General features: G+C 56.6%; 347 protein-coding genes, 9 tRNA genes, 1 other RNA gene, 4 pseudogenes and 1 riboswitch (1 of these 362 only partly in view). Of the genes and pseudogenes, 170 read left to right on the forward strand and 191 right to left on the reverse strand.

Features of this window, described 5'->3' with window-relative positions; genetic code table 11:
• The 9 genes from KCQ76_RS08900 to KCQ76_RS08940 form a co-directional block, all read right to left on the reverse strand.
• Positions 1-334 carry the 5' end (the start) of a helix-turn-helix domain-containing protein gene (locus tag KCQ76_RS08900; protein ID WP_052722407.1) on the reverse strand. Its footprint begins 524 nt before the window's first position, so 334 of the gene's 858 nt are visible here — the first part of the coding sequence; it begins with the start codon at positions 332-334; its stop codon lies off the left edge, out of view.
• Between the two features lie 217 nt (positions 335-551).
• On the reverse strand, positions 552-863 hold the full coding sequence (locus KCQ76_RS08905; protein WP_236881232.1) for an HNH endonuclease: 312 nt from the start codon (positions 861-863) through the stop codon (positions 552-554).
• Positions 864-882: 19 nt separating this feature from the next.
• A complete protein-coding gene (locus KCQ76_RS08910; RefSeq protein ID WP_052723043.1) occupies positions 883-1,242 on the reverse strand; it encodes a hypothetical protein in 360 nt (119 codons plus the stop codon).
• The gene (locus tag KCQ76_RS08915) at positions 1,235-1,741 is read right to left on the reverse strand and encodes a hypothetical protein (protein WP_221914851.1); all 507 of its coding nucleotides are present in this window, start codon (positions 1,739-1,741) and stop codon (positions 1,235-1,237) included. The genes KCQ76_RS08910 and KCQ76_RS08915 overlap by 8 nt, the downstream gene beginning before the upstream one ends.
• Positions 1,741-2,625, reverse strand: a complete 885-nt coding sequence (locus KCQ76_RS08920; protein WP_046202061.1) for a YqaJ viral recombinase family protein — start codon at positions 2,623-2,625, stop codon at positions 1,741-1,743. The genes KCQ76_RS08915 and KCQ76_RS08920 overlap by 1 nt, the downstream gene beginning before the upstream one ends.
• Positions 2,626-2,627: 2 nt before the next feature.
• Positions 2,628-2,858, reverse strand: coding sequence for a hypothetical protein (locus KCQ76_RS08925; RefSeq protein WP_046202060.1), 231 nt, complete (start codon positions 2,856-2,858; stop codon positions 2,628-2,630).
• A complete protein-coding gene (locus KCQ76_RS08930; RefSeq protein WP_046202059.1) occupies positions 2,855-3,061 on the reverse strand; it encodes a helix-turn-helix domain-containing protein in 207 nt (68 codons plus the stop codon). Before KCQ76_RS08930 ends, KCQ76_RS08925 begins: the two co-directional genes overlap by 4 nt.
• Before the next feature lie 612 nt (positions 3,062-3,673).
• Positions 3,674-4,069, reverse strand: coding sequence for a hypothetical protein (locus KCQ76_RS08935; protein ID WP_046202058.1), 396 nt, complete (start codon positions 4,067-4,069; stop codon positions 3,674-3,676).
• Entirely contained in the window at positions 4,066-4,914 is an 849-nt protein-coding gene (locus KCQ76_RS08940) for a BRO family protein (protein WP_046202057.1), read from the reverse strand. Before KCQ76_RS08940 ends, KCQ76_RS08935 begins: the two co-directional genes overlap by 4 nt.
• On the opposite strand from KCQ76_RS08940, the gene KCQ76_RS08945 reads away from it, so the two are divergent.
• The gene (locus tag KCQ76_RS08945; RefSeq protein WP_152646989.1) at positions 4,909-5,184 is read left to right on the forward strand and encodes a hypothetical protein; all 276 of its coding nucleotides are present in this window, start codon (positions 4,909-4,911) and stop codon (positions 5,182-5,184) included. The two genes, KCQ76_RS08940 and KCQ76_RS08945, sit on opposite strands and share 6 nt — an antisense overlap.
• On the opposite strand, the gene KCQ76_RS08950 is transcribed toward KCQ76_RS08945, so the two are convergent.
• The gene (locus KCQ76_RS08950; protein ID WP_160296110.1) at positions 5,181-5,336 is read right to left on the reverse strand and encodes a hypothetical protein; all 156 of its coding nucleotides are present in this window, start codon (positions 5,334-5,336) and stop codon (positions 5,181-5,183) included. The two genes, KCQ76_RS08945 and KCQ76_RS08950, sit on opposite strands and share 4 nt — an antisense overlap.
• 11 nt (positions 5,337-5,347) lie before the next feature.
• Positions 5,348-5,569, reverse strand: coding sequence for a hypothetical protein (locus KCQ76_RS08955; protein ID WP_046202056.1), 222 nt, complete (start codon positions 5,567-5,569; stop codon positions 5,348-5,350).
• Between the two features lie 70 nt (positions 5,570-5,639).
• On the opposite strand from KCQ76_RS08955, the gene KCQ76_RS11020 reads away from it, so the two are divergent.
• A complete protein-coding gene (locus tag KCQ76_RS11020; RefSeq protein WP_257994331.1) occupies positions 5,640-5,774 on the forward strand; it encodes a hypothetical protein in 135 nt (44 codons plus the stop codon).
• A 7-nt stretch (positions 5,775-5,781) separates the two neighbouring features.
• Here the strand turns inward: KCQ76_RS11020 and KCQ76_RS08960 are convergent, their stop codons facing one another.
• Positions 5,782-5,949: a hypothetical protein gene (locus tag KCQ76_RS08960; protein ID WP_160296109.1), complete on the reverse strand. Its 168-nt coding sequence runs from the start codon at positions 5,947-5,949 to the stop codon at positions 5,782-5,784.
• A 255-nt stretch (positions 5,950-6,204) separates the two neighbouring features.
• Between KCQ76_RS08960 and KCQ76_RS08965 the strand changes: the two genes are divergently transcribed.
• From KCQ76_RS08965 to KCQ76_RS08980, 4 genes are all read left to right on the forward strand, one after another.
• On the forward strand, positions 6,205-6,591 hold the full coding sequence (locus KCQ76_RS08965) for a hypothetical protein (RefSeq protein ID WP_052723042.1): 387 nt from the start codon (positions 6,205-6,207) through the stop codon (positions 6,589-6,591).
• Positions 6,542-6,961: an ImmA/IrrE family metallo-endopeptidase gene (locus tag KCQ76_RS08970; protein ID WP_082089960.1), complete on the forward strand. Its 420-nt coding sequence runs from the start codon at positions 6,542-6,544 to the stop codon at positions 6,959-6,961. Before KCQ76_RS08965 ends, KCQ76_RS08970 begins: the two co-directional genes overlap by 50 nt.
• A gap of 818 nt (positions 6,962-7,779) precedes the next feature.
• Entirely contained in the window at positions 7,780-8,112 is a 333-nt protein-coding gene (locus tag KCQ76_RS08975) for a hypothetical protein (RefSeq protein ID WP_046202055.1), read from the forward strand.
• A gap of 166 nt (positions 8,113-8,278) precedes the next feature.
• Entirely contained in the window at positions 8,279-9,364 is a 1,086-nt protein-coding gene (locus tag KCQ76_RS08980; protein ID WP_046202054.1) for a site-specific integrase, read from the forward strand.
• Between the two features lie 74 nt (positions 9,365-9,438).
• Here the strand turns inward: KCQ76_RS08980 and KCQ76_RS08985 are convergent.
• A tRNA-Glu gene (locus KCQ76_RS08985) sits at positions 9,439-9,514 on the reverse strand.
• Positions 9,515-9,719: 205 nt separating this feature from the next.
• Between KCQ76_RS08985 and KCQ76_RS08990 the strand changes: the two genes are divergently transcribed.
• The 4 genes and pseudogenes from KCQ76_RS08990 (at position 9,720) to KCQ76_RS09005 (ending at position 13,011) form a co-directional block, all read left to right on the forward strand.
• The gene (locus tag KCQ76_RS08990) at positions 9,720-10,532 is read left to right on the forward strand and encodes an ABC transporter ATP-binding protein (protein ID WP_046205288.1); all 813 of its coding nucleotides are present in this window, start codon (positions 9,720-9,722) and stop codon (positions 10,530-10,532) included.
• Positions 10,529-11,179 (forward strand): ABC transporter permease, encoded by a 651-nt coding sequence (locus KCQ76_RS08995; protein WP_046202053.1) that lies wholly within the window; start codon positions 10,529-10,531, stop codon positions 11,177-11,179. Before KCQ76_RS08990 ends, KCQ76_RS08995 begins: the two co-directional genes overlap by 4 nt.
• A pseudogene (locus KCQ76_RS09000) lies at positions 11,176-11,839 on the forward strand (ABC transporter permease). The gene KCQ76_RS08995 and the pseudogene KCQ76_RS09000 overlap by 4 nt, the downstream one beginning before the upstream one ends.
• Positions 11,840-11,943: 104 nt before the next feature.
• The gene (locus tag KCQ76_RS09005) at positions 11,944-13,011 is read left to right on the forward strand and encodes an ABC transporter substrate-binding protein (RefSeq protein WP_082090303.1); all 1,068 of its coding nucleotides are present in this window, start codon (positions 11,944-11,946) and stop codon (positions 13,009-13,011) included.
• A 44-nt stretch (positions 13,012-13,055) separates the two neighbouring features.
• Here KCQ76_RS09005 and KCQ76_RS09010 read toward each other — a convergent pair.
• A tRNA-Lys gene (locus KCQ76_RS09010) sits at positions 13,056-13,128 on the reverse strand.
• Between the two features lie 157 nt (positions 13,129-13,285).
• Positions 13,286-14,800, reverse strand: a complete 1,515-nt coding sequence (locus KCQ76_RS09015; RefSeq protein ID WP_046202052.1) for a succinyl-CoA:acetate CoA-transferase ScpC — start codon at positions 14,798-14,800, stop codon at positions 13,286-13,288.
• A 322-nt stretch (positions 14,801-15,122) separates the two neighbouring features.
• Here KCQ76_RS09015 and dusB point away from each other — a divergent pair, with 322 nt between their 5' ends.
• Together dusB and phoU are read left to right on the forward strand one after the other, a co-directional pair.
• On the forward strand, positions 15,123-16,226 hold the full coding sequence (gene dusB, locus KCQ76_RS09020; RefSeq protein WP_046202178.1) for a tRNA dihydrouridine synthase DusB: 1,104 nt from the start codon (positions 15,123-15,125) through the stop codon (positions 16,224-16,226).
• Positions 16,227-16,301: 75 nt separating this feature from the next.
• Positions 16,302-17,036 (forward strand): phosphate signaling complex protein PhoU, encoded by a 735-nt coding sequence (gene phoU, locus KCQ76_RS09025; RefSeq protein WP_046202051.1) that lies wholly within the window; start codon positions 16,302-16,304, stop codon positions 17,034-17,036.
• Positions 17,037-17,091: 55 nt separating this feature from the next.
• Here phoU and KCQ76_RS09030 read toward each other — a convergent pair whose 3' ends face one another.
• The 8 genes from KCQ76_RS09030 to KCQ76_RS09065 all read right to left on the reverse strand — a co-directional run bounded on the left by KCQ76_RS09030 (position 17,092) and on the right by KCQ76_RS09065 (position 25,880).
• Positions 17,092-18,552, reverse strand: a complete 1,461-nt coding sequence (locus KCQ76_RS09030) for an MFS transporter (protein ID WP_046202050.1) — start codon at positions 18,550-18,552, stop codon at positions 17,092-17,094.
• Positions 18,553-18,562: 10 nt separating this feature from the next.
• Positions 18,563-19,279: a purine-nucleoside phosphorylase gene (deoD, locus tag KCQ76_RS09035; protein WP_046202049.1), complete on the reverse strand. Its 717-nt coding sequence runs from the start codon at positions 19,277-19,279 to the stop codon at positions 18,563-18,565.
• 344 nt (positions 19,280-19,623) lie between these two features.
• On the reverse strand, positions 19,624-20,400 hold the full coding sequence (gene pstB, locus KCQ76_RS09040; protein WP_046202048.1) for a phosphate ABC transporter ATP-binding protein PstB: 777 nt from the start codon (positions 20,398-20,400) through the stop codon (positions 19,624-19,626).
• A gap of 52 nt (positions 20,401-20,452) precedes the next feature.
• Positions 20,453-21,394: a phosphate ABC transporter permease PstA gene (gene pstA, locus KCQ76_RS09045; RefSeq protein WP_046202047.1), complete on the reverse strand. Its 942-nt coding sequence runs from the start codon at positions 21,392-21,394 to the stop codon at positions 20,453-20,455.
• Positions 21,395-21,445: 51 nt separating this feature from the next.
• Entirely contained in the window at positions 21,446-22,510 is a 1,065-nt protein-coding gene (pstC, locus tag KCQ76_RS09050; protein WP_231725414.1) for a phosphate ABC transporter permease subunit PstC, read from the reverse strand.
• A gap of 102 nt (positions 22,511-22,612) precedes the next feature.
• The gene (gene pstS / locus KCQ76_RS09055; protein ID WP_082089971.1) at positions 22,613-23,728 is read right to left on the reverse strand and encodes a phosphate ABC transporter substrate-binding protein PstS; all 1,116 of its coding nucleotides are present in this window, start codon (positions 23,726-23,728) and stop codon (positions 22,613-22,615) included.
• Between the two features lie 179 nt (positions 23,729-23,907).
• Entirely contained in the window at positions 23,908-25,023 is a 1,116-nt protein-coding gene (gene mshD / locus KCQ76_RS09060; RefSeq protein WP_052722403.1) for a mycothiol synthase, read from the reverse strand.
• A gap of 179 nt (positions 25,024-25,202) precedes the next feature.
• Positions 25,203-25,880 carry a winged helix family transcriptional regulator gene (locus tag KCQ76_RS09065; RefSeq protein WP_046202046.1) on the reverse strand — a complete coding sequence of 226 codons (678 nt, stop codon included), beginning with the start codon at positions 25,878-25,880 and terminating at the stop codon, positions 25,203-25,205.
• Positions 25,881-26,088: 208 nt separating this feature from the next.
• On the opposite strand from KCQ76_RS09065, the gene KCQ76_RS09070 reads away from it, so the two are divergent.
• Positions 26,089-26,913, forward strand: a complete 825-nt coding sequence (locus KCQ76_RS09070) for an LmeA family phospholipid-binding protein (protein WP_046202045.1) — start codon at positions 26,089-26,091, stop codon at positions 26,911-26,913.
• Between the two features lie 55 nt (positions 26,914-26,968).
• Positions 26,969-27,703, forward strand: a complete 735-nt coding sequence (locus KCQ76_RS09075; RefSeq protein WP_046202044.1) for a heme-binding beta-barrel domain-containing protein — start codon at positions 26,969-26,971, stop codon at positions 27,701-27,703.
• A 38-nt stretch (positions 27,704-27,741) separates the two neighbouring features.
• Here the strand turns inward: KCQ76_RS09075 and KCQ76_RS09080 are convergent, their stop codons facing one another.
• From KCQ76_RS09080 to KCQ76_RS09090, 3 genes are all read right to left on the reverse strand, one after another.
• Positions 27,742-28,677, reverse strand: a complete 936-nt coding sequence (locus tag KCQ76_RS09080; protein ID WP_046202043.1) for an esterase/lipase family protein — start codon at positions 28,675-28,677, stop codon at positions 27,742-27,744.
• 58 nt (positions 28,678-28,735) lie between these two features.
• The gene (gene hchA / locus KCQ76_RS09085; protein ID WP_046205285.1) at positions 28,736-29,632 is read right to left on the reverse strand and encodes a glyoxalase III HchA; all 897 of its coding nucleotides are present in this window, start codon (positions 29,630-29,632) and stop codon (positions 28,736-28,738) included.
• A gap of 260 nt (positions 29,633-29,892) precedes the next feature.
• Positions 29,893-30,435, reverse strand: coding sequence for a YceI family protein (locus KCQ76_RS09090; protein WP_046202042.1), 543 nt, complete (start codon positions 30,433-30,435; stop codon positions 29,893-29,895).
• Positions 30,436-30,704: 269 nt separating this feature from the next.
• On the opposite strand from KCQ76_RS09090, the gene KCQ76_RS09095 reads away from it, so the two are divergent.
• The 5 genes and pseudogenes from KCQ76_RS09095 to KCQ76_RS11215 all read left to right on the forward strand — a co-directional run bounded on the left by KCQ76_RS09095 (position 30,705) and on the right by KCQ76_RS11215 (position 38,944).
• Positions 30,705-33,656 (forward strand): FAD-binding and (Fe-S)-binding domain-containing protein, encoded by a 2,952-nt coding sequence (locus KCQ76_RS09095; protein ID WP_236881230.1) that lies wholly within the window; start codon positions 30,705-30,707, stop codon positions 33,654-33,656.
• 180 nt (positions 33,657-33,836) lie between these two features.
• A complete protein-coding gene (locus KCQ76_RS09100) occupies positions 33,837-34,895 on the forward strand; it encodes an N-formylglutamate amidohydrolase (protein ID WP_146003203.1) in 1,059 nt (352 codons plus the stop codon).
• 662 nt (positions 34,896-35,557) lie between these two features.
• Positions 35,558-35,956: an RDD family protein gene (locus KCQ76_RS09105; RefSeq protein WP_257994314.1), complete on the forward strand. Its 399-nt coding sequence runs from the start codon at positions 35,558-35,560 to the stop codon at positions 35,954-35,956.
• A 392-nt stretch (positions 35,957-36,348) separates the two neighbouring features.
• Positions 36,349-37,233: a trypsin-like serine protease gene (locus KCQ76_RS09110; protein WP_146003204.1), complete on the forward strand. Its 885-nt coding sequence runs from the start codon at positions 36,349-36,351 to the stop codon at positions 37,231-37,233.
• A gap of 515 nt (positions 37,234-37,748) precedes the next feature.
• Positions 37,749-38,944 (forward strand): annotated as a pseudogene (locus tag KCQ76_RS11215) (IS110 family RNA-guided transposase).
• Between the two features lie 706 nt (positions 38,945-39,650).
• Here KCQ76_RS11215 and KCQ76_RS09120 read toward each other — a convergent pair.
• The 11 genes from KCQ76_RS09120 to KCQ76_RS09170 all read right to left on the reverse strand — a co-directional run bounded on the left by KCQ76_RS09120 (position 39,651) and on the right by KCQ76_RS09170 (position 58,827).
• Positions 39,651-40,256 (reverse strand): hypothetical protein, encoded by a 606-nt coding sequence (locus KCQ76_RS09120; RefSeq protein ID WP_046205282.1) that lies wholly within the window; start codon positions 40,254-40,256, stop codon positions 39,651-39,653.
• 1,045 nt (positions 40,257-41,301) lie between these two features.
• On the reverse strand, positions 41,302-41,907 hold the full coding sequence (locus KCQ76_RS09125) for a hypothetical protein (RefSeq protein WP_221914853.1): 606 nt from the start codon (positions 41,905-41,907) through the stop codon (positions 41,302-41,304).
• Positions 41,908-41,974: 67 nt separating this feature from the next.
• Positions 41,975-42,166 (reverse strand): hypothetical protein, encoded by a 192-nt coding sequence (locus KCQ76_RS09130; RefSeq protein WP_146003206.1) that lies wholly within the window; start codon positions 42,164-42,166, stop codon positions 41,975-41,977.
• Between the two features lie 225 nt (positions 42,167-42,391).
• A complete protein-coding gene (locus KCQ76_RS09135) occupies positions 42,392-43,360 on the reverse strand; it encodes a TRAFAC clade GTPase domain-containing protein (protein WP_152646986.1) in 969 nt (322 codons plus the stop codon).
• Between the two features lie 155 nt (positions 43,361-43,515).
• Positions 43,516-44,502, reverse strand: a complete 987-nt coding sequence (locus tag KCQ76_RS09140; RefSeq protein ID WP_046202034.1) for a hypothetical protein — start codon at positions 44,500-44,502, stop codon at positions 43,516-43,518.
• Complete coding sequence (locus KCQ76_RS09145) at positions 44,489-46,510, reverse strand: GAP1-N2 domain-containing protein (RefSeq protein ID WP_060941976.1); 2,022 nt, start codon at positions 46,508-46,510, stop codon at positions 44,489-44,491. The genes KCQ76_RS09140 and KCQ76_RS09145 overlap by 14 nt, the downstream gene beginning before the upstream one ends.
• On the reverse strand, positions 46,507-48,738 hold the full coding sequence (locus KCQ76_RS09150; RefSeq protein WP_052723041.1) for a SaeA-related protein: 2,232 nt from the start codon (positions 48,736-48,738) through the stop codon (positions 46,507-46,509). Before KCQ76_RS09150 ends, KCQ76_RS09145 begins: the two co-directional genes overlap by 4 nt.
• A 159-nt stretch (positions 48,739-48,897) precedes the next feature.
• Positions 48,898-51,699, reverse strand: coding sequence for a CvpA family protein (locus KCQ76_RS09155; protein WP_046202032.1), 2,802 nt, complete (start codon positions 51,697-51,699; stop codon positions 48,898-48,900).
• Entirely contained in the window at positions 51,699-55,295 is a 3,597-nt protein-coding gene (locus KCQ76_RS09160; RefSeq protein WP_046202031.1) for a tubulin-like doman-containing protein, read from the reverse strand. The genes KCQ76_RS09155 and KCQ76_RS09160 overlap by 1 nt, the downstream gene beginning before the upstream one ends.
• Before the next feature lie 60 nt (positions 55,296-55,355).
• The gene (locus KCQ76_RS09165) at positions 55,356-58,109 is read right to left on the reverse strand and encodes a vWA domain-containing protein (protein ID WP_052722400.1); all 2,754 of its coding nucleotides are present in this window, start codon (positions 58,107-58,109) and stop codon (positions 55,356-55,358) included.
• A 124-nt stretch (positions 58,110-58,233) separates the two neighbouring features.
• Positions 58,234-58,827: a hypothetical protein gene (locus KCQ76_RS09170; RefSeq protein WP_046202030.1), complete on the reverse strand. Its 594-nt coding sequence runs from the start codon at positions 58,825-58,827 to the stop codon at positions 58,234-58,236.
• A gap of 815 nt (positions 58,828-59,642) precedes the next feature.
• Here KCQ76_RS09170 and KCQ76_RS09175 point away from each other — a divergent pair.
• From KCQ76_RS09175 to KCQ76_RS09200, 6 genes are all read left to right on the forward strand, one after another.
• Complete coding sequence (locus KCQ76_RS09175; RefSeq protein WP_060941975.1) at positions 59,643-60,167, forward strand: hypothetical protein; 525 nt, start codon at positions 59,643-59,645, stop codon at positions 60,165-60,167.
• Positions 60,168-60,194: 27 nt separating this feature from the next.
• Entirely contained in the window at positions 60,195-60,866 is a 672-nt protein-coding gene (locus KCQ76_RS09180; protein WP_146003209.1) for a GTPase domain-containing protein, read from the forward strand.
• Positions 60,867-61,276: 410 nt separating this feature from the next.
• The gene (locus tag KCQ76_RS09185; protein ID WP_046202026.1) at positions 61,277-62,089 is read left to right on the forward strand and encodes a hypothetical protein; all 813 of its coding nucleotides are present in this window, start codon (positions 61,277-61,279) and stop codon (positions 62,087-62,089) included.
• A gap of 61 nt (positions 62,090-62,150) precedes the next feature.
• Positions 62,151-63,320 carry a GTPase domain-containing protein gene (locus KCQ76_RS09190; RefSeq protein WP_082089956.1) on the forward strand — a complete coding sequence of 390 codons (1,170 nt, stop codon included), beginning with the start codon at positions 62,151-62,153 and terminating at the stop codon, positions 63,318-63,320.
• Between the two features lie 33 nt (positions 63,321-63,353).
• Positions 63,354-65,420, forward strand: a complete 2,067-nt coding sequence (locus tag KCQ76_RS09195; protein WP_221914854.1) for a hypothetical protein — start codon at positions 63,354-63,356, stop codon at positions 65,418-65,420.
• Between the two features lie 5 nt (positions 65,421-65,425).
• Positions 65,426-67,279: an Hsp70 family protein gene (locus KCQ76_RS09200; RefSeq protein WP_082089955.1), complete on the forward strand. Its 1,854-nt coding sequence runs from the start codon at positions 65,426-65,428 to the stop codon at positions 67,277-67,279.
• A 43-nt stretch (positions 67,280-67,322) separates the two neighbouring features.
• Here the strand turns inward: KCQ76_RS09200 and KCQ76_RS09205 are convergent, their stop codons facing one another.
• The 3 genes from KCQ76_RS09205 to KCQ76_RS09215 all read right to left on the reverse strand — a co-directional run bounded on the left by KCQ76_RS09205 (position 67,323) and on the right by KCQ76_RS09215 (position 69,370).
• Positions 67,323-67,862: an RNA polymerase sigma factor gene (locus KCQ76_RS09205; protein ID WP_052722399.1), complete on the reverse strand. Its 540-nt coding sequence runs from the start codon at positions 67,860-67,862 to the stop codon at positions 67,323-67,325.
• Positions 67,859-68,275: a hypothetical protein gene (locus tag KCQ76_RS09210; protein ID WP_052722398.1), complete on the reverse strand. Its 417-nt coding sequence runs from the start codon at positions 68,273-68,275 to the stop codon at positions 67,859-67,861. The genes KCQ76_RS09205 and KCQ76_RS09210 overlap by 4 nt, the downstream gene beginning before the upstream one ends.
• 147 nt (positions 68,276-68,422) lie before the next feature.
• Positions 68,423-69,370 (reverse strand): aminodeoxychorismate lyase, encoded by a 948-nt coding sequence (locus KCQ76_RS09215; protein WP_241864883.1) that lies wholly within the window; start codon positions 69,368-69,370, stop codon positions 68,423-68,425.
• Positions 69,371-69,454: 84 nt separating this feature from the next.
• Between KCQ76_RS09215 and ygfZ the strand changes: the two genes are divergently transcribed.
• Together ygfZ and KCQ76_RS09225 are read left to right on the forward strand one after the other, a co-directional pair.
• Positions 69,455-70,765 (forward strand): CAF17-like 4Fe-4S cluster assembly/insertion protein YgfZ, encoded by a 1,311-nt coding sequence (ygfZ, locus tag KCQ76_RS09220; RefSeq protein ID WP_231725411.1) that lies wholly within the window; start codon positions 69,455-69,457, stop codon positions 70,763-70,765.
• 269 nt (positions 70,766-71,034) lie between these two features.
• Positions 71,035-71,217, forward strand: coding sequence for a DUF3073 domain-containing protein (locus KCQ76_RS09225; RefSeq protein ID WP_046202021.1), 183 nt, complete (start codon positions 71,035-71,037; stop codon positions 71,215-71,217).
• A 147-nt stretch (positions 71,218-71,364) separates the two neighbouring features.
• Here KCQ76_RS09225 and purM read toward each other — a convergent pair whose 3' ends face one another.
• The 3 genes from purM to KCQ76_RS09240 all read right to left on the reverse strand — a co-directional run bounded on the left by purM (position 71,365) and on the right by KCQ76_RS09240 (position 74,824).
• Entirely contained in the window at positions 71,365-72,474 is a 1,110-nt protein-coding gene (purM, locus tag KCQ76_RS09230) for a phosphoribosylformylglycinamidine cyclo-ligase (protein ID WP_082089953.1), read from the reverse strand.
• Positions 72,475-72,681: 207 nt separating this feature from the next.
• Positions 72,682-74,295: an amidophosphoribosyltransferase gene (gene purF / locus KCQ76_RS09235; RefSeq protein ID WP_373369133.1), complete on the reverse strand. Its 1,614-nt coding sequence runs from the start codon at positions 74,293-74,295 to the stop codon at positions 72,682-72,684.
• A gap of 154 nt (positions 74,296-74,449) precedes the next feature.
• Positions 74,450-74,824 (reverse strand): sterol carrier family protein, encoded by a 375-nt coding sequence (locus tag KCQ76_RS09240; protein ID WP_082089951.1) that lies wholly within the window; start codon positions 74,822-74,824, stop codon positions 74,450-74,452.
• A gap of 116 nt (positions 74,825-74,940) precedes the next feature.
• On the opposite strand from KCQ76_RS09240, the gene KCQ76_RS09245 reads away from it, so the two are divergent.
• Positions 74,941-75,999 (forward strand): acyl-CoA thioesterase, encoded by a 1,059-nt coding sequence (locus tag KCQ76_RS09245; protein WP_046202020.1) that lies wholly within the window; start codon positions 74,941-74,943, stop codon positions 75,997-75,999.
• A gap of 140 nt (positions 76,000-76,139) precedes the next feature.
• On the opposite strand, the gene KCQ76_RS09250 is transcribed toward KCQ76_RS09245, so the two are convergent.
• The 10 genes from KCQ76_RS09250 to KCQ76_RS09290 form a co-directional block, all read right to left on the reverse strand.
• On the reverse strand, positions 76,140-78,626 hold the full coding sequence (locus KCQ76_RS09250; RefSeq protein ID WP_160296108.1) for an ArnT family glycosyltransferase: 2,487 nt from the start codon (positions 78,624-78,626) through the stop codon (positions 76,140-76,142).
• 215 nt (positions 78,627-78,841) lie between these two features.
• Positions 78,842-79,186: a GtrA domain-containing protein gene (locus tag KCQ76_RS11190; protein ID WP_373369132.1), complete on the reverse strand. Its 345-nt coding sequence runs from the start codon at positions 79,184-79,186 to the stop codon at positions 78,842-78,844.
• A 17-nt stretch (positions 79,187-79,203) separates the two neighbouring features.
• Entirely contained in the window at positions 79,204-80,331 is a 1,128-nt protein-coding gene (locus KCQ76_RS11195) for a glycosyltransferase (RefSeq protein WP_102215099.1), read from the reverse strand.
• Between the two features lie 102 nt (positions 80,332-80,433).
• Complete coding sequence (purL, locus tag KCQ76_RS09260; RefSeq protein WP_046202165.1) at positions 80,434-82,833, reverse strand: phosphoribosylformylglycinamidine synthase subunit PurL; 2,400 nt, start codon at positions 82,831-82,833, stop codon at positions 80,434-80,436.
• 150 nt (positions 82,834-82,983) lie between these two features.
• Positions 82,984-83,652 (reverse strand): phosphoribosylformylglycinamidine synthase subunit PurQ, encoded by a 669-nt coding sequence (purQ, locus tag KCQ76_RS09265; RefSeq protein ID WP_046202019.1) that lies wholly within the window; start codon positions 83,650-83,652, stop codon positions 82,984-82,986.
• The gene (purS, locus tag KCQ76_RS09270) at positions 83,652-83,945 is read right to left on the reverse strand and encodes a phosphoribosylformylglycinamidine synthase subunit PurS (protein ID WP_046202018.1); all 294 of its coding nucleotides are present in this window, start codon (positions 83,943-83,945) and stop codon (positions 83,652-83,654) included. Before purS ends, purQ begins: the two co-directional genes overlap by 1 nt.
• An 84-nt stretch (positions 83,946-84,029) precedes the next feature.
• On the reverse strand, positions 84,030-84,518 hold the full coding sequence (locus KCQ76_RS09275; RefSeq protein ID WP_046202017.1) for a glutathione peroxidase: 489 nt from the start codon (positions 84,516-84,518) through the stop codon (positions 84,030-84,032).
• Between the two features lie 97 nt (positions 84,519-84,615).
• Complete coding sequence (locus KCQ76_RS09280; RefSeq protein ID WP_046202016.1) at positions 84,616-86,031, reverse strand: cation:dicarboxylate symporter family transporter; 1,416 nt, start codon at positions 86,029-86,031, stop codon at positions 84,616-84,618.
• Positions 86,032-86,115: 84 nt separating this feature from the next.
• Positions 86,116-86,553, reverse strand: a complete 438-nt coding sequence (locus KCQ76_RS09285) for a cupin domain-containing protein (RefSeq protein WP_046202015.1) — start codon at positions 86,551-86,553, stop codon at positions 86,116-86,118.
• Positions 86,554-86,555: 2 nt separating this feature from the next.
• Positions 86,556-87,386 carry a carboxymuconolactone decarboxylase family protein gene (locus KCQ76_RS09290; RefSeq protein ID WP_052722394.1) on the reverse strand — a complete coding sequence of 277 codons (831 nt, stop codon included), beginning with the start codon at positions 87,384-87,386 and terminating at the stop codon, positions 86,556-86,558.
• A gap of 139 nt (positions 87,387-87,525) precedes the next feature.
• Between KCQ76_RS09290 and KCQ76_RS09295 the strand changes: the two genes are divergently transcribed.
• Positions 87,526-88,146 carry a TetR/AcrR family transcriptional regulator gene (locus KCQ76_RS09295; RefSeq protein WP_221914855.1) on the forward strand — a complete coding sequence of 207 codons (621 nt, stop codon included), beginning with the start codon at positions 87,526-87,528 and terminating at the stop codon, positions 88,144-88,146.
• A gap of 5 nt (positions 88,147-88,151) precedes the next feature.
• Here the strand turns inward: KCQ76_RS09295 and KCQ76_RS09300 are convergent, their stop codons facing one another.
• The 6 genes from KCQ76_RS09300 to purD all read right to left on the reverse strand — a co-directional run bounded on the left by KCQ76_RS09300 (position 88,152) and on the right by purD (position 97,280).
• Positions 88,152-90,449, reverse strand: coding sequence for a S9 family peptidase (locus tag KCQ76_RS09300; RefSeq protein WP_102215100.1), 2,298 nt, complete (start codon positions 90,447-90,449; stop codon positions 88,152-88,154).
• Between the two features lie 104 nt (positions 90,450-90,553).
• Positions 90,554-91,447, reverse strand: coding sequence for a phosphoribosylaminoimidazolesuccinocarboxamide synthase (locus KCQ76_RS09305; protein ID WP_046205277.1), 894 nt, complete (start codon positions 91,445-91,447; stop codon positions 90,554-90,556).
• Between the two features lie 114 nt (positions 91,448-91,561).
• Positions 91,562-92,983 carry an alpha/beta hydrolase gene (locus tag KCQ76_RS11110; RefSeq protein WP_221914856.1) on the reverse strand — a complete coding sequence of 474 codons (1,422 nt, stop codon included), beginning with the start codon at positions 92,981-92,983 and terminating at the stop codon, positions 91,562-91,564.
• Between the two features lie 101 nt (positions 92,984-93,084).
• The gene (purB, locus tag KCQ76_RS09315) at positions 93,085-94,497 is read right to left on the reverse strand and encodes an adenylosuccinate lyase (RefSeq protein WP_046202160.1); all 1,413 of its coding nucleotides are present in this window, start codon (positions 94,495-94,497) and stop codon (positions 93,085-93,087) included.
• Between the two features lie 199 nt (positions 94,498-94,696).
• The gene (locus KCQ76_RS09320; RefSeq protein ID WP_082089949.1) at positions 94,697-95,977 is read right to left on the reverse strand and encodes a pyridoxal phosphate-dependent aminotransferase; all 1,281 of its coding nucleotides are present in this window, start codon (positions 95,975-95,977) and stop codon (positions 94,697-94,699) included.
• A 22-nt stretch (positions 95,978-95,999) separates the two neighbouring features.
• Positions 96,000-97,280 (reverse strand): phosphoribosylamine--glycine ligase, encoded by a 1,281-nt coding sequence (gene purD / locus KCQ76_RS09325; RefSeq protein WP_046202013.1) that lies wholly within the window; start codon positions 97,278-97,280, stop codon positions 96,000-96,002.
• 72 nt (positions 97,281-97,352) lie between these two features.
• Here purD and KCQ76_RS09330 point away from each other — a divergent pair, with 72 nt between their 5' ends.
• Both KCQ76_RS09330 and KCQ76_RS09335 read left to right on the forward strand, forming a co-directional pair.
• Complete coding sequence (locus tag KCQ76_RS09330) at positions 97,353-97,787, forward strand: HIT family protein (RefSeq protein WP_046202012.1); 435 nt, start codon at positions 97,353-97,355, stop codon at positions 97,785-97,787.
• A gap of 51 nt (positions 97,788-97,838) precedes the next feature.
• Positions 97,839-98,819: an alpha/beta hydrolase gene (locus tag KCQ76_RS09335; protein ID WP_160296107.1), complete on the forward strand. Its 981-nt coding sequence runs from the start codon at positions 97,839-97,841 to the stop codon at positions 98,817-98,819.
• Here KCQ76_RS09335 and KCQ76_RS09340 read toward each other — a convergent pair.
• Entirely contained in the window at positions 98,794-100,563 is a 1,770-nt protein-coding gene (locus KCQ76_RS09340) for a sensor histidine kinase (protein ID WP_052722391.1), read from the reverse strand. The genes KCQ76_RS09335 and KCQ76_RS09340 overlap by 26 nt on opposite strands.
• A 134-nt stretch (positions 100,564-100,697) precedes the next feature.
• Positions 100,698-101,402: a response regulator transcription factor gene (locus KCQ76_RS09345; protein ID WP_012731029.1), complete on the reverse strand. Its 705-nt coding sequence runs from the start codon at positions 101,400-101,402 to the stop codon at positions 100,698-100,700.
• A 91-nt stretch (positions 101,403-101,493) separates the two neighbouring features.
• Between KCQ76_RS09345 and KCQ76_RS09350 the strand changes: the two genes are divergently transcribed.
• Positions 101,494-102,687 (forward strand): AbrB family protein, encoded by a 1,194-nt coding sequence (locus tag KCQ76_RS09350; protein ID WP_046205276.1) that lies wholly within the window; start codon positions 101,494-101,496, stop codon positions 102,685-102,687.
• Positions 102,688-102,726: 39 nt separating this feature from the next.
• Here the strand turns inward: KCQ76_RS09350 and KCQ76_RS09355 are convergent, their stop codons facing one another.
• The 4 genes from KCQ76_RS09355 to KCQ76_RS09370 form a co-directional block, all read right to left on the reverse strand.
• Positions 102,727-103,527 (reverse strand): fructosamine kinase family protein, encoded by an 801-nt coding sequence (locus KCQ76_RS09355; protein ID WP_046202008.1) that lies wholly within the window; start codon positions 103,525-103,527, stop codon positions 102,727-102,729.
• Between the two features lie 103 nt (positions 103,528-103,630).
• A complete protein-coding gene (locus KCQ76_RS09360; RefSeq protein ID WP_046202007.1) occupies positions 103,631-104,395 on the reverse strand; it encodes an ABC transporter permease in 765 nt (254 codons plus the stop codon).
• A gap of 27 nt (positions 104,396-104,422) precedes the next feature.
• A complete protein-coding gene (locus KCQ76_RS09365; protein ID WP_046202006.1) occupies positions 104,423-105,397 on the reverse strand; it encodes a daunorubicin resistance protein DrrA family ABC transporter ATP-binding protein in 975 nt (324 codons plus the stop codon).
• An 87-nt stretch (positions 105,398-105,484) separates the two neighbouring features.
• On the reverse strand, positions 105,485-106,450 hold the full coding sequence (locus tag KCQ76_RS09370; RefSeq protein WP_046202005.1) for a chymotrypsin family serine protease: 966 nt from the start codon (positions 106,448-106,450) through the stop codon (positions 105,485-105,487).
• Positions 106,451-106,694: 244 nt separating this feature from the next.
• On the opposite strand from KCQ76_RS09370, the gene KCQ76_RS09375 reads away from it, so the two are divergent.
• Positions 106,695-108,758: an alkaline phosphatase family protein gene (locus tag KCQ76_RS09375; protein WP_160296106.1), complete on the forward strand. Its 2,064-nt coding sequence runs from the start codon at positions 106,695-106,697 to the stop codon at positions 108,756-108,758.
• Positions 108,759-108,810: 52 nt separating this feature from the next.
• Positions 108,811-109,521 (forward strand): PAQR family membrane homeostasis protein TrhA, encoded by a 711-nt coding sequence (gene trhA, locus KCQ76_RS09380; RefSeq protein WP_221914857.1) that lies wholly within the window; start codon positions 108,811-108,813, stop codon positions 109,519-109,521.
• 186 nt (positions 109,522-109,707) lie between these two features.
• Here the strand turns inward: trhA and KCQ76_RS09385 are convergent, their stop codons facing one another.
• Entirely contained in the window at positions 109,708-110,607 is a 900-nt protein-coding gene (locus KCQ76_RS09385) for an Abi family protein (RefSeq protein ID WP_231725409.1), read from the reverse strand.
• 326 nt (positions 110,608-110,933) lie between these two features.
• Here KCQ76_RS09385 and KCQ76_RS09390 point away from each other — a divergent pair, with 326 nt between their 5' ends.
• Complete coding sequence (locus KCQ76_RS09390) at positions 110,934-111,650, forward strand: Panacea domain-containing protein (protein ID WP_160296105.1); 717 nt, start codon at positions 110,934-110,936, stop codon at positions 111,648-111,650.
• 184 nt (positions 111,651-111,834) lie between these two features.
• Positions 111,835-112,068 (forward strand): annotated as a pseudogene (locus KCQ76_RS11200) (type II toxin-antitoxin system death-on-curing family toxin); the annotation flags it as partial.
• 64 nt (positions 112,069-112,132) lie between these two features.
• Here KCQ76_RS11200 and KCQ76_RS09400 read toward each other — a convergent pair.
• A tRNA-Thr gene (locus KCQ76_RS09400) sits at positions 112,133-112,205 on the reverse strand.
• A 227-nt stretch (positions 112,206-112,432) separates the two neighbouring features.
• On the opposite strand from KCQ76_RS09400, the gene thrE reads away from it, so the two are divergent.
• From thrE to KCQ76_RS09425, 5 genes are all read left to right on the forward strand, one after another.
• Positions 112,433-114,055, forward strand: coding sequence for a threonine/serine exporter ThrE (thrE, locus tag KCQ76_RS09405; protein ID WP_052722389.1), 1,623 nt, complete (start codon positions 112,433-112,435; stop codon positions 114,053-114,055).
• A 91-nt stretch (positions 114,056-114,146) separates the two neighbouring features.
• Positions 114,147-114,614, forward strand: coding sequence for a hypothetical protein (locus KCQ76_RS09410; RefSeq protein WP_046202002.1), 468 nt, complete (start codon positions 114,147-114,149; stop codon positions 114,612-114,614).
• 227 nt (positions 114,615-114,841) lie between these two features.
• Entirely contained in the window at positions 114,842-116,368 is a 1,527-nt protein-coding gene (locus tag KCQ76_RS09415) for an alpha,alpha-trehalose-phosphate synthase (UDP-forming) (RefSeq protein WP_231725408.1), read from the forward strand.
• Complete coding sequence (locus KCQ76_RS09420) at positions 116,361-116,711, forward strand: 2Fe-2S iron-sulfur cluster-binding protein (protein ID WP_046202001.1); 351 nt, start codon at positions 116,361-116,363, stop codon at positions 116,709-116,711. The genes KCQ76_RS09415 and KCQ76_RS09420 overlap by 8 nt, the downstream gene beginning before the upstream one ends.
• Positions 116,712-116,719: 8 nt before the next feature.
• Entirely contained in the window at positions 116,720-117,577 is an 858-nt protein-coding gene (locus tag KCQ76_RS09425; RefSeq protein ID WP_046202000.1) for a trehalose-phosphatase, read from the forward strand.
• A gap of 49 nt (positions 117,578-117,626) precedes the next feature.
• On the opposite strand, the gene KCQ76_RS09430 is transcribed toward KCQ76_RS09425, so the two are convergent.
• The gene (locus KCQ76_RS09430; protein ID WP_046201999.1) at positions 117,627-118,820 is read right to left on the reverse strand and encodes a LacI family DNA-binding transcriptional regulator; all 1,194 of its coding nucleotides are present in this window, start codon (positions 118,818-118,820) and stop codon (positions 117,627-117,629) included.
• A 231-nt stretch (positions 118,821-119,051) separates the two neighbouring features.
• Here KCQ76_RS09430 and KCQ76_RS09435 point away from each other — a divergent pair, with 231 nt between their 5' ends.
• From KCQ76_RS09435 to KCQ76_RS09445, 3 genes are read left to right on the forward strand one after another with little or no spacing between them, the layout of a single operon-like run.
• Positions 119,052-120,062, forward strand: a complete 1,011-nt coding sequence (locus KCQ76_RS09435; RefSeq protein ID WP_082090299.1) for a metal ABC transporter solute-binding protein, Zn/Mn family — start codon at positions 119,052-119,054, stop codon at positions 120,060-120,062.
• Positions 120,063-120,071: 9 nt separating this feature from the next.
• On the forward strand, positions 120,072-120,851 hold the full coding sequence (locus KCQ76_RS09440; protein ID WP_231725407.1) for a metal ABC transporter ATP-binding protein: 780 nt from the start codon (positions 120,072-120,074) through the stop codon (positions 120,849-120,851).
• Positions 120,852-120,883: 32 nt separating this feature from the next.
• Positions 120,884-121,858, forward strand: a complete 975-nt coding sequence (locus KCQ76_RS09445; protein WP_060941971.1) for a metal ABC transporter permease — start codon at positions 120,884-120,886, stop codon at positions 121,856-121,858.
• Here KCQ76_RS09445 and rlmB read toward each other — a convergent pair.
• From rlmB to KCQ76_RS09460, 3 genes are read right to left on the reverse strand one after another with little or no spacing between them, the layout of a single operon-like run.
• The gene (gene rlmB / locus KCQ76_RS09450; RefSeq protein ID WP_046201998.1) at positions 121,812-122,771 is read right to left on the reverse strand and encodes a 23S rRNA (guanosine(2251)-2'-O)-methyltransferase RlmB; all 960 of its coding nucleotides are present in this window, start codon (positions 122,769-122,771) and stop codon (positions 121,812-121,814) included. The two genes, KCQ76_RS09445 and rlmB, sit on opposite strands and share 47 nt — an antisense overlap.
• 47 nt (positions 122,772-122,818) lie before the next feature.
• On the reverse strand, positions 122,819-124,240 hold the full coding sequence (gene cysS / locus KCQ76_RS09455) for a cysteine--tRNA ligase (protein WP_221914858.1): 1,422 nt from the start codon (positions 124,238-124,240) through the stop codon (positions 122,819-122,821).
• A gap of 40 nt (positions 124,241-124,280) precedes the next feature.
• Complete coding sequence (locus KCQ76_RS09460) at positions 124,281-124,871, reverse strand: CarD family transcriptional regulator (RefSeq protein ID WP_046201996.1); 591 nt, start codon at positions 124,869-124,871, stop codon at positions 124,281-124,283.
• A gap of 212 nt (positions 124,872-125,083) precedes the next feature.
• On the opposite strand from KCQ76_RS09460, the gene KCQ76_RS09465 reads away from it, so the two are divergent.
• Positions 125,084-125,743: a hypothetical protein gene (locus KCQ76_RS09465; protein WP_146003212.1), complete on the forward strand. Its 660-nt coding sequence runs from the start codon at positions 125,084-125,086 to the stop codon at positions 125,741-125,743.
• Between the two features lie 153 nt (positions 125,744-125,896).
• Here KCQ76_RS09465 and KCQ76_RS09470 read toward each other — a convergent pair whose 3' ends face one another.
• The gene (locus KCQ76_RS09470; protein WP_146003213.1) at positions 125,897-126,610 is read right to left on the reverse strand and encodes a hypothetical protein; all 714 of its coding nucleotides are present in this window, start codon (positions 126,608-126,610) and stop codon (positions 125,897-125,899) included.
• A 115-nt stretch (positions 126,611-126,725) separates the two neighbouring features.
• Entirely contained in the window at positions 126,726-127,430 is a 705-nt protein-coding gene (locus tag KCQ76_RS09475) for a carbonic anhydrase (protein WP_082089868.1), read from the reverse strand.
• 228 nt (positions 127,431-127,658) lie between these two features.
• Here KCQ76_RS09475 and KCQ76_RS09480 point away from each other — a divergent pair, with 228 nt between their 5' ends.
• On the forward strand, positions 127,659-128,702 hold the full coding sequence (locus tag KCQ76_RS09480) for an HhH-GPD family protein (RefSeq protein ID WP_082716645.1): 1,044 nt from the start codon (positions 127,659-127,661) through the stop codon (positions 128,700-128,702).
• Positions 128,703-128,708: 6 nt separating this feature from the next.
• Here the strand turns inward: KCQ76_RS09480 and KCQ76_RS09485 are convergent, their stop codons facing one another.
• Entirely contained in the window at positions 128,709-131,426 is a 2,718-nt protein-coding gene (locus tag KCQ76_RS09485; RefSeq protein WP_046201994.1) for an ATP-dependent Clp protease ATP-binding subunit, read from the reverse strand.
• Between the two features lie 752 nt (positions 131,427-132,178).
• Between KCQ76_RS09485 and KCQ76_RS09490 the strand changes: the two genes are divergently transcribed.
• Both KCQ76_RS09490 and KCQ76_RS09495 read left to right on the forward strand, forming a co-directional pair.
• Positions 132,179-132,931, forward strand: a complete 753-nt coding sequence (locus KCQ76_RS09490; RefSeq protein ID WP_231725427.1) for an SDR family NAD(P)-dependent oxidoreductase — start codon at positions 132,179-132,181, stop codon at positions 132,929-132,931.
• Between the two features lie 75 nt (positions 132,932-133,006).
• Entirely contained in the window at positions 133,007-133,594 is a 588-nt protein-coding gene (locus tag KCQ76_RS09495; RefSeq protein WP_231725406.1) for a tRNA (cytidine(34)-2'-O)-methyltransferase, read from the forward strand.
• A 38-nt stretch (positions 133,595-133,632) separates the two neighbouring features.
• Here KCQ76_RS09495 and KCQ76_RS09500 read toward each other — a convergent pair whose 3' ends face one another.
• Complete coding sequence (locus KCQ76_RS09500) at positions 133,633-136,968, reverse strand: error-prone DNA polymerase (protein WP_082089866.1); 3,336 nt, start codon at positions 136,966-136,968, stop codon at positions 133,633-133,635.
• A gap of 435 nt (positions 136,969-137,403) precedes the next feature.
• Here KCQ76_RS09500 and KCQ76_RS09505 point away from each other — a divergent pair, with 435 nt between their 5' ends.
• Genes KCQ76_RS09505 through KCQ76_RS09515 form a run of 3 tightly spaced genes read left to right on the forward strand, consistent with a single transcriptional unit; the run spans position 137,404 to position 140,176 of the window.
• The gene (locus tag KCQ76_RS09505; RefSeq protein WP_046201992.1) at positions 137,404-138,294 is read left to right on the forward strand and encodes a MetQ/NlpA family ABC transporter substrate-binding protein; all 891 of its coding nucleotides are present in this window, start codon (positions 137,404-137,406) and stop codon (positions 138,292-138,294) included.
• Positions 138,294-139,406, forward strand: coding sequence for a methionine ABC transporter ATP-binding protein (locus KCQ76_RS09510; RefSeq protein WP_221914859.1), 1,113 nt, complete (start codon positions 138,294-138,296; stop codon positions 139,404-139,406). The genes KCQ76_RS09505 and KCQ76_RS09510 overlap by 1 nt, the downstream gene beginning before the upstream one ends.
• Positions 139,406-140,176 (forward strand): methionine ABC transporter permease, encoded by a 771-nt coding sequence (locus KCQ76_RS09515; RefSeq protein ID WP_373369129.1) that lies wholly within the window; start codon positions 139,406-139,408, stop codon positions 140,174-140,176. Before KCQ76_RS09510 ends, KCQ76_RS09515 begins: the two co-directional genes overlap by 1 nt.
• A 16-nt stretch (positions 140,177-140,192) precedes the next feature.
• On the opposite strand, the gene KCQ76_RS09520 is transcribed toward KCQ76_RS09515, so the two are convergent.
• Genes KCQ76_RS09520 through KCQ76_RS09530 form a run of 3 tightly spaced genes read right to left on the reverse strand, consistent with a single transcriptional unit; the run spans position 140,193 to position 143,921 of the window.
• A complete protein-coding gene (locus KCQ76_RS09520; protein ID WP_082089865.1) occupies positions 140,193-141,296 on the reverse strand; it encodes a ferredoxin family protein in 1,104 nt (367 codons plus the stop codon).
• A 31-nt stretch (positions 141,297-141,327) separates the two neighbouring features.
• Complete coding sequence (locus KCQ76_RS09525) at positions 141,328-143,052, reverse strand: Y-family DNA polymerase (protein ID WP_052722300.1); 1,725 nt, start codon at positions 143,050-143,052, stop codon at positions 141,328-141,330.
• Complete coding sequence (locus KCQ76_RS09530) at positions 143,049-143,921, reverse strand: DnaE2-dependent mutagenesis accessory factor ImuA' (protein WP_052722299.1); 873 nt, start codon at positions 143,919-143,921, stop codon at positions 143,049-143,051. Before KCQ76_RS09530 ends, KCQ76_RS09525 begins: the two co-directional genes overlap by 4 nt.
• A gap of 433 nt (positions 143,922-144,354) precedes the next feature.
• Between KCQ76_RS09530 and KCQ76_RS09535 the strand changes: the two genes are divergently transcribed.
• Positions 144,355-144,819 carry a hypothetical protein gene (locus tag KCQ76_RS09535; protein ID WP_052722298.1) on the forward strand — a complete coding sequence of 155 codons (465 nt, stop codon included), beginning with the start codon at positions 144,355-144,357 and terminating at the stop codon, positions 144,817-144,819.
• Positions 144,820-144,903: 84 nt separating this feature from the next.
• Here KCQ76_RS09535 and guaA read toward each other — a convergent pair whose 3' ends face one another.
• The 3 genes from guaA to guaB form a co-directional block, all read right to left on the reverse strand.
• Entirely contained in the window at positions 144,904-146,478 is a 1,575-nt protein-coding gene (gene guaA / locus KCQ76_RS09540) for a glutamine-hydrolyzing GMP synthase (protein WP_046201991.1), read from the reverse strand.
• A 67-nt stretch (positions 146,479-146,545) separates the two neighbouring features.
• Positions 146,546-147,700 (reverse strand): GuaB3 family IMP dehydrogenase-related protein, encoded by a 1,155-nt coding sequence (locus tag KCQ76_RS09545; RefSeq protein ID WP_046201990.1) that lies wholly within the window; start codon positions 147,698-147,700, stop codon positions 146,546-146,548.
• 158 nt (positions 147,701-147,858) lie between these two features.
• Entirely contained in the window at positions 147,859-149,373 is a 1,515-nt protein-coding gene (guaB, locus tag KCQ76_RS09550) for an IMP dehydrogenase (RefSeq protein WP_046201989.1), read from the reverse strand.
• Positions 149,374-149,492: 119 nt separating this feature from the next.
• Here guaB and KCQ76_RS09555 point away from each other — a divergent pair, with 119 nt between their 5' ends.
• The gene (locus tag KCQ76_RS09555) at positions 149,493-149,861 is read left to right on the forward strand and encodes a DUF5319 domain-containing protein (RefSeq protein WP_046201988.1); all 369 of its coding nucleotides are present in this window, start codon (positions 149,493-149,495) and stop codon (positions 149,859-149,861) included.
• Between the two features lie 36 nt (positions 149,862-149,897).
• Here KCQ76_RS09555 and KCQ76_RS09560 read toward each other — a convergent pair whose 3' ends face one another.
• The gene (locus tag KCQ76_RS09560) at positions 149,898-150,983 is read right to left on the reverse strand and encodes a hypothetical protein (RefSeq protein ID WP_052722297.1); all 1,086 of its coding nucleotides are present in this window, start codon (positions 150,981-150,983) and stop codon (positions 149,898-149,900) included.
• 170 nt (positions 150,984-151,153) lie between these two features.
• A complete protein-coding gene (gene shbA / locus KCQ76_RS09565; RefSeq protein ID WP_046201987.1) occupies positions 151,154-151,765 on the reverse strand; it encodes an RNA polymerase sigma factor ShbA in 612 nt (203 codons plus the stop codon).
• Positions 151,766-152,568: 803 nt separating this feature from the next.
• Between shbA and KCQ76_RS09570 the strand changes: the two genes are divergently transcribed.
• Entirely contained in the window at positions 152,569-152,856 is a 288-nt protein-coding gene (locus KCQ76_RS09570; protein ID WP_046201986.1) for a WhiB family transcriptional regulator, read from the forward strand.
• A gap of 12 nt (positions 152,857-152,868) precedes the next feature.
• On the opposite strand, the gene KCQ76_RS09575 is transcribed toward KCQ76_RS09570, so the two are convergent.
• Positions 152,869-153,996 (reverse strand): FUSC family protein, encoded by a 1,128-nt coding sequence (locus KCQ76_RS09575; RefSeq protein WP_046202142.1) that lies wholly within the window; start codon positions 153,994-153,996, stop codon positions 152,869-152,871.
• A gap of 217 nt (positions 153,997-154,213) precedes the next feature.
• On the opposite strand from KCQ76_RS09575, the gene KCQ76_RS09580 reads away from it, so the two are divergent.
• From KCQ76_RS09580 to KCQ76_RS09585, 3 genes are all read left to right on the forward strand, one after another.
• On the forward strand, positions 154,214-155,140 hold the full coding sequence (locus KCQ76_RS09580) for a DedA family protein (protein ID WP_231725405.1): 927 nt from the start codon (positions 154,214-154,216) through the stop codon (positions 155,138-155,140).
• Between the two features lie 426 nt (positions 155,141-155,566).
• Positions 155,567-155,725, forward strand: coding sequence for a type IIL restriction-modification enzyme MmeI (locus tag KCQ76_RS11115; RefSeq protein WP_161794654.1), 159 nt, complete (start codon positions 155,567-155,569; stop codon positions 155,723-155,725).
• Positions 155,726-155,807: 82 nt separating this feature from the next.
• Entirely contained in the window at positions 155,808-156,044 is a 237-nt protein-coding gene (locus KCQ76_RS09585; protein ID WP_052722294.1) for a type IIL restriction-modification enzyme MmeI, read from the forward strand.
• Positions 156,045-156,202: 158 nt separating this feature from the next.
• Here the strand turns inward: KCQ76_RS09585 and KCQ76_RS09590 are convergent, their stop codons facing one another.
• Positions 156,203-157,057 carry a DUF4062 domain-containing protein gene (locus tag KCQ76_RS09590; protein ID WP_046201985.1) on the reverse strand — a complete coding sequence of 285 codons (855 nt, stop codon included), beginning with the start codon at positions 157,055-157,057 and terminating at the stop codon, positions 156,203-156,205.
• A gap of 243 nt (positions 157,058-157,300) precedes the next feature.
• Here KCQ76_RS09590 and KCQ76_RS09595 point away from each other — a divergent pair, with 243 nt between their 5' ends.
• The 9 genes from KCQ76_RS09595 (at position 157,301) to KCQ76_RS09635 (ending at position 165,520) form a co-directional block, all read left to right on the forward strand.
• Positions 157,301-157,558 carry a hypothetical protein gene (locus KCQ76_RS09595; RefSeq protein WP_046201983.1) on the forward strand — a complete coding sequence of 86 codons (258 nt, stop codon included), beginning with the start codon at positions 157,301-157,303 and terminating at the stop codon, positions 157,556-157,558.
• Between the two features lie 324 nt (positions 157,559-157,882).
• Complete coding sequence (locus tag KCQ76_RS09600) at positions 157,883-158,863, forward strand: Abi family protein (RefSeq protein WP_197416796.1); 981 nt, start codon at positions 157,883-157,885, stop codon at positions 158,861-158,863.
• Positions 158,860-159,084, forward strand: a complete 225-nt coding sequence (locus KCQ76_RS09605; RefSeq protein WP_046201981.1) for a helix-turn-helix domain-containing protein — start codon at positions 158,860-158,862, stop codon at positions 159,082-159,084. The genes KCQ76_RS09600 and KCQ76_RS09605 overlap by 4 nt, the downstream gene beginning before the upstream one ends.
• Entirely contained in the window at positions 159,085-161,085 is a 2,001-nt protein-coding gene (locus tag KCQ76_RS09610; protein WP_046201980.1) for a site-specific DNA-methyltransferase, read from the forward strand.
• The gene (locus KCQ76_RS09615; RefSeq protein WP_046201979.1) at positions 161,085-163,661 is read left to right on the forward strand and encodes a DEAD/DEAH box helicase family protein; all 2,577 of its coding nucleotides are present in this window, start codon (positions 161,085-161,087) and stop codon (positions 163,659-163,661) included. The genes KCQ76_RS09610 and KCQ76_RS09615 overlap by 1 nt, the downstream gene beginning before the upstream one ends.
• A 64-nt stretch (positions 163,662-163,725) precedes the next feature.
• On the forward strand, positions 163,726-164,028 hold the full coding sequence (locus tag KCQ76_RS09620; protein WP_102215104.1) for a hypothetical protein: 303 nt from the start codon (positions 163,726-163,728) through the stop codon (positions 164,026-164,028).
• An 84-nt stretch (positions 164,029-164,112) separates the two neighbouring features.
• Positions 164,113-164,349: a hypothetical protein gene (locus KCQ76_RS09625; protein WP_046205212.1), complete on the forward strand. Its 237-nt coding sequence runs from the start codon at positions 164,113-164,115 to the stop codon at positions 164,347-164,349.
• 481 nt (positions 164,350-164,830) lie between these two features.
• A complete protein-coding gene (locus tag KCQ76_RS09630; RefSeq protein ID WP_046201978.1) occupies positions 164,831-165,142 on the forward strand; it encodes a hypothetical protein in 312 nt (103 codons plus the stop codon).
• A gap of 192 nt (positions 165,143-165,334) precedes the next feature.
• Complete coding sequence (locus KCQ76_RS09635) at positions 165,335-165,520, forward strand: hypothetical protein (protein ID WP_046201977.1); 186 nt, start codon at positions 165,335-165,337, stop codon at positions 165,518-165,520.
• A 171-nt stretch (positions 165,521-165,691) separates the two neighbouring features.
• On the opposite strand, the gene KCQ76_RS09640 is transcribed toward KCQ76_RS09635, so the two are convergent.
• Positions 165,692-166,357 (reverse strand): hypothetical protein, encoded by a 666-nt coding sequence (locus KCQ76_RS09640; protein ID WP_046201976.1) that lies wholly within the window; start codon positions 166,355-166,357, stop codon positions 165,692-165,694.
• A gap of 169 nt (positions 166,358-166,526) precedes the next feature.
• Between KCQ76_RS09640 and KCQ76_RS09645 the strand changes: the two genes are divergently transcribed.
• Both KCQ76_RS09645 and KCQ76_RS09650 read left to right on the forward strand, forming a co-directional pair.
• A complete protein-coding gene (locus tag KCQ76_RS09645; protein ID WP_197416795.1) occupies positions 166,527-167,381 on the forward strand; it encodes an aldo/keto reductase in 855 nt (284 codons plus the stop codon).
• Between the two features lie 8 nt (positions 167,382-167,389).
• Positions 167,390-167,797, forward strand: coding sequence for a MerR family transcriptional regulator (locus KCQ76_RS09650; RefSeq protein WP_046201975.1), 408 nt, complete (start codon positions 167,390-167,392; stop codon positions 167,795-167,797).
• Positions 167,798-167,800: 3 nt separating this feature from the next.
• On the opposite strand, the gene KCQ76_RS09655 is transcribed toward KCQ76_RS09650, so the two are convergent.
• From KCQ76_RS09655 to KCQ76_RS09710, 12 genes are all read right to left on the reverse strand, one after another.
• Complete coding sequence (locus tag KCQ76_RS09655; protein WP_082090297.1) at positions 167,801-169,174, reverse strand: glycoside hydrolase family 76 protein; 1,374 nt, start codon at positions 169,172-169,174, stop codon at positions 167,801-167,803.
• A gap of 80 nt (positions 169,175-169,254) precedes the next feature.
• On the reverse strand, positions 169,255-169,869 hold the full coding sequence (locus tag KCQ76_RS09660) for a TrmH family RNA methyltransferase (protein ID WP_082090308.1): 615 nt from the start codon (positions 169,867-169,869) through the stop codon (positions 169,255-169,257).
• Between the two features lie 97 nt (positions 169,870-169,966).
• A complete protein-coding gene (gene pyrE, locus KCQ76_RS09665; protein WP_046202138.1) occupies positions 169,967-170,449 on the reverse strand; it encodes an orotate phosphoribosyltransferase in 483 nt (160 codons plus the stop codon).
• A 200-nt stretch (positions 170,450-170,649) separates the two neighbouring features.
• On the reverse strand, positions 170,650-172,548 hold the full coding sequence (locus KCQ76_RS09670) for a TtfA family protein (RefSeq protein WP_046201973.1): 1,899 nt from the start codon (positions 172,546-172,548) through the stop codon (positions 170,650-170,652).
• Between the two features lie 216 nt (positions 172,549-172,764).
• Positions 172,765-173,163 carry a glycine cleavage system protein GcvH gene (gene gcvH, locus KCQ76_RS09675; protein WP_046201972.1) on the reverse strand — a complete coding sequence of 133 codons (399 nt, stop codon included), beginning with the start codon at positions 173,161-173,163 and terminating at the stop codon, positions 172,765-172,767.
• 84 nt (positions 173,164-173,247) lie between these two features.
• Positions 173,248-174,390 carry a glycine cleavage system aminomethyltransferase GcvT gene (gene gcvT, locus KCQ76_RS09680; protein WP_046201971.1) on the reverse strand — a complete coding sequence of 381 codons (1,143 nt, stop codon included), beginning with the start codon at positions 174,388-174,390 and terminating at the stop codon, positions 173,248-173,250.
• Between the two features lie 83 nt (positions 174,391-174,473).
• A complete protein-coding gene (gene gcvP, locus KCQ76_RS09685; RefSeq protein WP_261785761.1) occupies positions 174,474-177,650 on the reverse strand; it encodes an aminomethyl-transferring glycine dehydrogenase in 3,177 nt (1,058 codons plus the stop codon).
• 196 nt (positions 177,651-177,846) lie between these two features.
• Positions 177,847-177,966, reverse strand: a riboswitch (glycine riboswitch).
• A gap of 179 nt (positions 177,967-178,145) precedes the next feature.
• Entirely contained in the window at positions 178,146-178,874 is a 729-nt protein-coding gene (locus tag KCQ76_RS09690; protein WP_236881228.1) for a sulfurtransferase, read from the reverse strand.
• A 241-nt stretch (positions 178,875-179,115) separates the two neighbouring features.
• Positions 179,116-181,689: an ATP-dependent chaperone ClpB gene (clpB, locus tag KCQ76_RS09695; protein WP_046201969.1), complete on the reverse strand. Its 2,574-nt coding sequence runs from the start codon at positions 181,687-181,689 to the stop codon at positions 179,116-179,118.
• Between the two features lie 304 nt (positions 181,690-181,993).
• Positions 181,994-182,584: a hypothetical protein gene (locus tag KCQ76_RS09700; protein ID WP_046201968.1), complete on the reverse strand. Its 591-nt coding sequence runs from the start codon at positions 182,582-182,584 to the stop codon at positions 181,994-181,996.
• Between the two features lie 35 nt (positions 182,585-182,619).
• A complete protein-coding gene (locus KCQ76_RS09705; protein ID WP_046201967.1) occupies positions 182,620-183,924 on the reverse strand; it encodes a hypothetical protein in 1,305 nt (434 codons plus the stop codon).
• Positions 183,924-184,640, reverse strand: coding sequence for an ABC transporter ATP-binding protein (locus tag KCQ76_RS09710; RefSeq protein ID WP_046201966.1), 717 nt, complete (start codon positions 184,638-184,640; stop codon positions 183,924-183,926). The genes KCQ76_RS09705 and KCQ76_RS09710 overlap by 1 nt, the downstream gene beginning before the upstream one ends.
• Positions 184,641-185,024: 384 nt before the next feature.
• Between KCQ76_RS09710 and KCQ76_RS09715 the strand changes: the two genes are divergently transcribed.
• Complete coding sequence (locus tag KCQ76_RS09715; protein ID WP_046201965.1) at positions 185,025-185,378, forward strand: hypothetical protein; 354 nt, start codon at positions 185,025-185,027, stop codon at positions 185,376-185,378.
• Positions 185,379-185,475: 97 nt separating this feature from the next.
• On the opposite strand, the gene KCQ76_RS09720 is transcribed toward KCQ76_RS09715, so the two are convergent.
• Positions 185,476-186,306, reverse strand: coding sequence for a carbon-nitrogen hydrolase family protein (locus KCQ76_RS09720; RefSeq protein WP_046201964.1), 831 nt, complete (start codon positions 186,304-186,306; stop codon positions 185,476-185,478).
• Between the two features lie 71 nt (positions 186,307-186,377).
• On the opposite strand from KCQ76_RS09720, the gene KCQ76_RS09725 reads away from it, so the two are divergent.
• From KCQ76_RS09725 to KCQ76_RS09745, 5 genes are all read left to right on the forward strand, one after another.
• Positions 186,378-187,148: a TSUP family transporter gene (locus KCQ76_RS09725; RefSeq protein ID WP_046201963.1), complete on the forward strand. Its 771-nt coding sequence runs from the start codon at positions 186,378-186,380 to the stop codon at positions 187,146-187,148.
• Between the two features lie 180 nt (positions 187,149-187,328).
• The gene (locus tag KCQ76_RS09730; protein ID WP_046205211.1) at positions 187,329-187,667 is read left to right on the forward strand and encodes a hypothetical protein; all 339 of its coding nucleotides are present in this window, start codon (positions 187,329-187,331) and stop codon (positions 187,665-187,667) included.
• A gap of 11 nt (positions 187,668-187,678) precedes the next feature.
• Complete coding sequence (locus KCQ76_RS09735; RefSeq protein ID WP_052722293.1) at positions 187,679-189,211, forward strand: alpha/beta hydrolase; 1,533 nt, start codon at positions 187,679-187,681, stop codon at positions 189,209-189,211.
• 133 nt (positions 189,212-189,344) lie between these two features.
• On the forward strand, positions 189,345-193,016 hold the full coding sequence (locus KCQ76_RS09740; RefSeq protein WP_235428974.1) for a proline dehydrogenase family protein: 3,672 nt from the start codon (positions 189,345-189,347) through the stop codon (positions 193,014-193,016).
• Between the two features lie 74 nt (positions 193,017-193,090).
• On the forward strand, positions 193,091-196,492 hold the full coding sequence (locus tag KCQ76_RS09745) for a pyruvate carboxylase (protein ID WP_046201961.1): 3,402 nt from the start codon (positions 193,091-193,093) through the stop codon (positions 196,490-196,492).
• Positions 196,493-196,538: 46 nt separating this feature from the next.
• On the opposite strand, the gene KCQ76_RS09750 is transcribed toward KCQ76_RS09745, so the two are convergent.
• The 9 genes from KCQ76_RS09750 to KCQ76_RS09790 all read right to left on the reverse strand — a co-directional run bounded on the left by KCQ76_RS09750 (position 196,539) and on the right by KCQ76_RS09790 (position 206,974).
• The gene (locus KCQ76_RS09750; protein WP_052722292.1) at positions 196,539-197,819 is read right to left on the reverse strand and encodes a hypothetical protein; all 1,281 of its coding nucleotides are present in this window, start codon (positions 197,817-197,819) and stop codon (positions 196,539-196,541) included.
• Positions 197,806-198,216, reverse strand: a complete 411-nt coding sequence (locus KCQ76_RS09755; protein ID WP_041629054.1) for a heat shock protein transcriptional repressor HspR — start codon at positions 198,214-198,216, stop codon at positions 197,806-197,808. The genes KCQ76_RS09750 and KCQ76_RS09755 overlap by 14 nt, the downstream gene beginning before the upstream one ends.
• A gap of 168 nt (positions 198,217-198,384) precedes the next feature.
• Positions 198,385-199,632, reverse strand: coding sequence for a molecular chaperone DnaJ (gene dnaJ, locus KCQ76_RS09760; protein ID WP_046201960.1), 1,248 nt, complete (start codon positions 199,630-199,632; stop codon positions 198,385-198,387).
• Between the two features lie 803 nt (positions 199,633-200,435).
• Positions 200,436-201,464 (reverse strand): PTS sugar transporter subunit IIC, encoded by a 1,029-nt coding sequence (locus KCQ76_RS09765; RefSeq protein ID WP_046202133.1) that lies wholly within the window; start codon positions 201,462-201,464, stop codon positions 200,436-200,438.
• A 623-nt stretch (positions 201,465-202,087) separates the two neighbouring features.
• Positions 202,088-202,849, reverse strand: coding sequence for a nucleotide exchange factor GrpE (grpE, locus tag KCQ76_RS09770; protein WP_414017603.1), 762 nt, complete (start codon positions 202,847-202,849; stop codon positions 202,088-202,090).
• A complete protein-coding gene (dnaK, locus tag KCQ76_RS09775; RefSeq protein WP_046201959.1) occupies positions 202,846-204,723 on the reverse strand; it encodes a molecular chaperone DnaK in 1,878 nt (625 codons plus the stop codon). The genes grpE and dnaK overlap by 4 nt, the downstream gene beginning before the upstream one ends.
• Before the next feature lie 466 nt (positions 204,724-205,189).
• Entirely contained in the window at positions 205,190-205,615 is a 426-nt protein-coding gene (locus KCQ76_RS09780) for a DUF488 domain-containing protein (protein WP_046201958.1), read from the reverse strand.
• Between the two features lie 129 nt (positions 205,616-205,744).
• Positions 205,745-206,173: a hypothetical protein gene (locus tag KCQ76_RS09785; RefSeq protein ID WP_146003215.1), complete on the reverse strand. Its 429-nt coding sequence runs from the start codon at positions 206,171-206,173 to the stop codon at positions 205,745-205,747.
• Positions 206,174-206,680: 507 nt separating this feature from the next.
• On the reverse strand, positions 206,681-206,974 hold the full coding sequence (locus tag KCQ76_RS09790) for a GlsB/YeaQ/YmgE family stress response membrane protein (RefSeq protein WP_046201957.1): 294 nt from the start codon (positions 206,972-206,974) through the stop codon (positions 206,681-206,683).
• Between the two features lie 389 nt (positions 206,975-207,363).
• Between KCQ76_RS09790 and KCQ76_RS09795 the strand changes: the two genes are divergently transcribed.
• The 3 genes from KCQ76_RS09795 (at position 207,364) to KCQ76_RS09805 (ending at position 211,864) form a co-directional block, all read left to right on the forward strand.
• Positions 207,364-208,869 carry a hypothetical protein gene (locus KCQ76_RS09795; RefSeq protein WP_221914861.1) on the forward strand — a complete coding sequence of 502 codons (1,506 nt, stop codon included), beginning with the start codon at positions 207,364-207,366 and terminating at the stop codon, positions 208,867-208,869.
• A gap of 161 nt (positions 208,870-209,030) precedes the next feature.
• On the forward strand, positions 209,031-210,239 hold the full coding sequence (locus KCQ76_RS09800; RefSeq protein ID WP_046202130.1) for a pyridoxal phosphate-dependent aminotransferase: 1,209 nt from the start codon (positions 209,031-209,033) through the stop codon (positions 210,237-210,239).
• Between the two features lie 194 nt (positions 210,240-210,433).
• Positions 210,434-211,864, forward strand: coding sequence for a YibE/F family protein (locus tag KCQ76_RS09805; RefSeq protein WP_046201955.1), 1,431 nt, complete (start codon positions 210,434-210,436; stop codon positions 211,862-211,864).
• 78 nt (positions 211,865-211,942) lie between these two features.
• Here the strand turns inward: KCQ76_RS09805 and KCQ76_RS09810 are convergent, their stop codons facing one another.
• Together KCQ76_RS09810 and dcd are read right to left on the reverse strand one after the other, a co-directional pair.
• Positions 211,943-213,319 carry a UDP-glucose dehydrogenase family protein gene (locus KCQ76_RS09810; RefSeq protein ID WP_046202129.1) on the reverse strand — a complete coding sequence of 459 codons (1,377 nt, stop codon included), beginning with the start codon at positions 213,317-213,319 and terminating at the stop codon, positions 211,943-211,945.
• Positions 213,320-213,389: 70 nt separating this feature from the next.
• The gene (gene dcd, locus KCQ76_RS09815; protein WP_046202128.1) at positions 213,390-213,953 is read right to left on the reverse strand and encodes a dCTP deaminase; all 564 of its coding nucleotides are present in this window, start codon (positions 213,951-213,953) and stop codon (positions 213,390-213,392) included.
• A gap of 197 nt (positions 213,954-214,150) precedes the next feature.
• Between dcd and KCQ76_RS09820 the strand changes: the two genes are divergently transcribed.
• Positions 214,151-214,224, forward strand: a tRNA-Gly gene (locus KCQ76_RS09820).
• Between the two features lie 66 nt (positions 214,225-214,290).
• Here KCQ76_RS09820 and KCQ76_RS09825 read toward each other — a convergent pair.
• The 4 genes from KCQ76_RS09825 to KCQ76_RS09840 form a co-directional block, all read right to left on the reverse strand.
• Complete coding sequence (locus KCQ76_RS09825; protein ID WP_046201954.1) at positions 214,291-215,718, reverse strand: MFS transporter; 1,428 nt, start codon at positions 215,716-215,718, stop codon at positions 214,291-214,293.
• Between the two features lie 97 nt (positions 215,719-215,815).
• Positions 215,816-217,066 (reverse strand): phosphatase PAP2 family protein, encoded by a 1,251-nt coding sequence (locus KCQ76_RS09830; protein ID WP_146003216.1) that lies wholly within the window; start codon positions 217,064-217,066, stop codon positions 215,816-215,818.
• On the reverse strand, positions 217,063-217,956 hold the full coding sequence (locus tag KCQ76_RS09835; RefSeq protein ID WP_197416793.1) for a PrsW family intramembrane metalloprotease: 894 nt from the start codon (positions 217,954-217,956) through the stop codon (positions 217,063-217,065). Before KCQ76_RS09835 ends, KCQ76_RS09830 begins: the two co-directional genes overlap by 4 nt.
• A 10-nt stretch (positions 217,957-217,966) precedes the next feature.
• Entirely contained in the window at positions 217,967-219,595 is a 1,629-nt protein-coding gene (locus KCQ76_RS09840) for a VanW family protein (RefSeq protein ID WP_082089860.1), read from the reverse strand.
• 179 nt (positions 219,596-219,774) lie between these two features.
• Here KCQ76_RS09840 and KCQ76_RS09845 point away from each other — a divergent pair, with 179 nt between their 5' ends.
• From KCQ76_RS09845 to KCQ76_RS09870, 6 genes are all read left to right on the forward strand, one after another.
• Positions 219,775-220,317: a universal stress protein gene (locus tag KCQ76_RS09845; RefSeq protein WP_373369127.1), complete on the forward strand. Its 543-nt coding sequence runs from the start codon at positions 219,775-219,777 to the stop codon at positions 220,315-220,317.
• Between the two features lie 150 nt (positions 220,318-220,467).
• On the forward strand, positions 220,468-221,790 hold the full coding sequence (locus tag KCQ76_RS09850; protein WP_046201953.1) for a PorA family protein: 1,323 nt from the start codon (positions 220,468-220,470) through the stop codon (positions 221,788-221,790).
• 187 nt (positions 221,791-221,977) lie between these two features.
• The gene (locus tag KCQ76_RS09855) at positions 221,978-223,288 is read left to right on the forward strand and encodes an anaerobic C4-dicarboxylate transporter family protein (RefSeq protein ID WP_046201952.1); all 1,311 of its coding nucleotides are present in this window, start codon (positions 221,978-221,980) and stop codon (positions 223,286-223,288) included.
• 100 nt (positions 223,289-223,388) lie between these two features.
• Positions 223,389-224,558, forward strand: a complete 1,170-nt coding sequence (locus KCQ76_RS09860) for an NAD(P)-binding domain-containing protein (protein WP_046205209.1) — start codon at positions 223,389-223,391, stop codon at positions 224,556-224,558.
• A gap of 255 nt (positions 224,559-224,813) precedes the next feature.
• The gene (locus KCQ76_RS09865; RefSeq protein WP_060941965.1) at positions 224,814-226,046 is read left to right on the forward strand and encodes an acetyl-CoA C-acetyltransferase; all 1,233 of its coding nucleotides are present in this window, start codon (positions 224,814-224,816) and stop codon (positions 226,044-226,046) included.
• A gap of 87 nt (positions 226,047-226,133) precedes the next feature.
• A complete protein-coding gene (locus KCQ76_RS09870; protein ID WP_221914862.1) occupies positions 226,134-228,404 on the forward strand; it encodes a 3-hydroxyacyl-CoA dehydrogenase NAD-binding domain-containing protein in 2,271 nt (756 codons plus the stop codon).
• Here the strand turns inward: KCQ76_RS09870 and KCQ76_RS09875 are convergent.
• From KCQ76_RS09875 to KCQ76_RS09905, 7 genes are all read right to left on the reverse strand, one after another.
• A complete protein-coding gene (locus tag KCQ76_RS09875) occupies positions 228,385-230,037 on the reverse strand; it encodes an FUSC family protein (RefSeq protein WP_221914863.1) in 1,653 nt (550 codons plus the stop codon). The two genes, KCQ76_RS09870 and KCQ76_RS09875, sit on opposite strands and share 20 nt — an antisense overlap.
• A gap of 135 nt (positions 230,038-230,172) precedes the next feature.
• Positions 230,173-231,855, reverse strand: a complete 1,683-nt coding sequence (locus tag KCQ76_RS09880) for a glycoside hydrolase family 32 protein (protein ID WP_082089859.1) — start codon at positions 231,853-231,855, stop codon at positions 230,173-230,175.
• Positions 231,741-232,475, reverse strand: a complete 735-nt coding sequence (budA, locus tag KCQ76_RS09885) for an acetolactate decarboxylase (protein ID WP_046202124.1) — start codon at positions 232,473-232,475, stop codon at positions 231,741-231,743. Before budA ends, KCQ76_RS09880 begins: the two co-directional genes overlap by 115 nt.
• Before the next feature lie 80 nt (positions 232,476-232,555).
• On the reverse strand, positions 232,556-234,421 hold the full coding sequence (locus KCQ76_RS09890) for a phosphoenolpyruvate carboxykinase (GTP) (RefSeq protein ID WP_221914864.1): 1,866 nt from the start codon (positions 234,419-234,421) through the stop codon (positions 232,556-232,558).
• A gap of 232 nt (positions 234,422-234,653) precedes the next feature.
• Positions 234,654-235,334 carry a DUF6802 family protein gene (locus KCQ76_RS09895; RefSeq protein ID WP_052722287.1) on the reverse strand — a complete coding sequence of 227 codons (681 nt, stop codon included), beginning with the start codon at positions 235,332-235,334 and terminating at the stop codon, positions 234,654-234,656.
• Between the two features lie 32 nt (positions 235,335-235,366).
• Positions 235,367-236,896 carry an SDR family oxidoreductase gene (locus KCQ76_RS09900; RefSeq protein WP_046201947.1) on the reverse strand — a complete coding sequence of 510 codons (1,530 nt, stop codon included), beginning with the start codon at positions 236,894-236,896 and terminating at the stop codon, positions 235,367-235,369.
• On the reverse strand, positions 236,893-237,099 hold the full coding sequence (locus KCQ76_RS09905; RefSeq protein WP_152646904.1) for a hypothetical protein: 207 nt from the start codon (positions 237,097-237,099) through the stop codon (positions 236,893-236,895). The genes KCQ76_RS09900 and KCQ76_RS09905 overlap by 4 nt, the downstream gene beginning before the upstream one ends.
• Positions 237,100-237,364: 265 nt before the next feature.
• On the opposite strand from KCQ76_RS09905, the gene trmB reads away from it, so the two are divergent.
• From trmB to KCQ76_RS09930, 5 genes are all read left to right on the forward strand, one after another.
• Complete coding sequence (gene trmB, locus KCQ76_RS09910; RefSeq protein ID WP_046201945.1) at positions 237,365-238,117, forward strand: tRNA (guanosine(46)-N7)-methyltransferase TrmB; 753 nt, start codon at positions 237,365-237,367, stop codon at positions 238,115-238,117.
• The gene (locus KCQ76_RS09915; protein WP_046202122.1) at positions 238,114-238,800 is read left to right on the forward strand and encodes an NYN domain-containing protein; all 687 of its coding nucleotides are present in this window, start codon (positions 238,114-238,116) and stop codon (positions 238,798-238,800) included. The genes trmB and KCQ76_RS09915 overlap by 4 nt, the downstream gene beginning before the upstream one ends.
• Positions 238,790-240,025 (forward strand): lysylphosphatidylglycerol synthase transmembrane domain-containing protein, encoded by a 1,236-nt coding sequence (locus KCQ76_RS09920; RefSeq protein WP_082089858.1) that lies wholly within the window; start codon positions 238,790-238,792, stop codon positions 240,023-240,025. Before KCQ76_RS09915 ends, KCQ76_RS09920 begins: the two co-directional genes overlap by 11 nt.
• Before the next feature lie 107 nt (positions 240,026-240,132).
• Positions 240,133-240,624, forward strand: coding sequence for a DUF3054 domain-containing protein (locus tag KCQ76_RS09925; RefSeq protein WP_231725401.1), 492 nt, complete (start codon positions 240,133-240,135; stop codon positions 240,622-240,624).
• 60 nt (positions 240,625-240,684) lie between these two features.
• Positions 240,685-242,187 carry a peptide MFS transporter gene (locus KCQ76_RS09930; RefSeq protein ID WP_046201944.1) on the forward strand — a complete coding sequence of 501 codons (1,503 nt, stop codon included), beginning with the start codon at positions 240,685-240,687 and terminating at the stop codon, positions 242,185-242,187.
• A gap of 117 nt (positions 242,188-242,304) precedes the next feature.
• On the opposite strand, the gene KCQ76_RS09935 is transcribed toward KCQ76_RS09930, so the two are convergent.
• The 9 genes from KCQ76_RS09935 to KCQ76_RS09975 form a co-directional block, all read right to left on the reverse strand.
• Positions 242,305-243,738, reverse strand: a complete 1,434-nt coding sequence (locus tag KCQ76_RS09935; RefSeq protein ID WP_046201943.1) for a hypothetical protein — start codon at positions 243,736-243,738, stop codon at positions 242,305-242,307.
• Positions 243,739-244,377: 639 nt separating this feature from the next.
• Positions 244,378-245,325: a cutinase family protein gene (locus tag KCQ76_RS09940; RefSeq protein ID WP_046201942.1), complete on the reverse strand. Its 948-nt coding sequence runs from the start codon at positions 245,323-245,325 to the stop codon at positions 244,378-244,380.
• Positions 245,326-245,349: 24 nt separating this feature from the next.
• Positions 245,350-246,012, reverse strand: a complete 663-nt coding sequence (locus KCQ76_RS09945) for a hypothetical protein (RefSeq protein ID WP_052722451.1) — start codon at positions 246,010-246,012, stop codon at positions 245,350-245,352.
• Positions 246,013-246,132: 120 nt separating this feature from the next.
• On the reverse strand, positions 246,133-248,169 hold the full coding sequence (locus tag KCQ76_RS09950; RefSeq protein ID WP_046201941.1) for an alpha/beta hydrolase-fold protein: 2,037 nt from the start codon (positions 248,167-248,169) through the stop codon (positions 246,133-246,135).
• 242 nt (positions 248,170-248,411) lie between these two features.
• On the reverse strand, positions 248,412-249,605 hold the full coding sequence (locus KCQ76_RS09955) for an alpha/beta hydrolase (RefSeq protein ID WP_052723034.1): 1,194 nt from the start codon (positions 249,603-249,605) through the stop codon (positions 248,412-248,414).
• A 286-nt stretch (positions 249,606-249,891) separates the two neighbouring features.
• The gene (locus KCQ76_RS09960) at positions 249,892-250,929 is read right to left on the reverse strand and encodes a decaprenyl-phosphate phosphoribosyltransferase (protein ID WP_046201940.1); all 1,038 of its coding nucleotides are present in this window, start codon (positions 250,927-250,929) and stop codon (positions 249,892-249,894) included.
• An 82-nt stretch (positions 250,930-251,011) separates the two neighbouring features.
• Positions 251,012-251,449 (reverse strand): phosphatase PAP2 family protein, encoded by a 438-nt coding sequence (locus KCQ76_RS09965; protein WP_231725423.1) that lies wholly within the window; start codon positions 251,447-251,449, stop codon positions 251,012-251,014.
• A gap of 91 nt (positions 251,450-251,540) precedes the next feature.
• Positions 251,541-253,610: a glycosyltransferase gene (locus KCQ76_RS09970; RefSeq protein ID WP_046201938.1), complete on the reverse strand. Its 2,070-nt coding sequence runs from the start codon at positions 253,608-253,610 to the stop codon at positions 251,541-251,543.
• 259 nt (positions 253,611-253,869) lie between these two features.
• A complete protein-coding gene (locus tag KCQ76_RS09975) occupies positions 253,870-254,811 on the reverse strand; it encodes an alpha/beta hydrolase family protein (protein WP_046201937.1) in 942 nt (313 codons plus the stop codon).
• Positions 254,812-255,224: 413 nt separating this feature from the next.
• Between KCQ76_RS09975 and KCQ76_RS09980 the strand changes: the two genes are divergently transcribed.
• Positions 255,225-257,462, forward strand: a complete 2,238-nt coding sequence (locus KCQ76_RS09980) for a PTS sugar transporter subunit IIABC (RefSeq protein ID WP_060941961.1) — start codon at positions 255,225-255,227, stop codon at positions 257,460-257,462.
• On the opposite strand, the gene KCQ76_RS09985 is transcribed toward KCQ76_RS09980, so the two are convergent.
• Both KCQ76_RS09985 and betT read right to left on the reverse strand, forming a co-directional pair.
• The gene (locus tag KCQ76_RS09985; protein ID WP_231725400.1) at positions 257,446-258,978 is read right to left on the reverse strand and encodes an aldehyde dehydrogenase family protein; all 1,533 of its coding nucleotides are present in this window, start codon (positions 258,976-258,978) and stop codon (positions 257,446-257,448) included. The genes KCQ76_RS09980 and KCQ76_RS09985 overlap by 17 nt on opposite strands.
• A 54-nt stretch (positions 258,979-259,032) precedes the next feature.
• Positions 259,033-261,387: a choline BCCT transporter BetT gene (gene betT, locus KCQ76_RS09990; protein WP_046205332.1), complete on the reverse strand. Its 2,355-nt coding sequence runs from the start codon at positions 261,385-261,387 to the stop codon at positions 259,033-259,035.
• Between the two features lie 392 nt (positions 261,388-261,779).
• On the opposite strand from betT, the gene betA reads away from it, so the two are divergent.
• Entirely contained in the window at positions 261,780-263,498 is a 1,719-nt protein-coding gene (betA, locus tag KCQ76_RS09995) for a choline dehydrogenase (protein ID WP_046202116.1), read from the forward strand.
• Between the two features lie 109 nt (positions 263,499-263,607).
• Here the strand turns inward: betA and glf are convergent, their stop codons facing one another.
• The 8 genes from glf to KCQ76_RS10035 all read right to left on the reverse strand — a co-directional run bounded on the left by glf (position 263,608) and on the right by KCQ76_RS10035 (position 273,848).
• Positions 263,608-264,807 (reverse strand): UDP-galactopyranose mutase, encoded by a 1,200-nt coding sequence (glf, locus tag KCQ76_RS10000; RefSeq protein ID WP_046201934.1) that lies wholly within the window; start codon positions 264,805-264,807, stop codon positions 263,608-263,610.
• Positions 264,808-264,835: 28 nt separating this feature from the next.
• The gene (galK, locus tag KCQ76_RS10005; RefSeq protein WP_082090012.1) at positions 264,836-266,233 is read right to left on the reverse strand and encodes a galactokinase; all 1,398 of its coding nucleotides are present in this window, start codon (positions 266,231-266,233) and stop codon (positions 264,836-264,838) included.
• Positions 266,233-267,447 carry a galactose-1-phosphate uridylyltransferase gene (gene galT / locus KCQ76_RS10010; RefSeq protein ID WP_046202114.1) on the reverse strand — a complete coding sequence of 405 codons (1,215 nt, stop codon included), beginning with the start codon at positions 267,445-267,447 and terminating at the stop codon, positions 266,233-266,235. The genes galK and galT overlap by 1 nt, the downstream gene beginning before the upstream one ends.
• 70 nt (positions 267,448-267,517) lie before the next feature.
• Positions 267,518-267,820 carry a hypothetical protein gene (locus KCQ76_RS10015; protein WP_046201933.1) on the reverse strand — a complete coding sequence of 101 codons (303 nt, stop codon included), beginning with the start codon at positions 267,818-267,820 and terminating at the stop codon, positions 267,518-267,520.
• 102 nt (positions 267,821-267,922) lie between these two features.
• Positions 267,923-269,575, reverse strand: a complete 1,653-nt coding sequence (locus KCQ76_RS10020) for a sodium:solute symporter family protein (protein ID WP_046202113.1) — start codon at positions 269,573-269,575, stop codon at positions 267,923-267,925.
• A 58-nt stretch (positions 269,576-269,633) separates the two neighbouring features.
• A complete protein-coding gene (locus KCQ76_RS10025) occupies positions 269,634-270,668 on the reverse strand; it encodes an aldose 1-epimerase family protein (RefSeq protein WP_046201932.1) in 1,035 nt (344 codons plus the stop codon).
• 94 nt (positions 270,669-270,762) lie between these two features.
• Positions 270,763-271,674, reverse strand: a complete 912-nt coding sequence (locus tag KCQ76_RS10030) for an HAD family hydrolase (RefSeq protein WP_231725399.1) — start codon at positions 271,672-271,674, stop codon at positions 270,763-270,765.
• 8 nt (positions 271,675-271,682) lie between these two features.
• Positions 271,683-273,848, reverse strand: a complete 2,166-nt coding sequence (locus tag KCQ76_RS10035) for an HAD-IIB family hydrolase (RefSeq protein ID WP_082089989.1) — start codon at positions 273,846-273,848, stop codon at positions 271,683-271,685.
• 542 nt (positions 273,849-274,390) lie between these two features.
• Between KCQ76_RS10035 and KCQ76_RS10040 the strand changes: the two genes are divergently transcribed.
• The 5 genes from KCQ76_RS10040 (at position 274,391) to KCQ76_RS10060 (ending at position 282,677) form a co-directional block, all read left to right on the forward strand.
• The gene (locus KCQ76_RS10040) at positions 274,391-276,118 is read left to right on the forward strand and encodes a glycerol-3-phosphate dehydrogenase/oxidase (RefSeq protein WP_046201931.1); all 1,728 of its coding nucleotides are present in this window, start codon (positions 274,391-274,393) and stop codon (positions 276,116-276,118) included.
• A 1-nt stretch (position 276,119) separates the two neighbouring features.
• Complete coding sequence (locus KCQ76_RS10045) at positions 276,120-276,869, forward strand: MIP/aquaporin family protein (RefSeq protein WP_046201930.1); 750 nt, start codon at positions 276,120-276,122, stop codon at positions 276,867-276,869.
• A gap of 170 nt (positions 276,870-277,039) precedes the next feature.
• The gene (gene glpK / locus KCQ76_RS10050) at positions 277,040-278,578 is read left to right on the forward strand and encodes a glycerol kinase GlpK (protein WP_046201929.1); all 1,539 of its coding nucleotides are present in this window, start codon (positions 277,040-277,042) and stop codon (positions 278,576-278,578) included.
• Positions 278,579-279,470: 892 nt separating this feature from the next.
• Positions 279,471-280,631, forward strand: a complete 1,161-nt coding sequence (locus KCQ76_RS10055) for an alpha/beta fold hydrolase (RefSeq protein WP_052722434.1) — start codon at positions 279,471-279,473, stop codon at positions 280,629-280,631.
• Between the two features lie 855 nt (positions 280,632-281,486).
• On the forward strand, positions 281,487-282,677 hold the full coding sequence (locus KCQ76_RS10060; protein ID WP_052722433.1) for an alpha/beta fold hydrolase: 1,191 nt from the start codon (positions 281,487-281,489) through the stop codon (positions 282,675-282,677).
• A 98-nt stretch (positions 282,678-282,775) separates the two neighbouring features.
• Here the strand turns inward: KCQ76_RS10060 and serS are convergent, their stop codons facing one another.
• Positions 282,776-284,047 carry a serine--tRNA ligase gene (serS, locus tag KCQ76_RS10065; RefSeq protein ID WP_046201927.1) on the reverse strand — a complete coding sequence of 424 codons (1,272 nt, stop codon included), beginning with the start codon at positions 284,045-284,047 and terminating at the stop codon, positions 282,776-282,778.
• A gap of 173 nt (positions 284,048-284,220) precedes the next feature.
• Here serS and KCQ76_RS10070 point away from each other — a divergent pair, with 173 nt between their 5' ends.
• The 7 genes from KCQ76_RS10070 (at position 284,221) to KCQ76_RS10100 (ending at position 291,185) form a co-directional block, all read left to right on the forward strand.
• Positions 284,221-285,252, forward strand: a complete 1,032-nt coding sequence (locus KCQ76_RS10070) for a septum formation family protein (RefSeq protein WP_046201926.1) — start codon at positions 284,221-284,223, stop codon at positions 285,250-285,252.
• A gap of 8 nt (positions 285,253-285,260) precedes the next feature.
• Entirely contained in the window at positions 285,261-285,608 is a 348-nt protein-coding gene (locus KCQ76_RS10075; protein ID WP_046201925.1) for a metallopeptidase family protein, read from the forward strand.
• A 280-nt stretch (positions 285,609-285,888) separates the two neighbouring features.
• Positions 285,889-287,238 (forward strand): aspartate aminotransferase family protein, encoded by a 1,350-nt coding sequence (locus KCQ76_RS10080; RefSeq protein ID WP_046201924.1) that lies wholly within the window; start codon positions 285,889-285,891, stop codon positions 287,236-287,238.
• A 121-nt stretch (positions 287,239-287,359) separates the two neighbouring features.
• Positions 287,360-288,160, forward strand: coding sequence for an SDR family NAD(P)-dependent oxidoreductase (locus KCQ76_RS10085; RefSeq protein WP_046201923.1), 801 nt, complete (start codon positions 287,360-287,362; stop codon positions 288,158-288,160).
• 68 nt (positions 288,161-288,228) lie between these two features.
• Positions 288,229-288,822, forward strand: a complete 594-nt coding sequence (locus KCQ76_RS10090) for a gamma carbonic anhydrase family protein (RefSeq protein ID WP_221914865.1) — start codon at positions 288,229-288,231, stop codon at positions 288,820-288,822.
• A 1-nt stretch (position 288,823) separates the two neighbouring features.
• Entirely contained in the window at positions 288,824-289,150 is a 327-nt protein-coding gene (locus KCQ76_RS10095; protein ID WP_046201921.1) for a hypothetical protein, read from the forward strand.
• A 520-nt stretch (positions 289,151-289,670) separates the two neighbouring features.
• On the forward strand, positions 289,671-291,185 hold the full coding sequence (locus KCQ76_RS10100) for a condensation domain-containing protein (protein ID WP_046201920.1): 1,515 nt from the start codon (positions 289,671-289,673) through the stop codon (positions 291,183-291,185).
• A 40-nt stretch (positions 291,186-291,225) separates the two neighbouring features.
• On the opposite strand, the gene KCQ76_RS10105 is transcribed toward KCQ76_RS10100, so the two are convergent.
• Positions 291,226-292,668, reverse strand: a complete 1,443-nt coding sequence (locus KCQ76_RS10105) for a hypothetical protein (protein WP_146003256.1) — start codon at positions 292,666-292,668, stop codon at positions 291,226-291,228.
• Positions 292,669-292,736: 68 nt separating this feature from the next.
• Between KCQ76_RS10105 and KCQ76_RS10110 the strand changes: the two genes are divergently transcribed.
• On the forward strand, positions 292,737-294,134 hold the full coding sequence (locus tag KCQ76_RS10110; RefSeq protein ID WP_046201918.1) for a glycosyltransferase: 1,398 nt from the start codon (positions 292,737-292,739) through the stop codon (positions 294,132-294,134).
• Between the two features lie 24 nt (positions 294,135-294,158).
• Here the strand turns inward: KCQ76_RS10110 and KCQ76_RS10115 are convergent, their stop codons facing one another.
• The 7 genes from KCQ76_RS10115 to KCQ76_RS10145 all read right to left on the reverse strand — a co-directional run bounded on the left by KCQ76_RS10115 (position 294,159) and on the right by KCQ76_RS10145 (position 300,377).
• Positions 294,159-295,634 (reverse strand): hypothetical protein, encoded by a 1,476-nt coding sequence (locus KCQ76_RS10115; protein ID WP_046201917.1) that lies wholly within the window; start codon positions 295,632-295,634, stop codon positions 294,159-294,161.
• A gap of 99 nt (positions 295,635-295,733) precedes the next feature.
• The gene (locus KCQ76_RS10120) at positions 295,734-297,266 is read right to left on the reverse strand and encodes an MFS transporter (RefSeq protein ID WP_046201916.1); all 1,533 of its coding nucleotides are present in this window, start codon (positions 297,264-297,266) and stop codon (positions 295,734-295,736) included.
• Between the two features lie 114 nt (positions 297,267-297,380).
• Complete coding sequence (locus tag KCQ76_RS10125) at positions 297,381-298,502, reverse strand: hypothetical protein (RefSeq protein WP_146003255.1); 1,122 nt, start codon at positions 298,500-298,502, stop codon at positions 297,381-297,383.
• Between the two features lie 335 nt (positions 298,503-298,837).
• Positions 298,838-298,925: transfer RNA gene (locus tag KCQ76_RS10130), tRNA-Ser, on the reverse strand.
• Between the two features lie 108 nt (positions 298,926-299,033).
• Entirely contained in the window at positions 299,034-299,195 is a 162-nt protein-coding gene (locus KCQ76_RS10135) for a hypothetical protein (protein WP_180962488.1), read from the reverse strand.
• 168 nt (positions 299,196-299,363) lie between these two features.
• Positions 299,364-299,855, reverse strand: a complete 492-nt coding sequence (gene tadA / locus KCQ76_RS10140) for a tRNA adenosine(34) deaminase TadA (protein ID WP_082089987.1) — start codon at positions 299,853-299,855, stop codon at positions 299,364-299,366.
• 9 nt (positions 299,856-299,864) lie between these two features.
• Positions 299,865-300,377: a tRNA adenosine deaminase-associated protein gene (locus KCQ76_RS10145; protein ID WP_046201914.1), complete on the reverse strand. Its 513-nt coding sequence runs from the start codon at positions 300,375-300,377 to the stop codon at positions 299,865-299,867.
• A gap of 38 nt (positions 300,378-300,415) precedes the next feature.
• On the opposite strand from KCQ76_RS10145, the gene KCQ76_RS10150 reads away from it, so the two are divergent.
• Complete coding sequence (locus KCQ76_RS10150; RefSeq protein ID WP_241864885.1) at positions 300,416-301,453, forward strand: prephenate dehydrogenase; 1,038 nt, start codon at positions 300,416-300,418, stop codon at positions 301,451-301,453.
• Positions 301,454-301,456: 3 nt separating this feature from the next.
• On the opposite strand, the gene KCQ76_RS10155 is transcribed toward KCQ76_RS10150, so the two are convergent.
• A complete protein-coding gene (locus KCQ76_RS10155) occupies positions 301,457-302,899 on the reverse strand; it encodes a GuaB1 family IMP dehydrogenase-related protein (protein WP_046201913.1) in 1,443 nt (480 codons plus the stop codon).
• Between the two features lie 197 nt (positions 302,900-303,096).
• Between KCQ76_RS10155 and KCQ76_RS10160 the strand changes: the two genes are divergently transcribed.
• Together KCQ76_RS10160 and KCQ76_RS10165 are read left to right on the forward strand one after the other, a co-directional pair.
• On the forward strand, positions 303,097-305,172 hold the full coding sequence (locus KCQ76_RS10160; RefSeq protein WP_046202106.1) for an OPT family oligopeptide transporter: 2,076 nt from the start codon (positions 303,097-303,099) through the stop codon (positions 305,170-305,172).
• Between the two features lie 325 nt (positions 305,173-305,497).
• Entirely contained in the window at positions 305,498-306,016 is a 519-nt protein-coding gene (locus KCQ76_RS10165; RefSeq protein ID WP_204582403.1) for a hypothetical protein, read from the forward strand.
• A gap of 209 nt (positions 306,017-306,225) precedes the next feature.
• On the opposite strand, the gene KCQ76_RS10170 is transcribed toward KCQ76_RS10165, so the two are convergent.
• Together KCQ76_RS10170 and KCQ76_RS10175 are read right to left on the reverse strand one after the other, a co-directional pair.
• Positions 306,226-306,298 (reverse strand) — tRNA-Arg (locus tag KCQ76_RS10170).
• 170 nt (positions 306,299-306,468) lie between these two features.
• A tRNA-Ser gene (locus KCQ76_RS10175) sits at positions 306,469-306,556 on the reverse strand.
• A gap of 259 nt (positions 306,557-306,815) precedes the next feature.
• On the opposite strand from KCQ76_RS10175, the gene hisC reads away from it, so the two are divergent.
• The 5 genes from hisC to KCQ76_RS10200 all read left to right on the forward strand — a co-directional run bounded on the left by hisC (position 306,816) and on the right by KCQ76_RS10200 (position 309,924).
• The gene (gene hisC / locus KCQ76_RS10180) at positions 306,816-307,886 is read left to right on the forward strand and encodes a histidinol-phosphate transaminase (RefSeq protein ID WP_046201911.1); all 1,071 of its coding nucleotides are present in this window, start codon (positions 306,816-306,818) and stop codon (positions 307,884-307,886) included.
• Between the two features lie 425 nt (positions 307,887-308,311).
• Positions 308,312-308,569: a hypothetical protein gene (locus tag KCQ76_RS10185; RefSeq protein WP_046201910.1), complete on the forward strand. Its 258-nt coding sequence runs from the start codon at positions 308,312-308,314 to the stop codon at positions 308,567-308,569.
• Positions 308,570-308,791: 222 nt separating this feature from the next.
• Positions 308,792-308,938: a hypothetical protein gene (locus KCQ76_RS10190; RefSeq protein ID WP_156441646.1), complete on the forward strand. Its 147-nt coding sequence runs from the start codon at positions 308,792-308,794 to the stop codon at positions 308,936-308,938.
• 2 nt (positions 308,939-308,940) lie between these two features.
• Positions 308,941-309,537, forward strand: a complete 597-nt coding sequence (locus KCQ76_RS10195) for a hypothetical protein (protein ID WP_046201909.1) — start codon at positions 308,941-308,943, stop codon at positions 309,535-309,537.
• 204 nt (positions 309,538-309,741) lie between these two features.
• Positions 309,742-309,924, forward strand: coding sequence for a hypothetical protein (locus KCQ76_RS10200; RefSeq protein WP_046201908.1), 183 nt, complete (start codon positions 309,742-309,744; stop codon positions 309,922-309,924).
• Positions 309,925-310,346: 422 nt separating this feature from the next.
• Here the strand turns inward: KCQ76_RS10200 and KCQ76_RS10205 are convergent, their stop codons facing one another.
• Together KCQ76_RS10205 and KCQ76_RS10210 are read right to left on the reverse strand one after the other, a co-directional pair.
• Positions 310,347-310,778: an organic hydroperoxide resistance protein gene (locus KCQ76_RS10205; RefSeq protein ID WP_046201907.1), complete on the reverse strand. Its 432-nt coding sequence runs from the start codon at positions 310,776-310,778 to the stop codon at positions 310,347-310,349.
• Positions 310,779-310,924: 146 nt separating this feature from the next.
• Positions 310,925-312,586 carry a catalase gene (locus tag KCQ76_RS10210; RefSeq protein WP_046201906.1) on the reverse strand — a complete coding sequence of 554 codons (1,662 nt, stop codon included), beginning with the start codon at positions 312,584-312,586 and terminating at the stop codon, positions 310,925-310,927.
• 204 nt (positions 312,587-312,790) lie between these two features.
• Here KCQ76_RS10210 and KCQ76_RS10215 point away from each other — a divergent pair, with 204 nt between their 5' ends.
• The gene (locus KCQ76_RS10215) at positions 312,791-313,399 is read left to right on the forward strand and encodes an RNA polymerase sigma factor (protein WP_046201905.1); all 609 of its coding nucleotides are present in this window, start codon (positions 312,791-312,793) and stop codon (positions 313,397-313,399) included.
• 77 nt (positions 313,400-313,476) lie between these two features.
• On the opposite strand, the gene KCQ76_RS10220 is transcribed toward KCQ76_RS10215, so the two are convergent.
• The gene (locus KCQ76_RS10220) at positions 313,477-314,529 is read right to left on the reverse strand and encodes an aspartate-semialdehyde dehydrogenase (RefSeq protein ID WP_221914866.1); all 1,053 of its coding nucleotides are present in this window, start codon (positions 314,527-314,529) and stop codon (positions 313,477-313,479) included.
• 80 nt (positions 314,530-314,609) lie between these two features.
• Entirely contained in the window at positions 314,610-315,974 is a 1,365-nt protein-coding gene (locus tag KCQ76_RS10225; protein WP_041628713.1) for an aspartate kinase, read from the reverse strand.
• A 130-nt stretch (positions 315,975-316,104) separates the two neighbouring features.
• Here KCQ76_RS10225 and KCQ76_RS10230 point away from each other — a divergent pair, with 130 nt between their 5' ends.
• Both KCQ76_RS10230 and leuA read left to right on the forward strand, forming a co-directional pair.
• A complete protein-coding gene (locus tag KCQ76_RS10230; protein WP_046201903.1) occupies positions 316,105-316,953 on the forward strand; it encodes a DMT family transporter in 849 nt (282 codons plus the stop codon).
• Positions 316,954-317,182: 229 nt separating this feature from the next.
• Positions 317,183-319,024, forward strand: coding sequence for a 2-isopropylmalate synthase (leuA, locus tag KCQ76_RS10235; protein WP_046201902.1), 1,842 nt, complete (start codon positions 317,183-317,185; stop codon positions 319,022-319,024).
• A gap of 89 nt (positions 319,025-319,113) precedes the next feature.
• On the opposite strand, the gene KCQ76_RS10240 is transcribed toward leuA, so the two are convergent.
• Positions 319,114-320,721, reverse strand: coding sequence for a succinic semialdehyde dehydrogenase (locus tag KCQ76_RS10240; RefSeq protein ID WP_046201901.1), 1,608 nt, complete (start codon positions 320,719-320,721; stop codon positions 319,114-319,116).
• A 48-nt stretch (positions 320,722-320,769) separates the two neighbouring features.
• Between KCQ76_RS10240 and KCQ76_RS10245 the strand changes: the two genes are divergently transcribed.
• The 11 genes from KCQ76_RS10245 (at position 320,770) to KCQ76_RS10295 (ending at position 335,010) form a co-directional block, all read left to right on the forward strand.
• Positions 320,770-321,210, forward strand: a complete 441-nt coding sequence (locus tag KCQ76_RS10245) for an SDR family NAD(P)-dependent oxidoreductase (protein ID WP_046201900.1) — start codon at positions 320,770-320,772, stop codon at positions 321,208-321,210.
• Between the two features lie 10 nt (positions 321,211-321,220).
• On the forward strand, positions 321,221-323,089 hold the full coding sequence (locus KCQ76_RS10250) for a hypothetical protein (protein WP_052722432.1): 1,869 nt from the start codon (positions 321,221-321,223) through the stop codon (positions 323,087-323,089).
• A 130-nt stretch (positions 323,090-323,219) separates the two neighbouring features.
• Complete coding sequence (locus KCQ76_RS10255) at positions 323,220-324,746, forward strand: Mur ligase family protein (protein WP_231725421.1); 1,527 nt, start codon at positions 323,220-323,222, stop codon at positions 324,744-324,746.
• A complete protein-coding gene (locus tag KCQ76_RS10260; protein WP_082089986.1) occupies positions 324,736-325,713 on the forward strand; it encodes a type 1 glutamine amidotransferase in 978 nt (325 codons plus the stop codon). The genes KCQ76_RS10255 and KCQ76_RS10260 overlap by 11 nt, the downstream gene beginning before the upstream one ends.
• Entirely contained in the window at positions 325,710-327,389 is a 1,680-nt protein-coding gene (locus KCQ76_RS10265; protein WP_046201899.1) for an FAD-binding oxidoreductase, read from the forward strand. The genes KCQ76_RS10260 and KCQ76_RS10265 overlap by 4 nt, the downstream gene beginning before the upstream one ends.
• Before the next feature lie 173 nt (positions 327,390-327,562).
• The gene (locus KCQ76_RS10270; protein ID WP_221914867.1) at positions 327,563-328,861 is read left to right on the forward strand and encodes an SAM-dependent methyltransferase; all 1,299 of its coding nucleotides are present in this window, start codon (positions 327,563-327,565) and stop codon (positions 328,859-328,861) included.
• A 154-nt stretch (positions 328,862-329,015) separates the two neighbouring features.
• Entirely contained in the window at positions 329,016-330,293 is a 1,278-nt protein-coding gene (locus KCQ76_RS10275; RefSeq protein ID WP_046202101.1) for a class I SAM-dependent methyltransferase, read from the forward strand.
• Between the two features lie 90 nt (positions 330,294-330,383).
• A complete protein-coding gene (tgt, locus tag KCQ76_RS10280; RefSeq protein ID WP_046201897.1) occupies positions 330,384-331,667 on the forward strand; it encodes a tRNA guanosine(34) transglycosylase Tgt in 1,284 nt (427 codons plus the stop codon).
• Between the two features lie 25 nt (positions 331,668-331,692).
• Positions 331,693-332,826: a glutamate--tRNA ligase family protein gene (locus KCQ76_RS10285; RefSeq protein WP_082090294.1), complete on the forward strand. Its 1,134-nt coding sequence runs from the start codon at positions 331,693-331,695 to the stop codon at positions 332,824-332,826.
• Between the two features lie 268 nt (positions 332,827-333,094).
• Entirely contained in the window at positions 333,095-333,631 is a 537-nt protein-coding gene (locus tag KCQ76_RS10290; protein ID WP_046201896.1) for a gluconokinase, read from the forward strand.
• Positions 333,631-335,010 (forward strand): GntP family permease, encoded by a 1,380-nt coding sequence (locus KCQ76_RS10295; protein WP_046201895.1) that lies wholly within the window; start codon positions 333,631-333,633, stop codon positions 335,008-335,010. The genes KCQ76_RS10290 and KCQ76_RS10295 overlap by 1 nt, the downstream gene beginning before the upstream one ends.
• 2 nt (positions 335,011-335,012) lie before the next feature.
• Here KCQ76_RS10295 and KCQ76_RS10300 read toward each other — a convergent pair whose 3' ends face one another.
• The gene (locus KCQ76_RS10300) at positions 335,013-336,902 is read right to left on the reverse strand and encodes a BCCT family transporter (RefSeq protein ID WP_046201894.1); all 1,890 of its coding nucleotides are present in this window, start codon (positions 336,900-336,902) and stop codon (positions 335,013-335,015) included.
• A gap of 222 nt (positions 336,903-337,124) precedes the next feature.
• On the opposite strand from KCQ76_RS10300, the gene KCQ76_RS10305 reads away from it, so the two are divergent.
• Positions 337,125-339,356 (forward strand): fructose-specific PTS transporter subunit EIIC, encoded by a 2,232-nt coding sequence (locus tag KCQ76_RS10305; protein ID WP_260627154.1) that lies wholly within the window; start codon positions 337,125-337,127, stop codon positions 339,354-339,356.
• 31 nt (positions 339,357-339,387) lie between these two features.
• Here the strand turns inward: KCQ76_RS10305 and KCQ76_RS10310 are convergent, their stop codons facing one another.
• Both KCQ76_RS10310 and KCQ76_RS10315 read right to left on the reverse strand, forming a co-directional pair.
• The gene (locus KCQ76_RS10310; protein ID WP_052723032.1) at positions 339,388-341,139 is read right to left on the reverse strand and encodes a hypothetical protein; all 1,752 of its coding nucleotides are present in this window, start codon (positions 341,137-341,139) and stop codon (positions 339,388-339,390) included.
• Positions 341,140-341,353: 214 nt separating this feature from the next.
• Positions 341,354-342,022 carry an LppP/LprE family lipoprotein gene (locus KCQ76_RS10315; RefSeq protein WP_052722429.1) on the reverse strand — a complete coding sequence of 223 codons (669 nt, stop codon included), beginning with the start codon at positions 342,020-342,022 and terminating at the stop codon, positions 341,354-341,356.
• A gap of 208 nt (positions 342,023-342,230) precedes the next feature.
• On the opposite strand from KCQ76_RS10315, the gene KCQ76_RS10320 reads away from it, so the two are divergent.
• Complete coding sequence (locus KCQ76_RS10320) at positions 342,231-344,018, forward strand: hypothetical protein (RefSeq protein WP_082089984.1); 1,788 nt, start codon at positions 342,231-342,233, stop codon at positions 344,016-344,018.
• Positions 344,019-344,037: 19 nt separating this feature from the next.
• Here the strand turns inward: KCQ76_RS10320 and KCQ76_RS10325 are convergent, their stop codons facing one another.
• Positions 344,038-345,678, reverse strand: coding sequence for a YeeE/YedE thiosulfate transporter family protein (locus KCQ76_RS10325; protein ID WP_046205317.1), 1,641 nt, complete (start codon positions 345,676-345,678; stop codon positions 344,038-344,040).
• Between the two features lie 466 nt (positions 345,679-346,144).
• Here KCQ76_RS10325 and KCQ76_RS10330 point away from each other — a divergent pair, with 466 nt between their 5' ends.
• On the forward strand, positions 346,145-347,206 hold the full coding sequence (locus KCQ76_RS10330) for a hypothetical protein (RefSeq protein ID WP_046201891.1): 1,062 nt from the start codon (positions 346,145-346,147) through the stop codon (positions 347,204-347,206).
• 214 nt (positions 347,207-347,420) lie between these two features.
• Here the strand turns inward: KCQ76_RS10330 and KCQ76_RS10335 are convergent, their stop codons facing one another.
• Positions 347,421-348,041 carry a S1 family peptidase gene (locus KCQ76_RS10335; RefSeq protein WP_046201890.1) on the reverse strand — a complete coding sequence of 207 codons (621 nt, stop codon included), beginning with the start codon at positions 348,039-348,041 and terminating at the stop codon, positions 347,421-347,423.
• 374 nt (positions 348,042-348,415) lie between these two features.
• Positions 348,416-349,306, reverse strand: a complete 891-nt coding sequence (trhO, locus tag KCQ76_RS10340) for an oxygen-dependent tRNA uridine(34) hydroxylase TrhO (RefSeq protein WP_046201889.1) — start codon at positions 349,304-349,306, stop codon at positions 348,416-348,418.
• A gap of 194 nt (positions 349,307-349,500) precedes the next feature.
• Between trhO and dhaK the strand changes: the two genes are divergently transcribed.
• From dhaK to dhaM, 3 genes are all read left to right on the forward strand, one after another.
• Entirely contained in the window at positions 349,501-350,505 is a 1,005-nt protein-coding gene (gene dhaK / locus KCQ76_RS10345; RefSeq protein WP_046201888.1) for a dihydroxyacetone kinase subunit DhaK, read from the forward strand.
• Positions 350,506-350,555: 50 nt separating this feature from the next.
• A complete protein-coding gene (gene dhaL, locus KCQ76_RS10350; protein WP_046201887.1) occupies positions 350,556-351,188 on the forward strand; it encodes a dihydroxyacetone kinase subunit DhaL in 633 nt (210 codons plus the stop codon).
• Between the two features lie 278 nt (positions 351,189-351,466).
• Positions 351,467-352,255, forward strand: coding sequence for a dihydroxyacetone kinase phosphoryl donor subunit DhaM (dhaM, locus tag KCQ76_RS10355; protein ID WP_046202095.1), 789 nt, complete (start codon positions 351,467-351,469; stop codon positions 352,253-352,255).
• Positions 352,256-352,266: 11 nt separating this feature from the next.
• Here the strand turns inward: dhaM and KCQ76_RS10360 are convergent, their stop codons facing one another.
• The 3 genes from KCQ76_RS10360 to ffs all read right to left on the reverse strand — a co-directional run bounded on the left by KCQ76_RS10360 (position 352,267) and on the right by ffs (position 355,325).
• Positions 352,267-353,919, reverse strand: a complete 1,653-nt coding sequence (locus tag KCQ76_RS10360) for a hypothetical protein (RefSeq protein WP_231725420.1) — start codon at positions 353,917-353,919, stop codon at positions 352,267-352,269.
• A 133-nt stretch (positions 353,920-354,052) separates the two neighbouring features.
• Positions 354,053-354,898 (reverse strand): hypothetical protein, encoded by an 846-nt coding sequence (locus KCQ76_RS10365; RefSeq protein WP_152646982.1) that lies wholly within the window; start codon positions 354,896-354,898, stop codon positions 354,053-354,055.
• Between the two features lie 332 nt (positions 354,899-355,230).
• Positions 355,231-355,325, reverse strand: an RNA gene (ffs, locus tag KCQ76_RS10370) — signal recognition particle sRNA small type.
• A 188-nt stretch (positions 355,326-355,513) separates the two neighbouring features.
• On the opposite strand from ffs, the gene KCQ76_RS10375 reads away from it, so the two are divergent.
• From KCQ76_RS10375 to KCQ76_RS10415, 9 genes are all read left to right on the forward strand, one after another.
• A tRNA-Ser gene (locus KCQ76_RS10375) sits at positions 355,514-355,602 on the forward strand.
• A gap of 274 nt (positions 355,603-355,876) precedes the next feature.
• Positions 355,877-356,425 carry a hypothetical protein gene (locus KCQ76_RS10380; protein WP_046201884.1) on the forward strand — a complete coding sequence of 183 codons (549 nt, stop codon included), beginning with the start codon at positions 355,877-355,879 and terminating at the stop codon, positions 356,423-356,425.
• A gap of 71 nt (positions 356,426-356,496) precedes the next feature.
• On the forward strand, positions 356,497-357,780 hold the full coding sequence (locus KCQ76_RS10385) for an aspartate aminotransferase type Ic (RefSeq protein ID WP_046201883.1): 1,284 nt from the start codon (positions 356,497-356,499) through the stop codon (positions 357,778-357,780).
• A gap of 43 nt (positions 357,781-357,823) precedes the next feature.
• Positions 357,824-358,525 (forward strand): hypothetical protein, encoded by a 702-nt coding sequence (locus KCQ76_RS10390; RefSeq protein ID WP_052722428.1) that lies wholly within the window; start codon positions 357,824-357,826, stop codon positions 358,523-358,525.
• 139 nt (positions 358,526-358,664) lie between these two features.
• Complete coding sequence (locus KCQ76_RS10395; RefSeq protein ID WP_060942019.1) at positions 358,665-361,634, forward strand: DNA polymerase III subunit gamma and tau; 2,970 nt, start codon at positions 358,665-358,667, stop codon at positions 361,632-361,634.
• Positions 361,635-361,787: 153 nt separating this feature from the next.
• The gene (locus KCQ76_RS10400) at positions 361,788-362,090 is read left to right on the forward strand and encodes a YbaB/EbfC family nucleoid-associated protein (RefSeq protein ID WP_012730825.1); all 303 of its coding nucleotides are present in this window, start codon (positions 361,788-361,790) and stop codon (positions 362,088-362,090) included.
• A 116-nt stretch (positions 362,091-362,206) separates the two neighbouring features.
• Positions 362,207-362,863, forward strand: a complete 657-nt coding sequence (locus tag KCQ76_RS10405; protein WP_012730824.1) for a recombination mediator RecR — start codon at positions 362,207-362,209, stop codon at positions 362,861-362,863.
• A gap of 109 nt (positions 362,864-362,972) precedes the next feature.
• Entirely contained in the window at positions 362,973-363,350 is a 378-nt protein-coding gene (locus KCQ76_RS10410) for a DoxX family protein (protein ID WP_046201882.1), read from the forward strand.
• 44 nt (positions 363,351-363,394) lie between these two features.
• Positions 363,395-364,807 carry an aldehyde dehydrogenase family protein gene (locus KCQ76_RS10415; RefSeq protein WP_046205310.1) on the forward strand — a complete coding sequence of 471 codons (1,413 nt, stop codon included), beginning with the start codon at positions 363,395-363,397 and terminating at the stop codon, positions 364,805-364,807.
• Between the two features lie 34 nt (positions 364,808-364,841).
• Here the strand turns inward: KCQ76_RS10415 and KCQ76_RS10420 are convergent, their stop codons facing one another.
• A complete protein-coding gene (locus KCQ76_RS10420; protein ID WP_161794665.1) occupies positions 364,842-365,954 on the reverse strand; it encodes a TIGR00730 family Rossman fold protein in 1,113 nt (370 codons plus the stop codon).
• 192 nt (positions 365,955-366,146) lie between these two features.
• Here KCQ76_RS10420 and KCQ76_RS10910 point away from each other — a divergent pair, with 192 nt between their 5' ends.
• Positions 366,147-366,461, forward strand: coding sequence for a threonine dehydratase (locus KCQ76_RS10910; protein ID WP_082089980.1), 315 nt, complete (start codon positions 366,147-366,149; stop codon positions 366,459-366,461).
• 364 nt (positions 366,462-366,825) lie between these two features.
• Here the strand turns inward: KCQ76_RS10910 and KCQ76_RS10430 are convergent, their stop codons facing one another.
• Complete coding sequence (locus tag KCQ76_RS10430; protein ID WP_046201880.1) at positions 366,826-367,026, reverse strand: hypothetical protein; 201 nt, start codon at positions 367,024-367,026, stop codon at positions 366,826-366,828.
• 540 nt (positions 367,027-367,566) lie between these two features.
• Here KCQ76_RS10430 and eat point away from each other — a divergent pair.
• From eat to eutC, 3 genes and pseudogenes are all read left to right on the forward strand, one after another.
• On the forward strand, positions 367,567-369,063 hold the full coding sequence (eat, locus tag KCQ76_RS10435) for an ethanolamine permease (RefSeq protein WP_046205309.1): 1,497 nt from the start codon (positions 367,567-367,569) through the stop codon (positions 369,061-369,063).
• Positions 369,063-370,378, forward strand: a pseudogene (eutB, locus tag KCQ76_RS10440) (ethanolamine ammonia-lyase subunit EutB). The gene eat and the pseudogene eutB overlap by 1 nt, the downstream one beginning before the upstream one ends.
• The gene (gene eutC, locus KCQ76_RS10445; protein ID WP_082089993.1) at positions 370,375-371,217 is read left to right on the forward strand and encodes an ethanolamine ammonia-lyase subunit EutC; all 843 of its coding nucleotides are present in this window, start codon (positions 370,375-370,377) and stop codon (positions 371,215-371,217) included. The pseudogene eutB and the gene eutC overlap by 4 nt, the downstream one beginning before the upstream one ends.
• 13 nt (positions 371,218-371,230) lie before the next feature.
• Here eutC and KCQ76_RS10450 read toward each other — a convergent pair whose 3' ends face one another.
• Positions 371,231-372,694, reverse strand: coding sequence for an NAD-dependent succinate-semialdehyde dehydrogenase (locus KCQ76_RS10450; protein WP_102215168.1), 1,464 nt, complete (start codon positions 372,692-372,694; stop codon positions 371,231-371,233).
• A 187-nt stretch (positions 372,695-372,881) separates the two neighbouring features.
• Here KCQ76_RS10450 and KCQ76_RS10455 point away from each other — a divergent pair, with 187 nt between their 5' ends.
• The gene (locus tag KCQ76_RS10455) at positions 372,882-373,064 is read left to right on the forward strand and encodes a hypothetical protein (protein WP_046201878.1); all 183 of its coding nucleotides are present in this window, start codon (positions 372,882-372,884) and stop codon (positions 373,062-373,064) included.
• A 103-nt stretch (positions 373,065-373,167) separates the two neighbouring features.
• Here KCQ76_RS10455 and KCQ76_RS10460 read toward each other — a convergent pair whose 3' ends face one another.
• Both KCQ76_RS10460 and KCQ76_RS10465 read right to left on the reverse strand, forming a co-directional pair.
• Positions 373,168-374,328 carry an MFS transporter gene (locus KCQ76_RS10460; RefSeq protein ID WP_082089979.1) on the reverse strand — a complete coding sequence of 387 codons (1,161 nt, stop codon included), beginning with the start codon at positions 374,326-374,328 and terminating at the stop codon, positions 373,168-373,170.
• Positions 374,329-374,530: 202 nt separating this feature from the next.
• Positions 374,531-374,614: transfer RNA gene (locus tag KCQ76_RS10465), tRNA-Leu, on the reverse strand.
• Positions 374,615-375,034: 420 nt separating this feature from the next.
• On the opposite strand from KCQ76_RS10465, the gene KCQ76_RS10470 reads away from it, so the two are divergent.
• The 7 genes from KCQ76_RS10470 (at position 375,035) to pknB (ending at position 385,521) form a co-directional block, all read left to right on the forward strand.
• The gene (locus KCQ76_RS10470; RefSeq protein ID WP_046201877.1) at positions 375,035-376,021 is read left to right on the forward strand and encodes an FHA domain-containing protein; all 987 of its coding nucleotides are present in this window, start codon (positions 375,035-375,037) and stop codon (positions 376,019-376,021) included.
• A 310-nt stretch (positions 376,022-376,331) separates the two neighbouring features.
• Positions 376,332-376,841, forward strand: coding sequence for an FHA domain-containing protein FhaB/FipA (locus KCQ76_RS10475; RefSeq protein WP_235428972.1), 510 nt, complete (start codon positions 376,332-376,334; stop codon positions 376,839-376,841).
• Positions 376,842-376,855: 14 nt separating this feature from the next.
• Positions 376,856-378,565 (forward strand): PP2C family protein-serine/threonine phosphatase, encoded by a 1,710-nt coding sequence (locus tag KCQ76_RS11205; protein ID WP_046201875.1) that lies wholly within the window; start codon positions 376,856-376,858, stop codon positions 378,563-378,565.
• The gene (locus KCQ76_RS10485; protein WP_052722426.1) at positions 378,566-380,023 is read left to right on the forward strand and encodes an FtsW/RodA/SpoVE family cell cycle protein; all 1,458 of its coding nucleotides are present in this window, start codon (positions 378,566-378,568) and stop codon (positions 380,021-380,023) included.
• Positions 380,020-381,483 (forward strand): penicillin-binding transpeptidase domain-containing protein, encoded by a 1,464-nt coding sequence (locus KCQ76_RS10490; RefSeq protein ID WP_046201874.1) that lies wholly within the window; start codon positions 380,020-380,022, stop codon positions 381,481-381,483. The genes KCQ76_RS10485 and KCQ76_RS10490 overlap by 4 nt, the downstream gene beginning before the upstream one ends.
• A gap of 3 nt (positions 381,484-381,486) precedes the next feature.
• Positions 381,487-383,373 carry a serine/threonine-protein kinase gene (locus KCQ76_RS10495; protein ID WP_102215166.1) on the forward strand — a complete coding sequence of 629 codons (1,887 nt, stop codon included), beginning with the start codon at positions 381,487-381,489 and terminating at the stop codon, positions 383,371-383,373.
• Positions 383,374-383,376: 3 nt separating this feature from the next.
• Entirely contained in the window at positions 383,377-385,521 is a 2,145-nt protein-coding gene (gene pknB, locus KCQ76_RS10500; RefSeq protein WP_046201873.1) for a Stk1 family PASTA domain-containing Ser/Thr kinase, read from the forward strand.
• Between the two features lie 105 nt (positions 385,522-385,626).
• Here the strand turns inward: pknB and KCQ76_RS10505 are convergent, their stop codons facing one another.
• The 4 genes from KCQ76_RS10505 to KCQ76_RS11210 all read right to left on the reverse strand — a co-directional run bounded on the left by KCQ76_RS10505 (position 385,627) and on the right by KCQ76_RS11210 (position 388,562).
• A complete protein-coding gene (locus KCQ76_RS10505; protein WP_046201872.1) occupies positions 385,627-386,295 on the reverse strand; it encodes an aminodeoxychorismate/anthranilate synthase component II in 669 nt (222 codons plus the stop codon).
• A 72-nt stretch (positions 386,296-386,367) separates the two neighbouring features.
• Positions 386,368-387,294, reverse strand: coding sequence for a histidine phosphatase family protein (locus KCQ76_RS10915; protein WP_046201871.1), 927 nt, complete (start codon positions 387,292-387,294; stop codon positions 386,368-386,370).
• An 81-nt stretch (positions 387,295-387,375) separates the two neighbouring features.
• On the reverse strand, positions 387,376-388,356 hold the full coding sequence (pheA, locus tag KCQ76_RS10515) for a prephenate dehydratase (RefSeq protein ID WP_373369124.1): 981 nt from the start codon (positions 388,354-388,356) through the stop codon (positions 387,376-387,378).
• Positions 388,314-388,562 (reverse strand): hypothetical protein, encoded by a 249-nt coding sequence (locus KCQ76_RS11210; RefSeq protein WP_236882139.1) that lies wholly within the window; start codon positions 388,560-388,562, stop codon positions 388,314-388,316. The genes pheA and KCQ76_RS11210 overlap by 43 nt, the downstream gene beginning before the upstream one ends.
• 114 nt (positions 388,563-388,676) lie before the next feature.
• Here KCQ76_RS11210 and KCQ76_RS10520 point away from each other — a divergent pair, with 114 nt between their 5' ends.
• From KCQ76_RS10520 to KCQ76_RS10930, 5 genes are all read left to right on the forward strand, one after another.
• Positions 388,677-390,140, forward strand: a complete 1,464-nt coding sequence (locus KCQ76_RS10520; RefSeq protein WP_052723028.1) for an amidase — start codon at positions 388,677-388,679, stop codon at positions 390,138-390,140.
• On the forward strand, positions 390,115-390,885 hold the full coding sequence (locus KCQ76_RS10525) for a CPBP family intramembrane glutamic endopeptidase (protein WP_374042376.1): 771 nt from the start codon (positions 390,115-390,117) through the stop codon (positions 390,883-390,885). The genes KCQ76_RS10520 and KCQ76_RS10525 overlap by 26 nt, the downstream gene beginning before the upstream one ends.
• 254 nt (positions 390,886-391,139) lie before the next feature.
• A complete protein-coding gene (locus tag KCQ76_RS10530) occupies positions 391,140-394,100 on the forward strand; it encodes a glycosyltransferase family 87 protein (RefSeq protein ID WP_221914868.1) in 2,961 nt (986 codons plus the stop codon).
• Positions 394,101-394,126: 26 nt separating this feature from the next.
• The gene (locus KCQ76_RS10925; protein ID WP_046201869.1) at positions 394,127-394,525 is read left to right on the forward strand and encodes a hypothetical protein; all 399 of its coding nucleotides are present in this window, start codon (positions 394,127-394,129) and stop codon (positions 394,523-394,525) included.
• Between the two features lie 167 nt (positions 394,526-394,692).
• Positions 394,693-395,565 carry an LCP family protein gene (locus tag KCQ76_RS10930; protein ID WP_046201868.1) on the forward strand — a complete coding sequence of 291 codons (873 nt, stop codon included), beginning with the start codon at positions 394,693-394,695 and terminating at the stop codon, positions 395,563-395,565.
• A 4-nt stretch (positions 395,566-395,569) separates the two neighbouring features.
• Here the strand turns inward: KCQ76_RS10930 and KCQ76_RS10540 are convergent, their stop codons facing one another.
• The 4 genes from KCQ76_RS10540 to KCQ76_RS10555 all read right to left on the reverse strand — a co-directional run bounded on the left by KCQ76_RS10540 (position 395,570) and on the right by KCQ76_RS10555 (position 400,448).
• On the reverse strand, positions 395,570-396,490 hold the full coding sequence (locus KCQ76_RS10540) for a DUF5926 family protein (RefSeq protein WP_231725419.1): 921 nt from the start codon (positions 396,488-396,490) through the stop codon (positions 395,570-395,572).
• A gap of 137 nt (positions 396,491-396,627) precedes the next feature.
• Complete coding sequence (locus KCQ76_RS10545) at positions 396,628-397,371, reverse strand: glycerophosphodiester phosphodiesterase (RefSeq protein WP_046201866.1); 744 nt, start codon at positions 397,369-397,371, stop codon at positions 396,628-396,630.
• A gap of 38 nt (positions 397,372-397,409) precedes the next feature.
• Positions 397,410-399,419: a pyruvate kinase gene (locus tag KCQ76_RS10550; RefSeq protein WP_052722422.1), complete on the reverse strand. Its 2,010-nt coding sequence runs from the start codon at positions 399,417-399,419 to the stop codon at positions 397,410-397,412.
• A 42-nt stretch (positions 399,420-399,461) separates the two neighbouring features.
• Positions 399,462-400,448, reverse strand: coding sequence for an L-lactate dehydrogenase (locus KCQ76_RS10555; protein ID WP_046201865.1), 987 nt, complete (start codon positions 400,446-400,448; stop codon positions 399,462-399,464).
• A gap of 488 nt (positions 400,449-400,936) precedes the next feature.
• On the opposite strand from KCQ76_RS10555, the gene KCQ76_RS10560 reads away from it, so the two are divergent.
• Both KCQ76_RS10560 and KCQ76_RS10565 read left to right on the forward strand, forming a co-directional pair.
• Positions 400,937-401,542, forward strand: coding sequence for a superoxide dismutase (locus KCQ76_RS10560; RefSeq protein WP_046201864.1), 606 nt, complete (start codon positions 400,937-400,939; stop codon positions 401,540-401,542).
• A gap of 247 nt (positions 401,543-401,789) precedes the next feature.
• A complete protein-coding gene (locus KCQ76_RS10565) occupies positions 401,790-403,025 on the forward strand; it encodes an MFS transporter (RefSeq protein ID WP_046201863.1) in 1,236 nt (411 codons plus the stop codon).
• Here the strand turns inward: KCQ76_RS10565 and msrA are convergent.
• Positions 403,002-403,664, reverse strand: a complete 663-nt coding sequence (gene msrA / locus KCQ76_RS10570) for a peptide-methionine (S)-S-oxide reductase MsrA (RefSeq protein WP_046202083.1) — start codon at positions 403,662-403,664, stop codon at positions 403,002-403,004. The two genes, KCQ76_RS10565 and msrA, sit on opposite strands and share 24 nt — an antisense overlap.
• Before the next feature lie 115 nt (positions 403,665-403,779).
• Between msrA and KCQ76_RS10575 the strand changes: the two genes are divergently transcribed.
• Entirely contained in the window at positions 403,780-406,779 is a 3,000-nt protein-coding gene (locus KCQ76_RS10575; RefSeq protein WP_221914869.1) for a multicopper oxidase domain-containing protein, read from the forward strand.
• Here the strand turns inward: KCQ76_RS10575 and KCQ76_RS10580 are convergent.
• Positions 406,772-408,727, reverse strand: coding sequence for a TM0106 family RecB-like putative nuclease (locus KCQ76_RS10580; RefSeq protein WP_052722421.1), 1,956 nt, complete (start codon positions 408,725-408,727; stop codon positions 406,772-406,774). The genes KCQ76_RS10575 and KCQ76_RS10580 overlap by 8 nt on opposite strands.
• 206 nt (positions 408,728-408,933) lie before the next feature.
• On the opposite strand from KCQ76_RS10580, the gene KCQ76_RS10585 reads away from it, so the two are divergent.
• From KCQ76_RS10585 to KCQ76_RS10595, 3 genes are all read left to right on the forward strand, one after another.
• The gene (locus KCQ76_RS10585) at positions 408,934-409,560 is read left to right on the forward strand and encodes a DUF6474 family protein (RefSeq protein ID WP_046201861.1); all 627 of its coding nucleotides are present in this window, start codon (positions 408,934-408,936) and stop codon (positions 409,558-409,560) included.
• A gap of 502 nt (positions 409,561-410,062) precedes the next feature.
• Complete coding sequence (locus KCQ76_RS10590; RefSeq protein WP_046201860.1) at positions 410,063-410,431, forward strand: histone-like nucleoid-structuring protein Lsr2; 369 nt, start codon at positions 410,063-410,065, stop codon at positions 410,429-410,431.
• 182 nt (positions 410,432-410,613) lie between these two features.
• Positions 410,614-411,234 (forward strand): DUF2020 domain-containing protein, encoded by a 621-nt coding sequence (locus KCQ76_RS10595; protein ID WP_052722420.1) that lies wholly within the window; start codon positions 410,614-410,616, stop codon positions 411,232-411,234.
• A gap of 25 nt (positions 411,235-411,259) precedes the next feature.
• On the opposite strand, the gene yidC is transcribed toward KCQ76_RS10595, so the two are convergent.
• Positions 411,260-412,603, reverse strand: coding sequence for a membrane protein insertase YidC (gene yidC / locus KCQ76_RS10600; protein ID WP_052722419.1), 1,344 nt, complete (start codon positions 412,601-412,603; stop codon positions 411,260-411,262).
• Positions 412,604-412,820: 217 nt separating this feature from the next.
• On the opposite strand from yidC, the gene KCQ76_RS10605 reads away from it, so the two are divergent.
• Entirely contained in the window at positions 412,821-413,786 is a 966-nt protein-coding gene (locus KCQ76_RS10605; RefSeq protein WP_146003250.1) for a class E sortase, read from the forward strand.
• 12 nt (positions 413,787-413,798) lie between these two features.
• A complete protein-coding gene (locus KCQ76_RS10610) occupies positions 413,799-413,951 on the forward strand; it encodes a hypothetical protein (RefSeq protein ID WP_046201859.1) in 153 nt (50 codons plus the stop codon).
• 39 nt (positions 413,952-413,990) lie between these two features.
• Here the strand turns inward: KCQ76_RS10610 and KCQ76_RS10615 are convergent, their stop codons facing one another.
• From KCQ76_RS10615 to KCQ76_RS10625, 4 genes are all read right to left on the reverse strand, one after another.
• Entirely contained in the window at positions 413,991-414,611 is a 621-nt protein-coding gene (locus KCQ76_RS10615) for a TetR/AcrR family transcriptional regulator (RefSeq protein WP_046201858.1), read from the reverse strand.
• A gap of 178 nt (positions 414,612-414,789) precedes the next feature.
• Positions 414,790-415,689: a universal stress protein gene (locus KCQ76_RS10620; RefSeq protein WP_046201857.1), complete on the reverse strand. Its 900-nt coding sequence runs from the start codon at positions 415,687-415,689 to the stop codon at positions 414,790-414,792.
• A gap of 242 nt (positions 415,690-415,931) precedes the next feature.
• On the reverse strand, positions 415,932-416,177 hold the full coding sequence (locus KCQ76_RS10935; protein ID WP_236881236.1) for a hypothetical protein: 246 nt from the start codon (positions 416,175-416,177) through the stop codon (positions 415,932-415,934).
• Complete coding sequence (locus KCQ76_RS10625; protein ID WP_236881237.1) at positions 416,174-417,091, reverse strand: LLM class flavin-dependent oxidoreductase; 918 nt, start codon at positions 417,089-417,091, stop codon at positions 416,174-416,176. Before KCQ76_RS10625 ends, KCQ76_RS10935 begins: the two co-directional genes overlap by 4 nt.
• Positions 417,092-417,274: 183 nt before the next feature.
• Here KCQ76_RS10625 and KCQ76_RS10630 point away from each other — a divergent pair, with 183 nt between their 5' ends.
• From KCQ76_RS10630 to KCQ76_RS10645, 4 genes are read left to right on the forward strand one after another with little or no spacing between them, the layout of a single operon-like run.
• Positions 417,275-418,357, forward strand: coding sequence for a pseudouridine synthase (locus KCQ76_RS10630; RefSeq protein ID WP_046205312.1), 1,083 nt, complete (start codon positions 417,275-417,277; stop codon positions 418,355-418,357).
• Between the two features lie 52 nt (positions 418,358-418,409).
• Positions 418,410-420,680, forward strand: coding sequence for an arabinofuranosyltransferase AftB family protein (locus KCQ76_RS10635; RefSeq protein ID WP_052722415.1), 2,271 nt, complete (start codon positions 418,410-418,412; stop codon positions 420,678-420,680).
• An 8-nt stretch (positions 420,681-420,688) separates the two neighbouring features.
• Entirely contained in the window at positions 420,689-421,456 is a 768-nt protein-coding gene (locus KCQ76_RS10640; protein WP_046201856.1) for an ABC transporter ATP-binding protein, read from the forward strand.
• Complete coding sequence (locus tag KCQ76_RS10645; protein WP_046201855.1) at positions 421,453-424,071, forward strand: ABC transporter permease; 2,619 nt, start codon at positions 421,453-421,455, stop codon at positions 424,069-424,071. Before KCQ76_RS10640 ends, KCQ76_RS10645 begins: the two co-directional genes overlap by 4 nt.
• A 41-nt stretch (positions 424,072-424,112) precedes the next feature.
• On the opposite strand, the gene KCQ76_RS10650 is transcribed toward KCQ76_RS10645, so the two are convergent.
• The 5 genes from KCQ76_RS10650 to KCQ76_RS10670 form a co-directional block, all read right to left on the reverse strand.
• On the reverse strand, positions 424,113-425,906 hold the full coding sequence (locus KCQ76_RS10650) for a dipeptide ABC transporter ATP-binding protein (RefSeq protein ID WP_373369123.1): 1,794 nt from the start codon (positions 425,904-425,906) through the stop codon (positions 424,113-424,115).
• Positions 425,903-426,997 (reverse strand): ABC transporter permease, encoded by a 1,095-nt coding sequence (locus tag KCQ76_RS10655; protein ID WP_082089973.1) that lies wholly within the window; start codon positions 426,995-426,997, stop codon positions 425,903-425,905. The genes KCQ76_RS10650 and KCQ76_RS10655 overlap by 4 nt, the downstream gene beginning before the upstream one ends.
• Positions 426,990-427,916 carry an ABC transporter permease gene (locus tag KCQ76_RS10660; protein WP_046201854.1) on the reverse strand — a complete coding sequence of 309 codons (927 nt, stop codon included), beginning with the start codon at positions 427,914-427,916 and terminating at the stop codon, positions 426,990-426,992. Before KCQ76_RS10660 ends, KCQ76_RS10655 begins: the two co-directional genes overlap by 8 nt.
• A gap of 36 nt (positions 427,917-427,952) precedes the next feature.
• Positions 427,953-429,584 carry a peptide ABC transporter substrate-binding protein gene (locus KCQ76_RS10665; RefSeq protein ID WP_046205305.1) on the reverse strand — a complete coding sequence of 544 codons (1,632 nt, stop codon included), beginning with the start codon at positions 429,582-429,584 and terminating at the stop codon, positions 427,953-427,955.
• Positions 429,585-429,873: 289 nt separating this feature from the next.
• Positions 429,874-430,302 carry a DUF2871 domain-containing protein gene (locus tag KCQ76_RS10670; RefSeq protein ID WP_046201852.1) on the reverse strand — a complete coding sequence of 143 codons (429 nt, stop codon included), beginning with the start codon at positions 430,300-430,302 and terminating at the stop codon, positions 429,874-429,876.
• Between the last annotated feature and the right edge of the window lie 208 nt (positions 430,303-430,510).

Raw genomic sequence — 430,510 nt, forward strand, 5'->3', positions numbered from 1 at the left:
CCAAATCGCCACTTCCGAATTCCTCGGACACGGGGAAGTAACCTGAAAGCACTTCATAGTCCCAACCTGCAAACCTCCCACTTTCAGCACGTTTCTCAATCCGCCGCATATGGCCAGACTCGATAAGGTCATTAATAGCCTTAGCGACCGTGTCTTTGTTCATCCCCAGAGCGTGCGCAACCGACGTGGTAGTGATGTTCCACCCGTCCCTGTGTGACCGCATGAAGATGTAAACGGCCTTGGCCCTCGCGGGTAGCTCAGTAGATCTTGAGATGCTGTTCGGAATCAGGGTGAAGTCGTCTTCAGGCCCTGGGCCCTGAAATATTTGCGACATTACTTTTCACCTCCTACAGATTTCGCTAACTGCATCCGGGCGAGCCAATGGGCGCGGAAATCCTCACCACTCAACCCCGCCACAAACTCAATCCACGACTTCATAACAACCTCCAAAATTAGTACAATTGTTCGATAAAAAAGGGTGAGGTAGTCACCACGACAAAGCGCACGCAACTACCCCACCCGAAAAGAAAGTTCACACAACAGGGGTGGTGTTATTCCTCCATGATCGAATACGTCACCCCGCCCGCATCATCCAACACAGCGGGCCTTCCCCTATAGTGAACAGGCACATCGCCCGGCTCCTGCCACGAGTGAACACTCAAACCAATCTCGGCCGACTCTCGCGGGTGGGCATGCACCCAGTCATGACAAGCCTTACAGATAAACACGAGGTTCGTTACCGTATGTTCGCCGCCACGCGACCGGTACTGCCTATGGTGAAGCTGCTCAGCGCCCCCGGTGCACACCGGAAACACCATCGCCTCACACCGGCCACCAGCACGATCACCAACAACACGGGCCACCTCAACAGGCATCCTCTTTCTACCCATCGTGACCCGCCGCCTGATACGCCGCGTTCACCGACTTCTGCACCGACTGCAACGCCGACAACTGATCACGAAACGACCGCTGAAAATCCAACAGACGCTTATACTCACCCTCAGCAACACGCGCAGCTAACGCCTCATCCACCGTCCCGGCCACAGCCCGCTGCTTCCGCTCCTCCATCGGCCCATCAGCACCAAGAAAAGCCCTGGCAAACGCCGCCTTAAAATCAAGCTCCGCCTTCTGCCACGCGTTATACGCCTCACTCACCGGACGCACCGAGCGCGAAATCTGGGTCACCGCCTCACTGATCTGCTGCTCAATCTGAACCGGATTCAACGGCGCATACTCACTCACCCGGACCGCCACCTTCCAACTGCTCGGTGCGTTTCTTAAACGCCTGCCATAATGACTGGTCGGTCACCTCAGCGGCCTTAGCCTCCTCCCACAACGCGCGCAAAGCCCCCACATCAGGCACCGACTTCAACCGGTCAACAATCAACTGCCGCTCCTCATCACGCTTCACCTTCCGCATCTCCTCACGGGTGACACGCCTATTGCCCCCATACCCAAGATTCGCCAACGCCCGACCAATAGCCGACGTCTCGCACGTCTCCAACGCTACCGTTCGCTGCGCCATGCCCGCCCCGTCAATCTCAAAGGCATAGCCGGTCGCATCCGGCATCCCCGTATTCTCAGCGTCACGCCACACACGGGCTTTAATAATCCAGCGTGTGTGCCCCGGATCACCCTCATAGGTCAGCTCAGTCAAACAACGGAAATTCGGATGATCCCTCCTAAAACGCAGTATGCGCTCCTCAACAGACTCATAATTTTCAAGGTCAATCTTGGCCATTACGCGGCCCCCTTCCACTTCAACGTGACCCGCTGAGCCGGATCCTTCCCCGGCTTCATAAACCGCTCATACAACTCCGGCTCCGCCCTCTTGAACCCGGCGGTATCAAACCGGGACGACCGCTTCGGCGTCGACAGCGTTACCTGCACCCGATCATCCGAATACGAGAAATCCTCCCCGCCCGTGAACTCCCTGATCTCCGCTTTAAGCTCATCCTCCAGAGCGCGGGCCTGCTCCTTCAGCTTCGACAACTCACGGACACGATCAGCAAAGAAATCAGGCAACCGGGCCTCCACATGATCGGCCTCAAAATCCTTCTGCCGAGCCAACAAAGCCAGGAGCCTTTCCTGCGTGTCCTTATCCGGGCGAATGAGGAAATAATCCACACCCTGAGACACAAAATCCTCGTGATACTCAAACACCAGCACACACGCCTCAGCCCCCGTCACCAACAACTGCCACTGGATCTGCCACAAGTAGCGGTCCGGAACATCCTCACGCTTCCACCACATGTTCTTGGTGGTCTTCGCCTCAGCCAACACCGCAACAGTGCCATCCTCACGGCAACCCACAGCGTCCGGGGTACACGCAGCACCCTCTATTTGCGTGGACACATACAACCCAGTGTTGTGCTCCAGTCTGGAGTCCACATGCTCCCGCGCGTAATTCACCAACACCGTCTCCCGCTCATGCCCCCACTGCGTATACGAATTACCCGCAAACGGCTTGCTCAACCCATGCCGATCCCGATACACACGCTCACGGGCACCAGAACCACCAGTCGCCAGATCCGCCATCATCGTCGCCGTGAAATACCGCTTCCGGGCCTCAAGCCACGATTCCTCAGAATCAAACTCCAAAAGCCTGCATTGCTTTTCCGACATAATTAACTCACCGTCCCCAACCAAATCAGATCAATAAACAACATTGCGATAGCGGCAACACCAACGACAGCATGCCAAACAATCCCCCACGACCAGCGAAAACGGCCCCTACTCTCCTCATAGGCCTGATTCGCCAAATCAATAAACGTCATATCCAACTCATCATCAATGCGAACGTGGCGACCAGCCGGGTGATCCACCATCGACTTCAAAATTTCTTCATCGCGCGTCACCTCAACCCCTCCCCCACAAACTCATCAACAGCCCAAGCCGGAATACGCCAATCAGAAAACGGCGACCGCTTCGGCAAAGTCCGCAACTGGCCACTACGAACCAGCGCATACACCGAATTCGCACTCAACCCCAACATGTCCGCCACTTCACCAACCCGATACACACGGCGTACACTAAAAACTTGCCTTCTTTTCTTAGGCATTTTCACCACTCCTTCTTTGGTGACAATGAGGGGCCAAGGCTGTTGCGAGTAGACGCCAATCCAGACGCAACAACCTAAGGCCCCTCCCCTTTTTTCACATACGGGAAACAACCGTTGTTTCCCTTGTGGGCGGGCGGGGAATCGAACCCCACAGGTAGCCATAGTGCATTGACCACCCCGCGATGCCTTGTTGCACGGGCACCAGCGCCACCCAAAAAGTTTTGTTAACACCCCGTGTCGTTACCTCCACCACAGCCGTCGCCAATGGCAGGTGTAGGGAGGTCATCGCGATCTAAGAAACACGCTCGCTCCCCGTATCCCACAGGGCTATTCACTATGCGATTAATCAAATAACACCGGGCTGTTAAACCCTTGTGCCCTACCCAGATCACGAATCCAGGGGAGTCTTACTCGTAGGGCTAATGTGACGAAACAATGTGACGAAACATTTTATAGGGTGTGTTGTGACGAATGTGTCGAAACAAAACGACACACGTCTAGCCACACAACATCGAATGAGGCAATCACCTGAGACCAAACTCAGAAGGATCTAAGAGCTTCTCACCCTTAATCGCGTTGCATCTCACATGAACAGGACGAAGATTGATCGACCTAAAGGATTTCGTCAGCGGACTTAATCACACCATGTCGAACGAGCGTCTTGATTGCGGCCAGCACTTCACCAGCTTGAGAGCCATTCACCTTCTGCTCATCACCATTCGGCCACTCAACCGGTGCGGACTTCTGAACAACCGCCTTATAGCCCGCATCCTCAAGCAGCTTCACACGAGCGGCCGCAGACGACCTGGACCTAAACCACTTATCAGTGGCAGGCTCAATCCACTTATTTGTCTTAAACCGTTCCACGTACTCCTTAGATGGCTCCCATCCAATGGGCTTGCCCCACTCGATACGCTCCCCCGGGTAACGCTCATCAAACGCGTAGTACCGCTCGAACTCCGGTTCTTCAACGATGTGAGCACGGTACAAACTTGTTTCCTTCATCATGCGGCCTTTCTGGGGTTCAACTCAGCCCCGTGTTCTTCGATTGCTTTTACGATCCATTTCCAGGCGATGTCTTGGCCTTTTGGCGATAATTGCGGCGTTGTGAACGCGTGCCCGTTGTCGGCAACTCCCTTGTAGTTACGTCCCCACCCGCTTCGGACGGCGTGCCGAGTGATCTGCCCAGAATCTGAGCGGCCACCGGCGATGAGCATTCCCTTTCTCGTGAGCAATTCACGGACTGCGCTCTGTTTGATGTCCATGCCGTGGGTGTCGCCGTACTGCTGCACTTCGCGGTAGAAGTCTTGGCGGCGCTTCCACTCCTTAACCTCGGAGTGCGCATCAGCTTTCGCGATTTTCGGGGCGGCTAGTTCGAGACGCTTAGCGTTGCGCTTCGACTCTAATGCTGCCGCCTCTGCTCGCTCGTACTGCTCCGCTGCCGCGCGCAATGCTTCCGCATAGTTCTGAGGGATGGCGGGCGCTTGCTGTGCCTGCTCTGCCACGTGAGTTTGCACCGCGAAGTACGCCTGGGCCGCTGCAATTTCCGGCTTGCGTGGGTCACCATTCATCGCAACCAGGTAGGCGGCGAAACGAGATAGATGAACATCCTCACGGGGCTTAGTCCCTCCGTCGAGAATTTCCCGGTGCCGGGAAAATCCCTCATGTCCTTGGTTTTCTGCAGTTACTTCAGCACGTTCAATCGCACCGTTAAACCGTTCCCACTTGTCATATCCAAGCAGTGGCATGAGGTCGCGGGCTGACCAGAACTCCGACCCGTCCTCGCGCGTCCGCTTAATATCGTCGAATGGCGACGCTGTGTCGGGACTATGTGCTACGATTAAGTCTTGCATTTTGTTCCTCCTTTGGAACTCCTCGCCCCGGTTACCGCCGGGGCATTTTCTATTGATTTGAGTAGCCTCTTCCCTGTGGGACACATCCCCAGGGAGGAGGTGATCACTGTGGATCAGAAAGTTGTCGATCTGCTTCAATCAATTGCGGATAACACGAGTCAAAATATGATGCTCAGCTCTATCGAAGACCGTCTCGGACACATCGAAGACGAACTACGAACTCAGACTGAGTTGCTCGAAACTATCCGCAACGTGCTAGAAGGGCGCTAGCCAACCAACTGCTTTAGCGTCTGCATAGCATTGGTCACGGCAACGACATCGCCATGGTCAACCGTGACCCTCTCACCTCCGGCGGTGGCAATCTCTACCTGCTCACCGTCGGAGCTGATAACAAAGTTCTTGTATTCAATTCGGGAACTCATCTCTTCCTCTCCTACGCAGCGATTGAGTTGTCTTCAATAATCATTTGGTCGAGCGGACGATGAGTGATCCTCTTAAGGATCATCAAAGTAGGGACTCTCGGAACGCTCTTACCCGTCATGTAGTTACGAACAGTCGTCCCCGTCTTGTTAAGAAACTTCCAGCCGAACTCGTCTACCGATCGGGAACCTGTGCGTTCCATCGCGTCTGTGATGACTTCGGGATCAAGTCGCATAATGTTCACCTCCTTAGGTGGGTAGGCTCTCAACCAGCGCAGCTAGCGCTAGAAAGAGAGGTGAAAAGGTATGAGCAAACGTGCTGGTAAAGGCAAGGTCACAGTCAACCGGAGCGCTATCTCCGGACGATTCGTCAAGGCCTCCACAGCCGCTCGACATCCAAAGACCACGGTTACTGAAACTCGGTCTAAGAAGTCGAAGTAGTTAATGCCTACGGGTCCTGGGCTGCTTGTTGCCAGTCCAGGATCTCGGCCAGTACCGCTTTAGCAACTTTCGGCAGAATCTCGTACTCAATAAGAATCCCCTCCGGGGCACCATCAATATTGAGGTTGATTCCCAGCGCATCCGCTTCAACCTTGAGCTTCGCAACCTTCCGCATGTCATTCACCTCCCTAGTGAGTTCCGTGGGTTAGCTTGCCGTTCCGGCTCGCTGAGTGCAATTTAAGCACACTAAATGCAATTTGTGCAACATCTAGTTTAATAATTTTTGTTTTCCCAGTTCAGATATGTTGCAAAAGTTGCACACTCGGTAGTTGTTCTGTACCTTAGAGGTATGGAAACGCACAGAAAATGGCTCGATAACGTCACAAAAGGCGACTCTCCCCGAGAGATAAGCAAAGTAGCTTCAGTTCCCATGCGCACGCTCTATACCCAGAGAGAAAAAGGCCGTATTAGCGCTGAGAATGTGATCGCGATAGCCGTCGCATACGGACATCACCCAGTAGGTGCACTCGTCGATACCGGCTATCTAGACGCCAAATGGGCCGAGCAAGTAGACCCCGCCCGCGCACTACGCACTGTCACCGAGGACAACCTCGCCGACGAAGTCCTACGCCGTATGAAACTCGGCGTAGAACGCGACGGACCACTAGACACCCCCATAGACGAGCTTGCACAGCGTCGCCATGTCACCCCTGACTCTTATGATGACGAAATCATGCCAGAAGACGCAGCCGCCTACGGAGGGCCAGATGAAGACAAACTACGAGAAGAACGGGGGGAATGGGGGTTCGACACGTAACCGACTCGACACACTCGCCGAAACACTAGGTGTGCACATCACCTACCACAGGGCAGGCCAACCCGGCTGGTACAACCACCACCGCAAACAAATCAGCCTGCGACACGGAATGAGCACACCACAAGAAAACAGTGTCCTCGCCCACGAACTCGGCCACGCCATCCACGGCGACCTCGGCCACGGCGACACACGACAAGAAAACAGAGCAGACCGGTTCGCCGCCAACCTCCTCATCACCGAGGACGAATACCGGCAAGCCGAAATGCTCTACGGCCCCCACCCAGGGGCAATAGCCCACGAACTCGGCGTCACCAACCACCTAGTCGCCGTATGGCGCAATACCCACCGGCCGGCCACACCCGTGAACTAGATCCAGACAAATGTAAACAACTTTTACAACACCCAGGTCAAGACCGATCAACGAACCACTACAACCTCGACATGATCCTCGCCGCTCTGTGATGCAAACTAGGTCAAAACCTGGCACGCCAACCGAATATACGTGACATGTTTACATAAAGCCGGATTGATACGGGCACCCTACTTATGTACTATATTGTCCCGAAAACTGATAGCCGGTTTTCCCACATGCCCCTCGTCCCTGCGGGGGGGCATTCTTCATTATCAACAGCATCACCAGCCGACGGCGGACCACTACAAGACACCTCTGAACGGCAAACACCTCATAGTGACACAACCCACAGACACCCCACTACCTCACTTCAACCCACTTTTGCTACGATTAAACCCGTCGTCGTCCGTTAGTTCCCCATCGTGAGAACAAGCGAACTCATTCATCTGTTCCTCCTCAGAACAGTCTCCCCTCGCCCCCGCGAGGGGAATCATCCTTCTTACGGGCACTCCACCCCACACAGTGTTACCCCGGGACCGTATAACCCGGCAATCATCAGCTGAGGGTTCACACATAGAAAACGCCCCGTCTACCCATGAACCAAAAGCAGACGGGGCAACATTATCCACTACCAGAGACCTTCAAAAGAAGGCACCAACCACTATACCCACACACAATATAAAACCGCTACCACCGCCACACGCCGATCTAAACGGTAGACCAGCCCCCGGTGTGTGCAGTCGGCTACAAAACCTGAAATTTTTAAGCACACATACTAGCCTGTTAGACGCGTGACAACACGCATTCGGAAAACAGAATCAAAAAGGAGAAACCCCTTGCTTCGCAAAGCATCCATCGGCCTGACCTCCCTCGTCATCGCCGCCACCGCCTCAGTAGCACCAGCAATGGCAGAAACCACCCCGGCCGAGCCCACCGCCGCAGTCCAAACAACCACCGCTGCGGAAACCACCCCCACCGCCGACAACACCACCTCCACCCAAGACACCACCAAGCACCAGAAGAAAGAAAAGACCGCTGAAGAAAAGGAAAAGCAAGCAGAGATCTCTGCCAAGCGCCTCGACAACGCCAAGAAAGGAATTGAGGTCGCTAAAGACATCGTCGAAATCGGCCTCAAAATCGGTGGCTTCCTCTGGCCGGTAGTCGCCTAACACGCACCACGGCAAGGCCCCCGCAATCCACACCACACCGGTTGCGGGGGTCTTCACTTACCGCAAACGCCCCCAGAATTAGCCACCCCACACCACACCTAACTAGCCGCTAATAGCAAAGCGCGTACCACCCCTGACGTACCCCAACTCAACGAAGAAACAACACGTGTCCTCTATCAAACCCTACACAACCTCCAAAGGAAAAGCCTGGCGCGTCCAATACTACGACCCCGCCCAAGGCAAACGGCAGAAACGCGGATTCGCAACAAAGTGGCAAGCCGAAAACTGGGCCGCAGAAAACACCGTAGACCTCACCACCGGCCAATGGCGCGACCCCGCCGGAGCAAACATCACCGTCGAAACACTCTCTAAAACATGGCGGAAAGGCCGACAACACCTCAAACCCTCCACCCTCGACCGTGAAGCCTCACGCCTACGCAGCACCGTGCTGCCCATGTGGGGTAAACGGAAAATCGGAACCCTACGCAAAAGTGAGATTCAAGCCTGGGTATCGGCGTCCACCTTGTCCGGCTCCAGCATCAGACACGCCCACAACCTGCTAGCCCAAATCCTCGACGTCGCCGTAGACGATAACTATCTGAAATCTAATCCGGCGCGCGGGGTGAAACTCCCGCCCAAAGGGAAGCCCGTCAAGGTATATCTCACGCCTACGCAGCTTGAGCGCTTGGCTCACCATGCGGGGGATAAAGCCGTAGTGGTATGGGTGCTCGGCACCGTCGGACTCAGATGGGGTGAACTGGTCGGCCTCAAAGTCGAGGACGTGGACGAAATGCACTCCCGGCTACGCATAAACCGGTCCGTGATCTACATCAACGGCAAGCCTGAAGAGACGCTGCCTAAGACGCATGAGAGGCGCACCGTGTCCGTAAGCCTTCCTGTTATGCGCATGATCCACGAGCAGGTGGCGGGGAGGTTGCCTAGTGCATGGCTCTTCCCCCACACCGGTGGAGGGCCACTGAAACGGGCCGACGGCACTAAAGGCTGGTTCGCGGCAGCTGTGAAGAAAGCTCAAACCGAGGACCCATCGTTTCCGCGAATCACCCCTCACGGCCTACGCCACGTGGCCGCTGGCCTGTTGGTGTCAGCCGGGGCGAACGTGAAAGTCGTGCAGCGGCAACTCGGCCACGCTTCAGCTGTTTTAACGCTGGATACATACGCAGATCTGTTCGAAGAGGACCTCGATACTGTGGGACAGGCTATGGCTGGCCTATTTCGCATAGAGCCAAATTAGAGCCAAAGACGCTAAAAATCCTGATTTGACAAATAAAAAATACCCTCTGACCTGCACAAACAGGTTGGGGGGTTTGGTACTCTCAACGGGGTTCGAACCCGTGTTGCCGCCGTGAAAGGGCGGAGTCCTAGGCCACTAGACGATGAGAGCACGCGCTACAGAGTTCTCTGCAGCAGCTGCTACAGACTACGTTAACCACCTAAAATTCACAAAATCGCCTGGTAAGCCACCTCTTTTGACGGCCACTACCACCACAACGTCTCCACCCCAAAAGCCCCACCCTCTCACGCTGCTCCCCAGCACCCGGACGTCGAATTCTGATAGCCTCGAGACTATTGCTGAGGAGGCCTAATAATTGATTACCTTCGATCACGTATCCAAGACCTACCCAGATGGCTCAACTGCCGTCCACGATTTCTCACTGGTCATACCGTCGCATCACATCGTGTCACTCGTCGGCACATCCGGATCGGGGAAAACGACGTTAATACGCATGGTTAACCGGATGACCGAACCAACGCGCGGACACGTATGCATCGACGACCACAACGTCATGGATGAGTCCGCCGTCGATCTCCGTCGTCGAATTGGGTATGTCATACAATCTGGCGGGCTCATGCCCCACAAAACAGTCGAAGCGAATATTGCGGTTGTGCCGACGCTCCTAGGCACACCTCGTCGCGAGGCCCGGAAAAACGCACGAAAGATTATGGAGCGCGTGGGGCTAGACCCAGCCTTAGCGAAGCGATACCCTCACCAACTCTCTGGTGGCCAGCAGCAGCGAGTAGGCGTCGCACGCGCTCTTGCATCAAATCCAAACATCCTGCTCATGGATGAGCCATTCGGAGCTGTTGACCCGATCGTTCGTCGAGAGTTGCAGGACGAACTCCTCCGTCTCCAACACGAATTAGGGAAAACAATCCTCTTCGTTACTCACGATATCGACGAAGCATTTCGGCTGAGCGACTCGGTCGTCATCCTCGAAAAAGGCGGTGTGATTTCGCAACATGGATCGCCAGCCGAGATAATGACCAACCCAAAAAATGACTTTGTCGCATCGTTCACTGGGGCAAGCAACACGAATAGAAAATTGACAACGCGAACGGTCAATGGTCAAACAGTTGCTCTTGATTCCTATGGAAGAAGCGTGGGGGTTCTTACCTCATGAACTGGATTATCACCAATTGGGAAGATATCGCAGAGTTAACACGCCAACACCTTCAATTAGCACTACCCCCGATTTTCTTCTCACTTCTTATTGCAATTCCCATAGGACGCTATGCGTTTTCCCACCCCCTGTTCGGCAGGCCTTTATTAAACGCCGCGTCCCTTATGTACGCGGTGCCTTCTTTACCACTTATCATTACAATTCCGATCATCATTGGCACACCATTGCGATCGAATCTTACGATGATCACCGCGCTCACGGTCTATGGCGTGGCGTTACTTGTCCGCACCGCGGCCGATGCATTCGCCTCCGTCGATGCACACACTCGGGACGCGGCACTCGCCCTCGGGCACTCTCCCCGCACAATCCTGTGGAAAGTGGACCTACCGCTGGCTATCCCCGTCATCGCGTCGGGACTCCGCGTTGTCGCGTCCTCCACGATTGGCCTGGTCACCATCGGCGCACTCGTCGGTATCCCTAGTTTGGGATCACTACTCACGGACGGTTTTCAACGTGGCATAACAGCAGAAGTCACCGCAGGTATCGTCGCCACGATCATTGTTGCTCTCATCATCGATGCCACCATTCAGGGCCTTACCTGGCTACTCACTCCGTGGAGCCACGCATCGGGTGGCGCATCATCATGAACTATTTTATCGACGCCCTAAGCTGGGCTTTTTCAGCGGACCATTGGTCTGGAAATAATTCGATCACCCAACGATTAATTGAACACCTATGGTTCACGCTCATGATCGTGGCTATTTCTTCTGTATTAGCAATACCAACGGGAATAGCCATTGGCCATATTCGACGAGGAGCTGGCCTTATTGGAGCGTTGACCGGCGCAGCACGCGCCATCCCCACCTTAAGGACTGCTGACGTTATTCGGCTTGTGGCTGGGCATTGGATTAAAAGCGCCCACCCTTGCACTCATTGTGTTAGCTATTCCATCCTTATTGGCCGGAGCTTATTCCGGCGTGGAATCAATTTCACCAGATATCCCGTCGGCAGCCCAAGCAATAGGAATGACGCCCTGGCAAGTCATAACTTCCGTCGAATTACCACTGGCATTGCCCGTCATTATGGGTGGAGTCCGGGCGGCGACATTACAAGTCATTGCAACAGCAACGCTGGCGGCATACACCGCTGATATTGGGCTTGGACGATTCCTGTTCGCAGGATTGAAATCGCGCGATTACTCCGAAATGTTGGGATCTTCACTTATTGTCATTGCGCTCGCAGTTGTCATTGATGCAGCCCTTGGGCGTGCTCAGAAATGGGCGGGGAATCGGTTCAGCGCTCATTAATCCTTACGGCAGAGCTAACAATAGCTATGTAACAGCAACTATCTAACGGATAAAAACTCCCGCCCCGCACACAAACTACCGATACCAAAGCTGGGACACTTACCATGACGATCAACTGGTTGGACTACGTACACACCGCACCACGCCGACCCCCGTTTCCCGCCAGCAATACGTTTCTTTCAGGTATAAGACCGCGATCCCTGTCACAGTCACGATCACGATCTTTCAGGATTATTGCGGCCATCATTACCTCATGCCTTCTTATCCTCACGTTATCGTCGTGCGCGCGATCTAATCCTTTATCCAGCGGGAGTGCTGATTCAGACACCATCGTCATCGGTTCACAGGACTACTACTCGAATGAAATAATCGCCGAAATTTATGCTCAAGCGATTGAAAAGAACGACATTAAGGTTGATAGACAATTTCGGATTGGTCAGCGTGAGGTCTATATCCCTGAAATAGAGCACCAATCCATCGACCTCATCCCCGAATATTCGGGAAACTTACTCCAGTACTTCGAGAAAGAATCATCACACGGAGATGATGACAACACGACAGCTGCGAAGGATCCTGACGACGTGTATCGAGACCTCGTTCACGCCACGCCACAGGGACTTCACCTCTTGAACTACTCCCCCGCGTCGGACCAGGACACATACACCGTTACCCACGACTTTGCCCAGCGCTATCACCTTCACAGCGTCGGTGACCTCGCCCGCGTACCGGGGTCGGTAAAATACGGAGGACCCTCAGAGGCTGAATCCCGCCCCTACGGGCCGAAGGGACTTAAAGCGGTGTACGGCGTCGATGTTGACTTCACCCCTATCGAAGATTCTGGCGGGCCATTAACGGTCAAGGCACTGACAGACGGAAAAATTCAAGTGGCGAATATCTTCAGCGCAGATCCAGCCATTAAGAAAAATAATCTCACTGTTCTCGATGACCCACAGCACTTGCTCCTGCCGTCAAATGTCGTTCCTCTTGCTAGTAAAAAATTGAATAACTTTAAGGATGGCAAAGCAGAGGACATCATCAATTCAATAAGTAAAAAGATGACAACAGAGGATCTGGCGGCGCTCAATAACGAAAGCGTCACCGATCAGAAACGGGCCGCGCGTATTGCAAAAGAATGGCTAGCTCACAACGACATCAGCGCGCAGAAGGACTAACGCTAAAGCCCCTCACCAGGCAATTCCGGTGAGGGGCGTTGTTGTGGGCCCTGAGGGGCTCGAACCCTCGACCTGCGGATTAAAAGTCCGTAGCTCTACCAGCTGAGCTAAAGGCCCACACACATTCTCATGAGGCGCTAATTACTGCCACCACCACGAAAGTAAACGGCAGCACTCAACACAATGTTTGAATGTGCGCTAGTCAGTATAGATCATGACATTGGACGCCTGGCAAACGGCCTGGAGAACCGCCCAAGGCCGCCGCCACCGTCAACTACTTCTCCGGCATCATGGAGGCAGTTTCCATGAAGCGGGTGTGGAAATTGAACGCCTCGTGAAGGTCATGGGGAGTGTGCAATCCAGATGCGTTCTTCTCTGCCCGCTCCACGTACTCCAACAGCGGCTCGCGGTAGTCCGGGTAGGCACAATTCTCGATGATCTTCCGGGAGCGCTGCCGCGGAGCAAGTCCGCGCAGATCAGCCAGACCTTGCTCAGTAATGATGACGTCGACGTCGTGCTCATTGTGGTCAACGTGAGACACCATGGGCACGATCGCGGAGATGTCGCCGCCCTTCGCGCGCGATGGCGACACGAAGCACGACACAAAGGCATTACGCGTGAAGTCGCCAGATCCACCGATGCCGTTCATCATCTTGGAGCCCGTGACGTGAGTGGAGTTGACGTTGCCGTAAATGTCGGCCTCAATCATTCCGTTACATGCAATCACGCCGAGGCGTCGGATAACTTCTGGGTGGTTGGAGATTTCCTGCGGACGCAGAACAATCTTTTTGGCGTACTCAGCAGCATTTTCGTTGACCCGGTGTGCGTATTCCGGCGACAGCGAAAATGCGGTTGCCGACGCCACCGTCATGGTGCCCTGATCCATCAGGTCGATCATCCCGTCCTGGATAACCTCCGTGTAGGACGTGATGTGGTGATACGGCCCTTCCAACAGCCCCGCGAGAACAGCGTTCGGAATGTTCCCCACACCGGACTGCATCGGAAGCAGTTCCTTGGTCAGACGCCCAGCCTTGATCTCGCCGTCGAGGAAATCAAGCAGGTAGTTGGCAATCTTCTTGGAATCGTCGTCGATCGGCTTGAACGGGGAGTTGCGGTCCGCAGCGTCGGTTTCGATGACTGCGATGACCTTGTCGACGTCGATATCAATGTAGGGGGTCCCGATCCTGTCACCGGGGTCGGCAATCGGAATGGGCTGACGGTTAGGCAGCTGACCATAGCTCCAGATGTCATGCATGCCTTCGAGGTCTTCGGACTGCCAGGAGTTGACCTCAATAATTATTTTCTTGGCATTACGCAGATAGTTTGTCGAGTTACCGACGGACGACGAGGGGATAATTGCCCCATCTTCCTTAATGCGCACTGCCTCAACGACGGCCACATCGGTCGCCCCGAAGAACCCCTGGTCCAGGAGCATTCCCGAGTGTGAGAGGTGAATGTCACTGTAGTACGTGTCGCCAGCGTTGATCCGCTTACGGAGAGTCGGGTCAGATTGGTACGGCATGCGCCAATTGATGCCGTTGACCTCGGCTAATGCACCGTCGAGCTCCGGAGCGGTCGATGCACCGGTCATCACATTGACTTTGAATTCTTCACCGCGGTCATGTGCCTCTTTGATCCGGCGGGCCAGGGCTTGAGGGAATTCTTTGGGATATCCGGCACCGGTGAATCCACTGAAGCCGATCTGATCGCCGGGGTTGATCTTGGCGGCGGCTTCGTCGGCACTCATGATGAGGCCTTGCAACTTCGGGTTGGCTATCCGTCCTGACATATTTTCCTCCTGTGCTCCCGCCGAATTTCCTGGTCTAACGGGGGTTCTCTTTACATTCCACGTCGGTCATTTGGCACGTCGTCGAGGGGCACCACTCGGTGAGACGCACCACGATCGTGGTGTGTTGTTACGTGTACCACTTTAGGTCAAGAGAAAGACAGAAACGGCAGTCTTAGCCCACACTATTCCCCTAAATGGGTTCCCCCTTCCCTCACTTGGTGTCAGATTCACACGCGTTTACACTGGCACAGTGATTTCTGGATCCCGCGCACCCCTCCGAATCGGCCCATTTGAGCTATCGTCCCCCGTCGTTCTTGCACCCATGGCGGGGGTAACAAATGTGGCTTTTCGACTGTTGTGCCGTGAACTTGAGAAACAAAAAACGGGGACGACGTCGGGGCTATACGTCTGCGAGATGGTGACCGCGCGAGCACTGGTCGAGCGGAATGAGAAAACTCTGCATATGACGGAGTTTGCTCCCGAAGAGACGCCACGCAGCATGCAGTTATACACCACGGACCCGAAATGGACGTATGAAGCTGCCCGCATGATTGCCGACGACAACCTGGCTGACCACATCGATATGAATTTTGGGTGCCCGGTGCCGAAGGTGACTCGACGAGGCGGAGGAGCTGCCCTGCCCTATAAGCGGCGTCTGTTTGGCGAGATCGTTGCAGCAGCGGTTCGTGGCGTCGAGGGAACGACGATACCGGTTACGGTCAAGATGCGGACGGGCATTGACGACGCCCATCTCACGTTTTTAGATGCGGGTGCTATTGCCGCCGAGGAAGGCGCCCAGGCTGTGGCGTTGCACGCCAGAACAGCAGCGCAACGCTATTCGGGTACAGCGGACTGGAACCGAATCGGTGAACTTAAGGAGCATTTGGCGGGAACAGGCGTGCCGGTGCTCGGCAATGGCGATATTTTTAAGGCGACGGATGCCGCGGACATGATGGATCAGACGGGCTGCGACGGTGTGGTTGTGGGGCGCGGCTGTTTGGGGCGCCCGTGGTTGTTTGCGGAGTTATCGGCAGCCCTGCGCGGCGAGCCACGCCCTGCTCAGCCCACCTTCGCGGAGGTATGCGATGTGATTCTGCGTCACACTCGGTTGTTGGCGGCTCACTCCGGAGAGTCCACCGCGTGCCGTGACATGCGGAAACACATGGGGTGGTATTTGCGCGGCTACCCTGCGGGGTCGCAATTGCGTCAAAAGGTCACGCGTATCACAAGCATTGATGAACTCGAAGAAATCCTGAACACAGTAGTGAAAGACCCTGCGTTGGCGTCGGCTCTTCCCGACGATGCCGACGGACCTCGTGGCCGCCAGGGGTCTGCGAAGGCGGTGACGCTGCCAGAGGGGTGGCTGGACGATCCTGATGACCGTACTGTCCCCGCTGGTGCGGACATCATGCACTCAGGCGGGTAGCACGGAAACAACGCGAAAAACGTAGTCTTGGGTTAGCCAAGCATTGTTCGCCAATTTGTCCTAAACTAGGCCACCATGAGAGACGATTATCGGGAACACTTGGCGGAATTTGCCCATAATCTCATCGTCATGTGCGATTCAATTAAAGAAATGGCGTCGCATGCTTCCCGAGCGTTATTAAGCGCTGATCTCACGGCTGCGGAAGATGTTTTGACCAGCGTGGAAGACGTCGAAGAGCTTCGCGGTAAGTGCGAACAACAAGCTTTTCAGCTTCTTGCGTTAGAGAGCCCAGTCGCCCGTGATCTTCGTCGTGTCATTTCTGGCACGTACATTGTGGAGGATCTCTCGCGAATGTCGGCACTGATGGTGCACATTGCGAAGGTAGCCCGGCGCCGCCACCCGGATTGTGCGGTTCCGGAATCCATGGTGCCGTATTTCTCCGAGATGGCGAAGCAGTGTTTGGACATCACGGCTACCCTGCACGACGTGTTGGTGTCCTACGACCCGGAGCTGGCACTACAGTTGGCCCGCGACGACGATGCCATTGATGATCTCCACCACCACATTTTTGTGCTGACGACGCAGCGTGAGTGGCCATACACGACGACAAACGCCGTCGACGTCACCTTGCTATCGCGCTACTACGAGCGTTACTCCGATCACGCGGTTCAAATTGGTGCTCGCGTTATTTACTTGGCGACGGGTATGCGTCCGGAAGAGTATGTCGGCGGGAAAGATGAACGTGACCGCGAAGCCACGTTCACCCGCCACTTTGACGAGATCCAGCAACGCTATGGAGGAACGTTTTAGGATCTCCCGCTGATGAGTCCCATCGGGGTGGGTACCGTCGGGTCGATGCCTACGCCTAAGCCTCGACAGCTGCCGGATCAGCCACGTTATCCCCATCGAGTGTCTCGCCACGTCGTTTTTCTCTCATGGTGAGATAGCGATCGGACGCTACATAAACGACGAAGGCCACGGCGGTAATCCCTGCGAGGATCCACAACACGGTGGCATACGCGTGAGCAGTGTGTCCGGTACCCTGCGTCAGCCCGCTGAGGAATGTCGGTTCGATGTCGATCAGCTTGGCTGTGTACGCAATGCCGACGGGGATCGCGATATTAATGGTCAGGTTGTAAAAACCGATGGCAACGCCCGTTTTCTCGGCCGGAATCTTCTTGATTGCTGAGGCCATCAAAGGTGCGTACATGAGCGCGAATCCGCTCCCGAAGAACATCATGGAAAGAATCAATAACCACAAGGATGTGTCGGGAATAATTGCGGGAATGACAAGGGCCCCACAAATCGAGGACAACGCCATGATGATGGCCGGCCGTGTTTTCAGCACCTTTGCAATAGCTCCCGACGCAGCTCCGACGGCAGTTGCGCAAGCGTAGCCGGGCGCGATCAACATGGATGCTGTATCTGTTCCCAACCCGTGCAGGGTGGATACGATAAAGGGGAAGAAAAAAATGTACCCCAGCTGCACGGAGTACAAAATGAGAACAACAACTAAGGCCCACACGTAGCGGCCGTTGAGGAAGAATTCCGGCCGAACGAGGGCCTTGTTATTGACCTTGATGTACACCGCGAAGAGTACAGCGCCGATGACTGACATGACAGCGTAGATGGGCTGAAATTCTTGCATAAAAATGACAGCGAACGTGGCGAAAACTCCGATGAGGAAAAGTCCGATAACGTCCAAATTGGCGCTGACTCTTTCATCATCGGGAACAGTTTTCGCAATGAACGGCACCGCGAGGATGAGAGCCGCAGAGACCAAAAACATTGCTGTCCACGAGATGTACGTGGATATGAATCCGCTAGTGAGGACGCCGATGAGCATGGCCAATTGAAAGGCAGCTGTGGAGAATCCCAGGTATGTCTTCTGGTCTTTCGCTGATATGTGCTTGGTGACGTAGATAACGTATAGGGTCTCCGCCCCGGCCAGTCCGGTGGTTTGGATAATTCGCCCGGCCAGCACCATTGGCCACGAGTGTTGGAACACAAACCCGATGATGGAACCAATAACGGTCAGTCCGATCCCCACGTACAACAACTTTTTTATGCTGAACGTATCGGCGAGCGCGGCATAAACCACAGCGCCGATACCGATGACAATTCCTGCCAATGTGGCTTGCAGGCTGACCGTTGTTGCAGAGAGGTGGAGGTCGTCGGCAATGGGCTTGGACATGAACTTAAAGCCGTTGTCAATGACCAAGCTGAATACGAAGGTAAATAAAATAACGGGAACGGCGGCTTTGGGGTTTAACACTTTCTTGCCAGTCGTCTCCGAGGCGAGTGTTGCTGATTCAGTACGTGCCATCGTTGCCTGCTTAGATCGCCGCGAGTGGAAGCGCGAGCTCCATCATGGTGGTAAATGCTTTTTCCCGTTCGCTAGCGGTAGTGGACTCCCCCGTCACGATGTTGTCGCTGACGGTGAAAATCCCGAGTGCTTCGACGCCTGCTTCTGCGGCAGTGGCGTACAACCCTGCGGATTCCATTTCCACAGCTAGAACGCCCATCGCGGCCCACCGTTGGTTGACGTCATCCTGGTAGTTGTAGAACACATCAGAACTCAGGACGTTACCCACGTGCGTGTTAATTCCGGCCTTCTTCGCCCGAGTTCGAACGTCCTCGATCAATCGGTACGATGCGATCGGTGCATATACGCCGGGCAGGTTGTACTGGGACATGAAATTCGAGTCTGTACAGGCAGCTTGCCCAATGACGACGTCATAAAGGTCAAGATCTTCTTGCAATGAGCCACATGACCCGACGCGGACGAGTTTCTTCACTCCAAAGTCATGGATGAGCTCCCAGGCGTACAGGGAGATAGAGGGGATGCCCATCCCCGACCCCATCACTGAGACTTCTTTGCCCTGGTAAGTCCCGGTGTATCCGAAGGCGTTGCGGACGGAGTTGAACTGGACGGCGTCGTCGAGGTAGGTCTCTGCGATGAATTTTGCGCGGAGCGGGTCGCCGGGCAGGAGGATTGTCTCGGCGATGGGTAAGCCGTTCGGGTTGATGTGCGGAGTTGATTGTCGGCCCATGTTTTCTCCTGTTCGGGACACGTCATGACGCCACCGTGCGGTTACGTTGACAAGTTTGCAGGACTCCCCTAGGCCCGAATGACCCCCAGTTCGCCCTCTGATCTGGATGTCCGCGTGAGCTACCTGTTGTGTCGGGCGCTGTGCCCGCGAACACCGGTCCGCAACCACCCCACCTTGTCCAGCCAACGCGGATGTGGTTGCACACCCCTATGACTATCTCATGTCTTTGCCCGTGGCGCAGTATGGGCCCTGTCACTTTTTCACGACAGTATGTTTCGACAACCGGACCTGTGCGGGCGCTGTGCCCTGTCGGGCTACCCTGCACGGTCTACTAGTGAGGGTTGCTATCCGAACCGACCGGAAATGTAGTCTTCCGTTTCCTTTCTCTTGGGGCGCTCGAAGATTTCCTGTGTCGGCCCAGTTTCGACGAGCCGACCTGGCTTACCCGTCGATTCGAGTGAGAAAAACGCTGTTTGGTCGCTGACGCGCGCAGCTTGCTGCATGTTGTGGGTAACGATGACGATGGTGAATTCTTTCTTCAGTTCGTGAATCAAATCTTCCACCGCCAACGTGGAAATGGGGTCAAGCGCAGAGCAGGGCTCGTCCATGAGCAGCACCTCTGGCTCCACCGCTATCGCACGCGCGATGCACAGTCGCTGCTGCTGGCCACCGGACAGTCCTCCACCTGGTTTATCCAGCCGATCTTTCACCTCATCCCACAGGTTCGCACTGCGCAGCGACCGTTCGGCCACTTCTTTCAAACGCGCTTTGTTCTTGACGCCAGATAGTTTTAATCCCGCGACGACATTGTCTTCAATGGACATTGTTGGAAAAGGGTTCGCTTTTTGGAAAACCATACCGATGGCGTTTCGCACAGCGACGGGGTCTACTTTGGCGTCGTAAATATCTTCGCCGTCTAGTTTGATCGACCCAGTGACATATGCCCCGGGCGTCACTTCATGCATCCGGTTAATTGTCCTGAGCACGGTAGATTTACCGCATCCCGATGGTCCGATAAAGGCGGTCACAGATCGCGGAGGGACATGCATGGTGACGTCTTGCACCGCGTGGAAATCTCCGTAATAAATATTGACATCTTCTAGATCTAAGCGCTTAGCCATCGTGACCGTTCTCCTTGTAACCGTGTGCAGATAATTGTCCGAATTGACGTTCTTATGTCTTGACCGAGAATCGGCGAGAAATAAGCCGAGCCGCAATAGTCAATACAGCAATAATGATGACGAGTGTGAAGGCCGCACCCCACATCTTGTCGACGGCTGCACCCGTGGTTCCAGCTTTATACATGGCCAACATCATGAGTGGGAGTGACGTTTGTGGACCTTCGACCGGATTGAAATTCGTACCGACGTTATATCCGACCAAGATGAGGACGGGCGCTGATTCACCCATGATTCTTGCAACCGACAACATGATTCCCGTGATAATGCCGGACATTGCAGTAGGGAGGACAATGCGGGCAATAGTTTTCCATTTCGGGACTCCTAATGCGTACGCTGCTTCCCGCAGGTCTTGAGGAACAACCCGCAGCATCTCTTCGGTGTTCCGGATAATCACCGGAACCATAAGCAGAACTAAAGCAAGAGAAACTGCCATACCCGAGCGTTCAAATCCGAAGAGCACTACCCATAGCGAATAGATAAACAACGCCGCAACGATTGAGGGCACGCCCGTCAAGATATCCACCATAAAGGTAGTCACTTTGCCCAGACGGGATTCCCCCGCGTATTCAACTAAATATATTCCCGTCAGCACACCAATGGGGATCGATAGCGCTGACGTTATGAGCGCTTGAATGAGTGTTCCCATGATCGCGTGATAGGCACCGCCACCTGCTTGAGATTCGATGATGCCCATCTGGGATTTCATCCACCAGCTGGAGCTCAAGGTGACAGCAGCACCGCGTGAGATCAGCTCCCACAGCACCCATAGCAACGGAATGAATGCGACGATCACCGTTGCAAAGACAAGAACCCGCGCCATTTCATTCGTCACTTTTCGACGGGTCGAGATAGCAGTAAAGGTTGTTGATGTTTCGATTTTTTGATGAGGAGAAATACGTGGTTGTAATGCTGGCGATGAGACCGCGTGTGACATCGTGGCGCTCCCTACTTTGCGTAATTGATAGCTGGTGTGTCGGGTCGAGGTTTATCTCTTCGCCACAATGGCCCGGGCGATAGCGTTGACGACAAACGTCAAAAGGAAGAGAACGAGGCCAGCTGAAATGTAGGCGCCAGCCTGAATGTTGTTATTAAACTCTTGAGCAGCGTTCGCAATGGCCGTGGCGAACGTTGTGCCACCATCGAAGAGGGAACCACGAAATTCTGAGCTCGGTGAGATCACTAAGTACAGCGCCATTGTTTCGCCCAGGGCTCGTCCTAACCCCAGCATGGCTCCGGAAATATAACCCGAGAAACCGAAAGGTAAAACGGTCAAAGTGACAACTTCCCATCGTGTTGCCCCTAATGCTAGGGCAGATTCAATGTGGCCTTGAGGAGTTTGAACAAAAACTTCTCGCGCTGTAGCCGCGATCACGGGGAGAATCATGATGGCCAAGACGATTCCACCGGTCAACAGGTTCCTGCTTGTTGCGAAAGCGGGAGAATTAGCAAAGGTTTTAAAAAGAATGAACTGACCTGCCCAGGAATGAATCCATTCATAGAAGCCTCCGAGTTTTGGCCCCAGAACTTGGGCACCCCACAAACCAAAAACAATAGAGGGGACGGCCGCTAGAAGGTCAACAACAAATGCGATCGGTTTTACGAATCGCTGAGGACAATATTGCGCTAAAAAGATTGCTATCCCCAGCGCTACCGGCATCGCCAAAACAAGGGCTACCAAGGACACCGTCACGGTGACGAAGAACAGGTTCGGGATACCGAAATGCATTGCCGACGTTGTTGCAGTATTCCAATCACCGCTGTAGGTGAAGAAGTTTTCGGTGTTGTTCCGTAGAGCGGGGATGGCACGCCACAGCAAAAATGCTCCAATAGCAGCGATGATAATGGTGATCATCATTGCTGATCCCGTCGCCAGGCCGTGGAAGATTCGGTCGCCTGCGCGGACTTTTCCTGGTGCGTTATGGCCGCTTTGGGCCTTCGGCGGGATAGTTCCGTTACCAGGTGATGATAGCCCTGCCTGGTCAGCGGCGGATGGGAGATGGGATCCGGCAGGCTGGTATGTCGCAGCTCCGGTGCTAGATGGAGTGGTCATTGGTGTCTCTGCACTCATTCGGGTCTATAGGAACGTTTGTGCTTGGCTGCATCTTGGGAGCGCGTAGTCCACAGTAACTGAAACTACGCGCATTCCCTCGGATTACTTGATTTCTTTAATCGCGCTGGTCAATTTGTCTTTCAATTGACCCGTGACCGGAATATAGCCCTGATCTTCCAAGTTCGAGTCCTGCCCATCATTGATGGCGACGGTAAGGAAGTCGCGGACGCGATCACCGGTGGACGAATCTTGGTATTTCGAGCACACCAGTTCATATGTGGTGAGGAACAACGGGTAGCTGTCTTTTTCTTTCAGACCGAAAAGGGCATCGGTATCGACGACCATGTTGTTGCCCTCACCCTTATATGTGAGTTTATCTAAGGCATTGCCGACGGTCTCTTTATTGAGTTCGACAGGCCCCTGCCCGAAATCGATCGCCGCCTCTTTCAAATTAGCTTCTTTGGCGAACCCGGCTTCCACATAAGTGATAGCCCCGTCGGTGGCTCCAACTTCCTGGACAACACCGGATGAGCCATTCGCCCCGGACCCTGTAGTGGAGGGAAACGCCTTCCCCTCGGAATCCCACTGTCCCGGCGCGGATGCCTTCAGGAATTTTTGGAAGTTATCTGAGGTCCCCGATTCATCCGAACGATAGATAACCTTGATGTCTTTATCAGGAAGATTAACTCCATCATTGAGCTTCTTAATGGCGTCATCATTCCACTTTTTGATCTCGCCTTTGAAGATCTTGGCAATGACCTCGGGGCTCAACGCGACGCTGTCAGCACCATCTAATTTGTAAGCAACGGCCACGGGCCCAATCACCATAGGAAGCTGCCAAACGTCGGATTTACAGGTCTTGTCTTTCGCCTCAGTCATTTGGCTATCGTCAAGAGGCGAATCTGACCCACCAAAATTGACCTGTCCGGCTACGAATTGTTTTTGACCAGCGCCTGATCCCGTGCTGTTGTATGAGAACTGTGCGCCGGGAACTGCTTGAGAGTATTTCGCAGAGAACACACTCATGGCTTTCTGCTGAGCGGATGAGCCCTCTGCGGTGAGCTGTCCGGTGGTTCCAGAGAGGTTCGAATCTCCATTAGACGACGAGGATCCACCGTCCGCGCTATTGTCATCACTATTACAGCCCACCATAGTGAGGGCTGAGACGGCTGCGATGGTAGCCAGGGCAGTACAGCGTCCTACTTGTTTCCTGTTCACTTTTCCTCCGGGACTCAGGGATTTCGCCAGGTGAGGAGCAGAACGAGCCACGCCGGATGGTTGACTTCATCATCTGCCTCGTTCGGCACCTACTGATTCCGACACATGCGGATTCAGGTTTGAAAGTAACCCGTGGAGGTTGCCAGTGAGCAGATTCAAGATGAACAGAGAGTGAACACTCAGAACTTCCATGCTGTGTGGCGCTCAACCACCGTGAATCCGAGCGCCTCGTAGGCATGAACAGCGGGCGCGTTATCCGCTTCGACATAGAGCTCGACGTAAGCTGCGTCATTGCTGGCTAAGTACTGGATCCCCTTCGCTGTTAAAGCGCGACCTAAACCTCGCCCCTGGGCCTTCCGAGCGAGCCCGATCACATAAACCTCTCCAACCTTGCGCCCGGTTTCGTCGTCACCCTCGCACACTAATTTCGTCCAGTGGAACCCTAGAAGAGGGGGAAGCTGATCAGTATTTTCGTCCTTCTTGCTGACACCGTCGGCTGATCCCCCACTACCATCGCCCTCACTCCCCCAAAGTAAAAGGACACCGTCGGGGTCGTACCATGATGCTCTCCGGGCCTGATCCAAGCGTGACTGATCCCACCCGCCTTGTTCGGGGTGCCAGTCAAAGGCCTCATTGTTGACAGCCAGCCATGCAGCATCAACTGCATCTTTCCCCCATCGACGGGCTGATTCCGTCCAGCTGAGAACCGTGACATCATCAGGTAGCGTTGCAGCTGCCTGAGCAACGGGTTTGTCGTCAGACTCGTCTTTCCCGGCAGAACCAGGAAGCTCCATCACGAGGAGTTCACGATCAGCGGTAGCACCAATGTGCTCAGCCGCCGCCCGGGCAGCGGGGAGGTCGCCGTGCGCCCACCATGTCAATCCAATCCCGTTGGTGTGAATATCACGTTCATCCCCCAGGCCGAGAGACGACGCATGGGCACGAACCGCACGCTGCAACGCTGTAGCCAGCCCGCCTCGTCGATAAGAGGGATGAACGGCGAGTTCGACGGCCGGACCAGAAGGATCAACGGCTGCAATGCCACGTACGTGCCCATCGACCCTGACTAACGCGTGCCAATGATGAAGGTCCGGTTCCTCCATTCCGCGCAAGAATTGTTCGGAAAACGGTGCGACGCCGTCATGCCGGGTGCTCTCGTGCAGAATTGTTTCGATTTCCATCCATCGATCGGCTGACGCCTGTCGAGCATTGCGAACCCGGGGAGAAACTGGTCCTAACACCAGCTGGGTGATGATGTCACACGGCTGTGCGTTGAAGGTGGATGCGTCTGCCATCGCTACAATCCTCACTCATTTCCGAGTTCTGCGCTTATGTACTGTTGTGATCGAATGTGGCCGAACACTGGGTGGCACCAGCCCGACTGATGGTCGCCAGCTTCGTGCTCGCTTATTTGGCTTTCGTCGCACAGGCTACCGGGGTTCAGGCGCGAGTCATAGTTTCGGGCATGTCCCGATTATGCGTCAAGGTCGATAGCCTTGTAGCCAACATTACGAACAGTAGCGATCATTCCCTCATACTCGGTGCCCAGCTTGGCGCGAAGCCGCCGAACATGCACGTCGACAGTTCGGGTTCCACCGAAAAAGTCGTACCCCCATACTTCTTGCAAAAGCTGCTTTCGGGTGAACACGCGCCCGGAGTGTTGAACCAGAAAGCGGAGCAATTCAAATTCTTTATACGTCAGATCCAGCGGGGTGCCATGGATACGAGCAGTGTATGTTGCGTCATCAACGACAAGTTCTCCAACAGTAACGACGTTGGAATCGTCGATCTCATTAACGGGAACTGGCCGACGGGTAAGCAGAAGCCGGAAGCGCGCGTCAATTTCGACCGGCGTAGCGCTAGCTAGGAGGAATTCGTCGACAGCCCAGGAGGAATCAAGGGCGATCAGGCTGGTTTCTGCGATGGCAACGGCCACGGGCATATCAGGGTGAGCAGCGGCCACGGTCCGGCAGAGCTCCCTGGCGCCGAGGAGGTCGGAGCCCGTGACGTCGATCACCGCGAGTTCGACGTCGTCAAGTTGTCGTGAGGACGTAGCGTCGGGAGGAAAAATGACGGTCTCGTGTGGCAAGAGTGCCAAGGGCGGGAGTACGTCGGCCACGCTTGTGGCATTGGTGAGTAACGCTATCCTCACGATGTAATCCTTTTTCGTTGACTAGCTCAACAGCTCAATACTGGGTCACGTTAGCCCAGTCCGCCCCATTGACCGAACCGGATAGTCTATTTTTCTTGTAGGTTCGATGAATAGCGGGGAAACCGGTAAAACTGTAGGGGTGACTCATCAGCCTTCTTCGCCCGCCGGTTCGGTGCCCGTTAAGACGCGGTCTCGCCACCGGCGGAGGGTGCACAAAGTAGGCATCATCGTCGCTATCGTTGTGATGGTTCTCGGCGTATGCGCATGGGTGGGGGATTCATTGGTAGCAGCTCGGACGGAGTCGCGTATCTCGCGTGAACTGCAGCACTACTCCAATTTGCCTGTGCAGCCCGATGTGACAGCCGGGGGGTTTCCTTTCTTGTATGAAGCTGAGCGCGGGAAGCTATCGTCGCTCACTGTCGATGCACAAGATCTCGACGTTCCTGGGTTTGGTTTGGTGACTGTCCAATCCTCGGCAACGAATATTGAGGCGTCAACACACGATATTCTCCACGGACGGATTGAGAATGCTCCGGTTGAGACCGTATCGACGACGCTATCGCTGGACGGATTAGCTTTAGGCGAGCGTCTCGGGATTACCGATCTAACTATCCGACGGTTGGCGAATACAGCGCCGAACGGTGGTCAGGAATCGGATTCGGTGTTTAGTGGTTCTATTGGTGGGCTAGATAAGCCAGCTACAGTTGCAGTTCGGCTGCGAATTAAAGCCGACGTTATTTCCATGGATGCCTACGAGGTTCTCGACGGGCCGGCCAGCAGGGATAAGGATGCCCCGGTTGTGAAGGGGCGGGAGATCCCGGAAGACATTCGGGATGAAATAAAGAAAGCCTTTTCCCTACAATTAGAAGGGAAATATCTTCCACTTCGGGCACGTCCTGATTTTATTTATTGCGAAGGCGGGTCTATTTTCCTGCAGGCTAGCCAACAAAATGTGACGATTAATTTGTCGGATCTGGCGCCCATGGCTCGGGAGGAACCTGAGGAAGCGAAATACGAAAACGACAAAGAGTAAGGAGTAGCGAGGACGGGGACGTGGTGAGTCCTACCCCTCCGGTACGCTGGGCACCATGGCTGAAAACGACAAAGACAGTGCACAGAAATTCGGTGTTCCCGGAACTGGTTCCGCGGGGCAGGCAGATCACTCCCCCAGCGACGCTTCCGCTGGTGAGGGCACACCGCAGGGGCACAAACTCAACGGCAATGAGGCCGTGAATCGCGCTGCGGAGCAGGCCAAAACCACGGCCAGCCGTAACATCCCTGTTTTTGGTGATCTTCCTATTCCGGATGACACGGCGAATTTACGCCAGGGCCCGTCTCTTCACGATGGCCTTCTGGCGCTTCTTCCCCTGGTTGGGGTCTGGCGGGGCGAAGGGCAAGCTCGGGATCTATCGACGGGCGAAGAATATCCCTTTGGGCAACAAATTACTTTTGCTCATGATGGCCAGAACTATCTGTCATATGAGTCACGTACATGGAGGATAAATAAAGAAGGCGAAGCCTCCGGGCCCGATGAGCGGGAATCGGGGTTCTGGCGTATTAACGATAAAGATGAGATCGAATTCGTGTGCGCGCACGCCAGCGGCGTGGTCGAAATTTTCTATGGCCAGCCGACGACTGAGCGCCAATGGGATGTGCAGTCTGCATCGACGATGGTGACAGCGTCCGGCCCCGCCACGTTGGGCCCCGGCAAGCGCCTCTACGGGTTAATGCCGAATAACCACTTGGGTTGGGTTGACGAGCGTGCCGTCGACAATGAGATGGTTCCTCGTATGTCGGCGGAACTCACCCGCCACGCGGGGTAGGCGTCCCGGACGTAACGCAGCCCCGCACTTGAGGCGTCTTAGCCGAAACTTGGCGCTGAGGTGAGAGGCGGGATGATCTCCCCTAACGTCGGCAGGCCATTAGGCGAATCGGGTGCCATGCAGGGCATCGTCGGATTGTCGTCTTTCAGAAGGTTAGAAACCAACGCTTGCATAGATGGGAGTTTGGTTAGCCCACCGTGCCCGACAATGTCATTCGGGCACAGATCTTGCGTGATGATATTGGTGTAGTCGCCCGGGCCGTCCATGAGATTGATGCCATAGGGGGCGGCGTTGATTTCCTGTTTCGTCGTGACGGCGTAGTACTTGATACCCGGCAGCGCTTCCGACGGGGTGTTGAGTGAACGAATGCTCTCGCCCTCCGATGACATCTCTAAGCAGGTGTCACTGGGGCTCTTGAGCAGCTCCTGAGGGACATAAAGTCGCGCATTCGGTGGCGGGCATTGGCCTTTGCGAAGGGCATCGGCGTGATGGGGCGACCCCTTGATCATCCCGGAAAGTATCACGGCTTTTCGGACGAAATCGGCACCGCCAAAGTCTTTGAGCCAGTACCGAGTGACGAGTCCACCTTGGGACCACGTGACGACGTCGAACTTATCGTGTCCGGTTTGTTGTTTCAGCTTGTCGACGAAGGTGGCCAGGCGCGCCGAGTTGCCTTTAACAGTCACATAAGGGCTGGTGGAGGGATCGTCTGGTTCCCATGTCATGAAGACATGAACGTCTAAACCGTGGTTACGCAGACTATCTGCATATGCTTCTGCAGAACTCCGTGATTCGTTGGATGCGGAGACGTAGATGACTGGGAGCGGGCCGTCGGTGGACGATGATCCGGCGGTCACTGGGGATTGAGCATCACCAGCGTGGGCGGGCAGGGACGACAGCAATAGCGTGATCGCGGCCGTGAGGATAACGCACAAGGAGAACACTGTGCGACGGGGAGCGGTCATGGGGATCATGAGGCTAACCTACCTCACTCGGCCGCTCGTAGCTACAGTGTCGGTAACTTAATTATGCCTAGCCGTTAAATTTGTCCAACAAGGCGAGCGCCGCTTCTTTTCCTAAAGCGTTCGCAGCTAAAGGGCTATCCCCTGTCAAGAGATTCCTATCCCGCGTGGTTGCTCCGGACATGTCCTCGTTGGAAATGGTGATACCGGCTTCCTGGAGCTTCTCCCCCAGCTTCCACGGCATCTCGCCAGGTAAATAGCCAATCTCAATATTGGCGCCGAAGTCGAGGGCATCCGGGAAAGCCACGACGCTATATCCGGCGAAAGGATTCTCATCGGCCCCGATACCTGCCGCTAAGAGTGCTGCTGGGCCGTGACACAGCGTGATAATGAGCCGATCATTGTTCAGAAAGTAGCGCAGCGCTTCACCTACTGAACTGTCCGACGGCACACCATTCATGGCACCGTGGCCACCTGGAATAAAGACTGCGGCGTAATCATCGAGCCCCTGTGCAACGACGTCGCTGAGCTTCTTGGGCTGTTTAAAAGCGCTTTTCGTTGCATCCCACGCGTCGTTAACGGCGTCGTCCGCCGACGGGTACGCCCACCATTCGAATTTCGCCGGGCTGCCCGAGATAGTCGCGACATCGACCCCGAACCCCGCTTTGTGCATGTGATAGAGGGGAAGGAGCGTTTCCACGGGGTGATTGCCGGTAGAGAAGAACGTGCCGTTCTGCATCGGTAGGTAGCGCTCTTCGGTTGCAATAACGAGGACTTTCCACCGGCCACCGGTGTACGTGTCTTCGCTGGCGAGGCCGGAGAAGTCGGTCGTATCTGCGGTGTACTGTTCAAGGGAGTATGCCGAGGGGAAAAAGGCATTATCCTCCGCCGGATCAGGGGTTGGCTTGCGGTTATCGTCGGTCTTTGTTGCGTACTGTCGGACAAATTCCTTTGCTTTAGTAGCCATATCACTTTTCTACATAGAATGGCGAGACCGTGCCACCTGTAAAAAGTGTGCCCCCTACCAGTCGCGCATCCGCAATGATCAACGCGCAACAACGTACCGACGGTGTCGATATAGCGACAGAACCAACAACAGAAATAAAACGCCGGTGAGATACCACCACTGACGGGGTAACACCACCGGCAACATACCGCCGACGGGCATTCCGCCGGCGATGATTAGTTAGTTAAGCGCCCTCACTAACTATTGTTTCTTGGTTGCGCTTACTTCTTTATTGCGCTGATTTCTAATTCCAGCGCAACGGCGTCGGAAATTAATACTCCGCCAGTTTCCAGGGCCGCATTCCAGGACAATCCGAAGTCTTTTCGAGAAATGGTGATGGCACCTTCGAACCCAACGCGCACGTTGCCGAATGGATCTTTGGCCTCGCCGCCGAATTCAAACGGAATCGTCACAGATTGGGTGGTTCCTTTAATAGTAAGGTCCCCGGTAAGTTCCAGCGTGTCTCCTTTAATCTCCGCCGAGGTGGAGGTGAATGTTAACGTTGGGTTGTTTTCCACGTCCAGGAAATCGCCTGATTTGACGTGCTTATCACGGTCCTCATTACCAGTGGTAAATGAATCAGCTTGTGCTGTCACATTCACCTTGATTGACGACGGATCGGAGGCGTCGCCGGAGGCTTTTCCGGTGAAGTCCGAGAACGATCCGCGAACTTTCGTCACCATGGCATGGCGAACGACGAATCCTAAACGCGAGTGCGATGCATCAATGTCGTAGCTTCCGTTAATGGTGGACAGGTCGGACATTATTTTCTCCTTTTTAAGTGCTTGACACGTTGTGCCCATGCCACTTTATGTGACACATCAACCATATTGCTCATCTTTTGGTGACTTGTCAACTAAATGGCGGAAAATATCTCGCAGGGGACTCATCAATGCGCGACAGACCGACAGGAGGCTACTGATATCTAGTCGGCAGCTGGACCCACTTTCATGAAGCATTTATGGGTGTGACGTGCCACGATCCAGAGCCACCGGTGTATGGATTTTTGGATTGCATTCCTAGACTAAGGATCATGACGACGACACATATGGATCCGACCTCAACCCCTGTCACGGAGGCGGAATCCCCCATCACTCATCCCCACGCCGATGAGGACCCACAATTCCGGCGTTTTCTAAACACCCTTCAGTCGGACGGCAAGGAGCATATTGACTATGCGGACGACGGGCTGTCCCGCATCGCGCAAGCGCACGATGCCTCACACTACCTGCTCGTTCCGAAGGGAATCATGCGCCCCGACAGTGCCGGCCAGGTGGCCCGCATCATGGCTGCCGCCGACCGGTGCAACTTGCAGGTCAGCTTCCGAGCTGGAGGGACCAGCCTGTCCGGGCAGGCGACAACTGACGCGGTGATGGTCGATACCCGACGGCGGTTCCAAGACATCGAGGTTCTGGATAATGGCCGCAAAGTGCGCGTTCAGCCCGGTGCGACGATCCAAATGGTCAACGCCTATCTGTCGCTATACAAGCGGAAGCTAGGCCCAGATCCTGCGTCGTCAAGTGCGTGCACGATTGGCGGCGTGGTCGCGAATAATTCGTCAGGGATGCATTGCGGTACGCAATTCAATACCTATCAGACGCTGGATTCGTTGGTATTTATTCTTCCTAGTGGAACTGTCATTAACTCAGCTGACCACGATGCTGAACAACAGTTCCGCACGCAGGAGCCCGAGTTGTTTGATGCTCTCGTTCAGATGCGTCGGCAGATTACGTCGAGCCCTGAGTTGGTGCGGAAGATCAAGCACCAGTACTCGATGAAGAACACCATGGGGTATGGCTTAAATTCGTTCCTGGATTATGAGTCCCCACTCGATATTTTCACGCACCTCTTAATTGGTTCGGAAGGCACTCTGGCGTATATTGCCGAGGCTACGTTCAATACCTTGGAAGTAAAACCACGAGTTTCTACTGGGCTCTTGGTTTTCTCTAATCTGATCGACGCGTCATCGGCAGTTCCTCAATTGGTCGCGGATGGATTTCAAACTGCTGAGCTGTTGGACGCGACGAGCCTCAAAGTGGCACAGCGAACGGGATCGGTAGCACGTTCAATTCGCGAAATTGACGTGAAGAATCACGCTGCGCTGCTAGTGGAGTTCACCGGGGACAGCGACGACGAGCTGCGCGACCGGTATTCGGCTGCGCTCCCCCACCTTGAAGCAATGCCCTTGGCGGTGCCCCACGAGATGACGTCGGATAGGAAAGAACGTAATCTCTTGTGGGCAACGCGAAACAATTTGTATGCGGCCGTTGCTGGAGCCCGGCCGAGTGGGACGAATGCCTTGCTGGAGGATGTTGTCGTGCCGGTCCAGGATTTGGGCCGGGCGTGCAATGATCTCACGCACCTTTTCCGAAACCACGATTATCCTGGTTCCGTTATTTTTGGCCACGCAAAAGATGGCAATGTTCACTTCCTCCTAAATGAACAATTCCGGGATGTAAAGAAACTTCAGCGATATCAGCGTTTCACCGAGGATATGGTTGACGTCATTCTGGGTTATAACGGTTCACTCAAGGCCGAGCATGGAACGGGGCGCATTATGGCTCCGTTTATTGAGCGCCAATTTGGTTCGGAGTTGTACCAGATTATGCGCCGGATTAAAGACGCGGCTGATCCGAAGCGAATGCTCAATCCCGGGGTTATTATTACCGACGATCCGCATGAGTATGTTGAGCATCTGAAGGTGGCTGACCGGATCGAAAAGGTGGCGGATCGGTGCGTTGAGTGTGGGTATTGCGAGCCGGTGTGCCCGTCACGAAACCTCACATTGACGCCACGCCAACGGATTGTTGTGCGTCGTGAAATTACTGCGGCGAAGAACCGCGGCGACACAAAGCTGGCCACGGAGCTGCAGGAGCGGTGGCAGTACGACGGGCAGGATACGTGCGCGGTAGACGGGATGTGCCTCACGCGGTGCCCGGTGGGTATCAACACGGGCGATTTGATCCGCCAGTTGCGGGCGAAAAGTGCCGGCAATGTCGCCCAAAAGGGCTGGAAGGCCGCCGCACACGGGTGGAACCTGGGTGCCAAAGCTGGTTCGCTGGCGATGACTGCCGCGTATGCCGTTCCGTCATCCTTGCCGACGGCTGCCACGCGGGTTGCGCGGAAAGTGGTCGGCGATGACACGATGCCTCTCTATAAGAGTGCGCTGCCCCAAGGTGGCCCTCTGCGCCACGATGTCTCCACCGACCACGCGGATTTTGTTTTCTTTCCAGCCTGTGTGAACGAAATGTTCGGCGGCATTGATGGCGACGGAAAGCGAGCAATGAACGCGACCAAGGCTTTCGAGACGGTAGCGCGGCGCGCGGGGCTCACCTGGCGCACCCCGAACGGTATCGGTGGCATGTGCTGCGGTACACCGTGGAAGTCCAAGGGCATGCTGGAGGGCTACGAGGTCATGCGCGCACGCGTGCTCTCTAGGCTGTGGGAGGCGTCGGAGGAAGGTCGCCTACCGATCGTGTGCGATGCTGCTTCCTGTACAGAGGGCATTCAGGTCATGCGGAACACTGTTACGAAGGCCGCGGCCTGCGACCCTAAGTGGGAGAACGTGCAGGTGATGGATGCCGTCGAATTCTGTGTGCGCTACCTGCTCTCCCACGTGAAAGCGAAGCGACAGTTGGATTCTCTGGTCCTCCACCCGACGTGTTCGCTGACCCATTTAGGTCTTATCGACGAGATGTGCGCGATCGCGCGCGTTGTCGCCCGGAATGTGACGGTGCCGAAGCATTGGGGTTGCTGCGCGTATGCGGGTGACCGTGGAATGCTTCACCCTGAGCTGACGAAGAGTGCAACGCGAGCGGAAGCGCATGAGGTCAATGAGCGGCCGTACTCTGCTTACGCATCGATCAACCGGACGTGCGAGCAGGGGATGACCGAGGCAACTGGCCAGAATTACCAGAACCTATTCCAGCTTCTGGAATGGGCGACGCGACAAGAAAAGCAAGAAAAGGTGGACGCAACGGCCTAAGCCTTAGTGGCATGGTCGGCCCCTGGCGTGTGGTCGGTATTGGCGTAGCCCGTCGGTGTGACTCTGAGGTCTATTAAACCCGATATAGGCCGCTAAGCAGCGGAAATGCAGCCCTTGCAGCAGAGTCGCGCCGATCACAATTACTGGTTTTCAGTGTCAATTCTGGATTAATGTCTGGGTATGCGTAGTAATCAACCTATTCATAATCAGTCTCTCCATAGCCGGTCTATTCGCCGACATCAGCCCTCGGAAAAGCTTTTGACAAGCCCCACCAATTCAACAGAATCCGCCAACGGGTACACCAGAAGAGCTCACCGCTCCAATGATCAACGTGGCCCCCTATTAAGCAATAAAAAATCAGGGGTAGCGTTGGGGCTGACTCTCGGCCTCGCTGGCACATTTCTTATTCATGGGGCGGTAAGTGAGCGAACTTTAGGATCGGCACACGCATCTGTTTCTGGAGCGTCACCCATATCCGGGGCTTCAGCGACGACTCAATCTGCTGCTTCCTATTCCGGAACTTCAGAATCTGCGACAACCCACGACTCGGGAACTGCGGAGCTCATCGAGCGGAATGCAAAGTACCAGGCTAATCACAATGATGGCGCTGGAAAGGCCGATTCGGTGCGGTGGGTGGATAGGACAGCAAGCTCACCTCTTGTTTTAATCGCCCCTCATGCCACAACCCAGATTCGCGATGGCAAACGGAAACCGGCTGACCTGTACACCGGCGGCATTACTGAGATTGTGGCCGACCGCATGGGCGCTTCATCGTTAACAACGACAGGCAAGGTTTCAGATTGGAATAAGAATTGGTCTACGAGGGATGATGAATTCACACGGATCATCGATCGTCTCCCCAAGAATGCCGTCATTGTTGAAATTCATGGGATGAAAGATTCTTCGCTAGACGAACCTGTATCTGCCGGTGCGGGTGATAAACCATCAGAGTCGACGGATGCGATCGTTGGGGCTTTGCAAGACGAGTTTGAAGGTCATGTGTCGCAAGACAAATTTGAGGCGGAGTCCGGTTACACTGTGACCGATTACCTGCAGAAACAGGGACATTCTGTCCTACAAATCGAGTTAAGCCGCAGCCTCCGAGACTCCAAATCTGGCCAAGCCGGACAGACATTGGACCATCTAACACGTGCGTTTTCCAAAGCAGCTGACCAATTCCCGCAGTTATCAACGACGCCCGAAGCGGATGGAGAAGAGCGTTTGCCACATCTCACGTAAAGAGGTTTCGGGTAGGTGTTGGAACGAACATCGATACTCGACTCCTTGCTTTCACCTGTTCCCCCCAATATCCGAATCTGCCGACTAAGTCCCTTGAGAGTGGGTCCGATAGCAATTGTTCACGCCGATTAGCGAGCAAAACGACCATGGGGCTTGTCATGGCTAGCCCTCAATAAGGCATTAACACGGTCTCCTGCGCGACATCACGAGATCTCCCCGCTCGCCAGTGCATCCATTGCTTGATGCCGCACTACGAAACCCTCCACAAAAATTCTCATAGAAATGGACGGAACATTTAGTCCTATTTGGTGCACTCATAAATGAACCGGCCGAAAGGGTCGGCCCACAGATACTTGAGTGAGGAGCCAAAGTGACTAATTCTTTTCCTAATGGCGGGTATCAACCTGATTTTGAACCTACTAACGATGGCTATGCCGGACGGAACGAACAACAACCGAATTTTCCTCCATCTCAACCGCCGAACGGCAATCCAAACGGGCCTCAAGCAGCCGGCAGTCCAATCGGATCTATGCCACAACCGGGCTACATGAATCAATCCGGATTAAACGGTCCGGGATACGCACACCTCCAAGGCGCATCATTTGGGCCTCGGTTAGGAGCCGCAATTATTGACGAAATGATCTGCTTTTTTTGCTGGAATAATTCCCATCATAATAATCGGAATCATAATGAATGTGATGACGGGCAATTCCACTGAAGACCCTGGGCCTGCAATAGCTAGTATGGTTATCGTGGCGGTTCTCGCCCTCATTATCACATTCGCCATTTTCCATTTCCTGATAATCAATATGGAAGCGAGCTCAGGTCAGACACTCGGTAAGAAGGCGCTGAGGATAAGAACCCTGAGCACAACCAATGCGCCCCTTACGATCGGTCAGGTGTATAAGCGCTACTGCTGGTGGTGGGTCACTTACATCCCATTCCTGGGAGGGCCACTATCACTCATCCTTGCTATTGCTGCAGCCGTGGGTGTTAATAACCCACCGAACTTGCAGGGATTTCACGACAGGTGGGCCAACACTATCGTAGTCAAGGAATGAGAATTTCATAAAAAGAAAGTAAACAAAATCTATGCGAGTAAAACAATTCATTCAACATTGGCTCGCAACCCGATCTTTAACCCTGGTATTACACATCTAACCCGCTGAGATGCGTCACAAGACTCAGCGGGGATTTTAGAACGCCACCCTAACGTAGGAAAAGTCATGTATGACCCGTGCGAACCGCACAATAGTTACCAAGGTAACGACCCTTTTCTCTCCGATTCGTTCGATGATCTAAATACCACTTACAACTCCCAAGATCCACTATTTCCAGGGGAGAGTAATCAACCACCTATGGGGTCCACCAACATACTGGCCCCCCGAAAAAAAGTGGCAGAGGTCTAACTGCGGCTCTCATCGTCGTCGGAAGCTTACTAGTAGTAGCCATCGTGGGTGGCGGTCTAGTTTTTGCCTTATCTAGAGGACCTCATGATGAAACCGTTGCGCAGAGCAGCGAATCGAGATCGGAAGATACGGTAAATACAACTCATGTAAACCCGTCATCAACTAATGAAGCACCGACTAGAACAACCAAAACGCCACAGCCTACGACTGGAGATATAAGCGACGATAACATCGGAAAGGATTACCCCAAAGAAGAAACAAAACAATGGTCAGAAAACTCACTTAACGATTTCGAAAAAAGGTCACGAATATTCCACAGAAGCAAGGGGCTGGAGTGGCTCAAATATTCAAATGGAATTACACCAGGAGCTCGAATAACAAACCAGAACAATTCAGGATTTTGCTCCGTAGGGTATCTTGCTCGTAAGCAAAATAGGCTTTTCGTTTTAACTGCTGGTCACTGTGGGAAAAAAGGCGATGTGTTCGCATATTCAACGTCCGATGGCGAGTTAGTAAACTTTGGTCGCATGGTCGACTCTACCGGCCGCACCCCGTCAGCGGATTACGGTTTGATAGAAATAGCGAACTCAGCCCCCATGGAATCGTCAATAATCGCCTTTAAAAAGGTGTACAGGTTATCACATTGGGAAACCCCCGAAAACGTTAGAGAAAATGATAGCGTTTGCCGAATGGGCTATCGAACGGGTTTAAGTTGTGGTGGATTTCTTGGCCAGCTAAATAAAAATGCTTTCGAATTTGAGGGAACGGCAGACCATGGGGACTCTGGTGGACCGGTATTCTTGCAGCGCGGAAACGATCTGATTGCCCTCGGCCTTGAGTCATATGGATTTGAGGAGGACGCAACACGCGACGGAGCATTGTCGATTAGCGGTGCTTTAGATTACTGGGATCTCGAGCTACTAGGTTAACTTATACAGACGTCCGGTCCAATAAATAACCAAGCTTTTAAGGTTCGTAGGGCTTTATACGGCAATAGGCGGTGCGGACACCTCTCGCTACGTGTCCGCACCAATGTCACAGCCCTATTCCTACTCCAGCCACTAGCACAAGATCACCCTCGGAGTAGCTAAGACAAGCGACCCCTTACGTTCTAATCAGTTCCAGTCTGGAAGGAACCATCCTCACATCGCGGCCGTGGGGATTAATTTTCTCCCACTAAACTTGAGTTTCGTTCCTCCTTCTCAAGAAAGGAACTAGTCGCTGGATCCGGCATGGCTCTGTTACCGTCCCCGTCTGTCTAATGATCCGGGGGTGATGCCATCGAAGACAGTGGCGCGCCCCACACTGCCAAGAGGAACATGCCCCACCCCAACCAGATAAGGCCTCTTTTGTCATGTGGATGCCAGCCACCAGTGACGCCCGACGAACCACTTTCCCCAGCAACGAACACAACCCAGCAACTGTTCATCGCAAGAACAAACCCATGACATATGACTACGTCATTGGTGTTGCCAAAAGGACAATACTTCCACCACGTCTGCGTCCTTAACCGCAGTGGATCCACCGTCTTATCCCAACGAGTCGAGCACACCGACACCACACTCACCCGGTTCTTCACTCAATTCACCACGACCAGCCCCACCCTCGTTGTCGTCGATCAACCCAATAACATCGGCAGGCTCACTGTCACCGTCGCTCAAGCCACAGGCACAGATGTGAAATACCTACCCGGTCCTATCGATGCGACAACGTGCACGCATCCACGCGGGAAACGCTAAAACTGATATCCGCGATACCTTTGTCATCGCTGACAAGGGACGATTTCTCCCGGACGCCTGACAAGGCGCCACCGCACCGATCCAATCTTCCAGCAGCTCAAAACCGGCAGGCGGCATCGATGACGATCTCACCCGCGCCTACACCAGGCTCATCAACCAAATCCGTTCGTCCCTCGTGGGAACCTACCCAGAATTCGAACGCGTCTTACCCGGTTCGGTAATCCATCGCCGATTGATACTACAACTGCTTGACCACTATGGTGGCCCGACCAAACTCCGCCGACTAGGACGCGGCCGTATCATCGCATTCGCGATGACACGCACAGCACGCAACCCCGCACCGATCATAGACGCACTATGTGAGGCAATCAGCAGCCAACAACTCACACTTCCTGGCGCTATCGAAGCTGAGCTAGGGGTATCGCTAGCTGCTAGCAACCAACTGCGAAAATGGATCACCGCACGCGGATACATCAAGAGTTCCTCGACATCATCGACCAGATCCCGCTGACTCACGTGCTGCTGTCGATGCCAGGTGTTGGTCCGCCGACTGCGGCAAAGATCCTGATGACTATTGGCGACTTCAGTGACTTCACAACAGCAGCCGAACTGGCCTCATACGCAGGCCTGTGCTCCACAACGAACCAGTCGGGAACATCAATCGATTCCCATAGCGTGAACCGGGCAGGCAACAAAAAACTAAGAACGCGCCTCCGGCAGTCCTCTTATTCGGCTATCAGACACGACGAGCGTTCACGGCAATACTACGAGCGAAAACACCAGGGAAGGAAAACGACATAACGCAGCCGTGGTATGTCTTGCCCGCAAACGTCTCAACGTCCTGTTCCCGGTGGTCAAGACAGGTGCCCTATACAATGAGAACCATCCCACATTCGCATAACTTCTAACCCGTTTTACGAAGCCGAGTCACAGCCGACTGAAGCCACCCCAGTCAGTCGGCTACAACCCCTACCCAATCACAACGCCTGAGGAGGACACAAAAACTTCCCTAGACTTGACAAGCACTATAACAACACCCCCAAACGTTTTATTACCAACTTGACAAGCCAAACAAAAGAACCACGTAAATTATCGCCGACCCGCCAGTGTATACCATCCGGAGGAAAAACACGGCCAGAGAAGTGTCAATCTGCTAGACTTCACGGAGAAACTTAGGCCCGAAAACGAGTATACAATTGATGACGGCTGAAACGAGAACTAATGTCGGCATAAGTGACCTTAATCCGAATTCGCTGGAAAGACTCGATAAGGGCACCGCATATACCAACCACTCCCCTACCTTAATAAGCGTCACGAGCAGAAGTCCAAGGGAAACAATTTTTCCATGGTAATCTCTAAAAAATACAGAATTCCTCAGCGCCACAGAAAGCCCCAAATACTGTAAGACCGTACCCAGCTTACTTGGGAAATATACCACCCTATCCGGCAAAACAAGGTAGATTAAACCAACGGCGAAAATAGCAAAAGACAACACAAGCATTATATTAAGCAAGAGAACTGTGCGTCGTGATTTAAACATCTTCTCGCGATTATCCAATGATTCCGAACTACATATTTTATTTCGCACTTTAGCATCCATAGTAGAGTCAGCGCCCTCCTTTTTCTTTTAAATCAATTGTATAATCTTCGACGATATTTCCATCCATCAACAGACACTCCCAATCTAAGCCTTCATCATATTTTGAGTCACACCATCCCTTATAATTCCTTTCGCCGACCGAAACGTCCATGTCAATTGAGCGCGACGCCTTTTTCTCATGTTTCATCGAATCCATTATGTTCACCGATAGTTTGCGGGCGGTGCTTTTATTATCCAACTCTCCCTTTTTCATATATGCAGAAAAGCTGTCGCTTTCAGCCACTTTCGACCATGTTGTCATATCAACTTTACCTGGAGTCTTTTTATTGAGGCTGTTATTTTCATACGAGTTGGCTAACATTTGCGAACTAGTAAACAATAATGTTGCGACGAGGACTACAATCAAGCTAGATCTACCTGATATGTTATATTTACTCTTAAAGATCCGCTCCTGTAAACGATCGTACTTCTGGGAAATACTCTCGACATGAGTGACAGTGACGGCACCAGCTTGTCTCTCCTTTCTTTTATTTTTATCGAATTTACTTTCCTCTTGTCCATCGTCCTTGCGTTCCCAGCCTTGTGGAGAGTAACCCTCTCTTGGAAATGTCATAACTTAGCCTGCCTTCGTTAGCGATTGACTAGGGCCACGTTTGCGTTCGTATCCGTATAGCAATACCATCCTTTTCCTCGCTGACTCTCGCACGTTACTGTGTAAGCTTGACCTGTCACTGAGCTATAAACGCTGGGTGAACGATCTGCGGTACTCCCTTTATCACTGTCCAGTTCTTTACCTATGGCGTCCGCAAACTCATCGGACGTTTTGCCCCACTTATAGACCCTGTAAGACGAAGTCGTTCCTACGTAACTAGCTTGAGAAGGCGGAGAAAAGGCGGGTTCCGTATCCTCGGTCGTCTCCGTCTCTGTTTCCGTATGCATTACGGTTGTAGTTTCTTCAACCGTTATCGGATCCGGACTCTTCGACTCGTGCTTACCAAGCCGATTGACCACAAAAATTCCCCCAAGAGTTGCCAAAACAACAAGCAGAATAACGGCCGTTCCACAGCCCTTTCCCCCAGAGGTACTGGTTTTCGAGTTGGATGTAGCTCTTTTATACGCAGCCGAACCGACTTGAGATCCAGAGGATAGGTCAGCGGGACGGGCTGCATTAGCGCTTTCACCTTCGTTTTCGGAACCGTCTCCAGCAGAGTCTTTAGAGGTGGGCGATTCACCATCTTCTCGCCGACGGTCGCTTTCACCAGCGCTTTCGTTACCCGATTCACCCTTGACGTTATTCCTAATATTCACTTTCCGGTTTGGGGATGTTTGACTTTCTACGGCGGAGGCCTTAGAGGATGACGGTTGGTGATTCGGGTTATCAGGGTTATATTCCTCAGGTTTGTAGGCAGAATTAGCCGGACCACTATAGTCTTCCCAACTGTGTGTCGAAGTTGAGTCGCTAGAATCAGGGTTGGTTTGGTCTTCTTGTCTGTCTTTTTCTCTACCATTTTTACACCCTGTTCTTGTAATTTTTAGGCTTTCGGAAATTTTAGACTCCGCTGTTTGAGTTATTTTCAGAGTTTCACTAATCGAAACCCTTAGCTAGCGAAAACGGCTTCTACATCAAAACCTTGGTCTGCTAACAGGTTCCTTGATTTTTAGTCCGCTTCCCGGCTAGCAGGTGGTTTACTTTCAACTATTTTTCCTTCGCTCCCCTTCCCCGTTTTCTCAACGTCGGAATCCTTGCCATCTTCATCATTCTGCTCAGGTTGCGGATTTGTCGTCCGGGGACCCGTCGCGCTGCCTTCCGGGTTCTCTGGAGAGGTTGTCCCTTCGGGAGCACTGGGGGGAACAGTTTCATTTGTGACCGGCGGTTGGTCCGAGGGGGTTGACGGCGTTGTCTCACTACCTCGTAACAAGAAGGATCCAACGCAAGCAAAAACAACGACCAGAAAAACCGCCAAGGCTACGAATAGCCATTGGAGACCGAAATGACTACTCGTGTTACTGGGCGTCGAACTCAAGGCCCGAGCATTCCGCTCATCTACGCCGCGATCACTTCGTTGACCGTTACCCGGCTGACGTGAGCCCTCCCGGACTTCATCAGGTAGTTGGTTCTTTCGAGAAGTCGCTCTCGCGTTATTCCTTACCGGACGGCGGTAACGCTCCAGATCTCCAGGAAAAACTCCATATCTATTTTCGACCCAATCAATTGTCGGATCCTGTCTATTCGTGTTCTGCGGAGGGGGTTCTTGCTCTTTCATTCGAATCTCTTAAATTGGCTTATGGTGAATTCTTCAGAAGGTGATACTATGGAAGTACACAATTAACCTATGAATATAGGTAAATCCATGAGAATGCGATTATTAGACTAAAAATGACGACACTTGCCGCAAAAACTAGTGCTGAGCCGCGTCTTAAACGACGTTGTTCCCTTTCAAATGCCGCAGCTTTATCCCATGCATCTGCATCTTCAACCGACATACTTATTTTTTGATTACCGCCAGGTGAAGGAATCACCACGACCACCCATCGTTTCTGTTTGCCGAACCGCCCGTTTTATTGACAGCTGAAGTACCGCCATGAAAATTATTTACGTTGCCTCTTTCCGTTTTTCTCGGGCCGGCATTTCCCGAGCTATGCCCGAACTTTCCGCCAGAAGAGCGAGCGTATTTTAGAAATTGACTTTCCCTGTCTAGCCAACCCTGATTACGCCTATTTGGAGAATGAGATTCATATCCAAAATTATTATCCATACCAGTTCACATCTCCCTTGCCTTGGAATAGGCCAACTTCGGCTAATAGTTCCCGAATCGGATCAAGACACCGGAAGGGGGCAATCCCAGTTCTTGCAATTGCTTCGCCTTCCGGAGAACTCCCAAGTGCAGACGCTACAAAGTACATGTGTCTATACGGCTCACTCCCAATCATGGGGTTCCGAAGTTGGTTGACTAGCTCTCGAGCACCCAAGCAATGCAAGAGACTCTCCACTTCATAGTGCAATAGCTCGCATTCAGTGAGGGAGAATTTACCCTCCACGCTGGCACCTTCACGCCTAAAGGATGCGCCGAGATTTGACATCACTTTCTGCCAATTCACTGATTGCCCCCCAGCAGCGTGCTTGCCAACTTGTTCAACATCTGCAAGTTGCTGGAGAGTGTCGAATTTGGAGAGCGTCATCGCGATTGTTGGGTACCGCTCTTCACCCAACACTTCCAGGACATTGCGCAACACGACGGTGGGGTCATCTTCTCCAACCTCATTATTAATGACTGTGCCCTCCAATAAGTGGCGAATACGAGGTACAGCCATTGGATCGAAAAGGAAGATTATTCGGTCGGCAGCTCGAAAGAAGTTAAGACTTTCGCGCCGATCTGAGAAGTTCTCCTCCTTAAGGTCCTCGCCTGCGACATCACGAAAAACAATAAATATTCTTTGGTTAAAGGAATCCCCATTATCTGGTCGAACGCGCTCGTGGACGCCTAAATCAAAAATTAGTGGCCGCTTTTGATAAGCATTCTCGGTTTCGGCGGGCGGGGTAGCTCCCAACAGGCCCATTTCTTCGAAAAGAGGCTGCTCATACTTCTCGCTGTATGTTTCCTTCGTGTAGTCATCCGCCGGGCGAAAGGTACCCCCATGAGCAACTACCAATTGCTGGAGCAATTTCACTACAACGGCAATGTATAAACTCTTACCCGACGAACGAGCCCCCGCCATGGCAAACGTTAAAGTCCCTGAACCCGCCCAGTCCGGGGGGAGCGAGACCCGACCTTCTGGGGTACTAACTTCGCCACTGGTATCACTCGGGTTTATCGGTACGAACGTGTACGGGTTTTTCGCTGGAATCGGTCCTTGATAAGGAAACATTCTGTTTACCTTTGCTTGGATATGGTCCGGTAGATCTTTTCTGCACATTCGTCAAAAGCTCGACTATCGCCCTCCATAAGTTTTCTCCTAAGTTCAGGATCAAACACACTGATATCTTCCGAAGACATTCTCATCGGAGTACGTGAGCACAGAACATGGGTTGGGCCGACACGACCGATGACACCCGCGGGCAGGTCATCGCTGACAACAATCAGAACCGCCTCATCATCAAGAGACGTAATGTCTAGTGTCCAGCCAACCTCTGCGATTTGGGAATACTTCATTTGCTCCCATAGCTCATAGACGGAGTCACCCCGTCCTGGTTTTACCCAACTCGTCATGCTCGACGAAGTTCCCACATCTACATCTATGTGAGATGATTGAAGGACACCATCAATCACGCTTGAAATTCTCTTGAGTAATTCCGGATCGATACTTTTACGTGTCGAAGCAGAAACATCTAAAACAACATAGGCTTTCGTCGGTTGAGGAGACTCACTAGCGGCAGCGGGCTTCGTTTCGGAAAAGTCTTCTTGTATTGAGTGAAGAGCCCCTGCAACTGACTCTCTAATTACGTCAGAGTCCTCACCGAGCTCTGCGCCACCAGGAGTGTCCGAATTAGCAGCTGTGAGTGTGTATTCACCATTACTTCTAGTTATGGATACAGGGGTAAATCTCTTTCTTCCCGAGAGCACATAAGGCGGAAGAGAGACCGAGACTACTTCCCCTGTCTTCGCATCAACCAACTGATCCAAGGTTATGAAGACCCTGGTGCCCGATTCAAAGGCTGACCCGTCCAACTTTGACAAAGTAACGGATGTCGATTCTTCTATTCCTTGAACGACAACTTTAGTGCGGCCACGCCGTAGACGCCCACCGGGCACATCGACGAATACTTCTGTACTGTTATTAAGCTCGACGCGGAGAACAAACCGAAGGGAAGGTCCAGCTACCGTATAGCTTTCAGCTGGTCGTAGTTCAATTTCTTCCATATCCGTTTCCTTGACTAGGTCGAACCGGGTTGTACCGCTCACGAGAACGTAGAGTGCCTTCGAACGCGGAGACTATCTCTCGGCCAATAAGTGTTCTCAACACCGGGTTTTGTTCCCTGCTGCTAATCAAGGCCCTAGCTGCATGACCGATAAGCTCGCTGTTCCGGGTAGCGACAGAAAAAACCCTCGCCCACAAGTCTTCCCCCAGTCGCTTACCTACCTCAGCTGGTAAGCCGTCGAGAGCAGTGAAAGCTAGTCGCTCCAGAAGCGAAATCGCATTTTCTGCGTTCCCCGGAGTCAAGGAGATTACCGGCGATATAGGGTCGAAGAACCTTAATCCCAAATAGGTAAGAACAATGTTTTCACAAACCAGTTGCGGCTGACGAAGTCGACCAGGTCGGTTCCTCTCGCTAATAACTTCACTTATTACCGGTGAGTATTCGTTGGGATTGCGCAACCAGTTTAGAATTTCTTGCATAGTCCAGTCTGCACCGAAAAGACTTCGTATAACCTGATTTGACCGGGATTCACTCAGTACGCGATGTTGAAATGCAATAAGATGCCGCTCGGTATCGGTCCCGGCCACGTCGTGTGACGAGGTGGCCGGGTTCTGTGACAACTCAACTTGATGCCGTGTTTCAGGGTTAATTTCGGATACGAACTGCACGGTATCCACTTCCTCACCCCGAAGGATGGAAGCGTCTAACGCACGAGTGATCAGCTGGTGTACCTCTTCGTGTGACATCGGCTGTCGGTGTAGCAGGTCAAAAACATTGCGCCGCAAGAGCTCCTTCATTGCATCGGGTAATCGCGTAACAACCGAATCCAGTCCGTACCCTCGGGGACCACGCTCTGTCGGCTGGTGAGAAATCAATCTATTAATTTCGTTGATAACGAGAGCCTGAGCATCTTCCTTTAATTCCCAGTCAAGCTGTGAAGCGTTAATTAATGCGTAGACAGCTAATCCCATGGATAAGGGCTGGTTATCGTAACCACCAAAGTCTTCAACAGCTTCGTATACCGAAACCCCTGCGTCCACAGATGTGATAAGGGCCTGTGTTAAACGTGACCACAACGTCTGGGGTTTATATCCATCGTCTCCTCCGTCGAGGTGGATAACTTCTAAGCGCGAATCTTTCAGCTCCCCCTCATCCTCATCCGGAATTACAACAAAGGATGGGCCACCTGACAACCATGAGTCGACCTTCACGGTCGAAGCCCGCTCGAAGGTGCTAAACCTCAAACTCGTGCGGGCAACCACCGATGGCATCGTCGTGCACATCGCTACCAAAAACCGAGCGGCCATGTTGTCATCAGGCGCTAAGATTACTGGTAGGCGGGATGGTGTGGAGGACGAAACTTGCGACATCAAGGCATCCTGAAGGCGATAAACCACTTCCGATCGATCAGAGCCCAGTAGCTCGAAAACAGTGGTCCAGGCTGCACGTGTATCGCTGAAGGGCCCTAGCTCAATGTCATCACTATCACCCGGAAGAGACGTTTGGTTGACTTCGACTGCTCGGAATGGAGTCAAGAAAGTAGGGGAACGAAACGCACGAATTGGGTACCCAGTCTGAGTCGGCAATTTTGGGTTCCGGTCAATGACAGCGTGAGTGAAAATATTATTCGGCCTTCCAGTAGCGTCCTTGCCAGCTGGAACAGCTTGAGTGTAGACCCCACATCTTTCTCCCCCGATATTTAATGGTTTGTACTCTAATCTCCGTGGGAGTTGTTCAATCGCCTTTGTACCGATGAACTCGTCGACAGGATTTGTTGCCTTAATGACTGTTGGTGCGGCCTGTTGGATAGCCTCCAACTCTAGAGGCGAGCAGCCAACATTATCGCCAATTCCCCAGCCGCCCCCTCCACTACGTCGATTAGCAAACGAAGCGTAAGTAGCATGGACAAATCGGCGAGTCTTGTCCGAAGAATTCAGTCGCGCAGATGGCGAATTTTGATTGTCTACCTTATCTTCAGCTCGCATGGCACCGGTCTCTTTTGTGCTCATTGATCCATACCCTCATCAGAAGAGTTAATAAACATTTGTTCCCAGTAGTCGATACGCAATGTCCGTGGGTCGGGATCGCGTAGCGCGACAGGTGATCCAGAGAATCCACTGGGCTCACGCCAGAAAAGTCGCAAAAAGCCGTGCCCAGATTCATAAGCCTTCGGTTCAATCACCCAAACTCTTGAAGAATCCACTCCCTGGTCTTGCGGCATCTTTGCATTCGGCACATATTCACCATGCTCGTTTCCATCTGCCAATTTTAGTTTGACTTCTCTGCCGTCTCCGGGTTCGAGGGGTAGTCGGTCGGATCGATATCTTAATGTGAACGTCCGAGACTCAAAGTCGGGAGAAGATTTTTCTATAGCGATTCCTAACTGCTCATTTTGATTAGCAAGAATCTTATATGAGTACGCGGTGATACCCACGTAATGAAGGACAACGGGCCGCCCCCAAATTCGTTTCCCCTCGTAAACCCTAGACGCAACTAGCACGACATCAATGGAGCAGCCAAGCTGCGTTCTCATTCCGCCAGAATTTTTATAGTCCTCTTCATCAACAAACAATGACGCCTGGTTGGTGAATGATTTCGGGTCAAACTTGTCGGCTTCTCCAGGTTTCACGATAAACGCGGCAACTTCATGAGCTTTTTCCGGCCATCCGAAAGTGATTAACTGGCTGGTGACATGCTCGTGGATAGACGCATATGTCGGCACCCCTACCCTCACCCTAGATTGCGTGCGCCCTACACGCGCTTTATCCCCTACAACGCTAACCGGTGTTATAAACAGGTCATACCAGTCGTCAGGCCACTCTATTCGACAAGAATTTTCGTCGGAGTTAAGGTCGTTTTCCCAGTCTTTTTCAGAAAGACCAAACCCCTCCAACTGTTTCACTTCTACATCGCGATCTTCAATTCCATCCGCATGTGGGGTCTTCGATCTATATATCCTGACTTGTCCCGAACTTGGAGCTTTCCAACTAGCTTCAAAAACGTTTTCTTCACCTGCTGCTTCATGAACAATTACGTCGATATTCGAGAGCTCCGCTCCGACGTCGACGGTATACACTTTCGACCAGGAAGAATGAAGCTTGCGGCCGTTAACCTCTGCAATCCGTCTGGCCATTACTTGATAGGCGAGGCCCCTCGCTTCGGGTTTCCACCGAAAACCCTGAAGGTTCGGCTGCCCCTCGCAAATCCTATTACGCCGACGTTTTAAGTTTCTTTCATCGGCCATAGCAAGTTGTATTTGGACACTGTCGGTCCTCTTCACGAGCTCCCATTGCCCACGAATTGAAGAGCCATCGAAAGTTAAGTCAATCGAATCTATGGGTTGGACGTAAACGGCATGTCCGACCAAATACGGCTGACTATGCAAGGCGGATGCTTCGGTGTCGCCCACATTCATCCAAATTTGGTACACCCTGATCGCTGTCGTCATTGGGTCCGAGTCAACCCAGGAATCCTTACCAGTAACGGTGCGTAATTCACCTTCAGCTGGGTCTAGATCAATTTCTTCTTCTTCACTAACAACCCGATATAGCGTCACCGCCCCGTGAGGAACTCCGTCGGTCTCCGGTAGTGGCCATTGGAGGTGGATTTGACCATTATCTAGCTGAGTTAGCCTTAGGCCCCCGCCTGGAATCTCCCGCACTTCCTCAAAAAGGTCAAGTTCATCAAACTCTTCTTCTCCATAGTCCGTAGTAGCGGCGACAGATTCAACATCACGGGATGTAAGAGACACCGTGACACCTTCTTCAGCCGTCGCCATATGTCGCCCACCATTGCGTGAACCATCCACTGGCAACTGATGAGACTCTTCAGTTCCAGATGTCTCCTTTGAGACAGTAGATTCTGAGTAATCCACGCCTCTATCAGTAATTTCCCGGGATGGTGCGTCGTTTTCTTGGGTCGGTAAAAACCGCTCATCCGGCTCCAAGTATCCGCTGTAAAGGCTATGTTTTGAACTGTCAAGGCTCTCTTTTAAAGAGCTCCAGATACCTAAGCTAGTGGCCTTAACAACGTTATCCAGCGGCAGTTTCCACGCTTGGAGCGTTTTGTTAGTCCAGGAAACTTTAGACTCTGGATCCTCGATTGATAAATATTCATTAATATCTTCGTCGGACGGCACAGTAAGGTAGGGGCTCGTATTGCGAACTCTATCTTTCCATTCTTCTATCGCCCTACGAACTTCTTCGTAACGATCTTGATTTGCGGTATTATAATCCATTATGACTCACTTCCCAATTTTTTATGAGTGAAAGAATCACAAGTATATTTCGTCTGGTCCAGCCTTTTACACGACTGGTTGAATACTCTTTGCCCTGATCAAAAACTTTGTTACTTGTTTAAACACCCATGAAGGTAATCACATCCGAGGGAGCTTTAACTAGAAAAGATCTTCGCCAGGCATATCGTGGTTGTGTTGGAAAGCTCCACCCTTTACGTCATCAACCCGCGGCAACGGTTCCTCATCTGTTTCTTCATTAAGGAGTTTGTTAAACCGATCAGAAATCACATTGACGGAGCTGGGGGACCCTTTTTGTACTTGCAGTGCTACGTCACTTTGCCGGGCGGGTGGGCCCACCTGGATAAGCAACTCACTCTGACCAATGGCGTCACTCGCACCACGAGCTTGGTAATACTGAGAACTTTGTTCATCAACCGTGTTCACACGCCGATTCCTGCCGTTCGACGAAATGAACTCACCATTAAAGCGCCCATACCCTTTGAGCTCTCTAAGGTCGCTTGTTTCATAAGCTTCCAAGAGCACCCAACCATTGCGCTGTTGAGAACGCGAACCCCTGGTCTCTTTTGCCCACCGAATATTGTTTTCCACGGCTGACACAGTGTGATCCCACATCTGTGAAGACCGATCTCTACCCTGGAAGTTTGCGCTAGACGCCCATTCAGCTGCGCGGGTCAAAGCATTCGATGTACCCATGCCCGTCGAAGCGAACAACGTTTCTTCTTTGAAGGAGCGACCTTCGGCCTCTTGAAGGGAACTCTGGATATCATGTAACCCTTCAAGAATGCGGTCTCCTAACCACCCTTCTCCATAAAGCTGCGAACGTAATAGACGATTGCTAGCCTTGAGATCATCCGCGGTCGGCTCTACCTCCGAAAAACGAACGCATGAGGGCATCTCGTTAGTGGGAATTCTGGTCTCGATTGTATTGCTGAGAACTGTACCGAAGGGCCTTTCCATCAGCCCGCCAAGCAGACGCGATATAGAGATAAACTGCCCATACGCAACGTCAAAAACCTTAATCAGCCGCTGAGTTTCGCGTAGGTTATATTCTAGCGCTTGATTTTTTCCCACGATACTTAAACGCTGATTGACAAAACGTATTTGTATAATCGTTTCAAAAACGTTCTGCAGAGCGAGGAACACCAGCCAGCTAAGCAACCATAAAGCGAAAAATAGGACTTTGGCTGATGCCGAAAGATTACTGAAGTTCTGTACCCACTGCGGTGTTTCGGAATCGCTATAGAACAGTTTACAAAAGAAAAACGCGGCCACGAAGATGACAAGAGATAGTGACGTCACCCATCCCAACCACCGCCAGATGGTCACTGAATTAGATTGTTCTTTACTATCCGACGTTTCTTGGAAATCACCTATTTTCTGTTGCAACTGAGCTTCAGTTTCCGACAGCTTTTGACGCCGCCGTAGAAGGCCTTCCCCAAACTTCGTAGCAAAACTTGCAGATCCGCTACGCTTCCACGACTCAAAATCATCAATAATCCCGCCGATATCACTATATCGCTGGTCTCCTGCGGAAATCAGTCGCCGCTCAAAAGCCCTTATACCCCTAACGTCGTAAGGTGCAATAGGCTCGGGCCCCTGAAGCCCAGCTAATTCTGCCGGCAAATGCCCATCAAAATCCATGGAGGGACCGGGAATAACGTCACGGATATCATGAGCCACATGAATACGGTCTGTCGTTCCGTCATTAACACTAGACGGATACTCCTTATTAGGCTGACCTAATTTGATATTTCGCGGTTCAGCATCAACCAGAGACATAGCGGTGTTTGCATATGCGTCCCATAAAGGCTTTAACTGTTGCGCTATCCGCCAATCATTTTCTGATTGAGAAGTTGAGGTATTTCTTTGCTTCTGCGCCCCCGCTTCCGGAACTGGCGGCTTTCCACCAACGTTAATGCGGGAATTCCTGCCGTAGACTTTCTCCTGAAGTTGATCGCCTACCATGGTGTTTGCCCCGGCACTCATTGACCGGAAGAAACGAGTTGGGGTTGTACAGAAATTCTTGGCCCATCTCGTCAAGAAGATTGATAGGCCCTGTTTTGTTGACACTGATTGGATGGGTTCCACGCGAGAGTTCTGATACCGGGGCTGCAAAAACGATCGGTCAGCGTCTTTCAAAAGTTCGTCCGCCGCTTGGTCAGAAAATCGGGAGACGTCGTCCGTGTATTCAGCAGACTGCTCAAAGCCGACGCGGTTGATTCGCGGCAGTGGATTCGGACTCGTAGTAAATAATGAATCCTTCAACTTCAACTGAACGGCCTGGCCGTCCGTGTGACGATAAAAGATCCTCGCGAGCCGGAATTGCCCATCGGATGATTGATCAATTTCTTGAATTGGCGTTGCGTCCACATCGGCCCAAAGGCCATACAAACCTGCAAGGGCGGCGCCTGCTAAGAGGGCCAAACGATTGTCAGAGTCGGATGAACGAACGGGGACTGACGCTGTATATGGACCACTAGAGTCCTCGGGAGCCAGCATAATATTGATGAAACCGTCGTTAGTAGGCAGCGAACCTTCAACGGTTGTTCCCACGCTGGGAATCAACACGTTAGAATAGACGTCCCTCATGCTATCCCCTGTGTCGTTCAGGGCATCAAGTATCCGATTCAAGGGGGTTCCATTAACCGAACCTTCCCCAATAACGTTAACCGTACAAAGGATTCTTCGACTAGTCCCCGTGCGACTAAGTACTTCCGCGAACGGTTGCTCACTTTCGTGAGCCCCGCCGTCGCCAGTGCTTTCTACAAAGCACACAGGGGACGAGGAGTCCTCAAACACTGATGCATCCGCCCATATAAATCGGCTGATAAGCCCCAATGAACCGAAGTCCACGAGGGCCTGCCGGATAGCTTCTGCTACAGCTCCATTACCCAGAAAAATAACTGTTGTGGGATCGGTGTTTGTTGAAGAAGAAGTCATTAGAAAAGGTCCTCTCCCGGCATCGAGGAATCAGCAGCTTTAGTCGGTGTAGGCACATCTAAGCCTTGGCTAAAGCTACTTTCAAATGCGCTAGCCCCGGCGTTGTAGGTCTTATTTATTAGTTTCACAATGTCTTGACAAACCTTCATCACATCTTCAGCGATATCCGCAAAAACTGGTAAGTCGGAGGCAACTTGCCGCGAAGTAATGTCTGCTAATTCCCGATTCGATGTGTCAGCAAGAATGCCCTTCTTAAGCTGCTTACTAGAAACGTATTGCTTTGCGGCGTTCGCCCAGGCATTAACGAATTCCAGCGCCTTGTCTCGACGTTCCTCAGGCGTCGCATCTGGACCACCGAACTTGCGTTGGTAACGTTTATTGTGCGCTTCCCCACTAAACAACCAGTGGTTGAGGTGGCGTTCACCCATCGAAGTGCGGTCAGCTGTGCTCGGCCTAGCACTATTATCGTAAATTCCCCGAAGCGCCTGGTAGAAGCGAATCCTATCCCGTCCAGCCTCATCCCCGACTACACTCCATGCCAGGCTCACCGATTCCAGCACACTCGGAAGCCAGTCAAGTTTCGAACGCATTCGGGAAGGCGGAGTCAAAAGGGGCTGTTCAAGAGCGACCCACTTAGATTCATCCCATACGGCAATGGGAGCGTCATCCTCGACATCGAGAGTGCCAGGAAACTCCAGTGAACCGATGATCCACCCGATGTACCATCCTGCAATAAGCGCGTGTCGTTCCTTGTCGCTCATAGGCAGAGCGGCTGGCAAGGGCCGGGCCCGCCTATCACGCCAAAACCCTGCCCCTTCACGGCCGCTTTCTTCCCATTGTCTACGGATGGGGCCCATCAATGAATCGAAGACGATGGGTGCGTAGTTGTTATACGACCCAAAGATGTCGACTGCCCGCTCTTCCCCTTCGACCGTGAGCTTACCTCCCAACGGATCTTGAGGATCATTTGGGACGAAGTGAGGAAACCCGCCCACTACCTGTTCCAAGTTTTTGGCAACCTCGTCACCGTCTAATGGAATCGCAGAGAAATTAAATTTATAGGAAACTGAAGCCCCATACAGTTGCTCTACCAACTCGGCATTAACCTGAGCTAAGGGCTTGGCGTGATCCATTGCCGACTGGAACTTCGCAACAAAATTCGTCCTACGCTGATTTCTCTCACGGTCACTAATTCCCGGGTCAAGAATGTAATCTCTTATCGTTGTACTAATAAAGTTTTGAAACGAATACCCATTACGGCCAATATACTGTCGCGATCTGGAAAGGATTTCTTCTGGACGAATATTAACCGAAAATCGTGCCTTTTGAACGTCTCTTACGCTATTTGCTGTGGGGTTAGTCGTCAAACTTTCCGGGACCCATACTTGATCGAGGACAAGCAAATTACGTGGCGGTTCAGCTGCGCTAGATTTAGCTTCCCACTCACCTTTAATAACGCATTGCGCTGCCATCCTAAGTGCAGATTCATAATCTAAATGTTCAGAATCTATAGCACTGTCGATTGAATTTTTGACATCAGCTTCATACTGACTTGGGAAACTCTGAACCTCAGTCAAGAACTCTTCGTTTGCAGCGTTGTCGAACCGATCTGGAACGATCGCGCTTTCTTCTGGCCACAACTTGGGAATGTCTGTTTTCAACTGCGCTACCCCCAAGTCAGGATCGCGATTCAGCATCCAAGCTTCTTCAAGGTCAGCCTGCGCCCTACGCATAGCCTCTTGCAAAGGAGACAAAAACTCCCGTGCAAAATCTTTCAACACATCTGCGAGACCGCGAGCAAAGATTCCTACTACAACCATAGCAATCTGACTACGAACGCCGGATGTAATTGTTTGAACATAGGCTGAAGTATCGGAAATTTTTCCTTTCTGACCATACAGGCTTCTCTGCAGCTCTGGTGGCAACGTAATGCGGGTCGATCCTAGCTTCAGATAGCAATCCCCAAGGTTACTAAGCGTCGCATTTTCCAACTCGTGGCGAATTTTTTCTGTTACAGCAAAGCCGTAGGGGACTCCGTATTTAGCTATCTCACCGGCGATAACACTTATAATTCCTTCTTGGATCCCATGACGATCTGCCCAGCGATAAATGACATCATAAGAGTAACGAACATCTCCCTTTCTCGCTATATTGTCGAAATTACGTAAGGAAGCTTCAACACTACTAGCCCACTCGGCTCCCCTTTGATTATTTGCGACCGGAATTTGTGCGGCTAGTTCATTAACTTGCCGATTTACCCAAAGCTGAATTCCTTGACGGAAATGGGAATAGATCCACTTCGCTGGATCAATTCCCGGCTGGGGTATGAAAGCATCCAGTTTAGTCCGGATGTTTTTCCAATTGTTGCTTAATTTTTCATCAAGTTGAACGTCACTGGAAGCATCGACAGAGGGATCAATGTGTCCGTGCAAAATCTTATCCGCTGCAACTCTCGCCAACCGTTGCGCAGCATATTCGCCATAACGGTCACGCCCCATCGTAAGTTGGGCGTATCCATACGAACCCCACGCGATATCATTCTGATCAGCACCCCAGCCATACCCAAGTGTTTTTTTCGGTTCCAGGCCCCCTCTATTACCAAGGGTGTACGCTACGTAGTCATTGAGTGCTCTGCCATCCATGATCAGAGCCGCTAGCCCCCGACCCAATGCTCGATAAACAGTTGCCGTACTTCCGTCCCCAAGCAGAGCTCCATCGGCGCCGGATCGTGCACCCACCGGGAATACACGTCCTACAGGAATAGCTGTCGATTCGGACGCGCTGACACCTAAAGTTTTAAAAATTCGACTATCAGGAGCTGTCGCAGCACCCATTTGAGCAGCAGCAAGCTCCGCGAACATAGCAAGAGCATTAGGGTTGGCACCAGAAATCTCATCTTTGGAAATTTCGCCAAAGGCGTCAGGCGTCACCATAAAGAGTGAACTCGACCCAACTTCGAAACCTCGGATTCCCGTCAGGAGACGGCAAACATCAATTGCCATCGATGCGCCAGAGCCGCCTGCCATGGAAGACACCACAAAAACCAAGGGCGTATCCTTGGTGGCGCTCGACTGAACTTGCGAGGATCCACTCATCATTTGAGTCAACCAAGTTAATTCTTGGATAGTCTCCGCTTTGTTCAGGGTATCCCAAGCCTTAGAAATTTGAGTTTGAATCTCGTTTAGCTTACTCAACGTAAGCATCCGGCCGATCGCTCTGTACTGTCCTGCCCCCTTCGAGATGGGAGTTGTTACTTTATTCGGCTCCCGCAAAGCCCAGGACGAAATGGTCCCCAACTCTTTACCGCGCGCAAGTTTTGCAGAGACTGCTTCATCGACAGTGTGATACCGATTCGATGAGCCACAGGAAATATAACGGCCCCCTGCTTCTTCCACATTCGGTAGCTTCGCAATTTTTTCCGGCGTACTGGGAGAATCGATGAGAACAAACTGCCAAGCCTTGGGCAGTTCCCACGACTTACCAGATCCGTAGTACTCTGGCATTTTCTCTGCCAACATGGTTTTTAGCTGATCCATCATATAGGCCAATGTCTTGGCACCTGATCCGCCGCACCCAATGACCAGAATCTTCTTCATCAGTACCCAATCCTCGAAACTTTGTTTGACGTCGTAAATTAGAGTTCGGTCTTATTCGTTCTACTGTTGGCGAGGGTCGTAGCCCCTATAACCGGGAAAAGTGGTATCGCCCGGAAAATCCTGATCATCAAAGGGATTCTCACCAAAAGCATCGTCGTCGAAGGACTGCTCAGCTGGTGCCTGTTGACTACCATCAGAGAATTCAAATCCTTCCTCGGCGGATACCGGTTGTCCCCACTCGAACTCTTCTATGTGGTCAGTGTCTGAACCAACTGTTTTTGTTCCGCCAAGTGACTCATTACCGCCGAAATCGGACGGCACGACCGATGTCTGCCCCTGAATTACCTTCACCTGTTCAACTAAGGCAGGGTAAACGTCGTCAATCTTTTCTGTGATGTCACGCGCGATCCGATCAGCGGTTCCCGGATCGAGAGGAACCCGTGGAAGCACCACTAGGTCAATCGCCCCCGGAAGATCTCCTCGTTCTAAGTACCACGAATCTGGTAGCGCTAGCGGTAGTAGCGCTCGCTTGTCTTTACTTTGTCCCAGTTCAGGTGCCAACGAGGGCGCCGACCCAACCACAACTCGCGCGGGAGTTAAGGGGTTAAGGCCGAAGGACTTCACATTTCCTGAAACGCCGCCGGCCACAAATGAGCGTCCGTGAATTTCAGCCTGGTTTTGGGCCACTTTTTGATAATCGAGAACCAGAGACTCATTTCCGTCAAAGGTGTACACTCCATTGTCGTTTCTCACTTGAAAACGCTGGATGCCAAAACCGGCGGTGTTAGGGATTCTCGAGACAAGGTAACGGACGAGGTACATCACCAGAAGAGGTACAGCTAACCCGACGGCTATAGCCAGGAGGACAGCTATCGTGAACTTAGTCTTGTTGACCGGTAACGCGGTGTTGCCACGAGCAGCTATTGGCACCATCGACTCTTCTGTGCCATCTCGACTAGACACATTCAAACGGACCTCACCAGAAACGGCACCTTCCGCGGTTGAACTAGGAGTAAAAGTAATTGGGATGGTGGCATTCTCGCCATCCTTGAGCTCAACAGCATTCGAGGAACTGTCATACTTCGAAGACACCGCTAGTGACTCCATACCATCCGGTAGAGTCGCCGACTGAAGCTTACTGTCCGGCTGGACCCACACCTTCCCCGGGCCACTAACCGGAACGTCGACTGTCACAGACTTACCGGCACCTTTGAAAGAAATCTCGCCCGGCAGCGTGGGAAGAACGTCGGGGGTCACAGACATCGGCGAGGTATCCACGATGGGTTTTAATTCGGTACCCGGTTGCCCGTGTTCACCGGCAGTGGTAATCGTCGTGGACGCTCGGATTTCGCCTGACTGAGGGTCTTGCCCGAGTGCCCCTAAGTCGATGTTTGACTTCCCTGACGACATGTCAATATCACGACCCAAGGAAATTGGATCCCCGGAACGAGGAACAAAGTCAACACTCGTGATGGCTTTCCCCTTCATCGGACGAGTTTTCCCTGCTGCATCGACTAAGTTCATCTGCAACGAGTCAGTACTATGCAGACTCAGCTGGCCAGTATCTGTTTGGGCACTATCCTCCCCGGATGCATTGCCCTGACCTCCATGCGATGAGTCTCGGCGGAAAACCACCTTGAGGCCCGGGGACATTTCAACTGAATTAAAAACATTGCTTCGCTTCGAACTGTCAGTTAGGCCTTCAAATTGGAGGGACCACTTCCCCGACCAACCATCGTCCGATTGCTTCGAAAACATGCCGCTGACTTGTCGAACGGGGTTGGCTGTGCTTCTCCACGACACGTCAGCGTTACCGATCGACTTTTTGCCGTCAGAATCCAATCTCAGCTCTTTTCCAGCAGGAGAACGAAGATCAAGTACAGCGTTCGGTCCCAGATCATCATGCGCCACAACGCTAAAACGAACCGAGTCGATGGAATCGTCTAGCCAAAAATCAAAACTCCTATCCGCGGGAAGATCGTTCGTTACATCGCCACCGGTTGATAAAGCCTTGCTAAAAGCTGCAAATAAGTCCCCGACATTGCGAGCAGAGAAAAAGGCGCCATTAGGTGGCTGGACGCCACACGCTTGACCAGAACCTTCGGACATGGCTTTCAATAGGTCGAAGCTTGACTCATTCGCATCCTTCCCTGAAAGACCTATGGCGACATTGGAAATACCAGCACTGCGGAGCTTGTCAACAACCCCGTCCTGCTGACAAAGGGCGTCCTCAGTTTGCGCCTCATCACCTTCTGGAGCCAACGCGCCATCAGTAAAAGTCACGATCATCCGGCAGGAATTCCCGGAATCATGCTTAAGAAGGTCCTCTGATGCCCCTTCCAACGCATTTTTATAATTGGTATACGACTCTCCGGTTCGATCCGAGAATTTCCCGATCTCACTTTTGACCTGATCTACAGAACTATTATCGAGTTTTTTCCAATCAGAATAATCGTTCGGCGCTGTATCACCAGATTTGTATTTTTCTCCAAACCCAGAAACTCGGACTTGAGTCGAAAAGCCCATGGCAGCTTGCTTATCCAGTAATTGGTCGACAAAGCTTTGCGCAGCTGGCACACGCGTATGCTCGGGATCTGATCCCGGTTTATTCGGGTCTAGTTTTCCGTCTGTTGAACCGTGGACAAGACTACCTGTTTCATCTATAAGGAGAACGACATCAAGGTTTTGCTTCCGGGAAATGCATGCACCCAGGTTTGCCAGCCCATTACCATTGGCATCTGCCGACTCTGAAGAGGAATTGTCTGTTTGCGCCTCCGCCGTGCTACACCCGAGGAGGCCCGCACTCACGACCATCGCAAATACCGAGAAAATAGCGCACCAAGCTTTAAAACTGGATATCCGATTATAATTATAGCGACTCAAAACACTTGCCAACATTAGCCTTCTCCGATTTTATTTTGAACTATTCTGAAAAGGTTTATATTTTTCCGAACCAAAGTCCTATCTGAACCGCAGACATGATCACCGCTGTAATTATAAGCAAAATAGTTAACCAGTAGAGATACGTTTTCCAGGCTTTATAGATATATACGCCTTCTGTTTTTCTTTTTGTATTTTTTATCAAGTAAAGAGAAAGTAAACTTATGCTCATTAGACCGGATAGTATCCAGCTAATTCCAACAACGGGAAGATAAGCTCCTTCGGTTACATACAAAGGTCGAAATATAACCCAAAGACAGATCACTAAAGATACGATCGACAATATTAAGCTCGGGAGCAGGTACGGAACTGGAGCCTCTACAACCGATACTCCACCAGCCAATCCTGAATTGGTTGATGTCGTTACCCCTGACGGGAAACCGCCTTTTTCTAAAATTGCGTCATCGTCGAAATCGGCGCCAACGTCGCCCTTGTTTCCGAATTCTTCAAAATCTGAAAAGGCATCGTCCGTTGGACCGAAGGCGCTCGTCGGGTCGTCGAACTGTGAGAACGGCTCGTGATATTTCGTTTCGTCCGCAAAATCATCGAAAGACTTTTCCTGGCGATAGCCACTGTTCCCAAATTGTCCCACGTCATCCTCCTTGCGCATCTTGGTACGACCCTCGCATCTGCAGCTTGTCGAAAGCTAAGCACTGGTATGTGATGGCGGCTATAAACCCACCGATTAATCCAGCGACTCCGCTCTTGCTTAAGTTGCGTGTTCAAGGGACTCCATAGGTTTGTGCACACACACGTCACAATGTTCCCGATATTCTTCAGATCCCCTTGCTCGAATGGCTGCCCCCTGCAGCTGAGCAGTGAGATTTTTGAAAATCTCCCACAAAATGGGAACATTCCGCAGCTTTCAGCCACCTACAAAGCAGTAGGCCACCACATTGGCCAGTTACGTTGAGCTACCCGCCTAGAAGGCCGGAGCCCTCTACAGATAAAACGATCTACAAGGTGTAATTAATGAAAAAGACTTCCTATCGTGACCAATTTCAGGCCACCTCCCGACCCCTATGGTTATCGCTTGACTCATTCTTTAACGAATCTCCCCCCGATGATCTTGGGGCTTTTTTACCTCCCCATAACTCACCCCACGACATACCCGCACATGACCCACTCCTGTCGGAAGTGGTGAGTACTGAATGTCCAGATGGCCTGATCGACGAAGTGTTGTGGAATCTCATCGGCGACACGACAGAGTCCCCCTATTTTACGCCTTAAACAACACCTCTCAGCCCCTTCAACGAGCCAACTCGGGTCACACACTCGTCACTGTCTCCATAAGCTTCCCTCTTTTCCCTTCCTATTTCTTTTTCGGAGTATTTACTCACTATGGCTTCCCACACCGACAACCCCTATCTTCCATACCTAGCGATGGAGTTTCGTCGCATAGCTCGAATGAACAAGCAACAGTTGTGGTCAATCGTCAGCGCCTTCACTCCCAACGAAGTGGAGCTGCGGCCGCCGTACCGTGATACAGGGAATGACGAAAGCTGGTCAGTTACCATTCTCGCCCTTGGACTTTCACAAGCCTGGCAAAACACCCAAACAATCACGGAAGAGCACAGTAGGCCGGGGCGGCAAACCGTTGGGAAAGTAACGAAAATAATTTACAGCGAGGTGTTTAAAACCGCACGTCAAAGCTTAGGCGCTTTAGATCGAGCGGAAGAAGAATCGGAACCTCAAGACCGAGAGGCACCCTCTAGTTCTCACGACGCCGCGAGCGTCCAGCGAGAACCGGAAACTCCGCACGAGACCGGTTTTCCCAGTAAGACTATTAAACGGATCGAATCACTGGCACTTTACGTGATGGCTTGCTACTCACCACTGAGCTTGGCAGAATCCTGCGAAGTCCTCGGAACAAATCCAGAGGAGGGCACTCGGATGCTCGATGCCCTAATCAACGCGTTGCAGGAGCAATAGTTCATTTGGGTCCTATACTCTCAAGATATGAGCGATAGTTTGGATACGGACGGCCGCCGATCTAGAGATGGGCTCCCACCGTCATCAAACGATCGATCGTCGTTAGGTCAACCAGCTCCGAGGAGCCGACAGAGCGGCTACCAAGACGAGGGTCCAAAAATACCGGAAGCCTTCGTGACTGCGGAAAAAGCACTTACTCAATATCTAAAGTACATCGACGAAACCGACCCCGATCGAGCTGCAGCAATACAAGCGACCCTCAACGAAAAACGACTCACAGAGAGTATCGTAGTTACGGGTCGACCACGAGCAGGAAAAACGAGCCTCATCTATGCGGTTACGGCGAACAACATCGACACCGCTAGCCCCTCAACCGCTCACCTGCACAACCGAATACAAGCCCGTTTGAACAACCGCGGCCCCCTCTTAACCTTCCATGATCTACCTCCGCTAAGAACTTTTCTGGTATCCCACCGACATGGCTCGGCTAATATCCTCACCGAGGCGGGAACGATTATTTATGTGATTGATGCCCGACGGATTATTACCCCGCGAGAACTCGAAGAACTTGGAACACTACTAGCAACGTCACCATCAGTCACCGTCGTTATTAATCAAATGGACGTCAATCTCCGTGGAGCCAAGGCCGTCGCTGATGAGAGTACGAAACTTATTAAGGGCTATTATGGGAAAATATAAATATTTTTTATACTGAAACACCTCCCCTCAAGCTTCACTCTCCTGCAACGTCCCAGTCAGACGTAATCGACCTGCGCAATCATCTATCACTCACGGTAGACGATAGTGTTTTTCAGTCTACTTCGACGCCTTTTACTAACACTCACTCATCCAATTTAAGATCTAGCGGGGCCTTACTTCGGGCCCTTCAGCAAGCCCACGTAACAATCCAAGAAGATAAAATTGCAAACCGCCTAAAATTAAATAAATCACTTGTAGAATCTCCGGGCGGACCCATTAATGAGACCGGACTTAGTAAAAAATTAAAAGATATTGACGAGGAAATTAAGAGAATCAAGAACACGCCGACCTCTGGTCGGATACGTCTATCAGGAAAAATCGCCTCTGCACGTAGCGTCGCGTCTGCTGATTTGGATAAACACATTTCCGATATCCGCCAAACATGGACTCGTTACTTCGAAAATAACAGAAAGGACGCAATCCTTTCTCACGCCGATGATATTGTCGATGCTCTCAACGACGATCTTTCTCACGCGGCCCGCGACGTCATTATGAGATACATGCAAACTCTCCGAAAATCTTATATGAGCCTCACGCTAGGTGAAGGAGATTGGGGGAAGGTGATCGAAGATGTGCAAACCTCACGAGAAGACAACGCAGAGTACGCAGAACACGGAGCGAATACCGACTCAAAATCTCGGACCCCTGACGAAATCGGAGTCAAAGAGCTGATAGACCCTAGCCTACTAACGGTCTCCCTTTCCGGCGGTGTTGGACTGACATACGCTGCGTCGCTACTACCCGGAGTCGGCGGAGTTATCGCAGCTACCGGCGGTATCCCAATCGTGGCAGCTGCCGGAGTTTGGCTCACGTTCAATCTCTTCTTTCGTGCAGCCCGCCAAGGAAAGCGAAGTCTTACCACATGGCTTCGAGACTCTTTGAACGAAGCTCGACGCTCCATCGGTTACAACCTTGAACAGCTTTCCTTCGAGATAGGTCCCACAGTTCAGGACCATTTCCAAAGAGATATATCTTACATAACCGACAAGAGGGTCCACCACCTGCGTTCGATAGCCTCAGAACTGAAAAATTCTTCGACCAAGGCGTCAAAACTCCGCAGACTTGCCCAAAATGAACAGTCTTTTCTAGAAAAGGTTGATTCATCCTTCGTCGAGGCATTAAATATAGTTCAACCTGAAAGATGCACTAGGGATAAAGACTAAATTAAGTGGTGAGCCGACAGGACTATCTAAGGGTAAAACGAAGAACCATAAGGAACCCCTAATGAAAAGCGGTACACAACCCCTCTCCTCAAAAAGGATAGCTACCGAGATCTTCCTCGGCGCTTTGAGGTCCAACCCGGAACTCGCGTTTTTACTCACTCCCCTAATAGAGCGTGCCGGGAGCCCGTTGACATTACTCGTTGCAGGTCCTCCTGGAGTAGGAAAATCAACACTAGTCAACTCTCTTATATGGGCGGAAACTAGATCTACTGCGCCCGATAGCCTCGCATCTACTTCCCTGATCGGCGGGACAACTGAAGCTACCTTCTACCGTGCCGGGAGCGCTCAAGGACTCGGTCTCATCGATACTCCGGGAAGCTTTATTTATCTTTCAGAGGATGAACGCAAAAATCTTCTTTACGGACTGCCCACTCCAGACGCCTTGATCTACGTGACAACAAATGACATTGGTGACGATGATCTCGATGCGCTGGATGCCCTTGGCTTCAACCCAGCTGCGACTGTTGTCACGACCAATCGAAGCGATGAATTCGATGGAGGCTACGCAAGTCCTGAAGACGCTATTGCCGTCGCCAACACTAAAGCGAATGACATCCGGTCACAATCCGCGCAGTGTTTTGACGTAATAGCAACTTACGCGTTAGCCGCCGAAGCAAAACAAAAAATCGCCAAAGAACAAATCACTAGACCGGATCTCAATACACTTGCTGGGCGGTACGCAAAAACCAAAGCCCCTAGCACGGAACCGGACATCATCTCGATGTGGCTCGATGCGGTATCCGGAATCCCCCGGCTTCAAACCCTCATCCATCAAAAGCTTCCGTTTATCGCAGACCTTGTGTTGACGAGTGAAAGCCTTGATAATATTAAAGCTTCTGCGTTCTTAGCCACATCTCCCCAACTTCTGCTAGATTCGCTTGTACCACCTGATCAACTGTCAGGGCTTTGCATCGCACTCGTTGGACACCTTGATAAACTGCGAAAGAACAGCTTGTCTAGCGAAGCTCCTCCCCTCATCCGTGCACTTCGCCAAGTACCGTTCAGTGAGACTAGCAAGCTTGGCAACGCACAGCGAAACCAATTTCAGAATTACTTACGCGACATCAATAGACGGTTGCGCGGTTTCGAGCCGCCCGAGGTTGAAGGCGCTTTGAGCACACTCAGTGGGCTTTACCGATACCTTATTCATCAATGTGACGTATCAAAATAAGCCCAGGGGTTACTACAGTACGAGGAGCTTTCTTTGCACACACCACATTTGTTCCAACAACGTCGTGTTATCGTCCTTCACCCGGTGGGTGACAAGCTCCATATACTTGTCAACCCTGTCAACAATACCCAAAAAAGCGGCGAACTCTCCCATCGATCAATGGGCCCGAACAGCTTTCTCTCGACCGAGCTTCACTCCGTGCGCTGGCCATCGATATCAAACCCGCTGACGAACATGGGACGTAAAGAGCTTTGGGTAAACGACACAGCTGTCACGCCAGAGGAGGTGGCAAGTGACGCTCTTCATCCTATTAAAGAGCTTCTCTCTGTCACCAACAAAGACGTCATCTGTATGATTCATCCCACCGATTGGGACCGCGAAACCATCTCGACGCTCGATACATCACTACGTAATGCAGGTATCACTTCCACCCGCATCGTACATGTGTCGCGGGCGACATGCTTGCTCTATGCACCTGGCAATGACTTGGGTAGTCAAACAACGATTAGTGATCGTAGTTACGCTGGACCAACATTAATATACACTCACAAAAATTATGCTGAAGTAACTTTTACTGAAGAAAAAATCCCAGATACGACCAGCGAAAAACTAAATGATGCACATCCGTTAGGAACTCGAAAAAACAATAATTCTTCACTTTTTCTACCTACCTCCACAATTTCAGGCCCATTCTCTAGTTTTACCGATCTTAAGAAAGAGTTACCGAAAGCAACACTTGTTATCACAGGCGGAGACCCTTCAGCAAAAGAGGAATTCTTAACGGTATCACATCTTAATTCCTCTCCCACTCCCTCGCAGCGCAACGACAACTTAGAGAACTCCCAGACAAACACAGTAACTAGCACAAAATATTTACGCCATGTCGATGACAATCAGATGTTGGAGGGAGCCCTACGCTACCTGTATGCACGTAAATTAGTGGATAAACCATCTAAGCAGCTGCCCGTAATTGGCAGGTCTTCGAATTTTAAGCGCTTAGCCGCGGGATTACTCTCGATACTCGCCACTTTCGGCGGAGTAATGACGCTAATGTCGTTTAAAAAGGCAACTGGGCCAGACCGAGCGGAAAGAATATCGACGGAAAATCCTTACTCAATCTTTCAAAATTCCACTCAAAAACTCGATTGTCGCATGATATACCAGCAACTGCCGCTTGATATTGCAGCTCGATCACATGTCGCAACGTCATTCGAAAATATCCAGCAAGCTAACGAAAACACCAAGGACAGAAACTGCTCATTTTTCCACGTTGACGATGGTTTTAATGACCATTACGGGGGACGTCCTTTGCTTGTTACTGGAGGAGATCATAGTGTTGTTTCTTCCATTAAAAACGGGAAGCTTACCGAAGACAAGGACTACGGTGATTTTTACGGCTGGCACCAGCGAAAAATCTCTATGCCTGATGCTGATGCTCCGGCAATCTTCTCCGAACACGGCGATAACTCACATGGGTATTTGCGCTTTGTTACTGCTATGAACGCTCAAAATACCGATGTCTTGGGGATACATCGTACGGCGATTCGTGGGTTCGCAAGGCTAGGCGGCCATGCCAAAGTTTCGCAGGGAGGTGTTGGACCCGTGTTACACGACGGGGCTTTTAATTTGGATACTTTCCTTCAGCGAACCGGACTTGCCTGGTCCGCAGAAAATAATTTATGGCCACTGATTCCCGACAACGAGGAGCTTTCTTACCCTCATTTAAGTGGTAAACCGGGCAAGACCTACGAGTTTATTTCCTTTGATCTCGTTGCGAAACCCGAGGAAGCCCTTACCCTCATAACAACCGGGGCACCAGTAACACGTGGAGGGAATCAAGTCGATACCCCCGGGCTGGCAGGATGGACAGAGTCGTGGGATTCAAGTCGAGTAACACCTCGCGATGGCCGAAACATCCCTCCCCATAGCACTTTCAATTTAAGTTATTGCATTTCGAGTAAACAATGTTTAACGATCTCGAAGCTAACCCCCTCAGAGACATCAGGCTCTGACCGAAATCTGGACCAGATTAGGCAAAGTATGATTCCGATAGCCGTTGCTTTTCAAAAGACGTTCGATTCGCAAAAGTCAGAGCCCTGATACCAATGATGTTTGCGAAGAATGAAGGCGCTACTCCTCGCCGTGGAGACGTTTCCCCTATCGACCGGGTTCCTAAAACATGGACGCTCGCCATCGATCTAGGATCTTCAAATACTGCTGCAGCGATAAGACACGGAACGGCTGAACCCACCGAGCTCCGACTCGACTCCTCATCCACGCGAATTCCATCGGCAGTGTATCTCGGCCGGTCAGCAACATATGTCGGACGACAAGCAATCGAGCATGCCCAGTATTCTCCTGAGAATTTCTTCTTGTCTCCTAAGCGTCTTTTACTTGAGGAGCACTCGTCGAGAGATGAAGAGGTTCTTGGCGCGTTAGCCGCTTTGTACCGCGAAGTGTACACAAAAGCCATGGGGTCCTGCGGTCCGCAGCCACCAGAAACAGTAATTCTCACGCACCCCCATACCGTCTCAACTTCTTTTACGGAGGCATTACGGACAGCGGCAATCCGAGGAGGAATACCTGCAGAGTTAATCCGACTTGTTACGGAACCCGTCGCTGCCGCCCAGTTTTATGCCCGGACAAATGAGTTACCTCCAGCTCTTCTAGTCGTGGACGTTGGAGGAGGGACCACAGATACCTCACTAATAAAACCTTCCTCGGCCGGCGTACCCCAAGTCGCCAACAGCATGGGCGATCATCGCCTAGGCGGGCGGTCTTTTGACCAAAACTTGATACGAGATTTGGCCGATGATTATGCGGACCGCTTTTCGTTACCACTCGACGATAATGATCATATTGCCCGGATCTTAGCTTCAGAATCGATATATCCCAGGGTGATTAATCTCCGGGAGCAACTTTCGTTCGCGGAAGACCAGAAATTTGAGTTTATTCAGCCCCCCTTTGAAGAATCACTTTCACTCACTTATTCCAGAGAACGTCTGACGGAAATCCTGCGCGATGACATCGCCAGAATTAATGAGCTAGCCAAACGCACGGCAACTGTAGCCACTCAAACCAGCAATAACTTGCCAGACGAACGCATTCATTGTTTTCTTACTGGAGGAGCTGCTTTCACTCCAGCGCTCCGCGAAGCTCTTGGGAAATGGACGCAAGTTAGCCCTATCAACACACCGTTCAATGCCGTAAGTAAAGGAGCTCTTCTACCTCCTAGGAACGCTAGCGATGTTTCTCAAGACCTCGAACGTTCAACTACTACCAGTGCAGAGAGTGGGGTTGGCTCATCCTGGCGCCCCCAGGCGTTGACGAGACACACCAATGCTAGCCAACGGAAAGGAACTGTTCCCCGCCAAATCATGACGTTCGTCACTGTATTTATTCTGGGTGCATTAGTTACTGCATTGGCAATTCATCGAACACAGCACGGGGATCAGGATCACGAACGCACCGAGCAGAATACCAGCCAAAACACAAGCCAGTTCAACCCCGATACCATAACTCCAGTTAAAATTCCCGACGACTCACCAATAATCGCCGGGTCAAAACTCGTGTGCAACAAGCTTCCCGGCCTTATTGCCGAACGTATCGATAACGCCAACAGCTTTTCAGGCGGAAATAACATAGATTCATCAAAATGCTCGTTTGAGGTAGGCGATCACCATTACGTGGAGATCACCGTAACACCTCTTTATGATTATTCTTTTGTCTCAGAACCAGTTGATATTGGACACCGGTCAGTGACAAAAACAGACAATATCCCAAACTGGTACTTAATTCCACACACCGATGATGGTTCATCTCCCGCTATTTGGTTTGCGAAAATCTCGGAACGCGGTTGGATCAATATTACTCCACAATCGGAACTCGAAAATCCCAAAGACGAAGAAGCCCTCCGCCAAAGCATTAACGTAGTCGATCAGATCATCAGAAAGGGTTAAGGCGTCCATCGGAAAGTGATCGAAAGTAATTCACCGTCTATTCCTAAACACTTTCCTGCGCGACAATAATCTTTTTGACAATATTTCTCGCCCGGTGAATTCTACTTTTCACCGTTTGAATGCTTACTGCCTGCTGGATTGCAATTTCTTTATAGCTCATCTGGGCATACTCCCTAAGTATGAGCGCCTCACGGAAATCGGGGGAAAGCTGCCCCAAGGCATCATGAACGACCTGCCGGGCGCTCACTACCTCCCCAGTATCAGACTCATTCGTAGGAAGATCTGCTCCGACATCTTCAACCGCAAATTCACGGCGCCGACTTAGTTTATTTTTAGCAATATTCGAAGCGATGCTATAGAGCCATGTGGAAAATCGAGATTTTCCACGAAAGGTATCGATATTTTGCCATGCGACTGCAATAGCATCTTCTAAAATATCTTCTGCATCATAGTGATTATTTCCGTATGCCAAGCACACACGCCAAACCTTGCCGCGTGCATCTTTGAGGAGCTCCATAAAGGCGTGCTCGTCTTTCCGCTTGGCTAATTCAACTAATTCGCGTTCCCTGGACAGCTCAATCACAGCGATGCACCACCATCGGAATCGTAACCCGCGTCGATATCGTCGTCATCGAAATCGTGATCCGCGTCATCATAATTATGATCACCATAACTATGGTCATCGAAGTCATGATGGCTATCTGCTAAATAATCCGGGTCATACGTATCAGAAGCGTGTTCCCCTTCAGAAGAATCGGGATCATCTAATGCGTCATAGAGCCCTGCGTCGTCGTCGACATCATCATCCAGGTAATCATCGTCTTGATTTGGGAGAACGCTAGTGTCAGCTGGAGGACGAAACTCAGACATAGCGCTCTCAACGATCCTGTTAAAAACGTCGTCACTGAGGTCCTCGTCAAACACAGAGAGAAGATCTCTCCAAGTTTCAAAGGACTCACCGGAATCTCCTTCTAAGCCCTCGAAAGGTGAAGCCATACTCGATCTCCTGAACTGCTTCGGCAAGACGAAGTGCGTAGAAAAAACTAATCAGGTATAAAATATTATCGCTTTTTTCAGTTTTGCGCACGTTCTCCACAATCGGGGGAGGATACGAGATTCGTTTACAGAATCCCGCATAGCCCCTCACTCCCCGACAGCTTCGGCGGCAATCTCCTCAACCTCATCGGCTGTATCCGGCCGATCGAACTCAAACCCGTCCAAGCTCAGCACCCGCGCAGCAACGCGTACTGAGGACACCAACCAAACGCCATCGGCCGCTTTGAGGTCGTCAAGCGTGAGACGTCGCTCCTCACACTCCCATCCACACTCACGCGCAATTCCGAACATCGACGCTTGCGTCGTACCAGCAAGGATCCCCGCATCGGTTTTCGGCGTCATCATGCGGCGATCAGACACCGCGATCACGGTGGACGTCGGCCCCTCCAGTACGGCACCGTCGTCGGAAATGAAAATGACGTCGTCAAAGTCATGCTCATGGGCATAGCGCAAGGCAGCCATATTCGCTGCGTATGAGAGGGTTTTCGCGCCAATCAAGGCCCATGGTGATCGCTCCGACAAATCCAAGCGGAACCCTCGCTCCGCGGACATCACCTTCACACCATCGCGACGGCCACGCTCGACCTCCTCCGACATCGGCGCCACCGTAATCCAACCCGTCGGCCGCCCCGTCGACTCGCGTCCACGAGACAACACCCACCTCAGACCACAATCACGATCCGCTAGCTCCGGGTATTGCTTCTTCCACTCCTCCACAGCCAAATCCGTGGCGCGACCCCACAAATCCAGGTCCGGCTCCGGTAACCCCAACATGGCAGCAGAACGACGGAACCGCTTCGCATGCCGGTCCAGATTTCGGACACTTCCACCCCGGAGCATGAGCGTCTCGAAAATACCGTCGCCACGAACCGCGGCGAGGTCGTCGGCAAATAACAGCGGCTGAGACGAATCGTGGACTCGGGGCTCACGCCCGACCGAATCCAAACCTGCGTGCAACACAGAGACAACGAGCAGAGGGTTCGTACCCGGCGACTGGGGCGACAACGGTGGAAGCACAGATGAAGCAGAAGACATATCCGTATTGTATGACGCCCCTGGGACATAACTGTGGCGAAACGTTTCATGATAACCACCACATTCCCGGCTACACTGGCACTCGTGGCCACCCGCGAAACTTCGAACACCAGCAAGACCCCCGGAGAAGCGCCCGCTCCCACGACGTATCAGAGCCCTCTTCTCGACGCCATCGACGGGGCCGCCGACGCGCCCGACGGCCACCAACAACACGGTGTGGCCTGGCATTATGGAAATCCTCTTGGTGAACAACGCGCATTTGAGCGATCTGCGGGGGCCGTTGACAGATCCCATCAGCGGGTGCTCCAGATCAGCGGGGCCGACACGTTAACGTGGCTGAACTCGCTAATCAGCCAGAAAATTGATGCGCTGGATCCTGGCTCGACCACCCACGGCCTGATCTTGGATGCTAAGGGGCACATCGAACACGCGTTCACTATCGTGCAGCCTCAAGAACCCTCGCCCACGCGCGCCGACGAGCCCAGTGTCTACCTGATCTCAGAACCAGACACTTTCGATGCTCTCCAGACGTATCTGACGCACATGGTCTTTTGGTCCGCAGTCAGTGTTCACGAGGTAGACGTTGCCCTCATCACCGTCATCGGCCCAGACGCGCCGACAATCATGGCACAAACCTTCGGGAGCCATCGCACTCCGGCCACGCCGGCAGCCACCACCCCGCCCGATACGCTTCCCGACGGAACAATCACATTCACCGATCCCCTCGTCGGCACGGAAGATTCTATCCATCTCTTGGTGCCCAGGCCTGCACTCACCGATGCTTTCACGGCGCTTATCAACGCCGGCGCGAAACCCGCCGGACTCATGGCCTACGAAGCAGAGCGCGTCAAAGCAGTCATACCGGAAGTACACGCTGACCTCGACGATCACACGGTGCCACACGAAATAGAAGCCTTTATCGGAACCCCCGCCAACGCACCGACCCAACGGGCAACCGTCGACGACGGGCCCACGACCTCCTATGTTCACCTGAACAAGGGGTGCTATCGCGGGCAAGAGACGGTGTCGCGGATACACAACCTCGGGCGACCGCCGCGGCTCCTGGTCAAACTCCAAGTCGACGGTTACTCAGCCCGCCGACCCGAACCAGGTGAGGCAATTACCTATGGGAAACGGAAGGTCGGCCGAATCGGAACCGTCGTTGACGACTGCGACGAAGGGCCTATCGCGCTGGGGCTCGTCAAGCGGAGCATCGTCGAAAAAGCAATCGCTGGTGGCGCAACCGGTGGGGCACCGTCTTCATCGGCCACACAAACGAACGCTCTGGAGGTCGACGGCACAACGCTCGCTATCGATCCCGACACCACTCACCTGGACGAGGCCCCCAAAGCCGGACGACAAGCCGTCGACAAGCTGCGCGGGAAAACGCCCTAACCTAGAAGCCCCTGAACCAACCACCCCACGCGCGCCGCTACACCAGACTCGCAGCGCCCCATGCCTTCACACTCCGGGCACCTACCCCGAATTTTTAGCCAATAAGGGCTCTGTGCGCTGCAATAACAGCGCAATTCGGCGACATCGCGTCCCCCTATGCAGAATTTTTCGTTCAGAACCGGTAGGGTATGGACAGGAAGAAACTATGAACTCGTCATGGGCCGGCGCAGGATTACCGCACCGGCCCGCTAACCCAAGGGGGTCAGACCATGGGTCGCGGCCGCGCCAAGGCAAAGCAAGCCAAGGTAGCACGTCAGTTGAAGTACAACTCACCTGAGATGGACCTCGAGCGCCTCCAGCGTGAACTGACCGGACAACGGGAAGAAGAAGAGTCCCACGACAAGTGGGATCGTTGGGCAGAAGACGAGCCCGACGAAGACGACTGGCGCTAACTATCACTGGGGGTGTCTTTCCTGGACACGTCCAGCACACCTCACCTCCAGAACAAACCGACGAAAACCTAGGCCAGCACGGCATAGCTGAGCTGGCCATTTTCGTATGCCCAGAGGGCAGGGCACGCTTCCCGCTAGGTACCCGACCTACGCCTGCGGGTGATCCCCGACCAGAACCGCGCGATCCTGCTCACCATTGCCGGCAATACGCACCCGGCCTAAGGTCCAACAATCCACATGGCGGGCTGTCAACAGTGCCTGGGCGCGATCGGCCTCATCCGCGCTCACCACGGCGACCATACCCACACCCATGTTGAACGTCTTCTCCAATTCCGCGTCAGATACAGAGCCCAGCTCCGCAATCAACCGGAAAATAGGATTCGGCGTCCACGATGCACGATCCATCTCCGCGACGAGCCCGTCGGGAATCACGCGCTTCATGTTTCCCACGAGTCCGCCACCGGTCACATGACAAAACGTGTGCGTCTCGCACTCCTGAATGAGTTCCACGCAATCCAACGCATAGATCCGCGTCGGTTCTAAAAGTTCCTCACCCAAGGGCCGGTCAAGCTCTTCGACGACTCCATCAAGCGGAAGGCCGGCGTCCTCGAGCAAAACCTTCCTAGCCAGTGAATATCCGTTGGAGTGAAGCCCCGACGATGCCATTCCAATAATGACATCACCATCCCGGACCTTATCGGGCCCCAACACATCCGCCGCCTCTACGACGCCCACACCGGTCGCGGAAATGTCGTACTCGCCAGGCTCCATCACGCCGGGATGCTCGGCGGTCTCGCCACCGAGCAACGCGCACCCCGCCATCTGACAGCCCTGAGCAATACCGCCGACGATCTGCGCCACGTGCTCCGGAATCACCTTGCCGATGGCGATGTAGTCCTGCAAAAACAGGGTTTCCGCACCGCACACCACAAGATCATCGACGACCATCGCCACGAGATCTTGGCCAATCGTGTCGTGCTTGTCCATCGCCTGAGCCACAGCGAGCTTCGTGCCGACGCCATCCGATGAGGCAGCCAACAGAGGCTCCTTATACTTCCCCAAGGCGAAAAGCCCGGCAAAACCACCGAGACCGCCACGAACCTCTGGCCTTGTCGCTTTCTTAGCTAATGGCGCAAAGAGCTCAACAGCCCTGTCCCCTGCCTCGATATCCACACCGGCTTGGGCATACGACGTCCCCTCGTGAGCCGGCGACGCGTCGTCGCTATTGCCTGTGCTGTCTACCTCATGAGCATTCATATTGTGTATATCGCTTCCTCGCTAAATAAATGTCGGTCTCACTAAAATTAATATAACCTTGGGCAATTAATCACGATTATCGTCACGACAACGCGATCAACATGAAACTAAAGGTGTCACACACATACACGGAGGGTTTCGACTGCCAGCACCACCGCTACCGTCACCGCCTAGCCCACCGCCGCTTGGCCAGAGCCCATCGCCCACTCAGAGTCCGCCCGGCGCGGTGTGTTCTTGCAGGTCACGCACCGCACCCGCCTTGCGGCCAATATCGGGTAACCCGAGTGGGTAATGGCCATCGAAGCAGGCGCAACACAGTTCCGATCTCTGCTGGCGTGACGCGGCCACCATGTTTTTCACCGACACGTAGGCCAGGGAATCCGCGCCGATCGAGGCACGCACTCCCTCCACGACATCGTCTGGATCAAAGTCATTAGCCACCAGTTCGTCGGGGGAAGCAAAGTCGATCCCATAAAAACATGGCCACTTCACCGGCGGAGAAGCAATGCGAACATGAATCTCGGCCGCTCCAGCGTCGCGAAGCATCTTCACCAAGGCGCGCTGGGTATTGCCTCGCACGATGGAATCGTCGACAACGATCAGCCTTTTTCCACGGATAACTTCGCGTAACGGGTTGAGCTTCAGGCGGATACCCAACTGACGGATGGTCTGCGAGGGCTCAATAAACGTGCGGCCCACATAGGCGTTTTTCGTCAGCCCCTCTCCGAAAGGAATGCCCGAACCTTGCGCATAACCAACGGCCGCCGGTGTCCCCGATGAAGGCACGGGGATCACCAAATCGCCCTCCACCGGAGCTTCCTCGGCGAGACGCCGGCCAATTTCCACACGTGTCGCATTGACTGCGCGGCCGCGGATTGACGAATCCGGGCGGGCCAAATACACATACTCGAACACGCACCCGCGGTGCTGCGCGCGGGCGAAATGGTGCGAATGCACGCCATCGTCGTCAATAATAAGGAATTCTCCCGGCTCGACCTCTCGGACGAAGCGAGCACCGACGATATCCAGGGCACAAGTTTCCGACGCCACAACCCAGCCGCGTTCCAGGCGACCCAGGCAGAGGGGGCGCACACCGTGGGGATCGCGAGCGGCGTAGAGCTTTTCGCCATCGGTGAATGTCAGACAGAAGGCGCCACGAAGACGGGGAAGAAGCTCCTGAGCCGACTGGACCAACGAGGTGTCCTCATCGTGGTAGTACGCGAGCAACGCGCACATGACGTCGGAGTCGGTCGGGTCTGACGCGGGGTCAATCAAGCCATATGCTGCCGCTTCCCGACGCAACTCGCCCTGATTGATGAGGTTTCCGTTATGTCCGAGGGCGACGTCGCCACCGCTGCGCGCCGTGCGGAACATGGGTTGGGCATGCTCCCAACGGACACCGCCAGCCGTGGAATATCGCGTGTGGCCGATGGCCACATGGCCTCTGAGGGCCGACAAGGTGGGCTCGTCGAAAACTTGCGATACCAAGCCGAGATCTTTGAAGACCAGAATTTGCTGCCCATCTCCGACACCGATCCCCGCTGCTTCTTGTCCCCGGTGTTGCAGAGCGTACAAACCGTAATAGGTGAGCTTTGCCGTCTCTTCCCCTGGCGCGTAGACCCCGAAAACGCCACATTCTTCGCGCGGCTCGGTTTCACCGCGATCATCAAGGTTGATTGGTGCGAATCCCCCACTAGGTACACCGGAATCGGCCTCCCAGGGCCTGGTCGTGAACGGCTCGCTCGAGGTGGGGGCATCGGCCTCTACACACCACGGATCTACACAATCAGTGCGCGACACGCCTCCCACTGTAATAACAATTGCTGGTTTTCCCAACTAAATCCCAACTCAATCGCCACGATGCGGAGTGCAAAGGCGCGTGGGGCCGCGAGATTGCAAGATACGGATGGAGAAACGGAGTTGCGTGGGGCGTAACCGCGGGAAAGTTCCGCCGGCAACAGGCTTTATCCGACCACTACCGGACCTGAGGCAACCAGCGCGAGACCTCCGCCGCACGAGAACCTGAGAATTCCACCTCGGAACTGCAACTCTCCCACTCCACAATCCCCAGTGCGAGCTGAATCCACGTGAGGCCGTCGGTTTCCACCACATTGGGCGGAGTTCCCCTAGTATGCCGTGGCCCCTCGATGCACTGCACAGCAGCAAATGGAGGAACACGAACTTCCACGCTATGTCCCGGCGCGTCAGCCTCTAACGCTTTTAGGCTCGCGCGGACCGCTCGGGCAATCACACTCCGAGGAGGGCGTTCTACGTTCTGTGGATCCGTCGCCCAGGGCCTTACCTGTTCCAGGTCCGCCACTAGTTGCTGCGCATCAATTCTCTTAGTCACGCACTAACTGTACTGCCAACCCTTACAATGCAAGAGTTACGTAGTTCACTGCCCGATTGTTCGCTCCCCGTTTTTGCGGGATACACATAAACATCGAAGCATCGACGAAGGAAACCATGACAACTAAGGACACACAACACACCACTGACACCGAAGAACGTGGAAAGACTGCCGAGAAGCCCCACGCGACTGGCCGACGCAACAATAGCGTCACACTGCGGTTCCTTGCAGCCCCCAACGACATCCTGCTCGCGGGTGCGATGGGCGTCCACGGTGGGCGCGTTCTCGAGTGGATCGACAAAGCTGCCTACGCGTGCGCTGTCGGGTGGTCCGGAGCCTACTGCGTCACGGCATACGTCGGGCACATCCACTTCACCCGCCCGATACCATCCGGGCATCTCGTCGAGGTGAAATCCACCATCGCCTACACAGGGCGATCGTCGATGCACATTGTCAACGAAGTCTATTCCGCCGACCCGCGTGACGGCTCGTTTAGCCGCGCCTGCGACTGCCTGGTCATCTTCGTCGCTTTGGACGAGCACGGAAAATCCATACCCGTCCCCACCTGGACACCCACCACAGAGGAAGAGATCCGAGTTCGGGACGCCGCCCTCTCCCGCGTCGATCTCCGCAAAGCTATCGAAGAGGAGATGCTGAAACAAACATATACCGACAATTCGACGGCCCCTGAGCTGGTCACCCGCTTTATGGCTAAACCACAAGATGTCAACTGGGGTGGCAAAGTCCACGGCGGCACCGCCATGGCATGGATCGACGAAGCAGCCACCGCCTGCACAATGGAATTCGCTGGGCATCGCACTGTCGCGGTCTATGCGGGAGGAATCCGGTTCTATCGGCCGATCCAGATCGGCGACCTTATTGAAGCCGACGCCCGAATCATCCGCACCGATACGCGTTCCATGCAAACTAGTGTTCACGTTTATGCTGGCGACCCGCGGGAAGGCCGCAGCGGGATGAAACTAGCGATCCACGCCTCAGCCGCTTATATGGGAATCGATGAGGACGGTAACCCACTGACTGCACGCCACTTCACTCCCACCACGGAAGAAGATAAGCGCCTGGCCGAACACGCAGAAACACTCCGTAATCTGCGCGCCGAGTACTCCCCCCACCCGCTCGTGCCGCACAATCCGATATCACGACGGATTCAATAACGCGTTCAATAACACCCGAGGAAGAAATTCGGGGTTGTGACGGCGTCGATTCGCTAAAACCAGGGCAGCCCCGGGGCGCCGGCAGGGGCGCCTGAAGCGGCCCCAGAGTGCCCATCTCAAATGCCTGCAATCACTGAGCTTTATGAGCTCTTCTCTTGAGTGAGGTCATAAACGGTCACACCGTCGATGGAAGTAGCAGTGAAGTGTTCCTTCACCCACGACGTGATCTCATTGTTCCCACCAGGTGCACCGCCCTGACCGGAATCAGCAATGAAGAAGTGAATCTTTTTCTCCGATACCAATTTCTTAAACTGATCCAACGTAGGAGCATCATCACTACCGCTGAAACCACCGATAGGCATAACGTCCGTATCAGTAGCCAACTGGTAGCTGGCTGCACCTTGCGAACCAATCGTCGCCGCGGACCACTTATACTTACCGGAATCTTCTTTCAGCTTGTTTTTCAGAGTCTCACTGACAGTCATCTGACCCGGACCACCCGGTGACGACGCTCCACCCTGCTTACCAGCTGAAGCCGATGACCCACCTGATCCATTCGGCGAACCTGATCCATTCGGCGAACCGCCCGGCATACCGTTAGTTGACTTATCCGTCGTCGTGCCAGCACCGCCAGGTCCACCAGGCATGCCCTGACCATTGCCACCGTTCGGTGGAGTTCCGCCGCCATTCGGAGCAGTACCGCCACGGCTACCGTTCTGACCATTACTGGGCGCCTGGCCAGGCGAGGAAGCACCATCTTGGCCGTTGGCACCGGATTGTCCATCGGAACCTTGTCCATCGGAACCTTGTCCGTCGGCGCCACCTTGGCCGCCGGGACCGCCACCACCTGGGCCTCCCATGCCGGAATCAGATTTCGGCCCAGCTGCGACGACCGAACCGGTATTTGCGTGAGCGATGGTGTACGCACTGTACGCACTCGGCCCCGCAAGCATCGCGGCTGCGACAATACCGACGACGCCCACTCGGAACGACGAAGCACGTGTGGAAAGCGTCGAAGACGCGGATCCATCAGCGTGCCGACGAGCTCCTACCGTGGACACCCACGGCAAAGCGAACCATCCCGCTGCACCGATGACCGCGGCGACGAGAATAGCCCACGGTAACCACGTCGGGAATGAATCGGACGCACGACGAAGGACACCGAATCCCGTCACACCGGACGCGAGGATAGCGACGGCGCTCACAGCACGAACCCACAGGCGATCACGGTGCTGCCATGCATCGGCAGCGCCCATGCCGACCAGTCCAGCCATCGGAGGAACCATAGCCACGGTGTAGTACTGGTGCATCGTGCCCTCCATGAAGCTGAATGTCCCGGCACACATGAGCAGCCAGACGCCGAGCCCGATGTACAGGCCGCGCTTCGTATTTTTTAGCGGTGCTCGCCCGCACAGGACTATCCCCATCACGAGGGCGATCAGCGCTGCAATGAATAGCCACGTAGCTTGGCCACCTAACTGTTGGTTAAACAGGCGGAGGATGCTCGGTTCACCAGAGAACGTCGGGCCACCGTGGCCACCACCTCCCGGGGATCCGCCTTGCGGCATGTTTGCCATCTGCCCAGAGTTCCCAGCCTGAGCCATGCCGTTACTGGCAGCAGAGGCTGCGCCCTGAGCAGCGTCGGAACCAGAACTGACCCCTTGGCCGGCGCCATCGGGACCACCACCTGCGCCACCGCCGGGGGCACTGCCGTTGCCGCTGAGCCGGCTGAATCCGTTATATCCGAGCGTCAATTCCCAAATAGAGTTATTGGTCGAGCCACCGATATAGGGCCGTGACGATGATGGCCACACAGCCACTGCCACGATGTACCAGCCAGCGGAGACGACCATGGCGGCCACAGTGGCAAGGCTTTGCCCCAGCTTGACCTTCCAGGAACGCTGGGAAACCACCGCTAAGAGGACGACGAGCGCAGGAATGATCAACAAAACTTCGCCCTGCTTAGCCAAGAAGCCGAGACCGACGAAGACGCCGGTTAACACAGCCCAGCGCCATTTACCGCTCTCCACGCAGCGCATGGCCGCCCAAACAGAACATGTCATGAGGAGGACGAGCATCGCGTCGGGGTTATTGAAGCGGAACATCAGCACCGCGACTGGGGTGGTGGCCAGCACGATCCCCGACACAAAGCCCGCTGTCGACCCGGCATAGCGACGGACCGTAGCCCACAGGACGGCAACGGAACCCACACCAAGAAGGGCGTATGGCACCAGGACGGACCAAGAATTTAACCCAAAAATCTTGATGGCTAATGCCGAAGGCCACAAAGATAGTGGAGTTTTATCCACGGTAATTGTGTTACCCCAGTCCGATGAACCGAAAAGAAATGCGGTCCAATTCTTCGACCCAGCTTGGCTAGCAGCAGCATAAAAGTCATTGCCATAGCTGTTGTTATCCAGTTCCCACACGAAAAGAAATGCTGAGCCTATTACTAAGGCTATGAATCCAGCCAACTCTTTTCCGCGCGGGAAGCCCTGAACCTCGGAACGAATCCCCGACTTTTTGTTTCTATCTTGTGTTTTCGGACCCTGCGGAACGCTGGCGTGATGCTGTCTGTGATTTTTTGTCTCACTATGACTGCCACCAGCTCCTTTCACCATACTCATCGTCATTTCATTCTCCTCATTCTCACCACATCATTTCCACACCATCTGCACACTTCATCAGGTTTCATGTGAATTTCCTTATTCTTTAATCCAGCGGGTCATTACACGGTCTTTTCGTGAACCCAACAACTTCCTAGGAATCCGATTGAACGCACCCTGCAATGGATATTTTCCTGTCGTATATGTCTGCCATTTTGCTTCCGTTAACACGTGGTTTACCTTCCGCTGCCGATGCGACGTCGGTGTCGGAATGAATAGAAGTACGCACGTAAAGCAACAAAACGGATGACTGTGGCGACGACGTTGGCCACTGTCAAGACGATCAACTCTGTCGTTGCCGAGGCATCAGGATTCACCCACGACAAGCCCACGAGGGATAACGACGTGACCAACCAACACACAACAAAAATAAACAAACCGCTCAGCTGATCTTTGGCCACGTTTTTTCGGCCAGATATGCCAAAGGTGAATGCCCTATTGGCAGCAGTATTTAGAACTGCAGTGATCAGAAGGCAAAGAAAATTGTTTACTTGTGCAGGCAAAAACGCCGAGAAAGCCAAGTAGAGAACGGCATACGCTACCGTCGAGGCGATTCCGACAATGCCGAATCGCCAGACATGCCTAAAAAACTTTGCTTGGGATCCGGCCGACCCGTCACCCCCTCCAACACCGGGGGCTCAGATGCTCTCGAAGAGCGGCGGAATGAATCGAGATTAATCCGATGAGACGCAATATTTCGTCTCACTCTCCACATTCCGCGTAAATCCTGTAATGCAGTTTCGACGACATTAACGCGCGAATCAGGGTCATCGGTCCAATCTACGGGGACCTCATGAATCCGGTACCCAGCTTTTTCTGCGAGGAGCAACACTTCGGTATCAAAGAACCAATTCGGGTCTTCAACATGAGGCAGAATGGCGCGGGCAACGTCGGTACGCATTGCTTTAAAACCACACTGGGCGTCAGAAAAGTGTGCTGACATCATGAGACGAAGCATGTGGTTATATGTCCGCGAGATAAACTCACGTTTTGAACCACGAACAACGTTGGCTGAGCGAGCTAACCGTGAACCAATAGCAATATCGGAATGGTCAGAAACCAAAGGCGCTAATAACGGAAGCAAAGCATGCAAATCGGTTGAGAGATCTACATCCATATAAGCCACAACATCACATTGCGACTCCAACCACACCTTCTTCAGCATCCGCCCTCGGCCTTTTTGGTCCAAGTGAACCCGACGAACCGACGGCAGCTGGCGCTCCAACTCCCCCGCAACAATCCACGTGTTATCAATGGACGCATTATCAGCAATCGTGACCATCGTCGTGAATGGCACCAGGCTCGACAGGCTCTTTACCAAGTGAGTGACGGACGTGGGCAAGGACGTCGCCTCGTTGTACACGGGAATGACGATCTCCACTGTGGTCTGGCGCGGATCTGTTGGGTTATAGGACCCAGCTTTCCCCTGAGCTGAGTCACCCGGCGCGGCGAGTGCGGTCTCCTGTGCGATGGTGGACACTCGGAAGTCAGCTGAGTTCTCCGACATGGCACGGGAATTCAACGTGGACACAGCGGGGTGGGTTTCGCCAACGGAGACTCCCCCGGCGACGGCACGGGGTTGAGATGGCTGTGCCGTCGGTGCGAAGGAGCCAGTCTCGATACTCGGATTCTTGGACTTACTGGTATACAGCGCATGAAATGTCATGGCTTATACTCAAGTATTCTCCGCTGGGAGGTTTGGAAAAATAACCTTCAGAATATCTGTCACGGAAAACTTAGATATTCTTCCCAGAAAAAGTGAAATATCCTATTCCACCACAGAATTCGCACCCGCTGCGTGAGCAAAGAGCTTAGGTAATGTGCTTGTCCAGGCCTCTCTTAATTCTGTCACGGGAAGCGTGATCTCATCCGCACGATCAGCGCTTACCTTAACCCTCACCTGGGCGGACGTTTCCTGTGAAGATCCACATGCGAGTGATGTCACGGAACCTAATCGCACCACAGGAATGCCACAGCGTTTTGCAAGGGAAACTAGTTTATCGCCATCTCCACGGGCGCAAGCGACCACAACTCGGTTGGCTGATTCCGAAAACAGCGCGACACAGGGATCCGCGTGGACGTTGGTGACATCCACGTCCATGCCAACGCCAGAAATCATCGCCAATTCGGCCAAGGCCTGGGCGAGTCCTCCTTCGGAGAGGTCGTGCGCGGCAGTGACGACCCGCGGAGTATCGGGATCTGCTTGGCCGCAGAAGAAATCAGCCAACGCCGACGTCGCTGCCAAATCAACCTGCGGGGGAAGTCCCGACAAGGCATTGTGCTCAACCTGCTGCCAGATGGAACCACCCAGCTCATCATGGGTCTCGCCCAGGAGATACAGCTCTTCGAACTGGTCATTGGATGACGTTAACGACTCATCGCCGGTACCCGATTCGCTCTCCAGGAAGGCCGAGCGTTCCGTCATCAAGCCCCCTAGGAGGTGGTTGATGTGGTGATCCACCGAGGTCACGACGCCCGCAACACCAACGAGTGGCGTCGGCAAGATCGCCTCCGAACCTGTCTGATTGTAGAACGACACGTTGCCGCCCGACACGGGAATACCCAGCTCACGAGCACCATCGGCGAGGCCATGCACAGCCTCACGGAACTGCCACATCACGGCGGGGTCCTCCGGTGAACCAAAGTTCAGGCAGTTAGTCACGGCCACGGGACGAGCGCCCGTCACAACAACATTGCGGTAGGCCTCCGCCAAGGCCAAGCGGGCCCCCATGTTCGGGTCGAGCTTCGTGTACCGCCCCGACGCGTCCGCCGATACAGCGACACCGCGGCCTGTTGTTTCATCGATACGCAGGACTCCAGCGTCGGCGTTCTGAGCCTCCACTGTGTTACCCATGACGTACCGGTCGTACTGTTCGGTGATGAACGCGCGCGAACACAACGCGGGGGAAGCAATCATGCGCAGCCACGTGTCGCGCAATTCGTCGGCACCCTGAGGACGAGCAAACCCCTTCGCCTCTACACCCGGTTCTTGCAGCTCATCTTGCCAATCGGGGCGCTCATAGGGACGGTCGTACACGGGGCCCTGATGTGCAATCGTATGCGCCGGTGCATCCACCACAACCTGGCCATGATGACGAATAACCAGGTGATCACCATCCGTGACCTCACCGATCTCCGCGCAGCTCACATCCCAATGGGCACAGATCTCCCGGAAACGATCAACATTCTCCGGAGTCACGACGGCACACATACGTTCCTGGGACTCCGATGAAAGGATCTCGGCCGCGGTCATGTGCTCCGCACGCAGCGGCACCGCGTCGAGGTTGACCTCCATGCCGCCATCCCCTGCAGCAGCCAGCTCAGAAGTGGCGCAGGATAATCCCGCACCACCCAAGTCCTGAATCCCCACGACAATCCCGGCGTGGTACAAATCCAAGCAACATTCGATGAGGACCTTTTCGGCAAACGGATCACCCACCTGAACTGACGGCAACTTCCGCTCGGCACCATCTTCAAAAGTGTCTGATGCTAAGACGGACACTCCACCAATGCCATCCAATCCCGTTCGGGAACCAAAGAGCATCACTTTGTTCCCCTTACCAGAGGCGAAGGCCAGTTTGAGATCATCCACTTTCAGCGTCCCAATACACAGAGCGTTCACCAAGGGATTTCCGGCATAGGACTCGTCGAACACGGTTTCACCACCAATATTCGGCAAGCCCAGGCAGTTACCATAACCGCCCACACCGTCAACCACGCCGGGAAGGACGCGCTGGGTGTCCGCCGCATCGGCGGGACCGAAACGCAGCTGATCCATGACGGCAATCGGACGGGCACCCATGGCCATAATGTCGCGAACAATTCCGCCGACACCCGTGGCTGCACCCTGATGCGGCTCAACATATGAGGGGTGATTATGGGATTCCACGCGGAAGGTGACCGCGTTACCGTCGCCAATGTCAATCACACCGGCGTTTTCGCCAATACCGGCCAGAATTTTCGACGACATTTCCTTTGTCATCGTTTCGCCAAAGTAACGAAGATGCACTTTGGAGGACTTATATGAACAGTGCTCCGACCACATGACGGAATACATTGCTAATTCCGCATCGGTGGGCCGCCGGCCTAAAATATCTTTAATTCGAGCGTATTCGTCGTCCTTTAAGCCCAATGACGCATAGGGCTGCGACGCATCTGGCTCTGCCAGTGCGGCGGCAACCGTGTCATTGACCTGAGCAGCCGTAAAACTTTCAACCGCATTATCAGCCTCTGCGTCGGTGCGCGCACTTTCTGTGGACGTCGGCATCTGGTCATCCTCGGTAGTTATGTCAGTCTTATTCGTTTGGTTCACCATCACTTACACTCCCACCGAATCAAGAACCGAATGAATCAAACCTAACCCATCCGTTGAGGGGCCAGTCAGCAATTCCACCGCGTGCTCCGGGTGCGGCATGAGCCCCACGACACGACCGTCGGCACTGGAAACCCCGGCAATTGCATTCACCGAGCCATTAAAATTATCGGTGTACCGAAAGACGACGCGACCTTCATCTTCCAACTGCGAAATCGTGTCCGCGGGCGCTTGAAAGCGGCCCTCACCATGCTTAGCTGGCACCAGAATCTTCTGGCCTTGGGTGAACCCGGCAGTCCACGGAGTGGACGTGCGTTCCACCTGCAAATACGTGTCCACACAATGAAAATGCAGGCCCTTATTCCTGGTTAATGCTCCTGGAAGAAGGCCTGCCTCTTGCAAAATTTGGAACCCGTTGCAAATACCTAGTACGGGGAGCCCCTGGTGGGCTCGACGCACGACCTCACCCATCACAGGCGCCAAGCTTGCCAAAGCGCCCGCTCGGAGATAATCCCCGTACGAAAAACCGCCCGGCACGATCACAGCATCGACGCCTTTCAGATCAGCGTCGGCATGCCATAAACGGACCACCTCGGCGCCGCCCAAGCGGGCAGCGCGCGCAGCATCGCCGTCGTCAAGGGTGCCGGGAAATGTCACCACACCAATACGTGGCATTAGTGAGCCCCCTCATTCGCGCTGGTTGAAGTGACGGGGGTGGCAGCTGAATCGTCGACACGCTCGGTAACAACGTCATAATCCTCAATGACGGTATTGGCCAATAGCGTCGATGCCAACCGGTCCAGCTCCTCATCCGATACTGAACCGTCGACATCAAGTTCAAACCGCTTGCCTTGGCGGACGTCGCGAACCCCATTCACCCCGATTCGCCCCAACGCGCGCAGAACCGCTTGCCCCTGCGGATCCAAAATCTCAGTCTTCGGCATGACATTGACAACAACTCGAGCCACAGTGGCGCTCCCTATCCGGTCAGTTGACTACACCACCAACAACATTACCGAATAGTTGGAGAACTCAACCAATTGAAAAGCCAGCTAGAGAGGGAGGTTATCCTCAATCAGATCCAGTAGGTCATCATCTTCTGGGTCTACATCGCTGCGGAACCGGCCCAAGACCTCCCCCGAATCCGACAGAACAAATTTTTCAAAGTTCCACTTCACGTCGCCCGCTTCACCATCTTTATCAGCGGTTTTCTTCAGCTCTGTGTATAACGGGTGCTCATTGTCACCATTGACATCCGTCTTGCTCAGCAGCGGGAATGTCACACCAAATTTCGACGACGCGAACTCCTTGATCTCCTCATTCGAGCCGGGCTCTTGCTCACCAAATTGGTTGCACGGAACGCCGATGACGAAAAAGCCCCGTGCCGCGTATTCCTCGAAAATGTGCTCCAGGGCCTCATACTGTGGAGTGAAACCACATTCGCTAGCAACGTTCACAATTAAAAGAACATGGCCCTCCCACGAGCGCATCGTTGTTTCTTTACCGTCGATCGTCGTTACTGGGATGTCATAAATACTCATACCCCCAGAGTACGCGCGACTGGGGGCAAAATACGTGCATTACGCTTAAGTACTTGTGTGTATCTAAGCAAATTTAGCCGCGGGCACCTCAGAATATTTAGGCGCGCTGATAGTCGTCAACATTCACCTGAGGCGTGGGCTGGAGTTTGTCGGCGGGGTTCTTCACGGAAGGATTACGCAGGTTGACGTCCGACTCCATATCCTCCGGAGTCTCCACGTACGGAATCTCCCCGGACAACACGGCATTGACACGGTTTCTATCAACCGTATGGGTCCAGACGCCCACGACCAGCGTTGCCACAGAATTGCCGGCGAAGTTGGTCAAAGCCCTCGCCTCGGACATAAAGCGGTCAATACCAGCGATGATTCCAACCCCATCCAACAGCTCAGCCCGGTGTGCCTGCAGTCCACCAGCCAACGTTGCTAATCCAGCACCCGAAACGCCGGCAGCACCCTTCGAGGCAATCATCATGAAAACCAAAAGCCCAATTTGCTCACCCAAGTTAAGGGGTTTGTGCATAGCGTCGGAAATAAAAATCGACGCCATCGTGAGGTAAATTGCCGTGCCATCCAAATTAAACGAATAACCGGTCGGAACAACGATGCCCACGGTTGATTTATCGACACCTACGTGCTCCATCTTGCGAATCAACGTGGGCAGCGCAGACTCTGACGACGACGTCGCAAAAATGAGGAGGTACTCGCGGGCTAAATATTTCACTAACTTGAAGATATTGAAACGGGTGAAGGTATAGAGAACCAGACCCAAAACGCCGAAAATGAAAATGACGCAGGTCACATAGAAGCACAGCATCAACAAAACAAGTTGCTTCACTGCATCGAAACCGGTGGACCCCACAACCCAGGAAATAGCGCCGAATGCACCGACAGGGGCTGTCCACAGGACCATCATCAAAACTTTAAAAACAAGCTTTTGAATCTGAGCAATGGCCGATAATAAAGGCTCCCCAGCTCTTCCCATCGACTGGATAGCAAAGCCGCACAGGAGGGCAATGAACAAGGCCTGAAGAACAGAACCACTGGTCAGTGAAGAGAATAACGTGTCCGGAATAACGGACATAACGAACCCACTCAGTCCATGAGCGGATTCTTTATTGTTATCGACGAACGACATCCCCGACCCAGCCTCTGGCATAGCCAAGCTCGATCCCGGTTTAACAATATTGCCGACGATGAGTCCTATGGCCAGGGCAAACGTTGACATGACGATGAAATATACCAACGAAATGGCGCCGGCTCGCCCCACCGAGGCTGCTGCTCGGACAGAACCGATCCCCAGCACAATTGTGCAGAAGATAACGGGCGCGATCATCATCTTGATCAACGCAACGAAGAGTTTTCCTAATAACTCGAATTTGACCGCCACGTCTGGAGCAACGAGGCCCAGAATGACGCCCGCAAGAACGGCAACAATGACAGAGATATAAAGCCAGTGGGACTTATCTTTTTTCTCTTTTTTGGGTTCGACGATCCGAACTGGAGAGGAGCTCATGAGCTGAGATGGTACAGCGGGGCTACCCTGTGTGGGTAATCATTATCGAAAAGATTACCCCCGAACCAGAACACCCGGCTGCCACTAAGTGAGGGATTGATACTCCTCGTCCGAGACGGGCTCCAACCACTCATTGCTGGTCTCCTCCCCAGGCGCCGAGATGGCGATATGGGAAAACCAGCTATCCGCCTTAGCGCCGTGCCAATGCTTCACATTCGGCGGAATGACCACTGTGGAACCTTCCGTCATGCTGACGGCGAGCTTGCCCTCTTCCTGGTACCAGCCTTCTCCCGCGGTGCACATCAAGATCTGGCCACCGCCGCGACGGGCGTGGTGGATATGCCAGTTATTCCTGCATCCGGGTTCAAAGGTCACATTGGCGATCCCCAAGCCCGCCTCATCAAGCTGGGCGATGGGTTGTAAAAATGACTTCCCGACGAAGTATTCGGCGAATGCGTCATTGGAATCACCCGTGCCAAACTTATTGACTTTGTCGAATTCATCTTTACTCGTGATTTTCATGTTTATGACTCCTTATCGTCATTTTCTGCAGTTTTGTCTTCTGCAACGTCACTTTTCGTCTGGCTATTAATCGCGGCCAGGGCATTAAGGCTCCTTGGGAAACCAATCCAGGGCACGCAAACCGCCAGAGCACCCAAGAGAATTGCGCGATCATTCCCCACTGCGAGGTTCCCCGAAACATGGGCCCGAGCTTGTGGGTCACAGCCACCCAAGGAAATGATGGCCACCCACGTCAACAATTCCCGGTCAGCAAGACTTAGCGCTTTCCGGGTGTACGTATCACCGAAACAATAGGCTGACAAAGCATCTTGAATGAAACTCTCATCCTCGGGTGCATTCTCACGCATTGCGTCGATTCCATCGCCAAACATTGCTTTCTGCGCGGCAATTCCCTTGGCCAGGCGATCATGCTCGGTCACGGTCGATTGGACACTAACGGGAGCGTCGACAAGTTTGTCTAGCTCCTCTAATCCGTGCCGGGCGCGACTGATCCCAACGTAGGACGCTATTTGGTGGAAAACTTCCTGTAGCTCTTCCGCTGCAACACCTAGATGAAGGCCTGCCCACAATAATGCAGATAGTTCACCGCCACCACTCGCCGACACGCACGCCACACTGACCAAGATCTTACGTCGGTCATCGAGTCCACTGGCAGGCCACATCTCGCCAAAGGCAAACCGGCCGGTGATCTGGTTAAACTCCTCGCTCACCCGTGCTGAGGAGCCCAGTGACGAATAGTCGTGGTCGAAGACTTCACGAAAGACGTCGGGTATGGATCGATCGGTATGACGTGGATCTGGCTGTTCGTCTGCATCTCGTTGTGAAGCTGACATGGTGACCTCCTATCACGTGGTGCCAGTCATATTCACACGAAGCCCCCTCATGCACAATGAACAGAAAGGGTGTAATTGTCGAATAATCAACACTCTATGCCGAAGTGGTGATTATCCACCTGGCGATGATGGAGGCACGATGACCAACACTGCCGAACGCGACGATTCGCGTGACAGCTCTACAGAGCAGGGCCGTCCCCAGGGCCGTGTCGATCGTCGTGTTGCCAAAACACAGGCGGCTATACATCGTGCGTTAGAAGAGCTCGTCTGCGAAAAACCTCCGCATCGAATTACTGTTGCGGAAATTACCCGGCGCACAAATATTCACCGGAAAACCTTTTACTTGCATTACAACTCGGTGGAGGAACTCTTCCGCGAGGAATTGGAATCAATGAAGCAAGACTATGCAGAGACTATTGATTCAATTCCTCCAACAATGACTATTGCCAACATCAACCGCGTATTTTTCGACTTCGCCACGCGGCAAGGGCCTTTATTCGAACAGCTCGTGGTGTCCCCCGAATATCGGCACTATGCCGAACGTTTCTTCGACATGAATCTCGTCCATAACCGGGCGCGGCATAATCCGTATGCGCATCTGTCCCGTGAACAGCAAAACACCATCAATACTTTTCTAGTAGCCGGCACATTGGACATGTACCGCCAGTGGATTGCCGATGGTAAAACAATGCCCCTCGATGAGCTGATCACGCTCAGCACACAGTTGCTCAGCCATGGCGCAGCTCAATTTCGGGATTGATGGGTTTAAACGGCTGCATCCTCGGCGACGCCGGCGCGACGAATCATCCAGGCATACTCAAATGCGGTCTGTTTCCACTGCTCATAGCGACCTGACACGCCTCCGTGGCCCGCAATCATTTCGGTTTTCAGACAGACGTCGGCCCCTGGAATAGTCGCGCGAATCTTAGCAACCCACTTGGCCGGTTCCACATACAGCACTCGCGTATCGTTCAGGCTGGTCAACGCGAGAATCGGCGGATACGTGTTGTCGGCCGACACGTTGTCATACGGGGCATATGACGCCATGTAGTCGTACACCTCGGGATCGTGGAGGGGGTCGCCCCACTCATCCCATTCGATCACGGTCAACGGAAGCTCCGGCATGAGGATCGACGTCAAGGGATCCACAAATGGGACGACGGCTTCGATCCCAGAGAACCGGTCTCCTGCCATATTCGCGACGGCACCCATCAACAGGCCACCGGCCGATCCCCCGAGCGCAACCATGTGTTTGTTGTCGGTCACGTTCCTGCTGATCAAGTCATCAGCAACGTCAATGAAGTCGTAGAACGTGTTCTTCTTGGCCAGCGTTTTGCCGTTGTCGTACCAGGATCGGCCCATCTCTCCGCCACCTCGGACATGCGCGATGGCGAACACGATGCCTCTATCGAGTAACGACAGCCGGGCGATCGAAAACGCGGGGTCCATCGAAGCTTCATAGGATCCGTAGCCATAGAGAATCGTCGGGTGTGGGCCGCCGGTGGGTAGTCCGTCGGAATCTGTCTTCCCCTCGAGACCTGCTCGGTAGATCAACGAGACCGGAACTTTCGCACCGTCCCGCGCTGTCGTCCACATCCGGCGTGCGACGTAGTCAGACGGGTCATATCCGCCCTTCACGATCCGCTGCTTGCGCACCAACCGCTCGCCCGTCGCCAAGTCGTAGTCAAAAACCAGGCCGGGCGTCACAAAGGACTCATAGGCCATGCGGATATACGGGGATTCCCACTCCGCATTTCCCCCGGTACCGGCGCTGTAGAGTTCCTCATCAAAATCGATAGGCTCGAGATTCCCGACGGTGCCGTCGGCAAACGAGAAAAGCCCCAACTTGTTAATGGCGTTCTCGCGATAGCCCACGACCATGTTCTGCGCGAACACATCCATTCCCTCGATGCGACGGCCTTGCTTGTGCGGGATCACAACGTCCAGGTCGTCCAGGCTGGTCAGCGGCGCGGCACTGGACATGCCGAGCTCAAAGTCCGCGCCATGCGCGTTATGCAGCACAATCCAGCGGTCGTCCCCACCGATAACGGCATGATCAACGTCATATTGCACACCCGTGTGCCGAGGCAGGATGCACTGCAATTCACCTGTCACACGCTGGGGGTGAACCGTTTTCGACTTCCCGTCACCAGTGACCCCCAGGTCCAGGAACCACACTTCGGAGGTGACTTTGGATCCGACTTCGACAAAAAGGTACTTCTCCGAGCGGGTTGTTCCGCACCCGACCCAGAAGCGCTCGTCGTCCTCACGGAATATGCATACGTCCTGGTCCGTTGGGGTGCCGACTCGGTGACGCCAGACCTCGTTCGGGCGCCAGGAATCGTCGACACGCTCGTAAAATAACCACTCCGAACCGACCCAGGTGGCTCCATATCCGATGCCGTCGATGGCGTCGTCTAGGAGTTCGCCTGTCCGGAGATCCTTAATGCGCAGGTCAAACCGCTCGTCGCCCGTCGTATCTGTGGAATATGCCAAGTAGTTTCCGTCCACCGAAACACTCGACGCACCGAGCGAAAAGAACTCCGCCCCTTCGGCCAGGACATTGGAATCAAGAATGATCTGTTCATTCTCGGGCGCGGACTCAGCATCAATCGCCGGCGGAGTCCAATCCTTCGTTTTGTCCCCCGTCGAGGACGCCGGAACGCGGCACGATACCCCGTAGCTCTTCCCCTCGAGGCTGCGGCCGTAATACCACCAATCCCCCGAGCGAACCGGAACGGACAAATCCGTCTCCTGCGTCCTGCTTTTAATCTCGTGGAAAATCGAATCCTGCAAAGGAGCTAAATCACGCGTCCGGGCCTCCGTGTACTCATTTTCAGCCCGGAGATAAACCAAAGTCTCAGGGCTTTCCTTATCCCTCAGCCATTCATAATTATCGACGACGTCATGCCCGTGATGCGAGCGCGTCGTCGGATGAATATGCGCCGTCGGAGGGATCGGCGTGCCCGAGGAAGTGTACTGGAGGGAGCCCTCGTCGGGGCCCGTGGAGGCTACGTTGCGCGGTGGGTGAGTTGCGTTATGAGCATCATCAACGTGAGACATAGCCACTACCCTACTGTTCGGCCCGGACACGATCATGTGATGGCGTCGAAAAGTAGGATTGATCTGCGCGTATAGCGTGCCCGACGGGTCTTAAGTTGACGGTCTTACGCTGACGGGCCGATCCAGTCGGCGAACTTCAATCCCGACACGCGTTCGTAGGCTTCCACGTACTTGTCGCGGGTGGCCTCGACGATCGAGCCTGGTAGCGCTGGTGGTTGTACGCCGGATTCGCGGGACCAGCCCGACTTCGGGCCGATCAACCAGTTACGCAGGTACTGCTTGTCGAAGCTGGGTTGGCGGTGGCCCTCCCGGTAGCCTTCCTTGGGCCAGTACCGCGACGAATCGGGCGTGAGCACCTCATCCGCCAATTTCACGTTTCCGTCAGCGTCCACGCCGAACTCAAACTTGGTGTCGGCCAGGATCAGGCCACCCTCGTCGGCAATAGCAGCTGCTTGAGAATAAAGCGACAGTGCTGCGTCGCGGATAGTTTCCGCGCGACGCTCCCCCAGGTGCTCGAGAACGTAGTCATAATCGACGTTCTCGTCGTGGCTGCCGAACTCCGCCTTCGTCGCCGGAGTGAAAATGGGTTCCGGAAGCTTCGAGCCCTCAACTAGGCCCTCGGGAAGCTCGATGCCGCAGACCCGGCCGGTCTCGTTGTATTCCTTCAGACCCGAGCCGGTCAGATATCCCCGGGCAACGCACTCGAAAGGAATCATCTTGAGCTTTTCGCAGACTAAGGCGCGGCCCAACGCTTCCTCTGGAATCCGCTCATCATCAACGGGGCCAACCAAATGGTTCGGCATATCGAGCTGCTCGAAAAAGAACGTGCTCATTGCCGTAAGGATTCTGCCCTTATCCGGTATTTGGGTATCCAGAATATAGTCGAACGCAGAAACACGATCCGACGCCACCATCAACAAAGTGTCGTCGTCAATTTCATAATTTTCGCGAACCTTTCCCGCGGAAAGGTGCTCATATGAAGAGAGTTCAGGGCGCATGGCCCGGTATGTTACTCCCCTGAACCCGAAAACCCGATTCATAACCCCACAATGGCGATTTACCGCGCTGTGCAGCGACGACCTCTCACCGGTTAACTGCTAACGGATAAACCGCTAACCGATTAACCGCGTAGCTCGGGCCACATCGGGAAGAGCGAGAACTAACGCCAGCCGCCACGTGCCAAAATCGTGGCCGCCGGGAACCTCACGAAATGACGAGTCGATTCCAGCGCTCTGAGCCAACCCATTCATATACTTCAGATCCCGAACGGACGACTTGTCAGACTGGCCGGCAACAAAGACACCTTTAGTCCCCGTGAATCTTCTTCTCTTTAGGATATCTTCCGGATTAACCCGTAGATAAGCATTGAGGTTCCCACCGAAATACGTATCCGCGTTTCCTTTGGCCGACATGGTCCCCGGGGTGCGGTCGCCCGAAAAATCAAGGAAATAACGGTACGGCTCCGGATTGTTCACGATGGCCTGAAGCGCACATGTTCCGCCATAGCTCAGGCCACCGATGGCCCACTGGGTCGGATCATTGGATACTTGAAAATACTTTTGTATTTGTTGCGGAACGTCAGTGTCCATATAGGTCTGCACTTTGGCTTTCTTTGTATCAAAGCACCCTAAATCCTCATCATCATTACCGGCCGTATTAATCGCCACAACCACGGGAGCTAAACCGTGGTGGACGCGCTCAAAATGATGCAGGGTCTGGCCCGCGTTGCCGATCTCAAACCACTGCGATGGGGACCCCGGCAAGCCATTCATCAGCACAACGACCGGCAACAGTGGCCGTGGATTCGCGAAATAGGCCGGTGGTAAATACACCTGAGATTCCGTCGTCTGAAAATGAGATACCGGCGACGGGATCATAAAGGTAACAAGCACACCCTTATTCCGTGGTGAAACCCCATTCCATGCCCCGGCAATCGTGCTGCCCTGAGGAGGGGTGAAGGGAGTCGATGTTCCCTTGACATCGGCATATTGGGCGGTGGTGTACGGCTCCTTGCCAACCAGAGAATCGACCGACGGATACAGAGCAAAACTATTATTCACTACATTGACGCACGCGACAGTGCCACAGACGAACGCAGCACACGCCCCAACAATGCGGAGCACTGACTTCCACCTGATCGACGCCCACCGTTGCGAAAAACTGGCACGCGGCTTCGACGAACGCGGCCCCGTCGCACGCATCCTCTTGAACCAGGGCACCAACCGGGTTTGACCCCGCGCGCAATAGGGTCCAATCGCCAGGCCAATCAAAACAATGAGGGCCCAGCCTGCGACATACACACCAATAGCGGTTCCGCCACCGAACGGCTTCCAGGTCTTTTCCAGGACCAGCCACACTAAGGCGGTTACCGTCGTCACGCTGCCAAGCAATACACATGCCAGGCGGGTGGCATAACAGGAGCTGCGGGCGCGTGCCGTCGATACGAAGAAGAAAGCCCACACCAGAATGATGACAACACCATTGACTAATGAGGGCATCGTCCCCACGAGGGGAATGTCTCCAAGAATATGCACCGGCCCATCATACGGTCGCGCCGCACAGAATGGCTGGCCATACAGCAGTGTTCCGCCGAGTGGCTAACCGTGCGATGAGCTGGGCGGGCAATGGTCACGCTCTACACAATGTCGCCAGGCATGTATGCGGCAGCCTCGGGATGCTCGGCAACGATGTCTTTCACGCGTGCGACAACACGATCAACCTGTGAACCCGCTGCTCCGATGAAGGCGTGGCGGTCGGCAATCGCAGCATCCAGTTGTTCGCGGTTCAACGGGAGCCGATCATCGGCGGCGAGACGCTCGATGAGGTTTTGTTCCGCGCCTTTCTCACGCATATCAAGCGCGGTGGCCACGGCGTTCTCTTTAATAATTTCGTGGGCTGTTTCACGTCCCAGGCCAGCGCGAATAGAGGCCATGAGGATTCGGGTCGTCGCCAAGAATGGCAGATACCGTTCTAGTTCCTTATCAATCATTGCGGGGAATGCGCCGAACTCTTTGAGAACGGTCAGTAAGGTTTCCACCATTCCGTCGAAAGCAAAGAAAGCATCCGGGAGCGCCACTCGGCGAACAACAGAACAAAAGACATCGCCCTCATTCCATTGCTGACCCGCCAGATCTGCAGCCATCGTTTGATAGCCACGGAGGATAATCTGCAGACCACCGATGCGCTCACACGAGCGGGCATTCATCTTGTGCGGCATCGCGGAGGACCCCACCTGCCCCTCCTTGAAACCCTCCGTGACCAGCTCATTTCCAGCCATCAAGCGGATGGTCATAGACAGCGACGACGGCCCCGCACCCAGCTGCACCAACGCCGAGATCACATCCAGGTCAAGGCTGCGCGGGTACACCTGCCCGACCGAATCGAACCGTCGGGAAATACCTAAGTATTCCGATACAGAGTTTTCCAACTGCTCAAGTTTGGTTTCATCCCCACCGACGAGATCCAGCATGTCCTGGGACGTTCCCATCGGGCCTTTGATCCCGCGGAGCGGATACCGCGAGATAAGGTTTTCCAACCTCTCGTAAGCAACCAGAATTTCATTAGCTGCCGACGCGAAACGCTTGCCCAACGTGGTCGCCTGAGCAGCGACATTATGGGATCGCCCCGCCATCACCTGATCGCGGTAGCGAACCGCGCAATCAGCCAACGCCCGGAGAACCGCCACCATCCTGTCCCGCACGTGCTCTAGGGACCGGTACACCTGCAGTTGTTCAACATTTTCGGTGAGATCCCTGCTGGTCATCCCCTTGTGGATGTGCTCATATCCAGCCAGGGCGTTGAATTCCTCGATGCGCGCTTTGACGTCGTGTCGGGTGACGCGCTCACGCGCGGCGATGGAATCCAGATCGATGCGGTCAATAACTGACTCGTAGGCGTCGATAGCCTCATCGGGAACATCGACACCGAGCTCTTTCTGCGCACGAAGAACAGCGATCCAGAGCCGACGCTCCATGATGATTTTGTGCTCCGGGCTCCACAGATTGACCAGCTCTGGCGAGGCATACCGATGTGCTAGCACATTCGCTATGTCTTTCTTATGTGTGCCGGCCGGAGCACCAGTGCTGCCCTGGTCGGGTGATGTGCCCTTGCCTGTGTCGACGGAATTGGTACGCGGATTGTCCGTTTTGTTCTCAGCCACACTATCAGTCTAGGGGGCTACCAGAGCCATAACCAGCCACGACACCACCCGGATATGGCAGACACTTTTACCGACACACTAATCGGAGTTACCGACGCCGGGCCTCCAGGAATGGCTTCAAACGACGACACGCTTCCCGCATCTCTTCGGGTGTGCCCGCGTAGCTCACCCGGACGTACTTCTTGCCCAGCGCTTTATCGGCACTCCCGTCAAAGTCAGTCCCCGGAGAGACGGACACACCCGTGGCATCAAGGAGTTCGTGAGCAAAGGCGACGGAATCGTCGGTGTAATCCGAGACATCAACCCAGAAGTAGAAAGCACCGTCGGAGGGCGCGAAGCGGGGCAGCCCCACTGCGGGCAGCTCCTTGTTAAGGATGTCGTGGTTTTCCTTGTATCGCTCGACGTGGACGCGGAGTTCAGCCAGGGCATCGTCGTCAAACACGCGGGTCGCCGCGATCTGCGAAAGAGCGGGAGCACAGAGAGAAATGTTTCCTAATATATTTTCAATCGTTTCCCGCAGCGTCGGATCATCGGGAATGATCAGCCAACCCAAGCGCCAGCCTGTCATGGAGAAGTACTTGGATGTAGAGCCAATAACCACGGCACGATCAGAAAGGGACCTCGCCGTCACGGTGGGCCGACCATAACTAATTCCGTGGTAAATCTCGTCAGAAACCAACACCGTGTCAGTTTCATCGCACCACTCTGAAATTGCGCGCAATTCTTCGGGATCAATAATTGACCCGGTCGGATTATTAGGCGACGTAATCAACACCATATCCGGCTTATTCCCCGCCTGAGCAAGATCATCAAGGTGCTTACGGGTCATATGGAAACGGGTTTCGGCCGTCGTCGGGATATCAATAAAGGAATTACCCAATGCTTGAAGAACATTGCGGTATGCCGCATATCCGGGGCTCGACAGGGCAACAGTCCCACCAAAAGGCAAGCAAGCTGCGAAAATAGCAACAAATGCGCCCGAGGACCCCGTCGTGACAATAACGTTATCGGCCTTGGTATCCGTCCCATATGTTTCGGAATGCCACCGAGCAATACGCTCACGCAACGGTTGAATACCTAAAGCTTCGGTATACCCTAATTTGTCCTTTTCAATGGCCTCAATAGCAACATCTCGGACAACGCGCGGCGCGGGAGTAGACGGCTGGCCGATACATAACAGCACCGTGTCATGCTTCTCGGCTTCTCTTTCCGCGGTGCGGGCCACCATTTCCATCGTATAAAAAGGATCGGCATGGCCACGTTGAATTGCTAAGCCATAATCCTTTCCAGAGCTACCCGAATTTGAATGCTGATCCTCCGAATAATTCATTCCGCTGTAATCAGCTGACTCCGAATTGTCACGTCCCACTGTTACTCTGCTCTCCTCCAGATCAGTTTGCGATGCCAATACGGCCCTCGACGGCCTTCTGAGCAATATCGCCCCGATAATGCCCGCCCGGCAACGATATACCTTCCATCTTTCGATACACCTTTGCCCGCGCTTCGTCTAGATTCTTGCCGACGCCAACCACGCTGAGCACACGTCCGCCCGCGGACACTAAGCGGTCGCCGAGCCGCGCGACACCCGCGTGGCGGACACCATCGTCCTCTGTGCCGGGCTCCGCGCCCGAAATGGGATCTCCCTTTCGTGGCCCCGCCGGGTAGCCCTGGGCGGCCAACACCACTGTCACGGCGTAGCCATCTTTCCAGGTCAACGGGGGTACATCCGCCAAGTGGCCCGTCGCCACGGAGTTCAGCACTCCTGCCAACGGAGTATCGAGGAGCTCCAGCACCGCCTGGGTTTCCGGATCCCCAAAGCGGCAGTTAAACTCGACAACCGCCGGGCCTTCCTTCCCCCAGGCCAAACCCGCGTAAAGCAGCCCGTTAAAGGGGCAGCCGCGCTTCACCATCTCTGAGGCCACCGGTTGCACGATCTCATCAACAATCCGGTCAACGGCACCATCGGGCAACCACGGGAGCGGCGCATAGGCACCCATTCCGCCCGTGTTGGGACCCGTGTCCCCTTCACCGACGCGCTTGTGGTCCTGAGCCGGCAGCAGGGGCACCACCGTATCGCCATCTACCAGGCAAAAGAGCGAAATCTCCGGGCCGTCGAGGAAGGACTCCACCAACACCGGGTGGCCCGACTCCAACACGGCGACGGCATGGTCGCGGGCTTCGTCGCGGTCCTGTGTCACGACAACACCTTTACCGCCCGCCAACCCATCATCTTTCACGACAAACGTCGGGCCAAAGTCGTTCAACACAGCGTCGACCTGGTCCTTCGATGCCCCTGGCTGCAGGGACTCCGCTTGTGCAGTGCGCACATGAGCAGCCTTCATAACGTCTTTGGCAAAAGCCTTAGATCCCTCAATCTGCGCAGCCTCTGCACCCGGACCAAACACGGGGATGTGAGCGTCGCGAAGAGCATCAGCCACTCCGGCAACCAGCGGCGCTTCCGGCCCAATCACCACCAGGTCCGCGCCCAATGACGTCGCTAAGCCAACAACCTGCGAACCATCATTGATATCGATATCGGGGTGGAGCTGCGCAATAGCGGTCATCCCATCATTACCTGGGGCGACGTGCAACCCACTCACCTGCGAATCTTTGGACAACGAATAAAGAAGAGCGTGCTCACGAGAACCATTACCCAGGACAAGTATCTGCATACCCAATACTCTAAGGCACCCACCTGACATACAAAGCTTTTTACCCACTTCGGAAATAGCTACTCTGGACTTATGGCTACCGTATTCACGAAAATCATTAACGGCGACATCCCAGGTCGGTTCGTCTACCGCGACGACACCGTCGCCGCGTTCCTCACCATCGAACCCATCGCGTACGGGCACACCTTAGTTGTCCCCATTAAGGAAGTTGATCGGTGGACTGACCTCAGTGCCGACGAATGGGCGCACGTTTCTGCCGTCGCCCACAACATTGGCCGTGCCATTACCGACGCCTTCGACGCACCTCGTGCCGGCATGCTGATCGCAGGATTTGAAGTTCCCCATGCTCACGTCCACGTGTTCCCTGCCTCCGACATGTCCGGTTATAGCTTGCAGAACATCATGCGTGCCGACGATACCGACCCGGATGCGATGGACGCGGCTGCGGCAAAGATCCGGGCGGAGCTGACCAAGGCCGGGATCGATACCGGAGTCGACGACAACTAGACGGTAAATAAACGATCAATGACTGACGGTGAATAGCTGACGATGCTCAGAGTGTCTCGACGACTGCGTGAGGCTATGACCGCGCATCCTCTGCACGTGAACCCGCGGATTCTCCGTCCCCGCGGGCATCAGTGGGCTGGTTCGTCACGCGTGCACCCCTACACCGACGAGGGTGGGCGTTTTCATCGGGGCGAGCGGATACCTGCCATGGCGCACGTTCCCGACATGGGCCGGGTGCCGGAGCAGGATTTTAGCCCGCTGGCGGATGATGAAAAGCCGCCGCTGCTCTGTGTGCACGGGATGATCGGGGCGAAAGGCAACTGGGAAGTTCTTGTTCGGTATATCACGGACCGGCGGGCTTTTTATGTGGATTATGGCGAGGCAGGGACCGCTCCCGTTGATGAGTGCGTCGATGAATTAGCGGAACAGATTATTGAGCTGAGCCAAAAGATTCATGCGCGGGAGCTTATTCTCCTTGGGCATTCTCGGGGCGGATTGATTGCGCTTCTTGCTGCGTCACGGCCTGAGGTTCAACGTGTTGTCTCAATTCGCCGGATTATTGGCTTAGGAGCCCATTTTTCGGGAATTCCTCGGTGGAAGCTATTACCGAAAGATGTGTCATCATATGGTCCTGTTCTTTCGGTTTTCTTTCGGTTGACGCACAGGTTTGCATATTGGGCCGTGGGTGCGTCCGCTGAAGACCAGTTTAAGGACTCGTCGGATTTGCAGCGCGCGTTGCGTGGTGTCGATCGATCGATAGAGGTTCTTCCCATCGCTAGTAGCACCGATTACATCGTGAGCCCTAGTGCTGCTTTTGACGTGCCGACGGATCACGTGACGCCGGTGCTTCTTCAGGATTATTTTCCTGGCGCGAGAATACTGCACAATTTGTTGCCGCGCGATGGAAGGGCCATCGCGATGGTGAAGGCTGCGGTCGCGAAAGCTCCTATTCGTGGGGAATCTAATCGCGGGGATTCTATTCGTGAGGACTCCACCCGCGAGAATTCTATTCGTGGGGCAAAAGAACAGTAAAAGTGGTTCCCTCATCGACGACGCTATCGACGGTGACTTTTCCGCCATGCTGTTCCACTAAACCTTGAACGATTGATAGTCCCAATCCGGAGCCCCCACCCTGATGCCGCGATCGTGATGAATCGGCTCGGTAGAAGCGCTCGAAAATGTGCTCACTATCCTCTGGCGGGATTCCCACACCGTTGTCGATGACCCGAATACGTACCGCTTTCTTCTTCGGTGACGTTCCCAGGGTGGAATCGTCTAGAGCAATGCGGACGGCAGCCTCTGGACCTGCATGTTTGAGGGCGTTCGTCATAAGGTTGGTGAGAACCTGGTGAAGGCGAGCGCTATCCCCTGTCACAATGGGTGGTTCCACGCAATTATTTGTCATGGAAATATCGCGATCAGGATAGTTCACTTTCATGTTCTGAATAACACTGATTGCGACACTGAGGATATCGACACTCTTGTGCTCCAATGGGCGCGAGTTATCCATCCGAGCAAGATCCAAAAGATCTTGAACTAAAACGCTCATCCTTTCTGCCTCGGCCGAGATGCTATCCAGCACAAGGTTGAGATCGTCGGTTTGACCCGTCCGATAAAGCTCCGCATATCCGCTGACTGATGTCAATGGAGTGCGCAATTCGTGAGATGCATCGCCTATAAAACGACGCATTGTTTGCTCTGCTTCACGTGCTTGCGCTTCTGCTTTGCGCGCAACGCGAGCATTTTCCTGAGCTTCTGCTTCGCTTCGTTCCACTGCGACGAAGGATTGCTCGATTTGCGCCAACATTTTGTTTAGCGACCGTGAGAGCGCGCCGACTTCAGTGTCCGGTGGCCATTCTGGAAGTCGCTGGGAGAGGTCGCCGTCGGCAATTTTTCCAGCAACGCGTTCGACATGGCTGAGGGGCCGGAGTGATCGTCGGACAACATACCAGGTCAGAATGAGAAGCACCGCCAGGACGAGCATTCCCAGGCCAGCTTCGAGAAGGAAGAGGCGGGAGATTGTTCGCTCGTTATCGTCGAGAGAGACCGCGACGACGACGAGGTCACCGTCTTGGCTTTTCAGCGCCATAGCGCGCCAGTGTGCTGTGGATTTCGAACCTCGTGCGGCCGAGACGGTGACGGGGCCCGTCTCGTGGGTGACCGAGTCAAGGTTGGGGTAGGACTCGAACCCGTAGTCGTAGGACACGACGGACCCGTCGGAGTGTGTGACCTGCACAAAGTATTGGCTAGGAAGCCTGGGGTTTTCGCTATATGCGCTTTGCACGGGCAGGCGCCCTTGCTCGATGAAGGGCGAATGCGCTGTGGATTCCAGCGAGGCGTCGATGCGCGACTGCATGAATTCCCTCAGCGTGGACGTCACTGCGAGCCCGGTGAAGAACATTCCACCTGCGGAAATCACCATCACGATAATGATGAGCGACGTGTGCAACGGCAACCGCGAGAGGCCGCGCTTAGCTGCGCCGGTGTGCTGTTTGCGTTCCCATTCTTGCCGACGTTTTTCGCTATAGCTTCGTGGGCGCGTTGTTTGCCGACCTGGCGGAGCGACCGGCACGCTTTTCTTCAGCGCGGAGGCGTCGTCGTTGGCGGAAGCGTCGTGGGCGACGTCGGCATCGTGGATGGTGCCGTCCTCGGAAGAGGATGGTGCGGGAAGTGCCCACGAGTTCGTTTGATCGATAGTACTGGGCTGCTGCGTGGCTACCGACTGGCTCGTGTCAGCGTCGTTCGGCGCATCACTCTTTTTCAGACGGTGTAACACTGCGTTAAAACGCGAATGTAGTGAAATGGCAATGGCCCCTTACGTTAAGCAATCGAATAACCGTTAGGCGATCACATGACATTCACTGGTGCACCGTACATTGGTCCACCAGTGCATCGAGATGGCGATACTAATTACGCCCTGGGTGTGCGGAGAACGTATCCCACGCCTCTGACGGTCTGAATCAAATGCGGCTCGTCCTTATCCACTTTGCGCCGCAAATAAGAAACATAAGACTCAACAACGTTTCCATCACCGCCGAAGTCGTAATTCCACACATGGTCCAAGATTTTTGCCTTGCTCAGGACAACTTCGGCATTAACCATTAAATAACGGAGCAACTTGAACTCCGTCGGGGATAAATCCACATATTCACCTGCCTTGGTTACTTCATGTGAATTGTCGTCCAAGGTGAGGTCGGCGTAGGTAATTCGTTGATCGTCATCCACTTCTGGCGGGCTGACGCGGCGGAGAATCACTTTCAAACGCGTAACGACTTCTTCCAAACTAAACGGTTTGGTGACGTAATCGTCGGCACCAATTGTTAAACCGTGAATGCGGTCATCAACAGCATCTTTGGCGGTTAGGAAAAGTACCGGTGCATCGTGGCCGTCCGCGCGAAGCTTGCTCAATAGGGTGAACCCGTCCATGCGGGGCATCATGACGTCCAGAATAAACGCGTCGGGATGGAACGAACGTGCAATATCCAACGCCTCCCCACCGTCACTCGCGGTCGCGACCTCGAAACCTTGGAACTTCAAGGATACTTTGAGAAGCTCTACGATGTTTGCTTCATCATCAACAACAAGAACGCGTGTGGGGGCTTCAGCAGAACTCATAGTTCCAGTGTGCACGATTACTGGTGATTTGTCTGCATACACCGCATATGAAGTTACTGAGCACTTTCAGCCTGTTTCCTGTAAGCCGGGTGTGAGCATTCTGGAAGCCTGGTGTACGAATGCTGTGAACACTCAACTCACCCGCAATCAGCGTAAAGTTAGCAATACCAACCGGGAGGCGATGCATCAGGTGACTATCCACCACACCAAGGCCAGCACCCGCAGGTCACTAGTCGGGTGGACTATCGCGATCATCGCGACGCTAGTTGCCGTCGGACTCTGCCGGGTAGCGCAACTTCCCTCCCCTCTGATGTTGGGCTCGATGGTGGGTGGGCTGTGCGGAGCCATCATCGCGAGCACACGGATCCGGCCACCGCGCTCCACGATCGGCCCCTCGCAAGGCGTTATTTCGCTCTTGGCGGCAGGCCCTTTGGTTAATTCTTCCCCGGACCGTTTGGCCTCCTATGCGCTTCCGTCACTTATTGCTATCGGAATCACTTTGCTTCTCTGCGCGGCCTGTGCCTGGGTGATTACACGTTTTTCAACCATCGATTCACCCACAGCAGTCATGTCCACACTCGCGGGTGGGGCGTCGGCAATGTCTGTTCTTTCCGAAGAACTGGGGGCAGATTTCCGATACGTCACGGTTGCTCAGTATCTCCGCGTTTTTATCGTTTCCTTCTCACTGCCATTTTTAATTCCATTACTGGTTGGCGGAAATGTTGATGTTGGTTCAGAACCCCTCGTAAACCTTTCCTCTCACTCGGTAATGAACTGGATAGTTGCGTTGGCCGTGATCACTATTCCTGGGTGGCTTGCCAGTTTTACCCCATTACCTGCACCCCGCCTGCTTGCCCCTTTGGCCATCGCCGTCGTGATAGGTGAATGGCAACCACATCTCATTTCGATACCTGGCGTTTTAGAAGCGGCCGCATTTGTTTTGATCGGTTGGCAGGCCGGCGGCGCGTTCGACCGACAATCATTGGTAACTAACGCGAAACGCCTTCCGCTCGCATTCCTGTGCATCATTGTTTTGATGGGCGGATGTGGTGTGATGGCCGGAATACTCACAGTCTTAGGCCTTGGGACGCTCACTGAAACGTACTTAGCGACGACACCTGGCGGCCTTTATATCGTCCTGGCTATCGCCCACGACCGCGGAGCGGGACCCATTGTTACTGTCATGCAAGTGACCAGGATGATCGTCATGCTGATTGTCACTGCCTTTGTGCCACAGCTCATCCGTGCTTTACGACGGATTAAAAATACCGCCACGCATCACTAATCATGTGGATGTCAGTGGAGGCAGGTGGCCTCCCCAGAACTATACGTACTGGCTGGCTGCTTGAACCGTGGATGGTACGTAGCTGCTTCCGAAGAGGTACACGTGGCTAAGCAACATGCTTAGCTGGTGCAACGGAATAAGTTCCCGCCATCCTTTATTGAGAAATCCCTCATTTTCATAGCCTTCGTAAATAGCGTCGAGCTTGGGGGCGCCAAAAAGAGCGAGCGCGGCAAGGTCCGTCAGTGGGTGGCCACCGTAGGCACTCGGGTCGATCAGCACCGCCCCGGACGACGTCCACATCACATTGCCCGCCCATAGATCCCCGTGGATCCGAGCCGGAGTGTCGATATCGTCAAAATCACCATTTCGAAGACGCTCACACACTGCCTCAACAGCTTTGTTGCCCTGTTCTCCCAAGGATGCTCCGCGCTGCGAACTGTTGATGCGCTCGAGCGTCGGCATGATGCGAGCTTCCGCGTACATTTCGCCCCAATGGTCATAATGCTTCAAGCTCAGCGGCATTAACTCGTCATTCGGGCCGTGAAGGCCATCGCCCTCCCAACCGTCTGGGCCAGCGCCGAACGCGGCAGCTCCCGCTTCGTGGGTGTGTGACAGCGCAGCGCCGAACTCGCGGGCAAAGCGGGTTGAGGCGCGACCATTGTCCAAGCGCTCCAGGACAAGCCCGCCACCGGGCACGGAATCATCCTGACCGAAAACCTTAACGACGCGCGCCCCGCCCGACGATTCAGCCTCGCGCAGCCAATTCAAGCCGGCTGCTTCCCATTCGGCAGCCCGACCATGTGTGTTCTTCGTAAACGTATCGTCGTCAATAAAAGCCATGCCCCCAACCGTAGACGTTTACATGCCTATAGGTGACATCATTTTTTCTCTAACGATTATTCATGACTTACATTCACGATCTCTGGCGCAATCCGGCCTACTGTTATGAATTTTCCTTACGGAACGTACGAGTCCCCCACCAGATACCGGCGAAGAAAATGACAAGAGACCACAGAATTCCCCAGGTTACTGTGGCAGCGTCGGGGTTTTCCGCAAAGATTGCGCGAACAGCGTCGACGATATACCGAGTGGGCATGAAGTCCGATAGCCGTTCGAGCCACGCGGGAGCCAGTGACATTGGCAAAATAATTCCGGATAACAACAGAATAGGCATGATAAGCATATTGGTTAGGGGACCCATGACGTCTTCGTCTTTACTGGTCAAAGCCAGTGCATTCGATGCCGCTGCCGACGCTGCGCCGGCAAAGAGCGTGATGATCATGCCTAGGATCACACCCGCAATCGGTGCTTTCATTCCCATCGCATAGCCCAACGCGATGAGGATGGTGGACTGGACGCCCAGTTGCGTCACATCTCGCATGAGGCGCCCACATAACAGCGCAGTCCTACTAGCTGGGGTAACGCGTTCAGCTTCGATCACTCCGTCACGCCACTCGGCGATAACGCCGAAGCCGACGAACATCGCCCCGAAAACGGTCAGCTGGACCAACAAACCCGGGACAAAGAACGTGTAGGCGTTCGTCGCACCGAATTGGGCTGTCAGGGGCTTAAGTAGAGGGCCGAACAACACCAAATACATCACTGGCTGCAATAAGCCGATAATGATCCAGGCGGGGTTACGTAAATTCATGCGCAATTGTCTGCGGCAGATAATGAAACTCTCACGGAAGAAATTAGATATACCCATGAAATATCCTCAAAAGATTGTGGAGAATTAATCTCGCAGCGAGCGACCGGTCAGTGACAAAAAGACGTCATCCAGCGTGGGGCGCCGGACATTAAGATCCGCGATACCGATCGACTTCTCGTCTAATGACCTGATCAGATCCGGTAACAGATGGCCGGAGTTATAGAGGTCTGCTTCTATGAGGTCGCCAGTCACCTTTAGATCAGGGGTTGTCGACGCATCTGCTTCTGACATCACGCGGGTTATGATTTCCGCGGCCTCAGCCTGGCGGGTGGCGTCGTCGAGGCGGAGAGAAACATGATCCCCGGACACCGAACTCTTTAAATTCTCCGCCGTATCTGACGCGATAATCCGTCCGTGATCGATAACAATGATCCGATCTGCTAAAGCATCGGCCTCATCCAAATAATGAGTTGTTAAGAAAATCGTTGCACCTTGGTCTTCACGGAGGCTACGAATGTGGTCCCAGAGGTTGCTCCGTGCCTGTGGGTCCAGGCCTGTCGTCGGTTCATCAAGGAAAACGAGGCCCGGGCTATGGATTAGCCCCATCGCAATATCGAGACGCCGACGCTGGCCACCCGACATATTCTTGGGCTCTCTGTCCCACAAACCATCTAAACTAAACTGTTTAAATAACTCATGAGCGCGCCGTTGAGCGTCCTTTTTACGTAAGCCATACAGCATGCCGTGATCCATCAGTTCCTCACCAGCGTGCGCGTTGGAACCGGCCGAGCCCACCTGACTGACATACCCAATATGACGACGGACCTCTACGGGCTGCGTCGCCACATCGAAACCTGCAACACGGGCAGAACCACTCGTCGGCTTCAACAACGTCGTCAGCATGCGAAGTGTTGTCGTCTTACCTGCACCATTAGGACCTAGGAAGCCGATGATTTCGCCTGGATCAACGTGCAGACTCACACGGTCGACGGCTTTTACTGGCTTTTTATCACGACCACGGCCACGAAAAGTTTGGGTCAGATCGTGCGCTTCAATCATCGGCTTACCAGGGCTATTAGGCATGGCTTACATCATGCCAGAAATCCGGCCAGCTTGGCACGAGACACAACCGCCCTCGGCAGAGACCTACGACGTTACCAACTGGAGACCAAAACTATCGAGTACAGGCTGAATGACCTTAGCCCCTGGGGTGGTGGCATCGTCTTCACGACCATAACTTGCTATACCTACTGCATAGGCAGTCGCATGGGATGAATCATTTGGAGCCGTAGCCCATACGATCCCGCCAGAATCGCCGTGGTCCTGAATACCATCAAACTCAAGTGAATATTTTGAGACCATTGACTGGTAATCCCCGCACGACAAACCCGAACGCCAGCCCAGGCGGCAAGTATAAGGCCTATTCTGTTCTAATTCTTCCGGCCCCCAAGAACCTTTCACCGAGGTTGGAACACCACCCCATGCGACATCTGGAGTGGTATGAATAATTTTGTAGTATTTAGGATAAATCTCGATCAATCCATAGTCTCTTCCTGGACCTACGTTTTCCATAGTCCCATCGAGAACACTCCACACAAATTCGCCAACATTAACATACTCACCATTATCGGCCCTTAGATAAACTTTGTCACGCTTACTACCGCAATGTCCCGCAGTGAGATTATAAACGTGATCCGTGTCATCAGGGTTTATTACTGTCCAGCCCCAGGAACATTCGCCAAAATTACCGTCTAAATCCTCAATAAAATATTTCCCTCCTGGAGCTATCTGGTCACCGGCCTCCAGATATTCAAAGTCCTGGGAGTTCCGGATAATTTTTCTTTTCTGAGGTATGGAAGAATCTTGCCGCACTCGTTGCCCACTTGCAGCCCGTCCGAGGTTGCCACCGCCGACTTGAGATTGATCGATAGTCGGACGTGAACGCCGGGTTTGATTCGACCAATCAGGATTGAACGATGGTTCAATCTTCTGCGTAGCCGAAGTCTCTGGCGAACTAGATTTGTCCGAATCATCATTATTCCTAGACACAACGACAGCTACCAGCGCAACAGCAACGACGCCTGCTAATAATTTTTTTGCCCCACTACTCATAGGCATATTTTACATTCACTTAGCAGGATTAACGGAGCGATCGAGATCATTATCACCCCCGCAATCAGGCATAACTTTCAACTAGCTAAAGAGCTATCCAATTAATCAACGAGAAGAGAGCACTACTTTTGGTCCTTTTGCACCGGAAGCACTGATATCCCCCAGGTTGACATGAGTTCCATTCTTTTAGATTTCATGCGCCTGTCACCTCATGTTTCCCTTACCCAGATACGCTACGAATCCCGTGAAAAGGTTCCATGACGTACATAATCCCCGACACAACAACGAGTCCGACAAGCAACCACCCCGCGAACAGGAGCAGCCTCGTGGGCAAGGCACGGGCCTGAGCCGGCGTTCCTTCCTAAAAGGTGCAGCAGCTGGAGCAGCGGCCGTCGGTGCTTCTACTTTCGGTGGCTCCCTTCTCCCCCGGTCTATTCTTCAGCAAATTGCTACCGCTGCACCTGCTGGTTCCCTCCAAGACGTTCATCACGTTATTTTTCTCATGCAGGAAAACCGGGCGTTCGATCACTATTTCGGTTGTCTCAAGGGTGTTCAAGGGTTCGGCGACCTCCACCCACTTCCTCAACGCAGTGGCGGAACCGTGTTCGAGCAAAAAGACTCGCGCGGCACCGTCACTCTGCCCTTCTCTATCCGCGACGCCGCAGGCCGTCAATCAATGAATGCGGAAAACGTCGACGCCCTCGACCATGAATGGAAAGGAGGCACCTCTGCCCTACACGGCGGGTGGTGTGACAACTGGATAGAGGCCAAAACCCCCTCCACGATGGCCTATTACGACCGGCACGACTTGCCATTCCAATATGAACTCGCCGACACATTCACGGTGTGCGACCAGTACTTTTGCTCCGTGCCGACGAGTACATCGCCCAACAGAAACTACTATTTCTCCGGCTACACAGGATTTGAGCCTGCGTCCCCGTCGACACGAGCGGTGGATAACCGGGCCTACGATGACGGGCATCCCGGCTACGACTGGCCATGTCTAGGGGAAATCTTGGATAATGCTAGCGTTGACTGGCGCGTGTACCAAGAGTGGGACAACTTCACCGATAACAACTTCGAGTACTTCCGCTATACCAAGCGAATTTCAGAGAAGGTTTTCGCCGCTCACAAGGACTTCGGGGAGAATTACTACTCGGCCCTCGCCACCGCGACTGAGAAGAACGACAGCCCGACGGTTCAGAAGCTCACCAAGGAACTGACACATAAGCTTGACCAGTTAACGCCGACGGAGCGACGCATTTTCGACCGCGCGCTCTACCGCTCTGAGCCACACACCATAACTCAGCGCGTTGAGCACGACATCGCCGCGGGAACGCTGCCGCCCGTGTCCTGGATCGTGCCGTCGAGCACCGAATCTGAACACCCATCGGCATCATCGCCGCGTGCGTCGGCGAACCTTATTTATCGCCTCTTAGATGCTCTAGGAAAACACCCTGACGTGTGGAAACACACCGCACTATTTATTACTTTCGACGAGAACGACGGGTACTTCGACCACGTTCCACCGCCACGGCCACCGCGCAATGAAAAAGATGAATGGTACCAAGGTAAAGCCCTCGGCTTCGGTAACCGCGTTCCCATGATCGTCGTGTCCCCGTGGAGCGTCGGCGGATATCGCTGTTCAGAGGTGTTCGACCACACCTCTGCCTCGCATTTCTTAGAGGCGTGGAAGGGGATTTCGGTTCCCACCGTGTCGCGATGGCGTCGCACAATTAGCGGAGACTTAACCAGCGCTTTTGATTTCTCTCATCCTCAGCCCTTTACACCTGCATCTCACCCGCCGCCAACGACGGAGCTCGAGCCGCGCTGGCACCCACAGCCACCGGAAAAGGGCGTGATGCCACAGCAAGAACCGGGCCGACGTCCTCATCGCCCCTTGCCCTATCAACTATCTGCGGCAACTACGGAGCAGCCCTCGGACAAAACCATCCAACTACACCTGACTAACGACGGTCTTGCCACCGCGAACTTTCTGGTATTTTGCTTCCACGACGCTAAAGACCCCGTACGGATGGTCGAACATGTTGAGGCAGAGAGCAGACGCGGGTCGAGCAACGTGGCAAAGGGGGCCGGTGACGACCGACGTGAGAATCCGTCCAACGCCGAACGACGTGAGAATGCGGACGCCGATAATTTGGGAACGCCTGGAAAAGACGTCATCGCGTGCGACGTTCATGGCACGGTGACTCTTGAGATACCCACGGGGAGAGACGGCCGCTACGCCATCGTCGTGAAAGGCCCTGCGGAATTTCACTATGAAGCGAACGGAGCAGTACATAGATGAGGCAGGATTTATTCCAACGCATTCGCACACAAAACTATATACACTTTTCTCCATGAACCCTGCGCCGGCACAGTTGCCACGACATCATGCACGCTCCACCGTTCCGTACGATCGCGGGCCCAGGCCTATTCTTCGTGGTCGCCTGCATGAAATTGCCGCCATTTATTTTGCAGGTACCTGCACTGCGCTCGTGGCCACGACTGCTGCGCTCCATAACAGCGCGACGTTCATCGCTGCAATCGTTCTTTACTGCGTGTGCCTCCTTGGAATGCTTACGGTGTCGGCCCTCTATCACCGGGTGCCATGGCATACGAAGCACGCCGTCGATATGTGGAGACGCGCGGACCACTCCATGATTGCCATTTTTATTGCGGGCACCTATGCACCCGTCGCGGTGTACGCGTTTAACTCCATGGGCGACGGATTGTGGATCCTCCCCACAGCGTGGATTGCTGCAGGTGGAGCCGTCGCGATTAACCTCCTGTTGCCCAACCATCCCCGCTGGGTTGACGTCGTAATCTATCTTCTTTTGGGGTGGCTGGTGGTAGCGAAAGCCGCCGCGCTGGTATCGCTCGTGCCCCTTGCCGCTTTGGTTTTGATTATCGTCGGAGGGGTCATCTATTCGCTCGGCGCCATCGTGTACGGGGTTCAGCGCCCTAACCCATCGGAGCGTTGGTTCGGCTTCCACGAAGTATTCCACGCGAGTACCATCGTCGCGGCCGCATTGCACCACATTGCTATCTGGTTATTGGTGGTGAGCTAAGGGTGACGACGAGGGCACATAGTTATTTTGCAGTTACGACCGATTAATTGGCTAGCGACGGTGAGAACACTTTTCACTACTTAACCGTCAAAACCGAAGTAACTTTAATCATATGAAACATCTGAGATTGTCTCAGCGCAGACCAATTTTAATAAAACAAGTCTAAAAGCACTAACTATTTCGAAACTAACATTTCCAGAGCGGATGATCTGACCAGTTAAGAGGGGCTCCTGTCCGCTCCAGTGGGACTATAGGGTTATCTGGGTAAGTATTCAGTAACTCTGGCAAACGTTTTGCCGGGGATAAATGAAGCTGACGATGCAAGTATTGAATTAAGGACAGCTGGCCAAACGTCCGATTCATTTTCCCGGCAACGGATTTCAGCCGTTGATCATCACTGAGCTTGGGCTTAATGTCATAAACACGGTTAAACATCCGGGCATGGTGAGCCGCGTAGTTGCGAACGATATTCAACGATTTGAGCCACGATTCCAATTGCGGAGCATTCAGCCCACACCGCGCAGCAATACGGTTCCGAACGATATTCGGCGACATACCAAATAAATAAGACAACATACCCCAGTCCATAATCTCTACTGCTGCCCATACCGGTAATTCACCGCTGTATTTCTTTTTGTGGTGGGCAACAAAGACCTCCTTGGAATTCTCCAAGGCTCCTTCGTATTTATCTAGCCAGACGTCGTGTACCCTACGATCGTCTTTTCTGCGTCGCTGTTCCGCCCGAGCTCCTAAACTTTTTGCGTCAAGATAGACCAATGGATGAACACGGCCTAATTCATATCCGAGCATTGTTCGAATGGCCATCTCAACACGATCTAGCTCCATAAAAACATCGTGCCGAAGTCGTTCGTCAAATTTATAAAGCTCCACCACTAAATCGAAGGATGACCCCTCGATGAAACTATCGAACCTTCTCCGAGTACCGTAGTCGAAGCGACGCATCGGATACCAATACCCCGACAAGCGGTAATAGCTCAGCCACGCCAAAATATCTTTGGCTCGATCCTGATTCTCAATGTGCATCCCCCGCGCACAAAGGAGTTTGACCTGGTCATCGTAGGTCACGAAGCGTTTTGCCGGACTCAATGCTCTGGTGCCTTTCTAAAACAAAGACCGGCCCTGGACTCCCATCGAAATGGGCAGCGGAACCGGTCATGTTGTATCTAAGGTTACATGCCGGTTCGCGAAAATACAACAAGCTCAAAGCCACGGGGACCGAGCCCGAATTGCACCAACATCGGGGGATGACAACAAACACCAAAACTCGCTTAGCCATCGCGCTTTCGATAAGAGGTAATGACCAGCTTTGGTGTCATTCCGTCCGCATCAGTCAACGAATAACAAGAATAGCGCCTCGTAGAAAAGCAAAACCGAAAATCATTCTGGACTTCATGAATTGGGGAAGGCAACGGGTCGTAGACCAAAAAGAGGGTTCTATCGTCAAGGCATGCCCGGGCACTGTTGCATATAGACTCAGCAAAGACCACTCCGGTAAAACCGCAGCGACCGCCCAGAATGGTAAAGGCAAACGGGAAGACACAATGGCTACCATCTTCGACGTTGCACGACGCATCCACATGCTCCGGCCCAGACTAACCATAAACGAGCTGCACAGGCTCTGTTTCTTCGCTCAAGGGTGGCACGCTGCATGGACCGGGCGGCCTCTCTTCGCCGAAGAAATGCAGGCATGGGAACACGGGCCTGTGAGCCCTGAACTCCATCGATTGAGCACCGTTGACAGCAACAACCACGTCACAAATATCGGAGCTGGCAGTGCGAATAATCTCAGCGACTACGGGCGTGATGTGGTCGACCGTGTCGAGGCTTTTTACACAGAATCTCCTACGCCTACGCGGGATGGAGTATCTCGGCAGTATCACAGCTCGTCGTGGAAAAATGCTCGTGGCAGCCTCTCGAACAGTGAATCCTGCCCACCAATCCCGGTCTCTGATATCCGGAAAGAATTCACTCTGTGCATGTGGGACAACGAGCGAAAGCCTCGGCCGCCCGCAAGGCTCCCCCTGGTCTCGCCCACCCAACTCACACAGGCCCGCAAGAGAGCAGAAATCGCTCACAAAGAAACTCTCCAAGGCCTAGCCCTGGTGTGAGGCACAATGACTGAGCCACTCGTAACCCCGCTCGTAAACGAAGCCCTCCACATCAACCGCCATTGCGCTGAACGAGGGGAAGTCTATGCAGGCTACGGAGTGCGTGACGAAGCCGCACTCCACAGCGCAATTGGCGCTGTATTTCAAACCTCTTTCGGCGAGCTAGCTTAATAGCGACACCTACAGGCGAAGTGCAGCACTGCTATGCAAGGTAGCTAAAGCGCACGCATTCATTGACGGAAATAAACGAACAGCTTTCCTTCTGTGCCTTACCTATCTTGGCAGCAATGGGATCGAAATCTGCGGCCCGTCGCCACAGGCTGAAATCGATTTCGTAAAACACGTTGCAGAGTCACGAGAACCGCACAATGACCTCATTACCTTTGCGGCGCACACCCTTCTCAAATGGACAGGGTGACCGTCTAGGCACCATGACCCCGCGCACCCTCGTCGTCGGCAATACCCTCCGAACTGCTATTTTGAGCTGGAGATGGGACTTGAACCCACAACCTACGGTTTACAAGACCGTTGCGCTACCGATTGCGCCACTCCAGCACACTGGGCAACCACCCACACCAAGCATGAATGCCAGGCCAGGTTCCGTTAACCAGCCCCGCCATAATACACATAACTGCCCACACAACGAAACAAATACCCCGCCACCAGCGCAAACAGCACCTATAGCTACCCCACTCGCCCGCACAATAGTTTCTGTCGTAGCCTGTGACCACAAAACATTCCTCACCCCACCGATCCCGATCAGCGAAGGCAACGATCTCCCCATGGATTTTGTCTCAGGATTCAGCCAGGCATTCCGCCGCGTCGCTGGCTCCCGCACCCCCGGCACCACCGCCGGCGGATCCAATCCTGTCGCCACCATCGACGCCGTTAAAGCAGCCCCGGCACCGTCGCCCCTCAAACCCATCGACTTCACCAATGCCGACGAAATCAACGCGGTTCTCGACCTCGCCGCCCGCATTGGCGACGTCCTCCTGGCCAGCGGAATGAGTAACGGGGACGTCAAAGCCCACATGCACGCAATCACCGAAACATACGGTATTCACGACGTCCACGTCGACATCACCCTTAACACCCTCATGCTGTACACCACCATGGGGCCCACCAAAGGTGCACTTTCAGCATTCCGCGTCGTCAGTAAACTCAGCATGGACTTCGCCCGATTAGAGGAAATCGACGTCCTCGTCCGACGCATCCTCACCGGTGGATTCACGCGGGCAGAAGCCGCCGACGAACTCCACGAAATCGTCACGGCGCCGCCGACTTATAACTCGGCCTTCATCCTGATCATGTGGGGCTTTTTCACTGGATCAGTCGCGTTCATGATCGGTGGACACCTTTCCGAGGCCATCATCTCCTGCCTCTCTGCCATCGTCATCATGTGGGGATCCGCAGTGCTGGCCGGACACGGCTTGCCCTTGTTCTTCCAAAACGTCTTTGGAGGGCTTGTCGCCCCCGTCCCCGCTGCCCTGGCCTACCACGTAGGCCAACGCTACGGAATAGAGGTCAACCCGTCGGTCTGTATCGGTGCCGGCATCGTCGCCATGCTGGCCGGGCTCACCCTCGTCCAAGCGCTCCAGGATGGCATCACCGGCGCACCCGTTACAGCCTCCGCACGATTCTTCGAAGCCGCGCTCTCCACCGGCGCCATTATCGCCGGCGTCGCCTTCGGGCTCAATATAGCCTCCCGGTTGGGCATTCCTCTCCCCGCATTCGAAGGCTCAGCGTCTACCAACGTCGTCCAAAACGTGGTCATTACCGTGTCTGGCGCTCTCGCCGGCGCATTCTTCGCGGTAGCGTGCTTCGCCCGCCTCAGATCCACCGTCATCACGACAGTAACCACCCTCATTGGCGCCGCGTTTTACTACATGGTCCTTATTCCCATCGGCTTCGGCACCATCGCAGCCTCCGGGATGGCGGCCACACTCATCGGACTTTTCGGTGGTCTACTCTCCCGCCGGTTCATGATCCCACCGCTGATCACCGCAGTGTCGGGCATTACCCCTCTCCTACCCGGTTTCGCTCTCTACCGCGGGATGTACTCCCTGCTCAATGACCGTCCATCCATCGGATTCTCCTCTATGGCCACTGCCTTCGCCATCGCCACCAGCCTGGCAGCGGGCGTCGTCCTCGGTGAATGGATCGCGCGCAGACTACGGCGACCTCGCATCGCCACCGCCTACCGCGGAGTCCGCAATATCGTCCGACGGCCGCTCGCGGTGAAGGCACGCGCCAACGGGCCCCGGACTAATGGCCCACGCACGAACGGAGCGCGCACCAACGGCCGTGGGAACCCGCGAACACCCAACACGGGGTCCGTGCGGGCTCGCTGGCGCAACCGCTCCTACCGAAACACGAAAGCGCGCTCGCAGTGGCGTCGTCGATAAAACCCACGGTGGTGGCTACCACGAAACCCACCGTGTGAGCTACCATTACTCTGTTCACCATCCATCCCAGGAGGATTTTCCAGGAGGATTTGTGCCCCCCAAGGTCACTGATAAACGGGCAACCAACGCAGAATCACTGCACGCCGTCGAAGAAGAAACAGCTATCGCGGCCCAACGCATCGTCGCTACATACGCAGAGGACTTCTTTGACTACACCACGCTGACCAGCATGCTGGGCGTCGAACCCAAAGGGCTGATCTATCGGCGCGTCGCCAAAGAACTCGGCGAACCCGAAATCCCCGGCAAGAAACCGGAGAAGAAAGCAGCCAAGAAGTCCAGCAAGAAATCGGCCGGTAAGAAGTCCACCGGCAAGGGCACGAAGAAGACCAGCAAGAAGTCAACTAAGTCTTCGGCAAAGAAGAGCACGAAGAAGTCGACCAAGAAGAGCACCAAGAAAACTACGAAAAAGTCAACCGGATCCGCTGCGAAGAAAAGCACGCGGAAATCCACCGCAAAAAAGTCGACGGCTAAGAAATCGACGGCTAAGAAATCCTCATAATCAGCCTTACAACCTGTGTAGGACTAGTTATCAGAGGCTATCAGTAGGGCCGAGCTCAACAGCGCGACAACCAGCGACCACCTGCCACGCCACACGCGCGGAGGGGGTCGCTTTTTGCACGCTTCACCCCGGCTTAAGGCCGCAGTCGCTGCATCACGTCCCCGGGCACTACCCTGGTAAACAGAAACATCCTGAGCACTCACCAACCCGAACGAGGTACTAAGACCATGTCCTCAAACGACAATGCCACACCCACCAACTCCTCCACAGATCACGAAGGCAGCGATTCCGTCAAAGACACCTATTCGTTCATCGTCGTTGCTAACCGTTTGCCCGTCGATATAGAGATTGATCCGGACGGCACCAAACACTTCGAGCCAAGCCCAGGTGGCCTGGTTACTGCGCTCAAACCAGTCCTCAAAGAACACGAGGGCGCATGGATCGGCTGGCCCGGAGCAACATCCGAAGGGCCCACAGCAACCCCCGTTGCTGACCCGTTCACCACCGACGAGGGCATCACACTCATCCCCATGGGATTGACCAAAAGGGATTACAGCGAATACTACGAAGGATTCTCCAACGCCACACTGTGGCCCCTGTATCACGACTTAATCGTGACACCGATTTTTAACCGCGACTGGTGGGTAACCTACCGCGACGTCAACACTCGTTTCGCTATGGAAGTAGCCCGACGCGCGGCAGAGGGCGCAACAGTATGGGTGCAGGACTACCAGCTGCAACTTCTGCCCGGCATTCTGCGGCAAATGCGTCCTGACCTAAAAATTGGCTTCTTCCTGCACATTCCCTTCCCGCCGGCGGAATTATTCCGGCAACTCCCCTGGCGTGAAGAACTGGTCCGCGGCCTCCTGGGCGCAGACGTTATCGGGTTTCACTCCATCCACAACGCAACGAACTTCCTTGAACTTTCCCGCGACGTCGGTGGGTTCGCAACCCCCAGCACGGGGCAACCGGAGAGCCTTCCGGTCCGTGGCAAAGCCAGCATGAGGAAAATCACGGCCACCATTACCGCATCAGACGGCCGTCCGGTCGGCGTCGGTGTATTCCCCATTTCCATCGACACCAAGTCAGTCACCACCGCTGCCAAAGATGCCGATGCGAAGAAGGTTCGCTCCGAACTGGGCAACCCAGAAACGCTAATCCTCGGCGTCGATAGATTGGATTACACCAAGGGGATCCTCCAGCGCCTCGAAGCATACGAGGAGCTCCTGGAAACCGGCGCGCTCGACCCCGAGACCACCACATTCGTGCAAGTAGCGACGCCGTCGCGCGAGCGCATTGAGCACTACAAGGTGGCGCGTCGGCAAGTGGAAGAAGCCGTCGGGCGGATTAATGGCCACTTCAGCAGCATCGGGCACTCCGCAGTCACCTATATGCACCGGTCAATTCCGTTCCCAGACCTTGTCTCCTACTACAAGGCCGCCGACATAATGCTGGTCACGAGCCTTAAGGACGGGATGAACCTCGTCGCCAAAGAATATGTGGCCTGCCACCCGGACGGCACCGGATCCCTGGTCCTGAGCGAATTCACGGGTGCCGCGGCCGAGCTTGATGGCGCGTTCCTGTGCAACCCGCATGACATTGATTCAATTAAGCGGCAGGTGCACTCCGCGGCGGTGGCGAAGAAAGAAGACCTGCATGACCGCATGATGTCCATGTTCAACGAAGTGACCGAACACGACGTCCACGCCTGGGCATCGGCATTCCTCGACTGCTTAGAGAGCGACAATGACTAACCCCACCTCCGCTGGCGACGAATCCGCTAACACTAACCCTTCCGACGCAGAGGCCTCCAGCGCGCACGTCTTTATGGAGGACACGGAAGAAGATATTGAATGGCCTGCAGGGAAACGGCTTCTTTACGCCATGTTGGACGCGGGCTTAGACGCACCCTACGGGTGCACCGAGGGTGAATGTGGCGCCTGCCAATGCGTCGTCGAACCTCATGACAACGCCACAACGCATATGGTGCACAACAATGTGTTGGATGAGTACGACATTGCCGACGACATGACTCTCGCCTGCCAAACACTATCCGACACTCCTGGCGGGAAATTCGACGTCAGCTACGACTTTTAGGAGAATGAGTGTTTACCCCGTCCGATGACATTAACCGGGCCCTTCGCACCGCTGCCCACTGTCCCACACTGATGCTAGCCAGCGACTTCGACGGATGTTTAGCGCCGCTCAACAAAGACGCCATGGCCGTTACCGCGAACCCCACCGCCATGAATGCCATCATCGACCTCGCCCACATGCCGCACACGTTCGGCGCACTCGTCTCCGGGCGGGATATTTCGAAACTCGAACGCCTCGCCCGCCGGACCGGACCACAGGGACAAAATATTGCAGACGACGGCCCCGACGATGTTCGCGACATCTCCGGAATCATTCTGGCGGGATCCCACGGGGCTGAAGCGAATGACGGCAGTGGCGTCGAACCCAATGAGGAGCAAAAGAAGCTTCTTGAGCGCATGATCCGTGAGGCACACGCCGTAGCCGATGGCGCTCCCCATTCGGGCATGTTTGTGGAGGAAAAACCGCTGGGTGTCGGCCTGCATGGTGTGGCGATGAATAACGACCAGCTGGAACGCCAAATGCAGCAGAAGTTCGCTGACATCCTGGATTCGCTACTGGATGGAACGACGGGTTCCTACATGTACGGCAAGCACATTCTAGAAGCCCAGATCATGGAGGTCGATAAGGGTAAGTGGTTGGAAAGCGCCCGCGACCGTTACAACCTGGATGCCATCGTCTACGCCGGCGATGATACGACCGATGAAAACGCTTTCCGCGTTCTTCATGGCGATGATGTGTCCATTAAGGTCGGTGATTCTCACACCGCGGCCGTTTTACGTGTTCCGGATACCGACGCCATTGCCGACGTGTACCAACGCTTAGCCACCATGCGCCGCGAGTACCTCACTGACGAGGGATTACTCTGACGTCAGCGTGGGTGTCACTGCGCCATTGCAGCGCACAATCCACGCAGCGTCACCGCGGCGAGCCCACCGTGCGCCCCGAGACCAACGTCGTATCCAGCAGCGTATGTGAACCGTGAGTTGCTGGTGCCTGACCAGGGGCACCGCCAGCGTCTATAGATGTCGTCGTGCCCCTAGAAGAAGACACGCCGGCGGTTGCCTTCCCCCGTGTGGCGTCGGAAATAAGGTCTTGAAGAACATGGCCGGCTGTGCGCCCTTTATCCTTGTTCGGCTGCGCAACCGTGGTGATGTGCTGCTGCACGGCGAGGTCGATACCATCGAACCCGGTGACAGACAGATCGCCCGGCACGGACAACCCGCGATCAGCAGCGCACTGCATCACAGCGAGCGCTAGCGAATCCGTCGTGCAAGCCACGGCGGTCAAGTCCGGGTGCGCATCCAATAACGCGCGGGCAGCCTCGCGGGTGCCGTCGGCGTCGTTGATATAGCATTCCACAATCGGAATGTCTTCTGCACAATCTGGGTGGGCACCGCGGATCACATCCACAATGCCCTCGACGCGGTGTTTCTGTACATGCATGTGGGCATGACGCAAACGCTGCGCCGATACCTCACCCGTATTAGTCTCACGGTCAAGGCGAATGCACAACACACCAATTTTCCGGTGGCCGGCGTCGATAAGCTGTTGAACCCCGGGCTGAATAGCAGCATGGTCATCAATACCGACAAAGGCGTAATCCTTGAGCTTCGGTGTGGAATACGGCTGATCACACACGACAGTCGGGAGGCCGCGCGAGGCCACGACCTCCAACGTGGGATCGTCCGAGGCAACCGAGTACACCACAAATCCATCGACAGCGGCTTGCGCTACGCGGTTAATTCCCGAGGCTGCTCGCCCTGGAGCAGCGGGAATGAGCACGAGGGACGAATCCAGCGCCTGGCAGGACTCTGCCAAACCCGCCAAGAAATCGACCGACGAGCGGTCCTCGAATGCGTAGGTCAATTCGTCAGTAAAAAGCACGCCGATCGCGTCTGCCCGGCGCGTTCGCAGGGAGCGGGCGGCAGGATCCGGGCCGGAGTACCCCAGCTTATCGGCGGTGGCGAGAATGCGTGCGCGGGTCTCTGGTGATAAATGGTCGGGTTTGTTGTACGCGTTGGACACCGTTGTACGCGATACCCCCACGGCTTCCGCGAGTGACGCCAGCGTAGCCTTATGACTATTTTTCGGGGATCGTCGCGGACTCATGTGTAGCAATCTTAGCCCTTCGGCAACGCCAGAAAACGACTTTTACGCATTCCGGGGTGAGGGATGCTCGCCCGGCCTGGGGCGTCTTCTTCTTGATTCCGGATGTGTTCTAATTTCTGGGCCGATATGCATGGAAGCACTTTTGGTTGTCAATAAGCCGCATTATCGAGGCTGAGCGGGGCTTAAGAAAACCAATTGACATCATATTTCATTAGTGGTTCATTGGTGGACATGCGAGCGATAAAGAATAGGCGACGGTCAGCACTAGCAATTATTTTTGCCACCGGGGTTCTTACCGGAATGGGCGGACTCACAGCCTGCTCAGACGACTCCTCCACGACCTCCGGTTCATCAGACACCGTCAATGTCGTCGCATCAACCGCGCTGTGGGCCGACGTCGTCCATGACATCGCAGGGGACAGCGACCACGTCACGATCACAGGCCTCATCGAAGGCGACTCCGTCGACCCCCACGACTACAACCCCTCCGCCAAGGATATGGCGAAGATTAAGGATGCCGACGTCGTCGTCGGAAACGGGGCCGGGTACGACAGCTGGCTGACACAACACGCCAGTTCCGACGCCGCCGTGATCACTGCCCTTCCCCAGGAGGAGCATGATCACGACGAGGACGAGCATGACGGGCACGACCGCGATGCGCATGGTCACGATAGCGAGGATGCACACGATCACGCACACAGCGCAGAGGCCCGCGACAACGCGGACAATAACTCCGACCTCCCCACCAACCCACACGTGTGGTACGACGTCGCCACTGTCAATAGCTTTGCAACAAAGATTGCGGACACGCTGAATGACAAGAACGGCGATATCAAGGCGTCGACCAAGGACTTCAGCGACAAGCTCCACGCTATCGATGAGAAGATCAAAGCACTGCCAGCCAAGAAGGTGGCGAGCACCGAGTCCGTCTCCGGGTACCTGTTGAAGGAATCCCCCATGGAGGACGTGACCCCCCACGGTTACCTCAGCGCCTCGTTGAAGGAGTCGGACCCGTCCGCGGCTGATGTTGCCGAATTTACGTCGCTCATCAACGATAAGAAAGTCGATATTCTGGTTAACAATCCGCAAACCGAAGATAGTGTGTCCAAGGACCTCGTCTCCGCTGCCAAGAAAGCAGGAATTCCGGTTGTGGATATCTACGAAACACCAGAAAAAGGCACCCACTATCTGGACTTTTTCTCTGAGGCCGTCCAACGGCTTCACGATGCCAACAAGGAGTAAAACCACCGCGTGAACAACCCGCGCACCACCCACCGTCCCGCCGGAGCTAATGACCGCCCCACCGGGCCTACCGACCGCGCCTCCGACCCCGTCATCGAACTCAGCAAAGCGAGTATCGAGCCACTCTGGACCGACCTGTCCCTCACGCTGAACCCCGGCGAATGGCTCACCGTCCTCGGGCCCAACGGCGTAGGAAAATCCACACTCCTTGGTGCCCTCACCGGGACGCGAAAACTGACCTCAGGGCAAGTCCATGTCAACGGGACCACCGGTTTTATCCCGCAGCAGCGCATGTTTAGCACGACGCTGCCGCTGCGCGCGCGGGACATCGTCGGTCTATCCGGTGGGCACGGTATCTTTCGCCGTCGGCGGGTTCCCGCAGCACAAATAGACGAGGCACTCACCACCGTCGACGCAGCGCACCTGGCAAATCGACGCATCGGCCACCTCTCAGGCGGCCAACAGCAGCTGATCCGTCAAGCCAGCGCGATCGCGACGCACCCCGATATCCTCCTGTGCGATGAACCCCTGCTCAGCCTGGATTATGCTGCGCAAAAACAAGCGATCCGGACTATCGACGCACAACGACGCGACCACAACACGGCCGTCGTTTTCGTCACGCATACGATCAATCCCGTTATCGACGTCACCGACCGCGTGCTGTATCTTGCGCCGAATGGCCACACTATCGGCACGATTGACGACGTCATCACGACCGACGTCCTCAGCGAGCTGTACGGCACCCACGTTGACGTTGTTCACGTTAACGGCAGACTCGTCATCGTTTAGGCACGTCATCGTTTAGGAGAGCGCACCACTTCATGCCCAACACCACGATCACCTGGGACACCTGGTGGAGTGACACCACCGAACTCCTGCACTACCCCTTCGTCCACCACGCTCTGCTGGCTGCCGCACTCCTCGGAATTATCTCGGGACTCATCGCACCGCTCATCGTGATGCGACGCATGTCATTCACCGTACACGGCACATCGGAACTTGCGCTCATGGGGGCGTCGGCTGCGCTACTCGCCGGGGTTAACGTCGGTGCCGGCGCCGTCGTCGGATCCATCGTCGCAGCCATCGCCCTGGCACTGTTGGGAATGCGCGATACCGACAGCACCGTCGGCGTGATCCTTTCCTTCGGGATGGGACTCTCTGTCCTCTTCATCTACATCTACCCGGGCAAGGCGAGCAATGCGTTCTCCCTGCTCACCGGCCAAATCGTGGGCGTGTCCGGCGCGGCTGTGGGGATGCTCATAGCCATCACCATCATCGTCATCGCGACACTCGGTTTACTGTGGCGCCCGCTTCTCTTCGCGTCCGTCGACCCCGACGTCGCCGCAGCAAGCGGCATCCCCCTGCGCACGATCAGCATCGTGTTCGCCGCCCTCGTTGGCCTCGTCACCGCGCAAGGGGTGCAGATCGTCGGCGCGCTCCTCGTCGTGTCCCTCCTTATCACCCCCGGCGCGGCAGCTGTTCACGTGACAGCATCACCACGGAAAGCAGTCCTCTTATCGACGATCTTCGCCGAGGTATCCGCGGTGGGAGGGCTCATTCTCTCCTTGGCCCCGGGGCTCCCCGTCAGCGTGTTCGTCACGACGATTTCGTTCGCAATCTACCTGATATGCCGACTCATTGGTTGGCGAACGCAGCGCATCATCGTCGGCTCGGAGGCCATGCCACACGACACCACGCCCAGGGCTTCACATCATGACGTCAGCTCCCACGACGTTAACCCTCGAGAGGTCAGCCCCGAGACTTCAACGCACGACGCTGCCGCGCGAACTCACTGAGCACCACACCAGCCGCGACGGACGCGTTGAGCGACTCAACATTGTCCGCCATCGGGATCGACATCACCGTGTCACACGTCTCAGACACCAAACGGGACAGGCCCTTACCCTCGGACCCGACAACCACGACAACCGGCGTCGTCCCATCGTAGGTATCCAAAGTATGGTCCCCGCCAGCATCCAAACCGACAACCTGATAGCCCTCTTTTTGGAACTGCTTGAGCGCGCGGGTCATATTCGTCGCCTTCGCTACGGGGAGGCGCGCAGCCGTGCCCGCCGACGTCCGCCATGCTACCGCCGTCACCGACGCACTACGGCGCTCCGGAATGACCACACCATGACCACCAAAAGCAGCCACCGAACGAATTACGGCACCCAAATTCCTCGGATCCGTGATGTTATCCAAGCACACAATCAGCCCCGGCGACGATGACGCGTGGGCCCGATCAATCAAATCCTGGACCTCGACATACTGATATTCCGGAACCAGCAACCCGAGGCCCTGATGCATCCCATTGCCGGTCATCCGGTCCAGCTCAATGCGCGGGACCTCGAGCACGGTGATCGCGCGGTCACCGGCAACACGTACCGCCTCGGTCAAGCGGTCGTCATTATCGGTGCCCTCCGCTACGTATAAAGCCGTCGCCGGGACCTTCGCCCGTAGACACTCCACAACCGGGTTGCGGCCAACAACGAGCTCCGAGCCATGCAAATTGCGCCGGTCGTGACGCCCGGATGCCTTCCGCTGCTGCTCAACCTTCCGCTTGTGCGCTTTGTGGTACACGCGGTCTTCAGCCTTCGGCGTCGGTCCCTTGCCGCGCAAACCACGCCGTCGCTGACCACCAGAACCCTTCGTCGCACCCTTCTTATTCGATTTACGAATAGCGCCACGGTTCCGCGAATGACCTGCCATTAATTCTCCTTATGTCCAGGCTACCGATTACTCAGTGCCCGACGATCCTACTGTTCCGACAACTCCCACTCGGCCCCAGCGGGCGTATCGGTCACAATGATGCCCGCAGCCGTCAACCGATCGCGCACCGCATCGGCCGTCGCCCAGTCTTTCTCGGCCCGAGCTTTCGCACGGATGTCCAGTTCCGCGCGAACCAATGTATCCAAGGCGTCGTGTTCCGCACCGGACTCCGCGGCAATCTCCTGCCACTTCTCGTCGAGCGGATCGACGCCCAGCACACCAAGCATGGCGCGAACCTGTTCACCTGCAGAGACCACGCTCTCGACGGCATCAGTATCGCCACAACGAGCCGCATCCAGCCGCGAATTAGCCGAACGAACAACATTGTGTACCTCAGCCAACGCGGCCGGAACACCAATGTCATCATTCATCGCGTCGGTGAACGCGTCCGTAACCTCGGAGCGGCCCAAGGTGCGATCATTCTTCGCCGCCACACTCGAGGCCGCATGAACAAACTTCTCCAGACGCCGATACCCCGCGGCTGCCTCACGCAGAGCGTCCTCGGAGAACTCCAACATAGAGCGATAATGCGCGGACCCCAAGTAATAACGCAGCTCAACCGGCCGGACGATCTGGAGAAGGTTAGGCACGGACAGCACGTTGCCCAAGGACTTCGACATCTTCTCGCCAGCCATGGTCACCCAGCCGTTATGCATCCAATACCGGGCGAATCCATCACCCGCAGCATGCGCCTGAGCGATCTCATTCTCATGGTGCGGGAACTTCAAATCCAGGCCACCGGCGTGGATATCAAACTCCGCGCCCAAATACTTCGTCGCCATCGTCGTGCACTCCAAGTGCCATCCCGGGCGACCACGGCCCCAGGGAGTATCCCAGCTAGGCTCCCCCGGCTTCGCAGCCTTCCACAACGTGAAGTCACGCGGATCGCGCTTACCCGTTCCCGCGGATTCGCCCTGATCCATCTCATCGAGCTTCTGGCCAGACAGGGAACCATAATCAGGCAACGACATCGGGCTCAAGTACACGTTTCCGTCCACGGCGTAGCCATGGCCAGCGTCGATAATCCGCTGCATGTACTCGATCATTTCAGGAACATGCCCCGTCGCATGAGGTTCCAACGACGGTGGCGTCACACCCAACTGGTCGTAGGCCCACTGGAACTCGCGCTCATACGTCGCAGCCCACTCCCACCAGGGGCGATTGTGCTCCGCGGCCTTGTTCAAAATTTTGTCATCGATATCAGTGACGTTCCGGATGAACGCCACATCAAGGCCCATGTAGGTCAGCCAATTACGCAAAATATCAAAAGCCACGCCCGAACGCAGGTGGCCAATATGCGGCGCCGACTGCACTGTCGCACCACACAAATACACCGACGCATGCCCCTCGCGGAGGGGAACAAAATCACGTAACTGACGGGACTCGGAATCGAAAATACGTAAAGTCACGCCCCCAGCTTATCGGTTCGGAGCGTGACCTAGCGAAAAACTAATCCTCGACGTCCTCGTCCAAGTCGATAATGTCGGAATCATCCGCCGGGCCCGGCTTCTTCGTCGAGTCCTCGTCCTCCCCCAACAACTTGGCGCGATGCCGGGCAATAGCCTCCTGGGCCTCCTGGTACATGGCGTCGGCTTTGGCGTCGTCAGTGCCATCGGCAAGGGCGAGCTCACCCACCAACACCTGGCGAGCCTTCGCCAACATGCGCTTCTCACCAGCAGATAGGCCGCGGTCTTGGTCACGGCGCCACAGGTCACGGACAACCTCTGCGACCTTGTTCACATCGCCCGACGCCAAACGCTCCTGGTTCGCCTTGTACCGACGGGACCAGTTGCCGGCTTCTTCAACGTCGGTTTCGCGGAGAACGCTGAAAACCTTGAGGAGCCCCTCTTCCCCGACAACATCGCGAACACCGACAGATTCCGCGTTCTTTTCCGGAACGCGGACCGTTAAGTCCCCTTGGTGAACCTTCAGGACCAAATAATCGACAGTCTCACCTTTAATCTGTCGCTGCTCTTTCTTTTCAATGACGGCAGCACCATGATGCGGGTAAACGACGGTATCCCCAATGTTGAATTCCATGAGTCCCTTCAGATCCGCCGCGCACGCCCACCGCGTGCGGACAGGTAAAGCGGTGTGAAAAATTGACGTTTCAGCGGGTCTATCATAGCACTACCCCCTGATTAGCCACGACGAACGTCACAAGACTATGTGGAAACAGACACGTCGCGTTAATGTAATAATTAAATTCTGTGCGCTGAACAGAAAACCCTGACGCAAAATAAGACGAATACGTGGCTGCCCCACAGCTTCCTATGGAGGACAAAATGTCGTTGAAGTCGGCTTCCCTACGTTCCGGCATCGCCATTGTCGCTGCCGGTTCCGCACTGGCCCTCAGTGCATGCGGCGCGGGCCAAATTTCCCAAACCGCCAACCAAGTCCCCGCCGTCGACGGGGGAGCAGCCAATGCTGAGGACAACAACATCACGCTGCGCGATGTGACCGTCCAGCCCAAGACCGACGACCACGGCGGAGCCGTCGCCTTCACCATTTCCAACGTCGACCCCACCAACACTGAGCGCCAGCTTCAGCGTATTAGCGTCGACGGCCAAGAGGTTAAGGTCGATGGCAACAAGGATCTGAAGCCGCAGTGCCAGATCGTCGGCAATAACGAAAAGGCCATCGAGGCCATGGGTGCTAACGATGTGCACACTAACAGCTCCGCGTCAGAGAGCGCCAAGGCTGATCCCAACGGGGAATCGCGCATTAACTGCGTCAGCTACGTTCACACCAGTTTCGACGGGACCCCCACGCCAGGGACCGCCGTCAACGTCACCTTCACCCTGGATAACGGTGAGGTTTCCATGAAGGCCCCGGTCGCTGCGTCCGTTCCGGAAGCTGGCCAGACCTACCGTGACAAGGAAGGCGTTTTGAAGGACGAGTTCAGTAATTAATAGCTGACTGAGAGCTAAAGCGCAGCCAGGTAGACCGAAGCCCCGGAGGCTAGTTCGAAGGTGAACTGCTCCGGGGCTTTGTAATGTCGCGGTGCCGCTCTGTCGTTGTGAGCGCAGAGGGCGGGGACCCCCACGTCACCGCCCGCTTCGTCGCTACGTCAGGTTAAACGTCGTCGGCTCTGAGTGCTGATTACCAATCAAGGTGTGCAGGTAGTACGAACCACTCGGCACGGCGACGCGATCCGAACACTCGCCCGGCGCGGACGTCGTCCGGGACCAGCTCAGCATGTAATTCTTCGTCTGGCCAGCGCCGATATCCAGCGCGCCCGTTGCTGCCGGATTGTTGCAGTCCACGTCGGACCAGACGCGCTCATTCGTCTCGAGGTTGTAGACCTCAAACTTCATCGGCGTCTTAGCCAGGTCCACATGGCACGACCCCTTGGTGGGGTTATGCGCGATCAAGTAGAAGCGCGGCATCTGCCCCGGCTCGTAGGAATCCGCATCCGTGCGCGCCTCGACCTGCAGGTCGTTGACATCGCACGTCTCTTTCGCGTCGGGCGCGACCGACGGCTCTTCTGACGCGTCGGGCTCTTCCGACTCGGACTCGTCAGGATCCTCCGACTCCGACGACGGACGCGTACTTTCCGACGAGCGCGACGACGACGTCGGTTTCGTGGACTTAGTGGTGGTCGTCGTAACGCTGGATTCCGTCGCGGTTGACGACGAATCCCCGCCTCCGCTCAAGGCCGAAATGATCCACCACAACAACGCGATGACAACAACCACGATGACGACGGCGGCGATTCTCCGCCGGCGATAGATCTCGGGTGGATGTGGAAGACCGTTGTAGTTACCTTGAGCGCTCACGTGACTAGATTAACGGGAACTCGCGCTGCCCCGCCGGAAAGCGGACGGCGTGTCACCTCATGCGGGGTCTTGGAGTTCGACTCGGAGTGGTTATGCGTTCCCGGCCCGCTGTGGTTCACGGCATCGCAACGCCGCGCGCGGTCACCGCCTCTACCTGGCCGTTTTCCAGTAAATACCGGAGACCAACAACGCCGACGGTGCCGTCGGCAAGCTTGGCTATGATTTCGGGGCTGCGGCCGACCACGTGATCAACAATGGACCGCACATGCTGTTTCTCGTAGTCGTCGGTGGTGGTGTGGCCTTCGGAGCGCGCGACCATGACCGATGGCGCGACTTTCTCCACCAGCACGCGCTGGAAGGATTCCGGGACGGCTCCCTGCGACATGGCCTCCGAGGCGGCTTTGACTGCGCCGCAGCTCTCGTGCCCAAGGACCACGACCAGTGAGACACCGAGGCCCTCCACCGCGAACTCGAGCGAGGCCAGCACAGACATGTCCACGATCTCGCCGGCCGTACGGATTACGAAGACATCGCCAAATCCCTGGTCGAAGAGCAATTCGACGGGGACGCGGGAGTCCGAGCAGGCCAAGACCACGGCCTTCGGAGCCTGCCCCTGGGTCAGGCTGGACAGCCGGTCGCGATCCTGATGCGGGCGCAGCGCCTTACCCTGCACGAAGCGGTCGTTGCCGTCCAGCAACTGCTGGAGAACAGCCTGCGGGGTGCGATCGTCCGCACGCGCACTAGAGTTCGCTGGCGTACCGGTGTTCGCGTTCGTACTGGGAGTGGGCTGCGGGTCCGAGCCGAGTGCTGATGTCGTCATGAGAATCCTCCGGATGAAAAGTCCACATACTGGTTGGCTGGTTGCCACTACTCGTCATGGGTGGCTCTGCCTCTGCACCTCTGCTCATCACCGGCGCGCGTCATCAGGGGCACACGGACACGCGGGTCACCACCGGGGCAATGTGATCAGGGGCGTCACCCAATAACCGTACTCAGCCCCGTGACCGCCCGCAGCAACTCACTGGCCACGGCACTACAATCATTCGCAATGTCTACTGGCCATTCAGAACCTTTTCTTGTCGACGAACTCAACGACTGGTTTATCCTTGCGGGCCGCCATCTCCCCTGGCGTGAGCCCGGGTGCTCCGCGTGGGGAGTTCTCCTCAGCGAGGTCATGAGCCAACAAACGCCGGTCTCCCGCGTCGAACCTGCGTGGCGTGAATGGATGGACCGTTGGCCTACCCCAGCCGATTTCGCCCGCGCCGGGCGTGATGAGGTCCTTCGCGCGTGGGGTCGCCTGGGCTACCCTCGCCGGGCGCTTCGACTTCACGAGTGTGCGCGGACGATCGTCGATAAGCATTCTGGTGCGGTGCCTACCACGGTGGATGAGCTGCTCGATTTACCCGGTATCGGTGAGTACACCGCGCGGGCGGTGGCCTGTTTTGCCTATGGGTGGGCGGTGCCTGTGGTGGATACGAATATCCGACGTGTGATGGCGCGGGCCGTTCATGGGAAGTATTTGCAGGGCCCGGCGCGGCGTGCGGATTTGGATGATATGCGGGCGCTGATGCCGGTGTCGGAAGAACAAGCCGGCTCGTCGGTGGGCGCGATTGTGCAGCGCATTCGGGAGAAGGCTGGTATTCCCGAGGTTCCGATAGAGGCCGGGACTCTTTTCGACGTTCCCGGTGTAGGACTCGGGCATCTGAGCAATGAGCAGCTGACGGATGTGGAGCGCTCGGCCGTGTTGTCGGCGTCGATCATGGAGCTCGGCGCGCTGGTGTGTACGTCGCGGGTAGCGCGCTGCGAGCAGTGCCCCCTTGTTCGCACATGTGCGTGGCGCCTGGCGGGCTGCCCGGAACCGACCGAATCGGAGCGCTCCGCTGTGGCGCGACGCGTTCAGAAGTTTGAGGGCACGGATCGGCAAGTTCGCGGAGCAATCATGAAGGTTCTGCGTGACGCGACTGGCCCCGTTGATAGGGACGCGATCGCGCACGCGTCGAAAGATGAAAAACAGCTCCATCGAGCCCTTCAATCGCTGCTGTTTGATGGGCTCGTTGTGGATACTGATGGAAAGCTAGGGCTCCCCCGATAACCCTGCTTACTCAGATTCGGGCTGGGCGGCGCCGGATCCGGAACCGGAGGTACCAGCGTCGGGGCCACTACCCGATGAGGCGTTGGAGGAGTACTCCATCGGCACGATCTGGTCGGCCTCGTCGGAGGAGTCGTCCGCATCCTCCTTGCGCTCTTCCAGGCTGGATTCGCCCTCGCCCATCACGGCACCCGGCTTCGTCGACGTGGAGAACGTGAACTTGGCGTCATCGCCCTTGCCTTCGCCGTCCCAGTTCTCAACATCCACGGTGACCAGTTCACCGGCGGCAACTTCGCCGTAGAGGATCTTCTCCGAGAGCTGGTCCTCGATCTCGCGCTGAATGGTGCGACGCAACGGGCGGGCACCCAGGACGGGATCAAACCCGCGCTTCGCCAGGAGCTTCTTGGCCTTGTCGGTGAGCTCGATGTCCATGTCCTTGGCGCGCAGGGCGATGCCCACGCGGTTCACCAGTAGGTCGACCATCTGGATGATCTGATCCTGGGTGAGCTGGTGGAACACGACGATGTCGTCGATACGGTTGAGGAACTCGGGGCGGAAGTGCTTCTTGAGTTCGTCGTTGACCTTCGACTTCATCCGCTCGTAGCGGCCCTCTTCGTCGGTCTCGCCGACCCCAGAGAAGCCCATGCCCACGGCCTTCGAGATATCCCCGGTACCGAGGTTCGAGGTGAAGATCAGAACGGTGTTCTTGAAGTCGACCACGCGACCCTGACCGTCGGTGAGCCGGCCATCTTCCAAGACCTGCAACAGCGTGTTGTAAATCTCGTTATTGGCCTTCTCAATCTCGTCGAAGAGCACCACGGAGAACGGCTTGCGGCGAACCTTTTCGGTCAGCTGGCCGCCCTCTTCGTAGCCGACGTACCCCGGAGGGGCACCGAAGAGGCGCGACGCGGTGAACTTGTCGTGGAACTCGGACATGTCGATCTGGATGAGGGCATCGTCTTCCCCGAAGAGGAATTCCGCCAATGCCTTCGACAGCTCGGTCTTGCCGACGCCGGACGGGCCGGCGAAGATGAACGAGCCGGACGGACGACGCGGGTCCTTCAGACCGGCACGGGTGCGTCGAATAGCACGGGAGACGGACTTGACAGCGTCTTCCTGGCCGATGATGCGCTTGTGGAGCTCTTCCTCCATGTGCAGCAACCGGTCGGATTCTTCCTCGGTGAGCTTGAACACGGGGATGCCGGTCCAGTTAGCCAGAACCTCCGCGATCTGCTCTTCGCCGACTTCGGCGACGTCTTCCAGCTCGCCCGAACGCCACTGGCGTTCTTTCTCCTCGCGCTCTTCGCCGAGCTTCCGCTCCTGATCACGCAGGCCGGCGGCTTTTTCGAAGTCCTGATCGTCAATAGCCGCTTCTTTTTGCTTACGAATCTTCGCGATCTTCTCGTCGACCTTGCGGAGGGACTCCGGCGCGGTCATCCGCTTGATGCGCATCCGCGCACCAGCTTCGTCGATAAGGTCAACGGCCTTATCCGGCAAGAAACGATCGTTGATGTACCGATCAGACAGCGACGCAGCTGCGACGAGGGCAGCGTCGGTAATAGACACATGGTGGTGTGCCTCATACTTCGGGCGCAGGCCCTTCAGAATCTCGACCGACAGCTCAACGGACGGCTCCGGAACCTGAACCGGCTGGAAACGACGCTCCAAGGCGGCATCTTTTTCGATGTGCTTCCGGTACTCATCCAACGTCGTCGCACCAATGGTCTGGAGCTCGCCGCGAGCCAGCTTCGGCTTCAACAGCGACGCAGCGTCGATGGCACCTTCGGCGGCACCCGCACCAACGATGGTGTGGATTTCGTCGATAAAGAGGATGATGTCGCCACGCTGATTAATTTCCTTCAGAACCTTCTTCAAGCGCTCCTCGAAGTCACCGCGGTACCGAGAACCAGCAACAAGCGAGCCCATATCCAGGGAATACAGCTGCTTGTCCTTCAAAATCTCCGGGACCTTGCCATTGACAATGTCCAGAGCAAGGCCCTCGACGACGGCGGTTTTACCAACGCCAGGCTCGCCGATCAGGACCGGGTTGTTCTTGGTCCGGCGGCTGAGGACCTGCATAATGCGCTCGATCTCTTTTTCACGGCCGACGACCGGGTCGAGCTTGCCGTCCTTCGCGGCCTGGGTGAGGTTCCGGCCGAACTGGTCAAGGACCAGCGAGTTGGATTTGCGCCCGGACTCGTTATTGGACGAACGCCCTAACGTGGCCGAGCCGACGCCAGCGCCGGCGGGCTCGCTTGTTCCCGGCTCCTGGGACTCGTCGCCCTGACCTTCGTAGCCCGAAAGTAGCTGGATAACTTGCTGACGGACGCGCGGGAGATCTGCTCCTAATTTGACGAGCACCTGGGCGGCGACGCCTTCACCCTCGCGGATGAGGCCAAGCAGAATGTGCTCCGTCCCGATGTACTTGTGGCCTAACTGCAGAGCCTCACGCAGGGAAAGCTCCAGGACTTTCTTCGCGCGCGGGGTAAAGGGGATGTAACCGCTGGGCGGCTGTGATCCCTTACCAATGATGTCTTCTACTTCGCTGCGGACAGCCTCGCGGGAAATTCCCATCGACTCGAGAGCTTTGGCAGCGACGCCTTCACCCTCGCGGATGAGGCCAAGCAGAATGTGCTCTGTACCGATGTAATTGTGATTTAATGCCCTAGCTTCTTCCTGGGCGAGCACAACCACACGACGGGCGCGGTCGGTAAACCTCTCAAACATGTACTGTCCTTCGCGTTGAAAAATAAGCATTGTCCGGCCGCTGGGGCCTTTTCTCCGGGACGGTGGATGCTCACCGGACTGGATTGCAGACACACCAGCGACTTATGGTTTCACACCACTGTAACGGCTGGGCCGGACATGAACTTCCCCTTGGAGGAGATTACTTGCCCGAAAACGTCGAAAAAGGGACATCAGACATACTGCTACACCTTTATTCATGCAGGTCAAACACATTGTCGACGGTTGTTCAGACGTGCGTACGCCGGGAGCGAACATGGTCATATGAGGCCCAAAATCGCACGATCGGCGCCACCCCCGTCCAAACTCACTGCGACGGCGGCTGCGGGGTTCCACAGCGCTGGCTAAAGTACCCAACATAACGATCGCGCTTCAGCGCGCACAATTATTAATCGACAACACCACGTGGGAGACACATCATCATGATTCGGAAGAAACCGTCTTCACCTCGTCCCGACGACTCGGAGAGCTTAGGTGGCACAGGCGGCGCGGAAGGTACGGATAGCTCCGCAGGCACCGACGGCTCAGCAGGCACCGATAGCGCTTCTACCTCGACTTCCTCGACGAACGAGACCCAAGGATCACACTTCGACCGCGCCGAGGCCACCGCGAACACCACCGACACCACAGGCGCGCGTCAGGATCAGAGCGTCACCGCATCATCGTTGAATGTGAAATCAAACGCCGGCCAGAGTGTCGTCGAAACTGAACCGCATGGTTTTATTTCCGTCGATTTGAGCGGACGTACCGCCGTCGTCACTGGGGGTGCCGGCGGGATTGGTGCGGCCGCGGCGCGGGCGTTGGCGGCGTCGGGCGCGCACGTCATCGTCGCCGATTTAATTGGTCAGGATACCGACGGAACGGTGGACGATATCCATGAGCTCGGCGGTTCCGCGGAAGTGTGGGATGTGGATTTGCGCGACCACGAACTCCTGGCGGAGATGACCCTGGACTGCGATATTTTGGTCAACTGTGCAGGTTCGCAGGTGATTGCCCATATTGAGGATTACGAACCGGCGGACTGGGATCGGATTATCGACACCATGTTGACGGCCCCATTTTTGCTGACGCGGGCGGCGCTCCCCCACATGTACGAGGAAGAGTGGGGGCGCATCGTGAATGTGTGTAGCGTGCATGGGCTCCGCGGGTCGGAGGGGCGCGTGGCCTACACGTCCGCGATGCATGGCCTGGAGGGGTTGACGAAGGTCACGGCGATTGAGGGTGGGCCTCACGGTGTGACGGCGAATTGTGTGAACCCCGGTTTTACGAGGACTGCGCAGGTCCAGAAGCAGATCCGACAGCAGGCTGCGCTGCATTGGCTCCCCGAAGATGAAGTCGTAGAAAAAGTGCTGCTAAACCGTAATTCGATTAAGGAAATGGCGACGGTGGATGAGGTCGCGGCACAGATTATTTGGTTGTGCTCCGACTATGCGCGCCTAATTACCGGCTCTAGCTTGTCTATCGACGGTGGTGCTACGGCTAGCTAAGTGGCAGTGAGTACGTTAGCGAGTTCGGCGCAGTGGCAGCGGGAATCGGTGGGTCGAGGGTGAGTACGGTAATCCATGATGAGTGAAGCTGATGTGAATTCGGTGCGCGATCTTAAGTCGGTGCATGATCGGGCCCATGGGATAGCGCGTGCGCTGGGCGAGGATACGATCCGCAACCCCAACCCTCCCCTTCATGTTGTGTTTGACCAGCCGGTGATACCTCCGAACACTGGCAATGCGATCCGGATGTGTGCAGGTGTGGGGGCGCATCTGCATTTGTGCGAACCGTTGGGGTTCAATTTGGAGGAAAAGAATTTACGACGGGCCGGGTTGGATTATCACGATTTGGTGGATGTGACTATTCACCCCAGCTTAAATGAGTGTTTGACGACGCTGGGCGCGGGGGCGCCGGATGGGCCGAAGGTGTATGCGTTCACGTCGCATACGTCGGTGCGCGTAGACACTGTGCCCTACCAGTGGGGCGATGTGCTCCTTTTCGGTTGTGAACCTACCGGCCTGAGTGCGGAGGCGTTGGCTGATCCTCGGATTACGAGCCGCGTGCGGATCCCAATGCTTCCCGGGCGCCGGTCGATGAATTTGTCCAACGCTGCGGCGGTGGGTGCTTATGAAGCGTGGCGCCAGCTTGGCTACCAGGGCGTATAGGTCGGCGTAGTGGTACCTGCCCGGGGCGCATAGCGGCATCATCGAAAATCTCGTGATGGTCCGGCAAGAGCTGCTCCTCCCAGTGTGGTGTCAAGAGAGTCGATGCGGTCTGCTACGACGGCGACGGCCCCGGCTGCGTTGTGGACGATTCCCCGTATAGCAACCATGCGTGATGTTTGGGCCACCGTTCTGTAGCGCGTCCAGCATCCGGGGGACACTGTGATGTTCGCTAGGCCTGTTTCATCTTCCAGGCCGAGGAAAACCACGCCTCCTGCTGTTCCTGGCCGCTGACGGTGTGTGACTGTCCCCGCGACGGTCACCCGGGTGGAATCCTCGCACGACGCTAACTGGCTGATGGATACGATTCCTGCAGTGTCCAGGTGTTTTCTCAACAGTTCGACGGGGTGGATATCGGCTGTGATGCCCGTCGACGCTATGTCCGCCGCGGCGAGTTCAAACGCGCTCATCCCCGGTAGCGACGGTATGGAAATCTCACTCATCCCAGGGAGCATGCCGGGTCGTTCATGAGCCGCAATTCCTGCAGCCCACAGGCCTTCGCGCCGGTCAATCCCCATGCTGCGGAGCGCACCTGCGGTGGCAAGTGCCTCCACCTGGAACACGCTGATTCCCGCCCGGCGCGACAAATCCGCGATTCGCGTAAAGGGGCCACCGTCGTGACGTGCCTGAACGACGGCCTCCGCCCCACGGACGCCGAGCCCTTTCACAGCGCCGAGGCCTAGTCTCAGACTGTTGGCGGCGCCGGGTTCCAGGTCAGGGTTGTCGATGGCGGTGGCCTCCACGTCGGAGTGGTTGACGTCGATGGGGAGGATCTCGACGCCGTGGCGTCGGGCGTCGGCAATAAGTGACTGTGGGGAGTAAAACCCCATCGGCTGGGCGCGGAGGAGGGCGACGCAGAATTCCGCCGGGTAGTAGCGCTTGAACCATGCGGAGAAGTAGACGATTGACGCGAAGGATTGCGCGTGGGACTCGGGGAATCCGTAGGCGGCGAAGGCAATAATCTTCTTCCATAGTGTGGTGATGGTGGCCTCGTCCATGCCGTGTTTCTCGCGGCAGCCGCGAGCGAAGCGTTCGTGGAGCTGCTCCATTTTCTTGGCGGAGCGCTTCGACCCCATGGCACGCCGGAGGGCGTCAGCCTCGACGGGCGTGAATCCTGCGGCGTCAACAGCGACCTTCATGACCTGTTCCTGAAACAGCGGAACACCCAGCGTTTTTGCTAGGGCGTCCTTGAGGCACGGGTGGTCAAAGGTGACTTCTTCCTCACCGTTTCGACGTCGAATGTAGGGGTGGACCGACCCGCCTTGGATGGGGCCTGGGCGAATGAGGGCTACTTGGACGACGAGGTCATAGAACTCGCGTGGCTTGAGCCTGGGCAGCGCGGACATTTGGGCGCGGGATTCCACCTGGAATACGCCCACGGCGTCGGCGCGGGCGAGCATGGCGTACACGTCGGGGTCGTCGAGACCGAGTTGCCACAGGTTCACTGTTCGTCCGCGATGATCGCGGACCTGGTCGATGGCATGATGGATGGCTTCCAACATGCCGAGCCCGAGGAGGTCGAATTTGACGAGACCTCCGCTGGCGGCATCGTCTTTGTCCCACTGGATGATGGAGCGGTTCTCCATTCGTGCCCACTCGACGGGGACCACGTCGGCGATGGGTCGGTCACAGATCACCATTCCGCCCGAGTGTATTCCCAGGTGGCGAGGTTGTCCCCGGAGTTGATCGGCCAGGGTGGCCACATCCTTGGGGGCGTCATCGAGACCACGCACCCATGCGTCGATGCGGCCGGGTGAATACCCCAGGGCGCGGGCTGCATCGCGGAGGGCTCCTCGTCGTCGGTATGTAATGACATTAGCCACCTGAGCAGCGTTTTCTCTGCCGTACTTGTTATAGCAATACTGGATAACTTCTTCCCGACGACCCGACTCAATGTCCAGGTCAATGTCCGGGGGGCCTTCCCTTTCCGGGCTGAGGAAGCGCTCGAAGAGAAGATCGGCGGCAACGGGATCAACGTTGGTAATCCCGAGAGCAAAGCACACCGCCGAGTTGGCCGACGAACCTCTCCCCTGCGCCAGGATATTGGCACGGCGACAAAAGTCGACCAGGTCCGTCACGATGAGGAAGTATCCCGGAAAATTCAAGCTCCCAATCACGTTGAGCTCGTGATCAATTTGCGCCCACGCTGTGGGGTTATCCTCCCGTGAGCCGTAACGTACAGCACCGCGCTCCTCCACCATGTGCTCTAGCCAGGTGATTTCGGTATATCCTTCCGGAACTGGCCAATCGGGAAGCTCCGGCGCAATGGTGGTCAGCGTAAAGGCACATTCATGAGCCACGGCAAGCGTGTTCGTCGTGAGCTCCGGATAGTCGGCGTCGAACATTTCCGCCCCACTGCGCAGGTATGTTCCGCCGATGGGATGCGTGTACGGCTCTGCATCCTCGACATCTTTCCGATACCTCAGCGCTGTTTTCGCCCCTGCTAGGCGGCCACTTTTGGGCCGCGCCGCGGTGGCTGCGGAGGAATACACCGCCGCTAGACCCAGCTGTTCAGCGGCCTCCAACTGTTCTTCATGACGGTCGGCATCATCGGGCACGAGCAGCCGGTCAAGCTCCACAACAACCCGAGGAAAATGCTCCACGAGCTCATCAAGGTGAGACGTCCATGAATAGTCGGCCAGGATAATCCAGTGGTCACCACCGCGCCGGGCTAGCTCGTCAATAGGCGGATAGCGCACTTTATTCTTCTCGCCCGTACACATGTGGGCTTCGGAAATCACACGCGAAAGGCGCCGATAGCCCTCCGCACCTCGGCATAACACCGTTAGAATTCTTTCGTTGTTCGACGGCATAGCCTGAGGTGAGGAGACCGGGCCTTGCGACGAGGGAGCGGACGAGTGTGACGCCGACGACGACACAGCAGGCGGCGTCAATGTCAGCTCGGCGCCGAAAATGGTAGCGATTCCGGAATCGGCGGCAGCTTCCGCGAACTGAACAGCCCCATATACCCCGTCGCGGTCCACCAATGCGAGTGCTTCTAAACCTAATTCCGCAGCTGAATCCACCATCTCAGCGGGCGATGACGCGCCACGAAGAAATGAGTATGCCGAACATGCGTGCAGTTCAGCGAAAGGAATATGGTCGCGTTGATTAACTACAGCATGGGACCCCTCGCCCTGAGGAGACGCTATTGACGTCATATCCGACAGAGCTGGAGAAACTCCTGGTAACGTACTATTTGATGAGGTAACCGAGGAAGCAATCGGCTCCGTATCTATTCCTGATAAAATACGCTCCAGCCGCGACCACGACAGTGGCCTGCCATTCATTGAACCTCGAGCCGTCACCCAATCCATAGCGATAGATTAGTACGCATGTTCGATTATCGCTAGTGCTATTTGCCACAACTAAGGCACAGCCTGGTGGCGCCCCATTTTCCCTCACTGCCCACTCTTCACCCCTCACCCTCTACCTCTTCTACACCCCATAACTATCCGGTCGTAATTTCGTCGTAAATCCGTCGCAACATGGCTTGTTACCTCGCCTGTTAGAACCAAATTTTTATATCTCTTCATAAGGAGGCAGAATGAGTCTCGACAATTAGACAGCTTGGTCTATGATTTTGGCCGTTGGGGTATCGGTTCACATGAGCTCATTTCCACCGCGCGAGCATGGCCAGCCTTGTCTGGCCTCACCGCTGTGAACTCCTGGTAGGGCGCAGCGCTTTAGAGACTCGCACGAACAATTACACATCATCACGACAACCACATGAATGAAGGGACACAACGATCATGGTCACATCATTACGGCGTCTCAGCGCGCTCATCCTGGCGTCCGGGCTCACGTTGACCGGCGTCACCGCGTGCCATCCGCCGGGAGAAAGCGGCGGTGGATCTAACACCGTGACCATTGGTACGACCGATTCGTCGAAAACGGCATGGACGGTTTTCCGTCAAGAAGCTGAGAAAGAAGGCATCCACTTGGATGTCCAGGATTTCTCGGATTACAACACGCCGAACACCGCGCTCAGCGAGGGCGTGTTGGATGTAAATTTATTCCAACACATTAAATTCTTGGCGTCATATAACGTCGAATCTAATTCTGATCTCGTTCCCGTCGGATCGACAGAAATTGTTCCGCTCGCTTTGTTCTATAAGGGTCATACAGACATTAATGACCTTAAAGACGGAACATCGATCGCTATCCCCAACGACAGCACTAACCAAGGCCGAGCTATTAATCTTCTCGAAGCACAGCACTTGGTGACGCTGAAGAGAACGGGCCTTTTGAACCCCACTCCGGCGGACATCGATCAAGCGCAATCGAAGGTCAGCGTAACCCCTGTCGACGCTGCTCAAACGGCTACAGCATGGGGTGAAGGAACGCCCGCCGTCGTCAATAACACGTATCTTCAGCGTGCGGGAATTGATCCGAAGACGGCCATCGCTGCCGATGACCCCAAAGCCGATAATGCAAAGCCATATATCAATGTTCTCGCCACTCGGCCCGAAAAGAAGAATGACGAAAACATCAAGAAATTGGTGAAAGTGTGGCACAGCGACGCCGTACAAAAGGCGAATGCAGAGGACACAAAGGGTACGTCCGTATCTGTTGATCTCCCCACTAACCAACTAGAGGACATTTTGAAAGACACGGAAAAGAAAACACGGGAGGAATCCTAATGGCATCGATTCCAACAGAGAATTCCACCCAGCCGACTTCCGGCAGCTCCACACTCACTTTTGATGACCGCCCGACGGATCACGGCACCCGGGTGGAGTTCCGCGATGTCACCAAGACGTTCAAGCAGGGCAAACGCGATACTCACGCGCTCAATGGTATTTCGCTCACTGTCGAGCCGGGCGAGATCCTGGGTGTTATCGGGTATTCCGGCGCGGGTAAATCCACGCTGGTTCGCATGATTAACGGTTTGGATCGGCCCACCTCGGGGTCGGTCACGCTGGGTAGCACCACGATCACCGATTTGCCGGAGCGGAAACTCCGTGGCCTGCGCAAGAACATCGGCATGATTTTCCAGCAGTTCAACCTGATGAATTCCCGCACGGCTGCCACGAATGTGGCGTACCCCTTAGCGCTGGCCAAGGTGCCGCGCTCTCAGCGCTCGAAGCGCGTCAAGGAATTGCTCGACTTCGTCGGTTTGGGCGATAAGGGCAAAAACTACCCTGACCAGCTGTCGGGTGGTCAGAAGCAGCGTGTGGGAATTGCCCGTTCGTTGGCAACCGATCCTTCGCTTCTTCTTGCCGACGAGGCAACGTCGGCACTGGATCCGGAAACCACTCAGGATGTTCTGGATTTGCTGCACAAGGTGAACCGGGAACTCGGGATCACCATTGTTGTGATTACTCACGAAATGGAAGTTGTTCGTTCTATTGCGGACCGCGTGGCTGTGATGGAAAAGGGCAAGGTCGTCGAATATGGGCCGGTGCACGAGATTTTCTCGCATCCTCGTGAGGAAGTGACCAAGCGGTTCGTCGCGACTGCTCTTCGTGATACTCCCGAGGGCCGCGAGCGTGATTCGCTGCTCACGGAGGTGGCCGATAATCCGCGTGAGCGTCTGATCACGGTTCGTGTCGACGATGCGCGCGACCTGAGTTCGGCGTTTGCCCTGGCTACTGAGCGGAATGTGACCGTCGGATTTGTGCATGGGGCGGTGAATAATATCCAGGAGCATTCGTTTGGACGGCTAACGGTGAAGCTGACCGGGCCAAAGGACGGAGTCAAGGATGTTGTTGCTCGTCTTGCCGAGTTAACCGAGTGTGAGGAGATCAACTAATGGTCAGCGTAGCGTTACATACTGCCGACGCCCTGGCTGGCGTGGGCTCATCAATTCACAATGCTGTGGCTCACGGCGCCGTGGCGCGCGATCTCGTTCTTGCTGCGGGAACGACGGACTGGGACAATCTGAAGCCCACGATGATCACAGCGTTTTGGACGACGCTGTGGATGGTCGGGTGGACGATCCTTTTGGGTGGCCTGTTTGGCCTGATCATCGGCGTGTTGCTGTACGCGTCGAGGTCGTCGGGTGTGTTGGCCAATAAGCCTTTGTATTGGACACTGAATATTTTGGTGAACATTATCCGCCCGATACCGTTCATCATTTTGATTGCGGCGGCCGGTCCTCTGACGAAGGCTGTGATGGGGACGACGATCGGCACGGAGGCGGCCACGTTCGTAATGGTGATTGCTGCGACGTTTGCGGTGGCCCGCATCGTGGAGCAGAACCTGGTGAGCGTTGATCCTGGCGTTGTTGAGGCTGCCCGTGCGATGGGCGCGTCGCCGCTGAAGATTTTGTGGAGCGTGGTGATCCGTGAGGCTTTGGGCCCGTTGATCTTGGGTTACACGTTCATCTTTATCGCGATTGTCGATATGTCCGCGATGGCTGGCTACATCGGCGGTGGCGGTTTGGGTGACTTCGCCATCACCTATGGTTACCGTGCCTTCGACTGGAACGTCACTTTGGTGGCGACGGTGATTATCATCGTGCTGGTGCAGTTCGCCCAGTTGATTGGTAACACGCTTGCGCGGCTGGTCATGCGCCGATAGTGCTTAGTGCAAGAATCTAGACCTGGGTGACATGGTGTGCCACCCAGGTTTTTCCATGTTTCGGGGGTTTCCCGCACGAGGCCATGACGTCCCCAGCGGACACCTGCTCTAATTGAACAACCCACGTGTCTCCCCGTGATGTCTCAACGGTTCGCCTCGCTGTTCTTGGATGATGATCGTCGGAGTTGGTTCTGGACGGAGTGCGCCCGTCGGCCGCTATTTTTTCTTCTGCTCTTTCTTGTTCCTGATCTGTCGTTTCTCTGACAACGAGACTGCCGACGGGAACTGTGTGCGCTCCGAGTTGTTGTGCCACAGCGATTTCTGCGGTCTGTCCTGGTGCATCCCAGCAGCCGCGGCCACGCAAACCGGTGAGGTACATGTGCCCTTGCGCACTGGTTTTCACGGCATCGATGGCCTGGCCTGTGGGGATCCGCCCGTATGAGTATCCCCAGGGGAGCAGGATCATGGTAGGCGCAAAGCGATGTCCTTTGGAGTGCGATGTCTCCCACACCTCATCCCCGGAAAAGCACGTTTGCATCCCCGCTGCGAGGGGACGTCCTTTAATTGCACAGCAGCGGTCTCTTTTCCCATGCGTGCAGACAAGCATGATCGGGTGGTTGACGCGTTCAACAGGACGAGCGGGAAGTTCGCTTGTCCCCCACGTACCGTCGGCAAGAGCTTGAATATCGAGGCGGAGGAGGTCTTCGACGCCGGAGATGCGCGTGGTAAAGCAGGTGCCCTGGTCTGTTCTGGCTATATAGAGTTTTCGTTCGTCGCGGAATTGCCCAGCTCTGCCGGGTTTTCTGATGAACTGCATTGATGCGCCATTATCTTTAAGGACTTTCTTGAGGGGCGCGGCGAGGTCTCCCAAGACATCGTTATCCATAATGTCCCGACCCCACCCTTTGAGATATTCAACCGCCAGGAAAAGTGTCATGGATTTGGCTGTGCCGGGGAGAGCTTCGTTGCCAAAGTCTGAGCATCGCATAGTTTTCCACGCCTCGTCGGCCTGGTTGGCCTCAGCACCCTGACGGGCTGAACTCGCACGCTGTGCACTTATTTGTTCCACTGCCTTTTCTTGCGTAGCTTGTTCCTCCATGTGCCCTTCCTTGGTGGTCATAGAGCATGAGGGTACCCGCGTGCTGCATGGTTCACCGATATACGCCTTCAATTCGCCACTTCTTTCCTCGGCAGATGAGTAGCAGACCGCTGGGCTGGTTTGTGGTCACTTGTAGTCGTGCGAAGCGACGTCCTTGTGCCCACCATTGCTCATCGACGGGCCAGGGGCCGGACCATCCTGTGATGTCATAGCGTTTAGTTCCCCATGCCACACAGGCTGGCTGGGCACTGAGTAGTGAGCGTCCTGTCACGATAATGTCGTGCCCGTCTTCGTCGAGAAGAGAGACTCCACTTGCAGGGTGTGCAGCACTAGGCCCACGTTCGACGCGTTTGGTGACTGGGATAGGAGCTGGAAATTGGCCTGGCCACGAATACGTACTGCTCGGGAGATCAGGGGCTGATTCCCCTACGGGAATAAGAGCAATGCGGTCCTCAGGGCCACGCCCGCCTTTTAGCACGGGAGTGCATACTCTGTCTGGTCCCAGCATTGTCTGCACCCGAGCCAATGCGGCATGAGCAGCATGGTCTTCCTTGGCGCCCCATAAACCACGCATGGAACTGCTTGTCGTTTCGATGGGGTCAAGGGTGAGTTCGCATACTCCCACGCCAACTGGGGTTGTGTCGACCTCGATGTTATTGGGCGCCCCGGAGCTATGGGGCACACCCGCCGATCCATCTTCAGATTCCCCGGCTGTGGCAGCAGCATGTGATACAAAGCGGTGAAGCCACCCTTCCAGTTGCCACCGCACTCGCTGAGCAATCGCATGTTCTGTGAGCTGGTCAGTGCACCGCCACACTCGTTCCAATTCATGATCCCCCTCAGGGGTGCGGATAAGTGCCCGTATAGCAACACGCAAACATATTTGCCCTCTATCTGACAGTTGATCATGAAGATCTGCCGCTAAACGACGACCAATAAACGCCACCGTATCGGAGCGGAACTCAGGTGAATCACAATGATGCGTAACAGCAAGATCACCGTTGTTTTCTTGGGGAGCTAGCCGCCGTGATGGAGCGCCACGGGCAATAGACCACCACCACAAGCCCTCGGTGCCAAAACGAGAGGAGACATCTCGTCGCGATAAGGCAGCCCAGTCCCCCATGCGCGTTATACCCATTTTCTCTACAGTGTCCACCAGTGCTTGTGGCTGACCTAATGCTTTGTCCTCGCACAATGTCCGCACAGGTAGCCCGGCCAAGAAATCTGCATCGTGCCCCTCCGGGATAGTCATGCCCCGACGAGCAGCGAACACCGCAGTCGGTAGTGTTCCTGCAGCTCCGGCGATAACGTCCACTCCCGGCCGAGCGACAGCATCAAGAACCATGGTGATCGCACGTTCTTCTGAACCGTAATATTTCACCAGCGGTGCCGACTTCACAGCAATAAGTCCGGGACGTAAAAGCTCGATACCAGCGGAAATGCAATCAACGTCGGCAACAAAGTCTTCAAAATATCTGGCATCACGGTCGTCGTCGGCGGGCATGATGTGCATCGTCGGGCACAACGACTGAGCCTGTCTGCGTTTCATGCCACGTCGGACTCCTACATGCCGCGCCTGGCGGTCACACACATACACACCATGCTGGTCCACCAATGCCAGTGGTCCCTCCGGAACCTCGTTGTCACTGCGGGCAGCATAGAGAGGGAAATCTGGAACCCAAAGGACTATTGTTCGCTCATCCACGGGCACACCTGATTGGTCACCATGAGGGTCATCTGCGCGCTGGCCTGCAGCAATAGAGTTACCTCGTGTCATCCTGCGGCCTCCACTGCGTTCAGATCAAGAGCTTTGACGTTCTTGCGCCAATGGTGGGTCTGCGTCGGGCGATGGTGGCGTATCGGCTGGGCGAAGGACCCCACGCCCATATGCCACTGCCCTCGCTGAGGAGGTCGATGCCGATCCACCACACGCATATCCACGCTCATGCCACGAATGCGCCCGCGTCCACGGCCTAAACCCCGAAAAGCGCTCACGGTGGCGTCGATACGCAAAGAAACACCAGGCCACCGCACACCGCAGACCAGAAGGACACATCGAGACGAGCGCACACGGCTCATCACTGGCCGAGCCAAGGATGGCGGCACATCTGCCTGGCCCTGGCCACAATAAATAACAAGGTCCATCCCCTCGCACAGCACACCCAGCACGCTGAGAGGATCGGGGGCGTTGATATCCGCGTCGCCAGTAGCGTCGGGACAATCGACCACGGCGATTAACGATAAATCACCGCCCGCATCTGAGACCGCGGCCCACAAGAGGTCACTCAATCCGATAACAGCAACGTGTTTTCCTGCGGCGGTTACCTGGGCAATGATGTGCACCAGCGCCGTCGGACAATCCGCAATCGATGTTGCCGCGCCACGAGGAAGACCGCCCAACGATGTCAGCTCCCCCAATGGCCCTTGCAGAGAGAGGACTTCCAGCATCGAACGTTCGAACGATTCTTTTCCCTCAGTATGCGAACATCGTTCACTAAAATGCGGCAAAGAGCCGGATTCCTTGGTGTGAGGATAGTCTGGCACCGACACCAGATGAGCCATGCGCGAGCGCAGGATTTCCACCTTTTCACCATTCGAAAGTGCAGTAAGGTCCGTAGCTACTGCACGAGCCCCCGCCTGCGTCATCTTTGATCAGTCCCCACACCCAGGAAAGGATAAAAATGACCTTTTACCTGCCCATACATAAGTCCACAGGGGGATACAAGGAGAGATAAGCACTCCATCCAACTAGCTCGCAGAGTGGACGATATACGATTTTTAGAACGTACGTACCCATAAAAATAAGCCACTATCGTCCACCTTCTTCTTCGTTGAGCGTCGGCTATACTTCATACTCATCGCACCTTCGAACCGAAGGAGCTATGAAAAGTTGTACCGGTCCGCCCGGACATAAGAATCGAAAACTCGTGGAATTATCGTACACATGTTCGATATAAAAAGTCTAGAGGGCAACAAGAAACACCCCACCCAACCCCGAATACGAAGAAAACGCCTGGTCAATCCCCCAGACCTAGGCGCACTAGCCCCTACTGATGGCCAAACAACTACCCTGAAACATATGACTAACGACGACACTCACCGCGACAACAACCGTGAAGCATCCGACCACGAGCTCACTGAATCCGAGTACATCACCACGGTCTCGACACCGAATCTGGTACGAACTATCGCGTCGCTTCTCCTCGGTGGCGCCGTGGGAGTCATGGGGTTTGCCATCGCGCCGCTGCTTAAAGTCATTCTGCTCATCGTCCTCGCAGGTGCTGGGCTACTTTTCATCACTATTCACCCGTACCGACGTGACGTGAGCGCCGCCTACATGAATCGATACGGGGAATACCGGACCACAGTCCGACGGCTCATCCCCCTCTTCCCCGACTGGCTAGCCCTCATGATCCTCCCCGTTATCCCCATGCAGGGAACGTTCCTGGGCATCATCGCCTTCGTCGTAGCGAGCGTCTATAACTACCTCGTTTTCCCCTGGATCGACGGCACCGCGTACACCCAAGAACCCGACACCCCGTAGTGCCGACGCGGCAAACCTCGCTCAAGCGTCGACAGGGGTCCCCGCTGAAGCGTCGGCCGACCCCGATTCACACGCCGACGCGAGCTACTCCCACTCAATCGTTCCCGGAGGCTTCGAGGTGCAATCCAACACCACGCGATTCACTTCAGCGACCTCATTGGTAATGCGGGTCGAAATCTTCTCCATCACGTCATAGGGAATACGCGTCCAGTCCGCTGTCATCGCATCTTCCGACGACACTGGCCTCAACACAATCGGATGGCCATAAGTCCGGCCGTCGCCCTGCACTCCCACGGACCTCACATCCGCCAGCAAGACCACGGGGCACTGCCAAATCGAATCGTCCAGCCCCGCAGCGGACAACTCCTGGCGAACAATCGCATCCGCCTCGCGAAGCGTCGCCAAACGGTCAGAAGTAACCTCCCCGATAATGCGAATACCCAATCCCGGACCGGGGAAAGGTTGGCGCGCCACAATAGCGCTGGGCAAACCAAGCTCGCGACCCACAGCACGAACCTCGTCCTTGAACAGCAAACGCAGCGGCTCTACCAGGGTAAACTCGACGTCGTCGGGCAGGCCTCCCACATTGTGGTGGCTCTTGATATTCGCCGTGCCGCTGCCCCCACCGGACTCCACCACGTCCGGGTACAACGTGCCCTGCACGAGGAAATCAACGCGCGCTCCCTCCGGCGCATCGGACAACACACCAGCAACAGCGCGCTCGAATGAACGAATGAACTCGTTACCGATCGCCTTCCGTTTCTTCTCCGGGTCCGTCACGCCCTTCAACGCCGACAAGAACGCGTCGGTTTCGTCGACCGTGACCAGGTTCGCGCCCGTCGACGCAACAAAATCATTCTCGACCTGCTCGCGCTCCCCCTTGCGCAACAAACCATGGTCAACAAACACACAGGTCAAGCGGTCACCGATCGCCCGCTGCACCAGGGCAGCGGCGACGGCCGAATCCACACCGCCGGACAGGCCACAAATAGCCCGCCCCTCAGGTCCAACCTGCTGGCGGACCTGTTCCACCAGTTGATCGGCAATATTGCCGGGCGTCCACGTCTGCTTCAGCCCAGCAATTTGCGTCAAGAAACGCTCAAGAACCTTCTGCCCCTCGGGCGAATGCATAACCTCCGGGTGATACTGCACACCAGCCATGTGCCGATCGGCGTCCTCGAAGGCAGCCACCGGGGCACCGGACGAACGGCCCGTCACCACGAACCCCTCCGGGGCCTCGGAGACGGCATCACCGTGGCTCATCCACACGTCGTTCACTGCACCGTCGTGCAAGAGGCCACCATCACCGACGATGGACATCGTTGTCCGGCCATATTCGCGATCCCCCGTGCGCGCGACAACTCCGCCTAACGCGTGCGTCATCGCCTGGAATCCGTAGCAAATGCCGAACACGGGCACGCCCAAGTCCAGCACCGAGGGATCAAAAACAGGTGCGTCATCAGCGTAAACACTGGAGGGCCCGCCCGAGAGGATCAGCGCGGCCGGGTGCTTCGCCTTGATTTCCTCCACCGACGCGGTGTGCGGAATGACCTCGGAATAGATGCGGGCCTCACGCACGCGCCGAGCAATGAGCTGGGCATACTGGGCACCAAAGTCAACGACAAGAACAGGAGACGGGGTTTGTTGCTGTTCACTCACGCAGAAGACTCTACCGCGTCAGATGGACAAACCTCGACCCCGTCTCACACTCCAAGGTCATCACCAGCTACAGCCAGGACCGAACGCTCAACTGAACCTTCTGGAAATCCTTCAAGTTCGTGTATCCAGCCTTCGCCATCGAACGCCGAACACCGCCGATCAGATTCAAACTGCCGAATGGTTCCGTCGCCGGCCCCGTAAGAACTTTCTCCAAGGATGGGGCCTCATCGCGCTCAATGAGCAGGTTCTCGATAACCCCACGCGGGAACCGCGGATGCGCAGCCACCGAAGGCCAGTAGTATCCGGTCGCTGCAGCTTCCTTGGCCTGCGACAACGGGCTGCCCAGCATCACAGCGTCAGCCCCACACGCGATGGCTTTCACCATCTCACCCGAGGTTTCCAACTCACTATCCGCGATCACGTGAACATACCGGCCGCCGGTCTCATCCAAATAATCGCGACGTGCAGCCGCCGCGTCAGCAATGGCCGTCGCCTTCGGGGCATCAATACCCAGTGTGTCCGCATTCGTCGTCGATCCACCACCGACGATAATGCCGGCCGCGCCCGTCCTCATCAGATGCAAGGCCGTTGTGTAATCCAACACCGACCCCGCAATGACAGGAACATCCAACGAGCCGATAAACTCCTTCAAGTTCAGGGGCGTTCCATCAGCCGACACGTGCTCGGCCGAAATCAACGTTCCTTGAATAACCACGATCTCGGCACCTGCCGCGACCACCACCGGAGCGAGCTCCCGGGCGTTTTGTGGCGATACGCGGACCACCGTCGTCACGCCCGAAGCGCGAACATCGCGAATACGGTCCGACAATAAATCCTTGTCCAGCGGAAGACCATGCAGCTTTTGCAACAGCGGGATAGCCCGATTGGTCATCTGGCCATCGTCGTAGCCCTCTTCATCGAAGGCCGTCGACACGATCTGTTCCACGGCGGCGTCCATGTCCGCCACGCGCCCCCATAGACCTTCAGCGTTAATAACCGCAGCGCCCCCCAGACGGCCCATTTCACTAATGAAATCCACGCTGGTTAATGCGTCGCTCGGTTGTGCCAGGACAGGAATGCCGAAGTGGTACGCGTCGATCGTCCACGATGTATCCACGTCTTTCGACGACCGCGTGCGCCTGTTGGGCACGATCGTGATGTCATCGAGCCCGTATGTCCGGCGAGCTTCCCGCCCCAAACCAATTTCCACAACTTCACGCATGATTTTCTATATTTCCTCACAGTGACAGGCAGCCCGAACCGGCTGCCGACAACAAAACAATTCACTCAATTAATCCCGGCTATGTCGCGCGACCAACTCGGCCCGACGACGACGGAGGCCGCGCGTGGCCCACACACGCGACGTGGCCGACGATGCCTCTAGTGCTGGTAGTAATTGGGCGCTTCCACCGTCATCTGGATGTCATGCGGATGCGACTCACGAAGACCCGCCGCGGTGATCTGCACAAACTTGGCGTCGTGAAGATCGTCGATCGTTGCGGAACCGGTGTACCCCATGGCGGCACGCAAACCACCCACGAGCTGATGAGCAATACCATCAATGTGCCCGCGGAACGGGATACGCCCCTCAATCCCCTCCGGGACCAGCTTTTCCTCGCTACGAACATCCGCCTGGAAGTAGCGATCCTTCGAGTACGACCGCTGTTCACCCTTCAGACCGCGGCCCTGCATCGCCCCCAACGAACCCATACCGCGATACATCTTGTATTGCTTGCCATTGACGGTGACAACATCCCCCGGAGCTTCCGCAGTACCGGCCAGCAGCGAACCCAACATCACCGTGTTCGCGCCAGCAACCAGGGCTTTCGCGATATCGCCGGAATACTGCATACCGCCGTCGGCAATAACCGGAACTCCGGCCTTATGCGCCGGAACGGAGGCTTCCATGATCGCCGTGATCTGCGGCGCGCCCACACCCGCAACGACACGCGTCGTACAAATGGAACCGGGCCCAATACCAACCTTGATGGCGTCGGCACCCGCATCAATCATCGCCTGGGCTGCCTCACGCGTCGCTAAGTTGCCACCAATGACGTCAACGCGGTCACCGAATTCCTTCTTCACCCGCGAGACCATATTCAAAACACCAGAATTGTGCGCGTGAGCAGTATCAACGACGAGGGCATCGACACCCGCGTCAACCAACGCACCCGCGCGCTTCCATGAGTCCTCGCCCGTACCGATACCGGCACCGACGATCAAGCGGCCTTCCTTATCCTTTGACGCATTCGGGTACTGTTCACGCTTCACAAAATCCTTCACCGTGATCAGGCCCGTCAGCTTGCCCGCCGAATCAACAATCGGCAGCTTCTCCACCTTGTGGGTGGACAACAGGTTCAGAGCAGCCTCCGCCGACACGCCCTCCTGGGCGACGATTAACGGCATCGGCGTCATGACGTCGGCAACCTTGCGGGACAGATCAGACTCGAACCGCATGTCACGGTTCGTGCAAATGCCGACCAACGTGCCCTCATCGTTAACCACGGGCAAACCAGAGACGCGGAACTTGGCGCACAGCTCGTCAACGTGGCCGATCGTGTCCCCCGGGGAACACGTAATGGGGTTGGTGACCATGCCGGCCTCGGAACGCTTCACAACTTCCACGTTCTGGGCTTGGTCGTCGATGGAAAGATTGCGGTGAAGGATCCCAATGCCGCCCTGCCGAGCCATCGCAACAGCCATGCGGGACTCTGTCACCGTATCCATCGCCGCGGACACCAGCGGAATACCCAGCCGGATATTGCGCGTGAGCTGCGCAGATGTGTCCACTTCGGAAGGAATCACATCGGAGGCGGAAGGAATAAGAAGGACATCATCGAAAGTTAGACCTACAAGCGCAACTTTGTTGGGGTCGTCGCCACCTGTGCGTTCCACTATTTATCTCCTAGGACCATGACGAAAACGAAGTGCCACCACGCACTCTTTTGCCATATGCTACCGCAAAAATTTTGAGGCACATGGGCTAGCCTAGTGGAGTGAACTTCGCAGACCATATGCCCCCGGACCCATTCGCGGGAGATCCCAATGATCCCGCATCTTTCCTCGACCCCGATGAGCCTATGGAGCCCCTTACCGACGAAGAAAAAGGCGAAGTGATTATAGAACTTCACCACGTCCGGGAAATGCAGCGTGTTCTCACCCCGCTCGGTATTCGGGGTGTGGAGATGCTGTGCGATGACTGCGAAGAAATGCACTACTACGACTGGGGAATCCTCATTAACAACCTGCTCGCGCTGTATAACCACGAGCAGCCGCCCATTCATGAACCGAGCGCCAACCCCAATCCCGACGAGTACGCTCCATGGGATTACTGTCTCGGTTTCCTGGATGGGCTCAACCACGGCATCGCCGGGTACAGGTAGGGGGCGGCAGCGTGTTGTCGTGGCGCCGACCGGCTTCTACTCCTCGGCGGAGGTGCTTGAGTCGCCCGACGACGGGGACTCGGTCACGTCGTCACTCGAACCATCTGACGACGACGATCCCCGCGATGAACTTCCGCTCCCGGAGTTCGAACCGCTGTTGCTGCCATTCGATCCGGGCACAGGTGCAGGCGTGACCGTCGACGTTTCAGTGGTCGTCTTGGTGTCCTTGGTGTCGCGAACATTCGTGGTCGTCGGGTCCTTGCGCGGCTCAGCCTTCTTCGGCTCCCCATTGCTCATCGTCTTCTCGATGGTGGTGGGCTTGCCGTCGGGACCCTTCACGACAGACTGATCGGTGACAGTAACCGTCGTCGTTGATTCGTCTTTCTTCGAATCCTTCGAGCCGGAGTCCTTGGCCTTATGGGCAACTTCGCGCGCCTTTTCCAGCAACGCAGCGGCACCTTGGGTATCCTCGGCCTCCTGCTTCTCACGGACCTGATCGAGCGTCGAGGCTAGCTCAACCGCGGCAGCGTGATCGCCGAAGAACCGCTGGTTCAGGCCCCACAAAGGTGAACCTGGCGTGGAGGCGTGAATAACAGCGCCACCACCGGCAAGGAGCACACAGGACGCAGCCGCGCCGCCGAGGGCGTACATCCATCGCGGAACCGGATTGCGGTTATCACCATGACGCCACGAACGGTGACGTGGACGGCCTGAACGCGAACCCTTGGCATCACCATCACCCGACGCGTCACGCTGACTTTTCCACGCCGCGAAGTCATGAACCGTGACGTCACCCTCGCTATCGCGAGCTGAGGTGTCGATGGATTGGGTGGTTTGTCCCTCCGCACTCACGGGGCGGAACACGGTCGTCGGTGCATTGGCAACGGGGGAATCGTCCAGCGCCTCGTCGTCAGAGAAGCTATCAAAGAAGCCTAGGTCGCTGAGCTGAGGCGTCGCCGGGATATTACGTTCCGCGTCCTGCCGAGCTTGGATGAACAGCTGACCGAGGTCATCGTCGGAGTCAGCACCCCGGGAAAGATTATCAAGGTAGCGGTCAACAGCAGCTAGGGATTCTGGATCGTGCTCAACCCCCTCACGATCCCAGTTATCAAAACCACTCATCTGATTGCTCCTGCTGTTCCATCCACACCAAAACCGGTTATTACTGTACGGCCCCGCCAGCGGGCGACACCGCACTACGTCCGTCGTCGGCAATAATCACCATCATGGGCACGGTGTTGCCTCCACGACGTATATACTTCTTTTTGTGAGCAAACCCCCGACATCACTTTTCAGTCCTCTTTGGCCTTGCTGGCCAAAGCAATCGCCTCACTGTAGTCAGGCGACTCAGCCATAGCCTTCTTTAATTTAGCAATCGCTCGGAACTGAGCTACTCGAACGGCATTCGGCGTCGACCCAATGATCTTAGCTGTCTCCTCCGAGGTATACCCTTCAAGCACTCGCAAAATAATGATTTCGCGTGGTCGCTCACCCAGTATGTCGAGCAAACGCAAAAGTTTGTTACGGCCATCCGATTGAATAGCCAACTCTTCTGGACCAGCAACATCATGGATGGCTTCGGGGACCTCATCCGTCGGTTGGCTACGGTCTCTCCCCATCGAGCGATAGCCATCTTTTACCTTGTGACTAGCAATTCCGTACACGTACGACATGAACGGTGTTCCGCGGTCTACAAAGCGATCTATCGACTTCAGTACGGCCATGCATATTTCTTGAGCCGTATCCTCCGGTCCGGGGAAAGAATCATCTGACAACCGATGCCGGCAGTACACCACCACTTTTGGGTGGATATAGTCCATAACCTTTTGCATGGCGTCCCGATCCCCGCGCGCAGCTGCGGCAACCAGACCATTAACGGCCCCATCGCTAGCTGCTGCAGACATTGACTTCCTCTTCTTTCACTGTCGACGACGGCTCGTCGGCGTCGTCGACTCCGACAAAAACACGCGTAACCGCAGCCTCGGGCACCAAACCGCGATTTCTCTTGCCTCATTCTGACGTGAAAATCAGAAAAAAGACAATTTTATTTGCGCCGATGAATATATAAGCAAACAAAGAGCCTGGTCGGAGCGGTTGTAGCTTATTGAAAATGGGCAATTCAGGACGACAAGATGTCATAAAACTATCACTACGATTCCATAGAACGCGAATGAGCACTATAGAACGTGAGAAACCACGCCTACATGACCACGCCCATAACTGTTTGGGGCTCAAAAATACGTATAAAAGAATGAAGATAATTTTATGTATTAAATGCACAAAGCTAGCGATTCTTTTGCCCCTCAGTAGGGGGTGACTGACAGTCGCGTGAGCGGTTTTAGCTTCTGTGTTACAAGACGAAGTCTTACTGAACAGCCGCCTAGCGATCGCTCAAGGATTGCTCAACAATCATCCGGTGCTCCCCCGCGAACCCCACGGCCACCCCCTTTCGGCCTGCGGGCAGCCCCCGCAACCACTCACAGACAGGCACGACACCTGCCGCCCCACGCATCAATTAATTTTGCAATCTAAAAGTCGTGTTCTCGTTACGTTCTGTTCACCAACGCGGTCTTGACTAAATAGCAGGCACCTACACGCCCGCAGATACACGGCGTCGCCACAACACAAACCACAAAACCAAAAACAAACACAAACGACACCACATATCTGCAGAATGAAACCCACATCACACCCGACGGAGGAGAACATGCTTTCTCAGATCCACAACCTGCCAACCCCCACCATCCAGTCATGGGAATGGCAACGGCATGGATCATGCCGAGACACCGACGCATCCCTGTTCTTTCACCCTGAAGGCGAACGCGGACGCGCCCGTGCAGCCCGCGAGCACGCTGCCAAATCGGTATGCGCAACCTGTCCCGTTATTAACCAATGCAGAGAACACGCACTCTCCGTGGGTGAGACCTATGGCATTTGGGGCGGCCTGAGCGAAAGCGAGCGCGACGCCATAACGCGAACACACGCCCGCGTTTAGCCTTCTAACCTTCTAGCCTTCCCAAATCTGAAGGTCTGAGCCGTCGCCTTTCTTATCTTCCGGCCGCAACACAACCACAGCCGACTCACGCGACAAGCCGCATACCTGGAGCAAGTCCACGATGATGGATCTCGCCTGTGCCATCACAACAATCCCCGAAATGCCGGACTTTTCACCATGATCTCCCGACGTCACCGCCGCAGTATTCTTCAGCTGCTCAACCACTGCAGGTAAGCGCTGAGCCTCATGAAGCTTCCCCGATTTCCCCTGTTCAGCGAAAATCGATTCTAATTCGGTACAAGCATGGGCCAAGGCATCTAAGATAACCGGAATACGCTCGTCAACATCTTTCTGATCGGAAATAATCGTGGCCGCCCGGCGCGCAAGAACGCGCGAGTTACGCATCGTGTTATCCACCGGCGACAAAATCTGACTCATTTTCCGCATGTCACGGCGTGCACCCCAATAAAATGGCGACACCGCGGCGACCTCCGTACCGCCCTGAACAGCGGCGATCATGGCGTTAATGCGCGCCTGGGTTCCTCGGGCGGACACTAAAGCGTCGGAGACGACTCCCACGTCGTTGCTCCGAAGACCTCGCGACACGGTGTCCAGAACATGCCCCGCGTGGCCGATCACCCGGCTTACTTCGCGTCGCGCCGGGCGGATGGCGCTATTGGGTACCAAGGCGATCACCATGATCCCGATAAGGCCGCCGACCAGGGCGTCGATCATCCGAGTGATGCCGCCCATCGTTCCCGGGGGCATAATCGTCGCTACTAAGACAGCGGAGCACGTCGCTTGGATGGGAGCTAGCGGGGATTTATCAAGGAATAGCGCGGCGGCCAGGGCGCAAGCCACGGTGATGGCGATCTGCCAGGACCCGGTCCCGATGTGGGAGATCATGATGTCTCCAATGCCGATTCCTAGAGAGACCCCCATGACAAGTTCGACTGACCGACGCAACCGGCCAACTGTGCTGGTGCCGAGCGCGATCACCGCCGCCATGGGGGCGAAGAACGGCTGCGGGTGGCCGATCACATGGTGTGCAAACCAGAATGCAATTCCGGCGGCAAGGGACCCCTGGATCACGATCATCTTGCCGTCGCTGAGCCGTTCTACGCCGTGGAAATGGTTCACAGATAAGAAAATACGGCACGGAGAGAAAAACTCGGCCACAACGCGGGAAAACCAGACACACCGGGGAAACACTGCGCGAAGTTGCGAAGAAAATGGCCACGCGCACCGTCTTCTACCACTCATGACCTGCGTCGTGATGCCCCATTAAGGAATTTCACAGCAAATTCACGGTTTCGCAGACAAAAGGATGAATCGGTACCAAGTATGCTGTGGGATCATGAGTGCACTGACCGCTGTCGACCTCACTGTTCTCACCCAAGCATTCACCATGGGTGGCACAGGGGTAAAAACGTTCGCTTCCGCCGCTTTTGCTAACGGCACAAGCTTGCTTGCCGACGCTGCTACGTCGGCACGAGCAACGCTAGCGGCCTCTGCTGAACTGGTGCCGCAGCTGCGCACCAGCATCCTCGCCCAGGCGAGCGAAACTGTGACAGCAGCCCCGAAACTGCTGGACCCAATGTACTGGCTGGGCGCCGATAGCCCCTTCGGGCACCTTATTCTCCCCGGCCTGGGGCTCATTATTTTCGTGGAAACTGGGCTTGGGTTCCCCCTCCTCCCCGGCGATTCCCTGCTATTCACCGCGGGCATGCTAGCTAACCAACACAATGGTTTTGCTCCCGTGTGGCAGGTGCTCCTGGTCTCCATCGCCTGCGCTATCGCTGGTGACCAGTCCTCCTATTGGATTGGTAGGAAACTGGGCGACCGCATCAGGAAACGCCCCGACGGGCGCATCTTTAAGAAGGCTTATATCACCGAGGGTGAGGCGTTCTTTAGGAAATGGGGGGCGCTGGCTGTGATCCTGTGCCGGTTCGTGCCGATTGTCCGCACCTACGCGCCCATGACTATCGGCATGGCGCGCATGAACTATGCCCGCTTCTTCCTTTTCGACATTTGCGGCGGGTTCCTGTGGGCTGGCGGTGTGACGGTTCTCGGCGTGTGGCTGGGGAGCTTCACCTTCGTGCGCGAGAATATTGAGCTGATCTTCCTCGCCATCGTGTTCATTTCTATTCTGCCAGGGATTATTGGCGCGATTAAGAAATCGCGGGCGTCTAAGGGAGCTGCCACTAGCGACGACTCTGCTGCTCCGCTGGCTGCGCGCGATGCAAAGGAGACGCTGCATGAGCGCGAGGCTAGTGAGTCATAATCTCACCGAGTCATGAAAGGCATGGTGCCGGAGCGTTACAACCGGTGCCCCCTGCCTCCAAAGTCACAAACAAACTGACAAAAACTTCGAGCAAAGTCACAAAACTTCTAATTAAGTCTTAAAGTTTTGCGTATTTGGGGTAAATTAGGGCCCTCAGTGCCCCTCAATGAGAGTTGTGAGTGGCAAACTCTCACAAAGTTACAAAAAATTCGTAGTTTAAAAATGCGCCTTGAACTGCTCGTTTATAGTTTCCAGACCGCGAAACTGTCACTAAACTGTCAAAAGTGTCACTTTTTGTCAGTTTAAGTGTAACTTTGCGCAAGTTTTAGTGAGATTTTGTGTAACTTTCCTCGCGTGGCGACAAGCGAAAAAGCAATCCCACGCCTGGGACGACTCAGAAATGACAGTCTGAAAGCCCCCCATATTGTGAAGAAGGGTTATGCGACAGAAGCAGATCGCCACAGGCTCATTGTCTTCTTTACTAGGCTACTTTTCTGTTACTCCGCGGAAGACACGGACCTCTTCCCCGAGGGAGCGTTTACCAAGGCCGCTGCGTCATATACATATGAAGATGCTCCGATGTAGCCCGTCTCATCACGGATATATCCGTAGCCTTGAACACCAATGACCGGTCTGACCTTCCCGAACATCTCTAACCTTTCCCTATGTGAATGGCACTCTTTTTGCAGATGCGCTCTACCAGGTTCCGAACTTTGACCGAAAGCCGCGGGACCTTCTGATTGAACTAGGCCACTTGATTTGGAAGGACGTTAATCCGGACATCTTTGTTCCCTTGTTCCAAGCCGTCGTCCAGACTGGTTTCCGGTCCGAATTGGGACAGCACTACACATCGGTACCAAATATTTTGAAGACTATTGAACCTCTTTTCTCAAGGAGCTCATAGGTCAGTCCGTCAATTCCTATAACTCAGTACAGCGGTTCGAAAAGCTTCTTGATTGCATCGCAGACATCAAAATCTTTGAAACTTTCATGCCACAACGGATACAAACGTGCAAAGATGTTTTTAGCTCCTGGAATGGTTCAATTGCAGAGTCCCACGTGCTATTGAACGTCAAATGTCTTTGACTGGTTCTCGCCTTTTTCGGCCCAGTGAACGGTTAGCTTTGTGCCTGCGGTTCCCATCGAATAAACGACCGGGATCTTTCTGGTGGCGCCCGGTTCCAAGGTAATCGGGACATCGTCAGTGAAAATTCTCATTAGACCAGATGAGGCTTGCGCTTCAAACGTCACGGATTCAGCAGCGGTATCTCCCGCATTCGTGACCTCAAACCAGTGTTTTGTTTCGTACTTGATGTTGCCACGTTTGTCGATTCCCTTTTGACACCGTTCGCTCTTTGAGTCAACTTGGAATTGGACTCCAGCCGAACCACGTTGGAGCTCCACCGCAATCAGATCCATCTTAGAGAGATCGTGCTCAATAGCGCTCCAAATTTGGTTTTCAAGGTTGTGAATGTCATCGAACTCGCCTAATAGCCCTCGCTCTCGGATTTCCTTCTTGAAGTTACGGAGGCCTTCAATCTGCGCGGTATCGATATCATGAGGAAGTGGAGCAGTCGAGAAATAAAGATGTGTAGGCTTTCCGCTGTTGACGGCTCGTTCAATCTCTTCGACTGTTCCCGATACTGCCTCGCGGGTCGGTGAGCCGAGGCGACTACCAAAAAGAGCTACTACAATATCAGTTCCGTCGACGCCTTGGTCGTTGATAATTGCCTGTGGATGATCACCGAGTAGTGGCACAGAGTCTGTTTCCCAGCGCCATGGGAGGAGAATTATATTTCGTGTGGTCGCGTAGCAGCGGTTCCATGAATGAAGAGCGCCTTCAACTGCATCGCGCGCTTCGGGGATATCGGAGGGCGAAGCAATGAGGACACGTAGGACGGTTGCAGGAAAGCTCACATCTCACGATTTTACCTATGGAGCTGACCCCCGGGTGTCGAATTGTGTCTTCAGCACATTGGTCAGGTTTTAATGTCTACCATCTGTTCGCTACCCTCTCTGAACTGGAATTTCACTGCGTTACAGGCAATGACAGTCTTTTTGTCGAGCAAAGCTACGCAGAGTTCTGGGCTGAGGATCAGTTGATCAATATCAGGGTTTGCGGTCTCCTTTCCTGTAATAGCGGTAGGCAGCCGCCCGGCCATGCTTGTTTTGTATTTCGGCGACCACGGCGGCCTGCTCAGCCGCCATCGCCTGGGTACTAAACGTCTTCTCGTAGGCTTGCTGGTTCTGAGCGACTCATGCGCTGTGGGCCATCATTGGTTGAATCTTCTTGGCCACATCATTGATTTGAGCGAGACACCCGGCAGCTTCAACATCCAGGTCACTCGTGTCGAACGCATCGGTGACGGGATGGCGGAACGCTACCCCACGTCCATACTGCTTGATGACATTAACTAGATCCTTACATCCCAAGTCGGTGGCCACATCACGGCCACAGAAATAAACCCTGTCCTCATGCTCGGCAGTTCGGATAGTTCCAAAGACATCATTGGTGAATATCCGAATTCCCTCAGTAGCATGACTGACTCCTTCTAAGAGCCTGGATTGACTTGAATTCCGGCAAGCCACGGGTGACCGCGTCGCGCCCTCACGCATATCCCTGATCCCACGAGAATCCGGATAACGCGATCGAACCTACGTTGCTTAAACGCGCGCGGTATTGTAAATTGTCTAGTGATAGATCCCCGGTCAGGCCTCTTTCCCTTAGCGGGTAATGCACAAATGACTGGGGTCTTTCGTTTTGCGGAGGCATACCCGGTGCCGAAAAATTGGCTCAGTTACGACCAACAAGTAGAACTGCTCCGCCAGCGTGGCATGCACATCGATGACACTACAGCTGCAGCCGAGTACCTCGCGAAGGTCAATTATTACCGCTTCTCCGGATACTTCCGGTACTGGCAGCATGACCCAGCACGGGGTGACAACCAGTTCTTCGAGGGCACTTCATTCGAGACGATTCGTGCACTCTATGATGCCGAGCAGGAGCTTGTGAGCGTCTGTAATGAACTGCTGCACCCTCTTGAACTTCTGCTACGTACCAGGTTTGCTTATTCCTATGGTCGCCTTGTTGGGGTAACCGGAATGTTCGCACGTGGCGTAGGCTTTACCCAATCACCCCACCCGAATGCTGAACGTGTCGAAGAGCACGCGCTTTCCAACCTTGACCGCAGCAAAGAAGCTTTTGTCGCTCATTACCGTGATGACATCAAACAAGGCCACAACTACAAACCTGAAGCATATGACCGCATGCCGATTTGGGTTGCCGTGGAAGCATTCTCGTTTGGTAGCCTGTCTCGTCTCATTGAGGCTTCCAGCGCCTCTGGTGTGTTAGATGACATCGCAGATTCGATGAATACTTCGCGCAAATTATTGCCTGGCCAAGTCAAGTCGTTCGTGTACTTGCGTAATCGGATAGCTCATTGTGCTCAGCTTTGGAATCACCGGGTGCTCGATGTTCCCGGTCTGCAACCGAAAACCACGAGACGAATCAAGCGGGTTTACCGGAAATTCTCGGATCACTCGATTTACAAAGTCCTTGTCGCGCTTGACGACGTAGCTACCCGTTCTGAGATTTCAACCTCTTGGTTGGCAGACACCATCGAGCCAATATTGAACAAACATCCGTTGCCCGCGAAAGGAATCACCGAACCAGGACGATACGACCAAGGACGGCGACCTGACCGACCCGGGGGAGACCAATGACAACTAGCCTCGTTTCCCTGCGGAAACTCCTGATCGACCGTGACTTTAACAAAACGCGACTCCAACAACAATCCGGTATCAGTGCCGCCACTACGGCAAAACTCAGGAAGGGCAGAAACGTCACCACCAACATGCTGGTCCGGATCTGCGAAATACTTGGCTGCCAAATTGGCAACATCTGCGAAGTCGTCCCAGTCACGACAAAGAAAGCAATTAACTAGATGACGAAACAGCGGCTCCAGCTCACCTGGTACAACAAGGATAAAGCCCTTATCCCGACCGAGACCGGCAAATACGGCTACACCTGGGTCGATCCCTCCGACCCGCGATACTGCGAAACCCACACTCTCATCTACGACGACTACGTCCAAGGCATCCAAAGCCCAAAGACCGAAAACTTCGAATACTCCGACCGCGCCAACCTCGAACCCCAAGACGACAACCTACTTATTCTGGGTGAATCAGGGGACGTCCTCGAAGCCCTCACACGTGTACCAGAGCTGGCCGACAAATACGTCGGCAAGGTGAAGCTGATCTACATCGATCCGCCGTTTAACACAGCGCAGACCTTCGCGCATTACGAGGACAACCTGGAGCACTCTATCTGGCTCACCATGATGCGCGACCGGCTGCTACATCTCAAGAAGCTTCTAGCCGACGACGGCTCCATCTGGGTGCACCTGGACGATATGGAAGTCCACCGCATGCGGTTGTTACTTGATGAGGTGTTCGGCGCCGAGAACTTCGTGACGCAGGTGGTCTGGGAGAAGTCTTATCCCGCAAGAAATGACTCGAAGGGCATTCCTGCAGTAACTGACTTTATCTTGGTTTATGGAAATGAAGGTTTTAAGCCAAATAAGCTAGCCCGCACACCACAAATGAACGCGCCGTATAGCAATCCAGATGGTGATCCACGAGGCGACTGGCGCAACGACAACATTTCTGCACCAGGGGCTGCTACGCACCTGGGAATGGTCTACGGGATTCAGCACCCCATAACGGGCGAGATGATGTATCCGCCGACAGATTGTCACTGGCGCTATGGCCGCGACAAAATGCGTGAAGTGTTCTCCGGTTGGGGAGACTACATTGACGGTCCAATCACAGGTGATGAAACCAAACGACAGCAGGAGATTGTTGGAACCAAGGTTTCGGTAAGTGGTCAAGTACCGCCGTTGATCGTTAGAGATTTCGGCGAAACGAGCATCGAGTATGCGTGGAAACGATACCACGCTGGAAACTGGCCTGCTTACTATCTCACCCGAGGAGGGTTTGGCGGTTTTGGCCGAAAGACCTGGCTTGCAGACATGAACGGGCGCATCGCCACATCTCTTTTTTCTCAGAACGAGGTTGGACATACTGATGGAGCCAAAAAGGAGGTTCAGGCGCTTTTCCCGAAGCAAAATGCTTTTTCTACCCCCAAACCGGAACGCCTGCTGGAGCGTATCATCCATATCGGGTCGAACCCTGGTGACATTGTCTTGGATGTCTTCGCGGGAAGTGGCACGACGGCAGCGGTAGCGCAGAAGATGGGGCGTCGGTGGGTGACGTGTGAGCTACTTGAGTCTACGTTCACTACCTTCACGCGACCTCGCTTAGAAAAAGTTATTAAAGATCAAGATCCTGGCGGTATTACCCGGACCAAGGGCGAGCGCGTTGCGGCGGATAACGTTGAGCTCCCAGATGGCGTAACACCAGAGGATGCAGCGAAATTCAACTCGGTACTCAACAAGCTGATTGCTGATGACCCGGATGCCAAAAAGTCCGCTCTTGTAAGGCAGCTGAAGACCGCGTCGAGGACAAAGCGCGCGAAAGAGGTAGTCAATTGGAGAGGCGGTGGCGAGTTCCAGGTCGCATACTTGTCCTCGTGCTTTGACTACGACCCAGAGCTGGACCGCGTCATTCTCACCCCGGAGGCTACCGGCGATGTGTTAGTGGAGTCGGTGGCGGCGAACCTTGGGTTCCACCTGCTCCACGCTGATGATGATTATGTCTTTGACGGTCGTCGCGGCAACTCTTTACTGAAAGTTGTCGAAGGTGTCGCGACCGTGGAGCATGTCAATTGGCTAGTGTCCCAAGTTCAGGAAAGCGAGACGATCGTGCTAGCAGCAACTACCGTCATGGACGGTGTTCGCGAGCATCTACGCCGGGCCTGTAAGGGATCGCGGGTGGTTGCTATCCCGGATGATATTTTCCGCTATTCCGAAGGTGGTGACCGGTAATGGTTCAACGTCTTAACATCAGCTTCGACTCCGACTTACTCGAAGCCATCAGCGCCGACTTTGATCTGCGTGCCGCGAACAAGGAAGCCCTCCGACAGCTCATTTTCACCCTAGATGGTGACTATGACCCCGAAGTTCAACAGGTGCTGAACCTGGCCACTGGTGTGGGTAAGACCTACCTAATGGCCGCTTTCGCGGAGTACCTGCGTCGCCAGGGTGTGGGCAACGTCATGATCGTAACCCCTGGCAAGATCGTCCAGGCTAAGACAGTGCAAAACTTCACCCCGGGTGCACCGAAGTTCATTACTGGCTCCCCGGTCCCACCCGAGGTCGTCACGCCACAAGACTATTCAGCCTGGATCAACCGCACCAACGGGGCGGCCATACTGTCGTACGGGCGCGAGGTGCCAATGTTGGCGTTCATCTTTAACATCCATCAGCTGATCGCCCCGAAGGATACCGAAGGAGATACTCACGGCGGCACGCAGGAGGCGATGCGTCGAAAGCCACGTCGCTTCAACGAGCACGCCGGGGTGCTTTTCGACTACTTGAAAGACCTAGATGACCTGGTGGTGATTGCTGACGAGTCTCATCTCTACGGAACTACCGCGAAGGCCTTTAATGCGGCGTTGCGTGAGTTGGAGCCAGCGGCATCGATTGGGCTGACGGCCTCGGTGGATAAGAAGAAGGACCATGTCATCTTCGAGTACCCGCTCTACCAGGCGATCAAGGATCAGTACGTCAAAGCCCCAGTGCTGGCTTTCCGCAAAGACGGCTACGGCACTGATCAGGCCTCCGAAGAGCAGCAACTGCGTGATGCGCTCCAGCTTCGTGGGATTAAGCAGGCCTTCTATAATTCCTATGCTGCAAGCAACAACCGAAACCGCATCAATGCCGTAGTGTTCATCGTCTGTTCCGACGTGGAGCATGCAACCCAAGTTGCTGACCTGCTGCGTACCCCGGAGTTTTTCGGACGAGATTCGGCGGTATTACAGGTGGACACCCGGCACGACGATGACGCCACTCAACAGCGTCTGAACCGTCTGGACCAGACAGATTCACCGGTGCTGGCGGTTGTGAGCGTTAACAAACTCAAAGAAGGATGGGATGTGAAGAACGTCGCGGTGGTCGTCACACTGCGAGCGATGGCTTCTGAGGTGCTCACGCAACAGACGATGGGGCGTGGATTGCGCCTACCGTTTGGGCGCTACACCGGGGTGAATCAGATCGACCAGCTCGACATTGTTGCCCACCAGTCCTTCAGAGAACTCTTGGCAGCCGAGAATGTCCTCCAGCAGTTCGGCCTTGACGAGGCAGTCAAAGAGACTGATAAAGATGAAATCGAAAAGGCTATTCGTAAAGCGGCTGAAGGCCAAGAAAACACAGATGTCGACGTTCACACACCAGGTGGTATCTCATCCCTCCAGCCGCTAACTGATCCAGGTGAACAGCCAGGAGAATTTGACGCGCCAACAAGCGGCCACGGAGAGTCGATCCCGGATTCTGCTGAACAGACTCCCGGTGTAGGCGTCCGCCTCTTCGACGGCAGCACTGTAGACGGCAACACTGACTGGGAGGTCGTTTCGATAGACCGTAATCCGACCTTCGCCGATGTCTCCTATCACTTCCCGGTCACCACGATTACGACACAGCAGCCTCCGATCGATCTATCTGAGATTACGAATGAGCAGATCGAACAAGCAGCTCGGAGAGTGACTTCTGCTGGCGATGTGATGTACCGCAAGGAGATCGTCGCGGCTGTTGGGAAAGGGATACAGGCAGCTGACGCTGAGAGCGCTGAAATCGATTCCATCCCGATCCCCGACGATGATGCCCATCAGGCGCTGACCAAACTCATCATGAACATGAATCTGGTGCCAAAGACTGAGCCGACGGCTCGCTATATCGACATTTACATAGTGCCGGAGTTCATGAAGCATGTTCCCTTTGAGGACTGGACAGTGAAATCCCTAGCCTCAGCCCAGTCGCTGTTACAGCAGCTCGTCCACGCCTATGTGGTGGACGCATTGCGCGCTACCCGCGAGGTGCCGACCATTCATCCAAAGAAACTGCCTGGCGACGGTTACAGCCTGCCACCGGGCCAGGAGATCCACGACCAAATCGACTCACGAGCCGAGTTCGTGCGTGGGCGGGTCTACAACGGCTGGTTTAAGTCCCTCTATGAGGCAGAACATTTCGATTCCTACAGTGGTGAGTACCAGTTAGCGAAACTGCTCAACACCTCACCACATATCGAATGGTGGCACCGCCTGCATCCGCAGGACAACGCGTTCATCTACTTCAACTCAAAAGACCGCTACTTCCCAGACTTCGTTGCCAAGGACACTAACGGGGTGTACTGGATCATCGAAGGCAAGAGCGAAAAAGGCAGAGATGATGCCAAGGTCCAAGCTAAGCGGCAGGCTGCCGAGTCACTGGTGCGCAGGATGATCGCCGACGAGACCTACGCAGGCCAGCGTTGGGGGTACCTGATTGCCTACGAGAAGGACATCGAAAGATCTGAATCGTGGTCGGATCTCAAGGCGCTGGCACAACCGGTTCCCAACGCCCTGTGAGTTTTGGCGTGCGTGAAGTTCCGCCGTCCAGCACAACGGCAAATCAAGAATCACCACATCAGCGATGATGAAGACGAAACCGAGGCGGTGGTCATTGAGCATGCAGCCGCCCCTCGACAATGCCGAGGAAGTCTGGCAGGAACAGCATGAGATCACTATATGGGCGCAAGAGCGTGCACTTTGCTCTATTTGCGGTCTCAGCAGTGACGTGGGCATCATCGAGCAACAACTTCTCGCACTGAACTCCACCTTCAAAGCAAAGAAGGCTGATGATTTCAATGAGGAGACCGACAAAGGCGTCTTTAAGATCGAGGTCTTCAAGGGACCCTCTATAGCCCTAATCAAACAAATCGTCGACACACAATGAGGAGATCTCAAGGTCACAATTTCTCCAAGACGTCACATTTGCCAAGGCTGCCGCCGGAGGAATGGACCAGGGGCCACCAACAACGTGCTGGTTCCGGGGATCATCCGTGAATACTACCCGGATCTCAACGAAGAGGTTCGTCAGCAAGTAGCGGTAGATTCTGTGATTAAGCCCTGTGAAGCTCGAGGAGTAGGTGATGATCGTTTTATCCGCATGACGAACAAGTTTGTAGACATTGAGGAAATCAATATCAATCTCATTGGTTCCATCAATTCGTTCCAAAAAGCGATTGAGATCATGAGCAAAACGTGGGCACCATGATGCTACGAACCATCCAAGATTCGATCGCCGCCTCCAAAGTGGAAGTAAACCGAAGCTGGGGCATTGCTGATAATGCAGAAGATAAAGGCCGTTGCGGCAATCCATAAGCGCAAACCCGATGCACACCCCAATGATCCGCACGAGAGGAAGCTCGGTGACGACTTGCTACGGCTGTAGGCAAAACGGTAGATAAAGGCCGCGAAGCCTCGCCGGATGTTTTCAACACTGCAGAGTGCAAACTCGAGGTCTGCCTTGTTAGCATTCGTGCGGACGAACAGAAACGAGCAGTTCTTTCTAAGCTCAATGATATCGATCTGTTAGATATCCCCGAGGTACCCAACTCGATGGCTGGCCTCTTCGAGGATCCCGAGCTGGATGATGACACCCTCGCCATTACTCTTTCCGACGGCGCGGATGAGGTTGACCTTTATGGTGTCGGGGCTCTTCCAAAGCTAACGCGGAAGAGCCCCGAATCGATGGTTTGGCGCAAAAAGACAAGGATTTCGATCAGATCAGCGACCTTTTTGCGCAAAAGAACGAAGAATTGCGAAATGGTGCAGCTACGCTCGTAAACTCTCCGCGTGAGGCATCCATCACCGACGATAGGTTCTACCTACTCAAAGGCGCGCCCGTTTGCATCGCCGAAGTTTATGATCCAGAACCTGATGCTCCATTGGACTTCAAGGGCAAGCCCGACACTCGTCTACGAGTCATCTGCGAAAATGGGACGGAGAACACGGCGTACGCGAAATCATTCGCGATCCGTCTGTACGCTGAGCATGGAAGGCACTAGCCCGGACGACACCCACCGACACCTCAGAAATTCACGGCGGGGAGATCACCTCCGGGGATATGTATGTTCTGTGCTCGGTGAGTGATGATCCAAGCATTACGCAAATCGAGGACCTCTGCAAGATCGGTTTCACCACAGGCACCGTGGAAGGTCACATTCGCGGGACGAAAAAACCCGCTACCTAATCTATTCGTGCCGATCGAATTAGCCGCAACCTACGCGCTGTATAACGTCAAAGCCGCAGCCGTCGAAACTGCAATCCACAAGTCGTTCTCCCGCGCTCGCTTGGAAAGCACTGTCCAGCGTCCCAATGGTGAAAGCAGTCCAGCCCAGGCTACTCTTGTCACCGAATGGTTCGTGGCTCCTCCACTTAATTAATGAGGTTATCGAAGACCATTTAGCTTAAAAGTGTTACGGAACCGTCGAAAAATAATATTTTATCCACTTATAAATATACGGAGGTTCTAGTCCAAAAATAGAACAGTCTCAACCTATGAGTCCTACTACTCTCCAAATGCTCATTAAGATTGGATCTATTCCTTAACTCGACTATTCGCCAGAATTACCGAGATTTTGGAGGCTGGATTCAGGAGTCCAGCTCCACCTTTCACCCACAGAGTCTTCAAACTCGATAGAACAAACACAATAATCGCTCGATGTGACTATAGGCGTATAGTCTTCCAAATTACTGATAGCTCTCGGAAAGTCCCAACTATCACGGCGTTTTTCCCACCGTTGGCTCTTCACAAAAAACTGGCCGGGAGGTAAAAATTGAATGTTTAGAGGATCTTTTTGACCAATCTTCGTCCTCGCCTTAATCTCCACGTCACACACGACGCCGGCACTACTGCCATCGTTTAAGACGATGAGGCCCCAGTTACCCTCATTGTCCATAGCCCACCACGATATTACGGACCGAGCCATACGCCGAGCCTCATTAATTTTTTCCCGTTCGTGGCGTTCCTGCTCAATCTCACTTTGCTTCTGGGAATTCTTTTTCATCCACTCGTTATACTTTTCTCGTCGCTGAGCATGCTCGTGTTCAAATTCCTGTTGTTTTTCTTGCTGCTGACGTAACGCTTCACTATTTTCCTTAGAAGCCTTCTCAGCATCTTTGGATTGCTTCATTGCATACAAGCTAATACCTAGTCCGACGACAGAAGCCATCGCACCGAGGAAATCCGAAATAGTTCCCCAACCATCAAAAAGTGTCATACAATATGTCCTTTCAAAATAGTTACATGCTCATCTCCCCTACTGAACACACTACTGGGACAACTCTACGAATACTTAAGCCCCAAAAAGTTGCCTTCCGGCTCGATTTGCTTGGGAGTCACTCCCACGTTGTTGAATTGGACGTAGTCAACCTCATAAGGAGTGCATCATGCTGAAACCACTGACCATGTCCGACGGCCACACGATCCCCGCCCAGGGATTCGGTGTGTATCAGATTCCCGCTGACCAGACGGCCGACGCAGTCGCCCACGCCATCGAGGCCGGTTACCGCCACATCGATACCGCCCAGGCCTACTTCAACGAGGAAGCCGTCGGCGAAGGAATCCTCCGTAGCGGCATTGATCGCGATCAGTTGTTCCTCACCACCAAGGCGTGGCTGGATAGTTACAACGAGGAAGCCACCTACACCGGCGTCAAGACCTCACTGGAGAAGCTCGGTACGGATTACGTTGACCTCATGCTGCTCCACCAGCCCTTTAACGATGTGTACGGAGCCTGGAGGGCATTCGAGCGCGCCCAGAAAGAGGGCCTGATTCGCTCGATCGGGGTATCGAACTTCACGCCGGCGCGCGTGCACGACTTGGGGTCTTTCAGCTCCGCCTACCCCGTCGTGAACCAGATTGAGATCAACCCATTCAACCAGCAAACCGAGCGCGTTGCTCAGCTACAAAAACTCGGCGTAACCGTCGAGGCCTGGGCTCCCTTCGGCGAAGGCCGTAATGGGCTTTTTGATAACTCCGTGATCACCGAGATCGGGAAGCAATACGATAAGTCGGTCGCCCAGGTGGTACTGCGGTGGCTCTACCAGCGCGATATCGTCGGGTTGGCAAAGTCCGTTCACGCCGAACGTATCCAGCAGAATATCGACATCGAGGATTTCAGCTTGACCGATGAGGATATGGCCGCCATCGCCAAGCTTGATACTGGGTCCTCGCTGTTCTTCGACCACGAAGCAGTAGAGACCGTCGATTTCTTCACAGACCTCATCAACCAGCGGCGATAGAGCACCCCATGTTGTATTCGACTAGAGAAGCCTCCGAGGCCAGCGGAATCTCCGTGGACACCGTGCGGTACTACTGCAAAATCGGGCTCGTACCGCGGGTCATGCGCGATGAAAACAATTATCGCGTCTTTGATGAGCACGATATTGCCTGGCTACGGGGGCTTCGCTGCCTGCGGGAATGCGGCATGGGGATCGACCAAATGCGTGAGTACATGGAGCTGTGCCTGGAGGGCGAGGGCAGTATCCCGCAGCGCAAGGACATCCTCCAGGATCAACGCCATGTTGTCGAAGACAAGATCGCGAACTTACGCGACATGCTGGCCTTCATCGATTCGAAGCTTAGCTACTACGACAAAGTTCGCGCCGGTGAGATCGAGTACGAATCCAGCCTGCTCGCACCGGTCAAAAACCAGTAGCCACTAGGCCCCTCGCAACCGCTCGTTATTGACTACCCGGGCAGCAGCTTCAATCGCCATCCAGCCCGACAACTGCACGGACAGATCACGCTCAGCGATCTCCGATCCTGCTACCGCTCCGCCGCTAGCCCCACCAATAGAGCCAGCTGCGCGCGGAATCTCCGCCTGACGCGTCCAATCCGCACTGAAAACAGGAAGTCCGTTGACTTCCAAGCGCTGATCCCACACCGCGTCTGCCGTCGACACAACAAGTTTGCCCGCCAAGCGCTTCGTCGCACGCGATAGCTTCTGATCATCGGGGAGGTCCGTCGTCACTAAGGCCAGGTACCGCACCAAAATGCCGCGGAACAACCCTCCGTCACCACTGCCGGAGCCCTTGATCACGCCAGTATCCGTCGCCAAGTTGACTGCGATGGCGTGGACCAGGTTGTGGACCCGGGTGATCGAGGACATCGCCACGTCGGAACCGGCCTGAGCCCCGGCGCGAACTCCGGAACCCGCACCGGAAGGATCATCTGTGATCCCGGCTTCCTCGCGACGCCGCTGAGCAATCTCCACACAGGCACCCAAAGCAACACCCTGGTTGTAGGCGTACACAGCCGTCGAGGGCTCCGGACCATCCATCTTCATGCGAATGCCATCGATCAGGAGGCCGTCCTGATTGATCAGGTTCTCGAACATCCAGTCGGTGAGGGCCTCGGCCTCATCCACGCGGCCCATCCGCGCCATCATGATCGCCGCCGGGCCATTCGTCGGCACGTTATAAAACGCCTCCCCCACGCGCCACGGAACAACCCCGGTCAGCGAGTCGACGCCGTCGATAATGTTCTGTTGGAGGTCCTTCAGGCTCCTCGCCTGGTGGCCGTGGCCCAGGCCCTCCGCGCGGTCCAGCGCCAACGCTAGCCAGGATTTATCGTCGTAATAGCGGTTCTTAGTCAACGGGGCACCGTTGCGGAGGCGAATTCCCCTCATCGTCCGACTAATGCGACGCGAGCGGGACTTCAGCGGACGACGCGACGCCGCGTCCACCAAGCAATCCAAATAATGGGCCTGCCACCAATAATGCCAGCGCAAGAAGAACTTATCCCGCGTCAATGCCGGCCACGAGACCACGGCAAGGTTCGTCCCCGGCAAGCCCCACACCCGGCGCGCATGGCGCTCGTGAATAGCGTCCTCGGCTAAATCAGCACGGTGATCCCACTTCTCCCACAGCTCCTGCTGGCGACGCTGCGGCCGCAACGAGCTGCCACGATGGCTGATCTGCTCAGCGTGGTTAATCCGCGAACTGCCCTCATGAGCAGGTGCGTCGCCGGTGGTAGCGTCCGCGGTAACGTCGGCGGACGCATCAGACTGATTGCTATTTCGTTTATCCTGCATTGTATTAATCGTGCCCTATAGATGGTGTAGGCGCTACTGACTCCACACGATTGGGCGGTTACCCCTAGGTTCTGCGCGAATCACCACGCCCGAGATAGGTCCGCGTGCTGCCTCACCCACGCATGCATCGCGATCCCTGCCGCAACCCCCGCGTTAATCGACCGCGTGGACCCAAATTGCGCAATCGATACCGTTTGCACGGCACCGCGCTGCGCTTCCTCGCTCACCCCCGGCCCTTCCTGGCCAAAAAAGAGGAGGCACCGCTCGGGCAACTCGGCCGTCTCAACGGGCACCGAGCCGGGCACATTGTCCACAGCAATCACCGTGAGGTCGTGGTCATGCGCCCAATGGAGCACGTCGTCAACTGTCGAATGATGATAAAGGTGCTGGTAGCGGTCGGTTACCATGGCTCCGCGACGGTTCCACCGCTTCTTGCCGACGATGTGCACCGCCTCTGCGGCAAAGGCATTCGCGGTCCTCACGACGGTACCGATGTTGTGGTCCGACGTGAAATTCTCGATCGCAACGTGGAACGGGAACCGACGCGTATCCAGGTCTGCGACGATGGCCTCGCGCTTCCAGTACCGGTACGCGTCAACGACATTGCGCCGGTCGCCCTCGTTCAAGAGGGTGGGGTCATAACGGTCAGCCGTCGGCCGTGGTTGGCCGGGGTGCTCAACCTCCCACGGGCCCACGCCGACGGGGTGCGGATTCCACTCCGTGGCACCAACACCAGCTGGGGGTTGTACCGTGCGCGGATCTGACGCGCGCGAGTCTGACGCACGGGGTGAATCACTCAAGTCCGAGATCCTTCAGCCCCAGGATGGACCGGTACTCCAAACCTTCCTTGTGAATGGCATCGGCCGCGCCCGTGTTGCGGTCCACGACGGTAGCGACTCCGACAACCTCGGCCCCGGCTTCACGTGCCGCCTTGACCGCCGTCAATGGGCTATTTCCTGTGGTTGTCGTATCTTCGACGACGAGGACGCGCTTGCCTTTAATGTCCGGGCCTTCAATGCGACGCTGCATGCCGTGTTTCTTGGCCTCTTTGCGCACGACGAACGCGTCGATGGGCCGGCCGGGCGCGTGCAAAACAGAATCAGCGACGGGGTCTGCACCCAAGGTCAGGCCACCGACGGCGTCAAACTCCCAGTCCTCGGTGAGCTGCCGCAGAAGAGCACCGATCAACGGTGAGGCCTCGTGATGCAACGTCGCCCGCCGCAAATCAACGTAATAATCGGCCTCTTTGCCGGAGGATAAGGTCACTTTCCCCATCACGACTGCCAGCTCTTTGACCAGCTCTGCCAGCCGGGCCCGGCGCTCTGGGTCCAACGTCTGCGCGGCAGACGTAGGTTGAGCAGCAGACGTAGGCTCGGCGCCTTCCGCCTCTGGGTTAGTGTGATCCGTCATGACAAGAAACTCCTTCTGACTGCTGGGTTTTCACTGCACGCTTGTGGTTCCGCGGTACCCACCGCTTAATCCTGGTCGAGCCGATTCTCGGGCTCGAGCTCACCATCGACGATGGGCACATCGTCATCCTCCCGACGGTGGGACGCGCCCCGCCGGGCCGAGCTCTTGCGGTGCCGCCCCTCGGACGGTGGGTCGCCGAAAATGGTGGACTTGTCGTAATCAGACTCCACTCGGATGACTCGCCCGGACCGCTCATGCGCCCCCGAGTGGTCAGGATCGCTACCCACGACGGGAATGTCTCCGGTGGATTTGCCAACCTCATCCCACTGTTCGTCGTCCGTAGTATTCCCCTCTCGTCGGCTTCGATCCCGGCGCGGCAAATCGACATACTCGTGGCGGAATTCGGGCCTGTCCGACCATCCAATGTGGGCATCCGTGTCAGATTTTCCCTCCTGGCCGGCCGGTTCATCATTATTGCCGACGTCGGCACTGTCGGATTGGCCGGTGGTGCCGGATTGGCTGCCGCCGGTGGATTGACCAAAGGCAGGCTGGTCGGCAGCCGATTGAGCGGTGGCGGACTGACCAGCGAAGCCAGCGTCGGGAACGGCCTGCATCCGTGGACCGTCGCCCAAGGTGAAGATGTCGTACGAATACGCCCGGCCGGGATCACCGTCCGTCATGTCCAAGTACTCAGCGGTCGGGTTGGGCAGGACGCGGGTGGCGTCGTCAAGATCGGCGATATAGGCGAATATCCTGGGGATATCGTCGATAGTGGGGCGGCGACTACAGCGGACGAGGATCCACCACGGGTCGATGACGATGGCTGCGGTGGCACCACGTAAATGTGCGAGTGCGCGATCGGCGCGGGAATCCATCATGAGCCGGACGGACAATGGGTCAGAGGAGAACACGGCGAATCCTCCACACGATCCCACATACTCCTGGTCGGGCCGAGGAGGTTTGATGTGGCTGGGATCTTCACCGGGTTGGTTCTGGGACACCCAACGGTCGCGGTCCCGGAAGTCGATGAGTATGTCTGAGGAGCCAGATCGACGTAATCCCAGGTAGGAGTTGTCGTCAATATCGGCCACGTGGGCACGACGTGCGCGCATCCGTCCCGACACGACGTCCTTGGCTTCGCTTGATGATGCACCAACATGGTCGGCCCACTCGTGGGCCAGATCGGGATCATTCCGGTCAAACTGCCATCCGTGCTCAGCAGCCCATGATCGACGTGCACGTCGGGTCGCCCGTGTGGGGTTTTCGAACCACTCCTCCATGGCGTCTTGGGGTGTGTCTGTAGACGGATTTGCGGCTGCGTCTTCTGCTGAATCTGCAGGCGATTCCGACGCGGTGCCCGGTTCAGCGGTGCCCGTTTCACCTGCGGGGACACTGCGGGATGGCGAATCTGTATCCGAGTGTTCGTCCCCGTCCTTGTGCGTCACAGTGAACGCGTTGTCCTCGCCGTCACCGCGGGAGGTCGCTCCATGCTGGACATGCTGGGATTCGTCTCGCTCATCCGGATGCGTCACCGAGACATCGTCGTCGGCAAGCCCATCGTCGAACGATTCCTGCTCATCAGCGCGCTCTTCTTCCGCCTCCGCCTGCGGGCGCACACCGAAATGTGAGAATGCTTGATCTGCAGTCTGGGTCTGCTGAGGATTGAAGCGGGGGTTTCTACGACGTGGCGGGAGTGCATCGCCATCATCGCCAAAGCCAGCGTCGGCGTAAGTAAACGGGACACCGTCAGACGCATCGCGCGAACCACCAGACGCCCCCTCCTCTCGTGGCGCGCGATTAGCCCGTCCTCCCCGGGAGGAGGTAGGACGTTCGTGCACGCCGGCGTGGCGGTTGAGAACTCGTCGCCACTCCCTATCATCTGCCGGTCGGTTGGCAGCCCACAGCAGCGCTGCGGCCGCGAGGAGCAGCAGAGCGCCAAGAATCAGGAAAACTGCGGAATTCATCGTTAGATAGTCTATCCGCTTCCGCGGACAATGCCTCCACCCGCACACAAAGGCCGCCACCCCTGCCCTTAAGGATCATGCCGTCGAGTCCTACAGGGCGTCGTGGCAGCCGTCGTTGACCAGTTATTCACTGCCAGACCACAACGCTATTTGTCGTCTCAACCACGTGTTGTCTAACACTCGGTGTTGCCTGGCAGCGTGTGACGTCCCGAGACCTTACACGTCGATATCGTTCTCAGCGGCGTATCCGCTCTGGTCTAACAGCTCCCCCAGGTCGGAGATGCGAACCTCGTACAGCCAGCCATCGCCGTAGGGGTCGGAGTTGATCACGCCGGCGTCGTCGCCAAGGTCTTCATTGATCGAGACCACTTCGCCCGAGACGGGAGCGAAAATATCGGAAACCGACTTGGTGGATTCAACTTCACCAAAAGCCTCTCCGGCTTCGACCTCCGTTCCGACGTCGGGCAGGTCAACATACACAATCTCACCCAGCTGATCAGCGGCAACATGGGTAATGCCGACGCGGACTGTGTCACCAGGCTCGGCGGCGTCGTTATCGATCCACTCGTGGTCACTGGAGTACAGGTAGTCAGCGGGCAATGAAACGTTGGACATCACGATCTCCTTCGCATTGTCATCCACACTCGTCGCTGCGGATGAATGGTCTTTAACGTCGATTGTTGGGGTCGATTGTTGGGGCTAGCGGTCACGCTTATAGAAAGGAAGCTGAACCACCGTGTAGGGATAATGCTTACCACGAATGTCCACGGAAAGCGCGGTTCCCGGCTCCGCGACGTCCGCATCCACATAGGCCATAGCCACGGGGTAGCCCAGCGTCGGCGACAGCGCGCCCGATGTAACCTCCCCGACCTCTTTATCATCGCTGGTCAACACGGTGTAGCCGGCGCGGGCAGCTCGCCGCCCATCCCCTTTCAGCCCGACGAGTTTCCGTGCTGCACCGTTCTTCTTCGCAGCGACGATGGCGTCCCGGCCGACGAAGGCGTCCTTGCTCTTCGTCGCTGCCAACACACCGAGGCCCGCGTCGACCGGGGTGCGTGACAGGTCCAGTTCGTGGCCGTAGAGAGGCATTCCCGCCTCCAAGCGGAGCGTATCGCGGCTGGCTAGGCCGCATGGTGTCACCGCGTCAGTGTCCATGACCGCGGCCCAGACGTCGTGGGCACCGCTGTTCGGCACGAAAATCTCGAACCCGTCTTCTCCGGTGTATCCCGTGCGGGCGATGATCACGTCATGCCCAGCAACGGTGCCGCGGAAGAAGGCGTAGTACTTCACCTCGGCAAGGTTGCGAACATCCGCGCCGGGTAGCGAGGCCAAAACGCGCTCCGCGTTGGGGCCTTGCACAGCGATTAGCGACGTTTCGCTGGATTCGTCGGCCACGGTGCAATCAAAGGACTCAGCCCGGGAGACTAATTCCGAGGCCACGGTGGGCGCGTTACCGGCGTTGGGGATGACCAAGAATTCGTCGTCGGCAAGGCGGTAGGTGATGAGGTCGTCGATGATAGTGCCGTCCTCGGTACACATCATGGAGTATTTAGCCTTGCCGACGGCCACGGCTGATAGCCGTGAGATCAATGCGTGATCGAGTGCTTCGGCTGCTTGTGGGCCGCTAACTCGGACCTCGCCCATGTGGGAGAGGTCAAAAATGCCGGCGTCGGTGCGGACAGCTTTATGTTCGTCCAGTTCACTGCCGTATTTGAGGGGCATGTCCCAGCCACCGAAATCAGTGAAGCGGGCGCCGAGTTTCTCATGAACATCGTGCAATGCGGTCTTCTGGGGTCTGGCCGATCCTGCGCCGGAGGATCCTGTGTTGGGTTGGTCTGTCACGTCACGTTCTCCTATCAACGTCGTGGTGGGTTGATGCTGCGGGTTGTCGCTGGGGTTAGCGCTGCGGTACCTGGTGTGGGCGCCTATTTATCCAGACTATTGAATTCATCGTCGGTAATGGCGAAATCCTCCAAGGGCGGGCACGAGCATGCCACGTGGCGGTCACCGTAGGCATTGTCAATGCGGCGAACCGGTGGGAAGTACTTGGTCCGACGCAGACCCGGGACGGGGAATGCCGCTTTCTCACGTGTGAAGTGACCGTGAGACACGGTGTCGTCAAAGTCGTCGCGCGTCACTGACCAGGCCGTATAAGGGGCGTGGCGAATCACGGAATCTTCTTCGGCGACGGTGCCATCGATGACCTCATCGATTTCGCGCCGGATGGTGTGCATAGCTTCGATGAAACGGTCAAGCTCACCCTTGTCTTCACTCTCAGTGGGCTCCACCATAAGAGTCCCAGGCACGGGGAAGGCCAGGGTCGGAGCGTGGAACCCGAAGTCCATGAGTCGCTTCGAGACGTCCTCCGCGGTGATCCCGGAGCGTTTCGTGATCTCGCGCAGGTCGAGGATGCATTCGTGCGCAACCAAACCGTTCTTGCCCGTGTACAGGGTCGGGAAATCGTCGGCGAGCTGGTGGGAGATGTAGTTAGCATTCACCAGGGCCATTTCCGACGCCGCTGCCAGGCCATCGCCCCCCATCAGCGCGATGTATGCCCAGGAGATCGGGACGACGCCGGCGGAACCATAGGTGGCACCGGCAATCGGCACGCCGTGCGCCTCGGACGCGGCATCGCTCGAGCTTTCGGCGCTGCCGGAGCCCTCTGCATCCTCACCGGAGCGCTCCGCGTCGGCACTTGTTGTTTCCATCGGATCAGCCGGCAGGAACGGCACCAGGTGCTCAGCAACACAGAGCGGGCCGACGCCGGGGCCGCCGCCACCATGAGGAATCGTGAAGGTCTTGTGCAGGTTAAGGTGGCTGACGTCGCCACCGAATTGCCCGGGCTTTGCCAGGCCGACCAGGGCGTTGAGGTTAGCACCGTCGATGTACACCTGCGCACCGGCCGCGTGGACCTTGTCGCACACGTCGCGAACATGTTCTTCGTAGACGCCGTGGGTGGAGGGGTACGTGATCATAATGGCGGCAACTTTGTCGCCTTGCTTCTCCAGCTTCGCGGCCAGGTCATCAAGATCGATGGAGCCGTCGTCACGGGATTTCACTGCGACAACTTTCAAACCAGCCAGTGCCGCCGACGCAGCGTTAGTGCCGTGGGCGGACTCCGGGATCAGGCAGATCGTGCGCTCACTGTCGCCGCGCGACTGGTGATAGCGACGAATAGCCAGCAGGCCAGCGAATTCACCCTGAGACCCCGCGTTGGGCTGCACGCTGACAGCCGCGTAACCGGTCATTTCGGCCAGACTGTCCTGCAGGTCGTGGATGAGTTCACGCCACCCTGCCGTCTGATCGTCGGGAGCCATGGGGTGAATAGAGGCAAAACCCGGCCACGTGATCGGCTCCATCTCTACCGCAGAGTTGAGCTTCATCGTGCACGAGCCCAGCGGAATCATCGTGCGATCAAGAGCGAGGTCGCGATCGGCAAGCATCCTTAGATACCTCATCATTTCGGTTTCTGAGGTAATTGCGTGGAAAATCGGGTGCGTCAAAATCTCGTCGCGACGGAGAAGATCCGCGGGTAGATGAGTTGTCCCAGCCGACGCCACATTGCGGTGATCACCAGGCAGCCCCGCGGTAAGCTCACGGACCTCATCCAAACTATCTGGCCCGGAACCGCTATCGCGGCCCTCAGCGCTGATCAGTATCGCGGCCAACTGGCGAATATCCGTATCGGTCGTGGATTCACCGATAGAAAAACCAACCAGCCGACCACCGAGTTCACGGAGGTTAAAGCCCTCTTCATGGGCACGTGCGACGGCGATACGCGCTGCATTATCAGTGCTGTGCTTAACAGTGACTGTGTCAAAGAACGTGTCGTGCTCAATGCGAAGACCGGCCGCGACGATGGCATCAGCCAGCGCAGCAGCATGCGCGTGAATACGGCCCGCGATTTCTTTCAACCCATCCGGCCCGTGCCACACGGCGTACATGCCGGCCACAACAGCCAACAGTGCTTGCGCCGTGCAGATGTTAGAGGTTGCGCGGTCCCGTCGAATATGTTGCTCGCGAGTCTGCAGAGCCAAGCGATACGCGGGAGTTCCTTCCTCATCCTTCGACACGCCGACAATGCGCCCCGGCATCTTCCTGGTCAGGGAGGTCGTCACAGCCATAAACGCCGCATGGGGCCCACCGAAGAAAAGCGGCACACCGAAGCGTTGCGCGGAACCCACCGCGATGTCCGCGCCAAGCTCACCCGGCGACACCAGAAGCGTCTGCGCCAGAAGGTCACAATCCACCGTGACCAGCGCTTTCTTCTCTTTAGCAGCATCGATCAGAGGCTTCAGGTCACGTACCTCACCCGTCGTTCCGGGCTGGGCAATAACGACGCCGACAAGGTTCTCCTCGTCAGCGATCGTCTCGGTGGTGATCGTCGATACGCGCAGCGAGATACCAGCAGCCATCGCCCGCGACCGAACAACCGCGATCACTTGCGGATGGCAGGCGCTATCCAGGAGCACGACCGGCTCCCCACCTTTACGGCGACGCCCACCGCGGATCATCAGCTGAACGGCCTCCGCGACGGCAGTGGCCTCATCCAGCAGCGACGCATTAACGACGTCGAACCCGGTTAAATCCCCCACCGCGGTTTGGAAGTTGAGAAGCGCCTCCAGGCGGCCCTGCGAGATCTCCGGCTGATACGGCGTGTACGCGGTGTACCACCCCGGGTTTTCCACAATGTTTCGCCTGATCACGGCCGGCGTGACCGTGTCATAATAGCCCGCGCCGATCAGCTGCTTCTTCTGAACGTTCTTATCGGCATACACCTGCAGCGCGGACAACACGTCCTGCTCGGTGCGACGAGGTGGCAGATTAAGATCCCGGTTCTTGATGGAATCAGGCAACGCTGCGTCAGCGAGTTCGCGTGCCGACGAATACCCCAAGGTCTGCAGCATCTGCTGAATGCTCGACGCATTGGGACCTATGTGACGCGCCGGGAACGGCGCGGCCGACACGCGTGGTGAACTCAATGGCGCGGTGAGGTCGGCCGTGGTTTTAATAGACGCGGGGGCCGCACCCTGCGTGTTCTGTGGATCGAATTTCGGGTGAGCCTGCTGGGAGGACTGCTGCTGAGACTGTGGATGAGACATTGTTTCCCATTCGTCGAAGGCGATGACCGGTCGCCTCCCCCGCACTGTCTCCTGTACCTGAGAGCTTCGGCAGCCTCACCAACGCGCTGTACTTAGACCTGCATGGAGCCCTACATGTATAGAACCCTGCAGGTGACGTTGTTTCAGTCTGCTTTTCTCCTTCGGCGGCTGCATACGCAGCTCTTTCCAGTGGTGCCTCATTGCAGCGGTACTGGGCCTGAGAGATTCCCGGGGAGGGTTTGCTCCTACGGCGCTACTTTCTGGCCGGAAGCACAATGCGCCCGGCGCGGAAAGCAAGCTCTCCCGTTGCAACTCGTAACGGCATGTTCGTCACTCGACTATATCTGCAACCCCGGACATGTCGAGCGCTCTTCGCCATCTGGTTACCTCATTTCGAGGCAATGACCAGGCACGACGCCGGTAGGTTACCCCCGACGGGCAGAAATATTTACACGAACGTCACATGGTTCGGGCGGTCACGGGCTCGCGCAATGTTTATTCGCCCAAGCGCTCGATAGGGTTCTCGGGATTCCCCGCCCACTGCGACCAGCCACCGGTGAACAGCGTCGCACCGTCGATCCCCCCGTGCTCCATCACAGCGATCATCGCGCAGGAGTGCAGCGCGGATCCCGAGTACACAGCCACTTTCGAGCCGTCGGTAATTCCCGCCCTGTTGAACCGCGCCCGAATCTCGTCGGGCGACAGCACTGTCCGGTCCTCGTTATAAAAGTCCTGGACAGGCATGTTGATCGCACCCGGGATGTGGCCAGCGCGGAAGTCCAGCTTTTCGGCAATCCCATTGAAACGACGCTCGTCGCGCGCATCAAGAAGGAATCCGCCGTCCTTGATCCACTGGTCGATCTCATCGGCTTCGATGGTGGGCATATTGCCGACGGTGATCTCTGTGCGGAACCGCTGCGGGAGGCTCCCCGGCCCGGCGATCACGGGGTGACCGGCGTCTTCCCACGCTTGGAGGCCACCGTCGAGAATGTGAATGTCGGTGACCCCGGCCCACTTGAGGATCCACCATGCGCGGGCGGAGAAAATGCCGTGGTGCTGGCCGTAAATGATGATCGGCGTCTTCTTGTCCAGCCCCCACTTGTAAACCCAGTCCTGCAGGATCCCCTTGTTCGGCAACGGGTTACGCCCGGCTTCGCGGGAGGGCAATCCGGTGAGGGCCAACTCTGGTGGGCAGAACTGAGCGTCCGGAATGTGTTCGGACACGAACCTCGAATACGCGGTGCGGCTTCCACTGGACCAGTGGGTGCTCAAGATACTAATACGATTCGATTTGTTGATAGCTTTGGACAAGATATCTGGAGAAACGTATACGGTCATGGGCACTAGCTTATGCGGACGAGCTTCAGCCTGCAGTATGGCGGGTTGTGAGATGCTCCTGGTAACGACAACGGTTACCCTCTAACAACCTGCCATACAGGCGCGACGTGGCATTCCGCCGCGACACTTACAGCGTCGATACGCCACCACCGTGGACGTCGAGTTTGTCTCCGCCCTCGGCCACCGTGACTTCGACGACGTCGCCGTCGCGAACATCCCCGGCGAGGAGTTCCTTCGCCAGTTCATCGCCAATGGCTTGCTGCACTAAACGACGCAGCGGACGTGCACCGTACGCGGGATCGTAGCCGCGCTTGGCCAGCCATTCCTTCGCATCGTCGTGCACGTCCAGCACGAGGCGCCGAGATTCCAGCCTCTTGGCCAAAGCGTCGATCTGGATGTCCACGATCTTGGTCAACTGTTCGCTGGTCAGGGCGTCGAACATAACGACGTCGTCAAGTCGGTTGATGAATTCCGGCTTGAAGGTGGCCTTGACGGCCGCCTCCATCTGCTCCTTGGTCCCGCCTGCGCCCAAGTTCGAGGTCAGGATCAGAATGGTGTTCCGGAAGTCTACCGTGCGGCCTTGCCCATCGGTCAGGCGGCCTTCATCGAGCACCTGCAGGAGGACATCGAAGACATCCGGGTGGGCCTTCTCGACCTCGTCGAACAGGACCACCGTGTAGGGCCGACGACGCACCGCCTCGGTCAGCTGACCACCCGCGTCGTAGCCGACGTATCCCGGAGGGGCACCCACCAACCGCGCCACGGAATGCTTCTCGCCATACTCCGACATGTCAATGCGGACCATGGCTTTTTCGTCGTCGAAGAGGAAGTCTGCCAACGCCTTGGCCAGCTCGGTCTTGCCGACGCCGGTGGGGCCGAGGAAGAGGAACGACCCTGTCGGCCGGTTCTCGTCGGCGACACCAGCACGCGCACGGCGTACCGCATCGGACACAGCCTTCACGGCCTCGTCCTGGCCGACCACGCGACGACCCAAGACCTTCTCCATGGCTAGGAGCTTTTCGGTTTCGCCTTGCATCATCTTGCCGGCGGGGATGCCGGTCCATGCGGAGACAACTTCGGCCACTGTCTCGGGCGTGACTTCCTCAGAGAGCATGGCGTTCTCTTCGGTGGAGTTCACGGACTTTTCGGCCGCGTGCAGCTTCTTTTCCAGTTCAGGAATAGTGCCGTAGCGCAGCTTTGCTACCCTCTCATAGTCGCCGTCGCGCTCCGCGATTTCCGAATCAGACCGCGCCTTCTCCAGCTCTTCCTTAACACTTTGCACCTCGGTAATGGCGGACTTTTCGTTCTCCCACCGGGCGGTCAGGGCCTTTAGGTTTTCGCGCTCGTCGGCAAGCTCTTCTTTCAGGTGCTCGAGCCTGATTTTCGACGCTTCGTCGGTCTCCTTCTCCAGAGCCATTTCCTCGATTTCTAACCGACGCACCACGCGCTCGGCAGTGTCGATCTCTTCTGGCCGGGAGTCGATTTCCATCCGCAAGCGTGAGGCGGCTTCGTCGATAAGGTCGATGGCTTTATCGGGAAGGAACCGGGCTGTGATGTAGCGATCGGACAGCGTCGCGGCCGAGACCAGGGCGGAGTCCATGATCCGAACACCGTGGTGAACTTCGTAGCGCTCTTTGAGTCCACGCAAAATGCCGACGGTGTCCTCGACACTGGGCTCGCCCACGTACACCTGCTGGAAACGGCGCTCAAGGGCGGCGTCCTTTTCGATGTACTTGCGGTATTCCTCCAGGGTGGTTGCGCCCACGAGCCGGAGTTCACCGCGAGCCAGTAGCGGCTTGATCATGTTGCCGGCGTCCATTGCGGATTCCCCGGTAGCGCCCGCACCGACGATGGTGTGGAGCTCGTCGATAAAGGTGATGATTTCGCCGTCGGCGTTCTTGATCTCATCAAGAACAGCCTTTAACCGCTCCTCAAATTCGCCACGGTATTTTGCACCCGCGACCATGGACCCGAGGTCGAGCGAAACGAGTTTCTTATCCTTCAGCGATTCAGGCACATCACCAGCGACGATACGCCGTGCGAGGCCTTCGACGATGGCGGTTTTACCGACGCCGGGCTCACCGATGAGCACCGGGTTGTTCTTCGTCCGCCGTGACAGCACTTGGACGACGCGTCGGATTTCGGCGTCGCGCCCAATGACGGGGTCGATTTTGCCGTCGCGTGCCCGGGCGGTGAGGTCCGTCGAGTATTTTTCGAGGGCCTGGAACTGGCCCTCTGGGTCCTCGGTGGTCACTTTTTGGTTTCCGCGTACCGACGGGAACGCTGCCTTGAGGGCGTCGGCGGTGGCACCGAACTCCTGCAGCAGTTTCGCTGCGTCGCTATCGCCGGATGCGATGCCGGCGAGCAAAACCTCGGTGGACACGTAGCTATCGCCCAACTGACCTGCTAATTCCTGCGCGGTGGTCAGCGCATTGAGGGAATCGCGGTTGAACTGCGGGTTCGCCATTTGCTGGCCAGTGGCGGTGGGGTATCCGCCAACCAGACTTCGTGCCCGGGTGAGAACTTGGTTCGGATCTGCGCCGACAGCCTGAATAACTGGCGACGCAATAGAATCGGCCTGCTCAAGGAGAGCGACAAGTAAGTGCGCTGGGCGGATGTCCGGGTTACCTCGTTTCGAGGCGTCTTGAAGTGCAGCCTGGAGGGCTTCAGCTGTGCGTGTTGTGGGGGTAAAAGAGCTCATGATGTCACCTTTCTGTTCTTTGTTCGTTGTTCTGTATTTGTTGTTTCTATGTTGACCGTTCTGTGTGCTTGTACCTGGTTCTTCGTCGGGGTCGCGGGTGATTGTGTAGCTAGCCGACGACGAACGTTGCTATAACCATTGTTGAGTGTACGTCACGCAAGTTTTAATCACATCTAATACAACTGGCGCGAAGTTGAGTCTATTCCACTCAAGGCGGGTTTTTAGAAAAATTTTCGTGGTGGATGTGGTGGCGGTGGTGAGGAGTGGTCGCGTCGGCAATAACGGGCCACCGCACCCAGATGAGCTAACGACCCTGCCGGACCCAGACGACCAAACCTATAACCCCCAAAACAGCCTCACCTATCAACACCGCGGGACTCGTACCGATCCCGACCGAATTCCCCAACGCCGTGTTCTCCCCCACGAACCACGGGCTGAGGCAAAGGGTAAGAGAAAGAAGAGGCACTACGCGCAAAGACACCGCCGAGCCCCAACGGCCACCAATTGCAGCCGCACACCCAATAGCCACAATGCTGTGAGCACTGATCAAGCCAACCGTTTCCCACCCCAGGTAACGGGCCCTCATCAGGCCGGCTACAGCAACCAGGATGAGAACGCATATGACCGACAGAATCAGGCGCGGGCGTTGCGTCGAGCGGGATGTCACGGCGCGCTCATACGATTCTGACCATTGACTCCCCAGCAGAACGCCCATCGCCCCCGCCATCACCACCGGAACCAGATTCGGAAGGAAAACAGGGATGCTCAGTTCTGGACCGAATAGTTGCGGGAGCGAAAAATCATGGAACCAAACCAGAGGAATGACAACGCAACACAGCAATAGCGCCTCACGCCAGCCCCGAAGGCGGACATAAGGGAAGACGCTATTACTCATATATAATCCTCACACTTCTTTCACTTCAGGATGCTTTATTCTTCTAAATTGTCCTGGGCATTGCCTTTCTCAGAAGAAGCTATACAGGCCTTAAGATCCTCCGAGATTTTTTTAATTAGCTCTTCTTGCTCCTGAAATGGCCGCCCCTCAGTGTTCTTGTCCATCCACTTCTGGGCATCACTGGTACCCGGGCCATTCGCACCACCAATGACCTCGCGAATTGGCTTGTCTCCGAAATGATCAGCAATCCATTCTGCGACGATATAGGTAGTCGATACTCCATCCGTTTTAGAAAGCTGACACCCCGATTTATCGCTGTCTTGTGCAATGACGGTTTCAGCCAAGTCACGGAACACAAGAGTTGAGGATCGTCCCGCGTCAGCCGCCATCAAGGGGAAATCGCCACCAACTTTTTTGGGAGCATACTCACCTGCGTCGACACTGAACCCCAACTCGTCCAATTCAGACAAAAAGGCAGACCAGTTTTTATCCACTTCACGCACAGTGGATTCATCTTCTGGCCAACTGCAATACCGAGCACCGTCGGCTGAATGAGTGCATGAAGGATTCGATGGTTTCTCTCGTGCCGTCACCAGGGGTCCATTTATTCCGACGAGAGTTGCCGCCACAGAGACGATAACGATTCCAGGTAGAGCTAACGATAAAAGCTTTTTACTCCTTACCCAATCGGCCGTGGTGACGAAAATGAGCACAGCTGCCAATACAATCCCTATAAAAACACCAAAAATGACTGGACGTAATTGGACTGATTGCTCTACGTAGCCCACGTAGTTCCCCGATGAATACGGCCTCAAAAATAGGATTTTCGGAACTACGCGTAGCAGCCCTGCCATCAAAGTGAGAACCACGACGGCCATCCCCGCAATGAAGCCGACAATCGCGGCTAAACGCGGTTTGGTATGGAGTGATCGGCCAATAACTCCGCCGAGCCCCACGGAGAATAGGGACCAGATAAGCCCCATAACCGGAATCGACCACCATGGAGAACCGCCGGGGTTTCCGGATAAACACACGGCATACAACACAACTATTGTTACGACGTTGTATATCAATGCATACAGTGCACCGAGCCCGCAGAGATACCAGCTTAGCCGTATGCAGATTGACGATATCGTGCGGAGATAGTCAACATCATGGCGCGCGATGTCATAGGCAGTACACCCCGCTAAGCACACTCCGATAAGGGCGAGTGTTTCAGAATGTACTTCATTAACGTCTGGCCAATAGCCGATAATGTAGCCCACCCGCCACGTTGCGAATAAAAGAAACGCAACGAAGGGCGCTGGGACAAAATAACGGAGATGTCGTCGCCACCCCATTAGATAACTCCCGCAGTCAATTGACCGAAAGCTGCATCAATACTTCCATATTTCCTTTCGAGCTCTTCCGAGCGCACATCAGCGACAATGTGTCCGGAATCAAGGAAAAGAACGCGATCAGTAGGCTCAATATCAGAGGAAATATGCGTCGACATAATGACTGAAGTTTTCTCACTGAGGCGACGAATTATATTCAGGAGCGACGCCCGGTGGTTTGGGTCTAATCCCGATGTCGGCTCATCCAAAATAAGGACGTCGGGACGGTGAGCTATCCCGACAGCAACCATCGCCCGACGTTGCATGCCACCGGACAACGAAGAAAAACGATCGCCTTCGTTATCGGACAAATGGACAAGCTCAATGGCCTCGGACGCTGCGCTCCGAGCCTCACTCCCGGAATAACCATGAAGCCACGCTGCTGTCTGAACTAAGTCCCGCACAGTTTGAGATGTATCAACCGCATTATGTTGAGGCACCCAACCTAAGCGCGACACGATGGAGGAACGGTTTTTTCGCTCCGCTGTTTTGCCGTCATACCTGATCACGCCGGACTGGGGTTTAAGCTCTGTCGCGAGAAGCTTCATTAAGGTACTTTTCCCCGCGCCATTAGAACCGAGCACGATATTAATTCCACCGGAAAAAGAGCACGAAATTCCATCCAAAACGGACTTAGCCTTTTTATACGAAAACCGTAACTCGATTACTTCTATGAGCATAGTTTCTTAGTGTACAGATGCTACTGCTTCAGAAAAGTGTTCTCGCGGAGCTAGACACCCCCACCCAACCGTCGGAGTTCACCATAGGACACCTTGAGTATTTACCGTAAAAAGAGGCCCATGCCCTGAGCTCAGCAAAAATGATAACGTAGGCACCACTACCAAACCTTGTTGATTTCACCTTCCACTCGGGCTCGATCACTCAATTTAGACCGGTTATTTTTAACTTTTTCACCCCAATTAAGGGGTATCAAAGGGTCGCGATCGCTCGTCTACCCTAGAACCACACATGCAAAACTGATACCTTCACTGTCAAAGATTACAAAACTAACCGACGTAAAGACTTAAAAAGAAAAATTTCTATCTGAGTTACAGGTGACAAAGATGAATGCACGATCCAACAAATTACCCATAATCGAGCTTACTTCGATCGGCGTTGGTATTCTCCTATTTCTCATTGGTGCAATAACGGGCGCGTGGGTAATTGGGGTCGCTGGTTTCGGCATAACCATTATCGCAGTTACCAGCCTGATTCTATTTCTTCCCGTCAAATTAATCGACACACAACATCAGTACTTTGTTTGGATCGCAAGCGCCGTTTTAATTATTTTCGGAATTTGGTACGGGGTTACCCAGCAAGGTGAGACCGAAATCTTCTCACCATCTCTACTCGCCTATGTCGGTGGAGGGGCTTTACTAACGTCACTCGCTACCTACTTCCGGAAACGCTCACATTAGATCGCTCCCCGGACGCCCGCCTCAGATCGCTTGCCGGATTCCTGCTTCGACCCAACCGTTGGCGCTCATCTCCTGCCTAGATTGATCGGCGTCGGCACTAGTCGTCACCAAGGACCGGGATGCTTTGTCGCACGGAATCCACTCGATCAGTATCAATGGTCGCGGTGACATATCCGCAGGTGTAGCCCAGTTCCGCGACCCTCGTTCCGTCTGGCCCAACCACAACGCTATGGCCAATCCCGGTCGGGCCGTCGGACTGGCCAACCTTGTCATACCCGCCCGGGCGCGCCTGCCCAGCAGCCGCGATCCACGTCGTCGAATCCAACGCTCGTGCAGCCGTCAGGGTCCGCCACTGATCGCGCTTGCCCGGCCCATCCGACCACGACGTCGGCACGACAATAACATGCGCACCACCACGTGCCAGATTCTTAAACTGCTGCGGGAAACGAATGTCGTAGCACGTCGACAGTCCAACAGTCATACCCGCGCACTGGAAATACTCCAGCTCATTACCTGGGCGAACCGTCTCAGACTCGCGGTAGCCGAACGCGTCGTAACAATGGATCTTGCGGTACGCCGCATTGACACGGTCACCGTCGGCACCATCACGGCCAACCGCCAACGCAACGTTATCCACCCGATGGCGCGTGCCCTTCTCCGTCTCGACGGAATCGGCCGGCGCGAACATGCCCACCACGGCAACAATGCCGGCCGCCTCGGCAGTCTCGCGGACGGTCGTCGCAAACCGACCATCCAGCGGCTCCGCGATCGTGTCCAACCGGCCCTGCCCGAACGGGTACATCGAGGCCTCCGGGAACACGATGAGGTCAGAGTTCTCCGACGACGCGCGCATGATCAACTCACACACAGCATCCGTATTCCTAGAAACATCGGGGACGGAACAAATCTGGGCCAGTGAAATGCGCATACGCCACAGACTATCAGTGAGAACCAGTAGCTATCAGTGAGAACCAGTAAGGGAAGCGATACGATTTTCGCATGTCCCCCACCGTGATCGCTCTCATGCTGACCGCCTCTCTTTGTGCCGGGTGGGTCGACGCCGTCGTCGGAGGTGGTGGGCTTATCCTCCTCCCGCTCATCATGATCCTGAACCCCGGCTTTACGTATGCTCAGGCGCTCGGAGTCAACAAAATCGCTGCTATCTGCGGTACCGGCAGCTCCGCGATCATTATGGCCCGGCGCGTTCCCGCTGCACGGACTGCTTTCCGCTACGCGCCCCTAGCGTTCATTGGGGCGGCGCTCGGGGCGGTTATTGCGTCGTCCGTTGATAAGGACATTATGCGGCCGATCGTTATCGTGCTCCTTATTGCCGTCGGCGCGTTTGTCCTGCTCCGGCCATCGTTTGGGAAGGTCACAGTCCGACGGGCCGTCACGCGTGGACGTTGGGTTGCGGCATTGGTGCTGATCACGGGGCTCGGGCTTTATGACGGTGCGTTCGGCCCCGGTACCGGTTTGTTCTTAATCCTTATGATCATATCGCTGCTGGGTGAGGATTTTGTGAACAGTGCCGCGTGGGCCAAAATCCTCAATACCTTCACGAACTTAGGTGCACTGGTTGTTTTTGCAATCAATGGGGATATTTGGTGGCTACTGGGCTTCGGGCTGGCCGCCACCAACATTGTGGGGGCACAGATCGGGGCACGAATGGTCCTTAGTAAAGGTGCGGGATTCGTCCGCATTGTCTTGCTTGTCGTGGTTGTGCTGATGGCCGGGAAATTGGCGCTGGACCAATGTGGTGTCACGGCATAAAGGCTTGCTGTCACGGCGTAGAGATCCCCCGTGGCAGCTTAACTGCTTGGGGTGACACGTTAGTGCCCATTTTGCTGGCTGGCACGCAGTTGTCCACAGGCGCACAGTTATCCACAGCGAACGCGATTCACCGCTATCAACGACGCACATGACGCGCATGTAGTTGGCACGATGTGGCGCATGACTCTCACTGTTACTCCCTCCGCGCTGCGCGCCCTGACGCACGAGCACCACGACCATGCAGAACACGCTGAGCACGTCGGCGCTGTATGTGACGCCGCGCATGAACAAGCGCCCAGCTTCCACTCATCCCGAACCCATGCCGCTTTGCTATCCATGGCCGACGCCGCCTATGCCCAGGCTCATGGACTGAGCACCCGACACATACGGTTCGCAGAATCCGTCGATTCATTACGACGTCGTGTCTGCGCCACGGACGATGCTTCGTCATCGCGATTGAGTGCACTGTCCCCGGTGCACACGAGTGACGATGCCATGCGCTCGGACAATCTCGGCTAAAGGTGCAGCTCATGGCGATCAATACAATACCGACAGTCAATAAAACCTCGGCAACTCAAACGTCGGTAATGCGGGATCCGCTCACCCATGTCCCTCGGTGGAGACCCGACGAGCTCAATGCCGTAGCAGCCACCATGGCTGGACTCATCGACCCCATGACAATCCGCATATCAGACAGCGCTATTCCCGCCAGTATCATCGGCGGAATCAACGGCGAGACAGCCAATGCAACACTGGCATCGATTAATGCGGACACGCGCGCAGTCATCGCCCACATCACACAGTCCGTCGGCTTATTGCGCGCACATTCGTCGGCCCTCCGCGGACCCCTCTGCCATGCGCAATCACTTGAGCACACCATCAAGCAGCTTCAAGCTCAACGCGACGCCACCGCCGACCCGTTCATTAGCGCCGGCATACGCATCATCGAGACGGCATGCAAAGCCGAGCTCGCCATGCTGCTCATGTTCCTAGACACTATCGACGGTGCACTCGCTCACCTTCTTGTCGACGTGTGGAATAGCTCCGCGCTCGGGCCACTCGGCCAGATCCTCGCCGCAACCGGAATCACCGATGCTTTCCTCCCCACCATCATGTCCGAGCCGGACCCCCAGCGCGACAACTCACAACCCTGGCTCGACGGACACACCATCGAAGACACCAACCGTACTCTCCGAGAGCGCCTCGACACGTGGCTTTCTACCACTCACAACGACAAAGAAAAGCAGTACTTGGAGGGAATAGTAAAGACGCTCGCCGACAACGACGACGCCTACCTCGTCCACCTCGATCACGACGGCGTGGCAATTGCGCTAGGAAACCCCACCACGAGTCCAGCCGTCGCCACGCTCGTCGGCGGAGTCGGCTCTAGTGAACCCGGACGCATTCACGGGCACACGGACTGGGCTCGTGAGATCAGGCAAGCCAGCGACAACAAAGCCAGCATCATCGCATGGTCTGCCTATCCCGCACCCAATTCTCTACCCGCTGCCGCCAGCACCGATAGCGCCGACCGTGGTGCAAAAACACTGCGCTCATTCCAACAATCGCTTCGCGCCCACAACCCCACGGCACAACTCACCGTCACCGGTCACAGTTACGGCAGCGTCGTCGTCGGGCACGCGGCCCGATCCTCGAGCACAACGCCTCCACTTGAGGCCGACACTGTCGTCATTGTCGGATCCCCCGGAACAGGCGCACATCATGCGCACGAATTAGCACCGCACGCGCTAGACGGGCACGCAGAGATCGTCGTCGGTAGGAATGATGCCGACCCCATCATGTTCACCACAGGACCAGACGACGGTGCGCACGGCCCCGACCCGTCCTACGCACACTGGGGCGCCGATGCCTGGCTCACCCCCAACGGCCTGGCTGCTACTCCCCCCAATGACCAAAAAATCCGCGACCTGGGAGGCCTCATTATTCCGGGGCTCACATTCGATAAGCTACTGAAAAACCACCGGTACAGGGACTACTCAGCAGCTCTTGCACAGGTCATCACCGACGGGGTGTCTGCCGATACCCACACACCTCAGGGGTGAACATTGCAGGGGCTACACCAGAGCAATAGTGTGGGACTTACATGCACTGACCAGCACAATTGTGTTTTCACCGCGGTGCTGCGCCCGTTGCATGCACAAAACCACACGCAACCACACCCCACCAGGAACAAACATGAGCAGCAAACACAACAAAAAGGGCAAGAAAAGCAAAAAAGACAAGAAGTTGGACGCCACCGAACAACACTCCAGCACGCTTGGCAGTGACACAGCCACGAACACAGCTGCCAGCACAGCCGCCGACACCAGCGAGGAAATCTCTGCTACCACCACAACCGCCAGCAACGTCGACAACCCCGATTTCCTGAAGCCTCCTCCCAACTCCCACGACCTTGACGACATCACCGACCGCGCGATCGCCCGCGCACACGAATGGCTCGAGGCAACTAACGGGGAACAGACACGCAAGGAATCGTCGTCCACTGAACAACTCGCAGCCCTTGTTCACGATCCACAGGGCATCGACTTCACCATGGGCTTCGTCGACCGCGTCGCACGCCCAGAAGACAATGCCGTCGCCGCGAAGGAATTTGCCTCCCTGGGTAGCCCATTCGGACGGAAAGAACCCCTCCCCGACTTCCTCGGTCCACTTAATACAGCACTCGTCTCCCTCGGAGCGCTAGCCGGACAAATCCTTCCCGACATTGTCATGCCTATCGCCCGGGGATACCTGCGGAAAATGGTGGGGCACCTGGTGCTCGACGCCAATGGTAAGGCACTCGACAAACTACTCGATGACGCACATGCCAACGGGTTCCGGCTCAACATCAACCTCCTCGGCGAGGCTGTTCTCGGCGAACGCGAGGCAACACGTCGGCTAGACCGAACCATCGAACTTCTCCGCAACCCCAAGGTGGACTATGTGTCCATCAAGGCCTCCTCGGTGTGCTCCCAGCTCAATCCGTGGGATATCGAAGGAAACACGCGTCGGCTCAAGGAACGCCTCCGTCCTCTTTATCGGGAAGCGGTCAAACGCACACCGCACCCCTTCATCAATATGGATATGGAGGAATACAAAGACCTCGACCTCACCATCAAGCTCTTCAAAGAGCTCATGAGTGAAGACGAGTTCATGGACCTCGAAGCCGGAATTGTTCTCCAGGCCTACCTCCCCGACACCTTGGATGCTCTGCACGAACTCATCGACTTCGCCCATGAGCGCGTCAACAAGGGCGGCGCCCCCATCAAGGTACGCATTGTTAAGGGCGCGAACCTGTCCATGGAGCGTGTGGACTCCGAAATCCACGACTGGAAGCAAACCCCTTACCTGACAAAAGCCGAAGTAGACGCCAACTACCTGCGGCTCCTCGATGTCGCTTTACAACCCGAACACGCCACCGCCATCCGGATTGGTGCGGCCTCTCACAATCTCTACACGGTGGCCACCGCGCACGAACTCTCTGTACAGAGAGGCGTCGAAGATCAGCTCGACATCGAAATGCTCCAAGGTATGGCACCCGCCCAAGCCCGAGCCGTGCGCCAGATCACGGGAACGGTCATTCTCTATACCCCTGTCGTCCACGCGGAAGACTTCGACGTCGCCGTGTCCTACCTGGTCCGACGGCTCGAAGAAAACGGCGCGCACCAAAACTTCCTCTACGCCCTCTTCGCGCCCGACGTCGCCGGCGATGACGATATGACCCCCATGCAGGAGCAAGAAAAACGCTACCTCAACGCCGTCGACGACCGCTGGACCACCTTCGCGGGGCCAAGGCGCCAGCAGGACCGTCAGCAAGAACAATCCGCAGCCGACGTATCCAAGCGAGTCGAGTCCGTCCCGGGCCACTTCGTCAACGAGCCGGACACCGACCCGTCACTGCCTACCAACCGGGAATGGGCTGCGCACTGGCTCGCCCACGACCCGGGCCCCGTCACCAGCCCTGTGATCACGGAGAAATCGGATATCGACGCCATCGTTGCTCGCGCACGAGCACGCTCCTCTGCATGGGGCACGACCAGCGGACACGACCGCGCCGACGTGCTCGACGCCGCAGCTAACGCGCTGGCCGCGCACCGAGGAGAACTGCTCGCCGCCATGACCCATGAGGCGAACAAGACCGTGGCGGAATCCGACCCCGAGATCTCCGAAGCCATCGACTTCGCCCGCTACTACGCGGAATCCGCACGCGCACTAGATAGCGTCAAAGGATCACGGTTCACCCCGTACTCCGTGGTTCTTATCACCCCGCCGTGGAACTTCCCACTGGCTATTCCCATGGGTGGTGTGTTCGCCGCCCTCGCTGCCGGCGCGGCTGTCGTCATCAAACCTGCACCACAAGTCGTCCGCATCGCCGAAGTCGCGGTAGGGATACTTCGTGAAGCAGGCATCGACGAAGAACTCCTCCAACTTGTCAACGTTGCCGAGAATGAAGCCGGCCAACACCTGGTATCGCACCCAGCAGTGGACTCCATCATCCTCACCGGTGCCTCCGACACAGCGCGACTCTTCCGCAGCTGGAAACCACAGATGGTGATCAATGCGGAGACGTCAGGCAAGAACGCTATCATCGTCACGCCATCTGCTGATCCTGACCTCGCCGTGTCCGATGTTTACCGGTCTGCCTTCGGCCACGCGGGGCAAAAGTGCTCCGCATCGTCGCTCGTCATCGTGGTGGGCAGCGTCGGCAAGTCGAAGCGTTTCATGAACCAGCTGATCGACGCCGTCGAGACCCTCAAAGTGGGTCCGGGAACCGATATTTCCACCACCATGAATGGAATAATCGAACCTCCATCCGACAAACTCATGCGCGGGTTGACTCAACTCGACAGCGGTGAGAAATGGCTCGTCAAGCCCCGCAAGCTGAACAAAGAAGGGACGCTCTGGTCCCCAGGGCTGCGCGATAATGTCAAACCCGGATCGTGGTACCACACCCACGAATGCTTTGGACCAGTCCTCGGCATCATGCACGCCACAACCCTGGAAGAAGCCACCGAATGGCAAAACTCCACGGGCTACGGCCTCACCGGTGGACTACACGCCCTCGACCCAGACGAGATTGACTGGTGGATCGACCACGTCGAAGTCGGTAATGCCTACGTCAACAGGGGTATCACTGGGGCCATCGTCCAGCGACAATCTTTCGGCGGGTGGAAAGCCTCCGCACTCGGATCGGGTGCCAAGGCCGGCGGCCCGAACTACGTCGCACAACAAGGAACCTGGTCCGAAGGGGACGTGGACGAGCTACCCCGCGCAGGGCTTCAACGTCATGTCGCCCAGCGACTTCGCCGAATCAAAGGCCAGCTGGACAACACGCTCACACCAGCCGACCTATACTGGCTGCGTCGCGCGGCCGAATCCGACGCCTACGCGTGGAGCACCGAATTCGGCGTTGAACACGACAACACTGCGCTCATCGCGGAGTCCAATATCTTCCGCTACCGGCCATTATTGGCACCACTGCGCATCCGAGTCGGATCCCCCAGCTCCTCGCCGACCCTCATTCGTGACCTCGTCCGCCTGACACTGGCGTCCGAAATCTCCGGCACGCCGATGGACGTTTCCGCCACCGCGGAGACTGCCATCGAGCTCGGGGCCATGGGGTTCAGCATCCGTCGTGTTGAAGACGCCACCTACGCGGCCGAAGTGGAAAACGCGGAGTCGGTTCGTGTTCGCACCCTCGGCGACGTTGACCCGGCGTTGTACAAAGCGGCGGCACACTCGGGATCCATCGTTATCGACCATCCGGTTCTTGCAGATGGCCGTCGTGAAATCCTGCCATTCCTGCTGGAACAAGCGGTATCCATCACGAACCACCGGTTCGGCTACATCAAGGGCCTCACCAACTGAGATCACTAATTGGCATAGTTACCGCTAAACTCATCGACACGACCAGCTCACCTTCAACGTTGAGATAGGAAGCTATGCCAGTACGTCACTTCTCCAAGGTCCTCGTCGCCAACCGCGGCGAGATCGCCATCCGCGCGTTCCGCGCTGCCCATGAACTTGAGTCCAGCACAGTCGCGGTCTACCCCTGGGAGGATCGACACTCCTCCCACCGCATCAAGGCTGATGAAGCCTACGAAATCGGAGAAGAAGGCCACCCGGTTAAGGCCTACCTCGACGTCGACGAAATCATCTCCGTTGCCAAAGACTCGGGAGCCGAAGCCATCTACCCCGGCTACGGATTCCTCTCCGAGAACCCCGAGCTCGCGCGCGCTTGTGAACGCGAGGGGATCGCCTTCGTCGGCCCCACCGCCGACGTCCTCGACATGACGGGCAACAAGGCCACCGCTATCCACAATGCGAAAGAAGCTGGGCTGCCCACCCTCGGCGATACCCCCGCCACCGATGACCTCGACGAGCTAGAACGCCTGGCTGACGAATCGGATATGCCCTACCCACTCTTCGTCAAGGCCGTTGCCGGGGGTGGCGGGCGTGGTATGCGCCTCATCCCCTCGCGCGACAAACTCCGCGAGCTATGCGAGACAGCATCCAATGAGGCCAAAACCGCCTTCGGCGACCCCACCGTTTTTCTTGAACAAGCAGTAGTCAATCCGAAGCACATCGAGGTGCAGATCCTCGCCGACGGGCAAGGCAACGTCGTCCACCTCTTTGAGCGCGACTGTTCCGTGCAGCGTCGCCACCAAAAAGTAGTGGAACTCGCGCCCGCACCTAGCCTGACGCCCGAACAGCGCGAGGCCATCTGCACCGACGCGGTGAACTTCGCGCGGCACATCAACTACCGCGGGGCGGGAACCGTCGAATTCCTTGTTGATGAAGACGGCAACCACGTGTTCATCGAAATGAACCCCCGCGTGCAGGTCGAGCACACCGTCACCGAGGAAATCACGGATATCGACATCGTCCGGGCGCAGCTGCAGATCGCGGCGGGCGCGTCGCTGCCCGAGATTGGACTCACTCAAGACACTATTTCCTTCCACGGTGCCGCGATGCAATGCCGCATCACCACGGAGGATCCCGCCAACGACTTTCGCCCCGACACCGGGTACATCACGGCCTACAGGTCGCCGGGCGGTTCCGGTATTCGCCTCGACGGGGGTACCGCAACGGGCGCCGAGGTCACCGGACACTTCGATTCGCTCCTGGTCAAGCTCACCTGCCGCGGGCGAGACTTCGACTCCGCTGTCCATCGTGCCCGGCGCGCGCTTGATGAATTCCGCATTCGGGGCGTCGCGACGAACATTCGCTTCCTTCGCGGTGTTCTGGATAACCCCGATTTCCGTGCCGGCAATTTCACCACGTCGTTTATCGCTGATCACCCCGATCTGCTCACGACCAAGCCGTACGCCAACCGTGCCGACAAGATCATGCGGTACTTGGGCACTGTGACGGTGAACAAGCCGAACGGTGAGCGCGCGACCACTCTCAACCCGGCAGATAAATTGCCGACGCTGGACACGTCGGCCCCGCTGCCCGAGGGATCACGCGACCGGCTTCTGAAGCTCGGGCCCGAAAAATTCGCGCAGGAGCTACGCCAACGCCGCGGTGTTGCGGTGACCGATACGACGTTCCGCGATGCGCACCAGTCGTTGCTGGCCACGCGCGTCCGCACGAACGACCTCGTTGCCGCCGCGGGTCACGTTGCGCGCACGACACCCCAGCTGCTGTCCGTCGAGGCGTGGGGCGGCGCCACCTATGACGTCGCCATGCGGTTCCTCAAGGAGGACCCGTGGGCGCGTTTGGACCGCCTGCGCCAAGCAATGCCGAACGTGTGCATCCAGATGCTGCTCCGCGGGCGCAACACCGTCGGATATACCCCCTACCCCGAGACCGTCACGAAGGCGTTCGTGAAGGAAGCTGCCGCCTCTGGCGTCGACATTTTCCGAATTTTCGACGCCCTGAACGACGTCAGCCAGATGAAGGCCGCCATCGATGCTGTCCGGGAAACCGGGACCGCCGTGGCGGAAGTGGCGATGAGTTACGCCGGCAACGTCGCCGACCCCAATGAAAAGCTCTACACGCTGGATTATTACATGAATCTGGCGCACACCATCGTGGACGCGGGCGCGCACATTCTGGCGATCAAGGACATGGCCGGACTGCTCCGCCCCGAGGCGGCGCGCATGCTTGTCACCGAGCTGCGTAAGGAATTCGACCTGCCCATTCACATTCACACGCATGATACTGCCGGTGGATCGCTGGCCACGTACATGGCTGCGTGGGAGGCAGGCGCGGATGCTATCGATGGTGCCTCGGCTCCTATGGCGGGGACGACCTCGCAGCCGTCGCTGTCGGCCATCGTCGCAGCCACGGCGAACACAAAGTACGACACCGGCCTGGACCTGGCGGCCGTGAGCGCCTTAGAACCGTACTGGGAGGGCGTGCGCTCGGTGTACGCGCCGTTCGACAAGGGGCTCGCTGCCCCAACGGGCCGGGTATACAACCACGAAATCCCTGGTGGCCAGCTGACGAACCTTCGCGCGCAGGCGACGGCGCTGGGGCTGGAGCACAACTTCGAGCAAATCGAAGACGCCTATGCCGCGGCCGATAAGATGCTTGGGCACCTGGTGAAGGTGACGCCCTCGTCCAAGGTGGTCGGCGACCTGGCGTTACAGCTGGTCGGGGCGGGTATTGATCCGGCGGACTTCGCTGCGAATCCGAATGACTATGACATCCCGGATTCGGTCATCGGGTTCCTCAACGGTGAGCTGGGGACTCCACCCGGTGGATGGCCCGAACCATTCCGTACCCAAGCCCTCAAGGGTCGGGAGAAAACACCGGAGATCACGCCAGTATCGGCCGAGGATGAGGACCACTTGAATGGGTCGTCAGAGGATCGTCGGAACACGCTGAATCGTCTGCTCTTCCCCGGTCCCGCGGCTGATTTTGATACGCACCGCAACGAATATGGTGAGGTCAGCCGACTGTCCACGAACCAGTTCTTCTTCGGCCTATACCCCAACGAAGAGCAAAAGATTCAGCTGACTAAAGGTATTGACCTTATTGTGCAGCTGCAGTCCATTTCGGAGCCCGACGCGCGCGGTGTGCGAACCGTCATGTGCTTCCTCAATGGCGAACTACGGCCCGTCTTTGTCCGCGACGAATCCGTCGAAGCCGACGTCAACCCCGCGGAGAAAGCCGACCGCTCCAACCCCGGCCATGTCGCCGCACCATACGCGGGCAATGTCACGGTGACCGTGGACGAAGGCGACACTGTTCACGCCGGCGACAAGATCGCGGTGATCGAGGCGATGAAAATGGAGGCCAGCATCACGGCCCCCGTTGATGGAACCATCGAGCGCATTATTTCCGACGGGACCTTCCACGTTGACGGTGGCGACCTCGTGGTGGTTATCGCGTAGCGCGCTCGTGGGTGGGCGCGGCGCACGTGCCCCTCGTCGCGAACGTCTACGCGGTCATCGTGATCAGCGCCGGGTTCATGCCCGACGCCATGAGCTTCCGTTTGATGTCCCCCACTATCGTCTTCGGCCCCGCCAACAGCGTTTCATGGCCGAGCCACGGGCCGCGCGCCATAACGTCGTCGGCAAGTGAAATACCCTCCCGAACAACGAAATCGCGCGGCGCGACAGCGTAAGCGGACATGCGGGCGAACTGGTCCTCCTCCGCATGCGCCGACGAAGGATGCACGGTCAGCCAGTCCATGGCCGTGTCGAATGACCAGAGCGTCCGGAGCTCGTAGAGGTCGCTGGGGTACTCGGCGCCGAAGAACAGGTGAGTCTGCCGCGGCGACGGTTTCGCCGCGAGATCGAGGATGATGGCGCGAATCGCCGCCAGATGGGCACCGTGGGCCACCATCAACACGGGGCGTGAGCCGTCGAGAAGATCGACTGTCATGGCGCCGCGCGCGGCGCCGATCTCCCACACATCGCCCGGACGAGTCATGCGGGCGAGGTCAAAAACCAGCGCTGAACTGCCGGTTAGCGCCTGCTGCCCAGGCGCTTCGGGCCGGGGGACTTCGAGGTGAAACTCGATCAGCCCGTCGTCGCTGTGCGGAATAGCGGGCGCCAGCCACTTCCGCTTACCCGACGACTGCGGGGCCAGGACCGGCACCAACTGTCCGGCGCGGTACGGGATCGGCGAGTCCGCGGCGAGCCGAACGACCGTGATGGCGTCGGACCGGTGGTCAACATCCAGGACGGTGGCACCCCAACGCACGGGGACTTCGCTGTATTCGGCCGCGCCCTCCTCCATGAGGCCGATGATCTGGCCGGTTGCCATCGCGAAGAGCTCGAATTCTTCCGACGTGACCTGCGGCGCGATGATCTCGCGGCCGGCGTCGATAATGGCATCCCCCATTGCGACGTAGTCGGGGGCTTCGACGCCGAAGCTGCGGTGGTCTTCGGCGAGGTGCCGGAGGAAGCGCCGTGTGCGTCGATCCAGCCCGTTCCCTGTCGCCTGCTTGGCGTACACATGTACCAGCGCGCGCCGAAAACTAGGTTTAAGCTGCGATAAGTCCGCGGGGAGCCGCCGGATAAACGAGGGGCGGCGGGCGAAAAGATGAGTAAACACGGCGTCGACGAAACGCGATCCGTCAGTTTGAAGGACAGTGACCACGGGGACCAGGGATGCTTCATGGACTCCGGTGGCGTCCTGCGCCACATCGTCGTCAACGGCGTCGCCATCCTGCACCACGGAGTCATGGCCGCGCGGCCGGCTACCTTCTATCACGCCTATCCTTTCTACGGCGAGCCCCTGGTTCCCACATCACAACAGCGGTAGACCGAGGCACATGCACAATTTCCCCACGTGACCTGCCGTGTTGAGCTTCCATACGAGCCAACCGCTCCCGAAGCTGGTGGTTCTCCGCCTGCAGCTCATCCACCTGAGACTTCAGGTCAATGATCGCCCGTATCCCCGCGAGATTAACACCATCTTCGTGAGAAAGCTTCTGTATTTCGCGAAGCATCTCAATGTCATCAGGCGAGTATCGACGCCCACCTCCGCGCGTCCGCTCGGGCGTGACCAGCCCCATGCGGTCGTAGGTGCGGAGCGTCTGAGCGTGGAGTCCGGTCAATTCGGCCGCCACCGAGATGACATAAACTTCTTCCCGACGTACCTCGCCCAGCGGCTGCCCATGTCCTCTGGTGTGCGTTTGGCGGGACGTGTCGCTGGTCGCGCGGCTTTCACCGCCACGTGTTTCGGCGCCAGCGCCAGCCCCACGCGTACCGCCAGCTCCGCCAGCGCTCGAGGAGTCCGTCGTGTTGCGTCGTCGATCAGAGTTCGAAGCCATGACTTACCCCTCCTTCCCTGGCCAGTTAGCGCGCGGGTCAAAGCCCAGGCGCTTCTCTTCGGCCACGTAGCTACGAAGCGCAGAGGCAGCCCCTTCGTCCAGCTTCGGAGGGACCGCCACCTTCACCGTCACCAAAAGGTCGCCGTTCTTCTGATTACGCTTCGGCACACCGCGGCCACGAACACGCAGCGTACGGCCGTCGTTAGTGCCCGCGGGGATCTTGACGCGAACCTTGTTGTCCAGCGTCGGCACTGTGACAACCCCGCCCAACGCGAGCTCAGAAAAGCTAACCGGGACGGTGACGCGCAGGTCGTCGCCCTTGCGAGTGAAGAGCTTGTCCGGCCGCACATGTACCGTGACAAACAAATCGCCCGCCGGACGGCCGCGCATTCCCGCCTCGCCCTGACCAGCTAAGCGAACCTTCTGGCCATCGACAACGCCCGACGGCACACGCACGGTAATCGTCCGAGTGCGGTTGGTCACACCGCTGCCCTTGCATGCTGGGCAGGGATCGTCGATCTTGGTGCCCGTGCCGCCGCAATCGGAGCACGGCCGCGACAACCCGAACGCGCCGCGATTATCGGACACGACACCTTTGCCATTACACGTCGAACATGTATGCGGCGACGTCCCAGGTTTCGCGCCCGAACCGTGGCACTCCTGACACGACGAGGGGTTCGTCAAGCGGATCGGCACCGTGGCGCCTTTGGTAGCCTCACGGAAATCCAACGTAATTTCCGTTTCGACGTCGGCACCGCGCAGGTTGCGCTGGCCACGGCTGGCGGCAGCAGACGCGCTACCCCGGCCGTTGAAGAGGTCTCCGAGGATATCGCCGATGCCTCCGCCGGACCCGCCGCCGAATAGGTCGGAGGCGGAGAAGCCGCTGCCCGTGTCGTAATTGCTAAATGTGGTGCGGAAACCTCCAGGCGACCCGTACTGGCCGCCGAATCCGCCCGAGTTAAAGCCGCCGTTATTGAAGCCGCTGCCACCGAAGCCGCCGAGGCCACCAGAAGCCAGCATATCCTTCAATTCGTCGTATTCCTTGCGTTTTTTGGCATCGCCGACGACGGAATACGCCTCGCTGGCTTGCTTAAACCGCTCCTCCGCGGCGGAGTCGCCCGGGTGGCTGTCCGGGTGATTATCGCGCGCGATCTTGCGGTACGCCTTCTTAATCTCGTCCTCGCTGGCGCTGCGAGAAACTCCTAAGTCCTTGTAATAATCCTTCTCTGCCCATTCTCGTTGAGCCGTCATCTTTGCCTTCTTCCGATATTTGTCGCTTTGTTGCTTGCTACTGTTGTTGTCTTGTGTTGGTTGATGGGGTTGATGCGCCGTGGGGCGTGTGGGGTGCCACGTGGCGCGTTATGGCATTGCGGCACCTTCGTGGTGCGTTAGCCGATCACTTCCGGCCATTTGCCGCCCGGCTGGCGTCGGGGTTTGTGCCCGTGGTTCCGGACGCACGGCCGTCGTCAGCGCATGCCAAAACCGCAGGGCAAACTAGCACCACCACACACATGGCTTGCTCACCAACCCTCAAGGTTGAGTCTAGTAGACTTAACTTTACATTGGGAATAACGGCTCAAACAGGGAAAATATTCCAGGCTCGAGCCACGTTTTCTAGGCCGGAGCTTGAACCGGCCCATCTCATGATTCAGTCCTGAATAAAGTGCGACGGGGCAAAGAACCGGCGAATAAGGCACGGCCGGGAATCACAAAGCCGGCAAGTCACACGCCCGAGAGCCGTCGGGCGTCGTCCCGACCTGAGTGGAGCATGAAAACTACGGGGGAATATTGGGACGTTTTAAAGTGCGGAGGTATATGGGCGGAAATCGGCCGAAAATTGACCATATACCCCCGCAGTTCTCGCATAGACCCGCCATATACCGCCGCAGTTTTAGGCCCTAAGCACGGAAGGCAGCCTGGACCCGGAGATCCCCACCCCAAAAAGCCCAGCTCATCCCCCACAAACACCAGGCGCCACCCAGACTGGTTACACTCACCAATCACAAGCCCCGCCCCCCGCCGACTAAATCTCTGATCGCTCCCCCCACAGAGGTTTAGTCGAACTTCAAGGCATACATATCTTGGTTCGTCATGCCGAGCTTCTTATCGAAGAGTTTGACTGCGAAATACGCCGATACACACGGCACGACCGCGTAAACAAGCACGACAACCAGGATGTTCCGAACACTCCATCCCCAGCCCTCGGCATTCAGCGCTGCCAGCGGCCCAACGAGCCCGGAAATCCCGAACCCGGCCGAAATGGGCGTACCTTGCACCCGGAAAATGCCCGCCACAATGCCACTAACGCCGCACGCAACTATGGCCGGCAACAGCGCAACAGGCCGTCGCATCATGTTGGCAACCTGAACTTTCGCGGATCCCACCACATGCACAAGCGATCCGCCCGGCCCATTCACTTTCCACCCGGCCCACATCATGGTGAAGGCAACGGCGCAGCATCCAACGTTCGCCACGCCCGACGCAATACCGGACAGGAAGATAGCGGTGGCAATACCGACCGTCGAAATTGGCGATGCCATCATCACGCCGAAAGCAATGCCCAGGATCAGCCCCATCACGATGGGCTGCAGATCCGCCGCTCCGACGACGAGGTCCCCCAGCCACTTCGTGAACACCAGCACCGCCGGGTACGTCACAAATTTACCGAGACCACCGGCTATCACGATGACCGTCGGCGGAAGTACCAAGATGGTGTAGCTCTTCAGCCTGTCACCAATGAGGAGAATCATGATGACGGCAAAGGCAGCGGTCAGGCCGGTGTTGATCACCAGCCCGGTACCTTTGAGCTGGAGGAATCCGTCGGAATTTATCCCCTTGACGACACCCGATCCCATCACGGCCGAGATCGCGACGGTGGCGGTCTGAATGTGCGTCATTTTGAATTGCATCGCAACCAGGAGGCCGATGGCTATCGGCAACATACTGGAGGCGACGGACACCATCCCGATGATTTCCTTCCCCTGCGGGAACACGGGAAGCAGGGCCTTGAATAGCTCTCCTAACAGCGCTTGGGGCACCAATGCCACAACAACGGCAACCGAAATGCCGTTGAGGACATTCATGGTGAATTCGCCCAAACCCATTCGGGGCGAATACCGCTCCCCTGTCTGAGTGTTGTTAATAGGTGATTCGTCAAGCTGAACACGTTGCTCAGGGGCTGCTGCTTCTTTCATAAAGCTTCCATCATTGGGGAACTGATAACTAGGCGGGAAACTAGTGGCTCACTGCGCGGAGTTAATTGTGAAAGGAGACCATACCAAAAAGGGACGGTGGCTTCACCCGTTTTGTACGACGACTACGCCATGTTTCATGGCGGCCATCGCGGGATCGGCCTCGTACCCAGGAATTGCACCTAAGAATTGCGCTTCACGCAGACGCCTATATGTACTGCCGACGATTGGGCCAGCTGTGCACATAGTATGCCCGGGACTCTATTTAATTCGCCAGTGAAGGATATTTTGTTTCAGTAAGCTACTGGGGCTGCAATTCTGCGTATTACGGGCACTACGGGGCACTACGAGGAGGCGACGGAGGAGAAAGCAGGCACGAGCAACGCGCTGCACTCATCCAGCTCCAACGCTCATCAACGCATGAAAAAGCCCGGGCGGCTATTAACCACCCGGGCTAAAGATAAGAGCTAAAGATAAGGGTTACTCACGATGACCCATGGTCAGGGCCGGCCCAATCACTCTGGATCGCCGATCACGACCATTGCTGTTCGCAACACGCGGTCGCCCATTCGGTACCCGGCGCGCAGAACCGTCGCCACGGTTTTCTCGTCGCCAGATGACATGTCTTGAACGGCCTCGTGGAAGTTGGGGTCGAAAGCATCGCCTTCCTGGCCGAACTTTTCAACACCCAAATCCGCGATCAGCTTGGTGAATTTGTCCGAGAAGACCTTGAGTGGCCCTTCCTCTTTCAAATCGCCGTGCTTTTCCGCAAGGTCGAAGTCATCCGCCATAGGCAGGAGGTCACTCGCGACTTGCGCCTTGGCCAGCTCGAATGTGGCCGCCCGATCGCGCTCAGCCCGACGCCGGTAGTTGGTGTACTCGGCGGAGACTCGCTTCAGATCGGCAGTCATTTCTTCGAGTTGCTTCTCGACGGGGGACGCGGCACCAGCACCAGGCACACCAGCACCAGGCACACCAGCACCATCATCAACGGGCTCTTGCCCCTCGTCCTGGAGGTCGCGGGCAGCATCGTCTTCGGCGGATTCGACCGCTACGTCGGGATCGTCTTGAAGACCATCTACTTCAGCGTCGATGTCGTCAAGCTCTTCGGCAACGTTCTCACCGTCGACGGCCCCTTCCGGAGCGTCTCCGTTGGGCGTTTCCTGTGCGAGGCGGGCTTCGTCCACCGCAGCTTCGGCCTCGTTGGGGGATGCGCCTTCGGGGTCTGTGTTGGCCGGCGCACCCGGGTCATCGGGCATGTCGTTGCCTAGACTCACTTGTCATCATCCTTCTTGTCTTCGTCGACTACCTCGGCGTCAACAACGTTGGGGTCGGAGTTGTCAGATCCAGCGTCGGCACCCGCGGCACCTGCGGCACCTGCGCCACCGGCAGCTCCACCGTTGGCAGCCTCGGACTCGTACAGGGACTTGCCCATCTCCTGAGACTCTGCGGACAGCTTCTCAACAGCGGACTTGATGGCCTCGATGTCGTCACCCTTCAGGGCTTCGTCGACACCCTTGGCAGCTTCCTCAACCTTGTCCTGGATGTCCTGGGAGACCTTCTCCTTGTTGTCGTCGACGAACTTGCGGGTCTGGTAAACCATGGACTCCGCAGAGTTGCGAACTTCCTGCTCCTCGCGACGCTTCTTGTCCTCTTCCGCGTGAGCCTCGGCGTCCTTCACCATGCGATCGATCTCGTCCTGGGATAGGCCAGAACCGTCCTGGATCTTAATGGTGTTTTCCTTACCGGTGCCCTTATCCTTCGCGGTGACGTGGACAATACCGTTGGCGTCGATGTCGAACGTGACCTCGATCTGCGGGATACCACGCGGAGCCGGCGCAATTCCGCCCAACTCGAAGGAACCGAGCAGTTTGTTAGCCGACGCCATCTCGCGCTCACCCTGGAAGACCTGGATCTGAACGGAAGGCTGGTTGTCTTCCGCCGTGGTGAAGGTCTCGGACCGCTTCGTCGGGATGGTCGTGTTGCGTTCGATGAGCTTGGTCATCACGCCGCCCTTGGTTTCAATACCGAGGGATAGCGGGGTGACATCCAGAAGCAGAACGTCCTTGACCTCGCCGCGCAGCACACCGGCCTGGAGAGCAGCACCGACAGCGACAACCTCATCCGGGTTAACGCCCTTGTTCGGCTCTTTACCGCCGGTCAACTCCTTGACCAGGTCGGTGACGGCTGGCATACGGGTCGAACCGCCGACGAGAACCACGTGGTCGATGTCAGAAACGGAAATGCCGGCGTCGGAAAGAACCTGCTGGAACGGCTTACGGGTGCGGTCCAGGAGATCCTGGGTAATGCGCTGGAATTCCGTGCGGGACAGCGTCTCGTCGAGGAAGAGCGGATTCTTGTCCTCGTCAACCGTGATGTACGGCAGGTTGATGCTGGTCTGCTGCGAGGAAGACAGCTCAATCTTGGCTTTCTCAGCGGCCTCACGCAGACGCTGCATAGCCATCTTGTCCTTGGTCAGGTCAATGCCGTGTGATGACTTGAACTTGTCGGTCAGCCAGTCAACGATGCGCTGATCCCAGTCATCGCCACCGAGCTTGTTGTCACCGTTGGTTGCGCGGACCTCAACAACACCCTCGCCGATCTCCAGGAGGGAGACGTCGAAGGTACCGCCACCGAGGTCGTACACCAGGATGGTCTGGTCGTCTTCGCCCTTTTCAAGGCCATACGCCAGCGCGGCAGCCGTCGGCTCGTTCACAATACGAAGCACGTTGAGGCCTGCAATCTGGCCAGCGTCCTTCGTCGCCTGACGCTGAGCGTCGGAGAAGTAAGCCGGGACGGTAATAACGGCGTCGGTCACGTCCTCGCCGAGGTAGCTCTCAGCGTCTCTCTTCAGTTTTTGAAGAATACGGGCGGAAATCTCCTGCGCCGTGTACTTCTTATCGTCAATATCGACATTCCAGGAGTCGTCGCCGATGTGGCGCTTAACTGAGCGAATAGTGCGGTCAACGTTGGTCACGGCCTGGTTCTTTGCCGACTGCCCAACGAGCACCTCGCCGTTCTTCGAAAAAGCTACAACCGACGGCGTCGTCCGCGAGCCCTCGGAGTTAGCGATAACGGTGGGGTCTCCACCTTCCAAAACGGATACCACTGAGTTCGTAGTACCCAAGTCAATTCCAACTGCACGTCCCATTATCTGTGTTTCCTTTCGTTACATTTGTTGTGCCCGGCGGATCATTCGGCGGCCGCTCTCGGCTTTCGCCTGCGGTCCTGCCCGTGATCTCACCCGGAGCATCTACGTATTTGTATGAGGCTGAGTGAATCAGACTCAACGACCTGTCACAGTCTGACCCAGAAGACTCAGGCTTGTCAAGCTAACTTGAGTCTTACTCGCTCAACCTTGCGACATTAGATGTAACGACGACGTGCTCAAAGTTATTCCACACGACTCAATTTTTCTTATCGACGCTGGTCAGGATGGTGTTTTTAGTGCACGGAAGTGGCTCCCCGTATGTGTGGCGGGTGTCCATAGCCGACGTTTTTCGCGCGTTCCCGTGTGCATAGCCGACCTTGATGGCCGACGTTTCCCGCACAAGGTTGAGCCCCCGTGGGAAGTTTTAGTGTGCGCACCGGCAGGGCTATCGTCGGCGCACACACCATTAACGCGTGTGCTCATCGAGCCACCCTTTCAGAACAACGGCATGATTAAACACACGATCTTTCGCTGCAAAGACCAAGATGATGTTTCCTCCCGACGCTGCCCGATCACATAACTCCCCCACCTGAGCAGCCTCCGAATCGGAGTCGGCGTCCGAGCTGTCGCCGTCGCCACCCGATGCGGTGGCGTCTTTATAGCTGGCCAAGCGCTCATCCAGCTCAGAGCGATACCTATCCGCGAATTCAGCAAAGCGCGCTGGGTCATGGCCCCAGTCTTTCCGCAGCTCCGGTGAGGGAGCGAGGCCCTTCAACCATTCATCAACTGGCGCCGTGGCTTTCTTCACCCCGCGCGGCCACAGCCGGTCCACGAGAATCCGCGTCCCCTCCCCTTCCGCCGGGTGATCGTGAATCTTTTCCGTCGTGATCATGGCATAACCTCCTGCGCTCTCACTCCACACTTACGCCTTTTCACCCCGAACGTAAATGGCCTCAGCCGACGCGACTGGCCTCTTCCGCGCGAATGTTTTCTTCCGCGCGAAAAAGCTCTACCCGCACGATCAGACGCTCTTCCCCCACGCATAGGCACACCATGCGGCCCAACCACTCACAAACAATTCCACCGGAATGGTCACAACGGCACTGCCGATATTCGGAAACGACGTGGTCACGTCGGCAATTGCGTCGACAAGCAATAAAGCAGCAACACCCCACAAACCCGCAGCAGCGTGGGGTCGGCGCTTGAGCACCCACCAGGCGCTTGTCCATAGGGCGGCTATTTCTGCGCAATCCAAAGCAATCCAGCCCAGCACGCCCGGGAATGGCATCGTGAACAGCAGAATTATCATCCACGGGATGAGAGCTGCGCCCATGACAAACAGGATTCCCGCCAGTACGCAATCGGCACGGCGGCCGGCGCCTAAATACCTGTGCCGCTTTTTCTCATGTGAAAAGCAATCATGATCCTTATTGAATGCGAATTTACTCACCAGCCATTTTTTAATCGTGGACCTATCAACTCGTCGGCGAAAACCCGACGCGTGATGATGGCCAGATGCATGATGGTAACGAGAGGAACATTGTTTGGCCGCGGACGTTACATAGTCGAAGAGATCGCGAGCACCCACGTGCCGATACATTCTCGCCCTAGACATAGCATTCACCCGGCGCGCATTCACCCGGCATGAAACCACCAAACATATTTTCAGACATGTATTCACCAGACATCGTGTTAACCGATCCCCTCACCTACGTTTAGTAAAAAGTTCACTATGCGCCACTCTGAGATCATTCCCAACGTTGGATCACTCAATACGGGATCACAGTGAGTGGATTCCGTTGACCATGTAATACCTCACGGGCAAACACTACGAGCCCGGAACTAGATCGACTCTAGCTCCGGGCTCGTAGAGCATGTACTCAGGTACTCGCTTAAAGCCTTACGCTTACGTTGTCACTCCGCGCGGTGTATCGCGAACACCCTACGTTTTTATTCTCTACCTCTTCTTGGTTACTAGACCAACAATCCACAAAAGGATTACCGCACCAAGCAAACAGGTAAGGAAGCTGAAGAACTTTCCTCCACCTTCGACATCAAATCCGACTGCACCGAGCAGCCATCCTCCGAGGAAACCGCCGATAATACCAACGATGATATTGAGCGGGACGCCCATTTGAGCGTCGGTACCCATGATCTTCGATGCGATCCATCCGGCGAGGCCACCGATAATGATCCACCCAATAATTCCGAGCGGTGGAGCGGATGCCGCAGCCAAAATAACTTCGTTCATCAGTCAAACCTTTCTCATATTTTTACAACGGGCCACTGATGAGGAAACTGCGTTGTTCTTCCGCCACAGTCATGCCCGAGGAATACCGGATGGCTAGTACATGAGCTACTCCAAAACCATGTACAAGCCTCGTCACAACAGAGTTTACTAGGAAATCTTATGTGTCGGTAGAAAGTACAGCGAGTAATCGGGAAACAGAAACGTGCCAACGTTTGACAAGCAATGCCATTTTCCCGCCACGACCAGCGCAGCCAACGGGAACGACATCGTACCCGCCCCATTCACGCCGCGTATACAAAAACACTAAGCTAGTTATCGCATTATTACTGTGGGACCCTGCACCCGCATGTATATTGTCCCGTATCACTTTTACAGCCCGAGGATGACGAATGAGCACAACCCCCTCCGACCCGACTTCACGGTCTGATTCGGAAGGCTATTCCAACCAACCCAATGACCAGTTTTTCACAGAAAACCGGCCCAACTCGGGCAGCTCATTCGAACAGCGTCGTGCGGAAGAACAACGCCAAGGGCAAGAACAGCGTGCAGAGGGAACTCAGCACCCAGGGGAAGAACGAGGTCAGGACACCACTGAGCCCAGCTCTTCACACAGTTCTTCGACCAATGCCCCTATCGATGCTGAGTTTGCCGACGTTCCGACTGCTCGCGATGTCCTTCCCGAAAATGATTCCCTCGGCGAAGACCGCGCATTTGACGAGCCAAAGGCGCACGACGCTAAATCAAACAATCCGAACACACAAAGCGGATTTTCGACGAATGGGGCGGCGGGTTTCCCCGTCATCACTCCCGAAATGATGCGTGAGGCTAATAGCCACACCACATCATCGGACGACGATTCCGCAGAATCTGATACCTCCGCGCAACCGGCAAACTCTGCGCAACCGACCAGCTCTGTGCAATCGGATTCCACACAGCAGGATTCTGAGCGTCGTCAGGACGGCGCAATTAGTAGCCCAACGACGGGAAACTCAGCAAACGGCAAACCCTCGACAGTGACATCCGACGCATATCACCCGTCACCTAACACCAAGCCGCACGGATCGCGCCCCGTCGGGAGCGTATCCCAGGCTCAACCTCAAAACGGCTCGGGTGGTAAAAACGCCGGTCGGGGAAGCGTCGGCAAGGAAGATAACAACCAAGGACGACAGGTTCCCTCAGCATCCAACACGTCGGAAACCGTAGCAGGAAACACAACGTCTCATGCTGCAGGTCGGGGATCGGCAGCTGCCTCTGGCCAATCTATCTCTAGCCAGGCAGGCTCACAAGCCGCCTCCCACGGGAGCAAAGAAGCAACCACTGACCGAGCAGACACCGATCACTCCAACGATCAGACCGACGCCGACCAGGAACCCGCAGAAAATTCGCGGAAAGAAAAGTTCAAGAACTGGATTGCCACCACACCCGCAAAAGCACTGGTCTTCGTCGTCGCTGTCTTAATTCTTGCGGCACTATTCGGCGCTATTTGGATGGCTAATAACGATAATTTCACCGTTGGTTCGTCGGAAAAAACATCAACCGCTCCGTCGGAAGATAACCAAGCTGATCAACCCCAGCAGAACTTCCCAACCCCAGGTGGAAAGACAATCAAAGGATCGATCGGGCAAAATATCGATCTCGATGCGCGCCAAGTTCAAATATGCGGCAGCAGCACGGGCGAATACACGCGCTCTGCTATCCCGGTCGGGTGGGACTGCTCCGTGGCGGACACGGCGCGCCAGGTCTATAACGACACTCCTAAGGACGACCGAGGGAGCATTACCATAGAGAGCCCCATTTCTGATTCGACATTCAAACTGGAATGCCAAGAATTCAAACCCGGGCTCGTGCGCTGCAAAAATAAAGACGACGATATCCACATCTACATCGGTAATTAGCCACAGTTGGTCATTAAAAACGAATTCACACTTTTGGCCCTGTCGCGTGGCATAGTGGTCGGGTGAGCTCTTCCGATAAAAACGCGACACCCGCACCCGAAAACACCGACACCAGCAGCACGACCCCGCCCCAGGTCACTGGGCGCCCGAGGCTCAAGCACCTGGATCAGTCCAGCAAACTGCGCAACGTCCTCTACGAAATCCGCGGGCCGGTCAATGCCGAAGCAGAACGCATGATCGCCGATGGTCACAGAATTCTGCAGCTCAACACAGGTAACCCGGCAGTCTTCGGCTTCGAAGCGCCCGATGTCATCATGCGCGACATGATCGCGGCCCTGCCCACAGCCCAGGGGTATAGCACCGCGAAAGGCATCATCCCGGCGCGCCGTGCCATTGCCACGCGATACGAATTAGTTCCCGGATTCCCCAGCGCCGATATCGACGATATTTACCTGGGTAATGGGGTTTCCGAGCTCATCACCATGACTACTCAGGCCCTCCTCGACGATGGTGATGAAGTGCTCATTCCTGCCCCCGATTATCCCCTCTGGACGGCGGCAACTTCACTAGCCGGCGGTAAGCCCGTGCATTATTTCTGCCGCGAGGACGATAATTGGAATCCCGACATCGAGGACATCAAAGCTAAGGTCACTCCGAAAACTAAGGCAATCGTCGTTATTAACCCGAATAACCCCACTGGGGCTGTCTATAGCCGGGAAACGCTGCAGAAAATTGTCGATATTGCCCGCGAGAATTCACTCCTCATTCTTGCCGATGAAATCTATGACCGGATTCTTTACGACGATGCCGAACACATCAGCATCGCTTCCCTAGCTCCCGATCTGTTGTGCATCACATTCAACGGATTGTCCAAGGCATATCGTGTGGCTGGATACCGGTCGGGCTGGATGGTCCTCACTGGCCCCAAGGAGCACGCTAAGGGGTTCATCGAGGGGCTGGACTTGCTCGCATCAACGCGCTTGTGCCCCAACGTGCCTGCTCAGCACGCAATCCAGGTGGCGCTTGGCGGAAAACAATCCATCTACGACCTCACACTCCCCGGCGGCCGCCTGCTAGAGCAACGAAATGTGGCGTACGAAAGGCTCAATGAGATCCCGGGCGTTTCGGTTGTTAAACCGATGGGTGCTTTGTATGCCTTCCCCAAATTGGATCGGAATGTTTACGACATTCATGATGACGAGCAATTCATGTTTGATCTGTTACGCGCAGAAAAGATTCATCTTGTCCAAGGCACCGGATTCAACTGGCCTGAGCCTGACCACTTCCGCGTCGTTACTCTTCCCTGGGCCCGAGATTTGGCCGATGCCATCGAGCGTCTCGGAAATTTCCTGTCCAGCTACCACCAGTAAAGTCCGCGGACACCCATCGACTACGACCTACCTACGCACGCTATTCTGAAAACACGTTACTGTTACTGGAACATACTATCGGTTAGGCGTCGTCGCTCAGATTTGTCCGGCCTACGCTCCCTTTTACCTGGCCTGCGCATCTGCGACCTGAGCTGCGTTTTTACCGACAGATCCGTCCACTATGAGGAGTCCTTGTGGGTAAACACTCAGCGTCCGGCGACGAACCCTACCAGCCGCGTGGCACCGACACGGCCGACTCGTCGCCCCAACAGGCCCCCATTCCGACGGAAACCCGCAGGTCACGACTCAACAACGCGCGTCGCGAAACTAAGCCACAGCCAGTACCCCCACAACCCAAGGCCAGCAAAACCAGCAAACGCTTCCGCCCGCACATCAAAGACTGGACACTAGGCCAACGAATCCTCGCCGGATTTCTACTCATCGGCTTCATCCTCAGCGCCATCTCCGCCGTCGCCCTGTGGCCATCAAACACCCCGGCCCGCGTCGATAAGTCCTTCCAAGAAACGTCGTCCCTCCCCCAAAACATCGCCGACGGAACCATCGCCGTCACAACTGAGGCAGCATGCGGATCCCCCAGCGTCGGCCGGACATTCGACGACACACCACGCGAGCCCACCACATCCACGGGCACCTGCACTCGCGCGATTGTCGACATCACGAGCGGCCCTGACAAGGGGAAACGCACGCTCATTGAGACGTCCCACAAACCGGGCGACCCCGACCTCCGCGAGGGCGACAAGATCCGAATGACCCGCCACGCCACCGACGACGGCAGCATGGGCTACGCGTTCAACGATTACCAACGCAAAGTACCCATCATCGCGTGGCTCATCATCACAGCTATCGCCATGGTAGCGATCGGATCATGGCGAGGCGCGCGCTCACTCGTCGGCCTCGTCATCACGATGGCGATCATCGGCGCATTCATGCTCCCCGCCCTCCTCCGCGGCGGCGATCCACTCCTGCTTGCCGTCACATCATGCGCCCTCATCATGTTCGTCGTGATTTACCTCGTCCACGGAATCAGTTGGAAATCCAGTTCTGCGCTCGCCGGAACAATCATCGCGCTGGGGCTCGCCGCAATCATGGCTGGTTGGGGTATCGACGGAACCCGACTCCGCGGACTCGGTGAGGAGGACAACCTCCTGGTTCAGCTTTATCTTCCCGACGTCACCGTCCACGGGTTGATGCTGGCGGGATTCATCGTTGGCGCGATCGGTGCGCTCAACGACGCTACCGTGGCGCAGGCATCCACCGTCAACGAGCTGGCTATCATCGACCGCAAGGCATCACCGTGGCGGCTCTTCGCGGGCGGCATGCAAGTGGGGCGAGACCACATCGCGTCCATGTTGTACACGCTGATCCTCAGCTACGCGGGCGCAGCACTTCCGATGTTATTGCTGATCACCGCCTCGGAAAGGCCGCTGGGGCAGGTGTTGACCTCGGACCTCATCGCCACTGAAATCGTCAGGTCGGCCGTCGGTGCTATTGCCCTTGCGCTCGCTGTTCCGATTACGACGATTATCGCCGCGGTCACCGTCAAACCTGATCCCGACGCCAGCAACGCAGGTGGACACGGCCACGTTCATGTACACCATCACTAGGGTTTGCAGCGACTCGGTGGCGCATCGCCTGGCTAAGCGCGTCACCTAACGGTGTGCGGTAATCCCCCGCGCCCGGCGCTACAAACTGCGCCCCAACGCCCGCACAGACCACCCCGCGCGCATCCACGCGTAAACATCCAGGCAGTTCCGCCCGTCGATAATAATTGGCGACGCGACACACGTCCTCGCCTCCGACGGGTCCAGCTGCTTGAACTCCCTCCACTCCGTCGCCACGACTACCACGTCGGCATTGTGCAGCGCATCCCACACTGTGTCCGCATACATGAGCGTCGGGAAAACCTTCGACGCATTCGTCATCGCCTGAGGGTCGTACACGCTGACCTGTGCACCCGCAAGACTCAACGCCCCCGCAACTGCCAACGCCGGCGAATCGCGCACGTCGTCCGACTCCGGCTTGAACGCCGCGCCCAGCACAGTCACGCGCGCGTCGTGCAAGGAGCCGCCGCACGCATCCTTCACCATGCTGACCAGTTTTTCCCGACGCCGAAGATTGATCGCGTCCACCTCACGCAGGAAGGTCAACGCCTGGTCAGCGCCCAATTCGCCGGCGCGGGCCATAAACGCCCGGATGTCCTTCGGCAGGCAACCACCCCCGAACCCGAGCCCGGCGTTGAGGAACTTCCTCCCGATACGCTCATCCGCGCCGATCGCGTCGGCAAGCACTGTGATATCCGCCCCCGACGCCTCGCACACCTCGGACACCGCGTTAATGAAGCTAATTTTTGTCGCCAGAAACGCATTCGCCGAGACTTTCACCAGCTCAGACGTCGCAAAATCAGTGACCAGCAACGGGGTTCCCTCTGCCAGGGGTTGGGTATAAATCTTCCTGGCGACGTCTTCTACCTCGGAAGGCGAATTCTGCACACCAAGGACAATGCGATCCGGATGAATCGTGTCCTGCACAGCGTGGCCTTCGCGAAGGAACTCCGGATTCCACGCAATATCCACCGACGTCTCCTCAGCAGAAGTGGTGGAACTATCCGCGGCAGCAGAGGCACTATCCGCAGCCTGCGAAGCAACCAGTCGATCAGTCAACTCCTGAAGCGCACGCGCGGTCCCCACAGGAACCGTCGATTTCCCAAAAATAATGTGCCGCCCCCGCAATAACGGCACCAAATTCGTGACAGCAGAGCGAACAAAAGTCATATCAGCTGCATACGAATTCTTCTGTTGCGGAGTGCCGACACCTAAAAAATGGACATGCGCAAAATCCGCCGCTTCCTGGTATGACGTCGTGAAATGGAGCCGCCCCGAGGAAATATGCTTCCGAATAAGACCGTCTAAGCCAGGCTCAAAAAACGGCGTCTCTCCGCGCGAAAGGAGCTCGATTTTATGCGGATCAACGTCCACCCCGATGACCTCATGCCCTAATTCCGCCATGCACGCCGCATGCGTTGACCCCAGGTATCCCGTTCCAATCACAGACATCCGCATGCCCATGAATTTACGCGGAAGACACCGCTGAAGCATGTTCGGCCATGGCTCACTGCGAGAATGCGGGCGATCAGCGGAAGTTCATGTATGCTCTCGACGCCGTCGGCCCGCGTTGACCCTGATACTTCGAGCCCAATGACCCCGACCCATACGGTGTTTCCGCAGGGCTGGACATCATGAACAACGCCAGCTGGCCTACTTTCATCTCGGGATACAGAGCGATCGGCAAATTAGAAGCATTCGATAACTCGAACGTGATGTAGCCGTTAAACCCAGGATCGATAAACCCTGCCGTGGAGTGCGTCAATAGCCCCAACCGGCCCAAGGACGACTTCCCCTCGAGGCGACCAGCCAAATCCGCTGGCAGGGTGAACTCTTCCAATGTTGACCCCAACACAAACTCCCCGGGGTGGAGGATGAACGCGTCGCCCTCCTTCACCTCCACTAACGACGTGAGATCTTCCTGCTCTTCTTTGGGATCGATATGCGTATAGCGCGCATTATTGAAGACGCGAAAGTAGCGGTCCAGGCGAACATCAATACTGCTCGGTTGGACCATCGTCGGATCGAAGGGAGAAATACCTAGGTGTCCAGAATCGATTGCAGAACGAATGTCACGGTCGGAGAGAATCACAGGCCATAGTTTACCCCCGGCCTGCCGGAACCCCACAAGCATATGGCTCTATCCGCTCCACTACCACCAGCACGTTGACCGGGAGTTTTGTTGGCTCAAAAGTGGCAATGCTACGGTAAAGGGGGAACATGCGTTGCAGTGTTCGCTGATCACGTTTGGGTCATGCGTATCACGAATTTTTCATAGCAGTTCTTCATGCCGATGTAGTTCAATGGTAGAACTCTTGCTTCCCAAGCAAGCGGCGCGGGTTCGATTCCCGTCATCGGCTCCACATAAACAAGCCCCTGGTCACACGGTTGTGGCCAAGGGCTTGTTGTTTTTATTCCTTCAGATCCAGTTACTCCACCATGTCCATGTTGTGTCGCTCGGGTAGAGCCACAGCACCAGCAACCGCGATAAAGAATGACGCGCCAAATATGGTGAAGACCAATGGTGTTGACCCCCACTCCAAAAAGATCGGAACGATCAAGGGCGCCACCACACCTGCCACTCGACCGACGGCTGCAGCCGCGCCAGTTCCGGTCCCCCGCATCGCCGTCGGGTAGATCTCCGGGCCGATCGCGTACAAGGCACCCCACGCGCCCAAGTTAAAGAAGCTCAGCAACAGGCCTGTGATGATGATTCCCGTCGCCCCGGACTGCAGGCCAAACAGAATCGCCGACACCGCAGAACCACACAAGAACACCGACAGCGTCAGGCGTCGGCCCCATTTTTCAATCAACCATGCCGCTGCTGCGTAACCCGGCAGCTGTGCCAGGGTCATCATCAACGTGAACTCGAAGGACTTCACCAGCGAGTGTCCCTGCAGATACAACAAGGTCGGCATCCACGTAAACGCTCCGTAATAGGCCAGGTTGACGAAGAACCACACTACCCACAGGGCAGTCGTGCGGCCTCGCATGTGGGCACTGAATATCGAGGAGTCTCCACCAGCTTTCTCACCTAGGCGGTTCTTCTCCACGGTGACCCCGTCCACCGTGCCCTTAGTGGTATCTCCCTTGGCGACGGACGTCGGCGTCAACGCCACTGCTTCATCGAAAGGAACCGTCGAATCACGTGACGATCCTTTCTCGAAGAGGCGAACGCTGCGCTCGGCCTCCGCAAGGCGACCCCGGCTCTCCAAGAAGCGCACAGACTCGGGTAGTCCGTGACGAACAACTAGGGCGTAGACGGCGGGGACGATTCCCACCAGCAGTGCCCACCGCCAGCCGGGCCAGCCGCCCCATTCCTTCGGCACCAGGAAGTAACCGAGCAGCGCGGACATGATCCAGCCGACCGCCCAGAACGATTCCAACGCCACAACGATGCGCCCGCGGTTCTTCCGCGGGGCAAACTCAGAGACCAGCGTCGACGCGACCGGTAATTCCGCACCAAGGCCCACGCCGACGATGAAGCGCAGGATCAGCAGCATGACTAAGCCGACGGAAAACGCCGCGGCACCCGTCGCGATGCCGTAAGTCAGCAGGGTGAGGGCGAAAACATTGCGGCGCCCCCACTTGTCAGCGAGCAAACCGCCGACGGAGGCGCCAATCATCATGCCCACGAAACCAATGGATCCCAACCAGGAGGCTTGCGTGTTCGACAGGGACCACTCTGCCACCAACGCGGCCATCACATAGCTGATCAAACCGACGTCCATGGCGTCCAGAGCCCACCCGACACCTGAACCAACGAGAAGTTTGCGATGTTCGCGACCGAAAGGCAATGAATCGAGCCGGTCAGAACGCGTAGGGAGCTGGGAATGGACGGTCTGTGATGCGCGCATGTCTATCTTCCGTGAGAGCTTTACGCAGGACAATAGCGCCCATCACGCCAATTGAAAAGAGAACCCACCCGAAAGTGTTCAGCTTATCTATTACTTATTATTTATTAATCGATTTACGACGACGGGACATCCACCACGTCTGAACAAGCGGCACCGCGGCAGCCAACGTCCATCCAAGAATAATGTCGAAAACGTAGTGCTCAGCGAAGAAAACCAACGCAAATCCCATTGTTAGCGCGTAAATCAACGCAATACTTCCCCATTTCCACCGACGACGGCTGAACAGAAAAGTAGCGAAATACATCGTTATTCCGGCATGCAAGGACGGAATCGCCGAGACCAAATTCGACGACGCTTGTGCTTTAGCGAGCGGGCCTTCGCCCACGGGGACAGGCTCCACAGGACCTAAGGTCGGACCATCAGTGCGTTCCTCACGGCGGGCACCGTCCTGAAAATCTTTGACGCCATCAGCCAGACCAAAGGGGGCAATCTGGCTCCACGCATGGGCAGTGAGGCGTTCAACCCAGGGTTCGGGCGAGTCATTCTTATTGTTCACCGGGCCCAAGATAGAACCCTCACCAGCATGTTCAGCGGAGAACATACACGGCGTATGAGAAGGCTGGTCGGCTACGTCGGCAGGTGTGCACCGCGCTGCCGCCCACGGAGGAGCCGCGGGAACAAAAACATAAATTCCCAAACCAATAAATGAAACGGCGAGCAAACCAACAATGTATCGACGAAATTCCGCGCGTGACCGTAACCATTCAATAAACGCCACCGTGTAGGGCATGAAGAAATATGAGGAATACACAGCCATGAGAATGAATTCCCACCAGGGTGCATCCGCGTAGCGCCAATGTTCTTGAAGCCACACATTCGGCAGTGTTCCGCCGAAAAGCCAGCGATCAACATCGGGAGCCAAGTGCCATTGGACCGGAATCCCCATCCAACCGACGACGGTTTTGATTCCCCGATATGCGAGCAGAAAGAGAATGAACAGGCCCCAGTCCACCAGAATGTAGGCCAGGCGGCTGTGCCCTAACGAATAAATTGCGAAACTGACAAAAAGCAGTGGAACCAGCAGCGATCCCACTTCCGACCAGCCGGCGAGTACGCCGATCGCACAGACCGCCACTACCCATAAGGCCATTCCCACACGACGCGTCGTGACTAATTGATCCTGCGAAAGAGATCGTAGCCCCGGAAGCCGATAGCGATACGTACCTCTGTTAGCGAACCGACGGCGACAATGCTTAGTCCACCGTTCCTTCACCGATCGATCTCGACTAGCTCGATCCTTGAGACTCTGATCATTTTTGTGATCCGGATAGATGTCAGTCGCTGTCACGCAACCTCCCACGAAGACGTCGATTTGCGACGAGAGGTCGACCGCGACCACACGATCAGAGATAGTAATCCGAGCACGCTGATGAATACGACGCCGATGTGCAGGATCCACAAGGATGTTCCGTCCCACACAGCGTGCAGCATGACCGCGGTTACCCAGGCCCAGACAAACACCCGTCGGCCATTGCTCGGTGCAGGCGTATCAGCGCACCGCCACAACGCCCACACTGTGAACCCTGTCCACGCCACGTGGCCCGCCGGGGACAAGAGCCCACGCAGCAAGAGGGTCGCACTCACGGCGTCCACATTCCCGTGCGTAGCAATAAGCGCATTAAGGCCGTACCCCATCGTTTCCAGCACGGCGAACCCGGCACCGGAGGCGACGCCCAGCACAACACCCATTCCCGCAGTCCGACGCCGACCCCACAGGTAAATCACTCCGGGGACAATGAGCTTGGCCGTTTCCTCGATGACGGCCACAGCCAACATGCCTAACCAAGGCATGCGGTGTAAGACGTCGAACTCTAACGAACCTGCAGTGGTTGTCCCGACGATTCCGCCAAAAACAGCGGTGAGCGCAACCAGCCCCTCGTGGCCGTGAACGCGCTGGTCGGCAGCGTAGGCAACAAAAAGCACAGCAAGCGGAACCGTAACTGCGCCGATGAGGAGCAGCGTCGGAAAAAGATTGAGGTTATCCGTCCGAACCATGACGCGCATCACGACGGAATAGGCGATAACGCCGACGACGAGGGTCACCAGCCCCCACCCAACTCCTCGACGGCGCGACGAAACCGAGGGGCTACCTACAGCGTCCGAGTATGGGCCTCCCGAATATGGATCGGGGAATGCCGGTCCCTGTGACGACAAATCACGGGGCGAAGGAAAGCTCACGAGTACCTCTCTAAGAACAGGTTATTTTTGGCGACGGATCATATTTGGTTGTCGTTGTATCACGGGAAATTTCCTGCCCGGTGGATAATGACGTCACAACGCGCGTATCCGTCACGGTGAATCCTTGGGACCCCGATGAGGGATGACAATCAGGACCTGACAATTGCTGTGAGGATGGGCTTGTGAAGTTTGTTTTCTCCCCCTGAATAGAATCCACTTTCACCTGTGGAATGCCCTTAATCTGCACAGTAATATCATCATCACCGGTGAATGCTTTAATCATGACCGGCGTATCAAAAGGATTTTTAAATTTTAAATCAATGGAGCCTTCGTACACGGTGGCTTCCCGGCCCGCAGGGTATCGAGAAATGTAATAACTATGAGGCGTATGTGCCACATCGGTCATTCCCGCGAAATAGGTGGCGTTATAGAGCGTCGTAGCAAACTGGCTGATTCCCCCGCCAACGCCTTCATCCGAATGGCCGTTTTTAATGATGCCGGCTTTCACGAATCCCTGCGCTTCCCCACGAGGGCCCGTGAATCCATTCAGGCTAAAAGTTTGACCTGGAGAAACGATGGCGCCATTCACCATTTCCGCCACGCGGCGAATGTTGACCCCGGAATCCGCCGCATATCCCCCCGTCGTGAATTCCCCCATCGTCTCACGAAAGTCGGCCTTTTCCGCGATCTCCGTTGTAAACGTCGCTTTATCATCCGTGTAGGCGACGTCATAATCACGGACAGTGGTATTCGTCAATTTCCCTTGCAAATCATCGAGGGTTTTTGACCAGTTAATGCTCACACCATCTTGGCTAGGCGATGTGACCGTGACCGAACCGTCGTCGCCAATAAGGACATCTGCATCCTTCTTTGTTCGCTCGGTGGAGCTTAATTGCGAGGAAAGAATCGACTTCGCGGCACTGTCGTCGTAGTCGGCTGTGAAATGGTCACCATCGGCCCGGAAGGTAACGATTTGCCCCATATCTTCTGGAGCAATAATTCCGCTCACATCATCGCAGCCCTTAAAAATTAACGGGCCAGAGACAACTTTATTGAGGACATCCCGCTCTGCCTGCTTAACCGCTTTCTCACCGATCTCAGGCTCAACTTCTTCAGCCGGAATCTCCACAACGCGGGTGGTGTTCAACCAATGTTTAGACACATTCTCGGCCAGCTCATCATGGTTAATCCTTTGGCCAGTGACTGGGTCCTTAACATCGGCTTTACCGTCGGAACCAATAGACAGCTCGGCATTGACAGGCTCGCGGGTGAGTTCTTTATCAACACGCTGGAGCGCATTGTCTAAGGAACCCTCATCAACATCGTTAACAATGCCGACTTCGCGGGTTTTCCAGAATGCCTCAATGCGGGTCCACGGATTCTTCGGTTGATGGCCGGCGTTCTCGATCGTCTGATCCCAGTCCACCCGTAAACCGGACATCGTCGGATCAAGTGACGAAGTCATATCGCCAGCATTGATAGAGACAGGCTCGCGAACCTTATCTCCTAGTTCATTGCGGAGCATAGTATCCGCACTTGTTTTACTCATTCCACCAATGCTGACGCCACCAACCTTGACGCCACGGGGAACCTGCCCCTGGCTCATCACTAAATCAGTGGCATATGCAATTCCCGCCATCAGCAACAGGAAAAGCAGAAAACCTAGTGACCACCAGGCAGCACGGTGATGTTTTCGTCCGGGGCCAGCGGACGTACGCGCGTGTTTACTACTAGACACAGCGATTAGCTTATATGCACTAACCCCGTACCTAAACTAAGAGACCTACACTGGGATCGTATCGACCGAGAGGATTTCCAATGTCTGACACCACTTCAGCTCACACAGAACCGACGAATCACGCCCCCGACGCCAACAATGGAGGCCACAAAGACACCATGCTCATCGCCTACGACGGCTCCGTCGAAGCGAAGCGGGCACTGGAATATGCGGGCCGCTTCCTCAGCACCCCGCGCGCGTACATTTTGACGGCATGGGAGCCGCTGCAGCACCAAGCTAACCGTGGCGTCGGAGCCTCCATGGCTGGCGCCATTTACCAGCCTGCCGACAACCCCGAGGACGGCGACCCCGCACACGCTGAAGCCCTCCAGACGTGCAAAGAAGGGGTACAGATCGCCCGCGAGAACGGCTTTGAGGCAGAACCGTTCTTGGTGGAGTCCGCCACCACCATCTGGAGCGCTATCGTCGATGCCGCCGAAGAGCTTCACGCCGACGTCATCGTGTCCGGTACACGTGGCCTCACCGGGTTCAAGTCGCTCTTCCAGGCCAGCGTGTCGGATAACGTGTTGCGCCACTCCGGCAAGCCGGTGCTTATCGTTCCTCCGCTTCCCGACAGCAAGTAGTCGCGATCCAGGGCACATCGCGGGGCACCCTGATATCCACCAACGCCCGCCTGGTGCCTACCTGGTGCCCCGTCGACTGAGACAGGAAGTAGACGCAGATCGTATCCCCCACCTAGGGTTAGAACATCACACCGTCGATGAGGAGAGTCCGTGAATGCGAACGCGGGTGGCCGCAGCGTCTTGTCCAGACTTCCCGGTAGCGCATTCGGCGCACGGCACCGCCGAGCTATCACCCGCAGCTCCTTATGCGCCGGCGCCATTTTATTAGTCATTGCCATTGCAGCGCCGACGTTCATCGTCCCCTCGCTCAAGGAATTGCCGACGGATATCGACTACGACGTGTCTACGGCGCCAACTCGGGGGATCCTCATCGACTCGGCAGCGTTTAAGGCTGGCCGCCCCTCCGCATCGCATTCCTCGGATCCGGCCTGCGTCGGACAGGCCATGCCGACGCGCTGCTACATCGAAACAGACGTGCCGCTGCGGGCGAGCGAAAAAGTGACGACGGCGTCGTCGTCGAAAAAGACCACAAAACTTCGCGCAGTATCGACGCTCTACGCCGGCGACCTGGACACTCCGGAAAGAGAGGGCGGCTCGGACGCGAAGAACCAGGTAGACGCGGATAATGAGATCGGGTCGATCCACGATGAGGTCGTGGTGAACCGCCACACGGCGTTCCCCTCGAAAAAGCCTCAGTCCTCTGTTGCGATGGATTTATCCGCCTTGGGGATGGGCGACGATGTGAAGGTATCCATCAATGATTTCGTTCGCGATGGCTACCAATTTCGATTCCCCTTCGGGTCTGAACGACGGTCATACCGGTTCTTTGATGCTGCCACCGGTACCGCGACCCCCATCGATTTTGTGAACGCGATTCAGCAGCGCGGAAAAGATGTGTATTCGAAGGGAATTGATGTTTATCAGTTCAGCCAGGACCTGGGGCCCGTCAACCTTTATGATGCGCAACGGCGGCTCATGGACAATGCGGGCAATGCCTCGGAGGAACAGCGGCAGGAATTAGACAGACTTCGGCGGAACATTCCTGCGTCCTCGTGGGGATTGAGTTCCGGTGCCCCTATCCAAATGGATCCTTATTATGTGGCTACCCGAACGATAAATGTTGAACCAGCGACCGGAATAATAACGAATAATTCGGTCACGTTATGGGTTTTTTATGCCCAAAATTACAATGAAGCAAAAACGATTAAGGAAAATCAGGATAAAGAATTAGCCTCTCCTTCTCGGACTATGCTTCACTTCGACGCTCAGTGGGGTGACCGTACGAAAGACGCACGGCTACACGATATTCAGAGAGTGATTAAGCCGCTCAATATCTGGAGTAAGGCCGTTCCCTGGATAACGGGCGTGAGCGGGATGATCTTAATCCTGGCCGGGTTGTACTTGTATTTCGACGCGCGACAAGCCAGCCGCCGACCTGCAGGGAAGTCCCCAGAAACCCCTGGTTCGCTCTAATTGCGCGAGCGCGTTGACCCGTTGAGCACGTTAACTATTTTATCGCTCTGCTACTTGATCAAAATCACAGTCATTAGAAATGTCACACCGGCATATGCGGGTTCGGGATAGCGTCGGGCCCGGCGGTAGTCCTAATCTGTTTTCGGCTTATCATCACAAAATTAAATTGCGCTGAACGGAGTGACTGATGATTTGGTTTCATCTCCTTATCGTTCTTGCCTTCATTGTTCTGGGGGCTCGTTTCGGGGGAATTGGCATTGGATTCGCGGGTGCAGCAGGTGTCCTAGTACTCGCCATCACCGGGGTCTCAACATCGACAGACGATATTCCGTGGGCTGTTATCGGAATCATCATGGCTGTTATTTGCACCGTGGCCGCCCTACAAGTGGCCGGGTCGATGGATTACTTGGTTCACCTGACCGAGAGGCTTTTACGCAAGCACCCACAACAGATCGTCTACTTATCTCCCCTGGTCACGTTCGTCATGTCACTCCTGTGCGGAACTGGCCACACCGCATACTCAGTCATCCCGATCATTGTCGACGTTGCTAAAGAGCGCGGAATTCGGCCCTCCAGGCCGCTCTCCATTGCCGTCGTGGCGTCGCAAATTGGTGTGGCGGCGTCGCCGATTTCTGCTGCTATGGCCGCGCTGGTCGTCGCTTTGGATCCCTTCCATGTTGGATACTTGCAATGCTTAGCGATTGTTATCCCGACGACGTTCATCGGGTGCGCGGCCGGCGCATTTGTGGCCGCTCGACAGGGTAAGGAACTGGCCGATGACCCCGTTTACCAGGAGCGGAAGAAGCAAGGCCTTGTGAAGCCGTCGGCAGCTGGTATTGAAAACTACACTCCGGCGAAGAGCGCAGTTCCTAGTTTGTGGGTCTTCCTGTTTGCTCTTATTTTGGTGGTCACCTACGCGACGGTCACCTCGAAAGAGCTGGGAATTGTCGATAACCCGCCGCTGAGTGCGACGCTGGCGATTATGGCCGTCATGCTCACCGCGGCAGCCGTCATTTGTGGTCTAGCGAAGAAGCCCTTCGGCGAGATCACCACTCAGGAAACCTTCCGTTCCGGCATGACCGCAGCTATCTGCATCATGGGCCTCGCATGGTTAGGAAATATGTTCGTCAGCCACTACGCCGACACGATTTCCCACGGCCTGTCGGGCGCTTTGCATTCGCAACCATGGCTCTCTGCCGTGTTCTTCTACTTCGCCGCCCCGCTCATGTTCTCCCATGCCGCGACGACGTCCGCCTTCATGCCGCTGTTCGTGAAACTCGGCCTCCCGGCAACGGCATTGGTGGCCAGCTACCCGGCGGTGTCTAACTACTACCTGCTCCCCAACTACCCGACGACGGTTGCGGCGATGGAGATGGACGACACCGGCTCCACCCGCGTGGGCAAAACGCCGCTCTCCCACCCGTTCGTCCTGCCCGGCACGGTGTCCATTACGGTGTGTGTTCTTCTCGGATTCCTTATGGCTCCGATCCTGTTGTAAACACCCGGGCTGTGAACGCGCGGGCTGTCAACGGGCAGTCGGTAAACACCTCTGCCACTCCCACCTGCCACTCCCCTGCGCTTAGCTACACTGAGGAGGCATGAAAGACCACTACCGGGCAGTCGTTATTGGTGCAGGACAAGCTGGTCTTGCCGGCGCTCATGAACTCGTCCACCGTGGTCTCACACCCGGGGACGACTTCCTCATTATTGATTCCAATGACGGCCCTGGCGGTGCGTGGCGAAACCGGTGGGACTCGCTCACGTTCGATGCCACCCACGGGATTGCCGACCTTCCCGGCTTACCGCTCGGCGACCCTGACCCGGACATTCCCGCGTCGCGCGTCGTCGCCCAGTATTACGGCGAGTATGAGCGGAAATTCGGACTTGCCGTGGAGCGACCAGCGAAGGTCATCGGCGTGTGCAGCAGCGACGAAGAAAGCACTGACGTGCTCACCGTGGTGTGGGTGAAAGGCGGGACGTGCTCTTCTGTGACCTGCAACGTCGTCTTAAATGCGACGGGAACGTGGACGCACCCGTACATTCCCTATATTCCCGGCATTGCGGACTTTCAGGGCAAACAGCTCCACACAGTGAATTTCACTACTGCCGACGACTTCGCGGGCAAGAAAACGCTGGTCGTTGGGGGTGGCTTGAGTGCCGTGCAGTTTCTTCTTCAACTTGCCCCTGTGACAGAAACGATGTGGGCAACTCGTCGGCCACCTAATTTCACCGACCGCACATTCGATACGCGGTGGGGCCGCGATGTTGAACAGGCTGTTCGCGAACGCACCTATGCCGGCGACGAGCCCGCCAGTGTGGTACGAACCACCGGCATTCCGCTATGGGATACCTACCTCAACGGTGTCCGCGAGGGCGTCCTGGTGAGCCGCGGAATGTTCACCCGCATTACTAGTGACGGCGTTGACTTTGAGCCACCGACATCGGCGTCGGCGGATGGTCTTGGGCCCAGCTCATCCGATCACCTCGTCGTTCCCGAAAGCTGGCAACCGTACGACGCCCACCACCACGAAACCGTCGACGTCATTTTTTGGAACACGGGGTTCCGCCATGCGCTCGAGCACCTCGCACCGCTGAAATTACGCATGCCCGGCGGCGGCATAAAAATGCGCGATGAAGTGCGCGTTGAACGAGATCCACGCATTTTCCTTCTCGGCTATGGATCGACCGCCTCGACCGTGGGTGCTACGCGCGCGGGCCATCGAGGGGGACGCGCAGCCATGAAATACCTGAACCATCATTCATCGTAGACGTGGCTGAGCTGAGGAGATAGCGAGCTAGATAGGAGGCCGTAGCTTCAAGCGTCGCCGTCGGGCACCCCCATGAAAAATTTATTCCTGTTCTCCCGACACATTTCCACCCCACTCACATATAGTGACTCATAACACATTTAAACGGGTATGTGAGTGCGCTCGCACACCACCTGCACGAACGCGCACGAATGCGTACAGACTGCACGAACGCGTACGCACTTGTACGACAATGATCAACCAGGGAGAAACCACATGGCACCTGCCGCCGAGACCCAACCCCAAGCATTCATTTACGAGGCGCTTCGAACACCCCGTGGCAAAGGGAAAAGCACGGGCTCGCTGCACATTGCGAAACCGATCACACTCCTCACCACGCTTATTAAAGAAATTCGCCGGCGCAACCCCGATATCGACGAACAACGCATCTCCGACGTCATCACCGGCTGCGTGACACCCGTCGGGGACCAGGGAATGGATATCGCGCGGACAGCGGCGCTCATGGCGGACCTCCCCTACTCCGCCACCGGCGTTCAGGTGAACCGCTATTGTGCGTCGGGCCTCAGCGCGGTCAACTTGGCCGCCGCTAAAGTTCGCTCCGGGTGGGATGACCTCGTTCTGGCCGGAGGGGTGGAATCCATGTCTCGGGTTCCCATGGGATCCGACGGCGGAGCCCTGGCGATGGACCCCGAAACTGCCTTCCACACGGACTTTGTTCCCCAGGGAATTTCCGCCGACCTTATTGCCACATTGGATAATGTCACACGAGAGGACGCCGACACCTACGCGGCACGGTCTCACCAACGCGCTGCTCACGCGTGGGCTGAGGGCCGTTTTGCCAACTCCGTCGTCCCGGTCACAGACCAGAATGGCCTCCAGCTTCTCGATAAGGACGAAACCATACGCCCTGACGCGACCGTCGAATCGCTATCCGGGCTCAAGCCGTCGTTCGCCAAAGTGGGGAGGATCGGGGGTTTCGACGCGGCCGCACTGACCCGGTACCCGCAGGTTCAGCACATCAATCACATTCATCATGCAGGCAATTCCTCAGGCATTGTCGACGGCGCCGCCATGACGCTCATTGGCACTGAACAAGCTGGTACCGACATGGGGCTTACTCCCCGTGCTCGCGTCGTGGCCACCGCCACCACCGGCGTCGAACCAACAATCATGCTGACCGCCCCCGCACCTGCTGCACGTGCTGCACTCCATAAAGCGGGGCTCACCGCCGACGATATCGATGTGTGGGAAATTAACGAAGCCTTTGCAGCCGTCGTCCTCCGCGCACAGCGCGAGCTCCAAATTCCCGACGAAAAACTCAACATCAATGGTGGAGCCATCGCCATGGGCCATCCGCTCGGCGCGACCGGCGCCATGCTGATCGGACACGCCGTCGACGAACTCCACCGCTCTGGCGGCCGCTACGCGCTGATCACACTCTGCGTCGCTGGTGGTATGGGGGTCGCCACCATCATCGAACGCATCTAGTCGATGGTGAAAAGCAACATCTAACCAATGTTTACCCAGGCCAACGCCGACACGAATGACCACACTCACCAGCCCAAGGAGCCTACGATGACCAACACAACGATCCACTGGGACACTGACGATTCCGGAATTGTCACCCTGACCATGGATGATCCCGCCTCACCCGTTAACACGATGAACGACGCATTCCGCGCGAGCCTCCACGACACGGTGGAGAAACTCACCGCGGCCGTCGACGACAAGGCAGTCACGGGCGTCATCATCACGTCTGCGAAGAAAACGTTCTTCGCCGGTGGCGATATCACCTCCATGATTAACACGAGCCCCGACGACGCCCAAGCCACCTACGACATGCTAACCAGCATGAAAAAGGATCTTCGCGCGCTGGAAACGCTCGGCGTGCCCGTTGTTGCCGCGATTAACGGTGCGGCCCTCGGGGGCGGGTTAGAAATCGCGTTGAGCTGCCACTATCGCATCGCCGCCGATGCTCATGGTTCCACTATTGGCCTTCCCGAAGTGACTCTGGGTCTTCTGCCAGGTGGTGGCGGTGTGACACGCACTGTCCGCATGCTGGGGATTCAAGAAGCACTCATGTCAGTGCTCACCACGGGCAAGCGCATGCGTCCTGAGCAGGCTAAAGCACTCGGCCTCATCGACGATGTCGTCGCCTCTGACACGCTCATCGACGCCGCACGCGATTGGCTGTCCAGCAACCCTGAACCTTCGCAGCCATGGGACCGTGAGGGCTACCGCATTCCTGGCGGAACCCCCACATCGCCCAAGCTAGCGAGCATTCTTCCTTCATTTCCCGCGACGGTGACCAAGCAAATCAAGGGCGCTCCCATGCCCGCGCCGAAAGCGATCCTTTCCGCAGCGGTTGAGGGCGCACAGGTGGACTTCGACCACGCCCTCGACATAGAAACCCGTTACTTTGTTGAGCTGGTCACCGGACCTACAGCGACCAACATGATGCAGGCGTTTTTCTTTGATCTGCAGCACTGTAATGGCGGGGGTTCGCGTTCCAAGAATGTCGAAAAGAAAAGGTTCAAAAAGCTGGGCATGGTCGGCGCCGGAATGATGGGCGCAGGCATTGCCTACGTTGCCGCAAAGGCGGGACTAGAGGTCGCGTTGAAAGACGTCGAACTGGCCAACGCCGAACGAGGAAAGGCGTACTCGGAGGGGCTGGAGAAGAAAGCACTGGACCGGGGACGTACCACCACCGAAAAATCGCAAGCACTCCTGGACCGCATCACACCGACAGCCGACTACGCCGACCTCGCGGACTGCGACATCGTCATCGAAGCGGTCTTTGAAAACACTGAGCTCAAACACAAAGTGTGGGCCGAAATTGAGGAGGCCGTCCCCGACGACTGCCTCCTCGGATCCAACACCTCGACGCTGCCGATCACGGGCCTCGCCGAGGGCGTCACTCGCCCCCAGAACTTCATCGGCATCCACTTCTTCTCCCCCGTGGACAAGATGCCGCTCATCGAGGTCATCAAAGGCGACAAAACCGATGACGAGACTCTCGCCGGGGCGCTCGACTTCGCGCAACAAATCCGCAAGACGCCCATCGTCGTCAACGATTCTCGCGGGTTCTACACGTCACGCGTCATCGGGTTCATGCTGGATGAATCCCTACGCATGCTCGCCGAGGGCATCGACCCTGCCGTCATCGAAACAGCAGGCCGCCAAGCCGGCTACCCGGCACCGCCCTTGCAGCTGACCGACGAACTCAATCTCAAGCTCGTGCGCAAAATCAACACCGAAAACGCCAAGGCCGCCCATGCAGCCGGTGTTCAAGTTGATGACGGCGGCGTCGCCACCATCGTCGATGCGATGCTCGACGACTATGACCGGCCAGGCAAACTCGAAGGCCGAGGGTTCTACACCTACACCGACGGGAAGCGCACTGGTCTATGGGATGGCCTGTGGACGGAACTAGGTGCGGGACGTGTGTCCATCGGTGACTACGAAACAAAGGTTTCCAACAGGGACCACGTTGGACGGCGCGACGTTGCCCCTAACCAGCCCTCCGAGGGTGCCCCCACCTTCGCTGACCTGCGGGAACGAATCCTTTTCGCCGAAGCTCTGGAAACACAGAAATGCGTCGACGAGGGTGTGCTGATGGACGATGCCGACGCGAACATCGGCTCGATTATGGGGATCGGATTCCCGGCGTGGACTGGGGGAACGCGCCAGTACATCAAGAACTACGCACGGCCTGAGGATGCTGATCTCCCCGCCGACGCAGGGGACGATTACCCCACCCGAGGTATCCCCGGATTCGTCGCACGTGCTCGTGAACTCGCAGCGAAATACGGTAAACGCTTCGAGCCTATGGAGTCATTGACGTAGGCCTGGCCGCGACCAGCACGCGCTTCATGAGGTCGCTGGCGTTGTTCGTGTCGAGCGGAATGCCATCAATCGTGGGCAAGCGTCGGATCATTTCGTTCAGTGCCCGGCGCGCCCGCCGCGCATCAATCACCTCGTCGGGGTTTTCGACCCAACAGCCGCACAACACGACATACGAGAACTCGTTAATCAGCGCCGAGAGGTCCTCCCACTCGGCCAGGTCCTTGGGCAAGTCACGAGCATATAGTTCCTCCATCCGACGAGATGCGCTGAGCTCGAGCAACACTTGGCGACGCGCCACTATGCCCGGACGCGTCAGGTCCGTCCGCTCCGCCACATAATCCAACAGGAAACCGTCGGCAAGAAGAACACGACGAGCCTGCCTCCGCACGATCGACGTCGGCGCCCGGGAGGACCCTGTAGCCCACAACACAAAGAGAGCCACGATGGCGCCGATAATTGTTTCCCCTGCGCGCTGGGAGACAATCTCGGTGGCGGTCAAGTTGTTGGTGGGCGCGGTGTTAAGAATCAGGAGGATCATTGCGGTGATCCACACCGACCCCAATGCGTAGTTGCGCCCAATGGTGAACAGGGTGGTCGAATACAGAAGGGCACAGATCAAAAGCAGAGGTACCGTCGGTGGATCGATGACATGGATTACGCCGAATAAGGCGATACCTACCAACGTGCCGACGACGCGATCGAACCCGCGGTGCGTTGTACTAATCCGGTCTTTGCCCAAGCTCAGCACCATGGCGGAGGTCATCACCGCCCAATACGGGTGGCCAAAACCCAAACCGTAGGTCAGCGCCCCCGTCAGGAAGATTGACATGCCCATGCGCAGTCCAATTTGCACTGCTGCCGAGCGAAAACTCAGCGACCATTTCACACGACGAAGAGCCGACGGCGGGCCCAAATGCGGCGATACGCGCGACAATTTCGGCGGGTGGTCCGCATTCACGCGATACTTCATCCTGCGGAGTGTGTGCCACCGACGCCACACAACAGCTTCTACGAACTGCGTGTGGATATCCCGGGTCTTTTTCTCAGCGTACCGGCCGAATGTCGACAGTGGCTTGAGTTGGCGCCCCCAACCATATCCCAAGCGCACATCCTCCAAGGCTGTAAAAACTGCTGCATGCGCCGTCACACGACGTCGGGCGGCTTCTGTGTGCGTCAGATTTTCCTCACGCATCGCCTCCACGGCGTCCTCCGCCGCGGTGATGTCGTCGCGCATCGCTTTGTTGCGGTCCACCAACTGCAAACCCATTGAAATACACAGCGCCATGACGTACCCGCACGCACCTGCTGTCACCAGAGTTACCCCGTCGACCCCCCTGGTGGGTAGGTATGTTGCCACGGCACAGGCAATGACGTACTGCATGGCGCCCGGGGGGAAGGTAATCAAGCTGTGGTAAACGATGCTGCCGAAGCAGCCCATCAGTGCCATCACCACAACCATGACCATGATGTTGCCGGAGATCACAACGCCCAATGCCTGCGACGCGACAAAGCACACACCGAAAACGATAAGAATGCGGAGCCGGCGTAGCGGGGGCATATCACGGGCCGACATTGCGATAAATACGCCCGTCAGACCCGGCATGGCCAGCACTGGCGAGAAAACAATGGCCAAGGTGAAAAGAGTAATGAGGCCCGTAAACATCCCGTGGATCGTGTACCGACCCGTCCCCGGAGATTCCGGCAGAGAGAAAAAGTTACGAACTTCCCGCCCGGAAAGCTCTATAAACCTGTTCCACCATTTCACCAGCTATGACCACGTCTCCTCGGCCCAATGATCCCCACGATTCAAAAATAGCCGCGAGGTCAAGGTGTACCCCGCAACGCCAGCTTCCATTATCGATCCGTCCACGCTCAACAACAATTCCGCCTTACCAATATTGTTGCGATAATTGTCAATCGCCTCAGACAGAATCATGACACCGCGAACATCGGGTCCGTCGTGGTACGACTGCTCCGTCCGATCGATGCGAACCAGCAGGTCACCGGCTTTGTTACGCATCATGTCCACATCAATATGGACTCCGTCCGCCGACACTAACCCCAGGTGGGAGCGATGACGTGGCTCCGGGATATCCCGACGCACCCCCACCATCGTGCCGTACACATTCGTTTCGGGGATGATCGCGGAATCAATCACACCCGACGCCACATCTGCGGCCGCCGACGACGTCGTCACGAATTCTTGAACGAGTCGCCCGCCACACAGGCGAACACGTCGCGGCATCGTCAGACAATGAACCCACCCATCGTCCGCCGTCGGCTGGTCATCCGCATCCGGCAAACCGGCCCAGGCGATCATTATCGCATCATTGACGGCTGCATCATCGCCCGTCACTGGCGCGAACCGGGCGGCATAAAACTCGTGGCCCAGATCCAGTTCACTGCACCCGCGTTCAATGTGGAATGTTGTCCCTTCAAGCCGGCCAACCCAATACACACACTGTGCTGAACTGGCAAAATGATGCGCGTGCGGTGAGACACCCCGCATGCTGACCACGAGAACATCCTTATCCTCCCCCGTTGAGCAATCACGCATACGGAGCAGATTGGGATACTCCCATGTTGACGCCTCCGGGACGATATCAAAGGTGTCGCCCTCCTCGGCATCCGTTGTGTCGAGGGTCAAGGGACCGTCCGCCGTCCATGTCCGCAGATTATCCGAGCGGTACAAGGTTAACGACGGCTCCTGCACCGAACCCAAAACCATCCGCCAGCCCCCATATGGCGAATCGGGGTCTCGGAACACGAACGGGCCACAGGCTCCCTCCGGGGAGGAAGCGCTATCTAACAAGGGGTTATGACTACTTGGGCGACACCACCCGCCATGCCGGCCACTGGTGTCAAACAAGGCGGCCAGGTTCACCGACGCGTTGCACCAATCTGCTGAAAAATGACCGGATGCTGAGTCTTCGGCCGGCGTCGAGTTGTGAACGCGACGCCCCTCCCCCTGGGGAGCAACAATGCCCGTATACACCAGACGCACGGTGCCGTCGTCGTCACGAACAGCGCTGCCTGACAAACACCCATCCCGGTCATAGTCGTGGTTGGGAACCAGCACGTCCGGGTGGAAGCGCCATTCGGATCTCAGCCGCGGGGTGTGCCCATCTGGGCCCGGGGTCACCACAACGCTGGCATGCCCCCAGCGAAGGCGTGAATTCTGTACCGGGAAGCACTGGTCGTGGGCAAAGAAGACATGAAGACGCCCGTCATCTGTCACCACACCGTTGGGTGCCATAAGCCTGCCACCCGCCGGCGTCACATGAAATCGCGGACGCCACGCCTCTATCACGTTCGCTCCTCGACGGGCCGTAGACACTAGTCTTTCACCTCGGTTGTGTGGAGTTTCTCGTCTAAATCCTCCGGGGCGAGGTTCGCACGGGAGAAATCTTGCGTCAATGGGAGCTTGAGCTCGAGGTCCGTCCCGGGGCATAGCTCAATGACGCCCTCTTCGAGCTCGAAGTCCAAGACGTGGCCACCGCTGGTGCGATCGTCGTCAATGAAGTGCACGTGGCAGCCCGGAACCGAAATTCCTTTTTCATAAATGGGGGTGCGGAAGCCAGCGATGACGCCCGATACGTCATTAAATACCTGGGCGGCATCCTCCTCGGTGACCTTGTGCATGGGCCGATAGGGGCGCTCTTGGCGAACCACGGTGCGAGTTCGCACCTCAGTGAATTTTCCGCGGATACGCAGGGCATACATGTAGTTTTCCGACGGGGTCATGCTGTCGATAAATGACGACAGGTCCGCCCGGCTGATGTGTGATGGTGCTTCGCGGACAATGCGGGGCACGAAGTTCGTTGCCACCGCGTAGGGTGTCCGCTGCTCGAGTTCCGCGGGGCGGGCTGTTCCGTCGTGTTTCAACTGGTAACAGACCCCGTCGATAATGACCATCTCCCCATCGAGGGCATCGAAGGTCCCCAACCCGAAGTTACCTTTACCCAGTAACTCGCCGATGGTCATTTCTCCGTCGTAAATACCATCTAACAAAGCAGTCATTAGAGAGTTTTGGAAGATGGTGTGCCGTACTACTGGATGATCATGACTCATGACCAGCAATATTACACGCATAGGGCGCACACCAGAGATGATGTGCGCCCTTGGCGTGCTTCCTTTGGAAGAGGAAGGTTTTACTTCGTCTTCATCTCATCCAGGGCCTTGTTGCCATCCTTATTGGCTGTCTTGATCCTGGTCTTGAGGAAGTCGAACTCGTCCCAGATTTCCTGCGGAACCTTCGGGCCCAAGCTCTTCAACCAATCCTCGGTATCGGAGAGATCCATCTGCCACTTATCCGCAGGTGCGGTCAGCGCGGCTTTGACATCCTTCGGGTCCGTGTCGAGGCCATCGATATCGATGTCCTTCGAGTAAGCGGTGTATCCGACCACTGTCTTCTTGGCATCGACGCGGCCCTCGATGCGATCCACGATCCACTTGAGGACACGGCTGTTTTCGCCGAAGCCGGGCCAGAGGAAGCGGCCGTCGTCGCCGCGGCGGAACCAGTTGACCAGGAAGACCTTGGGGAGTTTGTCTCCCCCCTTCTTGCCGATGTCCAGCCAGTGCTGGAGGTAATCACCCACGTTGTAGCCAATGAACGGCAGCATGGCCATCGGGTCGTAGCGGAGAGTACCGACCTTCGCCTCAGCAGCGGCCGCGGTTTGGCCGGAGGCCAGCGTGGCGCCAATGAAGGTGGCGTGCTGCCAGTCGATAGCTTCGGTCACCAGGGGCACGGTATCGGGGCGACGTCCACCGAACAGGATCGCGTCGACCGGCACGCCTTTCGGATCATTGAACTCGGGCGCTGCAACTGGGCACTGTTCAATCGGTACGCAGTACCTGGAGTTCGGGTGCGAGGACAAGCAGTCTTCGTCAGGAGTCCAGTCCTTACCCTTCCAGTCGATCAAGTGGTCTGGCTCGTTTTCGAGGCCTTCCCACCAGACGTCGCCATCGTCGGTCAGCGCAACGTTGGTGAAGATGTTGTTCCCCGGCTCCATTGTCTTCATGGCGTTGGGGTTGGACTTGTAGTTCGTTCCGGGGGCGACGCCGAAGAAGCCGTTTTCTGGGTTGACTGCGTAGAGCCGACCGTCGTCGCCGAAGTGGAGCCAGGCGATGTCGTCGCCGATGACCTCCGCTTTCCAGCCGGGGATCGTCGGTTGGATCATCGCGAGGTTGGTCTTACCGCACTGGGACGGGAAGGCGGCGCAAATGTGGTAGGCCTTGCCCTCGGGCGAGATGAGCTTCAGGATCAGCATGTGCTCTGCCATCCAGCCTTCGTCCTTGGCCATGACAGATGCGATGCGGAGGGCGTAGCACTTCTTCGCCAAGATGGCGTTGCCACCGTAGCCGGAGCCGTAGGACCAGATCACGCGGTCCTCAGGGAACTGCGTAATGTACTTCGTTTCGTTGCAGGGCCACTTGACGTCCTCTTGACCTGGCTCCAGTGGGGCACCTACCGAGTGCAGGCCCTTCACGAAGGGGCCGTCGCCGATCTTGTCGAGAGCTTCCTTGCCCATTCGGGTCATAATGCGCATCGACATCACGACATAGCCGGAGTCGGTGAGCTCGATCCCCAGCTTGGGGTCGGGGTCGGTAATCGGGCCCATGCAGAACGGAACCACGTACATGGTCCGACCCTTCATCGATCCCTTAAAGTGCTCGCTCATTTCGGCGCGCATTTCGTCCGGATCGCGCCAGTTGTTCGTCGGGCCTGCGCCATCTTGGGTCTTCGAGCAGATGAACGTCCGAGATTCAACGCGAGCAACGTCGGCGGGATCTGATGAGGCTAAGTACGAATTGGGGCGCTTCTCCTCATTCAGCTTGATGAGGGTCCCCTTTTCGACGAGGTCTTTTGCGATGGCTTCCCACTCTTCATCTGAGCCGTCGCAGAAAACGACCTTATCCGGCTGACACAGTTCAGCGCACTCCGCGATCCAATTGAGCATGTCTTGGTTTGTCGTAGGGGCGTTACCTTCGAGCCCCGGGATCATAGGTGCTGACATAGGATTTTCTCCTCACATCGATGTACAGTGCCGGTCGCCCACGCGGTCTGTTCGCGTTCCCGGCTTCTGATACCACTGTAACCGGAAGTAGGGGGAAAAAGAGGCTCTTTACCCCAATTCGTGTAGCGACGAATTTCACATTTTGGGGGGTATTTTTCGCCCGTTTAATCACGACCCTTTTCGAGGTTCGATTTACTTGTTTTCTTGGACATTTCCGACACGCACACCGTCATCAATCCCAACTACCGCGCTCGATGCATTCCCACCGGCCCCGAGTCCAGGTGTCTAAACACTGCTTTGATCTGGACGATCCCCTATCGCCTGTAGCCGACCCGCGATCTCGGGTTGTTCCGTCACGTGAAGAACCCTCGTCCCCACCCGCTGCGCTGTGACTCTTCTCACTGTGACTAGTGAGGTGGGTGACAGCCCCACCCAAGGAATGTACTTGATAAGAAATTTCATTGCTGGAGTTGTGGGAGCTGCGTACCGACGTTCTTCTCTCAAGATTATGCCCCTGAGTACCCCCAATATTGTGCTCCTGATCAGCACGCCCCTCATCCAGCTCACCGCCGGAACTCATCGCCCACGAGGCATATCCCCCGTCAAACCGGACGGTCGTCACCCGGTCGACCATGCCATCACCATCAGAGTCGGTGTACACCGTCAAACCATCATCGTCGGAGAGCGTCACCGAGTCACTGGTTCCGTCACCATCCGCATCAAGCCGAGCATCACCCAGGTCATAGAAGGTTCCCTCGAGCGACAACGTCAGCCCCGATACCCCCGGCGGGCCCGTCTCACAGTCCGTCAATCCACAGAGCGCCGACGCCGACGGGGGCCCGGCCGTCGAATGGCCACCCCACCAGTCCCCCAACATCTCGTCGTCGTCAAATAAGAAAAATGCATCCGACATGTCCGTCGCCTCTCGCTACTTATCGGATGACGTCATTTGCCGACCGGCCGGGTAATACCTGGTCGCGGAACATCCGGCCGAGGACCACCCTGCCGGAGAGAATCCGACCGCGGAGCACCAGCACGTGAAGCGCCCGGGCGTAACGACGACGCCATCTCCATATGAGCAAGAGCCTCCTGCAACGCCACCGTCCGCAAACCCCCTGACCGCAGGCGTTTCACTCGTTTTTCCTCCGCGTGACTAGTCACCCGACGTGCATGATCAATCCACTGATCGCGTGCTAATGCCAGCGCATCCGCGCCGCCCACCCGTCGAAAATTATTCTGAAGCTGCTGGTGTCGCATGTAACTGACCACAATCGCGCAGAACAAGCCGAACGCAATTCCCAGACTGATTGAGACCCCGAACGCGGTCCCCACTAGGGGCATCACCACCACCCGAGCCACCCCGAGACCAAGGCTGATCCCAACGGAAATGATCAAGATTCGTTCCGTCACGCTCGCTTCCGGCGGATCGAAGGGCACATCTATATATGGCACTGGCTCCGTGCCGGCGGGCCGGTCATCATTCAGCTGATCCGTGGCGGCATCAATAATCTCGGGCAATTCTTTCGGGTCAAGGCATGAGCGCCAGGCCGATGATGCCGACCGATACGCATCCTGAACAGCGCGATCCATCATCGCCCGGCAATTTTGGTTCGTGACAGTCATACTGTCCCGGCGCTGTTTTTCCTCTGTGTGCAACCAATTTCTCAAGATGCTCGAGGGAAGCAGCACACGTGGCGAAACGTTGTATGTGAGTTTCTTCTCAGGAACGCGGACGACACCAATATCAGAGAGGACAGCCGTCGTCGCCGAGCTTGGCGTCGATGTCGATACCCCCGATGAAGGAACCGGCAATGTGTAATACTCTTCCACGTCGTCGGTGACATCATCAGTGGCCTCAGCGGCCGGAGCGTGATCAGAATTATCCGTACCACGAACTACATCACTGTTGCCGGGATTGCTCGCTCTATCACTTCTGCCTGGATTATCCGCCGTCGACGATGCCACGAGTTCTTGCGCGTACCGGTGGCATACCGTCATCAACTCATAATCGGAATAACAAATCGGGATGCCTTCCCAGTCACGTGGCAACTGCTTGCCATCACCAGGAAAAAACAGGGCACCAGCCGAACCTGCAGAAAGCGCTCCATCAGGCGTCGAGAGAATCACAACATGATCCACGGCGCGGCGAACAGCCTCAAGAATGCGCTGATCCTTATCGGGAATAATCGTGTGCGCGGCGGGCGGCACCACGGCCACAACAACATCAGGTTGCACCTCGGGGCCAGCAGCAATAGCGACCTCCCAGGTCACATTTTCAGGGTCACCAGGGAAACCACCACGTACGGCAGCCTCCACCACACCAGCTACTCGAGGGAGCGCCGCCACGTCCGGCCCGATAATGCTGACGACGAAATGTCGTTCTCCCCCATCGTGTCTTCCATCAATCGGCCCGATGCCGTCCGATTCGGGAACACCCGTCCACGATGTTTGTTGAGGAACCGCAGGCGCGCTCATGCGGCACCACCCACCTGACCGTCGATAATCTCTTGTATTCGATCACGCATCGCAGGATCTACCGCAGCACTCTGTTCCAAAGCGGTCGAGACCTCCGATGGGGAGTTCACATGAGTTACAGCGTGGTCAAAAAAGCGTCGGGCCTCGCTATTGCTATGCGGATACGACATTTGAATAAAACGGATGAGCGACGAGACCGACATCTCCAGCTGCATACTGTCCCCCCTGATTAATGAGTGATTAATGTGCCGCGCCCATCCCCTGGCGCAGCATAATGCTCAATTGTGTGCGCCCATATTATGACCAGGATCCACACGGCTATCAACCCTAATGGAAAAATTCCCCACATAATCCCCACGCAATCCTCAGATAATTCAGAGCAACTCCCCAGAAAAAGTGGTCGTGAGGCTCGAAACACGGTCGGCGAAAGATTGATTAAAGGTAGGCCTCCCTGGCAAAATAAGCCCGATGTCCACGAATCTTGAAGGCCCAATTGGTGAGCTCCCCCACGGTCGGCCCCCGCAAACCGTCGTCAACGATGGTCGCGATTACCCCCGACTAGGAACCGTGAGCTTCCGACGAGGAACACTGACACTCCGTCAGCAAGAACTGTGGGACGAGAAATGGCCAACCTACGGCCGCGTCCTCGATGACGCTGTTATTGATACCGACAGCTGGTTCGGCCGGCCCGCCCCCACCATTCTCGAAATCGGATCGGGGACGGGAACGTCGACAGTAGCTATGGCCTCCCGCGAACCCGACTTCAATGTCATCGCGGTTGACCTCTATAAACCCGGGCTCGCGAAACTACTCGGCGCCTTCATCCGGGAAGACCTCACCAATATCAGGATGGTTCGTGGCGATGGCGTGGAAGTTCTCCATCGCATGATTGCGCCCGAGTCGCTATTAGGGGTGCGAATCTTTTTCCCCGACCCCTGGCCCAAAGCGCGCCATCACAAACGTCGCATCATACAGTCAGGAACACTGCATTTGATTGCATCCCGGCTCAAACCCGGCGGGGTACTCCACGTCGCCACCGATCACGCCGGCTATGCCGAGTGGATCGACGAACGCGTCGACGTGGAACCGCTCCTTGAGTACAAGGGCTGGCCGTGGGATGAGTCCCCGATCCTGACCGACCGGCAGCTCACCACGAAATTTGAAAACCGTGGGCTTAGCATGGATCACACAATCAGGGAATACTTGTGGAGGCGGAAGTGACCAACCACGCAAACACCACATCCCGGGGCCATTCATATTCAGCAGTACCCGACGAGACCCCGTCGGCACTGCTTATTTGGGATGCACCCAATATCGACATGGGCCTCGGATCGATTCTCGGTGGACGACCAAGCTCTGCCTACCGTCCTCGCTTCGACTCGCTGGGACAATGGCTGATCAACGAGGCAGACCAGCTCAACGCTTCCCGCGACGAACAGATCGAACCGGAAGCCACGGTGTTCACCAACATCATGCCGGGGTCCGCAGACTCGATCCGCCCGTGGATCGACGCGCTCCGCAATCTCGGTTTCGCCGTGTTTGCCAAACCCAAGCTTTTCGACGACACCGACGTCGATCCGGACATGCTGGCGCACATCAACCGTCGGTACGACGAGGGTGTACTGCGCTCGGTGTATGTCGCCAGCGCTGACGGCAGAAATTTTCAACCACGCTTGGAAGAATTGGCCGCCGAGGGTATTGACGTTGCCGTGCTGGGGTTTTATGAACACGCAACCTGGGCGGTGATGAGCGAGGCGATACGCTTCGTCGACCTCGAAGACATCCCGGATATTTTCACCACGCCGTTGCCGCGAGTGAACCTCGATCGCCTCCCCGATGACGGCGCCTGGCTGCAGCCGTACCGCTCCCTCCGTTCCGTGAAATCGTCTCATCATGACAGCTAGTCGTGAGGGAGCTGAGGCCATGACTATCGAAGCGGGAACACCCGGACGGAAAACCGAGGTCACTACGGGTACAGAGGACACCGCTGAAGATACAGTGCTTGCCGACGTGCAGTCAGCCGCGGAGACCACCGTCGCCCCCAAGGAACAGGCATCGCGCAGATCTCGCACCGCAGGAAGCGTCAAGGTGCAGCCTCTCCCCTGGTGGCGGCGAGCGCTTTCCCTGATGCGTCACCCTCTTGTCCGGTTAGTGTTCTTCCTTGCTGTGGTCGTTGCCCTCACAATGATCGGCCGGGGAAGCATCGACTTCGTGTCGGAGGGGCTGGGCTACATCGGGTCGGCCAACACCACGTGGATCATCGTCGGGATCGCATTCATCGGCGTATCCATCCTGGCCATGGGCGAACTCATGTACGTCCTTTTACGTAGCGCTGGGGTTCCCTGCAAGCGGTCCAGTGTCTACGCCCTCACTCTGACGTCAAACTCCGTGTCCGCCACTTTCCCTGGCGGTCCTGCGATTTCGTTAGCGATGATTTTCCGTGAGCAGCATAAATGGGGAGCGTCCTCAGTGATTGCCAGCTGGTACATGGTGATCTCCGGTGTGATCGCGTCGGGAGTGCTTGCTCTCTACGGGCTCACCGCGTTCTATTTCTTAGGTGCCAAGGTGAACCCGTGGACACTCGTGATCTCTCTCACCGCGGTCGTCGTCGTGTTACTTGTTGTGAAATGGCTGGCGGCGCACCTGTCTCACGTCGAACGCGTTGTCGTCAAGATCCTACGAAAGGTCAACCATTACCGGGGCAAGCCTCTCAACACGGGAATCGACAAAGCGCGTGAAAGCATTAAGACCCTCAGCAGTGTTGACCTGCCGTTACCGAAGCTCGCATTGGCGGCCGTGTGGTCGGCCGTGAACTGGGGGGCCGATTGCCTCTGCCTCCTTGTTTGCCTGTGGGCAGTCGGAGCGCATCCGAATGTGGCGTCGGTTGTTCTTGCGTTCGTGACCGCCAAGATTGTGGGAACTGCGCAGGTCACGCCGGGTGGGTTGGGGCCCGTTGAGGCGACGATCGTCGGCACCCTCGTCGCCACCGGTATGACGTCGGCAACCGCGCTTGCTGCCACCATTATTTTCAGAATGATTTCGTTCATTCTCCTCGCCGCTGTGGGCTGGATCATTTTCCTCATTCAATATGCGGGCCCGAAACGCGCGATGATGTTGGGGCGGTCCTGAGGAATCGCACGTCAACCTCATACAGTACGGACACACTAAAAACGCACTGACGATACTGACAATAGAGGCGCTAGATAATGGCGCAATACTAAGGATTGGAGTTCATCATGTCACAGTCCGCTTCTCCGGGATCCGAGACTGACCCAAACCGTGCACCAGGCACGCAGGTGAGCTACGTGCAGGCAGCTGTGATGGACATCATCGCAGTTCTGCTCTTCGCACTGCTTGCGCGGATCGCCCACAATTCACCTGAATTGCCATTCAGTTGGGGCGGTGTCCTCGCTACTGCTTGGCCATTCTTGCTCGGCGCGGCCGCCGGGTTCGGTGTCATGGCCATCCTCCGCCGCCCCGCCGGCACTGTAATCCCGTTCGGTATTGCTGTGTGGATTCCCGCCGTCATTGTGGGCCTCACGATTTGGGGTTTCCACCACAGCAAAGTCCCGCACTGGTCATTCATCATCGTGGCGACGGTAACGTCGGCGATTTTTATCCTCGGGTGGAGGGGTCTTACTCGGCTCTCTGCGTCGCGCGCACACAAGAGGCGTGAGCGTCGACAAGCTCTTATCGACGCCGAAGAAAAGCACAAAGCCGACAAGTGACGAGTAAATAAATGACCCCGCTATGCATGGCGAGAAATAGCGGAGTGCTTCAATAGTTGTATGTCACATACCGACCCGGCCCAAGGATCCACCGGATCCACCCTTGCTGGACGCGGAGAAACCACCTCCAAAAAATTCTTCGGCCACCCGTGGGGGTTGGCGAACCTCTTCGGAGTGGAGATGTGGGAGCGCTTCAGCTTCTACGGGCTACAAGGCCTTGCTCTCTTCTACCTGTATCACAGCACCGACGACGGCGGGCTGGGCATGTCCGAAAGCCTGGCAACGTCAATCGTCGGTGCCTATGGTGGTGCGGTTTTCCTCGCCTCGATCGGTGGTGCGTGGATTTCTGACCGTGTCCTCGGGGCAGAAAAGACACTGTTTTATTCGGCGGTGCTTATCATGTTGGGGCACATGTCGCTTGCTCTTCTGCCCGGCTTCACTGGACTGATCATTGGTCTTGTCCTGGTTGCGGTGGGGTCAGGTGCCCTGAAAACGGCGAATTCCGCGATGGTCGGAACTTTATACGAAGAGGGCGACCCCAAACGCGATGGCGGTTTTTCGTTGTTCTACATGGGCGTGAACATCGGTGCCTTGATTGGCCCTCTGGTGACAGGCGCCCTATGGAAGCAGATGGGTTTCCACTGGGGCTTCGGAGCAGCTGCGGTTGGTATGGCTTTGGGCCTTATTCAGTACATCCTGATGAGGAAGACCACGTTGCAGAATGCTGGCGCCAAAGCTCCGAATCCTTTGCTGCCTGATGAACGCGTCAAGTCGTGGGGTGGGGTCATCGCGTTGACGGTCATCATTGTTGGGCTTGCTCTACTCTTTCCCACTTCTCAATTGTCGACGTATGTTGCGGTCATTGCGATTGTCGCCGCAGTTTATTTCTGGCAGGAAATGTACCGTTCTTCATTGGTGAATCGGACGGAACGCCATCGTCTGTTGGGGTTTATTCCGATGTTCCTGGCCGCTTGCGTGTTTTGGTCGATCTATCAGCAGCAGTTCACGATGGTGGCAATGTATGCGGATAAGAAGCTGGACTTGAGTTGGGGTTTCATGGATACGCCGGCCTCATGGGTTCAGTCGATTAACCCGATCTTCATTATTCTTTTAGCGCCGCTCTTCACGATTCTGTGGGATCGTCTGGGTACACGTCAGCCGTCTACTCCGGTGAAGTTTGGCGTGTCGGCCATTATGTTGGGGCTTGGTTTGGTTCCTTTCCTTTTCTTTGTGAGCTACGCCGACCATTCAACGCCCTACTACATGATTGTTGTAGTGCTCTTCCTCTTCACTGTGTCCGAGCTGTTGCTGTCTCCGGTGGGGTTGTCGATGTCCACGAAGCTTGCGCCGCGTGCGTATCCGGCACGGATGGTGGCGATGTGGAATCTGACCTCCGCTGTGGGTACGGCTTTAGCAGGTACGCTGGCTGGCTTCTACAATCCGGAGTCCGCACATGATTCCACGATCTATTTCATAACAATGATCTGCGTGTGCGTGGTGATCGGAGCCATCATTCTGGCGGTATCGAAGCCCATTGTGAAGCTCTTCGATGGTGTGAAATAGGCGTATCGCCACCGCGGCAGTGTCCGCCCACATGGTGTCGTGGTAGTCCACTGCCTAACGGTGGCATCTAAGAGCCCTCATCCTCTTCGCGCTAGAACCCCTTTGTTCTGGCAGTTCTTACACTGACAGGTTGAGATTTACACCGAGGGAGGCCTGCGCATTAATGCTGACCCCCAGCTGACCCTGTGATGCTGACGCACACGGCTTCTTTTCCGGTGCTGGCTTCTGGCATGGGTCCTGCTTCACCTGCTGCTGAACAGGGCAGTTCCCTTGCCCATTAGGGACATTACCGCTGTTAATGGCTGTCGAAACGTTACCGGCAATTGACAGACCAGCGTTGATCAGGTTTGACGCGTTAGCGTTAACCGCTGCTGCAGCATTAGCCTTGACCGTTGCTGCGGCGTTGGCAATGTGCTGATTCACTGTTTCCTGAGCGGCCCGAATGTCTTTCTCGGTAATGACATTCCTCTGGGCAATGGGCGTGCCCTTCTCTACCGTCCGCGACACGTTTTGGATGGGCGTTCCTTTTTCGATCGGGGTGCCCTTTTGAATCGGCGTCCCCTTCTCTACCGGGGCAGAGACCTGGGTGTTACGGTTCTGCTCAATAATGCGCTTCTGCATGCTCGTACGCTGCTGTTCAACAGATTGTTCGGCAATCGTGGATGAGATGCTGCCCTTGACTCCCCACACAATTCCTGACTTACCAATGCCACTGATTGCTACAGCGGATTCATTCGTCGTGCTTCCATCTGCCTTCCAGGCGTGGCGGGCCGACGCAGTGATGCGCTGAGCATCCTTCTGCTGGATTGCGCCACGGTCCGGTGGGCATGAGCAATCGGCGCTCTTAGCCAGAGAAGCTCCCGGCGCGGCGATATGGCTAGCGATCCGGTTCTTGTAGTCCATGGCGAGTTTCGCTACCGCAGTCACGCCGATTGCGCTTTCGTTAGAGGCGGCTTCCGACTTAGCTCCGGCCTTAGACACTCCAACAGAGCACGGGCCGACGCCGATGCGTTGCACGTGGTCATTACGAACACCGCGAGCGCTATCTCCCGCGACAAGGTCTTTCCCACTGATCTCTTTCTGCGATAACTGCCGGTTAACCTGGACAGTTTGCGCGTCGTTACGTGTCTGCTGATCAATCTGTACAGCAGCACGCTGAGGTGCAGTAGCCTTCGGGAGAGTTGCAGTCGATTGCGGCGTCATGCGCGGGATCTGCTTTTGCTGTACGCGGATTCCCTGAGCGATGGACTGTTGTGTGCCTCCGCGTTCAGACGCTGAGATGACCGTTTGCGATTGTTTGGGTATTGCCTGCGCGGGTTCTGCCACCTGCTGATTCATCGTTTGCTGTGGCTTAACGGATACCGATTGCGGTTCGACAAATCCTCCGGCGAATGCAGCGGGAGCTGCTGCGGTGATGCCTACACACGCAATGCCCAAGCTCATTGCTGGAACAGCGAAGGATGCGCGGTCCCCGATGCGCGTTTCACTATCCCTGTGCTTTCCGCGGTATCCCCGATGAGTTGCCCGCGAAGAGATTTGGTTATCCCCCATTGTATGTAATTCCCCTTTATTTCCTGGTGGCACGGGTTGGATCCCCAGCCCAAAGCGTGAAATGCTTGAGGCTCTGAGCTACACCATGCCCACCGTCATATGCTTATGAGCCTTGAGGTGACAATACATCCTCATTGTGTCCAGTGATGACCTGCGATCCCCTCACAGGCATGTCTGGAATGACTCAGGACTTCCATGTCCTATCCATAAAATACATGGCTGTTGTGCCAAAGAAAAGAACGGTCGGCATCTTCTTTACGTTTTACGGGAAGATTGTTGGGTGATAGTGAACACAGTTCTAAGGAAACTAACAGCTTCACTCGATGGAACCACCAGAGAATGTCCGTAGATTCATTCATGTCAGTGGCTGACGGAGACTACAACAGGATTCTCAGTTTTCTACCGACGCAGGGTGCCACGAGTACACAGCGTCACACCACCTGTACACCGCTAGCCACTGAAAAACGGACTCAGGCTTTATGCCGAAGCTACTAAGAAAGAAGGGTGATCTATAGAGGACTCTGAGGGAGCAATGGGACAGAGAAGCCCGCACCTGCTGGGGAGCAAGGTGCGGGCTTTTCATATCCGCTTCATGTCAGAGGACGTGCGATCTACGCGAAGCCGCCTACGCAGCGTGGACTATGTGTTGTCGTTAATGAGCCCTTGAGCCCACTGAAGCATCCACGCGATAGACGTTGTGCCCTCAATAACGTTCGGATTGGTGCCATATTGAATATGCAGCGAATTACCCGTGAATAGCGCGTCCACGTTCTCTGGCTCAACCTTCAAGCTAGTTGGCATATCGCACACGGCGTCACCCGGCGCGCAAATTTCATTGACGCGATCGTTCAGATCTCCCATTCCCCCAGACCGCGGACCACGGGGAGTAAAACCAGGTACCACATTGCCCAGCGCCGCTGCGAATGGTTGCAAGGCAATTTCGGATCCAACGCCTTTTGGTTGAGCCCCGACCGTTTGTCCTTCACCGGTCACCCGACGCGGATCAGCAAGCGCGGTGACTCCCGCGACGGTGTCGCTCGGCACGACACCACGGTTATTTCCTATGTCACTCGCAATATCGCCCGCTATGGCCGCTCCCTGGGAGAACCCCATGATGACGAATGTCGTCGCAGGGCAATGATCGTGGGTTGCGGATAGTTCAGCGTTAACGATGCGGACTCCCTCATTAACCGAGTCCGCGTAATTCATCTGGTCCAACGTCGCCAGAGTTTTCATCTGGGCGGGGTAATTCGCCGTCCAGACCTTCACAGACGATGAATCATTATTCTGCGTCAAAGGCCCTGTAACGCCCTGGAGCAATGCATCGGGAAATTGTGTCGGATGAAGGGGATCATCACTCGTCGAAGACTCTCCCGTTCCAGGCACGGCAATAACCTCGACGGACGGACAATCTGAGGGTTGCTCCGGTTTGCCGGGACCTTCACCATTGTTCGACGGACCTCCAGGGCCTTGGCCTTGCGACCCCATCCACTGCGCTATTCCGACGGCGATTGCTCCCAGAAGAATGAGAACACCAACGATGACCAGTAGTTTGCGAAATACTGATCGAGACCCTTTCTGCGCCATAGCAACAGGTTACATGTCGAGGGTCTAGTCACCACACAAGTCGCGGTCGGCCGACTCAGTAATCGCGCGTTCCACCTGGTCCAAGGGCTGGTCCGTGAGCTTCTGCTCAATCAGCTGTCCGGCCATCGCTCTCACCGAAAAACTGTCCTGCCCCTCAGCCTTTGCCTGGCAGTATTCCATAGCGGACGCAATCACTTGGTCAGCCGCGGAGCCATCAACGTTGATCTTGTCCTTCTGAATCGTCGACAAGAATTTCTTTTCTTCGTCCGTGCGCTGGCCACGGTTCGGTGCCGGAACTCGCGACACCTCAACCGGGGTTTCATCGTCCTTGGCATCAGGATTATCGCCGACGCCGTTATTGGAATCCGCCGATTTTATAGAACTTGCCGACGACGAACTCGCGGATGACTTTGTCGAACTGCTCGATGAACTGGATGACCGAGCTTGAGTGGTCGTGGCGGAATCGGAATCGTCTTGCGTGGCTGTGGAGCCATCACCGCACGCGGCGAGAACCCCCCCGGCCAGCACAGATGCTAAAGCTAGGGCAGCACCCCGCGTGACTGACGAGCGACGGTTCCAGGCTTGACGGTTCCGACGACGAGGGGAAGCCAACGGCTGGTCTGCCTCGTGGCCTTCAGCGTCATCAGCAGCATTCGAGCTCATTGTGAATCCACCGCGTGAAGTCATGCGTGTGTCCTTCCCGTCGTTCCCATCGTCGCTGTTATCTCGACACTGTTATTTCGTCGCTGTCCTCGCGCCATCATAGTGACGGATGGCCCGAGCGTTCACGATCATCCTTACCCGGATTTACGGTTCCTGAACCTGACCGTTGATCTCTTTAATAGTGCCGTGCTGGAAATCAATGGTCAGACCGCCGGCTGGGATATTTGTCATGTCTGAGGTCGGGAATCCGTACTTCCCACCTTGGGCACCATTCTTATCCCAGGCGTCGAAAATCCCGCCTTTCATGATGACGTGAGCACCGGTATCTGGAGACCAGTAAATGTAGCCCTTGTCGAATTCGGTGAACGCTCCACCATCAACGGATACTTCGTCGGTCTTTGCGAAGCCGAGTTTGTCTGCTCCACCAACGTCTTTGAACTTCTTGGCAATCTCACCTTGCACATAATGCGCTGTTCCATCTTTTGTCCTCGTCACAATGCCGTTTTGGAACTCTTGGACCGCACCTCCCGCCACTGACTTCTCATCAGTCGTCGGGTAGCCCAGCTTTCCGGTTTCGTAGCCCGTTGTCCCCCAGGCGTCGAACATCTCCGGCTTCAAAGCATGAGGCCCGGTCTCAGAATTCCAATAGATGGATCCGTGCTCAAACGTCACGAAGCGGCCTTTGCCGTCGGGAGAGGTGATCTCTTCGCTCGTCGGGTAGCCCAGGAATGACTTTGGTCCGCCCATCTCGGCATAATGAGCGCCGATACGGCCCCACAGGTTATGCGCTCCTGTCGACGGACTCCAGAACGTGCGTCCATTCCGGAAATCCTGGATCTTTCCTCCGTTGGCGCCGTCGTATTCGTCGGAAGTGCACCCGCCAAGCTTGTCCTGGTCTTTCAGTGCGGCACTAGCAATTTCACCCATGGGGACGCAGTTCGCGCCGCGATCGTTCTGCGACAGACCAAGAGCATCAGCCATGTACGGCCAGGACTTACCCAGTTCGAATTGCCAATACGGCCAGGTGTGGGTTCCAGAATTCCGGAACGCCGTCGTGACATTGATACCCGCGCGCTTGGCGTGGCTCACGAACGTTTCCGAGGTCATCCGAGCTAATGCTTCTTGCCCGAACGTGAGCCCCTTCTTCGGAAGGCCCGGCAAGACCTGGCTTTCGTCGTCATAGGATCCGGCTGCTCCCGATCCGGCGGAAACATAGACACCGGTGTTCTTCAACTTGCTGACGTTGAGCTTCGGGTCGTGCTCCTTCCAGCCTTCAGACCCATACTGCCCCCACATGTTCTCAGCATTGAAAGGAGACACTGTCTTCATGACAAGACCGATCCCCTCGCTCATCCCTGGAGAGCTGGTGTCCAGATAACCCGAGTAGGAGCCGACGAAGTTGAACATGTCCGGGTGCCGTTCGGCAAGGTTCATGGCACCGGTCGCACCGGCCGACATACCGAAGACGGCGGTCTTGTCATTAGCCCGCCAGCCTTCCTTGAGAATCGGGGGAAGCTCCTGGGTAAGGAAGGACTCCCACTTGTAGAGCACGCCGCCATCTTCATTCAGCCAGTCGGTATAGAACGAGGCGAGGCCACCCACCGGCAAGACGACGTTGACATTGCGGTCCGCGAATTGCTGGACAATATTCGTCCCCGCAGTCCACCCGTTCTCAATCTGGTTAGGGACGATACCATCGAGCCCAAGAACCGTCGGGAATGTTTTATCCGGCTGGGAGTACCAATCCCGAGCGAGAAGAATCTCAACCTTAATGGGATTTCCTGGCATCGCCTTGGAGTTGATATACAGCGCCACCCGTCGATCAGTTAACCAATCGACGTGGTCAATGGATACCCCATCGGGGAGGTTATCGAGCTGTTGTTGCTCTGTACGCATCGGGAGCGGCTCAGAAGGAATACTGAGGGGGAACGCATTCTTGGCGGCTTCTCTTTGAACTGAATCAGGAACATCGGCATGCTCTGCTGGGGCGGCCCCATCGCCGTTCTCAGAACCTTGTGGAGCAGCACTTTCAGAGGCACTGGGGCTCTGGCTCTCTGCGGGGGCGTCCTCAGCTCTCGCGCCAGTGTGAATAGTCGCTGCACCAAGCATGACAACAAAACCTGTTGCAGCGATCGTGGTGGGCCACGTCCGACGATGGGAGAGCTTCGAAGAGGCGCGCATACCTGTAGTTCCTTAGTTCTGTGCCGGTAGACATTTTCTTCCGACATCATTATTACCGCGTTATACGCATGTTACCTATGCGACGCGCGGATAACGGTGTTGTTTATGTGATTTTTTACCGACACTTCGCTTGACGACGGGGGAATACGCATAAGACGCAGGCACCCTAACCGGTACCCGCGTCTTATGAAGGAATATTTACGTTATTTCCCCAGGCCCCCTCGGTGGTGACCCGTGGTGACCTACTGGTCCTGGTGGCTGTTATCAACCGCGCGCTGGACGTCGCCACCGGTGGCAGCTGCGTCATTCTGAGCAGCGGGAGAGACATCGTCGCCACGAACTCCCGGAACGGTAGCAGACCGTGAACCAGGATCGCCTGTCAGCGGCTTATCTCCCTCAGGAACACCCTGACCAGCGGCACTCTGGGTTGCCTGCAAGATTCGGGGACGAACCTTGATCAATTCTTCACGCCAGTTGGTCCAGTTGTGAACACCAGCCAATGGGTAATCAATGGTCGGGTTAATCCCCTGCGCACGGAGAGCACCTTCAAACTGGGTGGTGGTCACACGCGACACAGCTTCCATACCCATCACGGAAACGGAGTAGACAGGGTTAGCGAAGAAGTCGTCCTGCGGGTTCCACCAGCCGGTCGCCGCGGAAATGTACACGTCGGTGTTGCGGTATGCGGCCGCGTTCTTCGTCGGATCGTTCTGACGGATGCGGTCGCCGGTCCACATCTGGTCGATGCGGTACCCGCCATTTCCGAGCATCGCGCCGGCAATGCCCATGCGCATGATCGGGCTCGAGGTAGCTAAGTAGCCCGAGAAGGACGAAACCTGACGGAACTGGTTCGGGTGATGAGCAGCCAAGTTCATCGCGCCAGTACCACCCATCGACATACCGGCAACCGCGTTGTTGGTCGGTGAAACGCCGAAGTTGGCCTGGAGATACGCCGGAAGCTCAGAGCTTAAGAACGTGTCCCACTTGTAGGTTTGGGTGCCGTCAGCTGATGTAGAGGGCTTCTCCCAATCCGTGTAGAAGGAAGCTTTACCACCCAGGGGAAAGACCTTCGTGATGTTGTCGTCAACGAAAATGTTTTGAGCGTGAGCCCAGTCGATCCAGCCACTGCTGTTCGTGGGGCCGGCGAATCCGCCCAAGATGTAGAGGCCGGCATTGCCGTTACCATTGGCTGCCTGAATTTGGACCGGAATGTCCTTGTTCATGGCGTTCGAGTGGACTGTACACTTCTGCACCCAGTAGGCGGCAGCATCCCATGTACAGCCCGGCCGTAGGGTGTCTCGGCTCCCCTCCGCATGAGCTTTATTTGAGCTCAGGGCAGTGGTCACGCCGAGCATGAGCGCAATGGCGCTCACCAGCACGGCCACCATAAGCCAGGGCCTACGCATAGCTCCCACACGTCGCGAGAAGCTCATCATAAAATTTTCCTCTTTCCTCAAGAGCCTGGGAAGTTCCCTATCTCACTCATCCACGGCACGAACGCGGTCGGCTCGTCAGTAGCCGTCCATCCACCCCGAGGCAGATCCTCACAATCGGCCAGCGCACCGGGAATGAGCAATCACCGATCACACTCGGTGGAACGATGACACACAATAGTAATCGAATAATACTCTGCCCACGTTACTTCGTGATTTTCCCAAGGTACGACGATTCACGCGCCGGAACCTCCCAGCCGCACCCGAGCCGCACCCGAGAAGCGTCAGCCTAGAAGGACGGCGCCACGTACACCGCGATGAAAATCGCGATCGCCCACAGGAGCCCCAGTAACTGAAGCACGTGGTCACGGAGTGCTAATTCATCTGGCGCGCCTCCATCACCGCGATCGACGTCGGCTGCGTATCGCAAAATAGCGACCGTGAACGGCACCATCGAAATCTCGTACCACAGGGCTGACGCGGAACTATCTTTTTGGCCCATCTCAAAGCCCCATAGGGCGTAGGTCAGCACGACCGCCGTCGCGGACAAGGTCCATACGAAGCGTAAATAGGTGGGGGTATATCCCTCCAGGGATTTGCGAATTTTCGCCCCCGATTTAGCTGCCAGCAAAATTTCCGAATACCGCTTGCCAGCCGCCATGAACAGGGAACCGAACGCCGCGACCAAGAGGAACCACTGCGAGAGGTCGATCCCGGCAGCGACGCCACCACCCATTGCTCGCAAAAGGAATCCCGAGGACACCAACGCGATATCAATCACGGGCTGGTGTTTCCATCCGAAGCAGTATCCCAACTGCAGGATGATGTAAACGCCGATCACTGTTGCCAAAGCCCAGGCGGACGTCGATAAGAAAGAGACAGCTAATGCAGCGAGAATGAGCACGACGGCCATTCCATAAGCCACTCCCACTGGGAGCACACCTGCGGCAATAGGGCGGTACCGCTTCGTCGGGTGAGCGCGGTCAGCTTCAACATCGCGGGCGTCGTTAATTAAGTAAATCGACGATGCCGCGCAGCAGAAGGCAACGAACGCAATGAAGACGTCCACAGCGACGCGACCGGTGAACATATCCGAACCGGCCGCCGCAGGAGCGGCCACCACCAAGACATTCTTCACCCACTGCTTGGGGCGGATGGCCTTGAACATCGCCTCTGGCAGGTTCTTGGGAGCCCGCATTTTCGCGGAGGCTTTATCGTCCGCGTTTTTAGGAGCCTCGGGGTAAAGACCTCGGGTATGAGGCTCGGACCCAATTAGCGCACCATTGGATTCATTACTGGGATACGGATCGTGTTCATTGCCCGCCATCGTGTCTTTATAACTCCTCTGTGGTGACATTCGCAGTCGCCATCAATCGCACTACCCTGTCAACGCTATCGGCCGCACTAGCCTACTGGTGCGTCACAGCCCGATGAATAGCTTCCGCCGATATTCCTCCTAAGAGGGCCCCGGCTGCAACATCTGTTGGATAATGCACACCGACTGTCATTCGCGACAGCATCATAAGCGGAATCACTGCCAAAGGCACGCGCGAACCGGTAATCCGTGAGAGCTCAATCATCGCGGCCGTCGTCGACGTCGCATGTGACGAGGGAAAACTCAGCTTCGACGGAGTTTTCACCCCGATCCGCACACGCGGTCCGTGGGGCCTGGGACGACGAAGAATACGCTTGAGAATCACAGATGCAGCATGGCTCCCAAACGCTGCCCCAGTCAGTATTCCCCACTGGGTTCGATGTTTCTCATCCGCGATCATTCCGACGACGCCCAGCGCCAACCAGGCGGCGGCATGTTCACCCGCGTGGCTGAGCCCCCTGGCCAGAGGCATAACGCCTGGTTTATCCGCAATGGCGCCCTGAATGAATTCAAGCACCCGGGTTTCGTCGAAGGGATCCCCTTTGTGTTGATGCCCTTTGTGTTTAGCGTTCAAAGATCGTGCTCCATCCCTCGCGGCTGGTCAGCTTGGGGTGAGCCTTGCGATACAGCTGGCGCATCTCCGGGAAGCGATCGTAAATTTCCTTCTGCAGACGCATCGACTCACGGGCGAGCTTCACGGCCTTGGCGCGGTTACGTTTGCGGAAAACAACTCCGCGGCCGTCCGCCGTCGTCACCGTAGCTCCGTCGACACGCGACAAGGAGAACCAGCGGGCCTCGATCGGCGGGAGGTTAACGTCGGGAACCTCGGGGTCACCATCGCTGGGCGAGAACTGCTTTTTCACAGCCTTCGACAGGGTGGACACCTTCGCTAAGGGGTTAAGAGGGATCTTCGTGAGGTTCTTCGGCCCACCCTTTGCCGGAGGAACCGCCGACGCTGAGGGCAACACGACGGCATCCGGGTACTCTTTGCGCAACTCGTTGATGCGCGGGAGCGCGGTGTCGAGGATGTCAAAGAGCTGGTCAGGGCCGCGCAAGAAGTCCTTGATGGCTTCGTTCTGGATAGCGACCGTTGAGTACTCGAGGCACATGAGATGCTTCGTCGTCGCCTTGGCCATCGACTGCAGCATGCCCAAAATGGAGCCGTCCTGCTCGATAGCAGCGACGATCAAACGGTTGCGCAGGTGGAAATAGGCCTGCCAGTCAATAGCATCATCCTTATCGGACCAGGCCATATGCCAAATCGCAATACCCGGCCATGATGCCGTCGGGAACCCCGCATGCCCGGCGCGGAGGCCATATTCGCCGTCATCCCACTTGATAAACAACGGCAGTGGCTGACCGATGGTCTCTGCGACGACGCGCGGGATCATGCACATCCACCAGCCGTTATAGTCGACGTCGATACGGCGGTGAAGGTCGCGCGAGGTAATGACATCGCCATTGGCGTTCCGCCCATGATCTTTACGATCACGCAGCGGGTACTGATAAAAGTCGTGGTCGTAGTGGACGTGAGGTGCCGAGGTCCACATGAAAGAATGGCGATCAATGACCTCGCCCATGCTGTGCAAGTGGCTGCGCTCTTGCAGGTTCAGCATCTGGCCGCCGACCAGCATGGGTTGGCGCGCGTACCGGGCAACCTGGAGTGCGCGAAGAATGGAGTCAGGTTCGATGGCGATGTCATCGTCCATATAAAGGATGAACGGAGCTTTAGTGGCTCGCTGTTTGCGCTCCTCTTCAGAGCCCACGCCGCCCAGAGCCTCATACATAATGCGGGAGTAACCGCCCGATCCGCCCAGGTTGCCCTGGCGGAACTCGTGGAACCGATCACCAAAGTGCTTGACGGCGTCATCGAAGCCCGGCTCATCGGCGGGGTGCTTCGTTCCCTGGTCGGGCATCAAAACAGCGTCGATAACGGCGTCGACTTCCGGATCGGAAGCGATGGCCTCTAAAGCGGCGACGGCGTCGGCGGGACGGTTGAAGGTCGGAATACCCACCGTCACGGATTTATCCTGCGGGCCGATCGTTGAACCGTCGGGCAGTGTTTGAGGACCAGGTTGTTCTGGTGCGTACCACCCGGCGGCCAACAACGTGACATCTGTTTCGCAGGTCAGGTCGAACCAGATCCAGCCGCCGTCTTCGAAGCGATCCAGAGGGATCTCAAATTCCAGTGTCGATACAGTGGACTCCGCCGATGACGGCTCCCCCTCGATGGTGTCTTGCGTGCTCTCCTCGGCCGTGGTGGCGTGAATGTCGTCGGCCAGTACGTCGGTCATCTTGCCTTCGACAGCAATGCGGGATCCGTCGATTTTCGACCGGTAGACGTCGGCACGCGCGTCGCCCTGCAGTTCGAGCTTCAAGACGACGGATTTCAGCTGAGTCCAGCGTCGCCAATAGGAAGCCGGGAAGCCGTTGAAGTAGGTTTCGAAGCTAACCTCGGCGCCCGCCGGAAACGTTGCCTCGGTGCGGCTGTGGAGCACAGCGCGCGACTTGTTCGCCTTCGATTCGATCATGTACAACGACCGAACATCGTGCGGCTCCCCCCTGCGAGGCAGAATAACGCGCTGAAGGCGCTCCACAGCTCGACTTTTAGCCTGACTCCCGGCCTGGCTCATACTCGCTAACCCTTTCATTTCACTTCTGTCAACACACTGAGCCTACCGCAGCTCACCAGCGCGACGAGGTTCCCCAATGGCACGCCGCCAGCACAATGGTCCAGCACTACAACACTTGAGCACTGGACTTACGACGCTGGCCTCAGGCACATCCTCGACGCAAACACCATGCCTAGAGTACTGGCTGGGTCCGCGCAGAGCTATTTCACGTCGGAGTTGATGAAGAATGAGGAGGACAAGCCCGCGCTGTGCGGGGCGGTTAATCGAAGTATTTGTCGTAGTAGTCTCCAAGTTTATCGACGTACTTCTTTGCTTGGCCGGGGTCTGAATACAGACCGTGGCCGGAACGAGGGAAGACGAAATAGTCGTAGGGGACGTGGTTATTATCAAGAGCGCTTAATAGACGATCATGTACCTTAAAAGGAACAATTTTGTCTTTCTTTCCGTATGCCATCAGCATGGGAACGGAATTAGCGGAAACGTAATGATAGGACGAAACACGTTCCGCAAGGTCGTGATAAGAACCATCCTCCATGTCATGATCGGTGAGCTGCACGCCCGTCAGTTCAGTTAAGAACTTCTTTTTATCTTTCCCGTAACCTTTAATATCGCCGTTTGAGTCAGCCCAGTCCTCCGGCTGGAAACTCGCGGGGCCGACTTCCTGAAACACAAATTTCAACGGAACGGGGCTGTTCTTCCCATCACGGAAGGCGTACATCATCGCGAGGGTACCGCCAGCGGATTCCCCGGTGATGGCCATTTGATTGACCGGATACCCGTGTTGCTTGGCTTGTGCAACCACAGCTTTCACACTGTTCTGGATCTCCGTGTACATTTTGTCCAGGTTTGAGGGATGATCATCGGTGTTGGTTGTGTAGTTCACAGAAGCCGACACGTATCCTCGGGTAGCTGCGTCCTTTGCCGAGGCAGCATCTTTTTTATCGCCGCTGACAAACCCTCCCCCATGGATCCAGACCACTAAAGGGAACTGCGAGGCATTTTTATCCTTGGGAAGGTATAGGTCAAAGTTGTTCTGGATCCCTTCGCCATATTTAAGGTTCTTCACCACTGAATATGAATCCGGATTATTTTTAAACGTTCTACTCAACACATCAATGCGCGTACAAAAGTAATAGGCGGTCACGGCAGCTACGGCAACAACGATTAACACATAAATAATACCCCAGGCGACTTTCTTCACTACATGCCTCCTAGCATATTATCCAGATAAAGTCTGAAACCCAGATAAATCAGAAGGCCAAGTACTACTCCGATAATCACACACACAATAATCCGGGCAATCCTATATGACCACACTTGTTTAACCCGACCCATGCCATCCCTCTTCCTCCATATTTCACCCTGTAGGTGTGACCTCATGTTAGCCTCACACTAATCTCACGCTGGGCTCACGTTGGTCTTATACTTGTCTCACGGCAATTTCGCGCTACCGTCGGTCGTACCTCGTACCCTTTATAGATTGCTTTCCTAACAGGATAGAGGGAATAAAACCTTACTGCTTCTTACATCGATAAACCTTAGGTCAATACGCTCCGTTCCGAGTGACGAAGACCTCACTTGATTCACGCGTCAGGTGCCACCACCATAGGTTGTATGACAAGTACCGCGCGCTCGTCCTCACGTAAAAATCCTGAGGCCACCCAGCGGCCAGATTCGCTCCCCACCACGGCAGACACCGCCTCGGCGTCCCCGTCGTCGTCACCCGCAGCATCACCGTCGTCGTCGAAGCGGAAGTTTCATAGACCCGACTTCTCCCAGCTCCAGCGGTTGGGCAAAAGCCTCATGCTGCCCATCGCGCTCCTGCCGGCAGCGGGCATACTCCTCCGATTAGGCCAAGACGACCTCCTCGGTAGGATCAAAACTCCCGTCATCGGCCCCTTCTTCGAGGCGATGAGCGCCGCCGGCCAAGCGCTATTCTCCCAGCTCCCGCTCCTTTTTGCCGTCGGCGTCGCCATTGGTTTCGCTAAGAAGGCCGACGGCTCAACAGCCCTGGCTGCCGTCGCCGGCTACCTAGTGATGGGTGCGGTGTTCAAACAAATGTCGCCGCTCGTCCTCCACGGAGTCAAGGATTCCTCGGGCGAACAAGCCCTCATCGATTACAGCGTCTTCGGCGGTATCGTCGTCGGTCTGCTCACCGCGTGGCTCTACGACAAGTATCACGACATTAAACTGCCGTCCTACCTCGGGTTCTTCGGCGGGCGTCGATTCGTCCCCATTGTCGTCTCAGTAACGACGCTGATCACCGGCTTCGTCCTATCGTACATTTACCCCATCTTTAACGAAGGGTTGACGGCGATCGGCCGATTCATCGGTGGAACGGGCGCATTAGGTGCGTTTGTTTACGGGTTCGCTAACCGAATGCTCATTCCGCTGGGACTTCACCACATTCTGAACACCTACGTGTGGTTTATTTACGGTGATTACAACGGACCCGACGGAACTGTGTCCGGCGAGCTCTCCCGCTTCGCCGCAGGTGACCACTCCGCGGGGCTGCTCACCTCCGGTTTTTACCCCATTTTGATGTTCGGTCTTCCCGCAGCAGCGCTGGCCATGATTCACACAGCGAAGAAGGGACAAAAAGCGACGGCGATCGGTATCCTTTCCGCCGCCGGGCTGACAGCGTTCTTCACCGGCGTGACCGAACCCCTCGAATTCGCGTTTATGTTCTTAGCGTTCCCCCTCTACGTTGTCCACGCAGTGCTCACAGGCCTGTCCCTCGCCATTGCGGAGCTGCTGAATATCCACCTGGGGTTCTCGTTCTCCGCCGGACTACTCGATTTGATTCTCTATGGCACGGCGCCCGCGGCACACAACATTCCTCTTCTTATCGTTCAAGGGCTCGCGTTCGCGGTTGTGTACTACCTCACATTCCGGTTCGCCATCGTGCATTGGAACCTTCACACGCCAGGCCGAGCAGATGCGACGGTTGGTGCAGCTGACAACACCGATGAGTCGGGCTCAGAAACCGACACCGCAACGGCGAATAACGAACCTTCTGAGATCTCCTCTAACACCACGGGTGGCAGCGCAGGACAAGGCTCACTTGCCCCATCATCGCGGGCCGAAGCCCTTATTAACGCCTTCGGCGGGCGGGAGAACCTCGCGAACGTGGACGCCTGCATTACCCGGCTCCGCATGGAAGTCAACAACCCGGCCGCCGTCGATAAGAACAAGCTCCAAGCATTGGGTGCATCCGGGGTCATGGAGATCGGAACCAGTGTCCAAGCAGTCTTCGGAACAGAATCTGATGTCCTTAAAGACGAAATCAACGCAGCTCTCGCGGTTGCTGCCTCCGCAGAACGCTCAGAGCCGACGTCAGACTCAGCGGAGGCACCCTGGACAGAATCCCACGGGCCTCTGGAAGTCCGCGCGCCGATCCCCGGAACAGTAATCCCGCTCTCGCAGGTAGAAGATGAAACCTTCGCGTCGGAAACGGTGGGCCGCGGCCTCGCTATCCGCCCGGGAGACGGCGTACTCGAGGCTGTCGCTCCCGTCAGCGGCCGCATCATGCAGCTGTTCCCGCACGCCTTCGCCATCATGACCGACGACCGCATCGGCGTCCTCGTGCACCTGGGTATCGATACCGTTGAATTAAACGGCCAAGGATTCACGGTCCACGCCAAGAAGGGCGACCACGTTGTTCAAGGTCAGCCGATCGTGGCATACGACGTGACCGCCGTCGCCGCAGCCGGCCGTCCCACCACTGTTCCTGTGGTGGTGATGGATAGTCGACGGATGGAAATCACCATGGCATCCGAGCCGACAGAGAACACATCAGTCACGACCATGCGGCCGCTGTTCTCCGTCGAAAAACCTACTCCTCGGGGCTAAACCACCCGGTCACAGCCGGCGTCGTGTTGTGATAAATGTGCTTCGGCTCGGTGTATTCCTCCAGGCCAGTAGGGCCGAGCTCGCGGCCCATACCGGACTGGCCGAAGCCACCCCACTCTGCCTGCGGCAAGTAGGGGTGGAAATCATTAATCCAGATCGTTCCGTGCCGTAAACCGCGCGCAACGCGCTCCGCACGACCGGCGTCGGAGGTCCACACAGCCCCGGCCAGGCCATAGTTCGTGTCGTTCGCGATGCGAATGGCTTCCTCTTCCGTCGAGAAAGTCTCGACCGTCACCGTCGGGCCAAAGGCCTCGTCGTGAACACAGTCCATCTCCTGGGTGCACTGATCGATCACCGTCGGCAAGTAGAACCAGCCATCATCCAGTGACGCACTGCCGTCGGCTGTGGGGCCGGTACCAAAAGCACCGCCACACCGGACGCGGGCACCTTGCTCGCGCGCATGGGCCACATAATTCGACACCTTCTCGCGGTGCGCCTCCGAGATCAGCGCACCCGTTTCGGCTTTCTCATCAAACGGACCACCCAAGCGAACCTTTTCCGCACGGGCCACGAGGTCGGTGACGAAGCGCTCCGCAATGGACTCCTCGACGACGAGCCTCGCACCCGCCGAGCACACCTGCCCGGAGTGGACGAACGCAGCATTCATCGCGTTATCCAGCGCGGCGTCATAGTCGGCATCCGCGAAAATGACGTTCGGGTTCTTGCCGCCCAGTTCAAGGGCAATTTTCTTGACTGTGAGAGACGCTTCAGAGGCCAAGTGGCGTCCGGTCTCCAGGCCACCCGTGAAGGACACCATGTCGACGCGCGGGTCGCTCGATAACGGCGCACCCGCCGATTTACCAGCGCCCGTGACCAGGTTCCCCGCCCCCTTGGGCAGCCCGGCCTTATCCATCACGTCCAGCAGCAGCATAGAAGTGTGGGGAGTCAGCTCAGCCGGCTTCAGAACAAAGGTGTTCGCCGCCGCGACACAAGGCGCAACCTTCCACGCAACCTGAAGAAGCGGGTAATTCCACGGAGTAATCAGCCCGCACACGCCTACGGGCTCACGGACAATACGTGAGCTTATCGACGGATCACCCGCGTCAACGACGCGTCCGGCGTCGTTACCGGCGAGCTTGCCGAAGTATCGGAAGCAACCAATGATGTCGTCCATATCGGCATTGGATTCCATAAGGCGCTTGCCCGTGTCCAAGGACTCCGCTAGCGCGAATTCGTCCTTACGCTCCTCAATACCGTCGGCGACCGCGAGGAGAAGCTGGCCGCGGTCGAAGCCCGACCATCCTGACCACACGCCCGAGTCAAAAGCCTCACGAGCAGCGGCGATGGCGCGGTCTGTGTCCTTCGTCGACGCCTCAGCGACCACCCCCACTGCCTGATTGTTAGCAGGACAAGTGATCGTGCGTGTCTCACCGTCGATTGCAGAACCCCATTCACCATTGATGAACAGTGATTCCGGCTCGGCTGCCGGCGTCGGGGCAGTTTTCATTTGCGTCATTGATTGCGACATAAAGTGTCTGCACTCACTTTCTCGTGGTCGTTATTTTTCGCTCTATGGAGAGGCTGAGCCCTGTGATGACGCGGAGGAAGAGCCGACTGTGGTCGATTCCTCGGTGGAAGCCGACGGATCCGCATCCTCTTGTTTCTCACTTCTCACAGAACTGCCTGTTGTAGCGGCACTGTCCGCAGCATAGTCGGAATAATCGTCCACCCACTCGACAACCGGATCGGCATTATCCGACAGGTCGGAACCGCCCGGAAGATCGGATTGAAGGTGAAGGAATTCCATATGCCTCTCATACAAATCTAAAACGTTTTCAATGAGCTGAGATTCCGTATAGCCATAAATGTCATAGCCCAGCGAACCGGTGAGCGTGAAGATTTCCAACCGGTAATACAGTTCTTCACTGTCACTATCCAGATGAATGCGGCCGGCGAACGACGGCATCGGGTACTGCGTGGGATAAATCTGGTAGCGGAAGTCCTTGTCATTCCCAAACTTCACGCGGAGGTCAAGCTGAGCCAGACCCAGGCCCTCCACGATTGATCGCGTGTACTCGACATCTGCTCCGCGTTCCTTACACGCCTTCGCCACCTTGTCCAAAGCAGGGGCAGCGACCTTGTCGATATATGTCTCTACCTGGGTATATGACGGGAATGACATGGCTCGGTTGAGGCGTTTCCTCCAGTTCATTCCGGCTTCCGCAGGCGCCGCACGGCTAGACATTGCGCCGTGTAGAGCACGCGCGCTCGATTTGGATTGTAATAGTTCCAAACGCAATGACTTAAACAAGCTGTACATCACGAGATACATGACGATGGCAAATGGCAATCCCATAATGATCGTTGCGTTTTGCAAAGCGGGAATACCGTCGACAAACAGCATGGATATGGTGAGGACACCAACGGCGGCGGCCCAGAAAATACGGGACCATGCGCGTCCATCTTGCTGAGAATCCGTAATTTTCGACGTGAAGTTACTCATGACCAATGCAGCGGAGTCCGCAGAGGTGATGTAAAGCAACAGACCGATCAGCGACGCTGCCCCCATCACGACCATGCCGGCTGGATACTGACCGAGCAGGAGGTAGAAGGCGCGCTCTGGTTTATCGACTGCCATGTGGCCAAAGTCGCTATCGCCGTGAATAACTTTGTCCAGAGCGGAATTCCCGAAAAAGGACACCCATAGCAGGACGAATAAAAATGGTACGGACATCGTACCGACAACGAACTGCCGCAAACTGCGTCCACGCGAAATACGTGCCAGGAATAGGCCGATGAAGGGGGCCCACGCCACCCACCATGCCCAGAAGAACAGCGTCCATGAGTTCAGCCATTCTTGGGCACCAGAGAAGGCGTAGGTATCCATCGTCATGCCGGGGAACTTCGAGACATATTCGCCCACATTCATGACCAGGGCGTCGAAGAGGAAAGCTGTTCGACCTGTGACCAGGATGTAGAGCATCAGCCCGATAGCGAGGAGCACGTTGATCTCTGAGAGTCGTTTGATTCCTTTATCAACGCCGGACACTGCAGAAATCGTGGCGACGGCAACAGCTAACACGATTAGCCCTATTTGCCAACCTAAGTTCTCGGGAAAGTTAAAAAGGACCTTCAGCCCGTAATTGAGCTGAACGACGCCGATACCCAATGATGTAGCAACACCGAAAACCGTGCCTAACATGGCCGCGATATCGACGGCATCGCCGGCAGGTCCGTGGATCCTCTTCCCGATGAGTGGGTAGAGCGCGGATCGAATGGATAGGGGCATGTTCAGGCGGTACGCGAAGTACCCGAAAGCCATCCCCATCAGGGCGTAGAGGGCCCACCCTGTGATCCCGTAGTGGAACAGGGTGAAAACAACTGCCTGACGTGCGGCTTCAATACTCTCACCGTCACCTGATGGTGGGTGGTAATACTGAGAAACCGGCTCCGCCACCGAGAAGAACAGCAAGTCAATACCGATGCCTGCGGCAAAAAGCATCGATGCCCAAGAGAAAAGGCCGAACTGCGGTTTCGCATGGTCCGGCCCAAGTTTGATGAGGCCCGCACGGGTGATGGCGACACCAAGCATGAACAGCACAGCCACCGTGGCGGTGAGGATATAGAACCATCCAGCATTCTTCGACACCGTTCCGACGATGTCCGTTAGCACGGACAGTGCGTTATCGGGTGCCAGTATCGCCCACAGTGCAATGCAGATAATGAGAACGCCGGAAATGATAAACACCGGCCAGTTCACATCCGGCGGGTCTACGGTCCTGGTTGGTTGAGACCCGCCGGCTACCTGATTTTTCGTCGGGTCTTTTTTCCCTGTGCCATTGTCGGCGCCATTGTCATCTGCGTCCTCATGGTCAGGGATTGTCGACGTCTTTCTGGCTGAAATAGAACTCTCCAATCGGCCCATGCGTCTCTTCCTTCAGTTTTTCTGGGGACCGTATGAGTATAAACAATTTAGATAGAAAATGTAGTCAGTCACATTTCAAAAGAGTTTTCACAATATGCCTAGCTACTGTTCAAACGCTTTTTCAGGGTATTAAATACACATTTTCAACTTGGTTTTTTCGTCTATTTTTGATATTGTGATTACTCATTATCAATGGGATTCATGGCCGAAAATGTGCGCGAAAATAAGCTGCACTATTTCTACTGCGCTATTTTTGCTGCCATGGTTCCCAATGTCCATGTCCATCACGCGCCGCATCGGCGCCCTACGTATGCATTCTAGGCAAGGAGGATCTCTACGTGAGTTCGTTTGCTTCTCGGCTGGAGTCCGCAGCCGCATCGGCTGGCTCAAAGATTGGCAAGCTTTTCCCCAAGTCCGGTTCAACGGTGGAACACCGCGACGTCGTCATCGTGGGCGCTGGTTCCGCCGGTTCAGTGTTGGCTAACCGGCTGTCATCAGACTTTTCGACGTCGGTCATGGTGCTGGAGGCAGGGAGGAATGACTCTCTCTGGGATCTCTACATCCACATGCCGTCCGCATTCTCTTTCCCCATCGGCAATAAGCATTACGACTGGGAGTACGAGTCCGTCCCCGAGCCGGAGATGCATGGCCGCCGGATCTACCACGCCCGCGGCAAAGTCGTCGGTGGTTCGTCGTCGATTAATGGTCAAATCTTCCAGCGCGGCAATCCGATGGATTATGAGAAGTGGGGCAAGCGCGATGGGCTAGAAAAGTGGGATTGGAAGTACTGTCTCCCCTACTTCAAGCGGATGGAAACGGCGCTGGGGTCCCCCGATGACGATCCCCGCCGTGGGCACAATGGCCCGCTGCGCATGAAGCGCGGCCCGGCAACCTCGCCCCTTTTCAAGGCGTTCTTCAAGTCCATCGAGCAGGCGGGCTATAACTACACGCCGGATGTGAACGGGTACCGCCAGGAAGGGTTCGGCCCGTTCGACGCGAATATTGATCGCGGGCGTCGCCTGTCCGCGGCCCGCGCTTACCTTCACCCCGTCCTCGATCGCGAGAACTTGGAACTGCGCACCCGCGCGAATGTTCGTCGCATTCTTTTCGAGGGCACGAAGGCCGTCGGCGTCGAGTACTACTGGCACGGCCGCACTCACCAGGTCCGCGCCGACAAAGTCATCCTGTGTGGCGGGGCAATCAATTCGCCGCAGCTGCTGCAGGTGTCCGGCGTCGGCAATAAGGATTTGCTGAACAAAGTCGGCGTCAACGTCGTCAAGGATTTGCCGGGTGTCGGCGAGAATTTACAGGACCACCTTGAGGTGTATGTCCAGTACAACTGCACCAAGCCTGTCTCTGCTCAGCGCTACTTGGATAAGTGGCGGTGGCCGATGCTGGGCTTACAGTGGTTGACGACGCATAAGGGCCCCGTGGCTACGTCGCATTTCGAAGCTGGTGGGTTCGCGCGCTCGAATGAGAACGAGGACTACCCGAACCTCATGTTCCACTTCCTACCCCTGGCTATGCGTTATGACGGCACGAAGCCGGAGGGTGACGACGGATTCCAGTTCCACGTTGGCCCGATGTACTCGGATGCGCGCGGGTATGTGCGCATCACTGCGCCGACGGTGGATACCAAGCCGGATATTTTGTTCAACTACTTGTCGACGGAGCAGGACCGCCGCGAGTGGGTTGAAGCTATCAAGGTGTCACGCAAACTGCTGGATACCCCGGCGATGAAGGAATACACCGACGGGGAGATTTCCCCCGGCTCTGCGGTGCAGACCGATGAGGAGATCCTCGAGTGGGTTCGGAATGACGCCGAGACCGCGCTACACCCGTCCTGCACCTGCGCAATGGGGCCAGAAAGCGACCCGATGTCGGTGGTCGATCCCTCCACGATGCAGGTTCACGGCACGGATGGTCTTTATGTTGTCGACGCTTCCGTCATGCCGTCGATTCCGAATGGCAATATCTACGCGCCGACGATGATGATCGCTGAAAAGGCGTCGGACATTATTGCCGGGAAGACTCCTCTGGCTGCTGATGAGACGCCGTTCTACCACGTCAAGCGTGGTGATCCGCTCAATCCGCCGGAGCAGGAGAAGTAGGCAGCTGGGCTACGTAAGTAGCTGCATGAACAGCTAGGCCGAGATTTGTCGGGCGGCGTACTGGGAATGTACTCAGTCGCCGCCCGATAACTTTTATCCTCGGACTCCCCTACGCTTCGATAGGCTGGCCATCCTCAAAGAACGGCATCAACTTGTTATCGACCATCGACAGGGCAGAGCCGATCGCCATGTGCATGTCCAGGTAACGGTACGTGCCTAGGCGGCCGCCGAAGAGAACGTTGTGATCGTGCGCCTCTTTCGCCGCCAGATCACGGTAAGCCAGCAGCTTGTCGCGGTCCTCGGGCGTGTTGATGGGATAGTACGGTTCGTCGGTGTCCTCGGCGAAGCGGCTGAATTCCTTCATGATGACCGTTTTATTGCGCGGGTACCGGTCTTTCCGTTCGGGGTGGAAGTGACGGAATTCATGGATGCGGGTGTATTTCACATCGGCATCGTTGTAATTCATGACCGGCGTGCCCTGGAAGTCCCCGGTATCGAGCACTTCCGTTTCGAAATCGAGAGTGCGCCATCCCAAGCGTCCCTCGGAGTAGTTGAAGTACCTATCAAGTGGCCCGGTATAGACGACGGGGGCCTTGGGCGAGGCAGCGCGAAGCTCGTCGCGAACCTCAAACCAATCGGTGTTCAGCCGGACCGTGATGTTCTCATGGTCGGCCATGCGTTCCAGCCAGGCGGTGTAACCGTCGACGGGAAGGCCCTCATAGGTGTCGTTGAAGTATCGGTTGTCGAACGTGTACCGAACGGGAAGTCGCGAAATGTTCCCCGCCGGCAGTTCCTTCGGGTCGGTTTGCCACTGCTTAGCGGTGTAATCGCGCACGAACGCTTCGTACAGCGGCCGCCCGATCAGCGAAATCGCCTTCTCTTCCAGGTTCTTCGCCTTGGCCGGATCCAGCCCGTCGGTCTGGTCCTTAATGAGCTGGCGTGCTTCGTCGGGACTGTAGTACCGCCCGAAGAATTGGTTGATCAGCCCGAGCCCCATGGGGAACTGGTACGCCGTGCCCTTGTGCATGGCGAACACTCGGTGCTGGTAATTGGTGAAGTCAGTGAATTGTTTGACGTAGTTCCACACGCGCTCATTGGAGGTGTGGAAAAGGTGGGCACCATATTTGTGGATTTCAATGCCCGTCTCCGGCTCGGCCTCCGAATAGGCATTTCCGCCGAGGTGCTCGCGTTTCTCTACGATGAGCACTTTCTTACCGGCGCTGGCCATGCGTTCTGCGATGGTGAGTCCGAAGAATCCGGATCCGACCACAAAGAGGTCATATTCACTAGTGTTCGAGGTGACAGTCACGGTTAAAGCCTATCTTTCGTTCGCCGGATTACACCAGCCGCCGAGCACCCGCAGCCGGGGTGATCGCCAAGAATGTGGGGTTCGGTAATTTCTTATCGACGGTGCGCTGGTGAATTTCCTGCGCAACCGCGGTGATGCGGTCCGTGGGGACGAGCGCGATGATGCTTCCGCCGAATCCCCCGCCGGTCATGCGGGCGCCGACGGCACCTGCGTCGAGGGCTGCGTCGCGTGCGGAATTCAGTTCCGGCGTGGATACGTCGTAAAGGTCTCGGAGGGATTCATGACTCTCGTTCATGAGCCACCCGAATTCTTTCCAGTTCTTGCTGTTGAGGGCGTGTTGGGCGCGCCGGGTTCGGGCGGTTTCGTCGATGACGTGTTGGACGCGCATACGTGCAACGTCCGGGGTGACCGCGGATTCATCGGTGTCTGCCCAGGATGTTGCGGCAGCTATGGGATCGTCGATGTCGAGGAGAGTGGACGCACCAGCATGTGCGGTGACGGCGTCGATAACGCCTCGTCGCGAGGCGTATTGCCCGTCTGACAGCGAGTGGGGCGCGTTGGTGTCCGCCACCAAGAACGCGAGCCCATCGGATTCGACGTCGCACGCGACTTGATTGACGACGTTGGTGCGGAAGTCAATGGCTAAGGCGTGGCCTGCTGTCGCCAGGAGCGAACTGCGCTGGTCTAGCCCGCCTGTCGACGCTCCGACGACGTCATTTTCTGCGCGGATCGCGGCGTCGATGAGGAGTTGGTAGGCAGCCTGGTCGCGGGGCCGCTCTGGAGCGGCAAGCTCGCGGGCGGCTAGTGCAACGGAGCACTCCAAAGCTGCTGAGCTTGAGAGCCCTGAGCCCAGCGGAACATCGGAAATGATGGCGAGGTCCAGCCCGTTGTCATGCTGGTTGGATGACGGTATCGCACCATTCTGGTGGCCAGCCCATATCGTTCCCGCGACGTAGCCGGACCAATCGGCAGGATGACCTGGGCCGATATCCGCGAGCGCAACGGTCGTGCGGAGCGCCTCGAGGTGGGTGGGCGACGGATTCGCATCATCGGTCCCCGTTGCGGCGTCTCCGGATTCTTCTGCAGCGTCTGTGGATTCCGTGGCGGCACCCGGCGGAAGAGAAACAATCGAGATAGTGTCGTCGGTGCGGCGGCGTGCCGCGACGACGGTGACATGTGGCAATGCGAACGGGATGGATACTCCACCTGCGTAATCGACGTGATCACCAATGAGGTTCACGCGACCAGGAGCAGCCCATACGCCATCGGGCTTGCCACCGAACGTCTCGGTGAACAACGTCGTGGCGTCGGCAATAAGTTGTTGATCGCTGCGGGCCTGGGCCCACCTGATTGCCCCGGGATCGTGTGGCGTGTGTGAGGGGTTTTCCTGCGGTTGGTCTTTTGGCTCCGCGTGTGAATCTGTCATTACTTGTCGTCCCATATTTCTCTAAATCGTTGAGCGATGCGTTCGGGGGTGGTGTCGTTAATCCAGAATCCCATTCCGGATTCGGAGCCCGCCAAATATTTCAACCTATGTGGCGACCGCATGAGGGAGAACAATTGAAGGTGGAGCCGAACATGGTCGCGGTCTTCCGGCACGGTGGGCGCTTGATTCCAAGACGCGATATATGGTGTTCGCTCGACTCCATCGAAAAACTTATCGACGGCGGTGTAGAGCTTCTTCAACAGAGGGGCGAGATCTGCGCGTTCTTCCTGGGATAATGCGTCGAAATCCGGTACGGAACGCCGTGGCATGACCATAACTTCTAGTGGCCATTTCGCAGCGGCGGGAACGAAAACGACGAAATGATCGGTGCGATCAATAATTCTGGTTCCCTCTCCGAGCTCACCGGAGAGAAGATCATCGAACAGATCACTACCGTTTTCTTCACGATATTTCTTGGACGAGTGAACGATGTTTCGAATACGCGGCGGTATTTCCGGGTAGGAATAAATCTGCCCGTGAGGGTGCTGCAGCGTCACCCCAATTTCTTCACCACGGTTTTCGAACGGATAGACGTGACGGACTTCTGGAATTGCAGATAAGGCTTTCGTCCGATGTGCCCATGCTTCGATAACCGTTCGGATTCTGCTAACAGGTAAATCCTTAAAAGAACCGGAAATGTCCGACGTAAAGCAAATGACTTCGCATCGTGCTACAGCAGGACGGTGGGGAACCATTCCGTTATCCAAGAGCGCGTCATCGTCAGAACTGTGCTGTTCTGCTCCCCCATCATTTCCCTCGGCGCTCGGCGTCCGAGACATGTGCATACTGAACGAGGGGAACCGATTTTCAAAGACAACCACGTCATAGTCCGGCGATGGAATTTCTGTGGGCAGATGATCCGGAACAGTGGGAGCTAAAGGATCCTCATTAGCGGGCGGCATAAATGTTCTATTCATGCGGTGGCTCGCGTAAGCGACCCACTCCCCCGACAGCGGATCACGCCGAATCTCCGAATCGGTTTTTGCGTGCGGCAATTCGCGTGAATCCGTCAGGATACGTTTCACAGACCCGTTGAGGACCTCCGGGTCATCGTCAAAATAAATCAGTTCCCTTCCATCAGCCAGCGTCATCGACGTTACTGAATACGGATGATCCGAATTCTTATTCAATCTTTCACCACTTACGGAATTCATTTGCTGTTCTGAGTCCATCACATGTTCCGAATCAGCTAGTGCAAGTCACTGTTTAACCGGAGAATCACCGTTACCCGACGCCGGGCTCGTCGTCGTGAACGATCTTTGATTCGTCGACAATAATGGGTTTGAGTTTTGCCCACGCCACAAAAACACCGGCGACGACAAGCAACCCAATTCCGACCCATAAATTATCTGTTGCGGATTTTGATACTCCCGTATCTGGGTTCGTGCCTGGATCGAGTACAAAACTACAGATCACAAGAACAAGACCGTATATCCCTAAAAGAATGGCGATCACTGTCCGGATATCAAAAGCTCCAGCTTTATGTTTCTCCGGTGTTCTCGCGGGAGTTGATGTGTGTTCAGTCATCGTACTCAACGCCTTTCTTACTTTTCTTCCAGCTGTAACTAGTCGTGTTCCTTATTGTCCGACACGACAGTGATTCGGTCATTAGCACATCACATTCCTCGGTTATGCGAATGCGACGTTGAGCGCGATGACCAAAACCAAACACAATAGTCCCAACGGTACGGTCCGGTGATACCACGGCTGTTCTGCTTCCGTGGTGTCCACCAATTGGGCTTTCGGAGTAACAGAACGGACAAAGCCCACTAATTCTTCATCCGGTTTCGGCTTTGTCACCATCGTCACAAGGATCGATACGACAATATCCGTCGCGAATGCAATCGACGCGGCAACGAATGCGACTCCTTGCCCAGGCAGGCTGACCACGGGAGCGGACCCCAATGACAAACCCCAGAAGATGACGGCGGCGAGAGTACCAGTCACTAGGCCTACCCAACCAGCGGTAGGTGTCATGCGTTTCCAAAACATGCCCAAAATGAAGGTGGCAAACAGCGGAGCGTTAAAGAAACCAAACAGCGTTTGAAGGTAATCCATGACATTGCCGAAGTTCATTGCTACCAGTGCAGTCCCGACGGCGATCACTGCAGCAAGAATCGTCGCGATCCGCCCAAACTTCAGGTAGTACTCATCGTCACGATCTTTAACTACGTATGTCTGCCAGATGTCGTAACTCATGACGGTATTAAATGCAGAAATGTTTGCTGCCATACCGGCCATAAACGCAGCCAGGAGGCCAGCAATCGCGACACCTAAAAGACCGTTGGGCAATAAATCACGCATCAAATAAAGTATGGCGTCATTGGGTTCTGCTGTCTCGTCTTTAATCGGTGTGACAAGAACAGAGGCGACCATACCGGGGATAACAACGACAAAGGGGATCAGCATCTTCGGAAATGCACCGATAATCGGCGTTTTCCGCGCAGAGCTCAAGGATTCCGACGCCATGGCGCGCTGAACCTCAACGAAGTTTGTTGTCCAATAACCAAAGGACAGCACGAAACCAAGACCGAACGCGATACCAATTGCAGAAATTATCGGGTTGTCAAAGCCCGAAATATCTTGTCCTGGCCAAGTGTGGAAATGTGATTCAGCGTTCAGGGAACCTTTCAATCCTCCCCAACCGCCGACACGATGAAGACCAATCAATGTCAGAGGAAGAAGCGCTGCAACAATAACGAAGAATTGGAGAACCTCGTTATAGATTGCGGCGGAAAGCCCGCCCAAGGTGATATACGACAGGACGATAACCGCCGCCACCAACAAGGTGACCCACAGTGGCCATCCCAGAAGTGAATTGACCACTTTCGCCAAAAGCAGCAGGTTAACACCGGCGATGAGGAGCTGTGCCAGGGCAAAGGATATGGCGTTGACCAGGTGTGCCGTCGGCCCGAACCGTTTGAGCATGAATTCGGGGACCGAGCGAACCTTGGAGCCATAATAAAAAGGCATCATAACGATGCCTAAGAAAACCATGGCAGGAACAGCACCAATCCAGAAATACTGCATTGTTTGCATTCCGTACTGGACGCCGTTGGCAGAGTGACCAATGATTTCAACCGCACCCAGGTTGGCGGAAATAAAAGCCAAACCTGTCACCCAGGACGGCAATCCCCGGCCCGAGAGGAAGAAATCAATTGAGCTCGATACCCTCGCGCGGGCTGCCCACCCGATTCCCAAAACAAAAACAAAGTAGAGCGCTACCAGCGAGTAATCCACCCAACTGGCATCAAGGCGGAGAACAGATTCCGCCACGACCATAGTCTCCATGCGCGTGTCCTATTCTTTCTGAATTATCGATATGTATTTTTCACGCCTGTTATCTGGTTAATGGCTCCGCGTACCCGATACGCCACTTCACGACGAGTGAATCGCCCGGCGCGATCTCCGCCACGTCCGTCCCGCTGTTAAAGCCGTCGGGAGGCACTGTCATGGGTTCGACGGCCAACGCGCGTCCTCGGCGGGGATAGGGATATCCCCACGATGGATCGGCAGTGAACACCTGGAACCACTTGATCTGCGGAGAGACCCACATGTCCACCCCACGGCCATCGCCATTGACTAGCCTCGCCGCACGGATATCAGGAGCGACGTCGCTCGGTGACGTATCAGCACTCGCCTTATCTGGGGATGCGCTGTTCGCTACCATCTCCCGGCTTGAGACCGCCTCCCGGCCGAAACAGTCGTCGAGAAGCCGGTCAAGGAGCTCAATCCGATGGACCGAGGATCCTGCGGTGGCGTCGATAATGTCGCCCGTGGGCAGTTTCCTGTCGGGATCCAAGGGAAGCTGGCTGCGAATGAACATGTCGAGCGTGCACTCATCAACGGGGGCTCCGAGTGCACTGAGATAGCTATGGAACCCGTATGCCACCGGCGCAGCACCAGCCCCGGAAGCATCAACGGGATGCGTGATCTCGCAAGCACACGTCAGTCCTTGATCGGAGAGTTCATAGTTCGACGTCACTTGGAGCGTCCACGGCCACCCTTGCTGAGGTTCAATGGTGGTTGCCACTGTGACCCCGGCGGAGTCATCAGATTGTGAAACGACGTCCCACACGGCGTCGCTCACGAAACCGTGGATGGCGTTGTTCCGGTCTGGTTCCGTGATCGATAGTTGGTACGGCTGGCCGTGGAAGTGAAAACGTCCGTCCCGAATTCGGTTGGGCCAGGGAGCTAGCACGACGTTCGCGGACAAGGGTGGATACTCACCGTCGCGATACCCCTCCATTAGGGGCAGACCACGGTATGTGAAAGAGCGTACCCCTCCCCCATACGTAGCGATTTCCGCAGCGTAGGGTCCGTGTGAGAGATGCACCACAGGATGGTTATTGACCTGCGACTCTTCGTCGCTCATGGCAGCTCCTTAGGGCTCTTGTTGGATGCCCGATGTCTGACGTTAGCAAACCGTGAACCGGGCGGAAATACCCGATTCGGTTGTGGAGCGTCTTCTAGAACCAGGCGTCAATAACGCGCGCCACGCCATCCTCATCGTTACTGGTAGTTACCGCTTTTGCCACCCCGAGGAGCATCGGATGTGCGTTACCCATCGCTACCCCCATTCGCGCCCACTCGAGCATCTCTGTGTCATTCGGCATGTCACCAAAAGCAACAGTTTCGCCCGCGTCGACACCGAGAAGATCGGCGACCTCGGCCAACCCACCAGCTTTATTCACACCAGGCGCTGCGATTTCCAGCAGCCCGCCCGAAAATGAATACGTGACATGCCCCTTATCGACGGGAATCATCGGTGCGACAAGTTGGTAGAGCTCTTCGCTAGTGGCCTCAGGCGAACGAAGTAGCAGTTTAACGGCCGGCTCAGCCACGAGCTCCTCGACACTCACCAGCGAAAATCCCTGGCTCTCCCATACGTGGTCAAAATTAGGCTCAATGAGGAATTGATCCTTTTCGGAATACAGATCAGTTCCGACGCGCTCCACCCCGAACCCGACGTGAATCTCCCGCGGACCCGACGCAAGGCCGTCCATCAGCCGCTGCACCATGTCGGCGACGTGCTCCGGGGGAATCTCATGCGCAGTGAGAACCTCTCCCCTGGCGGAATCGAAAATCACGGATCCGTTCGTGCACACACAGAGGGGGCGAACAGGCAGCTGCCTGATGACAGGGAGCGTCCACCGTGCAGGCCGTCCTGTGGCCAAGACAAGCGACGTCCCAGCTCGAACCATACGGTGAATTACCGATGTCAACCGCGGGGTGACGCGTTCGGCGCTCGTGACAAACGTTCCGTCGATGTCAGAGGCGACAAGCAGGGGCGCAGGCGCACGTCCGGCGAGGTCAACGGCGTCGGGAAGCCCCGCAAGGGAGTCGCCCATCTGCTCCGGTCCGCTGGCGTCGATATCCACGATGGGGTTTATTTCTCTGCGGTGAGGCTCGATGAATCTGCTTCGTCTGCAGTATCCGCGTCCTGGTCCTCAAAGCGTTTCACAACATACTTGAGAACCTCGGCAACCCCGTCGTCTTCCACTGAGGAAGTCACCCAGGAAGCGTCGCGAATGAGGTCCCGATCGGCGTTCCCCATGGTGATACCCGCGCCAACATAGGAGAGTAATTCGGTGTCATTGGGCATATCGCCGAAGGCAATAACGTGGGACGGATCTATTCCTTTGTTATGGAAATACCATTCGGCGCCGGTCGATTTATTCACGCCGATGGGCCCTAGTTCTATAGATCCATACGGGTTGGAATAGGTGAGCGTGCTTCTTTCCCGAACACTATCATCGAGCGCATCCGCGATATCTTCACTCGGCATATCCGCTTTAACAACAATTTTAACGGCAGTGTTATCGACTGTGCGCACAATTATCTCGGCGTCTGGAATATCTTCCTCAATTTGATGTGTGAGAATATCAGCTCCGCCTTCGAAAAAGCCTTCTACGTGGAGCACGCGTTTATCCTTGGTGTCATAAACCACGGCACCATTCGCGCAGATGGCAACGGGCGAGATTGGGAGTTGGTCCACAACAGGGTCAACTTCTTCAATGGCCCGCCCGGTAGCCAAGAGCACCTCGACGCCATGCGCGTTGAGCTGGTCGAATACGTCGCGTGTAGCGTCGCTAATTGTATTCTCGTGAAGGATTGTTCCGTCTATATCGGAACAAACAGCAGCCACATCTGACGGTAATTTCGATTTAATGCGTGCTGGTATTTTGTCCCGAATCTGTTTCGTCTGCCCGATAAGTGAGGTTAGTGTCTTATCTAATGACATCCATTCAACATCACGCGTCGCATCCGTCATTGAAGCGGTAGCAGCCTGCACTGATTGAAGCAATTCGCGTGAGGAACGGTAGAAAGAATCTCGCGCCTCGATAATCTTCGAGGCTCCCTCGTGATTATTCTTAGAGGTCTCCTCGTAGAGGGAATCGAAACTCGTCTGCAAAGACTCGACGATCTTTTCAGCACCGTCGGCGCGCTTATCTTTTTCCTTCTTCTTCGAGGCCTTCTCAGCCTTCGCCTTCTCTGCTTTCTCCGCCTTTTCTGCCTCTTTTTCGGCGGTCTTCGCTTCCTTTATTTCTTCTTTGCGCTTATTCTTTTCGAGCTTATCCGCCCGTTTACGCAGCTTCGTTTCCTCATCGGCTTGCCACGGCATTTTCTCATTCAACGCCGCCGCAGATTCAGTGACGGAGTCACGGGCGCTCACCGAGGCAGACTTCACCGCGTCGGAGCTCTTCGCCCACGCGTCGGAGCTCATGCTCACACTCTTGTTGACGATATCGCGGGTTGTCGTCGTCACGACATGCGTCAAGTTATTCAGATCGTCCCGCAGTTTGCGGATGCGATGCCGCTCCTCAGCGACGGCGTTGTCCTCCCGCTGGGCAACTTCAAACGGTGGGGCAGCTCCGCCGTATCGGGCCGGAATCCAGTATTCGTCGCCCTTAATTGGGCCGTTGTCCTGCAGGTACATCTCCCACAGCCTGTCCAGGTCATTGACCATTACATCGCGGAGACGATCCGTCTCTGTTGCCGCGTCACCATCAGGGTGAATAGGTGAGAGAACGTTGATATAAATCGGGGTTCGCGTGCGCCCCAACCGTTTCGGGTGCCCCTTCGTCCAGACACGCTGGGAGCCAACAATGGTGACCGGGATCAAGGGCACCCCGGCTTCCTGGGCCATTCTCACGGCACCTTTGCGGAAATCCTTGATTTCAAAGCTGCGCGAAATGGTCGATTCCGGGAACATACCGACCAAACGGCCCGATCGGAGATAATCCACAGCCTGCCGGTATGACTCGCTCCCGTCGATCCGGTCCACGGGAATGTGTTTCATTCCACGCATGATCGGCCCCGCAATGGGGTGATCGAATACTTCGGATTTGGCCATGTAGCGCACATATCGGCGGCAGCTTCGGAACGGAATTCCCGCGTAGGCAAAGTCAAGATAACCGGTGTGGTTCATCACCACAACGGCACCTCCTTTGGCCGGTACATTCTCGGTTCCTGTCACTCGAAAACGGAGGCCTTCCAGAGTGAATAAGGTCCGAGCGAGGCCAATAATGCCGAAGTAAAATGGATCTGCCATAAGGCTCATCTTAACGGTGGGCTTATGGACACAGGAATTCACCAGCTTTTTTATGTTCATCACGCGACGATTGCGTCATCTGTGGGCACTGCAGAGAAGCTCACATGGCGTCGAAACCCGTCGAATAGCCCCGATTGTCACCCCCGTACAGGGTTAATTTTGAGATTAATTTACCACCGAATTCCGATCATTAACGGGCATAAATAACGGAAATATTGCGCCAAACGGGCATAAATAAACCTTTATTAGCCATAGCTCCAGCACCCGCCACGACCGCCGGTAGTTCACTGCCGGAAACTACTACCTACGCGACCGTAGGTAAAAGCTCACGCAGGTCCGCGCCAGATGATAGCGTCGACACCGTAAATAATGTGACCTTCACATCTCATTGAGTGAGTACGAGAGCTACGTAACACAACGACGGTGAACCTCCCTCCTGGTCCAGACCCCTGGCACCCACAAGGAGGACGAACCACCTTCGCACAGTGCTACCCTTCCAGCTCTTTCACACGTGCTCAGCTTGAAGGAGGAACCTAGCAACTATGGCGATCTCAGCCACTAGCACTTCACTGAACAAAGAACAGCGCGAACAAGCGTGGGAAGACTTCGGTAAAGAGCACTACGACATGGTCATCATCGGCGGAGGATCCGTCGGGGCCGGTACAGCACTAGACGCCGCAACTCGTGGTTTGAAAGTTGCCGTCCTGGAAACCCGTGACTTCGCTGGAGGTACCTCCTCACGCTCATCCAAGATGTTCCACGGCGGTCTCCGTTACCTCGCCATGCTGGACTTCCGGCTTGTCGCTGAGGGGCTTCGCGAACGCGAACTCAGCATGTCCGGCCTGGCCCCACACCTGGTTAAGCCGCTGAAATTCATCTTCCCGCTGGAGCACCGCATCTGGCAGCGTCCATTCATGGCGTCGGGCTTCATGTTGTACGACCTCATGGGTGGCGCAAAGTCCGTGCCGATGCAGAAGCACTACACACGCAAGGGCATGCTCAAGCTCTCCCCCGGGTTGAAGGAAGATGCACTCGTCGGTGGTGTTCGTTACTTCGACACTCTTGTCGACGACGCCCGCCACACGATGACCGTTCTGCGTACGGCGGCAGAGTTCGGCGCAACGATCCGCCCCTCCACCCAGGTCGTCGATTTCGAGAAGGACGGGGACCGCATCACCGGCGCGAAGATCGTCGACACTGATTCTGGCCGAACAACCACCATTCACGGGTCGGTCTTTGTCAATGCCACCGGTATTTGGAATGACGAGATCGAAAAGCTCGCCGGTGTCGAGGGCAAATTCCACGTTCACACCTCCAAGGGTGTTCACATCGTCGTCCCGAAGTCGGTTTTGCCTGGCGACGTTGCCCTCACGTTCGTCACGGAAAAATCCGTTCTCTTCGTGATCCCGTGGGGTGAGTACTGGATCATCGGTACCACCGACACCGACTGGACCATGAACCTGGCCAACCCCGCACCGACGCGAGCCGATATCGACTACATCTTGGAGCACATCAACGCCAAGGTGAAGCGCCAGATCACGTACGATGACATCGTCGGCGTGTACGCGGGACTCCGCCCGCTGGTTGCCGGTTCCTCGGATTCGACGACGAACCTGTCTCGTAACCACGCCGTCGCCCGCGTTGCCCCTAGCCTTGTGTCTGTGGCTGGCGGTAAGTACACGACCTACCGCGTGATCGGTGCCGATACGGTCGACGCCGCCAAGGAAGACATCCCATTCGATGTTCCGGATTCGGTGACCACGGATGTTCCGCTTCTCGGTGCCGACGGCTACCACGCGTTGGCCAACCAGATTCCGCAGCTGGCCAAGCGGCTGGGTATCTCCGAAAAGACCGTGGAGCACTTGCTCAACCGCTATGGTTCGCTCATCTACGAAGTCCTGGCACCTGCTGATAAGGACAAGTCCCTGCTTGAGCCGATCCCGGGTGCACCGGCCTACTTAATGGCTGAAGCACTGTATGCAGCTACCCACGAGGGTGCGGCTCACCTGGAGGACATCCTTCACCGCCGTATGCGCCTCGCGATGGAATATGACCACCGTGGCGTCGAATGTGCGGAAGCCGTCTCCAAGCTGGTTGCGGACACGATGGGCTGGGATGAAAAGGCCCGCAAGGAAGAGATCAAGGTCTTCACGGATCGTGTCGAGGCTCAGAAGAAGGCTGAAAAAGAGCTAACCGACGAGTCCGCTAACAAGATCGAGGCGAGCGTCGAAGATACTCGCCCGGACGTCGATACTTCTCAGGACAGGTGAGATGGAAACGCTAACAGGCCCCCAAGCCATGGGGTGGGAATTCTTCGGCACGATGATGCTGATGCTGTTTGGTAACGGTGTGTGTGCCGCGGTCAATCTCCGGACGTCCACGGCCCGCAACACCAACTGGCTGACCATTGCTTTTGGCTGGGGTCTCGCAGTGTTTATCGGCGCGAGTATCGCTGACAAAACCGGCGGCCACCTGAACCCGGCCGTCACCTTATCCCTTGCTATTGACGACAAACTCGAGTGGTCACTCGTCCCCTGGTACTTCGGTGGACAGATGCTCGGTGCGATGGCTGGTGCGTTCCTAGCGTGGGCAGCATTCAAGCAATTGTTTGATGCCAACAACCTGGATGAGAACGGACATAACGTCAAGGGAAATGCCACCACGCAAGGCATTTTCTTCACCGTTCCCGCTCATCCCAATAACTTTTGGAATGCATTAACAGAGTTCATCGCCACGTACTCATTGTTGGTCTTCATTCTCCTCGGGCCTTCCGGTGGAGACTTGGGACCGCTCAAGTACTTCGGCGTTGCATTCATCATCGTCGCTATCGGTTTGTCCCTCGGTACACCCACCGGGTACGCGATTAACCCCGTGCGTGACCTTGGCCCGCGCCTGATGTACGCCTTCGTACTGCCCATTAAGGACAAAGGTGCAGCACAGTGGGCATACGCTTGGGTGCCGATCGTCGGACCGATGCTCGGTGCTGTTGCCGCCGGCCTCACCGCCGTAGCCCTCGGATAAATCATGAATATAGTGCGCTCCGCCCGACCCGTCAGTGTCGCCCGGGGCGCGCTTGTATATACGCGAAGGAACAACACTCCCCTCCACGACCCCACGAACTCGACTCACACCCGCACGACAACGCAGTAACTATCCAACACACTTTTGGACCACACACTTTTGGAGATCCCATGCCAGAGAAATATGTAGCAGCCATCGACCAGGGAACCACCTCCACCCGGTGCATTCTCTTCCGCCACGACGGGTCCATTGCCACCGTCGCCCAGTTCGAGCACAAGCAGATCTTCCCGAAGAAGGGCTGGGTTGAGCACGACGCCAACGAAATTTGGAACAACACCCGACGCGCCGTCGGTGAAGCCATGGCGGAACTGGACATTTCCGTCAACGACGTCGTTTCTGTCGGCATCACCAACCAGCGTGAAACGACGGTGGTCTGGGACAAGAACACCGGCGAGCCCATCTACAACGCGATCGTGTGGCAGGACACCCGCACTAACGACATCGCGCAGCGCCTTGCTGGCGACGAAGGCCCAGACCGTTGGCGCAAGACGACGGGTGTTCGCCTGAACTCGTACCCCGCCGGCCCCAAGATCATGTGGATTTTGGAAAACGTGGAAGGTGCCCGCGAGAAGGCAGAAAAGGGCGACCTCCTCTTCGGCACAATCGACACCTGGCTCTTGTGGAACCTCACCGGTGGTGTCGACGGCGACAACGGCAACCCCGCTTTGCACGTCACCGACGTGACCAACGCTTCCCGTACGTCGCTCATGGACCTCAAGACGCTGCAGTGGGATGAGGACCTGTGCAAGGCGATGGACATCCCGCAGTCCATGCTTCCGGAGATTCGCCCGTCGATCGGCGATTTCCGTACGGTGCGCGCCCGCGGTTCGCTGGCCGGCGTCCCGATCCGTGGCGTGCTCGGTGACCAGCAGGCCGCCATGTTCGGCCAGTGTTGCTTCGGCAACGGCGACGCGAAGAACACCTACGGAACCGGTTTGTTCATGCTGCTCAACACCGGCGCAAAGCCGAAGTGGAGTGACAACGGTTTGATCACCACGGTGTGCTACCAGATCGAGAACCAAAAGCCGGTCTACGCACTCGAAGGATCGGTCGCAATGGGTGGCTCCTTGGTGCAGTGGCTCCGCGACAACCTCCAGCTGATTCCTAACGCGCCCTCGGTTGAAAACATGGCCAAGTCCGTGGAGGACAACGGTGGCGTCTACTTCGTCCCCGCCTTCTCTGGTCTGTTCGCTCCCCGGTGGCGTCCCGACGCTCGCGGTGTGATCGTCGGTCTGACGCGTTTTGCCAACCGCAATCACCTGGCACGTGCGGTCCTCGAAGCAACCGCATACCAAACCCGCGAGGTGCTTGACGCCATGGTCACGGACTCGGGCGTCGACATTAATGCCCTGAAGGTTGACGGCGGAATGGTCATGAATGAATTCCTCATGCAATTCCAGTCCGACATCATCAACACTGAGGTTGTCCGACCCAAGAACATCGAGACCACGGCGCTGGGTGCAGCGTACGCGGCTGGTCTGTCCGCTGGGTTCTGGGATTCGCTCAATGAGCTCAAGGAACAGAGCACTGTGGACAAGGTGTGGAAGCCAAAGATGGGCGAAGACGAGCGCAAGCAGCTCTACAGCGATTGGAACCGCGCCGTCGAACGCACCTACAACTGGGAGGAGAGCACCAACGAGCCCAGCTAAGTAGTGGGCCATTGAAGCGGGCTCTCTATCTTGAGCCCGTTAATTGTGGAGTCCGGGGTTATTTGTGATTATTCCCCGGCTCCCCCGGTTATTTAATTCACAATTTCGCCCGAGGTGATTTTTCGTTGGCATCGGGGCATAGAAATACGCCCGACATCGTTTATTCACTGTTACATATATCCCTACGTGACAACATTCACCAGGCATTACTTTTGTCGCGTCCACATTCTTTAGCGTGAAACTCCATTTTGAGATAGAGCACAACCCATCGAGTTAATCGTCGTTCATTTGTGTTATTCCTTACTCTCTCACCACGGCCTATCGCTCACGTATGCGTGACCCGTTTTTTACTTTCACGGGAAATTGAGCACCCAGTCACCCCCGATCATTCACCGCATGATCACCCTCTCGGTCGCGCTTTAATCTCACCATCAGATAATTCCCCTACCTGGGCAAATGTGAAACAGTACTGCACTCCAGGATTACATGCGGGCGAGCAGAATCGTCTCACCTCCCACTCAACCCGGCGATAGCGATAGCCCATATCTCGGTTCATTACATTCCAGCCCCACACGGGGGTGGAACTGAACATTTTTTCTTCGTCAAACTTCTGAAGTGCATTAGTATTTTCTTTAGCGATATCTACCGATTGAATCAATACTTAGGTTGAGAGCATCGGCCAGAGGAATAAAACAGCGAGGCCCCCGTCGAGAAGAAATCTCGATATAGCAACCCCGAGCCCCTGTTTTTCTTCCGCTCTAAGACGTTCCCCACCGTGAAAGATTGAAATATCGGATAGACGAAGTGGTTAATTATCGCACTAGTTGTCTACTAGAACAGTGAAAATTAACCGCGCCGACCATTGTTCATTTCTCCCCATACGAGGTTAAAAATGTCGTCCCTCAAGAAGGCCAGTGGCGCCGCTGTTCTCTCACTTGCAGTGATTTTCGGTTCGGGCACCATTGCCGCTGCCGAAGCGAACCCCGACGGAGTCGTACGCACCTACAACACCTACCCCGGCCGCATCACCGGTATGGTTGCCCCCGACGCTCAGGTCACTGACGGCACGTTCACGTCGACCGATGGCAAAGGCACCCAGATCTACTGGAAGAAAAACATCATTCCCAACGCCAAGGGAAGCATTGCTCTTATCCACGGTCTGGCAGAGAACCAACAGCGTTACGACTACATCGCGTACCGTCTCAACTTGGCCGGATATAACGTTTACCGCCTTGATCACCGCGGTCACGGCCGTTCCGCAGAGCCATACAACAACGTTCATAAGGGGCTGATCGATAACTTCAACTACGTTATCGATGACATGAAACAGCTCGTCGACATGATCCATCACGAGCAGTCCGGCAAGGTATACATGATGGGCCACTCCATGGGCGCCATGGCAGCTCAGATGTATTCAGTGGTCTACCCGGACACCATCGACGCAACCGTGACCAACGGCGGTGGTGTACCTGTCAACAACTACGGCGAGAACACCCTCATGCCGGAATACAAGCACGCCGACGGGCAGTCCTACCCAACCTTCTTTGGCCCGTACCTGCCTAACGACGGCAAACGCCCGTTGGAGCCACTCGACGCCATGCTCGGATACGACGTTCAGGGTGTTCTAGACCAGTTCGGCTTGAAGTTGCCGCCGGATGCGGGCAAGCCGATCGAGTCCCCAGAGCCACTCAAGACCATCGACGTACCTAACGCTTTCAAGCTGGGTGTTGTCTCTGATCCGGATGTTCGTGACCAGCTGTCTAACGATCCGCTCAACAGCAAGACCTTGAACGTATCGACGCTGTACCAGATCGCGTCCGCCCTGCTCTACACGGGTGCTCACGCGAAGAACTACACGAAGCCGACGCTGATCATGCACGGTGACACCGACGGATTGGTTCCCTACCCGCTCGATATCAACTGGTACAACGCAGTCGGATCCACCGATAAGCACATGGTCCTGTGGAAAGGCGACATGCACGAAACCATGAACGAACCCTCCCGCAACGAAGTCATCGACCGCGCAATCGGGTTCATCGACGCGCACAACTAATTACTCAGGGTTTGCGTCTCTCTCCAGTAAACATTGGCAGGTTGAGTTCTCTTGAACGAACGCAACCTTCCTCTTTCACAAAGCTTCCCGTCATGCTGGCCGTTGTATTCATCCCATGCGGGAAGCTTTGTTGAATATTAAATACGCCGATCTTTTTTCACCACAAGTTTTCTCATCCAATTCCGAGAAACGAAGATTTTGGAGGGTTTTGCGAGGCAAGTAATTCATAATTGCCTCTGAACGCTTAAATCTCCTCGCGATCAATTATTTTTAGGTGCCGAGAGAAACAAATACGGTGTTTTGCTCCGTTATGAGCGGTGGTATATAGCGTCGAGCACAACAGGTAAGGACGTCCACATCGTTGGCCTTCTTGACTTTTTCTTGAAAATTAGTCAAGGCCCCCATCCGCCACCCCCGCCGCCGCGGTTCCGCGTGCCCAATTGGACGCTTTTCACCTCACGACCCCTACATAAAACAGGGGTTAGCCTGGCGCTTCTTACTCTCACCCACAAACCACAAGCCCCCCATACACCCATCAACACCGCCCGTAGGCCAACACCCCGTAATCGACGCCACTTATACCCTATAACGAGGCTAGTACTAAAGAATATTGCTTCGGTTTTCTTTTCATCAATATTAAGCTGGTCGTCACAGTGATTTTCCGATATGCGTAAGTCACAAGTGAAACAAATACCTTCAGCATCCACCATGAGGTCACGCTCCTACTCCAAAGCGAGCATTACACCGCGACCACTATGCGGAGGGTATTTATTCACCTCATGTACAACGTGCAACACCGGATAGTTCACTGGATTAAGTTTCCCATTGTTCATCTCTCTCCACATGAGGTTTAAAATGTCGTCCTTTAAAAAGGCCAGCGTCGCCGCTGTTCTCTCACTTGCAGTGATCTTCGGTTCCGGCGCGGTTGCCGTCGCCGAAGCAAACCCTGACGGAGTCGTACGCACCTACAACACCTACCCCGGCCGTATCACCGGCATGGTCGCCCCCAATGCGCAAGTCAGCGATGGCACCTTTACGTCGACCGATGGCAAAGGCACCCAGATCTACTGGAAGAAAAACATCGTCCCCAACGCCAAGGCAAGCGTGGCCCTCATCCACGGTTTGGCAGAAAACCAGGAACGGTACGACTACATCACCTACCGCCTGAACCTGGCTGGATACAACGTTTACCGCCTTGATCACCGCGGTCACGGTCGCTCGGCAGAACCGTACAACAACGTCCCCAAGGCCCTCATTGATAACTTCAACTTCGTTATCGATGACATGAAGCAGCTCGTCGACATGATCCACAACGAGCAGCAGGGCAAAGTGTTCATGATGGGCCACTCCATGGGCGCTCTCGCGACCCAGATGTACTCGATCACCTACCCGGAGACCATCGACGCGACCATCACCAACGGCGGTGGCGTCCCGGTCAACAACTACGGCGAGAACACGCTGATGCCGGAGTACAAGCACGCCGACGGCCAGTCCTACCCGTTCTTCATCGGGCCATACCTGCCTAACGACGGCAAGCGCCCCTTCGAGCCACTCGACGCAGCTCTGGGCTATGACGTCCAAGGCGTCCTCGACCACTTCGGCGTCAAACTACCTGCCGACGCTGGAAAGCCCGTCGAGTCCCCAGAAATCCTGCAGAAGACTGAGCTTCCCCCGGAGTTCCTGGCGAAGGCAGGTGTCGGCAACCCGTTCAAGCTGGGTGTTGTCTCTGATCCGGATGCTCGCGATCAGCTCTCCTACGACCCGCTGAACAGCCAGATTGCTAATGCGTCGACCCTCTACCAGGGCGCTGCTGCATTCCTGTACTGCGGTGCTCACGCGAAGAACTACACCAAGCCGACGCTCATCATGCACGGTGACACCGACGGCCTGGTCCCCTACCCGATGGACATCAACTGGTACAACGCAGTTGGTTCCACTGACAAGCACATGGTTCTGTGGAAAGACTCCATGCACGAAACCATGAACGAGCCCTCGCGTGACGAAGTCATCGACCGCGCGGTCGAGTTCTTGGACAACCACCTGTAAGAGCCCGTTGTCATAGCCGGCCCATTCGCGCGGCCGGCTACGTTCCGAATAACCCCCTGATACCCCCCTGACAGCCGGTGAAGAGCGCTAATCCCGCGTTACTTCACCGGCTTCAGTACGTCCTGGCCCACATACGGCTGCAACGCCTCCGGGACCTTCACCGACCCGTCCGCCTGCTGATTGTTCTCCAAAATAGCCACCAGCCAGCGCGTCGTCGCTAAAGTGCCATTCAGCGTCGCCGCAATCTGCGTCTTATTGTTCTCATCGCGGTAGCGAATCCCCAGCCGGCGCGCCTGGAACGTCGTGCAGTTACTGGTCGATGTTAATTCGCGGTACGTGTTCTGCGTCGGCACCCATGCCTCAGTATCGAACTTTCGCGCTGCGGAGGAGCCCAAATCGCCGCCGGCAACGTCGATAATGCGGTAAGGAACCTCGACGGCGGCGAGCATCTCTCGCTCCATGCTCAGCAGCTTCTGGTGCTCCGCGGCCGCGTCCTCCGGTTTGCAGTAGCTGAACATTTCGACCTTGTCGAACTGGTGCACACGAAGAATTCCCCGCGTGTCCTTGCCGTACGATCCCGCCTCACGACGGAAGCACGAGGACCACCCTGCGTAACGCTTCGGACCAGCGGAAAGATCGATAATCTCCTTGCTGTGGTAGCCCGCTAACGCAACCTCGGAGGTGCCCACCAAGTACTGGTTGTCCTCCTGCAAGTAGTAAATCTCGTCGGCGTGCTGCCCCAAAAAACCGGTACCCGACATCGACTCCGGATTAACAATGACCGGGGTGATCATCAGTTCAAACCCGTGCTGCACGGCCTTCTGTGCAGCAAGCTGCAGCATGCCGAGCTGCAACAGAGCACCCGCGCCCTTGAGGAAGTAAAAGCGCGAGCCTGATACCTTCGCACCGCGCTCCATATCGATAATCCCCAGGGATTCCCCGAGCTCGAGGTGATCTTTCGGCTCGAAGTCGAATTGCGGCGGGGTCCCCACTTTTTCGAGAACGACGAAGTCTTCTTCCCCGCCGGCGGGTGCGCCTTCCACGATATTGGAGATCTGCATCTGTAGGTCGTGAACCGAAGTTTCAGCAACGCGCTGAGCTTCTTCTTTTTCCTTCACGACGTTGGACAGTTCCGTTCCCCGGGCGCGCAGGCTCTCCTTTTCCTCGGGAGATGCGTCGCGCATCTTCTTGCCCATGGATTTTGTATAGGCCTTGTGCTCTGCGCGTGCGGCGTCGGCAGCGGAAATAGCCTCACGTCGAGCCTGGTCAGCCTGGAGGAGTTGGTCGACGAGGCCGGGGTCTTCGCCACGGGTGCGCTGGGATTCACGGACACGGTCGGGGTCATCACGAAGCTGTTTCAGATCAATCACAGCATTAGCTTAATGGTTTTAGGGCTGTCCAGCTTCAACCGGTCAAAATGCAAACAAGTAAGGTACAGGAATAGTACTGGAATAATAATAAGTAGTGGGCCTAATGTGGCAGCACATGCCGCGAATATACGTCGATCGCTATTAGTCAACGACCCCGGAAACGAAGGTGACGCATGAAACCGACAGTCCGACGTTCTTCAGTCATTGTCGGCCTCGTCGCACTCCTCTGTGGCGGGTCAGCCGCGGGCACTTTTACCTACGCCCAGGAAAAGCATTCCGATTCCACGTTGGACACCCCCCATACGGTGCCTGGGGAAGATAAAGAATCGAAACAAAAATCCTTTACTAATGCCGACGCTGGACAGTGCTTGGATTGGAAGACCTCATCCGACGGCACTGTGTCCGATTTCCAAACCGTCGACTGCGCCAAATCTCACCGCTTCGAGGTATCCCACCGGGAGAATTTAGCAACCTACCCGGCCAGTGAATTCGGTTCAAACGCCGGTATGCCTAGCCGGAAACGCCAAGCAGAGTTGAGCAATGAATTGTGCAAACAGCCCACGCTTAGTTATCTGGGCGGGAAGTTTGATCCCACGGGGCGGTTTACAATTGCTCCCATTTTGCCGCCACAAAAGTCGTGGGCAGATGGTGACCGGACATTATTGTGCGGCCTCCAGGTAACGGGGAATGATGGCCACGCCAGTACGATTACGGGCAAAGCCGCTGATCAGGACCAGTCTCCTGTGTTTAAGCCCGGCGAATGCGTCGCTGTTACCGAAAAGAAGGACGATAACCAGAACAAACAAACTGACGGTGATACGTCTGTGGATGCCACCGCTCAGGTTGTGGATTGTAATGCTGATCACCAATATGAGGTCACGGATATCGTCGATCTGGGTGAAAAGTTCAAAGAATACCCATCCACTGAAGATCAAAATGAGTATCTCAATAAGCGGTGTACTGATTCGGTCACAGCATTCATCGGGGGCGATGACAAGCTCTATAACTCCACGCTTGAACCGTTTTGGACGACGCTCACGGAGGATTCCTGGAAGGGTGGCTCCCGGAACGTCAATTGCTCTCTGATTAAAACGGGAGACAATAATTCGCTATCCACGTTGAAGGGCTCTGCAAAGGGTGAATTCACCATTAATGGCAATCCGCCCCCGCCGCAGCCGAGCCGTGCACCTAAACGAGGAAATTAGGTTCCGTCATGATCTCCGTATCTGATGAACGGTTCGACGAACTCATCGACAAGGGTATTGACCTTATTCCCGAATCACTCCTGCGCAATATGAATAATGTTGCGTTGGTTGTCGAACCGTGGAACCGCGATAACCCCAACACCTTGGGCCTGTATGAGGGGGTTGCTCTCACCCGGCGGACGTCGTCGTATAGCTTTGCTCTACCCGATAAAATCACGATTTATAAGGAAGCAATCTGCGCATACTGCGATTCGGAAGAGGAATTGGTCCGTCAGGTTGCAGTCACCGTCGTCCATGAAATTGGGCATCATTTCGGTATCGACGACGACCGTCTGCACGAACTCGGCTGGGCGTAAAGGGCGCATATCGGTGTAGAGACCGCGTGTCCCGGCGCGAGAACAAGGTGCGAGAACAAGGCGCGTGTCTCGGCGCGAGAACATCATGCCGGTGCAATGACTAACTACGCGATGTCCGGTCCCGCAATAGCTGGCCAATTGTAAACATTTGTTAACGCAAGGGATTAAATGCCTCTTTTCCGTTAGACTCAGCGGAGCCGGTACGTTGCTGAGTTTTATTCAGGTTCTATCCAGCGACGACACCGCACATCCTTTTGACCCGACACCATGGAGGTTTACGGTGCCAGTACCCCAGTCCGACGTTGGTCGACGCGCCTACAACGACGATCGAGCCCACGTTTTCCATTCGTGGTCTGCACAGGCGGAGTTGGATCCGATTGTGATGGAATCGGCCCACGGTTCCTACATCGTCGATGCAGATAACAAGGAATATATCGACTTTTCTTCGCAGCTGGTCTACACGAATATTGGCCACCAGCACCCGAAGGTCGTGCAGGCCATCAAGGAGCAGGCGGACCAACTGTGCACCATCGCTCCGGCGTACGCGAATGATAAGCGTTCAGAGGCCGCGCGTCTGATCACGTCGCATTTACCCGATCACCTCAACAAGGTGCTGTTTACCAACGGTGGCGCGGATGCCGTCGAGCACGCTATCCGTTTGGCACGTCTGCACACGGGTCGCTACAAGGTGTTGTCGCGTTTCAGGGGCTACCACGGCGCAACTCAGATCGCTATGAATGTTTCGGGCGATAATCGTCGGTGGAAAAATGACTATGGGACGTCGGGGGCGGTTCACTTCTTTGGGCCGTTCTTGTACCGCAGCCAATTCCATGCCACGACGGAAGAGGAAGAGTGCCAGCGCGCCCTCGAGTACTTGGATAACCTCATTGCGTTTGAGGGGCCGGAGCTGTTCGCCGCGTTCATTATGGAGACAATTCCCGGAACGGCGGGAATTATGCCTCCGCCGGCGGGATACTGGCAGGGCGTCCGCGAAATTTGCGATAAGTACGGCATTGTCATGATTTGCGACGAGGTCATGGCTGGTTTCGGCCGAACCGGCAACTGGTTCGCCTTCGAGGAGTTTGGGGCGAAACCGGACCTGGTGACCTTCGCCAAGGGCGTGAACTCGGGTTATGTCCCGTTGGGCGGCGTTGCAATCTCTGACGAAATCGCCGCTGATTTTGACCACACCCCCTACCCCGGCGGATTGACATACTCGGGTCATGTTCTGGCAACATCCGCTGCCGTGGCCACGATCAATGCCATGGACGAAGAAGGAATGGTTGAGAACGCCCGCCGGTTGGGCGAGGACGTTTTCGGCCCAGCGTTGCGTGATTTGGCAGCGAAGCACCACAGCATCGGAGATATCCGAGGCCTTGGTTGCTTCTGGGCAGTCGAGCTGGTGAAGGATCAGGAAACCCGAGAACCGCTCGGTGCTTATGGAACCACCTCTCCCGAGGTCAAGAAACTCGTTGCGGAGTGCCGTGAGAATGGTTTGGTCGTGTTCCAAAACATGAACCGTATCCACATTTGCCCCGCCCTCAATATTCCCGACGACGTTGCACGCCAGGGCCTTGAGATCCTGGATAAGGCACTGACGACGTTGGATCAGAAAGTCGCTATTCAGTAGTAGCGACTAGTGGCGTGGTGGGGGCGCATTCCGTCGAGCGGGGCACGTGTGTCCCCCCCGACCCATACAATCTTTAACCTGTAAAACCCTTAAAAATATCCGTACTTTTGGAGAATTATTTATGACATCACCTTCTAAAGACGCTTCCTCCGCTACCACTAACGATTCTGGCGCTAAAGGCGACGGCACCAAACCTGTAGCCGTCATTACGGGCGCAAGTTCCGGCATCGGCGCGGCGTCCGCACAGGCGCTGGCCGACGCGGGATACACCGTCTACATTGGTGCCCGGCGCGTCGAGAAGCTTCAAGCCGTCGCCGAGGGGATTGACGCCGTCGCCCTGCCGCTGGATGTGACCGATCAGGAGAGCGTCGATAAGTTCTGTGAGCAGGTTCCGCGGTGTGACGTGTTGGTCAATAACGCTGGTGGGGCGCACGGTTCCGAGTCGATTGCCGACGCCAACGTCGAGGACTGGCAATGGATGTATGACACCAACGTGTTGGGCACGCTTCGTGTGACTCGGGCTCTGCTGCCCAAGATTGAGGCCAGTGGCGATGGTCAGGTCATTAATATCAGCTCGATTGCCGGGCACGAGCCGTACCGCGGTGGAGCCGGATACAACGCCGCCAAGCATGCAGTGGCTGCTATGACGCGCGTGCTTCGCCTGGAGTTGCTGGGTAAGTCGGTTCGTGTGTGTGAGATTTGCCCCGGCCTGGTGAACACGGAATTCTCGACGGTGCGTTTCGGCGGCGATAAGGAGAAGGCCGACGCCGTGTACCGTGGCCTCGAGCCGATGGTTGCTGAGGACATTGCCGACGCTGTCGCTTGGATTGCGACGCGGCCGTCGCGGATGAATATTGACCACATCACGATCATGGCTCGCGACCAGGTCTCGGCGCAGGAAGTCTACCGTCGCGAGGAGTAGCGCTGCGAGGAGTAGCCGCGGCTTGTTCCGGCTACCCCCCGGTTCTCGCGACTTTCTAGTATGGAGATATGGAAAACTCGGCTTTCGCTCCACAAACAGCTTCATCCACGGACGGTCCGCTGCTTCTCCCGTTCAACGGGAAGCGGCCGCGAGTCCACCGGACCGCGTGGATTGCGCCCAATGCCACGTTGATCGGTGATGTGGAAATCGGTGTGCATTCCAGCGTGTATTACGGCTGCGTGCTGCGGGGCGATGTGAACTCGATTCGAATTGGTGAACGCACAAATATTCAGGACAACAGCGTTCTCCACGTCGATAGTGATGCTCCCTGCACACTAGGCGACGATGTCACCGTCGGACATATGGCGCTGGTGCATGGCTCCACTGTGGAAAATGGGGTGCTCGTGGGGATGAAATCTGCGTTGCTCTCCCACAGCGTGATCCACGAGGGAAGCCTGATCGCCGCTGCCGCTGTGGTGCTGGAGGGGCAAGAGATTCCTGCACAATCGCTGGCTGCGGGTGTTCCGGCGAAGGTCAAACGGCAGCTGTCCGATGAGCAATCTCACTCATTTATTCCCCATGCTGCCCACTACGTGGAGAATGCGGAGTCACAACCGCGCCGTGTCGAATCGCTGAAACCCGAAGACGTGTATTTTGACTGATATGGCAAAAACTAACTGGACTTTAAAGAAAGCCAAGTACGTTGACACGGCACCCATCGTTGCGACGGGATTGATCGGCGGATGGATCACCGCGCGCGAAACTGGGATCCGGCCACTGGGAGGCGTCGTTCTTGGTGCTGCTGGCCTCTACGCTGGGCGGACCTGGCTTGCTAAGAGAGGCCCGGCGAAGGCTGGAGCGCTCGGCGCCACCTACTTGGCCGCGTTCGGGGCGTCGCACCCGCTAGCCAAGAAAATTGGGGCGTGGCCCTCTGTTCTGACGGTGGCAGGACTCACCGCTGCTGCGTCATACGTCGTCTCGGATATGTAACGAACGTCACTGGCATTTTTTGATGGCATCCATCGACTGCCTCCTTAAGCTCACCGATATGTCGGTGAGCAGGTAGTTTTCCTTCTTCTTGCAGCCTTCTCTCTATGCACGATCATGTTGCAAATCGTACGGCTCGGTCCTTAAAAACCGTTCGGAATTGAAAATAGGCACTTGACGAGGCCGCCACGGCAACCTACGCTACCGAAACTTGAGAGTACAAACCTTTAGCTCATCTACGGTGTTTCGTTGTTCACCGTGGAGATAGCGAACCAGCGTGGCGTGGCAGCCTCCGCTTTCCGCGTCCTCGATTGACCCAAAAGAGCAGCATTTTTACTCAGGCCGGAACGCACCTACGCAGTGCGCTCCCCCACATCGTGCAATCGCGTACTCAGTGCAGTAGCACGACTGCTCATAAGACAGTAGTGGCAGCACTTCAGCTGGATAAGCACATCAAAGTACTGGCATAGCAGCAACGTACCGGCACAGAAGCACGGCAACAAGCAAAACGAAGGACGACACGATGGAATACACAGAACTAGCCGACTATCCCCTCCCCACCGGACAGCTATCCACCTGGCAATTTACCGACGACGCTAACCAGTGGAGCGAGGACGAACGCAGCCTTTCCATCAACCACGAGGATCACCTCCGTGAAGTTCTCCGCGCTGAAAAGACTAACGCCGAGCAGGGACTTCCCTCCGTGTCGGAGGACTGGATCGGTGGAGTATTCGTTATCCACCAGCCACTACGTACCGACGCTTTCCGTGAGGCACTCACGACGTGGTTTAGCCGTCATGAGGCATACCGGACGACAGCCGTCGCTAATGACCGCGACGAAGCGACCACGAGCTTTACGCGCTACACGCTGAGTTCTTCCGCAGTTGACGTGTCCCGAAACGACTTCGGCGTCTACCACGACGACCAACTCTTGCGCCACGAGATTCACCGGCATTTCGCTCAGAACGTCAATGGGATCGGGTGGCCACACGTCACCGTCGCGACGATTGAGCCTGAAGCGTCTGAAACCGAGGCATCTGAAGCAGCGCAGGCCGACGGCGACCACGAGCACACGCCCCAGGAATTCACCGTCATTTTCGCCGCTGACCACGCCGTGATGGACGCCTACACGCAGCTGTTCGCCATCGCCGAGCTCCGAGAACTCTACGCGGCAGCCGTCGATAAGCGGGAACCAGCACTGCCACCAGCAGGTTCTTATGTGGACTTTTGTGCGGGAGAGCGCGCCGTCACGGAATCGGCGTCCGCTCGTGAGCGTGCGGTGGAGGAATGGAAGGAGTTCCTCACTGGTGCTGATGGGCATCTCGCACCGCCGGTGTTCCCGCTGCCTATTCGGTCGGGCGCGGAGTCGGGGTCGGCCACGCCGGCGGACCAGCACCGGGCGCAGCACAGCCTCTCCCAGTGGTTGCTCAATGAGAAAGACATCTCGGAGCTGGGTAAGCGGGCCAAAGCCAATGGTGGCTCGACCAAGTCGGCGCTTCTGACTGCCCTGAAGTTGGCGCTCACGGAGCTTTCGCCGGTGTCGTCGGCGCGGTATATCATGCCGATGCACACTCGCCACGAACCTAAGTACATGCTGTCTGCCGGGTGGTTTGTTGGGCTCATGCCCGTCGACGATCCGCTCAACGGGGCATCGAGCTTCACCGAGGCGTTCTTGGACACGGTTCAGGCGACGAAGCGGCACCGTGATCTCTCCGTCTACCCCTATGCTGCCGTGAGCGACGCATTGCACATCAATGAGCCTCCGCGGTTCGTGATCTCGTACGTCGATACGCGGTTTGTTCCGGGTGCCGACACCTGGGGCGACCACGATCGCGTCCTCCGCAGCTCTGTGATGAGCGACGACGATGTCTACATTTGGCTCAACCGCACTGGTGAGGGACTCAACGTTTCGATGCGCTACCCCAATAACGCTCAGGCGGAAGAATCGATCGCTGCGTTCCTGTCACGATTCGCCGCCATCATTCATAGCGTCGTGACGACGGGGGATTACGCGGCTGCTGTGCCCGTCCGCGCTTAGTCTGTCGGCGCTCAGGCAGTCGCGCTTACTCGGTTCGCGCTTAGTCTGCCTGCGTTGAAGCGGTACCGGTTAACCGGCGGGTGAGATCGTCAACGCACTCGTCGAGTATTGCCTCTGCCTGGGGCGTTCCGGGATATTTCGCCCGGAGTGATAGTCCTTTGTCATTTCTGGTGAACCACAGCTGCACTGTTGCTGTAGGGGCGAGCGATGAAAAATACACAGCTCCGGGGATTGCTGCCGACCGGCCGGGCCCGGTGCGAAAATCGCTGTATGACACCATGAACGGCTGCGGGGTCGGCATCACGGGGCGGAATGTCTCCATAATGATGTCCAGTGGTACGGTCACGGCGTTGATACCGTCGCGCAGCCATTGGCGAACAACGTCGCTGTTGCCTGGCTCGGCGATGACCGGCCCGTTGCTGACCATCCACCCCACGGTCCCGTGGTAGGGGCTCGACGACCGCCCGCGTGTGTGGATCGGGACCACGCATGGCAGGGACTCCGCCCCCACCACGGTGTGCACGGAGCTGGCAAGAGTTGCCATGACCTCGGCGAACGTCCCCGTTGCAATCGGCCCGGTCATGTCCGCTGCGGGTACAAGAAGTTCGGTGCGGTGATGAGGAGTCACCGACTCTGTCGCTCCTAATTCGGCAGGGAACGCCGGCACGATTCCCTCGGTGTGATCGAAGAAACGCTTCCATACCGCGAGCGCACGCTGCAGTTCATCGTTGTTACTACTGTCATGCCAGCGGGCGGACGCTTCCTTTTCTTTTCGCACCACATCAATAAACGACGGGGCCCCGGCGGGATCAGGAGCTGGGGAGTTTTCTTCGTTCCCGTCAGCGGTCCCGGCGTCTTCTTCGGCGGGGTTGTTATTAGCGTTTCCAAGCTTCTCTGCCGATGAGGCCACAAGATCCCCCAATCGTCGGAGAATGATGTGGATGCTCGCCATATCCGCATGAAAATGGTCAGTTGCTACCACGAGGCGACGACCACACCGGGCGAAAAAGAGCCCTGGTTTGTGCCCTGGAACGCACGCGGCGTCGATCCTCGCCTCTACCTCTTGACGAATAATTGAAGAGTCTGCACGAGAATCAGTGAGGAATGCTTCGGTCGAGATAGATAGCTGATCATTCGACCACATTCTCTGACTACCTTCGCTTTCCGACGGATCGGAGGGGACTAGCCGCAATGCGTCATAATCACCGATAAGCGTGCGGATTGCGTCCGCAATAGTGTCTACGTTCTTCTCTATGCCAGCGAGAACACTAATGGGGAGGATAAAAGATCCTGCAACCCACGATGGACGGCCACTCGCCCTCACGCTCTCCAGATGGTTACGTTGGTTAAGCGTCAGTGGAAAGGTTTCCGAACCGGGAATTCCATCCCAGTCCAGAATATACTGAGTACACGGACCTGAAAGGGCAATATCATCGAGGTAGCACACATCCACGTCACCGACGGTACCAGGACGTTTCCCCAAAAACCCCGCGATAATTACTAACTAACACCGGACCCCACCATTCACCACGACGCCCCCAAGGAAAGGTAATGTCCACCCACCCCAGTCAGAGATCCACTCGCCAGAATATTTTGTTCGTTTTGTCTGGTAGCCGGGGCGATATCCAACCCGCCATTAGTCTCGGCCTGGAACTCCAGGACCGTGGTCACACTGTCACGTTCCTGTGCACGCCTAGCCTGACCACTTTTGCACGCACTGCCGGAATTCAGTCAGTGTTCCCTGTGGGGATCAATATCGGCGAGATGACCGATCGTGCACGATCAACATTGGCGGGTAAAAACCCCATCGCTATTGCAAGATTAGCTGCACACTTTCTTAAGCATTCCGTTGATGATCTGCATCAGGATCTCATCAACTATCACTTTTCTCACGACAACGCCCAGGGCTCGTCGGATATGGACCATCCCAGGCTCACACAACCAACCCTGTTAATTGTGAACCCAATGTGCCAAAGGCAAGGGACATCGCTGGCTGAGAAATGGAATATTCCCCTCGTTGTTCTGCGGTATGCTCCAATTTCTCATAACAGCTATTCGGGCTGGCCACATAAATTAACCCGTCGTGCGCCAAAATGGATAAAGAAGAATTCATGGCATATTCAGGAATGGTTTGACTTCCTTTTGTACGGGCATTGGGAGAATGCATTCCGACGCCGCCTTGGGCTCACTTCTCGATTCCACCCATTCACGCGCTATTTACGCGACCACTCGGTGCCTCAACTGCAGCTTTGTGACCCGAAAGTCGTCCCGGACATCGCCGCAGAGTGGGATGGCACCAACAAAATTTTCGTCGGCTACCTTGATCTTCCGGCCTCGGCGCGGCGTCGACTTAATGAACCGGATACCCTCCCCGCCGATCTTGACCACTGGCTTTCCAGTGGTAGCGCCCCACTTTTCGTGAGCTTCGGATCAATGCCGGTATCAAATCCCGCCCGCCTTGTGGACACCATTGTCTCCGCTGCGCGACGCCGAAACCTCCGCGTACTCTTCAGCGGATTCGACGGTTTCACGAATGTGCCCGACGACGAATTACGAGCAACACCTACCGTCGGCAATCAAAATCATGCCGAAACTAACGTTGTGTACTTCACCGGAGCGGTCAATCAGACTGCTGTCCTGCCCCGATGCTGCGCGGCGGTTCATCACGGTGGAGCCGGCACGACTGCAGCAAGTCTGCGGTCCGGAAACCCGACCATGATTTATGCCTTCGGCTTCGAGCAACCCTTCTGGGCATCATGCATCGAAAACCTGGGCGTCGGGGTCGGGTCGTCACTGTCACATTTGACCGCTGAGCACTTCGGGGACGACCTCGACCACGCACTGTCGTCGCCGGTTCGAGAAACTGCACACGCATTCGCCGCCAAGATGACATCGCCTGACCAGGCATTATCGACGGCGATCCGCCTCATTGAAAAACAGGCTGACTAATTCGAAGCAGCTTCCGTGAGGTCGTTACTGTCGGTCTGAAACAGCGTTCTGAACCGCGTCGCGGAAGGCGTGGAAGAACGTCTGCAATGACTCAGCAGCAACGGGATTGTCCGGAGCCTGACTTCCGACGAGCAATCCATCCGGATTACGGAAAACCCACAAGCTGGCGTTCTTCGTCTTCCCGGTACCCGTGAGCAAGCGAATATTCGAACCCTGTGGCTCCGTGAACCAGCTGAGATCCATGTAGGTAACCAATTGCGGACTATCGAAAATGCTCGCGTCCACTGCCCCAGCAGCTAACAACGGCATGATTGACGCATGGACAGGTTCATACAGGACCTCGCGCATTTTCTGCTGCGCCTGGGCGACGGTGGGCAAAATGTCGTCCAAAGTTTCACCCGTGATATCAAATGTCAGCGGGTTGAAGTTGCAGAACCAGCCCTGGGAGGTCGCATATTTCTTTCCTCGCGTGCTGTTCACCACGATGGTTGAATACCGACTTGTTTTCGCTGCCTTATGCTCCGCCAGCGCCAATAAAGCGAACACGACGGTACTAAAGCTAACTCCCTTTTTGTGAGCTAATGAACGTAAAACTTTCACGTCATTAGCGTCGGCAAGGGTGAAATCTGCTTGGGTTTCTTTAACAGGCTGGGGCTCATTGTTTTCGATTCCGGTGGGCAAGGGGAATCGTGGGGCACCGCCCGTGGCCTGGACGAACTCCTGCATGAGCTTGACCCCTGGCGAATCAGGGGTGACCGCGGCAGCTCGTTGATATTCTTCGCGGGTATATTCCACAAAGCTTGGGTGAGTATCTTCCACTAAACCGGGCGCCGGAGTACCGGTGTACCTCGCCATTAATTCAAGAATGCCCACGCACAAAGACAATCCATCACCGAAAGCATGGTCTACTGCATAAAAAACCTCACAGTACTTACCCTTATCGACAGCACCGATAACGAAACCGGGAAAGTGATCGAATACCGCGTGTGTTGGTAGATAATCATTCAAAATGTCGTTCGCGGTTGTTGCGTCAGCGCCATCAGGTGCCTCTGCAAGGACGCGGGGGACAAGATCGATGGCAGATGCGGGGACCGTTTTCCGCTCTACTGACGCGCCACCGAATTCAGGCTGCCCACCACTAGCTTTGGCTGCGGCGCCGTCCGGGGCATCACCATTCGCGCCCTGGATGCCTGCGGTATCTGTATTGACGACGAAGGTACTCCGCAAACCTTCATGCGAGCACACAAAGTTGTTCACTGCCGCGGTCATTGCGTCCGTGTTCAGCGGTCCGGGAAGGGTGGCCACTGCACAGGTGTAGGCGCGATGGGTATTGCCCACCTGTCGTTGAGTGAGGACTCCTCGGATGTGGTCCTTCTGCAAAAACGATGGTGGCGTGGGATCCGTCGGTGTGTGCGCGGGGGCCTCAGCCATCTGATCGGACGGTTCCCATACCGTCAGCGCACCGTCGATAACCCACTCGCTACTTTCGATTGCTTTCATACTTTGTCAGCTCTCCTTTGGGTTTAGGTCTACCCAAATTGTTCTATATTTCCCGATCGAGCGCTACGGGGTTGCCATAGAAGCGGTCATAGCCGGTGGCTACAGGCCGGTATCCACAATTTCGCTCGGGTCGTTAATCTCACTCGGGTCACTGTGCCCGGTATCCCGCAAACGGTCGTCCCGGACGAAGATTGCAGCAATAACGACCGCAATCATTAAGGGAACAAACGTTCCCAAGACAGGAATTAAGGCATCGTGATAGGCCTGAGCGATGATGCTATGAACAGGCTCGTGCAGCTGTTTCATTGACTCCGGAGTCAGCGATGCGAATGACACACCAGTGCCGGTGTCGGCAAAACGTGTGCTGGCACGGGAGGCGAAAAAGGCTCCGACGACAGACATTCCCAAGGTGCCCGCTAAATCCCTGAATAAACTATTCGACGCTGTTGCCGTGCCCATCACTTTCGTCGCAAAAGAGTTTTGAACTACTAAAACAGAAAGTTGGGTACCAAGACCGAAACCGACTCCCAGGACACATAAGACAGCGATGAGGACATAGACGCCAGAGCCGGTATGAAGCGCACTTAACGCGAGAAATCCTGCGACACAGAACGCGCCACTCGTGACCAATAAAGCCCGATACTTCTCGGTCTTGCTGACCATAAATCCCGAAATAAGAGAAAAGGCGAACATCAACGCCGTCATCGGAAGAAGAACGAAACCAGCGGTAACAGCGTCAATTCCTTCAACAATCTGTATATAAGCCGGCATATAGGTTGTGACGCCGAATGTTCCCAGAGCGAGCAGCATGCCGATAAGTGTGGCGAGGAAAAAGTTTCGGTTGGTGAGAATATACGGGGGAAGGACAGGATCACCCGCATGCTTTTCTACCCACATACATGCGACGACGCACACCGCTACACCAACCATGCAAAGCAGAACTTTAGGTTGCCCCCAGCCACCATGACCGGCCCAGGCCGTGCACAGGACGAGGAACGTAGACACGGCACCAATAAGAACCATTCCGGCAACGTCAATACGTGATGACTGTTTTTCCGGCTCTGGTTCTCGCAAGAACTTGAGACACAATAAGAGGGATACGATTCCGAAGGGAATGTTGACGCCGAAGGTCCAGCGCCAATTCCAATATTCGGTGATTAATCCGCCCAAGACGGGACCGGCGACGGTAGAAATCACGAATACACTACCAATGAAACCCATGTATTTCCCGCGCTCTCGGCGAGGAACGGCGGCGGCTAAGAGAGCTTGGGAGAGAACAACGAGGCCCCCGCCACCCATGCCTTGAATAAAGCGGGTGATAACTAGTGCCGGCATCGAGTTAACGAACGTCCCATATACGCATGAAATGATAAAAACGATCAGTGCAAAAAGAAATAGTTTCTTTAGTCCATATCGGTCACCCAGTTTGCCGTACATGGGGAGAAAAATCGTCGATGCCAGCATATATGAGGTGGAGATCCAGAGAATATGGTCACCGCCGTGCAGACTTCCAACGATCGTTGGGAGCGCAACACTCAACATCGTCTGATTCACCGAAAACATAAACATTGCTAGGGACAAACCGACGACAATGAGCACTACGCTGCTCGAACGCTGACTCTGCTGAACCATAAAACCTCATATTGTGAGATGAACACGACGACATTGATAGAAAGATCGCAAAAACCGTGAATGGATTCACGCCGTTACAGGAGTGACCGCGAATGGTTGACGACTAGGCGGTAACTAAAGATCTTGCAGGGGACGCCAATCGAATCCATCAACAGAGCTTTTAATATTTTCGTTGGCCCTAGCGAGCTTAGTTTGTGAAAAATCAGCAACAAGCGGCTTGTCAGGAAGCGGAGGCCATTGACGAGCCAGAGGGAGGGTGACATGGACATTCTCCATAAATTCAGCTATTGAATTTGCACGAGAAACTGCGGAATTTGAATTCCAGCCTGCCTTGACCTCGTCCATCTCGGAGATATCAAATCCAAGTTCGCGACTCACTTGATCGATCAATTCCTCCAACTTCGCCACGTTCAAGTCGTATATATGCTTACGTCTGGCCAACTCTTGGTCTCGGAGGTTGTAATACTCCTGCAATTTTCTCTCTTGCCGCTTTTTTAAACGCCAATGCACGAAGAGACATACCGCCACTGCAAGAATTAGACAGAGTATTACAGTAACTTTACTCGCTGTCTCTACTCCGGATTCCTCACCTGAAGAAACTCCTCCCCCGACATAAACAGTTAGAGAAACTAGAAAGACATCGGCAGTAATAAGGATGAAAAAGCTTATGAGAAATAAAGTAAAGTATAAAACCGCTGTTAGCACTGTTTTTGCAGTGCTCTTATCACCTTGATGAGGAGGCGCCGGGAGAGGACGTTCCTCGTTATCGCGATAGATCGGTTTACCCTTAAGCAGGAGATCTTGTTCCGCTTGAGTGAGCCGATTAACAGCGGTGGCGAAAGCAATACTTACTTCCCGCTGCCAATACTCGTTGAGTGCAGCTATAAAGCGAATACGCTTCTCAGCTTCGGGCCGATATGTATATTCGTAAAGGTTTCCCTCTGGTGTACTCCCCACCCAGATCGAATAATCTCTGTGCCCTTGGTTATCCCCGCCCTTTTCTATTGTCGCTATGAGCTGTGCACTTCGCTGATCGGCAAGCCTCTGCCCACGGTCGATTTGATCCTGAATATGGTGTAGCTCTTCTATCGACTCATTATGGTGCCTCTGGGCTTGTGCGAGCCTCGCTCCCAGGAGCATCACGCCAGCCCATGCTGCCCGCGCCGTACTCCTCGTTGAAGAAGCAATGCTGTCAACATTTGCCGAGATCGTCCGGGTTCCATCTCCGTATGGCATGATGTCCTCTCAAGCTGATTCACAACTTAGTGGATGCAAGTTTAGCTTGGATCCTTAATCTTCTAAATACTTCAGAGGCCCGCGGTTTACACATGTTAAGCCATCGCAAGACGGTTTGTCTCTTCGGCTTGTTTTCTTCGCAGATAATCCACATTGCCGACGACGGTCCAACGAGCTTTCGGAAAAGTTCGGCAAAACGAAGCGCCATGCAGCCATTACCCTCCCCTGCAGATACGTGTTGCGACGCCCCCGGTCTCAAGAAACACAGCGCACACAGCAGAGAAGCGCATATGCGTAAACCCCCAACGGTACATACCGTTGGGGGCTACATAATGCGGTGGCGGAGGGATTTGAACCCTCGGTACGGGGTTACCGCACACGGCATTTCGAGTGCCGCACCTTCGGCCGCTCGGACACGCCACCGCGAACTAGGTTAGCCTAGGACTCCAAGCAGCCAAAATCACGCCCGTTTTCCCTGCTCAAACAGGAAACCAACGTCGTTACGCAATAACGGCAATCCTGCACTAATAATTACTTGTCGAGAGAATCGAGGCCCTTCTTGACCCCTTCTTTCGCCTTGTCAGCCTTGTCGCCCAACTTGCTGTCGGCAACGTCGTTAGCCTTGTCCTCAACCTTGTCGCGGTTGTCGGAAATAGCGTCCTTGGCCTTGTCCTTCAGGTTGTCAAGATCCATCGTTAAACCTCATTTCGTAGTAGATAAAACCTGTGATACCGACCGTAGCGATATTCGCGTTTCAATGCATCCTTTTCATGCGTTTTAGGCAAATTTTTTGGAACGTTCCCTAATAAGGCGGTCCACACCACGGCTGCACCACCATCCAGCCACTCACTCCGACACCACTCACTTCCGACGCCGGGCAAAAAACTCCTCCACAAGCCCCTGACATTCTCGATCCAGCACACCGCCCCTGACGTCGACAGGCGGAAAGGGCCACGCCGGATCACGCACAACGTCAATCACTGAACCGCACGCCCCCGTTTTCGGCTCATACGCACCGAAAATAATGCCCCCGATGCGGGAGGTCACCGCAGCACCCGCACACATCACGCACGGCTCTAAAGTCACCACGAGAGTGTGGTTTTCCAGGCGCCAACCGTCGCCAACCTTGCGAGCAGCCCTTCGCAGGGCAGTAACCTCCGCGTGGGCCGTCGGATCCCCCGTGGATTCACGCTCATTACATCCCTCCCCAACAACACGGCCCGACGCGTCAACCACCACAGCACCCACCGGCACATCACCCACCGGCGTGCGTTTCGCCACGTCCAATGCCATTCGCATCCAGCGTTCCGCCTGCTGCTCGGGAACAGGCCGCGGCAGCCCAACACCAATCACGTCGGCACCCTAATAATCGAGCTGCGCTACGTCGGCAAGCTCCTCATCCGCATTGATTTCCTCCGCAATCCGGAGAAGCTGCTCCGATGCCCACAACTCATCGTCGTCGCAAATCACAGCCAACACGTCACTGGGAACGCCGAGGTCCTCGAGAATCTCCAAATCCCCTTCCGGCCACGGTTCCGCATCGGCCCGCTCATCAGGATCCATATCGGGGACGTCAACGTCCAGCTCATCCAATACTTCCGCGGCGTAATCGTCCACAACCGCAGCGGTGGCGTCGGAAAGTAAAAGCTGTGTCCCCCGAGGCGTAGGACGGATGAGGACAAACCAGTCATCATCCACGCACACCATGCCAAAACTAGGCCCTTCGGAGCGCAAATCGCGCACAGCCCGCGTGGCCACATCAAGGTCCCACGTGGCGCGTTCAGGGAGGATCCGGCCCATCCACTGCCCATCTTGACTTGTCAGTGCAACGGCAAAAGTTGGAGTCTGGCCGTCGTCGTTCACACCCGCATTCATATAGATAACCGTAGTCGGACTGTGCCACACTTGTCAGAATGAGCACCTCCACACCCTCCGGCTTCTATCCCGACCCAGCCACAACCCCCGGCAAGCACCACATTCTTCACGAGGACCGCCCCGTGTGCATCCTCGGCCTGGGGCTCATTGGCGGCTCAATCATGCGCGACCTACAGGCCCGGGGGCGGCGAGTGTTCGGGTGGGATCGCACACAGTCCACAGTGACAAAAATTATCGACGACGGTTTCGACGCGTCGAATGATTACGCTGCTGTCCTCGAACGAGCCGAGAATGAGGGCGCTCTTGTGGTGATTGCCACGCCAATGAGCGCTGTGGGGACCATGCTCGACCGTATCGCGGAACACGCGCCGGCCTGCGGAATTACCGACGTTGTAAGTGTGAAACAGGCTGTCATACGGGAGGTTCGCGCGCGCGGAATGCATGATCGCTTCGTGGGCGGGCACCCTATGTCCGGCACAAGCCACAACGGGTGGGATGCGTCTCAGACCGGGCTATTTACGGGCGCGCCGTGGGTTGTCACTTTCGACAATGCCCCCGCGGATGACAGCGACGGTGGCCGGTGGTTGCGCGAATGGATGAGCGTGGTGAACCTCGCTTACGACGTCGGTGCCGACGTTATCCCGGCGCGTGCACAATCTCACGACGCGGCCGTTGCTCGGATTTCTCATGTGCCGCACGTGTTGGCTGACGCTCTAGCAGTGGCTGGCGACAATGGGGGCGCACTGGCATTGTCTCTAGCTGCAGGCTCTTTCCGCGATGGAACTCGCGTGGCCGGTTCTGATCCCGGACTGACCGAAGCCATGTGCGAGAACAATGTAGAGGAAGTTCTCCGCGCCATTGAGGAAGTCCAAACCATGCTGGACGAAGCCCGCGAGAGTTTGAGGGCGACGCCACCCACCGTCGCGGAACTTGCCGACGCTGGGCACCGGTCACGCATTCGGTACGAAGCGCGCACCGGGAAGCGTCCGGTTTTGCGGCTGCACCCCGGTGATGCTGGTTGGGTGGACCAGCTTAAACAGGCTGAGAACCTCGGCGCGCGGATCGAAGTGTTCTAGGCGCTACGCCTTCCACGACGAGGACAAAGGCCGCCCTTCCGCGTACCCAGCTGCCGATTGAATCCCGACGATCGCCTGCTCACGGAAGGTCTCGATCGTATCCGCCCCCGCGTACGTAAACGCTGAGCGCACACCGGAAACAATGTGGTCAACCTGGTCTTCTACGCCTGGACGCTCCGGGTCAATGTACATGCGGGCCTGCGAAATGCCCTCTTCAAACATTGACCGGCGCGCGCGCTCAAACTCCTCCGTATGCAGGTTGCGGTGCTCCACCGCCCGGTGGGACGCCATGCCGAACGACTCTTTATACGCACGGCCATCATTTTCTTTGATCAAGTCACCCGGCGACTCCAAGGTTCCAGCAAACCATGATCCGATCATGACGTTGGATGCGCCGGCTGCCAGGGCCAGGGCGACATCGCGCGGGTGCCGGACTCCCCCGTCGGCCCACACGTGAACACCGACCTCACGGGCTTTATCCGCACATTCTTTCACGGCAGAAAACTGCGGACGGCCTACACCGGTCTGCATGCGCGTTGTACACATCGCGCCAGGGCCCACCCCGACTTTAATAATGTCGGCACCGGCAGCGGCGAGATCCTCGACGCCGTCTGCGGTCACAATGTTTCCGGCGACAATGGGAACACCCAAATCCAGGGCTTTTACCTTGCGTAAAACGTCGATCATGTGCTGCTGATGACCATGTGCGGTGTCAACAACGATGACATCGGCACCGGCCTCAACCAGTGCGGTCGCCCGGCCCGTCGCGTCTCCATTGATGCCAATTGCTGCACCTACGCGAAGTTTATTGTCGTTATCTACGGCAGGTTTGTACAGCGTGGCGCGCAATGCTGCCTTGCGCGTCATGATCCCCTTCAGTTCGCCATCCGCGCTGACCACCGGGGCGAGTTTTCGCGAAGCCTCGGACAGGCACGCGAAGGCCTCCTGCGGGGTGGTGTCGTCGCTAAGAGTAACTAATGATGTACTCATGAGGCGGCCAACTTGGGTGAAATTATCGACGCCACGCAGGTCTTTTTCGGTCACCAGACCGATGGGTTTTCCATTATCGACGACGATGGCTGCGCCGTGGGCGCGTTTGGGCAGAAGGTGGCGCGTGTAACCCGCGGTGTGGTGCGGTTTCACCGTGATCGGTGTGTCAAAGAAGAGGTCGGAGGACTTCACACTGGCGATGGTGTGGGCGACGATATCGGCCGGCACATCCTGGGGAATGATGGCCAATCCGCCGCGCCGGGCGATTGTCTCCGCCATACGCCTCCCGGCCACCGCGGTCATGTTCGCGACGACGAGAGGGATCGTCGTTCCCGTCCCGTCGTTGGTGTGTAGATCCACTTTTTGACGGGATCCCACGGAGGACCGTGACGGAACCATGAAGACGTCGTCATAGGTGAGGTCGTACTGCGGGACCATACCGTTTAAGAAACGCATGGAGCCTATCGTACGGGGCGCACCCGACGTGTCAGTAAAATACCGCGGGTACGCTTCCCCAGGAAGACCTTGGAAGAAAGAACGTCATCGTGGAACAGAATGATTCCTCCGCCTATGTGACCCCGGAACTACGCGGCGACCACCAGAATGGTTCGCGCGGTAGTTCGGCCGATGGCTCGCACGGTGGTTCGAGCAACGTGGCAGTGCAGCGAGCAGCATCAACTCGAGAATTCACTCTTCGGACTGTCATTCTCGGTGGCTTAATTACGCTGGTTTTTACCGCGGCAAATGTGTACCTCGGACTCAAAGTTGGGCTAACTTTTGCCACATCAATTCCCGCCGCCGTTATTTCAATGGCGATTCTGAGGAATTTTAAAGACCACACCATTGCAGAAAACAATATTGTTCAAACTATTGCTTCTGCGGCGGGGACATTATCTGCCATTATTTTCGTCCTCCCCGGCTTGGTCATGATCGGTTGGTGGTCAGGTTTTCCGTATTGGGAGACGGCCGCGTTGTGTGCAATCGGCGGCATTTTGGGCGTCATGTACTCCATCCCGCTACGACGAGCCCTCGTCACTCACTCTGACCTCCCCTACCCCGAAGGCGTTGCGGCAGCGGAAGTGTTGAAGGTGGGCGATACCCATGCCCAAGATTCTGTTAACGACCTAAGTTCAATTAACGACGGTGACCAATCGTCGTTGGTCTCATCTACCGAGGTCACAGAGCCGACGACGTCATCCGCGGTGGACGAAAACCGCATGGGTCTACGAATGATCATCCTCGGAGGTTTAGCGTCGGGCGGCTATGCGTTGCTCGCTGCGCTGAAGACGGTGGCGTCAGAGATTTCAGCAGCGTTCCGTATTGGCTCGGGCGGAACGATGATCGGTGGATCGTTGTCACTCGCGCTCATCGGCGTGGGCCATTTAGTCGGGCTTTCCGTCGGATTCGCCATGGTCGTCGGACTCCTTATTTCTTACGGAGTTCTGCTTCCGCTGCGCACAGCTGGTCATATTCCTCCAGGAACTGGCGCGTCGGGGCTCGAAAGCATCGTGTCCGACACGTTTTCTAGCGACGTCCGGTTCATCGGCGCTGGCACCATGGCCGTCGCTGCTGTGTGGACGCTCATTAAAATCACTGGCCCCATCACCAAAGGAATTAAAGATTCCTTAGTGTCGTCGAGGGCTCGTCATTCGGGGAAAACGGTCGATATTACTGAGCAAGACATTCCGTTCCCCGTCGTTGCGGGTGTAACGCTTTTCTCCATGATCCCCATCGGCCTACTGCTGTGGCTATTCGTTAAAGACACGTCCATCGCGCACCACACCGGTGGGCTGATCGCTATCAGTATCATCTACACCCTGCTTGTTGGTCTCGTCGTGGCAAGTATTTGCGGTTATATGGCCGGGTTAATTGGTGCGTCGAATTCACCGATTTCGGGCGTCGGAATAATTGTCGTTATTTCCGCGGCTCTTCTGATTAAAGTGGCGATGGGCGCGGAATCACATTCTCATTCCGACGTATTGATTGCCTATACACTCTTTACCTCAGCCGTCGTTTTCGGCGTGGCGACGATCTCCAATGACAACCTTCAGGATCTGAAAACAGGGCAATTAGTTGGGGCCACGCCGTGGAAACAGCAGGTGGCGCTCGTCGTCGGTGTCCTTTTCGGATCAGCGATTATCCCCCCTGTGCTTCAACTGATGATGTCCGGGTTCGGGTTTGCCGGTGCGCCCGGCGCGGGAGATGACGCACTGGCAGCACCTCAAGCTGCACTACTGTCGTCGGTGGCGCAGGGTATTTTCGGCAACTCGTTGGACTGGTCATTGATCGGTCTGGGAGCGGTTATCGGTGTCGTCGTCGTCATTATTAATGAGATTCTGAGCGCAACGTCGCACGGCAAATACTCGCTGCCTGGCTTAGCTGTGGGAATGGGAATGTATCTGCCCAGCGCTTTAACGGTCATCATTCCGATCGGAGCGCTGATTGGTTACTTCTACAACCGTTGGGCGAAAAAACAACGTAACCCGGAGCTTGCTCGTCGGCTCGGAGTGCTGCTGGCTACAGGATTGATTGTTGGTGAGTCCCTTTTCGGTGTGCTCAATGCCGGGATCATTGCTGCGGCCGGAGATAGTGATGTTTTAGCGATTGCTCCCAAGGAGTGGGAACCAGGAGCAGCTGTCTGTGGCGTTGTTCTCTTTATCGTGTGCATCGGTTGCGCCTACCGCTATTCCCGGATTCTGGCGCGGGCATCGTCCACCCGAGAATCATAAGGCGGAATCACCCTCCATACAGGGGTAAAGCTAATAAACGGTACGACGAGGATAAAGCAGCCGTAACCTACGGTAGAGAAGGTAGAAAAGCACAGCTTATCGCACCTTCCGAAGGCGCGTTACTAATTTTTTCAAAAAATCAATCCGCAACGCCGTAAATATGATCGATTCACCACCTGCTTATGTTTTCAAATCCAGTTGCAGCACATGCAGGGATGACTTAACCTCCGAATCATCCCCTGAACCACAGAGGTAGTTCACAGAACGGGGCACCACCCACCTCACGCAAGATTAAAAACTTGAGGTGAAAAGGCGCTCCGGACCGATGAAAAACCTCCACTCTGGGCTTGTACCTGAAGCTCTCCCGAAAGGACACACGATGGACTTCCTTCTCCAAATCAATGAGATCACACAAGGGCCAATCAAGGATCTCCTCGTGGAGCTCAACAATGTAGGACTACCCGCGCCCGCACCTGCACCTGCTCCCGCCCCGGAACCACCCACATTTAATGTCAACTTCCCCGAGCAGGTCGGCGACTTTGCTCCCCACCTCCAAGTAACAACGGGTGACATCAACATGCCGCTCTCCGGGGATACCGGTGACATCAACATGCCACTATCCGGAAACGTCGGTGACATCAATACTCCGCTATCCGGAGATGACCTGAATATGCCACTCTCCGGCGACTTGTCAGGCAAGATGCCATTGTCTGGCGATCTCTCTGGTGACATGCCACTGTCCAACAACAACTTGCCACTGTCCGGAGATACGGGCGATAACAACCTGCCCCTGAGTGGCAACATCGCTCCGAATATTGGCGGAGACGCTGGCGAATCCAACTAATGGAATTATTCTGACCACGGTCGAGCCGCGAATAACCGGTCTCGCCGTCGGAAAGTGAGTTCAGCCGGGGCTATGTCTACTAAGGTGTAGGGATAGCCCCGGCTCACTTTCTCAACCTCACGTTTTGCGCGGGGATAATTTCCGCTCTTACTGAAGCCGTGCGAATATTTAAAGCCCCTCACCGTACAGCTGCGATGAGGGGCTTGCTGTGCGCCCGAAGGGATTCGAACCCCCAACCTTCTGATCCGTAGTCAGATGCTCTATCCGTTGAGCTACGGGCGCAACAGGGAGATATATTACACAGAGCCAGCCAGACCCCCAAATTCATTCATTTATCAGGAAAAATAGGACGCACTGGCCCGAAAAAACCCACGTTAACCGGCTGCTTCGTCCCCAGCGCTACGGAATTAAAAAGCGCCTACTCCGAGAAAAGCGAAGTAGGCGCTCATTAATGGCGGAGGTGAAAGGATTTGAACCTTCGGACCCTTGCGGGTCAACTCCTTAGCAGGGAGCCCCATTCGGCCGCTCTGGCACACCTCCAGCGAAAGTCGCGGCGCAGACTGTCGAACTCGATCGTTTTCCACTGATTGGGAAACAACACGACTGCCGCGAATTCCGTAGGCGATACTACAGGTACCAACTAGAGAAGACAAACACCGCTAGCTAGGCCGTCGGCACGCGGGACACCCCTGAACAACACGCGCAAGAACCAGCACAGCCACCGACATTCCTTCCACGACCACTACCGTACTGTTACTCCACTTTTGCGCCGCATATTCCCCGGCTTACCATTACAAGAATGATTCGCCCCGACTTAGACCTACTTCCCACATACACTCCAGGAAAAAAGGCTGATGACGCCCTCGTCCTAGCCAGCAATGAAACCTCTGAACCCCCGCTCCCCGCCGCGATCGAAGCGATTACATCCGCCGCCCACACTCTTAACCGCTACCCTCATATGGCGACCTCTCCTCTACATCATGCTATCGCTGATCTACATGGGGTCACCGTTAACGAAGTGGCAGTTGGATGCGGATCCTCTTCACTTCTGCAGCAGCTCATTCTGGCCACATGTAAAGACGGGGACGAAACACTCTTCGCGTGGAGGTCGTTCGAGGCGTACCCCATCCTCAGCAGAATTGGTGGAGCAACTCCTATTCAGGTCCCGCTCGATGCCCATCACCGCCACGATCTCAACGCCATGGCCGATGCCATTACCGACAAAACGTCACTCATTATTTTGTGTAATCCCAATAACCCGACGGGGACGCTTGTTACAGAGGACGAACTAGAAGCTTTCCTTACCCGCGTGCCAGATCGCGTCACGGTGTGTATCGACGAGGCATATTTGGATTACACCGACGAGGACCTCAAACCAGACTCACTGGGCTTAGTGCAGCGTCACCCTAACGTCTGCTTCGCTAGAACTTTCTCTAAATGTTATGGCCTGGCGGGCGCGCGTGTTGGTTACATGATTGGGGCTCCAGAAATCATTAACGCACTTAACCGTACCCAGGTCCCCTTCTCAGTGAGCACACTCGCCCACGATGCCGCCATCGCATGCCTTAATAGCCCTCAGAGTAAAGCCGAGCGAGTCTCTCGCACCATTCCACAGCGCAATCGTTTGCGCGATTTCCTTATCAAGGAATTCATCCACTCCTCTCGGTGGAATCTGACCGAAGCCGACATTCCAGAGTCTCAAGCGAACTTCGTCTGGTTAGCCCTTGGAGACCAATCTGATGCATTCACCGAAGCCTTGGCGGAGGAACATATTCTTGTCCGATGCTTCAGTGGTAACGGAGTGCGGATAACCGTCACGAATGCTGAGGAGACCGGTCAGCTTATTACTGCCCTTCGATCTATCGCATAAGGTCACCACTCAGTACACCCAGCACCCTTTATGCTGACATCACCCAAACACTCCGCAAACCTAACTACAATTACCCCAACATAGGGGTAGGTGTAACGCTACGGAAGAATTGGCACCCAGAATTCAGGCGGCGCACAGTGTCCTCAACATCGAATCCTGTTTGCCCCAGTTCACATGGATTTTTACCCATAAATGTCTACACGGACGGGCCGCACAGTTGCTAACTTTGCTCTCATAAACCGGCACGATTAAGTAAACACGAGATGAAATTCTTCCGCCTGCCCTTTCTTTTACCTTGTCACCCTCGTAAGTTATGGAACGACAAGCGCGATGAGGCTAACCGATGCTTGCCTGTGGCAAAAATCGGTGCTCACTGCCTTATCAGCTAGCGACGACATTTTGTCTACACACTTGGAAGGATTGTTATGTCCGCATTTTCCTACGCCGCAGAAGCAGCTCAGGCCGCTTCCGACTCCGCGTCCTCTGCGTCTGACTCCGCATCGACCGCTGCTTCCACGGCTAGCGAGCATGCTTCAACTGCTTCTGACGCCGCTTCGTCCGCTAGCGAGCATGCCAGCAGCTTTTTCGACGGCTTCAATATCAACACTCTGACCAGCTTGATCGGCTCAGCCACGACCCTGGCTTCTTCAATCATGGGCCTGGTCAAGGGCCTCGCTGGCTAAAAGGCTAAGTTCCCACTTGAGATCCCCACGGGGGTCTCAAGTGCGCTTTTACGCAAAAGCGCACAGCCTGCGGTGGCGAACACGACGTGAACAAACACGACGTGAATAAGGTGTCGCAACCGCTGAGCACAGCAGGACATATCTTCGACGTCGATAAGTTTCCCCTACGTTGTGGGCGCTCCATCGCTCGTCGACAAAGCTCATCACATCTGGAGGAAAAGCATGGGTGCAGATACCAACCCGAACGCATACCAACCACTTGATCCACCGAATGATCCCTACCCGGCATTCCACTGGGTCACGGAAATCGGACCCTATCTCATCGAAGCCGCTAACTCGATGATCGGTTTTGCACTCGGAAGGCTCTAAGAATGAAACTTTTCACGTCAAAAATTTCCCGTATCGCGGCTGGAACTCTGGCGGCAACCGCTGTCGTTGCTGGATCAGCAACCCCAGCCATGGCATCGAGCGCCGACTGGCCCCAGCGTTGGTGGGATCCATCAAACGTCATTGAATCCCCCGTCAACCCTGACCACGCCGAAGGTGCCCTGAATAACGTCTCCTTCACCAACAAGGACGATGGAAGCCACGCTGTCAAGGCCAAGAGCGGTGCTACCGTTCAGGTCAAGGCCGATGGCACCGGGTTTACCGCCGGACAGTACTACACGGTCCGCGCAGGGCTCGTGAAGTCCACCGAGACCAGTAACATCGTGGTCTACACCTGGCAGACATACCGTGCGACCGAGGACGGCAAGATCAACATTGATCTCGGAATCAAGTCGCCCAATAGCACCCAGGCTGGCGAGAAGCTTATCGGTACCGTCAACGTCTACAACGCCAATGACGTCCGCCAGGACGGCCGTCCTCAAAAGGTTGACAGCAAGTGCGCTCTGATGTGCGAGCGCGTGGCACCTCTTGCCTCGCACAGCGACTTCAACGACGCCAACTCAACCATTACCTTCGAGTAACACTCACTCTAAACCCCGGCCATGAGGGCGGGGTTTCACAACGAAAGGTCACACATGCCTACTGGTCAGCAGCCTTTTCCCGGGTACTTTGATGAAGACGCAGCCCGCTACGCTGTCAATATCGTCGAATTCATCCTGGATACCATCGGTAAGTTTGTTTAAAAACAACCCACATTCCAGCTAACCCGAGTGAAAGGGGACTATATGAATTTCGACTACTCCAAGGCGACAGACGCAGCGTCCGCAATGGATGACACTGTTAACTCTGGCTCCAAAGCCTCAGATCTCGGTGGACAGATTGATGCTAACACCATCGCTGGCTGGTTCGGAGACATCTCAGGGCTAGCATCCAACATTGTCAAGCTCGTGGGAGCCCTTATCAAGTAACATCGTCGCGCCGTAGCCACCCACGCCAATCGCTCAGGCAGTGGGACAGCGTTCAACACTGGTAAACGCACATTCCTGCGGGTACCAGGGTTGATCGACTGTGTTACTCGGGCTTTCGCCTTAACGTACTCGGACTACGGTGCAAGACTAGCGTGAGTGCTGCTTTTATCCTTTCCAGCGCTCACCATGCGCCCCTCCCTCCGGTGACGGAAACAATGGCGTTCTCTACCAGAGAATGACGTCGCCGCCGGGAGGGATTTGTGTCTATAAGCACTTCCTTATACTTAATTAAGCGCCTCAGTTGCATAATTAAGCGCCTCAGTGGCAGATACGCAATCGATCTCTCCACTGAGGCGCTTTTGCATTATGTGCGCTCGCTGCCCTGCTTCTCGGCAGTGGCCACACTCATCGCTAACTCATCGCTATCCCACGTGAGCTCTTACAACCGTTTCGCTATCCCCACGGAACGCTTTGGAGTATGGGCACATAGCATCGGCTTTCTCTGCAAGCTCACGTGCTTGATCATCAGAAACACCGAAAAGAGTCACATCTAGCGTGGCGCTAATCTTGAAACCGCCGTCTTTGTCATCCTTTACCAACGAGCACTCAACGGCGACTTCTGGAGCCTTGCTCACATCGACACCACTCTGTTTCGTGATCATCTGGAGTGCACTGTTGAAACAGGCGGCCCACCCCGCTGCGACCAGCTGTTCAGGGTTAGTCCCGTCACCAGACCCTCCCATCTCCTTCGGAGGGCGAACGTCCAAATCAATATGGCCGTCATCGCTAGCTACGTGGCCATCCCGGCCACCACCAGTTGAAGTTACGCGTGCGGTATATAAAGCGTCAGACATACAACTCCTAACATCGTCGTCAGTATGAAACACCACCAACGGTACGCGGAAACCCCGATCTCTTCACCCACGTGAAAGCAAGATCGGGGTTTTTCGCTACAATTGATCACGCTACACAGTAAAACTGGAGGTCCGAATTATGCGGATTATGCCTGCTGAGAGGCAGTAAAACGCTTTTCGACTTCTGCACCCAACCATTCATCAACGTGAGTCCAATAATTAAAAGCCTGCTTAGCGACCTGGTCGGACACGCCAGCCATCGCCCCAACAATGTTGTTCGCCAGACGATCACGGGCGGCATCATCCATGACGTCGCGAACGAGGGCCCCAGCCTGGGAGAAATCATCGTCCTCCGGGTGACGGACATAAGCACCGCGAGTTAAATCGCCGCCATAGTTGTCGTCCCAGAGTCCGAGTTCTTCAGCTGCGCCTAAGCCAGACTCCTGACCGCGCCCAAAACCGTACTTCGACTCACCGGGAGCAATGTCGCTCTGCACCGTACCGGTGCCCTCTGCGTCGGTACCGTCGACGTCCATGTACCCACCGCCACGTTCAAAGCGGTTCGGCGAATACGTCGGCTCAGAAGCCGGCGGGAAGTCGTACACAGCGGCGCCATCTTTGGCGTAGCTATTCACCGGGCACACTGGCTTATTAACCGGAATTTGGTCAGCATTCACACCGAGGCGGTAACGCTTCGCATCGGCGTAAGCGAAGGCCCGGGAGAGCAGCATCTTATCCGGCGACAGTCCGATCCCAGGGACCAGATTCGACGGCTCAAATGCCGCGGATTCAATCTGCGCAAAGAAGTTCTCCGGGTTCCGGTTCAGCGTGAAGTGCCCAACTGGAATCAGCGGATAGTCTTTTTGGCTCCACGTCTTCGTCAAATCGAACGGGTTGACCTTGTAGCCAGCAGCTTCCTCCAGGGGCATGATCTGCACCTTGACGTCCCACGTCGGGTAGTCACCGCGCTCGATTGCCGCGTACAGATCCTCGCGGTGGCTGTCAGCATCTTCGCCGACCAGTTTCGCGGCTTCCTCGTCGGTAAGGAAGTCCCATCCCTGGCGGGTCTTGAAGTGGTACTTGATCCAGAACCGCTCCCCTTTAGCGTTGATCCACTGGTAGGTGTGGGAGCCGAAGCCGTCCATATTGCGGAAGGTCTTCGGGATTCCCCGGTCGCCCATCAAGTAGGTCACCTGGTGTGCGCTCTCTGGGGTGCGCGTCCAGAAGTCCCAGCGCATGTCGGCATCAATCGTGCCGCGCCCCGCGAGACGCTTCTGGGAGCGGATGAAGTCCGGGAATTTGATTCCATCCCGGAAGAAGAAAATCGGGGTGTTATTGCCAACGAGGTCGTAATTGCCCTCATTGGTGTAGAACTTCAAGGCAAAGCCACGAACATCGCGCCAAGCGTCCGGGCTACCTTTCTCTCCGGCGACGGTCGAGAAACGGGCGAGCATGGGCGTGACACGCCCCGGCTGGAACAGATCCGCCTTCGTGTACTGCGATACGTCTTCCGTGATAGTGAGCTCACCGAATGCGCCGGACCCCTTCGCGTGGACAACACGCTCTGGAATCCGCTCACGGTTGAAGTGCGCCAATTTTTCCACCAGCGACACATCGTGTAAGGCGATGGGACCTTCACGCCCTACCGTCACACTGTGTTCCTCAGATGCGTTCGGAGCGCCGTTAACCCGGGTTGAGATGCTCCGCCCATCGGCTTGCGGGGCGCCATGCCCGGTGACGGGACACACTCCGCGTTGTGCAACATCGTCCGAGGTAAAACGCTGATCGTGCGAACTATCGTTCGACATGGATCCTCCTTCTCATGTGGCGGGCTCATGTCGTCGTCATTCAGGGGTGAAGAGCCCACCAGTGGTGTGTTACATGTTTAACTGTACCCTATTAAAGTTCTTTCCGCCTAGAGGTTTTTAAGATTAATATGGGGTGAATCCATAGCCTTCCTACAGACCCCTGGTAGAAGTGACTTTCTCACTCACATTGGTAAGGTGAATACCGTGACAAGACATGACAAGGACGACGCACGCGTCACAGCATTAGCTCTCCGTGCCGGCCAGGGGGATCGGGCCGCGCTCACCGAGTTCATCCGACGTACCCAAAGGGACGTCTGGCGTCTCCTTGCTCACCTTGCAGACACAGACCGCGCCGACGACCTCACCCAAGAGACCTATCTGCGCATCATCTCTGCATTGCCGACGTTTGCGGGCCGCTCGAGCGCCCGCACGTGGCTGCTCTCGGTTGCACGTCGGGTGTGGGTGGATAGCGTCCGGCACGACATGGCTCGTCCGCGCTCCACCGGGACAGAATGGGAAACGGTGGCTGATCAACACACGGCGACGAATACTGCCGCCAGCAGTTCCTGGTCGGACTGGGTCGACGTGCAGCTCCTCATGGAGAATTTAGACCCCGACCGTCGAGAAGCGCTCATCCTGACGCAAGTCTTGGGATACACCTACGACGAAGCAGCGACGATCGTCGGTGTTCGTGTGGGAACAATCAGGTCGCGGGTAGCTCGGGCACGTGCTGACCTGATCGACGCAACATCAAACCACGCAGCGAAAAAGCACCGTCACCTCAGCGCTGTGCAGGAACGCGCACACGGATAAGCCCCAGTCGCACGCAAAAGCTGGTGCAGAACTCCCCAAATCTCCTCACCCGCCCCACACAGGTGGGGCGAGTTCCTTTACACCAACAACTCAGCGATCTGAATGGTGTTCAATGCCGCGCCCTTACGCAAGTTGTCGCCCGCCACAACAAGAACCAAGCCGCGGTCATCGTCGATAGTTTGATCTTGACGGATGCGTCCCACGAGGCAATCGTCGATACCCGCTGATTCCAGAGGCGCCGGCACATCAACAACCTCAACGCCCGGGGCTTTATCCAACAGTTCGCGAGCCCGCTCCGGCGTAATCGACCGGGCGAACTCGGCGTGCACCACCATGGTGTGTCCAGTGAACACCGGGATACGCACGCATGTGCCGGCCACTTTCAAATCGGGGATATTCAGAATCTTCCGAGACTCATTACGCAGCTTCTGCTCTTCATCGGTCTCATCGGAGCCATCATCAGCGTAATTCCCGGCAAAAGGCAACGCATTGAACGCGATCGGCGCTACATACGGGCCATAGCCAAGCTTCTCGTCATCAATGACACGCTGAACGCCGGAGCCATCATGCGCAAGGTCGATATCGTCACGCTTTTCCACGGCATCTGTCTGTTCTTTCAAGGCCTTCACGCCGGCCAAACCGGAACCCGACACCGCCTGGTAGGAGGCCACGTGCAGGACTTTCAGGTTTGCTTCGTCGTGGAGGATCTTGAGAACAGGCATTGCTGCCATCGTGGTGCAGTTCGGATTAGCGATAATCCCCTTGACGGCCTTGTCTTTGTCACCGGGGTTAACCTCGGACACGATCAGCGGGACCTCGGGGTCCTTACGCCAAGCACTCGAATTATCGACGACGGTGGCGCCTGCGGCCGCGAACCGTGGCGCGTGCTCCTTCGACACCGCACCGCCAGCGGAGAAAATGGCGATGTCGATGCCCTTGAGGTCCTCATCGGTGGTGGCGGCAACGTCCTCGACCACGACGTCGTCGCCACGGAAAGGCAATGTTGTTCCCGCGCTTCTGGACGAGGCGAAGAAACGGACCTTATCGCAGGGGAAATTGCGTTCCTCAAGGATGGAGCGCATGACGCGCCCCACTTGGCCAGTAGCTCCAACGACGGCAATGGTGGTCATCAGGTGATTCCTCCCAGACAGTACGGACCAGCCAAACAAAACAAGCCAGGCCAGGTGAAACCTAGCAGTGAAACTCCAGCTTAGCGCCCTGTTCCAGCATAGACAACGGCTTCTTCGTCGCCGCCCAGTGCAAAACGCTCGTGCAAGGCGCGAGTTGCTTTCTCCAGATCCGAATCACGGATCAGCACAGAAATACGAATTTCCGACGTAGAAATGAGCTCGATGTTCACACCGGCGTCACGGAGTGCCTCACAAAAATCAGCGGTGACACCGGGATGCGACTTCATTCCCGCGCCCACCAGCGACACTTTGCCGACGTGATCGTCAAACAAAACGCGTGGCTGGGCCGTCGCTGCGGACTCGGAGGCCCCGGAACCCGGCTGCATCGAGGCCTTCGCCGCATCGGCCGGAGTATCAGAGACCGGCACCGTCGGATTCTCGTCCCGCGGCACTTCACACAGCTTCTTCAGCATTTCCACCGCGCGTGAGGCGTCGGCACGAGGACAAGTAAATGTGATGTCGGTCTTGTTATCGGACAGCGACGACACATTCTGCAGCACCATATCGATGTTGATCTCTGCATCAGAGACGGCGCGGAAAATACGGGCCGCTTCCCCCGGTGTATCTGGAATACCTAAAACGGTGATTTTCGCTTCTGATTTGTCGGTGGCCACACCGGTAAGTACTGCTTCTTCCACGGGAATATCCTCCATTGAGCCGGTAACTAATGTGCCTGGATCTGTGCTGTACGATGACCGAACACGCATGGGAACATTGAACGCGCGCGCATATTCCACACTGCGCAAAACAAGAATCTTGGAGCCGACAGCCGCAAGCTCCAACATTTCTTCAAAACTAATAGTGTCGAGCTTCCGCGCATTATGTACGATTCGCGGGTCCGCGGTGTACACACCATCGACATCGGAATAAATCTCACATTCATCCGCGTTCAATGCCGCTGCGAGTGCAACAGCGGTGGTATCCGAACCGCCGCGGCCTAGCGTCGTGACGTCTTTGGTCTCACGATTGACTCCCTGGAAGCCGGCGACCAAACAAATCTTGCCTTCATCCAACGCTTCCTGCACACGGCCCGGTGTGACATCTACGATTCGGGCATTCCCGTGGCGCTCCGTCGTTAATACCCCAGCTTGCGAGCCCGTGAAGGACTGCGCGTGCGCGCCCAAAGACTCAATAGCCATTGCGACCAACGCATTAGAAATACGCTCCCCCGCGGTCAGCAGCATGTCCATCTCACGGGCGGGAGGCACCGGATTAACCTGTGCTGCAAGGTCAAGGAACTCGTCGGTCGTGTCGCCCATTGCGGAGCACACAACAACAACGTCGTGTCCTTTTTTCTTCGTTTCGACGATGCGCTCCGCCACTCGACGAATGCGCTCGGCATTCTCAAGGGACGAACCACCGTACTTCTGGACGATTAGAGCCACCGGGTTCTGCCTTTCCTCATCCGCTCTGGCCTCGTGACGGAACCATCATGGATATGAAACCATCAACAACCGACACGACACGTGTGGCCTTGAGGATACCTCAACCATCGAGCAGCTAAATTGATGGGCGATGCATAACAACGCCCTTGCTATCCTTTTCGCCCTCGCCTCCGCGCTGACGATCGCGTGGGGCACTGTCGTTCGTCACCGAATAGCAGAAGAAGTACCTAATGACGACGACGGCGGCGCGCCCATTTTAACCGTGATTACCAAACCTCTGTGGTGGGCGGGCACGTTCTGTGCGCTGGGTGGATACGGCCTGCAAGTCATCGCGTTGGCCTTCGGAACACTGCTGGTAGTGCAGCCCATTCTCGTGTTATCGCTCATGTTTACGCTCCCGCTGTCCGCGCGGTATGACGGGCGTCGGGTGTCTTTATCGGAAATGACATGGGCAGGCCTCCTCACGGCGGCGGTCGCCATTCTGGTGATCCTCGGCCGTCCCATCCCCGGGGGGACGCACCCCTCACTAATGACGTGGATTCTTGCCGTCACGACAGGAATCGTGGTGCTCACCGCTATCGACAGATTTGCCTACCGTCAGATTCGGCGTGAACAAGCATTACTTCTTGGAGTGGTCACGGGTGCTGTGTTCGGATACGTCGCTGTGTTTTCCAAAGCTGCGATTGACGTCTTTGTTCAAGACGGAATTGTCGGAGGGCTTCTTGCCTGGCAAACTTATGCCCTCATCATCGGAGCGACCATCGGAACAGCCGTCCAACAATCGTCGTTCAATGCAGGCGCGCTGAAGAATTCGTTGCCAGCGATGACCATCACAGAACCTATTGTCGCGTTTAGCTTGGGCTACATCGTGTTGGGCGAATCTTTCCAAGTCCACGGCATGGGATGGATAGTCATGGCCATCGCCCTCGTTGTCATGATTGTGTCCACCACAGTGCTATCCCGCAAAGGCGTCGATTAGTCGGCAGATCTAGTCGATTAGTCGACAGATCTATTTGTCATAATCCCTCACACACTGAGTAACCGTGCTACGGTCTTCATATGCGTTCTTTGAGCGGAACATCTAGCTGCGCGGCTCTCCTCCTTATGTGCCGCGGCGGGGCCCGGGTATAACCGATCGGCTCCCCGTCGCGGGGTTCGCTGTGCCGGTCGGGACTTGACACACATTCCGGAAACCGAAGAGGAACCGCATGTCCCCCGTTGACGAATTCATTTCCGCCCCTGCCCATATTTCTACTCCCGACGGTGACATTCCTGCCGATCAACCGTCGTGGAATAAACAGCGCCCGTCACGGATGCCCGCCGGACGATACCAGCCCTACTTCACCGAGGTAGAACACATCACGCTGCCCGACCGCACATGGCCGGATAAAACCATTGATCACGCACCCGTCTGGTGTGCCGTCGATCTGCGTGACGGTAACCAAGCTCTGATTGACCCCATGAGCCCCGAACGGAAACGTCGGATGTTCGAGTTGCTGGTCACTATGGGCTACAAGGAAATTGAGGTGGGGTTCCCCTCAGCATCTCAAACGGATTTTAACTTTGTTCGTGAAATAATCGAACAAGACATGATCCCCGACGACGTCACCATCCAGGTCTTGGTTCAGGCTCGCGAACACCTGATTCGCCGCACGTTCGAAGCGTGTGAAGGCGCAAAAAACGTCATCGTTCACTTCTATAACTCCACCTCTATTCTGCAAAGAGATGTTGTTTTTCGTAAGGACAAAGAAGGAATTAAAAAATTAGCGACGGATGCCGCGAAATTAATTAAGTCCATCGCCGCTGACTATCCGGGGACCAACTGGCGCTGGGAGTATTCCCCCGAGTCCTACACCGGCACTGAGGTGGCCTATGCCAAGGAAGTCTGCGACGCCGTCGTCGAGATCATGGATCCCACCCCGGATAACCCCATCATCATTAACCTGCCCTCGACTGTGGAGATGACGACGCCCAACGTGTACGCCGATTCCATCGAATGGATGGACCGCAACCTTAACCGTCGTGACTCCATCATTATCTCGTTGCACCCGCACAATGACCGCGGAACCGGCGTCGCCACGGCCGAATTAGGATTCATGGCAGGGGCGGACCGCATCGAAGGTTGCCTGTTCGGCAATGGTGAGCGCACAGGAAACGTATGCCTGGTCACGCTGGGGTTGAACATGCTGACGCAGGGCGTTGATCCACAAATCGACTTCTCCGACATCGATAAGATCCGGCGCACCGTCGAATATTGCAACCAACTGCGAGTGCCTGAGCGCCACCCGTACGGCGGTGACCTGGTGTTTACCGCGTTCTCTGGGTCACACCAAGATGCTATTAATAAGGGCCTCGACGCGATGGTGGATAAGGCCGAGAAGTCGAATGCCACCGAGGACACTGCGGACACCGAGGGCGACCGACAGCGCATCGTCCACCGGGTGCCGTGGGAAGTGCCCTACCTGCCCATCGACCCGAAGGACGTCGGCCGCACCTACGAAGCCGTCATTCGCGTGAACTCGCAGTCCGGCAAGGGCGGCGTGTCCTACATTATGAAGACCGACCACGGGATCACCATGCCGCGCGCAATGCAGGTTGAATTCTCCGGCGTGGTCCAAGCCGTCACCGACGCTGAAGGCGGCGAGGTCAACTCGAAGAACATGTGGGACATCTTTGCCGGCGAATACCTGGACCGAGATGACCCCATCGATGCCATCAGCATCACTGTCGACGGTGGCCAGAACGAGAACGAAGGCGCAGAAGTGTCCGCACACCTCATTATCAACGGCGAGGAACAGACGATCACCGGCCACGGAAACGGGCCGGTGGCCGCATACACGAATGCGCTGGAAAGCGTCGGAATTAACGTTGAAGTGCAGGATTACTCACAGTACTCCAGGACGTCCGGTGACGACGCGGAGGCAGCCGCCTACATCCTGGCCGATGTCGACGGGACCAAGGTGTGGGGTGTGGGCATTGCAAGCTCCATCACCTATGCATCTCTTAAGGCCGTCACCAGCGCAGCCAACAGAGCACGAGCTGTTGCGTAACAAACGACTGCCTAAACAGCAGCCAGCTGCGTAAACGGTGACGCAAACTGCGAGGCTGCTGGGGGAATTCTCTTAGCCTCGAAGAAAGGCTACTTCAGGAACCGCAATTTCTGCCCCACACCAAGAAGCCTTCCCATGATGGCGGCGTACAACTTCCGACTGAGGAAACGTGGGCCACGGACCGGCATCCCCCGCATCTCCACGATGGTGTGAGACTCGGTGTACTTCAGGAGCCCCTCCGCCCCGTGCCTGCGGGACATCCCAGAGTATTTGACGCCGCCGAGAGGCGCGTCGACCGTCGACCATGCCGCCGCATAACCGTCATTAATATTGATCGTTCCTGACTCAACACGACGCGCAATGCTCCATGCTGTGTCAGAGGGGCCGACGACGGAGGCATTTAACCCATAGTTCGTGTCATTTGCCCGGGCGAGTGCGTCGTCCACGTTGTCGACCTTCTCAACATAAACAACCGGGCCAAAAACTTCCTCGCGTTTCAATCTCATGTCATCCGACACCCCCTCAAGCACGGTGGGTTCGTAGAAACATGGGCCGAGGTCCGGGCGAGCCCGCCCACCGGCAAGAACGCGGGCACCCTTCTCACGCGCTTCTGCAACAAAAGACTCCACCGTGGCGAGTTGCTGCTGACTGACCAATGACCCCATCGTGACGGACCAATCGAACCCGGCGCCGAGTTTCATGCGGTTAACTTCAGCGGTAAAAGCACTGACAAACTCGTCGTAAATGTCCCGGACAACATATATTCTTTCGATGGACACACAGAGCTGTCCCGAGTTGGAAAAGCATGCATTCACCGCACACGAGGCTGCCCGGCGTGCGTCGGCATCCCCCACTATGATCATCGGGTTTTTTCCGCCCAGTTCTGCGGAAAAGCCGACTAACCGTTGCCCTACGTGTTCGCCTAGGCGCTGGCCGGTTTTCGTCGATCCGGTGAACATCAAGTAATCGCACTCATCGGCAATGGCGGATCCCACGACGCGTCCTTCGCCGGTGACAATCTGGATGACGTCGTCAGGTAGTCCGGCATCCTTGAGCAGCTGAAGGCAGATGAGCGAACAAAACGGTGTATCTGAATCCGGCTTAGCCACCACCGTGTTTCCGGCGGCGATGGCCGCGAGGGCATCGGATATTCCGAGGGTGAGGGGGTAATTCCATGGGGTAATTTGCCCGACCACTCCCTTCGGCGAGCGATACTCGCGCGCTTTTCCTAGCACGGGGATACCGGCTGTCCGCCGAGCCGGACGCATGAGTTTTTCGGCCGCGTTCGCGTAATAGCGAGCATTATTCGCGACATCCATCACCTCGTCGAAGGCTGAGGAGCGGTCCTTCCCCGTTTCCAACTGGATGATGTCGAGTAAGAGTTCACGCTTCTTCAACACAAGGTCGTGGAAGCGTATGAGTATTCTTTTGCGCTGATCAAAGTGGGTGGTGCGCCATGTTTTCTGCACCTCGCGGGCGCGTCGAAAAGCGTGAGCAACGTCAGATGTGGTGCCGATACCCACCCAGCCGACGGTGGTTCCGTCCCACGGATTCTCCACGTTGTGCCTCTTTTCGGTAGCAACACTTCCTGTGGTGGTGTTGACGGTGAGCGCACGAAGTTCCGCCGCGAGCTCGTCGGGCAGAGGGCCCTCTGACAGACGGTCGGGAAGCAACGTGGAACATTTGGGTGCAAACATATTTCGAAGTGTACGCGAGGAGTACCCGAAAAAGGTTAGATTGGTCACATGAATACTTCACAACGGAAAAGTATTTTTATCTCAGGTGGAGCATCGGGCATCGGTCGCGAAGTCACACTCCGATTCCACGCGGAAGGCTGGATTGTCGGTGTGTACGATATCGACGCGACTGCCCTCGAAAAACTGTCCCGCGATTACCCCGACATCATCATCGGTGAACTCGATGCCATCGACCAATCCCCCGAGATCATCAAAAAGCAGTGCGACATCAACTGCACCGGCGTCATGTATGGAGCACGGGCCACACATCCGTACCTGTCACGCACACCCGGCGCGCACCTGGTGAACATGGGTTCCGCGGCAGCACTCTACGGCCAACCACATATCGCGCCGTACTCCGCGTCAGGCCTTGACCTCACGCTGCGCTATTTGATCCGCCTTGTTCCGTCATTCGTTACCCGAAACGTCAACAAGTTCGTCGCCGGGTAGCATATCGGGCATGACATCGACCTCCGATCACTCCTCCACCAGCCGGGGCTCCGACGCTCGCACGTCACATTCACACGACGTCGACGCCGACCGCGGGGGGAGCAACACCGGGGGTTCGCGGTCGAACGACGGGCATCGTCGTTCCCGCAATAATTCGCGTGCACGTAGAGAGCGACGTCGGCGCCGCGCCACCTATTCCGCGCAGCACGGAAATAAGCAGCAACGTGCGAAGGAGGGCTCGGGGAACGACACCCCGAACGGATCTTCGGGTGGGGATATCTCCAGCTCGCAGACCGGGAGGAAGAAGAATCGCCGACGGTCCCGGCGGCGGAGCAACCGACCGGCCGCGGCGCCCAACGCCGGACAGCGCAGCCAACAGCACGAACCCAAGGACCAGCGCCCGGCGCGACAGCAGGAACAGTCGGATTCGTCGACGCAACAGGCTAGTCGGAGGCCATCGTCGGGCACGCAGCCATCGTCCGTGACCCGAGCGCCTGCAACCCCGGGTCCGCGCCGCGCTCACCGAGGATTGGCGGCCGAAGGCGTCATCACGAACCCGGACAAGGACAAATACAACGCCGGAAACACCCACGTGCGCTCGCCGCGGGAGCCCATTCCGTCCATCGAGGACGCGCCGATGGTGGCCGTCGTACTACGCACAACTAACATCCACCCGTCGACCGGCCGCATGCTGGCCCTCGACGCTGCATTTTTCGACGCCGACGGCCTGCCCGTGTCCAACTGGCAACGGGTCTTCAACACCGATGCCGACCCCGGCCCCCTCCACCTCTTCGGCCTCACCCCCGATGCTTTCCGCACAGCCCCGCGCTTCAGCTCCACGTTGCGGCAAATCGATCGCGTTATCGACAGCCGCGTCCTGATCGTCCACGACACCGCCACCACCTGGGGTTTCATCGCGCAGGAGGCACGTCGGACGGTCCGTTCCGCGTCGGCAAAAAACCGTCGCCAGCGCAGACGTCGCCATAATGGGCACGTCCCCCGCCCGGTATCGATCATCGACACACAAGCGACGGCACGGCGGCAAGGCTTGCCCATCGCCGAAACTCGCCTGCGGGGCATTGCGGCCGCTTACAATCTTGTCGACGACACACTTCCGGCGACCACGGTGCTGGACATGGACTCCTCGCCCGATGCGTACACGACGCTTCCCGGCGTTGGAGCCGAGGCATCTGAGCGGCGACGGAGCATCGACCCCCTGCAGCTTCTCCAGGCCGACGCTGTTCTGGTGGGCGAATTGGCTATGGAACAGCTTGATCGCGCCGGGATTGAGCCCATCAATGCTGCGGCGTTTGCGTTGCACGAAGTGCGCGAGCGTCGTGGGGATGATCGGGGCGACTCGGGACGCGACGACGAAGATCACAGCGACGAGACCGGCGTCGGCAAGAACGATAACGAGCGTCCAGACGATGCCCCTACCCCGCTGGTGTGGGCCGATGATGACGCCTGGGACAACGTCGATAAGCGTGATCCGCATGACCTGCGGGCGGATCGAGTAGGGCTGCAGCGGTCGGCAATACGAATTGATGCGGCATTAGCCCCGGTCATTGCGCCTAATCCGGGTGTGTGGTCGCCCGGTCAGAAGTTGAAGCGCGGGATGGTTTTCACGGTCGCTCCCGAAGTGGATATGAATCCTGATGATCTGATCGAAACGGCTGTGCGGGCTGGGCTGACTTATTCCGAAAAGCTAACCCGGGAGACGTCGTTGGTCGTGTTCAATGGCACGGGCCACGGATTAGAGCACGATGGGGCTCCTCATGAGGGGCGCGCCTTGCACGCGCACAGGAAGGGTATTCCCCTGGTTCGCGACACCGAGTTTATGCGTTTGGCCGAAGAGGCCATCGACGCCGAGCAGCACTAAACCGCGCAGCTATAAACCGCGCCCGACCAGCCGTAACTCACACTCCCGGCAGAACAAGCGGTCCCGAAACGAATTCACAGCGCTCCCAGACTGAAGTGGCATGTGTCCGGGAGCCACGTATTCTAGGACAATGACCGAAAACTCGGATTCCACTCGTTCTGGCGTACGGGAACGCGCCGTGAGCTCGCTGCACGCGTTCCGTCAGCGCGCTGACCAGGTACTTCGCTCCAGCGCGGACAGTGTCAGCGACTCCTTGGAAGCTCGGATCACGAGCGTGACCAGCGATACTCCGAAGGCACAGCTCAACACCCAGGGTCGAGCCGCCCTTGCTCTTGCCGACGCAGCTACGTGGGCCTCGAAGAAAACGGGCCGTGGCTCTGGCGGGATGATCGGCGGGATGATTGCCGCAGCGATTGATCCGATGATCATGGGCCGGATCAACGCGGGGCGCCCCGTCGCGTTGGTGACGGGAACGAACGGCAAGTCCACAACGACTCGGATGCTGGCCGCTGCCGCACGCACCGCTTTCACCATCGCCACCAATGAGGGTGGCGACAACATGGACGCGGGCGTCGTCTCGGCGCTGCGTGCAGGTGGCGATTATGACGTCGCCACGCTGGAAGTCGATGAAATGCATGTGCCGGCCATTGCCGACAAGCTGGATCCGCAGGTGCTGGTTCTTCTCAATTTGAGCCGTGACCAGCTTGATCGTGTGGGAGAGATCAACAGTATTGAGCGGGCGCTGCGGGGGGCGGTGAACAAGCACCCCAACATGACTGTGGTGGCTAACTGCGACGATGTCATGGTGACATCGGCGGCGTGGGATAGTCCGAACGTGGTGTGGGTGTCGGCTGGCCTAGGTTGGCAGGGTGAATCGACATCGTGCCCGCGTACTGGTGGTGCGATTATTCGCCGCGAGGTGTCGGACGAGACGGATTCGACCAACCATGTTGAGTGGTACGCGGCGAACCCCCTGCCCGATGGCTCCGAGTTCCGACGCCCCTCACCGGATTATTCAATGACGCCCGACGGGCTGCGTATTGATTCTGCGTCCGCGGCTAAGGCGACGGGTTTGCCGACGGGAACTGTTCTGCCCTTGACCTTGTCGCTGCCGGGCGACGCGAACCGTGGCAACGCAGCCCAAGCGGTGGTGGCCGCGTTGGCCTTGGGCGCGGATGTAAAGAAAGGCCTGGCGGCGACCGAAAACGTGCAGTCCGTGGCCGGCCGTTATTCCACGGTGTCGTATGCCGGGCGCGACGTTCATCTGTTGCTCGCTAAGAATCCTGCCGGCTGGCAAGAGGCGCTGAGCATGGTGGATCGGTCGGCAGATGGCCTGGTCATTGCGACAAATGGGCAGGTCGCCGACGGTGTAGACCTATCCTGGCTATGGGACGTTCGTTTTGAAAATCTCGATGAGTTAGCGGTGGTAGCTGCCGGTGAGCGTGGCGCCGACCTAGCCGTCCGGCTGGGATACGCTGGAGTCCGCCACCAACTGGTGAAGGATGCACTAAAGGCAATCACAACGTGCCCGCCTGGCCGGGTGGAAGTGCTGGCGAACTACACGGCTTTCCGTGACCTCAAGCGCGCCCTTGACCGCGCCGTTGTCAGGGAACCAAAGCAGAACACTGCACGCAAGGAGGACACCGATGCCCGCTAAATCCCACACTGTGTCTTCATCATCAAGTTCACGGTCGTCGTCACAATTCCAGATCGGCCTAATTTTGCCCGATGTGTTGGGCACCTATGGCGACGACGGCAACGCGCTGATTGTGCGGCAGCGCCTGCGTCTCCGCGGGGTTGCGGCAGAGATCATTCCGATTCATCTCGGTGACCCCGTCCCCGACAGTTTGGATTTGTACACCGTCGGCGGCGGTGAAGATACCGCCCAGATTCTTGCTTCGGAGCATCTTCGCGCCGACGGCGGCATTATTCGGGCTGCGAACAAAGGCACCCCGATTCTTGCTATTTGCGCTGGCCTGCAGGTGTTTGGGCAATCCTTCCGCGCGTCCGGTTCCATGGTTGATGGCCTTGGCCTGTTGGATGCAACGACGTCGAGTCTAAAGGTCCGCATGATCGGCGAACTCCGGTCTGAACCGCTTCAAGCTAAGCATCAGGACGCTCCCGCTGCCGAGGCGAAGGATGGACGCTCATCGCAGAATACGACGTCGGCACGGACCGATGACTTCACGCGCGGGCTGACTGACCAGCTCACTGGTTTTGCAAACCACATGGGTGCGACGATTTTGGGCCCGGACGCCCGCCCGTTGGGGCGTGTGCTTCACGGGACCGGCAACTGTGATGCCTATGGTGCAGCAGCGGTCCATCTTGAAGGGGAGGACGCTGAGTATCAGATTTGTGCCGAGGGGGCCGTCCAAGGATCGATTATTGCGACGTACATGCATGGCCCGGCGCTAGCGAGGAATCCGCAGCTTGCCGACGTGCTTATCGCTCGGGCGTTGGGTGTGGAGGTTGAAGATCTCCCACCGCTGGGCGATGACATCGATCCGTCGATTCGTGGTGGCCTGGATAGCCTGGATATGGGGTCACAGCATCTCGAATTGGCTAGGGAATTAAACAATGAGGTGTCGCAGCTTCGGCGGGAGCGCATAGACTCTACGTCATGACTTTGCGTGACCATCTCCGCCCCTCCGCTATTGTCGACGCCTCCGCTCTTGGCGCTACCGCTCGGTCTGCGGCGGAAGGACTATCCCGTGCTGCGATCTCTGGCGTTTCCCGAGTGGGCAGCCATATCGGGGTTGATCCCGATGTCGTTCCCGGACCACAGGGCGGTCTTCCTCCGGAGGAATTAACTGCAGCGCACTGGGGTAATGGGTCCCGCCGCGTCATCGATCCTATTGGGTGGTTTGAACACCAAAAAGGTATCGATGAGCTTCAGAAATCTTTTGACGCTATTCCGTCACAGGCCCAGGTGAGGTTGGCAAAGAAAACTTCCAACCTTTTCCGCTCTCGAACAGCAACAAAGGCGCCCGGTTTGAACGTCGAGGGCCTCGGCCGGGTCATTGCCGTGGATACCAAGGCACAGACTGCCGACGTTCAAGGCATGTGTACATATGAAAACCTCGTGGATACCTTACTTCCGTTTGGTTTCGCGCCCTATGTTGTACCCGAGTTGAAGACAATCACGTTGGGCGGCGCTATTACCGGTATGGGCGTGGAGTCCAGCTGTTTCCGCAATGGTTTGCCGCATGAGTCCGTCATTGAGATGGATATTCTCACAGGCACGGGCGATATCGTGACCTGCAGTCCCGTCGAGAATGTTGATCTTTTCCGTGCTTATCCCAATTCGTATGGTTCATTAGGTTATGCGGTTCGAATCAAAATAAAGATTGAAAAAATTAAGCCATTCGTGGAGCTTAGGCATGTTCGCTTTCACGACCTCACCTCTATTGCAGCGGCTATTGACAGCATTGTTTCCAGCCATGAATACGACGGCGAGCCTGTCGATTATGTAGACGGCGTGGTGTTTTCCCCTACCGAGGGCTATTTGGTCTTGGGACGGCAATCGTCGGACGTTCCGCCCCGAGTATCCGATTACACGCGCGAGCACATTTATTACCGGTCTCTGCAGCACCCCGAGGGCACGACACGCGACACGCTGACAATGCATGATTATTTATGGCGATGGGATACGGACTGGTTCTGGTGCTCGCGCGCATTTGGTGCGCAAAACCCCACCATCCGTCGGATGTGGCCTGATGGGCTTTTGCGGTCGTCGTTCTATTGGAAGATTGTGGGGGCCGACAAGCGGTGGGATTTGGCAGACCGGATTGAGGCCCACCATGGCCGCCCCGCCCGTGAGCGCGTCGTTCAAGATGTCGAAGTGACCACGGATAAGGTCCCGGAGTTCCTGGAGTGGTTCTTTAACGCCAGCGAAATCCAGCCTGTGTGGCTCTGCCCGATCAAGCTGGCAGAAGAATCGTCATCCTTAACGACGCGCGGCAATGTGTTGTCGTCCGATGTCGCTCTGGCTGATGGCGCTGGTTCCCATCCGTGGCCGCTGTACCCACTGTCTGTGGGTGATGTGTGGGTCAATATCGGATTTTGGTCCTCGGTGCCCGTGGATTTGACGGATGATCCTCAACCTGGCGCGTTTAATCGCATCATTGAACGAAAGATCCGGGATCTGGGTGGGCATAAGTCGCTGTATTCGGAGGCTTTTTACTCAGAAGAGGAATTCTCTGATCTCTACGGCGGTAGTATTCCAGAAATGGTCAAGACCATTTATGATCCACATCACCGTTTCCCTGGTCTTTTTGACAAAGCAGTAGGCGGAAAATAAGAGAATTCCGTCAGAGGTGGCCATAGAAGCACTAAGTACTACTATGGGTATAACTTATTTGCGACGCGATGACGCTACCGCCACACGATGTACCTTGCGGGCACATGAGGGGCAACGCCATTGCGCCAACCGTAAACCCCACAGAGAAGAGAAAAGAGTCAGGCGCATTGAGTATGACTGTCGCAGATATCATCGCATCTATTACAAAGGGGCCACTGCCATTCACGATAGAGGCTTATGACGGAAGCTCCATCGGGTCGGGCGATATTACTGTCCGTTTAGAGAACGAAGATGCTCTGGCCTATATCGCGACGGCACCGGGCGATTTAGGGCTGGCCCGCGCGTACGTGACGGGCACGTTGACTGTTGAGGGCAAAGGATCTCACCCTGCCCATCCATATGTCCTTTTCGACGATTTACAAAAGGCGTACTCGATCGTTTCTATCTCTAAGAATCCTCGAATGATTGCCACGCTGATTCGTGAGCTACGCAATCATCATGCTTTCCGACGCCTTCCCATTCCCCACCAGGAAGTTATCCCTGGGTGGCACAAGGCTCTTCGGGGTGCGATGGAGGGGCTCGCGAAGTCGACTCGTCGGCACTCTAAGGCTCGCGATGCACAAGCGATTAGCCATCATTATGACGTCTCTAATGATTTTTACGAGCATTTCTTAGGGCCCTCCATGACGTACACCTGTGCGTGTTACCCCGATGAGAATGCAACATTGGAAGAGGCCCAGGAAAACAAATACCGGTTGGTGTTTGACAAGTTGCGGCTGAAAGAAGGGGATCGTCTTCTTGATGTCGGTTGTGGTTGGGGCGGAATGGTCCGTTACGCCGCCAAGCATGGTGTTCATGCGTTGGGTGTGACCTTGTCGCGGGCGCAAGCTGACTGGGCAAATGAAGAGATTAAGCGCCAAGGCCTGGAGGACTTTGCGGAGGTTCGTTACCAGGATTATCGCGATGTTTCAGAGAGTGATTTTGACGCTATTTCCGCCATCGGGATCCTGGAGCACATTGGACCTAAGAATTATCGATCATTCTTTAGCTTCCTTTATGACAAATTACGGCCTGAAGGAATGATGCTTAACCACTGCATCACCCGTCCACACAACCGCCCAACCCGGACGGGACAGTTCATTGGACGCTACATTTTCCCTGATGGTGAACTCACCGGCGCGGGCACCATTATTTCCCGCATGCAGGACGTCGGGTTTGATGTTATTCATGAGGAAGATTTGAGGCCTCATTATGCCCGCACGCTGCGTGATTGGTGCCTGAATCTTCAAAAGAATTGGGATGAAGCCACCACTTTGGTAGAGCCTTCCACGGCACGTTTGTTCGGTCTGTATATGGCCGGCTCCGAGTGGGGATTCGACCACAATATTATTCAGCTCCATCAAGTGTTGGGCCAGAAGCTCCCCAACGATGAGACGTGGAATCTTCCGCTGCGCCCCTGGTGGAAAGCGTAGCTAGCGGACGCGGCTATTAGTACAGTTAATCGTCATGGTGAAAATTCCCGGACTTGCCCGCCACGCAACCAGCATGGTCGGTGCTGACCCGACGATCATGTCGGCTCTGCTCAGCACCCCTTTGACTACATTGATTCGGCCCGCGTCACATCCCATGACGGTGGGTGACATCATCGACGCCATCGCTGACTTTCCCATTCGTGTGAACGCTTTCGACGGTTCCTCGGCGGGTGGGACGAATGGTTCGGCGGCTACTTCCGGCGAGATGGGAATCCACATCACCAAAGACGGCCTGGCCTACATCGCGACAGCTCCCGGTGAATTGGGGCTTGCCCGCGCATATTTAACCGATAACTTGCGGGTGAGCGGCACCCATCCTGCTAATCCCTACGATTTGTTCGGGGTATTGCGGACTGTTCGTCTAAAAAAGCTCTCGCCATCCACAATTCGTCGGATTATTGGTTCCTTGGCGGCACTAGATGCCTTCCGGAATTTGCCTCAACCTCCGCAGGAAATGGTGCCGTTTTGGCAGCGAGCTATTGACGGTCTATCTCGACATTCTCAGCAACGTGACGCAGAATCAATTAGCCACCATTATGACGTCTCGAATAGATTTTACGAGTTGTTTTTAGGGCCGTCGATGACCTATACGTGCGCTTATTATCCGGATCCATCCGCTAGCCTAGAGGAAGCGCAAGAAAATAAATACCGTCTTATTTTCGATAAATTACGCTTACAACCGGGGGACACGCTTCTTGATGTCGGCTGCGGATGGGGCGGAATGGTTCGCTATGCTGCCCGCCACGGAGTCACGGCGATCGGTGCAACGTTGTCGCGTGAACAAGCCGAGTGGGCTAATGAAGAAATTGCTCGTCAGGGGCTTAGCGACCATGCCGAAGTTCGGTTCCAAGACTATCGAAACATTCCGGAAACAGATTTCGATGCTATCTCCGCTATCGGAATTCTAGAGCACATCGGTACGGCTAACTACCACGATTTCTTTTCATTCCTTTTTAACAAGCTTCGGCCGGGCGGATTGATACTCAACCACTGCATTACTCGCCCGATTAATGAAGCCAAGACCAATGCTGGCCCGTTCCTTGATCGCTATATTTTCCCTGACGGAGAATTACACTGTTCAGGAAATATTATTGCGAATATGCAGGGTGCGGGTTTTGAAGTGATGCACGAGGAAAACTTACGCCCTCACTACGCCCGAACACTCCAAGCCTGGTGCAGCAACTTAGAAGAGAATTGGGATGCTGCCTGCGACGAAGTAAGTGAAGCTACGGCCAAACTGTATGGGGTATATATGGCCGGCTCTGCGTGGGGATTCGACCACAATATTGTGCAATTGCACCAGGCCTTGGGCGTGAAACCCCTTCAGGACGGCACGATGGCAGTTCCCGAGCGTCAATGGTGGGAGAGCTAGCGGGCAGCGGGCCCACGCTGACCACAGCCGAAACGTGCTCATGCCACTGAGCTTCGTACCCGTGGGCATGCCGTTGCTACTCTTGCTGTCATGACTGAATCCCCTACCGTAGCGGGCTCACGTGCCACTGATACGTCATTCGACGTCATAAATTCCGCGGGAAAAGCACGTGCCGGAGTGATCCATACTCCTCACGGCGATATTCCCACACCAGCTTTTATTCCTGTGGCAACAAAAGCAACGGTAAAAATGCTAACTCCAGAGCAAATCAGAGCAACCGGTGCTCAAGCGATCCTCTCTAACGCCTATCATCTTTATCTTCAGCCGGGCCCTGATCTGATCGATGAGGCCGGTGGCGTCGCCGCATTTGAGAATTGGCATGGCCCGACATACACAGATTCTGGCGGGTTTCAGGTGATGAGCTTGGGCGTCGGGTTTAAAAAGGTGTTGGCCATGGACACCAAGGATATTAAACCGGAGGATGTTAAAGCCCGGCATAAAGAGCGTTACGCTCATGTTGATGACGACGGAGTTAATTTCCGCAGCGTTATTAACGGATCCAAACATCGCTTTACACCCGAAAAATCGATGCAAATCCAACATGGATTAGGCGCCGACATAATGTTCGCGTTCGATGAGCTGACAACCCTCATGGATTCGCGGGAATACCAAGAAGAGTCGGTGGAGCGAACCCGACGCTGGGCTCAGCGGTGCCTCGAGGAACATAACCGGCTAACGGAGGCCCGCGTCGGTAAGCCACTTCAATCCTTGTGGGGCGTGGTTCAGGGCGCTCAATATGAAGATTTACGACGCCACGCTGCGCAATCATTGGTCGATATGTCAGACCAGTTCGAGGCTGAGGGCCGTCGCGGATTCGGTGGTTTCGGAATCGGCGGCGCTTTGGAAAAAAGCGCGTTGGGAACGATCGTCGGATGGGTGACTGACGTTCTGCCGGAAAATAAACCGCGTCACTTATTAGGAATTAGCGAGCCCGATGATTTATTCACCGCAATAGAGGCCGGAGCTGATACTTTCGATTGCGTGTCCCCCACGCGGCTGGGTCGGCGCGGGGGTGTATATACGCTAGATGGCCGGTTGAGTTTGAAGACAGCACGGTTTACGCGAGATTTTCGTCCTATCGACAATGAATTAGAGGGGTACGTGAGCCAGTATTCCCGTGCGTATATACACCATTTGCTCAAAGCTAAAGAGTTTTTAGCGGGAACTCTGTGCAGTATTCATAACATTCAATTCATTGTGTCACTGGTGCACAATGCACGGCAGGCTCTCATCGAGGACCGTTTCCACGAATTCCGTGATGAATTTCTCGGTCGGTATTATGCCAATGGTGGGCGCGCACCGGAGTGGAAATAGCGGAGAGCGGAAATAGCGATACACAGTGGGTAAATCACGGGAACACACGCAAGAACCGGGGGCAGGCTCAACACTTGAGGCACACTCAACACCTGGAGCGGGCCGTTTCGCCCCTAGTCCGTCCGGCGATTTTCACCTTGGCAATCTGCGCACATACACTCTGGCCTGGCTTTGTGCGCGCTCAACGGGCCGACGCATGCTCTACCGCATCGAAGATATCGATCAACAACGCTCCCAACACAGTGCCGCGCTCGACCAGATGGAAGACCTTGACTCATTCGGCATGGATTGGGACGGCGACCCCATCAAACAATCCGATCATTTTCCTATGTACGACGATGCCCTCCACTGGCTAGCCGAGCGTGGCTGGGTATACGAATGTTATTGCTCGCGGAAAGACATCCGGGAAGCGTCACGTGCACCGCATGTAACCTCCGGACTGTACCCGGGTACATGCAGGAACCTTACCGACGAACAACGTCAGGAGCAGCGCGCCAAACTTGCTGCACAAGGGCGTAAACCTGCACTTCGTTTTAACGCCCACGCGGCGTTTGAGGCCATCGCAGATCATGACCACGCCGCCGTGGGCGGTAGCCCCTCCTCCATCCCAGGACAGTGGACTATCCACGAGGATTTCGCCACGCACGGTCAACATTCAGATTCCACACCATCTAGTGTTCCCACCGATTATTCGGGCCCCGTCGATGACATCGTCCTTCACCGTGGGGACGGCAATTGGGCGTACAACCTGGCCGTCGTCGTCGATGATCTCACTATGGGCATTGACCAGATCACGCGCGGCGATGATCTTCTCTCGTCCGCGCCGAGCCAAAACTTCCTGGCTACGGTGTTGTACCCGTGGGTTGCTAACGCCTTCCCCACACCGGCTATTCATCCCACACGCTGGAGGTACGACCACGTACCCCTCGTCGTCACTAGGCAACAGATGAAAGGCCATGAGGACACCGATCACCAGCTCAAACGTTTAGCTAAGCGCGATGGTGCGGTCACGATACGTGAGCTCGGCCACGACACAGCATGGGCGTGGGTAGCACACTCCCTCGGCCACCCGGAGTGCTCGTCGGCACCCGAACTTCTGCAGGCCATCAACCTCGATGCGATATCACGCGACCCCGTCGTGTGGACTCCTGGGCAATAAGGTTCACCTGCCTTCGCGAAGGGTCACCTACCTCTTCGCCGGCACCGGACACGACAATAGCGGGGGTAACCGTCGTGGCGATATAACCGTCGTTCACGTGCATGATTTACCACTCACTCCATCGCATGAGCCAATGTCGGGGGTGGAAACGCGGGAGGAACCCCCAGCCATGCGTGGGTTATGTCCGGTCCATGAGTACGGTTAGGTGTGATCCTCGGCTCCTACGCGGCATTAAGTGAGCTGAACCACATATCAACAAGGAGCGACTATGGACCTTTCAGCGCCTCTCCATATTGTCGTCATGGGGGTTAGTGGCAGTGGGAAAACGTCCGTTGCCCAGCATCTCCATGATTCGACCGGCTTTCCCTACGCGGAGGCCGATGATTTTCACCCACAATCAAATATCCAGAAGATGGAATCTGGGATCCCGCTCACCGACGACGATCGCTGGCCGTGGCTGCGGGCCCTACGAGATTGGATGTCCAAGCACGGCGACGCCGGCGAGTCAACCGTTGTGACCTGCTCTGCTCTGAAACGCGCCTACCGCGATCTACTCGGCCAGGCCCACGGCAATGTGCTCTTCGTGCACCTCGATGGGCCTATGGAACTTATCGCGAACAGGATGGAACTGCGGTCGGGCCACTTTATGCCTCGCTCACTATTGCCATCACAGTTCGACACACTGGAAACATTGGAGGGGGACGAGAACGGAATTACCCTCGACATTTCCCAGACCATTGAGGAACTGGATAAACAGGTGCTGGCGATTGCTCAGCGAAGTGCCAACACCGGAGGTCACGAGTAATGCTCACTCCGCTTGCAGCCGACTCCACCGTCACTGCGCACGCCTCCCACGGGCAACTCATCATGGCAGCCTGCGTGAGCATCGCGCTCATCATTGTGCTGATTACGTGGCTGAAACTACATCCGTTCTTGTCACTACTCATCGGCTCCGGGGCACTCGCGCTCCTGGCCGGCATCACGCTGACCGATACATTCACCGCTTTTTCGTCGGGTATGGGGTCGACGGTCGGTGGCGTCGGAGTTCTCATCGCGCTCGGTGCGATTATCGGCGCACTGCTGGTTGAGACCGGCGCGGCGGACGAAATCGTTGACACGTTCCTCGAGCACACATCGGAGCACCGCCTCCCCTGGGTGATGGCGACACTGGCGTTCCTCATCGGTATTCCACTGTTCTTCGAGGTCGGCCTGGTCCTCCTCATCCCCGTGGTGATGCTGGTGGCACGGCGTGTTCACGCGCCGGTGGTGTTGCTGGGTATCCCCGCGCTCGCCGGGTTATCGGCCTTGCACGGTTTGATCCCGCCGCACCCTGGTCCCCTTATTGCCATCGATTCCCTATCCGCCAACCTTGGGCTCACCTTGGGCCTGGGGCTGATCGTCGCCATCCCGACGGTCATTATTTCTGGGCCGATTTCGGCGCGGTTCATGGCGAAATGGGTGCCCGTGCCGGCGCCGGACACGTTCGATACGGATAAAAACATTCCGCGCGAATCCCGCCCCTCATTTGGCGTCGGCGTCTCCGTTATTCTACTTCCCGTTGTGTTGATGCTGGCCAGGACCGTCGAGGAAACAGTCGGTATTGACAAGGGGAGCGCCTTCGGCAATGCACTCGACTTTGTCGGTGAACCACTGGTTGCTCTCCTCATTACGACGTTTTACGCAATGATCATGCTGGGCCTGCGCACCGGACATTCGCTGAAGGAAACATCCGACGTCGCCGGCGGTTCTTTTGGGCCCATTGCGGGAATTCTTCTAATTGTGGGAGCCGGTGGCGGCTTCAAAGAAACGCTGGTCGAGACGGGTGTGGCCACGGTCATTGGCGATTGGATCCACGGCGTGGGGCTCTCCCCCATCCTGGCCGGATGGCTGGTCGCCGTGGCGATTCGGTTAGCTACTGGTTCCGCGACGGTGTCGACGATTACCACCGCCGGAATCATGGCTCCCGCCGCCGCCAACCTGACCGACACGCACACAGCCCTGCTTGTGCTGGCTATTGGCGTCGGCTCAGTATTCCTCTCACACGTCAACGACGCCGGGTTCTGGCTGGTCAAAGAGTACTTTGGGATGACTGTCGGGCAGACCTTCAAAACATGGTCTCTCATGGAGACAATTTTGTCCGTGACGGGACTGGTCTCGATTATGCTGCTTAGCCTGGTTATTTGACGTTATTCGTCTTCCTCATCGGTCCGCGCACCGCGATGGTCGACATACCAATCCGTCAAGGACGGATCGTCACTACGGAATTCGGCACCCGCTCCCTGTTCAGACGGAACACGCGAGGTGCCGAACACGAAATCATCCCCATACATGTCAATGCCGCGATGCACACCACGTGAAATGGCTTCGCGCGCGTAGGTGCGTCGAATCATGTACGGATCCTGACGTAGGTCCTTCGCCCACGCAATCATAATCCCGATGACAATGAACACGAACGGGAACGCGCTGGTCACCATGATTGACTGCAATCCCGACAGCGCATCTTGACCACCGGCCAGCAGCAGGAAGATCGCGATGAGCCCCAGGGTCACGCCCCACATGATCGTTATCGGAGTGGACGGCAAGGCTCGCCCCGACTGAGACATGGAGCCCACCACATTGGTGGCGGAATCAGCAGCCGTCGTAAAGAAGATCACGACCGCAATAAGAACGACGGTCGATGTTATGGGCGTCAAAGGAAGATTATCCAGCAGATCGAACATCACGTTTTCGCCCGAACCTTTAACGTCGAGACCAGGGCCTTTCATATTCATCCACATGGCAGTGCCACCATAAATCGTGTACCACGCGGTGGAAATGAGCGCGGGGACAAAAATCACCACAGTGGTGAACTGGCGCAGCGTTCGCCCTTTGGAAATTTTCGCAATAAACATTCCGACGAATGGCGACCAGGACACCCACCATGCCCAATACATCGTGGTCCACGAGGTCAAGAATTCTTTCTCGGAGTCGCCTTGGCTCGGTGAAATGGACATCATCGCCATGAAATTGTGGAATAGCGCGTAAATAGAGGTGGGAAAGAGATCCAGAATGAACAAGGTGGGGCCGGTGAGTAATGCGAAAGCGGCCAAAGCCACCACGATGACCATGTTGGCGTTCGATAGCATCCGGATTCCACGCTTAATCCCACTTACTGCAGAGAAAATAAACACCCCGGTAAGAAGAACCATCGCCCCAATCAGGAAAGCGTTTCCGTGAATTTCTTTCCCGGTTAATAGTGACGTTCCTGTGCGGATTTGTAGTGCACCGATCCCGAGAGAGATCGCAGTTCCAAATAGAGTGACAAGAACGGCGAAGATATCAATAATTCCGCCGAGAATTTTGTGCGTCCCATTCGGAAAAACAGGCTCAAAGATGGAGGAGATGAGTGGGAGGCGGCCGCGTCGATACGACGAATACGCGATAGCGCCACCGACGAAGGCGTAAATCGCCCACGCCAAACTGGCCTGGTGCAGGATTGTTGTTGACATCGACGGCAGCACCGCGGCCATCGTGCCAGCCTTGGCATCGGTGGCTGGGGTCGGGTCGAGTAGATGCGTCAGCGGTTCCAGCGGCCCATAGAACACCAAGCCGATGCCGAGGCCCGCAGCAAAGAGCATGGCGATCCACGACCCGGTGGAATAATCCGGGCGGGAATCGTCGGCACCCAATTTAATATTCCCGGTGGGGCCGTACCCCACAATCAGCATGAAAAGAAGGACCGCAATCATGAGACCGCCCAACAGCCACGCGAAGTGAGTGGTGATCCATTCTTGCATGTCAGCGCCGACGACGCTGATGCTCCCCGGCGCGACGGCCGCCCATACAACCACCGCTACGGCTACGGTGAGCGCAACAACAAACACGGTTTTATTGGTGGGGAATTTCCGGTCTGTGTCTTCCACACTGAGGCCAGGGATGAGCCCTGGGTGCAGCCGCGGTTCCGGGTTGACGGCTCGTTTTAACGCCTGGCCGACCTGTTGTGGAGTGCCGCGGCGCGGATGTGACGATCCTGCAGAGGGCTGGCGGGGTGAGGAACCGGACTGATCCGGCGGAGAGCTATGAGATGAGGCTGGCACAGTGTGAGCCCTTCGTAGTTCGACGGAGGTGTAACCCTCCCTTGCCATCTAATAACGGTATAGCCATTGGCGTCTTAAGTCAGTTTTCTGAGCGATATGCATAGCGACTTTCTATATGTATGTCGACTTTCTGGACGGATATGTATAGCGACCGAATCGAAATCGAATCGAATCTGTATCTCGGTCGAGCCAGCCGGAGTTTCAAAAACTAGAGTCGTTCCCATGAGTACAGATGGAAATAGGGAGCCGTCATTAGGGGGAACGGCCGCCGTTGACGGGAACACCGTTAACAGGAGCAGCGCCGTTGACGGGAAGAACCCCACGGTCGCGGGATCAACGATCCTGGCGATTACTGCATGTCCGACGGGTATCGCGCACACGTATATGGCCGCGGAGAAACTCGAGGCTGCGGCCAAGGAGGCCGATGCGACGATCAAGGTGGAAACTCACGGCTCGATCGGCGTCGATAATGCTTTTTCTCATGCGGATATTGCGGCGGCGGACGCCGTGATTATTGCGGCGGACATTGCGATCGACAAAGAGCGGTTTGTGAATAAACGGCTGGTCACGACGGGTGTTGATGCTGCAATCAGCCATCCTGATGATCTCCTTCGACGCGCGCTGATCGCTCCACGGTGGGGGCAGTCGCATAGCAAGGGAAACCAAGGTAGCGACGGTGACCATGGTGCGGGAACCGGTGGTGGAGTTTCCGGAAGCAGCCTCTCCCCCGACGCCACCGATGGAGCGGCAATGAACGGATCAGCGAGCGGATCGATGAGCGGCGAATCATTGAACCCTGCGACAGTGATCTATCGAGCCTTGATGGCTGGAGTATCGCGCATGATCCCCTTCGTGGTGACGGGCGGGTTGCTCATCGCCGTGGCGTTGTCCTTGGGCGGCCACCCCACATCGGAAGGAATGCAAATACCAAAGGACAGCTTTTGGTATGACATTAATCAGCTGGGCACGCTAGCGTTCAGTCTGATGGTGCCAGTGTTATCGGCCTATATTGCGGAGGGTATTGCGGACCGATCAGCGTTGGCACCCGGGTTCATTACTGGCATGGTCGCTGTGACTGGTTCGCTGTATGGCTCCGAGGCGGGCACTGGATTTATTGGTGGCATTGTCACGGGTATTTTGTCCGGCTACGTAGCATTGGCTATTCGAAAGATTCCCGTTAATAAGTATGTGGCCCCTATTTGGCCGATTATTGTCATTCCGATTGTGACCACACTCATTGTCGGCCTGCTTGTTATTTATGTCATCGGCGCGCCGATTGCATCGCTTTTCGACGCCCTGACGCACTGGCTAGCCAGCATGAATGGGACGTCGTCTGTGGTGCTAGGTGCTGTCTTGGGCGCAATGATCGCTTTTGACATGGGCGGTCCGTTTAATAAAACGGCGTTTCTTTTCGGTGGCGGTTTAATTGCTGCCGGAAATGCTGCACCTATGGGGATGAACGCGGCGGCTATTGCGGTCCCGCCGCTGGCAATGGGCGTTACTACTTTTATTCGCCGACAATGGTTTACTAAGCCTGAAAAAGATGCTGGCATAGCTGCCCTGATCATGGGATGTTTTGGTATTACCGAGGGCGCTATTCCTTTTGCAGCGGCTCGTCCGTTTCAGGTTATTCCGGCCAATGTTATTGGTGGAGCCGTGGCCGGTGCACTTGCCGGTTTATGGGGTGTGAAAGATAACGTCATGCACGGCGGACCTATCGTTGCCGTGTTGGGGGCTATCGACGGCGTTGTGTGGTTCTTCATCGCCGTGCTCGCCGGTATCACGACGACGATCGCCGTCATGATCGGGCTGACACAAATAAGTATGTCCCGGAGTAAGAATTCTTCGACGACAGCGTCTGGCGCGAGTGACGATAGTGCTGTTGCTGATTCTTCTACTGATTCTTCTAACCCGCGGAACACTGGCGCTGTTACCAGCGCTGAACCTGACGGTGTTGTTTCCGGCACCAAGAGCGCTGAAGAGTCAGACGCTCCTCATCTTATCGACGAAACACTGGTCGTCTTGGACGATGACGCTCCTTCTGGAAACCGCGAAGATGTCATTCACGGCTTAGTAGACCACGCTGTGTCGGCCGGCCGAATCACCGATGGTGAAGCAGTGATCCAGGCAGCGCTAGCTCGCGAGGAGCAATCGACGACGGCGGTGGGAAATGAGGTGGCAATTCCGCATGCCCGGGTAGCTGGCGTCGAGACACCGACGGTGTTGTTCGCCCGAATTCCGGGAAATGGTGTCGACTGGCAGAGCCCGGATAACAAGACCGTGCGCTTTGTGTTCCTCATTGCCGTTCCTGAAGGGGCGAATAAGAAACACATGAAAATTCTTGCCCAACTTGCGCGTGCCCTGATGAGGAGCAATTTCCGCACTCGCCTCCGCGACGCGACAACGCGCGGTGAGATAGTCGACGCTGTCCGGGAGGCCGTGGGAAACCTATAAACACCTCTAAGTATTAGAGACGAATCCGGCTTTATTCCACTGATTTCAGAGTTGCCACGGCCCCGGGAGCCGGTACCGCCACATCTTTCACTGGTGAATTAATAATCTGGAATTCACTCGGAGTGACCCGCGCGAATATTTGGTGCGGGTCTTCGCCTTTGAGATATGTGTCCAGAAAACTCTTCAACTCGGGGTCATGTTCTGCGGCCTGCTTAGTTTCCTGCGAGACACGTAGTGCCGCCACGTAATTTCGTGGGGTCCCTTCAACCAATCCGGCAGGCCTCCTTCCGAATTCTCCTTCAATGGGTAGTAGACGCTGCGATAATGACGTTCCCAGGCGACCATCGACGGTCTCGAGAAGCAGCGGATACTTCTTACCGTTAACCGTCACGGTGATGTCATGTTTCTCACTTGCGTAGGCGAAGTGATCGATGCTTAATGACGCATTGTCGGTTACTTTTCCCTCGTAACTAAAAGGAGATTCGTCCGCCAATGTATCTGTGCTTCGATCAGCGGAGGAGTTTTCAAGTTTCTTCCCCTCCAGCGGTAAATGAGTCGCGGTGAAGGCCCAATTTTTATCGTCAAGAGTTTTATGCCAATAACCCGATTCGCCATCCGAATTCGTTCCCTCTACCCTGAGTTCGCGGTTCGTTGAGCCTGGTGCAGTCGTGTGGATAGAAATCCTGCTCGTGATTGTGCCAGGAATTTTTGGCTGGTGAGTCCACTCGTGCCCTTCAATCGCTATCGGCGCTGTGTTGTTATCCAATCGCTGTTGAAGGGCATTAGTTGCCGACGGGCGCTCGTCCGGATTGTTGGGGTCGTTCCATTGGTAGCGGAATTGAGCTGGGTCGGCACCGCGAACGTCATAGTCGGACAATTTCGTGTACATATCACCGTATTTATTGGTAATAAAGATGACCGATCCTGATGCTGACACAGATTCTGCTTGGAAACGCGAGTTAAATGGCGTACCGATTTCGTAGGAATAATCACGCGCAAGCCACGGATCAAGGCTGTAAAGATGCGATCCGTCTTGGCCGAGTGCGACTACTTGGGTGACTTTGGCATACGAGATCGGCTGTTCTTTACCGTCGGGCGTGGAATATGTTTTATCCACATTGTTGTCGATCAGAGTAAACGACCATTTCCCTTCCTCAGTGGTGGGCGATTGCAAACCTTTGCCCAACCACACCGGCCCTCCCCAGGCTCTGATCCAACCCCATCGTGTCGGGCTCGAAAGCAAATTACTCAGCGTGTACATCCAGCCATCTTTATCCAGCGCGATGAGAGAATCACCGTTGATGGACATGCTGACAATGTTTCCATCCAAACATTCGGGGGTCGGAAGATGCCGCCATTGCTCTTCTCCACGATGACGAACCACCAATGATCCCTCATGGAGTGCAACATCAATTTTTTCGTTGAAACCTTGGTGGTTGTCTCGTAAATCAATACGTTCCGGCAGGTCTTTATCATTTGCGACGGGTAAGACATCATAACCATCATCACCAAAATCAGGCGCGACCAGCCCTAAAGGAAATTGTCCATTCCCTTTACTGATATCGCCGAGATAAGGGACGCACATCGCGTTCGGTTGTGAAGAAGCCGGAATATCAGGCTGCGGAGAATCACTGGGCGCACCATTGGCGACGGCGACGCTTGCCAGCGGAATAGAGAGCGTAACAATAGCGGCGGAAATGAAACGCGAATGCGAGGACTTACGTACATGTCGCGATTTATGAGCGTATGGGAAATTCCGTCGGACATTGTTTCGATGGTCCATGACAATCAGCCTTTGTTTCGGGGGGGTCAAACGCAGCGGTAAACGAGCCCATTGGTTGAGGATTATTGACCGCCGAATACAACTCTGCTGTTTAAAATCTTAGTTTCTGTGGCTGTTTCGCAGCGGCCAATCGATGTTTAGATCGATAACACGATCCCCCGGTTTACCCCCTGGGCGTAATTATGTATAACGCCCGGGAGGTTTCACACACGACTTAGTTTGGCGGTAATTCGCCTTCCATCACGACGGATTCGGATTGGTCATCCCAACGGAACGTGGCGACTGATCGACCACTTTTCTCCGCCAGAGGCTCCCCTGGCTTGGGCCATTTCCAGGTCACATTGATCGTCGAATCATCAACACGCGAAACATCTGGCGAGTATGTCGGCTTCTGAGACACAGTTTTTATGAATCGTCCGTTGTGGAACAGCATGGTTTGCGTAGGCGGACTGCCGTCACCAATATACGTCGGAACTAATACTGCCCAAGACAAGGCCGCACACGGCTGATTGTCGAGAAAAGAGGAGAGATCAATATCCCATTCCCCCGACGAAGGTGGAGGAACCTCAGCCGCGTGGTCTTGATACTCCCGTGCAGCAATATTGTCGTTGCAGCTTTCCTGAGGTCTTCGCTGCTGAGCGGCAGTTTTGCCGTCGCTATCTGCATCTTGCTCGTCAGATTCAGCGACAGCACTACTGCCATCATCTGAAGCTGCCGCGTTTTCAGAGCTCGGAGTAGCGGTGGAGGACTTCGCAACCACAGACGTCGGCTGGTCAGCGGCCTGAGAGTTGTCGTTATCACCACCCTGGTTGCATCCAGCTAGCACGACCGCGCTAGCTAATAACGCAATGCCCTTGACTGCGTGGGACGATGACACTTTCATGCTTTTCTCGACCTCTCATCACCACATGGTGGGATTAAATGCGTATTGAAATTGAATACGCACTTCCTAGCATAAGTGAAGCCCTCATTGTCGGCATCACAAACAGATGACATGCGAATAACAAATCAGTTTCTTTTAGGATACCTATGCAGAATGTAATGCCAAGAACCCTCCTCAACGTTTAAATAAATAAAGGAGGCTGAAAAATATGAACGAACAACAATGGGGACAAGAACACCGCGACGAAGCTTGGGGAGACACCGAGAATCAGAACGGTAACAACCCCCAGAACAACAACGCATCCAGCGACCAGAACGACGTCCACAATGGGCAAACTGCCCAGAACAATGGGCAGTGGGGTGCTGGGACGCAGGGTGACACACAACCCACGACGGCCTTTCCTCCTCAAGGCTTTAATGGGCCACCACCTAACGGCCAATTCAACTATCCCCCAATGCCTGGGAATCAACCATGGCCCGGGAATCAGCCCCAGACTGTCAACCAGCCCTGGCCGGGGAACCAAGCACAGTACGGAAACCAACCTGGACCTGGACCGGTCGAATACCCCGCAGCGGTAAATCAACCGTGGTCTGGAAATCAACCACAGCAGGGGAACCAGCCCTGGCCACCTAATCAACCCTGGCCCGAAAACCAACCCCCGCAACAGTTTTCGCAGCCCGTACAGTCTCCTCAAGAACCACCACAACAAGGTCCACAGCCGACGCCACGGAGGGGCGAAGAAGACAAACGTCGCTCTCAATTCCCACGCCCGTCGATCGAGCGTCTTACGTCCGAAGGTCAATCTGGCTGGGGACCCCACCACTCCTCGGACGGAGGAGCTAGCGGATCAGTCGGCTCGCACCAACCAGCGCCACATCATCCCGTCGGTCCTCACCATGACGGGGGAGCATCAGCAGCCGGTACACCACCCGGCGGGCATGGCACTGTCACAGGGCCTCACCCCACAGCGCCTGATCCAATGAGTGGCTCGCAAGCTGTTACCGCAGGACCACCCCAACCGGTAAACGGTCCCCAAGCTTTCACCGCAGGACCACCAGATCCGGTAAGCGGCTCACACGCCATCACAGCGAGCGGAAGCAAAGTCGCGGCTGGCGGGGCTGTCAAAGGCGGAGCCGCTGGCATCTTGACATCGACAAAAGGCATCGTCGGCGCGGTAATCCTTGGCGGTGGAGCGATAGTGGGTGGTGGCGTGGCCTACAACCACTACACCACCAATGACGATTCCAGTGAACCAACAACGTACTTACATTTATTCGAGGGCATGTCGAGTGGAAAAGATGTTGTTCCGGTAGAAGGTGGACTGTCTTTTCGCCTGGCTGATACCAATTTCAATTGCTATATCGGTTTCTCCGCGATTTTGACGGACATGCTGGGCTGCTTCCAGTCGGAAAACAATGATCCATCTCAAGGTGCAGAATCGGCATCGAAACCTGACCAAAAGTTCGTTTATTCTCACCAGGAATTCAAGACCGACGTTAGTTTTTCCTTCGAGGACGGAATTCTCCACCCTGGAGAAAGAATCCGATTCCACGAGACCGCATGCGGAGTATTTGAGAATAAAAAAGCGACATGTATCGTCGATGATAATCGCGTCGACTTCACTGATAAGGGCTACACCATTACCAAACGTAAAGGTGATGGCACAGGCGTCACCGGATCCAAATGTGGCGACGTCAACGTACAACTTCCCGCATTCGATAACGAACCCACAAAAGCACCCGTCCTTGTCCACCAAGGTGATGTGGATTGTTCACACGCTCTTGAAGCAATGCAGAATTACGTTGGAGCGAGTGATTTTAGAAGCGCACCAGGCAAGGGTGAAGATCCCGCTGGCCCAGATAAAAACGGTTGGACATGCAAAACCAGTGTGGTGGGATACAACGAGGAGGAAACTCCAACTGCAGTACCCGGTAGTGTCTACTGCCAAGACAGGGACGGAAATACCGTATATACGCCGACGCAGTATTACGTCTAACGACTAAGCCAATATCGACTTATCCTTTCCGCACGCTAATGGTCCATCCGGCGTCGTCGGTAGCCTCGAAGTTCGTGACCTCGTGACCATCGGTCGCCGCCCACCGCGGGATAGCGTCCGTCGCCTGGGTGCAATCGAAGTCGATGACCAGCTCGTCCCCGCTGGAGAGCTGCTGCATCGCGGCTTTCGCTTCGATCAACGGGAACGGGCACACCGCACCCAGCGTATCCAGGGCAAATCGTCGCTCGCCGACGCGACGTAAACCACCACGGAGCTTCGGGTTCACGTCATTAGGGCCACCATCAGTCGGGCGCTCGAGCACAGACACTGCAGGTAAGCCAACAGCGGTCGCGAATCCACCGACATTCAAATCGGAATCGGGGGCAGAACCTCCACCTGCGGAAGCCCCCACCAACACAGGCTCGCGTTCAGGACTCTTACGATCATCAGACTCTGCCAACACTCCAGTGCGCTCAACTGCACCAGACTCAGGCGTCAGGTCATCGACTCCGTTAGGCTCAGGTTCCAAGTCATCGACGCCGGCAGAGGCAGCGGCCAAATCGCCGGCACTAGCCGCGCGGGTGGCGTCGGCAGTAGATGGTGACAAGGTGTAGCCATCCGGATCTTGAGAGTTGATCGGCTCGGCAGGCTTCAGCCACAGCTTCGCGGCGAACCCCACCCCCAACGCGATGAAGAGTAAAGCAACCCAGCCTTGGCAGCTAAACAGCGATGTCTGCACCATGCCGTTCCCGACCGTGCAGCCACCCGCCCACGCGGCGCCGACGCCCATCAACACGCCGCCGGCAACCGACCGCACCGCCTGGGTTCCCGACGGAACTCGCACGCGGAACTCCCCCGACGCCTTCGCCGCCAAGTACGACCCGATCAGGATCCCAAGCACAAGGAGGGCTCCCCAGTTGATGCGGGTCGCGTCACCCGTCGTCACGAAACGAACCAGGTCCGAGCTGGGTGTGGTGATTCCCAAACCATCGTTGCGGCCCGTCGCCGCCGAAAGCGGCCATGCGATGACACCGAGCACGCCGACGATCGCCCCGGTCGTGTACACGTGCCAGGGCTTTTCCGCCAACAGGTGCGCGAGGCCCGTCTTCTTCGGTGCGAGCTGGGCGATTTTGGGTTGAGCTGCCTCGGCACGGGCAAACTTTGCGACGAGGAACGCGGTCAGCACGGCCAGCGGGAGAGCCAAGCCCCACGCCGAGACCCCTAGCGACTGCTGGATAGTGGTGAGGGGAACCGTGTATTCGCGGAGCCCGCTGTTAATCCCTTTTAACGCCCCCGCTTTCATCGCGGCGGCCGATAAGCCATACGTGAGCAGGGCAATCCAGGACCCGACCAGGCCTTCGCCGGAGCGATACCATGTTCCTGACGCGCACCCGCCCGCCAACACAATGCCAACGCCGAAGAGGAAGCCGCCGATGATGACGGCGACGGGGGCGAAGTCGTCGACCTCCGGGGTGATGACACCCAGCGATGTTAGTGCGGCTAAGCCCACCGCGTGGACGGCGATGACGACGAGGAGCGCCACGAATCCGCGCCACGTTTTCAGCGTGAAGATGTCACGCAACATACCGGTGACACAAAAGCGACCCCTTTGCATGACGTAACCGAGGACCGTTCCGAGCATGAGACCGGTAATAAGCATGGCAACCTTTCCGCTTGATGGGTGGCGTCTGATGAGCGCCACCCAATGAATGAGGGCAAATGAGGACATCCGCCCTACGTCACGACGGTCATACATGGCGACCACCGACGTGGACGCCATCATGTTCGTGCTTAGAGTAGCCTAAAGTAGACCGCTCTGTCTATAGTCTTTGTGTAGGGCTTTTACAGCGGGAGTGAATGGCGCAATTTCCAGTGGGGGGTGAGGGTGCAGGAAAGGGCGGACCAGGAAAAAGCGTGCAAGAGTCCGACACCTGCGGGCTTGCCTCAACGCTCCCCACAAAAACGGGTACACAACACAGACTTGTGCCGTGGGTAATAAATGGTGGGCTTCACGTCTGCTTTAGTAGAAGAGTGCGAATACGGTGAAGTCAGCACGCGCAATTGAATACACAACTAACTAGTCCCTAGCTCACCAGCCACCCCACCCCACTGAACAAGGAATCACCATGAGCGACGAATCAGAAAAACAGCCACACAATGACCCCGAGACCACCCAATTTCCGCCCAATAATCCCGAAGGTACGTGGAATAATGCGGGCGGTCAGGACAACACGTGGGGCAACGGAAGCGCGCAGAACAACGGAGCTTGGCAAAACACGGATGCGCAGAACAACGCGGCCGGTCAGAACAACGAAACACGGCAATTCCCGCCGGTAAACAACCCGAACAACCCACAGGGATCACGACAGAGGCAAGACACTCCAGGATTCGGCACTCAACCACCCAACCAATCCCAATGGGGACAACCGCCGACATCACAACAGCCAGCACCAAACCAAGGGTTTTCTCAAGCCGGATTTTCTCAGGGCGAGCATGCTCCAAGCGGGAATAACTATGGCGGAAATGGAAGCACCGGCGTCTCCGCAGACACAAAACCTAACCGCATTGGCGCGAAAGGCATCGCCAGTATTGTTGGCATACTCGTGTTGCTCGGCGGAGCGATTGGTGGAGCGAGTTACGTGTGGTCCAACCACCACAATGGACAGGACAACAATGGAGCAGCGCTCGCCACTTCGGTAACGCAGTCGCGGGCGGCGACCCCGTCAGTTAATCCCACCCCCGGGCAGGAAACCACAGAGCCTACCCGAAATAACGCCGCGATCCATCCCACCGTCAATAACGACGACGACACGACGGCGGACACCACTGAAGAAAGCGACGATTCTGACAGCTCAAGTAACAACTCGAATAGCAGTTCAGCAGGAGAATGCGATTCCCCAGGGGGTGACGGGAAAACTTACCAGATAGTAGTAGAAAAAGGCGATATTGACTGCGCCGATGCTCAAGAAGTGCTCAAGCGCTACGACGAGGCCCCCCAAGACGATGGAGGCCGGGATGGAGAGCGCCACGGCAATTTCCAATACTGGGATTCCACCACCGACGATTGGAGCTGCGTTTCACCCACGTATGCCACCGCAAAAAGAGAAAACCGCACCACTGGCTGCGGCAATGAAGAATTGGGAGCCTCATTCTTCATTCCTTTTGGCTCTGGGGAAGACCGCGACTAACCGCCCCCAAGAACCGTCGATAATTGAGAATGATAATCGAGAATAAGGGTCAGGGAACGAACCATCGCTAGTTATTACCCCGTCGTTAGCGTAGGCAACCGTCGATAGTGGTACCCAAAAAGGCCATCAGTGCGTCCCAACAAAAGGCTGCACTAATGACCTATCAGTGTCAAAGGTCTATCGGGCCCATTAACCTACCAGACCGCATGACCTATCAGGGCCAACTCTGAGTGAAGATGGTGCCGTAAATCCACGGGAGGAACTGATCAACCTTCGTGTAGTTCGCCATCGTCCGCCCCTGACCGTCCTTACCGCTCGACGAGCACAAAACACCGTAAAGTACGGGACCAATGTGGAATGCTCCGCCGGAGTCGCCATGCTCCTGGTGACCAATGATGGACTTTGTTTCGAACATATCCGCATTGCCTGGGCGTGGCCCTCGCGTCGGACCCGAGACAAAAGCCAAACCTTGTTTCTCAGGGAAGCGGGCATGGCCCCACCCAGTGAACTGCCCTGGCTGATTTGGCATAGGGCCGGGCGACGGCAACATGATGGGCCGAACCCCCATCGAAACGTCAGTGCGAACCAGAGCGACATCGGCGCCGCCCGGTTCACGAACGACTCGATCAACTTTGAATGTTTGCTGAGCTCGCTCACCAATCTTCACATGGCCACCCGGACCATGACTATTACCCAAACAATGTGCCGCAGTGATAACCCAGCGGTCCGATAAAACGGAACCACTACACACGCCACCAATAAGAACTTCAGCGGACCATGGTTCAAAAACGGCATTGTAACCATCAGCTACCGCATTCGCCGATGGTGCAGCCACTGTTGTCCCAACTACACATGCTGCAGCACATGCTATAGCGCTCAGCACTTTTCTAATCTTCAATTTTCTACCTATCACTGATCTACACGAAAGAAAACAAAGGGAAACGTGGAAACTCATGTTCCCACTCCGATATATCTACTTCGGCTCCCATTGCATTACATCATATACATATGACGTCTGACAAGTCCGTTGCGGTGCGATAATGCCGTTATCAGGGTGAGTTAGCCCCCCTATCAGCCTTGGGTAGATTCACCACGCAAATGCCTTCGAGATCTATCTCACAGCCCAACAGAAATTGAAATAAGAAAAAACTTTTTCAGAAATCGGTCGAACCTTAAAACCAGTTCGTCTTTACATCAGGTGAAGAAAAATCACACTAAAGCCGGTTCACATTCGCCACAATACTTATGCTTATGAGCAGACGTACATGCGTCACACCGCAAGAACAATTTCCGACACTTGTCATTCGCGCAATTCACGAATTGTGCCGTCGGCTTTCCGCATTCAACACAGTGTCCTAACGATTCTGCGCCGTCGCCAAATTCCATATGCATTCTCTTATCAAAAACATATAAAGATCCATCCCAATACCCATCGTTTCCGTACGCTTCCCCGTAGCGCACGATCCCCCCGTCCAGCTGATAGACCTCTTGGAAGCCGCGGTTCTTCATCAGCACTGACAAAACTTCGCACCGTATACCACCCGTGCAATACGTCACTACCGGTCGCTTCTTCAGGTCGTCGTACTTGCCGGATTCGATCTCATCCAAGAAATCGCGAGTCGTCGTCGTAGCTGGAACTACAGCATTGCGGAACTTGCCTATTTCTGCCTCCATGGCGTTACGGCCGTCGAAAAACACCACCTCATCGCCACGTTCGTCCATCAAATGATGCAGGTCCTCCGGTTTCAGATGCGTACCGCCACCGATGACACCCTCTTCATTCACCTTCAATTCATCCACAGCGCCGAATGTGACTAACTCCGGGCGGACTTTCACACTCAAGCGGGGGAAGTCATCCCCTTCACCCTCTGACCACTTAATATCGGCATTCTTAAAAGGTGCGTAGCTGCGCGTTTCACGGCAATAACGTTTGACGTCGTTAAGTTCCCCGCCGAGCGTCGCATTAATGCCATCTTTAGAAATAATGACCCGGCCTTTGAGATTCCACTTCTCCGCCAAGGCCTTCTGCCACAGACGAATCGCTTCAGGGTCGGCTAGAGGCGTGAACACATAAAACAGCACAATTTTCGGCATGGACATGGTGCTGATTCTAATAAGACACCTGCTACGCCCAAGAAATCGTGAGGCTCCGATAAGCAGCTCGTCGCCCCTCAACACCTCTGTATCGCGAGTAACCTAGGCCTACGAAGACTGCGGAACATCGACGCACTAAAACAAGAACTACAGAGCCACCCGATGGTGAAATAGTGAGCACACACCTAGGAGTCAGGTTTATGAAGAAGCTAATCAACGACCCGCATGACGTCGTCACGGAGAGTATCGAGGGGGTGGGCTTGGCACACCCAGAGCTCGTCACGGTCAATCCCGACCCGCTGTTTGTCACCCGAAGCTCTCACAATGCCAAGGAACAAGGCAAAGTGGGCGTCATTTCGGGTGGTGGCTCCGGACACGAGCCTCTCCATGCGGGGTTCGTCGGCACTGGGATGCTCGACGCCGCCGTTCCTGGCGCCGTGTTCACGTCACCAACGCCCGACCCGATCCTCGAAGCGGCAAAGAGCGCCGATAAGGGTGCAGGCGTGGTATTCGTCGTTAAGAATTACACCGGGGACGTGCTCAATTTCGATACCGCTGCTGACCTTGCCGATATGGAGGACCTCGAGGTTCGGCAGGTCATCGTGAACGACGATGTCGCCGTTGAGGATTCAACTTTTACCGCTGGCCGACGTGGCGTCGCCGGCACTTTCTTGGTCGAGAAGATCACCGGGGCCGCGGCGGAACGCGGATTGACTCTCGACGAGGTCGAACGCATCGCGCACAGTGCCATTCATAACGTGCGGTCGATGGGTGTGGCATTGACGTCGTGCACCGTTCCTCACGTGGGGAAGCCGTCCTTTGACCTCGACGACAGCGAGATTGAACTGGGCGTGGGCATTCACGGCGAGCCTGGCCGACGTCGCGTCCCCATGAGTAGTGCGAATGAGATCACGGATCAGCTGCTCGACCCCATTGTTGCGGATCTGGAGCTGAAGAAGTCCGACCGCGTTATTGCCCTGGTCAACGGCATGGGCGGCACGCCGTTGTCCGAGTTGTACATCGTTTTCCGACGGGTGGCGCAGCGGCTATCGGACCTCGGTGTTGCTCTCGAGCGGTCCGACGTCGGGAACTTCGTCACCAGCCTGGAAATGCAGGGTGTGTCCGTCACGCTGCTCCGCGTCGATGATGAACTACTCTCCCTGTACGACGATCCCGCCCGGACGCCGGCATTTGTCAAGAAATAAACCGGAATAAAAACGGGGAATAAACGGAAATAAATCAGAGGAGGAACACAATGTCAGATTTGGATAAGGCATGGGCTGAACGGTGGATCCGCGGGTGCGCCGAGGCCGCGAGCGAGCACCGCGAGGAATTGATCGATCTAGACCGAGCTATTGGCGACGCTGACCACGGCGAAAACGTGGACCGTGGTTTTCAGGCCGTGGTGAAGAAGCTGGACGACGACCAGCCCCAGGACATTGCGGGCGTTTTTAAGCTGACCGCGAAGACGCTGATGTCGACGGTCGGCGGGGCGTCCGGGCCGCTGCTCGGCACAGCATTCATGTACGCAGCGAAGGCCGTATCGGGTGACGGGCTTGATGCCGACGGTGTTGCCTCTGTGGTGGAGTCCGCAGTGGGTGGCGTCGAAAAGCGGGGCAAGGCAACCGAGGGCGAGAAGACCATGGTTGATGCGTGGGCCCCGGCGGCGCGGGCAGCACGGTCTGCTGCCGATGATGGAAAGGATCCAGCCGAGGTGTTGCAGGCAGCTGCTCGTGCTGCGGATGAAGGTGCTGAAGCCACCGTCGACATGACTGCTACCAAAGGGCGCGCTTCTTACCTGGGGGAACGCTCTGTGGGACACAAGGATCCCGGCGCTGCGAGCTCCGCGTATTTCCTCGCCGAGGCCTCCAAAGCCGTTGATGCGTAGTGGGGTGCGCAATGAGCGAGGTGCTGCAGCGCCTCGAGGAGGAGGCTCGACAACCGCGTAAGGCTGCTGGTGACGCGGCAGCTACAGCGGCATCAACCACGACTGCAGGCGAGGATTCTGCATATAGCTCTGCAAACAGAGCAACGACGGAGGAACCACTACCGGAGGAAGAACTTACGGAAGGAACGATGATGACAAGCAATAACGACGCTGCGTCTGGCGCAAACGAAGGTTCCGAACGCCCGACGACGGACGCTGCCCCGTCGAATTCTGCTTCGGTGGATTCAGCTTCGCCGGACTCTGAACGGAAACAATCGCCACAGGTCGGCGTCGTGGTGGTGTCCCACTCGAAGCGCTTGGCCGATGGTTTGGCGCTGTTGGCATCGCAAATGGCTAGGGATGTGCTGATCGTTCCGGCGGGTGGTTTGGATGCCGACCCGGAGGATAAGGGCAACCCCGATGGTGGCGGTATCGGCACCTCGTATGACGCCATTGAGGCCGCTGTTAATAAGGTTGTCGACGCGGGTTTGGCCTGCGCTATTTTCACTGACCTGGGATCTGCGACGATGACGGTGGAGATGGTTGTGGACATGCTCGACGACGAGCCCGTTCGGTTTATTGACGCTCCGCTTGTTGAGGCCACCGTTGCCGGAGCCGTTGCCGCCCAGCAAGGCCAAGATCTGGATGGTGTGGAGCGCGAGGCTCGGCGTGCGATTTCCGCGTTCGAATCTGAGAGCGCGGGTGATGGTGATTCGGCAGCCGCGCCGGGCGAAGATGCAGCTAGCGACAGCACTAAAGACGACGATGCGAACGGTGGCGGCTATTCACGGCGTGTGAAGGTCGCGGATAAGGCCGGCCTGCACGCGCGCCCTGCCGCAAAGTTGGCGGAGATGGCCGCGGACTCAAAGGAAGGCATCTTGGTCAACGACGCGGATGCTGACTCGGCGATGTCCCTGATGGGTTTGGGCGCTGAGTGCGGCGAGGAGGTTACTGTTTCGGGTGATCGATCTGAAAAAGCATTGATTGACTCGATTGCCGACGCTATCGCGGCCGGCCTGGACGAGTAGCTCTTCGGAGACTATTTGGACTCCCGCAGCTGTGCGCCAATGACGTGTGGCGTGGTGAGCCCGATGTCTCCTCGGAGTTGTCGCAGGTTGTATTCTGCCTCGAATTCGCTGGTGATGGGCTTGTATTTCCCTTCTGGTTCTTGTTTTTGGGATTTAGAGGAGTTGCCGTAGCCACCCATGGGAGCGATTCCCATCCTGCCCATCGCTGGGCGTGAACCGTCACCTCCGGTGGATGACGGTGTTGCGGCGCCACGGCCATAATGTGGTGCCGTGTTTTTGTTGTCCCCTGGGGTTGAGCCTGGGTAATGCGGGTTGACCCCTGTCCGGGGCATGGGCGTATCTGGTCCGGGATGGATGATGACGCTCCTGTTTCGCGGAATTTCGCCGGGTTTGTTGAGCTGTCCTGGCCCATGAACTCCGTTGCGCGGATAGCTACCGTTGCCGTGTGGGATGTGCCCGGTGTTCATCAGGTTGCGGTTAGGGGTGCCGAGTCTGGTATTCGGTGTGTTAGAACGCAGGTTGCGGCCTGGTGTTTGGGTTGTGCGAGGAGTGTAGCCAGGTGATGAAGTATTCCCAGGTGATCGGGGAAATGAGTTACCGCTGACACCACCGGGAGTAACGGGAGCGTTGTTTCCGTTAATCGGGGTTGGTGCGGTGCCGCGAGGTGTGTTCCCCGCGTTGGACGCCAGGTTGGGTGACGTTTGTGCGGGTGGCGCGATGGGTACTGCTGGTGCGGGATGGTTAGTAGTTGCGCTGACGTTATCCGCCCTGATCATTGCTGGATGGGTTGGATTTAGTGGTGCGTTGTTCATAACCGGCGCTCCTCCAACTGCCCCAATTGTCGCCATAGCAGGGTTGACCGTGGTGGATACGGAGCTAGGGCTGTTAATGGGAGAGGGCGACTGCGTGGTGAGATGTCCTCCACCCTGCCCGACGTTGGGTCGTTCGGTGAGGTTGCGTAGTGGTGGCACCGCCGCGGTGAGCATGGCTTGATAAGGGCCGGTCATGAATTCACGGGTGGCTGCCCGTGCTGCTTCCCCGGCTGCCTGTACTCCGGCGGGGTTGGTGGCTGCGGCGACCGCTGCGGTGTGCTCGGCTTCGATGGCCGCGATCTGGGCGCGAGCGGCCTGCCGAATATGAGGCAGTTGGGAAACGGAAGCGTGCATGGCGGTGGCGTTATCGGCGAAAATTTGGGCCGTGGCCATCACTTGGGTGCAACATGAGGCGGCGGCATCAATCGCCTCTCCTGTGTTTTCTTCCAGTTGGGTACGGGCCCGCACCAGGGCGTCGACGGTATCGTTCAAAGAACTGGACAGGTTGTGCCAGTACTCGGCGAGGGCATAAATCTCACTATCGTCACCTGCGTCGAGCATCGCGAGGACTGCAGAGGGATCATCGCCGTCCCCTGGTATTGGCTCCGAAAAGTCAAAGGGGCTAAATGCTCCATCCGGACGAGTCGGGAAGGTGAACTCTGTGTCCTGTATCGACTTAAGTCCGCAGAGTATGGCCGCTGAGGCATCGTCTTGGCCAACAAACGCACCCCGCATTTCCTTCGTGCCTTCAGCTAACCAGTGAATCAGACGACGGAGTTCACGCAGCGTCTGTACTGCGCTTCCTATTTCTCCGGAAATAACTTTAGTATGTTGCTCACTTAGGTTCCTCAATCCCGGTTCCTCTGTGAATGAACTTTCTAAACCTCGGTATAATGAGAGGAAACTCTTTCCCCTAAGGAAAACACCGTCGTTTAGGATTGAAATTACTCTATCCAGAGAACAAGGATCTACAGATAATTCCATTCTACAATAACCTTTCTAATTCGCTTCTTGCATCGTCACATAATTCTTTAAAATCCCTAGGATCAAACTCAGCTAAATCGGTAACCCCCACTCTTCCAAGTGGAGTTTCTAAATAAGAAACACAGGCTTTAACACCAAACATTTCATTGATCTGGTCATATTTATACGGTGAGTACTCTCTAAATATGCGGCCAGCGAGATTATTTTTAGGCAGTGAGTCTGTACCGGCGGCAATTAATCTTTCTTGCCCTCTATCCATAATCACAAGTCCACAATTCTTTAACTTTCGAAATTTTATATAATCCGAGCCTACCGATCGATACCCCAAACCTTCCCAGTATCCTGGCGGGGCATCCTCGCAAAGGTCGGCATTCTCAAACCGCGGATCTGAGTAGTCATAGGAGCCATCAGGGTTCTTTTTTGCTTTAACCGGGTACTTAGCCAATACCTCCGGGCGCTCCCACAAAGGACGATCCTTGTGTTCCCCCTTACCCGACCTATTTTCTTCAGGAACGGGCCTTGTAGAACCGATCGCCTTCCGTTCTGAGAACAATTCTTCTGCCGGGTTGGTGTGAGAAGTGGCGGGTTCCGACGATCCAAACCTATCTATATCTTCACTGTTAGCTTCTATATCTTCACTGTTAGCTGCCGCAGGTTCCATATCCCCGAAACCAGAACCATCGGACTGGGAACATCCCGCCAACAATGCTGCAGCAGCAATCGACACTACGCTTAGAGAGATTCCGACAATACGCGGACGTCCAATATTCCGTTTTATATCACTTCTGTTGCAATAGTGATCCCCCACGACAATCCCCCCAACATGATTTTTATAAATTTCGCCCACTCCGAATATCAGAACAATCTGAAGCCTCTCTACCCCAACAGTCAGCACGGCAACTAAACGGAATGGTTGAAAACTTTTAAATAAACAAGTTCCAACAAATACGGAAACTTGCGAAAACCCCTATTTTCCGGCGTTGACGTTACCAGACGCATAACGGCACGTCTACGGCTTTTAGAAATTATTGTCGCAATGTTCTCGCGTCGGTTTAGACGACGGAGCTAGTCATCGGTTCCCACGAATATGCAATTCCCACTGTGTAGCCGTTCCCCCACTACAACCAGCCACAACACACCGTGGCGAGCCAACACCGTCCAGGCATAACGGCAGAAATAAAAAGGGGACCCCACGCACCCGTCAGAGCTCGCTGACCCTTGCTGCGTTCCCGCCCTGGGGGAGTTCACAAGATGGACGCCGCGCGGAATCCGGCCCCCATACTAACCCACAGAGGCGCATATTCCCACCCACCAGAGCAATCCCCCCCCGCTGGGAAAACAGCGCACTACATGGACCCAATATCCCCATTATCGACGCCCTACAAGGCCTGTTTTTGTCGATGCCCATGACATCCGGTAGGCTTGCCCACCGGAACGCGGACTTCAGGTGCGTTCCACGCTTGGAGGATTCGACTAGCGGCCTATGTCACACGCCTGGAACGCGTGCGGGTAGCAATACCCTCGTGGGTTCAAATCCCACATCCTCCGCCACAGAACCTAGCCATCCAGTAACCACAGGGTGGCTAGGTTTTCGCATACACAGGGTTTCCGCCGGGTTATACGACTAGAAAGAACACGGGCGCAAGAAACAGCCCCGACGAAACCTAACGCTCATGTCAGAGGGCTACACAGCCCCACAACGAGGGGCACATAACACGCAATCGGGAACATTAACGCGGGCCAGAGCACATAACGAATGAAAGCGCCGCACATGCGACGCCACCATTTACTTCCCTCACATCACTACTCACGAAGGGCCCGAAAAATGCTCCCCAACGCCTCATCATCTGCCTCCTCTTCATCGATCACCACACCGAGCACCGGCAAAAACTCCCACGTCATTCGTCGGAAAGTCATGGCTGTAGCAACCGCGGTGGCAGTCATCGGCACGCTGGCTGCCTGCGGAAATGATGACGCAAATTCCGAGCCCAGCACGATCACCAAGACCAAGACGACCGACCAGACCACGACGAAGACAGCCACCACAACCACTCGCACGACCACGCCCACGTACGACGACGAAACGACGACCGAGGAATACACGCCTCGGCAGACCTACACCACACAACAAGCACCAGCGCAAACGCAGAACACGGGCAATTACGACGACAGCTACGACGATGAAGACGCGGAGGAGGACGTCCCGAACGCTGGTGTGAATGGCCCCAAGTTGGAGTGGAGGACTCTCGGCCCATTCGGCTCCGGTATGGGGTGCGAACAAAACCGCGACCATCAGCCAATCCAAACAACCGCGTGCTACCGCGGAGAGGACGGCAACTTCTACTACCAAGCCGTGGTTCAGGCGCCCCGATAAAAAATCCTCTTCCCATGTCCGCACCACCCTGTACGATGAAAGTGAATCGCATGGTCTCAAGGAAGGTTCACATGTCACCGCAGGTCACACCGTCGAAAATCAACGTCGAAGCCCTCACCAGCTCCAAAGCCGACATCGAGAAGGCATACAACGAACTCAAGGCCAAGAACCTCGCGCTGGACCTGACCCGCGGCAAGCCTTCCGCTGAACAATTGGACTTTGGTGATGAACTGCTCGGCCTTCCCGGCGCGGGCAACTACACCGCCGACGACGGCACCGATTGCCGCAACTATGGTGGCCTGCGCGGCATCGTCGATATTCGGGAAATCTACGCTGACCTGCTGGGAATCCCCGTCGACAACATCATCGCGGGGGACGCATCCAGCCTGAACATCATGCACGATCTGATCGTGTGGGCGTACATCTTTGGCACTCAGGATTCCCCGCGGCCGTGGAAAGACGAAGACACCGTTAAGTGGATCTGCCCGGTCCCGGGGTATGACCGTCACTTCTCCATCACCGAGCACCTCGGATTCGAGATGATCAATGTCCCGATGACGGATGAGGGACCCGACCTCGACGCCATCGCCGAACTTCTCAAAGACCCGCAGGTCAAAGGCATGTGGACTGTGCCCGTATTCGGCAATCCGACGGGCATTAGCTACTCGCGGGAAACGTGTGAAAAGCTTGCGGCGCTCGATGCGGCCGCACCCGATTTCCGTATCGTGTGGGACAACGCCTACGCCGTCCACACCCTCACCGACGACTTCCCCGAGCCCATCAACGTTCTGGAGCTCGCCGAGAAAGCCGGGCACCCGAACCGTTTCTGGTTCATGACGTCCACGTCCAAAATCACCTTCGCCGGGTCGGGCGTGAGCTTCTTCGCCTCGTCGGCAAGCAACCTGGACTGGTACGCCAGCCACGCTGGGATCCGCGGCATCGGGCCGAACAAGATCAACCAGCTGGCCCACGCGAAGTACTTCCACGATGCCGAGGGTGTCAAGGCCATCATGCGGAAACACGCCACGTCGCTCGCGCCGAAATTCGCCGCCGTCGACAAGGTGCTCCACGAGCGGCTCGACGACTACAACGTTGCCACGTGGACAGAGCCAAAGGGTGGGTACTTCATCAGCCTCGACGTGCCCGACGGCACCGCGTCACGCGTCGTTGAGTTGGCCAAAGAAGCAGGTATTAAGCTCACCGAAGCTGGATCCAGCTTCCCGCTGCACAAGGACCCCGATAACCGCAACATTCGGCTCGCACCTTCGCTACCTCCCATCGCGCAGGTGGAAGAAGCCATGGATGGAGTGGCTACCTGCGTCCTCCTCGCAGCCGCTGAAGCCGCCGAGAAGTAGCCGACCCAGACCCCGACAACAGAGGTGAGCGCCCACCACGCCCATGAACCTATTGGAAACACAGACCTGGTTGGAATCCATCCTGCCTGGCGAAACGCACTGGACCAGCATCAAAGCCAGTCCCGATAGTCCGCCGTTCACCGTGACCTCCCTCCTCATTAACGATGACGGAACGGCCGAATCCGTCGACCCCGCGAACGGTAATGAGGAGCAGCCGCGCGGCCGGCACGCCAAAGTGACCGATGACCTGCGACAAATCCTCTCGTGTACGGCAGACGCGGCGCGATACTCCACCGGGCTGACCAGCCCAGACGGGATGGACGTGCGCGCCGAGCTGCTTGCCGTTGGCCTGGCCAGACCGGGCGAAATGGGGCAACTGGTCGCCGCAGCGGCCACCATGCTCAGCGAAGAGGGATCCGGGCGACTGGCCCAACCAGGAACATTCCTGCCAGGGCTGGGGGCCATGGTCAACCCCGCGTTCACCACGAAACACGGGCTGCTGGTTGTCCCCTACATTTGGCCCAAAGGGGTGCCGACCGTGACGGAGCATCCCGACCTCACCACCGCCGACGGGCAACCGGTTAATCCCACGCATCCGGGTCGTATGACGTTGATCGCCCAGATCATCATGCTCACCGAACAGGAATTCCTCCACGGCATGACCCACGGGATCGACTCACTCCAGACTCGGCTGGCCGAAGGAGGGGCAGACCTCCGCGACCTTCGTCGCGCGAGCGTCATATAACGCCCATCCACCCGGTAGCGCACGTCGGCACGACACGCTGTTTAGCCCCCTGAGCACACGAGCCGACCCGTAACCCCAGTTCAAAGGCGCAAAAAGCTCAACACCACGGCGTGTCCTACCCGGGCGGTAGCATACACACGTGGCTCTTTACAGGAAGTACCGTCCCGCAACATTCGCCGACGTCGTCGGCCAAGAACACGTCACCGTGCCCCTTAGCCGAGCACTCGACGCCGGACGCATCAATCATGCGTACCTGTTCTCCGGACCCCGCGGCTGCGGTAAAACCTCCTCCGCCCGCATCCTCGCGCGCTCGCTCAACTGCGTGCACGGGCCCACATCGACCCCCTGCGGGGAATGCGAATCCTGCCGAGCACTTGCCCCCGGCGGCCCAGGCTCCCTCGACGTCACCGAACTCGACGCGGCCAGCCACCGCGGCGTCGAAGACATGCGAGACCTCCGCGACCGAGCCATCTACGCACCCGCCGAATCCCGGTACCGCGTGTTCATCATCGACGAAGCCCACATGATCACCAAAGAAGGCTTCAACGCGCTACTCAAAATCGTCGAAGAACCACCCGAACACCTCGTGTTCATCTTCGCGACCACCGAACCCGAAAAAGTCCTGACCACCATCAAGTCCAGGACGCACCAATACCCGTTCCGCCTCCTCGCACCCAACGACATGCGGGGCCTTTTGGAACGAATCTGCCACGAAGAAAAAGTCCAGGTCGAAGACTCCGTTTACCCGCTAGTCATCCGCGCCGGCGGCGGATCCCCCCGCGACTCGCTCTCCGTCCTCGACCAACTCCTCGCCGGAGCCGACGACAACGGCATCACCTACGCCCACGCCGCAGGCGTCCTCGGGATCACAGACAGCGCACTTATCGATGCCGCGGTCGAATCCGTGGCCAACAACGATCCGGCCGGGCTTTTCACCACGATTAACAACGTCCTCGACGCCGGACATGACCCGCGACGGTTTGCCACCGACCTCGTCGACCGCTTCCGCGACCTGCTCGTCCTCCAGTCCATACCCGACGCATTCGACCAAGGACTCGTCGACGCACCCCTCGACCAGCGCGAAACCCTCACCGACGAAGCACAATCCCTCGGGCCCGCCACGCTCACGCGATGCGCAGCCGTCGTCAGTGACGGACTGAACGAACTAAAAGGCGCCACCTCTCCGCGGCTGCTCCTCGAGATCATGTGCGCGCGGATGGTCATGCCCGGCGCGGCCGACGGTATAGAAGCACTGTCACAACGCGTTGAAGCGTTAGAAAGTGGCCAACCGGCGGTCAGCCGTTCTGCCAGCGACAATGATCATCGTGTTGGGAGCACGAGTTCTTCTGCTGCTGAGGGTGGTGCTCGAGCTGCTGATAACGGTGCTGCTGATAGTGGTGCCCCAGGATCTGATGCGAACGCGACTCCACCCCGGGCCAAAGGTGGTGGGCGAATCATTTGGCCGCGCAAGAATAAGAAAACTGAGACTCCGACGCCACAGCCCTCGCCATCCTCGGAAACGAACCCCGAAACGCCACAGGAAGCTAAGGGCCCGGAGCGTCAAGACACAGGCGATGTGAAGTCCCAGGAGACCCAAAGCCCTTCAGCGGCAACACCTGAAAAACCTGCACCGCCGCAGGATGAGGCCGCAGCATCGTCGCAAAATGAAGCTGCACCATCACCAGAGTCTGTGGATCCGCGGACGATGGATCGGGAAACTCTCTCTAAATACTTGCGTGAGCAGGCGTTACAACAAGAGAGAGAAACCCGCGCCCGTGAAGCCGAAGAGCGCATGCACAGGATCGAGGAGAAGGAAGGCCCCGCCGTCGTACTCCCCGAGAGCGAACGTTCCGCCGACGCGCAGAACACGCACGCCGACAGCGCACGTTCCGATGACACGCCCACGGCAGATTCCACGGCCACTGCAGCTGCCAACGCTAGTGAAAATTCCGAGGCCAGTGCAGGTCCCGAGACTAACGGCCACGAGGATCAATCGACCGATACCGAAACAAACCAGCATGACCAACACGCCGATGCTGGGGCGGAAACGGATCAGGCCGACCGCGACACCACAGACCACGAAACCGGCCTCACTGCCGATGATCTCCGGCCACAATGGACACAGATCAAGCAGGCCGTCGGCAAGCGAAGCAAAGTCGCCCAGGTTATGGTCAGCGAAGCTGTCATTCTTGGGGTCTTCCGCAACCACGTCGTCCTTGGCCACCACACCGGGGCGCTCGCGCAAAGGCTCAATGACCAGCACATCAACACGTCCATCGTGGACGCAATCACAGATGCCACCGGGCAAGAAGTCACTGTTGAGGCGGTCATTGGTACCGACGACGCGGCCCTCCAACGATGGAAGGACGCTCACCCAGACCACCCTCGCTCAGCGGTAGCAGATAAATCCGCTGCTACCGCCACCACCGACACCGAAACCAGCGCCGACACTTCAACCAGCGCCGACGCCGACAGCGGGAACGGCTCCGCGCCTGGCGATTTCGCGGGAACCACGTCACCCGCATCACCGGCCTCGCCCACGTCTATCCTGTCCGATTCTGCTCGCACTGCATTAACAGCAGCGGCAGCATGGAAAAAAGCGCAGGAACAACAGCAGTCGAACGCCGACGAGACCGGCCAAGGGCAGCGCGATGGGCATGCCCACCCACGACACAACGCCACACCGCAATCACGGAACGGCCAGTCACGCCCAACGCACACGCCACCCGCGGGACGGCGAGCAGACCCACCGCAAGAATTCAGTGACGGATCGCCGCTGCCTCCCGAACCCGACGACCCCGATGACTACGGCCCACCACCCGACGACTATTACCCTGCGCCGGGCAATACGTCCGCTGGCACCAACGCCGACGCCACCGAAACCAGCGGTGGTCCCGGCAACGCCAGCAGCAACACCGACAAAGGTGGTTCCAACGCGGGCGGACCGACTGCCGAAGCACCATCGTCGGCAAGCACCGAATACACGCAAGAAGAAGCCGAAGAAGAAATGGTCAACGCCACGCGCGACGACCCCAACTACGACCATCGCTCGGCTAAAGACATAGCCATGGAGCTCCTCATCAAGGAACTCGGTGCGCAACCGCTCTAGGCGTCGCACCGGGGAACCCATCACGCCAAAGGGAACCCCACCCCTCCGGGGCGTCATGGCCAGCCGCAACCACCCTTGTCGCACATATTCGTTACACTGAACCGCGACAATGACACACCAACACGACGATCATTAACGACAAAGGAGACAACAATGGCAGAGCCCGACTTCAACGAAATCATGGCCCAAGCACAGCAAATGCAGGAAGAACTGCAACGCGTGCAAGGTGAAATCGCACAATCCGAAATCAGCGGCAGCGCAGGCAACGGCCTGGTCAAGGTCACCATGAAGGGTACCGGCGAGGTCACCAACGTCACCATCGACAAGTCCGTCGTAGACCCCGATGACGTCGACACTCTCCAAGACCTCGTCCTCGGAGCGCTCCAGGACGCCAACACCGCGTTGCAGTCGTACGCGCAGGAAAAGATGGGCCCGTTCTCCCAGGCACTCGGCTAAAACACCTGGCTAAAAACACTCGGCGCCTAAACGATTGGGCGCCTACAGCACTCGGGCCTTAACAAACCTAGCCATCCGTCACCCTCACGCACCACACACACGAAATCAGGACGTCGTTGTTCGAAGGACCACTCCAAGACCTCATCGATGAGTTCTCACGCCTACCCGGAATCGGCCCCAAAAGCGCCCAACGCATAGCGTTCCACCTGCTCCACACCGACCCCGACGACATCGACCGACTCCGGGCAGCGCTCACCTCCGTCCGCGACGGCATCACATTCTGCCGCATCTGCGGAAACATCTCCCGCAACGACGTCTGCCGCATCTGCGCCGACCCCAACCGCGACGCCACCACCATCTGCGTCATCGAAGAACCCAAAGACATCGAAGTCATCGAGGCCACCGGCGAATACCAAGGGCGGTACCACGTCCTTGGCGGCGCGCTCGACCCCCTCGCCAACGTCGGACCCAAAGACCTCTCCATCACACAGCTCCTCCAACGCATCGCCGGGGTCCTTCCCGACCGCGAAACCGCCGACTCCACACCCGACGAACCCCGCTACGAAGACGCCCCCACCATCAAAGAAGTCATCATCGCCACCGACCCCAACACCGAAGGCGAAGCGACCAGCTCCTACCTCGCGCGGCTCCTCAAAGACTTCCCCGACCTCACTACCTCGCGGCTCGCGTCCGGCATGCCCATCGGCGGGGATCTCGAGTACGTCGACGAACTCACGCTCTCCCGCGCACTCGCCGGACGGCTCCCGCTCTAGCAGGTGGAGAGCTCCCGCTCTAACCCCGCCCGGTCACAGCACCCCGCCCGACCTAACAAAAATCCCCCCGGGACATGCGAAAACAATGACACCATGTTAAAACTAGGGTATGTCTTCTGATAAAGCCCGCTGGGGCCTCACCACCCTGTACACCGTCGCCGGATTCGGACACTTCGTCACACCCAAACCTTTCGAAGAAATCGTCCCCACCTACGCCCCCGGAACAGCACGGTTCTGGAACTACCTCTCCGGCGCTGGTGAACTCGGCACCGCCGCACTCCTCGCCGCACCCAATAACAAAGCCAACAAATATGGAGGCCTCATTTCCGCAGCTCTGCTCCTCGCCGTATGGCCGGGTAACTTCGAATCCGTCCGCCAACGCCTCGACCGGCCGTGGACGGAGCAGATCGGATGGATAGCGCGCCTCCCGCTGCAACTCCCCTTGATCCACGCATCGTGGAAGATCTGGAAAGAAACAAGGGACTGACCAGCCCTTCTGATAAACCCAGTCAAACCGTGTAAGACTGTGGTATGAGCACCTTTGCATTAGAAAATCCGAGTACAGGCAAGACAGAAGACCAATTTAACCGCATCGACGACGCTGACCGCGACAAGATCCTCGACCAATCCACCGAGGCTTACAAGCAGTGGAAAGAAACCTCCCTTGAAGAGCGCGTCAATGTCCTCAACAAAGTAGCTGACCTCTACGAGGAGCGCGCCGATGAGCTAGCCAGCTACATCGGTCGCGAAATGGGCAAGCTCACGCGGTGGGCTCAGGGCGAAATACAAATCGTCGTCAATATTTACCGTTGGTACGCCGAGCACGCCTACGAGCTCATGCAGGACACTGAACTACCCCGTCAGGGCGCTATCCGCACTTTCGTACGGCACGACCCGATGGGGCCGATCCTGGGCATTATGCCGTGGAACTTCCCCTACTACCAGGTTGCACGGTGGGCTGCTCCGAACCTCCTGCTAGGAAACACCCTCGTGCTCAAGCACGCATCCATCTGCCCGCTATCTTCCCAGGCATGCCAGGACCTGCTCGAAGAGGCCGGCCTGCCCAAGGGCGTCTTCATCAACATGTACGCCTCCGGTTCGCAAATGGACGCGTTCGTCGCCGACAAGCGCATTAAGGGCGTATCGCTTACCGGTTCCGAAGCGGCCGGTGCAGCCGTCGCCAAGACCGCTGGCGAGAACTACAAGAAGTCGCTGCTTGAATTGGGTGGTAACGACCCATTCATCGTTCTTGACGACGACAACCTCGACGACGTCCTGGACAACTTCGTGAAGATCCGCATGTACAACACGGGCCAGGCGTGCAACGCGCCGAAGCGGCTGATCGTCATGGAATCCTTCTACGACAAAGTTGTCTCCGGGTTGGAAGAGCGCATCAGCAAGATGACCGTCGGCCCGTGGGATGACGAGAAGGCCGACATCGGCCCGCTGTCCTCCATCGACGCCCGCGATGGCATTGTTGAGCGCCTGGACAAGGCCGCTAAGGAAGGCAAGGCCACCATCAAGGTGGGTGGACACGCGCTGGATCGTGATGGCGCCTACATGGAGCCCACCCTTCTTACCGACGTTGACCCCGCGTCGGACGTCGGATGCAACGAAATCTTCGGGCCTGTTGCGATTGTGTACCCGGCGAAGGATGCCGACGAGGCTGTTCACATCGCGAATGATTACTCCGACTACGGCCTGTCCGGCTCCGTGTGGGGCTCTGACCTGGACAAGGCTTGGGAAGTGGCCAGCCAGTTGAAGGACGGCATGACGTTTGTGAACGAATCATCCGTCACCGAAGCAGGGCTGCCATTCGGCGGTGTTGGCCGCTCTGGCTACGGCCGTGAGATGGAGCGGTGGGGTGTTAAGGAATTCGCAAACGAGCACCTCTTCCGCATCAGCGAAGGCCCGAACGGTGGAGGACTCTCCCCAGCAATGTAGTTGCTGGCGAGGAGGGGCTCTGGGTGCCCGACCTCTAGCCCCACTTCGGGGCCGGAGGGACCCAAGCGTCGACCTTCTCATACAGCTCGCTTGGGTTATCCGCAATAATGAGGGATTCCAGATACGCAGAGCTTAAGAAACCCTCTGCCACCATATGTTTAATGGTGCTGATCAGCGGATCCCAGTAGCCATTCACGTTGAGCAGCGCCACAGCGTGCTGTGTGTAGCCCAGTTGTTGCTGGGTCCAGGCATCGAAAAGCTCGTCGACAGTGCCGGCACCTCCGGGTAGCCCCACAACGATATCGGCTAATTCCCCCATTCGCGTTTTACGCGCAGACATCGTGGGCACCAGCTCTAAACGCGTTAAACGGTCGTGCGCGATTTCTCCACGCGCCGGAGTGGGCATAGTTCCATCGGCCCGTGGAATAACATAAGAGTGTCCGCCCTGGTTAAAGCCATTGGGGCCATCCACACCGGCGAGCAAATAGGGGATGACGCCGATGCACAACGTTCCATCCTCAGCGGCAGTATCCCCCACAACTCCCATGAGCCCCGCGCGCCCGCCACCATAAACAATGTGATCATTGTGGGCGCCGATGGAACGCACCAGCGACTCCACAGCCTCCCGATAGGCGGGACTGTTCCCCAGCGCCGAGCCGGTGAACAGGAGGAATCCGCGTCCATATAACTGCGGCACCACCTCACGAGTCAAGGGCGCAATAGATTCACGTTCGGTTTTGATGTCCTCGCTGGTCAACCAGCACGCCTCGTCGAGTTCAGCATGCGGAGTTACGTCGTAGACGTCGTTATTGTCACTATTGCTGACGCCGGCGTTATCGACGTGACCGTCGTCGGCACTATTGTTCCAGCTCAGCGGGTTTTTTAGCGTAAAAACGTCGGCGAGTAGTTGTGTGTTGGCCTCATTAGCCGCGTTTGTTCGGAACGTGCCGACGAAGGTCAGGTCCTCTGTTGTGACGTGAAGGTCCAGTTCTTCATCGAGTTCGCGAATGAGCGTTTGATCTGGTGTTTCTCCCAGCTCTGGCTTGCCGCCGGGAAACATAAACGCTGACGTTCCTTTCTTGCGGACAAGTAAGAACTGGCCATCACGATTCCGGATGATTGCGGCGCTCACGCGAATGATTGGCATAGGTTGCAAGTCTAACAAAGGGGTGTGGCGGAACATCAGCCTTCAGCCCCAAACTAATCAATTTTCAATAAGACGTTCCTCGGTTCTTTTTCCAGCGATTTTCTATATGTGGTGAATGTCGTTAAGATCGAAAGTGAGTAACGCGCGGAGACTATCCGCAGCGTCGATAAACGCACAGAAAGGTTGCGCACTATGACTGCTGAGCACGTCATTCACGAGAATCACACCCATGAGCATGGTCCGGGCTGCGGGCACGTCGCTATCCCCCACGGTGACCACGTCGACTACCTGCACGACGGCCACCTCCACCACAAGCACGAAGACCACTGGGACGAATGCACCACTGAGGGGCACACGATCCACGAGAACCACCCTCACGAGCACGGTCCGGGTTGCGGGCACGTTGCCATCCCTCACGGTGACCACGTCGACTACCTGCACGACGGTCACCTTCACCACAAGCATGAAGACCACTGGGATGAGTGTGGCCATCTGACCTGTAGCTAAAAGAGTTTCCCACCTTCGAATGCTGCTTTTTGCTCTACGTGGTGTGGTTCCGCATGGTGTGGTTCCGCACAGCGAGGCGATCGTAAGTTACACGAGGTAAACAACATGAAAGGAGCGCCGTACCTTGCTCCCCAGCAGGTACGGCGCTCCTTTTGTCCCATTGCTCCCTCGAGGATCGAAATGCATCACCAAACTTTCAGATCGTGAGAAGCGTTGCTGCCTCTCTGTTCCGCTTACATGACATAAACTACGAAGCGCACCTGAACAAACAACAAAACAAACCTGTGTAGTTACTGAGAAAAACAAAGGGAGTCTGCGAAAGAGTGCCACTGCCCCCACAACCACGTGTGAGGACGGGTACTAGCTAGGCGCCTCTGAGCTCAGCGCCCTGCACATCTGCAAAGCTCAACGGCTTGCCATCGTTATACTCTTCGGAGAAATACTCAGCTTCGTTGATGTGATGCTGTTTTTCTTCCTCACTTAACTTTTCCCATATCTCAACTGTTTGGGGAGTTACGTAGAGGTAGTCGGAAATGACGATGCGGTCGCTCTCATTAGTGCTCATAAAGAAACTATAAGGCTGACACCGGTCAGCAGTCTCAGTTCTGCTGCTTTCCTCTCTACTTCTTTCTGTTCGCGACGCGCGCCTGTTTCCTCGAAACCTGCTGTTTCGTACCAATAAACCTGTCCCCAACGTGGTGGCACACACTTCCCCGTGCACACGATTCCTCATGCACATGAAAGAAGCGCCGCACCTTGCTCCCCAGCAGGTACGGCGCTCCTTTTGTCCCATTGCTCCCTCAAGGATCGAAATGAATCACCAAACTTTCAGATCATGAAAAGCGGGTCACGCTTTTCTGTGTTTACGTTCTCTGTTTCGCTTACGAGACTTAACCTACGAAGCCCACCTGAACGAACAACAAAACAAACCTGTGGAATCACTGTAAAAATCTGCGCTTTCTTGAGAACGCCGACCTCCCGTCGCCGGGGTCAAGTCCTCCACCACTCACCCCGTGTTACCCCGCCGTAACACAAACTCAGAAAAGCAACGCTCCCGCAACATGGCAGCAACGGGACAGAGAGAAAGCGCACCTACCGTCTCACTATGACCGCAACACTTGAGACCAACACACAGCCGTCGACCCATTTGAAGCGGGGTTCTTTCAACTGGGTTGTCCTGGCTGGACTTGGGGTATCCTTCGTCATTTCGGGGGACTTCGCCGGCTGGCAGTTCGGGCTCGGTTCCGGCGGCTGGGGCGGTCTTTTCTGCGCCCTCCTCATCGTTGCGGTTCTGTACATGGGCATGTGCCTGGCCCTCGCGGAGCTGTCGGCGGCCCTCCCCTCTGCGGGCGGCGGCCACCTGTTTGCGCAGGTAGCAGTAGGTGATTTCGCCGGTTTCATGACGGCGATCGCCATTCTGTTGGAGTACGTGCTAGCCCCTGCGGCCATCGCGACCTTCATTAGCAGTTATGTCGAATCCCTCCACATCCCGGGCGTTCCCGCAGGTTGGCCCATTTATCTCTTTTGTTACATCGCGGTGGTGGTTGTCCACCTGGCAGGCGCCGGCGAAGCCCTCAAAGCGATGTGCGTCGTCACCATCATCGCCGTAGCTGCACTGGTGCTGTACACCGTGGTGATGGCCCCGCACGTACATATCAGCGCATTCACCGATGGCTGGTCAGGGTCCTCATCTCACACTGAACCCGGCACGTCTGACCGTATTTCTCTTTTCGACAGTGGTCTCGCGGGAATTTGGGCAGCTATTCCGTTCGCCATGTGGTTCTTCCTGGCCATTGAGGGCGTTCCGATGGCTGCCGAAGAGGCGAAGGACCCGGCGCGATCGGTTCCGAAGGCGATCGTCGTCGCGATGATGATTCTGCTGGTGGCGGCTATCACGATGATGGTCGTGGGGCCGGGTGCCGCAGGCACTGGCGTCGTAGCGGAGTCGGGAAATCCGCTGGTGGCCGCCCTTGAGCGCGTCGGCGCGAACCATGCCGTTATGGTGGCCATCAATTACGCGGCCCTGTTGGGCCTGGTGGCGTCGTTCTTTTCGATTATTTACGGGTATTCGCGGCTAACGTTTTCGCTGTCCCGTGCCGGTTTGCTTCCCGCTTTCTTATCGACGACAAACCGCCGCGGCGCGCCGACGTGGGCGTTGATTGTCCCCGCGTGCGTGGGTTTTGCGTTGACGCTGGTGGCGGATGGTGACGCCCTGATGTCTGTTGCTGTGTTTGGCGCGGTGGTGTCGTATGCATTGATGATGGTGGCGCATATTGTGTTGCGGGTGCGACGCCCGGAGCTGCCGCGGCCGTACCGGACGCCCGGTGGCGTCGTGACCTCGGGTGTTGCGTTGGTGCTGTCGCTGGGCGCGGTCGTGGCAACGTTCATGAATGCGCCCATGCTTGCCGGGTGCGCATTGGGCGTGATGGCGCTGGCGGCCGTCGGGTACGCGGTGTGGGGCCGGAATACGTCGCCGGTGGATATTGCACAGGAGCGCGCTGCGCGGGAACGTGCTGCGCGGGAACGTGCCGAGCAGGATCTGAAGGAACCCGTCCACACCCCACGCACACTTACCACCCTCCAGGCCGAGGAGGTCTACTAATGTATTCCCAACACCTCGCTGGACACACGTACTCATTCGCATCCTTAACGGAGGTGATGGCGAAGGCGTCGCCTATCCGTTCTGGTGACCAACTGGCCGGATGTGCCGCACACTCCGCGGCCGAACGTGTCGCCGCCGCAATGGTCTTGGCGGACGTGGAACTACGCGAGTTCATCCGTCGCCCCCTCATCGAGGACGCCGTCACAGACCTCATCCACCGAACCCACGACTCCGACGCGTTCCGCCCCCTCGCACACATGACCGTGGGCGCATTCCGCGAATACCTCCTGGAACAGGCCTATCGCAGCGCCGACATCTCCTCCTTGGCGTGGGGGTTGACACCAGAGATGGCCGCAGCTGTCTCCAAACTGATGAGCAATGGAGAGCTGATCGCGGTATCCGCCGCGTTAAGCGTCGTTACGAAATTCCGAACAACCCTGGGTTTACCTGGTCGTTTGTCGTCGCGGTTGCAGCCCAACCACCCCACCGACGACCCCGCGGGTGTGGCGGCCAGCGTTCTCGACGGGCTGCTCTTCGGGTGCGGCGACGGTACTCCATCCCTATGCAGTCGAGCGTGCTCACACATATCTCGACGACCATTGACCTCATGGAGGCCGGCGCACCCGTGGATCTGCCGTTTCAGTCAATTGCGGGAACGGAAGGAGCGCTGCGGTCCTTCGGCGTGTCGCTCAGTATGCTGGCCGAAGCAGAGCAGGCCGCGGACGAATTGCGCCGAGGAACCGTCGGCACGAATGCTTTGTATTTTGAGACCGGTCAGGGATCGTGCTTGTCGGCGGGGGCAAACATAGGTGTCGATGGACCTGTTGACCAGCAAACTTTGGAGGCTCGCGCGTACGGGGTGGCGCGTGTGTATCGTCCGCTGTTGGTCAATACGGTGGTGGGATTCATCGGGCCCGAATACCTGTACGACGGTAAGCAAATCATCCGGGCCGGGCTGGAGGACAACTTCTGCGGCCGGCTTCTGGGCATTCAAATGGGTTGCGACGTGTGCTACACCAACCATGCCGAAACGGATAGCGACGATATGGACACGCTCCTGCACCTTCTGGCGGCGGCGAACACCGGTTTTGTCATCGCCGTTCCGGGTGCCGACGACATCATGTTGGGCTATCAATCCCTGTCCTTCCACGACATCGCGCAGGTTCGCGCCACCATGGGCAAACGGCCAGCGCCCGAATTCGAAGAGTGGTTGCACACAACCGGGGTTACGGACCAAGGCGGGTTGCTTGCCGACGAGGGCCCCGCGCCTGCGCTCTCGCCCGACCATGCCATGGAATTGGGGTGGACATCATGACGGGGCAGCTCGACGTCACAACCACGGGTGGCGAAGCCGGCCGCGCTAAAGATGGCAACCGCGCTAAGGACGATCATCGTCCCGACGCCTGGGCGAGGGTACGTGATCTCACCACGGCGCGGATCGGGTTAGGGAGACACGGAGCGGCCCAACCGACCTCATCGAAACTATCGTTCGCAGCAGCTCACGCGGCCGCACGCGACGCTGTTCATTCAGGTGATTCGAATGGCACGGGTGACGCGGGTAGTTCCGGCACCACGAACGGACTTTCTTTCCTTGCCGACGCACCGCTCGTGCGGTCGCGCGCCGAGGATCGGTCGGAGTATTTGCGACGCCCTGACCTGGGACGACTCCCCAACGATGACGACCTAAAGAAACTGCCCACTCGCGAGGCTGGATGGGATGTGGGGATAGTCATGGCGGATGGTCTCTCCCCCGATGCGCTGTCCTACCACGGGAAAGCCACGGAAGAAGCGTTGCGGGACGCGCTTCACCGCATCTGTCCGGAGCTCTCCATTGCCCCCACCGTCAGAGCAGACCAAGCGCGGGTCGCGTTGGGCGATCACATTGCACACGCCATGAACATGCGCGTCGTTGTAGTCATTATCGGCGAGCGACCTGGGCTTTCGGTGCCATATTCGCTAGGCATGTACATCACGTATAACGCGTCACCGGGGACGACCGACGAGCGGCGGAACTGCATTTCCAACATTCACCCGCCGGACGGACTGAGTTATGACCACGCAGCATTCACCGCGGCCGATCTCATCTCGAAAATGATGGAACTAGGGAAATCAGGAGCGACTTTGAAAGCGACGCGGCACGCTATTTCCAGCTAAAAAGTTCGCGCCTCTACTCCGTCGGCATCGCGATATAGCGAACCTCCTGGTACTCCTCGATGCCGGCGTTTCCGCCTTCGCGGCCCAAGCCGGACTGCTTCACGCCACCAAATGGAGCCGCGGCGTTGGACAACACTCCCACATTCAACCCGGCCATTCCAGCCTCGAGGTCCTCCGAGAACCGCAGCGCGCGCTGGACATTCGTCGTAAATAAATAGGATGACAATCCATATTCGGTGTCATTGGCTAACTCAAGTGCCTGGCTTTCCGTAGAGAATGTCGTAATCGGGGCGACGGGCCCGAAAATCTCTTCCCGGAATACTCGCGCATCGGTTGGAACAGGATAAAGCACCGTCGGCTTATAGAAATAGCCCTTACCTTCAAGGGGTTCGCCACCGCAGAGCACCTTCGCGCCCTTCTCTTTAGCATCATCAACCAAAGCGGCCACGTTATCCAGGGCTTTCTTCTCAATCAGAGGGCCGCACGTCGTGTCCTCATCCAACCCATTTCCGCACGTCAGGTCACCCATTGCCTCGGCCAGCTTCTTCGAGAACTCCTCGGCCACCGACTCGTGCACAATAAATCGGTTCGCAGCCGTGCATGCCTCCCCCATGTTCCGCATCTTTGCAACCATCGCGCCCTCAACCGCCTTATCCAGATCCGCGTCGTCAAAAACGACAAACGGAGCGTTGCCACCTAGCTCCATCGAGGTACGCAACACATTCTTCGAGGCAGCTTCGAGCAGGTGCTTACCGACGCCCGTCGAACCGGTGAACGACATCTTGCGCAACCGCGAATCCCCCATGATCGGCTCCGACACTGACGACGCAGATTTCGACGGCACCACATTGACGACGCCATCAGGCACGCCGGCCTGACGAAGCAGCTCGACGAAGTACAGCGAGGTGAGAGGCGTCAGACGCGCGGGCTTCAACACGACGGTGCAGCCGGCAGCCAGCGCTGGGCCGATCTTGCGGGTGCCCATCGCGAGCGGGAAATTCCACGGTGTGATGAGGAAACATGGCCCGACAGGGCGGCGAGAGACTAGGAACCGTAGAGTGCCCTCCGGACTCGTGGAATATTGACCCCCAATGCGGTTCGCTTCCTCAGAGAACCAGCGGAGGAACTCCCCGCCGTAAGTCACCTCGCCGCGGGATTCCGCGAGGGGCTTCCCCATTTCCAGCGTCATCAACGTGGCTAATTCCTCAGAGTTCTCTTGAACCAGGTCAAACGCCTTTTTTAGTATTGAGCTGCGCTCACGGGTCGACGTATGTGACCACTCGTATTGGGCATCGGATGCCGCGTCAAGAGCTTTAATGGCATCATCGCCCGTTGCGCTAGCCACGGTTGCAATGACCTCACCGGTGGCAGGGTTCTCCACATCAAACGTCTCTGAGCTAGACGAATCACCCCACTTCCCATTAATAAACAACTGGGTGGGAGTTTTCGCTATAAGCTCTTTTGGATCAATAGACACAACGACGCCTTTCAGATTGATTGTCACAGATCAGTTGACTGTCACATGTAGGGATAACTGCCAGGGTAATCCCCGTTACACTTTTGCGTCGGGAAAGCGGAATAGTGGAGAAACACTGCTCCACCGGAATCAGAGGAGATATTATTACAGTTATTGTCACTACGCCAGCACATTGGAGATAAAAATAATGGCAATACACGTCCATGCAACAGTTGAACCGGATGGAGAATGGTGGCTTGTCACCATCCCTAAGTACGACATTTTCGGTCAGGCAAATCGACGTGAAGATGCGGAAGCCGTTGCAAAAGAAAGCGCCGCATTATGGTTTGATACCGAAGAAGAAAACATCGAAGTCACCCTCGACAACTAAAAGCACAATGGGGAAACGCCCGTTTTCTCGGCTTTTGCCATCGGCTTTCTTATAACGGGGGACTATCACCATTGTCATTTCAGCCGCCGTTAACTCCCCACCATTACCGACGCTTACCACTGCGTAGTAAAAACACATTGCTGATAGCAAAAGCGGCGACGATGGCACACACGATGGCGACAACATAAGGTTGACCGCCCACAATTCCTGCGCCGAGAGCCGGGACGGCCGTAGCCACGTAACCGACCACGTAGTACGTCGATACTGTCTTGGCTTTATCGGATCGTGGCGATAGTTCGGCTGTGCCAGCCAACGAAGTGCGAAAACTGATTCCCTGCCCAATACCTGAAATACAGATGCCGAACCAGGCCACGATGGGCTCGCCAATGATGAGGGACACCGCGGTGGATCCCAGGCCCACCACCAAAATAATCATTCCAGCCGCCAAACTTGGCTCGCGGGGAAGAAATGCCATCCCAATTTGAGTTGCCGCGGAAACGGCAAGCATGAGAAACGTCGTAAAGGCCATGCCCAGTTGGCTGGATACTCCTAAGCCTTTCATGCTGAGTGGGACGACAGACTGGAAAAGACCGTTTGTACCGTAGGCAACTCCAATGGCGACAGCGAACGGAATGAAAGCAGACACGAGATTCTTCGGAACGCCGATCTGAACGTTTAGCCTCAGCCGTTCTCGATTCTCGAGAGTCTCGGTGATTAATAACACCAGCGCGCCTGCTATGACGGTCAGAATTCCGTAAATGATGAAAGGAATTCTTAGTGGTAATCCCGAATGTAAGGCAATGAACGCGCCAAACAAAGGCCCGAGAGCCAAGCTCAATGATGTGTAAATCGTGCTCAAAAGGGCACCCAAGGCAGGAGATATCGCCTCCTGCAGAGCCGCCGTAAACGCACCAGTGCATAACCCCACCGATAACCCGGATAGTGTGCGGGCAATACACAAACCAGGGAAATTAGTTGTCAGTGTAAAGGTCACACTCGAGGCCAACGAGAGACCAACACACGTCAAAATAACTGGTTTTCTTCCCACAGTGTCAGAAACGTGACCAAACAATAAGGCAATAACGACACCCACGACATAAAAAGAAAAGAAGACGACAGTTGAGCTGGAACCCAGCCCCCAATCCCGCTGATATATCGAATACAGCCCCGACGGAATCGTCGACCCGAGTACGACCATCGTCATTCCGTACGACAGTGCTACACCGTCGTAAAGTCGTCGCACCGTATCGTTCATCGCGCTCATATCCCGACCCCCTCACAGATCATCAACCCACGTCGATCAAGCCCCTACTCCGTCCTCCAGCATGAAGTTAGGTTTCGTTAGGGAATACTGTAGACAAAGAATCAACGACGGTGAGGGGAAACCGGAAGAATGCGAAAGTCCCCGTCGGCTGAAACCCTTGCAGGATCACAACCAACGGGGACTAACACTCACAATGAAGTTGTGGGCGAAGGGGGACTTGAACCCCCACGTCCGTAAAGGACACTGGCACCTGAAGCCAGCGCGTCTGCCATTCCGCCACTCGCCCGAAACAACGCACGTCAGCTTAGCACGACGTCCCGCGTCGAAAACAAAAGAGCAGGTCAAAGACTTGCAAAAGTCCACAGACTAGTCCACGAACTCATCGAAAACACCCCTATACCTCTTAATATGTCAGCTTCATATCTCATACATTTCGTATTCATATCGCGCACAATCCCGTCGATAGTGATCGAACTCGACGAAAAACCTGGACGTAGTACGCTGCTCTCCTATGTATTTACGAAAGAAATTCGTATAATGACCTGAACTTCTCTCAAATGGCATAGCGTAGAGAACAACACGGTCACATCAAGAACGATCGCAGATCAGGGAAGAACCGCGGCTGAGCACACACTGCTTGCCATCAGCCGCACATGAGTGCAGCCCTGGATTTTCGCGCGATGCCAAGAAAGGTGTCCCAGTTCATATGGATATGCTCGGGCGTTTCCGAAAGCTCGATAGCTCCCTGCAACGCGGCATGGATAATGGATTCGCACGCGTCTTCGGCGGGTCCGTCGTCCCTGCCGAAATTGAGGAACTCTTGAAGCAAGAGGCCGAGGATTCCTTGGTTTATGGACCCCACGGCACTCTATATGCCCCCGACCGGTACGTCGTCTACCTTGCAGCAAAAGACTTGGACAAAATTAACGACGCCGATCCGGACCTGAACTACGACCTCTCTGACCTGCTTGGACGCTTCATCCGCAACGAAGGATGGCGCACCTACGAAGCCGTCACTGTGGACCTCAAAAGCGACAAAGGCCTGCACACCGGCCAACTGAAGTGCCACTCCTCCGTTTCGGAGCACCAGGATGCGCGGCCAGTGAGCCCACCCACCGAGGTCTACGCCTCACATCAAAACGACTCCGCCAACCAGGAGCAGCCGGGGCAGTCGGGGCAACCAGAGGGACAATCTGGCTACCCTCACAGCGTCGACTATGACAGCTACCGCCATGCACAAGCGTGGTCCGAAGTTGCCGACGCCGCCGACACTGCTAACCCCGCCCCGGGAACAGGGCACGTCTCCCCCGCCGATGCCGCAGCATCGCCGAACGTGCAGGACAACGGCGGTTATGCCCCAGGACAGGCGTCGGTAAGCGGACAGGCAAGCGAACAAGCGGCCGTCACCCTCTTACTTCAAGACGGGTCCTCCCGGACATACCACGTACACGAAGGAACAAATATCATCGGGCGCGGTAACCAGGTGGATTTCCGCCTCCCCGACACCGGCGTATCGCGGCGACACGCCGAACTCGTGTGGGACGGGAAAGAAGCCGTCCTGGTGGATCTACATTCGACCAACGGCACCACCGTCAACGACACCCCGATCGACAACTGGCTGCTGGCCGACGGAGACGTCATCACCGTCGGACACTCTTATATAGAGGTGCGAATCAACACGCCTCAGAAGTAGGCCCACGGACGTAAAACCGGAGTGCGAACTCAGGGGCCGCGTCCGCGTGAGAAACTAGCTCGACGCAGACCAAACTCCGCGGCGGTACCGTCGTCGATAGTGGTGTGAATACCGACGCTGACACCGTCGAAAAGCTTTACCGCACCTCTACGAACACGGGCTTTATGCTGCGGGGTTGGCGCGCGGGCACACCAAAGAAGGTAAAGTAGGGCACGACTTGAATCGGTGGGGTGTCCAGGTGTGCCTGTAAGCTCACTATCCAGCTGGCGCACATGGAGCCACAACCGATGCTGCTGCACAACCAAGGAGGATGCCCACCATGCAAAGCACGGTGTTGTTTCTCGTTAAACTAGCCATCCTCATCCTGCTCTGGCTCTTCATCGCGCTCACCCTGCGCGCTCTCAAACGGGATTCGGCTACGCCCTCAGCCACCGTGCTCGCGGCACCCGCCGTAGCAGCGCCCCAAGGCGGGCCTGACCAGACCGTCGCCCCCAACGCCGACGGCAGACGGAACCAGCGAAATAAGGCCCCACTCTCGGAACTCGTCGTGACCAACGGGCCCCAGAGAGGACAAACGATCGACCTGACGTCGCAATCTGAAGTGTTCGTCGGACGAGCATCGTCGTGCACACTTGTCCTCAGCGATGACTACGCTTCATCCCGTCACGCGCGGTTCATCCGAAACGGAAACGACTGGTTCGTGGAAGATCTAGAATCGCGCAACGGGACGTACCTCAACGAGCAACGCATCGACCAGCTAGAAACCCTCACCCGCGGAGATGCCATCCGCGTCGGCCGAACCACACTGCACGTGCAGTAGGAAGGGATCATTAGATGACATATGCCCTGACCTACGCGGCCGCATCGCACGTAGGACTGATCCGCGGAAATAACGAAGACTCTGCCTACGCAGGCCCCCACCTGCTGGCACTGGCCGACGGCATGGGCGGACATGCGGCGGGAGAAATAGCCTCCCAGCTCATGATTTCCCACATTGCCCACGTCGACGATGTGGGACCCGGCGACGACATGTGCGGGCAGCTGGCCGACGCGATGGCCGAAGGTAACGCTGCTATCGCTAACCAGATCGACATCAACCCCGCCACCGAGGGCATGGGGTGCACCCTCGACGCCTTCTTCTTCAACGACGACACCCTCGCCATCTGCCACGTCGGCGACTCACGCGGATACCTCTACCGCGACGGACAACTAGAGCAAATTACCAAAGACGACACCTACGTCCAATCCCTTGTCGACGAAGGCCAGCTGGCGCCCGAAGACGTCTCCAACCACCCGCAGCGCTCCCTCATCCTGAAAGCGCTGACAGGCCGCCCCGTGGAGCCCACCCTGATGCTCCGCGACGTCCGCCCCGGTGACCGCTACCTCCTGTGCTCCGACGGCCTCTCTGACCCCGTCAGCCACGACACCATCGCGGATATCGTCTCCCGTGGCACACTCGACCAAGCTGCCGAGCGCCTTATCGACCTCGCTCTACGCAGCGGCGGCCCCGATAACGTCACCGTCGTTCTCGGAGAAATCGTCGACACCAGCGACGACGACTACGCCCCGGCCGCACCTCTCCTCGTCGGTGCGCTCGATCCGGAACAGACCGACGTCGCCCGGCCTGATACCGCAGCCGGCCGAGCCGTCGGCATGAAGCTTATACAACAGAACAAGGAAGCCCAGGCCCAACGAAATCCTGGAGCGCGCTCCGGATCGCAACCGGCGTCACCCAACAACGGTGGTGGCCCCTCCGACAACGGGAGAACACACACATCCCGGGGTGACCTTGCCGATTCCGCACACAGTGGTACATCCGCCGGGGCCAATGAACGTAGTAGCACAGCAGGTCGTGGTGCGAAGGACAGTACTGATTCCACCCACGGTTCAGCCGTCGCCGGAGGACACGGCCATAACCACGAAAAACACAATAAGAAAAAAGGGCGTCGCATCGGTCTCACGGTGGGCGTCATTGTTCTTATCCTCGCCGTCGTCATCGGTGCCGGCGGATGGTGGGCGAAGAAAACACTAGATAACCGCTATTACATCGCCACCGACAACAACGAACTCGTCGTCTATAAAGGTGCAGACGAAACAATCCTCGGAAAAACGCTCCACAGCACGTACCAACGCGCATGTTTGGACGCCAAGGGCAACCTCACGCTGCTGGACGCGAACTCCACTAAGAAATGCCACCGCTTCCAACTCACCGATCTTCCGCCATCGACGCGGACAAACGTCGACAATCTGCCATCGGGGGACTACAACGACGTCCAAACACAAATGGAGCGACTAGCTAAGCAGGCGCTCCCTGTGTGCGTGACCCGCGAATCATCGCACGGCAACGCCGATAATCCCGACGCAGCCCGCGACAACCGCAGTGGTGAGCCACACGCGCCCTCCGACGCGGCAACCAGTGGCGAACCCGCACCGAGCGCACCCAGTGCTGGCGGATCCGCAGCCAACAACGCCTCGGGAGACACCGCCAACGGGCAACCCGGAGACCTCACCACACCTGGTGACACATGCCGGGAGGTGAAATAAATGACCTATTCACACCCATCGACAGCGGGAAACGCCGTCGCGTACCCGGCAACGACAACCGGGCAGGCAACCGACAACACGGGACCCATTGCGCGGCCCAAACGGCCACGGCGCTGGATCGAACTCGGGCTGCTGCTGGCTGTCACCGCGATCCTCGCTTTGGCGGTGATCGCCGTCGAAATCGCGGCTAACCACCCGCTGACCACGGATGTTGCCTACCTCCTCGGCGGGTTCATCATCATTTTCACCGTCGCCCACCTCGTGATTCTGTGGAAAGCGCCCTACTCCGACCAGATCATGCTTCCCGTCGCGGCGTTGCTCAACGCCATCGGCCTCGTCATGATTTACCGGCTGGACCTGGCCACGGGGAATAACCTTGTCCGCTCACAGATCATGTGGACGGTGATCGGTGTAACCATGATGGTCGCCGTCATCGTCGGACTTCGCGACCACCGATCCCTCCAGGACTACTCGTTCCTGCTCGGTATCGCTGGTCTGATCTTCATGGCCGTCCCCATGGTGTGGCCCACCAGCCTCAACGCGGACGCCAACGTGTGGGTGCAAATTGGGCCGTTCTCCATTCAGCCCGGTGAGTTCTCGAAGATCCTACTTCTGCTGTTCTTCGCCTCACTCCTCACCACGAAGCGAGCACTGTTCAACGTCGCCGGGACCAAATTCCTCGGAATGAGATTCCCGCGGCTGCGTGACCTCGGACCCATCCTCGTCGTGTGGGGAATCGCCCTCGTCATTATGGCCGGCGAAAACGACTTCGGCCCAGCACTCCTCCTCTTCGGGACCGTGCTCGGCATGCTCTATATCGCCACCTCGCGGCCGTCGTGGATCATTATCGGACTCGGTCTTGCCGCCATCGGTGCCGTCGGGATCTACAACATCTCCGCCAAGATTCAGACACGCGTCGACAACTTCATCGACCCCATCAGCCACTACAACGAGGGCGGATACCAGCTCTCGCAAGCGCTCTTCGGCCTGTCGTGGGGTGGGGTCACCGGCACCGGACTTGGACGAGGGTATCCCGAAGAGGTGCCCGTTGCGCACTCCGACTTCATCCTCGCCGCCATCGGTGAGGAACTCGGCCTCGTGGGGCTCTCCGCGCTCATCGTCCTCTACGCCGTCTTCGTCGCCAGAGGCATGAAGACAGCACTCAAGACACGCGACACCTACGGCAAACTCGTTGCCTCTGGGCTCTCGCTCACCATCGCGATCCAGGTGTTCGTCGTCGTCGGAGGGATTTCAAGACTCCTACCGATGACCGGACTGACGACGCCATTCGTCGCCCACGGAGGCTCGTCGCTCCTTGCCAACTACATGCTGCTGGCCATCATCCTGCGCATTTCCAATTCCGCGCGGCAACCAGCTAGCGTTAGCGGGTCAGCCGCGACACCGAACCGTAAAACCAACCAGCAAGCCAGCACCAACCAGAAGGAGGCACAACAGTGAACCGGTCCATCCGCGCAGTCACCATCTTCTGCCTCCTCCTCGTTGTTGCCATGGTGGCCAACCTCACCTGGATCCAGGGGTTCCAGACCGACCACCTGGCCAAGAACTCGCTTGACCGTCGCCAGTACTACGACATGAAGTCACGCCAACGCGGACAGATCAGCGCCGGGGGAGAAATCCTGGCGCACTCCGTCAAGGGCGCCAATGACATGTACAACCGCGAATACGTCAGCGACCCCGACGCGTTTGGGCCCATCGAGGGCTACCTCTCTGACCGCTACGGAACAGCGGGCATCGAGGCCAGCCAGAACAACATCCTTAACGGCACCGACGACTCGCTGTTTACCAAACGGTTCACCGACACCCTCACGGGCAAGGAAACCCAGGGTGCCAATGTCGAGCTCACCATCGACCCCAAGACGCAGCGCGTCGCCTATGACGCCATGACCAGCCGCGGATACACCGGTGCCGTCGTCGCGCTCCGGCCCTCCACTGGGGAAGTGCTCGCGATGGCCTCCACCCCTGGTTACGACCCGCGCAGCATCGTGACCTCGAATGCTGAGGAAGCACAGCAAAACTGGGCTGACCTCAACAACAACCCGGAATCGCCGCTGCTCAACCACGCGACGCAGCAGACGCTTCCGCCCGGATCGACATTCAAGCTGATCACCACGGCTGCTGCCATGGAGAAGAACAACGTCAACGCCAACACCACGGTCACCGCGGAACCGCAGATCACGCTGCCGGATAGCTACACGACCATGGAGAACTACGGTGGTGAGCGCTGCGGGAGTGGTTCTCTGACGACGCTGTCCACCGCGTTCACTCTGTCCTGCAACACGGCGTTTGCCCAGCTCGGAATGGCTGCGGGAACCGAGCAGTTCAAGAAGACCGCTAAAGCATTCGGCGTGGGTGAGAGCGTGGATGACTTCGGACTGCCCGTCCAGACGTCCACCGTCGGCGAGATTGCTGACCAACCATCACTGGCGCAGTCCTCCATCGGACAGCGCGACGTGTCCATCACACCGTTGCAGGACGCCATCATCGCCGCCACGATCGCCAATAAAGGCAAGAGGATGAAGCCCTACGTGGTCAAGCAGATCACCGACTCCAGCCTCAAGCCCATCAAGACCACGAAACCTGAACAAGTCAATACCGCGGTCAACGAAGACATCGCGAACCGCATCACGCAGCTCATGATCGGATCCGAAAAAGGCACCAGCGGGTACGCCGGCGCCGACATCGCATCCAAGACCGGTACCGCCGAGCACGGCGAAAACTCACGGTCCTCCAAACCACACGCCTGGTACGTCGCCTTCGGGCCCTCCCAGAACGCCGACGTCGCCGTGGCCGTCGTCGTCGAAAATGGTGGTGACCGAGGACAAGCAGCAACGGGCGGGTCCGTCGCAGCCCCCATCGGCCGCGCTGTCATCGCCCAGGCACTCAAGGACGGGGTGTAAAACATGACCAATGACAACGATCTCCAACCGGATCGATCAGACATTGAGCGCGTTCAACGCCTCGTAGGAACCCACTACCGCCTCAACTGGATCATCGGCCGGGGCGGCATGTCCACCGTGTGGCTCGCCACCGACAACGACACCGGCGACCCCGTCGCCATCAAAGTTCTCAAACCCGAGTACACCGACAACACCGAGTTCCGCGAACGCTTCCGGAACGAAGCCAACGCGTCATCGCTCATCGACAGCCCCAATGTCGTTCACACCCACGCCTACCGCGAAGTCCTCGATGCAGGGCTGACCTTCTGCTTCATCATCATGGAATACGTGCGTGGCGAATCACTTGCCGACGTCCTCGCGCGCGAAAAGAAACTTCCCGAAAAACTTGCACTCGACGTGCTGCAGCAAAGCGCGCTCGGGTTGCAGGCCATTCACGCTGCCGGCATGGTTCACCGCGATATCAAGCCCGGCAACCTGCTGATCACACCCGACGGCACGGTCAAGGTCGCGGACTTCGGCATCGCCAAAGCCGCCGAAGCGGTGCCACTCACGCGGACCGGCATGGTGGTTGGCACCGCGCAATATGTCTCCCCTGAACAAGCCCAGGGGATGAAAGTGGGGCCTGCCAGCGATATTTACTCGCTCGGCGTTGTCGGCTACGAAATGCTGACCGGTCAGCGGCCGTTCCGGGGCGACTCCACTGTGTCCGTCGCCATCGCGCATATCAACACGACGCCGCCTGCTCTGCCTGAGAGCATCGGGCGGAATACTCGCGAACTGATTGCGACGGCGCTGCGCAAAGACCCCCGCGCACGCTACGCCAATGGTGCCGAACTCACCATGGCTGTCGCCCACGTTCGCAACGGCGACATGCCGCCACTGCCCGAAACACTTCATCAACAAATTAACCAAGACGGCATGGTCACCCCCAGCGGGCCCGACGCCCCCACGGCCATGTTCGCGACCAATGGTGAGCCCCAGCCGACCGCGCAATTCGTCTCGCCCACAGCGCCTGGCGAATCCATTGCGCAGGTCACCGAACAACCTCAAACCCCTGCTCCCAAGGTCCAGGGGCCAGCGCCGCAACCCGGCGGCACCGTCCACCCATCACTCGGCGGAGCGGCAACTAACCGTGGCCCCTCCGACGGCACACGTATAAGCCCGGCAGCCCAGCAGAACGCTGCAGCCCCCGGCGCGGCAGCAGCCGCTGCTAACCGCCCTGGTGGCACGCCCAATCGCGGACAAAGTCCTGCCCGGAACACCAACAAAGGCGCGGCGCCCAACAAGAACAACAACTCCAAGGCCACGCGGTGGCTCTGGACGCTCATTGGGCTCCTCGTCCTTATCGTCGTCGCTATTGGGGCATGGATGGCTTTCGGTGTTCACCGCGATGGCGGGCGCGACGAAACTGGCGAAACTGTCACCAGCGTCATCACCACCGTCGTCCCTGGTGAGAACGACGACAATGACACCGCGCCGGCGGAGACCTACCAGCCGCCGCAGCGGACCAACACGGAACAACAGACCAACCCCGGCACTGAGACCCGGCCTGTTCAGCCGACCGAAACCGGAGACCAAGGGACGAACAACACCCCCGGTACCGACAACGACACCACAGGCGAAAACGGAAACAACGGGACCACCGACGGCAACTCCGGTAACACGAACACCGGCGGGAATAACTCCAACGGGGGCACCAACAACGGGTCCGGGAACGCAGGAAACAACGGCAGCCGCGGAAACAGCAACGGCGGCAACAGCGGATCCGGCAACACCAACCAACAAAACTCCGCCATCAACGGAGGAACCGGGACAGGAGGAACCACCGGGCAAGGCCACAGCTCCCACAACGGAACCAGTAACGGAAACAGCGCTCGGAGCGGGGTCTAAGCGATGGATTCAAACACCCTACTAGGGGGCCGATACACACTTTCCGAAATCATCGGCACAGGAGGAATGTCCGACGTCTACGCCGGCACCGACACCCTCCTCGGACGCGACGTCGCCGTCAAAATGATGCGGCCCGACCTCGCACGCGACACCACGTTCCTCGAACGATTCCGCCGTGAAGCACTCAATGCCGCCAAGCTCAACCACCACGCCATCGTCGCCGTCTACGACACCGGGCAGACAAGCGAAGCTGACGGCTCCGTCCCCTACATCGTCATGGAACGCGTCCGCGGACGCACCCTCCGCGACATCATCCGCGAAGACGGACCCCTGGATCCCGAGTACGCCGCAACCGTCATGGCCGACGTTGCCGACGCACTCCACTTCTCCCATGAATCGGGCATCGTCCACCGCGACATCAAACCCGCCAACATCATGATTACGGCCACGGGGTCCGTCAAAGTCATGGACTTCGGCATCGCGCGGGCACTTGGCGACGCGACGTCCTCCATGACGCAGACCGCTGCCGTCATCGGAACAGCGCAATACCTCTCACCCGAGCAGGCGCGCGGGCACTCCGCCGACCCGCGGTCCGACATCTACGCCAGCGGGTGCGTGCTCTACGAACTCATCACGGGACAGCCGCCGTTCCAGGGCGAATCGCCCTTCTCCGTCGCGTATCAACACGTGCAAAGCACACCGGTGCCACCATCACACGTTGACGGCATCAGGCTCAATCCGACCACTGCCACCAACGTCGACGCCGTCATCATGACAGCGATGGCGAAGGATCCGGCTGACCGCTATGACGATGCCGCCGATTTCGCCGACGACCTTCGACGTTTGGCTAGCCACCGCACACCGCTGGCCGCACAGCATCGGACCAATCCTTACAGCCCGATGCCCCACCAGAACGATCCCAGCGACGTCGCGACCACCGTTATGCCCGCTGCAGGGGCCGCGGGAGCAGCTGGAGCTGCCGGGATCGCAGCTGGAAGCGGCCCGCACAGTGCGGCCGCCCAAGGTGCCCACGCAACCCAACCCGGCCCGTCAGACGCACCCGGCCAAGCACAAGGAGCACACGCGGCTGTCGCACCGGCAGGGAGCGACACTGCCATACGGAACTCCGGCGGCAAACACGCCAGCAAGCACTCCGAGCAGGGCGAAAAGAAACGCAGCGCACTGTCCACATGGATACGGATTATCTGGACGCTCGTTATCCTCGCCGTCCTCGGAATCGGTGGCGCCGTTGCATGGTCCTACTACCACGACAACACGACGAGCAGCAGCCTCCCCCACGTCGACACTAACGACAACAAAAAAATAAGTATCCCCGACGTTCGGAACCTCACCGAGGACGACGCGATCGCCAAACTCGAAGACGCCGGGTTCAAGGTGAAAACGCGGGAAGCGTCTAATGCCGACGTCGAAAAGGGCCATGTCATTGACACGAGCCCAGCAGCGGGATCGCAAGTGCCCAAGGGCACCCAGGTCACGCTCACCATTTCCACCGGAAAAGAGCAAACCGACGTCCCGAACCTGACGGGGAAGGACACGCAAGAGGCTTCACGGCTGCTTCAAGAAGCTGGGCTTGTGCTCGACCAAACGGTGAAAGAGGCGCCATCTGACAGTGTGGCCTCCGGCCGAATTATCGATCAAACGCCGGCATCGGGTTCTCACGTCACCAAGGGAAGTAGTGTGACCATCACGGTGTCCACTGGGCCGGAACGCGTCCGAGTGCCCGTCGTCACTGGTCAATCGATCGACGACGCCCGCGGCAACCTCGAAGGTGCCGGGTTCAAAGTGACGGTCACCGAAGTCGATTCCACCCGCCCCGAAGGCACAGTGCTCCGCACCGCCAACGAAGGCAACCAGATGCCCAAGGGAGCAACGATCGAACTTCAGGTCTCCCGCGGTAACCAGCTGACGATGCCCAACCTCGTCGGGCAAAGCACCAGCCAGGCGCTATCCGCCTTGCGCTCGGCCGGATGGACCGGTGGGACTGCCCGGTTGACCACGCACGATCAGAAGACGAACGATCTCTCCAAGATCAACGAGATCATGACTCAGTCGATCCCTGCTGGTCAGGCTGTCGACAAAGACTCCACGATCGACGTCGGCGTCGGCTCATTCAGCCTTCTGCCATAAAGGCGGGAGGTTGGTGAATTAGTGCACAACCGCATGTACGGTTCACTAATTCGCCACAACCAGGACCAGGTTGAGAAAAACCTTGCCTGGTCACTTTCACGCGACCTACAGCCCCGACAAGACAGCGTTGTGCCGATTCTCCAGCTCACGCACGCGTTCCTCGTCGACAGGGAAACCAGCGCACCCCATCCAATTCGCCACAATCCGGTGGCCGCAGCTCGTCATGATCGACTCCGGGTGAAACTGCACACCATGCAAAGGCAGCGACGCATGCCGCATGGACATCACCATCCCCGAATCCGACCGGCCGGTCACCACCAATTCCTCCGGCAGCGACGCCTCATCCACCGTCAACGAGTGATATCGCGTCACGGTCACGGGATCCGGCAACCCCCGCATCACACCCGTACCGTCGTGCCACACCGGCGATGTCTTCCCGTGCAACAACTCGTCCGCACGGACAACCGAACCGCCCAAAGCCTCGGCCAACACCTGATGTCCCAAACAGACACCGAGCATCGGGACCTCATGACGGATACATGCCTTGATCAGCGGAATCGACTGACCCGCCGCCGACGGCGTCCCCGGCCCCGGCGAAATCAACACCCCGTCGAAACGCTGAACAACCGACCGGCCCGCAGCCCGATCCTCCGCAGAATCCACCAAACGGTCGTCGTCGTTACGCCACACCGTGCACGTCTCCCCCAGCTGCCCGATGTACTGCACAAGGTTGTACACAAAACTGTCATAATTATCGACGACGAGAATCCGCATACCGGCAATACTAACGGCACCTCGAGCCCACAGCGTAGCTACCTAGCTATCACTGGCCCCTGTTACCGCCGGTTACTGAGCAGACCCCTTCAGCCGGACACGGTCACCCGGCAACCACGCCCACTGCTTCACCCGCCACGAGCCGCACGATTGATCAACATCTGAGTACGACGCAGCACCCAGATCCAGCGATGCCGGGGAGTCCAACACAATCCACCGGCAATTTGACACATAGCCGTCCTGCACGAAATGGGCCTCCACGCCGGCTAACTGACCAGCTATAAAGCGCATCACCGAACCGTGAACAACCACAATAAGGTCACTGGGGGTGTTCGTATCCGACCCCACCGCACCGGAGACAAGGAGCGGCAGCATCGGGGTAATGCCCACCAGGAAGCGACGGCGCGTTTCCCACCCGGACTGCCCACCGGGCATGCGCATATCCATCTTTCCCGACGACCACTGCAACTGGGTGTAGCGGTACGTGTGTATCGACTCCATGTCGGTGTTCATTTCCAGATCACCCGCGGTAACCTCGGTCAAACCCGGGATCGCCGTCGGTACAGTGGGATCGTTCGGGTCGGCCGTGATGGGGGCGGTCTTCACCCCCTCCGGCGACGGCGACGCGGTAAATACCGACGCGCCCTGGTTCACCATCCCCTGCGCGGCGAACCGGGCGGTTTTCCTGGCGCGGAGGGCTTCCGAGCTGATAATAACCGGGCGCGGTGAGCCCGCTGGGACATGATTTTGGTGCTCGGCGCCTGCTCCGGAGAGGGTGCCGTCGGCAACGATTCGCTCGCCACCGGTAAAAGCCTGCTCAACGCCCATTGAGGTCAAATCGGCCCCAGGCACAGCGGTATCGAGAGCGGTGATGAGGTTGGACGTCGTCTGCCCGTGGCGGAAAAGAATCAGCCGTCCGCGGGGCGCGTTCTGCTGCTTCTCCTCCGATGCATGGCCGTGTGATGTGCCGCTGTTGACTGTTGTACCCACGCTATTCACCTGTTTTCCTCCAGCCGTTTGTCATCATTCTGTACTCGCTCGCCACGTGCCGCCGGCTCGACGGTCCAACGTTGTGTCGCTTTACCACAGGACATCGGTCTCCGGGGCGGTTCCTTCCGCGCGATGAGCAACCCACTCCTGCGCGGTGAACCACTCAGCGGGAGTTGCCGTCGACGGTTTATCCGGACTCATTATCGACGTCGGGCCCGCAGTATCGGACGTCGTTACAGTGTCGGATGCAACCGCTTGGCCAGACGTCGTCGCCACGTGGGGCCCGTCGTCCATCGGCCATGACCCGAGGAAGCGCAACACCTGGACCGTTCTATGCAAATGCTGCAAAGCCGTCGCCACATGTGGATCAGAGATATGCCCGCTCATATCCATATAAAAGCGGTATTCTCCCAACGCTTTCCGCGTGGGGCGGGACTCAATACGAGTCAAATCCACGCCATTCGACGACACCACCGTGAGCGTTCGAGCCAGCGCGCCCGGCTCATTGCGGACGTTAAAGACGACCGATGTGCGATCACGACCCGTATGAGCTGTGGGTTTGCCCGGCTTTCCCACTAACACGAAGCGAGTCTGCGCACCGGCAACGTCGGCAACGCTATCGGCTAAGGAGTGCAAACCGTACAGCTGCCCGGCGCGGGCAGGCGCTGCGGCAGCATCAACCTCACCTCGAGCGACCATCTCTGCAGCTGCGGCGTTGGATCGGGCGGCAACGAAATCGGCCGGCGGGAGGTGGTGATCAATCCACGATGTCACTTGGGGACGGGCGACGGGGTGCGCACTCCAGGTGGCGATGTCCTCGGGGCGGGTGCCCGGCCGGGCGAGGATGGAGAAGGCAATCGGGATGGCAATTTCTCGGTAGATCTGCAGCGGGTGCGACCCCGCGAGCGCATCGAAAGTCCTGGTGACAGGGCCTTCAACTGAGCTTTCAATGGCAACGCACGCCCAATCGGCGCGGCCACGAATAACAGCGTCCACAGCGTATTGGGGTGAATCGACGGGGAGCGGAACTATGCGGTGGCCGCGTGCGGTGATGGGCTCGGTGGCTTCCACGCCACTGCTTTCTGGCCCAGCAGCCCCGTCCTAGTGCCCTGGGGTGGCGTATCGCACCACCCATGACCTGCGAATTCCAGCATGGCCATTTCCGTAAAAGTCCCTGACGGTCCAAGAAATGCGACGACGGGGATGTCGTGATCGGATGTGTCGGATGTGTGACTGGTTTGGTGCGCGCCCACGCTGCTTGACTGCTCGCTACTCATTCCACCTGCCTATGTCGTGGTGTTCTCTTCAACCCTAAACCACCAGGAATCAAGAATCAGATAGACAAGGTGGTGGTGGCGCAACCATATCCGCCTCCCCGTAGGCTGTCAGGTATGGATTTCCACGACGTGTTGGACGCCCCTTTGGCCGATATCCTCGCTATGGTGCGCGGTGGGCGTCGTCACGTCGGAACCCAGGAGGCCACGACACCTTCTGACCAGCACAATCGTGACCAGCATCTTTCCCCGAACGTGTTGGCGGGCCTCGCGCAGGACCGTGTGCAAGCCACCCGGGAATCAACCGGGCTGAGCACACAAGAGCTAGGTTTTGCCCTGGATGACATTCCCGTCACCTATCCCAGCGCTCAGCGCAGTAGTGGCCCGTTCGCCGGCTTGCCCATTCCGATTAAGGATTTGCTCCCTGTACAGGGGATTCCCTGCACACAGGGTTCGGCCGACCGCGTATCTGTGCCGGACAAGAACGACCCCGTGGCGGACGCGTTATTGGACGCCGGCGCCACCATTTTCGGAGCATCGGCCACCTCTGAGCTGGGCTTATCGTGCTATACGGAACCGACCCATCTGCCGACGGTTGTTAATCCGGCGTTGCCCGGGCGCACACCAGGTGGTTCGTCGGGCGGGGCCGCGGCACTGGTTGCGCGTGGCATCGTCCCGGTGGCGCATGGGAGCGATGGTGGCGGCTCGATCCGCGTCCCCGCCTCCTGTTGCGGGATCGTCGGGTTTAAGCCTCCGCACGATCCGACCGATGGGCAGCTCCGCGCGGATGGTTTTCTGGCGCGCACGGTGGCGGATATCGCGGTGGCGTCGTCGTTAATTACTTTTCCTGGTCAACCGCGGGTGACTCGGACTGAGTGGGTTCCGGGAACGCCGAATGTGAGTGTTCCTTCTCGACGTCTACGTGTGGGAATTTTAACGAAGCCGCTGCATAGTGTGGGTCGGAATGCGCCGCACCCAGCGCCCCACGGTGCTTCGCACTCTGCGCCCCGTCCGGCGTCGAATTCCCTGATGACAGGCGCGCTTCGGATTGCTGCTGATCGAGTGAGGGCGGCGGGCCATGATGTTGTTCCCGTGACCAGCCCGTATCCGCCGGAGACCATTGAGTTGCTGCGGATCGTGCTGGCGTACCGGTGCAGGAATCTTGATGGCGCGTTGTCCCCGTTGAGCACGTATTTTCGTGACCTGGGTGCGACGATCACGGCCGAGCAGTATGAAGAGACACTGGTCAGACTTCGGGAGCTTCCGGATCTGGTGCTCGGCCAATGGTCTGACGCGGCGAATGTGGATCTTGTGCTGACCCCGACCATTGCGTATCCGCCTCCGCCGGTGGGCACGTTCGCGGCCTTGCCTCCGGAGGAGGATTTTGCAGCGCAAACCGCGTGGACCCCGTGGTGTACGTTGTGGAATTTGACGGGCTGGGCTGGGCTTTCGGTCCCCGTCGTGACGACGGCAATTGAGGGCCCGTGGCACGGATGGCCGGTAAGTGTCCATGTGGGCGCCGTGGGGGATCGTGTGTCGCCGTGGGAGGTTCTTGGTGTCGGGCTTGTCGTCGAAAAGTAGCTCCATCGCGACGCTGCGCTGGGAAATTGTCATTGTCCTGGCCGTGACATTCGGGATGTCGGGGCTGCGGGCGGCGCTGCGCCTGGTGCAGGCGCTGGCCTCTCCGACACCGCTGAAGGGCCAGACCGCGCAGTTGAATCCTTCGCAGGCGCCGGTCGCCTGGCTTGATGTGTCGCTGCAGGTGTTGTCGGCAGGGACCTTGGTGGCCTGGGGCGCGCTGGCTGTGTATATGTTGTGGGTTCATCCTGTGACGACGAATCCTGTGCGGTTTTTGCGCTGGTCCGGACTGTCCGACGTGTGGCATGGGCTGGCGGCCGCTGTGGCGATTGGCCTGCCCGGGCTGTGCTTTTATGGCGTAGCTCGCGCGTGGGATTTGTCGGCGACGGTTGATCCTGCGGCGGGGGTCCGTGCCTGGTGGTCGTACGTGTTGCTGATCATTTCCGCGTGCGCGACGGCCTGGGCCGAGGAAGTGGTCGTAGTGGGGTGGTTGCAGACCCGTTTGGCTCAGTGTGGTGTGTCGGGGGCGCCGCGCGTGGTCACCTCGGCGCTGTTGAGAGGCTTGTACCACGTGTACCAGGGGCCGAGCGCGGGCGTGGGGAACGCGATCATGGGGCTGATTTTCGGAACGTATTTCGAACGCACAGGCCGTGTGTGGCCGCTGATCATTGCTCATGCGGTAATTGATTGCGTGGCATTTGTGGGCGCGGCGCTGCTCGCGGGGCATCTGCCGTGGCTAGGGCTCTAGATGATGTGCCCCCACAAGGCCGTGTAACTCTGGCCCCACGCGTTTCGATATACTCAACGCTTGGTTTCACCTGTAGCTGCGTCACCTGCAGATTCCGCAAAACCGGATGAGCATGAACCGGATGAGCATGAACCGGGTGAGCGCAGCCCCAGAGCCTGAGCGTCATCATCGCTAGGCCGGAACATCCCCTGCCGTCGCCGGGGTGCTGCCAGCGTTATCACTGGTAAGCGATACTTTTGTCGGAAGGAAATTTTGTGCCTGCTTTGTCGCTTCGGAGTGGTAGCCGGTTTGGCACCGGCCGTGCCCGTGAAGCACTAAGCAGAACACACACCCGCGGTTCGGAGAGCAGCTCAGCCGCGATTATCGGGTGGCCGGCCCATGTGTTGGGCCTCCTTGTCGGGCTTCTGACGCAATTAATCTGGCACGGCCCACGTGAGAACGGCGACTGGGCCGCGTTGTGGATCGCCGGCAAGCTCCTCCGCCAGGGTGATGATCCGCACATCTACGACTACGCCCCCGACGATTTCGCTGCCTGGGCAGGCCCTTTCTGGCAGCCGTTCGCCCAGCAAGATGTCACATCAGCCTCACCGCATCCGTTTGTTCAGGCACCATTCGTTGCCCAAATGGCTGAGGCCCTGACATTCGTAATGTCATTCCACACATCGGTGTTCTTCTTGACGGTGGCGTCGGGATGGGCGCTGGTCGTGCTGGTGGCCAGCGCATTTTATGTGTGGTTTCACCGCCCGATCCCCATGGGCGTGTTGGTCGGCGTCACGGTGGTGGTGTGGCTTTCCACCCCATTCCAGTGGTCGATCACATTGGGACAAACGACGCCCTTGGTCACCGCTGGGATCGCCTATAGCATCGCGGCAGCGCGTCGTCATCCCTGGTCAGCGGGCATTGTGCTAGGTGCGGTCAGTGTCATTAAGCTCACGCCGTTGGCTCTTATCCCTCTGATGCTGCTGTTTCGTCGTTCACGCCGGACGTCACTCATTGCGATCGCGACAACGGCTCTCTGCTTCGGGTTTTCTGTGCTGACCGTGGGGTGGCCGTTGCACGAAATCTGGCGTGCGCGGGTTCACATGTTCTCCACGTTCAAAGTGATCGCACCGACGAGCCAGACCTTCGTGTCAATCATGAAGCGCCATCTTATCGACGAGGGCCCCGCGGGCGCGCCGATTATCCAGGACACGCCCGGCTGGATGGTGGTCACACCAATGATGCTGGCCGCCGTGATTGCCCTGGCCTTGGCCATCGCGGCGTACCGCTGTCGGGGGCGGGCCTTCGAGATCATCATGGTGGGCGCCATGTGCGTGGCCACGTGTTTCTCCGGCTTCGTGTGGACGCACTATTTCATCATCGTTGTGTTGCCGGCCTTCGGCGTGTTCGCGCTGACCGCGCGCCGCAGGTGGGCGGTGGCCTGCATTGCGATGATCAGTGTCCTCTATTTCCCTCCGCTTTCCGACGTTATTTCGTCGCAGCACGATAACCGCTACTTTGCTCAAACAGGCTTTTATGTCCCTGGCGGGGCTTTAATGGCGACGATTATCATGCTGTTCTTGCTGGCAGCCGCCGTTGTGGTGCCCGCACGTCGGGCGGCTAGCGCTGGGCTCCCCAACTCTGCACCGGAGTTTCGGGCGCCGTGGGGTGCGGGGGCATCTGCAACGAGGCGCACCAGCACACCCATAGCCAATCGCTCCACCCCACGCGCACGGTCCGCAGTCGCCCGCTGCTTCGCCCACGCTAACGCACCCCATTCCACCTTCATCTCTGGCTCATCGCCACGTCAGCGTGGCCACATCGTCGGCAGAATGGGCCATATCGTTGCTGTGCTCTCTGGCCTTGTCACTGTCTTGGCGTGGAACTCCCACCGACAGACAGATGATTGGTCCTCACTGTGGATCGCCGGCAAGCTCGTCGCGCAAGGCGATAAGAACCATATTTACGATTACAACCATCAGGATTTTGCACGCTGGGCCGGGGAGTACTGGGCACCATTTGCCAATGAGCACGTGACATCCCCCTTGCCTCACCCGTTTATTCAGGCGCCGATCGTGGCCGAAGTGATGAGCCTCATCACCCGCATCATGAGCTACGACTTTTCAACGCTCGCGCTGGGATTCTTCTCTGGCTGGGCCATGGTGATCACTGTCGCCTGCGCCTATCGCGTCTGGGTGGGGCGGCCTATCCCGCTCGTTCTCCTGCTGCCCGTCGTTGTGGTGGCCTGGGTCTCAGCGCCTTTTTCCATGGCTATTCGTCTGGGCCAAACAAGCCCGCTGATCTACGCGGGCATCGCCTACGCGATCGCCGCTGCGCGCACTCGTCCCCGCTCGGCGGGCATTGTGCTCGGCTTGGTCAGCGTCGTGAAGCTCAGTCCTTTCGCTCTGATCACCGCAATGTTCCTTTTCCGTCGGTCACGCCGTACAGCCGGCGTCGCCGTCGTCACCACTGTGGTGGCGTTCCTCGTGTCGCTGGTCGCGCTAGGAACGGACGTATTCCGCACCTGGATCCGTGTTATTCACGACCTATCCTCCGCCCGCGTTGTCGCCCTGGAGAGCCAGAGTTTCGCGTCGATTATGTTGAGAAGCCATCTTGGCGACGACGACAACGTCTGGGTGCCCATCATCCGCAATCCACCGACCTGGGTAGTGGTGATTCCGCTCATCCTGGCAGCGTTGCTCGCCATTCTGGTCCTCGCAGCCGCGTATGTGCGTCGGGAATATGCGTTCCCGCTGTTCATGGTGGGAATTACCAGCATCGCGACGGCTTACTCTGGGCTGGTGTGGACCCACTATTTCCAGGTTGCGCTACTCCCCGCCTTCGGGTCCATAGTCCTGGCGGAACGTCGTCGCCTGGCCGGTTTTCTCACCATCGGTTTGAGCCTGTTCTTCGTCCCGCCCCTCTCCGATGTGGTGGGGGCCGCGGCCCAGGCGAAGGTCCATGTTCAGTCCGGCGGCTTAATCGCCCTCATTGGGCTCATTCTGCTGATGTGTATCATGGCCCTTCTGCCCGGCTCGGTTCTCCCTCCACGCACACGGTCGCGCATCACTCAGTGGCGACAAACACATGACCGTGACGACGAATGGCTGCGGTCATCGGGGCCGTCGCTGTCCCACAGGTATCGCAATGATATGACCGCTCCGCTACCTGTTGTGACGGATGCTCCGCGGGCATCGGGTGGACGCCACCACGTGCGCCGACGCCACACCCAGTAACATTATTCACATGAATACCACTAGCGATGACGATTACCTCCGCGGCCCTGATGGCCGCCCGATCGTCGACCGCTACGGGCGACCTATCCGACGCCGGTCGGGGAAAAACACTGCAGCTTCGAGCAACGGTGCTGATGGTGGGGGTCACCGTCACGAAGCAAACAGTAGGCGTACCGGCAGCAACCGGGCCGACGGGTCTCGCGTCGACTACTCCGGGGGGAGCTCTCCTGCGCGGCACGAGAAGCACGAATACCAGCACTTTCGTGCGCAACCGGGGCCTGCGTCGTCCCGTGCGAGATACCAAAGCGGGCAGTCGGAGCGAACCGATTCCCCTCAATCACCACGCCGCCGTGATGGACGTCCCGGGGACTACAGTTCGAGCTCCCGTCGATACTCTCAGCCGTTGCCTCCTCGTGGGATCGTAGAGCATAACCGACGCACCGGCGCGCCCAGTTATCCTCCCACCGGCAGCCGACCCTCCGAGAAGGGCCACCCTTCCGGCCCAAGCCGAGGCCGTCGATGGCTTTCGTCCGCCACAAGCCGTGGACGTTGGTGGCGATCGTCCGGGTGGTGGCGCAAGCTAGGAGCTCTCTTGGGCGTCCTCATACTCGTTGCCCTCGGGACGATGGTGTGGGTGGATCTTCGCCTCCATCGCGTTGACGCTCTGGCGAATTATGGCGGACGACCCAGCGGCGGTTCGGGAACGAACTGGCTGCTCGTCGGCTCTGATTCGCGTGATGGCCTCTCTGAGGATCAGCAGGCTGAGCTGTCTACCGGCGGCGATACGGGTGGCGGACGCACAGATTCCATCATCCTGGTGCATATCCCCTTCGTGGGGAAAGCGACGATGGTATCCATCCCCCGCGATTCATACGTCGATGTGCCCGGTCATGGGAAAGACAAGGTCAACGCTTCGTATGCTCTGGGCGGCCCGCAGCTCCTCCAGCAGACGGTGGAACAGGCCACTGGCCTGCGCATTGACCACTATGCGGAGATCGGTTTCGGCGGGTTTGCCGGGGTTGTCGATGCGGTGGGCGGCGTCAAAATCTGCGTCGAGCAGCCCATGGATGACCCGCTCGCTGGGATTAATCTGCAGCCGGGGTGCCAGAAACTTAATGGCCCCACCGCCCTGGGCTTCGTTCGGTCACGGCATTCGATGGACGACGGCGACATCGGCCGCGCCCGGAACCAGCGGACGTTCCTCGCCGCGCTGGTGAAGAAGGCGCTATCCCCCACCACGTTCCTCAACCCGTTCCGCTTCTTCCCTTTTGTCAGCCGCATGACGGATTCTTTCACAGTGGACAAGCACGATCACGTGTGGAATCTCGTGCGCCTGGGCATTGGGTTGGGCATGTCACCACGTAACGAAACGATCCCCATCGCATCCTATGAATCCACAGATGTCGGGGACGTCGATATATGGGACGACGACGGAGCACAGGAACTATTCAAGTCGTTGCGCTAGCCGTCTACCGGATAGTCACTTGGCGGGAGCGGATCGTATCCCGCGCCTTGCGCTCGTCGGCAGTCAACGGCGTGTCCACGGCCAACGCCTTTTCCAGTGCAACAGCCAGTTCCTGAATAGGCTCCTGGAATTCTTGCGCCGTTACCGTGGGATCGACGTCGAAAACCGGCACCGCAACACCGTGGGTGCGGAACGCCCCGGCAAAGCGTGTGCCTTCGCCCAGGGTCAAGTCCCCAGCGGCGTACAGGCGGGCCAACGCGGTAAATAACGCGTCCTCGTCATCCTGTCGGATCCAGCGGATGTAACCTTTGTCGCCGCCATCGGTCCACCAGACCGCGCCCGGCGCGGATACGTCGACTCTCTCGGTCGGGAGCATCGACTCATTGACCTGCTTCATGTTTTGCTGCATGGCAGGATCGATGGTCTGTCCCTCCGGGAGCCACCAGTCGAAGTCCTTCTCGACTTGTACGTCGAGCTTCTGCGCGGGGTCCATCAGCTCGCTCAACTCCGGCTCGGTGCCGTCGGCAATGGATGTTCCCAGCGTTTGCCCTGGTTGAGCAGTCTGCAACCAAACAAGGGTGTGGGCTAGATCCTTGTGGGGGTTCGGCCCGCGGTGCTGCCGCTGAAGGGCAACGAACGCGGTAGGGGGAGTGTCGCCGTCGGTATCGCGCACGATAGCGGCGGTTGCTCCGGGCAGGACGGTCACGAGGTAGACGGGGTAGTCCACGCCCTTCACCGAGATTTTCGCCCGTGCGGACGGGGCGAATTCCTGCATGGCAATAAGATCTGCTTCCGACGCAAAACCCCCGAATGGTCGCGGGTCACGCTCTAGTGCTGCACGTTCGGCGGCCCGCTTAGCCAACTTCGCTTGGCGACGGGTCATTCCTTCGGGCAGATTCTCATTCTTCTTTTTCTTCCTTGACACCTGCCCTAGGCTACCTGCCCACTCCCCCAGCTAGCCAGTTTGTAGCAGCAAATCAGGAGTTTCTGGCCCGTGCTTTTCGACGCGGCGCGGTACTCCCCACACAACATGGCGCTCCCCAAGCGAGACAGCGTTCCCACTCAACTCGCCGTCGGATACTCAGCCTGGGCCGACGCTTCATCCATCCACTCGCGCGCTTGGCGTGGCTTGTCGGTGGCCAACCAATCAATCCCGTGCTGAGCTGCCCACATGACGTCATTTCTCGTGTTGACGGTCCACGTGTAGCAACCGTCACCACGCCGAATCAGCCCCGGACGCAGCTTCGCGTTCACGATGGACGGTCCATACGCCTGCGGAATATCCATTCGCCAGAGAATGGGTCCGAGCGGGCGCTGAATTTCGCGCCGCAACAGAATGCGGTGTACAGAGGGCTCAAGGTGCCGCATTCTCGCGAGCGACATGGCTGAAAAGGAGATGACGTGCAGCCGGGGATTGTCGACGTGGCCACGGTCGCGAAGCACCGAAACCAGCGTCTTTTCTAGCTGTCCGCCATATCCCGACGGGTGCTTCGTTTCGACAAACAGTCCGCAGTCTGTGTCCTCAACGAGATCCAGGAGCGTACTAAAAAGCAACGGTTGTTGCGGTTCCGCGGTGGTGCCCACGTTGATACTGGGGAGGTCATCGCGGGTGAGTTCCGCGATGGGGCGTTTATCTCCCGCGACGCGTTCAAATGTTCGGTCGTGTGAGCATACGAGGTGTCCGTCTTTGGTGAGGCGGATATCGCATTCTATGCCGTCGGCTCCTTCGGAGAGCGCGGCATCGTAGGCAGCGAGTGTCTGTTCGGGGTGGTCGCAGCTGGCTCCGCGGTGGGCGATGATCTCCATCGGTTCTCTTTCTTTCCGCCGAGCCAGCCGTGTGCTCGTTAGGCCCGTCCTCGGCTTCGTGAATCTAGAGAATTGTCACTGGTGTTGAGCGCTTTACCGATCCTGTTGAGGATGTTGATGGCATCCGGAATGTGCGTTCCTTTGTTCAGCATGACGCCTTGGGTACGCAGCGCAACGTCGGCATCGGTGATCTCTGCGCGTGAGGGCAGCCCGGATTTCGCCATGGTTTCGAGGACTTGCGTCGCGAAGATAGTGGGAATGTGAGCAGCATTCGCCACGTCCATGATCTGTTCGCGGGCTTCGGACATGCGGCTGAAGCCGAGTTCCATCGCGAGGTCACCACGAGCAATCATGACGCCCGAGTTCCTGTGACGGAGCAGTTCGGTCACCACATTAGGTAGGTCATTGTAGCATTCTTCGGATTCGATCTTCAGCATAACGCCAAGGTTCCGAATGCGCGCGCTAACTGCGGCGGGGTCTTCGCTTTCCGACGCTGCTACGTCGATTTCTTTCTCGATGGCGTCGAGAATTTCCGTGAGGTCCTCGGCGGAGCGGACGTAGCTCGGCGCAATGATGTCTGCCGTGCGAACGATCTCAGGGAGGATGGCGCGATCCTCGTCGGTCATCGCGGGCAGCGGAACGTGGATGCCGGGGAAGTGAATCCCACGACCTTCACGCAGGTTCTTCCCGCCTTCACGGGTGTGAACGGCGACGAGTTCCACGGAATCGTACTCCGCGGTGTTGTCCTCGGCGTCCTTCTCACCGGCGCGGGTGACGGAGGTAACTTCGCACTCGATTTTCGCGTCGTCGAAAAGAACCCGGGAACCGACGTCCAGACTACGGATAGCTTGTGGCTCACCACAGTTGATGGCGGGGATATCGTCCGTCGGGTCGGTGGGCGTAGGGTCGCTGGTCAGCGTCAGGCGTGACCCAACGTCGACGTGAACACGCTGCTCAGAGCGCCCGATCCCGTGGATCCGAGTTTTGATGTACTGGCATGCGACCAGGCTGCCATTGGCCAAGTAGACGTTTTGGCGTCCGTAGGCAAGCACTCCCTCGTCAGTGACCTTGTGCACGGTCATATAGCGCTTGGATCCGCGAGCATCCAACATGGATAGCTCATCGCCCTCGTTGACCGTCTGCAACCATTCCGGATCGACCTGGATGGCCAGCGTCGGACGGCCAGGAAGGCCCTCGGGCACAGGCGCCGGTGTCGTGGCGTTGTGGTCAAACGGGGTGATCCACAGCTTGGAGGGAGTCAAAATCCGCCCGGTCTTCGTCCTGGTCACGCGGGTACGCGCGATCCGCGGGCCGGGTTCGATAGCCCCGACCCGCAGTTTCGGCCCCGGCAGGTCCATGGAGATTTTGATTTCGCGGCCGACGCGTGCGCTGGCGGCACGGACGTTCGCTGCCATTGCCCGCCAGGCTTCGGGAGTATCGTGCGCGCAGTTAATCCGGGCGATGTCCATCCCCGCGTCGGCGAAGGACTGGACAAGGTCGGGATCGTCGGCTGCTTCAGTGGGGAGAGTTACCATGACGCAGCTCGGCATGCCATCCCGGGGTTCACCCAACAGAGCAGAGCTGTTGGACGCTAGCTGTTCCTGGGAACGCTCAATCGCTGCAGCTAGACGGGCGATATCATAGCCTTCGCCCTCGGCAGCACAGTCGGCACTGCCGTCGTCACTGGACTGTCCACCCAGGTTCTGCAGCAGAGTTTTCGCCGCGCGGAGTTGGTCGGCAACAGGAGCCTGGTCGGATACACGGATTCCTACCGCCCGCAGTTGGGCAATAATGTGGCGGGCATCATCGGCCTGGAGGCGCGCGAAGTGCTGCACATTGCGAGCCCCCTCACGGTGTTCCGCGTCTGCGGCGTCGATTAGGTCGCGTTTATCGTGGTCGACCTCACTGAGCATGGTCAGGAGGCTACTGACACCACGGATCAACTCATTCAGTGAGGTCGTCGCTGAATTTGTCGTCGTTGCCTTCGACGACGATGCCCCTGACGTGCTGGCATCGTTGAGTTCACCATTATGACCATTCTGTTCCACTATGTGCCCTCCGGAGCGGCGGATTTCTCGTACGACCGAATACTACTTCGTTGCTTCCTGATCGGCATTCGGGCCGTAGAAGCGGTCTTTGATTTCACGCAGTTGCGCAGCTGATGCCTTCATCTGCTCAGCTTCGTGGTCATCGAGTTCCAGCTCGATAACGCGGTGGATTCCGCCACGGTTCACCAGGGCCGGGGTGCCGATGTAGATGTCGTCTTCGCCGTATTCACCCTGCAGGTATGCAGAAACAGGAAGGACGACGTTCTGGTTCTGCAGGACAGCACGCGTAATCCGAGCTAGGCCCATGCCGATACCGAAGGAGGTCGAGCCTTTGGCGTCGATAATGGTGTAGGCGGCGTCGCGGGTCTCTTCAAAGACCTTCTCCAAACGTCCGTGCAGCTCGGGGTCCTTTTCGAGCTTCTTGCGCATCGACACACCGCCGACGGTCGAGGAGGACAGCACCGGGAGTTCCGAGTCGCCGTGCTCACCGATGATGTAGGCGTGAATGGAGCTCGGGGCAACGTCGTACATGTCGCCCAGCATGGAGCGGAACCGTGCGGAGTCCAGAACCGTGCCCGAACCGATAACGCGTTCCTTGGGCAGGCCGGAAATCTTCCAGGTGGCGTAAGTCAGGATGTCGACAGGGTTCGACGCAATGAGGAAGATGCCATCGAAATCGTGCTTCATGACATCTCCAATGATGCTGTTCAGGATCTTAATGTTCTTGTCGACGAGCTGCAGCCGGGTTTCACCTGGCTTCTGTGCAGCGCCTGCGCAGACGACGACCATCGCCGCGTCGGCGCAGTCGTCGTAGGTGCCTACCTTGACGTTGGTCGGGCTCGATGCCCACACGACGCCGTGGTTGAGGTCCATGACGTTGCCGGCGGTCTTCTTTTCGTCGATGTCAATAATGGCCAGTTCGTCGCACACACCCTGGTTGATGAGGGCGAAGGCGTAGGCGATTCCGACGTCGCCAGCGCCAATTAGAACGATTTTGTTACCAAGGCGGCGGTGTTCTTGATCTGCCATGAGAATTCCTCCAAGGAATGAGATCTGAAAAAGATGGTGCGACGGCGCGTATGTGCCGTGATGTATTCTTCAGTGTTATTGTGCCCGGTTTTGCCCGAATACGCTAGTATTTTGACAAGCAATCAAACATATACCCCCGGTTCTTATTGATTGAATATGGGTTTCTTTTGTTTCCTCATGAGCGCTCTATGCCGCCTCTCCCCCTTTTTTAGGGCACAACAGCCCACATATCCACAGCCTACCTTAATCTTATGGATTCGTCCTGATTAATAGGGTGTTTTTCATCTTTTATGGCCTCGACCTGCACCCATTTATCGTCTTCATTTCGGAATAAAGAAAAATTTCTTCACGTTAAAGGTTGCGAAACCCTCGGACTTCCACAACACTGGGTTTCACGCACAAATTAGTTGTGCGAGTCACACTGTTGAGAAAATCACAATGCGCCAGGTTTTAGCGGCGCGTGTTAGCTATTAACGAAAGGTACTGAAATGGCTGTGTACGAACTTCCTGATCTCCCCTACGATTACGACGCTCTCGAGCCTCACATCTCTGGCGAGATTATGCAGCTTCACCACGACAAGCACCATGCAACCTACGTTGCTGGCGCAAACACTGCGCTGGAGAAGCTAGAGAAGGCCCGCGAAGAAGGGGCAGACGCCAACGAGATTCGCGCACTCTCCAAGAACCTTGCCTTCAACCTTGGTGGTCACACCAACCACTCCATCTTCTGGAAGAACCTTTCCCCGAACGGTGGCGGCGAGCCGACCGGTGAGCTGGCCGAGGCTATCAACCGCGACTTCGGCTCCTTCGAGAAGTTCAAGGATCACTTCTCCGCTGCTGCTACTGGCCTTCAGGGATCCGGCTGGGCCGTTCTCGGATACGACCACATCGCTGGTCGCCTCATTATCGAGCAGCTGACCGACCAGCAGGGCAACGTTTCCGTTGACTTCACCCCACTACTGATGCTGGACATGTGGGAGCACGCCTTCTACCTCCAGTACAAGAACGTGAAGGCTGATTACGTCAAGGCCGTATGGAACGTCTTCAACTGGGCGGATGTGGCAGAGCGCTACGCACGGGCCAAGTCAAAGTAATGCCCTATGGCCACTTTCTGGTCACACGCGTGGCCACGATAGATAGGCGGCCACGGTAAGAAGCGTTAGAGGAAGAGGCACCTGCGGGTGCCTCTTCTTTTCATACGCGGCTTGCCATACGTGGCCCACATAACCACGCACACAGCGGGACTTACAATAGGTCTATCAAGCAAAAGGGATATCTACCGTCAGGTAGATCCAACGTCAGGCACATCTAGCGTCGAGCCGGGAAATCAGGTGTCACACTATGGCCACTCAGGGCTTACCTGACGGGTACACGCCACAATCCCCCATGTACCGCAAAGTCATCTTGGCGATGGTGGGCGCTGGGTTGGCATCATTCAATGCCCTCTACTGCACACAGGCTCTCCTCCCCGTGCTGTCCGAGGACCTCCATGTCACGCCGGCAACGGCATCACTAACCGTCTCCGCGACGACGGGGATGCTCGCGCTGTCCATCATTCCAGCGTCGGTCATTTCAGAGCGCTTCGGACGCAAACGAGTCATCATGCTCAGTGCCCTATCCGCTACCTTGCTGGGTCTCCTTCTCCCCTTCTCGACGTCGGTCGGCATGCTGATTACCTTGCGTGGACTGCAAGGCATCGCTGTTGCGGGGGTTCCAGCGACGGCGATGGCGTATCTTTCGGAGGAGATTCACCCGAAACACGTTCCTCACGTGATGGGGTTATACGTTGCGGGGACGTCGGTGGGTGGGCTGTCCGGCCGCGTCATTCCCGCTGGCGTCCTGGAGTTCGCATCGTGGCGATGGGCGCTCGCGGCTACCGTGGCGGTAGCCATTATCTTTGCCTTTATCACGTCATGGGCGCTTCCCGATCAACAGCGTTTCCAGCCTAAGCGTTTGACGTTTCAATCGGAGTTCAGCGCCATTGCCCAGCACGTGAAAAACCCGCGCTTGAGTGCGCTGTTCACCCTTGCTTTCCTTTTCATGGGTGCCTTCGTGTCGCTATATGACTATGTTGGCTACCGTTTGACAGGACACTTTGGTCTCAGCGAGGGCGTCGCCGGCGCTATCTTCTTCCTCTATCTCTCCGGAACGTGGAGTGCGACGCAGGCCGGGACGATGGTCCAGAAGTTCGGGCGGGCGCGTGTCCTTGTCGGGTCGATTGTCGGCATGATGATCGGCATGGCTGTACTGTTTTCCCCCGAGCTCATCAGTAGCATCCTGGGAATTTTACTATTCACGGCGTGTTTCTTCGCGGCCCATTCCGTGGCGTCGGGGTGGGTCGGAGTGGTTGCTACGACCAACCGGGCGGAAGCGTCGTCGATGTATTTGTTCTGCTACTACATGGGGTCATCAATCGTAGGCTGGCTCTCCGGCCATGTTCTCCACTCGTGGGAGTGGGGTGGGCTCGTCGTGTGGCTGCTTGCCGGGCTGGCCATAGCAACAGTGATTGCGTTGTTCATCGCGCGCACCACCCCATCGACCCGAGCGACACCGTCACCGGCAGGCGACTCCCGTTGAGTGAACCGGGCAGTAGCCATTGGGGTTTTTATCCAGGTACTGCTGGTGCTCATCTTCCGCGAGGTACATCGTTTTCGTCGGTGTGTCGCTCAGTAAAGAAATGTCGGTGGTGATGTCCCCATAGCCGGCGTCGGCCAGTGAGCGAGAGAAGGACTCCGCTATCTCACGGGCTTTCTGCACTTCGTCCTCGGTCTGTGCGTAAATCACGGAACGATACTGGGTGCCCACATCGTTCCCCTGGCGAAAGCCCTGCGTCGGGTCGTGTGCCTCGAAAAATGTGCGGATGAGATCCTCGAAGGACACTGTGTGGGGGTCATAGATGATGCGGACGGTTTCGGCATGGCCGGTCCGACCTGTGCATACTTCCCGGTACGTGGGGTTCGGTGTATACCCACCGGCATAACCGACCGCTGTGCTTTCTACGCCATCGATCGCCCAGAAGAGTTTTTCGGCTCCCCAAAAGCATCCGAGCCCCACGACGACGCTGCGCTGCCCGTCTTTCCACGGTCCGTCGATGGGTGTTCCCAGAACTGTGTGCGGTGCGGGGTGTGGCAGGATAGGTTCATCACGCCCGGGGAGCGCATCTTCCCTGCTCACGATGCTTGTTGGTGTGGGTTGAGTGCCAAAAAGAAATCCCATGAGCACAGGGTAGACCGAAGTAAGGGTGTTCGAAAGGCGCGGAGCATGATTATCTGCACATTTTCGATGCCCATTTTCCCGTTTGTCCTCGGTGTGGAATAGCGTAGAAATCACTATGAGTTCCCGCGATGAATCTCTCCCCGTCTCCCCTGATGGTTCGGCTCGGTCTTCTCACTCCGCCGACGACAATTCCGCTGGGCAGACCAGCCCCGGCCGGTCTCACGGGCCTGCTTCCGGCCGGCCGCGCGAGTCATCGTCCTCGAAGACATCAGCGAAGTCATGGCACCGGCGCGCGTCCCGCCCCGTGAGCTTGTGGCTCGCTGCCATCATCGTCCTCGCCCTGGCGCACCCGTTTGTGCCGAATAACCGCTGGATGATGGTCCATTTCTTCACCCTCGGTGCGCTGATGAACTCGATCATGGTGTGGTCGCAGCACTTCACCGAAAAGTTCCTCCACCAGCGGCTCCCCGACTCCTCCCGGCCGAGGCAGGTGGCTTTAATTTATGCCCTCAACGTGGGCGTTATTCTCTGCGTCATCGGGCAGGCATTTAACGACGCCGCACGCGGCGCGCAGGAGTGGGCGTGGATCGTCGTCACTGTGGGAGCTGTCATCGTTGGTGTGGCCGTGGCGATCCACGCGATCTCCCTCATTTCGCAATGGGTGAAGGCACGTCGCGGTGCCGCAAAATCTGGCTCTGAACTGGGTGATTACGCGGCGATCGTCATGTTCTACATTGCAGCGTCGTTAATCTTGCCCATCGGCGCGGGCTTGGGAGCGACCCTGGCCCATCCTCTTCCGGGGACGTGGCATGACCGGCTGATTGTGATGCACATGGCGGTCAATGTGCTCGGCTTCGTCGGCCTGACCGCGGCGGGCACGCTGACCATTCTTTTCCCAGCTATTTGGCGTGCCCGCGTATCGTCATTCCGCCCAGTTCCGACGCTCGCCGCGATGCTGGCCGGCATCCTGGTCCTGAGCATCGGCACGATTTCCGGACGCTTCGAGCTCGTCGGTATCGGCATGGTGATTTACGGGGCGGGCTGGATCCTGTGCGCCCGCCCGTGGGCGGGCATCGTCCGGAATTCCCGGCGCGTCTCCCACGAGCCTCCCGCCATTTTTGCGCGCTCCTCGGTGGTGTTCGCTGTTGTCTGGGTGATTGGCACGATGCTGGTCGCGGGGATCAGCCAGATTGTGAACCCGGACGAGATTATTTCAACGCCGACGGTTCCTCTGGTGGTTGGTTTCGGCGCGCAGTTGCTCATTGGTGTGATGTGTTACCTGCTTCCCTCGACAATGGGCGGTGGCGGTAAGGCTGTGTCACAGGGGCTTGCGACTCTAGATTTCATGGGACCTGCGCGGACGACAATGGTGAACGTCGGCTTGATCCTGTGGGTTCTCCCCGTGGGCGGGTGGCTTCACATTGTGGGATCATTTGCTGCGGGTATTGGTTTAGCGCTGTTTGTTCCGCTGGCTGCTGTGTCGGCTAAAAACCAGGTTAGGACGATTCGAGCGCAAGCTGCGGCGCGTCGGAAAAAGGCTGATAAATCGGCAATGTCGTCTGCTTCGTCTGCTTCATCAGCTTCGTCTACCGACTCTGCACGCACTGCCGGCGCTCCCGGCGCTCCCGGCGCCGACGACGCTACTGGCGTTAGCACGAGCAGCACGGCCTCCACCCACACGTCCACCCGCGCAATTCCTCCGAACCCACCTCATTCACGATCACCACTAGCACAGGTTGCGGCCACCATGTCTGCGATTGCTCTCATCGCGTGCGCGACTCTCGCCATAACCGGTAGCGGCAATGGTTCGTCAGACAATTCCGGGGGCTCCACTGTCGCAGCAACCGGGCATACGACGTCGGTCACCGTGACGGCCAAAGGCATGTCTTTTAGCCCGAATTCTATCGACGTTCCGGCTGGTGATCGCCTGAAAGTGACGTTGAAGAACGACGGCGACCAAGTCCATGACCTCAAGCTGGCCGATGGCAGCGAAACGGGGAAAGTGGACCCCGGAGAGAGCAAAACGTTCACGTCGGGCGTGATTACGAAGAAGACCAAAGGTTGGTGCACCATCCCCGGCCACCAAATGCGCGGTATGGAACTGACCGTGAATACCAAGGGCGGCTCAAGCGGTTCCGCCGGAGCGAACTCCACCGATAGCGATTCCAATGCCGATACCGCGTCGGATAAGGATGATGTTCATGCCGGCGGGCACTCTATGGCATCGACAAATACGGATAGTCCGCTGAAACAAGAGGTGATCCGTGATCCATCAGTGGGGCCTGCGCCCGAGGGGACCACACACAATATTGATTTAACGGTCTCGCAGGTTAATCGGACAATCCGAGAGGACGGCACGAAGCGTGCGTCGTGGACATTCAATGGTGCGCCCATGGGGCCGGTGCTGCGTGGTCACGTCGGCGATGAGTTCGTCGTCCACCTCAAGAATGATGGTTCAATTAGCCACTCAATTGATTTCCACGCGGGCATGGTGAGCCCTGACGAACCCATGCGGTCCATCAAACCCGGTGAATCGCTGGAGTACCGGTTCCGCGCAGAACACGCCGGGGTCTGGTTGTATCACTGCGGTACGGCCCCGATCAGTATGCATATTGCTGCCGGCATGTTCGGTGCTGTGATTATTGATCCGCCGGACTTGGACCCTGTGGATCATGAATACATCATGGTTCAGTCGGAGTTGTATGGCCTGGGTAAGGACAAAGACAATCCGGTTGATTCCGCGTTGCTCCGCAGCGAACAGCCCAGCAAGGTGGTGTTTAACGGCCTGGAGAATCAGTACGTCCAAAAGCCTCTCGAGCTCAAGCACGGTGAGCGCGCACGGTTCTGGCTGCTCAATGCGGGCCCGAATATTTCCGAGTCCTTCCACATTGTGGGAACGCAGTTTGATACCAGTTACAAGGAGGGCTCGTACACTCTCCGACATGGGCGTGACGCCTTCGGTGTCGACGATGGCGGTTCTCAGGCGCTTGACCTTTTGGCCGCTCAGGGCGGTTTTGTGGAAGCCGACTTCCCCGAGGCCGGTACCTACACGATGGTTAATCACCAGTTTGCCGACGCTGAACGCGGCGCGATGGGCAAGATCAAGGTCAGTTAACCGTAGCGCGTGCGGTGGGCATGGTGTGCACACCTGGCGCGCCTGCCGTGAGCCAGTTCCTGACTACGGCGGTCGCGCGGCAGTCATCCCTGTTGTAGCGAAGGAGTAGAGCACGGGCGTCGTGTTCACCCGTCACTCCCGTGGGGATTGGAGCTAATGGGTCGACCCCTTTTGCCTGCATAAACACCGATAATGATGCTTCCCCGTCCATGTCGGCGTCTTCCCAGTGAAAACCGGCCAGTGGTGCGACAGTTTTCAAACCCAATCCTGCTGGCCCCACGAGTTCGCTTTTGACGGCTGCATACACGTCAACCCATTCTGGCGAACGGATGAACTGATTGACTTCCGCGACGGGAGGGACAGTGACCGTTGTTGCAGACGCTGGTGCCGGGGCTTCGGAGGTGGCAGTGCTGAAGGTGAGCCCGCCAAAGCGCTGGGCGGACCGCTTGAGCCACATATTCTCCCCCTGTGCCCCGTAGCAGTAGGCAGCGAAGCTCTGACCCCGGGCGTGTGCGCGGTCTCGTTGGTCCATCAGCCACGCCCAAAACATGGCGAAATTTCGTGCTTCGGCATCGGAGTTCAGCTGTTGCCACGTCACAAAGGGCCGGTAGGTGGATCCGTCCCAGGTTCCCCACAAGTAGCATCCGCGCTCTAGGTACGCTTCCATGTCCACATCGATTTCGACGTCTGCCCTGCGAACAACCTCGGCATCGCCGCGTGCAAGGTCAGTCCGTACTCCATTCTCGGGCGCCGTGTTTTCATCCGCCGTGTTTTCACGCAGCTTATTCCGACGTTGCCTCACCTTGTCCGGGCGATGAACCGCTGTCCACCCTTGCGTGTACGCATATGCCATGGTGCTGGCGTCGCCACAGTCAGCGTCGGCAAGCTGATGAACAGTGGATATTCCAGCAAGCCGATATTTGTCCGCCCGCGCCCCGTGAAGAACGAGGCTGATATCGTCCATCTGCTTCAGCTCTGCGTGGCAATCGCTCTCAAAGCGGCAGGTGCTGCACGCCTTAATTTTTCGCGGCTGCGTAGAGATAGGCACTCGAACGGCATCAACAAAGCCGTCAGTCATCGTGCCGACGGGCCACACCGCGACATCATGAGCCCCCTGCCCCACAATCCCGATCAGGTCGGACGACAACCCGACATCGCGAAGAGCATAATGCGCCGCGACCAGCGGATGAATGTCTCCCGAATGCGTCTTGGCCCGCCCCGATCGCCACAGAGGAGCCGATGTGCCCAACCTCGGTAAGGAGACCGACATAATGCGCCGCGTGGGGTCCGGCACGATGCCTTGGTGCGTACTCACAGTGACCGGCATGTAGCGGGCCTCATGCGGGAGCGCCGACGAATCCACCCGAACCAGCAGGTCAGGCGCGGTACGGATAATGATGTCATCCGTGGGTTTCAGCGCTGGATCAGTGGGGTCAGCCAACCACCATGGGTTCGCCACGTCCACACCGGGGCGCGCACTCTGCAACTCTGCCATGGATATCCGCGCCGTGAGCCGCGGGTTGATAATCACTCGTATGCCCTCAGCCAGGGCCTCCAGGGTGGCGCACTCCTGGGCATCCCACATCTCCTCACGATCCTGGGGTGTGGGTTGCGCCCCCGCATGATCGCGGTCCGCCTGAGTCTCGGCTGCCGTCGTCCATCCGGCATCGGCCGTCGATCCAGCTTCCTGTACACAATCAGCGATCGTCATTGTGAGTGATTTTTTATTGCCGACGCCGGGCACGGTGGCTCCGTCGTCGCTCAGCTGCCCGAATACCAGCGTGCGTTCGAGTTCCGACCGGGCCTGACGTGCCCGAGTTGCCTCGCGTGGTGGGCGAGGGTGGCCTTCACGATCGAAGGTGCGGCGTTGGCGAATGCGATACCGACATCCCGATAGCTCTGTAGCCTCTACGGGGGTATCCGCGGGATGGGGTCTCGGTGCAGTCATTAGGTTCATTATTTCAGGCGGGCTCGCGCAAAATCTGGTGAGGGCACCACAATTAACGCTCTATGGCAGGATAACCGTTAGAGTAGAAGACGATAGAGGTAGTTAAAATTTACGTGAACTACTGAGCATTCCAACACGGTAGCGCAGAGCAAGTGCCGGTCGGTTACGCGCCAGCGCATTAGCTCTGAACTCAACAAGGATGGATCATGGGATTACTAAAGCGAGCACGTCAAAAACGTCGCGACCGTAAATTAGCTGAAAAGATCGCGAAGCGTCAGGCGAAGTCCCGCGCTAAGGATGAAAAGAAGCTCAACGCGAAAAAAGAGAAATATCTGAACAAGACCGCCAAAAAGGTCATGAAGCAGGATGCGAAGGACCGCAAGGACCAACGCAAGCACGAAAAGGACCTTGCTCAGGCCGCTGTGCAGCAAATTCGTGAGCGGAGTTTCTCGCCCGCTAAGGCTGCAAAGTGGGCTGGTGCGCTTCGCGTGGCGGCTCCGGTAGTTATCCCCCTGATCTACAGAGCAGTCAATGGAATTGAAGGCCGAAGCGTAGCCAACAAAGCCAAGAAACTGGGGCTGTCTGCTCAGGACTTGTCTCGATTCCGTGGCGATGGTGCTCCGCTGAAAGCTCGTGTAGAGAATGTGCGAGTTCAGGCGAAGGACGCCCCGTCTGGTTTCGCCAGGGATGTCAATAAGCGGCTCGATCTTTTGCTCAATAACATTGAGAGCGCAGAGAAGATGCCGAAGCAGCAGCGTAACCGCGCGCTATCGAAGGCATCAGCTGAGCTGGATGCCATGCAATCGGAGATCCACCACAAGATTGCGCATTAATACCCATCGCATTCCTACCTCCGCAGGGCTCTCCGTCCTGTGGAGGTTTTCTTTGTGGGCAGAATATCGGCCGGCACGGTGGGTCTACTTTTCTAATACAACCTCTTTGCCTTCCTTATGTTTTGCTGGCAGTTGGATCGGGATTATGCCCACCAGATCAAAGCACCCTGTGTAAACGCGTAGTAAAAACTGATTCACAGTGGTTAGAAATCGTCTCAGGAATATCTGTTGGCACGCCATTAATAGTGTTCAGGACTGCCTGAGCGCTTTAAAAGAAGCTTTCCAATAAATAGAGAAATTAATGGTGCGCACGAGTAGACTTTCGCCGAATATATACGCATAATGGTGTAGCATATGGTGTTATCGACATATGGTTGCGACCATTCGATGTCATCGCGTCGTACGCTGCCGCGTGACAGTGCTCAATCATGGCGCGTGATCGTAGGGTTCATCGTGGCTAGATTCCCTCACCATAAGAAAACATTGATATAAGGAGATAACAATGGCACGTCGATACGTTCCACAAATTTTTGATGACCTAGACGGGACCGAACTTACCGAGTCCGACGCAACAGAAATTCACTTCAGCGTTAACGGCACTGCATACATGCTGGAGGTCTCGGAAGACAACGCCCGTAAATTCCACGAGGCTTTAGAGCCATTCATTTCCTCCGCAACAAAAGAAAACGACCGCGGACGTCGTCGTTCCTCGTACCGCAACAATGTTTCCTCGGAGGCCACCAAGGCTCGCAACCGCGCAATCCGTAAGTGGGCCAATGAGAATGGCTACCACGTTGCACCTCGTGGCCAGATTAAGAAAGAAATCATCGAGGCTTACGATCGCGCTCACCCGGTGAACAAGGATTCCTAAACCGAAACATTCCGTTTCCCGTTATTAAATCCTGCCCGCGATGGATACCGCACACAGCGGTGTTCATCGCTTTTTTCACGACATATCGATTCCGACATTTCGGTTCCGATAACGCCTGCAACAAATACACGAACCACAATCGACAAATGAAACGACACCTAACACGCCACAAGAGCTCCCACGTGGCCATATCTACCGTTCTTACCGCCATCACAGCAGTATCACTGGCTGCATGTTCCAACGACGGGTCCAGCGGATCGGAATCAGATGGCTCTACAGCCAGCTCTAACGCCGCCTCAGCCGAGGTAGCCGCCGATGGCCTCCCCATCGATGCCCGCCCCTCCTCTGACGCTTCAGACTCGACGCCGTGCCCGTACTTGGCCAACCAGGACATGGCGGACCTCAACGGGCAACGCGTCACCGGAGTGTCCGTCGATAAGCGGTTTAATCCCCCAGCCTGCCAATGGCTTTCGTATGGAAATACGCCTCAGGCGCAAACAATCATTCGGACAGCTAAAAATGAACAGGCAGCTATCGATATGATCAGCGCCGCTATCACTCATCCGGGAACAACAGACGATGCCGCAACAATCACAAAGAATTCAGACAATTCCGTCAGCGGTGGCGATGTTGAACACACCAACCAACCGACGGGGTGGGAAGGATATCGCGCTCAAGCGGAGAATGCGGCAGTGTATGCAATTCACAAGGGCCCGGTGGTCGTTATTGTCCACTCTGACCAAACCCAAACTGTGAAAACCCAAAAAATTGCCGAAACAGTGATCGAGCAATTACATCTCTAATCATTTAGTCGCGGGCGGTTCCGGCCTACTCGCGTGGACCCCAACCCGAATACGACGGGCCACGGCGCTTCTTCGGCTTTTTCGCAGTGTGCGCTATTTGTTGCGGCACCATTGCCCCATGCGTCTGGGCCGCAATGATTTTCTTCCGCTTCTCATCCAACTCTGGGGTCTCTAGCGTCTCTTTCAGAGCATGCCGGCCAGTCTCAATCGCTTTAATCTGAGGCCTGTTCGCACGGGCTGCTGCCGCCGCCGCAGCTTGCCGAGCCTGCCTATCGGCCTCACGATCAGCGGCTCTCTTCTCTTTCTTCTCCTGCTTCTTATCCAGCTTCGCCTGTTTCTTCTCCTGCTTATAGGCCTTTTTCTCTCGGTGACCTTCCAACCACAGGGAGGGGATTCGCCACGGACGTATCAAACCCCTCCCCCGACGGCGCCACTTATTTCGCTTTAGAGTGCGCTTTTTCTCTTTCTTAGCGTGCTTTTCCTCATCATGCTCAGCCTTCGTTCGTGCATAATGCTCACGAAATTCCTGAGTATAGGGAAACCTTTTATCAATCGTCCGATAGAGCAAAATGTTTTGGCTCATCGTCCACAAGTTATTCCCCACCCAGTAGAACAAGATGGCCACAGGAACCGGGCTCGTCAGACCAAATAATAAGGGGCTGGCACTACCCATAACCGCCATAGGAATGATGATCTTCTGCATCCTCACGGCAATGGGATTGTCGTGCTCCAACTGGCGATAACTGCGGTACGTCGAATACGACATGTTAATCGTCGTAAAAGTCGAGGCGATAAGAACCAACGGAACAGCCAAGGTATAAATCGTTGACTTATCCGTACCCATTGCCTGTAAACGTTCCGACGCCATAGCCGCATAAGCCGGCAAAGGAACACCAAAAGCCTTAGCCTGAAGAAATTGCCCCACATCTTGACTGGTTAAAAAACCAATAGGTTCATGTTGTGCGGCTCCGAGCCCGCCCTTGGAGCGAGCCATATGAATCAATACGCGATATAAACCTAAGAAGAAGGGCAACTGGATAAAGACCGGTAAACACCCAGCACTGAGCCGATAACCAGCGTCTTTTCGCGCCTTTTGTTCCTTGGCTATACGTTCCTTCCGGGCCGCAGTCCCCGGCTTATCTTTATACTCTTCCCGAATCTGGTTAATGACCGGACGCAGATTCACTTGAATGCGAGTCGACTTATATTGCGCATACGCAAAGGGAAGCAGAATAAGACGGACCGTCATGACTAACAAAAACAAGGAAGCAATCCATGATGAAATCGGATCTGCACCTAGCGCCGTGAGAAGCACATGCCACAGTTTGATCACTCCCGAAACCGGATACGCGAAAAGACTGTAGATCATGCACTACCTCTCAAGTTATCTGCGTGAGGGCCACGACAATTCCTGAACCGTTCCTATTAACTAGTCAGGAACACCACCATAAGACAATAGCGTTCTAACAAGAGCGTTCCTACCTTGAGAGGGATATCAGTTACCTGGACAGCGGGCGGTACGAAACGCAGCTGCCTCACACAACGATTTTCGCAGAAGTGCTTCTATCTGCCGTACACTGCCGTCTATGGCTCGCCATAGTAAGGAAACAGTCACGTCTCCGGTCTCGCCCGGCGAACTTGCCGCGCAGCAATCCGACCAGGCCGATACTGGTGCTACGCATTCCAGCACCAGCGCTACACAGGCCAGCGCTGACACTGCACCATCCACGGATAACGCCACGGCATCGTCAGGTGGATCGGTATCAGCCGGCACCGGCCAGCGTCAGACCAGCACGGCGTCGAAAATTTTAGGTGTCAGCGGAGAACTCATCCTTACCATTGGCATCGTCATCATGCTGCTTGTGATCTACGAAGCCTACTGGACGAATATCCAATCCGACCATGAACAGTCACAGGCCAAAAGCCAGCTCGACGACAAATGGGCCAACGCGCGCAACACCCTCAATGCCGACGAGGGCGAAGCCATGGGAAAGCTGCGCATCCCTACATTCGGTTCGAATTGGAACTACGCGATTATCCAGGGGACATCCGCCAGTGACCTCAGTCGCGGGCCCGGGCACTACACACGGACCCAAAACCCCGGGGACAAAGGCAACTTCGCGCTCGCTGGGCACCGTGTGGGCCGAGGCGCCCCATTTAATGACTTGGGGTACCTCAAAACCTGCGACTCAATCGTCGTCGAAACTCGTGAATCCTGGTACGTGTACCGAGTCCTGCCTATCGACGAAAAAGGCGCCGACCGTGAAACTGCCCTGGCACACTGCACATCGCCGGCGGTAGCTAAACAGGCGACGACGGGCGATTATGCCTCTGTCCGTGGGCGCTACATTACGACTCCGGGCAATATCAGTACGATCGCCCCGGTGCCTGGGGAAGAGGACTCCACGCCGGAGTCCGCGGGGCTGTCCATGATCACGCTGACCACGTGTCATCCGCAGTTTTCCAACGCCGAACGCATGGTGATTCACGCCGTTCTCGACCGCGTTGAAGCGAAAGATGGCAACAAAACACCAGCCGAATTAGAAAGCTAAGGAGAACACCACATGTACGCATGGATTTGGCAGCACCTCCCCGGCCCCACCTGGTTTCGCGTGATTGAGGCACTCGTGCTCATCGCGGCAGTCGTGCTGATTCTGATGCAGTTTGTGTTCCCTGTGGTCAGTGACTGGATGCCATATAACGACGTGCGCGTGTAGGGAGTGCGTGGGGCACCGCGCACGAATTACATAGAGGGCCTAAATGACGTAATTGCCGGGTGGTGCAGATAGCAGCTGCCGTGCCAGTTCCCGGGCAATTTGAAGCGGGACGACGTCGTGGCTCATCTTCGCCCCTGCTAGGCCCCCGTCCAAGAACACCATGATCTGTTCCGCGATAGTCCGGGACGCATAGCCGTACTTCTTGGTTAGAAGCTCCGCCATCGTGTCGCGGCACCACCGACGGTGTTCCAATGCTGCTTGCCGAATTCCCCGTTCCCCATCATTTTCCGGGCGTGGATATTCGCTCGCCGCGTTCTGGAAATGGGACCCCCGATAATTCTTTCCTGGCTCCTCGCTGATACAGATATCGAAAAAAGCCAGAATCTTGTCCTGCGGTTTTTCGCGCTGATCGGCGAGTTCGTGCCAGCTTGTTCGCCATTGTTCGTCTAGCTGCTCTAAACAGGCAATGACTAAGTTATCTTTGGATCCGAACAAAGAATATAAGCTGGCCTTAGCGACGCCGGCTTCGCGGAGAATACGGTCAATACCGATAACCCGGATTCCCTCAGTCGTGAATAGACGAGTGGCGGCTTTAAGCAATCGCTGACGAGGACTCGGCCGATCCCGGCGACGACGAGTCGTTGTTTTTGCAGCTGGCACCTCGCCGTCACTCTCCTTGTCTACTGGTGTCTGGGGGGCGTACAGCCCAATGGCCTATGAGTAAGGATCCTGATGGCCTCTATATCCATCAACCGACCAACTTACTACTTAACGTGTTCTCAAGGCCACACGACACCGCGACTGAGGTAGCAGTCCCACTGTAGGCTCCGGGTCGCGCCTATACCTTGCTTTCCGGCCGGACGACCATCAGCGGACACGGGGCTTCTTGCAGCAGCGCGCGCGACGTCGATCCCAACAACATACCGCGGAATCCACCACGACCATGGGAACCAACGACGAGCAATTGCGCATCCTCGGAAGCATCGGCAAGTGCCCGAACTGGGCGGTCGCGAGTAATAATCTGCTCGACCTCCACGTCAGGGTACTTATCCTTATAACCGCTGATCCGTTCAGCGAGCAGCCGCTTCTGGTCTTCTTCGATCTCTTCCCATTGCTTCTGGGCCGCATTCAACCCGGCAAGGGAAGCCTGAACCTGCATATCAATCCAGGTGTGAACTGCACGTAGCGGGGCCTTACGGGCACTAGCCTCGGCAAATGCCATTTCGATGGCCTTCTCAGCAACTCCCGTACCATCAACTCCGACGACGACGGGACCGTACTTCGTCGCCGTCGATACGTCGGATTCTTCACGTACAACGACGACGGGGCACTTCGCGTGGCTGACGACAGCGGCTGAGACGGAGCCCATGACCATGCCCGAAAAACCACCCAGGCCGCGCGACCCCATGACAATCATGGTGACGTCCTGCGAGATATCGAGCAGCATATCGATGGGGTTGCCCTCTTCCACCTGATAGCTGACCTCGACGGACTCGTCGAAATCCGCAATGATCTTGCGTGCGGTATCAATTTTCTCCATGGCCTCTGCTTCGAGGTCATCGTAGAGTTCCTGCGGAGGAACCATGCCTTCCGCGTATAAAAACTGAGGCATAGAGTACGTGCTCACCAGGCGGATCGGTTCCTTCCGCTTCAGTGCGGTGTTCGCAGCCCACCGGGTAGCCGTCTGAGAGGCGGCAGAGCCATCAACGGCAACAACAATAACGTTTTGCTTCACCATGACATCCCACTTTCGAGGTCACTCATGCGAGCGTTATTGCCCGCACAATGCGTTGCGCTACTAAGGCGAAACTAGTTTCTGTGCAGTAATGTTGCTGCCGGCACACCGATTATTACAGCCGACGGGCAACACCATTGCCACCTCTCACGGTACCCCCATAAGTCGCAGTGGTGTACCCCCGAGGTGCACGATACTACCCCCGAAATGGAGTTGCTTTCAGGTACGAGCCAGGAAAGCAGGTGTCAGGACCTCAACGCCTCCCCCAGCATCTCAATCGCCCTCAGTCGATCCTCCACATCAAAGGCATAGATAGAGGCAATAACACCCTGCGCCCCCGTCGCCCGAACAATGCGGGCAATCTTATCCTTCACCTGATCAGGCGTTCCCACGGCGTTCACCTGCAGAGCCGCATCCACCTGCTGCCACGCCATCACATTGCCGTCCCGCACGTCCTTGGGCGGCCTAAACAGCCCGCGCGTTCCCGTCACGATTCCATAAAACTCTGTTCATGGGTTGTAAAGAGGTGGCGAGCTTTCTCCTCGGTCTCTGCCACCATCACATTGACGCCCACAGTGACGTGCGGCGTGCTCAACGACGATCCCGACGCAGCGTCACTCCGAGCAGCATTACTGCCGACGCCAACATCGGAGGTATGGCCGTCGGCCCGATCGCCGTCGGCAGAGTCGCCATAAGCTCCTGCAACGAAGTTATTGCGATACGTCTCGAGGGCCGTCGACAAGCGAAAAGGAGCAAAATGACTGGCAAACACGAACGGGAGACCCGCATGCGCCGCGATCATCGCACCATTTTCCGACGAACCCAGCATGAAGAACGGCACGTGGCTGCGCAATCCCGGGAAAGCGTTGACGCGATGGGCCATCGGACCCATGTAGCGACGCAGTTCGGCTAGATCATGCTCGAAATCCGGCACATCCGACTTCCCCCGACGCAGGGCCTGCGCCGTCATCGGGTCAGTGCCTGGGGCGCGTCCCAACCCTAATTCAATCCGGCCCGGATAGAGGGCGTCTAAAGTGCCGAACTCTTCCGCAACGTGAAGAGGTGCATGATTAGGCAGCATCACACCGCCTGCACCAACCGAAATAGAGTGCGTAGCCGCCGCAACTTGCCCAATCATGATCGTGGTTGCCGACGACGCCAACGACTTCGAATTGTGGTGCTCGGCGAGCCAAAAGCGGTCGTAACCAGCACGTTCCGCTGCCTGAGCGGAGCGGATCGTCGCGTGGAGAGCGTCCGACATCGTCATGCCCTCGCTCACCGGGACGAGATCGAGAAGACCGAGTTCGATGTTGCTGAGATTGTTGGTGCTGGCAGCGGACGGCTGGCCTGATGGTGCGTGGCCTGTCGTCACCTGGCCTGATGACGGATTATCTGGGTTAACCATGAACACCCTTCCTACGGTTCTATCTGTGCAGCGCTAACTGTCGAGATTCTTTGTTGTGTTCGCTCTACAACCCATAACAACAGCGACGACCAATTCCGTCCATGATCCTCACTCCGTGCCGTCAGTCGTAGTCCCGCGAGCCTCACTACTGGCACCCTGCGCGCGCCCTTTATGCTGGTCTGCATGGTTCGTGCTCTTGGAATTCGTGACGGGCTTAATCCTTCACATGCCCGTGTACCGGCAGGTGCAGCGCCGATTACGGCCGATGATTTCCTCGAGCACCTGATTTCCTCCCAACGGCATCGCCACCCCTCCGATACCGCGGCAGCCCGCGCAGAACGGTTCACCGACGGGCTCGTCCGCGATGGCCGGGGACGCGTCCTCAACCCCTCTGACCTGCTCCAACCACATGACGAAATGTGGTTCTACCGCATGCCCGCCTACGAAACACCCGTCCCCGGGCATTGCACACCGGTGTTTTCGTCACCGGGGATCCTCGTCGTCGATAAACCACCATTTTTAGCGACGATGCCCAGGGGCAGGCACATCACGGAAACAGCCACCGTCCGTCTTCGGCGGGCCACCGGCAACGACAACCTCGTTCCAGCCCATCGGCTCGACCGCCCAACCTCGGGACTTCTGCTGTTCACCACTCATCCCCGCTATCGGGGGCCGTACCAAACGCTGTTCGCGCGTCGGCAAGTTCGGAAAACTTACCAGGCGATCGCCCCCTACCACCCTGTTCTCGCGGAGAGCACTGACCGCGCCGAGATAGAGCACGTTACCATCGACTCCGGCACTATCAGCCTCGAGAACGACGGCATTCACGTCCACCAACGCATGGAAAAGACACACGGATTTATCCAGGCGCGGCTGGAACACGGGGAGCCTAATGCGGAGACCGTCATTTCGTCGATACGCATGTTGAGCGACGACGACGAACGCGCACTCCGGACGCGGTATCACAACTGGTTCGGGGACCGATTGCGTGACACTCGCTACGCCCTCTACACCATGCACCCGCTATCGGGGAAGACCCACCAGCTGCGGATGTGTCTGAATTCCCTGGGAGTGCCCATTGTGGGCGACCAGGTCTATCCGCGGATATTGCCCGAAGCTATCGACGCTCACCAGCATGTTGATGAGGCATGGCACCAGCCCCTATGCCTGCGATCCACGCAATTGAGCTGGATTGATCCCAACCTCCATCGGCCCATCACCGTGACGGCGCCGGATCTGACTCACACACTGGGGCTGAGTGGATAGCTGCGCCATCATCGCGACCAACTATGTCCGGCCCAAGTGTTAGTATCCTGGCATGGCCACGAGGGACCCCGAGCAGCATTCATCCGACGCTAAAACCGCCGGGTATGAGGGCAAAAACACGCCTGCTACAGATAGTGCGGCACAGTCCGCGGGCGCTCGGGTCTCCGTCATCACCTCATGGCTGAGTGCGCTGGCACTCGCTGTGATCTTCGCTATCGGCGGGTGGCAACGTCGGTGGATTAGCGACGACGGACTCATCGTCTTGCGTACCGTCCGTAATCTTCTCGCTGGAAATGGCCCTGTTTTTAATGCGGGCGAGCGCGTCGAGGCCAATACATCCGTTGTGTGGCAATACATTATCTACGCCATTGCCGCGGTCTCATCAGCGCGCCTAGAGACCATAGCCATCTATACAGGCCTGGTTTTCTCGGTTCTCGCGGTCGCGATCGCCGCTTTGGGATCGGTTGCTCTTCACCGTTCCCCGGGTGTCCTGTTTGTTCCCTGTGGGCTACTGCTCTATATCTGTCTCCCGCCAGCACGTGACTTCACGACCTCGGGGTTGGAGTGGGGGCTCTCCATCTTCTGGATCGCTGTGCTGTGGTTCCTGATGGTGTACTGGAACAACGCCCGGGGCCGACGGGAGCGCCGGAGCCCCCTCCCCCGGTCTGGCTATGCCCTCGCGTTCTGGGCCGGATTGAGCTGGCTAGTCCGCCCCGAGCTTGCACTCTACGGAGCCGCCACCATCGTCGTACTCCTCGTTATTCATCGACGCTGGACACTTCTCGCATGGGCAGTTCCACTTCCCCTTCTCTACGAGATTTTCCGAGCAGGCTACTACGGCCTCTTGGTCCCCAACACTGCGGTTGCGAAATCTGCCTCCGGCTCCGACTGGAAACAGGGCTGGCGCTATGTCCTCGATTTCGCTAGCCCGTATTGGCTGTGGCTCATCATTCCCATTGCGGTCATCATTGGTATTGCAGTGTTCCGGGCCGACGGGCGCCGCACTCCGCTCCCCGTGATCATCATGGTGTCCTGCGGGATACTGCATGTACTCTACGTCATCAGAATCGGTGGCGATTTCATGCACGGACGCATGTGGCTTCTCCCCCTGTTCGCCCTAGTCATGCCCATCGCCGTTGTCCCCATCCGCTACGCCCGTGCGTCATCCACACAAGCACAACTCCCGACGGCTGACGGGCACACATGGCAAAAGCGCCACGAGCATTCCCGCTCGACGCAGCAGCCACTGGCTGCGTCGGCAATCATCATCATTGCGGGATGCGCAAGTGTTGGAATATGGGGGATCATCCGCCTATGCGCTGGTCACCCCTTTACCCAGCCAACGACCGTCGCAGATTTTAAGCACCTCGACATCGTCGATGAACGCGAATTCTGGACTACTTTTACTGGGCACTCAGCGCATGACCCCCTCACCAAGGCGGAAGATTTTTTGGCTGCGCCCACCATGATCAACTACACGGGCTCGCTGGAAGGAACTATTCCCCACGTGGACAGCTCTTCTCACAGCGGAACTCTAGATAAGGACTTAACTACCGACGGCCCCCGCGTCCAGCCCTTCGCCTCTGTCCCCACCAAACCCTATAAAGACATACGGTTCGTCTGGACCCCCATCCCTAACTTCACCAGTCCTGAAGAAAAAGAGGCCATGGCCAAGCTTGGCAAGAAATCGTCGACCGTCGACGACGCCACCAGCCACTACGACGACGTGCTCCGCACAGCCAGCGGACTAGATAACACTCCCGTCACGGTCTCCTACATCAACCTGGGGATGACCAGCATGAATGCGCCGCTCGACGTCCGGGTCGTCGACCCCATGGGGTTGGCAAATCCACTCGCTGCCCGACAATCGCGACAATCTAACGCGCGTATCGGGCACGACAAATCACTACCGCTGTATTGGCAACTTGCCGACAGCGCCACGCCGGTGGCAGACACTCCGTTCTGGGATAGCGAAAAGAAGGTTCACGCAGCACGAATCGCGCTCCACGATTCCGATTTTGTGTCACTATTCGAGGCATATCGGTCACCAATGTCGCTGTCCCGGTTCCTCAAAAACATCGGATTCGCGCTGACCAAGGGGAATTCACTCGCGTTCTCGTCGAAACCCAGTGACTACACCACAAAAACCACCACGGACGACACACAACCCAATTCCGTCCCCGTTATCCAATGGGGGCACAAGACCAAACTCGACAGCGATAAACGCTTACCCCGATCACTACAACCTGGTTATACCGCGCCGAAGTCCACTGTTTTCCCCGACGCAGAGACAACCGAAGAAAACCACACCATATACCCCTAGGCTCACTCATGTCCTCTACTCCAGCCGGCACTAACGCCCCTATCGCCAGGGCTGACGCCATCTCCAAGTACTACGGCAAAGGCGACACCCGCGTCACTGCACTTGATTCCGTCTCCGTCGAATTCCGAACCGGAGAATTCACCGCCATCATGGGGCCCTCCGGATCCGGAAAATCCACACTCATGCACTGCATGGCCGGACTCGACTCTATCAGCGAAGGCTCCACCTTCGTCGGCGACACCGACCTCTCCACCCTCAACGACAAACAACTCACCCGGCTCCGACGCGACCGCATCGGCTTCGTCTTCCAATCCTTCAACCTGGTTCCCACGCTCACTGCCTCAGAGAACATCACGCTGCCCATGGACATCGGTGGCCATCGCGTCGACAAGGAATGGTTCACACACATCGTCACGGCATTCGGCCTCACCTCGCGTCTCGACCACCGGCCCTCCGAACTCTCCGGCGGACAGCAACAACGCGTTGCCTGTGCCCGCGCACTCATCGGCCGGCCCGACATTATCTTCGGCGACGAACCCACCGGCAATCTCGATTCCAACTCGTCCACCGAGGTTCTGACCACGCTCCGATCCGTCGTCGACGAGTACAACCAAACGGTTGTCATCGTTACCCACGATCCCCGAGCGGCCTCCTACGCGGACCGAGTGATCTTCCTCACCGACGGGCATATCGTCGATGAACTCACCAACCCCACCACCGAATCCATCCTCACCACCATGGCCACCATCGATAATCCAGATAACCAGGCCTCATGAACACACCAGCCACGCCCAACAATCAGCTGCGCCACCATCCCATGTGGACGCTCTCCTTTCGGAACCTCCGTGCGCACAAGGTTCGGCTCGCCCTCACCGTCCTCGCGGTCATCCTCGGTACGGCGTTCGTCTCTGGATCGTTCATTTTCACCGCCACACTAAACAAGGCGTTCACCGAGATCGTCACCACCATGTACGACGGCGTCGACATCGCCGTCAAGCCTGGTCATGCCACCGATTTCGCCCACCAACGCGACACCATCAACAACATTCCCGGTGTCCGCGCCACCAATGAGATGACCGACATGAACGTGGCCGTCGCCCATGACGACGGCACCATGATCGACACCGGCGGAGCAACAGCACAAATCCTCCCCAACTATCCCGGCGACGACCAAGCCAATACCGCGTGGTCCATTACCGAAGGACACGCACCGACCAAGTCAGGGGAAGCCACTCTCAACAGCAACGCAGCCGAGAAAAACAACATTTCGCTCGGTGACCACCTCATCGTCGCCACACCCACCATGCGTACCGACGTCACCATCGTCGGGTTCTATACGACGTCGACGAACTTCGGCGGGTGGGCCGGCGTCGCCATGAACCCCGACCAATTCCGCGAACTCGCCGGCACCAGCATCAGCTCCTACAACGTCGCCATCCAACCCGGAGCGGATAAACAGCAGGTCATGGCGGCCATCTCTCGCGCTGTCCCCGGGAGCAAAGTCCAAAGCGGCGAGGACGCTTCCACAGAGATGACGTCGAGTATTTCTAACCAGTTGACCTTCATCAACTACTTCCTTCTGGCTTTCGGGGCGATCGGCCTCATTGTCGGCACGTTCATCATTGCGAACACGTTCTCCATGATCGTGGCGCAACGGATCCGTGAGTTCTCACTCCTGCGTTCACTGGGTGCGTCGCGGGGACAGATCACGCGCTCTGTGCTCATCGAGGCCCTGATCGTCGGCATTGTCGGGTCACTTATTGGCATCGCTGCTGGATTCGGGCTCGTTCATCTCCTTGTTGCGGGGCTCAGTAAGACGGGCCTTGACATGCCCGATTCCTCGATACCTCTCACGTGGCAGTCGATGGTGTGGCCGCTGGTTATTGGCATCATTGTCACGCTGGTGAGCGCCTGGGCGCCTGCCTGGCGGGCGGGCTCCACGCGACCTGTCGAATCGATGAATGCTACGACGCAATCCGCCCCCTTGCTTCGCCGGACTCTCACCGGACTCATTGTCCTTGGTGGGGGCGCGGCCCTCGCGTGGTGGGGAAGCTACGCCGACGACTTCGAGACACGTAACCGCATGATCATCCTCGGCATCGGAGCCGTGGCCATCATCCTCGGCACTCTCGCCGTTTCCGCCGCGCTCTCCCTCCCGCTCGTCAGTGGAATAGGGCGCGTCCTCGGACTGCCCTGGCGCTCCGTCGGTAAGCTTGCGGCGACTAACTCGTCGAGAAACCCCCGACGAACTGCGACTACCGCATTCGCCCTCACCCTTGGGCTCGCCCTCGTGAGCTCCGTCGGCATGATCGGCGCCTCCATGAAAAGCACCGTGTCGGACCTTGTTGACAATGAACTCACCGCGGACCTCGTCGCAACGCCACCCGGCGCGACCACGGGGAGCATGTTTTCTCTCCCCGGCGGTGTGAACAAAGACATCGCATCCGTCGACGGGGTCACTGGAGTTGCCCCCTTCTACACACTGGCCAATGCGACGCTGCGGGGAGACGACAAGAACCGTGGATATGTGATCTTCACGCCGGACAATCCACACAACTACATCGATCTCAAGATGAAAGAAGGGAGCGAGGACCTTTCCCGCGGCGGAACTGTTATTCACGCCAGCTTTGCTAAGAAGCACAACCTCCATGTAGGCGATACTGTCGATATCGACGCGCTCACGGCCGCTAGCCCGGGTTCCGCCGGCGGGCTCATATCCCAAGGGGGAGCGCCCGCCGACGCACATGCTACCTCCACTGTCATCGGGATCATGGACAGCAAGCTCTTCCCCACCGCCCTGGTGTCACAGCAAGATATCGACAAGATCAGTCCTGATAAACACACATGGCGCAGTCTCATGACCACGATCCGCACTGATCACACCGTCGACGACGTCACCATGCAGAAAAGGATCAAAGAGAAGGTCAAGCACTACGTCATTGTCCAAGTGCAAACACGGGACGAATTCAAAGGCCAACAAGCACAACTTGTTAACCAACTTTTGTCCATTCTCTATGGTTTGCTGGCCCTATCGGTGGTCATCGCGATTGTTGGGATTATCAATACGCTGGCGCTCAGCATTGTTGAGCGTCGGCAAGAAATCGGGATGCTTCGTGCCGTGGGCATGGTGCGCGGGCAAGTACGCCGCATGATCACCCTCGAAAGTATCCAATTGTCCCTCTATGGTGCGATTATTGGGGTGATTATTGGGCTCTACATTGGGTGGATGTTCATGAACGTCATGAAAACGCAAGGCATTACGCAAATTGTCATTCCGTGGGAGCAGATCATCGCCATGCTCATCGCATCAGCGGTCGTTGGCATCATCGCCGCGGTCTGGCCTGGTATCCGAGCATCACGCATTAGCCCGCTCGACGCCATCGCCGATTAACTCGGGGCGGGACTGTGAACCCGCACCCGCTACGTGCCCCGCTACGCACCGCCCAGGTCGATACTCCCGCCCGGGATCGAATCAATCAGGCTACGCGTGTACTCCTCACGCGGATGGTCGAACAGCTCATCCGTCGTTCCGCGCTCCACCAGACGCCCCTGGCGCATCACCAGCACGTCGTCGGCAATCTGCTTCACCACCGCAAGATCATGGGTGATGAACAAATAGCTCAATCCCATCTCTGCCTGCAGCTCATTCAATAGGCTCAGGATCTGCGATTGCACCAGCACGTCCAGGGCAGACACCGCCTCATCGCAGATGACGACATCGGGATCCAGGGCCAATGCGCGCGCAATTGCAACGCGCTGCCGCTGACCACCCGATAGTTCCGACGGGAACCTGTGCATCATCGCCGCCGGCATGGCCACACGGTCCAACAATTCGCGAACCTTCTTTTCGCGGCTCGCTCGATTCCCAATGTTGTGAATCTTCAGCGGTTCCGCGATGGTGTTGAACACCGAATACATCGGGTCGATCGACCCAAACGGGTTCTGAAAAATAGGCTGCACCCTGCGTCGGAAAGCAAGCTCTTGCTTTCGGTTCAAAGCGGTGACATCGCGCCCATTAAACGTGACCGAACCCCGCGTCGGCTGCAGCAGGCCGAGGATCATCTTCGCCACGGTGGACTTGCCTGAACCAGACTCCCCCACCAGCGCCGTTGTGGTCCCGCGCCGGATGTAGAAATTCACATCCGCAGCGGCCGTGAACATGCTCTTCTTCCACGGCGGGCCACCCGGGATCGGAAAGTCCTTCCCCAGGTCGTGGACTTCGATAATGTGCTCGACGTCGCCATCCTGCGCCGCGTGCGGCCCCGTGGTGCGCTCGAGGGCCCGTTCTTCGGCCTCGTGAGCCACTTTTTCACGCTGTTCGATGACGTCATGCCGCCGCGCCCGCAGCGACGGAGCCGCCCCCACCAGCTTTTGCGTGTAGGGATGCCGAGGATCTTGAAGAATCTCCAGCGCAGGGCCCGATTCCACGACGCGTCCCTGGCTCATCACGACGATCCGATCGGCGCGCTCGGCCGCCAAACCGAGGTCGTGCGTAATCAGCATCACGGCTGTACCCAGTTCGTGGGTCAGGGAATCCAGGTGGTCCAAGATGTGCCGCTGGACGGTGACGTCCAGTGCCGACGTCGGTTCGTCGGCAATGAGTAGTTTCGGTCGAGCCGCCAAACCAATCGCGATCAACGCGCGCTGGCGCATACCGCCCGAATACTCGTGCGGATACTGGTTCACGCGCTTATCGGCGTCGGGCAGCCCGGCCTCCGAGAGCAGCTCGACAGCCCGCTTGTGGGCAGCGGACCCCGTCGCAACGTTATTGGCCTTCAAGGCCTCCTTGACTTGAAAACCTACTTTCCACACGGGGTTCAAGTTCGACATGGGATCTTGCGGAACTAAACCAATGTCCGCACCACGCAGCGCCGTCAGCTCCTTAGGCGAGGCGTGCGTGATAACCCGACCGTCGAAAGTGATGGTGCCACCGGTCACATGGCCCCCACCGGGGAGCAGACCGATGATCGAATGCGCCGTCGTGGATTTACCCGAACCAGACTCACCGACGATCGCGACAGTCTCCCCCGGGTAAATGTCGAGGTTGACTCCGAACACCGTCGGTATTGGCCGCTTCTTACCGCCAAAGGCGATATCGACGTCGCGCATCTGCAACAGCGGGCGGGTATCATCGTTGGAGTTGTGCGGGCCGACGCTGTGCTCGGGTTTATTCGCGGATTGCGTCTCCGTGGAGTGTCGGTTCGCAGAATGTGGAATCGATGTCATGAGGCCGTACGCTCCTTCGGGTCGAGGGCATCCTTTAACGCATCCCCCAGCATGATGAAGCCCAGCACTGTGATGGCCAGGGCACCCGCGGGGTAGAACAGCGTCGACGGCGCTGCTCGGAGGGTGTTTTGTGCCGTGGAGATGTCATTGCCCCACGACACCGTTTGCGGCGGTAACCCAATGCCCAGGTAGGACAGCGTTGCTTCCGCCACGATATAGATGCCCAGCGACGTCGTTGCCATAACGATGATGGGCGCGAGACAGTTGGGGATGATGTGGCGCAGCAGAATCTTCCACTGCGAGAGGCCAAGCGCGCGCGACGCCATGACATAATCGTTGTTTTTCACCGTCATGACGGCTCCACGCACGATGCGCGCCATCTGCGGCCAGCCGAATGCGGACAGCACCAGGATGACGGTCAGCGTGTTGCGCTCGCTGAACAGCTGCATCAGAACGATGCCCGCGAGGATCAGCGGTATCGCGAAGAAAATGTCGGTCAGGCGGGACAACACCGCGTCCAACCAGCCGCCGACATAGCCGGCCACCGAGCCAATAATCGTCCCAAGAATCGTGATGACAATCGTGACGGACACGCCGGTCACGACCGAGGCACGCGCACCGTACAGAGTACGGGAATACACGTCGTAACCCTGTCGGGTGAAACCAAACGGGTGCGACGGTTCAGGCCCCTCCAGCGATTTACTCAGGTCCGCCGTTTTCGGGTCCGTCGACGTAAACAACCCCGGGAAGAACGTGACCAGCAGCACCGCCAGAATAATCACCATTGATACCCAGAACAGGGGCCGACGCCGTAACCGCTGCCAGGCTTCTGCCCACGTGCTCAGTGGTTTCTTGTCCACCAGAAGATCGTCACGCGATGGTTCATCCGCGGCGACCGTTTCAGCGACCCACCGTTCCGTTCGTGACGACGTAACCAGTCCGGCCTCGCGGCTCTCATGTCTCTCATGGCGTCCCACCGTCGGGGAATGAGTTTCCGCTGCCAATGAATTCCCTTCGTGAGACGTCGGCAATTCTTTCGATGCTTCTCCTGTTGATGACCTGTGAGCGGGTGTGTGTGATGGATTAGGCATAGCGGATCCTCGGGTCAAGAAGTGCGTAGAGCAGGTCAATAAGGAGATTCGATACGACGAAAATAATGACTAAGACCGTGACGACGGACACGACAGTCGGTGCCTCACCCAACATCACAGCGTGATAGACCAGGCCGCCCACCCCGTTGATGTTGAAGATGCCTTCGGTGACGATCGCCCCGCCCATGAGGGCCGCGAGGTCAGCGCCGATGAACGTCACGACGGGGATCATGGAGTTCCGCAACACGTGGTGGAGAATGACCTGCGGTTTGCTCATTCCCCGAGCATATGCGGTGCGCACGAAGTCCCGGCCCAGCGCTTCGGCTACTTCTGATCGGGTCAAGCGCAGCACATAGGCGAAAGAGACCAGGCCTAGCACAAAGGCAGGCATGAGGAGGTGTTTGAAGTCGCCTTGCGCGCCGACGGTGGCTGGCAGGATTCCCCATTTAATGCCGAAGAGGAACTGGGCGACGAAGCCGATAACGAAGATCGGCACGGCGATAATGAACAGAGAGATAACGAGGACGGTGGAGTCGAACAGCCCACCTTTCTTCAACCCGGCGAGGACACCGAAACCAATACCGAATACGGTTTCAATAACGATGGCCATCAGTGCCAGACGAATCGTGACGGGGAAGGCATTGCCCAGAACAGTGCCGACGCTTTGCCCAGAGAACGTTTGTCCCAGGTCACCGGTAAAAATCCCCTTGAGGTACAGGAGATATTGGACGATAAATGGCTGGTCTAAGTGATATTGCGAGCGGATCGAGTGGATAATCTCTGGACTCAGGGGTTTATCCCCGGCTAGTGCTGCGACGGGGTCGCCGGGAGTGAGGAACACCATGGCGTAAATGAGGAATGTTGCGCCGAGAAAGACGGGCACCATCTGTAATAATCGTTTTCCGATATACCAAAGCATGAGGGGTCCTTATCGTGGGGGAGCCTTATCGATGGGTCAGCTCTTCGTGATGTCCGTGAAGATGGGGACGCCTTTCCAGTCGTAATTCACGTTCGATAGCGAGGTAGTCCACGCGGCAGACGCGGTGTAGTAGAACAGCGGGATTTCGGGGAGCTCCCGCATGAGAATCGCCTGCGCCTTCGCGTAGATTTCCTGCGCTTTCTTCTGGTCACTTTCCTTCGACGCGTCTTTCAGGAGGTTGTCGAATTCCGCGTTGGTGTATTTACCGTCATTCGATGCTCCATTCGTCGCGAACTGGGGTTGGAGGAAATTCGCTTGTGAAGGGAAGTCTGCCTGCCAGCCGCTTCGGAAAGCCGTATGAATCGACCCACTCGATACTTCATTTCGGAGTGCTTTGAAGTTGGGGTACGCCTTGCCCGTGGCGTCGATCCCCAAAACGTTGTGAATACTGTTCGACACGGCTTCGACCCATTCCTTATGGCCGCCGTCCGAGTTGTACGCGATCTCCAGTTTCCCGCTGTACGGTTTGATGTCGTCGGCCTTCTTCCACAGCTCTTTGGCCTTGTCCGGGTTATAGTCCAGGACATCGCTGCCTTCGACATTGGGCACGTCACCGAGTGTCGTCGCCGTAAAGTCCTTCGCTGGCACGCGCGTACCGTTCATGATTTTGTCGGAAATTTGTTTCCGGTTGATCGCCATAGAGATCGCTTGCCGACGTAAATGCCCCTCCTCATCGTTGCCGAAATGATCGAGCCATTGCGGAATGACGAAGCCACCGTTGGAAGCGATCGGCTTCACTAGATGCGTGGACGGGAAGTCATCTTTGAAGGTCTGCATCGCCGTCGGCGGGACGGTCTGACCGATGATGTCAAGGTTGCTCGCCTGCAGATCGGTGTATGCCGTATCAAGGTTTTCGTACAGCTTAAAGGTGACACCGCCGTTCTTCGGCTTATCGTCACCAGCGTATTTGTCATTCTTTACTGTCCGAATCGAACTATTATGAGTCCACGCATTTTGGCCATCTAATTTATAGGGCCCATTGCCGACGGGGTGCTCACCAAAGCTCTTCGGATCATCGAAGAATGACTGCGGGAGCGGGAAGAACGGCGTGGCTCCGAGGCTGATGGGGAACTGGGAGTCCGGATCGGAGAGCGTAATCGTGAATTCTTTATCATTCACTTTCTGCAGTCCAGACAGCTTTTCGACGCTACTGCTGGGGTCTTTGACCTCGTCAAACCCTTTAATATTTGAGAAGAAGTCTTGCTGTTTTTGAGCGTTTTTACCGGCTGCGCCGTAATTCCAGGCGTCAATAAAGGAGTCCGCGGTGACGGGTGTTCCATCGGTGAACGTCCAACCATCTTTGAGCTTGACCGTGAATTCTGTGCTGTCCGGATTAGCCGTGATGGACTCAGCGACTTGATTATGCGACTTACCGTTTTCGTCATAGGATACGAGGCCTCGATACAGAAGTTCGAGCACCTGAGAACCATTGGATTCGTTGGTATCCGTGGGGATAAGTCCGTTTTGGGGTTCCGACGCCGCGGTCCGGACGATGTTGGGATCTCCCGCCCCGTCGAGAGTGGCTCCACCCCCATCACCGCAGGCAACGAGGCCGGTTGCGGATAACGCCAGAGTTGCGATAGCTGCAGCCACTGAACGTAGACGCATAATGAGGGCTCCTTTAAACAGCACAGCTAAAGCCGCTTTTAAGTCACGCGTGTGCCCTTCAAGGGCGGGATAGCTTAAACGCGGCGATTTGGGTTTTGGTAAATGACTTTAATAAACGACGTTGGTGGACGATAGTGCGTAATTACGCAATTTAGATTACGTCGGTTTCCCGTGATTGCCTATCTCGTTGGGAAGATTTAACGTCCGGGAAACTTTCCATTACACCCGGATGGTTGGCGTCTCTGAATGATTAGCGCCTGCGGGTAATCATGTTCAGGAAACGACGCACCTAGTGGGATACGTTATTTTTCCTTTGCCATCTTTTGACATATTTATTCAAGATCACGAAGAAGAGGACGAAGCCAACGGTGATAATAATGTGGCCCATACCTGCGAAGATGGCCAACGATTCGGGAAAGCCTTTACCGAGGACCTGACGAATGCCGTGGAAAGCGAGAAATCCGACGGTCCAGGCTGCACCCGCGTTATAAATCCAAAAGAATGTGGTGAAGCGCCGATCTTTATCGATTCGGAGTACAAGTGCGAAGACAAGGAACAGGAGGTTCATTGTCATACCGAGAATAAGCGAGTGGGTGTGCACCACAGACAGTTGAGTGGTGCCTTCAAAATCGTGGGCTCTGGTGAATTCGCGATAAAATACTCCGGCGATGAGCCCGACGGCCAACCAAACGGTGGCAGCAATATACAACTTCCTCATAGCCCCAAGGCTAGCAATGGCCTTCTATAAGGATTTCATTCGGATGAGAAGCGAGACGGAGGAAGCCGTCCGGACATACATAAATGTGTGTGGTGCGGGCCCAACCCCGCCCGGGGTTTCGGCTCACACCACACACAAACACCACATATTCTATTGTTCCAACGTTACGGTTGGCGGCGACCTACTCTCCCACACCCTCCCAGGTGCA

The organism is Corynebacterium parakroppenstedtii (assembly GCF_019754935.1).
In the GTDB taxonomy this organism is placed as follows: domain Bacteria; phylum Actinomycetota; class Actinomycetes; order Mycobacteriales; family Mycobacteriaceae; genus Corynebacterium; species Corynebacterium parakroppenstedtii.

Excerpts from the sequence above, each read along its gene's own strand:
- KCQ76_RS08915 (WP_221914851.1), bottom strand. The coding sequence starts at position 1,741 with ATGGCCAAGATTGACCTTGAAAATTATGAGTCTGTTGAGGAGCGCATA.
- KCQ76_RS08920 (WP_046202061.1), bottom strand. The coding sequence starts at position 2,625 with ATGTCGGAAAAGCAATGCAGGCTTTTGGAGTTTGATTCTGAGGAATCG.
- KCQ76_RS08930 (WP_046202059.1), bottom strand. The coding sequence starts at position 3,061 with ATGCCTAAGAAAAGAAGGCAAGTTTTTAGTGTACGCCGTGTGTATCGG.
- KCQ76_RS08935 (WP_046202058.1), bottom strand. The coding sequence starts at position 4,069 with ATGATGAAGGAAACAAGTTTGTACCGTGCTCACATCGTTGAAGAACCG.
- KCQ76_RS08940 (WP_046202057.1), bottom strand. The coding sequence starts at position 4,914 with ATGCAAGACTTAATCGTAGCACATAGTCCCGACACAGCGTCGCCATTC.
- KCQ76_RS08950 (WP_160296110.1), bottom strand. The coding sequence starts at position 5,336 with ATGAGTTCCCGAATTGAATACAAGAACTTTGTTATCAGCTCCGACGGT.
- KCQ76_RS08955 (WP_046202056.1), bottom strand. The coding sequence starts at position 5,569 with ATGCGACTTGATCCCGAAGTCATCACAGACGCGATGGAACGCACAGGT.
- KCQ76_RS11020 (WP_257994331.1), top strand. The coding sequence starts at position 5,640 with ATGAGCAAACGTGCTGGTAAAGGCAAGGTCACAGTCAACCGGAGCGCT.
- KCQ76_RS08960 (WP_160296109.1), bottom strand. The coding sequence starts at position 5,949 with ATGCGGAAGGTTGCGAAGCTCAAGGTTGAAGCGGATGCGCTGGGAATC.
- KCQ76_RS08965 (WP_052723042.1), top strand. The coding sequence starts at position 6,205 with ATGCGCACGCTCTATACCCAGAGAGAAAAAGGCCGTATTAGCGCTGAG.
- KCQ76_RS08970 (WP_082089960.1), top strand. The coding sequence starts at position 6,542 with ATGAAGACAAACTACGAGAAGAACGGGGGGAATGGGGGTTCGACACGT.
- KCQ76_RS08995 (WP_046202053.1), top strand. The coding sequence starts at position 10,529 with ATGAACTGGATTATCACCAATTGGGAAGATATCGCAGAGTTAACACGC.
- KCQ76_RS09005 (WP_082090303.1), top strand. The coding sequence starts at position 11,944 with ATGACGATCAACTGGTTGGACTACGTACACACCGCACCACGCCGACCC.
- KCQ76_RS09015 (WP_046202052.1), bottom strand. The coding sequence starts at position 14,800 with ATGTCAGGACGGATAGCCAACCCGAAGTTGCAAGGCCTCATCATGAGT.
- dusB (WP_046202178.1), top strand. The coding sequence starts at position 15,123 with ATGGCGGGGGTAACAAATGTGGCTTTTCGACTGTTGTGCCGTGAACTT.
- phoU (WP_046202051.1), top strand. The coding sequence starts at position 16,302 with ATGAGAGACGATTATCGGGAACACTTGGCGGAATTTGCCCATAATCTC.
- KCQ76_RS09030 (WP_046202050.1), bottom strand. The coding sequence starts at position 18,552 with ATGGCACGTACTGAATCAGCAACACTCGCCTCGGAGACGACTGGCAAG.
- deoD (WP_046202049.1), bottom strand. The coding sequence starts at position 19,279 with ATGGGCCGACAATCAACTCCGCACATCAACCCGAACGGCTTACCCATC.
- pstB (WP_046202048.1), bottom strand. The coding sequence starts at position 20,400 with ATGGCTAAGCGCTTAGATCTAGAAGATGTCAATATTTATTACGGAGAT.
- pstA (WP_046202047.1), bottom strand. The coding sequence starts at position 21,394 with ATGTCACACGCGGTCTCATCGCCAGCATTACAACCACGTATTTCTCCT.
- pstC (WP_231725414.1), bottom strand. The coding sequence starts at position 22,510 with ATGACCACTCCATCTAGCACCGGAGCTGCGACATACCAGCCTGCCGGA.
- mshD (WP_052722403.1), bottom strand. The coding sequence starts at position 25,023 with ATGGCAGACGCATCCACCTTCAACGCACAGCCGTGTGACATCATCACC.
- KCQ76_RS09075 (WP_046202044.1), top strand. The coding sequence starts at position 26,969 with ATGGCTGAAAACGACAAAGACAGTGCACAGAAATTCGGTGTTCCCGGA.
- KCQ76_RS09080 (WP_046202043.1), bottom strand. The coding sequence starts at position 28,677 with ATGATCCCCATGACCGCTCCCCGTCGCACAGTGTTCTCCTTGTGCGTT.
- hchA (WP_046205285.1), bottom strand. The coding sequence starts at position 29,632 with ATGGCTACTAAAGCAAAGGAATTTGTCCGACAGTACGCAACAAAGACC.
- KCQ76_RS09090 (WP_046202042.1), bottom strand. The coding sequence starts at position 30,435 with ATGTCCGACCTGTCCACCATTAACGGAAGCTACGACATTGATGCATCG.
- KCQ76_RS09095 (WP_236881230.1), top strand. The coding sequence starts at position 30,705 with ATGACGACGACACATATGGATCCGACCTCAACCCCTGTCACGGAGGCG.
- KCQ76_RS09100 (WP_146003203.1), top strand. The coding sequence starts at position 33,837 with ATGCGTAGTAATCAACCTATTCATAATCAGTCTCTCCATAGCCGGTCT.
- KCQ76_RS09120 (WP_046205282.1), bottom strand. The coding sequence starts at position 40,256 with ATGACATTTCCAAGAGAGGGTTACTCTCCACAAGGCTGGGAACGCAAG.
- KCQ76_RS09125 (WP_221914853.1), bottom strand. The coding sequence starts at position 41,907 with ATGAAAGAGCAAGAACCCCCTCCGCAGAACACGAATAGACAGGATCCG.
- KCQ76_RS09135 (WP_152646986.1), bottom strand. The coding sequence starts at position 43,360 with ATGGCGGGGGCTCGTTCGTCGGGTAAGAGTTTATACATTGCCGTTGTA.
- KCQ76_RS09140 (WP_046202034.1), bottom strand. The coding sequence starts at position 44,502 with ATGGAAGAAATTGAACTACGACCAGCTGAAAGCTATACGGTAGCTGGA.
- KCQ76_RS09145 (WP_060941976.1), bottom strand. The coding sequence starts at position 46,510 with ATGAGCACAAAAGAGACCGGTGCCATGCGAGCTGAAGATAAGGTAGAC.
- KCQ76_RS09150 (WP_052723041.1), bottom strand. The coding sequence starts at position 48,738 with ATGGATTATAATACCGCAAATCAAGATCGTTACGAAGAAGTTCGTAGG.
- KCQ76_RS09155 (WP_046202032.1), bottom strand. The coding sequence starts at position 51,699 with ATGACTTCTTCTTCAACAAACACCGATCCCACAACAGTTATTTTTCTG.
- KCQ76_RS09160 (WP_046202031.1), bottom strand. The coding sequence starts at position 55,295 with ATGAAGAAGATTCTGGTCATTGGGTGCGGCGGATCAGGTGCCAAGACA.
- KCQ76_RS09165 (WP_052722400.1), bottom strand. The coding sequence starts at position 58,109 with ATGGTCGTGAGTGCGGGCCTCCTCGGGTGTAGCACGGCGGAGGCGCAA.
- KCQ76_RS09175 (WP_060941975.1), top strand. The coding sequence starts at position 59,643 with ATGAACAAGCAACAGTTGTGGTCAATCGTCAGCGCCTTCACTCCCAAC.
- KCQ76_RS09180 (WP_146003209.1), top strand. The coding sequence starts at position 60,195 with ATGAGCGATAGTTTGGATACGGACGGCCGCCGATCTAGAGATGGGCTC.
- KCQ76_RS09190 (WP_082089956.1), top strand. The coding sequence starts at position 62,151 with ATGAAAAGCGGTACACAACCCCTCTCCTCAAAAAGGATAGCTACCGAG.
- KCQ76_RS09200 (WP_082089955.1), top strand. The coding sequence starts at position 65,426 with ATGATGTTTGCGAAGAATGAAGGCGCTACTCCTCGCCGTGGAGACGTT.
- KCQ76_RS09210 (WP_052722398.1), bottom strand. The coding sequence starts at position 68,275 with ATGGCTTCACCTTTCGAGGGCTTAGAAGGAGATTCCGGTGAGTCCTTT.
- KCQ76_RS09215 (WP_241864883.1), bottom strand. The coding sequence starts at position 69,370 with ATGTCTTCTGCTTCATCTGTGCTTCCACCGTTGTCGCCCCAGTCGCCG.
- KCQ76_RS09225 (WP_046202021.1), top strand. The coding sequence starts at position 71,035 with ATGGGTCGCGGCCGCGCCAAGGCAAAGCAAGCCAAGGTAGCACGTCAG.
- purM (WP_082089953.1), bottom strand. The coding sequence starts at position 72,474 with ATGAATGCTCATGAGGTAGACAGCACAGGCAATAGCGACGACGCGTCG.
- KCQ76_RS09245 (WP_046202020.1), top strand. The coding sequence starts at position 74,941 with ATGACAACTAAGGACACACAACACACCACTGACACCGAAGAACGTGGA.
- KCQ76_RS09250 (WP_160296108.1), bottom strand. The coding sequence starts at position 78,626 with ATGAGTATGGTGAAAGGAGCTGGTGGCAGTCATAGTGAGACAAAAAAT.
- KCQ76_RS11195 (WP_102215099.1), bottom strand. The coding sequence starts at position 80,331 with ATGACATTTCATGCGCTGTATACCAGTAAGTCCAAGAATCCGAGTATC.
- purQ (WP_046202019.1), bottom strand. The coding sequence starts at position 83,652 with ATGCCACGTATTGGTGTGGTGACATTTCCCGGCACCCTTGACGACGGC.
- KCQ76_RS09275 (WP_046202017.1), bottom strand. The coding sequence starts at position 84,518 with ATGAGTATTTATGACATCCCAGTAACGACGATCGACGGTAAAGAAACA.
- KCQ76_RS09280 (WP_046202016.1), bottom strand. The coding sequence starts at position 86,031 with ATGAGCTCCTCTCCAGTTCGGATCGTCGAACCCAAAAAAGAGAAAAAA.
- KCQ76_RS09285 (WP_046202015.1), bottom strand. The coding sequence starts at position 86,553 with ATGAAAATCACGAGTAAAGATGAATTCGACAAAGTCAATAAGTTTGGC.
- KCQ76_RS09290 (WP_052722394.1), bottom strand. The coding sequence starts at position 87,386 with ATGTCAGCTTCACAACGAGATGCAGACGAACAGCCAGATCCACGTCAT.
- KCQ76_RS09295 (WP_221914855.1), top strand. The coding sequence starts at position 87,526 with ATGACCAACACTGCCGAACGCGACGATTCGCGTGACAGCTCTACAGAG.
- KCQ76_RS09300 (WP_102215100.1), bottom strand. The coding sequence starts at position 90,449 with ATGTCTCACGTTGATGATGCTCATAACGCAACTCACCCACCGCGCAAC.
- KCQ76_RS09305 (WP_046205277.1), bottom strand. The coding sequence starts at position 91,447 with ATGCGCCCTGAACTCTCTTCATATGAGCACCTTTCCGCGGGAAAGGTT.
- purD (WP_046202013.1), bottom strand. The coding sequence starts at position 97,280 with ATGCAGATACTTGTCCTGGGTAATGGTTCTCGTGAGCACGCTCTTCTT.
- KCQ76_RS09330 (WP_046202012.1), top strand. The coding sequence starts at position 97,353 with ATGGCTACCGTATTCACGAAAATCATTAACGGCGACATCCCAGGTCGG.
- KCQ76_RS09345 (WP_012731029.1), bottom strand. The coding sequence starts at position 101,402 with ATGAGTTCTGCTGAAGCCCCCACACGCGTTCTTGTTGTTGATGATGAA.
- KCQ76_RS09355 (WP_046202008.1), bottom strand. The coding sequence starts at position 103,527 with ATGGCTTTTATTGACGACGATACGTTTACGAAGAACACACATGGTCGG.
- KCQ76_RS09360 (WP_046202007.1), bottom strand. The coding sequence starts at position 104,395 with ATGGGTATATCTAATTTCTTCCGTGAGAGTTTCATTATCTGCCGCAGA.
- KCQ76_RS09365 (WP_046202006.1), bottom strand. The coding sequence starts at position 105,397 with ATGATTGAAGCGCACGATCTGACCCAAACTTTTCGTGGCCGTGGTCGT.
- KCQ76_RS09370 (WP_046202005.1), bottom strand. The coding sequence starts at position 106,450 with ATGAGTAGTGGGGCAAAAAAATTATTAGCAGGCGTCGTTGCTGTTGCG.
- trhA (WP_221914857.1), top strand. The coding sequence starts at position 108,811 with ATGAACCCTGCGCCGGCACAGTTGCCACGACATCATGCACGCTCCACC.
- KCQ76_RS09390 (WP_160296105.1), top strand. The coding sequence starts at position 110,934 with ATGAATTGGGGAAGGCAACGGGTCGTAGACCAAAAAGAGGGTTCTATC.
- thrE (WP_052722389.1), top strand. The coding sequence starts at position 112,433 with ATGGATTTTGTCTCAGGATTCAGCCAGGCATTCCGCCGCGTCGCTGGC.
- KCQ76_RS09415 (WP_231725408.1), top strand. The coding sequence starts at position 114,842 with ATGTCCTCAAACGACAATGCCACACCCACCAACTCCTCCACAGATCAC.
- KCQ76_RS09420 (WP_046202001.1), top strand. The coding sequence starts at position 116,361 with ATGACTAACCCCACCTCCGCTGGCGACGAATCCGCTAACACTAACCCT.
- KCQ76_RS09430 (WP_046201999.1), bottom strand. The coding sequence starts at position 118,820 with ATGAGTCCGCGACGATCCCCGAAAAATAGTCATAAGGCTACGCTGGCG.
- KCQ76_RS09435 (WP_082090299.1), top strand. The coding sequence starts at position 119,052 with ATGCGAGCGATAAAGAATAGGCGACGGTCAGCACTAGCAATTATTTTT.
- KCQ76_RS09445 (WP_060941971.1), top strand. The coding sequence starts at position 120,884 with ATGCCCAACACCACGATCACCTGGGACACCTGGTGGAGTGACACCACC.
- rlmB (WP_046201998.1), bottom strand. The coding sequence starts at position 122,771 with ATGGCAGGTCATTCGCGGAACCGTGGCGCTATTCGTAAATCGAATAAG.
- KCQ76_RS09460 (WP_046201996.1), bottom strand. The coding sequence starts at position 124,871 with ATGGAATTCAACATTGGGGATACCGTCGTTTACCCGCATCATGGTGCT.
- KCQ76_RS09475 (WP_082089868.1), bottom strand. The coding sequence starts at position 127,430 with ATGACGACATCAGCACTCGGCTCGGACCCGCAGCCCACTCCCAGTACG.
- KCQ76_RS09480 (WP_082716645.1), top strand. The coding sequence starts at position 127,659 with ATGTCTACTGGCCATTCAGAACCTTTTCTTGTCGACGAACTCAACGAC.
- KCQ76_RS09485 (WP_046201994.1), bottom strand. The coding sequence starts at position 131,426 with ATGTTTGAGAGGTTTACCGACCGCGCCCGTCGTGTGGTTGTGCTCGCC.
- KCQ76_RS09495 (WP_231725406.1), top strand. The coding sequence starts at position 133,007 with ATGATGAGTGAAGCTGATGTGAATTCGGTGCGCGATCTTAAGTCGGTG.
- KCQ76_RS09500 (WP_082089866.1), bottom strand. The coding sequence starts at position 136,968 with ATGGATTGGGTGACGGCTCGAGGTTCAATGAATGGCAGGCCACTGTCG.
- KCQ76_RS09505 (WP_046201992.1), top strand. The coding sequence starts at position 137,404 with ATGGTCACATCATTACGGCGTCTCAGCGCGCTCATCCTGGCGTCCGGG.
- KCQ76_RS09510 (WP_221914859.1), top strand. The coding sequence starts at position 138,294 with ATGGCATCGATTCCAACAGAGAATTCCACCCAGCCGACTTCCGGCAGC.
- KCQ76_RS09515 (WP_373369129.1), top strand. The coding sequence starts at position 139,406 with ATGGTCAGCGTAGCGTTACATACTGCCGACGCCCTGGCTGGCGTGGGC.
- KCQ76_RS09520 (WP_082089865.1), bottom strand. The coding sequence starts at position 141,296 with ATGACCACCAAGGAAGGGCACATGGAGGAACAAGCTACGCAAGAAAAG.
- KCQ76_RS09525 (WP_052722300.1), bottom strand. The coding sequence starts at position 143,052 with ATGACACGAGGTAACTCTATTGCTGCAGGCCAGCGCGCAGATGACCCT.
- KCQ76_RS09530 (WP_052722299.1), bottom strand. The coding sequence starts at position 143,921 with ATGACGCAGGCGGGGGCTCGTGCAGTAGCTACGGACCTTACTGCACTT.
- KCQ76_RS09535 (WP_052722298.1), top strand. The coding sequence starts at position 144,355 with ATGACTAACGACGACACTCACCGCGACAACAACCGTGAAGCATCCGAC.
- KCQ76_RS09545 (WP_046201990.1), bottom strand. The coding sequence starts at position 147,700 with ATGCGTGAAGTTGTGGAAATTGGTTTGGGGCGGGAAGCTCGCCGGACA.
- KCQ76_RS09555 (WP_046201988.1), top strand. The coding sequence starts at position 149,493 with ATGCCCCCGGACCCATTCGCGGGAGATCCCAATGATCCCGCATCTTTC.
- KCQ76_RS09560 (WP_052722297.1), bottom strand. The coding sequence starts at position 150,983 with ATGAGTGGTTTTGATAACTGGGATCGTGAGGGGGTTGAGCACGATCCA.
- shbA (WP_046201987.1), bottom strand. The coding sequence starts at position 151,765 with ATGTCTGCAGCAGCTAGCGATGGGGCCGTTAATGGTCTGGTTGCCGCA.
- KCQ76_RS09570 (WP_046201986.1), top strand. The coding sequence starts at position 152,569 with ATGCTTTCTCAGATCCACAACCTGCCAACCCCCACCATCCAGTCATGG.
- KCQ76_RS09580 (WP_231725405.1), top strand. The coding sequence starts at position 154,214 with ATGAGTGCACTGACCGCTGTCGACCTCACTGTTCTCACCCAAGCATTC.
- KCQ76_RS09595 (WP_046201983.1), top strand. The coding sequence starts at position 157,301 with ATGCTTGTTTTGTATTTCGGCGACCACGGCGGCCTGCTCAGCCGCCAT.
- KCQ76_RS09600 (WP_197416796.1), top strand. The coding sequence starts at position 157,883 with ATGACTGGGGTCTTTCGTTTTGCGGAGGCATACCCGGTGCCGAAAAAT.
- KCQ76_RS09605 (WP_046201981.1), top strand. The coding sequence starts at position 158,860 with ATGACAACTAGCCTCGTTTCCCTGCGGAAACTCCTGATCGACCGTGAC.
- KCQ76_RS09610 (WP_046201980.1), top strand. The coding sequence starts at position 159,085 with ATGACGAAACAGCGGCTCCAGCTCACCTGGTACAACAAGGATAAAGCC.
- KCQ76_RS09615 (WP_046201979.1), top strand. The coding sequence starts at position 161,085 with ATGGTTCAACGTCTTAACATCAGCTTCGACTCCGACTTACTCGAAGCC.
- KCQ76_RS09620 (WP_102215104.1), top strand. The coding sequence starts at position 163,726 with ATGATGAAGACGAAACCGAGGCGGTGGTCATTGAGCATGCAGCCGCCC.
- KCQ76_RS09640 (WP_046201976.1), bottom strand. The coding sequence starts at position 166,357 with ATGACACTTTTTGATGGTTGGGGAACTATTTCGGATTTCCTCGGTGCG.
- KCQ76_RS09645 (WP_197416795.1), top strand. The coding sequence starts at position 166,527 with ATGCTGAAACCACTGACCATGTCCGACGGCCACACGATCCCCGCCCAG.
- KCQ76_RS09650 (WP_046201975.1), top strand. The coding sequence starts at position 167,390 with ATGTTGTATTCGACTAGAGAAGCCTCCGAGGCCAGCGGAATCTCCGTG.
- KCQ76_RS09655 (WP_082090297.1), bottom strand. The coding sequence starts at position 169,174 with ATGCAGGATAAACGAAATAGCAATCAGTCTGATGCGTCCGCCGACGTT.
- pyrE (WP_046202138.1), bottom strand. The coding sequence starts at position 170,449 with ATGGGGAAAGTGACCTTATCCTCCGGCAAAGAGGCCGATTATTACGTT.
- KCQ76_RS09670 (WP_046201973.1), bottom strand. The coding sequence starts at position 172,548 with ATGAATTCCGCAGTTTTCCTGATTCTTGGCGCTCTGCTGCTCCTCGCG.
- gcvH (WP_046201972.1), bottom strand. The coding sequence starts at position 173,163 with ATGTCCAACGTTTCATTGCCCGCTGACTACCTGTACTCCAGTGACCAC.
- gcvP (WP_261785761.1), bottom strand. The coding sequence starts at position 177,650 with ATGTCTCATCCACAGTCTCAGCAGCAGTCCTCCCAGCAGGCTCACCCG.
- clpB (WP_046201969.1), bottom strand. The coding sequence starts at position 181,689 with ATGAGCTCTTTTACCCCCACAACACGCACAGCTGAAGCCCTCCAGGCT.
- KCQ76_RS09700 (WP_046201968.1), bottom strand. The coding sequence starts at position 182,584 with ATGAGTAATAGCGTCTTCCCTTATGTCCGCCTTCGGGGCTGGCGTGAG.
- KCQ76_RS09705 (WP_046201967.1), bottom strand. The coding sequence starts at position 183,924 with ATGGGGTGGCGACGACATCTCCGTTATTTTGTCCCAGCGCCCTTCGTT.
- KCQ76_RS09710 (WP_046201966.1), bottom strand. The coding sequence starts at position 184,640 with ATGCTCATAGAAGTAATCGAGTTACGGTTTTCGTATAAAAAGGCTAAG.
- KCQ76_RS09715 (WP_046201965.1), top strand. The coding sequence starts at position 185,025 with ATGAATGCACGATCCAACAAATTACCCATAATCGAGCTTACTTCGATC.
- KCQ76_RS09720 (WP_046201964.1), bottom strand. The coding sequence starts at position 186,306 with ATGCGCATTTCACTGGCCCAGATTTGTTCCGTCCCCGATGTTTCTAGG.
- KCQ76_RS09725 (WP_046201963.1), top strand. The coding sequence starts at position 186,378 with ATGTCCCCCACCGTGATCGCTCTCATGCTGACCGCCTCTCTTTGTGCC.
- KCQ76_RS09730 (WP_046205211.1), top strand. The coding sequence starts at position 187,329 with ATGACTCTCACTGTTACTCCCTCCGCGCTGCGCGCCCTGACGCACGAG.
- KCQ76_RS09735 (WP_052722293.1), top strand. The coding sequence starts at position 187,679 with ATGGCGATCAATACAATACCGACAGTCAATAAAACCTCGGCAACTCAA.
- KCQ76_RS09740 (WP_235428974.1), top strand. The coding sequence starts at position 189,345 with ATGAGCAGCAAACACAACAAAAAGGGCAAGAAAAGCAAAAAAGACAAG.
- KCQ76_RS09745 (WP_046201961.1), top strand. The coding sequence starts at position 193,091 with ATGCCAGTACGTCACTTCTCCAAGGTCCTCGTCGCCAACCGCGGCGAG.
- dnaJ (WP_046201960.1), bottom strand. The coding sequence starts at position 199,632 with ATGACGGCTCAACGAGAATGGGCAGAGAAGGATTATTACAAGGACTTA.
- KCQ76_RS09765 (WP_046202133.1), bottom strand. The coding sequence starts at position 201,464 with ATGAATGTCCTCAACGGCATTTCGGTTGCCGTTGTTGTGGCATTGGTG.
- dnaK (WP_046201959.1), bottom strand. The coding sequence starts at position 204,723 with ATGGGACGTGCAGTTGGAATTGACTTGGGTACTACGAACTCAGTGGTA.
- KCQ76_RS09780 (WP_046201958.1), bottom strand. The coding sequence starts at position 205,615 with ATGATCACGACGGAAAAGATTCACGATCACCCGGCGGAAGGGGAGGGG.
- KCQ76_RS09790 (WP_046201957.1), bottom strand. The coding sequence starts at position 206,974 with ATGAACGAAGTTATTTTGGCTGCGGCATCCGCTCCACCGCTCGGAATT.
- KCQ76_RS09795 (WP_221914861.1), top strand. The coding sequence starts at position 207,364 with ATGAGCACAACCCCCTCCGACCCGACTTCACGGTCTGATTCGGAAGGC.
- KCQ76_RS09810 (WP_046202129.1), bottom strand. The coding sequence starts at position 213,319 with ATGCGGATGTCTGTGATTGGAACGGGATACCTGGGGTCAACGCATGCG.
- KCQ76_RS09825 (WP_046201954.1), bottom strand. The coding sequence starts at position 215,718 with ATGCGCGCATCACAGACCGTCCATTCCCAGCTCCCTACGCGTTCTGAC.
- KCQ76_RS09840 (WP_082089860.1), bottom strand. The coding sequence starts at position 219,595 with ATGGCGGGAATTGCATATGCCACTGATTTAGTGATGAGCCAGGGGCAG.
- KCQ76_RS09845 (WP_373369127.1), top strand. The coding sequence starts at position 219,775 with ATGTCTGACACCACTTCAGCTCACACAGAACCGACGAATCACGCCCCC.
- KCQ76_RS09855 (WP_046201952.1), top strand. The coding sequence starts at position 221,978 with ATGATTTGGTTTCATCTCCTTATCGTTCTTGCCTTCATTGTTCTGGGG.
- KCQ76_RS09860 (WP_046205209.1), top strand. The coding sequence starts at position 223,389 with ATGAAAGACCACTACCGGGCAGTCGTTATTGGTGCAGGACAAGCTGGT.
- KCQ76_RS09865 (WP_060941965.1), top strand. The coding sequence starts at position 224,814 with ATGGCACCTGCCGCCGAGACCCAACCCCAAGCATTCATTTACGAGGCG.
- KCQ76_RS09870 (WP_221914862.1), top strand. The coding sequence starts at position 226,134 with ATGACCAACACAACGATCCACTGGGACACTGACGATTCCGGAATTGTC.
- KCQ76_RS09880 (WP_082089859.1), bottom strand. The coding sequence starts at position 231,855 with ATGCCCCGGGACGGACCTCGAGCTCAAGCTCCCATTGACGCAAGATTT.
- budA (WP_046202124.1), bottom strand. The coding sequence starts at position 232,475 with ATGAGTCATGATCATCCAGTAGTACGGCACACCATCTTCCAAAACTCT.
- KCQ76_RS09890 (WP_221914864.1), bottom strand. The coding sequence starts at position 234,421 with ATGTCAGCACCTATGATCCCGGGGCTCGAAGGTAACGCCCCTACGACA.
- KCQ76_RS09895 (WP_052722287.1), bottom strand. The coding sequence starts at position 235,334 with ATGTCGGATGCATTTTTCTTATTTGACGACGACGAGATGTTGGGGGAC.
- KCQ76_RS09900 (WP_046201947.1), bottom strand. The coding sequence starts at position 236,896 with ATGAGCGCGCCTGCGGTTCCTCAACAAACATCGTGGACGGGTGTTCCC.
- KCQ76_RS09905 (WP_152646904.1), bottom strand. The coding sequence starts at position 237,099 with ATGTCGGTCTCGTCGCTCATCCGTTTTATTCAAATGTCGTATCCGCAT.
- trmB (WP_046201945.1), top strand. The coding sequence starts at position 237,365 with ATGTCCACGAATCTTGAAGGCCCAATTGGTGAGCTCCCCCACGGTCGG.
- KCQ76_RS09920 (WP_082089858.1), top strand. The coding sequence starts at position 238,790 with ATGACAGCTAGTCGTGAGGGAGCTGAGGCCATGACTATCGAAGCGGGA.
- KCQ76_RS09925 (WP_231725401.1), top strand. The coding sequence starts at position 240,133 with ATGTCACAGTCCGCTTCTCCGGGATCCGAGACTGACCCAAACCGTGCA.
- KCQ76_RS09930 (WP_046201944.1), top strand. The coding sequence starts at position 240,685 with ATGTCACATACCGACCCGGCCCAAGGATCCACCGGATCCACCCTTGCT.
- KCQ76_RS09935 (WP_046201943.1), bottom strand. The coding sequence starts at position 243,738 with ATGGGGGATAACCAAATCTCTTCGCGGGCAACTCATCGGGGATACCGC.
- KCQ76_RS09940 (WP_046201942.1), bottom strand. The coding sequence starts at position 245,325 with ATGGCGCAGAAAGGGTCTCGATCAGTATTTCGCAAACTACTGGTCATC.
- KCQ76_RS09945 (WP_052722451.1), bottom strand. The coding sequence starts at position 246,012 with ATGACTTCACGCGGTGGATTCACAATGAGCTCGAATGCTGCTGATGAC.
- KCQ76_RS09950 (WP_046201941.1), bottom strand. The coding sequence starts at position 248,169 with ATGCGCGCCTCTTCGAAGCTCTCCCATCGTCGGACGTGGCCCACCACG.
- KCQ76_RS09955 (WP_052723034.1), bottom strand. The coding sequence starts at position 249,605 with ATGATGAGCTTCTCGCGACGTGTGGGAGCTATGCGTAGGCCCTGGCTT.
- KCQ76_RS09960 (WP_046201940.1), bottom strand. The coding sequence starts at position 250,929 with ATGGCGGGCAATGAACACGATCCGTATCCCAGTAATGAATCCAATGGT.
- KCQ76_RS09965 (WP_231725423.1), bottom strand. The coding sequence starts at position 251,449 with ATGCCTCTGGCCAGGGGGCTCAGCCACGCGGGTGAACATGCCGCCGCC.
- KCQ76_RS09970 (WP_046201938.1), bottom strand. The coding sequence starts at position 253,610 with ATGAGCCAGGCCGGGAGTCAGGCTAAAAGTCGAGCTGTGGAGCGCCTT.
- KCQ76_RS09980 (WP_060941961.1), top strand. The coding sequence starts at position 255,225 with ATGACAAGTACCGCGCGCTCGTCCTCACGTAAAAATCCTGAGGCCACC.
- KCQ76_RS09985 (WP_231725400.1), bottom strand. The coding sequence starts at position 258,978 with ATGACGCAAATGAAAACTGCCCCGACGCCGGCAGCCGAGCCGGAATCA.
- betT (WP_046205332.1), bottom strand. The coding sequence starts at position 261,387 with ATGGGCCGATTGGAGAGTTCTATTTCAGCCAGAAAGACGTCGACAATC.
- galK (WP_082090012.1), bottom strand. The coding sequence starts at position 266,233 with ATGACAGATTCACACGCGGAGCCAAAAGACCAACCGCAGGAAAACCCC.
- galT (WP_046202114.1), bottom strand. The coding sequence starts at position 267,447 with ATGAATTCCGTAAGTGGTGAAAGATTGAATAAGAATTCGGATCATCCG.
- KCQ76_RS10015 (WP_046201933.1), bottom strand. The coding sequence starts at position 267,820 with ATGACTGAACACACATCAACTCCCGCGAGAACACCGGAGAAACATAAA.
- KCQ76_RS10020 (WP_046202113.1), bottom strand. The coding sequence starts at position 269,575 with ATGGTCGTGGCGGAATCTGTTCTCCGCCTTGATGCCAGTTGGGTGGAT.
- KCQ76_RS10025 (WP_046201932.1), bottom strand. The coding sequence starts at position 270,668 with ATGAGCGACGAAGAGTCGCAGGTCAATAACCATCCTGTGGTGCATCTC.
- KCQ76_RS10035 (WP_082089989.1), bottom strand. The coding sequence starts at position 273,848 with ATGGCAGATCCATTTTACTTCGGCATTATTGGCCTCGCTCGGACCTTA.
- KCQ76_RS10040 (WP_046201931.1), top strand. The coding sequence starts at position 274,391 with ATGGCGATCTCAGCCACTAGCACTTCACTGAACAAAGAACAGCGCGAA.
- KCQ76_RS10045 (WP_046201930.1), top strand. The coding sequence starts at position 276,120 with ATGGAAACGCTAACAGGCCCCCAAGCCATGGGGTGGGAATTCTTCGGC.
- glpK (WP_046201929.1), top strand. The coding sequence starts at position 277,040 with ATGCCAGAGAAATATGTAGCAGCCATCGACCAGGGAACCACCTCCACC.
- KCQ76_RS10055 (WP_052722434.1), top strand. The coding sequence starts at position 279,471 with ATGTCGTCCCTCAAGAAGGCCAGTGGCGCCGCTGTTCTCTCACTTGCA.
- KCQ76_RS10060 (WP_052722433.1), top strand. The coding sequence starts at position 281,487 with ATGTCGTCCTTTAAAAAGGCCAGCGTCGCCGCTGTTCTCTCACTTGCA.
- KCQ76_RS10070 (WP_046201926.1), top strand. The coding sequence starts at position 284,221 with ATGAAACCGACAGTCCGACGTTCTTCAGTCATTGTCGGCCTCGTCGCA.
- KCQ76_RS10075 (WP_046201925.1), top strand. The coding sequence starts at position 285,261 with ATGATCTCCGTATCTGATGAACGGTTCGACGAACTCATCGACAAGGGT.
- KCQ76_RS10085 (WP_046201923.1), top strand. The coding sequence starts at position 287,360 with ATGACATCACCTTCTAAAGACGCTTCCTCCGCTACCACTAACGATTCT.
- KCQ76_RS10090 (WP_221914865.1), top strand. The coding sequence starts at position 288,229 with ATGGAAAACTCGGCTTTCGCTCCACAAACAGCTTCATCCACGGACGGT.
- KCQ76_RS10095 (WP_046201921.1), top strand. The coding sequence starts at position 288,824 with ATGGCAAAAACTAACTGGACTTTAAAGAAAGCCAAGTACGTTGACACG.
- KCQ76_RS10100 (WP_046201920.1), top strand. The coding sequence starts at position 289,671 with ATGGAATACACAGAACTAGCCGACTATCCCCTCCCCACCGGACAGCTA.
- KCQ76_RS10110 (WP_046201918.1), top strand. The coding sequence starts at position 292,737 with ATGTCCACCCACCCCAGTCAGAGATCCACTCGCCAGAATATTTTGTTC.
- KCQ76_RS10115 (WP_046201917.1), bottom strand. The coding sequence starts at position 295,634 with ATGAAAGCAATCGAAAGTAGCGAGTGGGTTATCGACGGTGCGCTGACG.
- KCQ76_RS10120 (WP_046201916.1), bottom strand. The coding sequence starts at position 297,266 with ATGGTTCAGCAGAGTCAGCGTTCGAGCAGCGTAGTGCTCATTGTCGTC.
- KCQ76_RS10125 (WP_146003255.1), bottom strand. The coding sequence starts at position 298,502 with ATGCCATACGGAGATGGAACCCGGACGATCTCGGCAAATGTTGACAGC.
- KCQ76_RS10135 (WP_180962488.1), bottom strand. The coding sequence starts at position 299,195 with ATGGATCTTGACAACCTGAAGGACAAGGCCAAGGACGCTATTTCCGAC.
- KCQ76_RS10145 (WP_046201914.1), bottom strand. The coding sequence starts at position 300,377 with ATGAATGCGGGTGTGAACGACGACGGCCAGACTCCAACTTTTGCCGTT.
- KCQ76_RS10150 (WP_241864885.1), top strand. The coding sequence starts at position 300,416 with ATGAGCACCTCCACACCCTCCGGCTTCTATCCCGACCCAGCCACAACC.
- KCQ76_RS10155 (WP_046201913.1), bottom strand. The coding sequence starts at position 302,899 with ATGCGTTTCTTAAACGGTATGGTCCCGCAGTACGACCTCACCTATGAC.
- KCQ76_RS10165 (WP_204582403.1), top strand. The coding sequence starts at position 305,498 with ATGAAAAACCTCCACTCTGGGCTTGTACCTGAAGCTCTCCCGAAAGGA.
- hisC (WP_046201911.1), top strand. The coding sequence starts at position 306,816 with ATGATTCGCCCCGACTTAGACCTACTTCCCACATACACTCCAGGAAAA.
- KCQ76_RS10185 (WP_046201910.1), top strand. The coding sequence starts at position 308,312 with ATGTCCGCATTTTCCTACGCCGCAGAAGCAGCTCAGGCCGCTTCCGAC.
- KCQ76_RS10190 (WP_156441646.1), top strand. The coding sequence starts at position 308,792 with ATGGGTGCAGATACCAACCCGAACGCATACCAACCACTTGATCCACCG.
- KCQ76_RS10195 (WP_046201909.1), top strand. The coding sequence starts at position 308,941 with ATGAAACTTTTCACGTCAAAAATTTCCCGTATCGCGGCTGGAACTCTG.
- KCQ76_RS10200 (WP_046201908.1), top strand. The coding sequence starts at position 309,742 with ATGAATTTCGACTACTCCAAGGCGACAGACGCAGCGTCCGCAATGGAT.
- KCQ76_RS10205 (WP_046201907.1), bottom strand. The coding sequence starts at position 310,778 with ATGTCTGACGCTTTATATACCGCACGCGTAACTTCAACTGGTGGTGGC.
- KCQ76_RS10210 (WP_046201906.1), bottom strand. The coding sequence starts at position 312,586 with ATGTCGAACGATAGTTCGCACGATCAGCGTTTTACCTCGGACGATGTT.
- KCQ76_RS10220 (WP_221914866.1), bottom strand. The coding sequence starts at position 314,529 with ATGACCACCATTGCCGTCGTTGGAGCTACTGGCCAAGTGGGGCGCGTC.
- KCQ76_RS10230 (WP_046201903.1), top strand. The coding sequence starts at position 316,105 with ATGCATAACAACGCCCTTGCTATCCTTTTCGCCCTCGCCTCCGCGCTG.
- leuA (WP_046201902.1), top strand. The coding sequence starts at position 317,183 with ATGTCCCCCGTTGACGAATTCATTTCCGCCCCTGCCCATATTTCTACT.
- KCQ76_RS10240 (WP_046201901.1), bottom strand. The coding sequence starts at position 320,721 with ATGTTTGCACCCAAATGTTCCACGTTGCTTCCCGACCGTCTGTCAGAG.
- KCQ76_RS10245 (WP_046201900.1), top strand. The coding sequence starts at position 320,770 with ATGAATACTTCACAACGGAAAAGTATTTTTATCTCAGGTGGAGCATCG.
- KCQ76_RS10250 (WP_052722432.1), top strand. The coding sequence starts at position 321,221 with ATGACATCGACCTCCGATCACTCCTCCACCAGCCGGGGCTCCGACGCT.
- KCQ76_RS10255 (WP_231725421.1), top strand. The coding sequence starts at position 323,220 with ATGACCGAAAACTCGGATTCCACTCGTTCTGGCGTACGGGAACGCGCC.
- KCQ76_RS10260 (WP_082089986.1), top strand. The coding sequence starts at position 324,736 with ATGCCCGCTAAATCCCACACTGTGTCTTCATCATCAAGTTCACGGTCG.
- KCQ76_RS10265 (WP_046201899.1), top strand. The coding sequence starts at position 325,710 with ATGACTTTGCGTGACCATCTCCGCCCCTCCGCTATTGTCGACGCCTCC.
- KCQ76_RS10270 (WP_221914867.1), top strand. The coding sequence starts at position 327,563 with ATGACTGTCGCAGATATCATCGCATCTATTACAAAGGGGCCACTGCCA.
- KCQ76_RS10275 (WP_046202101.1), top strand. The coding sequence starts at position 329,016 with ATGACGGTGGGTGACATCATCGACGCCATCGCTGACTTTCCCATTCGT.
- tgt (WP_046201897.1), top strand. The coding sequence starts at position 330,384 with ATGACTGAATCCCCTACCGTAGCGGGCTCACGTGCCACTGATACGTCA.
- KCQ76_RS10290 (WP_046201896.1), top strand. The coding sequence starts at position 333,095 with ATGGACCTTTCAGCGCCTCTCCATATTGTCGTCATGGGGGTTAGTGGC.
- KCQ76_RS10295 (WP_046201895.1), top strand. The coding sequence starts at position 333,631 with ATGCTCACTCCGCTTGCAGCCGACTCCACCGTCACTGCGCACGCCTCC.
- KCQ76_RS10305 (WP_260627154.1), top strand. The coding sequence starts at position 337,125 with ATGAGTACAGATGGAAATAGGGAGCCGTCATTAGGGGGAACGGCCGCC.
- KCQ76_RS10310 (WP_052723032.1), bottom strand. The coding sequence starts at position 341,139 with ATGGACCATCGAAACAATGTCCGACGGAATTTCCCATACGCTCATAAA.
- KCQ76_RS10315 (WP_052722429.1), bottom strand. The coding sequence starts at position 342,022 with ATGAAAGTGTCATCGTCCCACGCAGTCAAGGGCATTGCGTTATTAGCT.
- KCQ76_RS10320 (WP_082089984.1), top strand. The coding sequence starts at position 342,231 with ATGAACGAACAACAATGGGGACAAGAACACCGCGACGAAGCTTGGGGA.
- KCQ76_RS10325 (WP_046205317.1), bottom strand. The coding sequence starts at position 345,678 with ATGCTTATTACCGGTCTCATGCTCGGAACGGTCCTCGGTTACGTCATG.
- KCQ76_RS10330 (WP_046201891.1), top strand. The coding sequence starts at position 346,145 with ATGAGCGACGAATCAGAAAAACAGCCACACAATGACCCCGAGACCACC.
- trhO (WP_046201889.1), bottom strand. The coding sequence starts at position 349,306 with ATGTCCATGCCGAAAATTGTGCTGTTTTATGTGTTCACGCCTCTAGCC.
- dhaK (WP_046201888.1), top strand. The coding sequence starts at position 349,501 with ATGAAGAAGCTAATCAACGACCCGCATGACGTCGTCACGGAGAGTATC.
- dhaL (WP_046201887.1), top strand. The coding sequence starts at position 350,556 with ATGTCAGATTTGGATAAGGCATGGGCTGAACGGTGGATCCGCGGGTGC.
- KCQ76_RS10380 (WP_046201884.1), top strand. The coding sequence starts at position 355,877 with ATGCTCCCCAACGCCTCATCATCTGCCTCCTCTTCATCGATCACCACA.
- KCQ76_RS10385 (WP_046201883.1), top strand. The coding sequence starts at position 356,497 with ATGTCACCGCAGGTCACACCGTCGAAAATCAACGTCGAAGCCCTCACC.
- KCQ76_RS10390 (WP_052722428.1), top strand. The coding sequence starts at position 357,824 with ATGAACCTATTGGAAACACAGACCTGGTTGGAATCCATCCTGCCTGGC.
- KCQ76_RS10400 (WP_012730825.1), top strand. The coding sequence starts at position 361,788 with ATGGCAGAGCCCGACTTCAACGAAATCATGGCCCAAGCACAGCAAATG.
- KCQ76_RS10410 (WP_046201882.1), top strand. The coding sequence starts at position 362,973 with ATGTCTTCTGATAAAGCCCGCTGGGGCCTCACCACCCTGTACACCGTC.
- KCQ76_RS10415 (WP_046205310.1), top strand. The coding sequence starts at position 363,395 with ATGAGCACCTTTGCATTAGAAAATCCGAGTACAGGCAAGACAGAAGAC.
- KCQ76_RS10420 (WP_161794665.1), bottom strand. The coding sequence starts at position 365,954 with ATGCCAATCATTCGCGTGAGCGCCGCAATCATCCGGAATCGTGATGGC.
- KCQ76_RS10910 (WP_082089980.1), top strand. The coding sequence starts at position 366,147 with ATGACTGCTGAGCACGTCATTCACGAGAATCACACCCATGAGCATGGT.
- KCQ76_RS10430 (WP_046201880.1), bottom strand. The coding sequence starts at position 367,026 with ATGAGCACTAATGAGAGCGACCGCATCGTCATTTCCGACTACCTCTAC.
- eat (WP_046205309.1), top strand. The coding sequence starts at position 367,567 with ATGACCGCAACACTTGAGACCAACACACAGCCGTCGACCCATTTGAAG.
- eutC (WP_082089993.1), top strand. The coding sequence starts at position 370,375 with ATGACGGGGCAGCTCGACGTCACAACCACGGGTGGCGAAGCCGGCCGC.
- KCQ76_RS10455 (WP_046201878.1), top strand. The coding sequence starts at position 372,882 with ATGGCAATACACGTCCATGCAACAGTTGAACCGGATGGAGAATGGTGG.
- KCQ76_RS10460 (WP_082089979.1), bottom strand. The coding sequence starts at position 374,328 with ATGAGCGCGATGAACGATACGGTGCGACGACTTTACGACGGTGTAGCA.
- KCQ76_RS10470 (WP_046201877.1), top strand. The coding sequence starts at position 375,035 with ATGGATATGCTCGGGCGTTTCCGAAAGCTCGATAGCTCCCTGCAACGC.
- KCQ76_RS10475 (WP_235428972.1), top strand. The coding sequence starts at position 376,332 with ATGCCCACCATGCAAAGCACGGTGTTGTTTCTCGTTAAACTAGCCATC.
- KCQ76_RS11205 (WP_046201875.1), top strand. The coding sequence starts at position 376,856 with ATGACATATGCCCTGACCTACGCGGCCGCATCGCACGTAGGACTGATC.
- KCQ76_RS10485 (WP_052722426.1), top strand. The coding sequence starts at position 378,566 with ATGACCTATTCACACCCATCGACAGCGGGAAACGCCGTCGCGTACCCG.
- KCQ76_RS10495 (WP_102215166.1), top strand. The coding sequence starts at position 381,487 with ATGACCAATGACAACGATCTCCAACCGGATCGATCAGACATTGAGCGC.
- pknB (WP_046201873.1), top strand. The coding sequence starts at position 383,377 with ATGGATTCAAACACCCTACTAGGGGGCCGATACACACTTTCCGAAATC.
- KCQ76_RS10505 (WP_046201872.1), bottom strand. The coding sequence starts at position 386,295 with ATGCGGATTCTCGTCGTCGATAATTATGACAGTTTTGTGTACAACCTT.
- KCQ76_RS11210 (WP_236882139.1), bottom strand. The coding sequence starts at position 388,562 with ATGAGTAGCGAGCAGTCAAGCAGCGTGGGCGCGCACCAAACCAGTCAC.
- KCQ76_RS10520 (WP_052723028.1), top strand. The coding sequence starts at position 388,677 with ATGGATTTCCACGACGTGTTGGACGCCCCTTTGGCCGATATCCTCGCT.
- KCQ76_RS10925 (WP_046201869.1), top strand. The coding sequence starts at position 394,127 with ATGACGATTACCTCCGCGGCCCTGATGGCCGCCCGATCGTCGACCGCT.
- KCQ76_RS10545 (WP_046201866.1), bottom strand. The coding sequence starts at position 397,371 with ATGGAGATCATCGCCCACCGCGGAGCCAGCTGCGACCACCCCGAACAG.
- KCQ76_RS10555 (WP_046201865.1), bottom strand. The coding sequence starts at position 400,448 with ATGGCAGATCAAGAACACCGCCGCCTTGGTAACAAAATCGTTCTAATT.
- KCQ76_RS10560 (WP_046201864.1), top strand. The coding sequence starts at position 400,937 with ATGGCTGTGTACGAACTTCCTGATCTCCCCTACGATTACGACGCTCTC.
- KCQ76_RS10565 (WP_046201863.1), top strand. The coding sequence starts at position 401,790 with ATGGCCACTCAGGGCTTACCTGACGGGTACACGCCACAATCCCCCATG.
- msrA (WP_046202083.1), bottom strand. The coding sequence starts at position 403,664 with ATGGGATTTCTTTTTGGCACTCAACCCACACCAACAAGCATCGTGAGC.
- KCQ76_RS10575 (WP_221914869.1), top strand. The coding sequence starts at position 403,780 with ATGAGTTCCCGCGATGAATCTCTCCCCGTCTCCCCTGATGGTTCGGCT.
- KCQ76_RS10580 (WP_052722421.1), bottom strand. The coding sequence starts at position 408,727 with ATGACTGCACCGAGACCCCATCCCGCGGATACCCCCGTAGAGGCTACA.
- KCQ76_RS10585 (WP_046201861.1), top strand. The coding sequence starts at position 408,934 with ATGGGATTACTAAAGCGAGCACGTCAAAAACGTCGCGACCGTAAATTA.
- KCQ76_RS10590 (WP_046201860.1), top strand. The coding sequence starts at position 410,063 with ATGGCACGTCGATACGTTCCACAAATTTTTGATGACCTAGACGGGACC.
- yidC (WP_052722419.1), bottom strand. The coding sequence starts at position 412,603 with ATGATCTACAGTCTTTTCGCGTATCCGGTTTCGGGAGTGATCAAACTG.
- KCQ76_RS10605 (WP_146003250.1), top strand. The coding sequence starts at position 412,821 with ATGGCTCGCCATAGTAAGGAAACAGTCACGTCTCCGGTCTCGCCCGGC.
- KCQ76_RS10610 (WP_046201859.1), top strand. The coding sequence starts at position 413,799 with ATGTACGCATGGATTTGGCAGCACCTCCCCGGCCCCACCTGGTTTCGC.
- KCQ76_RS10620 (WP_046201857.1), bottom strand. The coding sequence starts at position 415,689 with ATGGTGAAGCAAAACGTTATTGTTGTTGCCGTTGATGGCTCTGCCGCC.
- KCQ76_RS10625 (WP_236881237.1), bottom strand. The coding sequence starts at position 417,091 with ATGGTTAACCCAGATAATCCGTCATCAGGCCAGGTGACGACAGGCCAC.
- KCQ76_RS10630 (WP_046205312.1), top strand. The coding sequence starts at position 417,275 with ATGGTTCGTGCTCTTGGAATTCGTGACGGGCTTAATCCTTCACATGCC.
- KCQ76_RS10635 (WP_052722415.1), top strand. The coding sequence starts at position 418,410 with ATGGCCACGAGGGACCCCGAGCAGCATTCATCCGACGCTAAAACCGCC.
- KCQ76_RS10640 (WP_046201856.1), top strand. The coding sequence starts at position 420,689 with ATGTCCTCTACTCCAGCCGGCACTAACGCCCCTATCGCCAGGGCTGAC.
- KCQ76_RS10645 (WP_046201855.1), top strand. The coding sequence starts at position 421,453 with ATGAACACACCAGCCACGCCCAACAATCAGCTGCGCCACCATCCCATG.
- KCQ76_RS10650 (WP_373369123.1), bottom strand. The coding sequence starts at position 425,906 with ATGACATCGATTCCACATTCTGCGAACCGACACTCCACGGAGACGCAA.
- KCQ76_RS10655 (WP_082089973.1), bottom strand. The coding sequence starts at position 426,997 with ATGCCTAATCCATCACACACACCCGCTCACAGGTCATCAACAGGAGAA.
- KCQ76_RS10660 (WP_046201854.1), bottom strand. The coding sequence starts at position 427,916 with ATGCTTTGGTATATCGGAAAACGATTATTACAGATGGTGCCCGTCTTT.
- KCQ76_RS10665 (WP_046205305.1), bottom strand. The coding sequence starts at position 429,584 with ATGCGTCTACGTTCAGTGGCTGCAGCTATCGCAACTCTGGCGTTATCC.
- KCQ76_RS10670 (WP_046201852.1), bottom strand. The coding sequence starts at position 430,302 with ATGAGGAAGTTGTATATTGCTGCCACCGTTTGGTTGGCCGTCGGGCTC.